The following is a 461,373-nucleotide window of genomic DNA, read 5'->3' as shown; positions in this document are numbered from 1 at the left end:
CACTTCCTGACTTCTAGGCCGTCGTAAAGCTTCGACAGCCGAATTATACGTCGAGAAAAAATCAACGACTAGCCGATTTGGCCCAGAAATTGCTACCGCGTGTCCCTGACGAGCGTAATCACCGATAAGGCCCGGCAAATCTTCCACGATCTTTTTCCACACCGAGAACGCGTTTTTCTCGGTAATAACCAGTTTGGGGGCCTCGTTGGGCGCCTTTTCTACCGGTGGAGTGGGCGCAACTGGCGGCTCGGCGACCACGGCTGGTGCCGGTGGTTCCACCGGACGGATCGGAATCGTATCGGGCGTGGGCGTCGGTTCTACGGGGTGCTCAACCGTTTTTTTTTGAGGTGCCGCCGGCCGGGCAGCTGCCGGGGCCGATTTCGCCGGGAGGCCACCTTCTTTGAGCGTGGCAATCAGCGAGCCCAGGCTTTCCAGATCTTCCAGCTGGCAAATGCGAATCACAGCCGCTTCGGCCAGAACCTGACCGTACGTGCTGCGGTGCAAACGAACCAACGTCTCGTCCAGGCACTGTACGGCGGCCAGCAGCTTGGCCAAACCGGCCTGGCTGGCCATGGCCTTCGCCTCGTCGACCGCCCCAGGCGAAATCGATTGCAGCAAATCTGGCGAGCCGCCTGAGCCGAGCACCATCAGGTCGCGGAACAACCGCAGCAGTTGCTCGAGCAGTTGCCCAGGGTCGACCCCTTCGGTGAAGACCGCGTGCGTTGTTTGCAGCGCGCCGGCTGCGTCGGACGAAAGTACCTGGGCCGCCAGGTCCACAATCTGCTGATTGTCGGCGGTGCCCAACAGGCGATGGACCGATTCGACGGAGATCTGCGAATCGCCGAACGCCAGGATCTGTTCCAGCAGCGACTGGCTATCGCGCATCGAGCCGTTCGCTCGACGGGCAATCAGCTTGAGCGCTTCTTCATCGGCAGGCACCTTCTCGGTGTCGACGATATGACGCAGCCGCCCGACGATGTCTTCAGGCAGAATGCCGCCGAAATCGAATCGCTGGCACCGCGACAGGACCGTGATCGGAATGCGTTCCGGGTCGGTCGTGCAGAAGATGAACTTGGCGTGGTCCGGCGGTTCTTCCAAGGTCTTGAGCAGCGCGTTGAACGCTTCCTTGGTGAACATGTGGACTTCGTCGATGATGTAGATCTTGAAACGAGCACGGCTCGGGCGGACGTTGATGTTGGCCCGTAGCTGGCGAATCTCTTCAATCCCGCGATTCGATGCACCGTCGATTTCCAGCACGTCGACATCTTCGCCGGCGGTGACGCTTTCGCAGATCTCGCACTCGTTGCATGGCGTGGCGGTCGGACCCTTCACGCAGTTAAGCGCCTTGGCGAAGATTCGCGCCGAGGAAGTCTTGCCGACCCCGCGAGCCCCGGTGAATAGGTAAGCGTGCCCTACCCTGTTTCGCGAAATGGCATTGCCCAGCGCGGTCGCAACACGCTGCTGGCCGACCAATTCGCCGAACGATTGAGGCCGGTAACGCCTGGCAACGACCAGGTAGTCGGGAGAACTATTTTGCTCAGCCACGATCCCTCTCAACCGGCTAAGGACTTTTCGCGAGAATGCGAGCCGAAGAATCTCGGTCTCGTCAGATAAACGGCCGCCCACATTTGGGCAACGATGCAGTTTGACGCACAACCGTTCTCAAATCAACCGTCCCAAGGGCCTGGGTTGAGTGGGCCAATGCTCTCTCGGCGTGTGCCACTGGCCTCTGGCCAGTGCGAATCAGGTACCCGGTTGCCACGCAGCTCAGGCACAAAAAGACACTGGCAGGATGCCAGTGGCACACAGAAACGAACAAAAAAAGACTGCCCTGGAGGAACCCCCGCACAAGAGTCGCAAAGTTTTGGCTGCTCCAGTTAAGGCCTGACCAGATAACCAAACTTCCCATCGCGGGGATTGCTCGAAAGCAGTCTTTTGAGTTGTTCGTTCTTTCCCCAACTATCTTGGAGTGACCCTCGCACAAGAGTCCTCCGGGTTTGGCTGCTCCAGTTAAGGCCTGACCAGGTTGCCGGATTTCCCCTTGCGAGGGTCGCTCTAAGACAGTCAGTGGAAACAGGTTATGCTACCGGCAAGGCGTACTCTTGTCAAAGGGGGTGTTGGGTGTGCCCCGAAACGGTTGCGTGCCAAATTTTTAGAGGGGACACTGTTTCGGGGGGGCGATGCGTTTAGATACTAGCGGAGGCGGCTGCGATGACCCACAGGTGCGCAAGAGCGACGCTTTCGATCCATATGATGAATCCCAGCAAAGTGAACCAGCCGAGCCTGCTAAGAAAGCCAGCCACGATGACGAGCGCGAACAACATCACAGCCGGTGCCAATAGCACTGCCGAAACCAAATACGGTTCGCCGAAGACGGCAAACCTGTCCACCATCAGCGTCGCAATGAACAAGACGACGTTAGCGGGGGCATAGATCAGCGCAGCCGAAAGCACCACGGTGGGCCAAAGATACCCAAAACGGCCGTGGGCCAGATCGACGACCATCATTGTTAATCCGGCGACCGCGAGAAGCCCGCAGCCGAGCGCGAAGATGCCCGCCCAGTCAGTCACGACATCAAGCAACTTGCCATGGTGATGCACCACTACCATAGCCATCAGCACGTACAAGGCGACACCGAGCGACAATAGCAGCATTGAACGGATGCTGAATTGAGGTCTTTCGTGTCTGTTTTCCGAAGAGAACTCGTTCACGTACATCTGCCCCGGGGAGTGAACTTCAGGTTGATTCGTGTAAGCAGCCGAATGATCAAACGGCATAACGACCAGGGTAGCCCGGTTGTTACCAGCGACGTAGATCTCAGATGCAGCCGGACCAGCGACTCCGGTGCATAGATTTGTTATCCGCCACTACCATGAGAGGAATGAGCCGTTTCTTTCGGCAGCAAAATGAACCTGCCATTGATTGACTCGTTCAGGCTGTCATCAGCATCCGGATTGCATATCGTCCAGTATTCACACGAGTAATCCGGTTTTGTTTTCCCTTCGTACGCTCCCCAATTGTTTGACCAATAGCCCATCAGCACACCAAATTCATGGCCGTTGTGGAGCATGAGTTCGTCCACTGCCTCGGCAAATCCATTGGTGTCCATCAACCCAGTGATGCCATATGCGTTTGGCTTGGTCTTGTCGCAACTTTGGTCGTAGCCGCTCATGCAGGCAAAGGTCCACTGTGACCGCGTCGGCAAACGGTAGTCATACTGAGCGTCGAACTTCGACAACGCCTGAGCGTACTGGTACCACTCACGCCATTCGGACGGATGCCCACCATTGTAATGCCAGTTGATCGTTTCGTACGTTCCATCACCGAACGCCGCTTCACGAAACGCGGAATGTTGCTCCTCCGACAATCTCGATTCCTGCAGGTAATAAGATTTTCTGGGAAACGATTGTTGGTGGTCAACACGCGAGGTGTCGATGGTGACAAGGCGGAACGTCATCCCGAACTGGTTCGTGATTTGAGGTGGAAGTGACTCGGGGTTCACACCAGTTTCCAACCGAGTCAAGTTTTGTTTAGGCCGCACCCCAGTGTTGTCTTCGGTTTTCGGCGAACGCGTGCAACCGACGGCAACGAGAACGCAAATTGCAGCGACTCGAATAGCATTCATGGGATTCAGAAGCTCTTAAAGTTTAACGGTACGGTTAAGCGGGGCCGCGCGAACGACTCACCACTTCAAAACGTCAACTCGCGGCCTCCATTGCAACCGGTTGTTACCTGCCGTTTTGAGCAGATCGGTTGCCGGCAGGGGACAATCCCCAAGCCTGCAGTGAGTCATTGTTGAAATCTACACGGTTGCCAAAATAGCAGTCAAGCAACGCATTCGTCGCGTCTTCCAGAGATTCAAACGTCTCACGAAAGTATACCGGGCCGGGACCAGGTGCGGCCGCCTCGGACATGTCTACAACCCATCGTTTGGGCCGTCGTCGTGGCGATATCGTCGCCATCGGTGCGTTCGTGATAAAGCAAGTATTAGAGATGCCGCATACCAACTCTGCATTGTCGGCGTGGTCAGGGAACTCTGTGCCAGCCACAGACCATGGGCGCGCTACGGTCAACGAATTGTCATCGTAGTTCTCGACGACAATGAGTCCTCGTAAAGCGAGTGCGTGTGTTGCGGAGAAGTTGCTGCGAGGCATTTGAAGTCAGTAGAGCGATTGGTGCGACCAATTCAGCCAGATAATGTTAAAGCTAAGTTGCCCTGCTCGAAGTGAACAAGGCTCCAATCCGATTCTACCGTGAATGAAGGGAATTAACCAAACGCGCGTCGGCCTGCAGGGTCAACTGTAGCGAATCGTTAGGCGGACCGTTCAAGCTTGCGGCTGGGTGGCACCCGCCAGCGGCAATGTCTTTGTGTGCCACTGCCGCCCTCGGCAGTGTCTTGTGTCTGTCGGAGTTGCTATTCGAAATCAGGTTGTCCGTTATCTAGTGGTTTTCTCCTGGAACGGGCGTGTCCCCAGTCGCACTGCCGAGGGCGGCAGTGGCACACGTGCGAAGCGTTTGCTTGAAGTCGCTGCTCGCGCCGGAAGAGTGCTGGGGCCTCGTGCAAAAAGGATCTGAATAGTGGCACCACGTTCTACATGTTTGTGCGGGAAGGATAACCGTCTTCGGTCTAGCGACCGTCGCCCAGCGAAACTTTTTAGGCCTATGCTGTCGAAATCTCCAAAAAGGATGTTAATGCGGCGCATTTCATTCGATTATGCGGTCGATTTAGATGACATTCCACGGATAGAACTATCATTTCCGATGGGTTGCGTAAAATGCTAGATCAACGTACGAGGCTTTGAAAAATCGAATAAGAATCGACGAATTTGGTTGGTTGTCGATTCGTTGTTTCGTACCTTGGAAGGAAACCATTGCGTTGTTTCCGTCGCAGATGCGGAAGTCACGAACGGTCCCTCTACTTCTCTTCCGTGAGATTGACGTTCACCTAGCTTGCTGATCGCTAAGACAACGCGGTAGCGAGACGTCTTTCGGATGCTGGTTCATGGTTTGAACAGGCAACCTGACAGGCGTAACACGATTCGTAGCGAGATCACGATCAAGCGCTCTTTCCGCCCAACGGATTGCCGGATGCCGCGTCAACTTGAGATACGTCCTAGTCGGGAGGACGTCCGATGTTGCAAGTCATGGGAGCGACGGCCTTACATGGCCTCGGCAATACGCTGAGGATCATCCGTGGCCGATTTTCTGCCCGACCATGCGATCGAACTCTTGTCGATCGTGATTATGTCTTACTTTGCCGGCCTCATGCTGCCGCTATTCTTGTTGAAGGAGACTAACGGAGCTCAGAGGTAATAGAAGTGTGACTAGTTGTTCATCGATAGCCCCGGCAGCCATGCGAGGTTGCCTTCGGAATTCTGAAGCGGGTTTCACCCTACCACGGAGAAAACAATCATGAGATGCAGGTTGGGTTTCCTCACGATAAGCATGCTTATCGTTGCCATCGCAGGCCACAGCGCTGTCGCACAAGATTTGGATCGGTCGCAGCTACCGATTCCTCAAGCACCTTTTAAAGGTAAGGTCGAACGCCTGGCGACCGATTCGACGCCGGACTTCCCCCAAGACATTCAGGCCCCGAAGGGCGCTCCCAACGTTCTCCTGATTCTTACGGATGACGTTGGCTTTGGCGCGAGTAGCACGTTTGGCGGCCCGGTTCAGACACCGAACTTCGACCGGCTTGCCGAACGTGGCCTGCGGTACAACATGTTTCACACCACGGCCCTTTGTTCTCCCACGCGCGCCGCATTGATCACCGGGCGGAACCACCATTCGGTTGCCAGTGGCGTGATCACGGAATTTGCCACCGGTTACCCAGGCTACAACTCGCTGGTGCCCAAGAGTGCGGCATCGGTGGGAGAAGTGCTGAAGCAAAATGGCTACAACACCTCGTGGTACGGCAAGATGCACAACGTGCCGGACTGGATGTCGAGTCAGGCAGGGCCTTTCGACCTATGGCCGGTTGGCTTGGGCTTCGAATACTTCTACGGATTCATTGGCGGCGACTCCGACCAGTGGCACCCTGCGTTGTATGAAAATACTCGACCAATCGAACCTTACCTGGGCGTTGATGATTATATCTTCGACCGCGATATGGCCGACAAGGCCATTGCCTGGATGCGAACACAAAACGCACTCGCTCCTGATAAGCCGTGGCTGTTGTACTATGCAACCGGTACCGCTCATGCGCCTCACCATGCACCGAAGGAATGGATTGAAAAGTACAAGGGAAAATTCGATCAGGGGTGGGATAAGGTTCGCGAGGAAACCCTCGCTCGGCAGAAAGAATTAGGTGTCGTACCAAACGATACGCAACTGACCAAACGTCCCGAGGAGATTGCCTCGTGGGATTCCTTGTCGGATGATCAGAAGCGACTGTTCTCGCGAATGATGGAGGTTTACGCCGGCGCGTTGAGTCATGCCGATCACCATATCGGTCGCGTGATCGATGCCATCGAGGAATCGGGCCAACTCGAAAATACTATCGTGATTTACATTCAGGGCGACAACGGAGCCAGCCCCGAAGGCACGCTGCAAGGCACCACTAACGAAGTTGCGACCGCCGGTAACGGCGTGACCGAAGACCTGCCGTTCCTGCTCTCGATGATCGATGAGTTGGGCGGCCCGCTGACCTACAACCATTACCCGGTTGGTTGGGCACATGCAATGGATTCGCCCATGCAGTGGACCAAGCAGGTTGCATCTCACTTTGGCGGCACGCGCAACGGCCTGGTGATCTCGTGGCCCGACCGAATCAAGGATCAGGGTGGAGTTCGAAACCAGTTCTGTCATGTGATCGACATTGTTCCCACGATCTATGAAGCAGCCGGCATTACTCCGCCTGAATCGGTCAATGGTGTCAAACAGAAGCCCATCGACGGGACGAGCCTTGTCTACACGTTTGACGATGCGAAGGTTCCCACCGAGCATTCCACGCAGTACTTCGAGCTGGTCGGAAACCGCGCTATCTATAAGGATGGCTGGGTCGCTTGTACGACTCCGCTTCGTCTGCCGTGGATCACTATCGGCGACGAGCCAAACCCCGATGACTATCAGTGGGAGCTTTACAACGTTGACAAGGACTTCAGCCAGTCCAATAACCTTGCTTCTCAGCACCCTGAAAAGCTGAAGGAACTTCAGGATGTCTTCGCATCGGAGGCGAAAAAGTACAACGTTTACCCACTCGATTCCAGCTTCGCTTCGCGGGCCGATCCGTCGATTCGACCCAGCCTGACAACGGGACGTTCGGAGTTTGTTTATTACCCGGGCATGATCCGTATTCCTGAAGGCTCGGCTCCTGACTTCAAGAACAAGTCGTGGAACGTCGCCGCGGAAATTACGGTTCCGCAGAAAGGTGCCAGTGGAGTTCTTGCCACGATAGGCGGGCGCTTCGGCGGCTGGGCGCTGATGTTGCAAGATGGCAAGCCAGAGTTTGTGTATGCCCTGTCGAATCAGCCGCAGCACAAGTATCGTGTCGCCTCGGATCAGGCTCTTCCACCGGGTGATCACGTCCTGCGGTTTAAGTTTGACTACCAGGGCGGAGGTATCGGCAAGGCAGCGACCGGCACCTTGTTGGTCAATGAGAAGGAAGTTGCCAAGGATGAAATCCCCAATACCATCGGCGTACGGTTCTCTCTGGATGAAACGTTCGATGTCGGTGAAGATACGGGCACGCCGGTCGTCGAAGACTATGCGGACAAGATGCCGTATGAATTCTCCGGTACTCTGAAGCGGTTTGCTGTGGTCCTCGACCCCGAGAGCCTCAGCCCCGAAGAGAAGGAGCGTCTACGTAAAGAAATGGCACGGGCTATCATGAATACGCATTAAGCCCTGAGCATGTGGCCTTGGAGTGGTTTGCCACAAGCGAACCATTTCAAGGCCTTTTTTTATTTCGAATTCGGTATGCATCGGCTGGGCAGCATTTGTTGAACCTGGGAGGCGATGATGGGAAGTGTTTGCTTGAAGTCGCTCATCACGTTTGGGTTGTTTCTGTTTGTCTCCAGCGAAGCCCACGGGCAACCACTGGTCGCCCAGGCCGAGAGTATCGAAAGTACCGTCCGGAATGCCGATCTGGTCTTTGTGGCCAAGCTCATCAAGATTGGTGACGCGAAGCAAGTCGACGGTCGAGAGGTTTACCACACGTCGATCGAAGTCGAGCAGAACTTGAAACGGGAAGTGTTTAACGACGTTCCGTACGATCGGGTTCAAGCGGACATTCCACGCGACCTGTCCGTGCTGAAGGATTGGATGGAGCGATCGTGCCGCTTGTTGGTTCTTTACGATGACAACGCCCCGTACGAGACGAAGGTGATCGAACTTGAGTCCGGCAAGCAGGAAGTCATGAAAGCAGACTTCACATTGCTTCGTGAACCGGAGGCTGTCATTGCGGCTGCCAAAGAAGCACTCGATCAGGCGTCGCCGGCGATTAAGCGGATCCACACATTCGGACTGCATGTCCCCCGCAAGCGGATCGCGGATACCCAGTGGGACAAGTATCACGGGCTCATTCTGAATGTGCCGGTCGACAAGCAGCTCGAACAGCGGGCAATCCAGTTCCTTGGTTCGGAGAACTACCAGGAGCGAGAGCAAGCCGCTCGCGCACTGCGATATTTCAAATCGGAAGAGAACATCGCCCGCGTTAAATCGCTGCTGGGTGATCCAGGATGGGCCTACTTGCGCCATCCGCTGAACAACAACGGGATCGAGGTCCGCTATTACGGCATCCGAAACGCGGCCTATCAGACGCTGAAGTCTTGGGGAGTCGAAGTGGAAAAGCCAGTGATACGAGAAGAGGTGAACGGTTCGGAAGATGAAGATCCTGGGACGTAATCTATTTGTCACTCCAGGGGAAGATCGGTATTAATAAGAGAGGCGATGTGCACGAGCCGCTTGAGGTGTTGTCCTCGCGGCTGTCTGTTGATCTAGCTAGTTTCGACGCACGAGGAACGACACGGTGCGATCTAAGCTTCTTGCCATGGTTCCCGTCATTCTCTTGATGGCGGTCGAAGTCGGTCTTGCTCAGCAGGAAGTTGCCGAACAAGTCTCAGACGCGGACATTCAAGAGTTGGTGCAGCAGCTTGATGCCGATACGTTCTCTAAGCGTGGGGTAGCGCACCACCGATTGGTTCAGATCGGCAAGCCAGCGATGGGAGCGGTTCAGGCTGCGATGTCGAGCGAATCCGCCGAAGTGCGTGCGCGAGCCAAGGCCATTTACCTGCGGATGTTTGGGCCTGGCCTAGTTGTTTATCTTCCGATGGATGCCACTCAGCTACGGCATCGGCACACGCGATTTCCGTCCAGTGTTGAGGATCGCCAGGGCCGACCCGGTCAGGCTATTCATTTTCCGGGCAAGGGATATCTCGTTCTTAAGGATCATCCAGCGCTCGATACCGATTATCAATTCACGCTGGCCGCTTGGATCTATCCGACCAAAATCCAGTACACTCCTTGGAAGGGACATGAGGGAAGAGAGGACCAACCTGTTTATCCTTGGGGAAAGCATGACGCTTCTTGGGCAGGTCACTTTATTTGCTGCAAATGGGATAGTCAGGGAAGCAATGGAGACTACATCTTCGCCATCACTCCGTCAGGATCTCTTGCCCTGGGGGTAGCCGATCGTAATCAGGTCTTCATTTCGGACAGCATTGTGGCCGAGGAGGAGATCGCCACGAATCAGTGGTCGCATGTGGCGGCGACCTTTCAGAAGGGGCGGATGAAGCTCTTTGTCAATGGAGAGCAACTCTGCGAGAAGCGGTCGCGCGTGTTGCAGAACACCAACCGAACTGAGTACGTTCGCGATGACGTGTACATCGGCGACTTTTGGAACAACGCGCCCGGAAGCGATCACATGTACAATTTTCATGGATCTATCGATGAGTTCTGCATCTTTCGCAAAGCACTCTCGGTAGAAGAGATTCGACACTTGATGGAGTTCACCGAGTAGTTTGGCATCAAGCTGTGGAGCCGCGACTGGCATTGTTGGACGCCGGGCCGTCTTCGCCGTATCACCGATCAGGAATCGGAAGAAGGCTCTTTGGTCGGATCATAGATATGATGCCGACCTGCGGATCGGTCGAGGATGTACGCCACCAGGCAGCCGATCCAGAGAAGCCCCAAGATCCCCGTAATCATCGGTAGCCAGGCACCGTCCGATTTCATGTCGTAGCCGATGGCCTGGGTGATGTTGATCATCACGGTAAAAAGGAGCACCGGCCCCATCAAGCCCAGCAGCGGGACGACGATCCAGCCTAACAGATACGTGCGGGCGATCCGCCACAGCGCATTGGACGTCGGTCCTAAGACTTCGATTTCCGAATGAAAGCCTTGGCCGAATCCGAACATCGCAGCGATTGTTTCCATCGGGGTTCCCTTGCGAATGCCAGAGCCATGAACGCGAACGTGTTCGCGCCGCAAAGGGTAGATGGGCAGGAAGAAGATGACAAACCAAACGGTCGCGTTGGCCGTGGTGTCGTCACGCCGCTGCCAATCGTATCGAACGGTGCCAATTCCGTTGTACGTCGCCATGGTTAAGCTTTACGGGGTCGATGTGAACTGCCTGTGCCTTCAGGTAAATAGCTGGCACTCCGGTTCTTTCATGCTACCGCATCGCAGGCGACGAAGTTAGTCTCGAATTCGGTGTTTCGATGCGCGGTCTTCCCCATGCAGAACGATTGCTTTCGCGATCAAGATGCCTCGGGCCCCCCAGTCGTTTTCCCAGGTTGCAGAGTGTAAGAGACGATTTCGTGTGCCGGGGTATGGACCTCCTCTGAGTCGATGGCACCCAGCAGTAGTTCCATGGCTCGGCGGCCCATCGCTTGCCAGTCGAGTTGAACGCAGGTGAGGCCAATCACGTTGCTTCCACCGCCTCCGACGATGCTCAGATCCTCTGGGACACGCAATTGGCGGTTGATGGCCTCTTCCAGGACAAAGTTAGCCAGGGCATTGTTGAAGCAGATGACGGCGGTTGGTCGGGGCGAGGTATCGAGGATCGATTGAACAACGCTTGCTGCCCCAGCTCGATTGACGGCAACCGATAGTTCCCATGCTCGGCGGCAACGGAGGCCGGCGCTGCGCATCCCTTCTCGGTAGCCGCGAACTTGCCAGGGGTTTAGGTCTTCCTGATGCCACTGGGCAACGGCAATCCGGCGATGCCCTAGCTGGGCCAGGTGCTCAACGGCCAACTGCGTTCCGCCGTACGTATCAGGCCGGACGGAACTGAACTTGGGCAGGTGGAGATCGTGATCCAGCAGAACGGCCGGAATGTTCATGCCGGTTAGTCGCTTCAAGATCTTTTGCTCGGCGATCGAAGCAAAGATGACGCCGCGCAATTGGCCGTGGGCGAGTAAGTCGAGAAGGGAATCGTTGAGATTGGCGATGCGAGCGCTCTTGGCCAGCACGTGGTAGCCGGCTTCACTTGCCCTGCCGAGCGCCCCTTCAAACATGGCGCCGCTGACGCCTTGGATGATTGCCTCCGACTCGCCTCGTTCGTTGCTGAAATCTCCTTGCAGATAGCCAATCGTCCGCGAGGCTACAGGCAGACGCTGGGGAACCTCAGGCGGATTCAGGAACGTGCCTCGGCGACGGTGCTTTACGAGCAAGCCTTCCTGCTGCAGCGATTCCAGAGCGAGCCGTACCGTCTCTCGGCTGACGCCTAGCTGTTCGGCCAGTTCCAAGCTGGTCGGCAAGCGATTGCCGGTAAAGATGCCGTCGTTGATCGCCGCACGCAGCGTTCGTTCCACTTGCGCCGTCAGCGAGAGTGGCCGATCAATACGGTCGAGGCCGTCCGGTTCGTGCTGCTGCGGATCGGCCTTGGCGTCGGAGCGACGCTTTCGTTTCGCGTTCATACTCTAAATTGCCGTTGTCGCGCAAGTCTGTGATGAATGACACAAATACAAATGTTCTGTAATAGTGTAATCCATTGCGACTATGCGGACCAACCTTGCTAGAATGCAGGACAGTAGATCGGTGCTGCCCCAAGCGTTGGTCTGCTGAGACTCCTCCCGGCCAAGCCAACCGGCTTCTCCTCTCCCAGTGCTGCGAGTACGGAGCCCCTGCCATGACGCGTTCCTGTTCCCTGGTCACCCTGGTCTTGCTCATTGCTTGTTTGACCCCAGGCATCGCATTGAGTGAAGAACGTCTGCGCGACGTCATCGACCGCCATGTGGCCAATGCCTGGAAAGCGAATGACATCACACCGGCCGAGCCTGCCAGCGATGCCGAGTTTCTCCGCCGGGTTTATCTTGATTTGCTGGGGATCATTCCCACGCACGAAGAAGCAAAGCAGTTTCTGGACGATCCGTCGTCTGACAAGCGAGCCAAGTTGATTGCCCGCCTGCTGGATCATCCGCGGTATAGCCTTCATCAGGCCGATGTGTGGGATATGGTCTATTTTGGTCGCAACCCGCCTGGGTTCGGTACCGACAAACGAGAAGGCTTCAAAGATTGGCTGGCCGAGCAGTTCGATAAAAACGTCCCGTACGACCAGTGGGTTCGGAAGATTCTGCGTGCCGAGGGGAATACCGTCGAGCAAGGCGCTCCGATGTACTACGTGCAGTACAAGAATGCTCCGGAAGATGCCACGCAGGCGATCACCCAGCAGTTTCTCGGCGTGCAGCTGCAATGTGCCCGGTGCCACGATCATCCGTTCGACGAGTGGTCACAGCTAGACTTCTACGGAACGGCCGCTTTTCTCGCCCGGCTGCAGGTCGTCGACATTGGAAAGAAGAAAGACGAAAAGGCGTATGCCATCGGTGAGAAGAACCTGGGCGACGTCATGTTCACCGGTCCAGTCCAGTCAGACGAGGTCGGCAAGAAGGGGGAACGGGTCAAGCCGAAGTTCCTCAGTGGCGACTCGCTGACTGAGCCAACCCTTCCCGAGGACTTCAAGGAAGATCGCAACTTCAAAACGGGACAGATGCCACCAAAGCCGAAGTTCTCGCGCAAGGATGCCCTGGCCGATTGGATCACTCAGCGTGATAATCCCTACTTCGCCAAAGCCGCCGCCAACCGAGTCTGGGCTCAATTCATGGGGATGGGCATTGTCCATCCGATCGACAACCTCAGTTCCAACAACCCGCCGAGTCATCCGGAACTGCTGGATGAACTCACCGAGGCATTGGTCGATCATAACTTCGACTTGAAGTGGTTCATCGGCGAGATTCTCAATAGCAAGACGTATCAGCTATCTTCCCGTGGTAGCTCCGAGGCGGCAAAACCGATGTGGTACCAGCGCGCCCGCTATCGTCCCCTGTCCGCCGAGGAGTTGCTCGAATCTTGGGTGCTTGCCAGCGGATACGACAAGGTGCTGGAAGCCAGCAAGCAGACAACGGACAAACGTCTCGACTTCCGCGGTGTTACCTGGAACTACATGATTCAGTTCTTTGGCGCCCCTGGCGATGGCGAAGGCGTATTTCAAGGCGGACTCAGCGAACACTTGTACCTGAACAACGGACAAGTCTATACATTGATTTCCGACCGCGCGGGAAGCTTGCACGAGGCAATCTCCAAGTCGGAGGCCCCCTGGGAAGAGCGGGTTGATCGGCTTTATCTGCAGATCCTGTCGCGGCGTCCGACTGCTGAAGAGACCCAGAAGTTTGTTGAATACCTTTCCGTAGACGACGACCAGAGCCGTCGCCTGACCGACGCGATTTGGACCTTGATGACCTGTAGTGAATTTCGTTTCAACCACTGAGCCTGGCGGCCAGTTGCCAGGCTCAGTCTGTGACCAGCGAGGAGACGGACAATGCCCAAACCATGTTCAAGTCACGAGCACTTGAGTCGACGTTCGCTTCTGAAAGGGTCCTTGGCCACCGTCGGTGGCGGAACGGTGATGAACTGGGGTGGTCTGTTCAACTCCGACGCGTTTGCCAGCGAAGCCAAGAAGAACAACAAGCGTTGCATCTTGATTTGGCTTAACGGGGGATGCAGCCAGTTCGAGACGTTCGATATGAAGGTCGGCCGCTCGACCGGCGGACCGTTTCGTGAGATCTCGACCAACGTGGCTGGTACCCGCGTCTGCGAACTGATGCCGCAGATCTCGCAGCGGATGGACAAGCTCACCGTCATTCGATCGATGAGGACCACTGAGATTGATCACCCGCAAGGGATCTACTCGATGCACACCGGGTGGTCAAAATCGGCCGACACACGATTTCCCGAGATCGGCGCGATCGTCGCGAAGTATTGCGGGTCGGCGGAATCGGACCTGCCGAACTTCGTCAAGATTTCTTCGCAGGGAAACGCCGGCTCCGGCATTCTGGGGCCACAGTATCAGCCCTTCAATCTCGGACGCGATGGCGATCTGCCGACCTTCTCGAAGTCTCGCCTAACCCCAGAACTGGAAAGCCGACGCCACAGCTTGCGAGACTTTGTCGAGTCGACCTACGCCGAGAATCATCTCGCGGAACCGGTGCGAATGCATCGCGAAGCGTATGATCGAGCTCGTCGCTTGAACAACGTGCTCAGCGCATTTGAGCTGGAAGAAGAGTGGGAAAAGTACCGCGATAAGTACGGCAACTCGAACATCGGACGCCGGATGATGATCGCGGCTCGCCTGGTCGAAGCTGGCGTGGCATTCGTCGAGGTGGGACAGAGCGGCTACGACACACATGCCGACAACTTCGAGGGGCACAAGTCGCTGATTCCTCCCATGGAACATGGCTGGGCGGCCATGCTCGACGACCTGGAGGATCGCGGCCTGCTCGACGATACGCTGGTTGTGTGGATGGGAGAGATCGGCCGCACGCCCAGGATCAATAATCGTAGCGGTCGAGACCATTACGTCCGTAGTTGGTCGACCGCGCTGGCTGGTGGCGGGGTCAAGGGAGGCCTGGTCTACGGCGAGTCGGATGAAGACGGCGTCGACGTCATCTCCGACAAGGTGACCGAGGCAGACTTCTTTGCCACCATCTACACCGCGCTGGGAATCGACCCCACAACCGAGAACTACTCAGGCGTTCGTCCCATTCCTTTGGCCCAGTTCGAGCATCGAGTCGTGAAGGAAATCCTGATCTGATCTCCTTTCACTCGTCCAACACATCGAACGCCGTCGGAGAATCTCATGCAAATCAACAAACCCATTCACAAGTGGCAACTGTCATTTGAAGGGGACTGGCCCACATCGGTTGCCTTTCTGGGATCGGGCCAACGTCTCGCGGCTGGCAACCGCGGCGGACAGATCTTCGTTTGGGATTTGCCAGAGACGCCGCCGGAAGCGAAACCATCCAAAGAGAAAGACAAGGAAGATAACGCGCCCGACTTCGCGCCTGCTCGTCGGCTCGACGGTCACACCAATGGGATTACCCATTTGCGGACCTCGCCTGACGGCAAAACATTGATCTCTGCCAGTTGGGATCATACGCTTCGCCTCTGGGATGTCGACTCGGCTCCCAGTGGCGAAGCCGAAGTCGTGCTCGATATGAAGACGCGCGAGAAGAACACCAAGTACAAAAAGGGGGAAGAAAAAGACGCCATTCTCAATGCCCCTGGCGTCAAGGTCGCGACCGCCGAAGCCAACCATGTGCTTGAAGGCCATACTGGTTGGGTCCTGGGGCTGGGTATTAGTGCCGATGGCAAGCGGTTGATTAGCGGTGACGATAAGTGCCTGAGCATCGTGTGGGATTTGAACGAGCGTAAGCAGATTGCCAGTTGGCACGGGTACGACCGCGTCTGGGTGCGATCGGCTGCTCTTACCGCGGATGGCAAGACCGCGTTCACCGGCGAATTCGCGGATCGTCGCAGTAACTTCGATGCACCTGCCGCCCAGGCCAGGCTCTGGAATGCGGACGACGGCTCGATAAAGCTCGACCTGCTGAAGGTATGGACCCCCAAGGTCAAAGACAAAGACCGCGTCGACTCGTACGGATACCGTCAGGCCTGGACCAAACTGGTCAAGCGCGGCCTGGTGTGCGCCGAGTTCTCGCCGGATGGCAAGCTGCTGGCGGTGGGCCAAGGGGGCGAAACCGACAATGGTCAGATCCACCTGGTCGATACGGCAACCGGCGAGATCACCCGGACTGTCTCGGGGCATCGCTACGGCACGTGCGACGTGAAGTTCTCGGCCGATGGCAAGTACGTTCTTTCCAGTGGACGCGATACGACCGTGCGGATCTGCCAGGTATCCGATGGCAAAGAAGTCGCGACGCTGGGCAAAGAACGTGGCGGCCAATTCAAGGATTGGATCCACGCGATCACGATCTCGCCGGACCAAAAGACGGTCGCTACGGCGGACATCGCCGGCATGGTCCATGTCTGGCAGCTTGAGTCGTAAGTTGCCGCTTAAGTATTGGCTTGTTCTCGTCTGATCTGCTTGCAGTTTGCGATATGCATGCATCGCGTAATACAATTGTTACGCCGTTGCCTCCACGCTATCGCCCTCTCCCACTTCTGGTCAGGATCGAAGTTCTATGTTCCGATTCGTTCTCGCGGTTGTCATCGTGTGCGGGCTCTCCGCGGTTGCCACGGCCGATAGTCCCCCGAACATCATTCTGATCCTCACCGACGATCAGGGTTGGAGCCAGCTGTCGGAGGCGATTGATCCGCGCGTGCCGGAGTCGAAGTCAGACTACCTGGAAACGCCCAACATCAATCGGATCATCCGCGAAGGGATGCGTTTTACCAGTGGTTACTCCCCTGCTCCGCTCTGCACGCCCACGCGGCGAAGCATTCTTTGCGGCACGACAACGGCTCGCAGTGGGACGGAATTCAAAAGCACCTGGGTGCCGGCCGAGCATATGACGATTCCCAAGGCCCTGAAGCTGGCCAGTGAAGACTACCGCTGTGCGCACTTCGGCAAGTGGGGCGAGCAGATGATCTCGACGCCCGAGCAGTGCGGTTACCATGCCAGCGACGGCTTGACCGGCAATGTGACCGGCGGTATGCCCAACTCGCTGGGCGTCAAAGGTGGCCACGCAGATGGGCCGCCCCACTTCATTGATAATAAGGACCCGAAGCGTACTCGTTCGGTGACCGACCGGACCATCGAGTTTATCCGCCAGCAAACGCGGGACGGAAAGCCATTCTACGTGCAGGCCAGCTATTACGCTCAGCATTTGTCGGTTGTGTGCAGTGAAGAGACGCTTGCCAAGTATCAGAAGAAAGGGACGCCGGATCGCGGTTATCCACCAGCCTGGGCGGCGATGATGCAAGAACTGGACGCCGGCATCGGGCGACTACTCGCGTCTCTCGACGACCTCGGAATCGCGGACAACACGTACGTTGTTTTCACGGCAGATAACGGCGGTCGCGGAACGGTCCCAGGCGGCGACACCAACCGCCTGGCAACCAACCATCCACTGACGGGTGCCAAGCACAGTTTGTACGAAGGAGGCATTCGCGTTCCTTTAATTGTACGTGGCCCCGGGGTGTCTGCCGGTTCGACATGTCACGTCCCGGTCGCAGGCTACGATTTTCTACCCACATTTTTCGACCTGGCCGGCGGTACGGCCTCGCTGGGCGCAGAGGTCGACGGCGTCAGCTTCCGCCCGCTGCTGAAGGAAGCGGATGCGAAGTCGCTCGATCGTCCAGAGGGTGCTCTCTTCTTCCACCGCCCCGGTCGCCGGGAGTCGGCCATCCGCGTCGGCGACTTGAAACTGTTCGTCAAATGGACCCCGCAAGGAAAGATCGCTACCCGCGAGCTTTACCAGGTCGATGCCAATCCAACGGAAGAAGGCCACAACATCGCGGAACAGCACCCCAAGAAGGTCGCTGCTTTAGAAGCACAACTGCTGGGGTACCTGGAATCGGTCGACGCCGAGAAGCCGTCGCCAAACCAACGCAAGAAGCCGAAGCGGCAGCGGAAGAATGCAGACGCGAGTTAGGAGCTTTCGTAGTTCGTTACGTGTCCCAAACACGGATCGCATAGCCAATCCTTCTCGCATTCAACGCAATAAGCTCAATGGAGCGACTGGTGCCACCGCTATTCTAGTATCTTGCCAATTACGCCTCGCGCAACTGATGAAGTTCTAAACGCCGGAGTCAGTTGCGTTTGATTCTTTGAGTGCCAAGCGTCGAGCATCTTTGAGCGACACCTCTTTTGCCTCAAATGGCACCTCTGCTTCGCTTGTTTAATGAAAAAGGGTGTGAGCCTGGAATTTCAACAGGGGCGCCGAGAAGAAGGTGACTCAGTAAAGATCAATCGCGATATGTTGAACAAGGGTTTTCATGTCGTCAACAGAAACGCATGTCTTGATTGCGTACGTGCCGAGTAATACTCGATATCTTAATTTTCAAATAATTAGCTGGAATTGTCTTTCATGTCACCTCAGACATCGGTAAGGTGTCATAGCAAATGTACAAATATAAATATGTGACATATACATATGTGAGTAATGGCATGTATGAAGATACCGTAAACCATAGTGGAAGACCAGTTTTAATGGAGAAAACAAATGCCCGGCTATTAGCGTCGGTCAGCGGAGCGGATGTTCGCGATGTCCCGCTGCCAAGTCCTGTGAAGGTGGTGCAGTACTTCGGTGGAAAACGCGGTGTCAACTTTGGTTTGGTAGAAGTAGAAAGCCCGCAGGATGATCAGGCGCTCGAACTTCTTGCAAGAGACGACCAGTCGACGGAATCTGTTCGCCCTGTGTTTAAAACGTCGAATGGACATTTGTGCGCCGAGACCGATCAGGTATTTCTCGGATTTCACTTGCCAGCGGACATCACGCGATTGCAAGGGATTGACGGGGTTCGGCAGGTATCGCGGATCACAGATCGCGAATTTCTAGTGCGTTTTGATTCACCGATGGCATCGAATTGGCTATCGCGACTGGAGGAACACGTAAGCCCAGACGAACTCGAGTTCGTCGAACGTGATCTATTGATGCTATCGACCGCGCCGCCTCCGCTCTTTAGTGACGCTTCAATCCTGAGTGACCCTCTCTTTTCGGAGCAATGGTCACTGGCGAAGATTCATGCTCCCGAAGCTTGGGCGTTAGCTGCACCGAGTTCGAAGATATCAATTGCGATTGTCGATGTTGGCGTTGACGCGGATCACCCCGACCTAGACATCGCGGATGGAATCAACACGAGTTCAGAAGGAGGAGGTTTCACTCCAGCCGCATGGGAATTTCACGGTACACTCTGTGCTGGGATCAGTGGGGCAACGCCCAACAACGAAAGAGGCATGCGGGGTGTCGCAGGTGGATGCCGACTAGTCGCGATCAAGGTCGCCGATCAAGCCGAGGACTCCCCGCAGTGGCTTTGGTCATTTGAGAGCGCGGGCAAGGCATTTGAGTGGGCATGGAAGTCGGGTGTCGATGTTATCAGTTGCTCGTGGGAAGCAAGCTGGGATGGCGATCTTCCTTCCAATGCGGTTAATCGCGAAATTGAGCGAGCGCGAGCGGAGGGACGAGGTGGAAAAGGTTGCGTGGTGGTCTTCTCCGCCGGCAACTATTCCGGAGGTGCGACGGAGTCGGATGTTACGTATCCGGCGAATCTAGCGGGCATCTTAACGGTAAGCGCCGTCAATCGCGACGATCAATTCACCACACATACCACCAGCACCGGAACCCAGTGGGGTTCCAGTTCCGGCCCGGAAGTTGATATCACGGCACCCGGCGTCGAAATCTATACGACGGATATTCATGGCGATGGGGGCGTTGTGCCCAATCTGGTGCCGGGCGATAGCGACTACTTTCGATTCAATGGAACCTCTGCCGCTGCCCCCATTGTTGCTGGCGTTGCAGCACTGGTTCTCAGCGCAAATCCCGAACTAAGCGAAGCAGAGGTTCGCGAAGTCCTTTGCCATACTGCCGACAAGGTCGACACCGGTGACCCGTATCAAGATGGCCGGAACAATCAGGTCGGTTTTGGTCGAGTGAACGCTCGTGCCGCGGTTCAAGAGGCGATCGATCGAAAGAAGACACACTGAGGGCATAGCCTCGTACTAATCACCATGTCTCTGTTCCATGTATCCTTCCGAGTGTTCGTAATGACCCCCTTGAGATCACTTCGTTAGTGTCATTACGGTCTGCCACGATCGACTCGGTGAGAGCAAAACCTAGAAAGGCATTCTATGAGCAACGCATGTACGACGGTCGGTAGCGGCGGCGTCGGGGAATCCGGTAGTTTTCAGGTGTTAAGCCATATGGTCACCGGTCAAACGTCTAAGATCATCAAGCTGGTGACCACTCAATCGAGTCTTTGCCCCAATACGGGAGCGGCTGGCCAAATCATGGTCAATGATCAGTCCGTCGCCCATGGTGACATCACCGGTGTTCAAAACTCGCTCCAGGCTGAGGTTCAACCTAACGACAGAGTCACGGCAATCATCAATTCGTATCCTCGCTTCAACGGCGTGGTTTGCTTTCGACTGGGAGAGCTATCGGCGGAATTGCAGCAGTGCGATCTGGTCGCGACGACGCATGCGGCAGGAGGAGGTCCGACGCCAACGACCAGTGCTCCGCAAACCCGCGGCTGGTATGCGTGGAACAACAAGATGCCGCCAAGGCCTGACGACTTTCATATCGAGGGTGAGGTACTTGTTGCCAATCCGGGCGTTGAAGTCGCGTTGCACCGCCGAGAGCCACAAGGCATCAATCCGCAGATTCTGCAACTTACCCTGACTTGCACACAAAGACCTGGTATTTGGCCACAAGTTATGACTTGGCAGGAAGTTCGCTACGACAAGGTCTTGGTAGACTCCTCATTCGATTCGGTTGAGCTCTTCTGGGATCAAACCAGTTTTCAAACTGTTCCTGTAGACACAGTGCACTAAAGAATTGTGACAAACATATCCCCATTTTGTGAGAAGATTGTAATGAAAAGTATTATTGGCACTTTGACGCTTCTCAGTGTCTTTGCGGTATCGCCCCTGTTGGCGGAAGACGGCGTACTGATTTATACGTCGGAATACCTTTCTGATCCTGTTGGCGACGGACATCGTGTGACGGTATTCCAAGAGAGTGAGAAACTTCAGGATGGAAGCGCAAAGCTTGTACTTGATCCAAACGGATGCGGGCTTAACCAATTCGGAGATACGACGTTCTGCACGTTGATGGCGCCTCAGGTGATCGATTGTGAATTGAAGGCAAAAAAGTTGGCCGATCCGCTGGAATTAGATCGGACCGTGTTCGAGGTGATCTCGAACGATTTCGCCCTGCCTGGTCGTATGTCATTGGTCACTGGTACTGAAAGTGGTATCCCGACGCGTCTGGTCATCGATTCGGAAACGGCCGAGAGCCGACGCCGGGTCGTTCCGTTGTTCAAAATTGATCCCGAAATTGCCTTGCTGGGTAACAATACAGTACCCATCCTTACCGCGGATCAACCGCTTGCCATGTCGACGGCCACTGAGGCTGGCAGCGATGGTGCCACGCCCAATAATGGAACTGCGATTATTTCTTCGATCCTTCGATCGCGAAACTCGATGACTAACTTCGAGCAAGTTTATACGGTCGATCAGCTTGAAGGCCGGCAGAAGGAAGGCAAGGCCGTCATTCAGGCAACCGGAACGGTGACAACCTCAGGCTGGTCGAATCCGACACTATCACCGGTCATTTACGTAGTAGAACCTAAAAACGGGATTTGGGAGTATCAATTTGTGGCCGAGTCGCCGGGTGGTTCGATTACAAACCCAGTGATTACAAAACTCACGACGCCGGAGGTTTCGATCAATCTTCACAAGAAGATGAAAGGCGTGCGTGTTACGGCTCAGCAGGGTGAGATGCTGCTGCGATTTGTGCCAACCATTCCGGAGGCACCTAAACCGATGGATCACGTCGCGGTGAACGACGTTTCGATTGACGGGAACATTGTCAAGATCAAGACACTCTATTCCGGAGGTTGCACCGAACACGACTTTCAGCTTTCCTGGGATGGAACCTATTTGGAGTCGAATCCACCGCAGGTACGCATGCGACTGATTCACAATGCCAACGACGACGCATGCGATGGTCTGATTCGAGAAACGCAGTCGTTCTTGCTGCCGCAGCTTGATCCGTGCATCATTCGCATTGATACCGGAGATGGCAATACGCACGAAGTGCCGTATGGCCTGAATTAGAATCTTGCTTTAACCTGCGACTGCTGGTGTTGACCATACGAGCCCGAACTTTTCAGCACGTCGTCTATCTTCTCCTGATAGACGACGTGCGGGAGTTCTGTCTAACGATTTCACGTGTTGGCTGAGCGGATGGACTGGGAAGGCTTATTTCCCCGGCTGGATGCCAGGGGTTTGGGGATTGGATGGGCGTAGAGTTTTGCCATTGATCGCGAGCTGGCAAATCTCTTGAAGGTGCTCTACGGCTTCGTAGAGTGAGGCTTGATCGTCGAGGGTCTGGGCGAGTTGTTCGACTTGGACAGCGGCGTCGGTAATCTCTTGAAAGCCATAGCCGCCGCCTGATCCTTTGAGCTGTTTGGCCAGCGTGGTCAGCTCATCAAATCTTGCTTCCGACATAAACTCTTCAATTTGATCGATCTTCGCTGACAAGCTATCCAGGAAAGCATCGATCATCGGGGCAAATTCATGATGGTCTGCCAGTTCGCTCCAAATGGCGTTGGTTTGAGGTTCGGGTTGCTCGACGATTTCGATCGGAGTGGGGCCCTGAGTCAATAACTGGATCGGATGCTGACCCTTTCGATCAAGCCAACGGCGACAAATCGTTAAGAAAGCAGTCTTCTCGATCGGCTTGCTCGTATACTCGCTGCAGCCTGCTTCCAAGCATTTCACGCGTGCTTCTTCCATGGCGTGTGCGGTCAAGGCAACGATCGGGACGTCGCTGCCGCGGGCACGCAACGTGCGGGCCAGCGTATAGCCATCCATTTCCGGCATTTGGATATCGGTCACGATAAGATCGAACGACTTACCTTGAGCGGATGCCCGAGCGATCGCTTCCAGGGCTAAACGCCCATTGTCGGCGATCTCGACTTCCGCGCCGGCTTTTACCAGGTAGTGGGAGATTAGTTTTTGATTGTCTTTGCCGTCCTCGGCAACCAAGATTCTTCCGCCCGTTAAATCGATTACTTCCTGCACGCGAGTGGTTGTCGTTTGAGTCTCCGACTCGATTTCGGCCGGGTCACTCAGCATTTGATCGCGGCTCCACTTGCCTGGTGGAATGCTAAAGGTGAACGTTGAACCAACATCAGGAGTACTTGTTACGGAGATGTTGCCTCCCATGAGTTCTACGAGCCGCTTCGAGATCGCCAGGCCCAGGCCAGTGCCTCCAAACGATCGTCCCACGGAAGAGTCCGCTTGCGAAAATGGTTTGAACAACCGGTCGATGTGTTCCGGCGGAATGCCGATCCCCGAGTCGAGCACATCAAAACGCAGCACATGGCCGTTGTCACTACTTTCTTCGAAGTGAAGGCGAACTTCGACCTTCCCTTCTTGGGTGAATTTGACCGCGTTACCAATCAGATTCAGCAGGACCTGTCTTAAGTGGACAGGAGATCCTTCAATGTAGCGAGGAATCTTTCCGGCGTAGGTTAGGTAGAGCCGAATTCCCTTTTGTTTGGCGCGGACTTGAAGGAGCGTAATCACTTCCGAAACGACTTTGCCCGGACAAGTGGAGACGCGTTCGATCTCAAGGTTTCCCGACTCGATCTTCGAGATGTCGAGAATGTCATTCATGATCTCCAGCAAGTGTTCGCCGTTGCGTTTAATGATCTCCACGGCTTGTGCATCGGGACCTTCGGTCAGAGTCATCGCGAGTTCATTGGCGTATCCAAGAATCGCCGTCAGTGGCGTCCGGATCTCATGGCTCATGTTTGCCAGGAAATCGCTCTTCGCTCGATTTGCCTGGTCGGCATCCACTTGGGCTTCTTTGAGTCGCTTGGCTTGCTTGGTGAGTTCTTTGGCTTGAGCCTTAACACGAAGCTCCGATTCACTTGCTTCCTCGGCGACCGTTTTCAATCGTTCTTCATAGCGTTTTCGATCGGTAATATCGCGGACGATGCCTGTGAAGTAGCGGTAGTCGCCCATCTTGACTTCACTGACAGAAAGTTCCATCGGGAAGGTCGACCCATCTTTTCGCCGGCCAACCGCTTCACGACCCAAACCGATGACGCGACGGATGCCGCTTGCTTTGTAGTTTTGCAGGTAGTTGTCATGCTCATCTCGGAAAGGAGTGGGCATGAGCATTTTCACGTTTTCCCCAATCATCTCGTGATGGGAATAGCCGAAGACCTTCAGCGCGGCTTGATTGAAGGACTTGATCAAGCCGTTCTCATCGATGGTGATGATCGCATCGACGGCGGCGTTCAGAATGGCGCGTCCCCGTGCCTCACTATCGCGAAGTGCATTTTGCGCTCGCTTGACCTTGGTAACATCGCGGACCGTGCCGACGAACAAACGGTCTTCGCCGTCAAACACTTCCGAAATCGACAATTCCATGGGGAATGTCGCCCCATCTTTTCGTTTGCCTAGCACCTCGCGGCCAATCCCGATAACGCGGCGTTCGCCGGTCTCCAGGTAACGGGCCAGATAGCCATCATGCTCTGTCTGGTACGGCTTGGGCATCAGGATCCGAACGTTAAGGCCGAGGACTTCTTCGGCAGAGAAACCAAACAACCGTTCCGCGGCAGGGTTGAATGCCTTGATCACTCCATTGGTGTTGATGATCACAATCGAGTCCACCGCCGAGGTGAGAAGCGCTTGGGTACGACCCTCGCTACGTTTCAGCGCTGCTTCGAGCTTGTGAAAAGGGGTGACATCTCGGATGGTAATCAGTCGAACGAAGGCATCATCTGACTTCGCCAACAAGCTATGCGAAAAGTCGAGGATTCGTCGTCCGACATTGGGAAGTTCGACTTCCAGTTGTGCCTGGCTGACGAAGACGAAGTTCGTATCACGGTCGCTGATCAAACGACGCAGTGGTGTCGTATCCCAGCATCCTTCGTGGATGGAAAAGAACGACTTGCCTGTCAACTCGTCGTGAGGTAATTCGACAAACTCGTCGAATAGTTCATTGGTACCGAGAATCAACCCGTTGTCATCCAAAAGCAGAGCGGGATTTGGAAGTGCATCCAAGTAGCGATGAAAGTGGGGGAGACCTTCAATTTGTGGCAGGGAGTGATGTAGCATGGGTCGATCCGCAACTGAGACCTATTAGCGCATAATGACCTCTACGATCTACAATCACGGATCCTTCCGCTCTGAACCGAGTGTGGCTATCCGCGCTTCGGGTAACCCATACCTCGATCCACACCAGGTGTAGTCACACGAACCGTGACAAAGCAAGAATAGGAAAACGCTAACTGCCATTGGCAGTTAAACCTGGAAGACTTATGCCCCATCTCAAGATCATCTTTCAGCCGAACGGATGACAACACCTGGTGCGGATCGATCATCGGTGAATCGTTTGAACTGCGGATCCTGTTAATTGTCTGATCAGGTTCAATCAAATTTTCGTCACGGCGCTTGCGTTGACTCCACGAAAACAGCGGAGGGTTAAACAGAACACGCCTGTAGATGGGGGCATAGCAAGGAGCAGTATCGTGGTTCATGCTTGCTACGAGTGGAATTGACGCAGATCAAGCCGCTCGTGGGGGGATCAGTTGCAGTGCAAGCATTTGTCGGGGCTTCCATCAGTTCCTGCAAGAGGCCAATTGCCCTGGATATACTGGCAATTGGCGCATGCGTAGCTTTCAGGATACGTGCTTGCTACGCCACGATTCCCCACACGTGAGACGTCGAGTAGTGATCCGGAACCGGCAGGCTGGATTTAGTCCAGTTTCAACTCTAAGTCGGGCAGATCTTCCTCGACCGTAATGGTGTACGGCGACGTTTCTTCGGCACCATACTTTTCCAGAACAGCCAGGTAGCCGGCATCCGTACTGGTCTGGCCGCCTTGGACTGCGGCAGGGTCTTGAACGTAGACGGTATGCTTGCCAGGTGCGACCCCAGGCGTGTTGACGACCTTCATTTCAAAACGCCCTTCGGCGTCGGTGGTAGCGTAACTTTCCGGGTTATTGCCGGTGTCTTCGGGGATGAAATAGATCATCATCTCGGGGATCGGCTGGCCATCGTGGGTGAGCCTTCCTTTCACTTCGTACAGCCCCGAACTGTTACCGCCGCAGGCCGTGAACGCAAAGGCCATGGGCACGATAACCAAGAGATATTTCAACGAGTGCGCGTAGTTCGACATGGTGGATCTTGATCCGATAGGCAGATTATGGTGAAGAGTTCGCGGACATTGCCAGGGACTGCTAACCGTTGGTAGCGTTTCGGCGGGCAAGGCCTAGACCGAAACGCTACGATTGTCTGCGGACGCGTTATGGAAGCGTCACCACTTCGTTACCATTGCGGGTATGAAGTGCTCGCCACGGATCACGGGCAATCGTTTCTGGGATGAAGTTCACGCTTCCGTCACACATGGACGCCAGAAGTCCGCCAGGGTGATCACTACGTGAAGTACGGCACGCCAGATTGTTGATGATGACATTCGGTGGAAAGCTGGTGCCGCCCTGATTTGCGATCGCCAGCCCTTCCGAGTTATGGTTCACCCAGAAGAAAGGATTCGACGCCGCATTTTGGTCCTTCAGTTCTTGGACGTCGTTGTTGTGTTTCTGTTCTAGCAGCAGGAACGTGTTGGACGTGCCGTCGGTGATATCTTTGAAACTGACATTACTATTCTTGAAGCCAATCCCGTTGAAGTTCGTGGCGCGTTCTGGGCAGCAACTGCTTCCCGAATTGCCTGCGTTCATCGCGTAGTCTTTGAACTCAAGCTCGGAACCACGTCGGGCCGCACTCGGACAGACGAACGTGGGCGGCATGTTCTGGGCAGCGTACTGATTGGCCGTATCGCCGTGCGAACCATACTGATCGAAGTAGTTGTCTCCCCGTTCGCTCGTCCAGGCCAACTTACTGGTGTCGATCCGTTCTGCCAGATTAGCCGCTTCGACAAAATCTAACATCAGCGCCGGCCAGCCATGCATCCCTCGATACCAGACGCCATTGTTTTCCGCGTTGCTCTGATGGCTCCTTAATGCCAAGGAACCACATGGAAACGATCCGAACGTGTCGTGATAGTTGTGCATGCCGATGGCGATTTGCTTCAAGTTGTTGGTGCACTGCATCCGCCGTGCTGCCTCGCGTGCTTGCTGCACTGCCGGGAGAAGGAGGGCAATCAATACCCCAATAATCGCGATGACAACTAACAATTCGACCAGCGTAAAGCCTTGTTTTCGCATGGGAAAACCTCGTGTTAGCGAAAAGAATAGAAAAGAAAAAGAAAAGGCGATTGACCCGCGAGATTGATAATACCGGGATATCGCCCAAATTGCAACAGAATATCGCGTGTTACGACACATCTTGCGCGTTTTGATAGGTCTAGAAGCTGCGTCGATAGAATTCAGACATGTGTTCTCTTGCGGCAGTTGCAGCGACGCAACTAGCCGATCAGAAACAGGATTTTGGCTCTCCTTTTGGCGAAATCCGCTTCCTCTGGATGCTTTTCATGCCGATGGAGGCTTGAGAATTTGAGGCGGACGCACGCCTCGCGAAATCACAACCAATATCCCATGCGTATTCGCAATCTGGGCAGATGCGTTGCGGCCAATTCGTAAAGATGGCTGCCAGCCGGTAGCGAGACCGGAGCGTGGACGAAGAGACTGTCAGACCTTACCGCCGATGAGCCAGTCGTGGCTGTCTTTTCCAGTAAGCGACCGAAACAGTAAGACCTTGAGAGGATTCGGATTGTGTGGTCCCCTAAGCGTTTCCTTTACCCACAATAGCGTACTTCTGTCTAATTTGGCACAATGCCGCGAATCAGGGTGGATGTTGATGGCGAGCAAAGAATCGCTCCGCCCTGCGAGAATAGGCATCACAAGTTTCCCAGGAGCAAGCCCCCGTGTTCAGTAGTCCTCTGCGACGCGCCCTTAAGCGTGGCCTCAAGCCAGGTGGTGATTTGGTCGAAGAGCTGCGCGGCCTCGATGACTATGTGATTAGTTCCCAGAAGGATGCCGAGGCCATATGCGATGCCCTGACCACGCTGCCCGGCGATCGCTCGCAAAACACGCGGCACTTTTCGACGCCGCTGCATGAACTGACCGGGCTCTTTCAAGACGTCGAAGGCCGGGAGTGCCCCGCGTTTGAGGAACTGTATGAAGAAGGCCTGCCGGAGCTGATCCGAATCTACGATGCGATGGTCGATGACGCCACCGACGAAGAGGTCGACGACCTACTGTACGTGCTGAAGATTCTGGCCATGTACGGATCCTTCGCTGGTGCTCAGAAGATTGTTGAAGCGGCGCAGATGCCGCTCAAGCCGGATGCCTACATGTGGCATGTCATCCTGTCGACCTTCTCCGAAGATCATCCGCAGCGAGAATTTGTTTTACAGGCACTCAGCGATCCCCTCCCCTCTGGCTTCTTGGCGATTGGATTACTTGATAGCGCCAACGGTGCGGCAATCAACGGTGCCTTCGATGAGCATCCGTTCGACTCGCCGGCCGGCACGAAGATGCTCCAAGAGTGGTTGGAAGACCCCGACCCCGAGAAGTTCAGCTATGCCCATAGCGCGACGGCCGCGCTGCCATTTATCAGCAATCCGCCGCGCGATGAGCTGTTGGCTCTGGCCATGGAACACCCAGACACGGGCGTGCAGATCGAAGCTGCTTGGGCTGCCGGTGAGTTGGGACGCGAGAGCGGTTTTCAGGCGCTGGCCCAGTTTTGTCTGGACGTGAACCACAGCGAGACGGCTCAGCGTTACCTGGAAGAACTCGATCGCGCCGACCTGATTCCCAGCGAGGCCCAGGATGATTCGTTTCAGGCCAAGGCGGAGTTCTCGAGTTGGTTGTCTCATCCGAACGAACTTGGCAAGGCACCCGATTCCCTTGAAATCGTCGATCACCGACAGCTGGTCTGGCCACCGGAAGGTGAAACTCGGCCGCTGTGGCTGATTCGCTATGTGCTGCGTGACGATACCGGCCTGGAAGAAGACGACACCGATTGTGGCCTGGTGGGCAGCGTGACGTGGTGTTTCTTCTCGTACAAGATGGATCAGCGTCCGCCTGAGGATGTTTACGCGATTCACTGCTACTGGGAAATGGAGCACGAGGAGCTGATCGACGAGACCGAAGTGACCGATCCCGAAGAGTACGCCGGCATGCTTACCAAGTGGACCGGAGACCCGCTTGAATCGCCCAACATCACGCAGGTAGCCGAGATCTCGCCGAAGCTCAACATCCCTGCCCGGTTTGTTGCCTTGGCGTCGGCGAAGCTCAACGGGGAAGATGGCCATGTTGTACTCGATGGTCCGCGCAGCACCTGGTATCCGAAAGCCGAGCAGCCGACCGACACGCACGAAAGCGTGATCTTGAAGATCCACGTCGGCCGGCAGTTGTTGGGCTTCGAAGATCAGCCTGATCGAACGCGTTACCTGACCGAAGAGACTCCGAGCCGAACGCCGGAGGAGTACGTCGCTGCGTATGAAAAGCTGCTCGACGAAGCGACCGATTCCAACTGCCCCAATCAAAAGAAACTGCTCGGCAACCACAGCTTGTTGGCCAGCCACTTCGATCGCTACATCGAATTGTTGGTCAAGACGAAGCAGGTCGATCGTAACGAAGCGATCATCGGTGCCTACCAGCGACTGTTGACCGCGGCACAAGAGGCCACGGAGTCGGTGCAGGAAGAAGCGTTCGATTCGTTCGGCGTCCTGGGTGGCAGCTTCGACGCCTACGTTGACGCTTTGAAAGAGAAAAGCCGCGAGTCGGAGATTGTCGCTTCGGTCGAAGCGTTCGAACCTCACTGGCGGCATAACCTCGGCTACGGACGCCTCGGCCGGGCGGCCTACCTGGCCGGCCAGTACGATGCCGCCGAGCCTTTCTTCTTGAACATTCGCGACGGCATGGAGAGCTACCACCGCAGCGAAACGATGAGCATGCTCGCCCAAATCTGGCACAAGCGAGGCGACGAACAACAGGCCCGCGAATTGCTGATGGATTGCCTGAAGCAAACCCGCAAAGACTTCCAGGAAAGCGAGTACCTCTCTGACCGCAAGATGTTCGCCGAAAGCTACCAGGGACATCGCGAAACCTATTTGCGATTATTCACTGATGGTGAGGCAGAACTTGAACAGGAAGGTCTGCCGGTCGAGCTCGGTTAGATGAACGGATCTGATCGACATCTCGCCCTTTCTGGCACACAGAGGTTTGCTCGGTTGCCGATGTCGCCCGGTCATATCATTTGCGTGAATCGCCCGTGGGTAGATTCTCAGGCGGCGTAACTTCGATACATTGAAAGCTCGTTCACCGGGCCAGCTTCTCTCTGGCTGGCCGTCCTTCTCCGCAACAAAGGCTTTCCGTCGATGGAAATTGAGTCGTCGCTCAAGTGGCTGCTGGCCGTTACGATGGTTCTTTACCTGGTGGTCATGTATGGGATCGGCGTGATTGCCCAGCGGAAGGTGCATAGCGCTGAAGACTTTCTGGTGGCCGGTCGCAAGTTGCCGTTGTCGTTTGCCTGGATGACGCTGCTGGCGACCTGGTTCGGGGCCGGCACCATGCTGACGGCTGCCGACGAAGTGCGCAGCGACGGCCTGACCCGCGCGGCGCTTGATCCCTTCGGGGCCGGCTTCTGCCTGTTGATCGCTGGGCTGTTTATCGCTGGCCCGATGTGGCGGATGCAACTGCTTACCGTGCCTGACTTCTTTCGCCGGAAGTTCGGTTCGACCGCCGAGCTGACCTCTTCCTTGATCCTGGTGCCGAGCTATTTCGGTTGGATTGCCGCGCAGTTTACGGCCTTGGCCGAAGTGCTGCAGTTGTTCTTTGGTATCCCACTGGTCTGGGGCATTCTGATCGTGGCGATCGTGGGAACCGGCTACACGTTGATGGGCGGGATGTGGTCGGTGACATTGACCGATGCGGTGCAGATCTCGCTGGTTCTGGTCGGGCTGCTCGTGCTGGGCGGCGTTGTGCTGTTCGAGTTGGGAAGCGGCAACATGCTGGTTGGCATCACTCGCGTTCGTGAAGAGACCGACCCTCAGATGTGGACGATCATTCCCACGGAAAGCTTTGCCAGCCTGGTCGGTTGGATCGGTGTGTTTGCGATCGGGGCACTCGGTAACTTGCCGGGTCAGGACTTGATGCAGCGGGTCTTCGCCGCCAATTCCGAACGAACGGCCAAGTGGGCCTGTCTGGTGGCGGGCGTGCTGTATCTTCTCTTCGGAGCGATACCTCTTCTGCTCGCGCTGGCAGGCAACATTTTGTTCCCCGAGGATATGGAGACGAAGATTCTACCGGCGTTGGCTCATGCGTTCTTACATCCGGTGGTCGCGGTGATCTTTCTCGTAGCGCTATTGTCGGCGATTCTGTCCACGATCGATAGCGCCATTCTTTCGCCGGCGAGTGTGCTGGCGCAGAACGTTTTTCCGCGCATCGGTTGGGCTGACACGCTCAAGAGTAACCGCATCGCCATCGTGCTGGTAGCCGTTTGTAGTCTGCTGCTTTCGTATGCCGGCGAAAGTGCTTACGCGCTGTTGGAAGAGGCCTACCTGTTAACGATGGTCGGACTGTTCGTTCCGCTGATCGTGGGCCTGTATACCTCGCCATGTAATAGCAAGGCCGCGGTTGTGAGCATGCTGGTCGGAACCGGCATCTGGGCCGTGCACTTCGCAATGGGTTGGGAAACGTTTCTGCCGGTGGTCGGCTTCTTGGAAACGCTGGAGTTGCCCATCTCCTTGAGCGCGACTACCTATGCCGCGATCGCTTATTTCTGTGTGCAGTGGCCATGGCGAACGCGCTGGACAAGCGCTACCGAGCAGGCGTCTCCTTGATCGAGTAGTTTTGGACGAAGTGACGGAGCTAAGTTATCATCTTGCTTGATGGTCTTCTCAACGAATCGCTTTGCGAGAAGGAAATCGTTTGCCATGGAAATGATATTAGGCCAAGGACTCGGGCGGATCTGGGAAATGTTTCTGATCGTGCTCGCAATCATCTTCACTTCCAGTCTGCTGGGAGCGATCTTGGGAGCCGTGATTGCCAGCGTTTTCAAGCGGGACAGGTTATTGTCGGATAAAACCGTCACCGTTTTTCTGTCCACGTTGCCGGCCATTCCTGTCAGCATGAATTGTACTTCGGTGATGGCGAACGCTGTCGGTCAGGGAGCCCTGGCGAATCCCGGGATCTTGATGATGACGACCCTGGCCTGTTTTCCGGTGGCCATGATCCTTAGCTTCGTGCTCTCTTTCTTCTGGAGAGCAGCGAGAACGCCTGTCGAGAGCAGTCCCTAGTCCTATGAATCGACCATCCCTTCCGAAATGCCCATTCCTCGGACTTGCCGGCCCTGACAGCGACGACATCGAATCGCTACCTGAAGATTGGACCGGCAATCCGTTCGACTACTTACCGGACGAGTACACACTTTCGGAAGAAGAGCGTGATCTGGCCGAGCGGTATCGCAGCGGAGACATCTCAGGCGGTTACCTCCGTTCGCAAATCGCTTGCTTCCGTGCCCCGCGTCCATTGGCCGAGCACGAGCATCGACGCGGAAACTTGCACGCCGTGCAAGCGCTGCTTGCCGACAGCGACTTGAAGCTGCCTGCGTCGTTTGTTCGCCTGGTTGAAACGGATCACTACGTCGATCGCATTCGCCACAACAACATCTGGCTCGATATTCACCCGAAACTGGTGAGCCTGCCGGAGTCGCCAGAGTGCAAGCTGCTGCAGATCTTTGTCGAAGGCCAAGGATGTGATCACTGGTCGCTGCTACTCCTGCCAGACGGCACGCACCTGGTTTGCTACCACGGCGAGACTTTGGATACCGAAGGCAACTACCCGAGTGGCTGGAAGCCCAAGTTCGCCGACTACGAATTCTTCGAGTGTGCGCCCTCGTTCGACCAGTGGCTGACCGTCTACTTTCTCGACTGCCAACGTGGCGATGAGCACTACGCCGAGATGCTGGCAAAGTACCCTGGGATGTAGCCTGTTGGCAGCAAAGTATCTGCGACGTTCCGGGGCACTCTTGGTCTCTTCAGAACCCATCTTTCGACCGACCGTGTCCGCGTTGTGCCTGGCCAAAAAAGCTGGCACAAGATAGCTCTGAAGGTGGACGCGTGTACACTAATGTTGTACACTAGGTCTTGCGTGAAACGAAAAGTTTTCCAAGTCCGATCGGGTGGTCGGCCGGTTTGCATCGAGACCGTGGACGATGCCTAGTTCTCTTTCAATAGGCAACGCGTGGCTTGCTTCGTAACGGTATGTTTTCGAGGTGGGGGAAAGCTGCGCGCTCGTTCACGAGAGCCGGTTTTGGCTGGCTCGGAGGACCGCGGCGGGGATGCCGCGCGGGGCACGGATGCCCACTCGTTTTGATGCAACTTGCGAAACCGCTAGTGAAGGCACTCGTAATGACAGTCGCGCAAACGTCACCAGGTCGGTGGATGGTGATTGTGGTGGAAGGAAAACCAGGTCAGGAAAATGCAAAAGTTCTTATCTCGGGAATTTCCGAGCGTGTCGCGAAAAGCTATGCCCAAGGCTATAACCAGCCCAATGCCGACGAGAAAAATCCACTCGTTCGAGCGATCATTTGCAGCTGCCAGGCCGAGACAGTCATGGCCTGAGCAGACAAAGCTCAGGGAGGGTCCCTTTCGCCATCAGGCCATCCGGTTTAACCTCTTACTTCAGGATTGGTTTTGAAAACGAAAGGGTGTAGGAAATGGCCAATTTTTCGGATCGTCTTCGCGATGGGATCGTTCGCACGGCAGCCCCAGTGGTAGTGGGCTTGGACCCTCGCTTTGAATCGTTGCCGGAAGCCCTGTTGCGGGACCATCGTGACACGCAAGATCCGAAGGTCAAAGCTGGCCTTTACCTGGTCTTTTGTCGTCAAGTAATCGACGCCGTCTGTCAGCACGTGCCAGCCGTCAAGCCGCAGTCCGCCTTCTTTGAAGAGCTGGGACCGGCCGGCATGATCGTGCTTGCCGAAGTGATCCAGTACGCCCGCCAGAAAGGCCTGCTGGTCATTCTGGATGCCAAGCGAAACGACATCGGCTCGACCGCAACCGCCTACGCCAAAGGGATGCTCGGGGCCAACAGCCCTTGGCAAGCCGACTGCCTGACGATCAGCCCTTACCTGGGTGACGATAGCCTGACGCCGTTTGTCGAAACGGCCACGGCGAACGATGCCGGCCTCTTCTGCCTGGTGAAGACCTCCAACCCCGGCGGCAAGATGCTGCAAGACCTGGTCGTTGATGGCCAGCCGATCTATCGTCACGTGGGCGCTTATGTCGAAGGCCTGGCCAAGCAAACGATCGGCGAGTGCGGCCTGGGCGCCGTGGGTGCGGTCGTTGGTGCGACGTATCCCGATCAGCTGACCGAATTGCGTGAAGCCATGCCCAGCACCTGGTTCCTGGTCCCCGGCTACGGCAGCCAAGGGGGCGGCGCAAAAGACGTCGCCGGCGGTTTCAACGAAGCGGGCCTCGGAGCGATCGTGAACAACAGCCGCGGGATCATCTTCGCCTACTCGCGTGAACCGTACGCATCGAAGTACGAGCCGACCCAATGGCAACGCGCGGTAGAAGACGCCACGCTCGAGATGATCGCCGACCTCCAGGCCGAGACGACCGCTGGCAAGCTGAAGGGGTAATTCATAGGTCGTTGGCTGAGGCTGTCTCAGCCTGCGCGTTCACGAATCGGAAGGGTCTGAATTATCCTGTACCGGCGGTGTGACGTCTTGGCGTGAAGCGGCTTGTATTCCGAAAATCACACCCAAAATTACGGCGCATACGCCGGAGCCGACCATGATTGCCAAGCCGAGTAGAATCGACATGCCACTCGACAGGAGATGTTCGACGCTTCCTGGTTGAACCCCTTTCTCCAAGCCGACATAGCCGCCAGTGACAAAAAATGGCGACAGCATAACGAGAAGTCCCACAAGTATTCCACCTAGGCTCAATAGCGGAAATACGATGCGATAGTTCATGATATTTCACCAAGCGTAGTTGGTCTTTGGCGACAAACGAGGTACTTCTTTCCTGTACATAAACGCGTCAGACGATGTAACGAGGGACATCTCGATTCTGAAATTTCATCGACACGCGGCCCAACCCACTGGGCTGAGAGCAACGCTGTCGACACCACTTCAATCGCAACTCAAGTTCACTTCAGTATGATCTCGCAGTCTGGAAGTGCTTCTTTTACCTTCTCAAGTTCTTGCTTGTCGAAACTCGCTTGTAGGCGTAACTTCTGGAGTTGCGTCATTTGCGGTAGCTGACCTCCCTCGTCACGGATGAATGTTCCTCTTACGTCGAGATACTTCAGATCCTTTAATTCCAGCAAATCGTCAATAGAGCCGATTCCAATATCGGTCCGATATAGATGCAATCCCTGGAGACGTGTTAGCGATGGTATGACGTGCATCCCGGCATCGGTAATGCGTCCTCCAGTCAGGCAAAGCCACTCAATATTGTCGAGGCCCTCTAACTCCGCTAGGCCGGCATCGGTCAGGTTGCTTTTGTTCACGCTCGAGACTTCTAGCCGAGTCAACTGTTTCAACTGGTCAACCGATTTCAGGAATTCATCGGGCTCGCGCACCTCGCTAAACGCCAAGCTGTGCAAGTTGGTCAGGCGATCGAGTTTCTCAACCGATGATTTGCTTGCTACGTTTCCCCATAAACGTACAGCGACACAATTATCCAAGGGGGCGTATTCGAGAAATGGACCGAGAGAGTCAGGCAAGGTTTCCGATTCAGAAAATGCCACGCCGTACTCGAAGCCAGGATCAGGTAACGGTTGCTGAGGGTTCGCAAGCCACCCTTGTTCGAAGACGAAAACTGGCAGGTCGTCTGCTGTCGCGTAGGAATCGGGAATGACACCTACGCTGCCCCACTCTGAAAGACTCATCCAGGCAAACTGCGTCGCCCCGGCTGACTTCCAGGCGTCGGCAACGGTTGGCGGTAGATTCCTTAGGGGGTTATCGGGCAGTGTTGCTTCGGTTTTTTCCGGGACTTGTGTCATTGCTGGACTAGCTGCCGGGGGCTGGGCTTGGGGGGGCAGCGTCTCATCAACGCAACCGACGAAGGTCAAAAGCACACACGGCGCGATCAGCCAGTGCGTAGCACAGCGGTAGAAGAAGTTCATGGGGCGCATGACGAACTCAGCAAGAAAAGGTGCCTGACAATTACCATCATGGTAAGCGGAGGACCCTATCACGGTCTAGCATTGATCCGCTACACGATTTATTGAGTCGGCCAAGAGTAGATCAAGCGAACAAAGTCCTGACGTTCGCGCCGCCATGTCCCATGGAAGAGTGCTGAGGCGTTGCCCAGCCAAAGCGGGACGGCGTGCTTGCCAGTCCCGCTGGAGAATTCCTTTAAGGATTCTTCGCAGGCAGTTGTCCTGCGAGATCCTTGATTTCCTTCAGTGAGTTACTCACGTCCTGACCGGACGCCGCCGATTTTGCCTGTTCGAGGATCTGCTTGTAGAGATCCGCGTAGGGAGATTCAGGATCGGCGACATATTCTTCGAAGGTCGGGATCTGTTCTTCCATGAAGGAAGTCGCTTCGCCGGCCGGCATTTTCTGAGCCGTGTCGACAATGCTGAGAATATTCGTTCGGGTCGTCGCTTGCCGAACCGCCGCAGTAGTTTCCTGGGCCGGCCAGGCAGACCGCTGCTGGGGCAAACGAGCCAAACGTGTCGTGGTAGTTGTGCATCGCCAAGCCGATCTGTTTCAGCTTATTGGTGCAAGTAATTCGGCGGGCCGCTTCTCGGGCCTGTTGGACGGCTGGCAGTAGCAAGGCGATGAGAACGCCAATAATGGCAATGACCACCAACAACTCAACTAGAGTGAAACCTTTATGAGACCTGTTTCGGATCGTCATGAGATATACCTCCGCGAGGACTGTAAGAAAGAAAAGGAGAAGAAAGAGAAAACGATATTACTTCGCAAGGGAATACTGTCAAGCTGAGAATCTTGTCGAAAAACTGGCGTATTGGGCTCAAAAACGTTAGTCGTATGGGGGGATTGCGCTCATTCTTACATGGATCGTCCCAACGGGTGGCGACAGATACACTTTAGGAGGTTGAATCGATTGGAATGATCGTCACTGCTACCCCGGTAAATCATATCGCCAGTGGTTTATAAGGTGCCGTTGTCGGAGCGATCGTAGAGCAATGCTCGCGGCATAACACTCGCGTGATCAGGAGAAAGTGGGCCTAATAGTTATGTGCAAAACGGGCGAGGGTCACCGATCTTTCAGCCCAAATTTCAGCCGAAAATCTGAAGAACGAACCCATGGTCGTTGGGGCGCACTGTGTTGAATCAAGACGACTCTTCCAACCAGGCCTCCGAGCTCCCGCCCGGTCAGGCGATGCTGTACCGCGATCGCGGCTACCATTCCGATCCGTTTCGCTACAACCAGCACGCCTACGGGAGCACACGCTCCGCGGAGGTCGTTTTGCCGATCCCGTTGCCGTTTGTTTACCTCCCACCAAACTGCGAAAAGTGCACAACAGAACTCACGACTGCTGATTGCTTTTCCGCAACGGGCATGGAACCGGAGGATAGGGCGCGATTTCCAAGCTGCCAATCGAACTGTGGGAGCTTCCACGAGTGTCAAACATAACTGCTAGTGCGGACGCTTCGGGACTCGGTGCCGGGTGGGTATGATGAAGAGTGAGATCGGCCAGCCCACGCGGTTGCCACTACCTTCCCGCCTCAGCAACTCCCCTACGGAAAGTCATCGATGCCTAGCCTGTCCCGCGTACAGGGCGATATCTGGATCAAGAACGCAGCACGCCATCTGCGAACGGCACTACCCCTTGTCGTAATACTGTTGGCAACATCTCTTGGTCAGGCAGACCCGCCTGAGATCTCGGCTCCAACATCACAGGCCGAAGCCAGGGCTCGGGCCATGCTCTTGCACGAGACCATTCACGGGACACTCCAAGTCGTGCATCGCGACTTCTTTCTGGAAGACGAATCGCGCGTGATTCCGTCGGCCTCGATGGAGGACGTGTTTCAGTCACTCGAAGAGAGCTACAACGTGCACTTGAAGTGGCTGGTCGTCGAAACTGACGTGGTGAATGTCGACCACAAGCCGGAGGGGGCGTTTGAGAAAGCGGCTGTTAAAGCACTGGCCGATCGGAAGCCGTACCTGGATGCGGTTGAAAAGGATACCTATCGCTTCGCTGGCCCTATTCGCCTGGCATCGCAATGTCTGAAATGCCACGTGCGGAACCGGAAAGATACCGAGGACCGCACGGCCGGCCTGATCATCTCGATGCCGATCTTGCTGGACCGTCAGTAAGCTGGGCCATTCGTGCCTTGCCGGTCGCCGCGGAAGATGCTGCGCCGGCAATTGGAGCACGTCTTACGTTCGACTAGGTCGAACTTACTCGACCAACTCGATGCTGGGCAAGCGATCTGGCTTGGTCGCTGGGTAGTCGATGATGAAGGTCCCGGAACCATTGATCTCGAAGGTACGCGTGATGAATCGTGCTTCGAGGTATTGCTCACCGCCCCCGGTCAGCGTCGTTTTCGTTGTGGGGGTGTACACAATGCCCGTCAGGCCTGCCTCGCCGTTACCACGAATGATACTGGTGGTTTCGGGGTCGGCAGTATTGCGTGATTGAAAAATGACAATGCCTTCGTAGGTGCCACTTGTGGGCGCGGTGAGGTTCCACGCACCACTACCCCCGATGTTGATGTTGTTGTCGCCGCTACCAGCGCTGAACAGGGTGACCCCTTCGCCGTAGACCGATACCTGGCCCTGGAAGCCAATGCCTTCTTCCAAATAGTACAGCCCTGGCTTCAGGAAGATGTTACGAGGACCGTCGTAGAAGAGCCGATCAGAATAGTAACCGGGCTCAAGCTCAATGGTGCTATCTCTTGGGCCTTCATTTGCCGGCGCGGTTTGGGGTATCAGCGTCGAGGGGCTTGGCTCGGGCAGGTCGCGGAGTGGATCGGGAACAGGAACTGAACCTGTAAACGGAGTGGCTGGGCCTGCGGTTGGATAGGGCGTTAGATAGTAGCCTTCGCCGGTATAACCTCCGGTGACATCAAAACCGGTGGCACCGAGAACGACCGTCGTACCGTCAGTCTGAGCGGCGGTGGCACCATCAGAATTCACGGTGACATTGCCATCTTTGACCAGTAGCTTTCCACTACCACGGCCGTAAAATGCTTTGTTGTCGTGTTCTTCTAGAACGAGGATGCCCACGCCCTGCGAGAAGTTGCGAACTCGGGCGACCGACCGTGCGGTGACAATCAAATCGTCACCACCCCAGATGCGAGAGAAATATCGGGCCTGTTGGTATTGGACTTCGACTTCGACGGTGCCTGGCGCTCCGTCGACGCGTTCGTTAGTGGAGGTGGCCGGAATGTTGACCGTCCGAACTTTGCAGTTATCGGACATCATGCCATGGTCTTCGAGACGTGCTATGGCTTCCGCCAATGCGTTGCTCGTTTGGGGTACTGGCTTCGTGTTTCCAACATGATCTGGATTATCAATGAACAGGCGAGTTGCCGCTTGCAGCGCCGCGGCATCCACAGCGGATTGGACCTCGCGCTGATCGTTCATCAAGTTCCCACCATCGACGCCAATGGCCAAAATGGGAATCAATGCCGTGGGTAGCATGACCGCTACCATGACGGCTACTTTGCCGGAATTGCGAACTGGGGAGTTTGCGGGAAACATGGGAATCCTCAAGTATAAGCTAGTAAGACATGGCTACCGTGGCGTTGCTGGATAAGCTGATCGGTCCAGCGAGATAGGCCTCGGGTAGCCAGGTGTAAGTAACGGTTACGGTGACGGTATTCTGAACGACTTTGTTGAAATCACCCGTCTTACCGGAGTCGGTATTCGATGTGTTATCGCCAGAACTCCAGTCGGCATCGACGGTAACCAGGTCCGGCACGAGGCCGGAACTTCGAGGCAGCACGCCATTAGTCCGAATATCTTCAATCCATGTCGCAGTGTCGCCTGACGGCAGTCGGTTGTCGGCGCGGTACTGGGCACCGTGGGTCGATGCATAACGAGCACCATGGCGTGCCAGGTAGGCGACTTGCTGATAGCGGTAAACTCCCAAAGTCAGGATGAGGAAACCAAACAGCAAGAGGAAGAGAGTCGGTCCAACAATCGCGAATTCGATCAGTGTAGCCCCGCTCCGATCTGATCGTCGTCGTGATCTTCCAAATCTGGCTACGCGGGTTTTGCAGGTCATCGTAGGACTAGTCCCGTGGTGGCTAAGGAATGTGTGGGGCACTTTCTCAAGCTAACTACTTGAGGGAAGTACAGGCATTCTGACGGTACGGCGTATTTCAATCGGCCCCGAAATCCCAGGCCATTGCGTCAGCGTTTCAAAGTTGTAGGTAACGGTGACGGAGACTTCCGAGTCCGAAGTGACGACGACGACATCGCCAGGATTCAGCTTAGGACTCAAGTTATCGCTATCCCGAAGTGCTTCCTCGGTACCACGATGTTGACGTTGAGCTTCAGTCAGAAAGTGTTCTTGATAAGCAATGCCACTGGCACCCAGAGCCCCGGTTCGAGCAGCGTCTTGAACCGTGTGTGCCGCGTAGTAGATACGACACCAATCCGCTCCGATAACAAAGATTAATATCAGGAACGGCAGCAGCAGAGCGAACTCGACTACTACAGAACCCCTCCGTTTTTTCTTTTTCGGGCGACGCATAATTCTTACTCGAGACAAGGGGCGGTCAGTAAAGCACCATCGAAACAGATAGGTCACTATTTCCAGGGGGTCAAACGGAAAGTCGGGGTTTGCTTCTTTTCTGCACAATAGCGGTCCTTTCAGCGAGATTCGCCCGACAAATAGGGGTGAAATCGCGTGAATCAGCCGCTCCATCGCGCTGTCTACGCAGACCAGCGATATGAATCAACTCTCGTTAATCGGTCGCTACGGCATGGCGATTGCTGTTTAGGGGTTATCCGCGGGCAAAAAGCCCTCAACCTCAAGGTAATCGCATGGAAACGGCACCAAACCAACTCGACGCAGAAGCGCGCGATCAATTGCATTCGCCGCGACAAATCGAATCAAACCCTTGGCTGAAAACGTGGGCCTTTCGTGCCGCGTGGGTCGCTGGCGTGGCCCTCTTAGTTATCGTCGGCGTTTGGCAATGTTCCGAGTGTTTCTCGCTCGAGAGCTTGGCCAGTCACGAAGGAGAACTGCGGGCCTTTCAGTCGAATCACCCTTACTTGCTGTATGGCATCGTCTTTGTGCTTTACACCATTGGGTTCGCGAGCGGTTTACCACTGGCCGCCTTGATGACGATTGTGGTGGGTTGGTTCTTCGACTTCATCCCTGCGCTAATTTTGTCCAGTGTCGGTTCCAGTCTGGGTGCCGCTTTGACCTTCATGACCAGCCGTTACTTCTTCCGCGAACGAATGGAAAACTGGCTGGGAAGCACGATGGAGAAGTTTCAGTCGGAACTGGAAGATAGCGCGGCCTTCTATCTGTTCATCTCGCGTCTGATCCCTCAAATCCCCTTCGTCCTGGTCAACCTGGTCATGGGGCTCTCACCGATCAGCCTGCGAACGTTCTTTTGGGTTAGCCAACTGAGCATGCTTCCCGTGTTGATCATTTTTGTCTGGATCGGCGGCTCGCTACCGAGTCTGCAAACGATCGCGGACAAGGGAATCTCGTCGGTCCTGTCGTGGCAGCTGATGCTGGGCATCGCGGCGATGGGCATCGTGCCACTTGTGATTCGGCTTGGATTGAACTATTACCAGTCGCGTGGTGAGAACGAAGAAGAGGCTATGGAGCCGGCGTAATGTCTCCGTGGCGTTTGCCCTGAACGCATCGACACGCCTAGGAAGAAACCTTGTGGTACTTGCGAAAATGTGTTGCTAGAATGCGGCCAATTCAAGCTAGGTCATTTTCGTGACCACCTAGCGTTTTCTTATCGGCATTCTTAGCGTTTTGGCGAAGTACTATCGGAGCCCCCCATGATTATTCAACGTCTGTTCACCCTTGTCGCGATGATTGCATGCTTAGGCCTCGCAGGCTGTGGGACTTCCGAGCCAACCGCTGGACCCGGCCGATCCAAGCTTTCTCTTGAGGATGCCATTGCTACGACGGCGGCCAAGCTGAAAGGGGAAGCCAAAACCCTCTACGAAGCCGCACGCACTGCCGAGCCGTTTCCCAAACAAGACGAACTCATCCTCGGGAAATTCCACGGCGAATTCAAAGAGGAAGGGTTTGAGTCGTACTACGAATATGAACGCCAGCCTGGGGGCGTCGTGAAACATAATGCTGTCGATATGTATTCCGAGGAAAAGGAATATCTCCAAACCGAAGAGGCCTATCATTGGAAGTCCGAAGGCCGCGTGATCTACGAGCAAGACAAAGAGAACCCCGAACTGATCTACTTCCTGCTGCTGGAAGAAGTCACCGACGAAAAGCTCAAGTACCAAATGCTTGATTCGGAATTTGGCCTGGAAGAGGCGATGGAAAGCGAAGACCTACGCGGGCCTGCTACCTTCCCTGAAGTGCCGAATGATTGGACGCTGGTCGAAGAGTAAACAGACAACTGGTTTCTCTTGGTCACGCAGGCTGATCGCAAGCCAGCCTGCGTGATGCGTTTTCCTTCTCGGCTACTCCAAGAAGTCCACCTCGAAATCTACCACCCCTGCCGCCAGCATGGCTTCGTAGCCGGCGTAGGCTCCGTTCAAGCGTTCGACATGCCCTGCCCCGCCGTCGATCGTGGCGATGATTTGCTCGACCGTGGCCAGATGCCAGGCGTCGTCGGTTCCTTTGACCACCCGAATATCGGCCAGCGTCACCTCGGGCGATGGCTGGCTGAGTTGTCGGAGAAGTCGCTGCTGATAGTCGAACAGCAAGCGTTGGTCTTCTTCTCCCAGCTTCAGGGAAAAGCCCAGGCCGGTATCGTAACCAGCAGCCATCGCAGTCGTGTAGCCTTCGAGGACCTCCTGTCGCTTTGCTTTGACCACCGCGAGATTGGTTCCCTTGGCCGCGTCATACGCAGCCAAGGCGTCCTCGGCCGCCGCCGCGTCGACGATCAGGCCATCGGTCAGCCCGTCTAAAGAAACGTTCGCGGCGATGGTTGACCAGACAACTGAAAGTTCTCCATCTCGGAATCCTACTGCTGCTTTCATCACAAACTGACCTGCCCCCACGAATGAAACCAGTCTTTAAGTTGTAGTTTTCAAGGATTCTTCCAGGGGAAGGTGCTGGAGCGTAGCGGAAGCAGCTTCCCCTGGAAGAATTGCCTCCGGTGCCGGTGGACGGTACCCCAGCGAACTGTGCGGGCGTACCGTGTTGTACTCGACGCGCCATCGTTCGATCAACACTTTTGCCTCCAGGAGCGTGTCTAAGAGCTCTCGATCGAGCAGTTCATCGCGTAACTTCCCGTTGAAGGATTCGATATAGCCATTCTCCCACGGGCTGCCTGGTTCAATGTACAAGGTGTTCACCTCGACTCGTTCCAGCCAGTCACGCACCTTTGTGGCGGTGAACTCTGAGCCGTTGTCGCTCCGGATGAAGTCCGGCACGCCTCGGCGAACAAACAGGTCACTAAGCCGCTCCAAGACGTCCTCACTGGTTAGTTGTCGGGCCACGTCGATCGCCAGGCACTCACGTGTGTATTCATCGATCAGTGTCAGCATCCGGAAGGCTCGACCATCGTGCGTTCGGTGATGCACGAAGTCATAGCTCCAGACCTCATCGCGTTGACTCGGCCGCAGGCGAACACACGAACCATCGTTCAACCACAGGCGACGTCGTTTAGGCTGCCTTTGCGGTACTTTCAGCCCTTCACGACGCCATAGTCGCTCGATGCGTTTATGGTTCACCTGCCAACCTTTCCGTCGCAACATCTCGGTAATTCGCCGATAGCCGTAGCGACCGTACTGTTCGGCCAGCTCAATCATCTCCCGGACCAGGCGAGGTTCGTCATCGGGAATCCAGCGAGCACGGCGCTGCGTGGAACGCGGCTGCCCAAGCACGCGACAAGCCCGCCGTTCCGAGACTCGCGCGCGTCCCAAGGCGTCTCGCACGTGCTCGACGATTCGCCGTCGCTTGTCCGGGCTCAGAAGTTTCCCGAAGCGGCCTCCTTAAGGATCGCCTTGTCAAGCTCGGCATCCGCCAGGAGTCTCTTCAGTCGAGCGTTCTCTTTCTCCAGATCTTTTAACCGCTTGGCTTGGTCCGTACGAATGCCACCGTACTCCTTCCGCCAACGGTAGTACGTCTGCTCCGTGACGCCGATCGCCTTGCAGGCCTGGGCAATCGTCTTGTCCTGAGAAAGAAGCACCTCTGCTTCGCGGAGATGCTGGATAATCTGCTCCGGCGTGAATCGTCTTCTAGGCATTAGAAATCTCCCTTCAAATGGGCATTCACTCAGCAAATAACTAATTTACCGAATGGACGCGGTTGAAGGGGGCAGGTCATGGGTAAGGAAAGAAGAAGACGCTGCCGAGAAGGTCCCCTGCTCTGCAGACCGGCAATTGCAAAGCAAGAAACGAAGGGCTCACCAGCAAGACAAACGCAGCCGCGTTTGAGAGAAATAGTGAGCCGCTATTCGGCCGTCAAAGATACGCCGGCGGAGAAAGCGTCCCCGCGTGAGATATAGGTATACCAGCCTGACGGTGCTTTAGGATAGTGCGCGCGCAAGATTGTTTTAGAGCCCTAAAAACCGGGGTAAAACGCACGCCAGTGGTTATTCTTCCGGCACCGGAAATGCCTGTTGTTCGGCTTCTTTGTGGAACTTCTTCAGTGACTTGAGCTGCTTCTCGGAATCGTGCTCGGCGCTCTCCACTTTGTCTTTGTCTGCTTCTTGGTCGGTGAGTACGCGGTCCAGCGTTTTCCACATGAGCACGCGGGCCTGAGTGGCCGAGATCAGGACTTCCAACTCCAAGACGCGAGCCAGATTGGTGTACTCGCTCCAGCCGTCGTTCGGTTTGAGCCGGCCGATCTTTTCGGCGACCCAAGTGAGTGCTTGCTTGGCGGTGCTGGGGCTTTCTCCTTGCGTGGCCAGCAGGGCCTGAAGCAGGTTCCGCTGCGAATCCAACTCTTGGGCGAACTTCGTGAGGTACGGACCCAGGTCGTTCTGCTGGTTCTCGCTCGCCACGCGGTTGGCGAGTTCCACTTCACCACAGAGCATCGCGTAGTGATCGTCCATGTAGATTGACAAGGCTTTGTTGCTCATGGTTGTGCTACTCCTTAGGTCGATGATGATCCAGTGCCTGTCGTGGACTTACTTCTTATGGTAGCGAAATCACCTTCGGATGAACACGTTTTCCTTTGGCATCTCGTAAGGGACCCGCGAAGGGGTCTCCGATCAGCTTCTCCCAGGCATCGCGCTGGGGCTGGGTCATCAGGTCGAGTGCTTCGTTGTTGCGGTCTTGGCGAAGCTTCATGATTTCGGGCGGATCCGTTTGTCGTTTAGGAGCGTTGAGCGAAATGCTCTTCATCGAGGCGTCGGCAAGCTCGTGCTGATACTTCATTTCAAGCATGAAGATCTTTCCCTGAACTTCCTCACTCAGGCCGAAAATAACACCGTTGGCTGGGTGCATCACCGCTACCTTGGCTGGGCCGTCGCACTGGAACTGGATCTGCTGGAGCCGAGCGAGTTGTGGTTTTTTGATGATGCTCAGGATATCGGCGGTCAGATCGTCGTAAAGCTTGGTGACCTGTTCATCGGTCGGCTTGCGGTTGGCTTTACGAAAGTTCTTGACCTTGTCCTCCCAGTGTTCGTGTAGATCGCTGAGCTTTTGGGCCTGCTTGGCAGTTAGCCCCTCAACATCGCGCTGCACGCTTTCGGCGGTGGCGAGACCGCAGGACTGGATGGTCGTTTGAATCATCCATTGATTCGTCACGTTCGGCTCGTCGGAAAACGCGGTGGTGACGGTACTCAGCAGAATCGCGGCAACCAAGAGGATGCGAGAAGCCTGGTAGATCATGAGATGACTCACAGGATTAGGGGAGTACTGGCAGCTGATGTACTTCCATAGTAACCGGAAAGGACATAGCGAAGCCAGATTCACGCAGTGAGATAGCTGACGAGCAAGCGATGTTCGTGCGAGACGCTACCGCGACATGCAGCCAATGGCACAAGCAACTACGTGTGTCAGGTTGCACTTCGCATTTCGCTGTAGCCAGCCCTGGTTAGCGAGAAGGCACCATAGAACTTTTCTCGTGTGAGAAACTTCTTGTGGACGAGACTGTCCAGCGCTGGCGTCTTGGTCACCAGGTCAGGACCATTGAAGCAGAGCATCTCGCCGGCCTCCATGTAGAACATACGGAAGGTTTTCATGACTCGTTGTTCGGCGGGTGACAGCATACTGATGGTCTCGCGATAGAGTGGATGAGCAGTAGCGCGACCTTCAGTCCATTTCCAGATGCACGCAGGCAATGTTGACTAAGTCGTGATTGTCTTAGGTGGTAGATTGATCCTTTTTGACTCGCTTCCGTTCTCGTTTCTCTTCGGCCTTACGTTTCTTTTCCATCTCTCGACGACGCTTTTCGATGGTGTTTTGATTTTTGGCCATGATCCCTCAATAGGTGTTACAAGAAAAATGGCGTCTGCGCGCGTACTCCCACACAACGCAAACGCCATCAAAATGATCGCTTGGATCTTGAAGTAGATTCAGCGGAATCGCACGGATATGCGATTAGTAGCGTCGACCGCCACCACCACCGTAACCACGGCCACCGCCGCCGCCACCACCGCGGTTTTCGCGAGGTTTGGCTTCGTTGACGGTCAAGGCACGTCCGCCCTGCATCGACTCATTCAGGCCATCAATGGCTGCTTGTGCTTCGGCGTCCGAATTCATTTCGACGAATCCGAAGCCTTTGCTGCGACCGGTGTCGCGATCGGTGATGACCTGTGCGCTTTCGACCATGCCGTATTGGCCGAACATTTGTTCCAGGTCCGAGCTGCTGACATCGTAATTAAGATTTCCGCAGTACAGTTTTTTACCCAAAGTTTGAGCTCCCAATGAGTACCAGGCAGTGGCACAAAGCCGCGTCCCGAAAGAAAAAAGAAGGTGGTCGTCAGCACGACCTACCAGGCGGGACAGGCGAAAGAGCGTCGGGGACCAACCCTTGATTAAGGGGTGAAAGCGTAATCACGATCGACAGACCAACCGCACGAAGTATACGCGTTATCCGCGAAAATAGATATAGGTCAATTCGAGAAGAGTCGTCAAAGGGAGGTTTTCGGCGCGCAGCTTGGCATGCCTAAAGCGTTCCCAGGATCCCATCGCCATGCGTACGCAAATGTGGATGTGGCAGCCATATTCTTGGCAACTTTACCTCGACAACCTTCTCGCTGTACACCATGAGGGTGATGACGCTGCGCTCTTCTTCTTTTCTTAACCGTCTGCCCGCTGCGTCTGGCCCACGATTTGCGAACTATGAAAACCGTTGATCGGATCGAAGAAGGAATCGATTGCGCTGTTCGTTTTCCGCTCAGATTGGTCGCGGTGCGTGCACGCATGGTGAAAATCAGCAAGGGCCTGATCAACTCGGATAGATATCGAGTGCTTTGAGAAGGTGCCTGCTTTGCCTAACTTATTTGATCTAATCATTCTCGGGAGTGGCCCAGCCGCCAGCCGAGTGGCGACCCGTTGTGCTCAATCAGGCTGGAAGATAGCCGTGGTCGATCCGAATCCTGTCGGTGGTACCTGTGCGCTGCATGGCTGCAATCCCAAAAAAGTCATTGTCCGAGCCGCCGAACTGGTCGATCGAGCGCATCGCATGGCCGGCAACGGAACAAGTCTTGGGGCGGCTGAAATTCACTGGCCAGACCTCGTCAACTTCAAACGAACATTCACCGAACCGGTTACGGAAAACAGGCGAAGTTCGTATACCGAGCTGGGCATCGAAATCATCCAGGCAAAGCCACGATTCACCGGCCCAACAACGATTGAGGTTGGGGATCGCACGATCCAAGCAAATCACATCGTGATTGCCACCGGCGCGGTGCCCCGCGCGCTGTCTTTCGAGGGGAGTGAATATCTCACCGATAGCGATCGTTTTCTGGACCTCGACTACCTGCCAGGTCGCATCACGCTGGTAGGCGGCGGTTACATCGGCTTCGAGTTCGCGCACGTCGCGGCGAGGGCCGGCACGAAGGTTACGATCGTCGACTATGGCGAGCCGTTGGCCAGCTTCGATCGCGACCTGGTGCGCCACCTGATCGACTGCTCGGAAAAGATTGGGATCGATGTCCAAACGCATACCGAGGTCACGAAGGTCGAGCGCGATGATGACGGCAACTTTCACGTCTCGACATTAGGAGATAACGGTATCCAAAGCCGTGAGACCGATCTGGTCGTGCACTCGGCCGGCCGCGTTGCCAACGTGAATGGCTTGAATCTCGAAGCCGCAGGCATCGAGTACAGCGACAAGGGAATCACGGTCAATGACTTCCTGCAAAGCCCAACCAATACCGCGGTGTACGCCGCCGGTGATGTGGTCGCCAGCGGCTTGCCGGCCCTGACGCCCATCGCCAACTCACAGGGTATTGCCGTGGCCAACAGCCTATTGGAAGGCAACTTGGTCAAGCACGAGACCCCACCGGTCCCCCGGGCTGTCTACACGGTTCCATCGCTCGCATCCGTGGGAATGACGCAGGCAGAGGCCAACGAATCGCAGCTCGACGTGAAGGTCAACCATGACGACTGGTCCCACTTCAGCTCGATGAAAAAGGTCGGCGAGACGCACGCGATGTATAAGGTGTTGATCGATAAGCACACCGACCAGATCGTCGGAGCCCACCTGCTGGGGCCCGAAGCGGCCGAGCTGATCAACGTCTTCGCATTCGCCATGAAGATGAAAGCGACGATCGCGGATCTCAAGGCGATGCCGTTTGTCTTTCCGACGCTGGTATCGGATATCAAGTCGATGCTTTGAGCAGGACGAAACGTTCGTAGTTCTCTTTGGTGTATCTCTTCGCGGATGTTGCGTTGGCGGCCCAGCGGCTTGAAAAGCACTACGGAGATCACGTCGTGATCATCTGGTACAATTATTGACCTGTCGTCGTGGATGAAATGGAATGTCTGGGCAACCGCAACGTGCCGATCGTATGATGCAGTTCGTATGGTTGGTTTGTCGGCCGAACGCTGCCCGTCACCCAAGGCACTTGCGGGAATCTGTATGTCCTTAACGGCCAAGCAACGCTCGAGATACGCCATTGTCAAAGAGCCTGTCCCTTTCGTCGTTCACCCGTGGAACTTAACGGTGACGGAGAAAGAAGTGATTCTGACTCCGATGGCAGTGCCATGGAGAGGCATCGGCGTGTTCTGCGGTCTGTTCATCATCTTCTGCGGCGTGATGGCCGTGCCGGTGGTACTTTGGGGCGAGCCCGACCAGCGCTGGTGGGTCGTGCTCTTTTTTAGCCTGTTTGCCATTTTTATTTGTACTTTGATCACCACGGTCATCTACTATTCGTACCGCTCCGCCCAAAGCGATGGCCCGCCGCTGTTGATCGATCGCGTCGAGCGAATAGTCCACGTTCCCAAGTTCAATCTTTCCGTGCCCTTTGACGAGGTCGATCATCTTCAGGTTCGCAACGATATGCCGGATGAAGAGGAATTCAGCCTCGAGAACAACGTCTCGGAGTTAGTTCTGGTCCTGCGCGACGAGAGCCAGCGGAATTGGTACCCACTGCTGATCTGCTACTCGTGCGACTACTACGACAAGCTGGCCAAAGAACTCGCGGCGCTGAATTTGATGCCCATCAAACGTGTCAAGGGAGTGCCTGGCAGCAAGCTGGTGTATGAGAAATGGCTGACGCCAGAACCCGACCGCGGTGCGGAAACGTCTGAAGCCCCTTCTTAAAATGCCGTCCTGATCGCGTGATCACGCAAGTAAAAGCACTTCTTTTGGCATTTCTGCTTTGCGAGTGACTTGGTGATGAACTCACGCTTATGGAAAAGACACCTGAAATGAGTAAATGTCCTCGTCCTCAAAACTGTTATCCCATTCTGGGCTGTATGCCGGGTAGGTTTGCTGCAAGTCGATATCCGTGTCGGAATATGCATCAAGGACTAATCCGCTCTCGGTGTCACCCGCCACACCGATCCATGAATGGGACACTAACGGCAACGGCTTGTCGGCTAATTCCAATTCCGGTATCGGGATATCCTCCGACAGCAAGCTAAACGAACCAGAGTACACCCAGCGAACGTTTGGATCGTTGCAAAGTAGAAAAGGTACGTCGATTTCGATGGCCTTGGGTAGCGTAATAACCCAACGACCGTTCTTCGTATGAACTTCGCCAACCAGAGACGTTAAGGAAATCTTTTGCTCCTGGTTTAGGCCCCATAGTGGTCGCTTCAACTGATCGTCAAGATTCCAGATAAATCGGCTGTGAAAATTTAAGCCTCTGAGTGCCAATCGTTGACGGTCATACGCAGGCATCGAGGTGACGTAGTAATAGAATTCTGAACAGGTATCCACGAACCATTCCCTAAATCATGAGTTCCGGCAGTCGGCTATTACCTTTAATTGTCTGGAAACGTCTGGGTTCTGCCAGATTTCTTCCACGAAAGAATGCCACGCCGCCGCCCCGCCCTACTCCACCGGTTCATGAAACCCAATCAGATGCCGCAGACGCGGCCCGTAGTGGTCGCGGATTTGGCGGATTTGATCCCAGTTGAGATTGCCACGTAATACCGGGTTGCGTATCGCCTCGTTATCGATCGCCATGTGCGTTGTCAGAATGCGGAAGGCTCGGGATATCCAATCGGAGGTGTCTTCTCCATCGGCGCTGGGTGCGTTCCTGGGAGTCAGGCCGTCCGGCCACTGATCTTTCAGGGGCATTTGCGGCCATGGATTGTCAGGCGGCTCGTTCACACGAATATGGGTGAAACGCATCGCGATATTTTTGTCGCCTTGCCGTGTATGGCTAACGATCTCTCGAGGCGCGTACGGAGGCCTGGCAGCGAAGGTCATCTTCCAGACCGACTTGCCCGTAGAAGAATCGGCTTGAACGACCCAGTTGCCTGCTCCGTTTCGCGTGAGCGATTGGCTTTCCGCCAGGGTTTTTGAAAAGGATTGTATGTTGAGGGTAGTGATCTCCTCGTGATCTACAAACTCAATGCCGTAGTTGAAGCTTACTCTGTCTCCTTCGATTCCAAACTTCACGAACGGCTGGGCGTGGGGAATCAAAGCGAGCTCTTGCTCGACAATGTCAAACAGCATGGCCGTCTCATTCGCCACAAACCAGACCGGTGCTTCGTGCTCGTCGGTGGAAAAGTAGAAGCCACCTGGCTCGCCGCGCTGCCAATAGTAGTGCCCTCGCAGGACCGTTGCTTCGTTGGCCGTGATTTCGAACGAGAACGAGAACTGCTGGATGTCTTCCACCTTTGGCGAGATGACCGGTGTGCCGGCAAACAGTTGCTCGATCGATGGCTTTTCGACCGACTCGGCAGCGTGGGCTGTTCCCGTAAGCAAGATACAGAAGCTTATCGACAGCAATATACGTCCAGTCATGGGAGCCTCCTTGCAGGCATGGGGTCAAAAGACGAGGAACTCGCTGATTATGATGCGTCAGCGGTCGCCAGGCAAACAATTCGGTTATTAGGCGACCACCTGCTTCGAAACGAAAAAAGCCATGCCTCGTTTCCGTAGGCATGGCTTTCCGCTCTTTTCATTCGTGCCGATTATCGATCGATCTTAACCGAGTGGAACGGCGGAGCCGGAGGCGTTGGTGGCGTGATCTCGTCATAGTTGACCAGCTCTCGCTCTCGGATCTCCTTCTCAAGCATCATTTCATACTTCAGATGCTCGGCACGCAGCTCGCGGATCTCGGCCTGCAGGGCCTTACGAGCGGCGACATCACGTGCCAGGGCGGCTTCCAACTCGGCGACGCGGTGATGATGGTGATCCTTATGAATCACAACGGCGGCCGGTGCGGCGGTGACGGCCACTGGGGCGTGGTATGCACCATGAATGTAAACGTCGTCGTCGTAACCGTTGTAGTAATCTTCGTACCAGTCCTGAGCGGCGGTTTGCAGATCATCCCCATCGCTCACGACTTCATGCACGATCCGCGTGCGGTCAAACGAAGTGGAAGGATATTCATGCCCCACCATGGTCTTGCTCTTCCAAGGATTGGCAAGAGCAAGACCTGGCAGAAGCGCGACGGTCAGCAAGGCTAGGCTTAGGCGAATACTCATATCGTTTACTCCTGTGTGAGTTGCATTGGAATATCGCTAAGCAAGTGCAAAGGGGATGCCAATTCGTAAAGTCCTAAAAGTAAAGAGCTTGGATCGCGCGTCCGTGATGTTAGTGCGGGTAATGTCTACCACAATCGGGTGCGAAGGGCGTCGATTTTAAGTGGGTCGCAAATCGGGCGAATGGGCATTGTGCATCTGGCGTGTTCGCGTAGAATCCAATTCCAAGTACGGGCATTCTATATTCCCGTAAACCAATAAATTTGGATTTTTACGCAAAAAGAACCGAGATATGGCGCTTCCCAATCGACGACAATTCCTTCACGCTTCCGCTGCAGCGGCGACTGTTGCGGCCACTCCCCTCTTTCTCAACGCCGATAGCAAATCGGGCTCAAAGGCGTTGCGTGTTGGTTCGGGCGAGTATGTCTACGAGTGCCAGCATGATTGGGGCGAGTTGCCGGAAAGTATCCAATGGGGCGCGACGCACGACGTGGCGATCGATGCGGATGGGCTGATCTACATCACCCATCAGAGCCCAGCCAAAGGCCCCATGGACGCGGTTGTGGTGTTCGATGCCGACGGAAAGTATGTTCGCTCGTTCGGTAAAGAGTTCCACGGCGGCGGTCACGGGCTCGACCTTCGTAACGAGAACGGCCAAGAGTTCCTCTACCTGAGCGACGTGAAGAATCGACAGATCGCCAAGCTCGACTTGGCCGGCGAAATTGTCTGGACGAAAGGTTTCCCCACCGAGTCCGGCAAGTACCCAGCCGCCAACAAGTATTGCCCTACCAACATCGCCCTGGCAGCCGATGGTGGCTTTTACGTCGGCGACGGGTATGGTTCGAGCTACGTGCATCAGTACGATGCCGATGCCAACTGGGTCCGCAGCTTTGGTGGCCGAGGTACGAAGCCTGGCGAGCTGAACTGTCCTCATGGTTTGTACGTCGATACGCGAGCAGGCCGCGAGCCTTCGCTGTGTGTGACCGACCGAGCCAACAATCGCCTGCAGTACTTCACGCTCGATGGCAAGCACTTGAGCTACGTCGACAACCTGGTCTATCCATCGTCGCTCGACGTGCGCGGCGACGTGATGCTGGTGGGCGAATTGGATTCGCGACTGACGCTACTCGACAAAGAGAACAACGTGCTGACCTACCTGGACGACGACCCCGCGTGGCGCAAAGCGGTCAACGCCAACGGTCGCAAGGTTCGCCGAAACCGTGACAAGTGGGTCGACGGCAAGTTCGTCCACCCGCACGGAGCGACCTTCGATGCCAACGGCAACATCTACCTGGCCGAGTGGGTCGTCGGTGGACGCGTCTCGCTGCTAAAGAAGGTTGGCTAAGCGTTAGCCAAGAGTGGAAGTGTAGGAGCGGCGTTACTCGAAAGGGTCACGCCGCTTTTTTGTTGACGAAGACTCTTGTTTGCCTGCCGCTTGATATCGAAACAAACAAATCGTTCGCGTGCGTCTGATGGGCTTGCTACGATGAATCTTGTTTGCTGGTCCAGTGAGCCTGGGATCGATATCTAGCGGGAGCGATGCCATGGGGCGATTCAATACGATGCCGGACAACCGGCGCGGCGTCTCCCTGATCGAGCTGGTGGTCGTGCTAGGTATCGTCGGGCTGCTGCTGGCGATTCTGCTGCCTGAGGTTCAGGCAATTCGTGAGTCAGGTCGGAAGCTCACCTGCCAGAACAACCTCCGGCAGATCGTGCTGGGGATTGCCAACCACGAGTCGGCCAAGGGATCGCTACCGTCGCTCTACAACGGGACTCCTCTGCCTCAGCCGCGAAGTGCCCTGGATGAGTTCCACTTTCATAGCTGGCGAACGGTCCTGCTGCCGCAGATCGAGCAGACCACTCTTTTCGATCAGGTTGATATCGAGCGGTTCGCCTCTGATCCGGCCAACCAGACGGCGCTTAACGTGGACGAGCCGACCTATTTGTGTCCTTCATCCCATTCGTATAACCGCGTGGTGCCTGATATCCTCTCGCCGCCGGCCGAGGATGGTACGCCGACGCTGAACATCGTGGGCACGGCCGCGCGGAGTGATTACGAAGTAATCGGGGGCGTCAGCTTCAAGCCCTCCGGAACGACCGATCTACAGAACATCAAGTTCGGCGCGTGGGGCGAGCCGAGGTCTTACTTCTCCGCCGCGAGAAAGAACCAGTACCGCCAGGCCCGGCTTCGCGACTTAAGCGATGGACAGTCGAGCACGATCCTGGTGGCCGAACGTGCCGGTCGGCCAGACTGGTACCGCAAAGGTGAGCCTGTCGACACGTACCCCTACGATGACCCAACCCGCGGCATGGATCACCACCAAGCAGCCTGGGGCATCAGCACACACTTCTGGTGGCTCGTCGTCTGGCACGAGCAAGGGATCAACGAGAGCAACTCGAACGGCATCTACAGCTTTCACAGCGGTGGAGCCAACGTCGTACTAGCCGACGGCTCGGTTCGCTTTCTGCCTGAGTCGATGGATCAAGAGACCCTCAACGCCCTGGTCACGCGAGGCGGCGGCGATGTAGCGGTGGTGGACTGAATCACTACGGCATCTATGAGTATCCCGGTTTCACTTGGCCGCGTTTTGGTTGTGGTCTTCGTATTTCTTCATCAGTTTCGATAAGGACTCCAGAATTCGGTTCCGCTCCTCCGCTGCTGACAAAGGGTAGACTTTCAGCGGCGGTGAGTCGCTTCGATGCAGGTAGATGCTGTATCGTGAGTTGAAGTACGTGGGCAGCCAGTGTTTCTGCTGCTCTCGGTTTAGCATCCCGAACTTCGTCTTCCCGTCAATCCGTGGATCGTCATCAATCCGCTTGATCGCTGCGTCACGCCGCGTCTTCAGTTCCGCGTATTGCTGGTCTGACATGCGTTCTTTGAAAACAAGAACGATATGATAGTCGGACTTCAGGCCAAACTCGCGTAAGAGGTCGTCCGTTTCCATCGCCGCCAGGCTGATGGGGTTGAGAAGGGTGACCTGTTGTTCCCTGCGAATGACGATGGAATGAGGATCGGACTTGACGGTCCAGCCTGAAGGTATGCTCGGCCGGAGGGCTGTCACGATCTCCGCAGGAAATGTGGGAGTCGACGGCTCCCCGGCATCAGCACCGGGTGCCGCTATGAGCAAGAGTAGCAAAGCGATCTTGTTTCTTCTCATCTTCATTACCACAACGGCAACATTCATTGGACCGCGGCGAACCAATTCTTAACTTCAAGCCGCCATGGTCCGCGGCTCTGTATTTAGTGCAGGGTAACATACAACGAGAGCTTACGCGCTTTCCTGTCAAAACTTATGCATCCCTTCCCCGTTGATCATGAGTCATCTCTGGTCTATCTCAGATGCTGCTTTCATTACCGCCACTGCCCTGTATCCACTTCCTGCCGTCGATCTTTCTGTATCAGCTTAACCGTCCGCTCCTCGGCCATCACTTTCCGCACGCGGCAAAGGATGCACGGCATGATGACTTTTCCGCCACAGCCTGGACAGCGCTCGTAGATGGGCTCGTCGTTTTGCAGCGGGTGAACGCCGTCGCGTATGTTTCGGGCCGTTTGCGTTCCGACGCGAAACTTTCGGATCACGGCTCGCAGGCTCATGCCGTCGGCGAAGGCATCTTCGATCGCGTGAACCTGGTCGGGAGTCTTCGTATATCCTCGCATGATGCTGTCCTTGTATCGTTGCGTTGGGAAGTGTGGTGTGTGACTAGTTGAGTTCGGGCTCACTGGCGTAGCGAAACGTCGCGACGGCTCGCCCGGTGCTTGTTTTCCAGTGGGGGTTATTGCGATACATTCCACTTCGCTGGCGACCCGTTTTTAGTAGCTGTCGGAACTCCCAACTGGGCGACCGATTGCAATGGGCGATCACCGCAGGGTGGCTTCCACTGATATGGATGCAGATGGCTCCCTCCTCGGTCAAATAGCTGGAAAGCTCGTCCAGCATTCGCCCGCCCAGGCCAATCCCTTGATAGGTTGGCAAGGTCACCAAGCGTGATATGCGGAGATGGTTCTTGCGGAAGTTATTGAGCGTGGCCGCGAAGACCGCCGGTTGGCCGTCGACTAAGCCTACGTAACAACGGGCCGCTGGATTGAGCTTTCCGTCGAGATAGTGATGCGGCGCAAACAAGGGCCATCGCTCGCGGCTGCAGCGGTGGATCGAAAGCTCGACGTTCGGTTGCCGAAGACACCTCCGCGTAAGCTTGCCGCTGGTCATATCCAGCACCCAGTCAGGCCGCAGCCACCCGATCACGTCGTGATGACATGTCACCGCTACGAACTTTTTAGTAAGCTGCCGACGATCGATCGCTCGGCGGATTGCCAGCGAACCAAAGCGAGCGGTCGTGCGGTCGACGACGCTGGTGAACTCGTCCAGGGCAATCAGTTTTCCCCGCGAGAGCATCCCGCGCGCGACATCGGCCCGAAACTGTTGGCCCGTCGAGAGCGAGTGGTATGGCTGGCACCAGGCAACCGGCGAACTCAAACCAACCGCTACCAACGCATGCGTGATGGTGCGAGTCGAGAGTGATGCTCCGAACCCGTCGATCAAGGCCTGGTCGCGCTTCCAAGCGAATCGCTGGACCAGGCGTTTTCCATAGGCGGCTCGGGCCACGGTCGATTTGCCGCTACCCGAGTCGCCCACGATCATACCGACCTGCCAATTGTCTTCTTCCGACGGCAACTCAACCTGAAAGTGACGCGTGAGTTTGTCTTCCAGCGGCACGTCGAACATGCCGGCCAGTTGCCGAACACGGAATGACTCCGGCACCGGACATTCGACTAAAGCATCAACAGTTTGCATGGTAGTCCTCTTTCCTGCATCTCTTCATAAAGTTCACGTTGTTGATCCTCGCCGTCGCATTGGATCACTACCTGAAACAGTTCCGGGCAACAGGCCCCTGTTTCGCATGTCTGTTCTGTTGGTGGAGACGTCTTCATGGCATGGCTCCTAATTGGCAGTAGTGGCAACGGAACTCATACCGACCTCTTTCGCCTGAGGATCTTGAAACGGACTTGGTCCCAGGTTCAAGAGTTGGTGAATCTCGGCCAGTGCGTCTTCCGAAACGCCGAAGAGGTCATCGATCAGGAAGGGAAGATCGTCATCGGAGTAGATGTCCAGCCGATGGGCCGGAATGCTGGATGTGAACTTCTCGCTACGATCAACATCGATGCTGTAGACATCATCTTCCAGGTCGCCACAGACCGTGGCCGGATAGACCTGGGCCGCCTCGCGATACTTCACCTGCTGTCCGGTCTTCAACGGTTGTCGGGAAGTCATGGGAATAGCTTTCAGAGATTGGGAAGTGTTGGAAATTGTGTTCAGAGCCAATGGGAAGTCGCTTCAATGGCAGCCGCGAGCCAGTTCTTCACGGAATGACTCCTCCCGCGAGAACGCAGATTTTTCGACCTCGGCGATCGCCTGATCGAGTAACTGTTCCTCGTTCAGTAGCCCTCCAAACAGGACGGCCGCAGCAATGTCTTCGCACCAGAGTTGCCGCTGGTCGCATGGCAGGTCGGCTGCCTCGGTCGCATCGTCCGCAAAGTCAAGCACGTCGATCTGCACGATGGCGGCTGACAGGATATGTCGCCCGGTCACTTCGACGTGAACCACGAGTTGGGCCCAGAAGCATCCGCGAGACGTGTCGATCTCGTCGAGTTCGAGCGAAATTTCAACGGCGTCGGTCATGACGTTCCTTTGCAAGTTGATACGGGCGCATGAAAAAAGCAGCCAGCGCGCAAGCGCGCAGAAACATCCGTTTCGGCTGCTAGGGTTGAGAGCGGTCCGTCGCTCGATGTCTTTCAATTCAGTGTTGTTAGGCTTGGTGACTAGGAATTACACAGACATCCTCCCGGTCTAAAGTCGTTGCGAGTCGCGTTCATCAATACTGTAAAAGCGTGACGCTTTGTGTGACACTTTGTCTATAATATGAAAAGCGTGACGCTTTGTCAAACACTTATGGGCTATATTTCAGAAAGAAAGCAGGTAAGATAGCGTGAAGCATTGCCGCAAGCTCTTTCCACGAAAGCAGTCACCAAAATGCCGCCAAAAAAGAAAAGCCAGGTCGAAGCCCAGCCCAATGACTCCCCGCTGCAGAAAGATAGCCGCGGTCGGGAAATCGCGAATCGATCAGAAACCTTGAAAGCCGAAGACATCGAGTCGTTGGCTCAGGAATTCTATAAAGTCTACGAAGTCCTGCACGATTGTGCGTCGTTCATGAGCTTGAAGAAGGTCGAGGAGATTCAAGCGATCGTTTCAGGGCTTCGCAAGAAGGCGAAAGAGTCACAGAAACTAGCCAACAGCCAAATCGGCCGCAAACTAGACGCCATGGCGATCGAGCTAGGGCTTGAGGATCGCCTGCGTGCCCGTACAAAGTAATCTGTCTAGTTCCCGTTGCCCAAGGAGCAATCAAAAAGCGTGACGAAAGTGGTGGCCTAATAGCGATTGAAAGCAGTGGCCAAGACCCACTGCCCCATATGGCTCAACAAGCGGGCCATTGGTAGACTGTTTCTTCGATACCCAGGCGGTAGGTAAGCGAGCTGATTGCTTTCCAAATCACCTATTTGCCGCCCAGGTGTCCTCAAACGATCAGCGCGGAGGCCAAGGCGTGCCAGTCACACCCACCCCCGCCCTGCATAGTTTTGGGCCAGTAGCTCAGTTGGTTAGAGCAGGGGACTCATAATCCCTTGGTCGCGGGTTCAAGTCCTGCCTGGCCTACTCTTTTACTTTAGATGTAGTAGGCATTTAGAGCGATTTGCAGATTAGGTTGTCTCAAGAACCAAACCTATTACCAAACTAAAATCGGCGTTGAGTTTGACTCCGTTGAAAATCCAGAGCTTAGGCGGCTGGTTCTTCAGTGTTAAACACAGGGTCAGCGAGAGTGCCTGCGGCATTCAGTCTCAGGGCCTCGGCATCGAGGTAGTACTTCTGCGTCACACTCACGCTTGAGTGTCTTGCTAACGCACACAGGACCTCTAGCGGCATTCCATTCTGAGCGTTTATCGAGCAAAACGCTTTTCTAAGGCTGTGAAAGCCAAAGAACGAGCATGATGGTGTGCAAACGTGGTCGGCATCCCGACTTGCTAGGAGGCATCGAAGATGCACCCCGGCCAAAGCTTGTAGCCGATGAAATTCTTCGTAGAGCGATTTTTCATGAAGTCCGCCCGTAGGAAAAACGTGAGTCTCGCCGAGATCAACTAGCTTTCGAAGGTAAGAAACAGTTTGCTCGCTAAGAGGCAGAGTCGTTGCTTGCCCGTTCTTCTGAAACGGAATATGCAATGTAGCTTGATCCAAGCTTACGTCTTCCCATTTCAGATTCAGTGCCTCGCTAAGTCTCAGCCCGTTGCTGCGTTGAATCCAGAGGAAGCCTTCCCACCATGCAGAGCAACTATAGGGAGCATCCAATGCCGGACGTTGCGCCGAATCAATGACGGCGAAAATCTTTCGCAGTGCTTCATCGGGAAAGAACCGAGTATCGCTCGGCCATGTCTTTACAGACTCAACATGGTTGGCAACTCGATAGCCCTTGCGGCGTGCATAGGAAAGAACGGCCTTTAAGTAGCGTATGTTCTTCGCAATCGAGCCCGGGCTCAATTTTCCATCTTTAGCCTGCTTGGCCTTTTGGGACATCAACTTTGAGCGGAAATTGGCCACTCCTTTGTCGTCGAGGTCTTCGACGCATTTAGGAGCGAGAATGCTCTCGACCCGATTCAACAGTGAGTTGTAATCGCGGACTGTTAAATCAGCTTTACGCTCGGAGCCCGTTCCCTGAAGTTTGTCCTTCTCGAATTCCGTTCGGAATGCTTTCCAGGCCGTTTTGCCTTCAGGCACAGCCTCTTGGAGCGTTGCCAACTCCGTTGTCTTCTTGTCGCGATACGTGGCGGCTTCTTTGAAACCCGCTCGATAAGGTGAGGGCATCATTTTTTCGCCCGTCTTCCCGTCAGCAGTCTTCCAAAAAACCATCACTCGGTCGCCTTCGTTGACTTCCTTCTGAAACTTGACCGCTTCAGTCTTCCAACGTGTCCGGCCGGATTTCGATTGGCCGTTTGGATATCGCCTTGCGATCCAAACAGAAAATGTCTTCGCCATACTTCCTTCCTTTCATGAGTAGAAAAAGGAGTGTTTGGTTTTCCCAGGAAATAACAGTAGTTCTTGGGAAAACATAGTTGGGTTCGCATTCTCGCGACTTCTAAGGGAAGAAGCAAGCATCTAATTGGGGTGTTTTGACCGAAACCATCAGGCGAAAAATTTTCGGCATGCACTGAAAAAACTTGAGAGAGGCTACTGGGCAGTCCTCGCCAATTTGCTTGCCATGCTTTTACTGTATCGGCAAGCACGTAAGTCATTGAAAAGAAACCAGTTGCATCAAAATAAAGTTGATTTTAGGGGTTGTCAAACTTGACGTGACGGTTCCATACTTTCTTTCACGGAATCAAAAACATGAGTTTTCGCTGGGGCAACGTAGTCGGGCCGTAGCCCAGCTATTTCACATTCAAGAATGGAGTAGTCATGGCACGGGCAGATAGTGGAGCCATTCAAGTAACGCTTGAAGATCAAGATTACGAAGTCCTCGCCGAGAGGCTTTTTCAAAAGATTCAGCCGTTACTCGATCCGGGGAACTGCTCGAATTTTCTGAGCGAAAACGACACCGCGCGTTGGCTGGGAATTAGCCCATCCACGCTAAAAAGATTGCGATTTGCCGGCTTCGTGCGACCAACGCGGGAGCATCCTCTGATCGGTTATAGCCGCGAAGACAGGATCGAAATCGTGACACTAATGTCTGATTCGAAGAAATGGGCGGATGCAATGTCTACCGCCAAAGACCAGCCAGCAACTAGCCGTGGCCAGTCTCGCAAGAGAGCGGCCGAAACCGACGCGGAGTAAGTTCTCCCCGCATTATTTTCGTTGGTATACGCGCATAAAAAATCCCACTCAGTCTGCCATCAACTGAGCGGGAATGTTTCTGCGTTTCAGCAACAGCACGCGCTGGAAACGTCTTCATGGATGATACGACGACATCTAAGAATGAGCAAGGCTCGAAGACAACAAGAGTCTTGGCACCTCGAATTATTCGCCTCTTGGCCGATGTCGAGGCTGCCAAGGATATCACCCCTACTGGTTTCGCATTGGTCTCATACCTGATCTGCCGACAAGACCAATTTGGCTATCGCAGGCCATACAAAGCCTACGCTGCCCAGCTTTGTCGCGAGCTTAACATTAGTGCCAACACTCTCACAAAAATTGCCGACATGTGCGTTGATGCAGGGTGGCTATGTCTTAAACGAAGGAACAGCCGAGATGAAGCCAAATATTGGGTTACTATTCCAGATTACATTCCTGAACACCACAAAGAGCAACTCGGCGATTATCTCAAAATTTGCGGTAATGATCATCGCAAATTTTGCGACGATGGTGACGATCAACGCAGCGATCATCGCAAATTTTGTGATCCTCCTATTCCTAGTCCTTATCCTAAAGAATCTTCTCGTCCGCGATCTCCCCTGGCCGAGATAAACGGCAAGACCCTCAAGCCTGCCAAGTTCACCCCCGAAGACATGAAGACAGCCGAATGGATTTGGCACAAGATCCATTCGGCGTTCCCAGAACACAAACCCCCGAATCTTAAAAAGTGGGCTGAAATCGTTCGCCTAATGCGAGAACGCGACAAGCGGACTCATCGCCGTATCTGTGAAGTCTTCAATTGGGCTCACGACAACGAATTTTGGCGAACCAACATTCTCTCAGTCAGCAAGTTGCGAGATCAGTTCGATGCGTTGGCCGCAAAGATGACAACGTCAAATAACCAGCAAGAGCGAGTCGAAGATGTTTACAAACCACTGGAGAAACCCAAATGACCAAAGCGACTTCTACCCAAAATCTATTCGACGAGTATGCCGAAAATGCGCTCATCACGGCAGCGATTCCCTGCCCTTGGATTTTCGACAAGGTCGGAGATTGGGTATCAGCCAGTGACTTCTTTGACCCAGACCGGGGCGAGATGTGGGAAGTTCTCAAGACTATGCACGAAGCAGGAACGGTGTTTGACCTGCCCATGATTCTCTCGACGTTGGAAAGGTCTGGAATTCCCGAAGATCTCCGAATCCCAGCAAAGTTGGCAGGGTTGCTGCGAGTCGGCTCGCCGGATCCCCAATTCATCGATCAGCATGCCGCGATCGTTAAGGACTTGTCACTCAAGCGTCAACAAGTCTCCGTGCTAACTCAGGCAATTTCCGTGGTAGAGGAATCAGGGAGAAACTCAAGCGATGTTCAAGCATGGGTCGAATCGCGAATGCAATCGCTCGGCGTCGTGGAATCGGCCGTCGTACGTCGTGTTGATGAGATCGCTCTCGAAGTGGTCAGATCACTTCGAGGGCCAAGACGACGCAATGGGCAAGTCATGACCGGTCTCCAAAGCCATGACGAAATGTGTGGTGGATTTCTCGGAAGTGAAATGATCATCCTGGCTGGCAGACCCGGAGAAGGGAAAACCGTTTTTGGTATGCAAATCAGCAAACATGCCGCAATGCGTGGAACAAAAACGCTGTTTGTTTCCCTGGAAATGAAAGATCAAGAACTAGTCTCTCGCATGCTTTGCGGAATGTCCGGCGTAAACTCGCTTCTGATTCGTAATGGCACATACACCGAAGATCACACTCTGCAGATCGAGGAAGCGTCGAGCACGATTGGCGTACTTCCGCTGTATGTCTGGGATAAGGCAGCATCAACAGTTGCCAAGATTCGTGCGGTTGCGAAACAAATGAAATCTGATGATAGCCTGGATTTTTTAGTGGTGGACTACCTCGGTAAAGTGAAACCATCCGATTATCGCGTGAGTCGCGTAGATCAGATCGGCCAAATTGCACGCGACCTGAAAGACTTGGCGAAAGAGCTTGATATTCCAGTGTTGGTTCTCTGCCAACTCAATCGCGGTGCGGACGATGAAGTGCCAAAGCTCAAGAACCTTGCTGATTCGGCTGATGTGGAACGCGAGGCCGATGTGGTTCTGTTTCTGCATCCTGACAGAAAGAGCGGCAGAACGAAGCTGATCATCGCAAAGCATCGTCACGGCGAAACGGGCCTGCTTGAAATTCAGCACGACAAACGGCGAATGTGTTTTGTCGAACCCGAGCCTGATTGGGTTCACGATCAGGAAGCACGGGCACAGCATGATTTCGAGCAATTGCAATAATCGATTGACCGGTTCTCAGGCCGAATCAAAAGGAATCTACAGCATACTCGGGATCGAATTTCCAGTCCTGAATTCAGGCGAGCCCTTTTCCCTTCGGCAAGCTTATTTTCGCGTATTCTTTGCTCAATTCTTTATCAACCGCGATGAGCCACTTAGTGAATTTGGGAATGCCGGCGAGGTATCGCTCAACTAGATGCGCCGTTTGTGAGCTTTTGTATGAAAGATTGTGGCAGTGCCGACAGCCGAAGTATTGTGAGTTTGGTGGCAAATATAGGCTTCCAACACGACGTTCACATGGCTTGCCATTTACGGTCAAGGGGCAGGTAAACCACCAGCGAAAGCCTCCGAGATGGACCGGCGTTGTTTGTAGTGGCACAGGGATCTCGATGTCAGTGCCGTTCGGAAGTCTATAAAACAGCTCGACAATGCGGGGTGCGTGTCCGTAGATTTTGAAATCCAAACGAGAATCCGCGCCATCGGCTTGGCCCCAAGTAACCGTCCCCATGGTGCCCGGAACAAGTCTTCTTTTGAACGTGGCAATAGCGAGGGTGAGTGATTGTTCGACGGTTGTCTTTTTCAATAGATGGTTCCGACGCCCACTTCCAATTCCTCCCATCAACTACCTCCGCTTTTTGCCAAAATCATTTGTGGAAGAAAGAGAAATGACCCCAAATCAGCATTGGGAGAAGAGAAAGGCCAAGCTCATACCTTAGTCTTGTCCAATTCTTCGTAGAACTCACCCTTACGAGCTAAGTATCCCTACCTTCAGCCATCCGGTTTTCAGGCCCCATTTCACCAACGATAGCAGCTTTTCTACAGGCCCCCTAAAATCGGCAAAGTTTGCCCAGCCTGCATGACGATCAAAGTTATAGCGTTGTGCTGTAAGTGTATTGTGCTAGCTGGGGAAGGCGAGTGTTTGGACGACCATCTCTCTTCATCGTTGCCATTGTGTTGGTGATGCCGTCTCTTGTGCTAGCTCAGGCTCCGTACGGTCAGTTTGATCATGGTTACCAGGAGCCAGGCATCGCCGCGAATGCTTACCAAGCACCTACTTGGCAGCAGTTGGATAGTATCAACGCTCGTCTTGAAATGCTGGAAGCGGAGAACCGTCGCTTGCAGCAGATGGTGGCTGAGTCGGCAGCACGGTCGTCGGCTGGAACTGATTCTCCCGAGCAGGTTGAACGGGTTGGCTACTTCAACGAGAACGCCTCAGTTTACGGCGCACCGACAGCCGGCGGTGCCTGTCCCGATTGTGGGAAGGAAGCTTGTGCCGGCATGCCGCACCTGTGTAGCTTCTGCCTGGAAAAAACGTCGTGGAACAAAGCTGGCGGATGGCGGATTGTGCCGTCTGGACGATTGCGTGGCGAGTTCATTTACTCGTCCGCACCCTACGTCAACGACGCGATTGTCGCGTTTCTGGGGCCTAATGTTCCTGGGGTCAGTGAAGATTCCTATTCGATCCACGCCAAGCAGTCGCAGCTTAACTTTGCCGTGACCGGACCAGCCTGGGGAGAGTGGCAGCCAGGGGGCGTCATTGCGACGAACTTTATGGGATCACAGCCACTGCGCAACTTTTCTGGTGTTAACACCGTTCTGGCCTATGGTGAGTTCAAAAGCGACCAGTGGCGTTTTGCGTTCGGCCGGATGCTTGACCTGTTTGGCCCCATCACCCCCTCGACGGTCAATGGACTCCAGCAGCGCGGGGCCGGCAATATTGGTATCTATCGCGGAGCTTTTCACGTCGATCGATATCTGACGGTTAGCGATACGATGCGGTGGACCATCTCAGGTCGACTGGCCCAGCAGGACATCAGCGATTATCAGGGGATTCCCAGCGTCCGAGGTAAAGACAACGGTTGGCCAAATATCGAAGCTCGGATCGGTGTCGAGCTTGGGGAGATGTGTAGCTTTGGACGCCCGTTTGAGATCGGAATTTCCGGCGTGATGGGGGAAGTTCAAGCAGTTCAGGATCCGTTCATAGAGTTTGACCCGGACCTTATCTACTATCCTGGTGCCGACGAGATCGAGCAAACGCGAGGCGTCTGTCTGGACCTTCAATGGCGGAGGCCTAAGTTCGGTGCGCGTGGTGAAGTGTGGTGGGGTAAAGCAGCCGGTACCTACTTCGTTGCCACGCTGCAAAGTCTTAATCCCGAAACCGCACAGGCCGTTGAATCGGTGGGCGGTTGGGGAGAGATCTATTACAAAATCACTCCATCCGTTACGACGAATGTCGGCTACGGCATCGACGACCCCAACAACTCCGATTTGGGATTCGTCAATCCGATGGATCCCAATATGGTTGGGCAGATCAGCTACAACGACGTCGCCTGGTGGAATGTCATGTGGAACGTCACGAGCTACTTCGATGTTGAGCTAGAGATTAGCCAGCGTCGCACTCGTTATCTGGTTGCCGATGCAGCTAATGATGGAACGTTATTTCACTTCGCCTCGACGCTCAAGTTCTAGAACGTGAAGACGCAGTCGAGTCCCACCGTCAGCAGGTAGGTCGAAGAGCCAGAGACTCCTCCGTTGTTGCTGTTGAATGGCTGGCCTTGTCCCTCGAACCAGTCGTAGCGAACTTCTGGACGAATGGTGACGAACTCGTTGGGGAACCAGTTGAGGCCCAACGTGGCCTCGTAGTACGACCCGGCCCCCGCACCATTGACTGCGACACGCTGACCATCGGTATCCTGGAACCAATCCAGTCGCAGGCCCGTTTCCCAGCAATCGTTAATTTCGTAGTAGAGGTAGCCGGTCAGTGAATACCAGTGGTTGTTGCCGTCGCCGATGCCTGTATTACTTCCAACCGTGTTTTCGATAACGAACGTAGTTCGCTCGGTGACATCGTATGTAAAGATGATCGCGTGTGCGTAGAGAAGCCCTTCGCTACTGGGTACGCCATCTTTGGCGGTTCCGTCCCCCAAATCACCGGCGGAAACATGGTAAGTCAACGACAGGTCGTCAGTCGGGTACCAGGAAATGCCCCCGATGAACATCGAAGCGCCAAGATAGTTCGACCACCAGCTATTCCAGCCCATCGACCAGCCGGCATCGATTGTGATCTCATCGGTCAAGGCCGAACTTACTAGTACACCCGAGTGCGTCCCAGGCACACCGTAACCGAACGCATAGTTGTGCGAGTAGAAGAAGTTGTCAATCGATTGGCCGGCCTCGAATCCTTGTAGGCCGAGGAAGTAGCCAACGGTCATCGTCCACTGATCAGTACCGACCTCCGCGTATAGCTGCGGGATGGACGAACCGTAGTCGCGCGATGTATTCCAACCGAAATCCCACCCTTGGTCACCGCTTGTTTGGAAATCGGGACCATCGGCACCAAAGACGTAGTCGAGGCGAACACCCCAGTCCAGACAACGATCCTCGGTGTTGATCGGTTTTTCAGCGTAAAGCCAAACCTGGTTGAATACAGGCGAGTCGGAGACGTTGTTAAACGGAAGCGGAGCGTTGCCGTTTCCGCTGCGATTTCCAAATCCATTGGCGGTAAAGCCGGCCGACGCCCAGCCACCGATCTCCACAGGCCCTTCATACTCCTCGAACAATATCCAGTGGGCTCGCGGATCGTGGACCTCTTGCCAGTTGATGTTCCAGTTATCACCGCTATCAAGCCGCTTCACTTCTTGCGCATATGTAGCGCGAGAGGCCAAGCAAAGGCTTAGCCCTGCTAGCAATGCGAGGCGAGCATAAATCCAAGACGTCATGGGTGATGGTAGATGGGAAGCGGCAACGACTGCGAGGAAGATCTTCCTACATTGAATGTCGGTTCTGGAGGCTAGCCTAAGCCATCTTGGGCAACCTATCCGGCAAGCCTGACCTAGGCCGTTCCATCAGACGTCCGTCTTCGGCGTTTCATAAGGCGCGTGCGCGGTGACGATTACCTCGGTTTTCACGATGCCAAACGCTTCCAGGCAGTTGGTCGCGAGCTTGTCGCGGAAGGTATCAATGTCTTCCGCACTGACCGCTGACTTCGGTTTGAGGTAGGCAATCACGAAGTAGGTACGGCCGAGCTTGGTTGTCGAGACAGCCAGAACTTCGACGGACTGTCCGTTCGCGGCTTCATCGACCAGCGAGCGGGCTTTCTCACAGACATCGTCAGGGGCGGTACCGCCGGCGATCTCATGCAGGGCATCGAGAAAGATCCGCAGCGGCTGGCCGATAATGAACGCGCACATCGCGATCACGATGATCGAATCGGAAACAGGTACCACGAAGTCGAGCGCCGTTCCTTTGAGAAGGGCCGAGCCAACCAGTCCCCCGCCTGCCCCGGCACTGATGATGCCATCGACGACCGCGGCCTTCGCTTCCGTTATCAATAGCGCGCTCTGACTGCCGGTGCGTTGCCAGTTCCAGTAATGCCAGCCGGCAAGGCCAAAGCACAAGACGACCATGGCGATCATATAGTAGATGATCGGACCAAAATTCAGCTCAGGCACTTCGCCGCCAGAAGCATACGTCACGATCTTCGAGATCGCACCGAAGACCGCAAATGAGATAATCCCGATCAACACAAGCGCGCGGTACTTCACGTAGATCGCTTCGTACGCTTCGTAACCAAAGGGATAGCATGCGTCTGGCGGAGACTGGATCGACTGGCTGATTCGCGCCGCAATGATGGCGGAAAAGAAATTCACGCCGGAATAGACGCCATCGACCAGCAGGGCATCGGAATGGGAAGCATACGCCGCCGAGATGCCTGCTACGCCCATAACCAGATTGGTCCACTTGCCAAGTTGAAGCGATTGCTGCTCGATGGCGACAGGGTCTAAATTCGACGGCATAGTCCAACGACGTCCTCAAGTGTTCGGTGGGCCACCCATTCTCTCATGCGTGGCCCACCTGGTTTTCACGGAGCTATTTACCGCTCAAATAGCGAACGATCCCATAGAAGCCTTCAAGGTTGTACCCATCAAGATAGGTGTCCTTGGAAACAGGCATCGAGCCGAGTTTGACGATGGCGATGTCATGGTTCCGGTCGATGTAGATCCACTGGCCGTGAACGCCGATTGCCATGAATGCTTCCATGCCTGGCGTGTGCTTGACCCACCACTGACCGCGATAACTCCATTCCCCCTTCTTATGAACGACGTCGTCGGAATCGGGGCCTGTGTCGAATGCCTCGATGCTGCCACCCTTGGCGATCGTGTCGACAACCGAAGCAGGGATGACTTGCTTGCCATTGAACTTGCCGCCGTTAAGCATCATCATCGCGAACCGGGTCAGGTTGTACGGTGTGGCATTCAGGCCGCCGCCGGCAACTACCGTGGCGTCGTTGTCCATCAGCACGTAAGTTTCCCCTTCGGTGCCGATCTTCGACCATACCTCGTCGTAGAGTGCCTTCTGGAAGGAAGCGTTATTCGCGCGGTTGGTGACCCAGTTTACCACGTCGGTCTTCGGCGTCTGGTAGTGGAAGATTTCGCCGTCTTTGTGGGCCTTGTCGGCCTTGAGCGTTACCAGGTAGTCGTACAGGCTGGCCGGGTATTCACGTCCTTCCTGTTTGGGCTTCCAGCCCAATACAGCGACATAGGTCATGATGCCTGAATTGGGATCGTCGTAGACTTCGGAGAAGTCCATCGAATTGGTCATGTTGAGAACCTGGCCGAAAGTGGCCTTCGCGAAAGCTCCATCTTCCACATCGAGTTCTGGCACATATTTTGTAACCAGATCGCTCTCTTTTGCGTTGCCATTGGCCACGGCGATCAGCCCAAGGAGCCCGCCGAACGACTTGGTGGCCGACATCATCTGATGGGGCGTATTGGGGGTCATGTCGTTGAGGTACTTTTCGTAGACGATCTGGTCGCCGCGGATCACGACGATGGCGTCGGTCCAAGTCTCCTTCAGGAAGTCGGCCATCTTCTTTGTCTTTCCAGTACCTGGCTCATTGATCTTAACGCCGTTTTCGATCGTCCAGTCGATGGTTTTGCCAAGCGGCACCGGCTTATCTGCGGCTGGGACATTCGCCGTTGGGTAGAACATCCGCATGTGCTGATAGGCCCAACGATTAAATGGTGGATTCTGAATCGCATTGGCCTTGGTAACGCGTTTCTCCAGTGGTGGCGGGAAGCCTTCCATCAGTCCCAGTTCCTTCGCACTGGCATACTTGTCCTGAGCTACCGCTGGCGATGCGATGAGAACAACGCCCATCATCTCGACAACGAGCAAGGTGGCAAGCAAAGACTTGGTGAGACTGCTTGCGGAAAGAGAAATATTCATCGGAGTGTTTCCTTCTTGGTTGTGGCTCGTGGTGAAACGTGTGCAAGTTATTTCACAGGCTCAAAAGCCTGCGAGACTTCACCGACAAGGTTGGGATTGCGTGGATCGATTTGCTTCACAGGTTGTCCTTCGGAGAAATCCAGATTCTCCAATTTGACCCAAACGATGTTCGGGTTTTGTGTCCAGTCGAAGTAAAACACTTTGTTCGTCAGGTCCGTCACCGAGGTATACCAGGTAGGACCGTACTCATCGGCATCAAATGGAACTTGGATGGTTCGGGCAATGCCCAGGACCTTCGCTGTGGCATCGTCAGCGCTGGCTGGCTTCTTCATACGGCTTAGGAAAGTTGCCGCACGGATAAAGCGGTCTGGCGAGTCGGTCGTTCCGGGCAGCATTTCCTGCGTGCCGCCAAAGTCCTTGTACTCCTTCAGGTTTTCGATATGGACGTGGTAGGCGGGCTCGTTGGTCATCACCGTGTACTGTTTGCCATGGTGAATGACGAGTTCTCCGTCGACGAACTCAAAGATTGCCGAGTCGCCGGTTGGGTCTTCGACGGCAAAGTGAGCCCCCAGTTCTTTATCGCCAAGCTTCACGGGCTTGACGCGAACTTTTTTCATGGCGTCGACCGCTTCCTGAACGTTTGCGCAGTTATCCAAAAAATAACGGCCCAATCGCATGTAGCTTACCGGCGGCAGATCGCTTGACTCGTCGGTTGGATAGACCGTGTCTCCCATGTACAGCCCGTGGATGGCCAATCCCTTTTCGTTGATTCCTTCGACCGCTCCATCATCCACGTAGTCAAAACCGTAGTGATCGTGGATATAGGGACCGATCGTGCAGACCAACGATCCATACTTGGAGGTCCACTTCGGGCTGTCCTCGAAACCACCGTTCATTTCCTGACCTCGTGGAATCACCATGAGGTAGTCTTCAAAGCTGTGTGCCCAATCGAGCGTTCGAGCGGTCACCATGGCGACGCCGTTGTCGTTCCAGAAAATCCGGGAACAGGCGTTGGCACAAGGAACGGCCAGCAAAGTTGCGATGCCAAAGGCGATTACGGTAAAACAAAACTTTCTCATCTTAGAACTCCTTATAGGTGTGCTTGCAACGAGGACGCGTTCGCGTCGTGGTTGTGTTGGTTAAACGAATGTTAGAAGTTGAACGTGAATCTCACTGCCGGTGGCAGTCCACTTTAGAAATCGTCGAAGCTACCGAAGTCGTCTCCTCCAAAGTCGAAGTCAAAGTCGTCGCCACCAAAGTCTCCGAAATCGTCGTCGCCAAAGTAGCCGCCGCCGAAGTCGCCGACATCCACGTCAAATGATCCGTCGTAGCCTCCGAAGTCATCGAAGTCGCCAAGGTCGTAGCTGTCATTGTCGATTTCAAAATCGCCGACGTCAAAATCTTCCGCGAAGTCGAGACCATCGATATCGAAGCTGTCATTGCCATCCAGGTCGCCCAGGTCGACGTCTTCGAAGTCAAGGTCCTCGGTGTAGTCGAGGTCACCCAGATCGACGTCGACATCATCTTGCCAGAACTCTTCGTTATCGATTTCAGCGAAGTCGCCGGTAACGTTTTCCCATTCATCCTCCGAGATCAGATCACCTAGGTCGGCCTTTGCCTGGTCCCAGTCTTTCTCATCGGCGGTCTCGATTTCCTTCCAGTCGGCGTCACTCAGTTTAGCCAGGTCATCGAAACCTTCGCGGATGTCCTTCTTGTAAAGCTCGGGAATCGGTTCATCCTTCAGCCACTTCTCCAAACGGTCCCAATCTTCATCTTCACGGGCACGAATTAGCAGTTCCCTCAGCAGGTCGCGATCGCGTTCATCGCGTACGAACTGATAGATCCGTCCGGCTCCATAGACAGCGCGTGCCAGGGGTGACCAGCGATTGCGGTCGGCGTTGATCGGCAGTCGCCTGGCAGGCCGCTGAATGATTTGTTGCCGGACAACCTTAGGGCTAGATGGTGAACTTATCGTTGGTGTTGTCGACTTCTTCAGCTCCGTCAGGCTCCAACTTCCACGTTTGAAGTTGAACGCGTACTTGCCGGCCTTGGTGATCGTTTCCTTGCGCCATCCTTCCTTGGTGTTTCCCGACCAGACTTCGATCGTGACGGGGTACGATTTGGGAGAAAGTAGCGAAGCCTTGCCAGGTTTGATCTCTCGGCGTGTTTCGCCCAGGCGGACGGTTGCCGGATATCGATCGAGATTCGCCAATACGACCTTGTTCGAGATATCCGGGGCGGCAAACAGCGTAGATGGCAACAACATTACCGTTATCAGGACGGTAACAAGAAGCTTGCGTGTCATAACAGATACTCCTCCGCGTACTTACCCACCTGGCAAGAGAAGACTTGCCAGTAAGTATTGTTCTGAGAGGCCGAATAACCTCCCTCCGAAGAGATACACGCAGTCTAGAGCTCAAAGGTGAAGCGATCACCCGGTTTTTCTTGAAGAAAGTACCGTGAAATCAACGCGGCGAAGTCTCTGAATCGATTTCAGTAGGTGCTATACTTAGAAACAGTAAGGGGTTACGTCGAGGGCGCGATGATCGCTGCCCGTGCGGGAAAAGCCAAGCCTATGTCTTCCGAAGCCACACTTATTCTCTCCGCAATGTCCGCGGGCGATCGCAGCGGAACCGATCGTCTTATCGAGTTGGTCTATGGCGATTTCCGGCAATTGGCGAACAAGTATCTTGGGCATGAAACGCGAAGCAACACGCTTCAACCAACAGCCGTGGTGCACGAGGTCTTCCTGAAGCTGGTCGACCAGGACAAAGTCGATTGGCGAGGCCGTTCCCACTTCTTTGCGGTCGGAGCGACGGCCATGCGGCATCTGCTGGTCGATCATGCTCGCCGCAAAGGTGCCCAGAAGCGGGGAGGAGAACGACAACGCATTGCACTGGACGAGGATCTCATCGTCTCGCCTGAAAGCGACGAAGACGTTCTCGCATTGGATGAAGCTTTGAAGAAGCTGGCGGCCATCGACAGCCAACGTGCCCGGATCGTCGAGCTGCGGTTCTTCGGCGGGCTGACCAATGATGAGGTCGCCGAAGTGCTTGATGTTTCCAAGAGAACCATCCAGAAGCAATGGGCAGGCACACGCGTCTGGCTGCGAAGTGAGTTGTCGGAGCCAACGGAAGAATGACTGCCGATCTTGTAAAACGTGCCCTGGAGATTGTCGATGATGCGATCCTGCTCGACATGCAACAGCGGAAAGATTTCATCGTCATCGCATGCGGCGACGACGCGGCCTTGAAGGACAAGGTGAACCATTTCCTTCAGTTTGAACAAGGCATTTCCATCGCCGCGTCCACCTCCGGAGAGATTGTTGTTGAGTTGCCAGACGACTCGCGATCTCCCTCGCGGTACGGATTAGGCGAAGAGATTGCACGTGGCGGCATGGGGGTGGTCTACTCGGCCCGAGACCGTGACCTGGAACGGGACGTTGCCGTCAAAGTTCTCCATGAAGGCCAACTGACCAATTCAGATGCGCTCCGACGATTTCTTTTTGAGGCGAGAATCGGCGCACGACTACAACACCCAGGCATTGCCCCGGTGTACGACCTTGGTTTGTTGGCACCGAACAAGCCGTTCTTTGCAATGAAGCTCGTCCGAGGCGAAACGCTCTCTGCGTTGCTTTCACAACGCACAACGCTCGACGAGGATCGTTCGCGGTTTCTGTCGATCTTCAATCAGATCTGCCAGACCGTTGCCTATGCTCATTCGGTCAACATCATTCATCGTGACCTGAAGCCTGACAACGTGATGGTGGGTCAGTTCGATGAAGTTCAGGTCATGGATTGGGGGCTGGCAAAGATACTGTCTGACGATGGCGAACCATCGGAGGACATGGGTACGAACGCTCTATCCAATGGGAACGCCAGTCACGCAAAGGACGTTTTGGTGGAGGACTTATCTTCCAGCGCACAAACAATGGCCGGCACGGTGATGGGCTCACCGTCGTATATGCCGCCTGAGCAAACGGTGGGCGAGCGTGGTAAACCATCGGACGTCTTCGCCCTGGGGGCCGTTCTCTGCGAGATATTGACCGGCACGCCCCCCTACTCAGCCGAGTCGCCGATCGAGACGCTCGCCTTGGCAACCAAAGGAGACATGGGCGAAGCACTGAAGAAGCTCAGCCAACTGGAACATGTCGAAGCGGATCGAGAACTCGCTCGCATCGCTATCAAGTGCCTCGCAATCTCCCCTGGCATGCGTTACCCCGATGCCAGCTACCTGGCCACAGACGTCGCCGGCTATTTGAGTTCGGTCCAGTCCCGCCTGCGAGAGGCAGAGGTTGCTGCCGCCAAGACCGAAACCAAGTTGGCCGAGGAACGCAAGCGACGTGGGATCGTCGTGGGGCTCAGCTCTCTGATTGGTATCGCGGTCATTGTCTCACTGGCCGGATTGAGCTGGGCTCTCTTGCTTCGAGCGAAGAATGCCGAGAGTGATGCTATCCACGCCCAGCAAATGGCTGCCAAGGCCGAAGAGATTTCCGCCCAGACACAAGCGTTAGCCCATGTTGAGGAGCAGGAAAGACTTCGCAAGAGCGAGGTGGAGTCGGAGTTCAACACGGCGATTCTTGAGGCAACCCGGCTCTTCGAGCGCGCGAAAGCCGCACCGCTCAATATGCAGGAGGTGTGGGACGATGCGCGAGCCGCGATCGCACGCGCCGAAGCGGTGGTTGAGCTAAATCCAGATGTCCCATCGCTCGTCACAGAACTAAAGGCCGTAAAGGATTCCTTTCAGTCGACCGAATCCGAGTTGAAAATCGCCTTAGCGGTGACCCAGGCCCGTAACGAGACCTTCGATGATCCCGAGTTCGTCCCGTGGGGCGATACCCGGCCCAAGCTAACGAAGCTGGATCGAGTGGTTAGCGACAACGGCTTTCATCCCGATTCGCACGCCGACGAACCGATTATCATTGAGCGTATTCGTACACTACCGTGGGCCATTCGCGAACAGTTGGTCGGAGCGATGGACGAGTGGTGTCTCACGGCAGACGAATCACATCGAGAGACTTTCACGAAGATTCTGCACGAGTCGGACGATAATGCGCTGCGAAAGCAATGGAGAGCCGCGTTCACTGAGGGAGACGATGACGCTTTGAAAGAGGTGTTTGCCAATCCGAAAGCGAGACAACTTCCGACTCGAACGATCGTAAATCTCATTCGCTCACTAGAGGAACACGTCGACGCCAACACGCGAATAGACTTCCTTCAGAGGTTTTGGTCGGTCCATCGAAACGATGCCTGGTACAACTACCTTCTGGCGGACCTCTTGCAATCGAATAACCGCACTGCGGAATCGATCCCGTATTACCACGCGTTTCTGATGGCGCGGCCCAATCATCGTGCCCGCGTCTTCCTGGCCTACGCCCAAATGCGGCAAGGAGATTTCAACGAAGCCACCGTGCATCTCAAAGCAGCACTGTTTGACCGCCCCGACAATCTGGCTTACCGCAACCTGTTCACCTATGCCCTCCTGCGAGCCGATCGACAGGAGGAAGCCGTCTCGTTCTGTGAGGTCTCATTGCGGGTTCGTCCCGACGACTGGTATGCCCGCCTCTCGCTGGCAGCCGCGATGGTAGAGCTTGGCCAATATGACCAGTCGATCGAACATCTTAAGCTGCTCGAAGGAAACGTACCGCAGGAAGCCATCTGGCAGGTCCAAGTGCTCTTGACAAAGGCCTTGCATGCCAGTGGCAACAAGGAAGAATCTTTGGCAGTCTTCGAGAAAGTCGACATGACCAACCCTATTCTGGCCGGCCGACTCGCAAAGACGATCCATGACGTTGCCTTAGACCCGAAGGTGGCTAAGGCAAATGCACCGCCTGCCGACACTCCCACGGAAAACGCCGCCAACTGGCAGCCGGTCGTCTCAACGGCCGCTCGAACCTATTCGGGGGCAAAGCTGGTTTCCGAAGAGGATGGATGGTTCCAGATCGAAGGCGACCGGCAAGCCTACGACGCTTACATGATTCCATTCGAGGCCAAAGTTGTCACAGCAATTCGGCTGGAACTCGATACTGATGAGGAAGAATATGAGCTAGGAGAAATCGCAATGGAGTTGGTAGACGGCCAATCGCCATCCCGACCAGTCCAACTCCCATTCTGCCGCTGCTACGACCAAGGGCAATCGACCGCCCTGCCGATCGAACGCTCCATCGATGGCAACCTAAAAACTGCCTGGCAAGTAAACGCAGCTCACAGGGCCGTCTTCGTCCTCGATGCCCCCATCAAACTGCAACCGGGACAACACCTGAGATTGAACCTACGACATGGTGGAAACACCGGAACACCCATTGGCCGCTTCCGCGCTGAGTACAACGATCACCCTTTTGAACTGGAGCTCAACCTACCGACTTTGGTGCTGTCGGATCATCTCTTGAGCTTTGGCCGGTAAAATTTTGACTTGTAGAGTCGTACACAACTACGGCTAGATGTCCAGGACCCGAGCCATCAGGATCGCACGCACAGAAGTTCTCGGCGCCATGAATGGCGGCCAAGTCGCGGGTATTGCTCAGATCGAGGCCGAGTCCGGTTTGCCCATGACGAAAGAATTGCTTTCAGTTCACGGCTCAACCACTCGGGAAAGCCACAGCGAGGCCGATGGCCAAGAGGTTCCCGTTGCCGGGGATTTCATCGTAGGTGGCCACTCTTGCCGCTTCCCCGGCGATTGGCGGCTACCAGCGGCCGAGAGGGTGAATTGCCAGTGTGGAGTTTTGAGTGCGTTCCTTAATCCCCAATAAATGGCGCGTTTGTCGGCATAGAGTTAAAGCCATTAGCCTCATTTGTTAGATTGGTCTTCACCTTCTTCTTGTGTCAGCTTAGCCAATTCCTCTTGGCGCCGCCGCTCTCGTTCGGCACGGTCGGATAAACCAACTACAAGCTCTTGTTGTTGATGCCAGTCGAATAATGCAACGATCAAACACATGCTCATATTTATCAAGCAAAAGTAGCCTATCACACTAAGGATAGTGCGTGTACTCCCTGAAGTGCCCTCCAGAATCGCAGCAGGAATTTGAAGTATTACGCCTGACGCGACGCCAATTCCCAGGCTTTGAAACATTCGCATTTTACGACGTTTCACTTGATCTCGCAGTTTAGAGATATCGGAAAGGCGAAGCCCCTCATTGATTGATACCTCAGCCCAGCCACGAATGACCCAAAGAGCAAGTCCCGAAAAAACGGTTAGAACGACCGACAGGCGAGTGAAAATGCTTGCTTCATTTGCACTGGTTAGGCCAAGCTCACGTCCTCCCCAAGACAACCCCCATGCGGCTGCTGTGACAAGAAGGCAGTAAATTACCCATTTTACGATTTGTACGATCCGCCAATTCATGAGGAACTAACTCGATTTTGCTCCAAGAGTTCTTTCAACCATTCATGCATCGATTCCCAAAGTTGATCTCGGTTCGGCAATTTTGAGGTAGGGTTAGTACCAATTGCAATGGACTTTGACAACTTCAAATCATTTTTGGTAATGACGCCTCCATCTTTAGTCTTGATTTTGTAATCAAGTTCGTCGTCTACATGGCGGAGCTTCTGAGCTACTTCATCAAGCAACTTCGTCGAGTCGTCGCTTCGCCGCTTCTTCCACTTCAACTCCAGGTTAACGACAAGCTCACGGTTCATGGCAATCTCATCAGGGCTAAGTCCGTCAGGAAAACCGAGGGCCTCGGGAAGGAGTGCTTTTAAGACATCCATCCCGAGTCCTTTCAGGAAGATTCGAACATCTTTTACACCGTGGTCCTCAGTTGTGACGATGTTCCCCGATTTTTCATCACCTCCAGGATGCTTTGCGACAAACTCAACAGGAGCGCTCATCTCGATTGAAGTCGCATCCGAGACGTTGCCAGTCTTGCCCATGGGCGGCTGATCTTGAAGTTCCACAAATTGTTCATCTTTCAGTTGCCCTGTCTGATGTAGCAACCAGTTGAGATACGCTTCAAACTGTGCAACTCGCAAACTCGTTGACTGGGAGATAATTACGTGATTCTCTAAGATCGCGAAATAAAAAATACTATGGATGAAGTCCGATCCCTCAGGAGGAGCCATACCTTGAAGCGGTAGGCTTTCGAGTTTCTTCTCGAATTTGGTATACGGTTGGGCGTGTCCCTTCGTGTAGTCCAATAGTTCACCTACGCGCATGCTTTTGTAGGGACCGTGGTAATTGATTAGTCGCGTTACCCCAGCGACTGCGTCTAGCGTATGGCAACGATCGAAGGCTGCGTTTTTCTTCTTAATTGCGGATTGAACGAGGCTCTGTAACGTTCTTGTGGTCTTGTCAGCGTGGAATTTAGCGACTTTGTATTTGAGCGTTTTGTTCGTGTTACTTGCCATAGCTGTTCAGAGTTGCCTTGCCAGTTCTAGGTAAAATGCGAAGGGGGTTAGTATCCCGCGCAAAGAGGTAGGCTTCAAGCTTCTGAGTATCAGCAAGTTATATATGCTCAAAAGTAGTATCAATTTCATTGATACTTTCATTAAATGCCAATTCTCAGCGATCTCGAGTACACGTTTGGTCATTGGATCACTAGGCCCTTAAGGTTTGATCGAGAAATGTGCACGACTGTATCGAGCCACCATTTGATTAGCCCTAGCTTCCAGCTACAATCTGCGAAGTGTTCCCCCTCATGCGGGGGTATTTGGAGGCTTCTTAGGCAAGGGCAAATCTAAAGATGTCCAATTTTGGTGATCGAAGTCGAAATTCTGAGCCAGATGTATGGGGTGGCTCACGAAGCTCCATGAGGAAAAACAAGGAGTTGATGGCAGAGGCCGCAAGGCAACACCTTGCTAGGCAGAAAGAAAGAGTTCAAGAGGAGAAGAAAGAGCCAGCATCAGGAGCGGTGGCACCGGTACCCGAAGCCAAGGACCGTCCCAGGACATCTAATTACCCAAATCGCGAGTCGAAAACGTCTGGAGTTTCGGACGATCAAGCCGCATTGATTGTTATTCTCGTTGGTGGCTTCGGCTCGATAGCGTTAGTCATGCTTGTCGCTCTCCTGATCTCCTATCAAGGATCGTGGCAGCAAAAACAAATCAACTACGAATATCAAAGCCAGGAAGAACGGTCGTACCAAAAGAAAAAGGCGGAAGAACGTCAAAAGGCAAAGGATTTCGTCTATGAAAAGTTGCGTGACAGCGGGGTAGAAAGCGATGAGGCAAGTAAGTCAGCCGAAATCATAATTCAGATGCATGAACGAGACATGAAACTACGGACAGAGAAGCCGTAGCTTGGCCGTCTTTGACCGCTGGTGTGGCAAGTCTTGATTACCAAACTAAAACCAAACCGTTACCAAACCAGAACCAAACTAAAAGCGGCTTTCGTCAGATTCGCGTAGACCCTTACAGGACCGGAAACCCTGGAAAAACCAGGGTCTCCAAAGTCCTAAAGGCACCTGCAAAACCCTAGGAAGGTCCTCATAATCCCTTGGTCGCGGGTTCAAGTCCTGCCTGGCCTACCTTTTAATTTTGATGCGGAAGGTGCTTGGTTTCGTCGAGTTCACTCGTTTCGTTTATGCGGCTTGAGATTGACGTAAGACTTTAAGTCTGCTGACAGTCTTGCGATGGTTTCCGCGTGGTCTGGCTTGTCGGCCAGGTTGTGGACTTCGTCGGGGTCATTGTCGTGATCGTACAGTTCTCGGCCAGCCTTGCCTTCAAGCCATTCGGTGTATCGCCATCGTTCTGTTCGTATCGAATACCCCCAGGCATTCTTGTTGTGCCAGACCTGTGTGACGGCAGGTTTGTCCCACTTTGCTTCGGCTGGGTTTGCCAGAAGAGGTCGTAGCGACAGGCCTTCCAGGTTCGATGGTGGGGTGAGTCCACAAAGGTCGGCCAGAGTTGGATAGAGATCGAGCAGCTCGACGGGCTTCTTAGTTGAGGCCTCCTGCGTCAGTCCCGGGCCGGCGATGATCATGGGCATCCGGGCAGAACGCTCAAAGGCCTTCCGTTTGTACCACAGCCCTTTTTCACCCAGAAAGTAACCATGATCCGACCAAAAGACGATCACGGTGTTGTCCATGAGATCGTGTTTCTCGAGGGCATCTAATAGTCGGCCGATCTGGGCATCGACAAACGAATTGCAGGCATAGTAGGCCTGTTTGCACTTACGGGCTTCTTCCACGGAAACGCCATTGAAATAGTACGGCCACCCCTTGAGATCACGCTGGATCGCCATTTTCGGTACGTCAGCCAGGTCCGCTTTGGCCTCCTCTAAATCGGGCATGGTAATGCCATCGAGCGGGTACAGATCGAAGTACTTCTTCGGGGCGACGTAGGGGCAATGCGGATTGAAAAAACCTGCTGCCAGGAAGAAGGGTTCATCCTTGTGCTGCTCGATTAACTCGATAATCTTCGAGGCGACCATGCCATCGGTATGCTCCTCGTCTTTGCTTTCAGGATCCCACCATGCCATGGAAATCCCTAAACCGCCCTTGCTGTAGCGGATGATCTTGTCTTCCTGCTTCGAGTCGATTCCGGCAGGGTTGTACCGCTCGACCCAGGTTGCCGGATCATCGTTGCCGTCGGTACCGATCTGCGATGGATTGCCGTAGTGGTATATCTTTCCAGCTCGAGCCGTGAAGTAACCGTTATTGCGAAAGAGCTGGCCCAGCGTTACCACATCGGGGTTCTTCTTACGAAGTTCGTGAGCAAGCGTATGCATGTCGAGCGTGTCGGGACGTAGCCCGGTCATCAGGCTCGCACGGCTGGGACCGCAAAGGGGTTGCTGACAATAAGCGTTGTCGAAGCGAACGCCCATTCTCGCGAGGCGTTCCAGGTTAGGCGTGATGACTTGCTGGTTGCCATACACACCCAGGTCGCAATTCATGTCGTCCGCGACGATGAACAGCACGTTGAGCTTGTCTTTGTCCGCCGCTTCCAGGGAGACAGGCAAAAGCATCGCGAGAGTCGTCACGAAGAACGCAAGCATCGAGAGATAGGTGGGCATGATGGTTTCACGGGAAATGAGAAAGTAGGAAGGGATTTTCACATTATCGTAGGTAATGCAGGACATGGACTACTCGTCCTCGATGGACAAGCCTATAGCTAGTCGATTCCAAATCGTGAATTGTTGGACGCACCGAATTTCAGGGTACGTTTGACGGCATCGCGGCCTGCGGCTTCGATTGTAATCGAATCATGGCCGTCTAAGCGAATATAGCTTGGTCAAATCGAATCACCAGAACCTTGATTTGCCATGGATTCAACGGTTCGGTAGCTTTTCCATTCTTTCTTTAGTGAACGCAACAACATCACCCAGGCAGACAGGACCAATCCGCTCTCCCCTTTCTTTTGGTGACACTCTATCGCGGAGAGAAGTATTCCTTGTGACAGCACCCATGTCAGCGAGATGGAATCGCGAATAGTACTTCTGAGGCGTAGTTTTGGCGATTCGAATCACTTACTGCTAAATTGGAGCAATCGGCAACGCCAACCAGATATGTGGCAATAAAATGGACATAAAGACCGTCTGGCATTTTATTCGGGGAACATCCGTCACGCGGGATGCGACTTTGACGGCGTGTGCATTTGCCTGCTACGGTCTTTTGCCGGTCTGGAAAGAAAACTCTTCGTTCCATCAAATCGCGGATCATTCTTCGGTCGTTTATGCAGGCATCGAATTCTTACTTGGGCTCTTATTAGTGCTGCGGAGCAACGCTGCCTACGAGCGTTGGTGGGAAGCAAGAACGCTGTGGGGGAAACTCGTCAATATCAGCCGTAATTTGATGATCAAAGCCAACGTCTATGCGCAACCGGAGGTGTCCGAACTAGAACAGCTGCATGGATATGTCGTTTCCTTCGCTTCCCAGTTGAAAAGTAAACTACGGGGTTCCCAGATTGCCGGTCAGGATCAGTACACGCATCTACCTAGAGACCGCTCGACCGAGATTTACTCGATGCTGGTCCGTTGGCGCGATGAGGGCAGAATCAGCGATGATGTCTTGCGGATCTTAGATAGTGAGGCACGGGAATTCATGGAGGTCTGTGGAGCGTGCGAACGCATTGCCACGACTCCATTTCCCCCAAGTTATAAAATACTCCTCACCCAAGGCGTCCTCCTGTTTATGTTGATTCTGCCGTGGAGTCTCACAACCGATTTAGGAGTGTGGCAGATTCCGGTCACATTCCTGCATAGCTATTTCTATTTTGGTCTGCTTTACTTAGCGCATACGCAGGAAAGCCCTTTCGGAGAGCACGAGGACGACTTGGACCTAGAAGGAATTTGCGACGTCATTCATACCACCTCGTATTAGCTCGCATCGCAGGTTTATTTTCCGTCAATCAGTCTTTCACGATACATTTCATCAACCGCAGTCGAGAGGATCACTCATGAGTCGCCCAGAAACCGAGTTCTGGTACCACTTTGATGCCCCGGATGTGGAGTCGCGACTGGAAACAAGTATCAACGATGGCTTGCCCCTTTTAGAGATTGGTCGTCGCCGCGAACGCTTTGGCCCCAATGCGTTGACCCAAGCCGAGGGCGAAACGAAGTTTCAGATTTTCCTCCGCCAGTTTCAACAGCCACTGGTCTATATTCTGCTCGCCGCAACCGCACTGACGATCATCCTAAGAGAATGGGCCGACGCGGCGGTCATCTTTGCCGTGGTGCTTGTCAACTCCATCATCGGCTATGTCCAGGAGGCGAAGGCACTCCAAGCGATCAACGCGTTGAGCAAGGTGCTCAGCAGCGAGGCGACGGTCATCCGCGGCGGCCAAACAATGCAGGTCGCCGCTTCCGAATTGGTGCCTGGAGACTGCGTGAAGCTTCAATCAGGCGATCGCGTGCCGGCCGATCTGCGGCTCCTTCAGCTACGCGATCTACAGATTGACGAATCAGCCCTCACAGGCGAATCAGTACCGGTCGAAAAGTCGCTCGATACGTTACCGGAAAACACGCCCCTGGCAGAACGGACCAATATCGCGTTCTCGTCGACGCTTGTCACCTATGGAACAGGCACAGGGATCGTCGTAGCAACAGGTGATCAAACGGAAATTGGCAATATCAATAAGCTCATTGCCTCGGCCGACGTTTTAGAAACGCCGCTAGTTCGCCGAATCAATGAGCTGAGCCACATTCTGTTGAAAGTCATTCTGGTTCTCGCAGCCTTGGTAGCCGTAGCCATCCTTTTGCGTGGGGAGCCACCCGTCGCGGTCTTGCTGGCAGCCGTGGCCCTGGCCGTTGGGGCGATCCCTGAAGGACTGCCGGCGGTGGTCACCGCAACATTGGCGTTGGGTGTATCACGGCTTGCCAGTCGCCGCGCCATTGTCCGCAAATTGCCTGCCGTTGAAACTCTGGGTAGTACCACCGTCATTTGCTCCGACAAGACCGGTACGCTCACGCAGAACCAGATGACGGTACGGAGTCTTTCGACAGGGTCGAAGCGGTTCCAAGTGGAAGGTTCCGGCTATGATCCAACAGGAGATATCACCAGCAGTGATGAATCCGACGTCAACGCCAAGGAAGACGAGCATCTGGGCGAGCTCTTGCGAGCTGGATTGCTTTGCAACGACACCAATCTGGTTGCCTTGGATTCCGGCGACTGGAAAGTTGAGGGAGACCCGACCGAAGCGGCTCTGTTGGTTTCCGGGGCAAAGTTGGGACTCGATCGCAAGCAAACTGAAGCGGCATATCCACGGCTCGATACGATTCCCTTCGAATCGCAGTATCAGTACATGGCGACACTTCACCAAGCGAGTGAAAGTGAGAACGTCGCCTACGTCAAAGGTTCGGTTGAGCAGCTCTTACCTCGATGCCAGGGCCAGGCCGATGGCGGATCGTTTGATACCGCTGGAATTGAATCGCAGGTCGCTGAAATGGCATCGCAGGGACTGCGAGTTCTTGCATTTGCAAAGAAAGTAGTCCCAGCGACGCAATCCAACCTGGAACATGAGGATCTTGCTTCTGGACTGACGCTATTGGGCCTTCAAGGCATGATTGACCCGCCTCGTCCTGAGGCTATCAAGGCAGTGGCAGCCTGTCAGAATGCCGGTGTCAAGGTGAAGATGATCACCGGCGACCATGTCGGGACCGCGGCTGCAATCGCGGCACAACTTGGGCTCCAGGGAAAAAGCGACGACAGCGGTGATCGCTTGCAGGGCATCACAGGCGTCCAGCTTGAAAAGATGTCGGATCGAGAGCTTTTAGGAACTGTGGAAGATATCGCCGTGTATGCGCGGGTGTCTCCATCCCAGAAGCTAAGACTTGTGGAAGCCTTGCAGTCGCGCGGAAATGTCGTGGCAATGACCGGCGATGGCGTCAACGACGCACCTGCGTTGCGTCAGGCCAACATTGGCGTTGCCATGGGAATCACCGGTACGGAGGTGACCAAGGAGGCGGCCGATATGATTCTGACGGATGACAACTTCGCATCGATCGAAGCGGCTGTGGAAGAAGGTCGTGGAATCTACGATAACCTCACAAAGTTCATTGCCTGGACGCTTCCCACGAACCTCGGTGAAGCTGGGATCATTCTGGTCGCTGCGTTTCTTGGTTTCGAGCTGCCCATTACGCCCCTGCAAATCCTTTGGATCAACATGTCGACGGCTGTCCTTTTGGGAGCAACGCTGGCCTTCGAGCCGAAAGAGCCGGGCCTGATGAATCGATCACCTCGAGACGTCGACGAACCCATTCTTTCGATGTCTCTCATGATTCGGACACTCTGGGTAGGCGCTTTGTTGGTCGTATCTACGTATGCGGTCTTTGCGTTCAAGAAGTCGTTGGGCGTCGAGCTGGAATCGGCGCGCACAGCCGCTGTCAACGTGATCGTGCTCGGGCAGGCGGCCTATTTGCTCACATGTCGCTCACTTCGCGTATCGTTTTTCAAGCTCGGACTCTTCTCGAACCCGCTTCTATGGCTTGGCGTACTGGCCATGATAGGTCTACAACTTGTGTTCACCTATGTGCCGGTAATCAATCAGATATTCGAAACCCAACCAACGACCTGGCGTCCGTGGGCGCTTGCCGTGGGAACCGGGGCCATCCTCTTCTTCCTGGCAGAGCTCGATAAGCTTCGCGCGGGTTGGGTAAAGCCTTGAGAGGGTAAACTAGTAGCGACAATCGACCTCAACGGACACAACATGATGAACGCTCTCAAGGTAACTTCCGTAATCGCTATTCCCCTTTTGGCTGTCGGGCTAGTGTATGTGACGCAGCCTGAGAAAGATCGCCCCGCGGTGACTTCCTCGCAGGCGACCGACCCGGAGGTGAATACGTTTTCGATCGTCGCCTACGATCCGAAGACTGGGGATCTGGGGATTGCCGTGGCAAGTAAAGTGCTGGGCGTCGGCTGCATTGTCCCCTGGGGTGAGGCCGGTCGAGGGGCGATCGCCACACAGTCGGCGGCGAATACGGCTTATGGACCTGAGGGATTAAAGCTGCTGAAGGATAAGACGGCCGATGAGGTCGTGCAGCAACTAACCAATGGCGATGAAGGCCGGGCCATTCGTCAGTTGGGGATCGTCGATGCGCAAGGGAGAGCTGCCAGCTTCACCGGCGAGAAGTGCAATGCCTGGGCAGGTCACCTGATGGGAGAGCACTTTACCGTGCAGGGCAACTTGTTGGCCGGTGAGAAGGTGATTCAGGATATGGCGGCCAAGTATCGTGAGGCCAGTCAAAAGGGCGAAGGAGAGCTGGCCGACTGGTTGATGGCCGCTTTGACCGCCGGTGACGATGCGGGTGGAGACCGACGCGGCAAGCAATCGGCTGCGCTGATGGTCTACCGGAAAGAGGCTGGCTATGGAGGAAACGATCGCTACATCGACCTCCGCGTCGACGACCATGCCGAACCGGTCACGGAACTTGCCCGACTGCTGGAAGTGCACAAGAACTTCTTTGCCGGTTCGCATCGTCGTGTGCCATCAACTGAGGAAGCATCGAAAGACTAAGTTGACTGTCTGAACTTGCTGGACTTAATCCATGGTTACTACCGACCGGTTGGAGCAATCCGAATCGCCTCGCCGCCGTCACGTAGAAGTGTGAGAGTCAGTTCGGTCGTGGCATCGACTGCCTCGGTATCGATGCGGATCTTTGTTTTCGTGGGCATGCTGGGGTCGTCTCGATAGCGGCAGGCCTCGTACTTGGTATCCGGAGAAAGGAACGTCAGCGGCAGGCTCAGCTCGCGTTTCTCATTCGCGTTTATCGCGCCCACAAACCATACGTCGCCGCTACGCCGGGCAATGACGGCGTACTCGCCGATCTCGCCATGGATGACCTTCGTCTCGTCCCAGACGGTGGGGACTTCTTTGAAAAACTCCAACTCGGGCGAGTCAACGATTCGGCTACGCGATGACTTGCCGTCTTGCGCTTCGGTAAGCGGCGTGTCGTACCAGTACATGAATTGCCACGGCGAATAAGTGCACACGGCTTTGGCCAGTTGCTGACCGTGCGTCCATAGTTGATCGACGCGTGGGTCGAAATAGCAGATGGTATGATCCGCGGCACCGGCCAGGTTTCGCGTGAAGAGTGTCGTGACGGCCAGGCTAGTCGATGGCTTCGCTTCATCACCCCGTACGCCTTCTTGCGTCATCAAGTTGGGATAGGTCCGTGAGTAACCGACCGGGCGGTACTCGTCATGAATGTCGACCATCAGCTTATGCTCGGCGGCTTTGCGTACCGCGTCATGCAGCCACGAAGTCCACTGCTGCGAACCCGTGTTCACGAAGCCATACTTCACGCCGGCAATCCCCCAGCTTTTGTAAAGAGGCAAGATCTCGTCCAGTTGCTTCTCCAAGGCTCGGCGATTGACGTAGACGATGATACCGATGCCGCGCTCGTCGGCATACTTGACCATCTCTTGCAGATCGAGCGGCCCGGCCGAACGCCTTGGGTCGAGAGTGACGGTCGTTGCGTCGGAAGAATCGTCGTACTCGTAGCCATACCAGCCGGCGTCGAATTCGACATATTGAAAGTTGTTGGCCACCGCAAAGTCGATCGCCGCCTTGGCTCCGTCGTTCGTCAAGCTGATCTCGCGAAGCACCTTGCCCGGTTTAATCCAGGAGGTGTCTTCGATAGCGCAAGGCTCGTTCAGGTTGAGGATCAGATCGTTGCTCTCGAGCAGCTCTCCAGGCGAGTTGCCGATCAAAATCACTCGCCAGGGAGTTTGTAGCGTTGTTTCCGAGGTTGCTGCGCTTCGCAGCTGACTCACGACCGTCGGCTTATCTGCGGAGATCGATTTCAGCCGCATCATGGGATAGTCGATCGCGGCAGCTTCTGCGACAGCCGCATAACGGTTGGGACCGAGTTGGATGGTGAGTGGCCGCTCGACGTTGTCACCCAGATCGACGAGGCGGACTTTGTCGTACGTGCCTTGGGCGGATTTCGTACGCCACGCCCAAGGATCGCCGGGAAAGCAGAACTCGGTCCGTTCCTCAAGCAGTGTTATCGGCTTGTCATTGCCGACGAGCGTACGAACGGCGACGCCATGATCGTAGCAGCGGACTTCCACGTTGAAGGTGCACTTGGTGGCCGTATCTTCGCAGTGGAAGGCTTGGGCATGGTAGTGATCGACAATCTCGGATCGCTCGCCGTAGACAGGCTTCCACTTGGTGTTATGTCTTGTCATGTCGGTGGTCTGCAGCAACTTCAGGTGGTCACCAATGACCACGCGATCGCTACGCAGAAAAGATATCGTGCTGTTATCCATAAACACTTCGTCGTCCAGCTTCACCGAGTAGTTCAACTGACTTTTCTGGTCGACTTGTTTGATAGCGACGCGGACCTCAATCCGACCATTGGGGGACGTGAGCGGTTCGGCCAGCACTGCGGAGCAGGCCGCTATTACCAAGATCGCGCAGACACCGATCAAGCGAAGGAGAGGCACGGTAGCAAGTAGAAGTCGGGACGTGCGTCGGCCAACCAGGGTCATGGGCAGGTTTCCAGGCTGAGGTGGGATCGAAAGGCGGTAGGTATCCGTCCAGCATAGTTGAAAACGGATGTCCCTGCGCTTGGGCAATCGCCCGTGCAGGCCAAACGCTGAAAAGTGAACTCCACAGCCGTGGCAAGACGGTTTCTCTAGATTGCCTTGAATGCGTAGTGGGAACTGCTTAACGCGATTGGCCAATTGTTAAGCTGCGGTGAGCGATGTCGGGTTGAATCGGATTGCGACCTGCCGGAATCTTCGTACAATCGCATCGACCAGTAAGGATTACGCAAAGTATTCAGTACCTCAGAGTTTGGACGCGATGGAGTCGACATTTCCCGTATTCGATCCGGCATCACCTCAGGCGGAATCAATACGCGATCTCTTTGTCCAGGTGCTGATCATCAGTGCCGGCATCTTCGCCATCGTCTCGGGGTTGATCTGCTTCGCCCTGTATCGCTTTCGCGTTACCGAAAAACTTCCCGCCCAGGATTTCGGCAGTCATAAGCGAGAAATCGCCTGGATGGCAGGTCCGGTGATCATTGTCATCTGGATCGCAGTGATCAGCATCAAGCTCATCCTCACGATCAACGCCCTGCCACCACAGTATGCCAAGGGGGCGACCGGCGACGACGGCATCGACATTATCGTCACCGGGCACCAGTGGTGGTGGGAAGTCGAATACACGGCGTCTGGCATCGTCTCGGCGAACGAGATTCACATTCCGACCGGAAAGAAATTGCGAGTTGCGCTGCGTTCGGAAGATGTCATTCACTGTTTCTGGGTTGCCCAGCTGACGCGCAAGATGGACGCAATCCCCGGGCACGAGAACTTCGTCTGGCTGGAAGCCGACAAGCCAGGTACGTACCAGGGGCGGTGCGCTGAGTACTGCGGCACGCAGCATGCCTGGATGAACTTCCTGGTGATCGCGCACGACCCCGACGACTTCAATGCCTGGCAGCAGCGAGAGAAGCAGACGGCCGCTGCACCCGACGAGAAGCTGGCCTCGGATGGAGCAGCCCTGTTCATGAAGCTGACCTGTTCGCAGTGTCATGCGGTCTCAGGAACCGAAGCGACGAAAGACTTCGCTCCCGACCTGACCCACTTGGCCAGCCGCGCTCGGCTGGGCGCGGGCGTGATTAAGAACACACCGGAGAATCTCCGTACCTGGCTGGCCAATCCGCAGGCTGTGAAGCCTGGCTGCAAGATGCCCAACTTTAAACTTAAAGACGAGCAACTCGATCAATTGGTCGCCTACCTGGAGACCCTCCGTTGAGCATGCCACTGGTCGAAACGAAGGAGACAGAAGTCCAGCAGCCGACGGCGCTGGGCCCGCTGTTGGCTTGGGTTAGCTCGGTCGACCACAAGCAGATCGGCATCATGTACATCTGCACGGCGACTATCTTTCTGGCGATCGGCGGGCTGGAAGCCTTGCTGATTCGGTTCCAGCTGCTGGTCCCCAAGAACGATTTCCTCTCGCCGGACTTCTTCAACCAGATGTTCACCATGCATGGGACCACGATGGTCTTTCTGGTGGGCATGCCGGTACTGGTTGGCTTCGCGAACTACTTCGTTCCGCTGATGATCGGGGCCCGCGATGTCGCCTTTCCGCGGCTCAATGCGATGAGCTTCTGGCTGCTGCCAATGGGTGGCATTCTCCTTTACTTCAGCTTCTTCACCGGTGCGGCTCCCAGCGCTGGCTGGTTTAGCTATGCGCCTCTCTCGACGCGGCCCTATAACTTGATGGTTGCGCAGGACTACTGGATCATTGGGCTGCTTTGCCTGGGCGTGGGAAGCGTCGCGGCGGCGATTAATATCGTCGTCTCCGTCCTGACCCTTCGTGCACCTGGCATGAGTTTACAGCGGGTTCCGCTATTCGTTTGGATGAGCCTGATGACGGCGATTCTGACCGTATTGGCCTTACCGGCCCTGAATGCCGCGCTGGCCATGCTGCTGATCGATCGCTTCTTGGGAGCGGCCTTCTTTCAGCCGGAACGGGGTGGTTCGGCCGTGTTGTGGCAACACTTCTTCTGGGTGTTTGGCCATCCCGAGGTCTACATTCTCATTCTGCCGGCGTTCGGGATGATCTCAGAGGTGATCCCGACGTTCTCGCGGAAGCCGATCTACGGCTACGCGTTCGTGGCTGGCTCGAGTGCTGTAATCGTACTGTTGAGCTACGGCGTATGGGCCCATCACATGTTTGCCGTGGGGCTGGGCATGGGGGCCGACATCTTCTTCGCGATCGGAACCCTCCTGATCGCCCTGCCAACCGGCGTGAAGATCTTCAACTGGACCGCCACGATGTGGGGTGGAGCCATTCATTTGACCGTCGCCATGCAGTTCGCCGTCGCTTTCCTCTTGGAGTTCGTGATTGGGGGACTGACGGGTGTGATGTTTGCCGCCGTGCCGATCGATTGGCAGTTGACCGATACTTACTTCGTAGTCGGGCACTTTCACTACGTGCTGATTGGTGGAACCGTATTTGGGCTGTTCTCGGCGACCTACTACTGGTTCCCGAAAATGACTGGGCGGATGCTCAGCGAACGCCTGGGCCGCTGGCAACTGTGGCTGTGGATATTCGGTCTCAACGCGACCTTCATGTCACAGCATTTTCTGGGCGTGATGGGCATGCCGCGGCGCGTCTACACTTACGACGACAATCCAGGCTGGATGATCCTGAACATGGTTGCCACCGCCGGAGCCGTTGCCATGGCAACCGGCACGCTCGTGCTGCTATGGAACATCGCGATCAGCCTGCGAAGTGGCCAGCCTGCCGGCAACAACCCGTGGAACGGCTTCACGCTGGAATGGGCCACTACTTCACCACCGCCGGCAGAGAACTTCGAGACGATCCCCGAGGTCAAGAGCCGTCGTCCGGTCTGGGATATGGATCAGCCGGAGCACGCCGATTGGAAGTCGGAAAAAACACCAAGCGACAACGGCCGTAGGCCCGATAAAGCGATGGTATGTGCCTGGGCGTTTATCGCGTCGGAGGCGGTCTTCTTCCTTTTGTTGTTGGTGTCGTACGTTGTTTTCAACTCGCAGGAAGTGGAAGGGCCGAATTCATCCACAGCGCTCGACGCGACCCGCACCGGAGCGTTTACCGTTTGTTTGCTGCTAAGCAGTGTGACGTTCTGGTTTGCCGAGCGCGCCTTGAAAGCAGGCAAGGCGCAGCACTTCCGCGGCTGGCTGGGTTTGACGATCGGCCTGGGCGCCGTCTTCATGTTGGGTCAGGCCTGGGAGTACACCGGACTGATTCAAAGTGGCATCACGGTCGACTTGAATCTCTTCGCGGCGACGTTCTTCACGGTGACCGGATTTCATGGTCTGCACGTGACGGCAGGCCTCGTCGCGCTGTCGATCCTGTTGGCCCTGGCCATGAATGATTCCTTCTCCAGCAAGCGGAGCAAGGTGTTTGGAGCAGTCGGTGTTTACTGGCACTTTGTCGACGTCGTTTGGATTGTCGTCTTCCTGATTGTGTACATGGGGTATCTGCAATGATGTCCTTCCTGACGAACCCATCGCTTTGGAATCTCACCTCACCGGTGTGGCTGGTCGTGGTGCCGCTGGTGATCGCGGTCATCGCGTGGCGAAAGAAGCTGGCCGGAGCCAACTGGTGGTGGCTGGCTATGGCGATGGTGGTGTTGGTACTGGCATTTATCTCCCCGGTTGGCGTGCTGGCCGGAGGCTATCTGTTCAGCGCGCACATGGTGCAGCACCTTTTGTTGCTACTGATCGTACCCCTGGGACTGATGCTGTTTCTACCGCGTGAAATGATGGAGTCGCTGCTGGCTCGTCCAGGCCTGACGAAGTTGAATTCACTGCTCTCCATACCAGTGGTCGGCTGGATTGCCGGCCTGGGGGCAATGTGGCTGTGGCATGTTCCCTCGCTATGTAGTGCGGCAACGCAAAGCGACGCACTTAGCTTCGTCCGCAGTGCCACCTTCCTGGCGGCCGGCTTGGCGTTTTGGTGGCCCATCTATTCGCCGGTAGCCCGCTTCCGCCTGGATCCGCTGTTGGCAGTCATTTATTTGTTTTCGGCCTGTGCCGGATGCACCCTGCTGGGGATCTATATCACGTTTACGCCGGTATCCGTTTGTCCCGCGTTTGCCAACCCGGTCGATCGAGTCGGCATCCTCACGTCGCTGTATCAGGCAGGCTTCACGCCGATGGTCGATCAACAACTGGGCGGGCTATTGATGTGGGTACCGCCGTGCTCGCTGTATGTCTGTGCGATCCTCAGCGTGCTAAGCCGTTGGTATGCGATGGAAGACCACGCTTCGAACGAGAACCTATCGGAGGCTTCCCTGTGAGTGAGAGTGAAGTCGCCCAGTCGCACGAGTCTCCCACGCCGCAGCCGACCTATGCCCCAGCCGCGATGGCCCTTGGCATCATGATGCTGCTGTGGGGCATCACGACGATGTGGATCATGTCGGTCGCCGGGCTGGGCGTGATGGCGTGGTCGCTATGGATGTGGATCAACGACATCCGGCTTGATTGGAAGAAGGAAAACACCGGTGAGTGATTGCGTGGAACCAAACAACCCTTCGTCCGACGAAGACCGACGTGGCTTTCTAACCAAGCTTTGCCTGGGACTGTCGGCGCTGATCGGCACGATGATCACGCTACCAGGCGTCGGATTCGTACTTGCCCCGGTCTTTGCGAGGCCAAAGCAGGTGTGGCGGAAGTTGGGTAAGCTCGACGAGTATGAAGTCGGCAAGACGGTGAGTGTCGAGTTCAAGGATTCGATTGATCAACCCTGGGCTGGCGTCACCGCGATGAGTGGTGCCTGGCTGCGGCGGGTTTCGGAGAAGGAGTTCATCGCGTTTTCGATTAACTGCCGGCATCTCGGCTGTCCAGTGAACTGGGTCGAGGATGCTTCGTTGTTCATGTGTCCGTGCCACGGTGGTGTCTATTACGAAGATGGCGAAGTCGCTGCCGGTCCGCCGCCGGAACCACTGGCCCGTTATACGGTGCGGGTAAAAGACGGTTTCGTCGAGATCGAAACGTCCTCCGTTCCCTTGACCACCAACGACCAGGTATGACAATGCTGGGCAAGATCTGGAATTGGATCGACGATCGAAGCGGCTTCTCCGATGTCGTCATGCCGATGCTCGAGCATGTCGTCCCCCGCGATGCGCGGTGGTGGTACGTATTCGGTAGTGCAACGCTATGCGCGTTCATCATTCAAGTGCTTACCGGCGTTGCGCTGGCGATGGTCTACGTACCAGGTGGCGATGCCGCCTACGAAAGCCTCGTCTACATCACCAACGACGCGACGCTCGGCTACCTGGTGCGAGGAATGCATTACTACGGCGCGACCGCCATGGTGATGCTGGCCGTCATTCATATGACGCAGGTGTTTCTGCATGCTTCGTACAAATACCCGCGTGAGATGAACTGGATGAGCGGTGTCGTGCTGCTGTTCGTGGTGCTCGGTATGGCGTTCACCGGGCAGCTACTGCGGTGGGATGCCAACGGCGTGTGGTCGGTGATGGTCGCGGCCGAGATGGCTGCCCGGGTACCGTTTATCGGCGGGTACATCTCGCAGTTTCTGATGGGGGGCGAAACCGTGGGCGGTTCGACGCTGAGCCGCTTCTTCGCCATTCATGTGTTCATCCTGCCGGGACTGATCTTCGCAGGCGTTGGTTTGCACTTATGGCTCATCCTGCGGCATGGCATTTCCGAAATGCCCAAGGCCGACCAACCGGTCAATCCCGAAACGTACAAGGAAGAATACGAAGGTCGCCTGGAAAAGACGGGCGTTCCGTTCTGGCCGATTGCCGCGTGGCGGGACGTCGTGTTTTCAACGGTCATGGTCGTGGTGATCATGGGGTGTGCGATCTTCGCCGGCCCCCCTGCCCTCGGCCCGGCCCCCGACCCGGCGAACATTCATGCCAACCCGATGCCCGACTGGTATTTCTGGTGGTACTTCGCCGTGTTGTCTATGCTGCCGCCGGAACTGGAAACATACGTGATCCTGGGGATGCCGATCCTCGGAGCGATTGGTTTGTTCATTGTCCCCATGCTTTCCAACCGCGGGCATCGAGCTCCGTCGAAGCGTCCTTGGGCGATCGGTACGGTCGTTTTCGGGGCGACCGCGTTCGTCGTGCTTACCATTTATGGTTACCGCAAACCGTGGTCGCCTGACTTCGACGTCAAACCTTTGCCGCCGGAAGTCGTGCGTACGGAAGACCCGAATATTCAGCACGGGGCTGTACTTCTGCGGCAGAAAGGTTGTCTCTACTGCCACAACGTCGACGGCTTCGGCGGCTACCGCGGTCCGGAACTCTCGGTCATCGGCGACCGGCTCGACCGAGGCGAACTGGTCATCCGCATTAATAACGGTGGCTATAACATGCCGTCGTTTGCCTCTTCGCTGACTGCCGAAGAACTGAACCAGATGGTCGACTTTCTACTGACTCGGTCCGACCATCCCGACCAGGACACCGCGGAAGATACGACCGACTAGCCAGCTTGTCACTTTCAGCGGATGACGGATCGGGATGTCAATTTGCCATTAAATTGACGGAAGTTCGGTTTTATCCTTACAATGCACGGGTCTCGTTCCTCTCTCTTCCACTTGCCCATTCACTCGCCCGATGCTTCGATTGGCCCCCCTATGAATCATTCCCTGCGCGGTCCGCAAATCCTCGCGATAGTGCTTCTTTCGTGGATTGGCGTAAGCGCCCAGGCGGAAGAGGCGCCGTCTGAATCGCAACAGCAGGCCCATCGGTTCGAAGCACAGGTTGCTCCGATCCTTTCCAAGCACTGCCTGGAATGCCACGCGGCCGGCAAGACCGAAGGAGGCCTGAATCTCTCGCGGAAGCAAACCGCTCAGGCAGGAGGCGAGTCCGGAAAGGCGATTCACGCAGGCAAGCCCGACGATAGCCTGCTGTGGACGTACATCGAATCGGACGAAATGCCTCCGAAGCGAGCGCCTCTTTCGGCCGACGAAAAGCAGATCATCAAGTCGTGGATCGAAGAGGGGGCGGTGTGGACGCGCGAGGTCATCGATCCCGGTTCTCACCTGGTTCGGCAATCGTCCGAGGTCTGGGTGCAGCGGCTGACCATGGCCGAATACATCACAACTGTTCAAGCGGTTACCGGCGTCGACATCTCTTTCGATGCAAAACGCCTGATGCCGCCGGACGTGCGGGCTGATGGCTTCTCGAACACCGCCTACAGCCAGACAGTCGACTTGAGTCACGTGCAGGCGTACGCCGAGCTGGCCCAGCGAATTGTGCAGAAGATGGAATGCGGCGAGTTTGCAGCCCGCTTTGCCGATTGTCATTCGTTCGATGATTCGTGCGTGACCCAACTGATCCAACGGATGGGCAAGCACGTACTTCGCGGTCCACTCGATCCTTGGGAAGTCGAGAGCTATCAGCAAATCGCGAAGGCCGTTCAACAGGAAAAAGGAACGTACGAAGAAGCCGTGGGCTACATCCTGGAAGGGATGCTTCAGTCGCCCCGCTTTGTTTATCGCATCGAAAAGCCAAAGGGCGACCAGCCTTCCCAGTACGAACTGGCCTCGCGTCTCAGCTACATTCTGTGGGGTGCGCCGCCAGATGAAGAGTTAATCCGTCTGGCCGATGCTGGCAAGTTAAATGGGGCTGAACTTGAAGCATCGGTCCAGCGGCTGTTGAAAGACCCTCGCGCGAAATCGCGATCGGCCCAGTTCGTGCACGAGTGGCTTGAGCTTGAGCGACTCGATTCGCTACGTCCCAATGCAAAGCTCTACCCGGCATGGAACGCTGCTCTGGGGAATGATATGCGGGACGAAACGCTGGCCTTCTTCGACGAAGTCGCTTGGCAACAACAACGACCGTTGGCCGATTTGATGAACGCCCAGGTCACGGTCGTCACGCCACGACTGGCCCGCTTCTACGGTTTGAAAGCTACGCAAGGACAACCGCTCGCCGGTTCTCGACAAACGGCCGGTAGTTCGAGCGGCGTGGTCGCTTTCTACGATTTCAGCGAAGGAAGCGGGGACATTGTGCACGATCAGAGCCGGAGTGATTCGTCTCTCCGTTTGAAGATTCAAACGCCGGATAGCGTCCGCTGGAAGTCCGATGGGCTCGTCGTTCACAAGCCAGCCCGGATTTTCACGACCGAACCGCCCCATGCCCTGATTGAGGCGCTGCAAAGGACGCACCAGATTACGATCGAGGCCTGGATCACGCCGCACGACTTGCAGCAGAACGGACCTGCCCGGATCGTGACCTTCTCGCGCGATACCAGCACTCGCAACTTTACCTTGGGGCAAGAAAAGAAGAAATACGATGCCCGGCTAAGAACCAATAAGACCGATCGCAATGGCATGCCGTCGATCAGCAGCAAGGATGGCCAGGTGACGACGCAGCGGACGCATGTGGTCTACACGAAAGACGACGACGGCGTCGCGCGGCTGTACATCGATGGCAAACTATCCGCGGAGCGTAAAGGCCTGGGGGACTTCTCGAACTGGGATGACGATATGGTCTTCGGTCTGGCGAACGAAGTCACCGGCGATCGACCATGGCTGGGCACGCTGCACTCGGTGGCGATCTACGACCGGGAACTTTCCGCGGAAGAGGTGGTCGTGCAGTACGAGCCGATCCGCCGTTACGACCTGACCAGCTATCCCGAACGGGGTGGTATTCTGACGCAAGGGAGCACGCTCACTCTGGGCGGCGATAATGCCTCGATGGTCAGCCGTGGTCTCTTTGTGCTGCATGAACTGCTTGACAGTCACGTGGGGGCCCCGCCTCCGTGCGTCGATACAAGTCCTGTGCCTACGAAGAAGGGCCTCACGCAGCGCGGTATCGCCATGGAGCGAATCAACAACGCATCGTGCGGTGGGTGTCACTCGCGGTTTGAACCGCTGGCATTTGGGCTCGAGAAGTTCGACGGCATCGGTGCGTTCTCTGACAAAGATCGATTTGGCAATCCTCTACGCGACGACGGCGAGATCCTTTTGCCAGGGACCGAACAGCCGGTCAAGTACGAGACGTCGCGACAATTGATGGAGATCCTCGCGTCGAGTGATCGCGTCCGCATGGGCATCACGCGAAAGCTGGTTCAGTTCGCCATCTCTCGCCCGTTGGCTGCCAGCGATGAACACGCAGTCGAGCAAATTCACCAGCAAGCACAAGCCGACGGCGGTACCTACCAGGCCGTCATGCAGGCGATCGTCCTGAGCGACTTGGTACAGAAGTTCCCTTCTTCGGAAACGTCACGCTAACAATCCCCTTTCCCATTTGGGTTTCACCGATGAAACGAACACATCTCAATCGTCGAACGCTTTTGCAAGGTCTGGGCACGGTTGCTATCGGACTGCCGCTGTTGGAAGAGATGACGGTCACGCCGGTGCTGGGGGCTGCCAAGGCAGACATACCGGTGCGAGCGTTCAATGTCTTCTTCGGTCTGGGGATCCCCTCGCCGCTGCAGAACGAAGGCTACGACGGCGTGCTCGAACCGCTCAAGCCTTTGCGTGACAAGTTGCTGGTCATGAAGAACGTCGACCACGTTCGCTGCGACATGCCAGGCATCAACGCGCATTTCGATGGCGCTTCGGCGGCCTTCACGGCAATGCCAGCCGAGGGAACCGCCAAGGCAGGTGGTCCTTCGATCGATCAGCTGATCCGCCAGCAATATCACCCTGATGGCCTGCCGCCGGGAATGATTTCGACGCTGATTGCCGGGACGTTCTTCCGCCGCAGCCGCGTGGTGCGTTACACGCATAGCTTCAAAGACGACGGCACCCCAGCGGCCGCCATGCAAGAGAAACCGCGTGACTTGTTCAGCCGGATCTTCGGCGAGGTGCCGACCGATTCGCTCGATCCCCGCCGTCAGCGATTGTCGCGGAGCGTGCTCGATAGCGTCGTGCAGCAGGCGAAGCACTACACCGGGCAGAACTCGCCCCTGGGTAAGGTTTCGCGATCGCGACTGCAAGATCACCTCGATCGTGTCCGCGAGTACGAACAGCGAACGATCGAGTTCGAGAAGAAAGCCGAAGAGCGACGACGCGACCTGCCGGTTCCGCCCGCTTCGCAGCTGCCGCACGGCAACGAGGCCGACCCGAGCGGTCAAGGCATCGACATCACGCTGGAAGAACTCACTACCGAGTGGCGCCTGATGGCCGACCTGTACGCGCTAGCCATTGCCATGGATCGCTGCCGCTTCGGTTCGATCACCTTCCTGGCCGCCGGCGAACGCATTCGCCTGACCGGCGATTACAAGTACAACGGCGAGAAGCGATTTGTCTTCGACGATGCGAAGCAGCTCAAGGCCAGCGGCGACAAAGGTTGCAGCCACGAGTGGTGGCACAAGTTCAACGAGAAGAAGTCGAACGAGCAACTGCGGGCTCATGCTCACATGAAGATGCGGGAGGTCGCTTACTTCCTCCAGCGGCTCGACGAGCAGGACGCGATGGAAGCCAATGGCAAGACAATTCTCGAAAACTCCCTGTTCACCATCAGTACCGAGTCCGGCGATGGCCGTCACAACGATGTGAAGCGGGAGCTGTCAGGCGTTTTCCATGCGGTGACCGGAGCCAACGGTCGCTTCAAGACGGGCGAGATCGTCGATGTCAAAGCGGAAGGGCTCGACGCCTACAATCAGCTGCTCCGCGGCATGGGCGTGCAGCGAAATCTGGGGCCGGAGAAGCGCGATACCAAGTCGGTCGATCAGATTCGAGCCTAGGCGTCCCAACGCTTATTCGCCCTATTTCACATGAATCGAGCCAGTCTGAGGGAGCCATTTCAGGTGGACACTTAGGCAGCTAAAGGTTTACGTGAAATATTTTATCGACATTCTTCGCGGGTTTTTCTTTTACTGCGCAGGTAGTGATCCCTCAATTTAGGGGGGGGCGTTCGGTCTTGCCATCCGTTCCCGCAAACGGGTGGATTCCACGCGTTGGTAGGCATCTAGGAAACGATATCGTTTCCATAATACAGGCTTTTGAGGTCCAACGACCCACCTAGCCTTCTCCGCCGCGTCGCCGCTTCATTGGCTTTCTGGCCGTTAGTCACTCTGCGGCAATTACGACCAGCTTTTTGTGGTAGGAGAATCCGCCAAGGATCCTGGACGATCGTTCTCTCGACCCTCGGATAGTGCTGCCTAGAATTGGCAAACCATCCAAAAGGACCGGGCAAAACACGATACCCAATTTTCGATTGGCTTTATGGAAATCCTTCGACGAAACCATCCCTTGTTGCTGGCCACACTCGCTTGTGGCGTTACCGCGATTGCTTTCGCGGGCTGTTCCCGTGCAACCCAAAACCCGGGCGAGCGCCCTCCTCCGACCGTGACCGTTTCTCCGCCGGTCAATAAGAGGATCGTGGAATGGGATGCCTACACTGGCCGTCTCGAGCCCATTGAATTTGTCGAAATTCGGGCCCGCGTCAGTGGTTATCTTCAGTCGATTCACTTCGACGAAGGCCAGATCGTCAATCAAGGGGACCTGCTCTTTGTGATCGATCAGCGTCCTTTCAAAGCGGCACTGAATGGGGCGAAGGCACAACTTGGTCAGGCCCAGGCACAAATGGCGCAGGCCCGGGCACAGCTGGATGAAGCGCGTGCTCAAAAGAAACAAGCCGAAGCCCAGTTAAACCTGGCCGATGCCCGCGTGAAGCGAACGCGAACGCTACGCACGTCGAACGCGGTCGCCCAGGACGAACTCGATCAGCGGGAGGCAGAGTTCACCCAAGCGGAAGCGGACGTAACGGCCACCGAGGCGGGCATCGGGCTGGCGGAAGCTGGCGTCGCAACGGCTCAGTCGGCGATTCACTCGGGTGAAGCAGCGGTCGAAACGGCCGAGCTCGACCTGAACTACACTAAGATCTACGCACCTGTTTCAGGCCGGATCAGCCGCGAGTACGTCACCGAAGGCAACCTGGTCAGTGGCGGTGCGGCGACCTCGACCCTGCTGACGACGATCACCTCGGTGAATCCCATCTACTGCATGTTCGACGTCAACGAGCAGCAGGCTCTGAAATACATTCGACTCGCCTTGGAAGGAAAGCGCGAAAGCTCGCGTTCGGCGAAGAACCCTGTGTTCCTTGGCTTGGCCGATGAAAAAGGCTTTCCGCACATGGGGCACATGGAGTTCGTCGACAATCGCTTCGACGCCAGCACGGCCAGCATTCGCGTACGTTGCATCTTCCGTAACGACAACGAAGTCCTCGTGCCGGGCATGTTCGGTAAGGTTCGCCTGCCAGGCAGTGCGGCGTACCAGGCCGTGCTGATTCCCGATTCGGCAATTGGCACCGACCAGTCTTCGCAGTACGTCTATATCGTGGTCGACGGCAAGATCCAGCGGCGTAGCGTAGAAGTTGGCCCGTTGGTCGATGGCCTGCGAGTGGTTCGATCCGGCCTTGATGGCAGCGAGTCGCTCGTGATCAAAGGGATTCTGCTGGTGCGTCCTGACATGCCGGTGAATACCGAAACCGGTGCCATTGAAGAGCGTGAAGACGGCCTGCCCAACGATTACACACCGCTGCCGCAGGACCAATGGATTTCGGCAGGGCTTAGCTCCGTTTCTATCCTGCAGAACGAGACGCAAACGGCGGTTGAGAAGACCGAGGAGGCGATGCGATGAAGTTTCCTCACTTTTTTATCGAACGTCCGATCTTCGCGTCGGTGCTGTCGTTCATCATCGTGCTGGTTGGCGGCATCACTTACTTCACGCTGCCTGTTTCGCAGTATCCTGATGTCGCCCCGCCGACGATTGTGGTGCGAGCCAGTTACCCTGGGGCCACGCCGCAGGTAATCGCCGACACGGTTGCCACGCCGATCGAACAGGAAATGAACGGCGTTGACGACATGCTGTACATGGAGTCGTCTTCCAGTGCCGACGGCACGATGCAGCTGACGGTGACCTTTAAGCTGGGCACCGACCTGGACGACGCCCAGGTGCTGGTGCAAAACCGGGTGGCCATCGCCGAACCGCGCCTGCCCGAGGCTGTTCGCCAGATTGGTGTTACCACCAGCAAGCAGATCCCGGACATGCTGATGGTGGTGCACTTGGAATCGCCGGACGGAAGCCGCGATCAGCTGTACATCAGTAACTTCGCGTTTCTCCGCATCCGCGACGCGCTGATGCGACTCGATGGCGTCGGCGACATTCGTATCGCTGGCGGTAACGAATACGCGATGCGCGTGTGGCTCGATATCGAACGTATGACCCACTTGGATTTGACGCCTGGTGACGTGATCAGTGCGATTCGTGGCCAGAATGCTCAGGTCGCGGCCGGCGTGATCGGCCAGCCACCCAACGATGGGACCGGCGCGTTTCAATTGAACGTGACCACCGAAGGGCGTCTCAAGGATACCGAAGAGTTCGGCAACATCATCATCAAACGAGGCGACGATGGTCGCGTGACGCGGTTGAGCGATGTGGCCCGCCTGGAACTGGGTGCTCAAGATTACTCGCGGCTTAGCTATCTAGACGGCAACCCAGCCGTTGCGGTCCTCATTTATCAGCGGCCAGGCACCAACGCGGTCGATACGGCTAAAGAAGTCAAAGAGACGATGGCCAATCTGGCGACCGACTTCCCTCAGGGGATTGGCTACCAGATCGCCTACAATCCGACCGATTTCGTGGAAGAGTCGATTGCGGAAGTGTTCGATACGTTGCTGATCACCACGGTGCTGGTGGTCTTCACGGTGTTCATCTTCCTGCATGGCTGGCGGCCGACGATCATCCCGGTGATCGCGATTCCCATTTCGTTGATCGGAACGTTTGCCGTGATGCAGACGATGGGCGTGACGCTGAATACGTTGTCGCTGTTTGGACTGGTATTGGCGATTGGTATCGTGGTGGACGATGCGATCGTGGTCGTTGAGAACGTCGAGCGCCTGATCGCCGAAGGTCTCTCCCCGCGTGAAGCCACCCATAAAGCGATGGACGAAGTGGGTTCGGCCTTGATCGCCACGACGCTGGTGTTGATCGCCGTGTTCGTGCCGACGATCTTCATCCCCAGCATCAGCGGGAGGTTCTATCAGCAGTTTGCCATCACGATCGCTATTTCGACGGCGTTCTCGACGTTTGTGTCACTGACGCTCAGCCCGGCCATGTGTGCCCTGTTGTTGCGGCCGAAAAATGAGAAGAAGAACTGGATGGGCAAGGTGGTCGACGTGCTGTTCGGCTGGTTCTTCCGGCTGTTCAACAAGACGTTCGACGTGACCAGTAACATCTACGCTGGCATCGTTTCGCGCATTGTGCGTGTGTCGGCCGTGGTTCTGCTGATGTATGTCGGGCTCTTGGTGGCCACTTACTATAGCTTTGGCATGGTGCCCAACGGGTTCATTCCGCAGCAGGACCAAGGTTACGCGATTGTGGCGATTCAACTTCCTGATGGTGCAGCGCTTTCCCGAACGGACGAAGTGACGAAAGAAGTTGCCCGGATCGGTGGCGAGATCGACGGCGTGGCTCACTCGGTCGGTATCGCAGGCCTGTCCGGGTCGACGTTCACCATCAGCCCGAGTGCCGCTGTGACCTTCCTGCCGCTGGAAGATGCTAAGGAGCGCAGTGCGAGGGGACGCGGGGTCGATGTGATCGTGGCCGAACTACGGCAGAAGCTGGCCGGCATTAACGAGGCCCAGATCTTCGTGATTCCTCCGCCACCAGTTCGCGGTATTGGTCGTGGTGGCGGTTACAAGATGTACGTCCAGGACCAGAGTGGCGCCGGTCTCGATGCGCTTGCCCAGGTCACCAATCAGATTGCCGCGCAGGCCAATCAGCAGCCAGGGTTGGTTCAGGTTTACTCGAACTATCGGCTCAGCGTTCCGCAGATTAAGGCGAACGTCGACCGGACGAAGGCCGAGATGCTGGACATCCCGGTGAACGATGTCTTCACCGCACTACAGGTCTATCTTGGTTCGGTCTACGTGAATGACTTCAACCTTTTGGGACGAACCTACCGAGTCACGGCTCAGGCCGAGCCCGAGTTCCGCGACGAGCCGAGCGACATTTTGCAGCTGCGAACGCGCAGCACCCGTGGTGCCAGCGTGCCGCTGGCTTCGATTGTCGATGTCGAGCGCGTGGTGGGTCCTGATCGCCTGGTGCGTTTCAACTTGTACCCGGCTGCCGACCTCAATGGTGATACGGTCCCTGGCTTCAGCTCGGGGCAGTCGCTCAATACGATGGAGCAACTGGCCAATACGAACCTTCCGCCCGGCTTCGGCTATGCGTGGACCGATATTGCGTTTCAGGAACGTCAGGCAGGCAACACGATTGTCTTCCTGTTCCCGCTGGCCGTGTTGTTCGTGTTCCTGACGCTGGCCGCTCAGTACGAAAGCTGGCTGCTGCCGCTGGCGATCATCTTGATCGTGCCGTTGTGCTTGCTGTTCGCGATTGTCGGAATCTGGTTCCGTGGGATGGACAACAACATCCTCACGCAGATCGGCTTCATTGTGTTGGTGGGCCTGGCATGTAAGAACGCGATTTTGATTGTCGAGTTCGCCAAGGCGGAAGAAGATGCTGGCAAGAACCGGTTTGAAGCCGCCATCGAGGCCTGTCGTTTGCGACTTCGCCCGATCTTGATGACGGCGTTCTCGTTCATCTTGGGCGTGATTCCGCTGTTGATCGCGACGGGTGCCGGCTTCGAGATGCGGCGTGTGCTAGGAACCGCCGTGTTCGCAGGCATGCTGGGCGTGACGATCTTCGGGTTGTTCCTCACCCCGGTGTTCTACGTGGTGCTGCGGAAGTTTGCCAAGCAAAAGCCGAGTGAAGCGTAACGCGTCGCTGGATCGATACCACACGAAAGAGTAAGGGGGATGCCGACATAGGTTGGCATCCCCCTGTTTGATTGCATGTTGTTCGAGAATCAGCAGAGCTGCTTACGGCGAAGACATATGCTTCGCGATATAAGCTGCTTCTCCCATGCGTTCGATCAGGTCGAGCTGCAATTCCAGCCAGGCCATGTGCCCTTCTTCGTCGATGACGATCTGTTCGAACAGTTGCCGGGTACCGATATCGGAATCGGCGGAAGCTTGCTGCGAGGCTTTCGTGTAAAACTCGATGGCTTCCTTCTCGTCTTCCATGTCGGTCTTGAAGAGCGACTGAAGCGATTCGGCGCGGACCGGCGTTTTGTCGAACGTCAGCTGCGGTTCCCCTTTGAGGAACAAAATGCGATTGAGGTACAAATCCGAGTGCCCCAGTTCTTCCTGCATTTCTTCCCGCATCTTCTTGGCCAACAAATCCAGGCCCCAATCGTCGAGCACGGCGGCGTGCAGCTGATATTGGTGGCTGGCCGTCAGCTCCATCGACAAAGCTTTTTGCAGATTCTCGATCGACTTCTCTCGCGACATGGTCTTCTCCCGGAGGCGCTACTGTGGTTGTTGTTGGATCAGCAAATTGTTCAAGCTTGCTGATCCTTTCATTGTACCGCCAACACGTCTTCGGGTGTGACGCGTGAGCCCATTTAAACCCACGCTGGCTCCCATCCCTGGGCATAACTTTTGGTCAGCCAGGCCTCTGCTTGCGAGAAATTAGGGATCTTCATTTCCGCGGCATTCCACTTGAGAAGTTGCCCTGGAAAACGAATTCCGACCACACCCAAGAGGACAGTTTCGGTCAGTGGTCCCGAGTAATCGAACGCCGAGGTGGCCTCCCCTTCGCCCCGCGCGGCATCAGCCCACTGGACGTAGTGATCGACACTCGGAACCTCCTCGATCGGGGCCTCTGCATCGGCGCCATTTGGGAACAGTTTTGGCATCGCCACGTGCGGAATCACGAGCGTTCCCTTGTCGCCAATCAGTACTGAACCGGCATTGGGAAGCGAGTATGACTTGGGCAAATGAGCCGTGACTTCCGCAGGCGGGCGAACGCCGGCAGCGTCGTACCAGGTCACGTTCAGCGTATCGCCGGCGGTGTACTTGGTGCCTGGGAATACGTACCGCACGGTGGCACTCTCGGTCCACGTTTCCGGCTTCAGCGGTGGTGCCTCGGCGGTCAATTGCAGTGGAGCGGTGAGTTCAAGCGACTTGAAGACCGGATCAAGGATATGGCAACCAAAGTCTCCCAACTGTCCCGTACCGTAGTCCTGCCAGCCGCGCCAGTTGAACGGATGGTAGAAGCCTGACTTGTACGGCCGACGCGGGGCGACCCCTTGCCACAGATCCCAGGCCACCGTCTGCGGAACGGTATCTTCACCGGCGGGCCGTTCGATATTGCGTGGCCAACTGGGTGTGCCAGCCTGCCACGAGTGAACTTCTTTAACCTTACCGATCTTGCCGGCGTGCACCAAAGCGACTGCCGTACGATAGGCCGTGTGCGATTGGATTTGATTGCCCATCTGCGTGACGACTTTGTTTCGCTTGGCAGCCTCTTTCATCTGACGCGATTCAAAGACCGTATGCGTCAGCGGCTTCTGGCAGAAGACATGCTTGCCAAGCTGCATGGCTGCCAAAGATACCGGGGCATGCATGAAGTCAGGCGTGGAAACAATTACGCCATCGACGCCGCCGCTGTTATCCAGCAACTTGCGCCAGTCGACGTAGGTCTTGGCACTGGGGTATTTCTCCGCGGCTCGACCCAGGTGCGGCTCGGAGCTATCGATATTGCACAGCGCCGTCACCTCGACCGCAGGACTCGCAGCGACGCCAACCAGGTCGCTCCATCCTTTGCCACCGGTACCGACACTGGCCACGCGAAGACGCTCATTTGCGCCGAGAACTCGAGAATAGCTAACCGCAGGCAGCGCCACGGCGGCACCGGCGACTGCGAGGGATTTGATGGCTTGACGACGATTGAAATGCCCAGACATAGAAGGCCTCACAAAGCGCGAAAAAGGAAGGGAAATGGTAGGCGGGAGCACCAAGTCTTACGAATTCGCGATGCGACGTCAATCTTTTTCAGGCAGAAATGGCGCGCACAGAAAGTGCGGTCCGAGACAACGCGTGAGAGTTGCCAGTCAAACAGAGGGGAGCGGTCCAGACGCTTCGAGCGGAATTAGTATTCGTCCGGGACCAAGGCCGGGTCGATCGTCAGTTGTTGGCCGTCAGGCAGATTGACCACACGATCTTCTTGCCATTGGGGAAGGTTCTCTTCCACATAGCGCATTGCCGAGACGAGGGCTTTCTCGTCTTTTTTATCAAACGAGTTGTCGACACCATTGAGGAGCGTCAAGACTTGCACGCAACCGGTGTCGGCTCCGTAGGCGCGTACCGCGCTGAGCATGACCTGTACACACAAGATGCCCTGACGATCGTAGAGATAACGAAATGCTTCTTCATTGCTTGCAAACACGATGAGTTCTCCGTCGAGATAAGTGCCTGAATGCTCTACCGCCTGGCAGGCCTAAAGCCGCACGAAAGCGGGCGACTTCAATTCAACATAAAACGTATGTCGAAAAAGGGATTTGTGCGCAACAAATGCTGTGCGGTTCATTCGATCGGCAGGCGTTGATCACGCGGCCCGATCCGATTATGCCGGTACCAACGAAGGTGCCGATTCACGGCGTATCGCTCGACCAATATTCGGCCAGACTCTGGTTTACCGCGCTAAGATGCTGCGCCGAAAAGCGCAAACTGGCCTGCTCTTCTTCGCTCAACGCGATGCTTAGCACCTGGGCGATTCCTTCTTTGCCGATCACCGCCGGCAGCGACAGACAAACGTCTTCGATACCGTAATATCCGTCGACCAGCGTCGAGACGGGCATCGTATGGTGCGAGTTGTCCTTGATTGCCTGCACCACCATGGCCGCGGCACTGGCAACGGCGAAGTTGGTGTAGCCTTTGGCGACGAACACCTCCGGAGCCACGCTCAACGTCTTCTCGAACGCACGCTTCACTTCGGGGTCCTGCCCCATGTACCAACCGCCTGCGTAGACAGCGCTAAGGACCGGGAACTGCGACTCGCCATGCTCACCCAACACGTAAGCGCGAATATCATCCGAGTGGATGTCGTAATGTGCCGAAAGGAGCGAGCGAAAGCGGGCACTATCGATCAACGTGCCGGTCCCGAGCACACGATGACGATCGAAGCCTGATAGCTTTAAGGTCGCGTAGGTCAGCACATCGACCGGGTTGGTCACGACCAGCAAGATGGCGTCCGGACTGAGCTCGGCGATCTTGGGCACTACCTGCTGAAAGAGTTTGGCGTTTGGCTTGGCCGAAGCGATGCGGTCCATCGCGTTACCACCCTGCTCTGCTGGTTGCGCCAGGGCCAGCACAACGACCTGCGAGTCCTTCGTTGCATCGAGATCACCGCTACGGACGCGCATGCGACTGGGACCGAGGGCCGCGGCATGCTGCAGGTCGAGAGCTTCTCCGCGAATCCGCTCGGCACTGCGACTCACCAGCACCAGTTCGGTGGCGAGGCCCTTGAGCACGATCGAGTACCCCAGCGTGACGCCCACCTTCCCGACACCAACAATCGAAACCTTCATGGGTGATCCTTTCGTCCCGGTAGCAAACCTTCAATCTCGCGGACCTGTCTGGCTCGCTCAAGAGGCCCTATGTCGAAAATCGCGCATGCTGGTGAGAAACTAACAGAAAGTTCCCCCAATCCATTGTCATTATTGGTAGCTTTGTGCCGACAGAAATCACCTTTTGGCCATCGATTGCCATCTCATCCTGTTTGCAAATGCATTGCAAGTACGATAAGATTAAAACGATTAGAACCCCCGCAATCAGGTCCCAACCAACCATGGCACGCAAGCGTAAATCAGGATTCTCGATGGAGGCCGCCAAGACTTTGCTCCGCGGAGCTGGCCTCCGCTGCACAGCGGCTCGGATTGCGGTCGTTCAGACGCTGGGCGATCATCAGACTCCGCTGAGTCCCAATGAAGTCGCCGATGAATTGGCGGAGTTTGGTTTCGACAAGTCGACCATCTACCGTTCGCTGACCGAACTCGACGAGTCGGGCATTGTGGCTCGACTCGATTTGGGAGACGCCGTGCGCCGGTTCGAACTGTTGCCGTCAGGCTCAGAGGGACGTTCCGAGCATCCCCACTTCATGTGTATCGGCTGCGGAAAGGTGATGTGCCTGTCAGGCTTCCACGTCGAACTAGTGCCTGATAATCCGAAGCAGAAGCCGCCTGGTCAGATGGAAGAAGTCCTGATCAAAGGGCACTGCGACGCCTGCCGCTAGGTACCCGCGCATAAAAAGGCCGCCGGGGTCGTGTTTCAACCGTCGGCAGCCATCCACGTTCGCTTGTCTCGCTTAACGCTTCAGCTCGATCGTCAGTTCGGGCTTCTCCGGAGCGATGTCGAACTGCAAACCGGATGAGTCCACGCTCGCATACCGAGGGGGAACGGGCACCGGCATCGGGCGTGCCCCGCGTGCCGGATCGGCATTGTCACCCTTTACGCGTCGCCGCTGAGGGACACTGACCGCCACGCGAAACGTGCCAGGCACGACCTGCGGGACCACAAACGACCCATCCGAGTGAATCTCTCCGTAGGATCGTTCCCCTTTCTGATCGGTGAAGATAACCGCCCCCTCGTTGAGTGGCTTCCCTTCGATCGAAATGTTACCCGTCACGTCGATAGGTGCCTGAGCCATCCCACCACAGCCAAGGGAAACGGCCGCGAGGGTTAGCAGCAGGACGAAGCCTGCTATACGACTGGTATCAGATTTGGAATTACTCAAAGCTACTGATCTCCCCTTGATCCGGAGTACACAAAGCCCACCAGGTATCTTCATCCATGGTGGCATTCAGGTGACGCGTGCTGCCATCTCCCAAAGCGACCAGGATTCCACTCGAGCGTGGACTCTGAGCCAGTTGAGGATTGCACGTCGCGCTGGCGTTGCCCGAGGACGGGTTCACTTGGAACTTCGAGGCTGGTCCTGTGATGTAGGCCGCAAACACAGGATTCCACTCGTACCAACTAGCATCACCGTATGCCCAGATGTTGTAGTAGTTTGTCGAGGTCTGGCACTTCGTGAACTTCTCGGCATAAAAGATCGTGTTCGAGGTGCCGTCGGTGATGCTGGCAAAGTCTTTCGACTTGTCTTCATTGTCATTCATGTACCCCATGGCCGTGTAGTTGGCGGCGAAGCCAGTCACGGCTGACGTTCTTTCTCGAATTCTCACTGGCAATGTCGGTGATCGGGTTGGTCGCGCTGGTAATCAGCGGATGGTACTTCATTCGTGAAGAACGCCTGGCACGTGAACGCTTGGCTGATGAGCCCGAAGCATCAGTAGAACATCTTCCTGCGACGAGCGAATCTTAAGCGAAAAACTTAGTAGGTCATTTGGCCGCAAACGGCTAGACTAAGAGCATTCGTTGCTTTTCTGATCCCATGCCAGGTTTGTTATGGACTACTACGAACACTTTCGCGTTGCCCCCGGCAGCAAGCTCGACCTTGATAAGTTTGATCCGGTCTGTAAAGACCTTCACGACGATCGCGACTTGGCGGAAACCGAGATGCTGAGGCTCCGCGATCATCTGCGCGAGTTGCAATACTCGATGTATGGCGAGCGAAAACGATCGGTGTTGATCGTTCTGCAAGGGCGTGACGCGGCCGGTAAGGACGGAACCATTCGGCACGTGTTTCGCGCGATGAATCCGCAAGGGTGCCGCGTGTTCAGTTTCAAGGTGCCAAGCAAGGAAGAAGCCGAGCACGATTTCCTCTGGCGGCATCACAGAGTGACGCCAGGGCTCGGGCACATCGCCGTGTTCAATCGATCGCACTACGAGGAAGTCCTCGTTCAGCGCGTGCACGAGATGGTGCCCAAAGATGTCTGGAAGAAACGTTACGACGAAATCAACGACTTCGAGAAGATACTGGCCAACAACGGCACTCACATTTTGAAGTTCTACCTGCATATCGATCCGGAAGAACAGCTCGAGCGTTTCAAAAAGCGGCTCGATTCGCCCCACAAGCACTGGAAGATCAGCGACGCCGACTACTCGGAACGCCCCTACTGGGACGCGTACACCGACGCCTACGAGGACGCACTCAGCAAGTGCAGCACCGACTATGCGCCCTGGTTTACGATCCCCTCGAATCGCAAGTGGTTTCGGAATTACGTGGTCCTCAAGATCCTCATCGCTGCGTTCGAGAAGTTTAATATCAAGCTGCCCGAATCGACCGTTGATCTGGAAGAGATTCGCCGGCTGTACCACGCAGAGAAGAAGAAAGAGAATGGTGACTAGCTGCCAGCGAAAGGACGGTTTGTAAGCTTCTCGTGACTTTTTCCTAGACGTTTTCTATACTTAGGACATCTGCTCACCTCCACCTACCATTCCCCCCTTGGCAGGTCCCATGCGCGCGGTGCCCTTTCCTAGCCTTGTCCGATCGATCAGTCCGTGGTTCCTCTTCCTGTTGCTCGCCCAGCCCCTGTTGGCGAACGAGCAGGAAGGCGAAGCGCTATTCGTGCGCCGTATCGCGCCCCTCCTGGCCGAGAAGTGCCTGGCATGCCACGGGCAAAACGAGGACGAGATCGAAGGGGGCTTCGATATGCGCTCCCTCGAAGGTCTCAAGCAAGGGGGCGATAGCGGCGAGTCGAGTCTCGTGGCTGGCAAGCCGGAAGAAAGCCCGCTGATGCTGGCCATTCTTCGCGATGATTTCAGCTGGTCGGCCATGCCACCCAAGGAAGCCGAGAAGCTGAACGACGAGCAAGTCGGCTGGGTCCGCCGCTGGATCGCGCTGGGTGCCCCATGGCCCGATCAAGCCAGAGCGGCCGAGATTAACGCGCAGTACGCCGACAAGTGGTCGGCCGAAGACGGCATCACCGTCGAAACGGTCGGTGCCCTTTCGGAAGACTGGGCCAACCGCAAATACAAACCGGAAGCGTTGTGGGCGTACCAGAAGGTCACCAAGCCAGACGTTCCCGACGTGGGTGCCGGGAACCCGATCGATGCGTTCGTTCTCGCCCAAATGCCGGAGGGCTTGAAGGTTGCTCCGTCGGTCGATCGGCAAACGCTCATCCGCCGGGCAACGTTCGACTTGACCGGCCTGCCCCCCAGTCCGCAGGAAATCGAAGCGTTCGTCAGTGATCCTTCGTCGGACGAGGTCGCGTTTGCCAAGGTCGTCGACCGCCTGTTGGCTTCGCCCCACTATGGCGAACGGATGGCTCAGCATTGGCTGGATGTTGCCCGCTACGCTGACACGTCTGGCTTTGCCAACGACTACGAACGCGGCAACGCCTGGCGCTATCGTGATTACGTCGTGCGAAGCTTCAACGAAGACAAGCCGTACGACGAATTCATCCGTCAGCAGATCGCCGGTGACGAGCTTGACCCCGACAACCCCGAAGCGATCGTCGCGACCGGCTTCCTGCGAATGGGACCGTGGGAATTGACTGGCATGGAAGTCGAAAAGGTCGCTCGGCAGCGGTTCCTGGACGACGTGACCAATAGCGTCGGCGAAACGTTCCTCGCCCATTCACTGCAGTGTGCACGTTGTCACGATCACAAGTTCGATCCGGTTCCCACGCACGACTACTACGCCATTCAAGCGGTCTTCGCAACCACGCAGCTGGCCGAGCGCAAAGCTCCTTTCCTCGACATCGAAAACACAGACGGCTTCGAAGAAAAGAAGTACCTGCAAGCACGTCGCGCCGAGTACTCCCAGAAGCTGCAACAGCTTGACGAAATGCAACTGAAAGCTGCCCAAGCCTGGTACGCCGAGAACAAGATTGATCCCACCAAGTGGAACGAGGCCCTGGCCAAGCAGAAAGGGAAGAAAGACTTCGGCAATGCTCGCCAGGCCCTGATGCGTCAGAAGCTGCCGGAGAGCGAGATTCCACCCAAGCACGTCGGCTTCTCGCCGGAAGATTACGGCAACGAACGCGTTGCTCGCAAAGGCCTGCAGCGGCTCAAGTGGGAAGAAGATCGTTACGAGCCGTACGCTCTGGCCGTCTACAGCGGCAAAACACCAACACTCAAGTCGGTGTACGCTCCCCTGCGTGTGCCAGCCAAGCCGATGCAAACCGGCGAGCTGGAACAAACCTGCATCCTCACCGGCGGCGATCCCTTCAGCCAAGGCACCCCGGTGAGTCCGAGCATCCTGAGCGTGCTGGACGACGTCGAGCATCCAGAAATCCCTAAGAAGATCGAAGGCCGCCGCGCCGCGTTTACCCAGTGGGTAGCCAGCCCCGACAATCCGCTCACCACGCGTACGATCGTTAACCGCATCTGGCTGTGGCACATGGGCCAGCCGATCGCTGGCAACCCGAATAACTTCGGTTCGACCGGCAAACGCCCGACGCACCCTCAGCTGCTCGACTGGCTGGCCGCCACGTTCGTCGAGTCGGGCTGGTCTTTCAAAGCGATGCACCGGCAGATCATGCTCAGCGAAGCGTATCGCCGTTCATGCGAACATCCCAGTTTCGATTCGCTCGACGAGAAAGACCCGCTCGGAACGTCGTACGCTGTGTTCACGCCGCGGCGGCTGACTGCTTCCGAAATTCGCGATGCGATGCTCTTCGCCACCGGCGAAATGAACCCGAAGCTTGGCGGCATTCCGAACCGGCCAGAGATCAACATGGAAGCCGCCATGCAGCCGCGGCAAGTGATGGGAACGTTCGCTTCTGCCTGGACTCCCAACCCCCTGCCCCAGCAGCGTCATCGGCGGTCGCTCTACAGCTTAAAGGTCCGTGGGCTGCCTGATCCATTCCGCGAAGTCTTCAACGCCCCCGGCCCCGACTTCTCGTGCGAGATGCGCAGTGAGTCGACCGTCACGCCGCAGGTCTTCGCGCTGTTCAACGGCAAAGCCACCTACGACCGCGCGTTAGCACTAGCCAATCGGGTGACAGAGGAAGGTCACACCGGCAAGGAAGCGATCGAACGCGTCTTTCAGTTGACGTATGGCCGCCTGCCCAATGAAAGCGAACTTGCCGCTTGTGAGAAGCATTGGAAGGCGATGGAAGCGATCGAAAAAGAGCGAGAGCTGGCCGAGGCGAAAGCCCCGCTGGTCGTCCGCCGTGATGCGGTCGAAGAGAACACCGGCGAGAAGTTCTCGTTCAACGAAACGCTGCACGCCTACCAAGACTTTGTGCCGGACCTTCAGCCACAAGAGGTCGACGCGAAGACCCGAGCCCTGGCCGACGTTTGTCTGGCGATCTTGAATTCCAACGAGTTTGTCTATGTCTATTAACCCACTGCCCAAGCGACGCGAATTCCTGTACGGCCTGGGTGCCAGCCTGGGGAGTGTTGCGTTCAGTTCGTTGCTCGCGGCCGAAGAAAACCAGGCCGTCGGGACCGAGCCGCGCAAAGGTCACCTGCCAGCCAAGGCCAAGAACTGCATTTTCCTGACCATGGAAGGTGGTCCGTCTCACATCGATACGTTCGATCCCAAGCCGAAGCTCGAGCAGCTGCACTTGAAGGAATTCACCCGCAGCGGCGAGCAGAAGTCGGCGATGGAAAGTGGTAAACGCTACTACGTGCAAAGCCCCTTCAAGTTCAAGAAGGTGGGCCAGTCGGGCGCCGACATGGCCGAAAACTGGTCGCACCTGGCCGGCGTGGCCGACGAAATCTGCTTCTTCCGCGGCTGTCAGGTCGACAGCGTCAATCACCCGACCGCGATGTACCAGCTCAACTGCGGCAACCGCTTCGGCGGCGACCCTGGCGTCGGGGCGTGGGTCAATTACGGCCTCGGATCGGAAAACCAGAACCTCCCCGGCTTCATCGTCCTGCCCGAAGTCAGTTATCCTCAAGGAGGCGCGGCGAACTGGAGCAACGGTTATTTGCCGGCTCAGTTCCAGGGAACCCCGCTGCGTCCGAAGGGCTCGCCGATTCTGGATTTGTTCCCGCCGGATGGCATCACCGCGGAGCATCAGCGGAAGAACCTTGACCTGATCGCGCAGCTCAATCAGCAGCATCAAAAGCGGCACGCCTACCACGACGAGCTGGGTGCCCGGATGGAAAGCTACGAGCTGGCCTTCCGCATGCAGATGCAAGTGCCAGACGTCTTGGACCTGAAGCAGGAACCGCAGGAAACGCTTGACCTATACGGCGTCGGCAAGGAGCCGACCGACTCGTTCGGCCGCAAGTGCCTGCTCGCGCGCAAGCTCGTCCAGCAAGGCGTGCGTTTCGTGCAGCTCTATCACGGTTCATGGGACAGCCACGACTACATCGAGCGGGCCCACGGCAATCTGGTAGGCGCCGTCGATCAGCCAATCGCCGCGCTGATTGCCGACTTGAAGCGAACCGGTCTACTCGACGAAACCCTGATCGTCTGGTGCGGCGAGTTCGGCCGCACACCGGATAATGGTGTCCGCGGCGGAACGGCCTACGGCCGCGATCACAATCCGCACGCGATGACCTACTGGCTGGCCGGGGGCGGAGTCAACGCAGGCCACACGATCGGCGCGACCGACGAGACCGGCATGGAGGCGGTCGAGAACGTCGCCCACATCCGCGACTTCCATGTAACCCTCTTGCGGCTGTTAGGCTTGGACGACAACAAGCTCACCTACTACCACGCCGGGCGTTTCAAGCAGCTGAGCCAGTTCGGCGGGAAGGTGATTCCGGAACTGATTGCTTAGATTTCAGTCAGCCAATTCACGCGTACGAACTGCCTGCGTGGTTGACCGCGCTGCCGCTTTCAGGTCCTCGGCGGAAACACCGCATAGGTTTGTTCTGCGGCGAAGGAGAACGCTACCATGAATCGAATTTCCACGACATTGATAGTTCTATTCACAGCAACCTGTCTGGTCGGTTGCGCGTCCCAAATCGATGAGTCGGCGAACCACTTGGGCAACGAGTCGACCAGTGGTAGTGCTGAGAAGACCATGCTGAACATCACGACAATTGACGGGGCTCCAAAGCTCACCGAAGAAGTGTTGGCAGGCTTCGAGGAAAAATACCAATGCCGTCTGCCCAACGACTACCGGCGTTTCATGCTGGAAAACAATGGTGGTTTTCCGTCCCCCGATTGCGTCACGTTCCAAGAAGCTGGGCGGACGACAGCGTCGGATGTATTTTGCTTTCACTGCATCACTGACGAACGGCCTTGGGCCAGCATGCAGTGGCACTGGGACACGTTTGCCGGTCGACTGCCGAAAGATACGCTTCCCATCGCGCACGATTCATGCGGCAACCTTTGGCTGCTGAGTGTTAGTCCCGACCATGGCAACGCGGTCATCTTCTGGGACCATGGCACGTTTGACAACTTCGACGAGACCGACTTCGATGCTTGGCCGCAGGTCGCCAACAGCTTCGATGAGTTTCTTGGTCGCCTTAGCGAATATCGGCCGCTGCCGGAAGATGAAGAACTTCTTAGCAGATATGCCCTCGTCAAAAGGGCGGTTGAGGGTATGGCCAAACAGTCCCCCGATTTCGATAAATACACGGCGGTCGACGCCGCCTGGCATTGTGACTACAGTGAAGATGGTAGAGTCCAAATGCAGTTGGTGAATTACGTACCGCACGCTGCCGTGACGCATACCGACGGGTATTCCCGCCTGCGTGCCTCGAAGGGACTCAACGAGGAAGGTCCAGCCCGCTTGCCGAAGTAGGCAAGCCAGAAGTTTGACAATGACTGCTACTCGTATGGAAATGACGGCTCATCAAATGCGATTTGGCATCAACGACGAGGATGAGCCATTTGCGTTTCTTTGGGCCTTTGACAGCAACCTCGATTTCGTGTTTTCCGTGAGTCGTCCCATCAATGATAACGACGCGGCGGAGATCGAGTTCATGGTCCTCGACCAAATCTGGGAGCCGGTCGATGATTTCGACTGTCGAATAGATGACACACTCATCTGCGCGCTTGTGCCGCCTGGGTTAAGGCGGCACACCAACGGTAGCAAGGAAATCGTTGTGAATCACAACTGTGTTGATCATGAATGGAACGATCTGATTGATGTCCTGCGTAGAATCTTCAAAGGCAAAACAGGTTTGGAAGTCCTCGTGAAGTGATCGAGTTCAGCGGCCATTGAGAAACAGATCCCCTAAACTTCCACCAGCCGCTCGGCCGAATCCCCAAACGCATCCAGCTTCACATCGAACTTATCCATCAGCGACAGGTACAAGCTGCACATCTTGCGGTTCGGTTGGTTGAGGTAGTCGAGCGTTCGCCCGGTCTCCAGCTTGCCGCCAGCTTTGCCCAGTAGGATCACCGGTAGCTTGGTCGCGTCGTGGCTGCCGGTCAGCATGCTCGAGCAGAACATGATCAGCGAGTTGTCGAGCGTGGTCCGCTCCCCTTCCTGGCTGGCATCCAGCTTCTTGGCTACGTAGGCAACCTGCTTGAGGAAGAACTGGTTGACCTTCAGCCAGTCATCTGATTCCTGGTGCGACAAGAGGTGATGAATCATGTAGTCGATGCCCAGGTTCGAGAACCGCAAGGACGAATGGTCGTTGTTCAGCTTGAGCGTGCACACGCGAGTCGCGTCCGTCTGGAAACCAAGCACCATGATGTCGCACATCAGCCGCATGTGTTCGGCGATGTCCTGCGGGATGCCATCGGCCGGGCGGGCCATGTTGGGACCAGCTAGTGGCGGCTTCCAGCCTTGCATCTCGCCTCGCTTGCCAGCCCTTTCGATCCGCTGCTCGACGTCGCGGACCGATTCGAGATACTCGTCCAGCTTGCGGCGATCGGACTCGCTGATATTTCGCCGCAGGTCTTTCGCGTCGGCCAGGATCGCATCGAGTACGCTCTTGTCTTCCCGCCGGGCACCTTCCTGAAAGAGCCGATCGAACGCCAGCGCCGGGTAAAGTTCAAGCGGGGTTGGTGTCGTCGGCGAGCTCCACGAAATGTGCGAGCTGTAGAGCATCGAGTAGTTCTTGTGCACTGACGGGTTCGACTTCTCGCACCCCAGTACCAGGCTCGGGACCTTCGTGTTATTTCCGTACTGCTGGGCGATGATCTGGTCGATGCTCGTGCCGGAGCGGATCTCGCCGCCGGAAGAGAGTGCCGCGCCCGAAAGCAGGTTGCCGGTCTGCGAGCTGTGGATGTTTCCCTTCAGGGCTTCTTCATTGTACAGCCCGCGGATGAAGATCATCTTCTCGCGCAGATCGGCCAGCGGAGCCAGCACCTGGCCGGTTTCCATTTCCTGGCCGCTCCCCTTGGCCCAGAAGTGATCTTTGTGAAACCCGTTGCCTGAGAACATGACGCCAAACCGTAGCGGCGCGTCGCCAGCGTTGGCATTGGTATCGTCTGCCCAGACCGGCACCGATTCCATCCATGGCAAGGCCATGCTCACACCCAAACCACGAAGCAGCGTACGTCGTGTGATATGTCGTTTCATGATCGATTTCCTTTCGGCCTTTTCTACTCGATGCCGACAAACGCGCCGCCGCGAATCTGTCGGAACTGAGGGCTCAACACTATTTTCTCAATGGCAACATGAACGCGGAAGTCGTTTTCCGAAAGTGCCTGATAAATCTCGTCTAACAGGGGTTCGTCCGAAAGCTGGACCGAACGCCCCAAGGCATACCCCAATAGCTTGCGGCAGAATTGACGCACGAAAGTCTCGCGCCGCACGTCTGCCAGGTAGTCGCGAATGCCAGCGAGCCCCTCGACATCGGTCCCATCCATGAGGGTCGACTTCGTATCGATCGGCAGGCCGTGGGCATCTTTACTGCGGAAGGTACCGATCGTGTCGAACTGCTCCAGGGCAAACCCATACGGATCGATCCGCTTGTGGCACTTCGCACACTCGTTGACGCTTGAGTGCATCTCGATCAACTGCCGCTCGGTCAGCCCTTCGGGGGCAACCTCCGGAAGCACCGGCACATTCAGCGGCGGCCGTGGCAGTCGTTGGCCCAGCAGCGTTTCGGAGATCCAGTTGCCACGAAGAATCGGGCTGGTGCGCGACGCTCCTGAGTTCTTCGCCAACACGGTTGCCTGACCGAGGATGCCGCCGCGTCCATACTGCCGAATGCCTTCGACCTTCCGCCACTGGTCCTCGGTCACATTGGGAATGCCGTAATGCTTGGCTAGCGACTCGTTCAAAAAGGTGTGGTCGGCCTGCAGGATGTCGAGGATCGAGCCGTTGTTTTGCAGCAAGTCCTGCATGAACAGAACCGACTCTTCGTACATGTCACCGCGAAGATCGGCAAACTGCGGATAGTGCTGCTCACTCTTCTCGTCGAACGTGTCGAAGTCGCGAATGTGCAGCCACTGGCAGGCAAACTGAATCGAGAGCCGCCGCGTGCGTTCGTCCTTTAGCATCCGCCGCGTGTGAGCTAACAACGCGTCCGGCGAGTGGAGCTCGCCGGTTGCCGCCGCTTCGCGTAGGGGTTCGTCCGGCGTCGAAGACCCCAGGAAATAGCTTAGCCGTGTGGCTAGCTGAAAGTCCGTGACCGGCACAGGCGTTTTGCCTGGGCCGGGTGTTTCGGTGCGGTATAGAAACGCAGGCGATGCCAATACGCGAGCCAGCGACAAACGAAACGCCTGGTCATGGGAAAGGTTCTGACCGCGAAGCTCCGCGTAGAGATCACGGATCGCCTGTTCGTCTTCCTTGCGAAGCGGTCGCCGATAGGCCTTGGCGGCGAAGCGAACCAACGCGTCGACATGAACCGGCTCGGTATCGACCAACTGCTGACGAAACGCGGCGGCACGGTTCTCGATCGGCTCGAGTAGTGGATTGAAGATAGTCGGATCGCCGTCCTGCGTGGCGAACTCCAGCAGCTGTTCCAAAGAGACCGTGATATCGAGGGCATCGCGGCTGACATAACGCAGCTGTTGCCAGAGTTGATCGAGCCGGACCTGCTCCTCTTCGCTGAGCATCAGCCGCGCCAGCTCTTGGTCTTCACGGTGGAAAAGAACCAGCGTCACCACTTCGTCCACCGGGACAATCTGCGGATAACAAACGATCGCCGGGAAGGTGTGACGAAAGTCATCGCAGATGCGCTTCAGTCGATCGAGGTTCCGGGCCTCGCCAATGAAGGCACCCTCAGGCAGAAGTCCCTGCGCGGGAGCGGACGTGACGGAAACCTGAACCACGGCGGCCGGCGACTTCGGTTTTGCCGTGACGACGAATTCCGCTCCCTCGAACAGCTCGCCGGGGATATCGACCTCGGGGGCACTTGGGCTCGTGAGAACTTCGATCGCACGAATCGGTTCGACAGCATCCGCAACGAGCGGTCCGTTCCAGGCAATCAGGTCGACGTACAAATAATCGGCTTCGTCGAGCGGCTCTGTGCCGGCGGCGTGCTTGATCTTCGCGTTGATTTGCTGAGCGAGCTGCTTGGCGGCCGCTTCACTTTCGGCCGCTTGCCACTGGGCCAGAAGCGAACCTTGCGGAAAAGCGTTGGTAGAAGGCTGACCATCAAGCATCCCACTGTAAAAGACCCACGTCGCGGCATTGCCGAGCTGATCGGGATGCGGATTGGCCGTGCCCAAGTCGGCGGAACAGTCAGCGGCCAGGTCCCACGTGCGAGCCTCGCCGCCTCGCTCGTGCAGCGTGAGATTGATCTCGGTCAAGTCGCAGTAGTGATTCGCGTCGCGAGGACCGATCTTCAGCGCAATGCGATCGCCACGCGAAACGGCGAACTCAGCAATCGTTTCAATCTTGGCCGTAGCGCCGGAGTCGATGTTGCCCGATTGCAGGATGGTTGTCGTCCCAGGCCGATGATGTTCGAGCCACCAGGAGGCCCCGTTGCCGCAGGCATCGTGGGCATCTCGCACGATTGCATCGATTCGGAACGTTCCATCCACTGGGGCTTGCCATGCCGCAGCAACCCAGCGCTCAGGCCGGGGATGTGCGGCGATGCCGTGCGCTTTGAGCTGACCGGGAATGAGGACCATCTCATCGCTTCCGTTGCCCACGACCGACAAGGCATCCAGACCAGGGCTGCCCCAGCCGCTGACTTTTGTCTTGCCGCTAACGTTGTTGATCGCCTGTGGAAGGAGTTCGATGCTGGGCAAGGTTTCCTTCCAAGAGACCCCCAGCAGTTGCAGCCACTGCTGGAGCACGCCAGCGTGAAGACCTTGCTCGGCGGACAGTGCTTTGATGTCGACCTTCTGGCCTGCTTGTTTGATCTGCCAGGCGGCTTGTAGGTAGCGCGGCGAGTTAGCGACGACTTCCTTCCGCGCGGCCTGCATGGCCGCAATCATGGGGGGCAAGTCGTGAAGCAAGATCGGCTGGCGTCCTTTGCGTTCAATGCGCGGTCGCTCCCACAGGACGTCTGCTTTCGCATCGCCGGTCAAGCTGACGGCATTGAGATAGCGCTTAAACGACTTGCTGCCATCGATGGGAATACGGAAGGTCTGCTCCGGCGAAAGGGGCGTGACCGCTTCTTGCGACGGGCGAATACTGCCGAAGTGACCGACCGAGTTGAACTTCCACAGCACGTCCTGCCAGGCGCGTACGTGGTTGGCCAGTGCCTGAGCCTGGGAAGCATCGGCCGAGTGAAACCGCTGGCGAAGATCGGCCACGAGCGGCGACGCCGCTTCTTCTTGGCAAAGCATCTCGGCCAGCAGTGTGAAGTACTTGGCGTTGAGGTGACTTTGCTCGGCGATGCGTGGTGCCTGGGCGAGATCGTTTTGCAGTTGGTCGCGGTGCTCGATCAGCGCGGCGAAGTAAGGAGCGAGATCGACGCGTCCTTCCTGGGCCATGATTCGTTTGGGATCGCTCACGTTCCAGCGGTCGAGCGCGTGGGCGTTGCCGACGTCGCGAATGTGCTGGAAGTATATGCCGCGAATGTCGGCCAGAATCTCATCGGTCCAGTCGCGCCGCGTGGTGCCTGGCGAGAAGCGAAAGCCATCGGGCAGCAGCACTGCGTGCTGGGCGATCTCCTTGCCGGCATCCAAATACTTCTGAACCAGCGCCGGCGACATCACCAGGGCGTTGCCAGTGTTGGTGAAGCCTTCGCCGGCGGCACCATCCACGGGGAACTCTTTGGCTGGCTCGAGAGGCACGCCGGTCAGGTCTTGAATCGTGTAGGTGTACTCGGCGTTGTTCAGCCGCCGCAGCACGACCGGGCCAGGATCGCCAGCGTTGGCCTTCGCTTCGGCCGTGAGGTAACCGTCGATCCACTGTGCAAGCTGCTTGTGCTGAGCAGGACTGAGCGGATCGCTCTCTTCCGGCGGCATCTCGCCGCTATTGATCATCTGCCGCACGCCTTGCCACTTCGCCGGATCACGTCGAACATCGGCCAGGCTGGCGAACTGTTCGAGATCGAGTTCCCCTTGCTTGTCAGCGGTCGAGTGACAATCGATGCAGTACGTCTTCAGCAGTGGATGAACGTCTTGCTGGTACTCGTCGGCCAGACGCGAGAACGGCTCAGGCGTTTGGCCGAAGGCATAACCGGCGCTGGCGGTAATGAGCACAACCGAAAAGACACGGACGATAAAGCCCAGAGTAGGAAGCGAGGAAGGCATGGAATCACTTGGCAGGACAAGGCGAAGGAAGGCTACCAAGCCGGGGCGACTTGACTTCCGTGATTCTAGTGTGTGCTGCTCCATTTGTCACAATTTCTGAGGAAAAGTATTTGATGCAATGCTCGCCAGATGGATTGCAAGCGGCCGCGGGACGTTTCATCATAAGGAGTCCCAGCCCAATTGATTTCCTTTCCCAGTCCTTCGAGAAATATCCGATGAAGTCTCATCCCCTGCTTTGCGTCCTCGTGTTCTTTCTTTGCTTGCCACTCGCTTCTGCGGGTGAGCCGGACGTGCTGCAGCAAGACAATCTTGTCGCCTGGTGCATTGTCCCATTCGATGCCGCGAAGCGAACGCCCCAGGAGCGTGCCGCGATGCTCAAGGAACTCGGCATCACGAAGTGCGCCTACGACTGGCGAGCCGAGCACGTGGCCACGTTCGAGGACGAGATCAAAGCGTATCAAAAGGAAGGGATCGAATTCTTCGCGTTTTGGCGCACGCATGACAAGGCGCTGGAACTGTTCGCCAAGTACGACCTGCATCCGCAGATCTGGGACATGATTCCACAACCGGGTGCCGACACGCAGGAAGCCAAGGTCGAAGAGGCCGCCAACCGGCTGAAAGCGGTCGCCGAACGCACTAAGCAGGCCGACCTTCCGCTGGGCCTCTACAATCACGGCGGCTGGGGAGGCGAGCCGGCAAACATGGTGGCCGTTTGCCAAAAGCTACGCGAAATGGGGTACGACCATGTGGGGATCGTCTACAACTTCCATCACGGTCACGAGCACATCGCCGACTGGCCGGAAGTGTTTGCGATGATGAAGCCGTACCTGATTTGCTTGAACTTGAACGGCATGAACGATAAAGCTCAGCCGAAGATCTTGGGCATCGGTAAAGGAAAGCACGAACGGGCCATGATCGCAGCGATTGCCGCCAGCGATTACGACGGCCCGATCGGAATTCTGGATCATCGCAACGAACTTGACGCGAAGGAATCGTTGCAGGAAAACCTGACGGGGCTGGCTACGGTTCGCAAGGAATTGGCGAACGAAGCGAAGTAACCACACTTGTCCCCACGCCACCGTCTGCGAAGGAGAGGGGACATCAAGACCTCTACTTCCCTGGCATCCAGCCGCTGAGGTCGGGGTCTTTTTTCAGGGGGAAGTCAACGCGTTGACCGGTGGCTGCGGCTTGATAAATCGCCAGGATCACTTCGACTGAACGGCGACCTTCCGGGCCGTTGATCGCTGGTTCGCGATCTTCCTTGACGGCGGCCAACAGGTCTTCAAACTGGGCTCGGTGGCCATGGTGGCCGATGGCCTTGGGGTCGGCGGCACCGCCCCCGGTTTCGGTTTTACCGGCCAGCCGCTCTTTGATCGCTTCGTCTTCTTCGGTCGGATCGGCGAAGTCCCAACTTTTGATGTCTTCTTCTTCCATCACGGCCGAGCCCTTGGTGCCGTGGATCTCGATTCGCTTGAGGTAGCCAGGGTAAACGGCCGTGCTGGCTTCGATGGTGCCCAGCGCGCCATTCTTGAACTTCAGCGAAGCGACGGCGACATCTTCGACTTCGATCCGCTCGTGCCCGATCAGGCTGCAGTTGGCCGTGATCGACGCAACGTCACCCATCAACCAGCACAAAAGGTCGACGCTGTGGATCGCCTGATTCATCAGGGCACCGCCCCCGTCCAGTTGCCATGTGCCACGCCAGGCACCACTGTCGTAGTACTCTTGGGTGCGGAACCACTTCACGTAAGCATCGCCCAGCGAAAGTGTCCCGAAGCGGCCTTCGTCGATAGCCTTCTTCATTTCGGTCGAAGGACCATGGAAGCGGCTGGGGAAAATTGTGGCGAGCTTGACGTTGTTCTCGCGGCACGCATCGATGATCGCATCGCAGCGGGCGAGGGTCACGTCGAGCGGCTTCTCGACGATGACGTGCTTGCCGGCTTTCGCGGCGGCTACGCCTGGTTCCATGTGAGCACCACTGGCCGTGCAGATCGTGACGACATGGATCTCGGGGTTGGCCAGCATTTCTTCGAGCGTGTCATAGGCGGTAATGCCCTGCTCTTCGGCGAACTTCTTGGCCTTTTCCGTGGTGCGGTTGTAGCAGCCGATCAGCTTGGCATCGGGGATGTCGGCGATTGCCTTGGCGTGAAACTCCGCGATCATCCCGGTACCAATAATGCCAAATCCAAACGCCATGCGACAAAGCTCCGCTGTGCTACTGCTGAGAGGGGTTATGAAACGAGGGAACGCCTGCAAACGTTAACAATGCCGCTGATTCCCTTTGTCAGTCCCGCATTATAAAGGGAGCCGCGGGCCAGTTAAACCGGCGGTGTCTCGAGCTCTTCGCCAAAGAAGATCTGCAGGAGCAAAAGCAGCATCGATTGCCCATTGAGCATCATATGCACAACCAGGCTCGGGACGATAGTGCGCCTCTTCTGGTAGACATATCCCAGGCCCAAGGCCAGGAAAAAGAGTGGAATCGGAGCCCCGCCTTGGTCGAAATGCAGGAGGGCGAAAATGGCGGAGCTGATGAAGATCGGGGCCAGCATGAACGCAGGACGAAAGGGATACTTCGGCTCCACTGCGCTTCCCTCAGTGTGCGGCAGAGGTTCGGCCAACACGGCGAACGTTTCCTCCTTTAAGGTGTCGCCGTCGTCTTTGCGTGGGAAGCCCACGCGGCCCATCAGGATTTGTCCGGCGGAGAAGTAGCGGCCGGCCATGACTTCTTCCAGCCACCCTTGCAGTAACAGACGAAACGCGAACTCTTCGGTCAGTGGCGCAACCAGCACGGCCGATACGAGGACCGGGATGATGATGCCTGGCGTGGGGGACTCGGTGATCATCGTGATCAGTTCGTGTTTGTATTCCACGAACTGCGCGATGCCGACCTGAATGATGATTACCGGCACACACAACGCACAGAAGGTAGCGATGCCGATCAACACGTCTTTACGGAACCCAGCGAAGCTTTCGCCGATGACCAGCGTCAGGCCACCGCGAGCGATGATCAGAATAAAGATCACCAGGCACACCAATGACTGGGCCCAGATCTGTCCCCACATTGCTCCGATGCGCTGGGCCGCCGTCAGATCGGCCATGCTTGTCTCGCCGGAAAGGTGTGGCGAGACAAATAGGTTCGCCAAGATGATGAAGCCGAGCGTGCCGCCGAAAATATCGAGCAGTCCCCAGCGAGCGACCGGGGCGGGTTGGGTTTCGAGGATCGGCTGATTTGCCGCCAGGCAGCGAGCCACACCGACCCAAACGCTGACGCTGATCGTGAGAACCAGCGCCGCATATCCGATCAGACCGAAACCGAGGATCAATTCAATCACGACAAGTAGGGCTTAGTCTGTAGAGAGGGTTCCGGATCGGATCATCTTCACGGCATCCATAATATAGATCCAACCCGATGCCAATGTCAGACCCACCGTGCCCCAGACGATCAAATTGAACACGTAGACCAACCACGTCGACAAGCCGCTGATTCCATACCACGTCGTTTGAGCGGTTCCTTCATCGGTGGCTAATACAATCATCGATAGGATGGCCAAAGCACACTGAAAGACCATCTTCCATTTACCGGGCCAGTTGGCGGAAAAGTCTCCGCCGTGCTGTTCGACGAAACTGCGGATGACGGTCACCAGCATCTCGCGCCCCATCACCACGACGGCAACCCAGGCAGCAACGCCTGAGCCGGGGATGGCGACCAGGTAGACAAACGTTCCGCAGATGATGATCTTGTCGACGAAGGGATCGAAGATCCGGCCGAACTTGGTGATTTGGTTGTATTTTCGAGCCCAGTAGCCGTCGACCCAGTCGGTTGCGACCGCCACGATGAAGATCGCCAGTGCCGGCCAGATGTAACCCAGCGGCAACAGAACAAACACCTTGATCGAAAGGACAAAGCGGATGCCTGTCAGGATGTTGGGGACATTGACGATGACGTCGGAAGGGATGGGCTTTTCTGACATAGACTATCCGCCGAGCCGCCGCATGCGTGCGACGGTTGTTAAATCGTGCTATCGGGCAGGGCCACTTGCCACGCCGACCAGATCATAGTCTTTGTACATCACAATCTCGGTCGGTACGATATCCCCTGGCTTCAGTCCCTTGCCGGTGACGTAGGTCACGCAGTCGACATCCGGGGCGTCGGCGACGGTGCGGCCAATGAACGCGGTCTTCTCGCCGGGGACCGGTTGATCGATCAGGACGTCCATCGTTGTGCCGACCTTGGCTTCGTTGTGATCGAAGACCACTTCCTGCTGGATCGCCATCAAGTGCTCGCGGCGCTGTTCCATTAGTTCGTCGGGCAGGTGATCGTCCAGGCGAACGGCCGGTGTGCCTTCTTCCTTGGAATAGGTGAACACGCCGACGCGTTCAAACCGCTGGGCCTCGATGAAGTCGGCCAGTTCCAGGAACTGCTCATCCGTCTCGCCAGGGAAGCCGGTGATGAACGTCGTGCGGATGTTCAAGTTCGGGATGATCTCACGCATCTGCCCGACCAGTTCTTCGGTCTGGCTACGGGTCACGCGGCGAGCCATGCGGCGGAGCATTGTGTCGTTGATGTGCTGCAGCGGGATGTCGACGTACGGGACGATCTTGTCGCACGCGGCAATCGTTTCCAACAGTGGACGCGTGACGTACATCGGGTAGAAGTACATCAGGCGAATCCAATCAATCCCCCGGACTTCATTTAGCTTGGAAAGCAACTCGGCCAGGCGCGATTCGCCGTACAGGTCCATGCCGTAGTAGGTCGTGTCCTGCGCGACGACGATCAGCTCACGCACGCCATCGGCGGCCAATTCTTCCGCTTCGGCGATCACTTCTTCCATTGGCTTGGTGGCGTGCTTGCCGCGCATCTTGGGGATCGCGCAGAACGTACACAGACGGTCGCACCCTTCGGAAATCTTCAGGTACGAAAAGTGCCGCGGCGTGATTCGCAGCCGGTTGCGATCGTTCAGGGCACGCACCGGGGCCGGCTTGAAGACCGTGCGTTGTTCTTCCAGCTTGCCTACCAGGCGATCGGCCACGCGGGTAATTTCTTCCCGGCCGAAGACGCCCACGATCTGGTCGATCTCGGGGCAGGTTTCCAGCAGCGTGTCTTTCTGTCGCTCGGCCAGGCAGCCGGAGACGATCACCCCTTTGATCTTGCCTTGACGCTTTAGTTCGAGCATCTCTTCGATGGCGGCGAACGATTCGTCGCGAGCCCGTTCGATGAAGCCGCAGGTATTGATCACGACGAAGTCGGAGCCTTCGGTGTCCTGCGTCAGCTGGTAGCCATCTTGATCCAAGAGGCCCAACATGCGTTCGCTATCGACCAGGTTCTTGGGGCAACCCAGACTGATAAAGGAATACTTTCCCTTGGCACCATCAGAACCACACGAGTCGGCGGCTTGGGAGGGGCTGGGAGCATTCGGATCGATAATGGGCAAACTGGTCATGAAGCTTGGATCAGGGGTTTAGGGAAAGCGGAGCCCTATAGTGTGGACTCATGCCGCTGGTCGAACTCCTCATCCTATCGGCTTTACGGCCGATTGACGAGGGGCAAAATGCCGCAATCTGACTGCGGTTTGAGCAGGGTCGCCAAGTCAGCGAGGCGGAAAGGTTGCCCTAAGATCGCCGTAACGCCGCAAGATTGAGCTTTCTGCCAGTCTTCCCATGTGGGAGCCCCCAAGCACAGGATCTTGGTTGCTGCCGGAATCGCCAGGAACCAGCGGCCAAGCTCGGCGAATTCGGCCCCATCGGTGCCGGGGACAATGCCGATCAGCACGTCCAGGTCGTTGGCCTTCGTCGACTCTTCGGTCGAAACCCACTTGGCGGAATGCCCCAGGGCATGACAGCCCGATCGCAGGTAATCGAAGTCCGCCGCCGCCCCTGCCAGGATGCCAACGGTCGCCGAGTTACCGTCTGCGGCAATCTCGGAAAGCGAGGCCAAAGCTTGTTCCTGAGGGGACGACGTCGCTGGAACCGGCGAGCGGCCTTCAATCACTTCCGGCAAGCGATAAGACCACTCGTACCAGGCCATCCGCTGGATGCCTTCAGGCACAGGGCCGGTGCGGGCCTCGCCGATGCACCAAGGGCCAAAAATCTGGATCAGCTGTGCCAAAGGATTCCGCTGGCGAAACGCTTCGACATCGGCTGCCGAAAACCGCCCGGGTCGGGCAGCACATAGCAGGATGATGTCAAAGTTGGCCACCCACGCGGTCGCTTCTTCGGCGTGCAGCTCGATGCTGGGCCATGTGCTTAGCCAGGCAGCGAGCCCCTCGAATTCCTGAGATTCGAGATCGCCGGAGACCAGGACCTGTCGCTTGGCGGCATCCACTTAGATGGCGTCCTCGCGCTCGCGGATCAATTCGAGGACCTCGTCGGCATGGTCGGCCGCCCGGATCCCTTCCAGGACTGCGCTGTCGTTGATAATGCGACTGAGCCGGGCCAGTGTTCGCAGGTGCGAGGGATCGTCGATCGAGCCGATCAGAAAGAAGACGTCGGTCAAAATCCCGCGGCTGCCACCGAAGGGAATCCCCTGGTAGGTGCGACCCATCGCCAGGAAGCCTTCGGAAATGATCGCCGGCAGCGGACGCCGAGGGTGAAGCAGCGCCACGCCGTTGTCGAGCGCCGTCGAGTGCATGTTTTCACGCTGCAGCACGGCGTCGATCATCTTTGGCTCGTCCCACAGGTACCCGGCCTGCATCGCCACATCGCAGATTTCAGTAATCACTTTGCGCGGCGAGCGGCTGGTGATCGGAATCTTGATGGTGCTTTCGTGCAGCATGTCCGAAATACAGACGGGCTCTTCGTGCTTGCCGTGCCGATCGAGCACGCCTTCGACGCGTTCCAGTTCGCTATCGTCGAACACGCCGATCCGGTGCTCGAGCCAGTGATGGATGTCCGCTTTGGCGAACTTCCACTTTCCAGCGACCTTGCGGCCGGGAATATCGTCGCGGTTGGCGAGCTTTTCCACCTGAGGCGGTGTCAGGTGAAGATAAGCGGCCAGTGCATCCAAATCAAAATCTTGCGAAGGCATGTTTGTCGGCCCTGCTAGCAGAGCTTGGTAATTGGTAAGCTTCCTCGACTAGGGGGAAGCCGGTGTAGGGTCAGTTGGAAGTTTTCAGTGTTCAGTTTTCAGGAGGAGATTGAGTCCGCCTAGGCTCTTTCCTGCTGAAAACTAAACACTTCACACGGAAAACTCGACATTGCCTGCGGGCGATGTCGGTAAAGTCGGGTTGACTCTTTAGCGGAAATGGAAAACATTAGCTGCAACGTCAAGCGACAAGCCTATTTTAGGCATGTCCCCGGTCAGGAAGAACCAGGACAGGTCGTTTGCGTACTAACTTCGGATGGATTCGAGGTTTTTCTCTTTCGGTTCGCGCCCAAAATTGGCAAGGAGGCCAACGATGTCGCAGACAATCACTTCTCGCGTTGGAGTATCGCTTCGTAGTTTGCTACCAGAAGCGAAATTCTTCGGCGGAAGCGACATCTTCGCCAAGGCCTGCTGTGCCCGACCAGAACACGTCCTGCCCGGCGAGGTCTTTATCGCGATCTGCGACGATAACGAAGACGGCCACGACCGGGTCGACGAAGCCATCGAACGCGGTGCCTCTGCGGTTGTTTCCGAAAAACCACTCCCTGTTAGCGTGCCGGTGTGTGTGGTCGGAGACAGCCGCGAGGCATACGGTCAGCTTTGCCATGCGTTGGCCGACCAGCCGACCGATCGCATCAAAGTGATCGGCGTCACCGGCACCAACGGCAAAACGACCACTTGCCTGCTGATCAAGGCCATTCTGCAAAAAGCAGGTGCCAAGGTCGGCAGCTTGACCAGTCTGGGCTTCGACAACGGCTACGACGAACAATCGTGGGGCCATCCCACGCCCAACCCGGCCATCATGGCCGATATGCTTTCCCGCATGCAGTACAACGGCTGCACCCATGCGGTGATTGAAGCTTCCAGCGAAGGCCTGGTCAAGCAGCACCTGGCTGGCGTTCAGCTCGATGTCGCCGCGTTCACCAACATTCGCCAGAATCATATCGAGCTTCACGGTTCGGCCCGCAACTACTACCGCGCCAAGAAGAAGCTGCTGAAATACCTCCGCGATACAGGCGTCGCCATCTTCAACGGGGACGACTCGAACTGCGTGCGGCTGTTGAACCAGGCCGAAGTCCCTTCGCTGTCGATCGCCATGCACGGCGTCGGGGAAATCACTGCTTCGGTCGTCGAACGTCACAAAAGCGAACAAACCTTCATGCTGACTGCCGGTAGCCAAACGATGCCGGTCTGCACCCGAATGATCGGTGACCATCACGTTTACAACTGCCTGGTCGCGGCTGCGGTGTGCCTGGTTTATGGCGTCGATCTGAAGACCGTCGTTCGCGGGCTCGAGTCGGTCGAGACCTTGCCGGGCCGGATGCAGCGGATCGAATGCGGTCAGGCCTTCGGTGTCTTCATCGATCAGGCCCATACCCACGACGGGCTGGCCGTCGCACTTAAAACCCTTCGCCGCGTCACCCATGGTCGACTGATCTGTGTGTTGGGTGCTCACGAATCGAGCGATCGGGTGAATCGTCCCCTGCTGGGCCGAGTGGCCGAACGAGGTAGCGACGTCTCGCTGATCACGATGAGCGGTACCGGCGGCACCTCGCGCAATGAAGTGGTGCACGACATCATCGATGGCTTTGCCCGACCAGCCAAAGCGCATGTGATTCCGAACCGCAAGGAAGCCATCCGTTACGCACTCAGCCAAGCCGAAATCGGCGACACGGTACTGATCACCGGGCAAACCACCGAACGCCTGGTCAGCGATCGCGTCGAACAAAGCGAACCCCGCGACTGCGACGTGACTCGCGAACTTCTGTACGAAATGGTCCAAGACGAAGAAGCGACGCCACCGGCCGAAGCCAAGGTCATCGCGTTTCCTCGGTAGGGTTCCTCTGGTAGTCGCTGGTTGCGATCAGCGCATGCCGCTTGTTAACCGCGCATGCACGATCACTGTTCAAAACGGTGCCGAACTTCTGGCGGTACATATTGGGTGAAGCTCGTTCATGAAACCCTAACCCTAGCCTTCTCACTGCGAGGGAGAGGGGACCGGATCACACCGGTGGCCCGCGTTCTTTGGCCTGTTCGAGTACCGTTTTCAGGCGAGTGCTTTCGTAGCTTTGATATCCCTGATCACGCTTTACCTGCTCGATCCAGAACTGTAAGTCGAACTCCACCACCTCGATATGTGGGCGTACCTTCGGCACGTTCTCACTTGGCAAATGCTGTTCGTACGATGGAACGTCCCTCACGCCACCCAGCTCACGTCGCAGGCAATCGATTTTGGCTTGCTTTGCGTGAATCTTTTCCTGTAGCTCCAGATCCTGCAGCTTGAGATGGTAGAAGGTCCACGCCAGGTAGCGTTTCTCTTGGTGCGTGTGCGGCTGTTCCAAGGGAAGATCGTGGCGCCGGCGACTCCTTGGGCGGCTTGTTGCTGAGTCCGTCGTGCGAGTCTGTCTCGCTCGCTTGGGGTTCGGCAATTCCGGCGGATCTTCTTCGGGGAACTCGTAGGCCGCAACCTCGGGATCGATCGGCTGCGTCAGATAGTCGGCACAAAAGCCGGGGTCGTCCGATGCGAGGAACTGAGCCAAACGCTGCTCTTGCTCTGCCTTCTGGGCTTGTTCGTAGGCCTGCCAGGCGGCCTCTTTCAGGGCGTCTTGCCGGCGCGCGATTTCGTCCCAGGGCGAAGGTCTCATCCTGGGTGGCTTGCAAGAAGGCTCTTGCGGTGGCGAAGGTTCCTCGTGGGGCTCGTCATCCGAGAGATACATCAACACTTCCCCGCAGCAGGGGCAAACAAGTCGGTTGCCATCGCGCACGGCGACCTGCGGAGCGTGCTCGGTCGAGCCTGCTCCGTGTGTTTCCGGTTTTGGTGCGTGGTGATGGGACATGACAATTCATTGAGTTGATGGTGTGGCACTGGCCTCTGGTCAGTGTGAAGCAGGAATACGATGTCCAAACCAATCCCGCTGCAAGAGCACTGGCCAGAGACCAGTGGCACACGGAGATAGGGTGCGGCACCCGGGGATCGGAATGATCCGCTGGGTGTACGTGCAATGTAGAGGACAAGCGCTTCCGTAAGATAGTGCGCCTGGAATTTTTTTGTAGGGCCCGCGTGCCGCGGGTCGCGCAATGGGTACCAGGCTTCCGACCCGCGGCATGCGGGCCCTTACAATATCCGTGACGATCTGCGTCATCCGCGGTTCGGTTTCTTCCTCGGAATTCGGTGGCTGGTACCAGGTTCGCCCCTCACCCTAGCCCTCTCCCCATAGGGGCGAAGGGACCGGAGGGTGGACATGGCCTTCGGTTTCGAGGGTTTCGTTCTACTGAACGACCAGCTGATGGGGCGCGATTTCCTTCAGGCCGTTCACATCTTCCGCCACGGCCGTCAGGTTCAGCGACTGGCCTGCGGGGGCTTCGAGGGTGATTTCCCACTGGGCGAAGTGATCGCGGCAGGAACGTGCCGGTTGACCGTTTACGGTCACGCTTTTCACGTCACTGGTATCGGACGTCGATCCTTCAATGTGCACCAGGCTACCGTGGCGGACGGCCTTGGTGATCACCGTTTGTGGCGGCAGGTCGTCGATGAAGCTCGAAACGCCGCGGAAGATACGCTTCTCGGAAGCTTCCTCTTCGCTGACCGCCGGCATTCCCATGCTCAGCGGGTTGTGAATGTCGTTGACCCGCATCTCTTTCGTTTGCAGTCCGCGATAGCCAGAGCCATCCATAATCGACCGCCAGATGGCTACGTCAGAGCGAAAGACGTTCAAGCCGTCGACAAACACGCCGGTCGTTCCCAGGTGAATCCCCCAGTTTGATTCCCAGCCCTTGAAGTTGCGGATCCAGAACGGATAGCCCGGCGTAGGAATCGCCTCGGCGGCTTCCTGGGCGAGGGAAAGGTTCTGATCGTAAATGTCGAGCCCGCCACCGTCAGGCCGACTGACGCCGCGGAGATTCAAGCAGAAGAACCGCATCGTGTGGGCTTCATTGTCTTGAAAGCGAATGAACGGCATCACGCGGGTATCTTTGCTGGTCAGCGAGCCATGCACTTCGCGGATGGTAAGATGCGGATTGAAGCCGTCGGCTTCTTTGTTCTCGAATCGATAGCCGTACTCGGCACACTCGGCGGCCACGTTGCGGGTAAAGACGTTGTGACAGTTAGCAAACCAGAAGCCTGCCCCGCGATTCTTGTCGTACGGAACGACTTGCTTGGGGAGCGGCTTACCAGGCCCGACGACGGCGCTCAGGTTGTGATCGAGAATGTTGTTGGTCTCGGTGCCGTCTTCCAGGAAAAAGCCGTGCCCAACGCTCTTGTAGCCGACGCAGTCACGCACCACGATCGAGTCGGTGCCGTGGATCGTGAGAAAGCGGTTGTGGCTATCCCAGATGGAAGCACCGATCACCGAACTGCCGCGCATCGTTTGTCCGCACAGATGAAAGTGCAGGCTATAGCGGCCCAACAGGTCCCGTTTGCCCAGATGGCGGAACTCGGCGTAGCTGATCGAACCCTTCGATTCGACGTGAATCATCGTGTGGCCACGCACGCCGTCGGGGTTGGCCGATTCGACAATCACGTTGCGCGTGAGGTTGGCGACTTCTGCTTTGAACTCGTCGTCGGCGTAGTGCGCGAACGTCAACGGCTTGTCGAGCGTGATCGTATAGCCGCCGCTGAAGTCCTTGCTGCCAACCTTCACGATGTGGCGTTCTTCAGTCTGAGCCGTATCGATGAAACCGCCGCTGGGTCCGCCGCGGCGTCGCTCGCGTTGTTCTTGGGTGCCGGTCACAATGATATGATCGCCGGGCTTCCAGTCTTCGATTGATTCGACCACTGTCACGCGCTCGTCGCCGATGTCGCTGGCTCGGTGCATTTTGACCCACGTGTTACGCATTGGCTGACCGTGGATTTCCATGTGCCCACCGCAGTTGATCAGCGCGGGGCACGACTCCTTGTCCATCCCTTCGACGTAATGCAGACGGATGGTTGCCGTGTGCTCGGCGGGAATCGGATTACCCGGTTCGCCAATCAGAAGCGTCGGAACCAACGCCGTGGTGTGCATGCCGTGATGGTGATGGTGGTCATGATGCGCGTGAGCGGATGGCTCTGGCATGTCCGTGCAGTCGAAACCTTCCTCGGTCGGTTCTTCCGACGCAAGCAGCGAAACCAGTCCCGCGTTGAGCAATGTCGAGCGATCCTGAGCGAAGCGCAGCGTTCCTGCGATCTGTACAAGGCGATACACCTTACGCGACTCGAGGTCGTAAACGACTTCGTGCCCGGCCCGGATCACAACCTGGTCGCCAGCTTCAGGTAGTTCGCCACCGTCCCAGGTTGCCTCAGCCGACCAAGGGCCAGACTGTTTCGAGAAAACAACGCTCTGCTCTGCGGCACTGACGGCCGAGATAGAAGTAACTAGCAGCAGGGCTGCGAAAGCAAGAATCGAAAAAGGTCTCACGTAAAATTCCTTGTGGAATGAAGTGTCTCAATCAGGTTCACCGCTGCCTCAGGCGGCGATGTGAGGGAGAGTTCAGCGAGAAAGATCGATTGGGGGGAGTTCGTTCTCGCCAGCTTGAATGGTCACGGTCGCGGCCGGGTGCTTCAGGCTGCGGTACTTGCCTCGCAGCATGTCGGGGCCTTCGATCGTTTCTTCCTGGGTCACGATCCGCTTGGGCCAGAACGCCGTGATGACGTACTCGCCAGGCTCAGGCACAGACCAGTTAAAGTGCCCGCTATCTTCCGTCCGCGTGCTACTGGCGACGGCCTCGGCGTTGGGATCACCGGCATCGTGAAAGACGACGTACAGCCCGCCGGCCGGTTTGCCGTCGACGGTGACGGTCCCTTCAATCAAAGGAACCTCTTCGGTCTGGCTACAGCCGAGCACGCCCAGAGAAGCCAACGTGATTGCCACGCAGGCAACGTGTTTCGTGATGGTCTGCCAAATCATGGCGAGGCCACCTCGCCGCCGTCGCGACTGGCCAGCGACATCAGAACGCGGCCTGACATCCCTTCGTTGAAGAAGCGGACGCTGCCATCTCCCATGCCGACGGTTGCTCCGCCGGGATGAAAGCCGAACAGGCCCTGCGAGTTGTTGCAGTTCACAGTGCAGCCGGTGCCTGAGGGGGTCGAACTGCCGGTCGGGTAGGTGGCCGGGGTGTAGTTTGAATAGGTTTGCAGTTGGAATGCACACCAGCCGAGCCACGTTCCCCAGGCACCCGGCTGATCCAATGTGAAGTCCGAATCACCCATCGGCATGCCAACCCCTTTTACGTAGTGCTTATCGTAGCCGGCGTGTTCCAGGATCATCGTTGTGTTCGACAAGCCATCAGTCGTGTCGCGCATCTTCGAACCAGGCTCGTAGCGATTCAAAATGGGGGAAGGCCTTGTCGCGCCCGGGAAGTAGAGTTCGTAGCTCGACGAACTGATCAAGTGGTTCACCCAGTAGTCGTTGGCCCAGCCGGTCATGATGTTCGGATCGTTGGCGCTACTGGTGGTTCCGCTGGTCGTGAGAAAGTCGCCATAGCTAGAGCCGGTGCTGCTTGACGCACGCATCTTGATCAGCCCTTCCACCGGGTTCGACGGACAGCGAATGATTTGGACGTATGTATTGGCCGCAACTTGATTGACCGGATCGGCGAAACCGGCCGGTGCCGTGCGGTCGAAAAGATCGGTCAGGTTACCTTGTTCGAGAAACGGCAGCACGAACACGGTCGATCCATACTTCGGATTGCTCGAACCGCGCGCTGGGGGGAACTCGCCGTAGGTATCGTGAAAGTTGTGATACGCCAGCCCCATCTGCTTGACGTTGTTAATGCACGAATTGCGCCGGGCGGCTTCGCGAGCCTGTTGCACGGCCGGCAAAAGCAGCGCGATGAGGATTCCAATGATCGCGATCACGACCAGTAACTCGACTAAGGTGAACCCCTGCGGGGATGGACGCTGCACAGTTTGCGTTCCTATGGGCCAGATGGAGGGAGGTTTAGCAGGCTTGCGCGCATGCGCTGGCAGATACTCGCCGGTACGCAAACAGCGTTCCGAGAACGAAGCGGCTTGCAAGTAGAACGCTGCTTATGCGTATAAATACCGCGCGCATAGCTTGTTTTCGCGTAGAAAAGAAAGTTGAAGCGAGCGACGAAGTTTTAAGATTTATGCCGACTTCCGGCTTGCCGTTCGTCGCCAAAAAATCGGATGTCATGTCGAGCGACATGGTTGTCGGTCCGAGCAACATGCTTGCGGCCTGTGCTGCGGAATTCTACGGATGCCAGCGCGCCAAGAGTTTTTTTCAAATCTGTGATACAACACGCAAGCCGACGTGTTATGCTGGTACCAGACTCCTCGATGCCCGAATTGCCAGTCGCTTTTCGCGTCCTCATACGTGGGCTTCGTTGGGGGCTAATCACCTTCCTTCCCCAATTCCCTTTTCCGTTGGTTGCCGTCAGCTCCCTTTCCTTTGCGCTGCTGGCATCCCAATCCCCAATCACAACCGAAGAAGTCAGCTCGGAGCTCTCATTATGCGTTTTCTTTCGATGCCTGTTGCCCTGATTATTACCTGCGTCACCGCCTTGTCGCTTGTTGCTGAGGAAAAGCAGCAGCCGGTGCGGATGGGCTCTGGGGCGATGACGTTCGATACGGTCCCTGGCTGGGGCTTGCGTCCCGATGGGCACTCGGCGATCGGTCCGTGCCACGGTTCGGTGGTGATCGATAAGGCCGGCAACATCTACACCAGCGCCAAAGCAGGCGTCTTCGTCTTTTCGCCGGACGGCAACGTGATTCAGACGTACCCAGGCAAGGACTACTCGAACATTCACGACATGGAGATCCGCGAAGAGGAAGGGGGCGAGTTCATCTACGGTGCCCGCAACAACGACGCCGAAGGGATCAAGTTCAATGCTCACACCGGCGAGATAGTTCTGCGGCTCAAGCTGCCTGAGGAAGCAGGCCTGGGCAAGGTCAAGTTCAACCCGACCGCGATCACCGTGGCCGCCAATGGCGATATTTACCTGTCCAACGGTTACGCGACCAATCACATCTTCAAGTACGACAAGAACGGCAAGTACGTGATGCACTTCGGTGAAAAAGGAAACGGCCTGAAGCAGTTCAACACGGCCCACGGCATGACGCTCGACACGCGTTACGAACCGAATCGTTTGTTGATCTGCGATCGCAATCATCAACCCAAAGGCCGCCTGCTGCATTACACGCTCGAAGGCGAGTTCATCGAAGAAGTGATCACCGGCCTGGGCATGCCGACCTCGGTGGCCATCCAAGGCGATTTTGTCTCGGTGCCTGACCTGCACGGTCGCTTGGTGGTGCTGGACAAGAACAACACCATCATCGCGGTGCTGGGCAACAACCCCGACCCAGCCAAGGGACGCAACTACAATGTCCCCCAAGACCAATGGGTCGAAGGCGTCTTCAGCGGTACGCACGGTTCGTACTGGGATGCCGAAGGGAACTTGTACGTACAAGACTGGAATGTCTCGGGGCGGATCATGAAGTTGGTGCGGATCGATATCACGGAGTAGCATCAGGCTGACCCGCTTGCAGCTTGAGGAGCAAGCGCTCGTCACCTGTATCAACAATTCAGTTCGCCCATTCTTGGTCAAGCATATGCGATACAAGACGTTGATCTCGTTGTCGGCTCAACTGGTCGATCACGACGGTTCCCTCGTTGCGTCAGAAGGGCTCGTGCGAAAGCTGGATGGCCTCGCCTGCCATACGGACTCGGTGTTGAACTACGCCGAGGTCGACTTTGCTGAAGAGTGTGCACTTCGTGGAGGGTACCCGCGTTTAGTCGTGGATGCCAAAGGTAAGCTCGCCATTGCGGTGGAAGTCGATAGCGAGCAAAAACTGTCTCGTAAACAGCTTAGCGCACTGCGGGCCGATGTCGAAGGACAGCTTACCGACGGGATCGGCGCGGGATGCTTTGATGCCCTGTCGGTCGCTACCGGCGTGGCTGTAGAAGTACGATTTCCTTTGAAATCGAAGTGCACTCAGACCGAAGGCTCGGCCTGGCGTGCGAAAGCAACGACCGAAAAGGGAAACCAACAGCGGATCGCCGCGGCTAAAAAAATAGTCGCCAAGATGGATACGGCTCCGCCCAAGAAAGTTGCTGCCAAGAAGGCACCGGTTAAGAAGCCAACCGTCAAAAAGCCAGCGGTCAAGAAGGCCGCTGCCGTCGCGCCGGCTGGCAAGAAGGATCGACCGAATCTGAAAAAGCTTTTTCGGCTGCTGGATAAACCCGAACGCGATCAACCGTACGATCAGATCAAAGCGGAACTGGATGCATGCGGGAACGATCTCAGCATGGTCGGCGACAAGGAATACCCTTATGGCAATTTCAACGACCCGAAGCTGTTGAGGTTGCTACTCAAAGCAGGGTTGCCGCCGGAAACAATCGATGTGAAGGGCAACTCGCTGCTGATTCAAGCGGCAGGAAATCCCAAGTGTGTGGAGCTACTGCTGAAGCAAGGAGTCGACGTCAATCGCGTCTGCGACAGCTACTACGCGTCCACCGCCTTGATTCGCGCGGCCTTCCTGGGCAAGCGTAAGTCCGTGGAAGTCCTTCTGCAACATGGAGCAGATCCCACCATCCCAGACGCGTCGGGCGACCTTGCGAAGGACATTGTCGACAAGTACTCGCGAGATCGACAGGCAATCATCGATCTGCTGAGTTGAAGCACGCTGGCTAGCTGTCACGGCTGATTGTGAATGCTTCCACGCAGTGCGACTCCTAAAACCCGAGACGAGTATGCAACTATCTCCTTCGGAATTCTGGCATTGGTTTTGCGGTTTTTCCGGGCGTCTGCCAACCGACGACATCCCCGATGCGCTGCAAAACGAGCTGCTGTCGCAACTGCATCGGTATGACAGTCGGCTGTACTTCTTGATGTCGACCAGTTCTACGCCAAAAGAATTGATCATCACCGCTGACGGTGACGTCGAGGCATTCCAAGCTGCCGATGCACTCGTTGACGAAGCGATCGACATGGAGGGCTGGAAGTTCTTCGCACTGAAACCACCCATGGGATTCGACTTTCGTTTTCAAGATGGTCCAATCGACGTCGATGTCTCCCAGTTATGGTTCATGCCCCTTAAGTCGCGTGAGAACCCGGCTGCATTGGGCGTGCAAATTGGTTTTCCGGATGCCGATTTTGTTTTAGATAATCAATCGGTTGACGCCGCTTACACCATCCTAGAGACTGCGATTGGAGAAAGATCGGTCGCAAACGACATCGCCCACGTCACGGTTGATGATCTGCCTAAGTCTCCTGAGGAGAACGGCTACCTCGAATTGCCTCGGCTGCCCGAGTTCATTGCGTTTTATAAGCGACGGCATGGTGGCGAATGAGTGGTTGGTTCGGTCGTGACCTGGTCGAAGCGCTCAGCTGTTGAAAAGATTTGCCCAAATCATTCCCCAATGCCTCAACCAACAAAACAGATGCGTCTTTCGCTGAATTACTTCATATTGCCGTTCATGGCACTCATCGGTTGTAGCACGAATGGCGATTCGCCCGGGCCTGCGGCTAAAACGGAGAATCGCGTCGTTTTCCGCGCCGCAGATGGCCGCGAGCTGACCACCGCGGACCTGGCCGACGCCACGGGAACTTTCGAGTACGAAATCTTGAGCAACAACGACATCCCTGCGAAAGCCAACCAGCTTCATCAACAAGCACGGCAGTTGGGTGCCGCTGGGCAATACGACGAGGCGATCCGCTTGCTGACCGAGGCCCAAACGCTGGCACCCGATTGGCCCTATCCGACCTACGACATGGCGTTCAGCTACTTGCTTAAGCAGGACTTCGCCAAGGCGCGCCAGTGTTATCAAAAGGTGATCGAACTGTCACCGCGCGGGTTCTTCACGGCGCTAACGGCACTTGACACGCTGGACCGAGAAGCGGCCGGTGAGCTGCCGGAAGGGACTTACGCGGCGTACTCGTCGCTGGAATGGGTCGACGATCCCCAGCAGAAAGCTCAACTGATAGGCGTGCTGGTCGAGCGGCTGCCCAGCTTCGCCCCAGCGTGGAAAGAGTATGCCCTGCAATGCCAAGAGCCGGCGGAAAAGTTGGAGGCGATCGAAAAGGGGTTGGCGGCCAATCCGGATGCCGAAACCAAGGGCATCTTGCTCATCAACAAAGCCCTCACCCTGAATCAGCAAGGGGACAAGCAGGCCGCCAAGGAAATCCTGGGCAGTCTGGCGCTCGATCCGAACGCAAGCTTCTCCAACGAACACCTGGCGAAGCAGACGTTGGCCATGATTGCCGAGTAGCTGGCAAGCCATGCGGTGACAGGTGAACGTGAACGTTCGGCACATAGCGAATTCAGATCGGAAGTGGAACAAGAATATCAACACTACTGGAACGTGGCAGCCAGCGGCGATACCAAAGCGGTTGTTCGTCATCTGGCTGCGGGTGTGCCTGTGGACATTGAGGACAGGAACCGTTACACCGCACTGACCCATGCTGCCGTCAACGGCCATGTCGAGGTCGTCACGTTGCTGTTGGATGCCGGAGCAAATATCAATCACCGCGATGTGGAGAAGTCGACGCCGCTGATCTGGACTGCCATTAACAAACACCTGGCCGCCGCGGAAACGCTGGTATCACGCGGTGCCAAACTCGGGCTCAAAGATCAAGCCGGCAACTCCGCCCTACACGAAGCGTGCTTCGGCAACATCGAAGCCGGTGCGTTGGAAATCGTGAAACTCCTGGTCGCACACGGGGCATCCGTGGATCTGCTGAACAGGGCCAAGGAAACTCCGTTACAGATGGCTTGTGCTGGCGGCCTCGCAACGATTGTGGAGTACCTTAGTACGTGCGGGGCGGATATCAACCACGTAAACAAACATGGCTTTACCCCACTGATTCATGCCATGCGCTGCAATCACCCGAATGTAGTAGATACACTCTTGCGACTTGGAGCAGACCACACCCGAAACGCAGAGCGATTCACGGCGACCGTGACGGAGATCCGCGGCTATGGCTTTTCTGGTGTTCTTGAAATCTTGGAACGCTTTGGAATTATCCCCACGACCTAAGAGCGTGAAGCACGGATGATCCGAACGGTTAGGACGTCAGGCTGACGCACCGATGTTACCCTGGCTGCCAGCGCCACCCCACCTGCTCTGGTAGAGGTTGTCAATCCACCGTTAGGTGTGGTATAGTGCATGTGATTTATCTGCAATCCCTTTTTTCTTCTATCTCGTCGTGATAAGGAAGTATTTCGTGGTTTCGATCTTAAAAACCAGGCAGCTCCGCGGTTTCACTTTGGTGGAATTGCTCGTGGTGATTGCCATTATCGGCGTGTTGATTGCCTTGCTGTTGCCGGCCGTGCAGCAAGCCCGTGAAGCAGCACGACGCATGCAATGCTCGAACAATCTCAAGCAAGTCGGCCTGGCATTTCACAACTATCACGACACGGTCAACACGCTTCCGCCGGGCTCGTTGCGGCTCACTGGGCATGGAAACTCGGCCTGGGTCCATATTCTGCCGTACCTGGAAGCAGGCAACGTGTACGACCGCATTCCCACCATGCAGTGGTTCTGGCTGGGAAGCACGACTTCCCAATCGGCGGCAACCCGCGCGGCCTTTGCCGACTTCAACCCTGTGTGGATCAATTGTCCGTCGAGTGCCTTGAACGATACGACCAATCAGCAAGGTACGGACATCGTCATCGCAGACTACATTCCGATTTCCGGTGCCGAAGGCCATTCGACGTGTGATCCTAACAATACTCAGATGGGCCTGGTGTGCGGCGGCGGGATGCTCGTTCCCAACATCGTGCATGGTTTCCGCGATGCCACCGATGGAACGTCCAACACGCTGCTGGTCGGAGAAAGCTCGGGACGTACGTTCAACAGCAGCGGTGCGATTGTCGATGCTCGCAACAGCCGCAATAGTGGTTTCCAAATGGGGAAGAACTACAACACATCTCCTAAGGGAAGCGATACCTGGTATGTCAGCCACGATCATAGTCGTCGCTGCTACAACTTCACGACGATCGTTTCGCCGATTGGTACCAACACGTACAACGGCACCACCATGGGGAACGATCGCTGCAACAACCCCATGAATTCCGAGCATCCAGGCGGCGCCCAATTTCTGTTCCTGGATGGCAGTGTGCACTTCCTGCCGGAAACGACGCAGTTAGCCGTGCTAAGAAATCTCGCCAATCGAGACGACGGCAACGTTGTGACCATTCCTTAGCACCTAACTTCACCCGCAGGTATTGTGTTATGAAGAGCAACTACTTTCAGGCCGCTGCGTGCCTGACCATGGTATTTGGATTGGCGGTGATCGTTGGCTGCCAACCGCCTGCCGATCCGGCCGGCCAGGTTTCCGGTACGGTAAGCTACAAGGGCACGCCCCTTGAAGATGGAATCATTTCTATCGTCAACTACGATACCGGCGTCAGGATCGATAGCGAGATCCAGCCTGATGGAACGTACCTGGCCACAACGCACAAAGGTGGACTGCCGCCAGGGGAATACAAGGTCGTCATCTTTCCACCGGAAATCGTCGACCCCAACCCACCGCCGAATTCGGAGCCGGGGATGGTTCTCAAAGATATGGACAACATCCCCAAGCAGTATCGTTCGCCACAGTCCACGCCGCTGACGCTAGAGATCTCCGAAGGAGACAACACGCTTGACGTCGATATGTCTCCGTAGCCAGGCCAGTGAATGCGGAAGCCTATTCCGAGGACCAAGGGCCCAGGATGACGTTTTCCGATCGTCCGTTCTCATCGAAGACGGGACGTTGGCCACTTTCGTACTTGCCGGTCCTCGTTTGTCGCATGATGCTCGGCGAATCGTAGAATGCCTTGACGGCGGCTTCGTCGGGAAGGAAGGTCGCATGACCGTCCGGGTAAATCACCGTCGCGCCCCCTCGAAAACCGGCGTACTGATCCTGGGCACCATGCAGAACTCGATCAGTATCTAAACGGCGATTGACCGAGTCCTTCAGCCGCCGCACGATCGGGCTGCTCACATCGGCGACCGTATCGCCATTGGAGGCAACCAAAGCGATGTTTCTGCCTGGCGCGCCGGGGTCGATCACGCCCATCAGGTCGTAGTCGCCAACGACTGGCTTCTTCAATTTAACGTCGATGACCTGGCCCTTTTCCAGCTTCCAAAACTTGGAGGGCAAGTCGATGACTTTTCCGTCTTGCGTTCGTGCGACCAGGTCCTTATCAACGACTGCATACCCGCGAGACCGCACAGCCTTGACGTTTTCGGCCATCACGATGCCTTGGTTCGAGGGCTTGGTGGTGGCAATGCCTTCCAGGTTCTTCGCTTTGGGCGGGCATTTGAACTTTTCGATCAGGTCCAGTGACTTCGGGTTCGTGTTGCGAACGACGACGATCACCTTCTGCTCTTTCGCGGCGGCCTTGAATGCGTTGAAGTGGGCTTTGGTGATGCCAGAATCGCGGATGTAGCCTTTGGTGGCCTTGCCATACAGTACGAAACCTTTGCGGCCGGGAACCAGTTTGGCCATTTTGCGGACGATCTTCGCGAGCTTTGGAAACTTCGCCAGGAACTTCGTCAGCCAAGCCGTAGCGCGGACCATTGCGACCTGAGGAAATCCGAACAAGGCCAGCAGCGAGTAGATGATGAACGGACCAACGATCTTGCCCAGCTCGTAGGTGAAACGCACGGTGCTGCGACCGGTAAGCTTTTTGAAGGAGGTGGCCATTTGCGTGCCGACCTGTTTACCGAGCTCGTAGGCCATCGCGCTGTCGGTCAGAATCTCCTTGAGGAACGCGTAGGCCGCATAGGCGATCTCGCGAATGTTCGTCGCCAGGTCAACGATACCGCGGACCGCATCGACCACGTCTTCCACGATCCCCGTGATCGCGCCAGCGCCAAAGACCAGCGGAAACACGATCGTCACCACCGAGCTTTCGGCGAGCTTGTTCCCGAACTTCCGAAAGTCTTCCGTGCTGAGTTGATCCTGCAAGCCTTCCTTGAGTCCCTTGATGAATGCCCTGGCAGCGCGAATGATCCTCCGCACGAAATCGCTGGCCGAGCGGATCAGATCGATGATCGCGTCGAGCCCCAGCGAGTCGGCGATGGCACCGGTGACGGGAAACGGCCCTGCCATGCCGGGCCCGTAGACTCGGGCCAGTCCCCCCATCCCCGCGCGGCGATTGAACCGAGTCAGCGCGTTGTTATTCCGATGATAAGCCGCGCGTGCCGCTTGCAGCCGGGTATCTTCGTTCTCGCAATACGTCAGCATGCCCTCAATGCCAGGGCACTTGTAACGACGCACCGCATTGCGGAACACATCGTCGGAGTACATCGAGCTGGACGGGGTATTCGAATTTCCACGACCAGCAGGCGTTCGACAGCGATCGGCACGACCCATTTGCATTCTCTCCAACGAATTCGGCGATCGACGACGATCGCACAGCGCTCTTCTCAAGTTCCGGTCCCCGCGGATGCCGCAGGATGCCTGATTATCGAAAAGTATGCGAAGGTGTTTCGCGCATTCCGCGAAAAAAAGAAATCTTGCGCGGTCGGTGCAATGAGAGTTGTGATTTGAGTTCGCTTATGGGTTGTCGCGTGGGACGCCCAGGCAAAGACCTATCCCGGTGTGCCACTGGCGTCTCGCCAGTGCGAAGTGGGGACGAGGGTTGCTCACCGGTAAGATGCTTCAAAGACACTGGCCAGTAGCACACAGAGTTAAAAGCTGGCAAGCTGCTAAGCAGCCGAAGCCAGTTTGGCCGCTTCCAGCTTCTTCTTTTCTTTCTCGCGTCGCTTCGCTGGGCGGTCATCTTTCCAGCGGTTGTGGACCCACCAGTATTGATCCGGGTCGCGGCGGACGACGCGCTGGAGCATTTCGTTGTACCACTGGGTGACTTCTTTGACCCCTTTGGGTTCGTCACACGTGGCCGGGTCGTAGATGCCTTCGACGCCGAACTCGAACTGCATCGGGCCGCCGGTGCGGCGCATGTAGAGGAACACCAGCGGAGCGCCGCTGGTCATCGAGAAGACACTGATTGCTTTGTGGTACGAGGCCGGGCGGTTCATGAACTCGACCCAGCACCCTTTCGCGCCGGCGTTCTGATCGCACAAGAGGGCCAGAGTTCCGTTTTGGTTGAGCACTTCTTCGATGTACGGGGCGCTGCCTTGCTTGGGCAGGATGATCTGGCCGGTCGCGCTGCGGAACTCTTCCAGGTACTTGTGCAGAAACGGATTATCCAGCGGCCGGGCAACCGTGTACGTGGGGAAGCCGAGCATGCCGGTGCAGTAGCCCATCACCTCGAAGTTGCCGAAGTGTCCCAGCAGCACCACCACCGGGCGGCGGCCGAGGGCCTGCTCGATCTGGATGTGGATGTCCTTCATCTTGATGTGCTTGTGCCAGTTGGTGTCGTGCAGCTTGCGCGGCGCGTGGGCGATCTCGCAGATCATCAGGCACAGGTGGTACCAACTGCGGCGGGCCAGTTTCTTCCGCTGTTCGGGCGAAAGCTCGGGGAAGGCGTGCATCAGGTTCGAGTCGACCAGTTTGCCGCGGATCTTCAGCACGTCGCTGGCCAGCCAGGCCAGGAATTTGGAGCATTGGGCGCAGACGGAAAGAGGCGTTGCCTGAAGCGTGCAGATAAACAGGCGAACGATCAGATAAACGACGTAATCAACAACAAGCTTGGGCCTCATTTCGCCTCCCTGCGATGCCTGGCCGACATGAATCTTTGGGTCGCGGGCTATTGTGAGAAAAAGCCAGCTATCAGGGAAGATCAATCCACGAAGGATGTTTGACTGCCCGGATTTAGGCGAACTGGCGATTCAGGGCTGCTTTACCCAATCGGAGACTCACCAATCGGTAAAGAATATTCGCCGGCGAGGGTCAGCTGACGGACCCCTTCGTAGGCGATCACGGCGGCCGTCGAGGCCAGATTCAAGCTGCGGACATCGGTTCGCATGGGGACCGAAATGGCGGTCTCTTCGTTCGCTTCGACCAGCTCGCGCGGCAGGCCTTTCGACTCGCAGCCGAAGACGAATGCGTCTCCTTTCTCAAAGCGAACGGTCGCGTAACTGTGCTTGGCGGTCTTGGTTAAGTACCACTTACGATTGGACTTAAGGCGATCGGCCAAGGTCTCCCAGTTGGGGACGACTTCCCAGTTCAAGTGCTGCCAGTAGTCCATGCCGGCGCGGCGGAGGGCCGTGTCGTCGACCTGAAAGCCCAGCGGTTCGACCAGCCACAGTTTGCTGCCGGTGGCCACGCACGTTCGCCCGATGTTGCCGGTGTTGGGCGGGATCTCAGGGGCGTACAGCACGATATGAAAGACAGGGTCGTACATCGAAATTTTTTGGGTTCCTTCCGGCAGTCGCTTTTCGGGCAGCAGGAGTAGGGCTAGTATGAGCCACGAGAATCGCATTATAGCCGATAACGGTCAGCGACTTTACGCCCCTATCCCGTGTCCCCGTAAGAGTTTCGCACGATCATGAGTGACCAGCGCACCGAGCAATACACGAAGGCCCTGCAGTTCGCCGAGAAACAGGTCGCCGCGACCAGCCAGCAGCACCCCGACTACTTCCCGATTTACACCGAGGGTGGTAAGTGGCGGCATGATAAAGAGTTATGGACCGACTGGTGTGCTGGCTTCTACGCCGGGATGATGTGGCAGTTTCACCTTCGCACCGGCGACCCAGCCTGGCGTGAGAAGGCCGAACACTACTCGAAGCTTTTGGAACACCGTCAACACGATCGCGACGTACACGACCTGGGCTTCATCTTCTTGAGCACCTACCTGCCGTGGTACCAGCTGACCGGCGACCAGCATTTGCACGACGTACTGGTCCAGGCCGGGCGGACCCTGGCGATGCGGTTCAAGGAAAAGGGTCAGTACCTGCGCAGCTTCGTGTCGGACGACTCGCTGTTCATCGACATCATGATGAACGTGCCGATCATCTTCTACGCGGCGAAAGAGACGGGCGACGAAGAACTGATGCGTCGCGCGGTCAACCACTGTAAGACCACCCGCGACACGATCGTCCGCGAGAACGGTTCGACGGCACACGAAGGCATGTTCGACTTGGAAACAGGCGAATTCCTGGAGCAAACCACCCATCAAGGTCTGCGTGGCGACAGCAGCTGGGCCCGCGGTTTGGCCTGGTCGCTGTATGGTTACTCGAAGTGCTACCAGCTGACCGGAGATGAACAGTATCTGGACGTTTCGATGCGGAATGCCGACTTCTGGATCGCCAACCTGCCGGAAGATAAGGTGCCGTTCTGGGACTTTGATGCCGACCTGAGCAAGCCCGCCCCATGGGGAGCCCAGAAAGAGACTTCGGCGGGAGCGATCGCCGCGTCAGGCCTGTTGGATCTGAGCCGGCAGACGAAGGACTCTGCGAAAGCGGCGCAATATAAAGAAACCGCCTTGGCAATGCTCGATGCCCTGGTCACGCCAGAATACTTGGCCGTGAACGACGAAGGCTGGGAAGGCATCCTCAAGCACGGTGTCTACCACACCGAGAAAGACCTGGGCGTGGACGAATCGGTGATGTTCGGCGAATACTTCTTCGTCGAAGCGCTGACCAAGGTGGTCCGGGATGCTTACCCGATCACTTACGACGGCCCAAAAGCTTAACCAATCGTGATGTTGCCAAAACCACTGCGGTTGTAGACAATACAGCAAAAGTCTTTCAACCGTGGGAGTTTACAACGTTGGAAATCGTTCGCAATCCGACGCGTAGTGTCGCGATCGGCAGCATCACCATCGGCTCTGGCCACCCGATCGCCGTCCAGAGCATGACGGCGACCAAGACCCAGGACATTGACGCCACCGTCGCCCAGGTTACCGACCTGGAGAAAGCCGGCGCCGATGTCATCCGGATTGCGGTCGACAATAAGAAGGACGCCGAAGCGCTTGCCGAGATTCGCAAGCAGACCTCCGGTAACCTTTCGGTCGACCTGCAAGAGAACTACCGACTGGCCGAACTGGTCGCTCCCCACGTCGATAAAATCCGTTACAACCCTGGGCACCTTTACCACCACGAGCGAGAAAAGCCGTGGCAGGAAAAGGTCGAGTACATCATTGGCATCGCCAAGGACAACGACTGTGCGGTTCGCATTGGGGTGAACTGCGGCAGCGTCGACCCGGCCAAGCTGGCCCTCTACGAAAAAGACGACTCGATTACGCCCATGCTGGAAAGTGCCTGGGAGCACTGCGACCTGGTCGACAGCCTGGACTTCCACCGCTTCTGTGTTTCGCTGAAGGATAGCGACCCGCAAAAAGTGATCGAAGTGAATCGCCGCTTCGCCGAGAAACGCCCCGACGTGCCGCTGCACTTGGGCGTGACCGAAGCCGGCATGCCGCCGGACGGCATCATCAAGACACGCATCGCGTTTGAGCAGTTGATCGGCACCGGTATCGGTGACACGATTCGCGTCTCGCTGACGGTTCCTAACTCTCGCAAGGGAGAAGAGATCGAAGCAGGCCGCAAGATCCTGGACGACATCGCCGCCGGCCGCGTTCGCACGGTGGTCGATTACGGGCTGCAGACGCTCAACATCATCAGCTGCCCGAGCTGTTCGCGAGTCGAGAACGAAGCGTTCGTCGACCTGGCTGCCAAAGTAAAAGAGCTGACCGAGTACGCGAAGGATCATAAGATCACCATCGCCGTGATGGGTTGCCGCGTGAACGGTCCTGGCGAGACCGACGACGCCGACCTGGGCCTCTGGTGCGGTCCCAACTTTGTGAATCTCAAACGCGGAGGGGAAGCTCTCGGCGCGTTTGGCTATGAAGAAGTGCTCGAGAAACTCAAGGAAGAGCTTGATCAGCTGATCGATGCTCAAACGGTCGGCTAACCTCGAACCCCGCAAGGACCACGGATGGCCCGCTTCAATCAACTTGTCGAACTTCGCCTGGCACTGCTGGTCAGTTGCTGCGTCTCGCTCGCGGTTGGTTGTACGATTTGGAACAACCAGATCCACGATGCGCCACCGACCTTCGTCGATGATGTCCCGCTGAAAATCGAAGCGGACTTCGATCTGCAAGACGATAGCCAGGTGTTGCAAGAGGTCCGCAATCTGAAGATGGAGTTGCGAGACGACCTGGGCATTCCGTTCTCGAACGACAAAATTCACGTCCGCATCTTCCGCGACGGGACGACCTTCGCCGAGTTCACGCGTCAGCACTTCCCACAGCTCAACGGACGCCGAGCTTTGTTTGTGGTCGAGCGCGGTGAGTACTACGTCTATGCGATCTGGTCGGAAAGCGTGCTTTCCGATCTACGGCATGAGCTGACGCACGCATATCTTAATTCGTCGGTCGGTACCCTGCCCTTGTGGTTGGATGAAGGCCTGGCCGAGTATTACGAAGTGGCTGGCGTGCCGGGACGACTCAATCGCGAACACCTGCCTTGGCTGGCCGATGGCATGCATACCGGCAAGTGGCAGCCGGACCTGGAACGGTTGGCGACGTTGGCCAAGCCTGAGCAGATGACCAGCACCGACTACGCCGAATCGTGGCTGTGGGTTCATTACCTGATGCAGAATCAACGCTCTGATATCATCCGCGGCTACCTGGTGGCTCGCCGCGATAAGCAAATTGTCGATCCGATTCCGCTGGCCATCCGCAACACGATTCCTCAAGCGGAACTCAAACTGGCCAGCCACGTCAGCACGACCTACCCCGCCGACAAACCACGTCTGCCATGATCATCCGCGCCGCGACCGTTCAGTTTCAGCATGCCCCTGGCGATAAAGAAGCCAACCTGGCCCAGGTTGCCAGGTTCGTCGCATCGGCAGCCGAGCAAGACGTTCGTTTGATCACCTTTCCTGAGATGTGCCTGAGCGGTTACTGGCATGTCCACAAGCTCGACCGCGACGCCATCGATGCGCTCGCCGAGGAAGTCCCTGACGGACCTTCGACCGTTGCGCTCGTGCAGCTCGCGGAAAAGTATCAGATAGTCGTTGGCGCCGGGCTAATCGAACGGGCCAGTGACGGCCAACTTTACAACACGTATGTCGTGGCCATGCCTGACGGAAACGTGCACGCGCATCGAAAGCTGCACTGCTTCATCAGTCAGCACATGAGCAGCGGAGATCGGTATACGGTCTTCGATTCGCCTCTGAGCTGCAAGCTGGGAGTGTTGATCTGCTGGGATAACAACCTGGTGGAGAATGCCAGAGCGACGGCCCTGCTGGGGGCGGATATCTTACTGGCCCCGCATCAAACGGGCGGGACCGCTTCGCGTAGTCCGCACGCGATGGGACGCATCGATCCGGAAGTATGGCATGCCCGCGATACCGATCCCGAGCGACTAGCCGCGGAGGTCAACGGGCCGAAAGGTCGCGAGTGGCTGCTGCGTTGGTTGCCGGCTCGCGCGCACGATAACGGCATGTTCATTCTGTTTAGCAACGGGATCGGTCTCGACGACGATGAAGTCCGTACCGGAAACGCAATGATCCTGGACTGCTACGGCAGGATTGCGGCGGAAGTGGACGAGCCGAAAGACAGCCTCGTCGTTGCCGACTTGGATATGAGCTTGTTAGACAAATGCACCGGCCGCCGCTGGATCCGCGGGCGACGTCCCGAACTGTATGACATTCTGACGAAGAAACAGGGCGGCGCACTCTCACCCCGCGAGGCCCGATTCTCGGAAGCTTCGACGGAAGAGACGTCTTAATCGATCGGCTTGCTCATCAGGCGAAGTTCGTCGATCACTTCGAATCCGAGCGTATCGACGACCTGGGTGAGCACCTCATTGTCGGCGGCAACCTGGGTTTCGACGACAGCCGTTCCTTCTTCGGTCATTTGCCGCAGCGTTTCGGCCAGGAAGAACTGGGCCTGAACCTGCGTGCAGGCATTCAAGCTATCCATATCGACGATGCCACTCATGCGGACACCGCGAAGGTGACTAAACGCTTCCATCTGAACGACCGTCAGATGCGCAAGCTCCTGGCTATCCTTCTTCTGGATCAGCGAGTACCGCGTGCGATGCTGATGCATGTAGATGCACGCATCGCGGTAGCTGGCAAATGGCGGATCGTCTTCACGCATCACGTTTAACGAGCGTCGGGCAGCAATCTGGTTGCGATCGACCGGTGGTCGGAAGCCTCGCAGAGCGCGACTGTAAACGCGCCAACCTTGTGCGCGATCGAAACCATGGCGAGCGGCCAATTCGATCATCCGCGTATCGGACACTAAGGCACCGCGGTTGCAACTTCCCTTGGCGAGTCCGAAATAGAATGGGCCCGGATCGGACGTTCCCCCCAGCAGGATTGACGTGGCCGAGGTTTCTCGCGCGAGGCCCTCGGCCGCATGAATCAGGGCATCTTCCACCTCAGCTGCTTCAGGGATGTTCGCCGCTAGGACAATCGGCAAGTTGGCGATGCCCGTACGAAGGTCTTCTGGCAGCAGTGGTCCGCTCAGGACCAAGTGCGCCATACCGGCCAGCTTCCCTTCGATCTCGGCGATCAAGAGATTCTTGGGTTGGAAATAGGGCTTGGCAAGAACCTGAGCTTCCAACAGCGTAACCGCCATCGGCTGGGCAAGTCCCCGACTGATGGGCTGATGGTTCCAGAGTTCCACCAGTTTGGGAGGATCGCTGTTGAGAAAGGGTCGAACGACGATCAAGAGAACAACATTTTCGGCGAAGTGGGGATGTTAGATGTCTTACTGGTAAGCGTATCCCAAATGTCCTTAAGCGGAAAGGTAGGCAGCTTTTGATCGGAGTGTGTTGCTGGTCTCTGTCGCAAAGGAAGATGCCCCGGTTGAGGGTTTCATCGCCGATGAACGACGATTACTAAACAGGAAGCTGCCGTTAGTGATTTACCCTGCGGTCCAAACGCGGGGGCTTCTCGCTGGGCTTGTTAATTCGGTTTATCGCCACCTTGGCTTGGATCTTCAAAAACACTGCGGCTGGATGCGGTTCCCCACGTACGCTCGTTGTGCTGTTGGCTTTGACCGGGGGCGATTGTGAGCCAATGCCATGGGCCCTGGTGAACCATACGTGCCACGATGGCGATCTGACCAGCGTGATAAGTGATGTGCGTGAGCGATCGCGTTAAGGCCTGAGCAATGGTGTGGCGTTCTCCGCGGATGAAAACCGGTTGATCGATGTTTGTCTCGTCGATTTGTTCGATGGCTGAAGTCAACGCCTGCCAGCCGGTATCGAATTGGGCCTGCAGCGCCGCGCGGTCTCCTTCCCAGTCTTCGAATTCGGTGTCGCGATCTCGGTCAGGCTTCTCGCCATCGGTGGTGAAGAGATCGGTCCAGCGACTGCGAAGGTTACCACCCAGGTGCCGCAGCAGGATCGCGACCGAGTTGATCCCTTCGGCCGGTCGCGTATGGAGTTCCGCATCGGAGAGTTGATCGACCGTGGCATCGATCATGCGCCGATACGAAGCCGCGGTCGCGGCCATTGCGTCGAGCCATGCCTGGCTACCGGGAGTCTCCATGCGTTTCTCCTTTGTTGCTGCTGGACCTTTGTCGCACGATAGACCGGCACCAAGCGATTAAAGTTCGCGCAGGCGGATTTCCTTGAAGTAGAAAACGCTGCCGGGGTCATGCGCTTGAATTGCGAGGGCTCCGCCGTTGGGATCGATCAGACGCTTGGCCCGACTGGCGGGACGCTCGGGGTTGTCGGGCTCGGTGTAGTCGACCATCTGCTGGTCGTTGACGTAGACTTGAATGCGTTTTCCTTGCACGCGGATGCGGATCGTAAACCACTCGGTTTCATCGACGGGCGACTGGTCAACCTGAACGACGGCATAAAGACTGCCCGTTTTGTTCTTTTCTTTCGTGGAACTATTGAGTTGAACCTCGTACCCTTTGTTCAGATACTTGCCGCCGCGAAGTTCGCGATCGGTGTGAAAGAAGAAACCTGAGTTCGAGCCCGGCTCGCTGCGGGCCACAGCGACCAGTTCAAAATCCTTGAAGGGAACATCGTGGCCGGTGTCTCCGACATAAAACAAGTGCGACATCCCATTCTTGCCGTGGGCTTTCAAGATACCCTCGGTAACGGTGAACGATTCGGGATGGGTGTTGGCCTGCCAACCGGTGAGATCTTTGCCGTTGAACAGCGACTTCCACGAGGAAGGTTCGTCGGCTACGAGATGGCTCGGCACCATGCAGCAGGAAACGATCAACAGCATAAGTAAAACGTGCGAAATGGATTTCACGTGGGATACCCTATCGGTGGAAGGAAGAATACGGAGGAGCGGTCAGGAGACTATGATAATGCAACAGCAGCCCGTTGTGATGTTTACCGCCTCAGCCGCGATCGGTTCGCGAACCGGAAAGAAGGATCGGGCATGAACAACCCTTACGAATCTCCTCTGGAAGAAGGCTCGCCGCCTGAGCGTAGGGATACGATTTCTTTGGTCGCTGCCATTTTCGAGGGCGCGGCTTGGTCGGTTGGTTCTACCGTTCCTATCGCAGCCCTGATGGTGAGCTTCTTTCGGTTTCCGATCCCCTTCGGCGGCATCGTGACGGGGCCGAAGTACCTTGTGGCGGCCATGATCGCGCTGCTGATGTACGGCGTCTTTCTGGGAGGATATCTCTTGGTGGCCATGGCTGGCGGCGTCGCGGGAGCCGTGGGCCGGGCAATTGGCTCAACACGAGCACGGCAGCGGCTGATTCTGAGCATTCTGGCCATCGGCGCGTCGTTCGTTCTCTTATTCATGCTGGCGACGCTTGATTGGGTAATCGGCCCGTGGTGACAAGTTGGCGTTTCATCACGTCAATAACTGACGATCACGGGCTACTTCAAGCAGTAGATTGTAAACATGGCGGTTGGGATCGAAGTCTTGAAAGAATAATTGATCGCTAGTGCCATCCGAGATTCTATGAAGAATAGCCGCGACGGCAGGGCTTCGTGAATAGCCTTGCTCGCAATGGACAAGGATTTGGTCAATTCCACACATTCTTGCATAGAAGTCCAAGATTCTGTGAGCGTGATTGGCATTGAAAAATCTGCTGCCCTGCTTTCCGACCAATGCATCAATTCGCTTAGTATCCTCGGGTTTCGTCACGTCAGCAAAATCTATTTGGAGCAGGGCGCGGCGGTTGATCCGTGACAATTCCGGGAATTCGTCGCTGTAGGTGGCAATGCTTATAGCTGCCCAGGGGACGTTAGCCGAAAAACTCTTTGCTCCTTCACGCGACTTGACCTCTATTTTCATGCTTTAGTCCTGATTGAATTGCTTGCTTGGATTCTAGGAAGGACGGAGAAAGCCTATTCAGGTCCAGGAAACACGCCGTTCAGGCAAAGTCGCGTAGAGATTTGCCCTAGGTCGGAGGCGTGCACGGCTAACCACTTAGCTTGCTAATCGCATTGCAGTCCTAATGGGTGGCATGGAATGCCTTGACAGGTTTTTCCTGCGAATTTCTGGGAATCTGATAGTAAGCCGGAATGGTGGCGTACGAAACATGGAGAGGGACGATTAAGTTCCCTTACGCGTTTAAATGCCAGTTCTTATCAGTTTTTTATTGCTTGGCTGGCTCCACCATTAGGCCGGACTTACCCAAATGAGTCCAATTTTTGTCCGGTCCCCGATTAGGTGCTGCGGTGCCGTCCTTATCCTTCCTTATTCCTTGTTTCTATTGGATGCCTCATGACTAAACGAACCTCTCCATTCTCTCGCCGTGGCTTCACGCTGGTCGAACTGCTGGTTGTGATTGCCATTATCGGTGTGCTGATCGCCCTGTTGTTGCCAGCGGTGCAGCAAGCCCGAGAAGCCGCTCGCCGGATGCAGTGCTCGAACAATTTGAAGCAGATCGGCCTGGCGATGCACAACTATCACGACACCTTCCAGTCGTTTCCCTCGGGCTACATCGAGTTGAGCATCTCAGACAACCAAGGCCATTGGACCTGGTCCGCGTTCATTCTTCCGTTCATGGAACTGGGCAATGTGACCGATGCGTTGCAAATTGGCACCGTGAATCCCAGCCAGGCCCTGACCAACAATCAGGCTGTCATGCAGGGAACTTACGAGCCATTCCTCTGCCCTTCCGATGCTGGCCCCGAAGTCAGTAAGCCCAGCGAATGTGCCGGGTGTGCGATCGAGAACGCTGGTGGGACGAATCTGGGACTTTCCAAGACGAACTACGTTGGAGTGAACAGCTCGGCTTACGTCCGTGGGAATCAAGCCACCAACTTTGGCGACGGAACGACCGGAGCGACGGGTATGTTCTTCAAGGACAGCGACACGCGGATGCGTGACATCACCGACGGTACGAGCAATACGCTGATGGTTGCCGAACGTGCCTACATTCTTAATCGGGAATGGTTTGGATCGAGCGAACTGTTCGCTACCCGTGATAAGAACGGTAAGGGTCCCGATCATTACCAGCACCCAGACCGAGCCAACTTCGACCAAGGCTTGTACCGCACGCTGTGCACGACGTTGTTTTCACCGAACATCGTGATCGGTTCGACGACCTCGAAGAACCAGGCTCGAAACCACGGTATCTCCAGCCTGCACCCAGGCGGTGCCATGGCCGTGTTTGCCGACGGTTCGGTCAGCTTCCTGACGGAAACCATTCATAGCAACACGACTGGAACGACCGACACGATCATGGAATACCTGGGCAACATGCAAGACGGCCAGGTGATCGGCGAATATTAATCCTACCTTTCTTACCCCGTAGCTATCTGATTGAACGCCATCGGAGAAACGATTCATGCAGTTTGTCTCTCGACTTCTAAATCCTAACGCGTCGCTGGCCACGTTGGCTGCGATTGCTTTGTGCCTGGTCATGGGCTGTTCGCAAAACGCTGGCCCTGAGCTTGGCTATGTCGAAGGTAACGTCACCTTGGACGGCAAACCACTCGATGGTGCCGAGGTTCAGTTTGAACCATCGGACGCACGTCCCTCGGTTGCCTTTACCGACGAAAACGGTCACTACGTGTTGCAGTTCACCGGTACGCGTAACGGCGCTACGGTTGGCACGCACGTTGTGCGGATTCTTTCGGCCCGCGGTTCAAGCGGCGGCGAAGGAGACGGCCCGTTTGTCAAAGCTCGCCCAGAGCTTCTGCCAGCTAAGTACCACGACAAGTCGACTCTCACGGCCGAGGTCCAAAGCGGAAACAACACGATCGATTTTGACCTTCAGTCGAAGTAGATTTCGTTCTCATTGCAGATGCTTTGTTGGAAGCCACGCTCACCTCGGTGAGTGTGGCTTTTTTTGTTGGCCAAGGCCTCAGTTCGACAGGAATAAATAGTCGGTATATACACATTGATCCGAATGCAAGCAGTCGCTATCCTCTCCCCCACTTACTTACGACGAGGCACATTGAAACGATCAAATCTCGGGGTGAACGCTAGCAATGATTGAGAGTCCAGTGATTTCTGTGGTGATACCGCTGCCGGATGACCGCGGATATGCATTCGACTGTTTGAAGGGCTTCACCCGGCAAACGCTAAATGTGGCTCACGAGGTCATCGTACCGACCGATGCCGAGTCAGCCAGCGAGATCGCCTGGCTGGTCGACGAGTTTCCGCAGGTGCAATGGATTTATCGGCCTGGGCTGAAAATGAATGCCCTTTACAACGTCGGTGCTGCGGCCGCCCAGGGCGAGTATGTCTACATCACCGAGTCACACTGCATACCGCGGAATGACTGTCTGCAGCAGGTTTACGAATTCATCCAAGAGTCTGGTCTTCCGGTTGCCTGTAGCTCGAGCGACGGCATCAATCCAAACGTTATCGCCAAGTACGAACAGCGAATCTTTGAAGAAGACTTTCATCGCTGGATGGGCGCCAAGAAGTGCAAGATCGCGATCCGCGGCACGTTGATTGAACGCCGATTGTGGGAAGAGATCGGTGGCTTTCAGGCCGAGTTTGGTCACTTCTCCGAAATGCTGATTGGTCGCCAGATGGAAGCGGTCGGGGTACAGATTGGCTTCGCCAAGAATTCGAAGGTATCGCACGGTAACCAGGTGAGTTTGGCACCGCTTTCGGAAGAGTTGATCGCATACGGCGAAGATGAGTGCCGATCGTGCCAATTGATCCCAGCAGATATGCGAATTGCCGACACCAAGGAATGGTCGGACCGAAAGCGACTGCAAGAGAACACGGCCTGGCTCCGATTTCGTCAATCGAAGGAAGCGATTCGGCAGTGGGCCCGCGCGTTCGCGATTAACTATCTGCCGCTGCCGAGTGAGTGGCGGTATCGTTTGTTTTGCCGTTACTGGCAAGGCGCGATCCGACAGGGTCGGCTGCGGTACTTGGCCTCGATGAATTCACAGCAACCGGCAATCGAAAAGGTGAGTGCTCCGCCGGTTGTCTACCAGAAAGCGGCTTAACTCGCCACGTAGCCCTTACCGGGTACGGCTTTGGGAGCTGGCGGCTGACCGACTGCGTCCCAAGGGGGAATGGGGCGCGTCGCAGGCTTCTCGGTCGACTTCGTTTTCTCTTTCGGATCGATGACGTCTGTTTCTTCCAGGGAGACACCACCGCCGCTGGCCGTTTGACGCTTGGTGGATTGGCAATTTGCGATCAAGCAACTGGTAAGCGTGATCTTGTGCTTGGCACGGTCGTCCGTCATTGCCGCCACGCTCAGGTCGTAGAAGGTGCACCGCTTCACGGTGATCGGTCCTCCGTTGCACCAGATGCCGGTGCCACCGTAGCCGAAGTAGCAGTTTTCGATGGTAGCCGTCGTCCAGATCCGCACCTGGCGACCATTGGCCAGTACGACACAGTCTTTTAGCTGCACGTCTTCGACCTTCAAGTCATAGCCAGCATCTTGATTGCGAATGGCTCGGCAGCGAACGAAAGTGGTCCCTTGGGTGTTTCCTTCGACCACGAACCCATCGCCGTTCTTGTAGCGGTTCTTCTGCAGCGGCATCATGTTGTTTTTCGCCGTACAGTCCTCGAAAACGATTTGGCTGTTAGGCCGGCCGCCGCTATTGACGTTAAAGCCGAACGGCAGAAGCTCGGTATGCTTCTCCCACTCAGTATCCCCTTCTGAGCAGTCCGCCAGGCAGTGTCGGAAAGTGACTCGATCGCATCCCTGTTCAAGGCGGAAGCCATGTTTGCTGTAGCGAACCAGGTCGCAGTCTTGGATTAGTAGATCGTCGCAGTCGTTCAGATAAAACCCATACCGGCAATGCTGCACATCGACATCGTGCAACGAAAGGTGCGTGCGGCCTTCTCCATCGCTAGTGTCGTCGGCAAAGATCCCGGTGCGATAACCGTCGAGGCGCACGTTTTGAAGCGTGATGTACGAAGCCTTGTCGCCGAACTGAATCGCCGTGGCACCCTTACCGGGATTTTCGATCGTCCAGGTATGCGTCAGCTTGGGAAGGCCACTGCCTCGATCAACTCCTTGGATCGTAATCGGTGCGTCAGCCGTTCCACGAACATTAAGCTGCAGGGTCACCCCAGCGTAATTGCCGCTGCCCAGATGAAGCGTATCGCCTGGTTTCAAGTTACCAACGACCTTGCTGAGTGCGTTCGCGTCGGTGGCAGAGTCCCAGCTCGTTCCGTCCTTCTCCCCTGCTCCATCGGGCGTTACGTAGATGTCGGCAGCAAGCGAAAGTGAACAAAAGCTGAAAATCAGGTACAGGGCAAGTAACGTTCGCGGCATCGATGGCAACCCATGGGAAAGCAGTCAGATCAGTGGCAGATGTATCTGACTATAACGCGAACGGGCAATCGGATGCATCTGCCTGACACGTTTTCTTGGGATCAATCGCGAACCAACCGAGGCTTAACGGTAGAATTCGAGCGACATGGCCAGCCCGTGCAGGCCGACATCGGTCGAGTTGCTGAAGTACTCGACGTCGACTGGGTCAATAAAGCCAAGCGAGTAGCTCCCCCAGTGATGCGCTTCGTAGCCGATGCGTGCGGCACCGGACCAGCCACGGCCCAACTGGAACTGCTTTTCGTAGCCCAGAGCCAGTTCCAGCATCAGCGTATTGATACCGCGCTGGTCGAAGAAATCGGGGAACTCGTCGTTGCGGACATTGCGATCACCGTAGATCATCGCCCCGCGACCGCGGATGTACAGGGCTCCACTAGGGATCGTGCGTTTCAGTTCAATGCCGGCTACGCCGCCCAGTCCATTGACGACAATCCGTCGAACTTCAGGCGTGCCTGAGACGTCAACCATCTGCTCGACGAAGTCGTGGTAACGTAGACCGCCACTCAGTTCGGCCGTCCAGCACTGGTTCAGGTGAAATGTCTCGAATAGTTCCAGATCGATCACCGAAGTATCGACACCCAGGCTGTTGTTGCCTGTTCCGACGTTGTTGTCGGTGAAGTTGAAATCGAAATAACGCAGGCGGATGCCAACGCAATCGGCAACTTGATAACCGACCGTTGTACGGAAGCCGGCATTGAATTCACTATCGCCGAACTCATCGTCATCGACGCCAGCCACGATTCCTTCCGAGCGCGTGTAGGAAAGAACTAACAGTTCGGCACTGGCGAAGGTCCCGTTGTGACCGCAGTTGCTGTCGGGCCAGATATTGGTTGCCGAGATGAGCTGGCACGACGTGCCAGTCGATGCAGAGTTCAGGTCGACCTGCGATCGCAGCTGGGCGATTTCTGCTTCGATGCTTTCCAGTCTCGCCGAATAGTCTTCCGCGACCACGGTGTGCGACGCCTGTTGGAACATCGTATCTTCGGCCAACAGACTCACGCGGCAAAAGGTGAGTAGAAGGATCGACAGGCCGAGGTGTTTCAAAGTGAGCGTCATAGCTTGGGGGCAACCAATGGGGGCGCGATTGGTCCGAACTCGCCATCAAAGATGGTGTGTTACTAATTAAGCAGTCGACGCATTTCATTGGAAATTCCCCTCTAATGCGTTTGCAGCGCAGAGCCAACGAATATGGCATGCCCTTGGTAGATTACCTGACTTAACACATCTGAGTAGATGGACGGAGTGGCCGAAGTCGATTGTGACGTGGGTTTTTGGGCGAATGATCGTTCGCCAAAGAATGGCTTCGGTATAACCAAAGCATATGAAAGCCCAGAATGGGCTCGAATGAAGCGGCCGGCTGCTTCTGTGCTAGCGCGCCAATCCCACTAGTATGCATCCGTGGTTCCTGACGCAAATGATTTTGTCAGGAGACCGGTGGTGAACTAGTGAGGGGCGTGAAATCGGCTTGGCGAAGCGTCCGACAATGGGACGCTTCTTCGCCGACATTTAACCTAGAGGTGAAGTCTGTGACTAAACAGGCTTCACGTTTTCGGCACGTGGACCCTTAGGGCCTTGGCCTTCGGTGTAGGAGACGCGCTGACCTTCGTGAAGTTCTTCGAAGCGTACGCCGTCCAAGTTCGAGAGGTGAAAAAACAGGTCCTTGTTCTGACCCGTGTCGATGAAACCGAAGCCTTTGTCGGTGAGACGTTTGATGATACCTTCCGGCATGATCCATTCCTTGAGAGCAAATTTAGCAGGACAGCCGGGAAACACTTTGTTTAACGGTAGTCATTGCATAAAAGAGCATTTTACGACGAATTTCCGCCGATGAATAGAACACTGGCCAACTTCCTCAACATCTTTAAATTTGGCTGCTCAAGTTGGGCTTTCACCGACTGCTAATTCCCTTCAAGCTGCTGATATAAGTCGTTTTTCAGGGCAAAAGCTTCCGATATGGGGATTTCGTTGCGGGCACTCTTTTCGATCGATCCTTCGTTGGTCCACAGAAAAGGATAAAAGAAAAAGCAGCGATCTCGGGCAAGTTGCCGGGTATCGGGCTGCCAAGATGTCCAGCGCAGGTCTGTATAAAAGTCGTCCAATCCGCCGCTCACGGCTTGATAGAACAGGTCGGTATAGCCGATTTCAAGGGGCTCCCAGTCGAGATCATCGGGAGCCCAGTAGTAGACGTTGCCCAGGTCATCCCCCAGCTTGCCTCCGTTGATGGCAAAGAACCCGCCCACGGCATCGTCCGCGATCAAGTAAAATCCATTGCTGCGGTTTTCATTCCAAGCGGGCAGCGTTCGCGTGAAGCCGGGATGGCCGGACCCTAAGAAACGCAACCAGCCGTGGTCGACGACGATTCCTCCCGTTTCATAGGCAATAGCGCCCATGGTGCTGCGGGTTGTCACCTGCACGTCCAGTAAGACCTGATCCCGCTGGGCCGACGGAGGCAGGAGTTCCACATCGACCGAGGACGCTTCGATCCACTCTCGAATTCGCTCGATTCCCGGATCGTTGTGATCGAGCAGTTCTTCCAGCGAACGCATCGGTTTGGGGGTCGCCAGGGGGCTAGGTCAGTAAGTGGTCGACCGGGCAGATCGGATCGGGCAGGTCTTCGTCTGGGCAACCGGAAAGTTGCAGGACGTTGCGCTCGATCATGGTGGTCAGCTGCAGAAGCGGCAGGTCGTTGTCGTCGGTCATGAACGGCTGTTCGATTTCGTCCCCGACAGCGTCCAGGCCCAGGAAGAAGTAAGCAACCAATGCGACAACCACCGGCGTTAGCAGGCCCACCGTATCGTGCAGTCCGCACGGCAAGGCCATGCAGTAAATGAACACCGTGCGGTGGGTCAGTACGCTGTAAGTGAACGGAATGGGCGTACTCTTGATGCGTTCGCACCCGCCCTGGATGCCCATCATTTCGGTCAAACAATTGTGCAGCAGCGAGACGTGGTAGGTATCGAGTCGTCCGCTTCGCCAAGCCGAATTGATCTGACGCGAGATTCGATCGGCGATAGCGGCCGGAACATTGTCTTGAGCAAGGTCGTGCTTAAGCTGCTGGTCGCCAGGCAACTGTTCTTCCAGGTCTGCTCGGGCGTCCGTATCCCGCAGGCGATGCCGCAGCGCGTGGATATGGCAGATGATCAGCCGTACCATGTGAAGCCGTTGCTGTTTGACTTCATCCGAGGGGTCGGTGCTTTCTTCGCCGGTCGTATCGTCGACGAGCGTGTTGATCTGCATGGTAAAGCTTCGGCAGACATTCACCATCCGCCCCCACAGCTTGCGCCCTTCCCAGTAGCGATCGTACGACGCGTTGTTACGAAAGCCAAGGAAAATGGCCAAGGCCAGGCCGACCACGGTAAAAGGCGCCATAGTCAGCGTGTAGGCATGCATGGGAAAGAGATACGCGATGGTCGTGATCAGGATTGACCAGCAAAACACGACGGCAACGCGTGGCCAAATCGATTCCATCGTCGTTCCATGAACGGCGAAGATCATTCCCAGCCAGCTGTCTTTTTCCGTAACGATCATCGAGTACTTGGCCTGATAGCGTCTAGGGTTGGGGGTGCTTGTCGAACAAGTTACCCGATGCGCCCCTGCTATGGCAACCAAGCCATGATTTCGTCAGTTCTTTGCTGGCGTACCGTTCTTATTGAGCAGAGGCGGCTTTTTGCCTGAGACAGGTTGAGCCTGTTTCTTCGTCAGGTGATCTGTCTCGACGGCCGTCTTGTGCCAGAGTTGCGATAGTTCTTTCACGCGTTTGGGATACTCATCGGCGAGATTGTTCAGCTCGGTCCCATCCTTCTCGATGTCGTAAAGCTCCCACTGCGATGCGCGGTGCGTGACCACTTTCCATTTACCTTCGCGGATGGCTCGATTGGTTGCGAAGTGAAAGTAGAGGAAGTCATGCGGCTGGCGCGTTTCGCCGGCCAGGATCGGCGTAAGCGAGATCCCTTGCAGCGGCTCAAGCTCGCGATTGGGCCAGCTGTCGGGGTAGTTGGTTTTGCCGAGATCGATGCACGTGGCCATGAAGTCGATCAGATGGGCCGGTTGCTCGGTGATCGCACCGGGCTTCGTCTTCATCCCTGCGGGCCAATGGGCGATCAATGGAGACGAGATGCCTCCTTCGTGTTGGTTTTGCTTGTGCAGGCGAAACGGTGTGTTGCCGACGTGCGACCAGCCGGTGTCGTAGCACCAATAGGAACGTGGATCCCAGGTGTCGTACTGCTTGCCGCGGGTTCGGTCGAAGGGACAAGCCCCGTTGTCGGAGCAGACCAGAATCAGCGTATTGTCGAAGACCCCCTTCTCTTTCAGATAGGAGACCAACTCGCCCGTGGTTTGATCGACGCGATCGACCATACCGGCAAACGCAGCCATGCGGCGACTTTCCCAATCCTTATCTTCTTTGGACAGCGACGACCAATCGGGAACATGATCAGGCCGTGGTGACAAGGCCCACTGCTTGGGGATCAGTCCCATCTCAAGTTGTCGTTCGTATCGGGCAGCGCGAAGCTTGTCCCAGCCGTCCGTGTATCGCTTCTCGTACTTGCGAAAGTCTTCTTCGCGAGCTTGCAGCGGATAATGCGGTGCGTTGTGAGCGACATACAGGAAGAATGGCTTGTCGGGATGCTCGGTGAGTGACTCGTCGAGGAATGTCTTCGCCCACTTTACGTTGGCATCAGTGGTATAGAAGTCGTCGTCGAAGTCGTCCCACTTCTTGCCATTGAGACGAAACGTTTCGTCCCCGGTGAAGAAGTTGGTCGCCCCGGAAAGGTGACCGAAGTACTTCTGGAATCCAAAGTCGGTCGGCTGCTTGCTGAGATGCCATTTGCCCACCATGGCCGTGGTGTAACCTGCATCGCCAAGAACCTCGGCGATGGTGACACCTCGGTTGAGGGACTCACTGCCGGCTTGATCACAGTAAAGACCGGTCAGCAGCGATACCCGCGACGAATGGCACTTGCCGGTGTTGTAGAAGTTGCGAAAGCGGAGCCCATCGGCGGCCAGGCGGTCGATGTTGGGCGTTTCGATCTCACTGCCATAGCAACCGAAATCAGAGAACCCCAGGTCGTCGACCATCATGATGATGATGTTGGGACGCTCGGCGGCTTGGACGCTACTGGCAGCGAGGCACAGGCCGATAACAATTGCTGACACAAATGACCAGTGAATATCGCGTTGGATCATGGGTTCTGTCACGAAGATGAGGTAAGTCAGGCGGGAATAACCAGTAACGATGTGAGACGCTGAGTATAGCCGCCCGGCGAACAACTGGCCAGAAAATCTGGCCGTCCGGGGCCATTCCATTTGACGTTAGAGCACTAAAAGTGGATAATAATATCCAGAATTAAACGGATGCTATATTGTTGAGATCCCCCCCTGTCATCCACGGACACCAGCTCAGATCGCCGGGCGCTTCCAGCGGATCGCCCCCCTCCGTCGTCTGGGAATTGTAAAACAGGCTTCGCTATGAGAATCTCACGAACGTTGATGGTAGCAACGATTGTGCTCGCTGTTGCACCGATCATGGCTCAAGAGCCCTACGACGAAGAGCCCATCAACTACAGCGACAAGTCGGTCGACAATCCGATTGCCCGGGTGCAGGAGCAACTGGACAAAGGAGACCTGAGTCTGGATTACGACGACGAGCATGGCTTTCTCAAGTCGGTGCTGAAAGCGCTGGAGATTTCGCCGGAATCTCAAGTGCTGGTCTACTCGAAATCGAGTTTTCAACTGCAGCAAATTTCGCCGCGCCGTCCGCGGGCCCTCTACTTCAACGACGACTCGTACGTTGGGTGGGTGCAACGCGGCGATGTGCTGGAGATCATGACAACCGATCCAATCCGCGGCGAGGTGTTCTACACGCTTGAGCAACAGCCGGAAGAGAAGCCCAAGTTCGTTCGCGATCAGGGACAATGCACCGTGTGCCATGCGTCATCACGCACCCAGCGTGTTCCCGGTGGGCTGGTGCGTTCGATGTTTGTCATGTCGAGTGGTATGCCGCACTACGGGTCCGGGACATTCAACACAGATCAAACGAGTCCCCTTTCCGAGCGTTGGGGCGGTTGGTACGTGACTGGAACGCACGGAGACATGCGGCACATGGGGAACGTTTACTCGACCGATCGCTACAAGCCAGAACAGCTCGACCGCGAAGCCGGGGCGAACGTGACCGACCTTAGCGAGTTGTTCGCGGTCGAGAAGTACGTGACGCCCCACAGTGATATCGTGGCGCTGATGGTTCTTGAACATCAGTTGCAGATGCAGAACTACTTAACGCTGGCCAGCCACGAATCACGGCGATCGGCGCATCACGACCAGGTGATGAACGAGGCCTTGGAACGCCCTGCCGACTACGTAAGTGAAACGACAGAGCGCCGCGTGCAAAGTGCCGCCGAAAAAGTCGTACGCCACATGTTGATGGTGGACGAGGCACCACTGACCGACGCCATCGCCGGAACGTCGCGTTTCACCGAAGAGTTTCAGGCGAAAGGGATCAAGGACTCCAAGGGCCGCTCGTTGCGGGACCTGGACTTGAAGACGCGATTGTTCAAGTATCCGTGCAGCTATCTGATCTATTCGAAGACCTTCGATCAGCTTCCCTTCAATATGCAGGCGACCATCGCTCAGCGGCTGCGAGAGGTTCTTGCCGGCGAAGACACCAGCGGCGACTTCGATCACCTCAGCAGCGCTGATCGTCAGGCCATCTCTGAGATAATTGCGGAAACAAAGCCGGAGCTTTGGAAGCTGGGCCAGTAGAAACCGCTCCCATGTCTTACGATCGCTTTGCGTGTTCCTGAGAACGCTCGCGATAGCGGTACTCACCTGGTGGGCATCCTTCTTCGGCAACCATCAATCGGCGGAAACGTTCCTGGCTGCTAAAGCCGGCCAGGTAGGCGACCGACTTGATCGGTAGACTCGTTTCGGTGAGCAAGCGTTTGGCACGCAGCAGTCGGCAATGGTTGATCTCGTCAAGCACCGTGTGCCCCAGGCTGGCCATCATCTTGCGTTCCAGTGTGCGGCGAGTTGTCGGGAGAGAGGCGACCAGTTGATTGACCGAGAGGGGGCGGTCGCTGCGCGTCCAGATGATATCAAGCGCTCGATTCACGATGGGGTCATCGACCGGATTGGTGCGGCCTGCGGAAGCCGACGCCGTGGGTCGTTCAGACGTCGGTAGATGCTCCAGGGCCAACGTCAGTAACTCCATCGCGTTAGCGCACACGGTGGGCGTATGACGCAATGGGTCAGCATGAATGCGATTGAGTAGTCGATCAAACGTTTCCAGAAAGGAAGACGCTTCGACAGAGTTCAACTTCGCGAAGGCACGGTTGGGTGAGAGGGTTCCCTGTTCCAAGAGGCGGTGCATGAACTCGCCATGGATCGATAGCCAACGCTCGGTCCAGCCTTTGGCACGAATTGGACGATAGCGATGCCAGACGCCTGGGAAGAGGAGAAAAAGCGTGCCTCCTTCGATCGAAACGGGGCCGGTTGGCGTCGATTCAAATTCGCCACGCCCAGTGCTGATGAACTGGATCTGAAACTCGGGCAGCTCGCGTCCGCGTTCCCAGGAAAAGTGATAGATCCCAGGGTGCTGGCCTGGCGGATAGTTCACATTGGGCGGCACAGTCCCTCGACCGCCACCGGTGACATAAAAGCCAAACTCCATGTCCTGGTCGGAAATGGGCAAGTAATGAAAGAAGCTACTCTCTTCGGGCCCCATATTACGGTCTCTCTCGTACGACCAACGTGCCAGGATTAATCATTTTAATTCCAAAGTTTGTCACGATGGCGTGTCGCAAAACGAGTAAATAAATACCAAGCAGCGCTAGAATCAAGAAGCCTGCCCTAAACGCATAGAACGCGAAAGTAACTCTATAGTAGGTGATATATGGCGTATTGTTTGCAATTCAGGCACCCGCTAGACCGAAGTGCCATTCCTTCAATTGTCGCAAAACGAGGGGTGAAAGTGCAAGGTAAATTCCCTCTAAAAGGTATAATTAGTCGTGTAGCAGCTGCCCGTGGCTACATGCTTTTTTCCTTCTATTCACACCGTATTTTCTACCGGAGAGATTTATGAACTACGACGTCATTGCCTCACGACGATCGTTTCATCCGCGACGTGCTTTTACCCTTGTTGAACTGTTGGTGGTGATTGCCATCATCGGCGTTCTGATTGCCCTTTTGTTGCCTGCCGTGCAACAAGCTCGCGAAGCCGCACGCCGCATGCAGTGCTCGAACAACCTGAAGCAAATCGGTTTGGCTCTCCATAACTTTCACGATACCTACGGCAACTTGCCACCAGGTGGTAGCCGATCGGGACATGGTGGATATACCTGGGGAACGTTTATCCTTCCCTTCATCGAACAACCGGCCGTTTGGGATGCTATTTTGGAAGAGTCAGGCAACTATCCTCCAGACCCAACGGGTAAGAAGGGCTCGATCTATTGCGGTTGCCACGAATACGGCGTGTGGACCACGCCTGGGCCGGAATCGACCGTGCTGGACGCGTTCATTTGTCCTTCCGATACGCTTGCTGAAGTTCGTCCCGGTTCCGACATGGGGCATCAATGCGGCAAGGCCAACTACGCTGGTAGTCTCGGTCACGGACATGGCTCCGACAACGGTTTCTTCAATCGGTTCATTTCCTCGGTTCGATCGCTGCGTGACGTGACCGATGGTTTGTCGAACACGATCGCCATTGGTGAAGCAGGTGGCGGACGTCTCGCTGGTGCTCCGGATGGTGAGAACCCAACGTACCCAGTTTGGGCTGGCAGCCCGAAGGGTGGATCGGGTACGTCACTGACGCACTGGGGACCACTTCGTGAAGCATGGCACGGCGTGCCAATCAACCTGTCCAACGGTGGTGGCCCAGCTGGGGATCCGAGTTCGTGGGACAAGGGTTTCGGTAGCTTGCATCCCGGTGGAGCCATGTTCCTGTTCGGTGACGGTTCGGTGCACTTCCTGGCCGAAACGATCAACCTGGATGCTTACGATAACCTTGGTCAGATGAACGATGGCGACGTCGTCGGTAACTACTAGTCGACCCAATCTGTAGTCTACAACTGCGAGCTGGATGGGCTCGCGGTTGCGGCAGAAATGCGTGGGCCGGAACAGAAAAGAGCACGCATCTGATATCGACGCGATATCCTACTGATAGGGAACTAGGTTATGAAGAATTGGACGACTGGATTATTCGGCGTGTTGGCGTTGGCCGCTTTGACAGGGTGCGGTGCCAGCGCGAGCGTCACGGGAATGGTCACCGCAGGTGGGGAAAAGGTTAATGGGGGTAGCATTGTCTTTCGCCCCATGAGCGAAGGCGTGAAGCCGGCGATCGGCAAGATCAATCCGGATGGAGCGTATTCTCTGGTAACCGCTGGCAACGGTGGCGTTGAGCCTGGTGAGTACCAGGTGATGTACATGCCGCCGGATCAAAACGAAGACGAAGCTGGCCGAGCGATCGGACCGCCAATCAAATGGCGAAAGTTTCGGGCACCGACTAGCCCTGTGAGTGTCGGATCGGGTGAAAACGACATTCCGATTACGCTCGAGAAGAGTTAGTTTGCTCAACGAGCAAAGGCCCCTGGTTGAACGATCAGGGGCCTTTTTTGTTTCTTGGCAGCACAGGCTTCTACCGCCTTACTACTTCTTAGCCAGTGCACCATGGTAGCATTGTGCATCGCCTAAGTGCTTGTTTAGACGCTGCGAATCTTCGAAGGAATAGCGGCATCGGAAGAGAGTTCCCTGTCTGAATGATGGAAAAACAAACGATGATGGATCAAGTAGCAAGCACGCCGGCACACGGTTCGGATGACGTCGACCTGAACGCCTATTTCCAGCGAATTGGATACGAGGGTTCTCGTGAACCAACGCTGGCGGTGCTCAGCGACATCGTGCATGCGCATGTCCTCACCATCCCGTTTGAGAATCTGGACGTCTTGCTGGGACGTCCGATCGCTCTGGATGCTGTTTCGCTACAGAAGAAGTTGGTGCACGATCGACGTGGCGGCTATTGTTTCGAGCAGAACGGCCTGCTGCTTCTGGTTTTGGAGGCGATGGGCTACGAGGTCTCTCCCATCAGTGCCCGGGTTAAACTCGGTTACCCACGCGGAGAGATCACTCCGCGAACTCACCTGGTGTTGCGGATCGAGATGGATGGTACTTCGTGGCTGGCCGATGTGGGCGTGGGTGGTCTCAGCCCTACCGCTGCTTTGAAGTTTGAACTCGATCAACACCAAGCGACACCTCACGAGACGCGGCGGATCGTGCGTGACGGAGACCTTTACTTCCATCAGGCCTTGCTAACCGGCGAGTGGGAGGATGTGTATCAGATGACCATGGAGGAGATGCCGCTGATCGATCGCGAGGTGGCCAATTGGTATACCTCGACCAACCCCAAGTCTCGCTTTAAGAACATCCTGATGGTCGCAAGGGCCGCGCCCAATGGCGTTCGGCTGACGATGCTCAATGATGAGTTCTCGGTCCGGGATGCCAGCGGCAAGGCGACCAAGACTCCGATTCATACCCAAGGAGAAATGCTCGAACTGTTGGCCGAGCATTTCGGAATTCACTTACATGAGAATGATCACGCCAATTTGCCGATCATCCGAGGATAGGGGCGAATCAGTTCGAGCTGAGGGCCTTTTCTAGGACCGGCTGAAAGATCTTCGCTTGTCGCATGAAGCCCAGATCGCTGGCGTGCGAAGCATCGGTGGCACCTTCGGTATCGTCGCCGTAGAGGTGGTCCCCTTCGATGTAGTACAGGTTCCTGACACCAGCGTCTGTTAGCTCTTGGTAGGCCTTCTTGAGTGCTGCGTGGTTAGCCGTGTGATGCTGATGTCGGGCCGGCAGAATCCAATCGTTGGTATTGCGACGATCTTCGACCAGAATGATCGGCGTGTCAGGCTTGGCCGAGCGAAGCTGTTTCACCAGCGGCACGCAGCGCTGGGCAACGTCCGGAGCGCTCATGTTGGGTAGGCAGTCGATCACGTAGGCAGCCGCATCAACCTGAACCAGGTAATCGCCCACTTCCTTGTGCATGCGTCCGTTGCCGGAGAAGCCCAGGTTGGCGACGGGATGATCGAACCAACGACCAAGGATTGCCGTGTGCACCATGCCGGGTCGGCTGGCACATGCCCCATGCGTGATGCTGGTCCCGTAGAACACAATTGGCTTCTCACGTGGTGCCAGGCCTTCGAACTGGGTGCCTTTCTTGACACCGATCTTCAAGGACTCAATGCCGTTATACAGCGGCAGGTAGGCGGCATACTCTCGGTGATCTGGGGCCAGCCCGCTGATCCACTTGGTCTTTACCGTTTGGGCAGTCGGCTTGGTGACAGTAACCCATTTCCACTGGCCGTCCTTATCACGAGCATACAGATCGACGCCGCTGACGCCGGTGGCTGGCATGTGCGGCATGGCGATGCCACCATCTTTCAACGTGTAATCGATCCAGAACTCGGTGGCATCAGTCTTGAAGCGGGCCATCATGCCGGCGCTGTCTCGACTAAGACCCCAGACGGCCGACGTAACCTTACCTTCGGCAGATGCCGGGAGGCGATCGAACCAGCGAGCACGTTCTTGCTCAGGCAGAATGCGGCCTTCGAGTCCCCACTCGGTAACATCGTACCACTCGATGTTTTCGTCGGTTTTGTCTTGAGCGACGAGCGTTTGAAGCGAACTGAGCGAGACGATAGCGACGACGAAAAGGAGCGTCGGAAGGGTTCTCATGGGGTGGTTCCTGCGGTGGGAAGAATGGGTAGGATTCTCCGACCGTAATTGGTTCACCAGGAACAAGCAAGTAGGTAATCGCGTCCGCGCGCATGATAAACGGGCAACAGAAACAGCCCCCGAGGCCATCCTTCGGTGAGATGGCCCGTTATTTAGAAGTGGCACTAAAGCTACTGGACGGCGTCGATCGCCTTTTGGGCTTCCTGGCCATAGTGGGTATCAGCGTAGCGACTGATGACGCGACCCATCATCCGTTTGAGCGTGACCGCTGAATTTGCTTTCTGCTTGCCCTGATCGTAAAGCTTCTTCGCGGTCAGTTCATTCTGAAAGGTTTCATCTTCTTCCAGCGTGTCGACCAGTTCTCGGCAGGCACGCCCTTGTGGCGTCGACTTGAAGTCGGTGGCCACCATTTCGGCGATCTCGTAGCCTTTGATCTGCTCAGGAATGGATCCTTCACGCGAGGTTTTGATCGTTTCAACTTGACGGTTCAAGTAGTCGCTAACGGCCGTGTTGAACTCGTCTGCCAGCGAGTCGTCCATTTTCTTACGCAGAGAGATGAGCGAACGCTCGTCCAACTTCGCACCGATTTCCGCAGGCCAGAGAACTTCCCGCAGTCGTGGGGACATATCCGATGTCAGGATCGAGAAACTGCCACCCATACCCGATTTCATGTCGCGAACAATCGAGAACTCCTTCGAGCCATCGTCCTTAGGGTAGTAGCTGCCGGCGGAACGTCGCCCCGATTGCACGCCATCTTGGAAGACAGAGTACATAAACAGTTCGCTTTGAAAGCCCATCCGTTGCACGATTGAAGGATCGTCGCCATGAAAGATGTTCGGCCCAACCAAGTTACGTTCTACGGCGTAGCTGACGCCGCGGGTGGTTTCATCCGCATTGATGGCGAAGAGCACAACCGGCTGGTCGCGAATCATTTCGTGGATTTGAGCGAAGAGTTCGGGCGACCAAACGTTGCACTTGGGACACCACGACGCATAGACCATGACGATCGGGGTCTTGTCGCCAATCGATGCCGGTGACGGAACCCTGCCCTGCCAACGCACGCCGGCTAGCGCTTCGTCGATCGAGACATTTTTGACAGGGACCATCTGCATGCCAGGAGCAGCAATCTGCCCCAAGGCCAGTCTAGGCAAAGTTAGAGAGAACAGCGCGACGATCGAAAGTAGCGAAAGACGAAGCAAAGTGAGGACTCCTCGAAAGACCATCTGGGTACTATTCGATTGAAGTCCTTGAGAACCCGTAAGTCAAGGCTATTCGGCCACCCCGCTGGGGGTGTTTGTCGGTTTTTGCGCAGATTCTGCTGGATGCCACGTTGATGGCCTAAGATCATCCGCTGCCAGGCGGCGGATGATCGGAGCGTATTCGCCGGTTCGCATGTTATGGGATGCCGTTCTGACGCTTCTTGATGTACAGATCGTCGTAGCCCTTCTTGCCGTGGTACTTGGCTCCGGCCTCGGCGATCATCGACTGACACTTCTTTTTGAATTCCTTCTTATCGCCTTCGGCAAAGTACTTGGCGGCGATATTGAAGGTTTGCATCGTGCCGCCGCTGAGGAACGAGTTCTTATAGTGCAGGAATAGGGCCTGGGCGAAGTGGGCATCGGCTTCCATCTCCTGCATGCTCATCTTCCATTTCTTCAGGTCTTGGATCATGTGGGTCGCTTCGTGGGCGATCGTGCTCCAATGTTCCGGAGTGTTAAGAGCCTTGGTCGCGGACGTCAGGTACAGGCAATTGGAATCGACGTTGTAAAACGCTTTGGCACCGGCGATGGCACCTTCGGCCACGTACACGCCTATCTTCTTGTTGGCGATCTTTTGTCCGATCTCTTCGTAGTACTTCGGCTTGTAGCCGGCCACGTTGGGCAGATGCAGTCGGGGGAAGTTGAACTTCTTCACAATCCCCCCGTGCTGTAAAAAGTACGCGATCTGGTTGATCTTTTCTTGCGGTAATGCGGTGCCTGAAGACATGGTAACCTCTTCGAAAGGGTGTTCCTGGAATGAGCCAAACTAAAGCGATTGAGGTCGCACTAGCGGCTGTCTGGTAGGTAAATGGCAGAAGTCGAGAAAACCTTTCAGGAAAATTTGCTCGAACCTTGCCGGTAGGTGGGGGGTAGAAGCAGGTAGGCGAGTCTTTGTGGGCCTTCTCCGTAATTAACGGGAAAAATGGAAATCGGTTGCCCATAAAATGTCGAAGTTCCGCGAATTACTAACGGAGGACTTTCGACCTGTGGAGATTTATGTGATATGGAAGCACGAGACCATCAAGAGTTCGATCGCAAGCAGCGGGTTATCTTGATTCACGGACTGTCAGGCAACCGGTGGGTGCTGGGGTCGCTCAATCGATTTCTAAAGCGTAACAACTACCAGACGACACGGTGGTGTTACCGCAGCGTGGGAAACAGCGTGATGAACCACGCCCAGCGACTGCGTGCGTTTTTAGAAAGTGAAGCCGATTCGCCTGAGCCGTTGCATTTCGTCACGCATAGCATGGGAGGCATTATCTTGCGGGCCGTGCTCGCGGATATGAAATGGCACCAACCAGGCAGACTCGTCATGTTGGCACCGCCCAATCATGGGTCGCGAGTCGCTTATCTGGCTGCCAAGGGGCTGCACTACCTCTGCCCTGCCCTGTCCGATCTTTCTACTTCGCCGGATAGCCTGGTGCACCGCCTGCCGATGGTGGAATCGCTCGATACCGGTGTGATTGCTGGGACGCAGGATCTGCTGGTTCACCTGGAAAGCACCTATATCGCAAACCAGGCCGATCATGTGCTGGTGCCGTGTGGGCATAATCGCATCTTGCGCCACCCGGAATCTCTGCAAGAGACGTTGTACTTCCTGAAGAATGGTCGCTTCACCGAAGGTGCCCGTCGCGTGGCTCCAACCGCTTCTCCCCGTGGAGTTGTGGTATGATGGGAACCATTGACTTCCCATCTGCCTCGAGACCACCACGATATGCAGTTCGTTTCTTGCACCTACGAAGAGCACGCCGAAGCGATCTTAGAGATCTTCAACGAAGCGATCGTCCATTCCACGGCGCTCTATGATTACCATCCGCGGCCGTTGGAAAGCATGGTGACGTGGTTTGCCAGCAAGAAGGCCGGTAACTTTCCGGTAATCGGCTTGGTGGATGAAGCCGGCCAATTGATGGGCTTTGCCAGTTACGGCACGTTTCGTCCCTGGCCTGCCTACAAGTACACCGTCGAGCACTCGGTTTACGTCCACAAGAATCATCGCGGCAAAGGTCTTGGCGAGATTCTGATGAAACGCCTGATCGAAACGGCCCAGCAGCATGATGTGCACGTGCTTGTCGGAGGCATCGATCTGAGCAATGAAGGAAGTGTTCGCCTGCACGAGAAACTGGGGTTTGAACTTTCAGGAACCATCCGTCAAGCCGCTTACAAATTCGGCCGCTGGTTAGACCTGGGGTTCTATCAATTGGTGCTGCAAACCCCGGCCAATCCGGTCGAAGGATAGTGTGAGACTCGTCAACGAGCCAAGAAGGAATATTAATGTCGAACTGGATTGATGTTGCCGCCGCCGCGGACTGCGAACTGGGCCAAACGCTGGAAGTCGTCGCCGCCAAAAGAATGGTCGCCATCTATCACACCAAAGATGGTTACTTCGCAACCGATGGCATGTGCGCCCACCAGGGAGGCCCGATCGGTCAGGGAGAACTATGCGGTAACATCGTGACCTGCCCTTGGCATGGTTGGCAGTATGATGTCACGACGGGAAAGCACCAGCTCAGCTCAATCCATTTGGATTGCTTTCCGGTGAAAGTCGAAGAAGGACGTATCTTGGTAGACGTTCCTGTTGAAGACTAATCAGAGATCGATCGCCTAGGCTCGGTCGATAAGAAGACCGAGCCGTCACGACTTGTTCGAACACTCGACAGAACGGCGGATCTAGCTTCCTTTGCCGTTCTTCTTCAGGTCGAAGTTCATGTCTTCGCTAGGACCCGAGATCTCGGCCGTTAGTGGCGTCAGGTGCTTCGCGTTGTAATTTGGGTGAGTGATCGTTTCCAGCTTCTGACGGGTACCACTATCAGGCACGCCCTTCAGAATGTATTCTTCACCGACGACCTTGGTACCCAGAACCATGACCTTCTTAGCGCCTGGTTCCACTTCGGCGGCGTAGGCTCCGTCTTTAATCGGAGAACCTGCGGCTTGTGTGGCTCCATCGGCAGAAATGAAGGTGATCAGGCCTCCTTCAACCGGTTGGCCTTCAACCGTGACCGTACCGCTAACGGGAACGGCAGTCGATGCCTGGCCGCCGCACCCGAGCAAGAGGGAGATCGAACAAAGAGCTGGCAGTACGGCCAGTCGTGGAGAGTATTTCATAACAAGCGTCGCTTTTGGCAGTTGGAAAAGAATGTGAGGGAGTCGCGGCTTCGCTAGAAACGTCAGGCATCGCGCCGGATGGGATGCGCGATGCCTTTTTCTCAGTTCAACTTGGTTATGGGAGCTGCAGCGTTTCGCCACCGCGACCCGACAACGCAGCAGTCCAAACGCTGTCATTAACGGTCTCGGAAACGAATCGGACCGAGCCATCCATCATGCTTACGTTCACGCCGCCTGGGTGATTGCTGCGGGCAGCGATCTGGTATTCCTGGTTGCTACCGACCTGGGTGCATGGCATCCGGCGGTAATCGGCGTGGGATGGATCTTCGGTAGTATCTTTACACTGACGACACTGATCCGGAACACGCGAGTTGGGCGTGTTGATCGACATGAAGCCGGGGCTTCCTTCGTCGTTGAGCATGTCGCCGCGGTTGTCATCGAGTTGGTTCGGCGAAGCGATCAAGATTTCAGAGAAGCCAGCCGTGTTCGACGTACCATCGGTCAGGTCGGCGAAGCGATACATGTGACGAACCCCGAAAGGCGACCCACTGTAAATAGCCTGGTCGGCCGCGTTCTGGTGCAAGTGGGTATTGCCCATGTTGGTGACATAGTTGCCCATCACGCGCCAGTAAGTATCGGACTGGGCTTGGGTGACGTTCACCTTGTCCGAAGGACAGTAGTAGCCAGGGACAAACACGCGGTGGGTTTCGATGTTGCCGGATACGTAGAATGGATTAGCAATGTTGTACTGATCGTACAGGGCCGACTGTTCGATGAAGGGCCACAGGGATACGGCGAACGTGATTCGTTCGTAGTGTTGTCCGTTTTCAACCGTCCCGCCGCTGTTCATCGCAGCCAGTGGCATGAACCCTTTGTTGATGTCTGCGAAGTTGTGGGAGGCCAATGCCCACTGCTTCAAGTTATTGGTGCACTGCATGCGGCGTGCTGCTTCACGGGCTTGTTGGACCGCCGGTAACAGTAGCGCGATGAGCACCCCGATAATGGCGATAACGACTAAAAGTTCGACGAGGGTGAAGCCTTGCCGTGAGGTAGTTCGCATAGTTGGCAGCTTTCGAAGAATAGTAAGGAAAAAGAATTGGTATTACGTATCGAGTCTGTGCTCAATTGGCGGAGCACGCCGTGCTACTCCAAAACACAGTAGATAGGCAGAAAAAACGACCAAATGGAAAAGATTTTGGTTGCGGTGGACTGGATTATACAACCGTTGTGGGGATTTATCTAGGCTGGAATTGAGATATATTTCCTATTCCGGATGAGTAGTGCTGTGGCAGCCCAGGACATGAAAGTGACGCAAATTGCCAATTTGTAACCCTGAAATTGCAAAAATGTAACGAATTATCACCACTAAAGAGTGGCAATGTCTAGATCGGCAGGGTGGTGATTTGGTGTATTTTGAGGACTGTTGCGATCTTAGGCGGCCTAGTCCTCCTTAGAAACCTTGCTGCTGATTCTGGAGTGCCAATTTGGCCCTGGAAGACAATCGGTGCGCCAAGCGAAAAAACTCGAAGCGATGCGGGTCATTTGGATTCGACGGGCGGCCTACTAGCCTGGGCGGTTATCGAGAGGTAACTATTCGTGGACGTTTCGCCTAAGGAGTCACTAGAATAGGTAACGACTGTTCGCTCGCCTTCCATCTGTCTCGCCAGGCCAAGGAGCCTTACGTCTTGTTGGAGAACTCGACACTCGATCGTCGCTCGCTTTGCCTTGCCGCATTCTTGATCGTCTCGATCATCTTTGGTGCCGCCGGCAATCTGCTGGCTCAGGATGAAACGGTTGGTGATTCCACCAACGAGGAATTGATCGCGCAGTTGGGAAACGAACAGTACCTGGTTCGCGAAGCAGCGGAAGATCAGATCATGAAGCGAGGAGCCGGCATGCTTCCTCTGCTTCGTGAAGCCCGAAGGTCACCCGATCCCGAAGTCCGCCTGCGGGCCGCTTCGCTTTACCAGCAACTGAGCGATCAGGTTCGAAGAGACAATTTCAATCGGTTTGCCGACATGGCCAAGGATGTCGACCTGCCGGGATGGAAGCAATTTCAAGAGCGACATGGCGATACGCGGGCAACGCGGAAGCTCTATGTGTCGATATTGAAAAATGAGTGGGACGTGATCGTGGCGCTCGAGACGCAGCCGCAGATGATCGATTACCTGTTGTTTCAGCGAGCCAACAAAATCCGCGAAGACCTGTATGGTCCGAATCATATTCAGATTTCCGAGGGGACCGCAGCCGCGATGCTGCATGCGACTTCCTTCGAGGACATTCGGATTACCGATCCGACCATGGATCAACTCAAATTCCTGCTAGCTGCTCCGCAGGTCACCACCAGCTTGCAAGATCCGGAAAGTGCCAGTCCGCTGTTGAGCGTGTTCGATCAATGGCTGGAAACTAATTTGAAGTCGGGCCGCTTTACCCAGGAGATGCGGTTTGTCGTGTTGACGACTTGCCTGCGAGAAGGGATCAAGAGCGGCAAAATCGTCGCCAAACAGATGCTCGACGAGAGGGCTAGTCCGGTCTATCAAAATGGCTTCGGCCAATTCGGTGCAATCAACGCGACCCAACAGATGATGTACGCGATGCTCGCCATCGCCAAGCTCGGCGACAAGGAAGACATCGAGTATCTCAGCAAGTACTTCGATGACGAAACCGAAGTCTCGCTGCCGACCGTTCAGGGAGATCACTTCAACACGCTACTCAAGGATGTCGCGCTCGTCGCTGTGTTGCATCTTTCCGGCGAGAATCCTAAAGATTTTGGCTATCCGCGCATCTCGACCGATCCCAACTTCTTATACAACATCCGCTCGATCGGCTTCACCACGCCAGAGCAGCGCGAGCAGGCCTTCCAGAAATGGGAAAAGGCTCAGCAGTCCAAGTCAGACGAAAAGTGATGCTAGCGTGCTGGCAATTTGGATTGACCTGATTCTCTGAACTTGGCATGATCCCGCGACGTGTTTTTGAGTAGCGCCCTGGCGTGCCATGGACGATACTTAGAAAAGCACGCTATCGCTTTAGGAGAGAAGTCATGCGCAAGGTCGCGCCAATCATTTACGTCGCTGTTCTCGTATCGGTCGCTTCGCTGGGTTGCCGTTCGCCCTACCATCAGGACCAACTGGGTGCTTTGGGGGCCGGTACCGGTGCTTTGGCTGGTGCGGCGATTGGTAGTGCATCGGGGCATACAGCAGGTGGTGCCATCATTGGCGGCCTGGTCGGAGCCACCGCCGGATCGGCCGTCGGCGCGCACATGGACGAAGTAGAAGCTCGGAATCAGGCCCTGTTTCAGCAGCGTCTCGGGCGTCGTCTGGAAGGACAAACGAGCTTTGATGATGTCATCGCGATGAGCAAGGCTGGTCTCAGTGACCAAGTGATCACCACGCATATTCGCCGGCATGGCGTCGCCCAGGTGCCATCCGCACCGGACCTGATTTACCTGAAGAACAATGGCGTAAGCGATGCCGTGATCAACACAATGCAGAATCCGCCGGTCGAAGTCGCTTCGGCTCCCGTTCGCGAACGGGTGATCGTCGAAGAACATCACTACGGACCAGCTCCTTATTACGGCCCGCATTGGCATCATCGCCGGCACTACCACCACCGACCTGGGGTACACTGGGGCATCACCGTCGGACATTAGTCGACACCCATTCCGTAAGATGGAAAACAAAACCAAGGGAAAGCTCAGGGCTTTCCCTTTTTCATTGCGCCAGGAATGAATTGTGTGTGAATTCACCAGAGGCCCTGTCGGTTCTCCAGTGGATCAAGCGTTATACTGATGCTGCGAGTCTAGGCGGAACATTTATTTCGACGAGAAGATCATGAGTAGCGAACGCTTTCAAGACAAGCCAGAAGCATCCCAGTCCACGGCCAAAGAAGCGGCTACTGGCGATCACCCGCATCTCCTTCCTCCGCGCTGGATTTGGGTGGTGGGCACGTTGTTTTTGCTCTTGGGAATTGTGGGGTTTTTCGGGCGTGTTCTCGGAAACGGACCACTGGCTGGTTTGTACGATGCCATTTGGATTTTCCGTGATCCGGCGATTTGCAATGTGATGGCGTTGATTGGCGGTTTCTTTGCCTGCTTCATCCCGCTCATCTGGTTCACTTTCGCCAGCGAGTGGCCTGTTGCCATTCGATTCACGCCAATCACCTTGATCGGTTTGGCGGTCGTATGTTTCTTCTCGATCTTCGAGATCCAAGGTGTCTCAGGCGAAATGGTTCCCCGGTTTGGCTACCGGTTTGGTAAGGCTCCCGACCAGCGTTTGGGTGAGTTTACCGCGGAAGCAAGTGACTCGGAGGACGCTCAGTCGCTTACGCTGGAAGACGATCCGAATGCCTTTCCGCAGTTCTTAGGGCCTGATCGAAACAGTCGCCTGGCTGGTCCGCAGCTTGAGACCGATTGGGCCGCCAATCCGCCGGAAGAACTCTGGCGGATGCCGATTGGTGCCGGCTGGTCCGGCTTCTCGGCCTTGGATGGTCGGATCTACACGATGGAGCAGCGTGACAACGAAGAGCTTGTGACCTGCTACGACATGAAGACTGGTAAGCCTATCTGGGGAACTGGCATCCAGGCACGTCACTACACGGTGATGGGCTACGTCGGTCCGCGCTGCACTCCCCTGCTCTTGGATGGTCGAGTTTATGCGCTCGGGGCGACGGGAGTCTTTCGATGCTTGGATCAACGCACTGGCGAAGTCGTTTGGCAGCACGATCTGTTAGAGATGTATGGCGTTTCGCCGGATGTCGAAGCCAAGAACATTGCCTGGGGTCGTGCCAACAGTCCTTTGGACTATGAGCTAGAAGGTCGCCAACTTGTGATCATTCCTGCCGGCGGTCCTGAGAAAACGAACAAGGAGGCGATGGTCTCGCTAGTGGCCTTCGATGCGGAAACGGGAGAGACTGTTTGGGAAGGCGGGCACGAACAAATCAGCTACGCTTCACCCAGCATCGCTCAGGTTGATGGCAAGGACCAGATTATCAGCATCAACGAATCGACCATCACGGGACACGATCCGGCGACCGGCAAACAGTTGTGGTCCTTTGATTGGCCGGGTAGTTCCAGTGGCAACGCGACCTGCTCGCAAGTGCATTCGCTGGGAAACAATCGCTTCTTTGTGTCGAAGGGTTATGGGCAAGGCGCGAGTACGTTCGAGGTCAAAGCCGACGGTGATGAATACACCACCGAAGTCTTATGGAGCAATGCCCGCGTCTTGAAGACCAAGTTCACCAACGTTGCGATCCTCGATGATGATGTCTTTGGACTCAATGATGGCATCCTGGAGAAGGTTCAGCTGGAAGCCAAGCGTCCCGAGTGGCGGGAACGTGGTTTTGGTCACGGCCAGGTTTTGCTCGTGGGCGACGTGCTTTTGGTCATGGGAGAAGAAGGTGATCTTGCCGCGGTTGATACCGCCTCGGAAGACTATCACGAGTTCGCACGTATCAAAGCGCTTTCGGGCGAAATCGCACCCACCTGGAACCCGCTCTGTTTATATGGCGATCTGCTGCTGGTGCGAAACGCCGAGGAAGCCGCCTGTTATAAGCTACCCACGAAAGACTAAGTCGCGCTGTCGATCAGCCAGTCTTCGAGATTCGTTTGCTTGATGGTCGGCGCTCGTAGCAAATAGGCACGCTCGCCGATCAGGGCATTCAGCCAGGGACGATAAACGAGCGTGGACAGTGCCCGCGTACTGATGCTGGCTTTCACCTGGGCTGCGACGTTTTCTGCGAGACGGCTGTAAGTCGCCGGCACGATGTTTGGCTCGGGGCCCAAATGAATCAGGGACTCGGTACCGCTACTAAGTGTATGGTAGACCGCTTGCCACAGATGCTGCGGCTTGTCGACCCACTGGCAGATGAGTTCGCGGACGTTGGAGTCGTTGTAGCTGCATTCGCCGGTCACCAGGGAAAGCACCGGTGGCTTCGGAGCCGTGAACCCACTCTTCATTTGGCTCATCAGCAATGAGGCCCGTGAGTTGATATGTTCTCGCCACACGATCGGCGTGTGCATAGGCGGCCACTTGTGAGGATTCTTCTTCACGTGAACACGATCAGCAATCATTTCCTGCAACCGCTTGTGAAGCCGCGTCGTCGTCTCGTGTTCGCCGATGACAATCAACGAGTTGGGGGAAAGAATTGCCGAGATGCCAATCAGCCCATTACCCTCGGCGTTGATCTCTTGGCAGAGGTGATGGACACGATCGGCGCTGAGCGTTGTCTTGCGACAAAAGATGACCGCCAGCGTACAAGTGGGGGCCAACTTGGCAGTATCGGTGGACAAGGAAAGCGGAATAGTGAGGGCGTCTTCTAGACTCAGGCATTTCCCCGCGACCAAAGCAGTTAACTCTCCGAGGCTGTAGCCCATTAGGTACTGTGCCTTGGACAACTGCACGTGGTATTCCTGTTCAAGAATATCGACGTGTGCCATTTCCACAGCCATAATCAGCGCGATGGCGTCGGGGTAGGTATCCAGGTCGGTTTCCTCGGCCCGACTTACGCGGCCCAGCAGATCGATCGGTCGATGCAACACGTCGGAGGCAATCTGACCGCATTGCTCCAGTCTTTTGGCGGCGTATCCACCAAACCGTGGATGATTCAATAACTCAGGCGTACGTCCCAAATTCGTGACGTTGTAGCCGCGAAACACGAACGCGGTCGTACTCAGTTGCCCAGTGATCTGATCCGCCATGATGGTTGTCGTCGCCAAGTTGCGTGTCGATGGGAAGCTCATGCGCGGGGCGTGGCATCCCGTATTGCCTATCGACAATATACAATGCAGGTAGCATCAATGTGGAAAGTAGGACAAGACGACCATGGAAACCACCCCGGAATCAGCAACAGCCGATTTCAGTTTAAAAGGAAAAGTCGCGGCCGTGACGGGTGCTGCTAGCGGAATCGGTCGAGCGATTGCTCTGCAATTGGCCCGTCAGGGGGCTTCGCTTGTCTTGCACACCCGCAGCAATGATCACGGTCTCCGCGAGACCGCCAACCTGGCTCAGTCTATCTGTCCCGAGATTGAAGTCGACCTTTTAATCGAAGACTTCCAGGACCCACTGCAGCAAGACCGCTTCTGCCAACAGGCCTGGGATTGGAGCGAAGGTATCGACATTCTGGTCAATAACGCCGGTGTTGATGTGCTGACAGGTGAGGCCGCGCAGCTAACCTTCGAGGAGAAGCTGGAACTCGTCTATCGCGTTGATGTCGTTTCCACGATTCGAATTTGCAGGACACTCGGAACCCGCATGAAGGAAATCCCAGGTAGCAGCATCGTGAACATTGGCTGGGATCAAGCTGAGCATGGGATGGAAGGTGATAGCGGCGAAATGTTTGCCGCCTCGAAAGGCGCGATCATGGCGTTCTCGAAGAGCCTGGTCAAGTCGCTGGCCCCCAACGTTCGCGTGAATTGCGTGGCCCCGGGATGGATTCAAACGGCATGGGGAGAAGACAGCTCAGAGTACTGGCAAGCGAGGGCTCAACGCGAGGCCCTCGTACAGACATGGGGCAAGCCAGAGGATATCGCGGCGGCCGTTGGCTTTCTCGTTTCACCAGCGGCACGATTTGTGAATGGGCAAGTCATTCCGGTCAACGGCGGATTCAATCATGGAGGTCAGCTTCCACGAGACGTGAAGGAGTCTTAAAGGCGCCATGCCAAAGCCTCACATTCATTTCGTTACCGGGAAGCTGGCCGAATCGTCTCTGCGAAGTGTCCTGGGCCAATTGGCGCCCAAGGCAGGTTTTGAGTACTCGGTCCAGGTTCTCAACATTACCGTAGCTGCCTTGATGACGGCCGACTGGATTGCCAATCGCATTCAGGTGCCGGCTGAGGCGACCCAGGTGATGGTCACAGGCTACTGTCGTGGCGACTTGAAGCTGATCGAAGAAGTCGCCAAGGTTCCAGTTGAACGCGGCCCTAAGGATCTGCGGCAACTGCCGGACTGGTTTGATCAGCCGTCGCTGGCCGATGACTACGGCCAGTACGATATCGAGATCATCGCCGAGATCAATCACGCGCCGAGCTTTACTCTGGAAGAGATTGTGGCCGAGGCTCGCGAGCTCCGCGCCGCTGGTGCAGATCGTATCGATGTGGGTTGCGATCCAGGCAGTATCTGGACGGGTGTTGCCGATTGCGTGAGAGCCCTCCGTGACGAAGGTCTGAACGTGTCGGTCGATAGCCTTGAGCCGCAAGAGATCGCTCCTGCCGTGAAAGCCGGGGCCGGCCTGGTATTGTCGGTGAATTCAAGCAATCGCGAGTATGCCGCCGATTGGGGTTGCGAAGTCGTCGTGATCCCGGATGATCCGAAAACTCTCAAAGGATTCGACGAGACGATCAACTACCTGGTAGGTAAGAACGTCCCCTTTCGCTTGGATCCGATTCTCGAGCCAATCTCGTTTGGCTTTACCGAGAGTATCGTCCGTTACCATGAAACGCGGCGACGTTATCCCGATGCCGAGATGATGATGGGAATCGGTAACCTGACCGAACTGACTGATGCCGATTCTGCCGGCATCAACGTGATGCTCTTAGGCGTTTGCCAGGAACTAGGCATTCGTAGCGTGCTGACCACGCAGGTCATCAATTGGGCCCGTACGAGCGTTCGCGAGTGCGACCTGGCTCGGCGGTTGATGCGATACGCACTAGAGCATCGAACCCTTCCCAAGCGGATCGAACCCAAGCTGGTTACGCTGCGTGATCCGAAACTGAGTGAGCCGACTGAAGAAGAACTAGCTCAGTTGCCACAGCAGTTAAAGGATAAAAACTACCGCCTTTTCGTTGCCCAGCAGATGCTGCACTTGATTTGCAGTGACCTCCATTTGCAGGACGAAGATCCATTCTCCCTTTTCGAGAAATTAGAAGCGACCAATCCCAGCAATTTGAACCCGTCACACGCGTTCTATCTTGGCTTCGAGTTATGCAAGGCAATGACGGCGTTTCATCTCGGGAAACAATACCGGCAGGACGAAGCACTCGACTGGGGCTACCTGACGCACGCCGAAGAGTCGCATCGTATCAACCCGCATAAAAATCGTCGCAAGTTCCAAGAGCCCGGGGAGCCCGACGATGAATCGTAGCCCGGCTTTGGGAACTCCGCTTGTCATCCCGCTGGACGATGGCATTCAGCCTGAGGACGTCTTTACGCGACTCGCAAGGTTGCCGCACGTGCTGTGGATGGACAGTGCGCGGCACGACGAGAAGCTCGCGCGCTACAGCTTTCTGATGGCGGATCCTCTCGAGGTCATCCAGGCCGGGCCGCTGCAGATGGAAGATGCCCTGGCGCGGCTGTCGGAACTGGAGAAGACATTTCGGCTGGATAGCATCGCCGATCTTCCACCATTTCAAGGCGGCGCCGCAGGCTACTTTTCGTATGACCTGAACCGGGCCTTTGAAAAGGTGCCAGAGACGAAGTTCAATGAGTTTCATCTCCCGCTGCTATCCTTTGGCGTCTACGACTGGGTGGCCGCCTGGGATCATGTACAGGGGAAAGGTTGGTTGTTCTCAACGGGCTTTCCTGAAGTCGAGCCCGAGAAGCGACAAGCTTTGGCTAAGACAAGGGCCGACGCGATTCTGGCGATGTTTGCGAGTGATGCGGTCAACTGCGAAGAGGCTACTCCTGGAAGGGTGGTTCCTGCATCGGAACTAGCCCCCTGCTTTGCTTGTGCAGAGTTTCCCGGCGTGATGAGCAACTTCCCGAAGGAAGACTACTTGGAAGCCGTGCGTCGATCGGTCGAGTACATTCACGCTGGAGACATCTTCCAAGTTAATCTGGCTCAGCGGCTCATTGTCGAAGCCAAGTCATCTTCACCACAGCTATATCTTAAGCTACGAGAAAAGAACCCTGCCCCGTTTGCCGGATACTATGACTTCGGAATGGGGCAGATCGTGTCGGCTTCGCCTGAACGATTTATTTCGGTTCGTGATCGAATGATCGAATCGAGACCCATCAAGGGAACCAGGCGTCGCAGCGGTCGCCCGGAACTCGATATGTTCTGGGGCGACGAACTGATCCGCAGCGAAAAGGACAGGGCCGAGAACGTGATGATCGTCGACCTGCTGCGGAACGACTTGTCGCGGATCTGTAAGCCTGAGAGCGTCGAGGTAACGAGTCTCTGCGGACTGGAAACTTATCAAACGGTACAGCACCTCGTTTCGATCATCGTGGGGAAGCTGGAAGAGGAAGTGGGCATCCGCGAGATTCTGGAGGCGATCTTCCCCGGCGGTTCGATCACCGGAGCCCCGAAGATTCGGGCGATGGAGATCATTTCGGAACTCGAACCCACGGCTCGAGGGCCTTATTGTGGATCGCTCGGGTATTTTGGTTTCGACGGTTCAATCGACTGGAATATCCTGATTCGGACCGTGATTTCTTCGGGTGGTTGGTGGCAGTTTCCCGTGGGCGGGGGCATCGTGGCCGACTCCCACCCCTTGCGGGAATACGAGGAAACGTGGCATAAAGCATTGGGACTTCTCCACGCGGTGCTCGACGAATGATATTGGTCATCGACAACTACGATAGCTTCGTGCACAACCTGGCGCGGTATTTTCGCCAGTTGGGGCAAGAGGTTTTCGTGCGCCGCAACGATGCCATCACGATCGAAGAGATCAAGCAGGTCCAGCCCGACGCAATCGTCCTTTCACCGGGGCCATGCACACCGACCGAATCTGGCATTTGTCTGGATGTGGTGCGGCACCTTCAAGCGGCGGTGCCTATCTTGGGAGTCTGTCTGGGACATCAAGCGATTGTCGAAGCGTTGGGTGGCCGAGTCGTTCGGTCGAACCGGCCGATGCATGGCCAGGCCTCAAACATCACGCATGATGGATTGGGTGTCTTTCGTGAACTGCCGTCGCCCATGCAAGTTGGCAGGTATCATTCGCTGATTGCGGAGCGAGACTCGCTGCCGGCATGCCTGCAAATCAACGCCCAAACCGATGACGGAACCATCATGGCGGTCTCGCATGAGTCGCTACCAGTTGTGGGGGTTCAGTTTCATCCTGAGTCTGTTCTGACTGAACACGGCTACAGGCTGCTGGCTAACTTTCTACAGATGGCGGGTCTAGCGGCACCGAACAAGGTGGACATTGCCATGCCCAAGATTGTGATCCCCGGCGGTCCAGCGCTGGCCGAGGGGGACCTTTATTGGAGTCAAGAGTTGTGAGTGATCCTCGATTGAGAATCGTCGAGGGTATGCTCACGACGCAGAACGCCGATGGCACGGTGAATGTCGCTCCGATGGGACCCCGTGTCGACGACCAGATCACGCAGTTTCTATTGCGACCGTTTCCTGGTTCACGCACGTACGAAAACTTGCTGCGAACCCGTCAGGCAACTTTTCACGTGACTGACGACGTCGAGATGATTGCTCAGGCTGCCGTCGGAGACTTGCATCAAACGCCAGAATACCTTGCGGAAAGCGACGAGGGTTATCACATCCTCGCTGGATGTTGTCGCTGGTACCAGTTGGAAGCGGCCCAGATCGATACGTCCGGTGAGCGGGCCGCATTGACTTGCCGCGTCATCCGGCAGGGCCATATCCGTGACTACTTCGGGCTGAATCGCGCAAAGCATGCGGTCTTGGAATTGGCGATTTTGGCCACGCGCGTGCATCTTCTGTCGACGGAAGAAATCGATCAGGCAATCGCCACGATGGCTTCTTGGGTCGAGAAAACCGGCGGTAACGCGGAAGTTAGGGCCTGGGAATTCCTGCAATCGACCATTCAAGAGCGGCGAATCGCGGGCAGGGAATCGTCCTGAGGCCGGAAGTTCGGTAAACTGCTGGGATGCCCCTCTTCAAGCCATCACCCCTGGTAGGATCCTCGTCTTCGCAATTGGCGAAGTTGACCGTGGGTGCGCGCCTCCATTTCGGCCTGTTGGCGTTCGATTCGGACGAAGCCTCGTTTGGCGGTGTCGGTGTGATGATCGATCGCCCAGGGCTGGAAGTTCATGCAAGTGAGGCGGAACATTTCGCCGCGACAGGACCTCTGGCGGACCGGATCGAGGCCTTCGCGAGGTTGTGGCAGCAGTCAACCGATCTGGACCTTCCCGCAGTGCGCATGGCGACTCGCGGGCAGCTACGCGATCATGTCGGGCTTGGCTGTGGTACTCAGCTGGGGCTGGCCGTAGGGACGCTGCTTTCCAAGTTGGCAGGCTTCCCTTTGCCAGACATCCCGACGTTGGCCTCTACGGTCGATCGAGCGAAGCGGTCGGCGATTGGGTGTTATGGATTTCTGCTGGGCGGTTTTCTTTTTGAGACAGGCCATCATGACAACAGCTTTCCGCAGCTGGCCTTCCGAGGGGAGGTTCCTCCGCAGTGGCAATTCGTTCTGGCGACCCAGCATGAGGTGCACGGGCGGCATGGCGAGGATGAAGAGGAAGGCTTCCGCCAGTTAGACCGCGTACCGGCTCCTACGACGGCGCGGCTTCGACAATTGGTCGAAGGAGAAATGATTCCCAGCCTGGAAGCAGCCGATATTGCTCGCTTTGGAGAGTCGGTCTACGAGTACGGCTGTCTGGCTGGCGACTGCTATGCTTCGCTTCAAGGTGGCCGCTACGCGAACCCAACGTGCACTGATCTTGTCCAGCGGATGCGTCGCTACGGGATCGCAGGCGTAGGGCAAAGTTCATGGGGCCCGACCATCTTTGGTTTATGTGAAGATGGCCGGCAAGCCGAGGCACTTTGCACTCAACTACGAGAGCGGTATTCTGAAAGCCAGTTACATCTGGAGATTTCCCAGCCGAATAATAGCGGTGTCCAACTCGAGTGGGCCTCGCATGACGGCTGATTAGCATTTGAGAGGAATCGGAGTTCATGCCTCATTTGGGCGTTAATATCGATCACGTTGCCACGATTCGCCAGGCTCGCAATACGAATGAACCTGACCCGGTTTGGGCCGCGGCTCTGTCCGAATTGGGGGGCGCTGACTGTATCACGCTTCACCTGCGAGAAGATCGTCGCCATATTCAGGATCGCGATCTGGAAGTCATGCGGCAGACGGTCAAAGTGAAACTGAACCTGGAATTGGCCGCGGAAGCCGATGTGGTTTCGATTGCCTGTCGCGTGAAACCAGATCAGGTGACCCTGGTGCCGGAACGCCGCGAAGAAGTCACCACCGAAGGTGGCCTGGATGTCGTCACCCACGAAGCAGCGATCACCCGGGCGATCGACCAGTTCCGCGAAGCCGGCATTTCGGTCAGTCTGTTTCTCGACCCGGAACCGAAGCAGATCGACATGGCGGCCAAGCTGAAAGTTGACGCGGTCGAACTACATACGGGGCAGTATGCTCTTACCAGCGGGCGTGAACAGCAAAAAGAACTAACCCGCCTCTCCATCGCCGGGGAACAGATCCACAAGGCGGGCATGCAACTGTTGGCCGGGCATGGGCTGACTTATACGAATGTTCAGCCAATTGCACAGATCCCCGAAATGGCCGAACTTAATATTGGCCACAGCATTGTTTCGCGGGCCGTTTTCGTCGGTTTTCGCGACGCGGTGGCCGAAATGAAACGGCTGATCACGCTCTAGCCGCTACTGGCCAAATTTTCATGCGTATCGTATTATAGGCCGGTCCAAGACAGGTTTTTGTTCTTAGTTAATTCGTTTTCAAACTCTTGGTGTTTCAGCATGACTCGCAAAGGTAGCGACTTCGCAGGCGTATCGGTAGCAATCACGACTCCTTTCAAGGGAGACCTGGTGGACTACGACTTGCTGAAACAACAGGTCGAATTCCAGATTGAAGCAGGCGTGAACTGCCTTTGCCCGGTCGGAACCACGGGTGAATCGCCGACCCTCTCACACGATGAGCACGAACGCGTCATCAGCGTGGTAATCGAAACGGTTGCAGGTCGTGCGAAGGTGATGCCTGGGACCGGCTCGAACAGCACCCACGAAGCTCTGAAGCTAACCCGTTGGGCTGCTGCTGAGGGCGCGGACGCCGCTTTGGTGGTCGCTCCTTACTACAACAAGCCAACCCAAGAAGGCTTCTACCAGCACTTCAAGGCCCTGGCCGAAGACTCGTCGATTCCGATCTGCGTCTACAATATTCCAGGTCGAACCGGCAAGAACATCGAACCCGAAACGATTGCCCGGCTGTCCGAGCTTTCGCAGATTCAGCTGGTCAAAGAAGCTACCGGCTCGATGGATCAGGCATCGCAGACGCTGGAATTAACCAACCTGACGCTTCTCAGTGGCGACGACAGCATGACTCTTCCGCTGATGTCGATTGGCGGCGAAGGGGTGATTTCGGTGGTCGGAAACATCGTTCCTCAGGACATGCTCCAGCTGGTTAAGGCCGCCGCTGAAGGTAACTACGCCGAAGCTCAGAAGATGCACTTCAAGCTGTTCACGCTTTGTCGCGAAATGCTTGGTCTTTCGACCAACCCGATTCCAATCAAGGGCGCGATGAAAATGCTGGGCCGCGACTCAGGCGAATTGCGTCTACCGATGACGCCGCTGTGCGAGAACGGCGAAAAGCGTCTGGCCCAGGTGCTGACCGATTACGGCTTGCTCTAATCCTCGTTCTGGATAAATCGCTGAAGCTATCATGCCGCTGGTCGTCTATCTTTGCGAATATGGGACGATCTATGGTGGCGAGAACTCCATGCTCAGCGGACTTCAGGCTATGCAGCGCCGCGGCTTTGATGTCGCCGTGGCGTGTCCTGCAAAAGGTCCGCTGGCTGGGCAGTTAGCCAAGCTCGATGTACTTGATCTGCCGTTCTTATGGACTGACGGTGAGGGAAAGCGGTTACCGCTGGAGCAACTGCGCAACGATCTCGCCGACATGACGGCGATTTGGAAGGCCGATATCGTCCATGCCAATAGCTTGTCGGTCTCACGGATCCTAGGGCCGGTACAGCGGCCTCACGGGTCCCAGTTTGTCGGCCATCTGCGTGACATCATCAAACTGAATCGTCGCGTCGTCACCGACATCTCGTCGCTGGACGAAATCTATTGTGTTTCGGATGCGACACGATTTTTTCATTTGGATCAAGGACTCGATGCGGCCAAGTCATTGGTCTTGCACAATGGCATCGACCTAAAAGAATTCGCTCCGCTCGATACCAAGGCAGATCGCTCCCCTTTGCAATTGGTCTATGTGGGACAGTTGGTCATGCGAAAGGGCATTGACGTCTTGCTGGAAGGTTTTCGCCTGGCCCTCGATGCCGGAGCAGACGTCACGCTCGATCTCTACGGCGAGTGTCATTCCACCAAAGAAGAAGCGAAGCAGTACCTGGCGGACGCAACACGCTTCGTTGAACGGTTTCAGCTAAATGATCGCGTTCGGTTTCGCGGACGAACGGATCGCGCTCGCCAGATTTTGCAACAGGCGGACATATTGGTCCATGCGGCCCGGCAGGAACCATGGGGACGTGTTTTGCTTGAAGCCGGTGCTTGCGGGCTGCCTATCATCGCGACCGATGTGGGAGGTACCCGCGAAATGTATTCAGGCAAAGAGGCGTGCTTGGTACCTGTCGATGATCCGCCTGCCATTGCCGAAGCGATTGGGAAGCTGTGCGGGTCGCGGGCACTTCGCCAATCGATGGGAACGACCGCAAGGAAACGGATCGAACAATTCGACATTAACGATTATGCGGATAAACTGGCCGAGCGTTATCGAAAAGTGCTACGGGGCACCGTGAATTGATTCAAGAGACAGAAGTGACACGTATTGTGAGCTAGGTTTATGTGACCGGAGCGAATTCGATAGGCGGATTGTGCCCGGTCAGTCATTCTCGTCTGAAGAGCCTTGTCAATTCGCAATGTAGGTCTGCCATGAGCATGTCTTGCCAGGAACTTGCCAGCCGCATCGAACGGATGCAGCCCAATGCCGAACCACGGGATGTTGCCCGGCTTTGTTTGCTGCTTTCGAACTGCGTCGAGAACATTGGAGAACTCGACGACGATAACCTGCTGACGGCTGCATGGAAAGAAATGGGCCTGCGTCTGCAAGCTGCTACTGACCAGCATGCGGCTATGACCGATGAACTGGACGAACTGGCGAACTCAGACCCGCGAAAATTCTCGCCTGAACAGATTTGGGTTTTGATCCGAGCGATCAAGGTCCAAAGCCAGATTCTTCAGATGTACGTCGGGCATCCGCTGATCGACGTCTAAATCCACTCCTACTCGAGCAGTAAGAGTGCGACCTTCAGGTAAATCACAATACCGAAGAGGTCGATCAGCCCGGCCACAAACGGGTTGCTCATCAAAGCCGGATCGAGCCCAATCTTCTTGAACAACAAGGGCAGCATCGAACCGATTAAAGTTCCGGCTATCACCACCAAAACCAGCGTCGCTGGCACCACCAGCGCAGAATAGGGTGTTGGGGATTTAAAGAGTGCCAGTAGCATCCCCATAAATGCCATGATCAATCCTAAGATCAGGCCCATCGCCAATTCGCGGCGCATGATGATCCACCAGTCACGAACGCTGGCTTCTCCCTTGTTCAGGGCCGTAATCACGAGCGTAGCCGACTGGTTGCCTGAATTCCCGCCCGTCGAGATGACCAGTGGAATGAAGATGACCAGCCACGGGATTCGTGCCAGGTCCGCTTCAAACTGTTCTAAGGCGAATGTCGTGAGGAAGGCTCCCACGAACAGCACGGCGAGCCAGACGCCCCGTTTTCGGCTGAGCGTCAGTACAGACGTTCGTAGGTAGGTCTCTTCCAGGGGCTCGACCGCCGCCGCGCGGTAGGCGTCTTCGGCGGCTTCTTCAACGACCACGTCGAGAATATCGTCATGCGTAATAATGCCGACCAGCCGAAGCTCTTCATCGACCACGGGAATCGCGAGAAGGTCATAGTCGGCCATCTTGCGGAGAACGTCTTCCTGGTCGTCCAGCACGTTGGCGTGAATGACCTCGGTCTCCATGATCTCGCTTAAATGCATTTGTGGCTTGCTTAGCGCCGACACAATATCACGCGTCGAAACGACGCCATGCAAACTCCCGAAGTCATCGACGACGTACAAGTAATAGATTGTCTCCAAGTTCTCGGCCTGGTCGGTCAGTTCCCTCAGGGCTTCGCGGGCCGTGAGGTTTTCGCTCAAGCGGGCCATCTCCGTCGTCATGATGGCACCAGCGGTTCCCTCTTCGTAATTCGAAAGACGGAGCACATCGCGGCGATCGTCGACGGAAAAACAAGCCAGGATCTGCTCGGCCGTTTCCTCTTGAACCTCACCCAGGAGGTCGACCTGGTCGTCCGCCGACATTGTGGCAACCACCGGGGCGACCGATTCAGGAGGCCGTGCCTCAAGCATTTCCGCTTGTCGGTGGTGGTCGAAGTACGAGAGGATCTCACCCTGCAAGTTCAGATCGGCATGATCGAGCACTCCCCAGGCCTCTTCTGGGGACAGACCTTCCATGAATTCGGCTGTGCGCGCCGGATGCAGGGCCGTACAGAACTCGCGGAGTCCGTCCGAGTCGTGTTCGACCAGCATCTCGCGAAGTTCCGGCAGGTACAGGGTGTTGATCATGGGTGTCCTTGGATGAATTAGTCAAATTCGCTCAGGAATCACGGGATTCAGGTACTATCTTACTAATCTGAGCGTTTCGTGGGAGGGATGCCTTGGCCGCATAAATCCATCCACTAGAAGAACTTCAGGGCGATTTCCATTAAGGATGTGCAAAGGGGTAGTGGTAAGTGATTGACTTTCCTGCCCCCTGAAAGTAGTCTCTACGTATCAAATATTACCAATAGTTGGGTATTTCCTTCGTTTTGCTGGTAGGGTTTTGGCCACTCCAACGAAACGAAGAAAATATCGAACGTTACAAAATGGATCCGTTCGATATGCTACGAGGTCAAGACTCGCCGGCAACCGGTGAAGATCAACTCTCCCAGTGCGAACTGAAGCTCGGGTACACGTTCAAGAATCGTGAACTTCTGCAGTCTGCCCTGACACACGCGTCAGGAGCCAACCATCGGCTGGGTAGTAACGAGCGACTCGAATTTCTCGGCGACGCCATTCTCGGCAAGTTCGTCTGCGAAACCCTTTTTCGGATGTTTCCGAACTACCTGGAAGGGGATCTTACTCGAATCAAGTCGATTGTTGTCAGCCGTAGCACGTGTGCTCGTTTGAGCGATCAAATGGGGCTCGAGCCGTTTTTGATTTTGGGCAAAGGGATGGCCTCGACGCAGTCTCTCCCCAAGTCGCTACTAGCCGACGTGTTCGAGGCAATCATCGCAGCGATCTACCTGGATGGCGGCGATGAAGCGGTAAACGGCTTTCTGGCGAATGTCCTCGAAGACGAAATCGACCAGGCTTCTGCCGGCGAAGTGGGCAGCAACTATAAGTCGATGCTCCAACAATTCGCCCAACGCGAGTACGGCACGACGCCCACATACGAGCTAGTGGCCGAAAAGGGTCCCGATCACAGCAAGTTCTTCAATGTGGCGGTTGTTCTCCAAGGCAGCCGATACACATCGGCGTGGGGTGCCAACAAGAAGGAAGCCGAACAGCGGGCGGCCAAGAATGCACTTCACGAGATACAAGGGGAAAGTCCTCCCTACACGGAAGACATGGAGCCCAGCTAACTCTGCTTGAGTTCGCTGAGCCCTAACATCTTTCCCGATTGGAAAATCTTTCCGCCATCGCTTAGCGAATGGTGATCGCCTGTTTGAGTGGTTCCAGGATGTTACCAATCACATACTGTTCCAGCAGGCCGACTGCTTGATCGTGCAGACGCTCGAACGCGGTGACGTACGTTTCGCTCTCGTCCAAGCTGCCGAAACGACGAACGGTCAGGTAAACGCTTAGCTGTTCCTCAGGGAACTCGCCGGTGCGGACGTGATAAGCGGAGGTTCGTGTCTCGATGCTGAGTCGGAATTGGGTTCGACATTCGTCGTCGAGACTGCACTGAATTGCTGGCTCGAAACCGATGATTCGGTTATCACTCCCCTGCACCATTCTTTCCAGCGCTGGCGGAAGCCCAAGGGCGTCGGCGACCAGCTGGTTGTGGTTGCCGCTGTAGGTGAAGTCGAAGCCATACATCGCGTTGAGCGACTCGCAGTCCAGCGGACTAATCGAGAGCGCGTATGGGATCTGGTCGAGAACAAACCGGTGCTGCTCGACTGCGTCGTCAAACGAGCTTGGATTGACGTAGCCTGATAGGATTCGTTTGGGTTCAACGGACGTCCAGCGGTAGCTGCCGCCATCTTTATCTTCTTCGAGAACGAACTCGTTGCGATCGCGCGAGTAGAAATTCCGCATCTTGGGATAACGTTTGCGGACCTGCTCGAAAAAGTGAAGAACCGTGTCTCGCCCGCTAGGTAAATCCATCTCCGTATTGAGATTCATGTTGATGTAAAAATCGTCAGTCAGCGAGCGGATATCGACCATCCAATCCTCCTTATGATGTTTGTGCGCGGCGAACCACGGGGCTGGCAGGAGTGGCACAACCCACTTGCAAGTATAGAATGACCGTCACAAAAGTGTCAAAGGTGCCACGCTAGGTGAAGGACACCGCCCGTGACGATTCAATATGCCGTAACTTCTAAAGAAGACAGTCTTTCCCTGAGAACGGTTCAGCTGGAAACGTCTCTGGGCCCCGCGGAAATCAGCTGGATTGGCGAAAAACTGAGCCGATTCGCCTGGGTTGCCAAACGCGATAAGCGAAAGCGATCTCGGCTTCCGGATGATCTGACAGAAGCCCAGCGGGACTTGATCCAAGACGTCGTCGACTATGCTGCTGGCATCCGTATCGATTTTGCGGATGTTCCCACAGACCTGTCGCATGGTACCCCTTTTCAGCAGCGGATTTGGGAGGCCTGCCAGCGTATTCCCTATGGCGAAGTCGTAACCTACGGGGAACTTGCCACGCTTGCTGGTCGCTCTGGCGCAGCCCGAGCAGTTGGAACCGCTATGTCGCAGAATCGCATCCCCGTGATCATCCCCTGTCACCGCGTCATTTCAGCCGGCAACAAGATCGGCGGGTTCACCAGCCCGCAGGGAATCAGCCTGAAAAAGCGACTGCTAGACCTGGAAGCTGGCGGACCCACCGATTTTAAGATGCCGCAGAAAAGTAATTTCCGGAAAATGCCGAAGTAATAAGACCGCAACGACTTAGAAGTCGTGGGAGTTTAGGGCCTGAACAGACATTTTTTCACGATCCTGAACCTAAGTTCCCTGGTGGCGTCTTTACGGGAACCAATCACGTCCCTATAATCCAGGGTCTTGCGTGAGAGAGAATAGCCGATAAGGTAATTCACTTAAACCAATTACTTGTGGGTGTAGCTCAATTGGATAGAGCATCGGTCTACGAAACCGAAGGTTGAAGGTTCGAGCCCTTCCACCCACGCTGAGCGAAAACGCCGCGAATCAGTTTGATTCGCGGCGTTTTTTATGCGCTATCTGTTACGCGAAGTCGTCTCACCAGATCCTCTGTTCTGGGCTGTTTCGGCGCTCGTTTGTGAACAGTATGAACGCAAGTTTTCAGGACGAGATTCGTAGACTGCCGAATTGCGTCGGACTTGATCAAAGTGCCGGCGAGACTAAACCGGATCAAGATGAGGCGTACTTCCCAGGCGTTTGAGAAGGGCTTGAATTGTTGAGAGCTTTTCGCGAGTAGCTTGTTCGCCGATCGATGCAAGTTCCGACGCACTGGTAAACTCAGACATGCTGAATCCACTCGTATCAGGTTCGATTCGCACATCAGCTGGGAGCGAGCCTACCGAATTCATGTTGTAACTCTGTACTGCATAAGCACGCAGTAAAGTCTGTACTGAATTCGGCGGCTTACCCTGGCTCACCGGTGTATCTGGTCGGAGGCCAGCGAATTCCTTGTCGATTTTTGCAAGAACATCAACGGCAATGACGAGGTTACACCCCTGAGACACCAACACATCCGCAGGAACATTGTTCACGCAGCCTCCATCAATCAGTGCCTGACCGTCTCGAAGGATCGGCTTGGACAACAGGGGCAGATTGATGCTATCCAGTATGCCGTGTACAGCGTCGCCGACATTGCGGACAATTACATCGCCACTGACCAGGTCAACAGTCACTGCAGAGGCTGGAACCGGCAGCTGCTCGATGCACAAATCATTTAAGTATTTGCGCAGCATTGGATCAAACTTCCCACGTCGATACTTGTAAGTCAGATACCAGTAACCGCCCCTTGGCAGCATTCGAAATAACCAACCTGGTTGCAAGTCTTCGGTAAATCGATCGACAAGGTAGTCTGGACTATGACCTGCCGCACAAAGCAGTCCGACCATTGCTCCGGCACTCGTGCCTGCAATTCGATCGACGACGACACCTGCCTGTTCAAGTGCACGCAAAACTCCTAGATGGGCCATGCCCAAAGCCGCACCACCGCCGAGCGCCAACCCAACACTGATCCCGCGAAGATGGTGAATTACCCCCTCGACTCCCGGATCAAGCGTGTTTGTCGCGGAGCTAGAGTCGTCCGCTGGGGTCTTTATATCTCTTTGGGCAACAGACGCAATCTCCGGTGCAAATGGAGCCGTAGGGCCGCTACGTAGATTCCAAATGAAGGCAACTTTGTCGCGTACAGCCGGTGAATCGGCCTCGAGTTCCCTCAAACGCTGTATCGCTTCTTGCCAATTACTCTCATCAGCCACCCACAAGATGTGCTGGCTGAGGCCAATAAGACGGGATGCAACGTCGTCGTCAATGGTAGCCTTCAAATCGACGATGATTCGAGCTGGATTTCCCCAACCTCCAATCTGCTCGTGGATTTCTCCTTCGGATATCAAACGCTCATTGTTGTATAGACTGCGTACCTTCGTGCAATCGTCGTAGTTGTGGACCTCGTTGTCACTAAATATGCCAAGCGTCTCACCTGCCTTCGATAGCCTGTTGATGAGCCGCTTGGTTAACGGGCGAGTCTGTTCCGATTGATGGAAAACAACGACGATTGACGTGTCTGAAATCTTTGAATCACCGATCAAGTGTGATCGGATTGAGCCAGCTAATTTTTGATTCCAGTGCGAACGTAGTTCGGGAGATTGTGCTGTTAACTCCAAGGCTTTTTCATAGTCCAGCATGAGAACGGTCGAAGGCTCGACTGCCACGGCCGACATCGGTAAGGGTTCCGACATCGCTGCCCAGATCAGGCCGATAGACTCGCCTCGTTCTGCAAAACGAAACAATCGCTCCACGCCGCCCTAATCGTTGATCACACCTTTGAGCCGACCTCCGACGATGAATCCGACTTCTGCAATTCTTTGATTTGCACGATAGATTATATCCCCTGTCGCGAATCGCTTGACAGAAATACACCCAGAGATTCTCTCAAGGAGTTCATCACTTAGACCATGAAAGTACGAGTGCGACCTCATGTATTTCAAAGTATCGTCGCCATTGGATGTGGGCTTGTCGTTCATTATTTACTCATCCAATAACAAGGAATCTGCAGCATCTTTGTGCGAGGTGGTTGTTGACGGCAATGTCGATACCTGAAATAGCCCACGGAGTTGCTCGCTACGTTGCAATAGGTCCGAATCCACGAGTGTGTCGTAGTCCGAATAACCCTCTTCAGTCACAACGAAATCACTTTTGCGCCAGATTAGCAGTTCTACACGCTGAGCAAGCTGTTCAGGCAATTCGCTTCGTATCTTGGCGACTGCGGATGGTGACAATCCCTCACCGCCAAATACCTCGACCAAAGCTCTCCAGTGATCACCTGTCCAATTGAAGTGCATGCGAATGGGCTCGTTGTTTGTCTCATGCTTGACTGCGATGCGAATCGCCTCTCTGATGCCGGGTAGTTCCCCCGCCCTCTCGGGCGCCGCTGATTGAACATTGCTCCATTCGACTAGCTGAGGGCCATCTCGACCCTGCAGGCTCGCCACATTCATGCTTACAAACAAGTGCAGAGCCGGGTCATTAAATCTCTCTTGCAGAACAGACTCCAAGGCACCGAACTCTTGTTTGGATAGACGACGAATGGAATTGGCGTAGGCAACGATCACGCCTTCATGGTTATTGGAGATTCCGTACTCAATTCGGGTTAGTTCAAACCCTGGTTCATCCTCAAAGAACTCGCGCACGACCTGAGAGGCTAGTGATTCACGGGCTTCAAAGTCGTCAGACATCTCAACCAGGAAATCTCCATCAAGGTTAGGGTGGACCACCTGAAGCGACGCACCGAGGGCGCATACATCGCGAGATCGAATTGTCCGAACGACTAAGTCAACTGGTTCGCCAAGCGCAGACTCAAGACGGTCTTCGATCGCTGTAACCCATCTAGGAGAGATCGTGCTGTGCGACCGTACTGTCGCCAATACTTGTACACCTTTCGACGTACGGCAATGCATGAGTTCCTCTAGGTCTGTTCCATGCTTTAGCGCTAATTCTTCTTCGAGGGTCTTATGAATCCCGCTCTCAAGAGCTCTGTCCTTTGTGATTCGCAGCAAAGAGTTCGTCAAAATCACAACAACGACTACAAACGCAGTCGTCGTCAATCCAATATGGCCGAACACTCGTCTCCGGGAGTACATGCCTTTGCGGGCCAATCCGCCAGCCCAAAACACTGCCAATGCCACTAAAAGAATCGACACGAAATTCGCGAGAAAGAGAAGCATCGCTCCACCGGCGCCTGACCATGCCCCTAACGACAGGCAAAGTCCGCAAGTCGCAAGTGGCGGAACGATCGCAGTCGCAATAGCGACACCAGGAAGCGCCGGGCTCACACGCTCGTCGAGCATCGCATAGGCACCGGCGAAGCCAGCAAACACAGCGACAAGCAGGTCAAGCAGGTTTGGTTGGGTGCGTGCGAGCATTTCCGGTGTGGCATCACCGAAGGAAAGCTGTGGAATCCCGACCAGATATGCGGCCCCCACTGCCAGAGTGATTCCGATTGCTTCACTCCAGAGCGACCAGCCCAACAAGCGTGGATTGCCCCGTAAGATTCCCAATGCTGCCCCGAAAATAGGTGTCATCAGTGGTGACACCAGCATCGCACCAATAATGACAGCTGTACTGTTGGCAATCAACCCAAACGATGCAATCATCGATGCGGTGATTAGCAATACAAAGAATCGTCCACGAGCCTTTGAGCCGTGGGAAACCTCGCGGACAATTTCACGAGTTCGTTCTGCACTGACTTTTGGAAAACGAAACATCGAACACACCCAAGACAGAGAAAAGCAAGATTCCGTCCGAGGCAGCGAGTTTCATCCCTAACCCAATAATACATCACTCCCCTGAGTACTCCTAAAGTTTTTGTCCAGTAAGTACCCAGTGAATGACGGTGCGTCAAAGTGAAATGTCTAGCACCCAGTCCATTGGCGGCACCCATTTAGAAAATCAGGTCGTGCCCGGTAAGTGCGGACTTGAGGGGAGAATGTCGAACTATTCCGCTTTGGCCTCTGCGACGTATCGGATCAAATCGGCCAGTGCTTGCGGGTCCATTACCTTCTCGAATCCTTCCGGCATGAGCGATCGGCTGGTACTGCGTAGTTGTTCAATTTCCTCGCGCAATACCGTCTCCTCTTTGCCGCCTTGGCCGCGTAACGTGACGCTCGTACCACTTTCTGATGCAAGCATTCCTATGAAAGTACGACCATCGTCCGTCATGGCCGCGTACTCGAGAAACTTGTCTTCCACAGCACGATTCGGATCAAGGATCGCTACCCCCAGCGCTTCGGGAGATTTGTTCGTCAGGCCAGCCAGATCAGGCCCCACGAGAAAGCCGTTTCCTTCCAGGCGATGACAGACGCTGCAATGTTTTGCAAATAGCTCGCGTCCCTTGTGGACGTCACCTTTGTTCTTTAGCCACGCGGATTGATAACGCTGCACAACCTCGTTTCGGGATGCCGTCGAACCGTGTGCGAGATGGGTATTGGCAAGCGCGGCGATGTCCTTATTGGGATGCTCCGTCAAGCGTTTTCGTGCGGTCGAGCCAAGATCGGAGGCATGAATTCTTCCCTTCTCTATTTCCGCGAGTAGCATTCTGCACCAAGAGGTGCGGGCCAATACGGCCTCTAACAATTCAGCTCGAACCGCTGGTGTATAACCTGACCAGCCTGCAATCAATTCTTGAGCAACAAGTTCCGAATTGACCTTTGCTAACTCCTGGATTGCTGCAATCTGTAGGCTTGATCGATTCCGCGGTTCAAGCAGCGATGTGACCAACAGGATCTCGTCTTTGGAATTCCCTGCTGCCTGCAGGACCAGGTTGATATCGCTTCTAAGATCTTCGTCGTTCGATTCCAAGCCCTTCAGTCGATCGTGCGCTGCATCCAAGAGAGCCGACACCTTGGCGAGAGTATCGGCACTGAGCGAGTCTTCCCAGGCGACTCCGTTCTTTCGCAAAGCCCCGAGCAACTGTGCGAGTGCTGTTCTTTTCCACACAGGCACCGCCGAAGCGTCCTCCTGCATCAGAGATGCTGCCATCGTTTCCACGATTTCCGGCCGCTTGAATGCCGCGCCGACGCGTAACACTTCGACCAGTGTTTCCGGCGACAGCTCAGTGGACTCGCTGGAAGAAAGAATTATGGAGTAGGCGGAGAGGAAGTTATCCGAGTTCATCGAAGTTAGCGCGGCCGAGACGATCTGCGGCTCATTGTGATATGCTATCGTCAATTGGCCCAGCAACTGTCCTGAAGCTGAACTGTGCCATTGGCCAAGTGAATAGGCGAGTTGAAGAGCTACCAACGGGTCTGGGTCGTCGAGTAGCGCCGCCAACGGCTCATAGAGTGAGGCATCGGTGTCAAGCTTCGATTCAGCCAGTCGAATTGCATGACGTCGTACGCCTGCATGAGGATCGGCAAGTACCGAGGCGACAACATCGCTTGAGAGCGCGTTCAAACCATCCAACGTGCACAGGGCATGCAGGCGTCCGAATGGACTCTCGGACGTTTGTGCCAAATTGGCCAGTGCCGGAATGACATCTCTGGCGTTGCGTTCAATCAATAGGTGCTGCGCCATGTCACGACGCCATCCATTGGGGCTTGCCAACTGCTCGGTCAATTCCATATTGGACAACTTATCGAAGCGAGGAAGTGCTGACGCTGACTCCGTGATTGGCAAGATGCGATAGATGCGACCCTTGTCATGGCCTGCTCGCAAATCGAGTCGCTTTTCTTCCTCATCATCGATCCACTTGGGATGTTCCAGGACCAAACGATACATATCTGCAAACCAGATTGCGCCATTGGGACCTGTGCGAATTGCCGCCGGACGAAACCACGAGTCCGAAGAGGCGACGAATTCGCTGCGCTCCTCGCCCGGTGCACGGCGACCGGCGAAGGTGACTCCCTGCGGAATCAGTTGATGTCGGTGAATCAGGTTATGAACCGGTTCGCTAACCAGCGCGGTGGCGTCGAAGCTTGGGCCAAACCGTTCGTCACGATAGATGCAGATTCCATTGGCGGAGGTAAAGCGACTTGGCTCTCCGGGAGCGGGCGGAAGATATCCAGACCAATGACTCAGAACGCGGCTTCGGGGATAGATCGGCGTATTGTCGACCGAGGCGATACGCTGAATCGGTCTCAGTACGGCAACGCTTGGATTCCGCAGATAGTAATGGTCATCGGTGACAAAGTGGTAGACTGCGTGTGAGTTGTTGCACCCAAACCAGTTTCCCCAATCGTCCCGTGCGCGGCCATATTGGCTTTGCCCGGTCACCGCCTCCATCTCCCCGGTATCGGGGCGAATCCGAAGATCGCGGCCGCTGATGTTGAGTGTCTTTCCCGTTTTCACTGCACGGACGGTTCCCCCGCTATCGCCATTGGCGACGTAGATCCAGTTATCGAGGCCACGCCAAAAGCCGTTGACGCGGTGCTGTTGATTGCCTTCATGAAAGCCGACATACAGCGTCTCGCGTTTGTCCGCGGTGCCATCTCCGTCTGTATCTTCCGCATAGAAGATTTCAGGCGCCGCCGACACGATAATGCCCTTGCCCCAAGCAATCACACCGGTCGGGAAATTCAAACCTTCCAAAAATAGTACCGACTCGTCATAGGTTCCGTCGCCATTAGTGTCTTGCAGGTATCGGACGCGACCTCCCGGCTTACCATCAATGCCCAGAGGGTAGTCGGCCATTTCCACAACCCAGAACTTTCCGTCCGGTCCCCAATCGAACGAAACCGGATCCATTACCAGCGGTTCGGTGGCGACCTGGTCAATCCGAAATCCAGGCTGCACGCGAATTGTGTTGTGCGAAGCAGTGGGTGACTTCGGCTGGGTCTCGATAGGGCGAAGCATGTCCACGAACGACATCCGTTCGACTCCGTCAGGTAGACGCGAAGTGTCCTCGTTCTGAACCCAAATGGAATTGTCGGCAAACCAGGCTCCGTTGTTCTTCCCCAGACGCGAGATCATGGGGATCGCCCCAGCATCATTGCGCAAGCCCGATGAGACCTGGCGTGACCATCCCTTTTCCATGGACTGGAACAGACTCAGCGAATAACGAATCTCGTCAGAGAAGACGACATCGTCGAAGCCATCTTCATCCACATCCACGAATCGCAGCCCGGCGTCTAGTCCGGCGCTAAAAGTAATCTCCGTATCCTCAGGCAACACGAACGGAAGATGCTTCCAGACTCGCTCTTGACGATTCCACTGGAAAATTGCCTGCTTATTGGCCGCTCCGACGATCAATTCGCAGTTCCCGTCATTGTTGAGATCGCGAAGTCGTACGCCTTGATCAATTCCCCCCGCGGCAATTTGTACTGGCTTTCCATCAAGCTCCAAGCCATGCAACAATTCCGGATCTTCTGTCCAGGCATTTTTGCGGAAACGCCAGGCCGAACGAATTGACTCATCGGACGCTAAGGCGATGACCTCGCCGTTCTGAATACCAAACCGGACCCGTTCCTTTCGTGGCGAGCCATCTTCAGCGGTCGTTACCAGCTTTGCGGGAAACTCAACTTCCAACCAACTTCGTTCGACTGGCCGCCAAATTCGAGTCATTTGCAACTGGTCATTGCCAATCACGACGTCCATGTAGCCATCGTCATTCAAATCGAGCAGTCGAACGCCGTTGTCTTCTCCCTTTGCATCTCGCAATGGCTGCCCAGCCAATAGGTGCTCATTCACTCGATCCAGGCACTGCGAGAACTGCAGGAATGCGACCCGATCACCATGCCGGTCAACGGCATGGTTTACGATTTCCACCATTTGCTCCGCACGAATCCAGCCATGCGGATGAAAGACGAACGAAGCCGTTCCTTGCTTTAAGACGGCGGCGTCCATCGATGCTTTCCAATCTTCCACGGTCTTGGGATTGCCAGGTTGCTGCAGATGGAACCCTTGCCAATCGTCAGGAATGGTGCACGGAAATTCCCAAATCTTGCGGCCGATCACGTAGGGATAGGGGTAGTTTTCAACCTTGTTTACAAACGAGGGAAAGGGAATGTACTTGGTAAAACGTCCCTGGCCGTCGGCATCGGTAACTAGGTCTCGTGGAAGCTCCGGATCATCCGCTGTATGTGCGATCACGACCGACGAGTCGATCTGGAGAAAGTTGCCGTCGGCGGTGACGTTGGCCAGAACTTCGGCGATCATCCGTGGACTAGGGGTGTTCTTTGAGTCCATGCAGGGAAAACGAAACGCGACCGGTCGATTATTCGGAATGGAAAACAGCATGTCGACGCAATCTTCGTAGGAGCTCTTTCCTGCTTCAAAGTCCCCTTTCTGAAGACATGGGCAAGGGTGTGTCGCCGTATGAGCATCGAGCGCTACGCCTTCGGCCAACCACTTTTGCAACAGCGGATCGTCCACATCGACCGAGTTCGTCATGATGCTGACACTGGCGGTGCCCTCGATCTCCTTCAGACGTTCGAAGATCGGTCGCAGATACGCTTCATACTTCGCCGTGTCGCGCAAATCGTCGATCGCCAGGACGACCACCCCTTCTACGCCCTCTTCCCCGATCCATTGCGGGGTCGTCAACTTGGGAAAGTCGCGGCCGACATAGTAGGGATCGCAGAATTCGTCGAGGTAGGTTAGGCGATTCGCGTCACCGGCAATGGACTGGCCACAAGCCAAGAATAGAAAGAACGCAGCGAATAAATGAAATCGCAACATGGCGGAAGGTCTTTTGAGTGGAGTCATTTGGCGGGAAGCGCCGTCTAGACATATGACGACATATGAAAGTCGCTTCAGCCTGACCACGCTTGGAGTGGGGAGGCGAACTTTCGCGTACAGCGATGGTCCATTCGTCGTTCCCAGTTTCAATTAAAAGGAGACGCCGTTGGCTTGTCCATCGGAAAATTCTGGGAAGGTCGGATTCAACGCCTCCCCCCTCATATGCCTAGAATCGACAATTGACCTTATGGGGAAATACGCGAAGGGAATGACGCGGAATTCTTTAAAATGCTTCCATGTTGCGCCACAATTGCTAATAGATAATCTTGCCTGCCAACTCTCCTCCTCCCTGCAGAAACGCTCATGAACCGCCCAATTGACCGTCGCTCGTTTCTCGGCGCTACGCTCGGCAGTAGCGTTGCTTGGGGAATTGCTGCAAGTACTGCTCCGTTGTTCGCTTCATCTACTTCGCCGGAATTCAAGGCTGGACAAGGTATCGTCGATACTACCGTTCCTAATGGCGTTGAATTGGGAGGCTTCCATCGACCGCCGGATAACCCACGTGTTGCAACAGGCGTTCGTCAGTCGACCGCGTCTCGGGCGATCGCATTGCGCTGTGGCGAGGTCGAAGTCGCTCTCGTTTCGCTCGACGCTCTGGCCGTCTCCTCGGATTTCACCCGAAAGGTACAAGCTCGCGTACAGCGCCAACTCGGCATACCTGCGAATAATGTCCACATCACGGCGACGCACACGCACTCGACTCCGTCATTCATTCATCTGCGGCAGTGGGGTAAGATCCCAGAAGCTTACATGGCCAAGACGATCGATGCGGTCGTACGTTCGATTGAATTAGCCCACGCCGATCTCGCTCCGGCGGAGCTGTATCTAGGAAAGGCTCAAGCTAAAGGGGCGAACTTCAATCGAACCACACCAAATTATCGGACCGATCTTGAGTTCGATCAGAATGCAACGGACGACGAGCGTTGGGTCGACACGCTCTTGCAAACTCTACGTTTTCAGCGGACAGGCGGAAAGCCAGATATCGTCTGGTACCACTTTTCTTCGCATCCAGTCTGCTACACCGACACCCTTTCCGGGCCAGACTGGGTAGGCATGGTCGTGAACATGGTGAAGGATTCCGAAGGAGTTGAGCCGGGCTTCTGGCAAGGGCATGCTGGTGACGTGAACCCTGGCGATGGCAAACGATGGATTGGTGCCCCCGATCAGTCGGCGAACGCCGTTTATGCTGCCTTCAAAGACTCGCTCAGCTCGGCGGTCTCTGTCCCTGTCCGAGAAATTCGGCCGGTCAGCGGCGAGGTCCTCCTACCGTATGATCACCAGCGAGTCGCTCAAGATGTCGAGGCATACCGCACCAAACCGGATGCTTGCAGCAGTGGAATTTGGGTTGATCCAACGTTCGCCGCTGATTGGTACCACGCCGCAAAAGATTGGAGCACCGAACCCAAGGGGCTCGCCGCACCGATGTCCGCTATTTCCCTTGGCCCAATCGGCATGCTATTTCAGCCGACCGAACTTTATAGCTATTACGGGATCGAAATTCGCAAGACATCGCCGTTTGAGCATACGTTTGTCGTAGGCTACTCGGACGATGAAGTCGGCTACGTGACCGATCCTAACGCGTACAAACAGCATGACTACGCAGCGATCGTGGGTCCCAAGATCCTTGATCGCCCCTACTTTCTGCCCACCACGGGTCGCCAATTGACGAAAGCGGCAAAAACGATGCTGGCCAGCCTGACGTAGTCAACGGCGCGAAAGACACTAGCCAGCCGTTGCCGTGATCTAGGCGACTTCCCGGGCAACCTACTTGGTCGACTGGGAGATCATCTTTGCTTTTGTGGCCGACCAGTCGCTCTTGGGCTTCGCTTCCCAGAGGCTCAAATTCTTGAAGGACGCGGACTGGCCGCCAACCGTCAGGCCGAAGTTGGTTTTGTCGACGTCGATCGCTTCGTGGGAACCATAGGCAACCTGTTTCCCATCCAGACGAGCCAGGAACTCAGGCCCGTTGGACTCGACGACCAAGGTGTGCCATTGGCCGGGCGTAATCTTCGTTTTGACGGTCTGAAGTAGTTTGGCTTTGTCTGGTCCGGCGTGGTCGTGATCGTCCTTGCGAGCAGAAAAACCTCTTTCATTGATAATGACTCGCGAGTTGTGCCCCTTGGCGTCGTTGATGCTCAATGTCGTTCCCTTGGTGCCATCCAGTTTGAAGGAATACTGAATCACGCAATTGCGAACGGGTCGATTCACGCGAATGACCGCACCATGATTGTCTTCCTTAAGCTCCGCTCCCTGCGTCGCGCCGTCGACGCTTTCCCATTTTCCCTTGGCGATTCGCCAAGCCTTGCTGGGCCCAGTTTCAAAGGAGTCGCTCAGCAGAAGCTTGCCACGCTCGCACATGAGAGTATCGAGCGGACTGGCTGAAGAATCCGCGTCCTCTGCCATTGCTGTAAACGCCAGCAAAACGGTACTCAACCCAATAGAAAACGCGATCGATCGAAACATGATGGCCATCCAGAATCAAATTGGGGACATGAAATGGGCAAAACTTCTTTCGATCAACGTACTCCGTCCCGAGGTCCGGCTCAATAGTTCCGGTTCCATTTCCGCAGATGGTCGGGTTAACAAATGACGACGAGAGTAAGAGCCCCGTGTTTGTGCTTTTCTAACAAAGCTCGGGGTAATCTCAGATGTAAGATCGCGTCTCCTCTGTTATCTTCATAGTTGATCGATTCCCCAGCCGCCTGAATGAGTAAGTCTATGTAACATGTGGGGATACCTAATTGGAGACCATTCGCCATGAGCAGGCCTCCACGCTCTTCTGACAAATCACACGCTGACGAATTGCCGCCGGATTGGGATAGTAGTCTGCGCGACCTCCGTAAGCGAATGAAGTGGCGGATGAAGCAGGCGGAAAAGCTCATGTTTGTCTTTGGCGGCGGAATGTTCCTGTTTGGCTTCGGGCTGCTTTTCTTGCCGGTGTTGCTGAACGCGGTCGTCGGTGACGCGCTTCCCTGGTTCGGACTCTGTTTCGCGATGACGTTCGTGTCTGGGTTGGGTATGGGCATCAACCTCGTTCGTTTTAAGCAACTGGAACAGCAGGTAGACGAAGGCTTTGTCTTTGGTGGGCGGTCGCTGGGAAGCGGCCGCAATCGTGTACTGCTTCAGTCCAATCCTGGCTTTCTGCATGTCCGACTTAGTGGTGTTTTCAGTAGCTTTCTTCTGCTGGCTGTATTAGCTGGTATCGGTTTCATGGTGGTGGCGATTGCCGCTTTGTTTGATGCCACCTACATGATACGCAACCGACATGGAAGTGAGGTTGCACCGGCCTGGACCATGGGGGTCGTGTTCGCCATTGGTGGCATCGCATTCGGTTCGGTGGGGCTGCTCCCGCTGCTGTCTGCATGGCGTTTCGACTTTGATCGTCGGAAGAGTAGTGTTCGCATTTGGAATTGGTTTCGGAAGTACGAATTGCCATTGTCGATGTTCGAGCGGGTGGAATCAGAGCATCGCGAAGATCATGTTGAAATCAAAGATAGTAAGGGCCGAGGGACAGGACGCTATCGAACCGTCAGATATCGGTCGATCAATCTTTGCATTCGGGACAAGGCCAAGTCTCGCCTCCACGTAATGTGCGACAACTCGAATGGCAACGCTGCAGTGACGTTGCGAGAGTTCGTCTTTCCGGGGAAGGATCAGAAAAGGGGCGATGCACCGAAACGGTCTGAAGATAGGTCGAACGAACGCAGGAAACCTGCGATATTGCGACCCACATCTTCGATGCTGCCGAATCTGCGGCGCCGAAATATAGCAATCGTCACCATTGTGTTGATAGTCGGAGTGGCCGGTAGCTTGGGAGGGTATTCGATCTTTCGGCGAGTTGTCCCACCTCCAATTGATCGAGGTGAACTCGAGCGTATGGTCGGTCGTTGGCATGGTGAAATCATTGGGATAGACGAGTCGCGTCGTGTTGTGAAACGCGATGCCGAGATGGTCACCGATGGACACTTTCTGCGAGTTATCGAAACCCAGAGTTCTCCGGCGATGGAGGATTCGCTCGTTGTCAAGGCAGTTATGTACTGGACGTACGATGCGACACTTGATCGCTATCGTATGTGGCGGTTTTCCAGTCGTGGAGCGGCAATGAGGTTTGAAGGGTCATGGGACGACGGCAAACAGCAGTTCGATCTCTATTCAGACGTTTCGGATCAGAAGCAGCGAGTCGTTGTAAAATGCGGTACCGGCGGTCACATCGAATCGGAGTTGGAGATTCTCGGGGGCGAACGGAAGATTACTTTCCACATGAAGCTCGATCGCAAGAACGATATTGATGTTCAATCCCAATGGGGAGCGAATGACGAGCCACAACGACTGACCAACGGTATGAAATTTCTGGTGAAACATGCAGGTCATTGGAAACGCCGGGAATTCGTTCAGTCAGAGGCAAAGTGGTACGACTACGATGAATCCTCCACATGGGTGCTAGGGGGCAAGTTCTTAGAGACAGAGCGGATGTCCTCGGAGTCGGCACAACGCCAGTACTCTATTGCGATGCATGACGAGTCGTCTGAGAAACTTCGTTACTGGAATTTCGGCCGCAACGGTCATGTCAGCGAGCTTGATGGTGAATACAAGCACTTGGCCTATGTGCCGTGGACCCCAGCGAATGCCGAGACCACCGCTACGGCTCAGTGGAACTTCGGCACGGATACGACTTGTATGGAAACGTGGCGGTGGCGGGGCGAGCGAGGGAAGTGGAACGTCGTCACCGCAAACTTGAGACGACAAGAAACGTCGCCGGTTACGGAATTCCCTTTATACCTGAAGTCACGAGTACCGGTGGTACGCAGGCGAGAAACGAGTCGCACCTTTCCGGCGCTTTATCCACCTAAAGGTCCGAACTTGCTATTGAACGCGAGTTCTGAATCAACCGAGGGTGGTGGCAACCCCGATGCTGCGTTGGACGGTGATGATACGACATCATGGACAGCGGGTCGAAAGCTCAACGCAGAGCTTGAGGGCGAAGTAACAATTCGTCGCATAGTTATTCGACATCCCAAGGACCGACTTTACGGATTCCGCATTACAACGGGAGATACTAGCGAGAAGGCAACTTACGTCCATGCTCGATTGTATCGCAACCTGGGGCAACTGAATCAGGGAGGTGAGACAACCGCCTTTCGCAGCGTAGCCGGCATGGTATATGTCAATGGTCAGCCTTTGGAAGTGTATACGTCAAATCGCGACGTAGGTGTAGAAGCTCTTTCCATGATCGAGTACCAGTTTCTGCTGCCGGAACCTGTAACAACTTCCCAAGTCGGATTGATCATTGATGAAGCATGCGCATCGCCGGTACTGATCGCGGAGTTCGAGGCCTATGCGGACTAAAGATAAGCTTCCATAGGGCGACCCTTGCGTGATTGTAGCGATGTAAACTAGGAGCCGAAGCTGGAAGACCTCATCCGATGCGTAGACGCAAGTTGAAATGATCGACAAACCAGAGATCTTCGCCGTTTGCACGGAGACAAGTTGGTGATGGCAAATTATCGTGCTATGCGATTGCGGCTACTGAAGATGCCGGATTCGGACAGTTGTGGCCTCACTGCATTCGGTTGCCTCTGGACGGCAATGTGCGCGGTTATCTTTCCAGTTGCGTTCTCCAATGGCGACCCTCCAACCGTGTTGTACGTGTTTGTTGTGATCTTTCCCGCCATCGGCGTTCTTATGCTTGCACCCGGCTGCGTTGCGTTTCTGAGTCGACCGAGATACGAAGTATCGGTACCGGAAGTGCGAGTGAGCGGCAGTGATTCCCAAGAAGGCAATCGCTTGCTTGTGGAGATTCAACAGAAAAGCCGATCTCGCGAGTCTTTGCGGAACGTGACGATCTTCATTGAATTGTGTCAGCGACGGCGAGAAGGTCCGCATAGTTCCCGTTCAGGTAACGCACCTTTGACGGTCTATTTTGGAGAATTGTTTTCCAGTGACTGGGAACGCGGTTGGGCCGATTGTCACACAGAACGGATCGGGTTTGTCGCAGCCCGCGAGCACATGAACGTCAAACACGACTTTACAATTCCCGAACATCTTCGTGGTAAACAGAACCAACAGGTATGGTGGGGAATTGACGTCGTTACCGCAGCGGATGGTAGGGAACTGTTCGCCGGGACATTCTGGTTAGAACAGCCGGTTTAAGCATATAGGTTGCGGGCTTCCCTCGCATCCAGAAATAGAGGACATAGCCCGAGCAAAAAACAGCAATCGTTCGTGTAATTCCAACGGACGTGGATTACGAGCGCCGTTTCGGCCACGAGGGATCTGGGTGATGTTAGACAGTCCTCTTGAATACCGACCAGACATCTGCGATGCCATCCTCGAATCGCCTAGGCAGATGTTTTGCGTGTTGTGATATTCCAAGTAGCGAAGTGCATGATCAGAGGCGTCGTTGCTTTCGAAACTCGGTTGGGGTCATGCCAAGTTCACGTTTGAAAAGGTCGTACATTCGCATGGCTGATCCGAAACCGGCATCACGTGCAATATTCTTCAACGATCGATTGCTTTGAACCAATTCTCGCTTGGCACGCTCTAATCGGACTCGGCGAATGGTTCCCGCGATGGATTGGTCCAAGACCTTTCGAAAGCGATTCTGTAACGTTCGCGTCTCTACGCTCAGCGCTCGGGAAACGTCATCTTGTCCAATTCGACGATGACTATTGGTCGCGATGAATGATAAAGCCGCGGCAATCAACTCATCTTCTGTGATTAGGAAGTCGGTCGATTCGCGGACAACTAATCCTTGTGGCGGAATGTATACGGTGTTCTCAATCAGCTGCTCCCCGTCCATCAAGCGATGCAAGAGCTTGGCTGCTTCATATCCGACGCGTTCGTAACCCATCTCCATACTCGTGATGGAAGGACGAGGGCTTTCGCAAAGCGTCTCCTCGTTTCGTCCGGCAATCATCACTACGTCTTCAGGAACGCGCCAGCCTCGTTCTTTACACTTCTGCACGACGATTCGGCCAACGCTATCTGCGCCGACAAACGTGCCGATGGGCAACTCCCACTTATCCATCCACGTTGTGATTGTTTGGTTGAAACTCCGCCACTGGTCCAGCGTGTCTGAGAACAATCGCGACATCCAAGCGACTTCGCACGCGTAGCCCTTGCTGCGGATGGTTTCGACGAAAGCCTGCAACTCGAGGTAGTCGGCAGAGTCTCGACGGGAGCCAAGAACCGCAAAGTTGCGGAGCCCACGGGCAAGCAAGTGCTCGGCTCGTAATCTCCCTGAGGCCTGGTAGTCGGGGTATACGCTGGGAAGCTCGTCGCGCAAGGGCGAACTGCTCCACACGTTCACCAAAGGAACTTTCAGTTGAGAGCATCGCTCGGCTAACGATTTAGACGCCCGCGCGATGACGCCATCGTAGGGGATCGTCTTTCCGCGACGCGTCGGTAGCGAATCGAGTGCGTATTCGTCGATGACCGATTCCCAGCCTTGTTCATCGAAGTACCGCTGCGTCCCTGCGTAGACGCTGGCGTGTCGTTTGTAGGCCCAGTCGAGCTCCAGAACCAGAGCAACGCGACGTGTCTTGCCGTCCATAAGCATTCCTGAAAACGATGATCTTTTTCCTGAAAGCGATGTTCCTAATAATTAATATTAGTCCATGAACGTATTTTTGGCTTGCAAAATCTTTCATGCATCCACAAACGCCCCCGAAAAACTCATGCGCCTTGTTCTTAATCTTGCGTCTTTCCCACTAGGTCAACTGGCGTTGGAGGATTCAATGAAGAATCGGTTGAATGGATTTACTTGCAGCAATTTTCATCCCGGTGGCGCTCATTTCGCTTTTGTAGATAGTTCGGTTCACTTCATCGCCAAAAGCAACAACTGTCGCACCAGTAGCCTGGGCACCTATCAAAAGTTAGGTGATCGGTCAGACGGCCAAACGGTGGGAGAATTCTGAGTCGAGTAGAGTAATCCTTGCTCGGAAATACCGTTTGAAATTGGCCGCAAGATTGGCGGGGACGGGGCAGGCCTCGCCAATCTTCTTATGTGCGTTTCATCAATGGTGAACATGGCCAAGCGGAATGCCTGATCCATATTTGAACTCAGTAATACACGAGAAGTGAAATGGTTTATAAGTTGATTGAATTCCAACGAATTCTCCCCTTGGTCGCTGTCGCACTGCTGGTGGGTTGTTCCGAAAGTCCGGAGATCCCAACGGGGGAAGTTTACGGCACCATCACTTTGAATGGGCAGCCAGCCGAAGGCGTATCACTGACTTTTGTTCCCGACGCACCTGTCCGTCCGTCGCTTGCCATTACGGATAGCAATGGCAGGTATGCGGCGCGATTTGTATCCAATCAGTCAGGCGTGGCGCTCGGTCCCTGCGTCGTAGAACTTGGGATTTACCGCGGCGACTCTCCGCGGAACTACTTGCCGAAGCAGTTCAACAGCCAAGCCGCGAATAACCCCGACTTTCAATTGGATATAACTGAGGACGGTTTGGAATTCAATTACGACATTGTCTATGACGGTCAAATTCCCCCTCCATGACCCACGTGTTTGCCAGGTATTCGACGTCAAATGACGTCGATGCTTTGGTTATTTTATTTTCCCTTCCCGAATACTTCCGCAACGCTCTGTCGATCGACAGAGACCCTGCCCGTACAACATCTCACCGATAGACTGCCCTGATGAACAATCAAATCCGCCAATGGATCGTCCTCAGCATCATGGGGATCATGATGATCTCCGCTCCACAACTGCTCGCACAGAAGATGCCTCGCGAGGACGTCATTGATGTTCCAGCGATCGGAGATGGGCTATGTGTGAGCAATCTGTTCCAGACCAACATGGTTCTCCAACGGGATAAGCCGCTTCATATCTGGGGATGGGCGGAACCAGGCGAGGAGGTCACGGTTAGCTTTGCCGGCGAGGAGGCGACGACTACTGCTGACAAGGATCGCTCCTGGAAGGTTGAGCTTTCGGCAATGCCTGCCAACAGTACTCCGCAGAAGATGACCGTTAGCGGAAAAAACGAGACGCTTGTGCTCAACAACCTTCTCATTGGTGACGTCTGGGTGCTTGGCGGTCAAAGCAACATGGAGTTTGAGTTGTCCAAGGTCGAGAACGGAGCGTTGGAGATGGTCTCGGCCAATTTTCCATTGATCCGTATCTTGTCCATACCTCATGATCAGGGCCCTGAGGAAAAACAAAGCTTTGCCCGACTTCATCAATGGAGCGACTGGTCGAGTCGCCATTTTCGCAAAGGTGACTGGGACGTTTGCACGCCGGAGATCGCCCGAGAGCTATCGGCGATTGGCTATGTCTTCGCCCGTCGAATTCACATGGCCAGCAACGTACCCATCGGGGTGATCGATGCCAGCCGTGGGGGAACGACCGTCGAGACGTGGACTCCAATCAACTTGCTGCGGTCGCTCGACAGCAACGCGACTAAAACCAAGCTGGCACAGTTTGATACCAAGGTTGCTGAATGGAATGCCCAGGAGGACCTGGAAAAGCGTATCGAACAACATCAGAAGTGGCTGGAAAAGCAGCGGGAAGAAGGGAAGCAAATCCCGGCAGATCGATTGGAAGCTCCGAGCGACCTGCGCCCGGGTCCTATTGCGGACGCGAACTATCCCGGCAACTGCTATGCAGGCATGATTGCACCGTTGGCTGGGCTCTCGGTGAAGGGAGCCATCTTTCACCAAGGTTTCAACAACGCGTTTGATGGTTCCAGGGGTGCAGAAATGTACCGCGACGTTTTCCCTGAGATGATCAACGCATGGCGTAGCGCTTTTAACGAACCTGACATGCCCTTTGGTATTCTGTCACTTTGTACCGCAGGCGATCCTCAGACGCGTGACAACTATTGCGAAATGATGTTCGACGCTGGGGTCTATATTCGCGCCGCACAATACGAAACGTTCCTGGATCTCTTCCGTGCCGACGACAAGCACATTGGCTTTGTCAGCACGTACGATCTCCGCCGTCGATGGTACCATCCGCAGCTAAAACTACCTGCCGGCGAACGTATTGCCCGCTGGGCACTGGCAACCCAATATGGCTTTGAGCGGCAACTTCAGTGGAAGCCACCCTTGCTGGAGGGCACGGAGGCCTCTGGCAATGAAGTTCGGCTAACCTTTGATACCCAAGTAGGCGACCCGGAAGAAGGTGAGATTCACGGCTTCGCGATCGCTGGAAAAGACCGCAAGTTTCATCCCGCCAAAGCGATGTATGCGGTGAAAGGCCAAGATGACCGTGGCCGTACCCAGTACGACAAACGTCAGCTCATCTTAACCAGCCCGATGGTGCCGGAACCTACTGAATTTCGGTATGCATGGGGCCGCAATCCGCTGGCCAATCTCCAAGCGATCGGCAACTTAGACCTGCCATTTGCCACGCAGCGGAGTGACGACTGGCCGCTTGAGTCTGTTCCCAGCAGCGTCCTCAGCGACGATACGGAACTGCCAATTTCGCGAGGAGATCGAGGCAAGATCATTCAAGCGCTTCGCGAGCAAGATAAGCTGCGGCGGATTGAAGAAGCGAAAACCATCCTTCAGTCAGCCCAAGAGTGATCGATCCTTCCCGACTCAAGAAATCATGTTGGGGTTCGGAACAACCTCAACTAGGCGTTACCGAACAGACGATTAGGCTATCCATGAAAACCTTGTATCTCTCAGCGCTTCTTGTGTTGTTGACTGGGACGTATGCCCTTTGCGGTGAACCAACCTCGTCGGTATCGGTGCCGAAAGACGTGCAGGCTACATTGAAAAGCTACTGCAACGATTGTCATGGGGCCGACACGGCGGAAGGTGGCGTCCGATTTGATAACCTCGAAGAGCTTGATCTCGAGGGTCAGATCAACTTGCTGAACCGGGCTCAAGACCAACTATTCTTCGGTCTGATGCCACCGGAAGAAGCGGAGCAGCCTGCGGGTCGTGAACAGACTCAGTTGACCGATTGGCTGAGGCGTGAACTGCGCCGTCACAATGCATCTCAGTTGGATGCGCGTCTCCCGTACCTTGGGAACGGAAACCTCGTTGACCATGAGCAGCTCTTCTCCGGCGAGATCACCGAGATGCCCTACACGCCGGCACGCCGTTGGCGGGTAAGTCCTCAAATTTTCCATGAACGCGTAATTGACCTGTTTCAGTTAACGGGGCGTGAACGCGACTTCTACTCGAAGCATGGAAGATCGTTCTATGGCGTGACGAATCCCTTTGTCTTGCCAGAGCGTTCTGGTGTCCGCGACTTCGATCTGTCGACACTGGACGGTGGTCATCTTCTGGTCATGCTCGACAATGCGAAGTGGATCGCAGAAAAGCAGATTCACCGGGCACGCGTGCTGAACAAGGAACTGGAGGTCAACGAGTTTCCCAATGCGAAAGATCGATGGTTGCCTCCCTCTACGCCGGAAGAGTTCGAGATCATTATTCTCAACGACTCACTTCCAAGCGACGAAGAGATCGTTGATGCCATCCGGAAGCAATTCGAGCTTGTCCTGCAGCGACCGGCTACCGAGAGCGAGGTGGACAAGTATCTGGAGCTGACCGGGGAAGCGATTCAGTTGGGTGGGAACACCGCGGGGCTCCAGGAGATGCTGGCAGCCGTACTGCTCGAATCGGAGTTTTTGTACCGGTTGGAATTTGGGGAAGGACCACTCGACGAATATGGTCGAATGAAGCTTTCGCCGCGTGAGGCCAGTTTGGCTATCGCGTACGCCTTGGGTGATCGAAGCCCAGATACTCAATTGGTCGAGGCCGCCCAACAGGGACGCTTAACAACCCGAGAGGACTATCGTCGCGAAGTAACACGGCTTCTTAATGACGAGGAGTACTTTCGCGGGCAAATCGATTCTTCGCTGAATGGCAAGCACTACAAGTCCAATGAAACTTCTCATCCTCGGATAGTCCGTTTCTTTCGGGACTTCTTCGGCTATCCAGCTGCATTGAAGGTGTTCAAGGACGGAGGGCGTAGCGAAGGGAAATACATGAATCCAGATCGTGGCAGCCAGGGAACGCCAGGTTGGCTCATTCTGGAAGCCGATCGTATCGTCACCCGTCATATCGAACAGGATGAGAACGTCTTCGAGAACCTTCTGACCTTTGACGAATTCTTTGTTTATCACGACAAAGATGACGAGACTGGCCGGAAGATTATTGAAGAGTGGCGTGATGTCTACGAAACCCTCAAGGAGACCGATTGGAAGAACGATCCCCAGCGCGTTCTCGATGACAATCTAGAATTTCTCAAGGCGCATCAGTCGATGCGGATCAAAGACAATTCCAAGCCTGGGGAACTCGTCAACTTCATGCACTATTTTGAAGAGTCTTTTGGACAGGGACGCAATCCATTTACGACGGTCCCTTGGGCGCACGGATACTACTTTCACCACGCACCGTTCTACAACCTTCCCCCTACCCCGGTCATAGGCCGCTACGGAAGTTGGAAGTCTTCCAAGTATGTCGGTGATTTGGAGCCCAAGGAGTTCTGGGATTACCCTCCGGAGCAGCCGTTCAAGATCGAAAATCGCAAAGGAATACTCACTCACCCTGCCTGGCTTATTGCGCATTCATCCAACTTCCATACCGACCCAATCAAACGCGGTCGCTGGGTTCGTGAGAATTTGCTGGCAGGCTGCGTTCCCGATGTGCCGATTACGGTTGATGCTCAGGTCCCAGAAGATCCTCACAAGACGTTTCGCCAGCGTGTCGAGATGGTAACGCAGGAAAGCGAATGTTGGAAGTGTCACAAACAGATGAATCCTCTAGGTCTTGCGTTCGAGGCCTTCGACGATTTTGGCCGTTTTCGCACAGAGGAAGCTCTCGAAGATCCCGAGAACCTGATTCAGTCAGGCAACGGAAAGTCGTCCTTCGACGTTTACAAGACTGCCCCGGTTGTATCGAACGGTAAACTGGTCGGCACGGGAGATCCGGAACTGGATGGCGATGTGGACGATGCATTTGACTTGATTGAACGGCTTGCCAAGTCAGAAAGGGTTCGACAGTCGATCATTCGTCACGCGTTCCGGTTTTACTTGGGGCGTAACGAAATGCTGTCCGACTCGCAAACGCTGATCGATGCCGATCGAGCCTATGTCGAGAGTGGCGGAAGCTTCAAGGCAGTGATCATTTCCTTGCTAACTTCCGATTCGTTCATGTACCGAAAATCTTCCTAGATAAACAGAGAACCCATCGGCAAACGCCGACTTAATAATCTCAGGAGCAGAGTATGACTTCACGACGCGATTTCCTCCAAACCAGTCTATTCAGCCTGGGTGCCATGGCGATGATGAATCCGTCGCAGCTCCTTGCCTCAGGGACTAAGTCGCCTATGCGGTTTATCTTCATGCATCGCGGAAATGGCCTCTTTCCCAAAGTGATGGTTCCACCATCATTCGATGCGAAGCTGATGGAGAAAGAGTCGCGAAAAGAGGCATTCGAAGTCGATCTGGATGGGCATGAGCTGCCGCAGTGGATGAGTCCGCTTGTCGATCATGTGGACAACCTGACCATATTGCAGGGGCTTTCCGGGAAGATGTGCACGACTGGCCATCATTCCTGGTGTTCGTCGCTTGGTGTTTATAAAGCCAATGAACGGATCAGTTCGATCAAGTGGGCTACAGTCGACTTCGAGTTGGCCAAGCTGTTCCCATCGCCTGTGGAACATATTGAACTAGCCTGCTTTCCGCTCGGCGGAGGTAACGCTCGAGGATCGCTTGATGGAATCGCTCAAGGATTCTCGGCCCGGGGTCCGCAGCAGCCAAACTATGCCTATGGTTCGCCGAAAATCGCCTTGGCAGAGTTGTTCAAGTCGGTCGCAAAGGATCAGTCGGCGCAGAGTCAGTATCAACTGGATCGAATGCTGCTGAAATTTGTCGCCGGAAACGAGAATGCCCAGGCTCGCGGTCTGGATGGCTACGAGAAGGCAAAAATCACGAATTACTCGGGAGCGATCGAAGAAATCCGCAGGAGGAATGAAAAGATCGATGCGATGGCAGATGTTATCCGTCAACACGTTCCAGAGTTAGATCCGAAATACCTGGATACCGACGTAAGCACTTTTGACCGACAAGTCGGCCACGCGGAAGTCCTGCTGGGAGCGTTAATCTCGGGACTCACCAACGTGGCTGCGTTTACGGTCGATGAATTGGGCCATTCGTACACGGGCATTCCGGGGCTCGAAGGCGAGAAAGTGAACATGCACGATATCGGTCACGGCAAATCTGTCCGAGGAGTGGAAGCCGAGGAGATTCGTTCTCGGTGTCGACAGCACCACATGACGCTTGTCGAGCGTATCGTCACGCGCCTGAAAAGCATTCCGGAAGCAGGTGGAACGATGTTCGACAACACGATGTTGTTCTACTTCCCCGACTCGGGCGAGACGCATCACTCGCATGGGACGGAGTTTCCATTCGTCGTCATGGCGGGGGATAATTGTCGGCTCGACCTCGGCCGTCGTTACATTCGTCTTCCGAAATACGGCCAAGAAGGACACAAGACGCTGGGGAACTGGTACACAACGCTACTCAATGCGTATGGAAATGGAATCGAACACTTCGGATCACTCGACGTAGGTCTGCAGCATCTGGATCAAAAGGGTCCCATCCGGCAATTCTTGGTTTAGAATCAATGAGAGTCGAAATGACGGCTAGGTAATTAAAGTTCCGATCCACCCGTCGCATCGGAGCGAATGCTTGAGCTGCTATGGCCTATTTTCAATTCTGAGAACAAGCGCCAAAGATATCGGAGGCCTACGTGTTTCGAGCTATTCCAAGGTTCTTTCTGCTGGCTATTGTGCTGGGCGCAGCAAATCTCTCCCAAGCAGCTGATAGCCCACTTCCCGGTAATCACCCATTGAACGAACGTCAGGTGGGTGACTTGCTAGTTTCGGAACTGCGGTGCGCGGCCTGTCATGCTGGAATACAGCAGGACTCGGTCATTGAAAAACTTGCCCCTGATCTATCGCAAGTCGGATCGCGTCTATCGCACGACTATATTCGCCGGTTTATCGAAGCCCCCAGTACCGCGCACCAGGGGACAACGATGCCGGATATGCTTACGTCAAAATCGGATGAAGAGAAGAAAGTGATCGCCGAAGCACTCACTCACTTCTTGGTCGCTCAATCTGAAACGGCTATCCAGCCGGACATCGAACGAAGCAGCTCTCTTGAAAAGGGGAAAACGCTTTTTCACACGGTTGGCTGTGTCGCCTGTCACGGTCCACGGGAGAAGCCTAAACAAGAGGTGTCCCAAGGCGAACGGTACGAGGACGAGGATCTTGTCGAGAAACCGACGTTCGATCCGCAGGCGATCTCGCTGGACCATATTGCTGGCAAGTATCACGCTGATTCGCTTAGTCAATTCTTGTTTCAGCCTTTAAACGTCAGGCCTACCGGACGCATGCCTGACATGAAGCTGACCCGTGAAGAGGCCGATTCGATTGCCCTCTACCTGGCTGAGCAGAACTCACAGCCGAAGTCTAAGCTTGCCCCTCAGCCCACGCTGGTGGCCAAAGGGAGGGAGTATTTCACCCAACTAAACTGTGCCGCTTGCCATACGGTGAGTGGAATCTCCCCTGCTCCGAAAGTTGTGTCGCTACAGGAAGCGGATTGGAAACGTGGATGCCTGTCGGATACGCCGGGCCCCAATCCGCGTTATGAACTTGACGAATCCAAAGCGGAGGCGATTGCCGTTTCGTTTCGTGAACCGGCGGAGCCTGAGACGGACGAAGGGCTATTGGCCAAGACACTCACGGCGTTCAACTGTATTGCTTGCCATCGTCGAGATGAATACGGAGGAATTCACCCGGACTATAATCCGTTCTTCGAGACGACGGAAAAGAACCTGGGAGACGATGGCCGTATTCCGCCTCCGCTTACTGGTGTCGAGGAGAAGCTACAATCCTTGGCCTTGAAGAAGGTCCTTTTTGATGGCGAAAGCGTGCGTCCCTACATGATGACGCGAATGCCGCAGTATGGACGGGACAATCTTCATCACGTGCCTGATCTGCTTCAGCGACTGCATGCCGAGAAGCACCCCGAGCTTGTTCTTTCATCACCAGGCGAAGAACCCAAGATAAGTCGTGAAGAGCAGAAGGAAATTCGGGCAGCGGCCCGGGAGCTACTTGGTGATAAAGGTTTGAACTGTGTTGCCTGTCACAATTTCAATGGCTTGCCGGCACCGGTGAACAAAGGCATTGATTTGCTCACAATGCCGCAGCGTTTGAACAAGCAGTGGTTTCATCAATTCCTAAGAAACCCAGGTGCCTACCGGCCCCGAACGGTTATGCCAACTGCCTGGCCTAATGGGGTCGCCGCCTATAAGAACATTTTGGATGGGGACACAGACAAGCAGATCAATGCGATCTGGGATTACCTTTCCCTAGGGACATCGGCTCCAATTCCTCCAGGTATCCAGCAGGTGAATACCAACCTGGTTGTTGGAGATCAAGCAAGAGTGTATCGGGGCCGCAGCCGCGTTGCTGGCTTTCGTGGAATCGCGGTAGGCTTTCCAGAAGGGTTGAACTATTCATTCAATGCTGAAACGGGAACCCTTTCGGCAATTTGGCCTGGCGAGTTTGTCCGAGTCAATTGGAGCGGACAGGGAGCTGGCGATTTCAATCCGGCTGAGAGGGCAATCACTTTGGCCCAGGACGTATCATTTATCCACCCCGGAGAAGAAGGTGAGCCCTGGCCACTACTGCCGGTCATGACGAAGGAAGCTCCGGTCAATCCTGACCCGCTTTATCCGAAGAATCTCGGCTACCAGTTCCAGGGCTATTTCCTCGATGACAATTCCATCCCAACGTTTCTGTATCGATTGGGCGACATTGAGATCAAGGATTACTCCGTGGCGACTAGGGAGAAGGACACCAAGCGGCTGAAACGCCGGTTGACGTTCGATTCACCCAAGCCCGAAACTATTCTATTCCGAGCATTGACTGGCGAGGTTGCACGAGAAACGGAAGCAATTTATCGAAGTGGCAAGCTGCGATTGACCTTTCCGAAAACAGATGCGACTCTGCGACCGCAGACAGGCGATCCGGAGCATTCGGAACTGCTACTGCGTTTGTCGTTGCCCCAAGGTAAGTCGGTGATCGAGTTGGACTATGAGTTGGCAAATGAATAAATACTGGCAACATCTAGCGTTCGCACTACTGGCTGTCTCTCTGAATTTTGGGACGGTTTGCGCCGAAGATGTTGGTGATCGATGGGGCACACAACAGCGCGAGCGTGAGTATTATCCGATCGTCAACATTCCCATGCCGAAAGACTCGGTTATCGAAGCCGGTGCATTTACCATGTTGCCCAACGGCAAGATGGCCGTCGGCACGCGGCGCGGTGATATTTACATCATAAGTGGGATCGACGCCGAGAAGCCCAATCCATCGTATGAACTATTTGCATCCGGCCTAGATGAAATCTTCGGTCTCATCTGGGACGGGAACGGGTTTCGCGTGACGCAAAGTTGCGAGTTAACGCGTGTCAGTGATACCAACAATGATGGAAAGGCTGATCGATTCGAGACCCTTTCCGACGGTTGGGGATACGCGAACTACCACGAATATGCGTTTGGATCAGAACTTGACCCGAACGGAAATCAGTTCATCGCCCTTGGGCTGTCTGCCTCTTATTATTCCCGTGCATTGCACCGCGGAATGATCATGAAGGTTTCGCCCGATGGAAAGACAACTGCGTACGCCAGTGGCCTGAGAAGTCCCGGCGGTATCGGGTTTGATGAACATGGTGCCCTGTTCTACATCGAAAGCCAAGGCCCCTGGAATTGCTCCTGTAGTCTCAAGGCCGTGTCGCCACAAAGCTTTCATGGTCACCCGGCTAGTTTTGAGTGGTACAAGTATGCACCAGAGTTAGGGCCGGTGCCCAAGCAACCGAATTCAGGCACGCGAATCGCGTCGGAGAGCAAGCGGGTCGAGCAATTGGTTCCTTATGCCGTTGTCTTTCCTTACATCCGCATGGGACGTTCGATTACCGACTTTGCCGTAAATAATACCCAGGGAAAATTTGGACCATTTGAGGGGCAAATGTTCATGGGCGACTACACCCTCTCTGTCGTGATGAGGGCAACCACGGAAGAGGTAAATGGTGTCTGGCAAGGAGCGTGTTATCCGTTTCGGGAAGGACTTTCGACCGGAATTCTGGATGTCGCATTTACGCCAGAGGGAAATCTCTTGTGTGGCGGAACGAATCGAGGATGGCCAGTCCGCGGAATTAAACCATTTGCATTGGAGCGAATCGAATGGAGTGGAGAGATGCCATTCGAGATCAATCGCATCACCATCGAGCCGAATGGATTTAAGTTGACATTTACGAAGGCCGTTGACCAGCTCAGTGGTCAGAAAGCAGAGAACTACGCGCTCTCAGCATTTACGCATCCCTATCATGCCGGTTATGGCGGGCCAGAAATCGAACAGCAAGGCTGTCCTGTCGAATCGGTAACGCTAGCTGAGGATGGCTTTTCCGCGATTATTCAGACTGGGGAGCTGAAAAAAGGATTCGTTTACGAGTTCGATTTGGCTGGGCTACGTTCTCGCGACAAGGAAGAACTCCTTCACAAGGATGCGTATTACACGGTGAATGAAATTCCAAGCCGTTAGTGATTAAATCCAAACACGTCTTGTCCTGAGGTACAATACTCCAAGCGGCATCATCTTCTCGCTGCTTTAGACTGGCGAAGATAAGACTCTTCTCGAATATCTGTCTGACGGACAACAAAGCATGTTTAGAAAGACAAGCATCACACTTGCCTGCCTTTGTATAGTTATTGCAGCGCACGTTAATTCAACGGCAACTGCTGCCGAGAAACCAAATATTCTCTTCATCTTTGCCGACGATTGGGGCTGGGGAGATCTGAGTTGTCACGGTCACCCATACGTGAAGACCCCGAATATAGACCGCTTGGCCAAAGAAGGCACAGACTTCCATCGTTTTACGGTCGCAAGCGGCGTGTGCTCGCCGAGTCGGACTGCCGTCATGACGGGGCACTTCCCTGCTCGTTACAATATCGACGCTCACTTTGCCTGGGTACCGCAGAATCAGAAACGCAATATGCCTGACTGGCTGAGTCCACAGGCTCCTCTGTTGCCTCGTTTTCTTCAGCAAGCCGGATACGCGACGGCCCATTTTGGCAAGTGGCATCTGGCGAACGATATGATCCCGGATTCGCCTCTGCCGAGTGCCTACGGGTACGACGAGTACGGCGCTTTCAACTGTGCCGGTGAGCAAATGCCGGTTCATGAGGATGCCGATAATGCGATTGCGTTCATCGAGAAGAGTCATAGAGCGAACAAACCGTTTTTCATCAATCTGTGGATTCACGAACCTCACACTCCATTCCATACCGTTCCAAAGTACGAGTGGCGATTCCGCGAGATGGAAAGCCGCCCCGATGCGATCTACGCGTCGGTGCTGTCGCACGCAGATGACCGAATTGGCCAAGTGTTGAATACGTTAGACCGCTTGAATTTGACTGATAACACGCTTGTTATCTTCAGCTCGGACAACGGCCCTGCAAGAGCAGCTGGTCCTACGGAGTTGAGCCTGCAGTACGACACGGCAACGGGAGCCGGCTGGGGGATTGGTGCCGCGAAGGGAATCACCGGTGGCCGCAAAGGTTATAAGTCGGCGCTTTTTGAAGGGGGCATCGGGGTCCCGTTCATTGCTCGCTGGCCAGGTAAGATCGCGGCCGACAAGGTCGACAAGACATCGTTGATCTCGGCAGTCGATCTTCTGCCGACATTTTGCGAGTTGGCCGGCGCTTCGTTGCCAATGGATTACAAGCCGGACGGCATCAGCCAAGTAGCGACACTGCTTGGACAGCCGACGACAACACGCGACAGTCCGCTGTTTTGGAAGATGCAGTCTGCATGGCCAATTAGAAAGGCACAGCCGTACCACTGGGTTTCCTGGGCCATCGTTCATGACGACTGGAAACTACTTGCCAATCGCGATTCGACACACATCGAGCTCTATGACATCACCACGGATCCCTACGAGAAAACCGACGTTAGCAAAGAGAATCCAGAGGTTGTCAAGCTGCTTCTTCAGGAGATTGATGACTGGAAAGAGACCCTCCCCAAGTCGCCGTCAGGCCATGTGTTTTCCAAGCTGAGGTCACGGTCTCCCTCCGAATGAAGCCGCCATTACCTGCCCATCTTTGCTTTTCTGCCGATCAACCTAGGACCCCAAACATGGTAAGCGAATTCACCGCGCGCATAAGCAGCCTTGTTTTATGCATTGGCCTGACGGGTCTATTTCAGTCCGCATTGGCCGAGGACACCTTTCCCCCGTACCAAGCCAGTGACGTCCCACAAACCGTGGCGGACCTGTGGAAGGACTATGACGCGCGACATGAACCGCTCGATGTGAAGGTCATCAAGGAGTGGAAGTTCGACGGGGTCGTCACGCGGTACGTGACGTTCAAGGTCGGTACATTCAAAGGGGTAGATGCGCGGATCGCGGCTTACTACTCATTTCCGGACAATGGGAAAAAGAACGCGGCATTTGTCTGGAGCCACGGCGGAGGCCAGCGAGCCGAAAGGAGCCGAGGGATCTACTTCGCTAAACAGGGCTTTGCGACCGTCGATATCAATTGGCTCGGTCGACCTATGGATGCGGAGATCAATGAGAATACGGATTGGGGCAAAGTCGATCCGACACAAGGACCGCAGTTCTATTCCAAAGCGCTCAGAAACGGTTGGAAACAGAATCTTTTGCCCGATGAATTCTCACTGGATCCGGTTCCCAGCCCGCGTAATTCTAACTGGTTTCTTCTGGCGGTCGCCGCTCGGCGAGCGATAACATTTCTCGAGGAACAACCGGAAGTTAACGCACAACGAATCGGTTTGGCTGGTTATTCGATGGGTGGCATGATCACATCGCTGACGGCGATCGATTCTCGTGTCAAAGCCGTTGTTCCCTTTGTTGGTGGCACGGGATTCAAATACATAGACTTTCCAGGTGGGATCGAAGGAAGTAGCATCCGGCAGCATTTTCAGCATCTGGAACTTTACAAGAATACCATTGATGCGAGTGCCTATTGGCCGCTGGTGAAGTGTCCAGTCATGTTCATTAGTTCCTCAAACGACTTTCACGCTGCATTCGAGCGAATCTATCGGTCGATGGCCCTTCTGCCGCATAGCGACTGGCGCGTCAGTACGAATATTCACCAGAACCATGGGCCGGGACCCGAGCAGTGGGTGCTTTTGAATTTGTGGTTCAATCAATATCTGAAGGGAATCGAGCAGAAGATTCCGAAGACCCCTGTTTCGACATTCAAAATAGACGGCAGTCAGGCAACATTCACTGTGACTCCGGCCGATCAGGATCGACTTGGAAGTACAGATATCTATTTTAGCTATGACCCAAATGCGCGGACGCGATTCTGGAACAAGGCCGAAGCAAAACGTTCTGGCGAGAGTTGGTCGGTCAAGCTGCCTGTGCATGACAAGTTGCCGCTGTATGTCTTCGCGATGTGCCACTACGAGTTACCTCAGACGGTACTTCTTGAGCGAGGTGAGACGTCAACGTTTGTGTTGAACTCAATCGAACAGGCGGTTGTTCCGAATACCGTCGATTTAAAGTCGCTGGCCAAGCTGCCAAAGACGCGCAATGTATTGGAAGACTTTAGTCACGGTAGCCAGGACTGGTCTTCGAGGGATCAGCGGAGTATCAGCACGTATAAATTTCAAAGCCCTGACCTCGACCGGTCGCATGGCAAGAAGCTTTCATTGACTATCGATCCGCATGGCAAACGCTTGGCGCTGCGACTGAGCGTTGGAAGCCGCTTCTTGAGCCGGCCAGAAAATCTTGGCAGCTTTACCTGCGTGAAGACGATTGACGGTAAGGGGCCACAGCAAGTGATTATTCGGCGAGAAGATTTTACAAGTGAGGACAGTAAAGAGCTGGAATGGTCGAAGATAACGACGTTCGAAATTACGCTTGTCGATCTCGAAAGCAGATCAAAGCTTGACTTGACATCGAAAGAAGGCCATGCCGTGCTGCGAGAAATTAGGTTGGTCGACTGAAATGTCAGCGCCTGGTTACGAAAAGGGGGACTACCGAGAGAGATAGTAGAATCCACGTCCGGAAGTTGATAATCTGGATCAGCCGTATCTGGCCAAATATCGACCCATCCCCCCCTGAGCCTCAATATGAACGTCCTATCACTGCGAACTTGCCTGTTCGTGCTTTGTGCCTTGCTGGTTTTTGTACCTTCCGTATTCGCACAGAAGACATCCGGTGACTCGATTGCAGCGGCAGTGCAGCCGTACGTCGATCGCCATGAACTGGCTGGGGCGGTGATGCTTGTTGCCGACAAGCACAAGGTACGGTACGAAGGAGCGGTCGGATCTGCCGATATCGACGCTGGGAAGGCGATGCAAACCGATTCCATGTTCTGGATCGCTTCGCAGTCAAAGCCGATCACCGCTGCCGCGCTAATGATGCTGGTTGACGAAGGGAAGGTCAACGTTGACGATCCGGTCGAGAAGTATTTGCCGGAATTCAAAGGGCAAATGGTGATCGCTGAGAGAAGCGATGATCACATTTTGCTGAAGAAACCGCAGCATCCGATTACTGTGGCGAATGTCTTGTCACACACCAGCGGGTTGCCATTCGCTTCGCGCATCGAGACGCCGACGCTCGACCGGCTTCCACTGGCCGATCGAGTCCGCAGCTATGCGATGACGCCGCTTGAATTCGAACCGGACACCAAGTACCAGTACAGCAACTCTGGCATCAACACGGCCGGACGGATTATTGAAGTTGTATCCGGTCAGACGTTTGAGACGTTTCTACAAGAGCGGCTGTTCACACCGCTAGGTATGAACGACGCGACGTTCTGGCCGACCGAGGACCAAGCGGCCCGGATCGCCAAATCGTACAAGCCTGGTTCAGGTGGTAGCGGACTGGAAGAGACGACGATCGGCCAATTGCAATACCCGCTGACCGATCGAAAGGATCGTTATCCGATGCCAGCCGGAGGGCTGTTTGCCACGGCCATGGACCTGTCGCGATTCTACCGGATGCTGGCCAATGGAGGAGAGCTTGACGGGCGTCGTTACCTGTCGGAGGAAGCAGTGGCGACGATGACCAGCAAGCAGACTGGCGACTTACAAAACCAGTACGGCTTTGGCTTCTCGACGGGCGATCGCGTTGGCCATGGCGGCGCCTATTCAACTAACTCCTACCTCGATAAGAAGCAAGGCCTGATTCTGATCTGGCTGGTGCAGCACGCTGGTTTTCCCGGCGAAGGCGGCAAGTCGCAGGAAGCATTCCGCCGCGCGGCAATCGAGCGACTCGGACCGAACTAGGTCGCTTTTATCTCGGAAAGTATTCTCAACCCACTTTCGCGCAGTAGTTGTCCATTTATGTACGCAACCAATGGGGGCTCGCCATCGGCTATGGCGATCTGGCTTCTTCGTGGTTTTGCGTTCGGTGTTAATTAAGTCCTAAATGTTGGTCACTCTGGCCCTTTTTTGTTGACCAACTGCGACTCCCCGTTCAAGGTGAAGGACACTTGCCTTTCCGATTGCTGTGTCTTCTATCGGCAATCGATACCGCGAGAATGGCGAGACAGGATAAATACAAAGAGACGAGTTATGAGTTGGCACCAGTTGATTCTCTTGAAGTTTGTCGTGCTGTTACTCTGTGGAGTAACCCTGGCATCACCCGCCCACGGCAGTGAAGTCATCACCGGGCAAGTCGAGGGTAGTCTGAGCCCGATTGCCGGCTCCGTCGTATCGCTTTGGCAAACGGCAGACAACGCGCCGATCAAGCTCGCGGAAGTGACGACTGATAAGGAAGGGCACTTCAAGCTCACTTTCGATGCCCAAGATAAGCGAGATGGAGTGCTCTATGTTTTGGCGAAGGGACCTCATCCGGCTATCGTGCTCATGGCCACTTTGGGAAAGACGCCACCAGAACGCGTGACGGTCAATGAACTGACCACCGTTGGTTCAGTCTGGACTGCGGCACAGTTTCTCGATGGCGATCAGATGAAAGGGCACGCGTTGGGTTTGCAAATTGCTGCCGATAACGTGCCAAATCTGGTTGATGTAGAAACAGGCAAGCTGGGAACAGTCATTCAGGATGGGCTCAATAGTTCACAGACCACGACTCTGGCAAAGTTTAACACGCTGAGTAATCTCTTGTCGGCCTGCATTCGTCGTCCTGAATTAATCGAACAATTGCTTGCGCTAGCGACACCGCCAGGCGACGAGGCTCCAGCTGATACGCTTGCGGCGATGCAAAACATCGCACGGAATCCAGCGCACAACGCCAAAGAGATATTTGAGCTGTTCGAAAAGCTCTATCCGGTTGCCGAAGGTGAGGCCTGGCGGGAAGTGCCTGTGATTCCCTATCTCAGTTATCCACCTCGTGCATGGACTCTTTCGCTGGTTTATGCCGGCGGGGGTCTGAACTCGCTAGGTGGGATTGCGATCGATGGCGAAGGAAATTTCTGGGCAGGCGACAACTTTCTGGTCGGAGCCCAGTCAACGATCTTCTCTTCTTTCGGAGGTGGAATCTCCAAACTGTCTTCCAATGGCCGACCACTCTCGCCGATGACTGTTGGTTTTCGAGGTGGTGGCGTCGACGGCCCCGGGTTCGGATTGGCGATCGGAGTGGATGATAAGGTTTGGACCACGAGTCTCGCCGGTAAGAACATTTCAGTATTTGATCGAATCACGGGCAAGCCACTTTCTCCTGCAACCGGCTATAACTTCGGTGGAAAGCTTGGCCAGATGCAAGGCATTATCGTGACTCCAAATGGAGACGTTTGGGCTCTCGACAATCAAAACGACCAGGTTGTGCACCTACCCGGGGGCGACGCCTCGAAGGGACGAATCCTGGGGCATACCGAGGATGGGAAACCAACGGATGGAACGCTAAAAGTCAAAGCTCCGTTCCATCTGGCGATTGACGCTAAGGATCAAATTTGGGTAACCAACAGCGGTTCAAACACGGTCGTACGCTTCCCTGCCAGCGATCCTGGCAACGCAGCGGAGTTTGAGGTGGGCTTCGCCCCCCGAGCAGTTGCCATTGATCGCCTGGGAAATGCCTGGGTCTGTAACACGGTCGGCCATCCCGTGCTGCGAGAGAAGCTCGAGCTCGTGAAGACAGCGCTGAAAGCAAAGGTTGAGCAGCGTTTCGGAAATTCGTCGAAGGATCAACAAGCGGCCGAGGAATGGATCAGCCTGTTTGAGATCTTGCAGAAGTTCCCTGGCGGTGACGTATCGATGATTCGTGCGGATGGCACCGTGTTGGGACCATTCAACGCGGGAAAGACGATGAATGGACCGTGGGGTGTTGCTATCGATGGAGACGACCACGTCTGGGTTGCGAACTCCACGGGGCAGGCAATTATGCAGCTGTGCGGGGCAAGAACAGAGACTATCCCCAAAGGGCTTAAGACGGGGGACGCGATCTCTCCACCTGGTGGCTATGTGGGAGGCCTTCAAATTATCACGGATGTTGCCGTTGATTCTGCTGGCAATGTATGGGCAGCCAACAATTGGCAGCTACCCGAGAAGGCAGGCTTTCAGAAGGTCCCGCCCGAGGCCATTTCAACCCGCTTCGGAGGGCACGGAGCCGTAGTGTTTTTCGGAATTGCCAAGCCCGTGCTTCCACCGCTTATCGGGCCGGTCCGAGTTCCGTAAAACGAGAGAGGCGAGACCCGATGCGGAATGCGACAAAAGCTCATCTTTTGAAGAAACTTTCTGTTCGGCAAGGGACGTATGGAATGCACGTACCCATCGTAAGTAGTCTTGCGTGCGGCCGTCAGGATCTGTCATGATCGTTTGCTTCGCTACTACCGTCCTCCCTACAAATGATCGTGGCAACGTCGACTTCTGAGGCCGCGTATTGTTATCACGAAGCCTCCCTATGCAATTGCGTCTGTATGTCTTGATCGTGCTTGTCATCGTCATCCCGGTGGCCGCCATGGTCTTTGGTCCTCGCTTGAGAGGCCGGTTATCTCCCGATGAACTTTACTCCGGTGGAACGAGCTACCCCGCCTCGGAGTTGTTGTTCCAGTACCAGCCAACGCAGAGCGATTTCAAGGGGTTGCCGCAGATCACGAACGTTCAGATCACAGACTTTGATCAAGATGGTAAGAACGACCTGTTGGTTTGCGATTCCCTCGGAAGTCAGGTCCTGCTTCTCAAGCGAAGTGCGGATGGAAACTGGGATGAGTCGACGCTTATTGCCGACGTCGCCGCACCTGCGCATGCCACCGTCGTCGATATCGACGAGGATGGAGACAATGATCTAATCGTTTCCGTACTGGGAAACATCATGCCAGATGACGGTGTGATTGGTCGGGTTGAATTGTTCGAAAACCAGGAAGGGGCCTTCCAGCGGCATGTAATTCTTGATGAGGTTCGACGTATCGCCGATGTACAGTGTGGTGACTTTGACGGAGACGAGGACCTCGATCTAGCGGTCGCAGTATTCGGGTACTCGCGCGGCAATGTTTTGTGGCTGGAAAACGTGGGAGGTTTCCAGTTTCGCGATCATGAGCTTCTTAGTGGCCCGGGTACGATCCACGTTCCGGTAGGCGACTACGATCAGGATGGAGACCTCGACATTGCTGCGATTGTTACTCAAGACGAAGAAGAACTCTGGGGGCTGGAAAACTTAGGAGACGGAAAGTTTCGGCGGAGACGCCTTTGGATGACGATCAACCCTGACCTGGGAGGTGCCGGGCTGGTTCGTAATGACTTGGACCAGGATGGCGATCTTGATCTCATTCTTCCGGCCGGAGACAACCTGGAAGACTTCGATGCCTATCCCCAGCCATACCACGGTTGTTACTGGTTTGAAAACCAAGGCAATTGGGAGTTTGAGCCGCACCGCATTGCGGATTTGGGAGGAACCTACGCCGCCGCGGTTGATGATATGAATGGTGATGGAAACTTAGATGTCGTTTTGGTCAGCCTGACGAATAACTGGCTGGAACCGAATAACGCGAGCATTGTGTGGTTGGAAAACGATGGGCAAGAGAACTTCACAACCTGGCAGATTGATGATGCACCGTTGCACCTGGTAACCGTCGATACAGGGGATCTGGATGAAGATGGATTCCCCGATATCGCGGCCGGAAGCCTGAATGTTCGCCGACCACATCGGCACTTAGGAAGAATCAGCACGTGGTTGAACCAAGGTGAGGCGAATCGATGAAATTTGCCACAACTTTATTGATTGCCATCGTCTTGATCGAACTGGTTGTTGCGGGGCTTTACTTTCGACATCAAACACAAACAACCGTCCCGCTTTTGCCCCACGAAAGGTTGGCTGACCCTTCGATCATGCCGCAACTGGAAGAGCTGGCGAATGCCGCGCAAGATGGCAGCGCAGACGATTGGAGCCGACTCGGTGAAGGATTGCTCGGGAAAGGATTTTACGCGCACGCCGAGTTAGCGTTTCGCGAGGCGCTCCGCCAAGATCCGGAGCGATTTGATGCACTGTTTGGGGTCGCGTTTTGCCTCGATCGAACCGGGCGGATCCAGGAAAGTAGCGTTGCTTATGGTCGGGTTGTACAAGGGGCAGCGGAAGCGCCTGAGCAACAGGCGATGCAGGTTTATGCATTGTACGCTATGGGGCGTAATGCCCTTCGACTGGAAGATGGACAGCAGGCTAATCGTCTTTTCAAGCAAAATGCCGATTATCCTGCGGCCGAGTATCAGCAAGCCAAGTTGTTGCTTCGCTCTGGAGACGCGGAAAAAGCTCTGCCCTTGATTCGGAAAAATCTGGCGAAGATACCCTACTCGCTCGGTTTTCACTTTCTTGATCATCGCGCACAGCAGGAGCTAGGAAATGAGCGTGCTGCATTTATGGCACAGTCAATGGTCGAACGTTCTGCCTATCTTGTTTCGCTCAATTTCAGCACCAACTATGTCGCTCCACTAAACGATCAGACAGGTATTGATACCCAAGTTGCCAATCTGGCAGAGGCCTTGGAAGAAAAGGATTGGGCCAAGGCAGAAGCCATTTGCCGTGAAGTGAACGCTACGATCGATGATGCTCCTGTGTTCGTTGCAAAACCGGTTTGGGATGCCATGCTGCAGATCGGTCTCCATGATCAACGACCTCAAGATGTACTCACGTTGGTCGAAGAGTTGGAGTCGGAAGGAAGAGTCGATGCAATCACGCTGGAAGCCGCCGGCGATGCGCACCTTCTCTTGAAGAACCTAGAGCCGGCGATCGAGCGCTGGCAACGTGCTCTTAAATTGAGACCAAGTGTTTCACTTCATCAGAAATTAGCCGATCATCTTCCGGATCAAGAGAATTTTCATCACAGCAAGATTGCTTTCCTGCGAGGTTTAGAGCACTACCGCAGAAACCGCCTACGTTCGGCGATTCCGGAGTTTGAAAGGGCGATCGAACTGGATTCGAATTCTACGATGGCTTGGTACTATCTCGGCGAAATGTACTTTCATCTGGATCAGTCGGAAAAGGCCGCCGAAGCCTATGAGCAATGCCTTCGGGTGGCGCCGGAATTTCAGAGAGCGGCGGACAAACTCGCTTATCTAAACGGTGAATAGGTGACCAATTGGGCCCTGCTATACGATGCAATCTCTGCTATGTGTAGTGTTGCGCAACTATTATTTTGGGATTTCCTTGCTCTTTACACATAACCCCTAGCAGGCTACTATGAGATTCCTCTCAAGCTAGGCATCATCCCTCCCCTCTCATTCCTCACCCCACGAGATCCTCCCCATGCAGAAGCCAGCAATTGCTTTGCTGTTGGTACTATTGGCTCTTTCGGTCAACGAAGGCTGTTCCAGCAGAGACCCCAATCTTCCAAACCTGGGAGAGGTTAGCGGAACGGTTACGCTCGATGAAAAGCCGCTTCCAAACGTTTCCGTAGCATTTGAATCGCAAAGTGGGCAAGTCTCCTTCGCCAAAACGGACGATGAAGGCCACTACGAGTTGATATTCCGCGATGGAGTCATTGGAGCGGAAGTGGGTCGCAATACGGTTCGTATCGAGACCGTCCAAGATGCTCCTCCTGGACCTGGGTATCGCGATCCGATTCCAGCTAAGTACAACCGCGATACCAAGTTAGTGGTCGAGGTAGCCGAAGGAGAAAACACGCACGACTTCGTGCTTTCCTCGAAATAAGAATTGGGCCACGCAAGATTCGACGCTTTGTCCTTTGGTTAAGTCAGGTCGAGCCGTATTGCGTGGTTGGCTGATTCATGAAGCTTTCCTGTTTTCATAACGCCTGATCTTTTTCCGATCAGTATTATCATCTTCCTTTTCTACTGAGACTTTTCATGAGTATACGTAAGCATCGATCTCCGCTTTCAAAGTGTGGCTTTACGTTGGTTGAGCTCCTGGTGGTTATTGCAATCATCGGCGTATTGATCGCGTTGCTGCTACCTGCCGTTCAGCAGGCACGTGAAGCAGCTCGTCGCATGAGTTGCTCGAACAACATGAAGCAAATCGGTTTAGCGCTGCACAACTATCACGATACGTTCAACATCTTGCCTCCGGCGTTTGTTGACACGAATCCGGACATGAACAGCCCAATTGATTCGGCCGACAACAAAAATGCGCTCGCATGGAGCGTGTTAATTCTGCCGTTCATCGAGCAGAGTGCGTTGCATGATCAGATCGGTAACGAAACCGGTGGCTTTGCTTACAACTGGTACGACAAGAATCACGACGACACGCTGAGCGACCCGATCGATTCTGCTAAGGTCGGGCTCGAAGCGTATAGCTGTCCTTCCGATACGATGCCCCTGCTCAATAGCTTCCGTGGCGGATTCGGTAAGACGAATTACAAAACGAATTCCGGCAACAATGCTGCTCGTGACAAGAAGGGCATCATGTGGGCCAATTCGGATCTAGGTTTTCGTGATATTACCGACGGCACCACGAATACGATGATGGTTGGCGAAGCGTGCGCTACCGAAGAAGCTGGCGTCTCCAATTGTGGTGGTACACCTTGTAGGTTTTCCGGCGGTCTTTGGATCGGCCCTCGTAAAGCTCCGTCGGCAGCCACATGGCACACCGGTGTGTACTCGATGGATGTGGTGAGCTTCGGTGGTTCCGGGGCAAACATGCTGATCAACCGTTCCGCAGCCACTTGGGGCGATGACTGGATCAGTTCGAGCACGCATCCAGGAGGCATCATGTCCGTTCAGTGCGACGGGTCCGTTCGCTTCATCCAAGAGAATATCGAGTTGGCTACCTATCGCCGGCTGCGTGACCGAAGCGACGGTGAGGTCCTGGGCGAGTACTAAGACGACGTCTCAGTCGCCTGAAATCAGATGGCTTTCGGTTACGTAAGCCAAGTTTACCTATGGTACAGGAAGAAAACTGACTTCCTGTACCATTTGACGTTCTTGCTGCTGTCATTTCCGATCATTCTCTTTCGGCTCCATGATCGGTACTACGAGATTCACTTGAATCAATGCAGATAGTGTGGCTTGGCGTTTCCGAAATTGTAGAAGTCGCAACATTTCGTTGGCAAATCGGCTCGGGGAATCGTATTCTCAGTCCCCTCACGAGGTGAATCGCGATTTCTTGTAGGAATCGCCCGAATCGTTGGTAAGTTCTCGCGTGTCTAAGGCATTAAGCAGTAACGCCCATGAATGAAATCAACCAACACACCCTGCAAGTCCAACAGCTATTTGTGCAATATCAGCCGGAACTACGGGCTTTTGCCTTGGTACTAAGTGCTGATTTTGTCCAGGCCGATGATGCGTTGCAGGAGACATTCCTGACCGTCACCGCCAAGGCCTCGGAATTTGACTTGGAAAGTAATTTCCTGGCGTGGAGTCGGGCTATTTTGCGATTCAAAATTCTGGAAGCCCGCAAGAGAAATAAATTGCCGACAGTTGATTGCCTTGATTCGCTGATTGCATCATGTCCCGAGAATTGGGGTAGCACAGAGCGGATGCAAATGCTGACGGAATGCGTCGAGGCTCTCGCGCCGAAGTCACGAGAGATTATCGCCATGCGTTATCAGCGAGAGCATTCACCAACGCAGATTGCTGAGTTGCTCGATCGGTCGGTGAATTCGGTCAATGTTGCGTTAAGCAAGGCGCGTCAGGCATTACGGGAATGCATGGATCGTCAACTTAGTCTAGGAAATTCGTAATGAAGGATCCTCATCTCGATCAGCTGATTTACGCGTTTCTAGATGAAACGCTTTCGGATCAGGAACGTTCTGAATTCCAATCGCTCATGGTGCGTTCTGAATCGGCGCGAAAACGTTTTTGGGATCTTGCAGAAGTACATGGCTTGGCTTCCCAGGCACTGGCCAACGTAAGTATCGAGGATTACGTCGACTCCAAAGTCGAAAAGCGAGACACCACCTCTACTGCCAATGATACAAATCAGTGGAGCGAAGCCTCTTCTCTGTACCGCCACCGTAAGTCTGGTGTGGCGCTGATCGGTGGTATTGTGCTTGGCGTTCTGTTTTCTGTTTTTACCTTGCCTGTACGCGGCATGCCTCAGCAACCAAAGTTAACTCCGTTGATAACCGAGAGCTTCGAATCCGAGGTTACCCCAGAAGGGCTGGGAATCCCCACGTCCGTCGGCAACTGGAGTGGAGATTATTGTGAAGTTGTCTCTGCTCAGAATGGCTTGGTCCCTGCCGATGGTGACAGGATGCTGCAGGTCTTACGAGCTGACTACGAAGGGAAACCAGAGCCGGAGGGAAGCTACTGCGGCGACATGTACCGGCTATTCGATGTGCGCTCGCTTCGAGAGCAACTTGAACGCGGGGATACGGTCGTTCGTGCTTCCGCGATGTTCAACATGTTGGCTCAGCCTGCGGACGAAAACTATCGCTACAACGTTACAATTCTGGCAGTTACCTCGGAGTTGGTGGCCAACCAGCGACTTTTTGATGCGGCAACAATCGAGAGTTATTCGCTGGCAACGGCAAGTCGACAAAACTTGCGACTTGATAATGATCCACAAACCTGGGAGTTGGGCGCCTGCGAATTACAATTACCTTCTGATACCGAGTACGTGATGATTTACCTGGCGATTTCCTACGGTCACTCAGCCGATGATGTTCGCCGCATCACGTTTCCCGGCCATTTTATTGATGATATTGAGGTTGCTTTAGCCGATTACTCCCACTGATTATCCTGCCATCCTCCTTCGATTGCTCCTGCCTCCAAAACTTATGAACGTTTCAGCGTATCTCAAACTCCTCGGCACATGTCTTTCCGTCTGTTGGATCAGCACGGTCTCGGCTGGTGATTTGCCCGTGGTCTCGATCCAGAAGGAGAGCATGCTGCTTCTGGAGAAGCACTGCGCCGATTGCCATGCCGGCGAACTGGCCGAAGCTGGATTTCGCGTCGATACTCTTCCGCTGTCGATCCACGACAACGCCACCGCTGCGCGTTGGCAGAAGGTACTTAATGCGTTGAACTCAGGGGAAATGCCTCCGTCTGAGCAGGCACCTATCGACAAGGCGGAGAAGGCCGATTTTCTAGAGCACCTGGCGAACAAAATGGTCGACGCACGTCGGGTGCTTGCCGATCAAGGTGGCACGGTCACGATGAGGCGATTGAATCGGCGTGAATACGGAAACACGCTTCGCGAGCTGCTTGGCGTTGAGATCAACGTAAACGACCTCCCTTCGGACACCGGGACAGGTTCGTTCGATACCGTCGGTTCAAGCTTGTACATGTCGAGTACTCAGTTCGAGCAATTTCTGTTTCTTGGCCGGGAAGCACTGGACGAAGCATTTGAATGGGAAGTCGCGGCTGGCGTCGAGAAGAAGCTTCGATTTGAAACAGAAGAAATTACCGCCAAAGTCGCCGCGTATATCGAACATCAAGTCGATGCGGAGAAGCGTGGTAAGGCCTGGATGAAGAAAGTCGATGAAGCCACGGCTGATCCAAAAAATGCGGCGATAATCGAAGAGATTCGTGCTGGTCCGCTAGGTAGTCATCGAGACATTCTTTACCGCAATTGGAAGAAGCTGGATGGGGCTCTTGCTCCTGAATCGTTCGGGTTTCAAACCAAGGAGGACAACGCCGACAAGGCTTTGACGGCTTCACGGCCGTTCCATCTTCCCTACCATCGTTACTACATGGAGCAGCCTGCGATTGACTCGGGGGCTTACCTGGCCGCCCCGAGCGTTCATCCTTCGTTACTAGATAACGCCACCATAAATTTGCTGGTTCCCTTCAGTTGGCCTGTTGGAAACTACATCGTGAGATTCCAGGTCGCCACAACGGAACATGCCACAAAGGATCGCAGGTTCATTGAGATCGGGATTAACCCACGAACACAGCAAGCGATCAGCGTTCATGAAGTCACTGGCACGATGGATAATCCGCAGGTCATCGAAGTTCCGCTGACCATGACGCGATCGAACAAGGAGCGCGCTAATCGGTCCTTGTTTCTGCGAGAAAAGGGAACCCGAGATAACTGGGATCAGGCCACACGCATTGCACGTGAGGGACGAGAAGAAAACGACGGCATTGGTCGAACCTTTGCTCTGTGGGTCGACTGGATGGAAATCGAGCGAATTCCCCGTGATCCAGAAGAGAAGGCACCTGGGCTGGCCGCTTTGAGTCAAATCCCCTTGGATGACAAATCTGAGGCCCCCAAGCCTGCAGTGCTTCGCGCTGCACTGGAGCAGTTTGCTGTGGAAGCGTTTCGGGGGGACCAACCATCGCCACAATATATTGATCAACTGGTTGATATCTACCAGGCGTACCGTGAGCTTGGGGAGAAGCACAGCGATGCCCTGAAGGATACATTGGCCGTCATCCTCGCATCACCCATGTTTCTCTATCACTCGGAGCCTGGTGATGAAAGTCAGGCAAGACCCCTTAATGATCGAGAACTTGCGAATCGCCTGGCCTATTTTCTCTGGGGCGCTCCACCTGATCGCGAACTCATCGAGTTGGCAGACGAGGGAAAGCTGAAAAATGAAGAAACCTTGGCCAAACAGGCCACGCGTCTTTTGGAAGATCCGCGTGCTCGGGATTCGATCGATGCACTGGCTTATCAATGGCTCGGACTAGAGCGTCTCGATTTCTTTCAGGTGAATATGGATCGTCACCCCCGCTTCGATAACAGCACGCGTATGGAAGCTTGCCGCGAGATCTATGAGATGGTCGCGTATCTTGCAGCAACCGATGGCAAGCTTACCGATCTATTGCAATGTGATTACGCCGTCATCAATGGTGTATTAGCCAATTACTACGGAATCGATGGTGTTCATGGCGATGACTTTCGCCCCGTACCCCTGCCCAAGGACTCGCCACGCGGTGGGCTGCTGGGAATGGCTGCCGTTCATTTAATGGGAAGTAATGGCGATACCACCAGTCCAGTCGAACGTGGAGCATGGGTGCTGCGGAAACTACTTCACGATCCACCACCGCCAGCTCCTGCCAATGTTCCGCAGCTCGCACGACTGGCCGGAAAGCCATTGACGACTCAGCAGAGATTGACGGCCCACCAGGAGGAACCGCAGTGTGCCAGTTGTCATCGCAAGATTGATCCGATTGGTTTTGGGCTTGAAAACTTTGACGCTGTCGGTGCCTGGCGAGTCGAAGACAGCTTTCAGGCTCGGGATGATAACGGGAAACCGGTACCCGATGGAAAGATTGCGTGGAGAATCGACCCGGCCGGGAAACTTCACAGAGGTCCGTCGTTTGCGAACTTCATCGAATTGCGACAGGTGATTGCCGGTCGTGAAGAGGAATTCAGCCGAGGATTCACTGAAGCGCTCATCCAGTATGCATTGGGTCGTCCAGTAGGTTTCTCGGACGAACAACTGATTGAAGACATCTTGCAGCAGGCACGAAGCGAAGGCTATGCGATTCGCTCCTTTGTGCACGCTTTGGTCAACAGCAAAGAATTTCAAACGAAATAAGAGGCAAACCATGTTTTCAGCCAATCCAACGCGAAGACAAGTGCTTCGATCGGCAACAGCGGCAGTCGCTCTTCCTTTCTTGGAGTCGCTTGGTTTTCGACGTTTTGCCAGCGCGGCGACGCCTGTCGAAGTGCCAAAACGTATTGTATTTCTCGGCTTTGGCTGGGGTGTCACTGAAGAGTCTTGGTATCCCGATAAGAATGTTCCTGGGGCAGACTACGAGTTGCCTGATGGGCTGAGGCCCCTCGCACGTCACAAGTCGGACTTCTCGATCGTCCAAGGGCTGCGGAACAAGTTCTCGGTCGAAGGGCATGCTGGCAGTACCTGGTGGTTAACGGGCGCGAATCCGTATGCTCAGCCTGGGCAAAGCTATTGCAATACGATCTCGGCGGATCAAGTTGCGGCAAATGAGTTTGGCCGCTTCACTCGATTCGCGTCGTTGCAACTGAACCACAGTGAAGGGAACGATAGCTCCGGTCATGGTCCGGGGCTCTCGTTGGCGTGGGATGCCAGCGGAAAGCCTATTGGAGGCGAGAATGGCCCCCTGGCCACTTATCATCGCTTGTTCTCAAAGGACTCGATGCCGATCGAACATCGACGCAAGTTGATCGCTCAGAAGCGAAGCGTGTTAGATACGGTGCTCGAGAATGCTCGCAGTGTAAAGCGTGGACTAGGAGAAGATGATGTCCAGAAACTGGACGAATACTTCGATGGAATCCGCAATATCGAAACGCGGCTGAGCAAGGATGAAAAGTGGATGGACAAGCCTCGGCCTGAGGCCCCATTCGGCGAGCCGAACTCGTCACTCTCGGGGCGTGATGAAATTAAGATGATGTATGAGCTGATGGTCGCTGCCTTCCGAACCGACAGTACCCGGGTCATCACATATCGTCAGCCGGTGTCCTCGCTGTTGACAAGCATTGGAAACAAAGTGGCGCCGCACGATATGAGCCATTATCACTCCACACGCGGCGAGAAGCTGGTTTGCTCGCAGGTGAGAGATAGTACGCAGAGTGCGCTTTTGGCGGGACTCATCGATCAACTGAAAGAAACCCGTGAGGCCGACGGGAGTCGACTGTTCGACAATATGGTGCTTGCCTACGGAAGCAATATCAGCACTGGGCATAACCTGACGAACTGTCCGACCCTCATCACCGGCGGTGGCGCTGGAATCAACCTCGGCAAGAACATCGTCGTCGAAAAGGACACTCCCTTGTGCAATGCCTGGCTAACTCTTTTGCAAGGCATCGGCGTCCCTGCCCAGCGTCATGGCGACAGCACCGGCGTGGTGCCGGCAATGCTGAGTTGATCTTCGCGTGTCCAAGGCAATTCGTCTTAGGAAAGCGGCTTCGGCCATGCTCTAGGACTTTCTTGTGAAAGAATCTTCGAAGGGGACTGCGGAAAAAGGTGGTCCAACTTTTGGGGACAGCGTAAGTGTTCTCGTCCGCAAAAAGATTCCAGAAATACCTCTTGGCAAAAACAGACAGGTCTGTATGATATGGGCATGGGTAAAACAAATGCCAAATCGAGTGCACGGCAGCGGTTGTTAGACACGGCCGAGCAGCTTTTTTATGCCGAAGGGGTACGAGCTGTAGGAATTGACCGCATCATTGCCGAAGCAGATGTGGCCAAGACGACGCTCTACAGCCACTTTCCTTCCAAGGATGACTTGATTCTAGCTGTGCTCGAGAAGCGCGAGGCTGATGTCGACAACATGTTTGACAAGTCGATTCAGAAGAGCGTAAAGAATGGAGGAACCAGGCTCGAGGGCTTTTTCCTGGCCTTGAAGAAGTGGTTCCAGGAGTCAAAGTTCCGTGGTTGTTCGTTTATCAATGCTGCCGTGGAATTAGCGGACCCGCAGCACCCAGCGTCCCAGTTTTCGTCGGCGCATAAACAGCGATTTCATGCCAGGATCGAGGAAATCATTGCCGAAGACTATAGCCCGTCGCTGGCCAAGGTGGTAGCACCGGCAATTTCGCTGCTGGTAGAAGGAGCAATCGTAACCGCCCAGCTCGAAGGTTCGCCCATAACAGCTGATACTGCTAGGGTCGCCACGTATCAGATGATTGAAACCGTAAAATCTGAGCAGTCATGAGAATGACCTAAACTGCTCACATTTTTTTTGCGAAGAACAAGACAGACCTGTCTGTAGTGTCAGGCCATTTGATTGATAACCTCTGTTTTTGAAAGTAGGAGAATGTCCATGCAACGTTTGAATTCAGTACAGCCCGAAAACGCCGAAGCCCGCGCGAAAGAACTGCTGGATACCGTCCAGCAGGCATTTGGCACCGTCCCGAATGCGGCCAAGGTAATGGCAAACTCGCCAGCGGTGCTCCAGAGCTTCTTGGGGTTTAGCACGGCTATGGGAGAAGCTCGGATTGGTGAGAAGCTGCATAACCAAATCAAGTTGAACACCAGTGAGAACAACGAGTGCGAGTACTGCACTTCGATTCTCAGTGCCGTAGCACCGACAGCCGGACTGTCGGCCGAGGAAGTCTTGGTCGGTCGAACAGGGCTGGCAGAAGATACCCGCATCAAGGCCGCTTTGACGTTCGCAAACGACGTCTTGGAAACGCGGGGCAAGGTCACCGATGACCAACTGGCATCGGTCAAGTCTGCAGGATTTGATGATGGGCAAATCGTGGAAGTCGTTGCCAGCGTTGTGTTGGGATGCTTTACGAATTTCCTGAACAACGTGGCTGACACTCAACTGGACGTTCCCCCGGCTGAAGCGATCGAGCCGTCGGCCGCCTGCAGCAGTGGTGCCTGTTCAGTTCACTAAGTCTCGACTATGGGTACCAGGCCGCGTGCAGCCTAAGCATGCGGACCTGGTTCCTTCGACTCAAATCATCCCAGTTTAAGAGTGAGTAAACTATGTCTGCCATACGACCTCCGTTCAATCAAGAAACAGCGACCGCGAAGGTCCGTGCTGCCGAAGATGCCTGGAATAGTCGTGACCCAGTGCGAGTCTCCCTGGCATATACCGAAGATTCTCAGTGGCGAAATCGAAGTCAATTTGTCCACGGACGTGAAGCGATCCAAGCATTTCTGTCCGACAAATGGGACCGCGAACTCGAATATCGCTTGACCAAGTCGCTTTGGTCGTTCAGCGAAGACCGAATCGCAGTGCGCTTTCAGTACGAGTATCACAACGCCGATGGCAAGTGGTTTCGGGCATACGGCAACGAGTTGTGGGAGTTCGACGAACAAGGACTCATGCGTCGCCGGGAGGCAAGTATCAATGACGTCGCCATTGATGAAAGCCAACGCAAGTTTCATTGGCCAGCCCCTGGACCACGGCCGGAAGCCGACAGCGGGATTGCGAGTATTCGATAAACGATAGATGGACTAACGTGTGAGGTGGAACTGATGACCCGCTATTCAAGCGATATTGCCTTCACGCCAGTGGTGAAGGCAATTCAGTCGAGCAAAGGTTCGCGTCAATCGTATGCGAAGATGGAAGCGCGTGGTAGCTGGCAAACCGCAGTGACGCCTGACCTGGAAGTATTCCTTGCAGAACTCGATATGTTCTACCTGGGTACAGCCAATGCACAGGGCCAGCCTTACATTCAATATCGTGGGGGAAGTCCTGGCTTTCTTAAGGTGATCGACAAACGAACATTAGGGTTCGCCGATTTTCGTGGCAATCGACAATACATTACCCTGGGAAATCTATCCGAAAACCCAAAGGCGTTCATCTTTCTTATCGACTACATCAATCGTCGTCGCGTGAAGCTCTGGGGCAGTGCGGAAGTGGTAGAAGGAAATATGGAACTGCAGCGGCGGTTGCAAGATCCCGAATACCCGGGCCAGGTTGAGAGGGTTGTGCTATTTCATATCGAAGCGTGGGATATCAACTGTCCGCAGCACATTCATAAGCGTTTTCCGCAAACGATGGTGACAGGCGTCATCGAAGATCTTCAGAAGAGAATCCATGAGCTTGAGGACCAGGTTCGCAGCTTACAACGCGACGACCGAAGATAGAAGTCGAGAGCGGCACATGTCGAACGCTTCGAGCATTACACTGATGTGAACGGGGGGATGTCAATTCTCTTCACGAACAACGCGGAAGCCAATATAGCTGAAAGTATCATGGGCTTCTGCGAACGCTCGAACCGACGAGCGGCATTGGAGCGGCGCGACATACCAGGAACCACCGCGTAGCGACCTCCAATCACCATGCTCGTGCTTGGGAGTATTCTCAGGCCCTTGTGGATCGACGATTGGCTCGGGCTTGGTTCGTGAGCCTTTTTCGCGAGCTTCAGCGAGCATGTCATCATAGTAGCGGTCGGAGTACTTATCGTAGCACCATTCCCACACGTTGCCGTGCGTATCGTAGATACCCCAGGCATTGGGCCGAAATGACTTCGCTGGAGCGGTGAAGGCAAAACCGTCTCCGTCGTCTGTTTCGAGGCGCACAGTACGCTGGCGAAGAACATCTTCCGGATGCAGGGCGTAAAAACTGGCGTCGGCTACATTGCCTACCGCGTACACGCTATCGGGCTCTTCGCCACTGAAGTAAGAACTGCGCGTGCCAGCGCGGCAAGCATATTCCCACTCGGCCTCTGTCGGCAGGCGGTAAATGGCTCCTTCCTTTTTGCTGAGCCATCGACAGAATTCCTGGGCGTCGTGCCAGCTGATGCAGGTGACCGGATGCTTGTCCGATTGCTCGAAACCCGGATTCTTCCAGTTGGCACCTTGGACTAATGAGAATCGATCGAGGGGAGCTTCCGCATCGGGCTTAAATACCCAAGCCTTGCCGGCTTTCTCGGCATCGGTTTGATAGCCTGTGGCATCGACGAAGGCGCGGAACTGCGAAACGGTTACCTCGGTTTCACCGATCGAAAAGCCATGAGACAGCCGAACCGGGAAAGAAGGCCTTTCGACGTAGTCGTGGATTTCGCGCTGGTAAGCGCTTGCTTTGTGTTCGAGCTTTAAGCGATGCTCGTCGAGCATGCCCATTTCGAACTCACCTTGCGAGAGACGAACCATCGTCATACCGAGTGAGTTACGCTCTGCCTCATTATCCTCACCATGTAGGCGAGCGTTCCAACAGACAGCTTGCAGGAGTATCAAACTAAGGAGGAGTGTCCAACGTGCCATCTAACTTACCAACGCTTCAACAAGGCCTGAACTGTCTTGGAACTCGTTACCTACGTCGACTCCGACTCGGTCCAGCATCGTATGCCAGACAGACGCCAGCGGAATCTCGGATTGCAGCTTCAAGTGGCCGCAATGCTTGACCCCGAGCGCCGAACCACCACTAACGATCGTAGGCAGATTATTCTTACTGTGCTCGAAACCCATGCCACTTGAGAGCCCCAGAACGGTTCGATCCAGTAGGGTTCCATCGGCTTCTCGGATCGACTGCAAGCGATCCAAAAAGTAGGCCCAATGGTTCATGTATATTGCGTCAACGCGTGCAAGTTCCTCGAGACTTTGTGGATCGTTGCCATGATGCGACAACGCGTGGTAACCCTTGGATACGTTGAACTCAGGATACACGCCCCCTGCCAGTTCCTTACGTACGACATACGAGATGACTCGCGTCGAGTCGGTTTGGAATGCCAAGGCGATCAGGTCGTACATCAACTTGGCATAGTCGTCGTAAAGATAGTCGCCGCTTCCTTCGGGGCCGGCCATTTTCTTCTCGTAGGTGCCGTGCAGGTCGTCGGTTTCTACCGGAGGCTTCGGCGTATCGGCCCACTCAACGCGACGAGCGAGTGACTTTTCGAGTTCTCGGACCGATGTGTAGTATTGATCCAATTGATCGCGATCGCTCTCACCGAGTTTGCTTGCTAACTGCTTGGCATCATCACGGACGAGATCGAGAATGGATTTGCGCCGACGAAACTCGTTCTTCTCTTCTGCTTTTTGTTCTTTAGTGTCGGGCCGGAAGAGGCGGTCGAAGAGCACTTTGGGATCGTTCTCAGCTGCCAGCGGTACGCCTTGCTCGTTCCACGATATCGTAGCGAGCGCCTGGCTGCCGTAGTTCGTTCCACGGTCAACAGAAAGTTGAAGCGAGGAAAATCGCGTATCGGAGCCGATCGCCTGGGCTGCGATCTGGTCAGGGCTTTGCCGTTGTCGTTCACCTTTGGCAATCGAAGTACTAAACGGATAGGCACCGTCGTGGCCACCCCCTTCTTTCAAAAAGGTACCGTTGAGGGCCGTGAACTTTCCCCGGTGCTTGTCGAGCGGCTTCAAGATGCGCGAAGCCTGATAGTCGAGGCCTTCCTGATCTGGCCAGAACTGCCGCATGTTCATACCGGTTCCCAGGTAGAACATTCCCATACGGGCCGGTGCTTCCGGCGTGGGGGCCGCTAACACGCTCGAAGGCATCATCGCTTCGAGGTAAGGAAGTGCCATCGCAACTCCGGTTCCTCGCAGGAACGTACGCCGCGAAATCCAAGGCTTCTTGGAGCAAGGCATGAGGAATCCATCCTATGAAAAATGCGTGAGTTACTTGGTGTGAAACGCCTGGCTGGCGACAACGCCGTGAATCAGGGATGTAAGGGTATAGTTGTCGGCCTGCATTTGCTCGGCAAGTCGATCGATCAATGGCCGATCGGTTGGTTCGATGGGACGACCCAGGGCGTAGGTCAGCATTTTTTCCGACAGGCCATGAGCAAAGCGATCCTTTTGATCGAGCAAAAGTGCTTTGAAGTCCTCAAAGCCATCAAATGAGTTTCCATTGGGGAGTGTACCAGAGGCATCAATTGGTGGAGTATTGCGACCACGAAAGTCTTCTCCGTCCTGATTGGTACGCCAAGCTCCAATAGCGTTGAAGTTTTCCAACGCCATTCCATAGCAATCGATCGTCCGGTGACAGGCCGCACACGAGGCAATCTGCTGGTGTTGGATCAAACGCTCCCGAACGGTGAGCTTCTCACCTTTAATATTGGGTTCCACCTCACCCGCATTGGGTGGTGGCGGATTCGGCGGGTCATTGAATAGCACTTCGCGAACGTACACTCCGCGGTTCACCGGTTTGGTTCGGTTGCCGTCGGAGCCTCGCATAGCTACGCCAGCCATCGCCAGGAGACCACCACGCGGGGAGTCGTCAGGCAGTTTCACTCGACGGAACTCATCCCCTTCGACACCGGATACTCCATAGAAATCGGCAAGTCGCTCATTGAGCATGGTCCAGTCGGCGTCGAAAAATGACAAGGCCGACTCGTCCTTCCGGAGGACCTCGTCGAAAAATGCAATCACTTCGCCGACCATCGCCTCGCCAAGTTCATCGTCGTATTCCTTGTACAAGTTGGCGTCTGGCATGAAATTGCGGAACTCGTCAGTCTTTAGCCATTGGGCTCCAAAGCCATGTACAAAGCCTTGGCTCTTTTCGTCGGCGAGCATTCGGTCGACCTGGGACGAAAGAACATCCGGCTGGCGAAGCTGCCCGCTCTCAGCCAGTTTAAACAGTTCTTCGTCAGGCATGCTCGACCAAAGGAAGTAACTCAGCCGCGAAGCAAGCTCCCAGTCAGTGAGGGCCCGCTGCTGATTGGACGAGGATGGTTCCACAATGTAAAGAAACTTCGGAGAACACAGGATCGAAATCAGTCCCGTCCGAACGGCATCGTGATACGACTCGCCAGCATCGAGTTCGGACTGACAGAGCGTGACGACCTTATCGATTTCACCCTGGGTGACTGGACGCCGAAACGCTTGTGGCAGGAACTGAGTGAAGATTTCTCGGAGGTAAGCTTCATCCTCGCCGGCATCTTGTCCTCGAAAGAAGAGCGTTTCGTGACTCTTGGGTGGCCACTGATCGTATAAAGGGCCTTCACACTCAAGCCAGTCAACGACTAGTTTCCGTAGCTTAGTCGTATCCGCAGCATCGGGATTCGGCCTCCCCCAAGTCAAGTTCTCTAGCTGTTGGCGCGATTGAAGCCGCATCACCCTTTCGTAATCTTTGGCTTTGCCGGCCTGTTCCTGTTGTCTTCGAATTTCGCTGCCGACGCGGCTGGTTGTCTGAAAGCCTGTCTGATTGACGATCAAAACGTTGTATTCACCACACTTCGGGTCGCGGGGGACGATGATCTCGTAGATCTTGGGTTCATCCGTTACTTCTGTTTCGAGTAGAAGCTGCTGGTCGGCGCTTGGGTGCCCTTGTCGCAAACGCATGATGACGGGCTCGCCGTCGGCACCACGCTGCCCCCAGGCTCGAACGCGAATACGATACATCCCGTTAACGGGGATTTCGTTGCGGGTTCCGGGATACTTCATCACGCCAAACGATCGAGTCGAGCCTTGCATCAAAACGATCGCCTTTTCCTGGCACTCGATGCCGGGTGTTGCGCATAGGTAATCGATTGCCCGATTCTGAGCGATATCCTCCATCTCCAGCCGCATTGTCTCGGTGGCGAATGGTGGTGGGCCATCCACGATCGCCTTGTCGGCAATCCGCTGGGCGACCTCGAAGTACTTATCTAACAACGATGGATCGAGCATGAGTGCGACGGATACTTTGTCGAACCCTTCAGCCGTACCGTCGGGCGGCAGAACACTCTCGGGACTTTCGCCTGGTAGAAACTTGAGATGCAAAAGGTCGCGCACTGTGTTGGTATATTCGGCACGATTCATCCGACGGAGGATGACCCTTCCCTCGTTGCCCAGACTATGGCGTTCGGCTTGACGTAACTCGGCCGCGATCCAGTGGGTAACGGCGGCAAGCTCAGGTGTCGTAGGCGAAGGTGAATCTTCCGGGGGCATCTCTCCCAGGTTCATCTTGTCCATGACCTCGATCCAAATGCTGGCCGAGGTCGATTTGGTAAAGTCCGTTTCGAGCGTGTCGATCCTCAGGTCAGCCTCTTGAGTTTCAGCACCGTGGCAGTCGTAACAGTACGCCTTAAGCAACGGCCGGATTTTCTGGACGAAGTGTTGGTCCTGGACCGATGATTGCGGCGACTGGGCACAAAGCTCATCGACGAGAGCAACTGCCATCAGCAGTGGGATAATGATCGACAGGAAGTACGCCGATCGGGTATAGCAATTGCGGGGTGGAATCATTCCGAAGACCTACGTGGAATGGCTTGGCTAGGAAGCGGTTCCGATGATGGGACGGGGGAAGGAGAAGGAGATGCCTAGGCGGTATAAGCCTATGATCTAAACTAACAAATGGTTACAGTTTCTCGAATTCGATTTCATTGCCATCTATTACCAGGAAGTGGCGGAAGATCGCACGTCGAGGGACGTTCACTCACCGGTTCGGATCAAGAAGATTGTCCTTAGTTATTCTGCTACAAGAAGATACGGACGAAGCATGAAATCCTGACATAAGAATTCATGAATTAGCTGGTTCCTGCAAATAAATCGGGGCAAAGGTCTCAACCGTCTCAAGAGTGGTTGCAAACCTAGCGGATAATGTTAAAAATCGCGCAAAAAGATGACGAGCCAGCCACGGTTTCGGACTATCTTAGATGAGGAAATCCAGCCTGTTCGGCTAATGTTTCCGATGCAAACCGCCCGCATATATCTCGCTTGAGTCATCCTTGATGAAACGCTCCTTCCCGCTTGCCATCCTTCTACTGGCCTTCCTTTCCCTTTCCGCTACCGCTCAGACCTTCCCACCGACATCGCGTCACGAAGAAGGGTTGCATCGCCATCCTCTGCGTGTCTTTGCACTCACAGGCGGGAAAGTGATCCGTTCAGCCGGCAAAGAGCCAGAGTCGGGTACCATTCTGATCCGCGATGCCAAGATTGTAGCGATCGGCAATAAGGTGAGTATTCCCGCCGAAGCGAAGGTCATCGATCTGGATGGCAAGTTTGTCTATCCCGGCTTTATCGACAGCTACGCCGAAGTATCGTTCGAGGAGGCCAACAGTCGACCGCCAACCAGCTACTGGAATTCAAATATCCGGTCTGAGTTCGACGTACGAGGAGCTTTGACAAAGGGCGACTTGGCTGCCGGCGAACTTCGGAAGCAAGGGTTTGTAGCCCGCCTGATCGCCCCACAAGATGGAATTATCAAAGGTCGATCAGCCATCTATGCGTTGGGCGACGACGAACTATCACGGTTGGTGCTTCGGGATCAATTTTCCCTCGTCGGTGAATTAACGCTTGGTCGCAGGCGTGGACGCGGTAACTACCCGAACTCACCCATGGGCGCCGTTGCCCTTTCTCGCCAAGCCTTCTATGACGCCCAGTGGTATCGCGATGCTCACAAGGCCGTGCTCGCAGATGCCGATCTTCCGCTTCCTGAGCAGAACGTGACACTGGCTGCTATGCAGCCGTATGTCGATGGCAAACTACCCGTCATGATCGAGACGAGCAACGACCAATTCCTGCTGCGTGCCGATGAGTTTGCCCGGGAATTCGGTCTCGACTTGATCGCCATTGGAAGCGGTCGAGAATATCGCCAACTTGACGCGATTGCGAAAACGAAACGAACGCTTGTTGTGCCTATCGATTTCGCCAAGGCACCCAATGTGGCGACGCCCCAGGCAGCGGACAATGCGACCCTGCAAGCCCTCATGCACTGGGATCATGCTCCAGAAAACTTGGCACGGCTGGTCGATCGTAAGGTCGAGGTTCTGCTGACAACGCATCGACTGGAGTCCCCTTCCCTGTTTCTGAAGAATTTGCGAATCGCCGTACAGCGGGGGTTGGATGAAGCAGATGCCTTGGCGGCAATGACGACTGTGCCTGCCAAACGCTTGGGAATTGACAAGCAACTGGGCACCATCGAAGAGGGCAAGCTGGCTAGCCTGGTCGTGACCTCGAAGCCTTGGTTTGAAGAAAAAGCAGAAGTTGTCGAGACGTGGGTCAATGGTCACCGCTATGAACATCAGGAAGAGAAGCCTGAGGGGCTGGCGAGTGATTGGAAGATTTCGATCCAAGAGGCACCCGAAAAGACCGACAAGGTACTGTTGCTCAATCTGGTTGGCGACAAGAACCTGAAAGGTACCATTCGTCCAGCGGAAACGACGCCGAAGTTCAAGGACAAGGTCGAACTCAAGTCGATTAAGTTCGAGGACGGACAGTTCACCGCACAGTTCATCGCCGATAGCTTCGGCATTCGAGGCGTCGCGACGCTTTCCATCGTGTACCAGGATGACGTCGAGACGCGGCACGGCACCCTTCGCTGGCCCGACGGGTCCGTTTCGCCAGTCACGATGATCCCGTCAGGAATGCATTCCGAAACGCTCGAAGAAAAGAAGGATACTAAAGAGAAAGAATCGGACGATAAGTCGAACGACGCGGAACATCTGAAGGAAGACGAAGACAAAAGCAAGCGTGTCCGTATGGCCAGTTTCCCCGTGCAATATCCATTGGGTGCCTACGGACGAGAAGAAGCCGTCAAGCGAGAGGCGATTGTCGCGTTCACCGACGCGACGATCTGGACGAGTGGCCCTCAGGGAAAAATCGAAAAGGGAACTGTCCTGATCAAAAATGGAAAGATCGAAAAGGTCGGTAAGAAAGTCGCTGTTCCCAGCAATGCACTAGTCGTAGACGCGACTGGGAAGCATATCACGGCCGGCCTGATCGATTGCCATTCGCATATCGCGACTGACGGCGGTATCAATGAAAGTGGTCAGGCGATCACGGCAGAAGTGCGAATCGCTGACTTCGTCGATGCAGACGATATAACCATTTATTGGCAACTTGCTGGCGGCTTGACGACCGCTAACGTCCTGCACGGTTCGGCTAATCCGATCGGCGGTCAGAATCAGGTTATCAAGATGCGGTGGGGATCGAGTTTTGATGATCTCAAATTCCGAGAAGCCCCAGCCGGTATTAAGTTCGCCTTGGGCGAAAACGTAAAGCAGAGCAACTGGGGTGATGACTTCAATACCCGCTACCCGCAAACGCGGATGGGTGTCGAGCAGGTGTTTCGCGACGAATTCCGCGTGGCCGAGCAGTATCAACAGGCACACAAGGACTATGCGAAGAATAAACGTGGTCTTCCGCCAAGACGTGATCTCGAACTTGATGCGATCGTTGAGATCTTGAACGGAAAACGCTGGGTTCACTGCCATAGCTATCGTCAGGACGAAATCTTGGCCCTGATCCGTGTGCTGGACGAATACGACATTACGATCGGTTCGCTCCAACATATTCTCGAAGGCTACAAGGTTGCCGATGCCATGAAGCAGCATGGAGCGACTGGATCGACGTTCTCGGACTGGTGGGCTTACAAGGTCGAAGTGAGGGACGCGATTCCTTACAACGGGGCGCTCATGCACGACCAAGGTGTGGTCGTCTCCTTCAACTCCGACGACTGGGAGCTCGGCCGACGTATGAATCAAGAGGCCGCCAAGGCGGTCAAGTACGGAAACCTCTCGCCGGAAGAAGCACTCAAGTTCATCACGATTAATCCTGCTATTCAGCTGCGGATTGAAAAGTTTGTAGGTTCAATCGAGCCTGGAAAGCATGCCGACCTTGCGATCTGGTCGGGCCCGCCTCTTTCCAATTTCAGCGTCTGCGAACAAACCTGGATCGACGGAAGCAAGTATTTCGATCGACAGGAAGAACAGAATCGACAAAAGAAAGTCGCCGAGATGAAGAATACCCTGGTTCAGAAGATTCTGGATACGAGGGCGCCCATGATGGAAGAAGGAGAATCGCTGGAGGATGGTTCTCAACTCTGGCCACGGCACGATGAGTTTTGTCATAGCCACGACGAGCACGAGCACGGCCACGAGCATTAATTCATGGCTATGACGCTCTGATCCATTTTCCTTCACTGACTTCCAAAGAACGAAACGATGCATATTTCTATCCGACTGCGAACGATCCTCATCCTGGCCTGCCTTGTAGGCGTGTCCTCGGCTTCTGATCAAATCCCTGGAGCAATGCCGAAGGGACCAGTCGCGATCGTTGGAGCGACGATTCATCCCGTATCAGGCCCAGCGATCAAGCAAGGAGTTTTGGTCTTCGAGAAAGGAAGGATTACGGCAGTTGGCGACAAAGTTCCCGTTCCCAAGGGTGCGCAAGTCATTAAGGCGAATGGTAAGCATGTTTATCCGGGCATGTTTGAACCGTATTCGCGAATTGGCCTGACAGAGATTTCGTCGGTCAGAGCAAGTAACGATTATCGCGAGTCAGGCAGTCTAAATCCGAATGTGAAGGCACACGTCAGCGTTGATCCAGATGGCGAGATCATCCCAGTGACTCGGTCCAATGGTGTTCTCTTAACGATGACGGCACCAGCAGGCGGGTTAATTTCCGGGCAAAGCGCCGTGCTTCAACTCGACGGCTGGACCTACGAAGACATGACGGTATTGCCTCGCGCCGGCATGATTATCTCGATGGATAGCCAAGAAGAGAAAGAACGTCTGGCCGAATTCTTTGACGAGGCACGGCGATACAACCAGGGGCAAGAGGCAAAGTCGAAGATCCTGCATGATGCCCGCCTCGAATCGATGGACAAAGTACTTAGTGGCGAGCAGCCCATCATCATTCATGCCGATCGGGCAAACGACATTACCAGGGCAATCACCTTTGCCACCGAGCAGGAGGTGAAACTGGTCATCTTTGGCGGCTATGACGCACCCCAATGCCGAGAGTTGATGAAGAAGTATGACATTCCGGTTATTGTCTCGGCCATCCACCGTAACCCACGTCGTCGAGACGACCCATACGATGCCGCTTACACGCTGGCTAAGCGACTTCAGGATGCTGGAATTCGATTCTGCATCTCAGGCTACGAACGATCCAATGCGTGGAATGTCCGAAACCTTCCCTACCATGCGGCTACGGCGGTCGCGTTTGGTTTGAGCAAAGAGGAAGCCATGCGGGCCATTACGCTTTCCCCAGCGGAAATTCTGGGTGTTGCCGACAAGGTCGGAAGTCTGGAAAAGGGAAAGGACGCGACTTTGATTCTGTGCGACGGCGACCCCCTGGAAGCTGCTACCCAGATTCAATCGGCATGGATCGCTGGTAAGCCAGTCGACCTAAGCAACAAGCAGACGATGCTTTACGAGAAGTATCAGCAAAAGTACCAGCAATCGAAAAAATAGCCGATTGCGTCTCACAGTCGCCAACGCTGTTTAATTTCCATCAACGTTCTGGCATTCTTTTCCGCAAATCCTCATGATAGAGCCATTCCCGACGAACTAATGGTCCTGGCAAATGTCTTTCTAAGACAACAGGGCGAAGGAACACGTTGGCACAGGATGTGGAATGGACTACTGTCAGTTTTTGGAAACACTGCTCGGAGAGGGCCGCGCTTCGGTTCCCGATTTGGGGCCTATCCCGCCCCAGCAGAAATCCGCCGCGGCAGAGGTTCTTGCGCGGTATGAACGGTTGTGGCGTCTCGAGTGCCCCAGCCCTGTTCCTAAGTACAATCCGGAAGCGGCAAGTTGGGCGGCCGAGCAGTTTTGTTTGGCTTGTCAGTTCGCGATCTTTCGCGCCGTGGACGAGCAGGCGATGCATGCGGCGCTCGCTCCATCGGTCGACGGTAGAGCTGGTCCCGAGGTGCATTACTCGGTCGACCTTGTATTTCGCTTTCTGCCAGATCTCGTCAAGTTTGTGCACTCTGCCTCGAGTGACGATCCCCTGGAAAAGATCTTGAGGGGTTGGGCTCACAACTGGCCACTGTCCTCGGTGGGCATGGCAGGCATCGAAGATACCGACCTCCAAGCAATGTACCAAAGCCCAGGACTTATGACGCTATACGTCGATCGGGTCATCTCGCAATCAGATCAGTCTCGACTCGCTGACGACCTGGTCCGCGAGCATGTGCTGGCTGCCGTGGGGATGTACCCCGAGTTGGCCGCAAACCTAGCATTAATCGATTACGCAACTGAGAATGGAGAGACGGCGTGAGTGTTGTGCGTTCACCGGAAGAAACGGCCCAGATTCTAGAGCTAGGTGAAAAGCTACGCGAAAGCGTGTTGGATCCCATGAAGCGGGCTTTCGTGGGCAAGGACGAGATCATCGATCTGTTGGGGATATGCCTCGTTGCTCGAGAGAATCTCTTCATTTTGGGACCACCTGGGACGGCCAAGAGCGCTTTGGTGCAGCAATTAGCCCGGCGGATGGAGGGTAAAGTCTTTGACTATCTGCTAACGAGATTTTCCGAACCGAATGAAATCTTCGGTCCATTCGATATTCGTAAACTTCGCGATGGCGAATTAATCACCAATACCGAGGGAATGTTGCCGGAGGCAACGTTTGTTTTCCTTGACGAGTTGCTGAATGCGAATAGCGCAATTCTGAATAGCCTGTTGTTGGTTCTCAACGAACGAATCTTTCGCCGCGGTCGCGAAACTCGCCACCTGCCGACGCTAATGGTGGTGGGAGCAAGTAACTGTTTGCCCCAAGATGAAGCGCTGGCGGCTTTGTTTGATCGTTTTCTGTTGCGCGTCCGCAGCGACAACGTACATCAGGAGCAGCTTGCCAGTGTCCTTTCCGCTGGTTGGAAGTTAGATACGAGCCAAAGCGACCTGGTCGCCGAGGTTACGGTGGAAGATATCCAGCGGCTCAACTCCCTACTGAGTCAGGTCGACCTCTCCGGCGTGCAACCGGTCTATGTGGACTTGGTGCATCGGCTGCGGCATGTAGGCGTTGCCGTCTCAGATCGTCGCGCGGTCAAGCTGCAAAGAATACTGGCTGCAAGCGCCCTGCTCTGCGGCCGGCTGGTGGTGAATCGCACCGACATGTGGGTGCTACGTCACATTTGGGATCGTGAAGAACAGCAAGACGTCCTTTCTGCCATTATCGATGACGTCCTTCGTGAGGCGACTGAGGAGGAAGTCGCAACAAGTCATCCTAGAAGTCAAGATAACGATACGCCCGACGCTGAACGGTTGGCTGCTGAGTTGGACCGCATTTCAGAGCGTATCGAGACTGGCGAGCTTCCTAAGACGGACCGAGCTTACGTCCGAGATCAACTCGGGCTCCTTGCTGCGCGGTGCCAATGGGTTCGTGATTCTCAGCAGCGGACCCACCTTGAAACAACTGTCAATCAGCTTTTAGAGCGTCTGGGAGCCGACTCGTGACAACCTTCGTATGGAAGATGCATCGCGACGCGAGCGAGCTACTAGGTGCCGTGCGTACGCAGCCGAGCCTGGAGGTATGTCCGGAAGGTGATACCGTGTGGATTCGGTGTGAGGATGCCAACGATGAGATTCAGCAAGCGTTCTTGCAACTCCCAGTGGTTCATAGCATCGCGACCGACGACGGTCAGCTCATCAAGCGGGGGACACGTGTTCCGCACGGGTACGTTGCCGAAGGGCCTTGGATACCCATCGCCCAGTGGATAGAGGTGAAGCTGCCTATTGCTGGCCTAAGCGGTATCGCACCAAGTCCGATTCCAGTTGAGTTGGTTCGTAGCGAAACGTTCGAGACACCACAGCTTCTCAAGACGAATATCCAAGTGTGGACCCAGTACGCCGTCGCCGCGCCCCGGATAAGACTCGATCGACTTGCGTTCGCTGCGAGGGCAGATGGTACGGTTTTCGTGTGGGGAGAACCGCTCCCACCGATCTTCGGAAAAAGGTTCGTCGTGCACGGGCGTGTCGCTGTGGAGGCCGGTTGGACATGGCAACCGGCGGTGGACGTCGGGGTGCTTGAAGCAGTATTGGCCATCGATCCAGGGTACCTGGCCGTAATGGAGGAAGGAGGGCACTGGCTGTCCTTAGCGGACGAGGGTTTTGTACAGGCGACCCGCTCGGCTGTTCGAACCACTTCGGAGGAATTGGGCTATGTCTGCTGAGATGACCAAAGCGCAGAAATACCTGTTGCCGCCGACCAGGTCCTTCTGGAAATGGTCGGACGATGGTGAAGTAATCTGCTGGCACGATAACCGTACGATCATCTTCAAGGCTGAACTAATCCAGATCTTGGAGCGACTGGCACCACAAGGGTTACCGACGCTGTCGAGCGTGGTCGTGACGATGGCCTCGATGCGCGAAGGTTGGGAACAGTCTGTTTCCGAGGTCAGAGGTAGCGTTGAAGTTTACCAGCCATCGGTCGAATCAAGTCAGCTAGTCGAGAGCGTTCTGGTGGGTGACGGAGGTCTCAAGAGACTTACGATGTTACCTATGAGCTTAAGGAGTTCAACCGAAGCACGAGTGACCGTCTGTCAGATGGTGTTCGAGAACGTGCGACCGTTTTTCACGGCTGAAGAAGCGTCGGGGGTCATCCAGTACTTGACCCACGGGATGGACGAAATTCTCGCAACGTATAACTCGCCAGGCTTTCAGGTAGTGCCGTTTCGAGCACTTTCGTTGGCGGACCTCATCCAGCTCAATCGAGGTTTGGAAGGAGTCGACGAGCAATCCATTCAGCTACGACAGCGGACTTCACTTGATGCATTGCCGCAGCGGGCTGAGATGGAACTTCCCCAGTCGCAGCAGATGCGTTGCTTGCTGGACCAGTTGCAACAGGATGACAGTCTTCAAGGCGTGGCCAAACTTGCCAAACAGTTGATGGGTGCCGTATCGCTGCCTCGAAAGGTCTCGGACCCCGATGAAGTACCTACCGGTGGGATTTCAGACATCTCGAATCGCGGGTCACTCGATCGTTTGATGCTGACCGAACTGGCACACGATGACCTGACGCTTGCCGTTCGTATCAGTTCCAACGAAGCTCTTTACCTTCGCCGGGAATCTCCACCCCAGGCAACATGGCGTGAGTTCTCCCTTTTTCTAGATTGTGGGATTCGCATGTGGGGAGTCCCTCGCTTCTACGCCACGGCAGTCGCATTGGCCTTAGTTGCGAATGCTGATGAGTACACGGTCGTCAAAGCATTCCGTGCCGAAGGTGCTCATGTCAAAGAAGTTGATCTTCTCACGCGTGAAGGCATTGTCGAGCATTTGGAATGTCTACAGGCAGAGTTGCACCCCGGGCCAGTACTGAAAGCATTGGCGGCCAGGTTAGACCCAGACGAGGAAAGCAACCCAGTACTCATCACGACCGACGATGTAGCGAACGACAAAACGTTTCAGGAAGCGCTTGTCGCTCAGGCGTTTCCCATGTTGTACCTCGCGTCCGTGAATCGTGACGGATCGATGCGCATGGAGCAGCGGGGTGCTCAAGGAAAGAAGGTGCTGAATGAACTTATACTGAACCTGGATGACCTCTATGGCAGTAAGCCGAAGAAGCTTTCTGCTCTCGTCGAGAAGGATTGGGCAAACGACCTACCGGCCATCTTTTCAGCGAAGCCATTTCCACTTCTGCTATCTGTGAACGTTTCGAGTGACCAGCAGATGCATCTAGCCGATCATGGCGTCCTCGGGATCACGAAAGATCGGCGACTGGTGCACTGGCACTCCCAGGTCTATGTCGGAGCCCGTCAATTGGCTGACGACTTACCGGCGGGACGCCTTCAGTGGTACCACTTTGATGAACCTGACGACGTGGTCTATGCCGTCATCGTGGAAACAAATTCTCGCCAACAGTATTTGTTGAAGGCGAGCCTGAGCGAACAAGCGACCTCTTTAAGCGAAATCCAGACCGCCAGCGAAATTGTCCCGTTGGCATTGAAAGCGGGGGTGCTTCTTGGGCAGAAAGGGGCGACGGCTCTTTGTGCGATTGATCCGAACTCTGGTGAAGAAGTGCAAAGCAATGCCATGCCTAGCTCATGGAAGCGATGCTCAGGCCGTTTCTTCCGGAATCCTCGGAATGACGAATGGTGTGCGGTGTCGTTCGATGGACAGGCGATCCGAATGGAGAAGGTCTTCTCTTCGCCTCCCGACGAAACACCTTGGCTGATGGAGATGTTTGAGTGCGACGAAATCGAGGGTCCAATCGGTATTACCCACAAAGGAGACATATGCTTCACGGCGACCGGTGAGATTTGGGAGACTCAAATCCCGAAGCAACAATCCAGCCAAGTACGTTTGGCGGGGCAGCATGCCAATCGGTTGTGCCTCACTTCTTCAGGTCTGGGAAACTACCTAATCGACGTCGCGAAACGGTCAGTCGCCTCGGTAAAGGGAAAGAGTACGGCGAGCCTCCTTCACGGCAACTCTCTGGCATTCATTACTCCTAGCAACACGCGGCATCGCTTTACCGATATTCAAGTATGCGAAAGTGAGCTGGGCCAGAAACGACTTGGACTAATCACGCGGCGCGGTCAAAGGATGGTATTGGACATTACTTATGGAGCCGTTCATCTGCGGTTTCCACGCGAGTCGATGACGACAGAAACACATCTGAAGCGTCCATTCACACCGCTTGAGATTCGTGAAATTGGTTTTCAGCTTAGTTGGGCCGCCTGGGACGATGGAAGCGAAGCATTCCTGGATAGCCGAGGTTTGTTGCATTTGCGGTCGGCCGATCGATCGGTCCCCGAAGTGACGATCGCGTTGACCGACGGAGCTATTGCAGGCTGGGTGTCGGATGGGCGGCTGTGGGGGGCCCATTACTTTACGCAGAAGCGTGCCAATCAGAAGGCAGATGAGGTGATATTCGAGAAGGTAATACTCGGATTCCTGGAGCAGTTGATCTAATGCATGCCGTACTACGTCTGGAATTCTCCGCACACGTCGAGCGTCCGACCACTTGTTGGTACGTGGCTAGCCATGATGTGCGCGATTGGATCAACGCCGTGTTGGAAGGTTTCATTCCGGGAACTCAGCTAGCGATTCGCATTTTGCCGGTCCCACATTCCACGCAGCGACGTGAACCAATCGGAGCCGTCCTCGTGGGCCCCCGCGTCGTGCATAACACTTGGCCTAAAAGGTGTCTGCGATATACCCATCTTACGGACCGATTGATGGTCCCAGCTCAGTCACGTCTAAGCTCCGAGGCTACGACGATCGAACTCGATGAACTATTGTCCGCTTCTCGGCAGTATGTCTGGCATCCGCAGGCCGGGCTTATCGCCTTTGAGCCAGACGAAGTGCTGACCTTGGCTGACTTGATCAAATATCGACCAGTGGAGTCGACCGAATTCCTAAGTGGACGGCCAGGCTTACACTTGCCCACACGCCTGACATCGATCTATCCGTCGACGCCCCCAACCATGGAGATGGTTCTCGAACAGGGCCAAGATGGGATTGGAACCAAGGGACAGAGCAGCGATAAGATTCCACCCCAAGAGGGCGAACCGAAACCGGGCGTCGGTAACTCGCTTGGCCGCGTTGGACTTTCGATCTTTGGTGCTGGCTTGAATATGGCATCGGCAGCAGGTGAGTTCGTCGGACGCCATTTAGGATTGGGTAGTGGCGTTGCCGGTGGCGGGACCGGCGGCATAGGTGGTAGCGGCGCGACAGGCGGAACTGGCGAAAGCTGGCTAGACCAACTCAAAGAGTGGACTCGGCAGCGGCTCGAACATCTAAACGAGGCTGTCCTCTCGGAACGGGAAAAAGAGATTAATCGCCTGATGAACCTCTTGGAGATGAATCCTGACGAGGGGCTCAAGTGGGCATTGCCAATTGGTGGGGAGGCTCATCGTGGTATGGCAACACCTTCGAGTCACCTGCGCCAGCGCAATCCGAGTTTCAGCTTCGGGGGCCTGGGAGGTGGAGGACCGGCCGACCACTGGGATTTGTCCTATCAGCGACAACAGGAATTGATCCAAAAATACCGCGAACTAGCCAATCGCGAGATCGGCCTGGGCCGCTATCGCCGGGCTGCGTACATTTTCGCGGAACTACTTGCCGACTTCGGTGCGGCCGCCGACGTACTCAAACAAGGAAAGCATTGGCGTGAAGCGGCGCTGCTCTACAAAGATAAGCTCAACAACCCACGTCAGGCAGCAGAGTGCCTGGAACACGGAGGCTTTTGGACCGAGGCGATCGAACTGCATCTGGAACTGAAGCAGTTTGAGAAAGCAGGCGACTTGTTTCGTCAGCTGGAACAAGAGAAGGAAGCGTCCGAGTGTTATGAGAACGCAGTGATTGAATGTCGTGATCGACGCGACTTCCTGGGAGCCGCGGATCTGCTTGAGAACAAAATTAGCGACATTCCTCGAGCCATTGCATCCCTGGAGGAAGCCTGGCCTCATAGCAATCAAGCTAACAGTAGTCTCCGGCAGTTGTTTGCCCTCTATCAGCGACATGGATTTCACGAGGAAGCCAAGGAAACGATTAACGCTCTACAAAGGGGCTTTCCGCCACCACAGACTCAAGTAGCGTTGGTCGAGACGCTGTCGGATAACGCGACCAACTATCCTAATCGAAGCGTGAAGCAACTGGCCTCCGATGGTACGCGCGTGGTAGCTTCGAAACTACTAACTCAGTCAGGAATCATCGACCGGAGTCGAATCCTCCAGGCCGTAAGACGGCTAGAACCAGACGATCGCCTGCATGCCCGAGACTGCTTGCGATTCAGCCAGCAAAAGAAGAAAAAAGCTCCGAAATCGACACCAAGATTACAGAATATGGTTCGTGTCTGCTTCGAACGGATGATTGAACTCCAGCGGACTACGCCGGAATGCGAGTCAGTTGCATCCGCTGTTTCGGCCAACGTGATTTTTCAGGCTGTTCAGAACCAAGCGAGTGGGCATCTGCGGATCTTTCGTATGGCATGGGAGGATGGTTCTCAAACGTTGAAAGAATGGAAGAACCTTCCCGTCCGCCCCGAAAGCTTCTATGCGTTCGCTGCGGACCCGAATCGACCCAATCGCGTGTTCTTTAACACGCTGCTTGGCAATCACCTCGTGCCGCCTACGGTGACGTTTCCACAGGAAGACCGAATTCCCTTCGATACGAAACTCGCGAGTATGGGTATCGATACGCTGGGAGCGAGTCTCACGTCTCATGGAATACGATGGTCGGCCCAAAGATCTCAGGATGGGTTTGCGCTCACGGCTACCGATCAGAACGAAAAGCTTGTTAGCACGGTTTCGCTTAATGAGTACATCCAGCAGTTGATGATGTTCATCGAGGCACCAACAAGGGCCTGTCCGATGCATGCCACGTCGAAACACGTTTTCCTTGGTCTGGGTAGCGAACTGGTGTTTCATGATCACCACACGACCCGTTCGGTGACTTTGGATCAACCGATTCATCGCATTGTCGGCTCGTATCCCAACACACGTCCGCGTCTGCTTGTTTCATTGGAACAAGGCGCGCGGATCTATTGGGATGACTACTTCGATGGACGTGAGTTCGATTTTGCGACCGAGCTTAGCAGCCCTTACCTGGCATTTACACGCGGGGGCAACGTAATCGCCGCTTCGGATCAGGCCTGTCAGATTTATTCGACGCGAAATAGCAAAATGGAATTGGTCGGAGAGCTTCAGTTAGGAAAACCCGTGCGTCAGGTAATCACTGGTAATGCACCGGAACAGTTCGGAATCGTGCAAAAGGAAGGTCGAATCGCGATCTATTCGTGGTCTATGCAGGGGCACTAGCCCAAATTCGCAGGACGACGCAAAGGGATACGCCGCATGGACTTGGTAAACGATCTGGCCTAAATCCAATCCGTGAGATACGATTAAGAGTCCTGCCTCTTGTTTTCCCCGCCCTTAGGCTCCTGCCGATGCAACGACTCTTACAGCGCGTTAGCGATTCGCGATACGTTCTTTGCACGATAATGCTGCTCAGTACGTTCGTCGTGTGGGAGTGCCCAGCCTGTCTGGCGGATGAGCTTTCGCCCGAAATGTCGAAGTGGGGGCAGCTTTATGCAAAGGATATCCTGCCGATAATTCAATCGCGATGTATCGACTGCCACAGCGGAAAAGACGCGGATGGGGAATTCGACCTGAGTCGTTTCACCAGCGGTGATGTTGCGGCGAAAGCCGGCGACGTTTGGGAACGCGTTGCCAGAAGAATCCGGCAAAACGAAATGCCACCGGAGGGTAGTCCCGGACTGACCGACCCGCAGAAAGGGGCTTTTTACGGATGGCTTGACTCGCGACCAGATCAAGATCTTTGTAATCAGCTTGCATCCGACGAAACCCAAGCCTGGTATCGCGGCCACGTGATGAGTCGTCGCTTGACGCGGACCGAATATCGTAACGCAATTAGGGACCTCGTCGGCTTGGAGTTGAAGCCAGACGAGCTTCCTCCATCCGACGGCGCTGGTGGCGAAGGCTTTGATACCGTCGGCGATTCATTGTTCACATCCCCGATTCATTTGGAGGCTTACCTGGTCGCAGCTGATCGAATCATCGAAACCGCGCTTCCCGACAAACAAGAGAGTGCGTCGACGGAAGTGGTCAACGCGAGAGCATTGATACTCTCGGGGATGGACGAAAAGAATGATCCCAAGTCCGATGTTGAACTTCGTGAAGCTGCGAAGCACTGTATCGAGCGGTTTGCCCGGCGAGCATGGCGCCGGCCGGTCGCGGAGGAAGAATTGGAACGGCTGCTCACCATTTATGATGCTGCGTTCACCCGGGGGCATGCATTTGTGTCAGCACTGCGGGAACCGCTCAAAGCAGTTTTGATCTCGCCTCATTTTCTGTTTGTTGTCGAATCGGAACCAGCCGGTGGCGGCGTTCAGCGAATCACGGCCCATCAACTGGCAACACGCCTGGCCCTTTTGATTTGGTCATCGATTCCTGACCAGCATCTATTGGAACTGGCGGACGAAGAAAAGCTATTTGACGAGATTGTACTTCGCCAAGAAGTACGCCGAATGTTGGTGGACCCCAAAGCAGTTGCACTAGGCGAGAACTTCGGGCTGCAGTGGCTGGGGCTACGAGAGTTCGGCAATGGGCCGCGCCCCGATGAAGAGGTTTTTCCTCAGTTTGGCGACGCATTGGCTGCCGACATGCTTGAAGAGGCCATCCTCACCGTTGCGAATGTCTTTCGGGAAGATGAGCCTTTGACCAGGTTGGTCGATGCCCAGTACATCTACGCCAATGCGCGTCTGGCTGAATACTACGGACTGTCGATCTCCGACGGAGCCGGTTGGCAGCGTGTTGAATTGCCCAACCGACAACGCGGGGGCGTGATGACGATGGCCAGTGTACTGACTTCAGCCTCATACCCTCGTCGTACTAGCCCGGTGCTGCGAGGAAGGTGGATTCTCGAAGAGGTCTTAGGATCACGTGTTCCACCTCCGCCCCCGAATGTTCCGGCGTTGGAAGAGTCGCATGAAGAAGGCAAAAACCTGACGCTGCGCGAGCGTCTGGAGGTACATCGCCAGAAAGCCGAATGTGCCAGCTGTCATAACCGGATGGACCCTCTGGGATTTGGTTTGGAGAATTTCGATGGAATCGGACGCTGGCGAGAAAGCGACAATGGACAACCCATTGACGCTGCCGGAAAGCTTCCTTCTGGAGACCAGTTCAGCGGACCGGAAGAATTGAAAACAGTAATACTGAAGCGGAGTGGCGAATTCCAGAAGCATTTCGTCCGTAAGCTGATCGGATTTGCTTATGGTCGGAAGCTGAACAAGTTTGACAACTGTGTTGTTGATCACTGTTTGAAGACGCTGAAAGAAAACGATTTGAAGGCCGCGGTCCTGATCGAAGAGATCGCCTTGTCCTTTCCTTTTCAGCATCGCTACTTCAAATCAGACAAGTAAGAGCAGAGATTTTCACTGACCGGAACGGTTGCCATGAGAAAACATATTCAATCCGCCAAGACTCTTTCGCGTCGTCGTTTCCTGCAAGGATGCGGTGTTGCGCTAAGTTTGCCGTGGATGCCGTCGCTTGCCCCAAGAGTTGCCAGGGCGGCCGAAGCCAGCGGTCCACCGGTGCGTTCTGCGTTTCTGTACTTTCCTAATGGGGTCTGGGAGAAAGATTGGATCCCGAAAGAGTCGGGCGACAATTACGAGCTCACCCCATCGCTGAAGCCACTGGCAGACGTGCGTAAGGATGTACTTGTATTGACGGGGCTCGATAAGAAGCACAGTCACGGTGGAGATGGTCACTACGCGAAGACGGCAAACTTCCTGACTGGTATGCCGGTTACCAAGACAACCGGCAAGGATATCAGTAGCGGGGGAATCTCGGTCGACCAGTTGATGGCCCAGCATACCGGCCAGTTCACTCCCCTGCCCTCGCTGGAGCTCGGGACCGAACCGGTGATTAGCGGAATTGATAGCAACGTCGGTTATACGAGACTGTATGGTTCGCACATCTCGTGGCAATCTCCGACTCGACCAGTGGCCAAGGAGATCAATCCACGTCTCGTCTACGAACGCTTGTTCGGGAAGACGCTAACTCCCGATTCCGCCAAGGCAGAGTCTTATCGTAACTTACTAGACTATGTGTTGGAGGATGCGCGGCGTCTCCGCCCCAAGCTTGGTCGTGACGACCAATTTAAGATGGACGAATACCTCGATTCGGTCCGGGCAGTGGAAAAGCGAATCGAGTTCGCGACCAAGGGGGAAAATGGTGACTGGCAACCAGACGTGGATGATCATGTTCTAGCCGCGTCTCGTCCTGGCGTGCCTGGTGACTTTCGCGAACATATTTCCATCATGCTGGATCTGATCGTTCTAGCGTTTCAGACGGATTCCACACGTGTTGCGTCGCTGATGTTTGCCAACGACGTATCTGGCAGAAACTTTTCTTTCCTTGACGGCGTTCGTGGTGGGCATCACGAGCTGTCGCACCATGAAAATAAGAAGGAAAAGATCGAACAGTATCAACGCATCAATCGTTGGCACGTCGAACAGTTTGCCCAAATGTTAACTAAGCTGCGAAGCATCAAGGAAGGTGACGGGACCCTGCTGGACAATTGCATGATCCTGTTCGGTTCCAGTATGTCGGACGGAAACCGCCACGATCCGGATAACCTCCCGATTCTCTTGGGAGGTCGTGGTGGACAAAGCTTGAACTCAGGACGTCACCTGCCAGCCGAAGGTCAGGTGCCGCTATGCAATCTTTACCATGCGATGCTCGATCGCATGGGAGTCGAAGTGGAAGCATTCGGAGATAGCACGGGGCCGTTGAAGGACTTGGCCTAACTATTTCTCGGAATGGTCTTGCAGCAGCTTGGTGATAGCGCCCATCAAGACCTGTTCCGATCGGCCAGATACGCGCGAGGCGGTGCGGCTCGTTTCGTAGCCACCTTCTCCGTAAGAGACCTCGGTGCCAATGTAGCCTGGGGCGTAGTCGCCATACGCGGCCATGGCGACAAACAGATCAGGCCGAAGCTTTTGAGCCGCCAGCTGATATTCGACGAATAACTCGCCTGGCATGTGTAGGATTCTTGCATCACCGATGGCCAGGCACTGAATCGCGATGGCGTCGCCTGCTTCGTGACGGCGCAGCCACGCCAATTCGCGAGCGGCACGGAAGTGGGTCAAACGATCGAGCTCCTTATTCTCTAGCTCGCGAATTGCCTCTTCTTTCTGAATGAAAGGAGATAGCGGAAGAAGCACATCGACAGATTCCATGGTCACATCTTCCGCGTGGATTGGTTGCTTCTCGGTGGCTTCCCAGGCATGCTGCATCCCGTCTTCGACTCGCTTGGCCAATACCGCGCGATTCGCTCTTGCGCCATCGTTCCATTTGCCCGCCCCAATATTGCCACCGGCGCCATTGAAGTGAATATGGAACGTGTCGGTCTTCTCTTCGCGGGCATTACGGGCCATGCCAGGGAAATCTGGATTGGCGAGACCCGTTCGGTAGTAGCTTTGCGGGTGGGTCGCGTAGTAGGTCATCACCGCCAAAGGGCGGTCGTCATTCCAAAAGCTGATTGCCTTGCACAATGGATCGATTGTCCCAATCGGCTGTGCGCGAACGACTGGGTCTTTGGTCGCCGTATATCGGACATACTTCACCTTACCGTCCGGTCCAAGGATTCGACGGTTAGAGGCAACCTTTTCAATCTCTGCCTGCCCGGTCCCGATGTGCGTTACCGTTTCCAAGGTTGTGAGCGACTGCTTCGCCGCAGTTGCCGCTTTGGTTTGGATCTCTTCGATGAACTTCAGATCGAACATGTCGTAGTCTAAGTCGAACTCATCAAAGACGGCCTGAGTGGTTGCGTCACAGCGGGGAGCATCGTGCTGGTGAATTGCATGAATCACGACATACTTTGGTTCGGTGTCGACCGCTTCGGCAATAGCTTGTTTAAAACCCTTTTGCGAATCGCTTGATACGCCAAGCCAGTCGACCGAGCAAAGGACGTACGTATCTCGTCCTTGCAGAATGATGCCCCGGAAAGAGAGTGGCATTTGGATCCCCTTGGCTGGATCGTACGCGAGAGGGCTTCCAACTGGCGGGGATGCGTCGACTTTGAATGTCGCAACCTTTAAGGCCTCGGCGTGTAGGCCGGTCAGCGGAATTGCGGCAAACGCAAGGGTCAGTAGAAGGATCATCAAAACGGAAGGAGTTCTGGCGAGTGTCATGGAAAAGATCCTTGAAACCAGGTCAGCAAAAGTGTGCTTGTTATCTGTAGGAATGTTCAAAGGTCATTTGGAATCAGTAATGTAGTTCAGGAGGTCAGACATGGCCTGCGGATCGATCACCTTTTCGAGGCCTTCTGGCATCAACGAGACGCCCGTGCTTCTGAGTTGGTCGATATCGATCCGAAGAATGGTTTCTGACTTATTATCTGCTTGAACAAGCGTAATGCTCGTGGCTGTCTCGTTCGTGATGACCCCGGAAATGGTTCGTCCGTCGCTCGTCAGGCAGAGGTAGTTCATGTATTGTGGATTGACTTCCGCGTTGGGATTCAAGACGTTTACCAGAATTGCCTCGGCTCCTCGGTTCTTCATAGCGGCTAGGTTCGGACCGATGGGATGCCCTTCGCCATTGAGCTGATGGCAGGCCGTACAGTGCTTGTTGAACACGTTTCTGCCCCGGTCTTTATCTCCCGCCATCGTGAGTGACGAGCGATACGCTTGGACAATATCGGCTCTATCGGAATTGGTTTGGCGATTCATGAGCGAGTCAATCTGCTTACGACGTTCTTCCGAAAGGAGCGGTTTTAGTTTTGCCAATTGCGGTAAGTCGATGTCAGCCGCTGGAATCGAGTTGTCGTGGATCGCATCCAGAAGAATGCCAACCCAACTTGTTCTCGTACTGAGAAGCTGTGCGGCCTTTGTCCGCATTCCAGGTGCCATGCTTGGCCAGTGAGTAACGATCAATGTTGCTACTTGAGGGTCATCGAATCGCCGCATTGCTCTCAAGGATGCGTCCTGAATTGCCAGCGGCTGAGAAGGTTCTAACAACCCACCAAAGATCGTCGAATCCAACTTGCCAAAGGGAAGGACATCGATGGCACGGAGGCGTTCTTCTAACGGGGAATCACGCTTCTTTAAGGTGGCCTGGGCTTGATCGATCATCTTCTGGATAACGGCTTCTGACTCACCACGGGTGGCTTTGGCCAACTGTTGGGCTAAAGAACTGCCAGAAGCTGCGTCGAGATGGGTAATCACTAGCTGAAAGACCTCAGGTTGGTCACGACTCAGCTCCGAGAGTAGCTTCGCCACGACCGCAATGTCTTCTGGTCGCTGCTGCTTGCCAATCTGGCGAGCGAGGGATGAAAGCAATTGCTTCGGGCCAGCACGCTGCCCAGCAAGCTCGGCTAGTAATGGCCCAGCGCTTGTTGATAGGGAACTTTGAATAGCGGTGAGGAAATCGTGGTCAGCTCCATCTAAAATGGCAAGTCGCTTAAGCACGTTGACCTTGTCATCATCTGGAAGGTAGCCGGCCGCAAGAGCCAATTGAAACCGGACATGCACATCGGAATCATCGACAAGACTAGTAACCTGTTTTTGCAGTTCCGGAGAGTTCTTCAGTAGCGGTTCGGCAAATCGAACGGCTTGCTGGCGAACACGTGGGTGCTCATCCTTGAGAGCGGCGAGCAATATGTCGGCCGACAGCGTCTTCAAGCCAGCCAGCGCTGTGAGTGAGACGACTCGACCTTCAGGGAGTGATGCACTGGTAACGCTCGTTTCAAGTAGTGGTACCACCGTGAAATCCTGGCGTTCGTAAATGAGCCTGGCGGCCGTTTCGCGGTGCCACGAATTCGGATGATTGAGCAGAGAAATCAATTCAGCGGTCGGCATTTGGGTCATACGAGGCGTTGGTCGCCGCTGGGCGTCGCTGGCGATTACGCGATAGATTCGACCACTATCTCGGCCACTGGTAAGGTCAAGATGCTTCTTGATCATCGGAGGAAGTGACTTGGGGTGTTCGATTACCTCTCGATACATGTCCGCGACATAGAGCGATCCATCCGGAGCGTTGGCATATTGAACGGGGCGAAACCAGATATCGCTGGAGGAAATGAACTCTTCACCTTCATCAATTCGCTGGCCTTGGTAGGCGACTCCGTGTTCGATGAGCTTCTTGCGGTGAATCAGGTTGCTACCGACATCGCCGATAATTGCCATGCCCAGAAATTGCTTCGGCCACGCATCTCCACGGAAGATGGTGGCACCGGTCGCTCCGGTGAAGTAGCCTGCCGGACGCCCTCCCCCTTCGACAATGCCAGGGACAATTTTGTCCGCACGAAGTTTCGTTCGGATAACACGCCACGCTTCAACTGGGCTCGTTCGATAGACTTCGGCCTGCGGGCCATCTTGCGCGATACTCCGCCGAACGGAGGATGCGCTTAGATAAGGATTACGTGCCAGATATCGGTCCTCGAAGACAATCTGCTGCAAATGATCGCTATTGCTGCACGTAAACTTTTCTCCCCAGCTGTTCATACTCATCCCATGCTGACCGCCGCCACTGATCGCGATCATGTCCATGGTGAGCGGATCGATCGAGAAGTCACGTCCCCGCAACGGAATTGGTTCGCCAGTTGGTTTCCCGTCAACGACCTTCTGTACGTTTCCTCCACTTGAACTTGTGACGCCGTGAATACGGTTATCAAGTCCCCACTTGAACGTATTAAGAAGTCCTTGCACGTTTGACTTATTGAAACCAGTAAAGACAACTTGTCGCTCGTCTGCCTTGCCATCCCCATCGGTATCTTTCAGCCAAAGAATATCCGGAGCGGCGCCCACGAGAATGCCTCCGCGTGTACAGCATATAGCGGTCGGCCACGAGAATCCTTCCGCGAAAACGGTACTTTTCTCGTATGTGCCGTCGTCGTTTTCGTCTTCGAGCATTCGTACACGGCCGAGGATTTCGCCGTCGTCTTCGGAATAGCCACGCATCTCGATGACAAACAGACGACCATCGGCATCAAACGCCATGGCGACAGGATCAACCACATTAGGCTCGGCCGCGGCCAACTCGATACGAAAACCATCGGCTAGCTGAAAGCTCTCAATCGCCTCGGTTGGCTGCTTCGGGGGAACGGGCAGCAATTGGTCCTTGTAGTCAGGCTCACCCGCAAAACATGCCAGAGGAAGCAGCAACAGCAGGCCACTAACGACCAAGGTTGGCAACTTGTAGAAGATATAACGTGGTATCATCATGGCGAAGCAGTGGTACGGTAAGGAGACAGTTGAGAAAGTTCGCAGATTGCGAAAGGAAGGAAATGGGGCGAATTGGAAGCAAGCATCGTTGCCGTACCTCGAGTTTAGGAGTTCTCCCTGGAAATGTGAATCACATTTCTCATGTTTTTCGTTGAAACCGCCTTCTTGGTACCTAATCGGGAAATGCGTGGCACCTCGGAATCTTAATGCGTAAAGCATTTAGCTTCACAACCGGATTTGTCCGATGGTGTATGATGGAGCCGCGCTGTTGAGTGCCTGGGATTCACGACCATCGATGTTTAACGAGGAGATAGAGACGATGTCGCTTCACGCCAAGAGGGCCGTTCGTGAAATGCTGGACGATGACATCTATGCATCGAACGATCTTTCGGTTCAGATTCCCAAGTACAAGTTTCCATCGGACGAGAGTGATCCACGGCATGTTTACTCGATCGTTCACGATGAACTGATGCTCGATGGCAATTCGCGGCAAAACCTGGCAACGTTCTGTCAGACATGGGTCGAGCCTGAGGTTCATAAGCTGATGGACGAGTGCATCGACAAGAACATGGTTGATAAGGACGAATATCCTCAAACGGCTGAGATCGAAGCTCGCTGTGTTCACATGCTGGCCGACCTCTGGAACTCTCCGCATGGTGCCGACACGGTTGGGTGTTCGACCACAGGCTCAAGTGAAGCAGCCATGTTGGGTGGTATGGCGATGAAACGTCGCTGGGAGGCCAAGCGCAAGAAGGCAGGCAAATCGATTGATAAGCCCAACCTGATAACCGGACCAGTTCAGATCTGCTGGCACAAGTTTGCTCGATACTGGGATATTGAGCTGCGAGAGATCCCTTTGGAGGGAGATCGCTTCATTATGACGCCGGAAGAAGTCATGAAGCGTTGTGACGAGAATACCATTGGCGTCGTACCGACTCTCGGCGTGACGTTCACGTGTCAATTCGAGCCTGTCCAGGCAGTTTCCGAGGCACTCGATAAATACGAGAAAGAGACCGGGATTGATATTCCGATTCATGTCGATGGGGCGAGCGGTGGATTCCTGGCTCCGTTCTGTGCTCCCGACCTGGTTTGGGACTTTCGTCTGCCACGCGTGAAGTCGATCAACAGTTCGGGACACAAGTTCGGTCTTGCACCACTGGGTGCTGGCTGGATCATCTGGCGTGAGGAAACGGACTTGCCGGAGGATCTCGTATTTTGGGTCAACTACCTCGGGGGTAACATGCGCGACATCGCGCTCAACTTCTCGCGGCCTGGGGGACAGATCGTTTGCCAATACTACAACTTTCTGCGACTCGGCAAGGAAGGTTATCGTCGTATTCACACGGCATGTTACGAGACCGCCCAGTATCTGGCGGCCGAGATTGCCAAGCTGGGACCGTTTGAAATCATCTATGGAGGCGGGATGGATTCTGGTATTCCAGCGCTTTGTTGGCGAATTCGTGAAGGCGTGTCTCCCGGCTTCACGCTGTATGATCTAGCAGACCGACTCCGGGCTCGCGGTTGGCAGGTGCCTGCGTATTCACTTCCAGCCAATCGCCAGGATCTGGCAATTCAACGTATCTTGGTTCGTCATGGTGTGAGTCGCGACTTGGCGGCTCTCTTGCTACAAGACATGAAGCGGGCACTGGAATACTTTGAGCAGCACCCTATTCAAACGCCACTTACCGCGGAAGAAGCGTCTGGATTCCATCACTGATCGATGAGTATGGATCAAGTTGATGATTCACGGGGGATGCCCGAATGCATCGAAGCGAGCGGGCCGTTTCCCTTTAAGACGCATCGCGTGTTCCGACATCCTGGAGGGCTGCTCCAGGATTGGCATTCGCGTCACCACCGTAAGAAGCTACTCCGCCCCGGACCGCTAGGGTTGAAGCTCCTTTCGCGTTTGATCTCGCATGGAGCATGGCTTCCCCAGGAATTGAACTGGTGGATTGGAGTGTTGTTTGCGATCGGTGCGGTGTTTTTCTGCAGCGCGAGCATTCTTTGTTTGCTCGATGTGGGTACATCTGCGGCGAATGTAATTTACTTTCTCGGCTCCGTTCCGTTCACTCTCGCGGCGTACCTGCAGCTGTACCAAGCTGCCAATACAGACCCACTACCTTCAGAGGCGAAGGCCGTAAACAACCAGCCAGCCTTCTTCGGCTGGCGTCCCCACGACATCGGTTGGTTAAGTTGCGCGTCGCAGTTTGCCGGCACCGTATTGTTTAACTTCAATACGTTTGATGCGATGATCCCTTCCCTCTCTTGGTTCGGGCAAGACCTGCTGGTTTGGATTCCCAATTTCATCGGGTCCATTCTCTTTCTGTTTTCAGGCTACCTCGCATTGATCGAAGTATGTCATGCCTATTGGGCTTGGAAACCGAGAGACCTGTCCTGGTGTATTACTTTCACAAACCTGCTGGGGTGCGTTGGTTTCATGATCTCGGCAGTTCTGGCGATTGGGCTGCCCGGCCAGCCCAATCCACTGCGTATGACCTTATCGGTGGCATTTACGCTACAAGGTGCCGTTTGCTTCTTGATAGGGGCATTGTCGATGCTGCCTGAGGCATCTCATGATGTCGATTGATCTGGGACGATCGCTTCGTAGATAGCTAGCGAAAGGAAGTGGGCAGAACAAAAATGAGATTTCTGTAGGCCATTGATCGCCTGATCTGCTAATATGGTTGTGATATGCTTAAGTGCTTGAATACCAAGTGTGCTGAGCGTGTCCTTTCATTTGTCCTACCTCAAAGTGCCCGATTCAGTTATGCGGCATCGCCTCTTATATAGTTTGCCACTGGTGGCGCTCCTATGCGCGACAGCGACGGCTGAAGATCGAATTGATTTCAATCGACAAATCCGCCCGATTCTTTCGGATCGCTGTTTTCAATGTCATGGTCCGGACGAAGAGGAACGCTACGGCGGATTCCGACTCGACGTACGCGAAGGTGCTATTGCGGAAGCCGATTCTGGGAGCATCCCGATCGTTCCCGGAAAACCTGACGAGAGCGAACTTCTCTTACGCGTTGTGACCAATGACGAGTCGCTCCAGATGCCTCCGCCAGATGCCAAAAAACCGCATCTGACAAAGCGAGAGGCAGACCTCATCAAAACATGGATTGAACAAGGTGCTCCCTGGTCGCCACATTGGGCGTTTGTCGCGCCGAAACGACCGGAACTTCCACGTGTTGAGAAGTCGCAGTGGGTTCGCAATCCGATCGATCAGTTCATACTGGCTCGCCTGGAACAAGTAGGGCTGAGACCTTCGCCAGAGGCCGACAAGCGAACACTCATCCGTCGCGTAACGCTCGATCTTATTGGTTTGCCGCCCACGCCTGAGGAAGTTGAGGCATTTGTCAACGACGACTCACCGGATGCGTACGAAACGTTGGTTGATCGACTCTTAGCGTCGCCGCACTACGGCGAACGAATGGCATGGCCGTGGCTTGATGCGGCTCGCTATGCAGATACCAATGGTTACCAGGGCGACCCGGAACGCACGATGTGGCCATGGAGAGATTGGGTGGTGAAGGCCATGAACGACAACATGCCTTTCGACCAGTTCACAATCGATCAACTGGCCGGAGACCAAAGACCCAATGCCACGCATGCTCAGATAATCGCTTCCGGCTTTAATCGGAATCATATGCACAATGGCGAAGGAGGAAGAATTGCGGAGGAGACCCGCGTTGAGAACGTCTTCGATCGAACGGAAACGACAGCCACCGTATGGCTTGGCCTGACCTACACATGTTGTCGCTGCCACACGCATAAATTCGACCCGATTACTCATACCGAGTATTTCGCGTTGTACGATTTCTTTAATCAGACTTCGGAAGGAGGCGGAATTCGCGGAGGCGCTGTCCCGCCTGCGATCGCCCATATCAGTGAAGAGAATCGCGCGAAGTTGAGCGAATACGATCAGCAGATCGCCAGTCTCGACCAGGGGCTGTTACATGATGACACCGCCGCGGACTCGGCCCAGGCTATCTGGGAAGAAGAGCAACGTGCGATTCAGCCATGGACCATTCCGACGTTGATTGATTTCAAGACGAGTGGTCAATCGAAGCTCGTCAAACTGGAAGATGGTTCGCTGCGGGCCGAAGGTGCTCGCCCTAATCAAGATGTCTACACGATCGTAGTCCAAACGGATCGGCAAAACCTGAAGGCAATACGTTTGGAAGCAATTCGGGATGATGTTGCCTCGCCGGCCGGCAGTACCGGCCGAGCCGACAATGGCAACGCCGTGCTCAGCGAGTTCGAAGTGTTTGTACGGCCTTTGAACGCACCAGATGAGAACGAAGTTCCTTTGAAGATCGTGAGTGGCAAGGCGGATCATTCCCAAGTAAGCCATCCAATCGAAGCCGCTTTCGACGGAGAAACAACCGGCGGGGGTGGCTGGGCGACCGAGGGGTTCCGCCGCAAGGAAAGCAATACGGCTATCTTCAATACCAAGGAACCATTCGGGTTTGAAGGTGGTACGGAAATCCGCTTCGTGTTGCGGTGCGAGTCGAAGCACATTGCTCATACGCTTGCCCGCGTCCGGCTCTCAGTCGGCGATGGCGACGGCAAGGAGTCGCCAGCGCCAGAGATCTTGCAGGTACTTAGAAAACCTGCCGAGACGCGTTCGGCAAAAGAAACGAACGAGCTGCGTCGACTATTTCGTAGCAAATATTACCCAGGCAACGGCGCTAACGGGCAGACGTATCAAGAAGTTGCTCGACAGATTCAAAAAGCGGAAACAGATCGTAAGAAGCTACGCGAGTCGCTTGATAAGACCAAAGTGATGGTCATGGATACGCTCGGTAAAGGTCGTGAAACTCGGATTCTCGAGAAGGGACTATACAACAAGCCGATCGGAGACGTGGTGACCGCGGGTGTGCCCGAGGTGCTCCCGGCATTACCAGGCGATGCCCAACGCAATCGTCTGACGCTGGCCAATTGGTTGGTAGACTCGAATAACCCGCTGACCTCGCGTGTGATTGTGAATCGCTATTGGCAATTATTTTTCGGGAAAGGTCTGGTCACGACACCTGAGGATTTCGGTACGCAAGGAAAGCTCCCTTCGCATCCCGATCTGCTTGATTGGCTCGCGGTTGAATTTCAATCGAGCGGATGGGACGTCAAGGCCATGCATCGCCTGATCGTTACCAGCGCGACCTACCGTCAAAGCGCTGACCAAACGCAGGAATTGCGAGAGCATGACCCGCAGAATGTCTTTTTGACTCGGCAGAATCGCTTCCGGCTTCCATCGTGGATGATTCGAGATCAGGCGATGAGCGTCAGTGGATTGGCTTCGCTTGAGATGGGCGGTCCTTCTGTCAAACCGTATCAGCCGGAAGGGATCTGGGCCGAGGCGACGTTTGGTAAGAAGTCGTATAAGCAGGACCATGGAGACGCACTCTATCGTCGTAGTCTCTACGTGTACTGGCGCCGCATTGTAGGGCCAACCATGTTCTTTGATGTGGCAAATCGACAGACGTGCTCCGTCAAGACAGCGATCACGAACACGCCACTCCACGCGCTGACAACACTTAATGATATTGCCTACGTCGAAGCCGCACGGGGTCTGGCAACTCGGGTCATCCAGGACGTCGAACAGCCAGACGATCGAATCGAAGCAATTTACGCGTATCTTTTGTCTCGGCCACCAAGTGAAGAAGAACTGGGCATCGTTCGGCGCCGGCTTGAACTGCTCGAAGCGGAATTCAATGGTGATCCAGAGAAGGCCCAACAGCTTCTGAAGATCGGTGAATCAAAACCGGATGAGTCGATACCAGCGGTTCAGTTGGCCGCCTACACCGCGCTTTGTAATGCTCTTATGAATTTAGACGAGGTCCTCAATCGACCATGAGTACCCACGACATAGCTAGTCCTCAGAAAGACCATGCGATCGTGATGACGCGGCGCCAACTTTTGGGCCGCGCCGGAATCGGCCTGGGTAGTGTTGCGCTGGGGTCGCTATTAGGTGGCGACTCACTGGCCGACACCGGCGGTCAATCATTCTCCTTGCCGCACTTCCCTGCGAAAGTAAAACGGATTATCTATCTGTTTCAAAACGGGGCGCCATCGCACGTCGACTTGTTTGACTACAAGCCGAAGTTGCAGGAGATGCATGGGACGCAGATCCCCGACGAAGTCGTGGGAGGCAAGCGATTCAGCACGATGACTGGAGGCCAGACGGCTCGTCCTTGTCTCGCTCCGATCACCAAGTTCGCCCAGCGTGGCCAAAGTGGGACGTGGATCGCGGAAGACTTCTTGCCGCGTACGGCAGAGATTGTCGACCAGTTATGCTTTGTCAAATCGATGCATACGACCCAGGTCAATCATGCACCGGCGATTACGTTCTTTCTCACAGGGGCCGAGATGGCCGGGCGTCCAAGTATGGGGGCTTGGCTGACCTATGGTCTTGGCTCCGAGACTCAGGAATTACCGGCGTTCGTGGTAATGACCAGCCGCGACAAGGAAGCGTCGTGTGGGCAGATTTTCTACGACTTTTACTGGGGAAGCGGATTTCTTCCCAGTAAATATCAAGGCGTCAAATTCCGTGGTTCCGGCGACCCGGTACTGTACCTCTCGAATCCAACAGGCATCAGCCGGGAAATGCGCCGTGGCTTGTTAGATGATTTGGCTCAATTGAACGGGCTTGCCGCGGAGAAAACTGGCGATCCTGAGATTGCCACGCGCGTCGCGCAGTACGAAATGGCCTACAAGATGCAGGCATCGGTTCCCGAACTGACCGATTTCTCGAAAGAGCCGCAACATATCCTCGATATGTATGGCCCTGATGTGGAGCGGAAAGGATCGTATGCGTACAACTGCCTGATGGCGCGAAGACTCGCCGAGCGTGGTGTCCGCTTCATTCAGTTAATGCACGCAGGCTGGGATCAACACCGAAATCTCAACACGCAATTGAAAATTCAGTCTACCGATACCGATGCCCCCAGCGCGGCGCTCGTCAAAGACCTCCAACAACGCGGGTTGCTAGACGATACGCTGATCATCTGGGGCGGTGAATTTGGCCGGACCCCATTCCTGCAAGGCGCGATATCCGAAACGAAAACTTGGGGTCGTGACCATCATCCGTATGCGTTCTCGTTGTGGATGGCTGGTGGGGGCATTAAGCCAGGGTTTTCTCACGGCGAGTCCGATGAGTTTGGACACAATGCCGTCGTTGATCCTGTGCATGTCCATGATTTGCAGGCGACCATCCTACATCTGCTAGGCATTGATCACGAACGGTTCACCTATCGGTTCCAAGGACGTGATTTCCGACTGACCGATGTTCATGGACACTTGATCAAACCCATCCTGGCGTAGTAACGAACGGATGCCGGGCGGACGCAGGCTACTGCGTGATGGGTTCAACTATCAGCCAATTGATGCACGTATTGCTCCCGCCTTTAGGCGTTCCCAACGTCAGGGTTAATCGCCCGTCTTCAATCGTGACATCGGTGACAAGCTCAGCAAAACTTCCGGATTGCGTGTCTAGATGCTCGGCGATCACTTTTCCCTCGACCTGAAGGTTCTGGCCAACCTGTTCATGCCCCGCGTCTCCGAGGCAGACCGTAACGCGGTACTGGCCTGCTGGCAAAGTGTATTCCCACACATCTTCCCTCCGTGTAAAGACAAATGCGCTGGCCAGCGGTTTGTCATGGGCTCCGCGATCACGGATGTTTTTTGATAGATCTTGCGCCCATCCGTAACCAGTCTTAGTTTGAAACGGCTTGCCCACATCTTTCTGAAAACCAGGGACATCAGGACTGCTACCCGCGGTAAAGTTGATCGCGATCGCGCCGGCACCGAATGGTGCTGCACGATCCGGAATGCCATCGCGAGTCGGGTCTGGCTTCCAGGACTTGCTGCCTGGCGTGTATGGCAGAGGGTCTTTCTCGTCTGGCAATCCGTCCGCATCGGCATCGGTGGGATCGAGTCGCTTCCAATTGGGTGTCGTTTGCTTTGCCAGAACCGTCCAGATTTGTTGGGCCGCCTCGCGACGAGTTGGTGGAATCGACATGTCGTTCAAAGCCGCGACGTCGTAACCTTGCCGGGTGGCATTGGACAAGATCTGTGCGTACCAGCTATCCGTGGTGGGCTTGTTAGCTTCGAATGAAGTGTCCGAGGCTCCCAGCTCTAGGACTCGTCGTAGGGCCAGTTGTTGAATCGCCGCAAACCCAGGCTCAAACGGGTCGACATCGGCAAAAGGCCAGATGGCTAGTGGGGCTCCGTCTTCGGCGTCGAGCAAACCATCCCAGATCTCGGCGAGATGCTTTCGTTGTTTATGAAGCTGGGAAGGACTAATGTCATTCCGAATGGAAACCGCGGCGACTGCTCCACTGGCCTGACCAGCATGAATCGATTGATCGTGCAAGCGACAGGAAGAACTGACAATGCTGGTGTAGCCCAGATTCTTTTGAGCCCCCAGCAAGCCATCCATGCCTGTAGGAACTAAAGCTCGCAAGGGAAAGACTGCCCGGCCGGTACCTTCACGGCCAAAGCGACGATTGCCACGAAAGCTTGCCTCCCAAGGCCCCTTATCGAGCTGATCGGTACGCCACGATCGCTTGGTCGGATGAAAGTCGAGCTCGAACTGCCACGAAAAGACTGCATCAGGAAACATGGTCGTGGCATAGTTCGACCGTGCTTCGAAGCCCAGGACTTCTTGTTCCGTGATGACATGCTCGGCCCTAAGTCGGATACTCTCGCGGATGTACGGTTTCGGCGGCAAATGATTCGCCGTGCCGAATTCAGGGCTGAGCCCCATCTTCCGAAACTTGGGAAACTTTTGCTGCAGGTAGTAGAGGAACTTGAGCGAGTGATTCTGAGCATCCGCGAAAACGATCGACCGCTGAGCTGGCGTCATGGCTGCCAATGGTTTTTGAGATGCTCCCTGTTCCGTTTGTTCCAAAGCCTTGGCGACATCCGCAGTAAAGACATCCAACGGGTAATCAATCGGGGGTGTGTTGAGGAGCAAGACATCCGGGTGATCGATTTGGTCATAGCCATGACCATCGACAAGCCTGCGCGTGGTGTAGGCAAACTTCTCGTCGATCCATCCCCATTGGCCCGTAAAGTAGCGTTCGTCGTAGCCTTCAGGTTGGGGGATTAAGCTGTCCTCTTCATTCTCTTCGACGATCAGGCACCACGTGATTGGATTAACGTCTGTCTTGGGTTCTCCCGATTCGGGAGCGCTGGGTTCGTTGTATTCGCGGCGGGCGTCGATACCAACATCCCACCCTGCCCCAGACTTCTGAATGACATCTCCCCAGTCACTGGCGTCGATTGTCATTTTGGCATTTACAGTCAGATTGGGTTTTCCATCGGTTGATCGGAAGACAACGCCATGCACACGAGCATTGTCCGTCAGTACCGATTCAACCGCGTAATTGGAGTAGCGTTGAATCTGGCCGGCAGCTTCATAGGGAGCTAGCAGCTCTCGGAAGACTTGCTCGGAAACGACGGGACGACTGGTCGTAATAACTCGCGTGTTGCCTGGTCGTCGAACGCCGCCGTACAGTTCGGCGTTCTTTGTTTCTATGGCATCAATGACGTCTCGAAAAATTCCGCTACGAGGAATGGGAACTTTGCCGTTGTATCCGTGTCCACGGTTCTCATCGATCGCTCCCAGTGCCTCGGCGCTAAATTGCCCACCGAGCCATTCAATATCATTGACGAGTACGATTCGCTTGACACCCATGCGAGCCGCTTGAACGGCCGCCGCGCATCCTGATTCGGTTCCACCAACCACCAACAGGTCGGCTTCAACTTCTTCCTGAGCGTGCAAAGTTGGGATCAGGACAACGAGAGAGAGAACGAGAAAACAAGATCGCAGAAGGGAGTGCGTCATGGATGGGTGCTCCGTAGGGATGTACGAAAGCAACCGGCTCTAGCGGATTCGCGAGGCGGGTTGGGATGGGTTGCATGAAGACCTTTATCATAAGAGTCGTCACGCCCGCCCACAAATAAACTTTATGAGAAGTGCTTGGTCATCAAGTCTCGATACGCCAACTGATCATCATGGAGCCGCTGAAACACGGCGTACTTTGATTGATGATATTGTGTCGTTGGCCCTTTTGCCGGCTCGAGAACCGTTTCCGCGGCACTCATGGTGGCCATAGCATCAAGCAAATCGCTCTTTTCGCCAGAGGCCACGGCTCCTAACATCGCACTTCCCAGCAGGACAGACTCGGGCTCCTTGGGTAAAACGACACGGCAACCGGTGATATCGGCGTGCTCGCGAAGAAATACCGGGTTCTTCGTACCGCCGCCACAAGCAAAAATCGTGTCGATGCGATAGCCGGCGCCGTTCATGACTTCGATGATATGTCGAGTTCCGTAGGCGACTGCCTGAATCGTGGCGAGGTAAAGTATGGTCAGATCGTCCAAAGATGCGGAAAGTGAGTGTCCGGTCACCATGCCACGCAGCGTTGGGTCCGCCCATGGAGATCGGTTGCCGTGAAAGTAAGGGCACACATGGAGTTCACGGGTGAGTGAGGCGGGGACTTTGCGATCTTTCGATAGGACTTCCAGTCGTTCGTTCAGCACCTCGTAAATGCTTTTGTTGGCAGCATCGGCAAGTTGATCTAATTCAGGCTTAGCTTGATGACTGTCGATCACAAAGTCGATCAGGGCTCCAGTTGCTGACTGGCCTCCTTCAGTGAGCCACATGCCTGGGATCATGGCCGAAAAGTAAGGTCCCCAGATCCCTTGAATGAATCGTGCGTCCTGCGAAGCCGCCATGTGACAACTTGAGGTACCACCGATCAGTGCGAGGCGACGACCCAATTCCTCGGCATCCGGCGAGCAGCCTTCGAGCGTGGCTCCAATCATCCCAATACCGCCCGCATGGGCATCGATGATAGAAACGCCAACTGCCGTGCCTTCACTCAGGCCTAGTTCCACGGCAGCTTCATGCAAGAGTCCACTCCCCACCGCTTCCCCCATCGGACGAACCTTCGTTCCAATGCGGGCGAAGTTCTCCTCAGCCAAGTCACCCAGACCAATAGATTCAAAGTACTTGGCATCCCAGCGGCCGGTTTCCTCGCCTGAATTCTCGTGCCCCAGGTACGTCCACTTGCAAACGGTGCTACAAAGCGAACGCGTTTCGTCTCCGGTGGCACGATAGGTCAGGTAATCTGGGAGATCGAAGAACTTCGTCGCCCGCTGCCACGTTTGCGGAAGATTCTCTTTGAGCCAAAGAAGCTTCGGGGTTTCCATCTCAGGCGAGATAACGTTGCCGACATACTTTAAAACGTCGTATTCCCCTTCATTGATTCGTGCGGCCTGAGCGGTGGCGCGGTGGTCCATCCAGACGATCACGTTCTGATCGTCGTTGCCATCGGGGCTTACGGTGACCGGTTGACCCTTGTCGTCAGTGGCAACGAGTGAACACGTTGCATCGAAACCAATGCCACGGACCGTAGCGGCATCGATCTCTGCTGTAGCGATGGCTTCACGAACACACTTGCAGACGGCCTGCCAGATGTTCGTGGAAGACTGTTCCACGAAGTGGGCCTTCGGGCGGAACGTCTCGATGGGATGCACGGCCGAAGCAAGCATCACGCCGTGGCCATCGAAAACACCAACTCGAGCGCTGCCGGTACCGACGTCTACCCCAATGAAATGGCTGTCGTTCATGTGGTTATCCCTTTTGATCCCAGCGAGAGCCATCCTTCTTCGTACCGCAAAGGTTGACCTGGATACCCAAAGCCATGGCCATGGCGGCGCGAGTCCAGAATGCTTCGTCCGCTGCCGCGGCATCGTGGGCATAGGCTACCTGGACGTGGTTGGCCTTGTGCTTGGCCATCATTTGGTCGCGGGAAACGCCATACGTGACGCCGTGCATAATCGGCCAAACAGAGGTTGTGGCCTCCAGGCGTCGTTTCGTTTCTGCGGGAGGAAGGGTGATCGACTCGCCACGACCGAGATCCATGTGAAGAGCATTGTTGGCAACGTAAATACGCGACCAGACGATTTCACCGGGACGAGAAACGCCAGACAGCGTTGATCCGCCTTTGGGGAAATACATCGCAGGCTGGCGGTAGCCGTGGCACTGTTCCCATCCGCCAAGGTGTTCGGCAGGCGCAGACCCCGAGATTTCAAAGACCCAGACGTATTCGTTCGTGGTCCCAGACTCATCGAGGCATCCCCAGCGAAGATCATGGAGCGTTGTCTCTACCGGTTGATTCAGAGCCCGATGAATGCGATTGATCATGACTGCATCAAGGCCGGCACATTCGTCGACTTCATTAAAGTGAGGAATCGCCTGCCCGGCGAATAGTTCCTTCGATCCCTCGCGGTCAAACACCGGAGGGCGGCTCGTGCTGTTGAGGGTTCCTTCGACCAAGTCACTGGCAGGCGTCAGATCCTTGAGACCTTGTTGATACTGAATGCCGATCGTTTCACAGCCAAAATGATCGGCCAGTCGAACAGCCGCAACGTACATTCGGCATTGTTCAAGTACTTGGTTGGGCGTTAGTTCTTCGGCGTCGTCCTCTCCGAAATGAAACTGCATCCCTTCTTCTTGGAACCAATGAAATGCCTTCTCGGCGTCCGCGTGGCTTACCTCTTGCATTTCGGCAAAAAGTGCAGACTGGCTCAAACGTTCCTTAAAGACACCCAGTGGGTGCAGAAGATGGTCTGGGATGATTGCGTTAAACATCCCCATGCAACCTTCGTCGAAGACTCCCATGATGGCCTTCTGTTGCCGCAACTCGTCGGCTAGTCGCTTTCCCGTTTCGTTAGCCGATTGGGGAATCCATTCAGGCGCGAGCGTGGCGACATGTTCCGTCGTATGGTGAACCTGACCGGTTTCCAGCCATGTTTTCAGATGGCCGAGGAAGAAGTCGTCGGTGAAAGCTTCACTCCAGAGCGTGGAGTATTCGGCTCCGGCCTTCGTCAATGAACCGTTGAGGTTCAGCATTCCTACCAGACCTGGCCACTGTCCAGACCAGTTGGCGAGGGTCAGGATCGGACCACGATGGCTGAGAAGTCCCGCCAACACATGATGAGAATACTGCCAGACAGCTTCCGCGACGATTAGTGGCGCGTCGGGATCAATGGTACGAAACACTTCCATACCGCGTTTCTGGCTATCGATGAAGCCATGTCCCTCTTCCGTCACCTGGTGAGCACGCTGGAGACGGTAGCCAAGTTTCTCGATCGCGGCTTGCAGCGCTTCTTCGAGAGCTTTTTGAGCAGGCCAACACTTCTGATTTGCGGATAGACGAGAGTCGCCACTGGCGACCAATTGCACGGGGGGCTGCTGGGTAGGCATGAGCTTAGCTTTGGGTGACAGGGATATCGAGCTGATTCAAGATCTCAGCAACTTGTAAACGCTGGGGCGTGCGAAAACTATGAAAAGGTTCGGCCATGAAGTCGTTGCAAATTCCCATCAACGAAAGGCAACACTTGGTCGCCTTGATGTATTTTGAGGCGTATTTGCCGATTTCGTAAATGCGCTGAAAATCGTTAATGCGATCGTGTAATTCTGCCAGTTTGACGTCGTCATTGGCAAGCTTTGCTTCGTAACATTCGACGAACAGCCGGGGCAGGACATTGGCTCCGCCTGCGACCCCGCCATCGCCTCCCAGGGCCATGGCTTCTGGCAGCTTTGCTTCCGGACCGATCATGACCGACCAGTCGGGACGGATGGCTTTAAGCTTCGCGGCGTCTTCGAAGTACGCCATGTCACCGCTGCTATCTTTGAGCCCCACAATTCCGTCCAGGTCAGCAAGTTGCTTGAGTGTTTCGATCTCGAACCACACCTTGGTGAGCTGCGGCATGTTGTAAAGCATCAGCGGCAAGGGAAGCTCAGGCGTGATGTTGCGAACGTAGCTGATCAGTTCGGTTTGCCCCGCTGGGAAGTAATAAGGAGTCGTCAGGACAACCGCAGCTGCCCCTGCCTCGGCAGCATGTTGCGCCAGCGCAACAGACTCCACGAATGCCGTATCGGTGATGCCGACCAGCACAGGAACGCGGCCGTCGACGTGCTGACACGCGGCATCGATTAGTTCTCGGCGTAACCGGTAACTTAGACTCGGGGCTTCACCAGTACTACCGAGAATGAATAGCCCATGTACGCCGCCATCGATCGTATGCTCGATCACGCGTGCCAAGCCATCATGATCCAGTTCATCTCGCCCCATTAATGGTGTTACGAGTGGTGGAATGATTCCGTGAAACGGTTCGTTGGGCGAATTCACTAGGTCGTTACCTTGAGGAATAGAGTTCTCGGTCGCAAGCGTGGGGCTCGTGTTCAGGTTTGTTCATCGGAAGCCGTATCGGTATCGCCAGTCGCATCTTTGGCTACGGCACGTGCAAAGACGTGTGCCAATAACCAGCCGACTAACAGTATCGTAAGCGTTCCGAAGACAATGACTAAGTAGTTGTTGAAGGGACTTGCGATGGTGACCCAGCCATCGGGCCATATTTCGGTACGGGAAAGGGTCATCCATAAAATGACGGCCACACCGAGTATTACCCCCACGACAGCGGCCGCGTTCCCAGCTTTTCGCGAGAGCATTCCCAGCAGGAATAAACCAAGCATGCCTCCACTGAAGATTCCCGCCAGTTGCCACCACGCATCGAGAATGCTTTGAACCTCGATCATGGCAATTGCAGTCGTCGTGCCGATCACGCCCCATGCCATTGTACTAACGTAGAGGACTACCATCGATTCACGCTCGCTGGCATGCGGGCGAATGAAGCGGCGATAGTAGTCTGTCAGCGTCAACGTTGCCGCCCCATTCAGGCTTGTTGAAAGCGTGCTCATGGCCGCAGCAAAGATGGCGGCGACGAGAAGCCCTGAGACACCGGTGGGAAGTCCATCAACAATGAAATAGGGAAAGACACCGTCTCCCTTGCCTTCGGCGATTTCTGCTTGAAGGGATTCAGGCAGAAGGTCTGGTTGAACGTAGTAGTAGGAGAACAGCGCCGTTCCGATCCATAAGAAGATGATCGAGATAGGAACGTATACGAGTGCCCCGATCCAGACCGACTTTCGTGCATCCGCGTCCGATTTTGCGGCGATGTAACGCTGAACGTAACTTTGATCGATGCCAAAGTTCTGCAGATTAATAAACATCCCGTAGATCAACACGACCCAGAAGGTCGGCTGAGAAAGACTGAAGCCCATGGAGCCGAGGCTGAACTTGTCGTGGTTCGTTGCGATCTCGAGCATCTGCGACGCTCCGTCCGGCATCGTCATGGGAAGGATAATGGCACATGCCACTGCGCCAGTTGCCAACACGATGCTTTGCAAGGCATCAGTCCAGATGACCCCTTCGATTCCACCAAGGAGCGTGTAGAGCGTCGTAAGACCGCCTGTTACCAGGATCAGTGCTGGTACATTCCAGCCCAAAAGTTGATGAAGCGGAAGCGCCAAGAGGTACATCACCGAGCCCATCCGTGCGACTTGGGTCAGGAGATAGCAAGTTGCCGCATAGGTTCGAGCCCAAACGCCGAAGCGTTGTTCCAGGTGTTGGTAGGCAGAAACCGCATCTCCTTCGCGATAATAGGGGACGAACCAGATGGTGGCGACCCATGCCGCCAGCGGCAGGGAAAAGCTAAATGCGAGCGCATTCCAGTCGCTGGAAAACGCCTTGCCTGGTAGTGCTAGAAAGCTGATGCTACTAACGTACGTACCGAATATTGAAAGTCCGACGACCCAGCCTGGCATCGAACGGCTGGCGGCCATGTAGCCTTCGGGATTGCGGCTTTTGCGGAAGAACCAGACGCCGAGCCCTACTACCCCGAGAAGGTAAGTCACGAGCACAACGATATCGGCGACGGCAAATTGGTGCACAGGAAGAGCCTCGTTCAAATGCAGAGAGGTTTACGAGCAGCATGGGCCAGAATCTACTGGAATACCACTGGTATCCCAGAGTATGAACGTCCTGAGACTGTGATGCAAGTCCTTTCGTGCTGCGAGCGCGTCGGCGGCATTAGTCAAATCCCCTTCGTTTCTTCAGCAAGGCACTGATTGCCTGCATTTTCAGGCAGTTTATTGATCGAATGTGACTCGATTGTCCGAAGTCGCCCGAAAAGTGCGTGTCATGCGGATGAGTCCGTGTTTTGTTAGAATGTGTTTTGGATAACCAATTTAGCTGGTTTTCCAGGTGCATGTATTCTAAGCGGTTACTGGGTCCTTTTCTCACTTGGAACTTATGGAAAAGATTCCGCGACGCAAGCAAGCGTACCAATATATCCAGCAGCGAATCTTGTCCGGCGACTTACCGGCCGGAACGCAAATTTCCGAACTTGCGCTGGCGAAAGAAATCGGCATGAGTCGAATGCCGATTCGCGAGGCGATTCGGCAGTTGGAAGTCGAGGGGCTCGTGCGACAGGTCCCCCGGTTCGGGACGATTGTTCATTCCTTGGATCGTTCGGAAATGGCTGAGCTCTACGAAGTTCGCGAGGCCTTGGAAAGTCATGCCGCGGAGTTGATTGCCGGGCATCTGAGTAGTGAAGACACCCAGATTCTGTCGTTATTGTGCAATAAGATCTTGCTCGTTGGTCGAGAACTGCGGGACACCAAAGAGAAGATGCTCAGTCCGGAGCTTATGCAAAAGTTCCTGGCGGCGGACATGGGTTTTCACATGGTGATCTTGCGCGCCAGTGGCAACCGCCGGATGATGAAGATTGTTTCCGACCTGCGGGTACTGTCGAGGATCTTCACAGCGCAGCGCGAAACGCACGACCTGAAGATTGTGACAAGCGTCTATCGCTACCATCGTCGCATACTACGAGCGCTTAAGCGTGCGAATGGGGATTTAGCTCGTTCTTGGATGCGGGAACATATTCGCGAAAGCCGCCGCCTTGCGCTTGAATCGTTCGATCGTCGCCAGGCAATGGGAGACGCTCGAAATGCTCTGCCGCTTGCCCTTCCGCAGGACTTGCTCGAAGAAATCAATCAAATTGAAGCGGGCGAGACTTAACGCGGAGTTGCCATTCGAGCATGGTGCTCTTGCAGATATTGATGCAACGCCTTGGTCAACTCGGCTGCCTTCGCCGGTGCGACTTCGCTAAGGTCGATTTGTTCCGACAGATCACGCGAAAGATCGTACAATTCAGCATGATTGTCTTCGGCAAACCAAATTAGCTTGTAGTTGCCTCGACGAATTGCTGACTGCGGTTTCGTTTTGCTGACGGCGAAATCATCAACGCCGATCGTCGTTTTCGCCTTACCATAGCCGCTTTCGGGATGGTAATAAGGAAAGTGCCAAATGAGGTCTCGCTGATCAGCTGGATCGGAATCGGCACTTAACGTGATTGCCTGCCCGTCGACGTCTTCGATATCGCCATCCGCTGCCTGGACGAATGTCGATAGTAGATCATATCCGGCGGTCGGAGAGTCATTTTCTGAACCAGGCTCTGCATGACCGGGCCAACGCACGATCATCGGCACACGGATCCCTCCTTCGTACAGGTTCCACTTCGATCCACGCAAAGGCGCATTGGCTGTGTACTCTGGATGGCCACCGTTGTCGGAGAAGAAAACGACAAGCGTCTCGTCGGATTGGCCACTTGCCTCTATGGATTGCAGGATCTGGCCTACATGGTGATCGAGGGTTTCTAAGAATGCCGCGTACTTGACGCGGTTGGCTCGGTTCTTGGCGTCTGCAGGAATCGTCTTCTCGTAGTGATCGGTCAACCATTTCAGTGGTGTTCTGACAGGCGTATGCACGTAGAATGAGGAAGCCATGACGAAGTAGGGACGATCGTGTGGTTGGCGAATGTATCGGCATACTCGATCCACCATCGAGTCGTCGACAAAGTCACCCTCTTTAACCACATCGGCAGGCGGCTTGCGGCCCCACGAGTAAGGGTGCGCACCAAAGTCCTCTTCGGCGACTTGAAAGCCTTGCTGCTTAGGGCCATGCGTAGGGCTCCATCCCAGGTACCGCCCGTGGTGTTGGTTTAGATGCCACTTTCCAAAGAAGGCCGTTTCGTATCCTAGATCTGACAGCCGCTCGGCGATGGTGCGTTCGGAAAGCGGAAGATTAAGTGTCAGAGGCGGGGCAATAAGCACCGTCGGTGCGTCAACGTTTTGCCTGCCAGGTGCCCCTTTGGTCACGAATTCGAAACCGAGACTCGCGGTTGTCTTACCAGTTAGAAGGCTCGCTCGCGATGCCGAACAAATGGGCGCCGAAGCGTAGGCGCTGGTGAAGCGTGTTCCTCCTTGGGCTAATTGATCGATGTTCGGCGTTCGATGCCAAGAATGGCCATAACAACCGAGATCAGACCATGCCAAGTCATCAGCGAGGATGAAGACAAAGTTCGGTCGAGTTTCCTCTGCGATGGCAAAGTTGGTCCAACAAATGGGCGCCAGGAAGGCAATCAAGAGTGTCTGAAATTGAAGGTACTTCATGGGGCCTACCTGGCGTGGCTATGGTTTTTAAGCCGCTGGGGAAAAATCGAACGTATTGCATCTCAACCATTTCCTTCGACGAAACCCCTAATTTGTCGAGCGTTCTGGTCAGCGCCAAATAAATACTTGATTTCTTTTCAAGTATGCAATAGCCTGGGATCCCAGCGGGATGCTATTATCGCCTCAGATTACAGCTGGGGTCAAATGGTGTTCTTATTGCCTTGTTACTCCCGACGGTTCTGGCGGATCGATTAGACACGTATGATGAAAGGCCTAATCCATAGGGGGTGCCCATCTTTACGCCCTACTCGGGTCGAAACGTCGTTGGTGGTCCGCACCGTGTCGAACTTCGTGCCTTCGACGGGGTTTCCTACCAAGGCCGTGAAATGGAAGTGGAAGAAGGTCGCCCACTTTTCGGTTCGCTGATGACAGAAGTTGACTTGCCTGAAGATTCCGCCATGTTGGAAGCAGTGGTCGAGACTCAAGGAGATAAGCCACAGTTTCTTCTCACGGTTTCGCGGTAACATCATCAAGATTGAATTTCAATTTCCCTCCCCAAGAATGCCTTTCCATGCTTAAAGAATCCCTTTCGTTACTAAGACGAATAATCGTTTGTGCAGCACTGCTGCTTGCTGTGTGCGGTGGTAAATCACATGTATTTGCGGACGACGACCTGGCGGTCGTGAAATACCGAAACCCTGGTTTGAAGGTCGACTTGGGGGTGGGACTGTGGGCTTGGCCTATGCCGATGGATTGGGATGGAGATGGAGATACCGATCTTGTGGTCTCATGTCCCGATGTTCCTTTTAACGGGATGTATCTTTTCGAGAATCCCGGCGATGATGCCAGGTTCCCAACTTTTAAACCGCCAGTGAAAGTTGGTCCAGGCATGCACTCGGTGCACGTCTCGTTCGTCGACGGCAAGCCTCGCGTTCTTTCTCCCGGCACCGAATGGGTGAACTTTTTAGGGGGTGAATTCCAGGAGAATAAGTCGATCTATCCGACCAAGAACGTCCACCCGAATCGTGTGCGAGCTAACCAGTGGCGCTATGTCGACTACGACAACGATGGCGCGACGGACTTGCTGATCGGCGTAGGTGACTGGAAGGAGTACGGCTGGGACGACGCGTTCGACGCTGAAGGAAACTGGACTCGTGGACCGTTGCATGGATATGTTTATCTCCTTCGCAATACAGGGACGACGGAGAAGCCGACCTATGCCGAACCAACCAAGCTGGAAGCTGGTGGTCAACTGGTCGACGTCTTTGGCATGCCTTCTCCGAACTTGGCAGATTTCGACGGCGATGGCGATTTAGACTTGCTCTGCGGAGAATTCCTGGATGGCTTCACCTACTTCCAAAATGTAGGCAGTCGAGAGCGCCCGAAGTTTGCGTCTGGTAAGCGGCTTTCCTACGAGGGGCAACCGCTGGCGATGGACCTGCAGATGATCACGCCGACCGCATTCGATTGGGATCGGGATGGTGACTGGGATCTTGTCGTGGGTGACGAAGATGGTCGCGTCGCGCTGGTAGAGAATACCGGAAAAGTTGTCGATGGCCTGCCGCAATTTCTCCCTCCGAAATACTTTCAGCAAGAGGCTGACTCGCTCAAGTTCGGTGCGCTGGCAACGCCAGTCGGTGTCGACTGGGACGGTGACGGCGACGAAGACATCATCACAGGGAACTCGGCCGGGAACATCGCCTTCTTCGAAAACCTCGATGGTGGCAATCCTCCCAAGTGGGCAGACGCAAAACTGCTGAAGGCGAATGGCAAACCAATTCGTCCCCAGGCAGGACCAAATGGATCGATTCAGGGACCGGCCGAAGCAAAGTGGGGATATACAACTCTCAGCGTGGCCGACTGGGATCATGACGGGAAGGATGACCTGATCGTCAATTCGATTTGGGGCAAGGTCGAGTGGTATCGCAACCTTGGAAAAATTGATGAACTAGCGGAAGCCCAACCAGTGGAAGTCCAATGGGAAGGAGCTCCTCCCCATCCGGCGTGGAACTGGTGGAAGCCGGAGGGTAAGGAGTTAGCCACCCAGTGGCGTACGACACCGGTTGTGATCGACCTGGACGAAGATGGACTGAACGACTTGGTCTGTCTGGATCACGAAGGGTATCTAGCTTGGTTCCAACGAGAGAAGGTCGGCGACCAATTGATCCTGCGGCCCGGCAAGCGAATCTTTACCAATCGAAGGGGCGAACCGCTTCAGCTCAATGCGAAGATGGCCGGAGGAAGTGGGCGACGCAAGATCTGTATCGCTGACTGGGATGGCGATGGCAAATTAGACCTGCTGCTCAACAGTCGTAGCGTCGACCTGATGCGAAACGTTTCGACGAAAGATAAGCCGTGGGCTTTTGATGCACCCGTTCAAGTCCATCCTCATCGCCTGGCCGGGCACACGACGAGCCCTACGGTTGTTGACTGGAATAAAGACGATCGCCCCGACCTATTCATCGGAGCGGAAGATGGTCACTTCTACCACCTTGAGAACAACTGGAAGCCGTACGATACGAAACAGGTTGGTCCCTTAACGATCGAACGTCGTGTGATTGCTGTGCATCCATTTGAAGATGGGGCAAAAGCATACGGAAACCGGCCCTATGTCTGGGACTCCGTGCCTGAGCGTTTCAAGGGTTGGCAGTTTCTACGCGGCAATGGTGGGGAAGCTGAGCCTGCATTTGTCACCACTTCCAAAGACGAAACCGTTTACTTGGCGATTTCCGCATCGGTAAAACCGGCCGAGCTGCCGGAATGGCAACCGGTCGAAGGTGTCACGTTTCACTACACCGATGGTGGCCGCACCAAGATGCGGGTCTACAAGTGTGACTTGTCTGCTGGGGATCGGATCGCGATTCCTCAACTAACCTGGACTGGTGGAATACTCTTGCTGCCACCAACACCAGCTGTGGATCCAAAGCAAAAGACGAGTTTGGCGCCTGACGCGCCGAATGTGTTGTTCATCGCCGTGGATGACCTTCGCGTGCAGTTAGGATGTTATGATGACCCGATCGCTCAGACCCCCAACATCGACGCTCTAGCCAGCCGTGGTTTGTTGTTCCAGCGTGCTTATTGCCAACAGGCCTTGTGCAATCCTTCTCGTGCTTCGCTCATGACAGGCATGTATCCAGATTCACTCGGAATCTGGAACCTCGTAGCACATTTTCGGGAAAAGCGATCGGACGTCGTAACACTTCCCGAGCGTTTCAAAAAGGAAGGATACTTCACGCAGAATCTTGGCAAGGTCTATCACAACTATCGTCAGAACATTCAGAACGACGCACAGTCGTGGAGCGTTCCGGCAAAATACGATTGGGGTGCTCACTCGAACGATTGGTACGTCGAGGGAGAGCCATTTGAAATGCACCAGGTTCCAAAAGGACCAGCCACTCAAATGGTCGACGTACCCGACGAGGCATACCTCGACGGCCGTATCGCGAAGGCCGCGGTCGAGGCAATTCAGCAGCGAGCTAAGGAAGGACGGCCGTTCTTTCTGGCCGTCGGGTTCTGGAAGCCCCACCTCCCATTCAATGCCCCGCAGAAGTATTGGGACCAGTACGACGTGGACGAGATCGCACAGCATATCAAGGATCTGCCCGGATCGAATGCCCCGGAAATCGCGCTCCATGATAGCCGAGAAGTTCGCGGTTATGCGGACATGCCAAGGACTGGTGAAATTACCGCCGAGCAGAACCTGCGATTGAATCACGGCTACTACGCCGCGATTTCCTTTCTCGACACGCAAATTGGAAAGGTACTCGATGAATTGAAAAAGCAGGGACTCGCTGAGAACACGATCGTCGTGCTTTGGTCGGACCACGGATTTCACCTTGGCGAGCATGACCTGTGGTGTAAGACAAGCAATTTTGAACTCGATGCGCGTGTACCGCTTATCATCTCTCAGCCTGGAATGACGACCTCCGGCAAACAAAGTCGTTCGCTTGTCGAACTCGTCGACCTCTATCCCACGCTTTTGCAGCTAAGTGGAATAACGCCGCAGTCGCCCCTCGATGGCAAGAGTCTAAGGCCCGTTCTCGAGAACCCGGATGCCGTCGTCCGCAGCGGAGCTTTGACGCAACACCCGCGTCCTGCCTATTACAAGGGAAAGCCAGAGGTGATGGGCTACTCGCTACGTACCAATGATTTCCGCTATACCGAATGGCGTGACTTTAAGACCGGACAGGTAGACGCAGTTGAACTGTACGACCATAAGAAGGATCCGGAAGAATCCAACAATGTTGCAGATGAGTCGAACTACCGATCGATTCGGCAGACGTTGAGCGCCCAGTTAGCCAGTCGTCTGACTGACAACGAGTGAGTTGAGATCCAGATCCTTTCCACTACTTTGCAAACAGATCGGTCGAGAAATATCGTTCCATACGATCTGGAAAGACAGTCAAACAGACCGGATCGCCACCGTGTTCTCGGTATGCATGGACGGCTGCGAGATAGTTCAATCCAGAACTTGGACCTACCGGGAAGCCGGCGCGAATCAACTGCCGTGTGGTGTGGATGGCTTCTTCGTCCGAGATCTCAAACTGTTTCAATGCTGGCAAGTTGGCTTCGCGAAAGATCGTGGAAAGCCCATCAACGACGCCAGGGATTCTTGTACTGAAGCTGCAGCATTCAACGTCGGCAATGAGTCGATTGCTGACGGGACGAGCCAATACCGGCGTGAGCCTACAGCCTGCGGAGGTGAGTCCCTGGGTCACGCCGACAAGAGTCCCTCCTGTTCCGACGCCACTGACAAAGACGTCGACCTTGCCGCTAGGAATCTGGCAAAGCACCTCGGCTGCGGTTTCATCGCAGTGGGCTTTCGCATTGTCAGGGTTTGAGAATTGACGCGGCCAGAACGCATTGTGTTGCTCGGAGATTTGCTGAGCCAAGCGAATCGAAGCATCAATTCCGTCCTTGGCTTGGGTAAGCTCGACGTGTGCACCGTAAGCTCGAATTATCTTGACACGTTCGGGGCTGACGTTCTCTGGCATTACGGCCGTGAACTGAAGTCCCAACTGAGCCGACACCAAGGCAAACGCAATACTCGTAGAACCACTAGAAGCCTCGACGACTTGGTCGCCTGGTTGAATTAGCTGACTGCGCATCGCTTTTGAGAGGATGTAGCGGGCAATGCGATCCTTGGTCGAGCCACTTGGATTCAGATACTCCAGCTTGCACCACACAGGCACTCCGTGTTCGGGCAGCTCAATGGGAACCAACGGAGTGGTCACGCGACTGTTTGCAAGGATGGCTAAGGGATCGATCATTGTGGTTTCGGAAGCAAGAGCGATAAAACAACGTGTGATAAAACGCAAGCGAAGTCCGGAAGTATAAATCGCGGCAGCATTTGGTTAAAGTAAGGACTTGCGCTCCTGCAATTGATTCTTTCCCTTCCGACGACAAAACCTGAGAACCTGATCAAAAGATGCTCATCATGCGACAAAAACTCCTTCTGATTGCTCTTGTCTGTCTACTAGTCACGTCATCGCTTGTGGCGACTGGAAGAAGTGAAGAAGCAGATGTTCCTGCCAAGGACAAGTTTCACTTGTTTCTCTTGGTGGGTCAGTCCAATATGGCTGGACGTGGTAAGGTCACCCCTGACGACCAAGTGAAGAACCCCAAAGTGCTCATGTTCAACAAGCAGGGTAAATGGGTACCGGCCGTCGACCCGATGCACTTTGATAAGCCAGGCATCGTGGGTGTGGGCCTGGGGCGTACATTCGGGCTGGAGGTTTCCAAAGACAACCCGGACATCACTATTGGCTTGATTCCTTGTGCTGTGGGTGGTTCACCAATCAAATCGTGGGTGCCCGGTGCCTGGGATGCCCCGACCAAGTCGTATCCGTACGACGACGCAATGAAGCGAGCCAGCGTAGCGCTTCAATCAGGCCAGTTAAAGGGAATTCTTTGGCATCAGGGCGAATCTGACTCGCGACCAGAAAGAGCCGAGATTTATGAGCAAAAACTGCGTGAGCTGATCGCTCGGTTTCGCAAGGAACTCGACGCGGAGGATGTGCCATTTATCATCGGCCAGTTAGGCCAGTTTGAAGAGAATCCTTGGAACGAAGCCAAGTCGCAGGTTGATAAGGCACACCAGGATATCGCGAAGGCAGACGACAAGGTCCTCTTCATCAAATCAGATGGACTAACGCACAAAGGTGACAAGGTCCACTTCAATGCTGATTCGTATCGTGAGTTCGGAAAACGCTATGCAAAAGCATTTCTGGAGTTCAACGCGAAAGCGACCCAAGAGTAGTTTTCTACTCTCCAACGCTCATGGCTGCGGCGGTAGAACCTGAGGAGCCTCGGACGGCGAGGATCCTTCGTCTGGCTGGCTTTCCGTCGGGTTTAGCCGCTGGGCAACGGATTCGGGGTTGTCGACCGCTTCTTGGTCTGGTTTGACCAGAAGCGACCAACCGTGCAAAACGCCAGACCTCTCGCTACGACTGGCCCGAATCATCAACTGCCAGGTCCCTTTGAGGTTTTTGCCTTTGAAGTGGTTCAGCCCTGGCTGCCGCTTCTCTAACGCTTCCGGTCGAAACGTTCCGCGGAATGGTGCGCGAGAACGCGTGATACGCTCGCCGTTGTCGTCGTCGAAGATTGTCTTGTCGAAGTGGTCGTCGCTACCTCCGACACCAGTAAAGAGTTCGATGCGTTGGCCATCGGGGCCGATCAGGTAGCCATCAAGTTGTTCGGTATAGGTGTGAGTAATAGAAAGCTGCACGTTCAAATCTCCGATCAGATAATCGTCCGATACTTCGATTTCGGAGACGACCATCGATCTGGGAAGCAGCAATTGAGCCTGAGAACTGGAGAACTTTCCGCCCGCAACCGTTTGAGAGGTTAGCACTTCATTAATCGTGATCATGCCATCGCGATTATGATCGTACGATGCGAATTCTTCGAGCTTCGCTTCGTCCCACTCTTCGGTGAACTCAGACATTAAGACTTGCTTGTCGCCATCTCCATCCCGCTCGAAAAACCAGGTCGGGATCGCTTCTTGACTAGCGTTGGCTTCCCGTTCCAGTTCTTCGTTCAAGTATCGGGCAAACTCGTTCTCGTCGACTGCCCCGTTTCGGTCGTAGTCGACTCTGGCAATCGAAATTCCAACGCTGGCCATCTCTTGCGGATCAAGTTGGTCGTTGCGGTTGAAGTCATATCGCTCAAGGATGCTATCGGCCAGCGAAGCACTGCCGCGGTCACCACCCCGAGAACTGCCGGCCCGCATTCGATTGCGGCGATCGCTGTCATCTCGATTGTCTTCTTGTGATTGGGGTGCCTCGTTCAAAGAACCGACCGACATGATCGTGCGCTGCGACTCGCTACGGCGTCGAGCATATCTCTGAGAGAGTTCCAGCTTCGTGAGGCTTCCATCCTTATCGAAGTCGCTATCGAGTGGGTCATGTCCTGACCATTTGGCCCGCTCAATTTCTCGAGGATCTAACTTGCTGTCGTCATTACGATCCCAGCGACGAAGCATGGAGTCGGCTTCGTCGAGATCCGCTTGCGTGTAGGGGTATTTCACTTCACGAAGACCAAAACCGGGAATTAGCGGCTTCTCGGGATCAACGCCGAATCCCTTCATGCCTTCCGGTTCTCTCGCGGGCGGCAAAGTGGCGTCTTTGTCGCGATCACGGCGAGCGGCGTGAAGCCGGGCTGCTTGTTCCAGTTTCTTGACGGAGTTTGGGCGAGAGAGACTCAGGCCGTAAGGAATTGCGAATTCTTCGAGATAGCGTCGACCTCGCTCGGAAATCTCATCCGGTTCGATGTAACCATTGTTGTCGTCGTCGATACGATGGATCCATTCGCCTTGCCCAAAGCTGACGCCGGACATAATCGCGACCATGATTGCCGTCAAAAAAAAGCGATAGTCACACAGTTGGGGAATCATTTAACGCCCCTTCGTTCGGCTGGTGCTTGACGATGAGGACGAACGCGAGGGAGTGCTCGTTCGGGACGAATCGCCGGCCTGTTCAGCCAGAACTTGCTCGATCATTTCCAGGTTGATTCCGTTGGTCGCCGTGATAACTCGTACGGCTCGTTCGCTACGTTTGTCCACCGAAGCGACCAGTTGTTCCACTTCCGCAAAGAGTGCATCCGGAGCGGTAATTACGAGCGAGTTACTCGCTTCGTGAACGGCGACAGCCATGGTCGGTTTGCTTCCGCGGGTAGGCTTCTCTTGAAAGCCTCGCTGATTGTCATCGCCGCGTTGGTCTTTATTGTTCCCCTTGTTGTTATTCTGAGCGGCGTTTGCCTGAAGAGCCTGGGCATTTCGCTGGGCCGACATGTCGACACGATCAGGAAATGCCTCGCGGATCATCTCGGCCACTTCCGTTGCGCGGGCATGCTTCAATTCAATGATCCGCGAACGCCCTGAAGTCTCAACATCAGTGATACTGGAGTCCTTGTCGATGATTTTCATATAACTTTCGATTGTCGCGATATCTTCTCGAGTGCCTTGAACGATCAAGCGGTTGAGCCGGGCGTCAGACACAATCGTTGCCGTGCCGGCGGTAACCGTCGTTACGCCGTCTCGCTCGAAGAGTAGGCTGCCATAAAAGCTGCCGAGATTCCCCACCGAACCGCGTACGAGCGTATCGGTCGGTGTATCATTCAAGGCATTCCCACCATCTAGCAGGTCGGCCAGCATTTTGACCGCTTCTTCTGCGGATACATACTTCAGGTAGTAGATCACCGTGGGCGAAATCGCGTTCTTGTCTTGCGCCGAGAGCAAGCGGAGATGCTCTTCGAATCGATCCAACGCTTCGATATCGTCCGATTGAAGAAGAATACCGTTGGGGACTACTTGGCTACGAATCGGAGCGTTGGCGTTTTTCACCGTCGCTGAGGTGTTGATCGTGTCGCCTCCTTCTGGCAGGGAGACAAAGCTGTTATCACTCTCGTCGTCTGGATGCTCTGGCGAGCTCTTCAGACGAGGAGCGTCATCCTGAGATGAGTTCGTGGGAACAACTTCTTGCGTGTCCTTGTCGCTTTTCTCGTCTTCGGAGTGAAGCGAACGTTCAATGAATTGTTGCTGGGTGGCTCTTTCGGCAGGCAAGATCTGCAGGCAGTTATCGCCTCCCCACGACTTCTTGGCCGTTTGCAATAGGTTCTGACGTTTGGGACCGGTCAGAGGAACGAACCGTAAATCGGTCCCGCTGCTTTTGCGGGATTCCAAACGTTCAACCAACTGTTCAATTTGTTGAATTTGCTCCGCGGTACCGCGAACAAACAGGCGTCGATTGCCTGGGTCGGCATCTACCTTCGGCGGTGGCACACGAGCTTCGTCGTCACTATCCTCGTCTTCGTCTGTGACGCCGAACATTTCTGCCACGAGCGAGACGGCAAAGTAAGGATCAACGGAATTCAGTTCGACAACAGAAAACTCAACAGAAGGAGCCTGTAGTTCTTGAATTGTGTCGCGGATAAGCTGGTGAGTATCAGCATCGGCCAGGGCGACGATCGAGTTACTATTTTCCTGCATCGACAGACGAAGAGACTTATCAGCCAGGATCGTTTGAAGCACGTCATAAACGGCTTGCAAGTTGTCTCCGCTAACCGAATGGGACACGAGCGTCTTTTCGATCGGCGATTCTTCCGATTCCTCAGGCACGTCAACGACTTTTATCAGCGATTCAAGTCGATTGAGCTTCTCCTCCGAACCCACCGCGTAAAGGCGTCTTCCTGACGTATCCGTGGTAATCGTGATGTCGATCCCACTCATTTCGTTCTCAGGAATTCCCAAATGAGTTCCAGCTACCAGCAGCACGGTGGCCGCATCGGCATGCTTCAGATCGAAACGACGGATGGCCGCTTCGTCCCTTTGAGGTTCTTGCATCGATGCGAGAACTTGCAGCGCACTGCGAAGGTTCTTCGCCGTATCGGTGATGATGAGCTGATTTGACTTAGGAAGAACAACCGGGGTGGTCATCAGCGAAAGAGGTTCCATCTCGCTGATGGCTTCCGTGGCGACAACATTCCCTAGTTTGATGAAGCATTTAACCACTTCATGATCGTTCAGCTGGTCGAGTTCATCGGTAGAAACGACCCGGGCCATCGCGTTCAACTGTTGAAGCCCGCGAGGATCGCCGAGATTGATAACCGATAACAATTGCCCCTTGCGGACCAACGCATAACCACGAGGCAACAGGAAAAGATTCAGGCGGGTGACAGCATCGTCGACCGTGAAGTACTGGCTGTCCGAATACGTAAAACTGCCAGTGGGCACATCGTCGACGTAGAGCGAAAGGTCTCCGGCTTCCGCGATCCAGTCGAGCACCTCACGCCATGAAGCACCACTGAACGAGAACCGCAGCTTTCCCTCCATATCGGGCGACGCCACTTCGGTTCCGGTCTCGTCGCTGATCACCATTTCAACTGGTGGGACTGGTAGCTCGACAGAAGCGTCTTTTGCTTGCCCGAATGCATTGGTTTGACCCAACAGCGCCAAGGCAAAGGCGCCGTAAAAAGAAGCAGATAACGAATAGGAAACGCGATACATGGTTTGCTTCACCGGGTAAGGCTCCCGGCTCCCGTGGTTGTTTCAGCGGGCACGCCAGTGGTAAGCGATGTATTGCTGTACCTGTTCGCATGGGGCCAAGTTATCAATGGCAGATAAGGCAGGACTGCTTGCTTGGCATTGCGGCGGAAGCTGTCTCAAACGAACTCGAGACAGGGAAATCCAGGTGGGTACAACGAAATCGTTGGTAGGCAATCGGCAGGACAACAAATCTTTACTAAGTAACGTTTTAGATCGTCTTCCCGATTACGTCAATGTTTTCTATTTCCATGCAATTTAGCCTCTTTTCGCCTCAGCCAGCTCTGTGACCAATGACGTAACACCCGACAACGTCCAGACCGGCGTTTCAGACTTGGGGTAACAAACGCTTTCCGCCTCATTATTTGCCAGCAATTGAGGAAAAGAGTTAGCTAGCGAGTCGTCGTCGGCGCTAATCGAATCTAAGCATGTCTAGGCGTTTTTGGTTTTGTGGTGCGCAAAACAAAGAAAGTTTAGTCATTTATCGTAGAGAATTTGCGAGATAGTCCTTGCTAGAATTCTCCGTGTCAGTGGGTCTTATTCATTTTTTCGATCGACCTGAGGCTTCCTGGAGGCATTCGGGCGTCGATTTTCTACTTTTCCTAAAAGGACTGGTTATGAAACGCTCGCATCGGGCCCAGGGCTTCACGCTTGTCGAATTGCTCGTCGTGATTGCCATTATTGGTGTTTTGATCGCACTTCTACTGCCTGCGGTGCAGCAAGCCCGGGAGGCCGCTCGCCGGATGCAGTGCAGCAACAACCTCAAGCAGATCGGCTTAGCACTTCACAACTATGAAAGCACGCATCGGGTTTTTCCACCTGGGCAATGCCGTGATACGAGCGGTACCCCGGATGCTTCCACGCACGCTTTTATCTTGCCCTTTTTAGAACAAGGCAACAGCTACAAGTTGTTCGACTTTTCGTACTCTATTAACGGAAGCACGGTCAATTCGGAAGCTACCAACCAGTTGATCACGCCTTATCAATGTCCTTCCGATATTCAACCGGCCGGAAATTCGATCGCAGGCAGCGGTACGGTGTACGGTGGAGCGAGCTACATGCAGAATCTGGGGGCAACGGCCACGGTGATCCCAAGCGAAATTGCCTCGCAACTTGGAGGGCCTTTTTTCCGCAACTCGGCTACCCGGTTTGCGGACATGACTGATGGCACAACGAATACGGCACTGTTTTCTGAGATTAAGAAGGGGCCGAGTGGTTCTTCAACAAAGACGGTCGTCGCAGCCGGTGATCCAAATGACTTTCGTGTCGCGACGTCAGTCACTGCGGGCTTCTGGAATGCCGATGCCGAAACGCCTCCGTCCGTTTGTGAAACCCGTAGCACTTCGGCGTGGAACTATCGCGGACTGCAATACTATCGCGGCCTGGTCGTGACAACGTTCTACACTCACACGCTGACGCCGAATGCCCGACTTCGGGACTGTGTCGACGGTTCGCACGGATCGCGCGGCCACCTGGCTGCACGAAGCTATCACCCCGGTGGCGTACAAACGGCGTTTGCCGATGGTTCTGTCGCGTTTATACCGGACACAATCGACGACGCAACCTGGCGAGCGATGGGTAGCATGGCTGGCGGCGAAGTCATTTCTCGCAATTAACGAGGGCAATCCTACGAACCTGCTAAGAGGTTGAATACGATTGAAAATGAGGTTTCCTGTGATTACCGAACGTTGGCCAGGCGTTTCACTAAGACTTGTTTACGTAGGGGCACTGATCCTCGGTGCGTTCGCGTTGGGCTGCAACAATGTTCCAACGGGCGATATTGTTCCAACCTCACCGGCCTCTGGTGTGGCTAAGTACCAGGGCAAACCGCTCGAGTACTACCAGATTCAGTTCATTCCGGAAGAAGGCAGACCTGCCGCCGGGATCACGGACGAGGACGGTAACTTCACGCTGGGGACGAATGATGTCGGTGACGGAGCCCCGAGCGGTTCGCACCGCGTGGCAGTTACCTACGTTGGTCCCCCTCCTCCGCCTGATTACGGGGTGACCAATTTCGATCCGATTCCCCCACCGAAGTTCAAGATTCCGACAAAGTTTAATGATCCCAAGAAGTCTGGGATCGTGGTTGAAGTTCCAGAGGACGGAAAGACCGATTTTCTGATCGAACTAAAATAGGCCCACTGTTGCAGGGCGAGAGGGAAGCCATGGGGCTTCCCTTTTTTATGGGTAGATCAGGAAGGGGGCGCGACGCTCGGCGAACTTTTCGAGGTCGTCCTCGTAAGCCTGAGAAATCTCTTGCGGAGACTTTGACTGAAGAATGTTCTGCTTGACGCGTCCGTTACCTAATAGGACAGACAAACGATCGGTCTTCCAGGCATCGGGGTAAAGCTCGCGAAGGCTGGAAGCTGTCGCCCAGCCGAGGTCAAGGGGCCGAAAAGTGTCCCAGTCTGTGATGATGAAATTGACGCCACCGCATGGCTTGCCTTCGTACTTGCTGGAATGAGGAGTGAACTCGACACCGATGACTTGGACTCCAGGCAAGTTGTACGCGTTGATCCGAGAAGCGAGCTCCGGACCATCGATCCACGGAGCCCCTAGCACTTCAAATGGCGTATCCGTACCGCGGCCAACAGATACATTGGTCGTCTCCAGTAGCCCTACCCCAGGATAGATCATCGCTTGGGTTAAGTTCCGCATGTTGGGAGACGTGTTTCGCCATGGGAGCCCGGTATCGAAAAGAAGTTGGTCCCTCTTCCAGTCTGAAAGAGGAACGATCGTTAGATCGGTCTTCCAACCACGTTCCTCGTTCATCATCTTCGCCAACTCACCGATTGTCATTCCGTGCCGAACAGGGACGGAGTGGAACGCAACGAAAGACTCTTCTTCGCGATCAAGCAGAGGGCCTTCAATCACAACGCCGCCTAGCGGGTTCGGACGGTCGAGCACCACAAAGGGGATGCCCTGCTCTGCTGCGGCTTCCATAGCCAACCCCATCGTGGAAATGTACGTATAGAAGCGGCAGCCGATGTCCTGAATGTCGAAAACCAGGATATCGATCCCTTCTAATTGCTCAGGCGTAGGCTTGCGAGATTCGCCATAAAGACTCTTCACCGTGATGCCAGTTGCCGGATCGACAGCATCGCCAATATGAGACTGATCGAGACGGCCAGCGAAACCATGTTCTGGGCTGAATAAGGCCACCAAGTTCACTTCCGGCGACTCGGCAAGGAGCAAATGAGTCGGCTTGCCGGCTTTGTTTCGGCTAGTGTGATTGGCAATCAGGCCAACCTTTTTCCCCCGGAGCAGTTCGAACCGGCTATCGGCGAGTACATCGACGCCCAGTTTGGTGCCCGTGCTGGCTGAATTCATGTCAGCCTTTCGACAAGCGTCTGCGGCGATCGTTCCAATCTGACCGGCAAGAGCGTTGACAGAGCCCTTCTCATTCGGGTGAACGCGATTCGAGAGAAAAAGCACCACCAGTTCCAACTTGGGATCAATCCATAGTGCGGTTCCCGTGAATCCACCGTGGCCGTACGCGGACGAACTCATCGACTTGCCGCGATTGCTCGAGTAGCCACTTTGCTTGTCCCAGCCCAGCCCACGAAGATTGCCTGCGGCATCGTATGAGTTGGTCATTGCTGCCAACGTTGTTGCCCCGAGCCGTTGTTTGGACTCTGGATTGCGGGCGTCGAGCATTGCCTGGGCATAAAGCATCAGATCATTTGCCGTACTGAACAGGCCTGCGTGGCCGGCAACGCCATCGCAATAGCGTGCGCGCGGATCATGCACCGTTCCCCGCAACCACGTTCCGCCAACTTTGGTAGTGGTAACGGCACGTTTGGCTAACGTTTCGCTTGGGTTGTAACCCGACTCGTTCATGCCCAGTGGTTTGAAGATATGTTCGGTGGCGTACTGGTCCAGTGGCATCTTCGCAACGCGGGCAACTACTTCACCAAGCAGAATGAAACCGACATCGGAATAGCGAAAACGCTCTCCAGGTTCTGACAGCAGCTTGAGATTGCAGATCTTCTCGTAAGCCCCTGGCCAGCCACTTTCATAATCGGATAAGGCATTGTCCGGGGTAAGGCCACTTGTATGGATCAGAAGCTGCTTGATGGTGATCTCTTCTTTGCCATGCCCGCGAAACTCTGGCAAGTAGGTGACAACTGGTGCATCTAACTCCACCTTGCCAGCTTCGACCAGTTGCATCACGCTGGTGGCCGTGACGATGGGCTTGGTAAGCGACGCCATATCGAACACCGTATCGGTCGTCATCGGTTCGACCGAGGGTTCAATTCGACGGTTACCGTGTGCCTTCTTGTAGACGACTTGTCCGTCACGAGCGACAACGACCACGCAGCCGGGCATCCGCTTCTCGCCGAGTGCGGCTTCAATTGCCTGATCCATATCCGCAGTAATAGCCTCTGCCAGGCCTTGGGACTGGGGCGGTGTAGCAGACAAATATGTCCCCGGAAGAAGCCAGGCCAGAGCGAGTAGGAAAGCAGCCAAACAACGCCGACTCATTAATCTTCCTCCAAGGAAGCAATTTGGGAAGTTTCGCCCCGCCAGGAGACCACATATCCGAGAAATACGGTGACCCCGAAGGAAGTACCACAACAAATCAACGAATACCAGTAACCACTGATGCTCGTCTGAAAAGCGACCAGCGTAATCACAGCGGCACCTGTAAGCAGACCGATGTTCGCCAATATGCTTGAGACGCGGCCAACGACCAGAGCAACAAAGAATAGCCCCAGTAATAGTCCTGCCGAAAAACCAGCGATGGCCAAGGCCTGATTGACGACGGTATCGGCGAAGTCGCCACGGAAAGCAATAACTGCAACGGCTGCCTGCGAGAGGGTGAAAAGGACAGTAAAAGCACGGGCAAGTCGAAGCCGCCGTTCCTCGGGCAAGTCACTCCATGCCTGGCGTCCGAAGTCTTGCAGTAGCGAACTGGAAGACGAATTGACGGAACTGGAAAGGGTTGACATAGCGGCGGCAAAAACGGCTGCCAGGATGATTCCCCGGATGCCCAGAGGAAGTTCACCCACGATAAACGTTGCCAATGCCTGGTCGCCAGCAATGTTGACCTTCGTGGGATCAAACTCTGTGAAATAACAGGCCAGAGCGACGCCAATTGCTAGAAACAAAGCAAACTGCGCGAAAACGATGGGCCCGCTCCACAGAAGTGCCCAGCCGGCGGAACGTTGATCCTTCGCGCAGAGATATCTTTGGACAATCAGCTGGTCGGCACCATGCGTCGCCAGGCTGAGCATTCCCCCGCCCAGCAGTCCTGCCCATAGCGTTAAGTGACCTTCTGTCGGAAACAATTCGAGATCGAAGAGTCTCAAGCGGCCTGTTTCCGAAGCAAACTGAAAGTATTGCTCGGTGCCACCAGGAAGACGCATCAGGATCACGGACAATGCAATCATGGCGCCAGCCATGTAAACGCCAAACTGGAGACAGTCATTCCATACCACCGAGCGAACTCCGCCGAACAAAGCATAGATAGCAGTGGCAACGGCGAGGATGGCAACACTAATCTCAAACGGTAGTTGCATTACTTGTTGCAGGGCGAGCGCTGTGAGAAAAAGCCGCAGACCATCGCCAAGGGTGCGAGCAATCAGAAAAAAGAGGGACGCCAGTCGCCGGGTCGAGCTGCCGAAGTTTCGTTGAAAGACTTCGTACGCGGTCGAGTTTTCGTTTTGGAAATAGAGAGGAAGCAGAAACACCAGTACTAGAACGCGTCCGACGATGTAGCCGAGTGCCAACTGGAGGAAGCCGAAGTTGCCCCCTTCCTTAAACGCCAGACCAGGGACGCTCAAAAATGTGACGGTGCTCGTTTCCGTGGCAACGATCGAAAGCAGCAGAGCCCAGGTCGGCAGGTTCTTCGATCCGAGAAAGAAGTCGTTTGTTGAATTGCCCCCCTTCCCCAACCAAATTCCCAGCAGGGTCGTCCCCACGATGTAAATAGCGATTATCGCTACATCGATCGGATGAATCGCCAAAATCGCCAGGATTATCATGCAGGCGAGCCGGTCCTTGGGTTGGGGATAAATGGGGGAAACGAAGCCGCGACGGACCATTTTTAGTCTAGCTTGAGTAGCTATTTTCGCTAGATGATCAAGCGCACAATTATCTCGCTTTTGCGCAGAGAAGCTATGCCGCTAAGCAATCCGCGTCTAAACTGGGCTGAATGTTACGCACCCCACTTTCCCGCTGGTCCCTATTCATTGTGCGATCATGCTCGATCATTTGACGACCGAAGCCAGTAATCCAGCGTCTGAAGACCTCGATGAAATGTCGACTTTGGATCTGGTGAATCTGATCAACGGCCAGGACGCAGGCGTGGCTTTGGCTGTTGGACAGCAAGCGCTACAAATTGCCGCGGCGATCGATGCCATATCAACACGACTGCTGCGGTCGGGTCGCTTGATTTACTTCGGTGCGGGAACATCCGGACGACTGGGCGTTCTCGACGCAGCTGAATGTCCTCCAACGTTCAGCTCTGATCCCAAGCAGGTGATCGGTTTAATTGCTGGTGGCCCAACTGCCATGACAACAGCGGTGGAAGGAGCAGAAGATAATCCGGAGCTCGGGGCCAAAGACCTGCAAGCCATTGGACTATCGTCCCAAGATGTCGTTGTCGGGATTGCTACCAGCGGGCGTACGCCCTACGTTATTGGTGGACTTGACTATGCTCGGGAATCGGGAGCCTATGCGATTGGTTTGACGTGCAACGATAACTCCGAGTTGCACTCTCATTGCGATTTGGTGATCGCCCCGGTTGTTGGTCCCGAGATCATCAGTGGGTCGACACGCATGAAGGCCGGAACGGCAACCAAAATGGTGCTCAACATGCTAAGTACGGGCGCGATGGTTCGGCAAGGAAAAACCTTCGGAAACCTGATGGTCGACCTGCGGGCGACCAACTCCAAGCTCAATGCACGAGCCAAGCGAATCGTCAAAGCGGCTACGAAGCTCTCCGAAGATGAGGCTTCTCGCCTTTTAGAGCAATGCAATGGCGAGGTGAAGACGGCGATCGTGGTTCATCACACGGGCGAGTCTGCTGAGCAAGCACGTATCTTGCTCAGCGAGGCCAATGGTCACCTTCGTCAGGCTATCAGGGGAATAACCCGGGAACGTAGCTGCTAATGCTGACTCACCTGAATATAACAAGCAGCATGTCCCACCGAGATCGATCGTCCGGCGAACTTGTGTTAGCGGTCGATAGCGGTGGAACGAAAACATCTTGTGTCCTGGCTCGTATTGGGGCTGATAAGCAATACACAATTTTGGGAACTGGCCGTGCAGCGGCTGGTAACCCGCGAGTAGTCGGACTGGACGCAGCGGCCAGGGCAATTGCCGAGTCGGTGAAGTTGGCCAAAGCAGAGGCGGGGATCGATGGTTTTCCTTGCCATCGCGCGCTCTTTGCAGTCGCGGGTACGCTCCACGAGCGAATACGAGACGGTCTTTGCCAACGTCTTGGGGAAATGGAACTGGCCGAAGAATGCTATGTCGTTCCTGATCTTATTCCCCTGGTAGCCGGTTGCGGCTCTGCTGTGTCGATCGGATTGATCGCGGGAACCGGTTCGGTAGCTATCGGCCGGGATGCGCTGGGAAGGTATGCCGTTGCTGGTGGCTGGGGGCCCTTGCTGGGGGACGATGGAAGCGGCTTCGCGATCGGACGGTCAGCGCTTCGCGCGACTTTAAGCCAGCTCGAATCTGGAGAGTCGACAAGCGGGTTGGCCAAGCAAGTGTGCGAAACACTTGGAGCAAGCACATCCCTTGGAATGAAAGCTGCGCTCGCGGACACGGCTGATCTGCGTGAGTTGGTTGCGTCGTTCGCGCCGATCGTCTTGTCGGAGGCAAACGGTGCTGATCCGCTTTGTGTCGCGATCATTGCCAAGGCAGCGACCGATTTAGCTGAGATAATCCAGTCACTTCAAACGCGATTGGAAATCCCGCCTGCGGGGATGAACATCGCGCTCTCAGGCGGAATCTTGCAAGCAAAATCTCCGCTGATCGACCAGCTTTCTGAGCAGCTGAACGCTCGCGGGTTTCAAGCCACACTTCAGCGGATTGATGATCCCGTCTTGCCGATTCTGAATATGCTTGCCCAGCCTGAATTGCCGAGACAGTCCGAGATCCTTCCGTAGCAATTACGGCGTCACAAATCCGCCGGTGGTCGGTTGCGAGCAACCGGTTGTTTCCGGAATGGTTAGTGGTAGATTTCGCAAGCTACGTACGGCCAACCAGGCGAAACATTCTGCTTCGAGAGTCACCGGACTCAGATTGCGCTGATCGATGGTTCTTACCATCGGGTATCTCTCACGAAGACTCTTCATAATCACCGGATGATGCGCTCCACCTCCGGTTACCCAGAGGATCCCCAGAGGCCCTGGCATCGTAGCGATTGCGGCTTCCACAGCCCCTACGGTTACGGCACAAAGCGTGGCAGCACCATCTTCGACGCTCAAACCGGAAACATCGATATGGTCGAATTCGAAGCGATCTGCTGACTTTGGAAGTGGTCGCTGAAAATAGGGTGCAGAAAGAAAGTCATCAACAAGCACCTGTTGAACGGTACCACGGCTAGCAAGCTTGCCATCGATATCGTGGCTAAGTCCCGCCATTTCCTGGGTCCACTCATCCAAGAGACCACACCCGGGGCCGGTATCTGCGGCGACGATCGACCCGTCCGCGCCAAGCCAGGTCAGATTGGCAATACCTCCCAGGTTAAGTACCCCAACGGGAAACTTCTCGTCGTGGAATAAGGCCTGGTGAAAGAAGGAAGCCAGCGGCGCACCCCGCCCGCCGCGAGCCATGTCGCGGCGTCGGAAATCTGAGACAACTTGCAGCCCGGTGTTCTCGGCCAGAAGCCAAGGATTGCCCAACTGCATGGTCACTCCATCATTGGGAAGGTGACGTACCGTATGGCCGTGAAAACCAATCAGCTTGGCTGAATTCGCGATGGTTCCCAGCTGTTGTTTGAGAACGTCGACGGCCTCGGCGTGATGCAGGGTAATCTCACGTTCCAGCAACAACAGCTCGTTCAAGCGAATGTTGTGCTGCGAGGCTTCCAGAATCCGCGATCGTAGCTCTTCGTCGTAAGGATGCCGTAATCCTCCGTGAAACTTTACGAAATCTTCGCCGTCAGTCGAGATGAGCGCTGTATCAACTCCTTTGGCGGAACTGCCGCTCATGAGTCCAATAACAGTGCGACGATGGTGCTGACTCTCGCTCATGGGTACCTTAGCGCACTCGTTTTCCACCCTGATGCGGGGAAGGTGTCGGCAATGGATTGGCAACGTTCGATTCAGCTTACTCCTCTGCTGAGTTGAAGATAGCCCCCAGCAAAACGACATGAGCAATTTGATAAATAATTCTCGCTTCTGCGCAATAGCCATGGCTAAGAAAAGCTAGAATGCAAGGAAGCTCTTTATAGCCCGAAGATCACTAAATCGATGTCCGATGATGACGAACACAGCAAAACCATCTGACGAAAAACTCCTGGTCCAGGTCGTCGCCGTGATGGTCGAAACTGAGACGAGCTGGGGGCGTCGAATAATTCGAGGTATTGCTCAATACGCAGAGAAGAACGCCCTTTGGCATTTACTAATTGACCCTCGTGACCATGAACAGCGTTCGTCTTTGCCGGACGGATGGCGAGGTCACGGTGTGATTGCCAGATTGTCATCGCGACAGCAAATCGATCAGATCCAGCAACATAAAATCCCCGCCGTAGACGTCGACGACGTGGGACCATCGGTGCCTGGGATTGGACGAGTTGTCACGGACGAGGCTGCCCGGGCAGAGCTTGCGGTGGAACACCTGTTGGCAAGAGGGTTCAAGCAGTTTGCTTACTTTGCCCCGCCGAGCCATCGCTATTCGAACAATCGGGGCGAAGCCTTTCAGCAGGCGGTAGCCATCCGTGGACACGAGTGCCATACCTATCGCCCCGGATACCGTGCAGGGCGAAAGATGTCTTGGGGAGAGCAGCAGCGCCGCGTCAATCGCTGGCTGCATTCGCTTCCACGCCCCATTGCCATCCTGGCGGTCGATGCCCATCATGCTCGCCAGTTGGCCGAAGTCTGCCACTTCTCGTCGATTCGCGTACCGGACGACTTTGCGATCTTGGCAGGTGACTCGGATGACCTTCTGTGCGAGGTTTCGACGCCTCCCCTCTCGGCTGTCTCGCTTGCTTGCGAACGAATTGGTTATGAGGCGGCGGCGATGCTTCATCAGATGATGGAAGGTAAGAGTGCCCCGAGTGAGCCCGTACTGATTCCGCCGCAGGGCGTTGCCAGCCGTCAATCGACCGATTTTTTAGCGATCGATGACCCCATGATCGTACGTGCCTTGCGATTCATCCAAAACCATACGCACCAAGGGATTGGAGTGGATGATATCTTGAGGGAAGTCCCTCTTTCACGTCGCAGCCTAGAGATTCAGTTCAAATCCTACTTGGGGCGAACACCGGCAGAGGAAATCCGCCGGGTGCAGCTAGAGCGTGCCAAGGAATTGCTTTTAAATCGCGACCTATCCATAACCGAGGTCGCACTGAGTTCCGGCTTCAGCAATGCCACGCGATTTGGTATAGCCTTTCGCAAGAAGTTCGGAACCACGCCGCGCAGTTTTCGGAAAACGCTTCTTAGCGAATAGATACAAGTTCTCTGTCGATTCGTCAGGTAACCCGTCCGTCTTATTCCACCGAAGATGAACTTCTAAATTCTTCGACCCGTTTGCCTGGTCGTTTCGCGATGTTATTAGCGACGGATTTTCTTCAGATCCGAAGATGTTTGCGCCTATAACTCGGGAAACTGCATATGTCACCGTCCGATCGTCGGCAAGATCTTCGTCAGGCAATCCAGTTTGCCATGCAAAATCTAAAATATTGGAAGCTGGACGCCAGCGTTCAAGAGTTCTACGAAGCATGGCTGCAACGACTAGATGCCACAGACGAGCCGTGTGAATACCTAAGGCCTCCCGAAGAAGACGAGGCCCCAAGAGGCCCGCGGCAACAGCTGCGCTACCGTGCTTTTCTCAGCCATGAGCTAGACCAACACGTACGCGAAGGGCGTCTTCCCGAACATTTGGTGGCGAACCTGAAACGAGAGAATCAGCGCATTGAGGGAGAGCTAGAAACGGAGATCAATCAGACGGTCGAGCGGCACGGGGAGAACCATGAGAAAGAGGCGGCACCTGAACCAGATGTTGATCTATCCACCGACGATGGTTCCGCTGTCGAGAACGACCATAAGGTGTCGTACTCGATCGCTGGTCGACTTCTCGAGGCCGTCTTAGATCCGCGGAGCCTCCAATACTTGATGATGCTCGGTTCGGCCCTTTTAGTTTTGGGGCTGGTTATTTGGCTTGCGACTCAAGGTTTCTTTGACGACCCGAAGGTGATTGCGGCGTGCGCAGCGGTCGCAAACCTCGCGGTACTTGGAAGCGGTGCCTACTTGCTGCGATTCACGCGATACGAAACGGCCGGCCGTGGGCTTACGTTGTTGGCTTGTTTGGTCATGCCCCTGCATCTTTGGTACTATGATGCTCAGGGTTTGATTGTTTTAGATGAGGGAGGGCACCTGTGGATTCCTGCCCTGGTCATCGCCGTCCTCTATGCTTCTTGTGCGTACTTAGTTCGTGATTCCCTATTCGCCTATGCAATGGTCGGGGGCATCACGCTTACCGGGCTGATGATCTTGGGCGACCAAAGTGTCGCCAGATTCTGGGAAGGCGCCGCGGTTTCCTCGCTGTTGATTGCTATTGGTGCCGTCGCAATCCATGCCGAGAGAGCGTTCGTCCCCGGTGATGGGCCGTTCAACCGCGAAGACTTTGGCAGGGCTTTCTATCGTGCCGGACATTGTGTCCTCTTGGGTGGACTTTTCGTGCTCGTGAGTTGGACGGTCAGTTCCTGGACCTACGGCGGGGTATTGTCCGACTTGTGGAGTCTCTGGTGGAATGGCCCATTGCCCTTCGATGAGCCATCACTGGTGACAAGCACCAAATTGAAGTTGCTGGCCGTCGGTCTTTGCCTCGGTGCGACATATCTTTATGGCTATTCCTACTTGTTCGTGACACGACAGGCGGTTTGGGTCTGCGGAGGGATCGCCACTTTTCTCTGGGCCGAGGTGATGTTCGTCGACGCGCTGCCAGTCCCGGTAACGGCAGAACTCATTATGCTGGTCGTGGCGGTGACGGCAATTGTCTTCCAGGCATTTGCCTGGGCCACCGGCAGCCTGAGGAAGGCAGAGCAAGAGGGAAATCGATCGATCACATTGTCTACCACGATGCAGACGATGGCGTGCGTGTTTCTACTGGTTCCCTTGTCGATGGCAATTGCTGGATATCTTCGAACGAACTTCCAATTCTTCCTAGCTCAAGAGATAACGCTGTTGTTTGCTGCCGCCATAGGGACAACCGCAGTGGCGTGCTGGCTGGGCCTATGGATGGCGCGAGACCGGCAAGTGTATCTAGGCATGACGTACGCGATATGCTCATGCATCGCCGTGCTATTGACCGTGTTTAGTGGATTGGCCTTGTTGAACTGGGAAGCTTGGGATCTGGCTGGCCCGTTGCTGATGATCGTTCCGCTAGGGTATTGTCTCGTGGCGAGACGATTCGGCAATCAAATCGGCGCGAACGTGCTGGTAGCGGCTTTGTGCGGAACGGGACTGCTCACGCTCGCTGTGATCGCTTCCGCCTACGTGCTACCGATTCGGAGAACGGAGCCACTTACAGGGCAAGCGAGCGAACTGATGCTCGCACTCTATCTTCTCGAAGTGAGCCTGTTTTTCGTGATTTACTCAACCATATCCAATCGGTCAGCTGGGAACATCCTGGCACTTTTAGCCGGCAGCGCTGCCGTGGTGCAGCTAGAGCACTATTGGGGTACTTCGTATGAAGTGGGGCTGTTTACGTTTGGATTAATCGGGCTGGTCGTCATACTCGTGGACCGCATATTGGATCTAGGACGTGCTGACTCGGGGGCTGGACGTCGTTCACTTGGAGTCAGCGGACAAGTTCTTTTGAGCCTGGCTGGGACTGGTAGTGTGCTGCTGGGACTGAATCGTCTGCTGATGGTGGGTTTTCATGGCGGAACGTTGATTCTCTTGCTGGGAATGATTGTCACTTCGCTATTCGCGTCGATACTTGTTGTTCCCCGAGTGGCCAGTCGATGGTACGTGGCCCTGGCCATACTTCAGGGGTGCTCTGCGTTGTTACTGATTGCATTTGGTCTGACGCTTGAGCCTTGGCAGAAACTAGAGATCTTATTGGCAGCTTTGGGATTCGTGATGCTGATCGCTTCTCACATTGGGTGGGCCCAGGAAGGCGAGCGTCAGGACGATTGGGTCACACTAGGACTGGTTGTTGGCAGCCTGCTCATGGCCGCTCCGATGGTGACCGGCCTGCTAGGCCAACGTTTTGAGTTTTACAGTGAAACGACGTATTGGCGACTGGTCCACGAAATAGGAGCGATCGCCGTCGGACTGAGTCTGCTTGGGACTGGAATCTTGTTCCGAATACGTTCCACCACCATCTTCGGTGCTATTGCCATGTTGCTGTACGTTGGCACGCTTGTGGTTTACATCCGCCTGCCTGAGCAGCTCCAAGGCGTGGCGGTCTACATGATGATCGGCGGCGGAATATTTTTTGTTGTGTCGATGCTCCTGAGCATCTTTCGCGACTATCTTCTGGCCATGCCGGAAAGATTTCGCAGTCGCAAAGGTCTATTTCGCGTGCTCACCTGGCGATAGATTGTCAGCCAGAGCACATTGTAAGAACTAAACGCGTTCCGCAATCGCAGATGATGTCGCTGGCTGCCGGCCATGGTTGACGAAGTAAAACGAAGCGACAAATAACGCCAAGAGGGACGCGCCCGTGGCGATCCAACATACCGAAGTGAAAAAGTCGAGGAAGTTCTCGCGGCCGATAAACAAGTTACGCGAGAACATGATCACCACGTACCCCAAATAACCAAACGCATCTGCGAGATACATGAGAAAACCAAGGTTTCCTCGTTCGCGGGTCATCGCCAGAAGGCGTTCGAAGACGGTGGTGTGGATCGCGACATAGGGTAGATATAGGCCAAAGCCAATGAGCACCATGAACTGAAACGCCCCAATGGATTGCGTTTGTTGTCCAAGCAAAGCGACTGCGACGATGACAAAGCCAAGGGCACATATTCCCAAGGATAGATAGAAGGCCAGGCGATTGTTGCGAACGTAAATCGAAAGACCATTCACAAACATGACTCCCAACGCAACCCACATCTCCGAGCGAGTGAAAAGCAATGGAACTGCTTCTTGTCCTAGATCTCCCCATAATTCCGCGGCGAAGTCAGCCCGGATGCTGCGGATGATGGTGATCAAAAGGTAGATGGCAACCAGAATGGATAGCCCCAGGGCATAACGGCTAAAGAGCGACCAGCGATCTTGCGGTGTCATCGTATCGCGGGGCGACCTGGCTTCCACATCTTGTTCGTTGGGTGCGGGAACCTTGGTTAGCATCGCGACGCATATGCAAAGGGGGAGCAAGAAGATCAGTCCGGCCGTGAACGGCATCCAGTCTTCACGCACTCCGTTGGCCAATAGCCACGCTCCGACCGACTTGGTGACCCCGTCGGCGAGAATAAAGCTGGTGCAAAGACCGGCCACCAGTGCTTCGGTAAGACGTCGCCCCTCCAGGAAACCGAGTACCAGGCCAAAGACCATCCCCAGACACAATCCATTGAGAAACAGCCCAACCGCATTCCATGGACGAGGCATGATGCCAAATAGAGCCAGTGCGGCCTCGGCGGCTAGAATCAGTCCGAGCAGGGCAATCGCACGACGTTTCGGCGGCATCTCGGAAATGATCTTGATGCCAAGGAACTTGGACAACATATAGCCCAGGACTTGGGTCGAGACGACGATCGTCTTGAAGTCGATTCCACCGACCATGGTTCCGTCATATTCGGCGACTGTGAACGGCTTGCGAAAACCGTACATGCAGAAGTACGTACCGAATGCGGCGAAGACGGCCCAAAATGCCCAGAAAGACTCTGATCGCTTCGAGGATTGATCCGGTAGGCTGGCGGAACTCATGGGTCAGAAGTTTCTGGGGGAACGGATTGGGTAAACGGATTGAAACAGATCGCTTAGGGACGTTCTCCAGCAGCAAGCCGCTGATTGATGTGACGTAGGACTCGCGGGAGATCTTCGATTGAGGCAATCGTAAAATGACTGCCGGCGTTCTGGAATACGGCAGACGTTGTTTCAAGTCGCTTGGTTTTTTCATCCGTATCCAACTGACAATATTCTTCGCAACTCAGGCCCATGATGCTGCTACTGTCACAGATTCCGACGGTCCAACACCCGGCATTTCGCCCAGCTTCAATGTCCGCGACGGTATCACCGATCTTGACGACGGTTTGCGGAGGGTACACGTTGAGCGTCTGCATGAGTTGGTAGATCATCCACGGGGCCGGCCGGCCCTTGGGGACATCGTCGGCACAGACGTTGGCGTCGGGTACAAAGCCCTGCTCCTCTGCTGCCTGGGACACCAAATCAGCCGCAGCGCGGAAGTAGCCTGTGGTACTACCGATTTTGATTTCGTCCGCCCGTAAATTGCGGACCACCTCGAGTAGCTGCGGCACCAATTGACTGCTTTGTTGGATCGCTTCGAGTTGATACGGAACGAATTGATCGTACATCTGCGAGACATCGGCATCTGTCCAGGAGGTCCCTTTGGAATCGAGCCAGCGTTTTGCGATCTCGTAGTTGCTGAGCATCGCGACGAGATGTTCCCGCTTATTCAACCCCATCGGACGACGTGCTTCTTCGTCAGATACCTGAACACCGTGAGCAGCAAAGACTTTGGCGAAAGCGGTTGCCGGAGCACACGAACCGAAATCGATGGTTGTGCCGGCCCAGTCAAAAACGACAAGCTGAATACTGCTATTGGATGGGGTCATGGGATCTTAAGTGTAAGGACTGCGATGAATATTGGGTTAACCGGCCGTGGCTTTTGGCGGAATCGTTTTGCGTCGGCTTCCGTTGAGGATCGTCGCTCTACCTTGAAGAAGTGAAAATAGTTCTTCCTGATTGGCCATGCGGGGATTGTTAGAAAGCCGAGCAGCGTTTACCCGACTAGCCAGACCGCGCAGGCTTTCGTCCGTACGGATACCAGCGGCAGCGAGGGTTGGCTTACAGCCAAGTGAGCTGACGAATGCTTCAATCTGCCGGCAGGCTTCTTCTACGGATGCCGCCTTCAAAATATCGAGAATCAGCGATAGCCGCTTCCGAACATGATCAGTGCCTCGCTGGTCGGCACAATCTGAGTTTGAGATACCGAAGTTATAGGCCAGAACGCTGCTCAGGGTTGTCGCGACAGCCGCCCCGTGAGGAATACCATAGTCGGCGGTTATCGCATAGGAAATCGCGTGAGGAAGCGTCGTCTTGCTAATGTTGATTGCTTTGCCGGCGAGATGCGAAGCGAGGCTCATCGCACGCCGAGCTTCAGGGGTCGGAGCATTGGTAGCCGTTGGCAAGTGCTCGAAAGCGAGCGTCGCGGCGGAGGTCGCATACGCGACCGATTCGTCAGTGGCGCCGACCGCCCAGATCGATTCGATGGCCTGGCAAAAGGCATCCAATCCGGTTGCGGCAGTCATTCTTGTGGGAACACTATAGGTCAGCTTGGGATCAACCACGGCAACGGCTGGTAGCAAGCATGGATCGGCAACCGAATACTTCTGACCATCAACGTAAACGACGGCAAAATGAGTTGCTTCGCTTCCTGTGCCAGCTGTGGTTGGAACGGCGACCAAAGGTAACGTACCTTGTTGCAGTGATAGACCTCCAACTGCGATGTCGCGAGGACTTTCCCTATGACGCGTCATCGAAGCGATCATCTTGGCGAGGTCGATTGCCGTACCTCCTCCCAAGGCAATCACCAGGTCAGGATTCGCGGCACGACATTTGGCAACCCCGCGCTCCACATCTTCTATCTTGGGGTTCGGCTCGAAGCCACTAAAAAGGGTGATCGCATCGGGCGGAAGGAACTGACGCAGCTGTGCCGCCGCTCCTGACAGCTTGTACGCAACTTCGTCAACAACCAGGAACGTGTGCGTTGCACCGTACTGCTGACAAATCCTTGGGAGCTCTGCGAGGGAGCCCTCGGATAGATAAACTGTTTGCGTATTTCCAGGGTGCGGCAAAACTCTTGGCCCTTAAAAGTTCGAAGTCCGTTTTAACGAAGCGACAACTGCTCGTCCGTGAGAGTTACATCCCACATTGGACGTCCTTTCATTTGCACCCACTCGGCATGAAGGCGAGCCGGCGACTGGGTACTGTCGACCTCGAGTCGGAGCCAAACGTGAGGAATCGCTTCACCCCGAATCAGATTGGGATGCGGCACGTTGAGTTTCGGAATCACGCTATCGTGAATCGGCGAAACGATGAATTGATGAATCGGATAACCGACCGTCTTCTCGGTTTCGTATTTGAGGTGTCGCGAGCAATGGATGTCGCCACCGATTAATACGACTCCTGAAATCTTATTTTCGCCTATGAACTCGAATAAGGCGTCTCGCTCGTGCGTATACGATCCCCAGTCGTCCGATTCTGTATTCTCCTTGTCGTCCCAAATCATGCCGCACGCAATCAGTTTGAAAGGAGCGGTGGAAGCCAACAGGGCCTCTTTCAGCCATTGCCACTGCTGTTTTCCTAAGAGTGTGGGCTGACTAGGATCGACGGGCGACTTTTCTGTCCGAGCAAACCATCGTGTATCGAGCAGAAAAACCTCGACCGGTCCATATCGGAACTTCGTGTAGATACCCGATTGGTCATGACCGAAATCTTGGTTGGCACGGTATTCAACAAACGCTTGGCGTGTGTTCTCTTTGCCCTTAAGTCTTCCATCGGAATCGTTGCGTCCAAAATCGTGATCGTCCCAAGTACCCCAGGTAGGCGTATGGCCAATGAGTGAGGCTAATTGAGGAACCTGAAGAAAGGTCCGATGACGGTCCCGGGCAACCGACAGGTCCGTTGAGTCGATATAGGGCGTATCGCCTAAAAGGACTAAGCCTTGGGCCCCCCGCTGCTCCATTTGCGTCCACAACTCTAATGGCTTGTTCGGAGCACATGACCCAAATGCCAAACAAACGCGAGTGGCCTTTGTGGGATCGGGGGCCGTATCGAAATAGTACTCTTTCCCTGAAACCAGCGGTCTGTTGGGCCCCGAGACCTTGTACTGGTACTTGGTACCTGGCTGCAGTCCGGCTACGTGCCAAGTCAAACAATTGTCGTTTTCAAGCTTAGCTTCCGCGTGGATGATACGTTCTTCGGTTCCCTCTTCTTGCAAGACTTGTAGTGAGTACTTGCCTGGCGTAGTGGGGCGAAACCAGATATTGGCGTCCACATGGGAAACGTGACCGACCATTGGGCCGGTAACACTTGGGAGGTCGCCGTCATTGGCTTCCGCAGAAGTGGCCAACAGAGAGGCGGCTGAGACGGCAAGCATCGACCGCCGATCCAGGTTGTAGGCCATTGTTTGCTTCGCTCCCATCGATATGCGTTCCCGAAGGTTAGTTGTCGGAGAAAGGTGACCACGAGTCAATATTCGTGTTCGACGTGAGCTATTCTTACCGAAAGTTGCCTGAGAGTCAACAAACGTGTTGTGAAGGCCCCGTTAAGATTGACGCGTCCCAGAGCGGAAAGAGGGATTGGGCGACGGGTGAAATCAGCAATGCCCATACAGCAACGGTACGGATCGCTTCAGAATTCAAGATCGCAGGCAAAGAACTAGGCTTGCGGTGATTGGAAGATACAAAGCACGACGGCTTGCTTCTTGTACGAGTTTACCAAGCGATGGGGAACGCTGGCGTCGAAATAGAGACTGTCTCCAGATTGGAGCTTGAAGACATCGCCATCGTACTCAAAGTCGACATTCCCAGACTGGACTAGCAGAAACTCCTCGCCCAGGTGGGGCAAGGCCTCTTCACGGGCAACCCCTGGGGGAATCGTGATCATGAACGGATCCATCGAGCGAGATTTGCGGCGATGGGCCAGCGACTCATAGATTGAGGTATTTGCCTCCGACTGGTCTCTTTCGATGACCTTTCGCTCGTTCTTGCGAACCATGGTTAGCGAGGGCTTCTCATCCAGCCCTTCTACCAATTTGGAAGTCGGAACTCCCAATGCCTTGGCAATCTCGGCTAAGGCCGGCAGAGAGGGCGTGACGCGAAAGTTTTCAACCTTCGATAGCCAACTGCGTGTTAGCCCGGTGCGTGACGCTACCTCTTCCAACGTTAAGCGTTGGTCGATGCGGAGAGAGCGGATTCGTTCAGCAAGTTCTACGAGGTTCATCGCGGTATTATATTCAACATGCCGATCGCTACAACATGCCTGATACCAGGAGTTTCCAGCTTTTGGACGGTCCCAGGCAGTGCTTAGAAAAGGGGCTCCGCCATCTCTTGATTAAGGGTCTCCCATTTCCTTAATAGGCCCTTCATCATTTTGTGATGATCCTGACTCGTTGAGAGATCATTCTGTTCCGATGGGTCATCCTGCAAATCGAATAATTGCCACTTGTCCTCCGAGTTGTGTCCGTTGGGAGCGACGATTTTCCAACGGCCTTGTCGCAGTGCGGCACGCTTTCCTTGTCGCCAATAAAGCGTTCGATCGCTTGCCAATTCGGGATTGCGGATGACACTCGCGATGTTGATGCCGTCTAATTCGACCTGTGACTTGTTGCCGATCATGCCAGTAATCGCAGGAAAGAGATCAAGCGTACTGATAATCGAATCGGATACCGATCCCCCTTCGACCTGACCCGGCCAGCGAATCAGAAACGGAACGCGAATCCCTCCTTCGTACATGCTGCCTTTGCCATCACGCAGCGGAAGATTGCTGGCGGTCGTTTCTTTGGTCGGTCCGCCGTTGTCGCTGAAGAAAACGACCAACGTGTTTTCACTTTGACCTGTCTTCTCAAGCGTCTGCAGAATCTGTCCGACACTTCGGTCCAGGTCATAAAGCATGGCCAGGAAGATGCGGCGATGGATATCGTCTTCATCCTTGAAGAGGGCCAACGTGTCGTTTTTGGCTTGCAGCGGACTGTGCACCGCATTGTAGGCAACATAAAGAAACCAAGGGCTCGTTTGGTATCGCTCGATGAAGGAGGTCGCCTCGCGGGTGATCGCGTCGGTAAAGTAAGCTTCCTCGACAACCGGTTGTCCTTCGCGAAGTACAGGGTTATTCGCATCGTAGTCCGGTTCGTCATGCCCCATATGCGATGAGTAGATCAGTTGTGGAGAAACTTCGTACCGACCTTGTTTCCCCTGCGGAAGCCCTTTGCGACGGATCCAAGTGGTCGTCTCGTTCCACGGACTAGGGACAAAATAGTGACCCTCATGCAGAAAGCCGAAGAACTCGTCGAAGCCATGCCGCTGCGGATGAAAGTCGGCTGCTCCACCGAGATGCCACTTGCCAACCAGACCAGTTGTGTACCCGGCATCGTGCAGGTATTCCGCTATGGTTTGTTGCTTGTTGGGCAGCCCTGTTTGCGGGTCTTCGTTGCGGGCACCGATAGGATTGAACTCATAGCCAAATCGCAGCGGAATTCGACCGGTTAGAAACCCAGCCCGCGACGGGCTGCAATTGGGAGCCGTCACGTAGGCTTGCGTACATCGCACAGCCTCCCGACTAAAAGCGTCAATTTGTGGCGTTTTTACGACGGCATTTCCTTGGCAGCCAAGCTCGGCATATCCAAGGTCATCGGCGACCAAGAGCAACACGTTGGGCGGTTTTGGCAGATCTGGCGCATTGGCCAATGCTGGCCTCACCAGAATACCCAATAGTAGGCAGGCAATGCCGGTCAGAGTGCATTTGCAATTGAGGGAATATCGCATGTTGTCGTTTGGATCTTGGAGAGCGATCAAGGGAGATTGAAGGACGATTTGCCGGGTTTTTGCGATGGGATGAGACGTTCTAGCTTAGCCAAGAAACCTTGACGAAAGCAAAAATTCTATGGATATTTAAGGTTCCTTCCTATCGCTTCCGTTCGAAGTCTTGTTCCCTCCTTATAGATTGTTGATTCGCCAAACGCCATGTCCGCTTGCGTTCTGGCCCTTCTCAATAGGTAATGCTGATGAGATTGCTTCGCTGCCATCTACTCGTCCTAACTTTCATGATGGTTTGCATTTGCGCAACTGTTCACGCATCTGAGCCCGTCGTGATGTGGGACTTCGGTGCGGAAGAAGAAACACCGCTCATCGCTCACGGGGGTGTCCACCGTGACGTCCCTGGACCACGTCCGCCTTCGTATCCCGATTTTGATGCAGACAATACGGCGGTGAAGTTTGATGGTCGGGGTGCCTACTTCTCGTACGACGACCCGGGCCATCTCAGTCCGTTTGACTTTACCAACGGCGATTCCATCACGATCGAAGCCTGGGTGAATGCACGCGATCTAAAAGACGGTGAGAACCTATACATCATGGGTAAAGGCCGTACCGGCAACCCGGAGTTCGCCCCTGACAACCAAAACTGGGCTCTGCGACTTCGAGGAGAGAAAGGAACGGCCTGTGCCAGTTTTTTGTTTGCGACCCCAGGCAAGGGCTTAAAGTCACACTGGCATCGCTGGACAACTCATGACGGTTTTATCCCTCGCACAGGTTGGCATCATGTTGCTGTCATCTACGAGTTTGGCAAACCCGAGAGCGTCCAAGGTTGGATCGACGGCAAGCAACTGCCTGGTGCCTGGGACATGGGTGGACCAACAACCGTGCCCCCTTTCGTCGATGATGACAGCGTTTGGATCGGATCTGCATTGAACGGTAGTGCCTCGAATTCGTTTCGCGGATATCTGGATGCCGTCGCACTTCATCGCGTGGCACTTGATGGGGAAACGCTCAAGAAGCGATTCCATCGTGTTGGTGAAGCTCCGAAGCCGGAACCGGTACCTGAGTCGATGCCGAAACTTGGCGAACTTCCCGCGGATCGCGTCACGGTCACGTTCCACGAAGGGATGCCGTCTCATACCCGGTGGCTTGATTTCGATGAAGACTATCCGGCCGAAGCCGACCGCTGGGAAACCACCGAGTTCCTCACACCACGGCTTCCGTTACGTTATGACAACTGGGGAATTCGTGATAGTTGGAACGCACCGGTATTGGTACGCATGGCGGCAGATGTTGCTTTGCCGGAAGGCGAGCAAACGTTTCTTCTGCGTGCACGAGGACTCAGCCGACTGTGGGTCGACGGAAAGCTTGTCGCCAAGACGGGTGCTCTGCAAGGCTCACCAAGCGGAGAGGAGCCCATCACCCCCGTCGCCGATCCTCCCCTGCCCGGTCATCGGATCAAGCAGCATCGTCTACACGAAGAGAAGGGAACTTTTCAGACCTCCAACAAGGGTACGCACCGCGTTGTCGTTGAGACGATGGCCGGTGGCAAGAAATTCCGAGCTGAGCCAGGAGAGTTTACCGTTGCGATTCTTTCCCAGGACGGTAAGCAGTATCACGTGCTTGGCCCTGTGGGAAGCCCCGATGCCCCGCTTCCATTGACGGATGAGGCGTTCGAAGGTGCGCTGGAGCGCATCGAGAGCTCGCTGGCATCGCACGATGACCATAACCGACGCAAGGCCACCAAGTCGCGGGATACCTTTTGGGAAAAACGGCATCGATTGGCCAAGCAGTGGGCCGAAGGCAACCCAGGCCCAGCGATTCCAAGCAGCGCGTCAGCCACCAATCCGATCGATGCATTCATTGCCAGTCGAATTGAACAGGCCAAGGCCGCTGTCAAAGGAACATCACCGGACGAAGCGAAACAGTTTCATTCCGAGGTTCTGCCGATCTTGCGAAGCGAGTGCTTCCGTTGCCACAGCGAAAAGGATTCAGGCGGGCTGCAGTTGAACTCACGCGAGATGGCGGTTGGCGGTGGTTATTCTGGGCCTGCGATTGTGCCTGGAGATGCCTCTGCCAGTGAGATGATGATCCGCATTCGCCACGAAGATGCCGATATGCGGATGCCACCAACTGGCAAGCCACTTTCCTCCGAGCAGATGAAGACCCTGGAAACATGGATTAACGAGGGTGCGAAATGGCCGGAGCTCCCCCTATCGGCGGAAGAAACGGAGCTTTCGCCGGTTGTTGGCGATGCCAAGTTTATCCGCAGGGCCTATCTCGATACGGTGGGTGTGATTCCTACGGAGGAAGAAGTACGGGCCTTTCTTAGCGACAACTCGTCGGACAAGCGTGCCAAACTGATTGATCGCCTATTGGAAGATCCACGTTGGGCCGACCATTGGGTCAGTTACTGGCAAGACGTGTTGGCCGAGAACCCAACATTGATCAACGCGACGCTGAATGCTAGCGGCCCATTTCGTTGGTTCCTACACGATGCGTTGCGTGACGATAAATCACTCGATCGGATGGTTACTGAGTTGATGATGATGCGAGGTAGTCCGGAAGATGGTGGTAGCGCCGGTTTCGCGAAAGCCGCACAGAACGATTCTCCCTTTGCCGCAAAGGGGCATGTCGTCGCCAATGCGTTCCTGGGGATAGAACTGCAATGTGCTCGCTGCCACGACTCCCCTTATCACAGCACAACGCAAGAGGATCTCTACTCCATCGCGGCAATGTTCGCCAGGAAGCCTCTTTCCGTTCCCAAATCGAGTTCGGTTCCGGTCGCGTTCTTTGAGAGCCAGGATCGTGAACCACTGATTGAAGTGACGCTTAAACCTGGTCAGGCGGTCCAGCCCCAGTGGCCCTTCTCGGATGAGACTGGCATCGAGGATGGCGAATCCTTGGCGGCCTATCTTGAGGACGAAAAGGATAGCCGCGAGCGATTGACGGCGCTGGTAACTGCCCCTGAGAACGAGCGTTTTGCCGAAGTATCGGTCAACCGCATCTGGCGGCGACTAATCGGTGCTGGAATCGTTGAACCGCCACACGACTGGGAAGGAGCAAAGCCAAGTCATCCGAAACTGTTGAAGTGGTTAGCCCGCGACTTTGTTGCTAGTGGATACAGCGTTAAACATACCACGCGTCTGATCATGAACTCGAGTCTCTACCAACGTGAGGCGACAGGTAACCAGCAGGATGCCGATCCCACTCGGCGTTTGTTCAACGCTCCGCAGCGTCGCCGGATGACTGCCGAACAGATCGTCGACTCGTTTTACGAAGGGGCTGGTAAAGAGATCAACGTCGAGATGCTAACACTTGATCCGGATGGTCGTCGTCCGGCCAGCAATCGAAACAATCTGGGCTGTGTCGAACGTGCCTGGATGCTGGCAAGTATCTCGAATGAACGCGACCGGCCTAGTTTGACGCTTCCTCGAGTTTCAGTCATCGACGACGTGATGGTTGCCTTCGGCTGGTCAGCCGAACGGCAGATTCCTCGCACCGATCGCGAGACCGATCCGAACGTGCTTCAGCCAGCGGTGATCGCCAACGGCACGATGACCGTTTGGCTGACTAGGGCATCCCACGAAAGCCCTCTGGCAGATTTGGCCGTTGAAGCCAAGTCGCCTGAGCAATTGGTCGATTCGGTCTTCCTGCGGTTCCTAAGTCGAATGCCAAGTGAACAGGAACGGGCACTGTTTGCCGATGTACTTCGCGATGGCTTCGATAAGCGACTGGTTCCCAAAGATCAGATTAAAGAGCCGGTACCGCTTGAGCGTCTTCCGCAAGTGACGTGGTCGAACCATTTGCGTTCAGACGCCAATACGATTCAACAGGAACATGCTCGCCGAGCACGAGTTGGACCGCCTGCCGACCCACGGCTTCAGCCTCAGTGGCGAGAGGTCTACGAAGATATGGTGTGGAGTGTGGTAAACCTGCGAGAATTCGTCTGGATGCCATAACGGACGACGGCGTTCGCGAACCGATCAAAATCACTCATTTTGAAGCAAATCCGATGAGCAACAGTAACCAAAATTCCGGCGTCAATCGGCGACAATTCCTGGCTGCTTCGGCAGCGACGGCCATGGCAACGTCCGTGGCCGGCGCGATGCCGGCGGGAAATCGTATCAGCGGACAGGCCGAACATGTCATCTCCATCTGGCTGGGTGGCGGCATGGGACAGGTCGATACGTTCGACCCCAAGACCAAAGGGGATCCGAAGTCCAAAAAACCTGGATCCTATTACGAATCCATCCCGACTTGTTTCAACGATGTCCAGCTGTGCGAGCACCTTCCGAAGCTGGCTCCGATTATGGATCGTGTTACGGCAGTCCGTACGGTCAATCACGCTGTGATCGACGAGCACGCCGCGGCGACCAACTGGATGCACGTGGGGCGGCCTGTCAGTGGAACGGTCGTCTATCCATCGTTAGGATCGATTGTCGCGCACGAGCGCGGAGCGGCTTCTGATGATGTGCCAGCGTACGTTCTGATTGGTTACCCGAATGCGACTCGCGGGCCAGGCTTCCTTGGAGCGCAGCACAGCTATCTCTATCTGACCGAAACGGGCCGCGGACCGGCTGGTCTTTCGCCTCCGCTAGGTGTGGATCGCGCGAGACAGCAGCGGCGTGAGAGCTTTCTGACCAAGCTTCGCAGCCTGCAACCGGAAACGCGCGAGGCTGCGTTGAAGGATTACGAGGCGACCATCGACCTCAGCTTGAAGCTGAGTGGCCCTGAATTCATGAGCAGCTTTGACCTCGACCGAGAAGCGACTGATCTGCGTGAGGGGTACGGTGGAGAGTTTGGTCAACGATGTCTACTCGCCCGACGGCTGGTTGAACGAGGCGTTCGCTTTATCGAAGTCTCGCACAACCTCAACTTCCTGAATGGCGCTGGCTGGGACGTCCACAACGGGGGAATTCTGGAACAACACAAGCTGATCCAGGAACTCGATACGGCCATGGCAGCCCTGATCCTCGATCTTGAGCAAAGGAAGATGCTCGATAAGACGTTGATCGTGGTCACCACTGAGTTCGGACGACCGCCTGAGTTTGACAGTGGCGGCGGACGTGGTCACCAAGGGTCGGCATTCACGTGCGTGCTTGCTGGTGGCGGGCTGAAGCACTCAGGTGCCTATGGTCAGACGGACGAGCTAGGAAAGAAGATTGTCAGCAACCCAGTCTCTGTCCCTGACTTCTTCGCAACCATTCACGCATCGATGGGCATTGATTATGCCAAATCGCTATACGATGGCGATCGTCCCGTTCCAATCACTGACGGTGGTCAGCCCATCAAGGCCCTGTTCGCTTAGTGAGTGAAGCTTAGGCGGTCCGCTGGACGGTCGTTCCGTTGGTGCGTACGATTAGCCGCTTCATTTCTAAGATGCTGAGCGTTGATAGAACGCGGTGCACGGGCAACTTGGAACGCGCGACCAGTGCGTCTAACGACATCGGTGTCAGATCGATGTGCTGAAGGACCTGTTGTTCCTGTTCGTTGAGCTTGAGCTCGGCTGGCTGAAGAACCGTTTGCCCGTCGGAGACTTGCAGTGGTTCGCGAAGCGGCCCGAGTTGCTCGATCACGTCGTCGACCGACTGAACAAGCGTGGCGCCATCGCGGATGAGGCTGTTTACTCCGCGAGCAACTGGGTTATCGATTTGACCTGGCACGGCGAAGACCTCACGGTTCTGTTCCATCGCCATGCGAGCGGAAATCAACGCCCCACTGCGGGCAGCGGCTTCAATGATCACAACGCCGAGACTCATCCCAGTAATCAAACGATTCCGCTGTGGAAATGCTCCGGCGATTGGGCTGACCAATGGTGCCGCTTCGCTAACGACGGCGCCGTTTGCGGCCACTTCTGCAGCAAGTTCTTCGTGCTCCGGCGGATAGATCTTCGAGACGCCACCCCCAAGGAAGGCAATTGTGCGACCCTTGGCCTTGAGTGCCCCGCGATGCGCCGCGGCATCAATCCCACGGGCGAGGCCGCTGGCGATGGTGAAACCAGCTTTGGCGAGTTCATACCCGAATCGCTCGGCCTGCTTCTTGCCGTAGTGCGTGGCATGTCGCGTACCGACGACTGCCACAGCGAGTTCGTCACAAGGGAGGAGCTCTCCTTTGACAAACAGCAAGGTAGGCGGATCGGCGATCTCACGAAGAAGCTCCGGAAAGGCTTCACAGGAACGCGTCAAAATCTGGATACCGAAGTCCTGACAATGATCCAGCTCGCGCTGCACATCGAGCTGACTGGCAGAAGCGATCGTCTTGGCGACTTTCGGCCCGATACCAGAAACCGCTTGAAGTTGGCTTGTCGTTGCTGCGAGGGCTGCGGAAAGCGATCCGAAATAGTTCTGCAGCGCCTGAACTTTCGCAGGGCCGATCCCCGAACTGAGTGCCAGGCGTAAGGCAGCAATAAATTCAGGATCTTGCAGCGTGTTGTCGTCGACGGAACTCATGCAGGCCTCACCGTAAGGGCGGTATGGTAGTCCGCCATTATAGGGGCCGCTGCTCTGGAGTCGAGCAAATAGTCCGCTGACTAGCTGGAGTATCCGTCGGTCCAGGCCTGCATGGCGACATCTGATGGAACGTCCGGTGTCAGAACCACTTTGCCAATGCTGTGCGGGACGATGAAACGCAGCTTGCCATGCTCGACCTTCTTGTCGCGCTGCATGGCCGAAAGAATGGCATCTTCATCCACCTTCGGGACTTCCACCGGCAACCCGAGTGCCGTGAGGAGATGGTCTTGCCGTTGGGTTGCCTCCGAATCGAAGACCCCCAGTTTTTCTCCCAGGCGAGAAGCACAGAGCATCCCGACGGAGACCGCCTCGCCATGAAGGTACTCGCCATAGCCGGAAACCGTTTCCAGGGCGTGGCAGTACGTATGGCCGTAGTTGAGGATCGCACGCAGACCGGTCGTTTCGCGTTCGTCTTCGGCGACGACCTGAGCCTTTAGTTCACAGCTCCGCGCAACAATCTTCTGAAGCACGGTCGGATCACGGTCAAGGATTGGCTGAACGTTCGCTTCCAGATAATCAAAGAATTCCGGATCGAGGATCACGCCATACTTCACCACTTCCGCCAAACCGGATAGGTACTCGCGACGCGGAAGGGTTTCCAGGACCGCCGTATCAATCAGCACGCCTTTCGGTTGCCAAAAGCATCCCACGATGTTCTTGGCCGCGGGCAAGTTGATACCGACTTTGCCCCCGACGCTGCTATCGACCTGAGCGAGAAGCGTGGTCGGAATCTGAAAGAAATCAAGACCACGGGTCATCGTTGCCGCAATGAAACCAGCCAGATCACCGATCACACCGCCCCCCAGGGCCACGACAATCGACTTACGATCTACTCGATCTGCCAGCGCCTTTTCCCACAGCTCTTGGGAGGTTGCTACCGACTTGCTTGGTTCGCCTGCCGGCACGACCAGTTTGGTAACGCGAATGCCTTCCGCTTCCAGGCTTTCGTTGACAGGATCCAGGTAATGCTTGGCGACATTGGCATCACTAATCAGCACGGCGTGAGTCACGCTTCTTAATGACGTGATCCACCGACCGACCTCCGCCAGGTTGCCTGTCCCGATGGAAATATCGTAAGAACGCTCAGACAGCGGGACGTGAACGGTCTGTGATGCAAAGGCGGTAGGATCTGAGGCGGTCATTGGAATCTTTGGAACTATTCGGGGCTTGTTTAGGTTTTCGCTTCCAGGCGAGCCACGTCTTCTTGCGTTACGGTTATCTGTCGACAGAAGCCCGTATGTAGGCGAACGTACTCCAGGTGGCCGCACGATGCGGCATCCGCATGAAGCTGCCGAGCGATTGGCCCGCGCCTTTCCGCAGGGACATCGGCGAGCTCATCTGGCCAGATGGTCTTTTCCTCGACAATCAACGATTCGCGGTAGGGGTCGAATTTGTCTGGCAACCGACTATCCTTTGAGAGTCTTGGCACGCACCTTAGGTTCGCCGTCACGACGATCCGTGATTTATTGAGTATAAATCAGGTGAGCTTCGCCGAACATTCCCGATAGGAGTTCTCGTTGTCAACTTCCCGTAAGAGTTCGATTTCCAGGCCCGGCGTCAGCTCGGGTAAATTGGTCGTCGCTGCCATGATTCTGATAGCCGCGGTTTTGGCTGGCATTACGGTCTGGCATCATTGGTCGAAGGGGTACGCTTCGATCGCTTACTGGGGAGCAGCCAACGGCGAAAACATTCGTTATGCACCGATTGTGAAGCTGAAGACAGCCGGGAAGTCGTTCGATATTTCCAAGGCGCGTGGGCTGGTCCATTTTCGCCAGGCGTTGATCGAAGACGCCAGTTTTACGGGAACCACTGCCCAGGAGGCGTCGGAGCCGGCTTGGACGCACGAAGTCGTCTTTTCATGGCCGGAAAAGAGTGACGTCACTGTCGTTCAATTCGATCTCGAAAGAGGGTTACTGGCACTACCAGAGCACCCCAATGCCTTGATTGCTAAGCCAGACCCAACTCTCAGCGGCCTTTCTACATTCTTCGCCGATGTGACCTCAGACGCATCTCAGTAAAGCCCGCGAACTTTTACCGTCGCGAGGACATTGCTTGGATGTAGCCCGTGAGCATACCGGCTACCAGGCCGCCCGTATGGGCAAGGTTGGCGACGCCACCCATTAGTCCAAACCAACAAAGGAAAAACCACAGCATCAAGATGATGATTGACGACTGGTTAATCATGATGCCAAAGGTCGGATCGTGGTTCGAGCGAATCCAGAGATAACCAAACAGCCCGTAGACAACGCCGGAATAGCCGAGGAAGTTCACCCCGCCGTAGTAACGTTCGTATTGAGCGAGGTCGCCGCCGTATAGTTCGATATACATTGGGATTACCCCCTGGGCCAGATTACCGGCGAGCGCCAAACCAACGTTCAGCAGCAGGAACTGGAAACTGCCCATTCGGCGTTCCAAGATGGGGCCGAGCATGAAGAGCATGTACATGTTGAAACCAACATGCAAGATCGCCATGCTTCCGCTGCGGGCATGCAAAAAGGCCGGCGTAATCAGTCGCCAGACTTGGCCCCGCTCAATAGTGCGTAGCGAGTTCGGCTCTGGCGAGATTCCGTAGGCTTGCAAATCTTGCGGAGAAAGAAAGCTGAGTGCTCCGTAGATCTGATCGCCCAGACCTGGGTTCTTCATGGAATAGTTCGACGCGAACATCCCAATGGCGGCGATCACGACACAGATGATCAGAATGCCCTTGGTGACCGGCGCCCCAGATAGTCCTGCGCCCGCACCAACCGAGCGATGCTTCACCTCGTGGACGTTCTTGCGACGCTCTTTCTCGCGAAGCTGCTCCATCTTGCGGATGCCAGCGGCTTCATCACCGGCGGTGCGATAGCGACTGTCATCCGGGTTCGAGCGGAATGCTTCGAGTTCGGTTCGTGCCTGATCGACTTGGTTTTCTTCGTGGATCCAGACAGACCACTCACCCTGCGAATTCGCATCGGCTTTGGAGTGGATGCCTTGCGTCAACAAATAGTCGACGAAGCGGGCAGCATGGGTTTCGGAAGAGAGCTTACCGATTTGGCGCATGACAATCTGTGGTTATTTGACTTCTCCGGATTGAAGCCGCCGATGCGCCTCCTCTACTTCATCGTAGTAGGAACGCCGTTGCAATTGCGAGGCCGATTCTTCGTCGAGAATCACGACCACATCCTGATGGAACTGCAATGCACTACCGGTGACTTGTGCCGTAACTGGTCCTTCGACCGTCGCGGCAATTGCTTCGGCCTTATCCTTGCCGAAAGCGAGAAGTATACACTTCTTCGATTCGAGGATGGTACCCACCCCCATCGTGATGGCCAACCGAGGCACGTCTTCTTCGGTGCCGAAGAAGCGAGCGTTGTCACGAATGGTTTCCGGAGCGAGCGTCTTCAACCGAGTACGGCTTCCCAACGATGAACCTGGTTCGTTGAACGCGATATGTCCGTCGCGGCCAATTCCCAGAATCTGCAGATCGATGCCGCCAGCCTCGGCGATCATGGCCTCGTATTGAGGTCCATAAGTCTCGTAATCGAGAGCCCGACCGTCGGGAACGTGGGTATTGCGGATGTCGATATTGATGTGACGGAATAGGTTTTCCGTCATGAAATGGCGATAGCTTTGGGGATGAGTCGGTGGAAGACCGACGTATTCGTCCAGGTTAAACGAGGTAACCCGGGAAAAATCAAGCCCTTCGCTCTGGTGCATGCGAATCAGTTCTTGATAGAGCTTCAGCGGGGTTCCGCCGGTCGCTAAACCCAGGATAGCACGGGGTTTCTTGCGAACCAGTTGAGCGACAATCGCGGCGGCACGCTGACTTCCGTGTTCGGCCGAAGATTCGATAATGACACGCACGGGGCGTTTCCTCTAGCTTCTTGAAGGGGCTTGGCAGAATGATGCTATCAAGCTTTCGATCATAGACCACAGTTACCTAACCGAAAAGGCAACGACCATATAAACTTGCGCGGGAATTCAGGGAAAACCGGTCTAGAAATCATTTGGCGGTCCTGATTACAATCCCCCACGATGCTGGCACCGCTGCACGCGCCAGAATTGCCGGAAAGTTTCGCTTTACAACAAGGAGGTTGTCATGCGGTCGATTGCTATTTTGAATCAAAAAGGGGGCGTTGGAAAAACGACCACCGCAGTCAACCTCGCTTCGGCCATCGCTCGTATGGGGCACAAGGTCTGTGTCCTGGATCTCGATCCCCAGGCACATGCCTCGCTACATCTCGGGATTGGGGTCGCTTCGGGAAGCGAATCGATCTACCAGGTGCTCATGGGCGAAGCTTCCCTGGAAGACGTCCGTCACGAAGCTGGCGAAAACCTATGGTGCATCCCCGCTCACCTCGATTTGGCCGCCGCCGAAATGGAACTGGCTGGCGAAGTTGGTCGCGAGATGATTCTTCGTGACGCGATGGAAGTCCATGGCGAGCAATACGATTACTTGATCATTGACTGTCCGCCGAGCCTGGGCGTACTTACTCTCAATGCGTTGGCTTGCGTCGATGAAGTCTTTCTACCGCTACAGCCTCACTTCCTTGCCTTGCATGGTCTGAGCAAACTGCTTCGTACGGTGGATATCGTCTCCAAACGAATCAATCCCGGCTTGAAGCTTTCCGGCGTGGTGCTTTGCCTGTTTGAGTCGGGAACGCGACTGGCCGGAGAAGTGGCCGGCGACGTTCACGAGTTCTTCGGTCAGGGTACGTCAGAAGGACGGACATGGTCCAGTGCCGAAGTGTTTCAAACGCGTATCCGTCGCAACATTCGCCTGGCAGAAGCACCTAGTTTCGGGCAATCGATTTTCGATTATGATCCGAATTCCAACGGTGCCGAAGACTATACAAACCTGGCTCGGGAAGTCTTGGGCCTCGGTTTGGCCAGCAAGTCACCCGAAGAAACCATGGCCGAATCAGCAGCGGCTTAGGACCACAATTCGGCCTTAGACGTTGATTCTTTTCCCCGGCGACGGTATTGATTAAATGGACGGCACGTGTCGTCCATTTTCGCTATCCATTGGGGATTTTGAGCGAATGTTTGGGTTTCGCTTCAGTCTGAAGAGCCTTTTAGGGCTGTTTGTCGTGGTTTCGATTGCGATCGTTGTCACAACGCAGTGGCGCTATCGTGGCCGTCTGACGACTTATTTCCTGGATCCGACGTCTGCCGAGGCCAAGGCTCTTCTCTCGTCTCCAGTACTGGCCGATGACGAAGTCTTACCGACCGCCGAGTACCGGGCCAATTATCGTGATGTCCGGTGGTTGTTCTCCAAAGCGGAAGACGCGGTGGCGCTTTCCGGGGGGCTACAGGCCGATTTTGACAATGACCGTGTCGTGATCCGAACTTCGGAACCGGGAGATTTAAAGCAACTGATCAGGAAGATGGCCGAGGCCGACCACCTGGAAGAAGATCATGGCGTGATTCGCGGCATTGCTGTGGACGAGAATGACCGGCCGGTAGCCAACCTGCCGGTTGACCTCTTGGGCCCCTCACAGTGTCTGAATGCCTATTTGACGCGTCCGGACGGTAGTTTCAGTGTCCCTATCGAATTTACGCCCAGCGACGACTACACGCTTCGTTTTCGTCGATCTTATGCCGAGACCTATCAGACGATGCCCTTTTCTCTCAGAAAATCAAAACGCGAAGTGGTTGTTCGGGTTGTGATTCCGCAAAAAGGTTAATTGACCGGAACAGATCGCCAGTTGCGAGGTTGAATTTTACAGCCCCCCCAGTGAGAATGAGGGGGAATCAACCTGCTTGATTGACCAATGTCTCTATCGCCATTTGTTGCAATTCTGGGCTCAGGATGACCTCGTACGCACAGTGCACGCATTGCCAAACCCGATTTAAAGCCAAAGCCGAGCTTCATGGCAAATCAGTGCGTTGCCCTAAGTGCAAGAAGGTGTTTGACGTAAAGCTGACGGATACGGCCCCTTCCACGGAAGAGAAGGCAAAGCACGGATCTGCGGCGAATCTGTCGAAGTCTAAGGTTATTCCCAAGAGTCAATCAGGATCGAAGGTTTTAGGCGAGAAGAGTGCCGCCGGGAAGAAGTCTCAGAAGACAAAATCGGCAGACCGACCCAAGTGGGCGGGGGCACCAGAATCCGAGAGTGCTTCCGGCTCGGAATCAGCTGCCAAGAAGCAGCTTCACCAGATTCCTGCGGGAAAAGAGAGCCCAATCCTTCGCAGTCGCCGTACGCTTTCGGCGGTGATCTTGCCTGGTGACCGCCATATTCCCGCGTTAGAGGTTCCGTGGGGAGCACCATGCAATCCCCCCAAGGACTTCTTGAAAGAACAAGCCGGCGGAAGTGTGCAAATGCAGGCTCCGGTCGTTGCTCCTTCTGAATACGCACCGCTGATATCTCCGGAAGAAAAAGAGATTCGCATCGAAGCTGCCAAGCCGGGCGAGAACGCTCCGATTGTTGATTCGGACGAAGCGGAGTTGGGGCTTCAAGAAGATGCGCCGACCAAGCCCGTCTCGTCTCCTTCCAGCAGTATGGACATCAGCGAGGACGAGCTGATCGCGGGTGTTTCGGAAGAATCCTCCAAGCCCGCGAAGTCAACACAGGAGCAAGCAGGCTTCCACCGTTCGGCAAAGGAAAAGGTCATCGAAGGGACCTTTACCGATGAAGTGGTGACCGCAGACAACGAAGGTGGTTTCTACCGCCCTGCCCTGCCCGGTCAGCATGACGATATCTACACGCAGGATCCGGCTGTTCTCGAAAGAGCCATGACTGCCGCCAAGCAGCTTATCGGTCGCAGCGCGTCCATCGATGATCTAGAAGCTGTGGAGGGCTCGAAATATGTCGAGCAGGTCGCGGCGGTGTTGGCCGATCAACAGGGGTTCGGCGAGAGCAAAGCGTCCGGCGGAAAGTCACTGCCAGTCAGTTCGACACTGGTGGTGAGCGCCGTTGGTATCGTCTGTGGCGTCGGACTACTGGTTTTGGTGATTTATGCCCTCAGCACGATCAGCAATACCTTAGGTTCCGGGGGCGGTGGGCCGAGCAAGTTTAATTACGTCACCCAGCAAACCAGTCAGTTTCCTGACGAGGCTCGTGGTCCAGCGGGGCTGGTGACTGTTAAGTTTCCATCAAACTTCGATCCAATTCCAAGTATCGAAAGACCGTGGCTAGGCACAAAAGTTGACGGGTATCGCATCATTCGCAACGACGAGTCGTTCGTCATGATGTACAGCTCTTCTATCCCGGGAAACCCGCCTAAATCGAATCAAATGCCATCCAAAGAACAACTGGAAGTTTTTGGATTGCAGAACCTGATGGGTGCGAGCAAGTACCTCACCAAGACCGAGCAGATGACGCTCGACAACTACCCCCTGATTGAGTATCACTTTTCAGCGGATATCTTGCGGAGCCAGCCTGGCAAAAGTCGGGTGGTACTCCTTTTTACGCAGCAACGGATGTTCATGTTCCTCTGGTCAGGCAATCACACCTCTTCAGAAGTGAGCAAGTTCTTTCAGTCGATCAGTGTAAAAGGAAATCCGTACCCCGGTTCCGGTTAGTCCGCTCGAGTCCACTTCAGTAGTCTGTCTCCGTTTTAACAACAACCTCACCGAAGATCGGCAGGTTTGGTGTGACGACGATTGCTAAGTGCACGAACTGTGATTCGGCCTTCAAAGTTAAAGATCATCTGGTCGGCAAAGCTGTCCGCTGCCCTCGCTGTGGAGAGGCATTTCGCGTTGAAACAAGTGGACGTGCCACGAAGTCTACTGCCAAGACAACTTCTGTTGCCGAAAAGAATCTAGCTGAACGCAAGAAACAGGAACCGAGCGTAGACCCACTGTTGGTCGAACCGTCAACAGAGCTCGCTTCATCGGAAGGCTTCTTCGACACACACGAAGATGTCGACGCCATCTATGCGGCCACCGTCGTCTCAGCCAAGCAAAAGAAGCGGCAGCGACAATTAATATTCATGATCGCCAGCAGCAGTGTGGCCGCGATATTGCTTATTGTGGGAACGGTCGTCGCATTTCAATATGTCTACGACAATGCAGACATCCCATTAGAGTTGAACATTCCCGTAAATATTGACGTCTCGAAGCTGGAGGGGAACTGGAGGCCATCAAGCGATCCCCAGTGGGGCTATACGGTCCGAATGCCAGGCGAACCAGAGATATCTACAGATGATGATAAGGTAAGAACTCTGAAACTCCGTGACCCGCAGTTTGGGACCATGACACTCGAACTGCGTAAAGAGGCTCATCCAGAATGGAACGAGTTTTTGGCTAAGGTGGATCGTGACGAAGTCTTCCAGGGTGTACCGGCAGCCAATGTCATGAAGATCAGCTCTGAGGTCACTTATCACACCGATTCGGTAGCCGTGCACCGCTACATCTTGGTGAGCAAGGACAGCCGGTTGACCAAAAATGTCGCGGTTGTCCATAAGTTTTCGGTCGAGGGCACGACAATCACCGCCATGTGGTCGGGGAAACGCGATCGAATTCGTTCGCCCGAGGTTCTCTACTTCTTTTCATCCCTCGAAATACTAGGCGATAAATACATCACGCACTAAAACGCGGGTAGCGTGTCTTTCCTCGCCGGTCGTCATGTTACAATTGGAAAACCGTTAACCCTTAGCTGTCCATTGTGATTTTGAGGATGGAAAGTATGGATTGGTTTCTTTCCGATCTTCACATGTTTTCTCGTCGTTCGATCTACCACGAACATGAGGACGAGATTCTATCACGCGCCGCGGAAGCACGCGTTTTCGTGCTTGGCGGCGATATCGTCGACTTCTCCTGGACCACACTGCCTTCGGTCGAGGCGACGATTGATGCTTCGATGCAATGGCTTACCGATCTGGTCGAGTCGAATCGTGGTTGTCAGTTCCACTACTTGTTAGGGAATCATGACTGCCACGCCGATTTTGTGAAAAGACTCGGAGACGTCGCCGAATCGCACGAAAACTTTCACTGGGAACCTTACTTCCTGCGCATTGGCTCGGCCGTGATGTTGCACGGTGATGCGGTTCATTTGAAGAACCGAACCAATCTGGCTCTCGCTACGCAACGAAACCGGAAGCATCAATTCAAGCAGCCTGAATATCGTCACCAAATCTATGAAATGGCGATCCGTTCGCGCTTGCACGCCGTTGTCGGCAAGTTGGCCAATCCTCGTCGCGTCGTCGCGGGGCGGATTTGGGATTATTTGACGAACGAGAAAGTAGACATGGGCAATTCGGTGCGTAATGTCTATTTCGGACACACTCACGTTCCCATGAGTGATTATGCCTTTCGCGGGATTCAGTTCCACAACGGTGGGGCGTCGATTTCCGGTTTGAAGTTCAATATGCTGCCGATGCAACTCGACGGGCATTGCCATCCCGTGGCAGACAATTCTCGTCTCGCATGAAATGACGTATGCCGAAAGAACCAGACCCCGTAGAGATTGTCGAGTTCCTGAAGTCGCATGGCGTCCACATTCGGATGCGTAAGAGCGGTCAGGTACACACCTTGGACTTCTCGGCATGCGATTGGAAGCCTTCCGATCAGTCAATTCGCCGATTCGAAGTGCTCCAGAACCTCGAAGTCTTGAACTGTGAGAAGTCACCTCTGACAGACGCTTCGGTGGAGTCCATTCTGCAGCACCCAGGGCTGAAGCTCATGACGCTGACAGACACAGGACTATCTCCCGAGGCCATTAAACGCCTACGACAGAATCTGATTGGGTGCCGCATCATCGCATGAAATAAGGCCCTTCATGATCAGATCATGAAGGGCCTTTTGCATCATAGCTTGTGAGACATTCGGTTAGAAAGTCCACTCGACGCCGCTATAGATGGCGGCATCAGAAGTCGCGTAACCGGTGACCTCTTCGTACTGTTCGTTGAAGAGGTTGTCGATCTTGTAGAACCAACGCATGTTGGGACGAATCCAGTAGTCGCCGTACACGTCAATGACGTTGTAGTTCGCTAAAACCACGGAGCCGTCGCGAGCATCGAGACGGCTTCCGACCATCCGGGCAGCCAACGTGATCGAACCACAATCGCATCCGAAGTAACGTGTGATGCCGAAGGTACCCTTGTCCCTTGGACGACGCACCAAAGGAAGGCCGGTGTCGGCATCCCACGTGTCGGTGTGGGTATAAGATCCCCAAACGGTCCACGCTGGATTGATATACCAGTCAGCGGTCAGTTCTACGCCATGCGAGCGAGCCTGACCAATATTAAGCAACGTGAAGGTCATTGGATCGAAGAGAATCAGGTCTCGATAGTCGTTGCGAAAATAGGTTGCCCCCAAGACCACGTCGTCATCGAGCAGCGATTGATCGATCCCATACTCCCAGCCACGGCTTCGCTCGGGACGCAAGTTGGCGGTGCCGAATGGAAACAGGTTTTCCGACAACGCTGGTGCCCGATAGCCTGTTCCGAGACTTGCTCGAAGTCGGGTATTCGTTTCATGAACTTCATAGGCTGCCGTTGTCCGGTACGTTTGGTGGGCGCCGGCCGCACTATGATCATCCCAACGAACGCCGGCAGTCAGGTGCAAACGATCCCAAAAGGAGATCTGATCCTGGAAGAAGATACCTGACTGATACTGACTCGCCGAAGCAGGAGGTGACGGAATGAACTCGGTTGTCGCCGATTCGTCCCAGTGCTGAACACCGACTGAAAACTCATGATCGGGCCACAACAGTGCCGTTCCCAGGTACGTAAACTGACGGGTTGCTCCCTCTGCGTTAGCAGGGAAGATATCATCCCGATCGTTACGCTGGTACTCGATGTAGTCATAGGCAAACTGCTGTTGGATGTTTCCATCGAGCAGAGTGTTGTTGATCTCGAAGCGTTGAACGAAGTTCGTCGTCAGATTGAGACGTAGCGGGTCATCGGTAGGCGGAACGCCAATGGAAAACGACGCGTCATCAATCCGTGCTCGAGCGTCCGTGTATCGCAGGCGATAAACGAACTCTGTATCGTCGGTCAGCTGAACGCCAAACGCACCGGAAAGTGCACCTACCTCGAACGGATCGTTTTCGACTCCACTGGATGCCGCCGAAAATGATTGGGTATCCAGCCATGAACCAGAGAAGGAGTAGTCGAAGGCGCCGTGACTACCTTGCACGTAGCCCCCTTCGCGATGCGTGCCATAAGCACCGCCTTGAGCGGATAACGCACCCGACAAAGGGCCTTGCCCGCGACGCGTGATGATGTTCACGACACCTCCAATGGCTTCTGACCCGTAGAGCAAGCTTTGCGGACCCTGCAGGATTTCGATTCGCTCAACATTGTCAAGCGTCAGATTCGCGGCATCGAATCCACGGCTCGGACTGCTTGGATCATTTACCGGAGATCCGTCAATCATCACCTTGGTGTGCTGCGAGTTGGCGCCCCGCAGGAAAATGGATCGAACGCCGCCCGGTCCGCCTGAGTTCACGACATCGACTCCTGGCTGTCGAGCCAGAATCTCGCCCACGGTAAATGCATCCGACTGTTCAATCTGTTCGCGAGCAATCACCTGAACGGTACCACCAAACTTTCGTTCCTCGGTACCGGTAGCCGTTGGTGTAACGACGGTCGCATTAGAAAACGTTGCGTCGTAATCGCGTTGGGAATCGCCGCTGTTGGGTTCGCTCTGTACGACAACGGGAGGCAACAGTGGGACGTCGGAATCGGGAACCGGCGGAACGTCAGGCACATCGTCCGAAGCGTCCGCCGTATCGACTTCTTCCTGCAAGGATGCCTGTTGTACCGAGGTTACTTCGGTCGGTACCAACTCTTGAGCAGCCGCCGGTGCTGCCCAGCAAGTCGCGGCAAGTAAACAAAGTGAGCCCAAACTTGGCGGGCCCCAGCCAATAATCCATTTCACGTGTTGACCTTTCCATCCCTCGTGGAAATGTTTGAAAACAACAACGTCTAATGGGGCGAATATCCTGACTTCGATTCAACCTCACGCCACCCTTCCCAAAACAGCCTATGGTTGCTTCAGTGGTTTGTGACGCTCGTCCTCGTTACAGTCGCGGGGCGGTGGGAGACTTGCACTCCACTTCCTCGGTTCCCATAGACACGATGGCGACGCACGCAATGCTAGCGAGTGGTTGGTGCATGCGTCGTATTGATTACATCGACCTTGCGGGGCACATGCTCCTTCAAATCCGATCTGACTGCCATGGCTTGCCGAGCCGGAAAAGTTACGCGCGTCAGGGTTTACCGGCATGGTTGGAATAGTCTCAGTGGCGGAGATATACTCAGGGTACAGCTCATTTTTGCTCACCTTATGCTCCCCCTCCTATTCTATGAAAACCAACCTCTTGCCGTTGCTTGCATTGCTCGTTCTTGTGTCAGAAGCTTGTTTGCTAGCGGCTGATCCGCCGAATACGCCCGAGCAGCAGCAAAAGCTCTTTCATCTACCCCCTGGTTTCGAGATTCAGCTAGTCGTGAGTGAGCCGGAGATCGGGCAACCCATGAATTTGAATTTCGATGCCCGTGGGCGGCTATGGATTACCAGCAGCGTCGAGTACCCCTATCCGGCGAAAGGCCCTGGCGTACAGCCGAGGCCAGATCGATTCGCTGGCATCGGCGAGCATGCTCCGCGTGATTGGGTGACCGTTGTCAAAGGTTTTGCAGCAGACGGCCGCGGCAAGAAGGTCACCAAGTTTGCTACCGGGCTTAACATTCCCATTGGGGAAACGCCCCTTGGCGATGGTGACGAGGCGATCGTTTACAGCATTCCCAATATCGACAAGCTGATAGATTCTGACGGAGATGGCGTCGCCGACGAAAGAACCAAGCTGTATGGTTCGGTAGGAAACGTCGACACGCACGGCATGGTCAATTCGTTCACGCCTTGGATCGACGGTTGGATCTACGGCTGCCATGGGTTCTCGAACACGTCGGAGATTACCGACGGCGAAGGTAACGTAACCCGATTGCAGTCGGGCAATACCTATCGTTTTCAGGCCGATGGCAGCCGGTTTGAACAGTTCACCTTCGGCCAGGTCAATCCATTCGGCATGACGTTTGATCCGCTAGGCAACCTGTACGATGCCGACTGTCATTCGATGCCGGTCTACCAGTTGCTACGCGGTGCCAGATATCCTCATTTCGGTGCCAAGCCCGATGCCTTAGGATTCGGACCAACCATGATCAATCATAATCATGGTTCAACAGGCATCTGCGGTCCGGCTTACTATGCGGCCGAGCAATTCCCGCAGGCGTTTCGCGACCATCTTTTTATCTGCAATCCAGTGTCGCAGGTCATCCATCGTGACAGGCTCAAGCAGTTTGGTTCTACCTATCAGGTTGATACCCAGCCAGACATGGTGACGTGCGACGATACCTGGTTCCGGCCGGTCGACGTCATGATGGGACCAGATGGTGCACTGTACATTGCCGACTTCTACAATCCGATCATCGGGCATTACGAGTCGCCGTTAGACCACCCAGATCGCGATCGAACTCATGGACGCGTTTGGCGAATCGTCTACACGGGGGAAGACAACTCTTCGGTGCCAGTTGCCTCCCCTGCCGACTTGTCGAAGCTTTCCACCGAAGAACTGTTAATTCAGCTAGACAGTGCGAACTTATTCGTTCGCACCATGGCTACAAACCTGTTGGTCGAGAGTCATGCCGAGACGGCCGTTCAAGCGATTCATTCGCTTCGAGATCAGGCGAGTCCGCGGCAATTGGCCCATGCCCTATGGGTTGTGGAGCGAATCGTAGGATTGAACGACGACGAAATACAACAATTAGCAGGCCATTTGGATCGACTCGTTCGCGTTCACTTGATCAAGGCCCTGGCCGAACGCGAAACCTGGTCGGCGGTTGAACGAGACATCGTCCAGCATGCTTTGCAAGATCAAGATGCATTTGTTGTCCGTGCCGCAGTCGATGCCCTGGGACGTCACCCAGATGCCACCAACGTGCAACCGATGCTGGTTGCCTGGCAGCAGACCCTGCCTGAAGATAGCCACCTCGTGCATACGATTCGCTTGGCACTCCGTGAGCATTTTCGTTCGGCCGAAGTCGTTGCTCAGTTCGATTCGCAGAAGTGGAACGATGAGGAGGTCAAACAACTTGCCGCCATCGCGAAGATCTCGGAGAGCGAACCAGCAGCCCAATGGCTGATTATGCGAACCGATAGCAATTCCATCGATTGGGAAGTTGTCCGGCGAGTAGCCAGACAAGCGGCAAGTCAGAACGACTCGAAGATGCTTGAGCGAATCATTGAACTGACCAAGCCGTCACCGGCGTGGAAACAGCTTTCTGTTTTGAGCCAGTTTAGCCGTGCCGAACAAGAGGCTGGTCGGCGTCCTGCTGATAATCCGCTGGCACACCAGTGGGCAGAACGTCTCTGGAAGGATCTGTCTCCGGAGCTGGCAAGTCCCGAGTCCTGGACAGTCCATTCTCTGTCCGATGATCGTCCTTCGGCGATCAACCCCTGGGGACCACGTGATCGCACGACATCTTCCGGCGATACGCAGAAGTTCTTGGATAGCATTGTCCACGGAGAGCAGCAAACGGGCATCCTGCGGAGTCGCAGCTTTGCCTTGCCCAGCGAGATTCGCTTTTGGATGTGTGGGCAGGACGGCCTGCCGGGAACAAAGAGCCCCGAGGCAAACCTTGTTCGCGTTTTGTTGGCCGATGGGGACGAGGTAATCGCGCAGCAAACGGTTCCTCGCAATGATGTCGCCAACCAGTACACCCTTTCACTTGGAGAGCATGCCGGTAAGCCAGGCTACGTAGAAGTGATCGATGGAAATGCGGCCGCTTCTTACGCGTGGATCGCCGTATGTGACTTTTCGCCAGAGGTGCCGCCCTTGACGTTCGAAGGCGAATCGCCTTCGAAGATCGAGCTGCTGCAAACCGTACAAGGGTTCAAGCTGACATCGGCTGTGCCCCACCTGACGAAGCTTCTGTCCGATCAAAAACTAGATTGGAAGACAAGGCTCTCCATCGCCGAAACCTTGCATCAACTGGGAAGTGGTGAGTTAGTCTCCGACAATCTGGTTGCTTGGCTCACGGAGTCCCGTCTTACACCATCTGTGCAGCAGCGAACTATTCGGCTACTCGGATTCCAGGCGAATAGTACTGCGCATCAGGCGCTCGTCGAACAATTGAAGAACTCCGCAGCCCAGCAGCAAGCTGAAATTGCGCTTGCGCTTGGGCAAAACCAGGAAGGAGTGGAAGCTCTACTCAATGCCGTTGATCAAGGGAAGGCATCACCACGCGTGCTGCAAGATCCGAAGTGGCAGCAACAAACGGAAGCAATCGTCCAATCGGGCGACCTTCGGGATCGGATTGCCAAACTAACTTCGAACCTTCCACCGGCTTCCGCTCAAGAACAAGCGAATATTCAGAAGTTCCTAGAACTCCACGTGTCGAGCCGAGCATCGCTTGAAGCGGGTGCGAAGTCGTTTGAGAAGCGATGCGCCGCATGTCATAAGATTGGCGATCAAGGCAATCTCATCGGGCCACAGCTAGACGGAATCGGCAATCGCCCCGTGGTGCGGATTGTTGAGGATGTCTTGGCACCCAGCCGCAACGTCGATGCTGCCTTCAAGACGGTACTCATTCAAACCATTGATGGCCAAGTGATTTCCGGACTTCCGAGGCGGGAAGAAGGAGAGGTCCTCGTATTGGCAAATGCGGAAGGAAAAGAAGTTCGTATTCCTAAGGACGATATCGAACTTCGTAAGGACTCTCCACTATCGTTGATGCCAAACAACTTTGGCGAGCAGATTCCCCAAGCCGAATTGCACGGACTCATTCGCTTCTTGGAATCTCAGAAAGCGAACAAATCGGAGTAGTGACTACTCGTAGGGGCTACGGTTCCAGGTCACCGGCGGAAAAGGACGGTGATAGTCACCTTCGTAGTAGTATGCAAAGGGACGCCCCTTCTCTGTTGATATTAACGTAATGACCGCAGCTGGCGCCGTCGAATCCCAGTCTTGAACCACTGGAATACGGAGAACAAAGCAGTCCTGATCATAGATCTTGGCTGTGATGGGCGGTAACGGATCTTCAAATAACAGGTCGTAATGGAGCTGATCTAACAAGCGAGCACCAACTCCTGCATCCAGTTTCAAATTGTGACCTTCGATTGCCAGGAACCCGTCGCGCAGTTCGTCTTCCGAAATCTCCGTTCCATTCTGAATCGCCAGTTTGGCTTCCTTTTCTGTTGGGTACGTTCCACGATACGAACCTGGCATCGGTCCCAGCGTAGCGCACAAAGCCTTTACGGTCATGTTGTTCGGCACTATGAATATCCACTCATTTCCTGAGACACAACATCCACCGTTGGTCCGTAGGCAGCGGCTTGTGGGATCAACGTTAAAGTACCCATTACCTGGATAGCCCATGCCTAGAAGTGTCGCGCTTCCATTGGCGTAACTGAACGTTGCCATGACCACAGCCAGCATGAACGGGGAGAATGCAACGATTGAGAAGGCAGCCAGCAGCTGTCTTTTACCAAGAAGGCGGGCCATAACTATGATGGCTAGAAGCGGGAAGAGAAAGCTAAAAGGCCCAAACATCGCCAGCACCCAGCAACCGAAAATCGTCCCTACCACAAGCGGCATGTTGACGCGTTCTCGTTCCGGGTAACTCCAATTCGATCCTCGATCTTCCGCAGGCTCAAGCACCGTTTGTCCGAATGGCTCCATGGCGACACCCTCCATCGTGTGGTTGAGTAGTGCTTCCTGTACTTTAGCGTTGCTAGCCGGAGCGAGGCAAACAATTGGCGCACAAAAAAGCGTTCCAGTCGAAGACAACTGGAACGCTTTCGTATTTCGGAAAAGAACCAAGTAATTAGACCACGTATTCCACGTCGCGGTTTTGACCGGGCATTGGAACCGGATACTTGCCTTCTTCATTCGGCGTCACCGGGGCTGGCCCATCGGCGGTCAGCTTGTCGACGTTCGGTGCGAACTCCTGCTCGCAGTGGAGCATTTGTTCGTAGGTGATCTCTTGGCCTGTGTGAGCTGCCATACGGCCCATGCTCGTCACCAAGCTTGCTTGAACACCGCGATGAACTTCGTTGTACGGCTGATCGTTGACGATCGCGTCGACAAAGTCATTCCATTCTAGTTGGTACGGGTTCTGTTCTGGCTGCGGGTAAGCCCAAACGACTTCGCGGCGATTCTGGTTCTGGCCCTTGAAGGTACGAACCTTACCAGGCGTATGCCCCGAGGTGCTCACGATTGCCGAACCCTTGCTACCGTGGACAACGCTCGACATGTCGTTGCGGCAGCCAAGCATCGTGCGGCCATTGAAGAACAGTTTCGAGCCGTCCGGGTAGGTGTACTCGACGGCGTACGTATCGAAGTTTTGATCGATGAAGTCGCCGCGGTAGTGACGTCCACCGAGTGCCTGAGCTTTGACAGGCCACGCATTCTTCATCCATGAAGTTTCGTCGATCTGGTGGATGTAGAAGTCACTGAAGCAACCACCGCTGGCCCACAGAAAGCTGTGGAAGCGTTCGATCTGATACATGACTTCCGGTTTGTCTTCTGGCTTCGGAGTGCTGAACGCCGAGGCAACCGGGCCGTGCATACGGTAAGCACGCATGCAGACGATATCACCGATTTCGCCGTTCTGAATTCGCTCGTGTAGTTCCTGACGACCACGGCAGTGACGCACCATCAGCCCCACAGCCGACTTGATGTTCTTCTTGTCAGCAAGTTCTGCCAAGGCGATCATCTTCTTGGCACTAGGACCATCGGCGATGACCGGCTTTTCCATGAAGACGTTCAGGCCCTTGTCGATGGCGTATTGATAGTGGACCCAACGGAAAGCCAGCGGCGTGGCGAGGATTACGATGTCGCCTGGGTTCAGAGCATCCATTGCTTGCTTGTAGGCTTCGAAGCCCACGAACTGGCGATCTTTCGGAACATCGACTTTGTCTTTGTTTTCCTGGAACGTACGGTTCAGTGCGTTGTAACTGCCATCCAGGCGATGCTGGAAAACATCGGCCATGGCGACCAACTTCGTGCAGCCAGCAGGCACGTTCAGCGAGTCGGCCGCCGCACCGGTTCCACGACCACCACAGCCGACCAGGGCGACTTGGATCTTGCCAATCTCTTTCTCTTCGGCGTGAACGTTTGGTACGGCGAAAGCACCCAGGGCGGAAGCCGCACCGGCAATCTTGATGAAGTCGCGGCGATTGTTCTTGGTTTGCAGTCGTTCGCTCATAATAAGTCCTGTGACCAATGGAATAGGGAGTTGGGGATGATGAATAGGAGTGGGGTTTAGTAGACGTCTTTGGCACTGTTCCAATAGAAGTACATTTCCTCGGGCGAGGGTACCTTCACGGGGCGAACAATACGAAAGCCTAGTTGCTGAGCATCGGTGTGATACCAGATGCTCTTGGGAAGCTGAGGATCTTGCTGCTTCCAGACCGCTTCACTTCCGCGCCGCGCTGCGCTGCGAAGGCGATCCGGATCATCATCCCATCCGCCACCGCGAACACTTCGCGGATAGAGGCTTACGGGTTTGATGTACGGGTTCTTGGTCGTTTTCTGAATCTTCTCGAAGTAGTCGGGCACGTACTGGTCGGCACACCATTCCATGACATTGCCATGCATATCGTGCAGGCCCCATGGATTAGGCTTCTTCAAACCGACCTTCTGATACTTTTCGTTCGCATTATCATAGAACCAAGCATAATCGAAAAGCTTTTCCGGGTCGTCGCCGAATGAGTAAGCCGTGGTTGTACCGGCACGACAAGCGTGTTCCCATTCAGCCTCGGTTGGCAGACGATAGAAATGTCCGGTCTGAGCACTGAGCCACTGACAATACTTGTTAGCTGCGTGCTGTGTCATGCTGATGGCTGGATAGCCATGCTGCCCCATCCCGAAGCTCATCTCTGTATAGGGTGGCGTCGGCTGACTGACAGCATCGACGATCGTGTGCGATTTGGTGTCGTAGTCGATACGCGAACCATCTTTCCGGCGATCAACCTGGGTGATCATGAACGGCTCGTATTCATCCCAGGTCACTTCGCACTTGCCCATCCAGAAAGGATCAACAGAAACCTTGGCTTGGGGGCCTTCCTCAGGGCGTCGAAATTCTTCGGTTTCTGGACTTCCCATAACAAACTCGCCACCAGGAATGGCGATCATTTCGTACTCGACCTCGGTAACGGGAATGGTGTTTTTATAGTTTGCCGGGTCTTCCTGCTCTTTCTTGGCCTGGGTAACAATCTTGGCGTGAATCTGCTTCACCAATTCAAAGTCGTCCGGCGTAGTAAATCGTGGCCCTTCCTTGGCACGGGCCTTGAGCTTCATATCGTCGGGCCACTTGGCTCCTTGAGCGATCCAGTTCTTCAGCGTCTCGGTTTCGCCCTTCGAGAGAGGACCACCTGAACGAAGCGGTGGCATCAACTGTTCGTCGGTACGTGGCAGCACGGTCATGGTGTAGAACATGCTGTCTTCTGGGGATTCCGGAAGGATCGCACCACCACTGCCGGATTCAAACGCATCCTCTTTTGTCGTCAGTAGGTAATCGCCAGCAGGCTCGTCGCCGGAGTGACAGGAAACGCAATTCGTCTCCAAGATAGGAGCCACGTCTTTGGCGAAATCAACGTCAGCAGCCGACAAATAGCCAGCAGCAATACCAAGGGAACATACCGATAGAAGAAGCGACAGTTTCATGCGAAGTGCTTTGAGACCCGTTACGGAAACGACGGTGGCAAATGGAAGTTAGCGGGAGGGAGAAACATGAGAGGTGGTGACTGGGAATGTCACGAGGCGTGCGATAATTCTAGGCGAACGTCATTTCGTTGCAAGAGTTTGCGATTCAGCGTGGTATAGCCGCTTTATTAAAGGATCGTCGGAGATAACGCGGGATATTTCTCGTGCATGGGTGTCGATTGCAACAAAATGGCAAAAGGCCGATGACAAAATTCGAATAGAAACTTTCAGAATTGAGCCTGGTTACGGTTAAATCAGGGCGATTTTCGCAGAGAATCCCATAATATTTCGGCCGGGTGTAGCGCCTTTCGCTGCGTCCCGTCGTGGATTTGATGACGGCATGAGGTGCCTGGGGCGGCCACGACGACCTCGGATGGTAACTCCCGTACGCGAGGGAACAGGACCAACTCACCAATCTTCATTGATACATCGTAGTGTTCCACTTCGTAACCGAAAGAACCTGCCATGCCGCAGCATCCACTGGGGATCGTTTTGACGGTGTAGTTCTGAGGTAGACTGAGAGCTGCGATGCTCGCTGACTGCCCCGCGAGCGCCTTTTGAAAGCAATGTCCGTGAAGGTGGATGGATTTGGGCTCGTCGGTAAATGAATCGGCGGAGATGTTTCCGGCTTGCATCTCTTGTTGAAAGAACTCTTCGAACATCAGGCACCGAGGAGCGATATCCTGGGCGATAAATCTTAGTTCTGGCTCAGCTAACTCTAACGTTTCATCACGAAACGTCAGAATCGCTGAAGGCTCGACGCCAATCATGCGTACGCCTTCGTGCATCGCTTCTTTTAAAGCCTGTAAGTTTTCTTCGATTCGCTGCTTGGCCTCTCGGAGCAACCCTTTCGATAGCCAAGTCCGTCCGCTCTCTGTGATGGGAGCAAGCGATACTTCATACCCTAAGTGCTCCAGCAAATTGATCGCCGCAATACCGACGTGCGGATCATGAAAGTTGGTGAACTCGTCATTAAAGAAGAGCACCTTACCTTCGCTTCCAGCTTTGGCATGAGGTTTATGTCGGGCATGCCATGCGGACAGCGTCTGCTTAGGCAAGAGCGGAATCGTGCGATCAGGATGAAAACCAGTCAGGTAATTAAGTTGTTTCCTAATCGCTGGCGTACCAAACATAAGATTCCAGAGCCAAGGAAGTCTGGCAGCCACTTTCTGCTTGTTGAAGAAGTCGGCAATCAACTTCGATCGCCGAGGTACGCCGTGCACGTCATGGTAGTGCTGCTGAAATTCGGCTTTCAACTTGGCCATATCAACCGTCGAAGGACATTCCTTCTTGCATCCTTTGCAGGAAAGACAAAGGTCCATCACATCCTTGAGGTCTTCGCTGTCCAACGGGTTGGCTGAATCCGACTCGGTGATGATTTGACGAAGGGTGTTCGCCCGAGCTCGCGTCGTGTGCTTCTCGTCGCGCGTGGCCATGTAGCTCGGGCACATCGTTCCACCAGCCAGCTCTGTTTTGCGACAATCGCCTGAACCGTTGCACATTTCCGCCGCGCCGAGGATGCCGAAGTTTGCTGAGAAATCAAACAAGGTCTCCGGTTGGCGTGGCTTCTGCCCTGGTGCATAGCGCAATGAAGAATTCATCGGAGGCGTATCGACGATCTTGTTCGGGTTGAAGACTCCTTTCGGGTCCCAGGTATGCTTGACTTGCTTGACCAACTCGTAGTTGCGCTCGCCGATCATCTGCCGTAGAAACTCCCCGCGAAGTCGTCCGTCTCCATGTTCGCCGCTGAGCGAGCCTCGATAGTGTTTGACCAACTCGGCAATCGTTTCGGCGACTTGGCGAAACTGCTGATTCCCTTCAGGCGTCTTCAAGTTAATGACGGGGCGAAGATGGATCTCTCCACTGCCTGCGTGTGCATAGTGAACACATTCCAGTCCGAACCGTTCTTTCAGCCGCCGGTTAAACTCGGCGATGTACTCTGGCAGGTCGTCGACATCGACGCATGTGTCTTCCACCACCGGAGCAGGCTTGGCATCGCCTGGCATGTTGCCGAGCAGCCCCAGCCCCGCTTTGCGCAAGTCCCAGATCCGCTCGGTATCGTCGCCAAAGAGTACCGGGTAGGCATAGCCGAGCCCTGCTGCTTGCATCTCGGCGATGATCCGATCACACACCGCTTGGACTTCTTCCTGGGTCTTGCCGCGGATATCGACCACAATGATCGCTCCAGGCTTGCCTTGCACGAAGAATCGGTTGGCGCGATGCTCAATGCTCCGTTCGGTGCACTCCAGGATGAAATGATCGATTAGCTCACAGGCATAGCAGTCGTGCTGTACGGCGATCTGCGTCGCTCGTAGCGATTGATCGACGGTCTCGAAATGAGCACACAGTAACCCACTGACCGGCGGAGGCAGTGGCAAGCAGTTCAACTTGATCTTAGTAGCGAAAAAGAGCGTACCTTCGCTTCCGGCAATTAACTTGCAGAAGTTGAATCGCTTCGTACTGGACGGATCGAACACCTCGGCGTCCATCAATAGGTCAATCGCGTAGCCGGTGTTTCTTCGAGGGATCGAAGGCTTGGGAAATTCCCGTTCGATTTCCTCGCGGTTCGCGGAATCCGAAAGCATCTCTCGGATTTGCTGATAGATGGATTTTTCTAACGAATCAGGAGCGTTGCACTTGGTTTCGAACTCGTCGGCCGTCAGTGGCCCAAACGTGACGAAGGTCCCATCCGCGAGAAAACCCTCGATTTCTAACAAGTGATCACGCGTGCTGCCGTACTTAATCGAGTTCGATCCACAAGAATTGTTCCCAACCATGCCGCCGATCATCGCTCGGTTCTGAGTTGATGTTTCCGGGCCGAACAACATTCCGTGAGGCTTGAGAGCGAGATTCAGCTCATTGCGAATCACGCCCGGCTCGACCCACACGGTTCTCGCGCTGGGATCGATCTCGAGAATCTGCGTGAATTGTCGAGAGACATCGACCACAATGCCGCTGCCGACGACTTGCCCTGCCAGGGAAGTTCCTGCCGTTCGAGGAATAAGGCCGACTGCATGTCGATCGGCAAACAAGATGAGCTGGCGGATATCTTCCTTGGTTACGGGAATTGCGACAGCGAGTGGCATTTGCTGATAAGCGGAAGCATCGGTCGCATAAAGACGTCGCATCAATGATCCCGTGTGCAGCTCTCCCTGCAGATGGGATCGCAACTCATTGAATGCATCGGCGAGATCGGGGGTGACCGTTTGGGACGAAGGGGGCGTCGACTGCATAGGGTGACAATTCAGGGATGTGAGGTGGGATCATCAGGTGTTGATATCCCATCTTAAAGTACCGGCGGCGAATTCCCATCCTGGATCGACTTCATTGTTGATTTTGTTGGTTGGGAAGAATTTGCCATTGGCGGCAGCTGGCATCTGCAAGAATGCGAAGGTCCAAGAAACCAAGATAAAATGTCGTTGACAAACCAGGCATAGTGTCGATAATACACTTAGAAAGTGAGAAGACCATGCTCAAGCAACTTTATCAGCCACCGTTGGCGCTTCTGACTGACCTTTACCAGCTGACGATGGCCTACGGCTATTGGAAGTTAGGTCGTGCGGATCAGGAGGCCGTGTTTCATCTCTTCTTTCGCAAGCCACCTTTTAAGGGTGGTTATGCGATTACGGCGGGACTGCAACAAGCGGTCGACTATCTCGAGGCATATCGCTTTGATGACTCGGACGTTACCTATCTTGCCGAGTTAACAGGGAATGATGGCCAGCCGCTCTTCGAACAGGCATTCCTGGATGAACTGCGTGATTTGAAACTCACCGTTGATGTCGATGCGATGCCTGAAGGAACGGTGACGTTCGGCCAAGAACCAATGCTCCGTGTGAAGGGGCCGATTCTTCAGTGCCAACTGCTGGAAACGCCCTTGTTGAACATGATCAACTTTCAGACGCTGATCGCGACGAAGGCATCGAGGATCCGGGCTGCAGCGGGTGAAGATCCGGTACTGGAATTTGGCCTGCGGAGGGCGCAGGGAATCGATGGTGCCCTTTCGGCAAGCCGTGCCGCGTACATAGGTGGGTGTGCGGCGACGTCGAATGTCTTGGCAGGCAAGCTGTATGGTATCCCCGTCAAGGGAACGCACGCCCATAGCTGGGTGATGTCGTTTGATAGCGAACTTGAATCGTTTGAGCGATACGCAGAGGTCATGCCTAACAACTGTGTCTTTTTGGTGGATACGTATGATACGCTCGAAGGCGTCCGTCAGGCGTGCCAGGTAGGAAAGAAGCTCCGCGAGCGTGGCCATGAGATGGTAGGGATTCGGCTCGACTCAGGTGACTTGGCATACCTCAGCATCGAGGCCCGAAAGATTCTTGATGATGCAGGTTTTCCGAAGGCCACAATCGTCGCGTCGAATGACCTCGACGAACACATCATGGAAAACTTGAAGAACCAAGGTGCTCAAATTGCCGTGTGGGGCGTGGGAACCAAGCTGGCGACCGCGTTCGATCAACCAGCACTTGGTGGTGTTTATAAGCTGGCCGCTATGCAGCTCGAAGATGGCAGCTGGGAGCCGAAGGTGAAGCTTTCGGAACAAGCGATCAAAACCTCGATTCCCGGCATGCTGCAGGTCCGCCGATATCAAAGCGAACAAGGGCTGATCGGCGATATGATTTACGACGAAATACGCGGCATCGATCCGCGAGAGATCATCGTCGACAGCAAAGACACTACGCGAAGAAAACGGCTCAGCAAGCATGCTGAGTCGAACGACCTACTGGTCCCGACGATGCGTAACGGCGTACGCGTGGGCGAAATGGAGCCACTCGAAGACATTCGTGCCCGAGCTCTCGAACAGTTGCAATTGGTTCATCCGACGATCCGTCGGTTCATGAACCCACACGAGTATCCTGTGGGACTCGACATTGGACTGCACGACGTGCGAGATCGCATGATCCACGAAAAGCGTGGGCCACAGTTGGGTGATTAAGAAGGACAACCATGCGAAACAAATTGTCAAAGAAGTTCCAATACGAATACCCGCGGGCCGCATTAACGGTAGATATCGTCGTGTTTGCACTCGACGAAGAAGACCTGAAGGTCATGCTCATTCAACGTGATTTGAAACCGTTTCAAGGGCAATGGGCGTTGCCAGGCGGATTCGTTCATGTGGACGAAACCCTGGATGCTGCCGCAAGGCGTGAGCTTCAAGAAGAAACAGGGCTGAAGGATATCTTCCTCGAGCAGCTATTTACCTTTGGAGACCTGGATCGCGACCCACGCGAGCGCGTCGTGACGGTCGCGTATTACGCCTTGGTCAATTTAGAAGGTCACAACGTCCAGGCCAGTACCGATGCGAGAAACGCTGCTTGGTTTTCGCTGAGTGAACTTCCCGAACTCGCGTTTGATCACGCGGAGATTCTGAAAGCCGCTCACGAACGATTGCGGGGCAAGGTGCGGTATCAGCCAATCGGATTTGAATTATTGCCAGAGAAGTTCACCCTGCGTCAACTTCAGCATATGTACGAGGTCATCCTGGATCGAGAGTTGGATAAGCGCAACTTTCGTAAGAAGGTGCTCGGGATGGAGATTGTCCAAGAAACCGATGAAATCGAAAAAGATGTCGCGCACCGCGCTGCTCGACTCTATCGATTCGACCAAAAGGCATACGAACGATTGACCAAGCAAGGATTTCACTTCGAGATTTGAAAGGCAGACATGAAAGCCTTACTGCTGATCGACATACAAAACGACTTTCTCCCAGGAGGAGCGTTGGCGGTTAACGAGGGGGATCTGGTTGTGCCCGTTGCGAATCGACTGATGGGTCAATTTCCGTTGACAGTCGCAACTCAGGACTGGCATCCGGTTAATCACCGCTCTTTTGCCAGCCAACACCCGCAACGGAATATCGGCGAGGTCATCGACTTGGATGGACTACAGCAAGTGCTATGGCCTGACCACTGCGTACAAGGAAGCCACGGAGCAAAACTAGCGCCAGGTCTGAACCTGCAAGGGATCGATCACGTCATTCAAAAAGGGACCGACGTTGAAATCGATAGCTATAGCGGCTTCTTCGATAACGATCATCGTAAGTCAACAGGACTTGGAACACTGCTTCGCGATCAGGGAGTACAGGAGGTCCACTTGGTAGGCCTGGCAACAGACTATTGCGTGAAGTTTACGGCGCTTGATGCCGTATCACTAGGTTTCGAGACTTCCGTCATCCTAGAGGGTATTCGTGGCGTTGAATTAACGTCGGGTGATTGTGCGAGAGCGGTCGACGAGATGCTTTCGGCAGGGGTTGAGGTTATCTAATCGGGAGAGCAATGATGGCGATCGAATTTTATTCCACGAAAAGCAAGTACGGCGAGTTCTCTAACTTTGCGGCCTTTGGATTTCGTATCGACGGACATTGGTACCGCACCAGCGAGCATTACTTCCAGGCGATGAAATTCGAGGACGAAGATTACCAAGAGAAGATTCGCGAGACGAAGAGTCCGATGATTGCAGCGAGGCTCGGACGTAGCCGAAAAGTCAAGATTCGAGACGACTGGGAAGAGGTCAAGGTCGATGTTATGCGGACGGCTGTCCGTGCCAAGATTCATGAACACGACGAGTTGCAAGAGCTTCTGCTGGGAACAGGCGAAGAGCCATTGATTGAAGCTGCAGCGCGAGATTACTTCTGGGGCGTTGGCAAAGATGGCACCGGTCAGAACTGGTTGGGGAAGATATTGATGGAAGTTCGCAGTGAACTCCGAGAAAAGATTGAAACGTGAAGGAATACGGCAAGATGAGCCGAACGAAACGTGCCAGCATCGCTCAGGAGACAGTTAGCATCGTCGCTAACGGCAGCTATGAGTTGGCAGATAGTCGCACGGTCGACGTAACAGAAGAAATTCGCCATTCGATATCGAAAACCAAACTGATTCGTCCGGATGAGTTCGACTCCTTGGTGGTACCCGATTCAAACGATCTGGTTACCCAGTTTGAAGTTCGCAACGAAACGACCCTATACGCTGCCGAGCGACACGTAGTGGAGAGACAGCACGACAATGTTCTGTGTCTCAACTTTGCTTCGGCCAAGAATCCTGGTGGCGGATACCTGGGTGGCAGTCAGGCACAAGAGGAAAGTCTGGCGCGAAGCTCCGCACTTGCGAAAACACTTGAATCGAAGTGGGAATACTACGAAGTCCATCGCTCGTGCGGTACATCGATTTACACGGATCATATGATCCTTAGTCCGGACGTGCCGGTGTTTCGGGACGATGGTGGATCGCTGTTAGATGATCCTTACCTGCTGAGCATTGTGACATCGCCCGCGGTGAACGCAGGTGCCGTGATGAAGAACGAACCACATCGGGCCGCGGAAATCGAAACAGCTATGACTACGAGAATCGACAAGGTCTTAAAGCTGGCAGCTGCCAAGAGCTACCAGCACCTGATACTCGGTGCCTGGGGATGCGGCGTGTTTCGCAATGAGCCAGCAATGATTGCTCGATTGTTTGCAGAAGCCCTGACAAGTGGTGGAAGGTACGAAAATCGATTTGCATCGGTTACGTTTGCCGTTCTCGATCGTGCGGAAGAAGAAAAGATAGTCGGGCCATTTCGAGCCCGCTTTCCATAAGGAAACCAATCCGTGAATGCGGAAAAGCTAAAAAGAATCAGTAAGAAAATGAGTTATATCCTGCGGCATCAGCCAGACTCAGTAGGGCTGACGCTGGCACCAGGGGGCTGGGTCGCCATCGATGACCTACTCGGCGCTTTGAAGATCTCAAAAGAAGTGTTGGATGAAGTTGTCTTCACCAACGACAAGCAGCGATTCGAGTATTCAGAAGATGCGATGCAGATTCGGGCGAGACAAGGTCATTCGACACAGGTAGACCTGCAATACGAAGCCGCAACGCCCCCAGACTTGTTGTTTCATGGGACGGCGACACGGTTTCTCGAGTCGATCTTTGAGAAAGGTTTGATCAAAGGCCAGCGGCATCACGTCCACCTCTCGATCAATCGTGAGACGATGATCGCGGTGGGACGTCGTCATGGAAAGCCTGTCGTACTGGAAGTGAACGCGCAGCAAATGGTGGCTGATGGCTATCAGTTCTTTGTGACCGGAAACCATGTCTGGCTGACCGATCACGTTCCGCCGCAGTATCTGCGGGAGCTGACTTAGGCTATAAGTCTTGCTTGGCCAGCCATGGAATCATCCGTTCAAATGCTTCTTCTATCTTCTCGATCGACGTCGAGTAACTAATTCGAAGTGAATTGGTACAACTCTCGCCGAACGCTTCACCCGGCACGACGCAGACACCGATCTCTTCTAACATTCGTAGAGCGACGTTGCTGGCATTGGTGTGTGGCGGTAGCGAAGGGAAGATAAAGAAACCACCTTGCGGCCAATAGCCTGTCATATGGGGCGCTTCGCTGACGAGTTGCACGATACGATCGCGACGACGGCGGTATTCTTTCACCATCTCGTCAATACACGCATTTCCACCCCGCAGAGCAGCTATGCCTGCCCATTGTGATGGTGTGTTGGCAACGGTCGTCGTGAACATGTGATACCGCCGCAGCATCTTGATGGTTCCCTGGCTGGAGATTACCCAGCCGATTCGGAGTCCGGCCATCGAGAACGTTTTGGAAAAACTACTGGCGATCATCACGTGGTCCAGGTCAGACGCATGCCCTAGCACACTGGCGTATTCGAGGTCGTCTAGTAGCAGGTGATCGTAGACCTCGTCGCTGATGACTTTGACACCCTGATACGCTGCTTCCTGGACGATTGCTTCGATCGTTTCCGGCGGGTAAACGGTGCCGGTGGGATTGCTGGGCGAGTTCAAGATGATTGCGAACGTGCGAGGACCAATCGCATCGATCACTTCTTGGGGGTCAAGTTGATGTCCATGTTCCGCGCGTGTCGGAATCGATTTAACTTCCCCTCCATGCATGCGAACCAATGGAGCGTACAGCGGAAAACAAGGGTCAGGAATCAGAAACTGCCGACCAGGTGCTGCCGTCACGCTAATCGATAGATACATCGCTTCCGTTGCCCCAGTCGTAACCAGGATGTTGTCTTCGGTGATCTCGCGTCCAGTACGCGCACTGTAGTAGCTGGCCAACTCTTTCAACAGTTCTGGCAAACCAGCATCCATCGTATAGCCGGTCTTGCCCTCCTGCAGGGCGTGAATGTAAGCGTCGACGATATGCTTGGGACAGGGAAAGTCAGGCTGACCAATCGAAAGATGGATAACGTTTTCCATCGTCGCGGCGAGATTCACCATACGGCGAATTCCAGGCACAGGCAGCGCTCGAAGGGGGGGGCTCCATTCGAACGCATCATCTGCGGTGGGAATCTTTAAACCAGAAATTAGCTTCTCCGACATTTCGCTCGACATGGAACCAAATCCTCTTCGCAGGTTTGAACGACTGACTTCGCTGGGAGTGGTTTGGGGTGCGACCAACGCATCTTGATCGATTTGCGCTTGTCATTTCAAGATTAATTAGGAACTCGCAAATAAAAAGTTGCTCGCGGTTGGACTATCACGCAAGAACCGATAGGATGCGTGCAAACATTTCTACAACATCAAACTTGATCGTAGCGAGAACGCCGGCGGCATGGTTGCTTTGCAGACTGTGCGCACAACTACGTTTTCTTAGGCCACAGGAGCACACAATTGACGGGAATCGATAACGCGAAACTGGAAGCGGCTCTTGAGGAACAGGGATTAACAACGCGAGACAATTACTCGCTTCCCACATCCGCACTTTCTTTCCCTGATGGCGGACACTTTCGTATCGAGATTGCTGGTGTCGAGCGTCTCTCGGCCTTAGAAACGATGCTTGCCGAGGCAGAAAAACTCAACGTCCCGGTTCATCGCATCATTGCGACCGTCGGTGGGGCGACTTATCTCACGCAAAGCGAATTGAATGAATTTGCGGCTCTGGCCAAGTACAAAAAGATCGAAGTGATCATGACCCTAGGCCCTCGGCGGGGTTGGGATACCGGCCGACAGATTTCGACCCGCGAGGGCATCGTTTCTGGTATGCGGCTGCGTGGCGTCGATAGTATTCGTCATTGGCTCAAGGACTGCGATCGCTGTTTAGAAGCCGGTTTTCGCGGCTTTTTGGTCCCGGATGAAGGATTGTTATCACTCGTCGGCGTTCTCCGTGAAAAAGGTGTGATTCCTGCGGAAACGATCTTCAAGTTGTCGGTCTTCGCTGGACATGCCAACCCGGCGGGTGCTCAATTGGCAGAAAAACTCGGAGCAAACAGCTTCAATCCGCTGGCGGACCTGACACTGCCGATGCTTTCGAGCATCCGTAATTCGATCAGTATTCCAATGGATATCTACTTGTGCCTTGTCAACGCGATGGGCGGATTCAATCGGTTCTATGAAGCCGCGGAGATCGCCCGATTATGTTCGCCTTGTTACTTCAAGATTGAACCGGGGCCATCTGAGGAAGAGATCTACGCGCCCTGGAATTCCCCGGAGTATCACGACACGCAGATTCGTGAACGCGTACGCAATGCGGCGGTCGTGATGGAGCTCATCGAGCGCGAAGGAGCCCCGGTGAAAGCTTCGCCAGCCGGAGGGGAAGACTTGGTCATTCCCCGCTAGTGCGCTGTGCCCGACTTGAATAACACGAAGTTTGAAGCTGGAAGGAACGGAACATGTCTCACCAGGCGACCCATATCGCGGATATGACTGCAGGAGAAATGACCGCTGGTTTCGCGACCGGCGAATTCACGCCAATAGAAGCGACGAAGGCGTGCCTAGACCGAATCCACAAGTACAACGACAAGGTGAACGCCTACAACATTCTCAATGAAGAACTCACGATGGAAGCGGCCCAGCGTTCCACCGAGCGTTGGCGAGTAGGGACGCCTCTGGGGCCTATCGATGGCGTACCGGTCGCGGTGAAAGATATTTTCATGACCAAGGGTTGGCCTAATCGAAAAGGATCAACTCTTACATCGGAAGAACCACTGCAGGTCGATGCTCCAGCGATTGCAGCGCTGCGGCGTAATGGTTTTGTTCCGCTGGGAAGAACGACAACGCCGGAATTTGGTTGGAAAGGGGTCACCGACAATCCGCTGGATGGCGTTACGTCCAATCCGTGGGACCCCACCAAGGTTTCCGGCGGGTCGAGCGGCGGTAGCGGTGCTGCGGTTCCACTAGGCATGGGACCACTAGCGCTGGGAACCGATGCAGGTGGTTCGATACGCATTCCAGCAGGTTTCTGCGGAGTTGTAGGGCACAAGCCAACCCACGGATTATGCCCGATGTGGCCTCCGAGCGCGTTCTACCCACTCGCTCATGTTGGTCCCATGACATGGACGGTGGCGGATACGGCGCTCTTGCTGGATGTCTTGGCAGAACCTGATCCTCGGGACGTGACTTTGCCCAACTGTCCAATATCCTTCCGTGATGTTTTAGAACATGTTGACCTGAGTGGGGTCCGCATCGCGCTGAGCCCGGCGCTCGGTTACGTCGACGTCGAACCAGAGGTACATGCGGCAGTCGTGGCGACCGCAGATGCGTTTGAAGAAGGGGGCGCAGTTATCGAAACGTGTGATCCAGGCTTCTCAGATCCACTCGAGTCGTTCAATCGTCTCTTTTATGGTGGTGCCGCGAACGCGCTTCGGGATATCGGCCCGGACGATCGGGCCAAGATGGATCCCAATCTGATCAAAGTTGCTGAGTGGGCCAGCAAGTTGTCATTGTTGGAGTTTATGGAAGCTTCGAACGAGCGAGCCGATATTACCGAGAAGATGAGTCTCTTTCATCAGAAGTACGACTTGCTTCTCACGCCTACGCTGCCGATACCGGCTTTTGATGCTGGGCTGGAGGTTCCGAAGGATTGGCCGCACGATCGATGGCCAACATGGACCCCGTTCACGTATCCGTTCAATATGACGGGGCAACCCGCCATTTCGGTACCTTGTGGCTTTACCTCAAGCGGTCTACCGATTGGCTTGCAGATTGTCGGCCCCAGACATGCGGACGCGTTGGTGCTTCAGGCTGCTCACTACTATCAGCAGGCTCGTCCCCTTACGTCCATTCGGCCAGAAATGCTTGGTTAGAAGCCAAGCATCTCGTCGAGTTCCTGCATGGCGATGGCGACTTCGTCGATCAAGCGTGGATCGGCAAGGTCGTCCACGGTAAGCTGTGAGCGATAGTGCCGCTTCACCCAATCACATAGCTGGCGGTATTGCCTCTGGGTAATGAACACCGAAGGGGGCAATACCGCCCGCTCTTCTTCGGTGAGAACGACCCGCAGACGCAAGCAGGCGGGGCCTCCACCATTCTGCATACTTTCGCGAAGATCGACGAATTGGCAATCGTAGATTGGGTTGTCAGCTTTCAGCAGGCTGGCGACTAATCGATTCGCGGCTGCGTTCTCCGAACATTCAATGGGGCAGAGCAACAGCATCTGATTGGAACCAGTGGTGATGAGTTGACTGTTGAAGAAATAGCTTTGAACAGCATCGGGCAAAGATAGTTCCTGATCGGTCACCACAATTTGCTGTAGCCCAGGTCCAAAAGTGTCCGAAATCTCAGCTAAAACGCGATCTTGATCGGCAAACGCGAACTCATGAACGAGATGAAACGATTGATTTCCGACGGAGATCACGTCGTTATGAAACACGCCAGCGTCGATCGCGTCTGGATGTTGCCGCGCGAAGACGCAACGTTGGGGATTGAGCATGTGCGAAGTGGCGATCGCTTCTGATGCCGCTCGCGTTTGACGGACCGGAAATCGCTGGGTTTGGTGGTGATCGTCTTGCTCGCGACCATAAACAAATATCTCGACCCCGGGACCGCCGTAGCTGCGGCAAAGCCTGGTATGATTGGCGGCCCCTTCGTCGCTTGTTTCGACCCCCGCAGTCACCGGTTCGTGAACGACAAAATGATTTTTGTCGTGAAAGATCGTTCTAAGTGTCTTGGTTGTCTGCCGTGCTTCCAACGCTCGATGCGGCATCGTCTGCAAGTTGGCTGGCGTGAAGTGAACCCGGCCATCTTCACAATCGCTGCTGGGAGAAACGGTTGCTGCATTGGCCGTCCACATGGCTGAAGCACTGTAAGCAATGCTGAGCAGGTCCGGTCGCTGCTGCCCAGTTGCAGAAATCCGCTCGGCCGGCGAACCCGAGAATCCTTGTACTTCCAGAAACGCGAGATCGGGGCGACGTTGTGGGGGAAGAAATGCTTGTGGGATCCCCAAGTCGGCCACACGCATCATTTTCGCTAGCCCCTGAAGTGCTGCACTACGTGGTGAGGAAATAGCATGTCGATGCCCGACCGATGCCAGATTTCCGTGGGAAAGCCCACCGTAGTGATGCGTCGGCCCAATGAGCCCATCAAAATTCACTTCGTAGGTGGTCACTTTGTCTCGGCTCCTTCCTGGACAGCCTCGACCTCAGCAATCGGAGTATGGCAAAAGTTAATTGCGTGATAGCCAGCCGGGCGATAGTTGCCACTCTGCCCGATTCCCCCAAAGGGGAGTCGTCCGCTTGCGCCGGTTGTGGGTAAATTCCAGTTAATTAATCCGGCGGTTACCTGATTGCGGAATCGATCGAAGTCCGCCCGCTCACCGCACAAGATCCCGGCAGCGAGCCCATACTGGGTATCGTTCGCCTCACGAATCGCCGCATCCAGGTCAGGGACCCGTATGACTTGTAAAAGTGGTCCAAACACTTCTTCATCCCGTCGCGCTGCACAGGCCGTGACGTCCACGATCCCCGGGCTGACGAAAGCGGGTCCGAGTGACATCCGCTCCGCTGGAATAAGTGGAACCGCTCCATGATTTGTCAACTCGGCTTGAAACTTGATGACATCCTCAACAGCATTCGCATGGATCAAGGATCCCATGAATGGTTCGGGTTGATCACTCGGAGGTCCGACGGTCACCTCACGCGTCTTTTCAGCGAGTCGGTCTAACAACGGCCGTGCGTCACCAGTAACGATGAGCCTTCGCGCACAGGTGCAGCGCTGCCCTGAGGTAAGAAACGCGGACTTGACTACTTTGTCCACGGCGTCGTCAATGTTCTCCACTTGGTGGACGACGAGGGGATTGTTGCCTCCTAGTTCCAAGGCCAACAGAACCTCAAGACGCGTGGTTAGGGCTTCCCGTAGTTTGATGCCCGTGGCGCGACTACCGGTGAAGAACAGTCCTCGGAGATGCGGCTCGGCTAAGATAGCCTGACTGGTGGGGATGCCCCCTTGCACAAGATTCAAAACACCTGATGGTAAGCCAGCCTTTTCCCATAGCTCGACCATCACCTGCGCGACGTGTGGGGTTAGCTCGCTCGGTTTGAAAACCACACTATTGCCAGCCAACAGTGCAGGTACGATCTGACCGTTGGCGATATGAGCAGGAAAATTAAAGGGACCGATCACTCCCACGACACCAAGCGGTCGGTAAATGACGCGCCCCTTGAGAGTGTTCGTACTCACTTGAGTGTCATCACGAAGGTGCTGATACGCTTCAATCGTAATCGCGCATTTGGCAGCAACTGCTTTCGCTTCGGTCGTGGCATCCCAGAACGCCTTGCCAACTTCGTTCGAGATCGCCTTCGCGAGCGAATTGGAATGCTTATCGGCAAGTTCAGCAAAACGACGAAGCACTTCGGCACGTTCTTCCCAGGATCGATTGCGCCAGCTTACTTGCGATTCTGCCGCCGCATTGAAAGCGCGACGTACTTCATCGAGCGTGGCCGCATTTCCCTGCCAGAGTTGTTCGCCGGTGACGGGGTTCTCGCTGACAAAGGGATCACCGGAGCCTTGTTGCCAGTTTCCATCGATGTAATTCATGATGAGAGGTCTCCTGGGGCCGGTTCAACAAGATGCTTTCAGGGGAGCGAAGCGAACCGTCTGACCAACGCTGACTTGCAAATCTTCTGCCAATTGCGACTCGAGTACGAGTCCGTCAGGCGTCTGGGCGACCTTGCCACCACTGGCCCGGAAGAAGCTGTCCTTCGCCGAGACAATGGCCGGTAGCGCGCCTTCTCCTAACGTGGATTCAACGGACACAACTGGCAGTTCGCGACTCTCCTTCACGGTGCGGATATTCGCTTGTGAGCATTGAAGTACCGGGCCCGCTTCGAAGATGTCGACCATGTCATGGTATGCGAAACCTTCACCCTCTAAGAGTCGCCGAGCCGGGACGGTATTGGGGTGCACCTCGGCCACCGAAGCCTGGGCCTCAGGGGAAAGCAAGTCGAGGTAAACAGGATGGCGAGGGATTAGTTCTTCAATAAAGTCTTTATTGATGAGGCTCAGCATATCGGCATTGGGAAAGTCGATGCCGAAGAAATGGACGCCCAACGCCTCCCAGAACGGGCTGTGCCCCGCTTCATCGACAACGCCACGCATTTCGGCAATAACTTCCTGCTCGAATAGCTTCGGGTACTCGGCAAGGAACAGAAAGCGTGATAGCGATAACACGCGGCCATTTCCTCCGCCGCGATACTCGGGATGCAGAAAAAGACTGCCGATCTCCGTCGGCCCGTCATGGTTCTTGAACAGGTGCAAAACGCGGTGTTCGTGCTTGCTGCCGAGAGTCTTCGACTGCTGGATCTCGGTCTCGAGGCGAAACGCGTAGAAAGGCTTGAAGCCACCAACCTTCGATACAATGCCACACGTACCGACCACTTTTTGCGAAGCAGTGTCTTCCATAACGAACAAATAGAGCTGTCCTTGCGGATCGGCGTCGTTCAAGTCTTCGAATGCTCGCAGACTTTGCCGCACCCGTTTCTCGAAGGTCGCTCGATCTTTCGGAAGGGTCGTGAGCCCGTACTTGGTCAGCTGAGCCAAGTCATGCAGTTGATCGAGATCGCGTTGTTCTACAGGCCGAATGAGCATAGCGACTCCTTCGAGGACGTAGGTGGTTGCTAGGAATTCAATTCCGGAGACAGCAGGACACTTTCCAGGATGTCACAGACGTTCTCAATTTCGTCATCAGTCAACGAAAGAAATGGAGGCAGGAACCGTACGCGTGCTGGTCCCGCTCCGGCGACAAACGCGATCACGCCTGCTTCGTACAAGGCATGCAGTACTTTCTTCGCAGCGTCGGCAGAGCCATCCAGCGGCGTAAAAGCAATCATGCCGCCAATGCCCCACGGGCCTTGTATGCGGTCTGGGGCTTTCGCATGAATTGCCTCGAACCGTCTCACAAACCTACTGTGTATATCGGCAATGCGACCCTGAGGACCATAGAAATTGCCTTCAACCAGTTTCCGCAAGATCCAGCGCGCAGTAACGATCGCAGTCGTGGAGGAGGTGAAGGTCTGACTCAATAGTCCTGGCTTCGGATTGAGCTCTTGGCGAAAGAACGTCGCACATATCTGAGACATTTTGCCCACCGTGACGACGTCGGCGAATTCATCGAGTTCGAGCATCTGAAACGCGAACGGGGCGTATGTTCGGCCGAACGTTTGAATCTCGTCGAAGAAGACGGGAACCTTGTGTCTCTTGAGCAGTTCGCAGAGCGAAACAAAGTACTCGCGTGGCGCGCTATAGTAGCCCCCTTCTCCTTGCACGAGTTCCATGATGAAGCCGCAGTGCGCATCCGGATAACGTTGGAGATACCTTTCAACGATTTGCAGTGTCTCCTGGGTGCTCTCCTCGGGACGACTGGCATCAAAAAAGGGAACGTAGTCGACCGGTACCGTCAGAGGCTGACCGACCCGGTTCTTAGGGCGATCGGTAACTTGGCCAGTCAGGTGCGTCCGACCAGCAAACGCGTTTTGGAATGCCAAAATGCGGCTTGATCCGACTTTGTGTTGGAACAGAACTTTGATTGCGTTTTCATTGGCCATGGCTCCACTGCTGGATAAGAAGCAATGATTTAGCGAAGCCCCGTGTTGATTGGCGAGAGTGACCAGTTGTTTGCTCAGCAGTAGTGATTCGGTGTTCTGTTGGAGATTTCCCTGCATGACCGTATCCGAGAGCACCGCAGGAATGAGTTCTGGCAGAAGATCCGTGTTGGCATGTCCCATCGCGTGGACGCCAATACCGGTAATCATGTCGTATTTGACGCTTCCATCCGCTAGTTCGACAAGCGCCCCCTGCCCTGCTCCACTTCCGAGGTATGGAAAGAACAGCGCGTTGCCGCGCAGCTGAGCGAATACGTCTAGCCACTTCTGGTAAGGCTCGGTGAGTTCCGGGATGGGACCGCGGGCAGACAGCTTGGCAGAATGTTCTGCCAACGCGGCGGTAAGAAGTTCCGTTGCCTGGGCGACACGGGGATCAGACAAAAGCTGTTGGGCAATCAGGGATTTGGATTCCATGGGGCCTCCTTAGCAGATGGGTGCTGTACTTCATTTTACGCCTTGGTTGAAGTCCCGGCCTGTCGAAATCTTTCGGCAAGGGTTACCAAAGTGAGGAAGGTGAGCTGCGTTCGCTGGACCAAACTGTCGCAGTGCATGTATTCCTGAGGGGAATGGATATTGCCCCCGCGGACGCCCATCGTATCGATATTGGGCACACCGAGTGCTGCCAGGCGGTTGCCATCGCAGACGCCGCCGGTCGACTCCCAGGAGAAATCAATCCCAAGTGTCTTGCCACTGGCCTGAACAGTCTTGAGCAATGATTCATATTCTTCGGTCAGCGGTTTGGGTGGGGCGAAGAATCCACCATGTCGTATCAAGGTAATCCCGTCTCCCGTTTCCTCGACAATTCGATCGAGCGCCGCATTGAACGGAGCCTCGATGTCCGCGGATGGATAACGGATGTTGAAACGGACGACGGCCGTGTCTGGTACGACGTTGGTGGGACCTCCGCCGTCAATTTTGGCGACATTGATTGTGGTGTCTTTCCAGCGCCCATTCAGGGCATGCAGCTTCTGGGTGACATGGGCCGCAGCAACTATTGCGTTACGCCCCTTATGAAACTCACGTCCTGCGTGCGCCGCTTGCCCTCGGACGACAATCTCAAAGTTGCCCGATCCCTTCCGCTGCCCCACAAGACTACCGTTGGGCAGACAAGGTTCGAACAGCAAACCAAAATCGACTCCTTCACTATGAGTACTGAAGACCTCGCGAGAAGCAGGCGATCCGATTTCTTCGTCGCTATTGAGAATGACCTTCCATCCCAGGTTGAGGTGACCGGTTGTTTCGACGTATTCCTCAAATGCTTTGAGTGCCCATAAAAGGACAACGAGGCCCCCTTTGGCATCGGCCACGCCGGGGCCGTGAAGTAGTTCACCCTCTTGCTTTACATTCTGAAAAGGAGATTCGTTGGGATAGACGGTATCCAAATGAATCGACAAGATCGCCTGCTGGGGAGCACCCGTGCGGCAAACTCCTAATAGGACGTCGCCAATAGGGCGTTCTTTCAAGTCGCCATGTTGGTTAACAAAAAGCTGCGGCTCGACAGAAATTGCATGGGCATCGTCAGAAAAGGTCCGAAGATCGTCGAGTACGAGATCGCCTAGCTGGCGAAGGCCTGCCAGGTTGCTAGTGCCAGAATTGATAGCTGCCCATCGCACCAGTTGGTGAAGCATTTCATCCCGCTGTGTTTGAATGCGGGATAAGATGGTTTGAACTTCCGATTCCAGTGCCATGGCCATCCTGCCGAAAAGAGTTAATAGAGATTTTACGCGCCATTGGGTATTTTACGCCATAGAATGTTAGCGGACGCGTGTCGATTTTTACCCTGTCGCCACCCCAGCCGACTTTGACAGGAGCCAGCGATGTCGGAAATTCTTGTTCTTGTCGTTGAAGATAACCCGCTTCAAGCCAAACTGATCGAGGAACTTCTTTCCGAAACGGGCGATACCAAGTTCACGATTTTCAGCGTCGAACGCTTGGAGTCAGGCCTCAATTACCTGTCGCAGAATCGCCCCGATGCCATTTTGCTCGATCTCACGCTGCCTGATAGCGAAGGGCTTCCGACGTTTCTGCGGATGCACGAGGCGGCCGGCAACATTCCAGTCGTCGTGCTGACAGGCAATGACGATATTTCTCTGGCTGCCAAGGCCGTAGAAGCAGGTGCCCAAGACTACTTGATTAAGGGAAAGATCGATGGACACCGCCTCGCCCGTTCATTGAAACTGGCCGTTAAGCGAACGCATGCTGAGCAGCAAGAGTGGAATTCTCCCATGCTGCACCTGTCTCAACAGCAGTTTCTTAAAGCGGCTCAGATTATGAGCCTCGACGAGAACTTGCGAGAGCGTCTCTTATTCCCTCAACGGACACTTGTGGTAACGTTGCCGTTTCGAAGAGATCGCTACACCCATGTCGAGACGGTATTCGGCTATCGAGTTCAGCATCTCTTGACAATGGGGCCAACCAAAGGGGGTATTCGCTATCATGAAGATGTCGGTCTCGGCGAAGTGTCTGCCTTGGCGATGTGGATGACTTGGAAGTGTGCGCTGATGCGTCTTCCGTTTGGCGGGGCCAAAGGTGGTGTCCGCATCGACCCCACCGTGTTGACCAGCCACGAGATGCAGCGTTTAACGCGGCGTTACACGATGGAAATCATCGAAATGATCGGACCCGAGAAGGACATTCCCGCACCGGACATGGGTACCAACGAACAGGTGATGGCTTGGCTGATGGACACATACAGCCAGCAGCTTGGCTATTCGGTTCCGACCATTGTCACCGGTAAGCCAGTGGCCTTAGGCGGATCGTTAGGCCGCCGCGAAGCCACCGGCCGAGGTCTTGTGTATGTCATCGAAGAAGCCGCCAAGGTAATGGGGCTGTCGATGCCAGGAGCGACGGCGGTCGTTCAGGGCTTCGGTAATGTCGGTAGCAATACAGCGCGACTTCTGGAAGAACTGGGTACCAAGGTCGTCGGCGTTAGCGATGTGTCGACTGGCCTCTATAACCCGAAAGGACTTTCGGTGACCGATTTGCTGCAATATGTGGCGGATAATCGCGTGCTGAAAGGGTACCCGCACGCCGACGAGGTCTCCAATCAGGAGTTGCTTGAGCTTAAGTGCGATATCCTGGCACCTTGTGCTTTGCAGAATCAGATCACGGCCAGCAATGTCGAGAAACTACAGTGCAAGATGGTCGCGGAAGGTGCCAACGGTCCTACAACCCTCGAAGCCGACGAGATCCTGAAAGAACGAGGAGTCTTCGTGGTTCCGGACGTTCTCGGTAATGCCGGTGGTGTCACCGTCTCTTACTTCGAGTGGGTTCAGGGAACTCAGAACTACATGTGGACGCTGGATGAGATCAACTCGCGACTCAAGAAGATCTTGGTCGATGCCTTCCAGCGGACGCTTGGTCGGAGTGAGAAGCAGAACCTCGACTTCCGTACTGCCGCATTGATCGAAGGTATCGAACGAGTCGCCGAAGCCAAGCTACGACGTGGCCTGTTCCCGTAGTATTGGCTGCTAGTTTTGTAGCTTCTTGTCAGTGCTCTCGAATATCTTGTCGGCACTTTTGGCAACGAAGCCTTCAAAGAGAGAGCCATCAGGGAGAGGATACCGCCGGGCAAATTCGTAGTAACAGCCCGGCACGGCATGCACTCCGTCCTGGAAGGGAATCTCCACGACCGAAGCGACTGTCGAAGATTGTTCCAGGTAGACCTCAGGCGAGCCCTTGATGGCTCCGCCTTCTTGATTCAAGGCAAACCCTTCTTGAATTAGCAGTGCGTTGAGATCCTGCAGCGAATCGATGGTTGTCAGGGCATTCACGAAGACAGTGAAATGGTTTGCGCAGAACCCATGGGCGGCCATCCAGGCGGCATATTCACTTTGCTCACTCAACTTCTCATAGTCAGCAAACGGCACGTTCCAAAGTTGTCCGGAAGTGCACAGCGGCTCCGAGAGTGTATTCACGTCCGGCAGTTGCTCAAGCATTTGCGTTATGATGTCGCGAAATTCGCCGGAGAACTCGTCTAATAGCAATTCGCTGATAAAGACTTTCGGGAACGCCTGGTCACTGTGTTGATAGTGCCTGGCGAAAAGCTTCTTTGCTTCGAAATGGTACTCTTCCCCAGCCTCGTAGCCTCCTTCGAGAAAAGGAACCGCCAGTTGGTCGATACCTATTCGAGGATCCTGAAACGTCCTGAACGCGATGTGATCATTCACGATCGTCTCGCCGCGGTCCGAGAGCAACTTGTGGATGAGGTCGGCCTGGGGATTGATCATCCGATACGAATCCCAGAGTCGGTCAATAAGCTTCTCAATTTGATGACTCATAGCGATCTCCTTGGCGTGATGTACCACTCTCAAGAATTCTAGCCTGATCGCCGTTCCGAGCAACTCATCATTCTGGAGTTTACCCTGTGACCGGTTCGGCCGGTGGCCTAAAGCGGTGTCCTTGCACAGGACCGCCGTGTCAAACTGTTATCAATCTATGGGCCAAATGGGCGCGAGGGCGAACTCGTCGTCATCATCGCTCTCGACGGCACGCGAGGAGAAGTCAAAGACATCGTCGTCCTGAACCGCGACATCCACAAGTCGCGGTTCCCACGAAACGTTGGAGAAGAGCCGTGCGTGAGGTAGATGATCAACCCGGATAGTACGTTGGACTGTAGATTCAGAATTCTCTTCGATAAAGGACTTTTCAGTATCGTGCCGGGACTCAGGGACAAGTGTCGAATTGGTTACCTGAGGTGAGCTAACGCTTAGCTGCGCAGGAAATTCAGAGCCTTGATCGATCAATGTGATTTCGTTGGGCTCTGATTCGAGTTGGGCGGCAGCGAACACGCCGATCAATTCTTCTGCGGGCTGCGACGTTGCTGCCTGAGTCACAAGTTCGCTCGTTAGGCCAGGCATCTCAATATCAGACTGGGATACTTTCGTGAATCCGTAATACCGGATGAACAAAGCAAAGTCCTGCAGTGATACCTTGCCATTGCGGTCGAAATCATATCGATATGCCTCTGGCTTGCTCTGGTCAGCCGTATGTCCATAGAGACTGATGAACTCAGCGAAATCAGACAGCCCGATTCGACCGTCGTCGTTTGTATCGTAGATGACCGGGGCTATAGAACCGGGAACCTCAGACGCGAATAGAAGTGGAACGCCGCCGACGGTCTCAGCGGCATTAACGGAAAACCCGAGATTATCTTCACCTTGGGAATATTCTCCGTCTGTACCGGACGTCAGGCCTGCCAGATTGGAAGTATTGGGTGAAAACGAGAGCGTCCCCAGGTAGACATGATCACCGATTTGAACGCCAGAGAGATCAATGCCTGTGAGCGTAATTCGCGTTGCCCGGTCAGTGTTGACGACATCGCTTTCAATTTGGGCCGCTTGGCCTACATGTTCGATGATGACTGGGGCCTCAACCAGTTCCGTTGAAGAAACGATATCGATGACCAGGTCGACCGATATCTCATCGAATGCTTCGGCAACGGTTAGCCAAAGTTGTCCGCCAACGCTCTGCCACTCGTGTAATACGGGAGGCTCTTCGCCAAATGTTGGTGGCGAGGCGTTGCTGACCCCGCCGTCAAGCGCAGCCAACGACAGGGATACGACGCTATCATTTTGCGTGGCAGAGACAGTGACTGAAACGGTCCCGGTTGCGCTACCGCCATTGCCATCTGCGATGTTGTAGGTAAATGAATCGCTTCCGTGAAAGTCAACATCGGGCGTGTAGGTAATCGTCCCGTCCGGGTTTATCTGGGTCGTACCAGAGGCGGGGTCACTTGCCGAAGTAACGCTTGGTTGATCACCGTCAACGTCGCTGTCGTTCCCAAGGACAGTGATGACAACTGGCACGCCTTCGTCGGTCTGCGCTGAGTCATCCAGAGCGACTGGAGGATCATTGAGCGGATTGACCGTGACATTGACCGTCGCCGTGCTCGGTTGCCCGCTGGTGTCCTGGATTGTGTAGGTAAACGAATCGCTGCCATGGAAGTTGGTGTCTGGGGTGTAGGTGATTGTCCCATTCGCGTTCACAACAACCGATCCGTTGGTCGGATCACTCGCCGAAATAACGGTGAGTATGTCCCCGTCGATATCGGTGTCGTTGTCTAATACGGCGATGTCAACAGCCGTATCTTCATCGGTGGTGGGCGAATCGTCACTGGCCTCAGGGTCATCATTGATTGGATTGACGGTGATGGTCACAGTTGCCGGATCCGAGTCGGCAATTCCATCGTTGGCCAGATAGGTGAAGGTGTCACTGCCGTTGAAGTGGGTGTCCGGCGTATAGGTAAATGAACCATCGCTATTGAGCGTCAGGTCACCATTGTCAGGGCCGTCGACCAGAACCGCAGTAAAGCCGTCGCCATCAATGTCGGAATCATTGCCTAGCACGCCTGCCGCAGGAACAGTCAGTGAATTATCTTCATCGACCGAGTAGCTATCGTCGTCCGCAGCTTCCGGCCGATCGTTCACCGCGTTTACGACAATCGTAACGGTTGCTGTATTTGAGTTGGCAGTACCGTCATTTGCTTGGTACGTAAAACTGTCGCTGCCGTTGAAGTTCGTGTTTGGGGTATAGCTAAACGAACCATCGCTATTGAGCGTCAACGATCCGTGGGACGGGCCAGCCACGACCGCCGCGGTGAGCGAATCACCATCGACGTCCGAGTCGTTTCCTAAGACCCCGGCCGCAGAAATGGTCAGCGTCGTATCCTCATCAACGTTGTAATCGTCATCCGTGGCCTCGGGTGCGTCAGCTGTTGGATTGACCGTCACCGTCACCGTAGCCGTATCCGATCCACTATTGCCATCATCAATTTTATAGGTGAACGTATCGGTCCCGTGGAAGTCGGGATCGGGCGTGTAGGTGATCGTGCCGTTGGCATTCACCACGGTCGTCCCGTTGGCCGGCTCACTGGCCGAGACCACGCTAAGCACATCGCCGTCAATATCACTGTCGTTATCCAACACGGTGATATCGACGGATGTGTCTTCATCGGTTGATGCCGAGTCGTCACTGGCCACCGGAGGATCGTTTACAGCGCCGATGGTGACGGTAACCGTTGCGGTGTCCATTTCGCCATGGCCATCATCGATGGTGTAGGTGAAGGTGTCACTGCCTTCGAAGTTGGTATCAGGCGTATAGGTAACCGTCCCGTCTTGGTTGATCACGACCGATCCATTCGCGGGATCGCTCACGGAAGCAACTGTGGGTGAATCGCCGTCGACATCCGTGTCGTTGTCCAAGACCGAGATGGCGACGGAGACGTCCTCCGTCGTTGTCGCGGAATCGTCGACAGCGATCGGGGCATCGTTGATCGGCAGCACGGTGACCGTTACTGTGGCCGTGTCCGATTTGTCGCCATCGGTAACCAGGTAGGTAAACGTATCGGTGCCGTGGAAATCGGGATCTGGCGTGTAGGTCACCGTCTTGTCAGGGTTCTGCTCGACGCTTCCGTTGGTTGGCCCCGTTTCGATTTCGATACTCAGCGAGTCCGATTCGGTGTCTGTATCATTCGCCAAGAGATTGATCGTGACGGGCGTATCTTCATTCGTCGAAGCGGAGTCATCGGTGGCAACGGGCGCGTCATTAATCGGATTCACGGTAATGGTTACCGTTGCCGGATCCGAGTCTGCGGAACCGTCGTTGGCCTTGTAGGTAAAAGTGTCGGTTCCGTAAAAGTCAGCATCGGGGGTATAGGTAAACGAGCCGTCTGTGTTGAGTGTTAACGTTCCATTAGCAGTGTCTGACACGAGTATGCTGTTAAGCGAGTCATCTTCGACATCGGTATCGTTACCCAGCACGCCAGCGGCGGGAACGGTCAGCGTACCATCTTCATCCACCGAGTAGCCATCGTCGGTCGCAACGGGAGCATCGTTAAGGGCAAGGACCGTAACCGTCACCGTGGCCGAATACGAACCACCGTTGCCATCGCTTATCGTATAGGTGAATTCATCCGTGCCGTTGAAGTTGGCGTTGGGGGTGTAGGTAATGGTCCCGTTAGCATTGACCACAGTCGTGCCATTGGTTGGAGTGCTGGCCGACTGGACGGTCAACTTGTCGCCATCGATGTCGCTGTCATTGGTTAAGACAGAAATGTCAACGGCCGTGTCCTCGTCGGTGGATGCCGAATCGTCCGCGGCAACCGGCTCATCATTAATGGGATCGACCGTGACCGTTACCGTCGCCGTATGCGTTTCGTTGTTCGTGTCGGTGATGGTGTAGGTGAAAGTGTCTTCACCATGAAAGTCCTGATTCGGCGTGTAGGTGACCGTACCATCCACGTTCAGGACCGCAGTGCCATTGGCGGAATCGGAGACGGATAACACGCTGATTGTGTCGCCATCGACATCACTATCGTTATCGAGAACTGACACAGTGATCGGTGTGTCTTCATCGGTAGTCACCGGATCGTCCTGGGCAACGGGTTCATCGTTGGTCGCGTTAACCGTGATGGTCACCGTCGCCGTATTCGAGTCGTAACTGCCGTCATTCGCCAGGTACGTAAAGGTATCGGTGCCGTTGAAGTTCTCGTTGGGTGTGTAGGTAAAGGACCCATCCGGATTGAGCGTCAGCGACCCATTGGTCGGCCCGGTCAATAGTGAGGCCGTCAACGGGTCCAGTTCGGTATCGGTGTCATTGCTGAGAACGCCCGCTGCCGAAACATTGAGTGTTGTGTCTTCGTCAATCGAGTATGAATCGTTAACTGCCTGAGGCGGAGTACCTACTGGGGCGACTGCCTGGATAGCCGCCCCGGAAAGAAAGACATAGTCGCCGCCTGTGTTAGAGATGGTGATGACGATTTCACCACTACTGTCGGCGGTCGCACGAACGGCGTCGTCTTCTAAGGGCCTGCTGGGACTGGCAACGGCACTGTTGACGAGCAGGTCAGAGCCAGTCTGTGAGGTATCCATGATGAAGGGGAACGGATTGTTTCCTCCACCAGAAATCGTGACGGTCTGGATCGCAATGTTGGAATAGGGTTCTGACAAAAACAGATACAGGTCGTAATCAGCCAGTGGAACGAGATCTGACCAGGTGAGTACGATGGAATTCGCGGCAAAACGAATACCGTCCAGGCCTGACAAAGTCGGTGAGTGATCGGGCAAATTGGGCGGTGGACTAGTCGTATCTGTATTGGCGCCACCACTGGTATTGATAGTGAGGTCAACCGATGAAGTCGCACCGTCTTCGCGAATCAAGTTGGAGTTAGAGCTGGAGAAGATACTTGTGATGGTTGTCCAGTTGGTGGGTGAGGAACCGGTGTCGTCGAAGTCAACGCCAATCAGCGGCTGCAACTCGTCGTCGGCAATGGTGACACTGATCGAATTGATATCCATGTCCAGGGGATAGTTGGAATCACTGCTCGACGAGACGCTGTGCGTAATCGATCCGTTGTGAATGCCTTCTTCAACTCCGTCGTCAAAGCCGCGGACATGGATGGTCTGGGGCGTTGTGTCTGAACGAGTCACGACAACGCTTGAGGCGAAGTTCACGCCATCGAGACTAACCTCTGTCTGGGAATCCGCATTGACCGTGATATCGACGGGACCGCTGGGAGTCGTATTCAGGGCAAGGGTATACGTGTCGACCGTCTGACCGCCCACAACTCCTGCTTCGCCGATCAGCGTCGTGCCGCCGGATTCGGTCACTGTTACGCCGGGAAGACTCGCATTGCTTGTGATACTGAAATCGGCATCAGAGATATCGAAAAACACGTTGCCGATGGCACGAACACGGACTCGAGCCTGGGCGATGTCAATGTTGGGGACATCGATCGTGAAAGAACCATCGTTTGACGTCGAAGCCGCCAGCGTAATGCCATACGTGTAGCCGCCGTCGTCGGAGAGTTCGATCGCCACATTGGCAGCATTGATTCCATTGGCCGTCGTTCCGGCGACATCCCAGGTGATCGTCTGCGACTGCCCGCCGATCCAAGTTGATCCGCTGTTCGTGTTGGTCAGCTGGAAAGGCGATCCCGTAGCGACGACAGTTATCAGCGTATCGTCCGAGTTCACCCCGCCGTTGCCATCACGCACCGTGGCACGGAAGTTAATATCGCGATCGGTCGTCGGAAGCGCCTCGCCGATTGCTGCCGTATTGACGTTGTTGATGATGTCGTCAAGCAAAGGAAAGGTTCGTGACGGGTCGGTTGTCGGTACGAAAGAGCGAAACAAGGGACTACTGCCATTATCGAACAGCGGCAGACTCATCGCTGGACCGAGGTCCAATTGTTCCCACGTATAGGTAAGTGTGTCCGACGAATCGGCATCCGATCCGGAAGCAATCAGTTGAAAAGTCGTTCCAGCAGGGATGGTGTAGTCCGAACCTGCAGAAATTGTGGGTATGCTGTTTCCAGTTGGAGTCGTGGAACTCGGAGCACCGCTACCGGCCAAGAAGGTCTGGATCTCTTCAAAGCTTGCCGAGTGGAAGTAATCGTCTTCCTGATCCTGGAGATTGTCGTTACCGCTGCCGTCGGCAGCGATACCCGCGTAACTCATCAAGGTAGAACCGCTTGCTGGCTCGTAGGCGCTACTGGCACTTCGATTCCCGGCTGTTGAACCGTAAGTATTCCCATTGAACGTGTGCTCTGCATTGAATTGGTGCCCGATCTCGTGCGCGACCAGGTTCACAAAGTTGGTTCCAACAGGTGCAGCGAATAACGAAACGCCACGTCCTTTCCAATTCGAATTGTTGACGACCCCGAGCCCGGCTAGGCCACTTCCGCCGCTGGATACGGTTCCGAAGACATGCCCGATGTCGTAGTTCCCCACACCAATGATGGAGTTGAGAATCGGCGTGTTCTGGCCGATCATCGTGCTGGCGTTACCGTTGGTGTAACCATCGGTAGACGAGTTAGTAAAGATGGTGTTGGTGCCGCTCACCAGATCGAAGTGAATAGCTAGTTCGCGCTCGAAGATCTCGTTGAGTTCTGCGACCGTATCTTGGATAGCAGCCAGGGCGGCATTCTGGTCACCAAAATAGGCGGTGAATTCGGCAGTCGCGGCGATCGCAATCCGATAATTCTGGAATTCGTCACCGACCGCGATGTTGTTGCCAACCGTTGCCGAAAGTACCAATCGTTCTTCAAGTGCTTCACCAGAAACAATGCAAGTCACGCACGGGTGAGTGTGCTTGGACAAGCCAAGTCGCTGCCTGCGTCTGCTTTTACGCTTAGGCGAGGATAGGAACAGGCTTGGCAACCAAGGGGCGTTGAACATCAAAGGAGACCGGGGGATTAGCGCGGGTGTTGAGATGTTAAGAAGAAAAGGAGGACCATTAAGAGTGCCCTGGCCAGGCATCAATGGCCGATTGGCAAAGCGTTAGTGGTACCTGTTTTGTACCACAAACGTCTGAAGAGGGCATTTGGCGGTTCTAGTTGTCCTATCCGGCAAGGTCCGCCGTAATGGGTACCGTCGATTAACCATGATCCGTCACCTCAGCCAATTTCCTAAGAAGGAACCGTTGCTTCGCCATGACCGGGGTTATTGTCATGCACAATTGAGATCGGAAATATTATCGCGGATTTACGCGAAAGAAGACATTGAGATTTGTTGCTGGCGGGGGATGGTACTTTTCGCATTTCTGAGCGATCTAGTCGCGCTGGACGTTGGCTGTTCGTTGAAACAGTGCGTGTGCGTGGTTGGCTGCCGCCCGGGAGTACTGGTAGGAACTTGTCGAAGGCGAGTCGTACCTTTCCATTCGCAAACTAATCTTTACGAACGTGAAAGTAAGACTGCCTCAGCAACAGGAGGCAAGCGAGAGCAATTGCCAAGAATCGACCTTGGGAGATTGGCATTCTTCTTGTGGCCATAGTACCTTGGCATCATGTCAGATGTTACGCAGATTCTATCCCAGATCGAAGATGGCGATGCCTCGGCAGCGGATCGCTTGCTACCCTTGGTCTACGACGAGCTTCGTAAGCTCGCCAGCGCTAAGATGTCACAGGAAAGGCCCGGCCAGACGCTTCAGGCCACAGCGTTGGTGCACGACGCGTTTATCCGCCTGGTGGACCAAAAGCAGCCGCAAAAATGGGACAATGCTCGTCACTTTTTCTCCGCGGCGGCTGAGGCTATGCGGCGAATTCTCATCGAGCGTGCTCGCCAGCGAGCAACGGTGAAGCACGGTGGTGAACTAAAACGTCTCGAGCTCGCCGCGATAGATCCGGCAGTTCTGCCAATCGCATGCGATGACATCCTCGGATTGGACGAAGCCCTGGAGCGGCTGAATCAACAACACCCTCGCAAAGCGGAGATCGTCCGATTGCGATTCTTTGCCGGTCTGACAACCGCGCAAGCAGCGCAAACGCTCGGTATCTCCCTCTCGACCGCCGAAAACGACTGGGCTTACGCTCGATCCTGGTTACGTGTTGCCATGTCGGAAGCGAGTGAATGATGTACTTAGAGAAAATTTCCAAAAATCGGTTCGGGGCTCTGACTGTGAATCTCGCATAGTTATTTACAGGTCCAGAATACTACTCACGACGAACTGGAATCGAAGCATGAATGACCGCCAATTGGACGAAGAGAAGATCTTTCACATTGCTCGAGGGATTACGTCTGGGGAACTACGTGAAGATTATCTCGTCCAGATCTGTGCAGGCGACGCAGCGCTCCGGGAACGAGTGGATGCCCTGCTGGATGCTTTTGAAAAGGAGCAATCCCTGCTGAAGTCCAACGTGGCGGTTGAGGCGACGGCCAGTTTCAGTGGCAATGGCGAGGCTGTGGGCGAGCACATCGGACGCTACAAGCTGCTGCAGATGATTGGCGAAGGAGGCTTCGGCGTCGTCTATCTCGCCGAGCAAAGCCGTCCGGTTCGTCGCAAGGTCGCCGTCAAGATTATCAAGCCGGGCATGGACACGCGGGCCGTCGTGGCTCGCTTTGAAGCGGAGCGGCAAGCACTGGCCCTGATGGACCACCCCAACATCGCCAAGGTGTTTGACGGAGGATCTACGGATGCGGGACGTCCCTATTTCGTGATGGAACTCGTCAAGGGAGTACCGATCACCGACTTCTGCGATGAAAACAAATTCACGCTAAAGCAACGGTTGGAATTGTTTGCGACCGTCTGCCAGGCGATTCAGCACGCGCACCAAAAGGGGATTATTCATCGCGACATCAAGCCATCGAACGTACTGGTCACCCTGCACGACGGCGTGCCCGTGCCTAAGGTAATCGATTTTGGTATCTCCAAGGCGATCTCTCAGCAACTCACCGAGAAGACCCTGTTCACGGCCCATGGTCAGATGATTGGTACTCCGCAGTATATGAGTCCGGAACAGGCCGAGATGAGCGGCTTGGATATTGATACCCGCAGCGATATCTACTCATTGGGAATATTGTTGTACGAACTGTTGACTGGATGCACGCCGCTGGACCCGGTAAAGATCCGCCAAACGGCTTACGCCGACCTGCAACGAATGATACGTGAGGATGAACCATTACAGCCTTCGCGGCGGTATAGCACTATGGGCAAGCAGTCGGCAGCGATTGCGACCAAGCGGCAAACCGATCCACGAAAGCTTGGCGGCCTGCTGCGTGGCGAACTCGATCTCATCGTGATGAAGTCTTTGGAAAAGGATCGTAATCGTCGCTACGACTCCGCGACCGAGTTTGCCGATGACGTCCAGCGATTCCTCAAGGGTGATTCGGTTCAAGCCTGTCCACCATCGGCATCGTATCGGTTTCGGAAGTTTGCCCGCAAGAATCGCTCCCTGCTTATTACGGGAAGTGTGATCACGACGATTCTGTTGGTGTCAACAATTTCCAGTTCGATCATTGCTATTCAGTTGCATAACGCGCTGAATGAACTTAAAGAAGCCCGCTCCTACAAACAACAAGTGGGCATTGATCGAGCGGTCGTTTCGGCAGCCATCGGCAACTTTGATCAAGCACGTGAGGCAATCGCCGGTGCGGAACTCGACAAACCACGCGCCTACGAATTGATGGTCGATGGAGTAAAGGCCCGTTATGATGGTGATGTAAAAGCGGCTATCCAATACTTGGAGGAAGCGAATCAACTTGAGTCCGATGACGTAATTATTCAATCCATGCTGGCGATGGCGTACCTGATCCACGGTGATTGGGAGTCCTACGCCCATGCAACCGTTCGACAGGATGCCAAGACATTGAATTCCGATTACGAACGCATGTTCGTCGGTAATTCGTTAATTTGGTCCGATCCCGACACCGGCTTGGAATTGCTAACCGAGGCCGCGGAAAACCTGCAGCACCCTCTCGCGTACGTGTATCGTGCTCTTACGCTTGCCTCCCTGGCAAATGGTTCACGCGACCTTGAGGCCATGGAAATTGCGATTCAAGACGCCGACCGCAGTATGTCTTATCTGCCGGTGAACGAGTTTTCCTTGACGTACCAGCTGTACATACGCATGCTCGCTCAGGACCTCTTTGTAAAACTAGCCAATGAGGCAGAGGATCAGGGGGATTCGGTGGAAGCGGAAAAATTCAACATGCGAGCGGATGAATTATTACAAGATCTGGACGAGATTTTTGCTCAGTTTGGTAAGGAGGGATCGTATGCCTCGCAAAACGTCAAAGGAAGGTATTATCGCCTTCATGGCGATACCGAACAGGCGCGAGAGTATTATCGGACAACCAATCAAGGCCAAGCCACTCTTCTCGGCTACGCTCTTGATAACCCTTCGGAAATTGATAGTGAGATTGAGCGTCTTAAACAAAAAGAGTTTGCCATTGGTCGTGGCAACCTCTGCCGTATAATCCTGCAGCTCGAGACGGAGAAAATAGATATTGATGACCCGGTTATAGAAGAGTACCTGGGCACGGCTACGGAAGAGGGTGCCGGATGGGTGATCGATCTAGCCTTGATCACTGGCCGCTATGAAGAAGCGCAAGCGTTGGCCGTCAAACTGTATAAAAACTTCCCTGAGGACGGCAATCGTGTCCGCAGAAATTTTCTGCGGTACAATGCCGGCGATTCCTCGATCAGTGAGTACTTAAGGGATACTCCCAAGCTCGCGCATGGTGGTGCCAATTACCAAATTGGGCTGCATTATCTCAGTCGTGGAAAACGTACGGAGGCCGCAAAATACTTCCAAGACTCCATCGATTACGGCATCCCGGACGACCGTGCTAGGGAATTCGCGATCGTCTTTCTGAAGCAATTTGACAAAGATCCGAGCTGGCCGAGATGGATTCCTGTTAACGAGTAGTTTTCAGGAAGAATTCTAAAACTCGCAACGCTCGGCTGAATATTATGAGTCACTTCCGAAAGCGGTTGCGGAGCGAGTCAATCAGAACCGCAACCACAATCACGCTTCCCGTGATGATCTGTTTGTTAGCATCGGAGACACCGATCTGGGCAAGGCCTGTTTGCAGGACCGAGATGATCAACACGCCAATAAACGAGCTGATGACGCTGCCTCGGCCACCCATCAAGCTCGTGCCGCCAATTACGCAGGCGGCGATCGCCAGCAATTCCAGGCCAATCGCTGCATTGGGATCGGCACTGGAGAGCCGGGAAGTCTGAGCGAGGCCAGCGAGTCCGCACAGCAGTCCACTCAGGGTAAACACGGCGATGGAGTACGGGGCCGTCCGAATGCCTGACATCCGCACGGCTTCTTCGTTGGTCCCAATTGCGATGCAGTAGCGACCGAAAACGGTTCTGGAAAGCAGGAATTGACCTGCCAGGACAGCCGCAAGCGCAAGGAGAAATGCCGTCGAGAGATGGAGATAGGGAAGCGGTTCGCCAATCACTTCAACCTTCGATCCGATGTACTTGGTCTGAGAATCGGTAACGACCTTCGTCGCTCCGCGGGCGATCTCGAGCATGCCCAAGGTCACGATAAACGAGGGAATGCGAAACCCGACCGAAACGCACCCATTAAACAATCCGCACAACGCACCGGTTAATAGGCAAACGGGAATGGCAGCCCACAGCGGCCAGCCGGCGTCCACCATGAGTGCACCTAGGACGGCCGACGACAATGCCAGGATTGAACCTACCGAAAGATCTATTCCCCCGACCACTAGAATGAAGGTCATTCCGACCGCCACGAGCGTCAGGTCGGGTATCTGATTGGCGATGGTCGTGAAGGTCGACCGCTGCAGGAAGTTTTCGCTCAGGCCGCTGAATACGCCCACCATGATGGCCAGTACGACACACAAGCCCCCATACTGAACGAGCATCTCCTTGAGTGCTTTTGGGTTCATTCCTCAACACTCCGTTCTCGATAACCGGAAAAGGCGGCTTGCATAATCAACTCGTGAGACATGTCGGCACGTTCAAATGTTTTCACCATCTTTCCATTAGACATCACGGCGATGCGATCGCAGGTCTCGAAGAGTTCTTCCAGGTCACTGCTCACAATGACAATCCCTTTTCCTTCGGCAGCCAAGGAATCGATGAGCCGATAAATCCGTTTGCGTGCCGGGACATCGATTCCCCGCGTTGGCTCATCGAATAGGAACACACTTGCGTCGGTGCCAAGCCAACGGGCAATCACGACCTTCTGCTGATTCCCTCCGCTGAGCGTGCCTGTCTGCTGCTGGCCGTCGGTGCAGCGGATTTCCAATGATTGACAGTACTGATCGGTTGCTTCCTGCTCGGCCGGAAATCGGATCATTCCTGCTCGACTGAACCGCTTGGTCATAGCGGCCAGCGTTGTGTTGACCCGTATCGATTGAGAAAGGAGCAATCCATTTTGTTTGCGGTCCTCGGTGACCATCGCAATGCCCGCGGAGACTGCCTCGTGGGGATGGCGAAAGCGTCGTGGGGTCGCGTCGTCCGAAAGATAGACGCCTCCGGACGATGCGATATCAGCGCCGAATATCAAACGCAGCAGTTCCGTCCGTCCAGATCCAATCAAACCTGCGATACCTAAACATTCGCCTTGGCGTACCTGAAAGCTGACGTCGTCGACCATGCCTCCTGAGAGCCTTTCAACGCGTAGGGCAACGTTGGCGGCTGAACTGGTTTCGCTTTCAGGTCTTGGCTCGCTTATCGCGTGGGAGTGGGGTGTGTGGGGATGATCGCCGGTCATCAGTTCCACCATCTCGTCAGCGGTCAGGTCAGAAGTCGGATAGGTTCCAATCATCGCTCCATCACGCAGGAATGAGATCCGATCGGAGATTCGCGAGACTTCATCGAGACGATGGCTGATATAGATGATGCCGACTCCCTCATCGCGGAGTTTGTCGAGCCATGTGAATAGGGACTCAGCTTCGGCGGCACTTAAGGCGGCGGTCGGCTCATCGAGGATCAATAGACGGCACTTCCGATACAATGCTGCCGCGATTTCAATCATCTGTTGCTGGCCAACCCCCAGGGTCTCGACGATGGCATCGGTGGCGATATCGCTTAGATCAAATCGGTCGAGCGCCTCGCGTGCCTGGCGATGGAGGTCTCGTTGTCGAATTACACCGCCCATCGCAGGCAACCGGGTCAGCAGTAAGTTCTCCGCAACGCTCAAAGTGGAAATGAGATTGAATTCCTGTTGAACGATTTCAATCCCGGCAGCTTCAGCCTCACGCTTCGATTTGGGCGAATAGGGCTGTCCCTGAACGAACATCTGGCCAGACGTGGGATGAACGAGTCCCGAGATGATGCGCACCAGGGTGCTCTTCCCTGCCCCGTTGCCTCCCAATAGCGCGAGTATCTCTCCTTCGCGCACGTTCAACGAGCCGTCGCGCAAGACCAACGCTTCCCCGTATTGCTTGGTGATGCCGGTTGTGTTCAGCAGGAGCGACGTCGAATCGTTCACTTAGATAGCGACTCCTGCGTGATTAAATCGACCGGCGTTTCGACATCTTCGATCGCCGCATTGGGGTCTTCAATCAGTTTAAGAGCGTTCTGAATACCATAGACGGCCAGTTGATCCCCATGCTGGTCGGCGGTGGCCAGAATCTTGCCCTCCCGGATGGCTTGCTGAACTGCCGAGATGTTATCGAATCCGATTACCATGACATCATCGGTGCGGCCAGAACCCTTGACTGCGGCAACAGCCCCCAGGGCCATGCTGTCGTTTGCGGCCAGAATCGCTTTGATCTCGGGATGTTCGCTGAGCATGGAGGAGGCAATGGTGTTTGCCTTGCTCATCTCCCATTCGCCTGACTGGTGATCGGCGACCTTGATGTTGGCTTCGGTCATCGCTTCCTGAAAACCGGCAAACCGTTGCTGACCATTGAAGGATGTGCGAACACCTTCCAAGATACACACCGAATCACCCGCGGCCAGTTTGCTGGCCAGGTAGGTGCCGACCTGCTTGGCACCCGCTTTGTTGTCGGGACCGACGAAAGGAATCTCCGCTCCTTCGGCAGCAAGCACCTCGGCATCGAGCCGATTGTCGATATTGATCACGATTACGCCTGCTTTTTTCGCGCGGCGGAGAACGGGCACCAGGGCTTTCGAGTCGGCCGGGGCAATCACGATCGCATCGACGTTGGCGGCGATCATCTCTTCCACGAGCGACACTTGGCGGCTGATGTCACGTTCGTCCTTGATGCCATTCACCACAAGCTCAAACTGATCAGGATGTTCTGCCTGGTAGCTCTTGGCACCGTCTGCCATGGTCGAGAAGAACTCGTTGGCCAACGACTTCATGATCAGCGCGATGCGTGGCTTCTTGACCTCACTCGACGAATCTGCTCCATCTGTCGTGGTTGAATCTTCCGACTTGCAGCCGATCAGAAAAAGGACGAGTAGTAGTCCTGGAACTAGCTTTTTCATTTCAAGGATCCCCAAAGACTTTCGATTTCAGATCGCGTGCCCATGCTGGGCTGCGCTCCCATGCGGGAAGCTGCGATCGCTCCTGCTGCATTGCCAAAACGTACTGCTTCATCGAGATCGCCATGTTGAGCCCAGTAAACCGCAAGTGCTCCAGCAAACGCATCTCCGGCGGCCGTCGTATCAACGACGTTGGTTTCGAATGCGGAAATCATCCGCCCGCCATTTTCATCAAACAGAAAAGAGCCGCGGCCACCCAGCGTGATGACAACATGCCGTGCGCCCTTGGCGTGCAAGGCCTGTGCGGCAGCCAAGGCTTGCTCTGGGGAATCGACGGCGATTCCGGTCAACTGTTCAGCCTCGTGTTCGTTGGGGCAGATCAAATCGACTTGGAGGAGAGCGGAAGGCAAAGTGTCAGGGACAGGAGCTGGATCAAGGATGACGCGAACATTCGCCGCACGCGCGATCTCAACGACTTCCTGAACGGTTTCCAGGGGGATCTCAAGCTGCAAAAGCATGACGTCAATCGACTGAATCACGTCTTCTAGGTGCTTGATATCTTGCGGCGTGAAACGCCCGTTGGAACCTTCGACAACGACAATCGAGTTTTGGCCGGTCTGATCCAACATGATCATCGCCAAGCCGCTCTCGCAATCAGGCGTCGTAAGCACATGAGTGCAATCAACCCCGTGCCCTTTCAGGCTACCTAGCAGACGCTGGGCGAACGCATCGTCGCCAACACGACCCAGCATCGATACGTGCGCACCGGCCTTCGCGGCGGAAACTGCTTGGTTCGCGCCTTTGCCGCCAGAGATCTCATCGTAGGACCGCGCGACGGTCGTTGTTCCCGGTGTCGGGAACTGAGCACATCGCAGCACAAGATCCATATTGATAGATCCCGCCACGGCAATCCGCGGCGGGATGTTCGAATCTTGCACTGGACTACCTTTCACCCGGAGATGAGGCGACCTGCACGTGCGGCGGTTCGCTGGAAAGTAGGGTCAACGCCTCGGTGGCACGAGCTTTCTGATCATCTCGCAGAATCAGGTATCGATCGCGACCGCCTTCCTTCGCTTCAAACGTGGTGTAACCATCTTCGAGCACGGTTACCTGCCCTGCCGGTGAAATGTCGAAGTAGTTGTGATCGGGACGCACGGCAACGAGAACCGATGTCAAATCCCAGGTCGGACGATCATGCGGCGGGGGAATGTATCGGACATAAGCCTCAGCCACGGGATGGTGGGCGACATAGCCGTAGTCGCGCTCGATACTTTCGTGGGGATAGGTCAGATTCAGGCCAATCTCGAATCCGCTCCAGATAATCGGAGTGGGCCACTTCGAGAAGAGACGCCGGGCAGCTGGAATATCTTTGAAGACGTTATACTCGCGATACAGCTTTGGCTCTCCCGTCTTACGGTCAGGAATCTTCGCAAACGCCGCGGCCATCACGGAAAACAAACGTACCTTCTGTTTGACCAATTCCATACCGGTGAGTGGGCTGATGTCGTCAGCCGGAGACTCGATGAGGTCGGCCAGGTTCGTGGAGAAGCCGACCTGACAAATGACAACCGAAGCATCTTCGGCATCCACTAGAGCCTTCCGCAAGACATCCACCGCGCTGGGAGCTTGCTTGCCCGACTTCAGGTCGTGGGGATAACGCAGTTGGCCGCCATCCGCCTCAGAAGCCAGTCCATTGAACTTGCCTTCCTCAGGCGTAACGCCACTTCGGCACACGCCAATCGGAATATCGCCGCGGCCATAAAACGTATTCACGCTATCGGCAAACGGAGCGGCTAATTCGTGATCCTTGGTAATGGTAACCGCCAGCAGCTCGCATTCTCCACGCGACTGTAAGGCATGAATCATCGCTAGCGCCAGGACATCATCGCAGTCGTTACCGATATCGGTATCGAAGATCAATGGAATTGGCTTACTAGGTTCGGCGGCGAACGAGGCATGGGGTAAGATCAGGCTAACGCTTGAAAGCAGTAGCAAGAGCAGTAGTTCGCGTTTCATGATGGGGACGTCTTTCCAACGGATGCTCGAGTGAGGAGGGTAACCGGTATTGTGTGCGTTTTCTGTGCGGGCACTTTGCCATGGACAAGCTGCTGGGTGACGAGCGAAGCCGCGAGCCGCCCGAGTTCAGGCACGTCTTGCGAAACCGTCGTTAGCGGGACCTGCATGAAGTCGGCAAACGCGACATCATCGAAACAGATCAAAGACAGGTCGTCCGGCACGCGCAGTCCCAGTTCAATGGCAGCCTGATAGGCACCAAATGCATTAGGAGTACTCATGGCAAACAGTGCTGTGATTTGAGGATTGGTTGTCAGCAACTTGCGGGCAGACGTGTATCCCGATTCGTAGGTGAACTGGTCGCCGGCGATCATCGCCGAATCCAACCTGGCGCCGACTTCTGTCAGAGCTTCTTGCACTCCTTGAAGACGCTGATCGCATGGAAGCGTCCCGGCGATCCCCTGCAGCACACCAATGTGTCGATGGCCGTTGCCGAGTAGCAGCTTCATCGCTTGACGCGTGCCGGCGATGTGATCGGAAGTGACCTGAACCATTGACGAATTCGCCTTGCAACGATCCACAACAACCAGCGGCATCCCTTGTTGATGAACCGTCTCAAGGTGCTCGAAGTTGAGCCCGACGGGACAGACGATCAGTCCTTCCACGCTACGAGTGGTCAATTGATCGATCAGTGTCTTCTCTTTTCCGACGGCACCGCCACTGTCGGCCAGGATCGCCGAAAAGCCTTCCGCTTCGGCCGACACGGTCACCGCACGGGCAATCGAGGAGAAGAATGGATTGGAAAGATCGGGAACAACAATCCCTAACAGGCCTGTCCGCTTTAGCCGAAGCGACCTTGCGACTTGGCTGGGACGAAACCCAAGCTTATCTGCCGATTCGCGAACCAACTGGGCCGTCGAGCGACTAATTCGATACTTCTCGGCCAAGCCATTGAGCACACGAGAAGCGGTTGAGACGCTCACGTTGGCCTCACGAGCGACATCGCTCAAAGTCGAATTGGAATAGGCTTTAGGCACGAAACGAACAGACTGTAAATTACGGAAAAGTGGTGAAAACCACAGTGCTCAATCGATTGTGCTACATATTATCGAATTAATTTGCGTTTTCAAGTAGCGCGTGGTTCGCTGCGAATAGAACCGTATCGCACACCTTGCCGATGAAGATTGGAAAGTGCCTCGTCGCCGCGAGATGGTCGCTGGTTGAAGGGGGCAGGTCAAGAAATGGTTCAGCGAAAGATGGAGAGTCAGCTTCAGCCTCAAAGCAGCCGCTTCGTGTATACAAGGCGGGGTGGATAGGGCCAAAAAGGATGCTTCCGACGTTAATCAAAGACTGTACACAGCAACTGTCGCTACGATAAATCGATGACCCAAGCATTTGGCACGCGTGATTCGATGGCGATCCGGGCAAGATTGAACCACCGTTCTGCGCTGTCGAGGATTTGACTGTCGGCGGAAGCGACGATTCGGTCGGTGGCTGCAAGCAACGGATCGGGATCGGCGACCAGGTCGATCTCCCAATTCCAGTCGCGTTCCTCGGCCAGTTTTCCAAGCAGTGTCTTCAATCGCCCGCTGTTGGAGACTGGTTGGTCAAACAGCCAGCGGCAATTCGCAACGCCAAAACTGGCTGCCAACTCGCCGATGATCTCGATTGCTGCTACCGTCTCTTCTACCCGGCGGTAACTTCCGTGCATACTCGCCATGTCACGAAAGCACCCGTCATGCGAATGTAGAATCACTCCGTGGGATAATGCGGCCTCGACCGAAGTGAGCACATTGTAGCCGTCGATCCAGAGCTCATTTCCAGAAAGCTCGGACGCGGATACTTCATGTTGTCCCCTTTGGACAACCGCACTGTCGCTACAGGCACAGCGGGCAACGGCGATACGTTGTCGAGCGTTGAGGGCATATCGGTCGCCAACCAGTTTGAGTGATGAATCAATGGCGTAATCGCGCGTCCACAGCCACGACAAGTCCGCGACGGCTTCACGCAGGCCAGGTATCGCTTCGTCGTCGAAGAGTTGCCGGTCCAGCGGATGCGGGCCTCGGTGTTTTCGTTGGTCAGGCATGACGTAGAACTCCTTTTGTCATTGTGCCCGATTCTCGGCATCCATTCATCCAGCCTACACAGCATCTCCAATTTTATAGACTGCCGACTTGTTGAAGTTTAATATGACCCTCTTGCGGTATTGTCCCCCCCTTCAATTCATTGAATTAGCTCCGCTTTGTGAGGAAGTCTGCTTCCAATGAGATTCATGCTCGCCGACGAAACGACGATCCCTCCGACGCCGTCCAGCTACTGGGTCGTACCGTCGCGACTGCTTGCTGGCGCCTATCCTGGGCACCTCGACCCGGCCGAACATGAAACGAGAATCCACACGCTCGTTGACGCCGGCATCCTAACGTTCGTGAATCTGATGGAGGCGGATGAAGCGAACTCCAATGGACAGCAGTTCGTCCCCTACGAGGATACCGCAGCACAACGTTCGCCAGAGGCTGCGATGCGGCGACATGCGATCCGCGACCTGTCGATTCCCACGCATGCCACGATGAATGAGATTCTCGATGCGATCGACGGATCGTTGGCCAGCGATAGCCCTGTGTACGTCCACTGCTGGGGTGGTATCGGCCGCACCGGTACCGTCATCGGATGTTGGCTACTGCGGCATGGCCTGGCAAATCCTGACGACGTGTTGGACGTGCTTCAAGACTTGAGACAACGGGACCAAGAGCGGCACGACCGCGAGTCGCCCGAGACCGGCCAGCAAAGGAAGTTCGTCCGGCAGTGGCTCACCCATAGGCCTGGGGCATAAGGGTCACCGCCAGGGTAGAAGGCTTCAAGAACGGCCCATTTTCAAGAACATCTCAGAATCTTCTGGCTGACAACAAAAAAGCCGTAAACCCATATGAGTTCACGGCTTAACAAAAGTATCCCCGGCGGGGTTCGAACCTGCAACCTTCGGCTTCGGAGGCCGACACTCTATCCAGTTGAGCTACGGGGACAAGCGGCTTGGCTTTCCTGTCATAATAGAAGCTTGATTCTTTCGTTGTCAACGTTCTGGACGGCCGGAAGTTAAAAACTGGCAACGAGTACGGTCAAAGGCCGAAGTTAGTTCTTTCGTGCTAGGATTGCTTGTCCTTTCCCTCGAAAAGCGAAACAATCGTCCGTATTGAATATTCAGGTCGCTGGTGGAGTTCGCGATGATCATCCGCAAGGAATACAAGTTTTACGCCGCGCATCGAAATGAAGAACTGCAGGATAAGTGTCGGAATCTGCACGGGCACCGGTACGGGATCGTTTGTCACTTCGAGGTGCAGCGGACCGGGTCGTATTCGACGTTGTTCTCTGATTTCGATGACAAGATCGGGCCTTTCCTGAAGGAAAAGTACGATCACGGCATGCTGATCAATGTGAACGACCCTCTCTATGCGACGCTCAAGAGTCACATGGCGACCCATGGCGAGGACTTCAAGCTCTGCGAATTCCAGGGCCCGACTTCGGTCGAGAATCTAGCCTATAAGCTGTTCACCGAAATCACCCGGATGGGGTTCGATCTGAACCTGCTGGAAGTCCAAGAGACCGATACTTCGGTGATCAGCTATGATCGCGAAGATTGGGCCCGGGATAACGAGGCCCAGGTCTTTTCGGCGAACCAAACGATCGATACCGCCCAATAATCCATTTTCCGGAAACGTTCGTCGCTTTTTTGGGCGTAAAGGGATACGATAGTTAGTGTTAATAACCATGCTCACGCGTGCACAATCGTGGAAAGAGAGCCGGTGACGCTAACTTATTTCAAACGATTCCGGATGGAGATCTCGCTAGCAGATCTGCCCGATGAGCCACCCCTTCCGCCTGGGTTCCGCTTTCAGCCTTGGACGGCAGAAATTCTTAAGCGGCACGCCGAGGTTAAATTCCAAAGCTTTCGGTTCGAGGTCGATGCGAATGTCTTCCCTTGTCTGGGGGACTCGGAAGGCTGTTTCCGCCTGATGCGCGAGATCTCGATGCGGGATGGTTTCCTGCCGGCCGCTACCTGGCTGATCGAATACGAAGATCCCGAATCACGCGACTGGCGACCGGTTGCCACCGTGCAAGGTGTCCGCGACCGCGAAGGAAAAGGATCGATTCAGAATCTGGGCGTTGTGCCCGGATTTCGTGGACAGGGTATCGGAGCCATTCTGCTGCTGAGAGCCTTGAATGGATTTCGCGAGCACGACCTGACGCAGGCTTCGCTGGAAGTCACTTCGCAGAACATCGGGGCCATTCGCCTGTACGAGCGGCTCGGTTTCCGAATCGCTTCGACGGTCTATAAAGCGGTTGAAATGGGAACCGTTCAGACCAGCACGCATGCTTAGTCCGCAGTGACTGGGCCTTGTCGGGGCATCTTCTGGCCGTTTAAATCAGGGATTAGCCCATCTCATTTATCTTCGGACTTATTTGCAACAGCGGGAAGCGACGGCAAACACGTGCGTTCCACTTATTACTCCGAGAGTTTCGACAACGGACTGACCCTCCTCGCCGAGTCTATGCCCTGGCTGCAATCGGCAGCCTTTTCGATCGTTATCCCAGCCGGTGTGCAGCGTGAGGTCGAAGCCAATCGCGGCGTCGCCAACTTACTGTGCGATTGGGTCCAACGTGGGTGTGGTGATCTCGATAGCCGAGAGTATGTCGAGGCGCTGGATAACTTGGGGGTTGCCCGCGGCGGTGGCGTATCGTCCAGCCATCTGTCCTTTGGCGGGGCCCTGTTGGCTGAGAACCTGGAAGCAACGCTTAGCATTTATGCCGACCTGGTTCAGCGGCCCCATTTTCTGCCGGATGAGTTCGAAGATGCCAAGCAGGTGTGCTTTCAGGAGCTGCGTGCCCTGGAGGACGATCTGCATCAGCAAGCCATGCTTAGCCTGCGGCGGCAGATGTACCCCGATCCCTGGGGTTGGCATCCGACCGGGACGCTGGCCAGTCTGGAAGCGCTCACGCAGGAAGTTGCGAAAGAATATTTCGATACCTGGGTTCGTCCCGACGAAGCGATCATCTCAGTCGCCGGCAACTTCGATTGGGACCGATTGAAGGAAACGATTCAGAAACTGTTTGGCGGTTGGGAGTCGCGCCCGGGGCAAAAGAGTTACCTGGGTTCGTCCTTGCCAAAGTACGTTCACGTTCCATTTGAATCGAGCCAGACACACGTGGGGCTCGGGTTCGCCGGTGTGCCGGTCTCCGATCCTGACTTCTACCAGGCTCGTGCCGCGATCGGCATCATGAGCGACGGGATGAGCTCGCGACTGTTCAGCGAAGTGCGTGAGAAGCGCGGGCTTTGCTATACCGTGTATGCCTCGTGCAACTCGCTCAAAACGCAAGGTGCCGTCCTGGCGTATGCCGGGACAAGTACCGAACGGGCTCAAGAGACCCTCGACGTGATGATCGAGCAGTTCAATGAACTACCCAAAGGCGTTCACCAGGATGAGCTAACGCGACTGAAGGCCCGCTTCAAGAGTGGCATTATTATGCAGCAGGAATCGAGTTCGTCTCGGGCGTCCTCGCTGGCAGCAGACTGGTATCATCTCGGCCGGATTCGGACGATGGAAGAACTGGAGACGATACTGGATGGAATCAGTGTCGAGACCATCAACGCCTACCTGAAAAAGAATCCGCCCAAAGACTATCGGGTTACAACCATCGGTGCAAAGAGATTGGAGGTTCCGAGTGAAATTTCGTCAGGCGACGCTTGATAACGGCTTGGATATCGTTGCCGAAGTAAACCCGAATGCTTATTCGCTTGCCACGGCATTTTTCGTAAAGACGGGCTCTCGTGACGAGACGGCGGAAGTCGCCGGCGTGAGTCACTTCCTGGAACACATGGTGTTCAAGGGGACCTCGCGCCGCACGGCCGAAGACGTGAACCGTGAACTCGACGAACTCGGTGCGCAGTCGAACGCGTTTACCAGTGAGGAACAAACGGTCTACTACGCCGTCGTCCTTCCGGAACTGCAAACGCAGATCGTCGATCTTCTGGCCGACATCATGCGGCCAACATTGCGGCAAGAGGATTTCGATACCGAGAAGAAGGTGATCCTCGAAGAGATCATGAAGTACGACGACCAGCCACCCTACGGCGGTCACGAAAAGAGCATGGCGGCCTGGTTCGGCGAACATCCGCTGGGCAACAGCGTGCTCGGTACGCAGCAGTCGGTCGGCGACCTGACGCAGCAGCAGATGATGTCGTACTTCGAAGAGCGTTACAGCCCGACGAACATGACGCTGGTCGCTACCGGGAATGTCGACTTCGACAAGCTCGTCGATCAAGCGAACAAGTTGTGCGGTAGCTGGAAAAAGTACGATGTGACGCGCAATACGGCTCGGCCGATCGGTCATTCGAATTTTCAGCTCCTCACCAAAGAGACCTCGATTCAGCAGTACGTCATCCAACTGGCCGAGTCGCCCGGCTCGGAGGATGAAGCCCGGTACGCGGCGCGACTTCTGGCGACGATCATGGGAGACGATGTCGGTAGCCGTTTCTTCTGGGAACTGGTCGACCCAGGTCTCGCGGAATTCGCAGCGATGGAGTCGTATGAATTCCAAGGCTGCGGCGTGATGATGAACTACGTCTGTTGTGCCCCGCAAGATGCCCAACGCGTGCTGGAAGTCGTCACCTACGAAGTCGAGAAGCTGATGACAGATGGGGTCACGCAGCGAGAACTGGATTTAGCAAAGAACAAAGTCTGTTCGCATGTCGTGCTACGCAGCGAGCGCCCCTCGAGCCGCCTTTTCTCGGTGGGCTCAAGCTGGACGCAGCGGAAGAAGCTTCGCACGGTGAAAGAAACGGTCGAGGCCTATCAAAAGGTAAACCTTGACGATATTGGACGACTTTTAGCGACGTACGATCTGCGCAAAACGTCGACGACCGCCGTTGGCCCGCTGACGACGTTACATCTTCCGTAGCTCGATCAGCCGTCATCAATGGAACCGACTTTCAGCCAGATGCCCCCAAAAGCACTGCTTGCACTGCCAGCAGTGCGTCGATAAGTGATGCTGGAACCACTTTTGAGAAGGTGCCAGTTATTGCATGGGAGCGGATGACGTGACAAAGAAAATCTACCTAACGGCAGCGCTATTGCTACTTGGATTCGTCGCCGCTCCGATGCCGGCCGAAGCGGGCTGGAACGCATTGATGCGGTACTGCGGCGAGTTTTGGAGTGACGGATATCACTCGAAGGGGGATCCCTGGAACCGTCCGACCAAGCATGCCATGCAGTTGTCCTCGTACCAGCCCTATTATCCGGCTTACGAGGCCCCCATGCCGGCGATGGAAGAACAAGTGCCGACGCCTGCCAAGCAGAACGTCACGGCCGTCAGCAGTAGTGCGCCGGTTATTATCCTCCCAAAATCGAATTAAGTTCGCGCGTGCGGCGACGTCTCCTGGTTGAGCAGAGTCTGCGAATTCGCTAGAATCCGCCTTCTCACATATGATCCCGGAGTTTAACGCAATGCAACGTACGCTCGTTCTTCTGAAGCCTGACTGTGTCGAACGCCGCCTGATTGGCCGCGTCATTAACCGATTCGAAGACAAAGGGCTGAACATCATTGCGATGAAGTTGATCCGGATCACCCCTGATCTGGCAAAGCAGCACTACGCAGAGCATGTCAGCAAGCCGTTTTACCCTGGCTTGGAATCGTTCATCACCGCCGCCCCTGTCGTGGCGATGGTTCTGGAAGGCCTGGAAGCGATTCAAGTCGTTCGCGACATGCTGGGTGCCACCAGCGGTTTGAAGGCTGCCCCGGGAACCATTCGCGGCGACTTCAGCAGCAGCCGCCAGATGAACCTGGTCCACGCATCGGACGGCGAAGAAGCCTCGAAGCGTGAAATCGATCTCTACTTCAACGCCGAAGAGATCCTCGAGCACGCACCCGTCCTGACCCCGTGGATGCGGGCCGACGACGAGTAGTCGTTTGCCACAGAGCACACAGAGTTCACCGAGAAGTGGACTCTGTGTCATGGCACGCTAAGAAGGGCTGAGAACACCAGGCTCTGCGAATCTGCGTTCATCCGCGTAATCCGAGGTTGCTCTTTCTTTCCTCTGTGGCTAGTTTCTCCCGACACGCCATCTAGGCCAGGATCGGCTTCACCACGTGCCCATGAACATCGGTCAGGCGAAATGCTCGACCTTGATGGCGGAACGTGAGCCGCTCGTGATCGATCCCCATCACATGCAGGATCGTCGCTTGCAGGTCATGAATGTGAATCGGCTGATCGACGATGTTGAAGCCGTACTCATCGGTCTCACCCACGGTGACGCCGCCCTTGATGCCACCACCGGCCATCCAGACGCTGAAGCATCGACCGTGGTGATCGCGGCCGAAGTTGCTCCCTCCGAGCTTACCTTGGCAGTAGTTGGTGCGGCCAAATTCACCACCCCATATGACAAGCGTGTCATCGAGCATGCCCCGCTGCTTTAAGTCTTGCAGCAGTGCGGCCGTCGGTTGATCGGTCTCTTTGCACTGCCGCTTGATGGCACCAGGCAGACCGCCGTGGTGGTCCCAGCCTTGGTGATAAAGCTGAATGAAACGGACGTTCTTCTCGGCCAGTCGACGGGCCAATAGGCAGTTCGCGGCGAAGGTGCCCGGGTTACGGGCATCGGGACCGTACATATCGAGAATGTGATCCGGTTCGGAAGCAATGTTGGTCACATCAGGAATCGACGACTGCATGCGAAACGCCAGTTCGTATTGGCGAATGCGCGTATCGATTAACGCGTCGGAAGACTGAAGCTTATGCAGCTGATCCAGGCTCGCCAGGGCATTCTCACGACTCGAGCGATCGATTCCCTCGGGGCTGTTCAAGTAGAGAACCGGATCGCTCCCACTGCGGAACTGGACGCCTTGATGATGAGATGGCAGGAACCCATTGCCCCACAGTCGAGCGGCCAGTGGCTGGCCCCCCTTGTCTTTCGTCACCAGGACAACGAACCCCGGCAGGTTCTCGTTCTCGCTACCGAGCCCGTAGCTCATCCACGACCCGATACAGGGACGCCCAGGGATCTGCGAACCAGTTTGAAAATAGGTCACGCCAGGCCCGTGATTGATCGCTTCGGTATGGGCCGAACGGATGACGCTGATGTCGTCGACCATCTTTGCGGTGTGCGGCAGCAATTCGCTCATCCACGTGCCGCTTTGCCCGTGTTGCTCGAACTTGAATGGCGACCCAACCAGCGGGATGCTCGACTGGTTGCCGCTCATTCCGGTCAGCCGTTGTTCGCCACGCACTGACGCCGGCAGCTGCTCGCCGTGCTTTTCTACCAGTAGTGGCTTGTTATCGAAAAGGTCGAGCTGAGACGGACCACCGGCCTGAAACAGGAAAATGACCCGCTTCGCTTTGGGCGTGTGATGCAGCTTGGTGAGCACGCCATCAGCGGCCGACGACTGGGAAGCCATCAGCTGGCCCAGCGCCAAACCACCAAAACCCCAAGCGGATGACTGTAGGACTTGTCGTCGTGTGATCATGGGTTCTCTAGCTCCGTGTTACCGACGCGTGACGCTGCCGTCGAAATTCATTACCGTATTGGCCACGATCGTAAGGGCTGCGACTTCCGCAGCGTCGAGATCAGCGGGAACTTTTGCCTCGCCGGCGGCTAACAGTTTCTTAGCGGCCTCAGGCTGTTCTTGGAAATGCGTCTTTTGCTGAGCGAACAAGTTGGACAGCAGTTCCAGTTCCTGATCGTTCGCCTCGCGGCTGGTCAGCAAGCGAAAGACGGTTTGAACTTTGTCGTTGTCGGACGTCGCATGCTTCTCATCTTTCAGCACGCGGACGGCCAACATCTTGGCCGCTTCGACATACTGAGGACCGTTGAGCAGTACCAGCGCCTGAAGCGGTGATGACGTGCGTTCTCGCTTCAATTGGCATACGTCTCGTTTTGAGGCGTCAAAGGTCATCATTGCCGGCGCGGGACTGGTCCGCTGCCAGAACGTGTAGAGCGAACGGCGATAGAGTCCCTTGCCGCTGTCGTGCTTGACTGGCTTGAAGGAACTGGAGACTTCGTACGGCTTCGCTGGAGGGCCACCGACTTGATCGACCAGCAGTCCGCTGGTGAACAGCGCGTTGTCACGAACCATTTCGGCCGACAGACGGAACTTGCCGCTCCGCGCCAGCAGCTTGTTTTCGGGATCACGTTGAATCATTTCTGCCGAGGCCTCGGACGATTGGCGGTAGGTGGACGACGTCACGATTTGCTTAAGTAATCGTTTGACGTCCCAGCCGTGCTCCATGAAGTCGGCGGCAAGCCAGTCCAACAGTTCAGGATGCGTGGGTGGGCTGGCCTGGTTACCGAAGTCTTCCGGCGTGCGTACCAGGCCTTCTCCCATCAGCAGCTGCCAATACCGATTCACTGCCACGCGAGCCGTCAGCGGGTTGTCGCGATCGACGATCCACTTGGCCAGGCCCAGGCGGTCTTGCGACCAACCTTCTTCAAACGCCGGCAGCACCTCAGGCGTCTTGGGCTCGACGGGATCGGTCGGAGCGTCATAGTTGCCACGTGCCAATAGATAGGTCGGCCGGGGCGATTCCAGCTCACGCATGACCATGATTTCGCTGGTTCGATCGTACGCTTGATTCCGCTCCTTGCGTGCTTCGGAAAGCTTCGTGTTAGCCTCCGACCACGAATCGTAGCGGCGCTGCAGTCGGTACTGGGCCACTTGCTCAGGCGTAGGCGTCGCGCCACTGGCAACCGCGACTTCGGCCGAAGTCAGTTCCAGATCGTAAACGGCGAATTGGTCGACCATGCCCTGGGTGAAACCACGATCACGGAAACGTTCGCCAATCGTGATATGATCGTTACCACCGCCGGTGATCTGCTTGGTCAGCTTGTCACGAACAACTTCAGTTTCGATCAAGTTGCCATCGACATAAATCTTCAGCCCATCGGCACGGCTTGAGCCGTCGTAAGTGACAACGACTTGCTTCCAGGTATCGACCGGGAATTCTTCTTTGGCCTTGATGCTGATCGCGTTGCCTGGCCAGAAGTGGATGAGCGACCACTTCAATTTGCCATCTTCCAGCAGAAGTTCGTAGCCGCGGCTGGCCGCGTCGGTCCAGGCTCGCGAGCGATGGAAGATCACGGCTCGGTCTTTCACATCCGGCGTGTTCATCCACAGCGAGACCGAAAACGGTTGGTGACGTTGGAAGTTGCCCTGTTTCAGATTGATCGCATCATCGCCGGTCAATTGAACCGCTTTGCCTTGCGGGCCTTCGACCGACTTGTTGCCACCCACTTTCGCGTCCTCGAAGTCGACCTTCTCGATCGGCTCGTTGACGGTAACGCTCAGTTCTTCGTCACCCACCTTGGGCATTTCGAGCTTGGAGAGTGCCGCTTCCAGGTCGCTTACCTTTTGGTCGAGATCTTTCAGCTTGGCGGCCTGGGCCTCGTCGGTCAGTAGGAGCGTCGGTGTGGGAACCGATGGCGTAAAGAAGGAATACAGGCCTGCTTCATCAATGCTGTTGAAGAACGCGAACATCTGGTAATACTCGCGTTGGCTGAGCGGATCGTATTTGTGGTCGTGACAACGGCAGCACTCCATGGTCAGGCCCAGAAACGCCGTTGCCACGGTCTGCGAACGGTCGGCCACATACTCGACGCGGAACTCTTCGGGGATGCTTCCCCCTTCGACCTTCTGGGGATGTAGCCGACAAAAGGTGGTCGCGAGGATTGTGTCTTGAGTCGCCTCCGGCAGCAGGTCGCCCGCAATTTGCTGGGTGACGAACTCGTCGTACGGCATGTTGGCATTCAACGACCGAATGACCCAATCACGCCATGGCCACACGTAACGATCGCGATCGACCTGGTACCCGTAGGTATCGCTGTACCTCGCGGCGTCCAGCCACTCGGCCGCCAGACGCTCGCCGTAGTGATGCGAGGCGAGCAGCCGGTCGACGTGTGCCTGGTAGTTTTCTTCGCTGGGGTCGGCCTGATAGGCGTCGAGTTCTTCGAGCGACGGCGGCAGGCCATTCAGATCAAACGATACCCGGCGGAGGATTCGCCACGGCTGGGCATCCGAGTTGGGCTGAACACCTTCCTCGCGCAACTTGGCCAGGACGAACTTGTCGATCTCGTTCCGCGACCAGTCATCGTCGGCCAACTCGGGTACGCTCGGCTTTTCAATTCGCTGGAAGGCCCAGTGCTGGTCGTATTCGGCTCCTTGTTCGATCCAGCGACGAATCAGCTCGATCTCTGCCTTCGAGACTGTTCGATTCGATTCCGGCGGCGGCATGCGAACTTCGGGATCGTGATCGGTCAGGCGCAGGAAGACTTCACTGCTTTCCGGATCGCCAGGCACGATGGCGTAGTCGTGCGCTGCATCCTGTTCGTCCAGACGCAAGTCAGCTGCCCGGCTGGTTGGATCGGGGCCATGACAATGGAAACAGCGATCCGACAAGATCGGGCGAATCTGGGTTGCGAAATCGACTGCCTCGTCAGCCGCAACGCCAATCGACGCGCTCACGCTGAGAAAAAGGAGGGCAAAAAGCAACCGCGTTGGCGAAAATACGCAGGACATAACCGATGCTGCTGGGAAGAGGGACAAATGCCAATGCCAAATTGGCAATTCGGGCAGGAAATAGGATCCTACCACTTGCAGCAGGTTAATTCAAGCTGTTTGGGATGTCAGATCGGGCGAAGAAATGCCCCAGAGACTCTATTGAAACTGCTTGGCAGCCAGAATCACGACGCCAAATAGACCAGCTCCCCCGACGATCAGCATGCCGAGGGTACCAAAGAAGATCCCGATGGCGTTATCAGGACGCTGTTTGTCAGCGACCCACCAAGCCCCTGGAAATCCGCCTGCAAAGGCGACCATCGAAAGTAGAAGTAGGAGCAAATCTTGCATAATGAGGGTTTCCTGAAGTCCCGATTAAGGAGTTTAGGATAATTGGGAAGCTATAGGGTTTCAATTCCTCGCCGCCAAACTGGCCGCAAGAAAACATTTGCGATTAGTGCAAATTGGGCGTAGAACAGGCAATATCGTCACTTCCTGCCCTATCTGGGCCGCGTTCAGGCTTACCCAGCCGACGGTTCTCCGCCCCATCTTTTCAAGTCTACCCCATGCCTACACGTCGCGAAGCTATTTTGGCCGGATCGGCCCTAACTCTTGCTGCTACTGGTCTATTCCCCTCTCCTGCGGTCCATGCGAGCGACAAATCAGGCTCGCGAATGGTCATCGGGCCTGAGGGGTACCAGTTTGAGATTACCCACGGTTGGCCGTCCCTGCCGGATAAGTACCACTGGCAGACCACCCATAATGTGGCCGTCGACAGTGAAGAAAACCTCTACGTGATCCATGAAGGGAATCCTGACCTGAAGGACCACCCTTCCATCTTTGTGTTTGATAAGGAGGGCAAGTTCATTCGGGCCTTTGGCGAGCAGTTCCAGGGCGGCGGCCACGGGATTGAAGTTCGCAAAGAAGGTGGCGAAGAATTCCTCTACGTCTGCGCCTATCAGCAAGTGAAGTCGTTCGCCAAGCTCACCAAGCAAGGCGAGACCGTCTGGCAGAAGTATGCCCCGATGGAAGCTGGGGTCTACGCCGAGGGGGAAGCGACCAATCCGCAAAAGGTTTGGGGCCGCGATCGCTTCATGCCGACCAATTTCGCCTTCCTGGATGATGGCGGCTTTTACCTGGCCGACGGATATGGTTCCTTCTACGTCCATCAGTACGACCACGATGGCAACTGGCAAGGAAAGTTTGGCGGTCCCGGAAAGGGGGAAGGAACCTTTGCCACGCCGCATGGTATCTGGATCGATCGTCGCGACGCAGCCAATCCGAAGACGGTCGTGTGTGACCGAGCCCATCACACGCTGCAGGTATTCGACAAAGACCAGAAGTATCTCAGCACGGTGAGTGGCTTCGGGCTGCCTGCCAATCTCGATACGTGGAACGATTGGATGATCGTGCCGGAACTTCACGCACGACTTTCGATCGTCGACAAGGACTACAACGTCCTGGCCCAACTAGGTGATGACGTCAAGCGAGTCACGTCCAACAAGGCACTGCGAACGCAGCCGGACAACTGGACCGAAGGTAAGTTCGTGCATCCGCACGACGCGTGCTTCGGACCCAATGGCGATATCTTTGTTGCCGAGTGGGTCTCGACCGGGCGCGTGTCGAAGCTTAAGCGTTTGACTTAACGCTTCGTGTCGTCGCCACCCAGCAAGACTTTTTGCTTTTGCTGAAAGCGTGTCATCATCGCGTCGAGGTCCTTCCGGACCTCGGCGTCGGATATCTGCTTACTGAGTGAGGTAAGCAGAGCGATTGCCTGGTCCGTCTGTCCCCCGTTGCCCAGTGCCATCGCTTTAATCTGCTGAATTTCGAGCGCGTGCTGAGGGTGGGCCTGCAGGAGTTGATCGCATCGTTTGATGGCCGAATCTGGATCGCGAACTTTGTCACTCGGAGCCGCCGCCTCAAGTCTGGCTAGCTGAAATTGCGTAAGCAGGTCATCCGGCTGCGTCTTGGTGATTTGCTGAAGTCGCTTCGCCGCTTCGTCGTAACGGCCTAGCTGGATAAGTAGCATCGCGTAGTCACGCGCAACCGAGACACGTTTAGGATCACGTCGAACGGCCTCTTTCCAGCGGACAAGCGCCGTTTCAAAATCGCCGGACTTCCGATAGGCATCGCCGGCCATGACGTACGACTGCGTCACATCGGGACGGAGCTCAATCGCCTGATCGAACTGCTTGGCAGCCTCGGCGGGTCGCTGCAGCAGGTCTAACAGCGCTCCGAAACTGGTACGTGTTTCGGCCAGTTTTCGATTGCGAAGCAGCGTGTGATACTCGCTGATCTTCGTAGGTGGCGACTGAGCGGCTTCCAACGCTCGTTGGAAACGCTCGTACGCCTGGTCGAATTGACCGGCGTAGACGTAAGTCTCAGCCAGGTCGCCGTGCAGCGGGAAGGATTCGTAGCCATGCTGCTCACAGTAGGCAATCGATCGCAACAGAATCTGTTCAAGTTCCGGTAGCCGATCGGCCTGTCGCAAGTACTGAGAAAGGTTGTGATTGGCCCGCAGGTTCATCGGACGGGCCTGAACGGTCGTGGTCCATAAGGCAAGCTGCGAGTGATAGTCGAGATTCCGATAGACGGTTCGTATGCCTAGCAAAATCGCGAGTGTCAATCCGATCAAGAGAAGTGTTTGGTACTTGGATTCTTCACCATGCCGTGAGCGCCATTTCTCAATGGCGATGCTCAGCACCATCGCAGCCAGGACACACAGACAGGCCAGCGGCAAGTACATGCGATGTTCAAACGCAACGTCGATGATGGGCACGATACTGGACGTGGGGGCCAGAATGAAAAAGAAGGTCAGCGCCACAAAGCCAATCGCTGGTCGCTTAAACAGCAGCCAGAACGAAAGGACTAATAAACCGCACACAAAGATTGCTGGCAGTAAGTACTCTCCTTCCGTATTCGCGACCGGCCAGTCGTAGTCGAAGGTTAAGTAATCAGGCCAGATCGACAGACGAAGGTAGTGCACGATCACGCCTGCCTGGGTCCACAGATAGAGCCAGGACGAAGCCGTTTCGTGGGCACCCAGAGCCGCATCGTGGGCCTCGGTGTGCGTACTTCCGAATACCGACAGGTGCTTGCCGAAAAGAATCAACGCAGGTACCAGGAGCAACACGAACACCCAGCCTCGTTTGGTGACCAATTCTCGCCACGAACTGGACAAAATACACCGATCGTACAGCACGGCCACGAGCGGAAGTGTCACCATGACTTCCTTCGCTCCCATGCCCAGGCAGCAGCAAACAATACTGCCGATGTACCAGGGCCACGCCGTCTTGGCGAGGTGGCCCCGCAGCAAACAGTAGAGGGTCAATAAGTAGAACATGGCCATCAACGACTCGTGACGCTGCACGATATAGGTGACCGCCATCGTCCCCAGCGGATGGACGCCCCAGAGTAGTGCCGCCAGAAAGCCCGTCAGGTTGGCGTTGAGTACCGGGGTATGTCTTTCGTTCCACCAGGTGATCGATCCGCGGACCAACTCGAAGAGGGCTAACACCGAGATCACATGGATCAGTAAGTTCACCAGGTGAAAAGTGAACGGCGTTTTACCGAGCAATGCGGCATTCAGTGCGAACGACATTTGCGTCGTCGACCTGGTTTGCAGCTGAGCCATCGACCAGGCGGCGCGGGAAACGTTCGCGAGGTTCTCGTTCTCAGCAATGTGAGGAAGGTCATCGAAGACAAACGCGCCATTCAGAGAAGTCAGATAGGCCGCTACGACTGCGACAAGAAGAATGGCTCGTAGCCAATTCGGCTGATGCACGAGTTGACTTGCCCAACTCTCTGACGCTTCAGGAGCACCGGCTTTCTGGTGGGTTGCGCTGGACCGTTGGGGCACTTCAACTCTCAGTGATCACATCGGCCGACGATGTCTCGGGGTGCTTTGCTTCATGAATGGCCAGGTACCGTGTCAGGTCGGTGATCTGACGCTGAAGTCGGAGGTAGCGCGAATAGAAGTAAAAGGTGGTGGCAATGAAGGTCAACGTCACCACGTAAATGAGAACATCCGCTCCACGACCGATGCCGATCGAGTGAGCCATACGCGTGACAAGGCCTGGGTTCAACACACTGATCGCGGCGGCTAACCAAATGGAAATGCGGAACGACTTCGCCCAGCTCGTTCGTTTCTGACGAATGGCTCGAACGACTTCCACCAGAAGCGAACAGCCAATGAAGGTTAAAGCAACCCATTGAAACAGGTTCATCGCACCATCCTTCCCAGCAGGAATTGAGCCGCTACTTTGACGGCAGCTGAATTCTGCTGGCCTTTTTCTAAGACCGCATCGCTATAGTGCACCGTGACGGGGACCTCTTCATACTTCAGACCAAGATACTGGATCTGATCCAAAATCTCCGAAGCGTGCGCCATGCGGTTCTGGCGAATACGGATCTTTGTTGCGGCCGCGCGAGAGAGTGCCCGCAGGCCATTGTGGGTGTCGGTCACGTTGATGCGCGAGCAAACACGCGTGAAGAGAACGCCCAGCTTGAGGATCACCCAGCGACTGGTCGGCATGTTGACCGCATCGTTACCCAGGAAGCGGGAACCGAGGGCAACTTCGGCACGCTGGGACACAACGGGTTCGACGAGCCGCTGAATGTCATGGACGTCGTGCTGACCATCGGCGTCGAAGGTCACGACAACATCCGCGCCGTGACCAACCGCAAAGTCGATGCCCGTTTGCAATGCTGCTCCCTGCCCCAGGTTGATGGGATGACGCAGCGCCCAAACCGGAAGGTGTTTCAGGCTGTCGAACGTGGCGTCTCGAGATCCGTCGTCGACGACGACCACATTGCGAAAGTGGTGGATCAACCCTTGAACCGTACGTCCAATCCGTGCTGCCTCGTTATAGGCAGGCACGACAATCCAAATGTTGGGACCTGAGTTTGCCTCTTGCGGCATGTCAGCAAGTCTTTCGAAGCGTGAAAAATGCTCAGCTTGCCAGCGTCAGGCTTACCCCTTAGATAAGCCTGGACGCCAGAAACAATTCAGCACATTTTCACTCAACGAAGTCGCTGAGCGATGAAGGCAATATGAAGACTTCGTGAATACGCTCTTCGCGTTGGTAAGGAAATGCCGCGATTTCCCCCCTCTTATTTGCCGTCCGCTTGCTGGATGCAGTAGAGGTGCCCTTCGCTGCGGAGGAACAGTTGATTCCCACTCAAAGCGATGGATGCATCGATCCCTTCTGCTAACTGATTGACTGCCAGGACTTTAAATTCCGGGCCATCTTCCAGTACGACCGTGGTCCCATCTCGGTCCGAAACATAGACCTTGCCATCGGCTGCGACTAGCGAGGAATACAGCGTCGAGGCTTCCGGCAGGCGTTCTGGGCCGAAAATGGTTTCGCCAGTGCTGGCATCGAGACAGTAGAGCACGCCATCACGCGACTTGGTCACGTAAAGACGATCGTTCAGGAGCGTCGCGGAGGCGATATACGGTCCAACGTCCGACCGGCTCCAGGCAATGTAGTCTTCGTTGTCCGTCACGTCCCCTTTCGCATTCAGGTCGATCGCGTAGACCGCGTAACCTCGATAGCCGGTCATGCAGATCGCTTTGCCGTCGTAGATGATCGGGGTCGCGATTGGGTTGGTGGCCTGCCCACCGCATTCCCAGATCAGTTTGCCCGAGGTGACGTCGTAGCTCCGGACGCGGGTAGAACCATTGAGAATCACCTGCGCCGTGCCGTTGTGCTCGGTCACCACAGGCGTGGCCCAACTAGTGGCTTCGTCTCGGTCGACTTTCCAAAGGTCTTCGCCGGTGGTTGCATTCAGGGCTAATACGAAAGAGTCCCCTTCATGGTCCCAGGGAATGATGATCGTGTTCTTATACAGGGCCGGCGTGCTTCCTTCGCCGAAAGCGTTACGCGTCTGCTGTTGGCCAAGATCGCGTTTCCAGAGTAGTTTTCCGTCCATCGAAAGGCAGTAAATACCGCGCGAACCGAAAAAGGCGACCAGGATCTCGCCATTGGTCACGGCGGAAGAAGAAGCGAACGTGTTCGTATTGTGACCCGATTCGTGGGGAACCGCTTGGATGGCGACCGTCGACCAGATCTTCTCGCCGGTCGACTTATCAAGGCAGACGACGGTGAAGTCCATCGGCGTGGTCGGGGCCGCACCGCGACCGAATCCGCCACGCCCTCGCGGGCCACCAGGGCCACGACCGCCGGGACCACGAGGCCCTCCCGGGAAGTTGCCAGGACCACGGCGAGGACGATCGGCCGACTCTTCACGTGGCTGCGGGGCTTCCGGCTCGGCTGCTTCTCCCTCGTCGCTCTCCGTCTCGGCTTCCTCTGTTTCCACCGGCACCGCCGTCAGCACGAAGAGTTTGTCTCCCCAGATAATTGGCGAGGAACTCCCCTTCCCCGAGATCGGAACCTTCCAGCGGATGTTCTCTTCCTCGCTCCATTTCACCGGAGGCTTGGCACTGGGTGAGGTGCCGTTGTAGTCAGGGCCTCGCCAGTTGGCCCAATCTTCAGGCGACGCTTCGGTGGCCGCGGCCGTACTTGCGAAGACACCGGTGAGAAGAAAGGCGAGCAAGAATAGCGCGAAGAACGAAGATTTCATAACAGATCTCTTCCTGGGAGAAGGTTAGCAATTGCAATAGCTTGGTAATCAATGAAACCGATCGGACCGCGCGAAGTTTCGAGGGTTATCTACCAAAAGTCAAGTTTCTGACCAGTTACGGCGAACTGAACAGCCCTTGTTTTTCGTCTGGACCCCAATTATGATATTTTGAGTACTCAAAACTGCTGCTTTGGTTATACAAATGACGCACGCCTGTCGACTGGCTTCGGCCCTGATTGTGACGCTACTGCTTCCACTAACGCTTTCCGCAGAGGAAACGCGGCCGGTGATCGTCTGCTCGACGACCCAAGTGGCCGACTTTGCTCGGCAGGTGGTCGGCGATCGGATGGAAGTCAAAAGCGTGTTGGCAGCCGGCCAGGATCCTCACCTGTATGAGAAAAAGCCTGGCGATGCCCAACTGGTGTCGGGCGCCGATTTATGCCTGGAAAACGGCTGGCATCTCGAAGGCAACGACTGGATGCGGAAGCTTGCCACCCAGACAGGCCGCCCGATTGTGACGTGCGTGGAGGGTTGTCAGCCGCTGCAAGTCCCAGGTGTCGACGAGGGAATGCACGATCCTCACGCATGGTTCTCGTGCACCAACGCGGCCATTTACGTTCGCAACATTCGCGATGCAGTGGTCAAACTTGACCCAGACCACGCCGACGAATATCGCAGTCGCGCGGCCCTTTACCTGGATCAACTTAGAACGCTGCACAGCTGGATCGTGCGCGAAGTTAACAACATTCCGGTCGAGCAGCGTGTTCTGGTGACCAGCCACGACGCGTTCAATTACTTCTGCCATGCCTATGGAATGAAGTCCGCTACGCCGGTCGGTTGGTCGACGGGAAAGGAAATCGGTGCCGGGATCAGTCCCCAACGGCGTCAGGAAACGATCGACTCGATTCGCGAGCATCACGTGAAAGCCATTTTTGTCGAAACGTCGGTTAACCCTACAATGGTTCGAGAGATTGCCCGCGAGGCGGGCGTGAAAATCGGCGGCGAACTTTATTCCGACTCGATGGGAGCCCCGGACACCGCCGGAGAAACATACATCGGCATGATGCGAGAGAATGTCCTCACGATCGTTCAGTCGTTGAAATAGTTCAGCAAACTTCCTACCTATGCGCATCGTTGTTGCCATCCTGAGTGCCTCGATTGTCCTGGGTCTGACCTGGCTCTATCAGCAGACCCTCGCTGAGAATCAGCTGCCTTCGATCCCCACGGAGACGAGCGAGGTCCTCAGCAGTTATCGCCTGCGTATCGTGGCCACATTTGCCGCCGGAATCGATCCGTTCGCTGAAGATGTCTCGAAGGCCTCTTCGCTGAAAGTGTCTCTGCTGGGTGAAAATGTAATTTCGATCGACGAGCCCATTCCTGCAGGTCAGCCGGTCGATAAGACCTTGGAGCTTGAGCTTCGTGAAGGCGAAAGCGAGTTCCTCGTTGAAATGACGCCAGCGAATTCGTCCGATATCACTCCCAAGGCTATTCACGTCGAGTTGTACGAGGGTAACGGTCGGCAGCCGATCCACTCGCAAACCATCTGGGCGGAAGGGACCGAAACGAAGTTAGTCGGCCGCGTTCCGTTTCAAGTGAAAGGCGATCCTTCCTCGCCTCAGGAGGAAGAATGATCACGGCAGAACCTTCCCCGGAATCGAACGATCCCAGCGTACCGGCGATCGAAGTCGAACATTTAACGGTCAGCTACGGCGCCGTTCCGGCACTGCTGGACGTCTCGTTCGCGATTCCTCAAGGCCAACTGGTCGGCATCATCGGTCCGAACGGCTCAGGCAAGTCGACCTTGATCAAAGCGATCCTCGGTTTCTTACGTCCCGATGTGGGTGATGTACGCATCTTCGGTACGCCGGTCGAACGTACCCGCAAACTGGTCGCCTACGTGCCCCAGCGTGGCAGCGTCGACTGGGACTTCCCCGTGACGGTGGAGGAAGTCGCTATGATGGGCCGCTACGGTAATATCCCCTGGTGGCAATGGGGACCCTCGAAGGCCGACTGGGAGATCGTTGAGGAAGCCCTGTCGATCGTTCGCATGGCCGACCTCCGCAAACGCCAGATCGGAGCGCTTTCCGGCGGACAACAGCAACGCGTCTTCATGGCCCGTGCACTTGCGCAAGGAGCCCAGGTCGTGCTGCTGGACGAGCCCTTCGCAGGCGTCGATGCAGCAACGGAACGTGCAATCTTGAGTGTGCTGGAGAACGCCAAGAAGTCAGGTCGAACACTGGTCGTCGTGCATCACGACCTGGCCACTGCGGCGGAGTTCTTCGACGCTTTGATCCTGTTGAAACAACGCCTGTTTGCCTTCGGTACGCCGCTACAAATCTTGCAGCCGGAACTGTTGAGCGAGGTGTACGACGGCAACGTGCGAGCGTTTGAGCACCTGCGGCGGGTGATCGAGGAGAAAGCGAAGTAATGGACGCTTTCTATACCCTGTTCGTCGAACCGTTCCAAGGCAACAGCTACCTGCTGCGAGCCGTGGTTGCGGGCTGCCTGGTGGCCATCTCCGCTGGCGTGGTGGGTTGCTTGATCATCTTGCGGCGCATGGCCTTTCTGGGCGATGCCATTTCGCACTCGATGCTGGCTGGTGTGACCGGTGGTTACCTTTTGATGAAAGTCGTCTATGGTCACGAGGCCCACTTCGCCGGGATGATTCTGGGCGCGCTGATCGCAGGCTTCACGACCGTCCTGTTGGTGAGCTTTGTCTCGCGCGTGTCGCGAATCAAAGAAGATACGGCGATCGGAATCATGTACACCGGCATCTTCGCGTTGGGTGGTGCGCTGGCGAGCATGTTTTCGCATTACATTCATTTGGACCTCTTTCATTTCGTGATGGGAGACGTCCTGGCAGTCGATGCCGAACGTTTGTGGATGATGGCCGGTGTTACGGCTGTTGTGTTGTTCGTAACCATCCTTTGGTATCGCCAGTTACTGCTCACTTCGTTCGACCCGATCATGGCCGCTTCGATCGGCCTGCCGGTGCTGTTGATCCACATGCTGATGACTACGTGTACGTCGCTGGTGGTGGTCAGTGCGGTGCAGATTGTGGGCGTGATTCTCGTGGTAGGTCTTTTGATTACCCCGGCCGCGACCGCCTATCTGCTGACCAATCGATTGAGCCATATGATGGCCCTCTCGGCCCTGTTTGGTATTTCGAGCGTCGTGTGTGGCGTTTACCTTTCGGTATGGTTGAATGTCGCGACGAGTCCACCGATCGTGCTGTTCAGTACATTTCAGTTCATGGTGGTCTTGGTGTTCTCGCCGCGCTTCGGGCTGCTTTCTACTTGGATACGCAAGCGGGCCGCGATCCCTCATACATTGGCGGAAGACATCCTCGGTTGTATGCGTCGTAACGAAGGCTTGGAGACATCGCTTGCGACGATCATCGCGAACGTGCCGACCGATGGCCAGCGTCTGCGTCGAACACTCGATGGCATGGTGACCCGCGGGCTCATTCAGCCCATGGAAAACGATGCGTATCAGCTCACCGAGGCAGGCGAGTTGGAAGCCCGACGCTTGATGCGTGCCCACCGGATCTGGGAAGCCTATCTGGCACGCCTGGGCATGCCGGAGGAAGAAATCCACGACCGTGCTCATCTGCTGGAGCACGTCAACGACGAAGCTGCCGTCGACTACCTGGACGATCGACTCGGCCACCCGATCACCGACCCGCACGGTCAGGAGATCCCGGAAGACTTTCTGCACCTTGTGCCCGGACACGAAGTGCCTGCGAGTCTCCTGCGCGAAGGGCATGTGGCGGAGGTTATGCATGTGGAGCCGGAAGGTAGTTTCGACCTGACGGCGGGCGATCGATTGATCACTGGTCCACGAACCGACAACGAGCAGACGTGGACGTTCCAAGTAAACGATGGCCAACGGCAACTGGATCTCGATCACCACCAGGCCGACTCCATCACCGTCCGGCTGTTAGATACGTCGCAAGCTCAGAACTAATCCGTTCGACGAGTTAATCGCCGAATCCAAACAAGAACTTATTAAGCGTGCCGGTCTTGGAGTTGGTCTTACTTCGCTGATTTTGCATGAACTTCGATGCGCGTTCGACCGAGACCAGAAAGTCCCGCAGCTCTGGCTGGTGATACGATACGGCGAATTGAAGCGGCCTGAGTCCATTATGGGTTTCGGCGCGATGGTTGGCCCCGCCTGCGACGAGAGCCTTTGCCACTTCCAGGTAGCCTTTGCGGGCCGCCCAGTGCAGCGGTGTCGTGCCGTCGGGATCTTGGCAGTTGGGCTCGGCACCTTTCTCAAGTAGCCAGCGAACGATCTTGGGGTTGTTCTCTCGAGCGGCATAGAAGAGCGGTGTTTGAACGGTTTTCGAGGCGCGGATCTCGAGCGACGCACCATGCTGAATCAGTTCGCGGCCTGCGTACAGCTTGCCGTAGTACGAGGCGATATGAAGCGGTGTGTGCCCGGTTTCCTCTTCCTGGATATCGAGGTCGGCCCCACTCTCCGCAAACGCGATGACTACTTCACCGTCATTCTTTCGAGCGGCAGTGAAGAGGCCCAGCTTGATGCGATCTTCCAACGATTGGTCAGGGATGAAGAAGTGCTCGCGACACTTCAGGCATAAAACTTCATGCCCGCGAGCTTTATCAGGAACGACTCCATTGGTCTGACACAGAGGGCAGCGATATTGCATGGTATCTCGATCCGCGCGGATCTAGAAAATGTGCGCAAAAAGATTCCGTTGTAACTGCCCGTTCCGATACCGCCTTCCTGCTGCTTGCCCGCACTAATCATTGCCAATCGAGTGCCGAAATGCATCGCGCGTTTCAGCCTATCGCCCAATTTCGTCCAGAACTTTACCCAGGCTTCATGCTTGGTTGGACGAGAGAGAGAATGCGCAAGATGCAGCGGTTGGAAACTGCATCTTGGCGCATCCAAGTGGGCTTATGGTTTCAGCGTTGGGTTCCACCAGGCATCGAGCTTCTTACGGAGCTTAGCCGCGATCTCGGGATGATCGGCGATCAAGTTTTGCTCCTCTTCCGGATCCTTGGTGACATTGAACAATGCCACTTCCTCGGGTCCGTATTCCCCCTCTTCCATGCCGCTGGGGACGATCAGCTTGTAGTCGCCATCGATAATCCAGCGGTAATGTAACCCCAGCTCCGGCTTGCGGTAGTCGGGAATGTCGTGGGCGAAGATCTCGCCGTAGATCGCTTTTCGCTCAGCGGCCTTGGCGTGATCCAAGAGGCTGATGCCCGGGAAGTTGAAATCGGTTTCGACACCGACGGCATCCAGAATGGTCGGCACAACGTCGATGCTGCTGGCCAGATCGGTCTTGTTACGAGCAGGTTTCACATGGCCTGGATATCGGATCATAATCGGAGTTCGCGTGCCGCCGTCATAGACGGAACGCTTGCCGCGTGGACCACCAACGGCACCGCCACCCTTCTCGGCCTCTTGAATCCAACCGTTGTCGCACAAGTAGATCACCACCGTGTTATCAGCAATGTTCTTCTTGTCGAGGTGGTCAAGCACCTGGCCGCAAGTTTCGTCCCACCAATCGCACATGGCGAAGTACTTGGCGATCTCAAGCGGGCGACCTTCCTGCGTGTACTTGTCGAGGATCCGCTTCGGTGGATCGTGCGGCAGGTGAGGCATCATCGGGGCGTACCACAGGAAGAACGGCTTATCTTCGGCGACAGCCTTATCGATGAAATCGGTGACCGGCTTCATCGTCTTACGACCAATCTGAAGTCCAACGTCGCCGTGGCGTCCCCCCTTGGTAACGTCTCCGTGAGACATCCCTTCGGTGAAACCGCCGCTGGAGAAGTTACCTTCCCACCACTTGCCGGACTGGAAACTGATGTACCCGTGCTGACCGAGAATAGCGGCCAGGCGAGGATTCTTTTGGAAGCGATCGACCAAAACGGCCCGCCCTGCCGGAGTCCGCTTGTTCTCTGCCGGATCGTTACCCGTGATGCCGTTCTGATGAGGGTAAAGCCCCGTGATCAGACTGGCCAACGAGGGACGACACAGCGAGGCCGGCACGTAACCACGTTCGTAGACGAGCGACTGGCTCGCCAACTTGTCGATATTCGGAGTCTTGATCGCATCGTGCCCCAGGAACGAATAGTCGTCCCAGCGCTGGTCATCGGAAAGCAAAATGACCACATTCGGTTGGTCGGCGGCGCTCGCCACGCGAGCGCAAAGCCCGGCGACCATCGTCAAGGCAAATAGAGCGGTAATCACTAAACGCATGAGGAGTGTCCCAAAGGAGAAATTAGGATAATCAAACGGGAGCGAGACTTACTGTTTGCTGTCCTTCTCACGCAGAACGGTACCGGGAAACTCGGCAGCTCCCGAACCAGACTCACGTCGAAGATTCGCCCCCGGGCCTCGCTTTGCTCCAAAGGGAACTTGCATCGCGCCGCGCTCTTTGAGTTCTTGATTCAACGCGTTTCGCATGTTGCGAACCGTACTTTGCAGCCCTGGCTCGTTGATCAAGTTGTGCATCTCGTGAGGATCATTTTCCAGGTCGTACAGTTCATCGGTGTCCCAGATGCCGTGGTACTGGATGAACTTGTAGCGTTCGCCACGCAGCGCGAACATGGTTGGCGTATGAGGGAAATTCCATTCCCAGTTGTATTCGTACAACAAGTGCTTTCGCCAATCCTTCGCGTCCATCTTGCCGGAAGCGATGCGGATGAAGCTCATGCCGTCCATATGATCCGGCGTTTCAATGCCAGCCAGTTCGAGAACGGTTGGGCCGATGTCGATGTTTGCGACCACCGCGTCGACCGTCGTGCTAGGGGCCAAAATGCCTGGGGCTTCGACCACCAACGGAACACGCATCGATTCTTCGTAGGCGTTTCGCTTGTCGATCAAGCCATGTTCGCCAAACAGAAAGCCATTGTCGCCCATCAGCATGACGACCGTGTTGTCATCCAGCTTGTTGTCTTTCAAATACTTGCGAACGCGACCGACGCTGTCGTCCACGGCGTTCATGCAGCGGCAATAGTCGCGGTAGTATTCCTTGATATTCAGCGACGAGTGATACGGGAAGTCGACGCCGTGCCAGCTGTTGCGTTGGTTCTTCACCCACATTGGCTTGCCAGCGTAGTTCTCTTCGGTGTTGGCCTGCGAGCCAGGGGCTTCGATCTCGACGTCGGAGTAAAGATCTTTGTGACGCTCAGCTGGTTCAAAGCGAGCATGGACGGCTTTGTGCGACAGGTACAAGAAGAATGGCTTGTCGCGATCGAGCGTGTCGAGCCAATCGATGGCGTAATCAGTCAGTTCATCGGTGATGTAGCCCTTCTGCGGAACCGACTTGCCGTTGACGTTCAGAGTCCACTTCGGTCCAGGCGGATTGTAATGTCCTTGCCCACGGAAGCTGACCCATTGATCGAAACCGGGACGCGGCGCGTCGGTTCCACCACCCATGTGCCACTTGCCGAAGAAGCCGGTCTGGTATCCGGCCTTCTGCAGATACTGCGGGAAGAAGATCGTTTCGGACAGATCGGTGTCGTTGTTATCGACCACGCCGTGATTGTGCATGTACTGCCCAGTCAGGATCGAGGCCCGGCTCGGCGAGCAAAGCGAGGTCGTCACGAACGCCTGGGTGAAGTTCGCCCCATTGGCGGCCATGGCGTCGATCTGAGGTGTCTTCAGGAAAGGATGCCCCATGAAGCCCATCGCGTCGAAACGCATGTCGTCGATGAGAATGAAGACGACATTCGGCTTGCTGCCAGGCTCGGCCGACATGGCCTTATTTTCAAAGGACAGCAGTAGGACAGCCGCGAAAAGCGTCAGTAACAAGGATGCTAGTTTGCGATGTTGACTCGACGAGGGCATGATCTTGGGGCGCTCCATGGAAATCTAGTTAGGGAGGGATAAAGAGAGGGCTGCTCTAGTATCGTACGCCCGGCAGCACAGGTCAACTTTTGCCGGTTTTCCCTATGCGCAGCATCGAACACACCCAAGCAGGCTCGGTAACGGGTACCCAGCACCGCTTGCGTGCTCTTTCTATGAGGGAGAAAGCAACGTATTTAGGGAGGCTCGCGCCCTTTGGGTTGGGTGCATGGCGAGGCCACGTTCAAGTCAGCGCGCGCAGGCCCGTGATCGGTACGATCTGGCGGGCCGATCGAATCGCGGGCCGGAGGATCATGCGCACTGCTGTGAGGACTATTCGGTGCCACCCGGTCTGCCGAGCAGCGATTCTTGAGCAGCTTCTGCAGACGCTTGATTTCGCTCCCTTGGCGGTCGAGCACTTTGAGATGGAACGAGACCCACGCCAGCGCACGGTCCAGTTGGTGGGAAGACGGCACGCGAAGCCCGTCGATGATCTCGCCGGTGAATGCGTTGCGCTTTGGCCTTCGAGGAAGTCGTGGGCGCGGTGGCCGAGAGCTTGGTGGTACGAACTTTGATGGGCGTTCTTCAGTGAGAGCTTGATTTGGGTCGGCCTTTTGTTTCGGCTCGGTGGGAGGGGAAGCCTCTGAGGAAGCCGCTGTCGCTGTTGGCTCATCCTGAGTTGAAGGAGCGACCGGGATGACGAGTTGGCCCACAACATCGGCTGGGATCTCGACCAATGTCCCGCAGGCCGAGCAGACATACACCTTGTCAGCGCGCACCACGACCTGGGGAGCGTTCTCTGGCGAGAGCGATCCACGATGATCGGGTTGTGGGTCGGCGGATGACATGGTGATGCTCATTGACTTGAGAAAGAAAATGGTTTCGCCCCGAAGCGGGAGAGATGCGAGGCCGATACAAGCAATTTAGAGGCGCAGCGCCTCAGTAGGATAGTGCGCCTGGAAATTATTTTCAGACAGCCCAAACGTGCTTCAGTTGGCCTGAGAAAGACGCCGCGCAATTTGATGCCATACGAGACCCACGACGAGAATACCGATGCCCACGAACCACACCTGGCGATCGACCCAGAATGAGAGGGTCAGGCACGAGAGCAAACCCAAGATGGGGATGATCCGCGGGTAGAGGCGCTCTTCCGCTTTCAATCGCAATGCACACGCATTGGTGATGGCGTAGTAGATCAACACGGTAAACGCACTGAACGACCAGGCCAGCTTCACACTCCCCACACAGACGATCGCCCCGATCAAAACGGCGATGGCGATCGTTGCTGTCCAGGGAACTCCGCTCGACTGGGCTACCAGCGATAGACCGCGCGGCATGTCTCCGCGGCGTCCCATCGCCAGCAGAACGCGTGAGAGACCTAAGAGCAAGTTCAACAGCACACCCAGCATGGCGGTCACCGCCCCGACGGTCATCAGGGCCATCGAGCCTGGAACGTCAAACTGCCGGGCAACCATTTCCAGCGGCGCTGCGTCTTGACTGGCGTACTTTGATAACGAATCGGCATCGACGTTGCGTAGGGAGGTAATCGCCACCAAGAAGTAAAGAAGCATCGAAATCGCCAGCGTTACGATCACCGCGATGGGAATCGTGCGGCGGGGAGATTTGACTTCTTCGCCTAGCGTGGCGATCCGTCCGTACCCGGTGTAGGCGACAAACATCAAGCCGATTGCCTGGGCAAACGCCCCGTACGAGTCGCTGGCGGGCCAAAGGTCGGTCAGAGTAAGTGCTCGTGGCGCAGTGGTGGCGTTTCCCAGGAGGATGAACGCGATCAGAACCAGCACGGTCGTTCCCACGATCAGCGCATTGACCTGCGATGTCCGGCGGATTCCCCACAGCACAATCACCGTCAGGGCGACTAGCCCCAGCAAGGCGAGCGGCACGAGAAAAGAGGTTTTGTCGTTACCTAAGAGCGGAAGCAGATAGCCTGCGAAGCCGAGCGCCGCAGTCGCGGCGGATGCGGACTTGGCCCACAGGAACATCCAGCCTGCGAGAAACCCAAGGCTGGGGCTTAACCAGCGGTAGCCATATTCGTACGTGCCACCACTGACGGGATGATTCGCGGCGAGCTGTGCACTACTCAGTCCATTGCAAATCGCGACGAAGGCGGCCGCAACGATCGCCAACGCCACCGAATCCCCTACTACGCCGGCCGCGATGCCGATGCTTACGAAAACTCCGGTCCCCAGAATGGAGCCGAGACCGGTGATTACGGCACCGGGAATGCCCAATTCGCGGCGAAGCTGGCCCTGAGGCTGGTTCATCGTGTCGGTAGTCTATTTCAGGAGGGAAGCAGCGGTGCCAGCCCCAGTGAGTCGGATAGTTGCCCCAGCGAATCCTGATACCTTACCCGATAGTCGGTCGGCGACATCCCCAGGTGCTTGCGAAATTGCTTGGTAAAGTAGCTTTGATCATAAAACCCGCACGCGTTCGCAATTTGGGCGAATGTCCCTTGCGACGCTAATATTTCGTGACATGCTGCGTGAAGTCGTACGCGCAAAATGTACTGCTGAGGCGTCATGTGATATAGGGCTTTGAAGCGGCGATCAAACTGGCTGACCGATAGATGCACCATGGCGGCCAGTTCATTGACGCGGAGGGGCTGTTCGTAGTTTCGCAGCACGTAGTTGACGACCTTCTCGAACGCATCAAACGAGTTGGCAACCGACTTGGCCTTCTCAAGATCACGCATCACGCCCGCGATTCCGATGATCTCACCGGTGCTTGATTTCAGGGGCGTCTTGCTCGAAATAAACCATTTCAGCTCCCCTGGTTTGCTGGGGACAAGCCAGATTTGATTGGGAAGTGGTTCGCCAGACTCCATCACCTGCCGGTCTTCGGCCATGTAACGCTCGGCCAGATAGCGAGGGTGCACATCGAGATCGGTCTTTCCGAGCAGATCCGCCTCGGACTCCCATCCCCGCAGTTTCCAGAGCGCATCGTTGACGGCGACGAACCGACCCTCGCGGTCCTTAACGTAAAGATAGACGTCAGGAAGATAGTCAAATAGCCCAGCAAGGGCGAGTTCGGCACCGATACTGGCGTTCATTTAGTTCACTCCGATATTTAGGGCGATGCGCAGATAATACCACACATTGCGGAAAAATCCCTAGTATTTCACGCATCGGGCGAGATAGATTAAGAACATCTGGTTCGTATCGGGCGGAAAACGGTACGGACTTCCTTCCTTAGCGACCTACACCCAAGCCAATACTTTTCCTCCTGGCTGAACGAAAACAAGAGAACGCGATGTTCACTTTTCAAGGGCGTGGCAAATCGGTCACCTGCAATGGACAAACACGCCGTGACTTCCTGCAAGTGGGAACGCTCGGAGCTTTAGGGCTGAGCCTTCCTCATCTGTTTGCGGCTAAATCCCAAGGGGCCGTCAAGCCGGATCACGACGACCGCAACTGCATCATGATCTTCAACCTGGGCGCTCCCAGTCAGCTCGACCTGTGGGACATGAAGCCAGATGCTCCGTCGGAGGTACGCGGGCCGTTCAAGCCGATCGCCACCAATAACCCCGACCTGCAGATCTCGGAGATTCTTCCCAACCACGCGAAGATCGCCGATAAGTTCTCGTTGGTCCGCTCGGTTCACCACACCGGTGCCGCCGTGCATGATGCGGGCTGGCAGATGATGCAGACCGGGCGGCTGTTCTCTGGCGGGGTGAACACACCGCATATCGGTTCGGTGGTCAGCTTCGAGCGCGGCCGCAAGACCGACTTGCCTGCGTTCGCCGTGCTGCCGCAATTGATGGGACGTGGCGGTGGCAACATGCCCAACGGTCAAGCAGGCGGATTTCTGGGCAAGGCTCACGATCCGTTCGCACTCAATGCCGATCCTTCCAAAGAGAACTTCAAGGTCCCCGACCTGCTTCCTCCGGTCGAGATCGATTCGACTCGGTTGGAACGACGGCGGCGAATTCGCGACCTGGTCGATCAAGCCGCAGCCAACTTCGAGGCCAGCGAGAGCGCCGACCTTCTGGGAAGTAACTTCGAGTCCGCTTTTCGTTTGATGACCAGCCCCAAGGCGCGAGAAGCATTCGATCTGACCAAAGAACCGCAGAAGGTTCGTGAGCGTTACGGTATGAATCGCTTCGGTCAATGCTGCTTGCTTTCGCGGCGACTGATCGAAAACGGTGTCCGTTTCGTGACGATCAATACGTTCCTGACCGTGTTTAACGAAATTACCTGGGATATTCACGGGTCGAAGCCGTTCACTTCGATCGACGGGATGAAGAACACGGTCGCTCCGCTCTACGACCAAGGTTATTCGGCGTTGATCGAAGACCTGGATCAACGCGGCCTGCTCGATTCGACACTGGTCTGCAATCTGGCCGAATTCGGTCGGACGCCGCGGGTGAACCCAGCCGGCGGACGTGATCACTGGCCGCAATGTTTTACCTGCGGCTTTGCCGGGGGTGGCGTCCAAGGAGGACGCATTGTTGGTGCCAGCGACCCGATTGGTGCCGTGCCTGCCGATCGACCCGTGCAGCCTGCGGATGTAGCGGCGACCATTTTCCATAGTCTCGGCTTCGATGTTCACAAGGCGCTGCCGGGACCCGGCGGCCGTCCCTTCCCCATCGTCGATTCGGGCCACAATCCGATTCACGAACTGTTCTAGAGCACTCTCCTTCCTGGACATTCCATGAATATGCGGCTTTCTATATCCCAAGCGGCGGTGGTTCTTGCTGCCTTGCTGGCCTTGATGAGTTCGCCAGCGTTGGCTGAAGATGCCTCGCTCGTCATCCTGCCTCAACAGATCGAACTGCGATCGCCCCAAAATCGGCAGTTGGTGATCGTTCAGCAGCAGATGGGCGATCAACTTATGGGCCAGGTAACCGATGCGCTGGAGTGGAATTCGGAAGACCCTTCCGTTGCCACCATCGAAGATGGTGTCGTTCAACCGGTTGGTAACGGAAAGACAACCATCACGGTGAAAGCCGGAGAACAGACGGCATCGGTTCCTGTCGTTGTGTCAGGCCAAGACCAAGCGACGCAGTACAGCTTACGCGGTGACGTGCTGCCTATTTTGTCGAAGCGAGATTGCAACGCAGGCGGATGCCATGGAGCCCTGGCCGGTAAAGGTGGGTTTCGCCTGTCGCTCAATGGTTACGATCCCGAGTCCGACTATTTCAATATCGTGAAGCAAGACAAGGGACGCCGAATCGAGTTCGCCGCCCCGGAGTACAGTTTGCTGCTGAACAAACCTGCAACGGCCGTTCCGCACAAAGGTGGCTTGAAGCTTCCTCGCGACAGCGAAGACTTCGAGGTTCTGGCCCAATGGATCGCGCATGGAGCAGCTCCTCCTGAGTCGAGCGACGCTGTGACCGAGCGGCTGGAAGTCTTTCCCGAAGCATCCCTACAGACGATTGGAGCCACGCAGCAGTTCTCGGTGCGTGCCCATTACAGCGACGGAACCTCGCGCGATGTGACGCGTTGGGTTCGTTGGTCGAGCACCAACGATACGGTCTCGCAGGTCAATGACGAAGGTCTTGCCACGATCATGGGACCTGGCGAAGGGGCTATTGTGGCGTGGTACGACAGTAAGCTGGCCATTGCTCGCACAACCGTTCCCTACGCGATGGAGGCCGACAAGTCAGAGATTGTCGGCGCGGATGATCGAAAACCACGCAACTTTATCGACGAACACATCAATGCCCAACTCGAGCGGCTCAACCTGGTAGCTTCGCCCAACTGTACCGACGCCGAATTCCTGCGGCGCGCTTATCTCGATACGATCGGTCGCATTCCGACGCTCGAAGAAACACGCACTTACCTGGCGGATACGAGCGAAGATAAACGCGACAAGCTGATCGAGAAGCTGCTGGAAAGCCCTGAGTTCGTCGATTATTGGTCCTACAAGTGGTCCGATATCTTGATGCTCAACGGCACGCTGCTTCGCCCGACGGCGCTCAAGACGTATTACCAATGGATTCACGGGCACGTCGAGAAGAACACGCCGTGGGATCAAATGGTTCGCGAGATTGTCACCTCAACCGGCGAGAGCACCGAGAATGGTGCGACGAACTTTTTCGCGTTGAATCAAACGCCGGAAGAGATGACCGAAAACGCCTCGCAGGCCTTCATGAGCCTGTCGATCGGCTGTGCCAAGTGCCATAACCACCCGCTCGAGAAGTGGACGAACGACCAATACTACGCGATGGCCAATATCTTCTCGCGTGTGAAGGCCAAAGGCTGGGGTGGCGAAGGTCGCAACGGGGATGGTGCCCGGACGTTGTACGTGGCCACCTCCGGCGAACTGGTTCAACCGCGAACGGGCAAGCCGCAGCCACCGACGCCACTGGATGGCGAGCCGATGGCCTTCGATAGCCCAGAAGACCGCCGGGTTAAGTTTGCCCAGTGGTTAACTTCGCCCGACAATCCTTACTTCGCCAAGGCGATCACCAACCGGGTGTGGGCAAACTTCTTTGGAGTTGGCCTGGTCGAAGAAGTCGATGATCTGCGGATCTCGAATCCTCCGAGTAACGGCGAGTTGTTTGACGCTGCGACCAAGCATGTCGTCGACAGCAAGTTCGACCTGAAATCACTCATGCGAGCGATTCTGCAGTCCAACGCCTATCAGCGTTCGAGTAAGCCCATCGCTGGCAATGAAGCAGAAACCCGGTTCTATAGTCGCTATTATCCCCGACGCATCATGGCGGAAGTCCTACACGATGCCGTGGTTCACGTGACGGGCGTACCGAGCAAGTTCGATACGATTGCCTTCCCCGGTAACGACAAGCAGAAGACCGACTTCTATCCCGAGGGCACCAAGGCGATTCAACTATATGACTCGGCCGTGGAGAACTACTTCCTCAGTACGTTCGGCCGAAACCCTCGGAACATAGTCTGTGAGTGTGAACGCTCATCCGAACCCACCATGGTTCAGGTGATGCACATTTCCAACGGCAATACGATCAATCAGAAGCTGCAGTCCAAGGACAGCCGCGTAGAGAAGCTGCTTCAGCTTCGCCGTAGTGGCCTCTCGGATGAAGCGATTGTCGACGAGATCTATATGACCTGTTTCTCGCGTTACCCCACGCCGGAAAAACGTCGCCAACTGGTGCAGTTCCTTCCGCCTGTAAATTCGGCCGAAGAACGGGCCACGATCGAAGACCTGTTCTGGGGCCTGATGAGCACCCGCGAGTTCCTCTTCAACCATTAATTCGCCATGAAATACGCAAGCCTACTTTTTCCTGCTTTGGCCATCGTTTGCTGCCTTGGGCAGTTGGCCGCAGCCGAAGCGCCGAGCTACCAGAACGATGTCGAGCCAATCCTCCGCAAGTATTGCGTGGGCTGCCACAACGACACCGAGCCGGAAGCGGACATTTCCCTTCAATCTCTGAAGTCGCTTCAGGGAGCGACGTCGGAAGGCCCCCTGCTGAAGCCTGGCGACGTGAAGGCCAGCCAACTGGTAGCGGTGATGCTCGACTCGGCCGACCCAAAGATGCCTCCGGAAGACGAACCGCAACCCTCGAAGGACGAAATCAACAAAATCGTCGAGTGGATCAAGGCAGGTGCCCCGCATGGCGATTCACCACAAAGCGGTTCGTGGAAACTGCCCGTCGATCCCATTCCATCGAGCGTTAGCGTTCGACCGGTTTCCGCGCTAGCCGTTTCGCCGGATGGCCAGCGGATCGCGATTGGCCGCTACGGCCAGGTACAACTGTTTGAACTCGACAAGGAGGGTTCCTATGACCAGGGCAAGCCGGTCTTGGAAATCGCCGGACTGCCTGGGAAGGTAACGTCGCTGCAATTCAATCGCGAAGCCAGCCGAATTGCCGTTGCGTCAGGCGTCACCGGACTTGCTGGCTACGCGGCAATCTTCACGACAGACAAAGGGGAAGAAGTTCAGGCGTTTGAGGGGCACTCCGACATCCTCTTCGACGCCGAGATTTCGCCGGACGGAAAAACGCTGGCGACGTGCGGCTACGATCGGAAGATTGTCATTTGGGATATCGAAAGCGGCAAGCAGCTACGCGAAATGACCGGGCACAACGGTGCGGTCTACGATGTTGGCTTCAGCCCCGACAGTAAGTTCCTCGTATCTGGCAGCGCGGACGATACCTGTAAAGTGTGGCGCGTCAGCGATGCGATGCGACTGGATACCTTGCCGCAACCGCTCAAGGAAGTTTACTGCTGTGCGTTCTCGCCGGACGGGAAGACCATCGTCGCTGGCGGTGCAGACAATAACCTGCGGGTCTGGAAGTTCGTTTCCAAGAATGGTCCCAAAATCAATCCAATGATTCAGGCCCGCTTTGCGCACGAAGGCCCTGTCCAGCGGCTGGCGTTTGCAGACGATGGCAAGAAGCTATTCACTATCGGCAATGATCTTGCCGTGAAGCTGTGGGACACGTCGAATTACTCGGAGCTAAAGCTCTGGAGTGATCGCCCCGAGGTGGCCATGGCCGTCGCATACGCAGGTCCGTCGAAGTCACTCTTCCTGGGGCAAATGAATGGCGAGGTGCAGCGGATTACCTGGACTGCGGAGGAGCTGAACGCGAAACCGGCGCAGCAGGTCGCATCGATCGAGCCCATGCCGATCACCGCGACCGACATGAACGCGACTGAAGAGAAAGAAGGAAACGATACGCCGGAGTCGGCCCAGAAGGTTGTTTTTCCGGCCAAGATTAAGGGAACGATCCACAACGAGGCCGAGGGCCCGGACGTCGACTATTATCGGTTCTCGGCATTAGCAGGCCAGACGTGGGTGTTGGAAACGAACGCGGCGCGCTCGAAGAGCCCGCTCGACTCGCACATCTCCGTCTTCCATGCCGATGGAACGCCCGTCGAGCGTCTCAAGCTTCAGGCAATTCGCGATTCCTACTTCACGTTCCGCGGTAAGAATGATTCGATCTCGGACGACTTCCGAATCTTCAACTGGGAAGAGATGAAGCTGAATCAGTATCTCTATTCCAGCGGCGAGGTCGCTCGACTTTGGCTTCACCCTCGTGGCCCTGATAGCGGTTTTAAAGTCTACCCCGGCGAAGGAAGCCGCTGGGGTTACTTTGATACGACCCCGCTCGCCCACGCCCTGGGCGAACCGTGCTACGTGGTCGAACCAGTCCCCACCGGGCAAGAGATCGTTCCTAACGGGCTCCCTGTCTTTACCCTTTACTACGAGAACGACGACGAATCGCGCCGTACGATGGGAGACGACTCGCGGCTCTTCTTCACTGTCCCGGCCGATGGCGACTACCTGGTGAAGGTGCGTGACGTGCGCGGTTTTGAAGGCGAGAAGTTCTCGTACGAACTTTCCGCTCGTCCTCGCCAGGAAGATTTTCGTGTGGACAATGCTTTCCGCGACGTCAAGATTGGCGCGAAGAGCTACCGCGAAGTCCGCTTTCGCTGTGCCCGGATGGACAACTTCGACGGACCGATCGACGTCCGAGTGGAAGGCTTGCCTGATGGCTTTACCGTGACCTCGCCGATCACGATCGAAGAAGGTCAGATTGAAGCGATGGGCGTCTTGTACGCAGATGAGACGGCGAAGACGCTTAACGAAGAGCAGTTGAAGCAGATCAAAGTCACGGCTTCGGCGAAGATCGGCGACAAGGAAGTGACGCACGATGTGGCTGGCTTCAAGTCGATTGAAGTCCGCGATAAGACGAAGCTGGGCGTGCGTATCGAGGCCGCCGAAAGTGGTGCCAAGCCGATCCGGCAGAGTGAAGACGGTTTGCTGGAATTCGAGGTGCACGCTGGCGAAACGATCATGCTGAAAGTGGTCGCCAAGCGAGACGGCGAGAAAGGCAACATCAGCTTTGGCAAGGAAGGGTCAGGCCGGAACCTTCCCTTCGCGGTCAACGTGGCCAACCTGGGACTGAACGGCCTGATGATCATGTCGGGGCACGACGAGCGAGAGTTCTTCATCACGGCCGATGAAGTCGCGCAGCCTACTTCGCGCCTGTTTCACCTGCAAACCGGCACCGATGGAGGTCACGCGACGCAGCCAGTCTTGTTGCACGTGCGACCGAATTAGCCCGGCACCTTTTAGATCGGTACTCTATCTGCCTAAAATGTTCGGATTCCTTTAACAAGAGTCCGAACATGATCAAGCTTCAGTCTACGCACGCTTTGCGCTGGGGGATTTGGGTCTGTGCCCTGTCCGCAGTGGTGTTAGGCTGTTCGAATCCACAACCATCGGATGTACCCACGGTAGTGATTCTCGGCGCGGCCAGCACGAAGGACTTGCTGGAGGAAATCTCTGCGGCGGCCGAAGATTCACTGGATGGTGCCGTCAAGATCGAGATCAGCACCGGCCCTTCGCATGCCCTGGCTCAGCAAATCCTTTCGGGGGCTCCGGCAGATCTTTACGTATCGGCCAATCGCAAGTGGGCGGAAGCGATCGAAGCGGCTGACATGGCAAGCGAGTCGGTCGATTGGCTGGCCAATCGGATTGTCGTGATCGTTCCCGCGAAATCGGAGCTGAAAATCAACAGCCTCGAAGACCTCACATCCGACCAGGTCAAACGCGTGGCGATCGCCGGCGAAAACGTACCTGCAGGTATCTATGCCAAGCAGGCATTGTCGTACTACGAACTTTGGGAGCCACTCAACGCATCGGGCAAGATTATTCGGGGGCACGACGTCCGCAGTACGCTCGCCTATGCCGAACGAGGTGAAGTCGATGCCGCGATTGTCTACGCCACCGATGCTCGTCTGACAGATCAAGTCCGCGTGATCGCTGAGCTAGAGCCCGATTCCCATTCGCCCGTTGTTTACCCCTTGGTAAAACTGCGTTCGGCTGCCTATGCTCCGAAGCAGGTGTATCAGTTTTATCTGAGCGACGCAGCACGGAAGATTGCCGAAAGTTACGGCTTTCAAGCGTTGTCGACCGCCAAGGGAAAGGAGTAACGGTGGACTCCGACCAAATCGCTGCCGTGCTACTAAGCCTCCGGGTGTCGCTCATTGGAGTGCTGCTGGGATTGCCGCCTGGTTTGGCCTGCGGCTGGCTACTGGCCCGTAAGTCGTTCTGGGGTAAGACGGTCCTCGAGACGGTTATTAATCTGCCGCTTGTCCTTCCGCCAGTGGTCACGGGGTATCTATTGCTGGTCGCATTCGGACGCAATGGCGTGCTGGGTGCGCCGCTGGAAAGCTGGTTCGGAATCTCGATTGTCTTCGACTGGAAGGGAGCCGCCGTGGCCGCGGCGGTGGTCGCGTTTCCTTTGATGGTCCGCTCAATCCGCCTGGGGATCTCGTCGGTCGATCCAACCTTGGAGATGGCTGCCGAAACGCTTGGTGCGACGCGTTGGGATGCTTTCTGGACGGTGACCGTTCCGCTGGCGCGCTCAGGCATCATTGCCGGGTGTATCTTGGCGTTTGCACGCGGTTTTGGAGAGTTTGGGGCTACGATCATGATCTCAGGCAACATACCAGGCAAGACGCAGACCATGCCACTTTATGTCTACGATCAGATGGAAACGCCTGGCGGTGTACATAATGCAACGGGAGTGATCGTCGTGTCGATCCTCATCGCGGCAGCGGCCCTGTGGGTTAGCGAACGACTCGAACGGAAGTCGCGAACCGTGCCGAAGCAAGAGTCGGACGGATAAGAAAAAGCTCCGGTATCGCCAGACGCGACACCGGAGCTATTGATGGAACGCTTACTTGATTCACGCTACTTGGTGAGCGGAGCGTGAATTGGCTTGAGGTCCGCGGCTGGAATCTTGATGACTTTTCGGTCGTAGGTCATCAGTCCGTTGATTTCGCTTTCGACATCGGTCGTTTGGGTATAAACCGCACCGGCGATACCCTGGGACTTCAACTGAAGAAGCTTGTCGATCGATTCCTGATAGCGGGCCTGGTACTCTTTGACCGATCGCGGCAGACCGCCATATCCCCAGTTGGCCTGGGTCTTCTTCCACAGGTGACCCTCGACCGGCCAGCCGTGACCGCCGAATTCGCCCACGACCTTGACCATCTTGTTCAGACGCTCTTGCTGCAGGGGGAACGAAGGATGGGGGTAGCTGTGCTGGTCGGCAATGTGACCAACGGGCCAGTAGTTGCCACCGCTGGCAATGTTGATCAGACGTGTCGGATCACGCTTCATGATCCACTCGCCGGTCGAAACGGTTCGGTGTTGCCCCCAGGCCTCGTTGTAAGGTACCCAGACGACGATGCTTGGATGGTTTTCCAGGGTGTCGACCATCTCGTCGAACTCTTGCAGGTACTGGGCATGATCCTCATCGGTCCATTGGGCGTCGACCGGATCGGGACGCATCCGCGTCCATGGAGGGCTCTTACCGCCGCTGACCTGGTCTTGCCAGACCATCATCCCGAGTCGATCGCAGTGATAATAGTAACGACGCGGTTCGACCTTGATGTGCTTGCGGATCATGTTGAATCCGGCAGCCTGTAGGTATTCGATGTCGAACAGCATCGCCTCGTCGGATGGAGGAGTCAGCAGCCCGTCCGGCCACCAACCTTGATCAAGCGGACCCCAGTGAAAGATAGGCTCTCCGTTCAATGTAAAACGCAAGTTGCCAGCGTCGTCGCGAACCGTTCCAACCGAACGAATTCCCGCGTAGGTATCGACCGTATCGATGACCGCGCCGTTTTCATCCAGCACGGCCACGCTGATGTCATAGAGGTGAGGACGACTCGGCGACCACAACTTGGCGTTAGGAATCTCAGCAACGAGATCGTTCTTGGCGGAAGTGACATCCGCGACTGCTTCACCGTTGTCGTAGATGGTGGCCTTCAGGGTTACCTTCGCGTCGCCGCTGCCGGTGAGAGTTGGAGCGATTTGAATCTTGCCGGTTTGGGGATCGGTGAGGATCTTCACGTCCGCGATGTAAGTGCTGGGAACCTGTTCGATCCACACCGTTTGCCAGATGCCGGATACCTGGGTGTACCAGATCCCTTCCGGGTGAAGCGTTTGCTTGCCGCGCAACTGGGCGCCGCCGGTCTTGTCTTCGACGCGGACAACGAGATCGTTCTGTCCTGATTTCGCTGCCTTGGTAACGTCGATACTAAATGGCGTGCTGCCACCCACATGGCTGCCGACTTCCACGCCGTTGACATAAACGCGGCAGGCATAATCGACCGCCTCGAAGTTCAAGAGCGTCCGTTCGTCTTCCTTGGGGGCCAGTTCGACGCTGCGGTGGTACCAGAGTGCCTCCGTTGGGCGAAGGTTGCGTTGAACGCCGGAAAGCTTCGATTCGATGGCGTAGGGAACTAGAATCTGACCTGCCCATGCTTCGGGAATGTTGGCTTCATTTTCAGAGGTGATCGCGAAGTTCCAGTGACCATTCAGGTTCTTCCACTGGTTGCGCGTCATTTGTGGACGGGGATACTCTTGCCAGGCATTCTCAGGCGTCACTTCGGACCCCCACGTGGTAATCAAATCAGATTGATACGGAGTTTCGGGAAGTCGCGCCGGAGGAAGCTTGGGGACGTTGTCTTCGTCGATCAGGTGAATATCGATGTATTGCCCGCCGGTATCTTGTCGCGTGTGCGCTGCCAGAATGTTGTGACCCACCTTCAAGGCCCGCCGTCCTTCGTCGGTTAACGGATAAACGCTGTACTCGGTGGACCATCTGGCGAAACTGCCGACCTGGACGCCGTTGATAAAGACCTCGGTATCTTCGTCATGATGAATCAAGAGAGCTGGCTTCTTGGGGACCGTCTCCAGGTCGTAGGTGCGTCGCAACCAGATGTGTTCGGTATCCCAGACAGTCCCAACGCGTGCGCTGGGTGTTCCGCGAGTTCCGAACCCACCGTACCCTTCCTTCCACTTGCCATCGTCGTAGTTTGCTTGCTTCCATCCGTCGACCGGCGGAATGAGCGTGTACTTCCAGGGACCATCAATGCTATGGGGATCATCCTCCGCGGCGTTCGCGGAAAGTGGTAACAACATGACTACCAATGTGAACAGCCAACTCAGTCTTCTGGGATGAAACACATCGCGAAGATTCATGATTCATGACTCCGTTATCTAGATTGGGGCGGAAGAGCGTGATGTGGCAGGTAGTTCTATTTTGCCATACGGATGCCCCAAAACTAATGAGTTGTTACGTTTAGGTTTTGAGGATCTTTGCGGAGAGCAATTCGCAAGTCATCGTGCCACCGTTGTCGGCGTGCTTAACCTGCCGGTGGAAATTCCTTAATGGCGAATGGAGTCGCATGAGATGGTATTCTCCACAAATAACGTGCATTATCGTGAATCATTAAGCGGATTGATTTACAGAAAAAGATGCTCAATCAGCGAACCTAATCGCGTTGCCTTCGTCTAAACCTTTGAACATACGATTCACCTGTTGGAAGTGCCTTGTAGGCTTTAGAAGGAATTGATTCCCATGTCGCGCCGCAATTTTAGTCTGTTTTTAGGTTCACTGGGCGAACCTCTGCGCCGCGAATCGCGATTTCTATCCCTATCGCGAGAACACAGTTCGTGTTGATTTCGAGCTTGAAGATCGAAAAGACCTTCAGCCCGGAGTCAACGCGACTTCGGGCTTTTTTCGTGACGTAATCAACCAATCTGGACTGGTAGCTGAGACGGCATAGCGGCGGTTTGAAGAACCGTTTAAGAATACAAAAACCCCTTGTTTTGTAGTGCCAAATGGATGTAATTGGATACACAATTGAGTGTGTTCCAACATTTTGGTGTATCCACAAGGGGTTTCTCATGGGAAAGCATCTTCCCAAGCTGACGTGGCAACCGGACAAGAACCGCAAGGCTGGTGGACGCTGGTATCTGATCCACAACCGCAAGCACAAGTTCTTCAACGGTGGTGGTGGCAAGACTGATCGAGAGAACTACCGCAAGCAGCAAGAGGTTGCTGCTGAGTGGTTGGCCAATCAAGGAGTGAACCGAGAACACGCCAGATATGACTTGGCCATCCTGAAGCGTGAACAGTTGATTGAGTTCATGGAACTCTCAGGCCAAGTGGACGAGCCGTTGAAGAAGCGGGTGTCTAAGGAACTTCAGCAGCTACGCAAGCAGGCCAAGTTGAAGACTCCACCACCACTGATGGTGAACCTCTTGAAGTCTTCCCCTTCTGAAATCCAGCTTGATCCACTTACTGATGTGGATGACGCTTCCCACTGGCAAAGGGGAATTGCCAAGGTGAAGGCACACCAGCAGTGGAGCAACACCGCAACCAAGGAGAAGGACACCATTGAGAAGCACGGACGAGACTTTATAGCCACCAAGAGACGTGCCACCAAGATCGGTGAAATCGAGCCAAGCACCTTTAAGACGATCTATGAGCGTCTTGAGCACTTTCTGAAGTGGGCTGGCTCAAAGCCCGTCCAAGAGCTTGAGAAGACGCTTCTGACTCGTTGGAAGGGTGAGCTTGAAGATCGAGTCATTGGAGAATCCAAGCACGTAGAAGAGCCGATCAGCACACGTTACGCTGCCAACCTCTTGAACGTCGCCAAGACATTCACCAATCAACTCTATGAAGATGAAGTCATAGACAAACTGCCACGAGCTTGGAAGAGTCTCAGCATTGCCGTCACACAACCAGAAGTGGTTGTCTTCACCAAGCCAGAAGTCAAGCGACTGCTGGACAACGCCACCGAGAGAACCAAGTTCTTCATTTTGCTCATGCTCAACTGTGGGTACTATCCAGCAGATATTGCAGACGTGAAGAGCAGTGAGATTGATTGGAAGCAAGGACGCATCAAACGCAAACGGAAGAAGACAAAGAAACGTGGATCAGTGCCGGTGGTGGATCACTTGTTGTGGGACGAGACTTTTGAACTTCTCAAGAAGTACGGTTCACCCAATTCAACTTTTGCAATCCTCAACGCTGAAGGGAATCCACTCGTCAAGCGTGAGTTCAACGGCAAAGGTTCCAACGTAGGCTACACCAACAACATTGCTCTTGCTTGGGATTATCTTCAACGGGTGAAGCTTGAACTTCCCAAGGCACAACGAAAGCAGATGATGAGTTTACGGAAGACATCTTCTGACTTGATGGCAAAGTCCAAGGAACATGGTTCGATGGCTCAGCACTTTCTTGGCCAAGCACCACGAGTTCTGATCGATCAAAGGTACAAGGTGAACCCTGATCGTGATGACTTTGATCAAGCTGTCATCTGGCTTGGTGAACAATTCAACCAGAAGACGGAACGTTGAACGACATATTGACGGCATCACAAATTCTGTTTACAGAACACAATATTACGGGAGAATCGACGAATACACCCTAAACGGCAACATCGTAAAAGGACTTCGAGATGATACCAAACTTGCCAACCGACAATCTCTATAAGTTCATGGCTCTAAGTGGACTTGTCGGAATTGGGTTTTGTATTTGGTCGCACTGGACGATGACAGCAAACTTGCTCAACGACGAGGGTGAGGCTCGGAGTCAGTTCATCGTAATCCATGATGACTTTGGTGAAATTACGGACGCCACATGTCTACCTCCCGAAAAGGGTTCTAAGGAATGCGTAATGATTTACTATTTCGCCAAAGATTTACCCGGTGCTCGTGGGGTGGCTCCTCCTGCCCCTCTTGCTGAAGAAGAGGATGGAAACAAAAAGTCTAAGGCTGAGCCATCTGATCCGATTGACAGGTTTACATCTCATCTATCTGGCCCTTCTGTCACAATTCGAGACTTCCGCCCCGGTTCAGAGTTCTCCCTCTTTTACGAGGAAGAGAATCGGCGTAAGCACAGAGAGACGTTAAGGAAGATGGATTTCATGGCTGAAGCAGCCAGTTCTCAATACGACGATTTTGGAGATCGTGACAATGTTGTCATTGAACTACGGAAACGCCTCTTGGAGCATTCGTCTACAGTTGAACAATTGTGGCTGAAACACGACAGATTGAAGACGACAGGGGATTATGCAGAGAATGGCATAATCGCTGGGATTGTCCTTACGTTCTTAGGGTTCGTGTCGTGGTTCTTCCGTGTGCAAATGAGGCAAGACGAGTTGCTGAGTCTTCAGCTTGAGAAAGCCAAAAAGGAAGTTTCAAAAGCTGAATAGGCCAAAAAACGCCTCGTTGAGCCTAAACCCCTCAATTCGATTGAATTAGAGGGGTTTTTCATTGTGGAATGAGCCAGTAAGTGGCGGTGAGAGTTGGGACGTTCAAGCGAACGATAATCGCATTGCCGATATTCTTAACTGCGAGTTGAGAAAACCTATTGGCCACCCAATTTTCCATCTCCTCAGGCGACATGCCGTCAGGTACGGGACATGAACCGCTGGCTTCATCATCGGGCGGAACATTTAATTGACATTTCTCGTCCGTGCCCTGATATGCTGAGATTACGTCTTGTGCGGTTGCCGCAAATACTTTGAAAAAGTGATTCATCGGTAAATCCTTTTGGCGTTCAATAACCTTCAAACGGCGAGATTCTAGCATTACACTTCTTTAGTCGGCAAGCCTGCTAGAAGGCAGCGTGATTGTCTTCCCATCGTCTGTAATGATTTTGAGCATCAGGATACCATTTTCCTTGTATCCTTCCTTGACGGTTCCTCTATTAAGTGTCCTGCCAACAAACCACTTCACTCTATAGTTGCTGAGGATTGGGTAGGTTGTCTTCTGTTGTCTGGTGGTTTCCATACTGCCACGCCCTATATCTAAAACTTTCTATAAGTACGTACCACCCTCGTCTGAGATCGCTCGCTGCCACGGAAGAAGGTAAGGGAGTGTTTCGATTGTTCGCTCTGGTTGCTTCGCTTTTGCTATGCACAGTGCCACAACTACTGGACTCTGGTATTCCCTGCCCAACCAAAAGGTGGTTGATCCTGCTGGGGTTTCCCTGCCTTATCTCCAAAGAAGACAAGACAACCTCAAAGCTCAAGAGCTTTGTTCCTTAGTATAGCGTTGCTTACACCTGACTCAGTTGTACAAGACAACTAAGATACTCCGGTGTACTCAGGGCAACTCCACGTCCTCTTTCCCTTAACTGCCCGTAGACAGACAACCTTGTCACCAAAGTTGTAACGATAGACTCAACTCAAGTATGTTCTCGGCTATCGTTCGCCCATACCTACCGGAACTTCCCCGGTGAGGCGGAACAAGAAGTTCACACTTTGCCAAAGGTTTCAGCAGTGCCAAATTGGGGCTTTTGTTGCCAGCACAAGAACTGAAGCGTGATACAGTTCCAGAAACCCGCCAAGCCGTTCAACACTTGACTTCCTTCTCAGATGTCTCCAAGAGGCACGAGTATATTAGCATCTCGACTTCAATTTTACAAAGATATTTAAGAACGACTCATCACTGTTACAACTCTTAGTCAAGTTGTAATACTCTGTTGACTTTAGAACCAAAAGATTCCTCCTCATGAATACATACCTTCATGGGACGTGGAGAAATAAAGCACCTTGATGCTTACATCAAGGCCAAGCTGTTGGATCACAGTGGTTGGACAGAACATCTTCCAAGGAAGATCACGCCAAGTGATGGAGACATGATCTTAGACAACGCAGGACGCTTGCTTCTGGTTGAACTATCCAGCAAGACAGACAACCTCAACGAGTTGACTAACGGCCAACGTATCTTAGGTGAGAACTTCACCCGCAATGGCAAAGGCAAGCAAGCCTACGCTCTTGCAAAGATTGTAGTATCAGAAGATCGAGCAATTGACACCACCAAAGACATCATCAGCTTCAGTTTCCTCATCTATGACAAGGGACAACTCAAGAGGCTTGGCCCATACGATGGACGCCATTGGACAAAGGCAGTTCTTAGTTGGCTTCAGGTGAAGGAATGATGAATCTTGTGGGAAGCTCCTTCTAGGGTGGATTTTGGACCGGTATTGTGGAGCGTCAATTTCATCAACCCTCAAGAGGAGACGCAATGTCAGAGATCACCAAGATTGAAGCACTCACTGAAGCTTGCTTGGCCACCCTTGGCAAAACAGCAGTCACGATTGATCCCAAGAGCTTCTTGACGGACAAAAAGCAACGGTTCGTGATGAACGCACTGAAAGCCAAGAGTGATGTGCCAGTCAGATTGAATCAGTTTGTCCATGATTGCAAGGTTCCCTATATCGCCTTCATCAAGCTCACTCAGCTTGGCCTACTCATTGGTGATGAATATCACGTCATCGTTCCGCACGGTGATTTCCTCATCCCAGCCGGGAAGAATGGTTTTAAGGCTACCCCCTTGGCTATCGTCTGCTTCAAGTTGTCGGAAGCCAAAGTAAAGAAGCTGGCTTCCGAAATCGGCCAGTTCGTACTTGTTCTCAAACCTATTCAGTTCATGCGAAAATCCAAGTCCACCTAAAGAAGTTTGGGATATTCAACGAACATCACTCTGATATGTTCGTGGAATGATTTACTTCCCCGCCAATGTCAGAAGTTGCTCCATCGTCCCAGCGAAAATACAACTCTTGGAATTGGCGGGGATTTTTGTTTTCAGGCGACTATATAAGGATGTCTATTCCTCGTAGACAATCTTTGTTACCCACAAGCCCAAGCCGGAAGAAGAAAGCCCCTTCTCTGCTTGGGCTTGTCGCTTGTAGGGACAACACCATGAATGAAATCATTGAACACTACATTGAAGATCCACTCATCCAAGCAGTAAGGATGGACATTGAGTTCTGGCAACAATGGATGGATCAACAAGAACCACAAGACAATGAAGCTGAAGATGTGGACTGGCAGCAGGAAGGCTTTTGACTGATGAGCAATACACGCATCCTTAAAAAACCATACGGCAAACCAGTGCTTGCCGAACGTAAGGTTGACATCCGGTTTCGGTTTGATCCGCAATATGTTGCTCTTCTCAATCGGATTCAGCAGCAGATGCAGATGCAGCAAATGCAGCAGGAACTATTTGATGAAGCCGATGATGTGGACTGGCAGAGAGAAGGCTTCTGAATGCCTTCCAAATCAAAGAGGGTATGCCCCCACTGCCACCAAGTACACGATGGAACGACGTGTGAGCAGAAGCCCAAGTACCAACGTCATCCAGTAGCCAAACAACTCTACTCTTCTCGTCGATGGCAGAATCTACGCAACGCACACATTGCAGATGAGCCAATCTGCTTGGACTGCATGGAGCAGCACCAGAGGATCACAGAAGCCACTGAGGTTCACCACATGGATGAGTGGTGGATAAATGGATCACCGGTTCCTCATCTCTTCTACTCAAGCAAGCTGAGAAGCCTTTGCACAAGTTGTCACCGTCAGAGGCACAACCAAGGCTGACTCAGGCCAAGCTCTAGCCAAAGAACCCACCCCGGTGGGCCATTTTTCTAGGGTGTCGCTTTCACCAGATCGCCGCAGGGCTGTGTACATTTTTCCGGTTATTAACGGGTAATTCGCTAAGTGATGGTAAATCTTGGAGGCAAGGCACCTATATAGGTGCATGAACAAACCCAACGAAAATTACAAGCGTGTTGTTCTCATGGTTCCAGAGGACTTACACGAAGAGATCAGGATTGACGCAATTCGCCAGCACAAGACGCTGAGTCAATTCTTCTTGGCAATCTATGCCATCTGGCGACAGGCCAAGACGGAACATGAGGGGGCCAACAATGGCTAAACGCCCCCAACCACCAAAACATCTGGACAAGATCGGCCAACAGTATTGGCGAGAACTCGCCAAGCAATTGGCTGTCACGGAACGCAACGAGAAACGTCTTGAGGTTGCCGCTGAAGCTTACTCGACATACCGCCAAGCTTCCGTGGCCATCCAGCAAGATGGACTCACTGTCTTCAGTGCATCCGGTACGGTGAAGCCTCATCCTTGTATTGCAATCAAGGAACGAGCCGTGAACACGCTCACCAAGATTCTGAAGGACTTGTACAAAGAGAATCCTGAAGTTGAAGGTGATCCACTGGACGAGTTTCTAGGGGGCTAAGTGATCAACATTCAAAGACAGTTCTGTCCAATCGATAAGACTTGCTGGCAGTGGTTCGCACTGAATGAAGGCAAGGTGGTTGGGTACGTTCACGCCAAGCGTGATGAGTCTGGTTTGTTTGTCAGCAATCTTTTTGTTGAGGAAGCTCACCGCAGACAAGGCATAGGCAAACAGTTGATGGAGTCAGTTGAAGAGCTTGCTCGTGAAGAAGGCTTCTTCGGTGTAAGGCTTCAGGTTGATCCAGCAATCACAGACTTGGACTTCTATCACTCACAAGGCTATTGGTGCCTTGGAACGATTCACACGTATGGAAAGAAGCTAGGAGGATAAATGAATCTATTCAGTTGGTTTAAGAAGAAGCCAGAACTAAAAGAAGAATCACTTGGAAAAGTATTGGTTGAAGCTCTTGGGCTGAAGAACTGTTCAAAGTTCACCCTGACTTGTGCCGTGGACAAGGTGCCAACCGTGCAAGCCACTCTGTTGGTGGACATAAACGATAAGCAGATTGGAACAGTGGTGAAGAACTACGAGCTTGTTCCCAAGAAGGAAGGTGAGATTGTCCCCAAGGAGGCAGATGAGGGAAGTTCCCCAGCATCTCATCAAGACGCCAAGTGATGAAGCCGCAGTCCAACAAGGTTGCTGGTTCGATCAATCCAAGGCTGATCGTGTCAAAGACTTTCTGAACCAGTTCTGCCGGTTGTCAGTGCCCCCTTGGAACGGGAAACCAATACAACTTTTGGATTGGCAACACGAGTTCATTGATACGGTGTACGGTTGGCAAGGTGACTTCGATGGAAGGCTTGAACGTCGCTTCAATCGGGTGAGGTTTAGCTGTGGTAAGAAGCAAGGCAAGAGCACACTGCTCAGTTCCCTTCTTCTCTACCATCTCTTTGAGCAAGAACGTGCTGACTGTCTGATAGTTGCGGGAACCAAGGAGCAAGCCAAGATCATCTATGACGAGACATACCGGATGATTGAAGCTCACCCGGTATTGTCCAAGCGTCTGTGGCTTAGGCGATCAGCCTTGGCCATTGAAGACAAGAAGCGTGATGCTCGTGCGAGGATCATCAGTTCTGAACCACGCAACGCAGCAGGCCACAACCCAAGCTTCCTAGTTGCAGACGAGATTGCTTCTTGGGGTGCCTATGCTCGTGAGACTTGGAGTCATCTTGAGCCAGCCGGTATTGCTCGTCAGAACTTTCTTCAGATTGTGATTGGCCACGCTGGCTTTGAAGTGGAAACAGTGGGACACGAACTGTTCCGCTATGCCAAAGAGCTTCAGGAAGGAACCATCATTGATCCTCGTACTTGGGGCAAGGTGTTCACAGTCCCAACTGATCCACCGGACGCTTGGAAGAAGGAAGAATACTGGCACCACGCTCTTCCTAGTCTTGGCAAGACTGTCACGATGGCAAACGTCAGACAGCAGTTCCATCAGTGTGAGAACAATCCGGCCAAGGAAGCAGAGTTCAGAACACTAATGTGTAACCAGTTTGTTGGTAGTGCTGAAGCTTGGTTGTCACAGATCAGTTGGGACAACTTAGGTGACAAGGGATTGTCTGAAGATGACTTCCAAGGTGAAGCTTGTGTTGTCGGTATCGACGCTTCCAAGACAACAGACTTGACTTGTTATGTGAAGTGTTTTGCAAGAGACGGGAAGTTCTACGTCTTCCCCAAGTTCTTCATGCCGGAAGAGCAAGCCCAGCGTAGAACCAAGGAAGATAAGGTGCCCTATCGATCTTGGCCGAACTTGGTACTGACTCCGGGTGACGTGATCGATCCTGAATGTTTAATCAGCCATCTCGTGGAAGACTCATTCAGGTTCCAGTTCATGGAAGTGGCCTATGACAGCTACGGTTTTGAACTCATTCGGCAACGTCTTGAATATGACTATGGAATGCCAATGGTGGAGATTCCTCAAACATCATCGGTGATGCCGGAATTGATTGAACAGACACACCGACAGATTGAGGACAAGAAGCTAGTTCATCCCAACTGTAGCTGTCTCAACTGGTGCATCTCGAACACCAAGCCACGCATTGTGAGAGATGACAAGGTGATGCTTGAGAAGTGCTCAGATAGATCACGCATTGACGGAACCATAGCAATGGTGATGGCTGTTGGAAGAAGTGTTCTTCTTGGGCAAACAGGCTTGGTGAGTTTGGACTGGTAGGAGCATAGATAAGACATGCTGCACGTAACACAAGAAATCGAATCACGCTCACTGTCTGTTGGAGATGGCATTGAGTTCATGGGCTTCAACCTTGAAGACATCCTCAAGGGAACAGCCAACGCCGCTGGTGTCCGAGTCACCGCTGAAAGCATCCTTGGTAATCCAGCCGTGAAAAAGGGGCTGGACACCATCTGTGGTTCCATCGGCCAAGTCCCCTTCAAGGTGTACAAGGCTGACGGCAACAACAGCACTGTTGCACGGAACCATCCGGCACACTGGCTTCTGACTCAACAACCAGCCGAGAACCTTACGCCTATAGTGTGGAAGCAATCTCTTCTTCACGATGCAATCATTTATGGCAACGGCTATTCCATGATTATGAGGGACGCACTTGGCAACCCAACAGAACTGTTGTGGCTTGATCCTGATGCAACCTATCCAGACAAGAGCAATGGCCCACTTGCCTACGTTACAACTTTGGGAAACCGCCAATTCAGAATCAGTCCCAATGATGTAATTCACATCAGAAGCTTGAGCCGTAACGGTGGTGTATCAGGTGAACCGCTCTTCCAACTTCTACGCACGAGTTTAGGACTTGGACTTGCCACCATCGAATATGGAGCAAGGTACTTCAAGAACAACGGGAAACCATCGGTGGTGATCGAGTTGTCAGATCACGTTGCCAACAATGCTGAGAAGTTCAAGGACTTCAAGGAGAAGTGGAAGGAAGCACACGAGGGAGTTGAAAACAGCCAACGCCCTGCCCTGATCTATCCCGGCATGAAGGTTACACCGATCACGGTAGCCAACAATGAAGGACAGTGGATTGAGAGTAGAGAAGCAGACTTGGTTGCTGTGGCCAATGCTCTAAATCTACCGGCATCTTGGGTGAACTCTCAAACCAATACCAGCTACAAATCACTTGAGATGGATCAACAGAACCTTGTAAGCCAGACGCTTGGCCCTTGGTTTACTCAGTTGGATCAAGAACTAACTCTCAAGCTGTGCTCCAATCGCCAGCTTCTCCGTGGAACACACTGGATTGAGGCAGAGCGAAAAGCACTGATCCAGACGGACGCACAGAAGGAAATTGACTTGATTGTCCAACAGGTGAGCAATGGCTTGCTGAGTTGGGAAGAAGCTCGTGAACTCTTGAACCGTCCAACTGAGAAAAGCCAAGAGTTCTTCATGGTTACAAATGTTGCAAAGATGTTTGAGCCAGAACCAGAAGTGGAAGCACCGATGGACGAGGTACAAGCACCAGGCGAAGACGTAGAAGAACCGGACAACAGGTTGTCCAAGCTCACTGATACGGTGGTGAGGAAGCTCGTGAAGCGTGTTGCGAAATCAGTAGAAGCTCACGCCAAGAAGGATGATTGGCAAGAGTACCTAGAGCGATTGAGGGAAGAACACTCTGACATTGCCACGAGTCAGCTAGAGCCAGCTTTTGGAACCAGAGCTAACACCTTTGTTGATGAGTGGCTGTCAGAGTTGAAGGAAGAGCTACAGGCCACGAGCCGTGCTGACTTGGAAAAAGTGTTCCAACGCCAGTATGAAAACATTCCTACATACATTCAGGCATTGGGGGCATGATGGAAACCAGAAACAACAACATTGAATTGAGATACAGGGGTGATGAAGGCTTCACCGGCTATGCTTCCGTCTTCTACGATGGCACACCCGGCACCGAGTACGAACTTTGGCAAGGTACGTTTGAGCGTATTGATCCAACCGCTTTTGATGATGCAATCAAAAACGAAAAAGATGTCATGGCATTCTACGAGCACAATCCAGACATTCTTCTTGGACGCACATCAGCCAACACGCTTCACCTACGCAAAGACGCCAAGGGGCTGAAGTACAGTATTCCCTTCGATGCCAATGATGAAGATCACCGTAGGATCAAGGCCAAGGTAGATCGTGGTGACTTACGAGGAAGCTCGTTTGGCTTTGTGCCACGTGAAGACAAGTGGCACCGAGAAGGAAGCAAGGACGTGAGGACGATCACGAAGTTGGACTTGGTGGAAATCAGTATCGTTGCCAACCCTGCATACAAAGGGACTGAGAAGCGTAGTGCTGAAACCAGCTACAAAAATTGGAAGCAACTTGAAGGGACTCAGAAGAGAATCCAAAAGTTGAAGCGTACATAAGACACTGTTTTACGTCGCTGTTGCAGTAAGTTCTTTCGAGCCGGTGAATTGTTTTCACCGGCTTTTTTTGTTGGCAGCAAACTATATAAGTGTGGAAGTCTGTTAGCCATGACAGATATTCTCCTTTACTTGGCCCAGCAAGAGTAACGCAATTCCGCTCTTGCTGGGTTTCTTTTTAGCCCTTCTGAAAAAAATCAACGCCAGCTTCATAGCTACCCATGATGTGGCCCGCAAAGCCGGAAGCCCAAGTGCTTCAGCCGCAGCCAATGACGCACATCTACAAAGGGTAGAGCAAATGGAAAACGCACAATTGATTCGTGAGGAAGCTGCTGAACTCGAAGCACAACAGCAGGCAATGGTTGCAGAGTTGGAAACTCGCAACGAGAAGGCATTCTCTGATGAAGAGATGGAAGCCTTCGATGATCTTGAAGCACGTAAGGAAGAACTGTTCCGTCAAGCTGACAGCTTGGAACGTGTTCAGAAACTCTCCAAGCGTGAAGACATCTTCAAGGCAGTAAAGAGCAAGCACATCACCCGCAAGGCTGGACCATCCAAGAAGGATGCTGACTTGGCCCTTCGTTCTGTATTGGCCAACGGTGTTGAGTCTCGCTTCGCTAACTTGGAAGAGTGGCGTGAAGCTGGTGACAAGCTAAACCTACGCAATGGCTCGTCTGAGTTCACTATCCGTATGTTGAGTGAATCGGACTTGATCGAGAAGCGACAGCAGAGCACCACCGATGCTGAAGGTGGATACTCAATCTCTGATGGTATCGTCATCGGTTTTGAGAAGGCTCTTGCCAATTACTGGAATTGGGGTGACATCGTAACGACTCACCGCACTGCAAATCATTCACCGCTCACCATCGTCACCAACAACGATACGAGCAACGAGGGTGCATATCTTGATGAGCTTACCGCAGTAAGCAACACCAGCATGACGTTTGCACGTACCGTGCTGAATGCCTACAAGATTGCTTCCGGTGTGTTCCCGGTATCCAACGAGCTTCTTGAAGACAATGAAATCAATATCAGCAGCATTGTTGCAGACGGATTGGCCGAACGCCTTGGACGTAAGTTGAGCCGTGAAATCACCAATGGTGATGGTGCATCTAACCATCTCCGTGGCTTCACCAACGATACCGTTACTGGTGTAACCGCTGACTATACTGATGGTTTCGCTTGGGATGATCTTATTGACTTGTTCTTCAGTGTCGATGAGGCATACCGCAGCAATGCACGCTGGATGATGAGCAGCCAGACGCTTGCCTTCATCTGCAAGTTGGTAGACAGCTATGGACGCCCGATGTACATGCCGTTCAATGATCCTCTTGTAGGTGCTCCTCGTCTCACTTTGATGGGCAAGGAAGTCATCATCAATGATTGGTTGGATTCGGCAATTCCGGGTACACCGGGACTTGGTGATCAGGTTGTCTACTTCGGTGACTTCTCTAAGATTCATGTCCGTATGGTTCGAGACATCACCACTCGTGTGAGCAACGAGAAGTATTTCTTGGAAGACGCTGTGGCTATGATCAGCACGCTTCGTGCTGACGCTAAGTTGCTCAACGCTGGCACCAATCCAGTGAAGCATCTTCGCTTGAACACTTCTTCTGGTGCTCCAAGTGTGAACGACTAATGAAACACGAAACGCAGACTGTCATCTGTCTGGAAAGCCAGCACTCGTTGTGCTGGCTTTTTTTGTTTCGGTGCTTATATAAGGCATGAGCTTAATCACCGTTACAAAATCAGACACACTTCCTATCACGTTGGCTGACGTGAAATCTCATCTCCTCGTTGAACATGACTTGGATGATGACTTGATCACTTCCTACATCTGGACTGCCATCAGCTACGCAGAGGATTACACAGGCCGAGACTTCACAGCAACCACGTATGATTGGGTGCTGTCTTGTTGGCACGAGAAGTTTGAACTTCCTCGTGTACCAGTTACGGCCATTACTTCTCTGAAGTATTACGATTCGGACAACTCCCAACAGACGTGGAGTTCATCAAATTACTACACGATCATTCCAACCAACATGCCAGCCATCTTGGTTCCAGATGCCAACATCACGAAGCCTTCCCTCAAGGCTCGTCCTGATGCTATCACGATCAGATTCAGTGCTGGCTACACTGCCCTTCCTTGGCAAGTAGACGCAGCAATCAAGCTGATTGTTGGGCACTTGTACGAGAACCGACAGGCAGAAATCACCGGCACCATCACCACTGAATTGAAGCTTGGTGTGGATCGTCTCTTGTCCCAACATCGTAGTGTCTGGGGGTGCTAATGCAGTTTGGCAAGATGAGGCATTCCGTAAAAATCCAGAGATTCACAGAAGAACAGCAAAGCTCAGGACAGTACGTCAAAGTCTGGGAAACGCTTGCCAGCCGTAGAGTTTTTGTTGAACCGGTAGCAACACGCACCGACAAAGACGCTGTGCAAGTCACACCGGAAGTCACACATCAAGTCATGATGAGGTTCTACAACCTCAAGCCTGATGACAGGCTGATCTTCAACACGAGGATTCTGAACATCGTTGGTGTACGCAACATCGACGAGAAGAACCATGAAGTGATGGTGGACTGTGTTGAGTCTGGCGTGATCAACAGCACGTACACCGTGGAAGCTGATGGTGGTATTGAGATGGGGGGCACCAGTGCCGTCACTCAATAAACTCAATGAAGGCTTTGTCATTCTCGGTGCAGAGGAAATCAGTGAAAGCCTCAAGAAGGTGGAAGTGAAAACTCAGAAGAAGATTCTGAGGAAGTCCATGAGGAAGGCACTCAAGCCAGTTCAAGACGCTGCCAAGACTAATGCACCATCCAGAACCGGTGAACTGAAGAAGTCCATCAAGATCAGATCATTGCCCCGATCACGTGTGAGGTTCGGTGTTCAAGTGATCGCTAAAGAACCGGGCTTTGAGAATTGGTACGCCAAGTGGCAAGAGTACGGAACCAAGACGGGCATCAAGCCCAAGAGTTACTTCACCAAGGCTTATGCCAACAAAGGTGAAGTAGCCAGCAAAACCGCACAACAAGAAATCCTCAAAGGCATCATGGATGCTGTGGACGAGGAAGGCAGGAAGAATGGCTAGTAGCTTTGAGAATGCAATCGTTGAAACCATCCTTGATGATGAACCGATCACTGCAATTATTGGAACACGAGTCTTCCCTCTTGTTCTTCCTGAAGTGAGGCAAGGTGTCCAACGTGTTCCCGCTGTCGTGTACGAACTTGGCGATATTGAGCATGAGTATTGCTTGAATGGCCCACTTGGACTGGCAACCGCCACCATCTCTTTTGGTTGCTTCTCAGTTATAGAACAAGGAGCAAGTGAGTTGGCCAAAGTCCTCAAGGACTTGTTCAGTGGATACCGTGGACATCTCGATGTTGATCAGAACTACGTGGTTTCCAATTCAACGATTCAGGGTGAGACAATCTACCAACGTGATCCTGATGAAGGTTCTGACGATTGGCAGTACGTCTACGAAGTGCAATTCCAAATCCTTTACAAGTATTGATCATGCCCTATTGCCTCAAGAGAAAACGAGTCAGACGCCAGCACGTTCACGTCCAAGACGAGACGCAACCAGAGAAGATTGCCGCCAACTACTTGGATACTCTTCTGAGTTGTATCAATGGCTTGCATCCAATGGGCTGGTTGTATCGTGAACGTGATGAAGCTCTTGTCCGTGAGATGATGGACTTTGCAATCAACACACTGGAAACAACCATCAGGCTCAGAAGGGGTGAAATCCAATGATCGTCCAAGGTGGAGTACGTCTGAGGAAGCGTGTCTTGAGTGGCCAAAACTCCTTCAATCAGGGTGATCCATTGCCAGAGTCAGTACCCCAGACAACCACGCTGGATGAAGAAGCTTGTGCTCTATACAAGCAGTTGAAGGACATCATCGATGAGATGGGCAATGCTGATCTTGGAAGGATGAATGAACCGGAACTCAACGAGATTACCAAGCAGACGGAAGACAAGCTATTGGAAGTGATCAGCCAATACAAAAATTGAAAAGCCAGAAGCATAGATACCCCTAAATCGATTTTAGGAGGCATCTATGGCCACATATCTTGGAGGGGACGCAACCCTCGAAATCTCTACCAACTCAGGCTCAACGTACATCAGCCTTGGTTGTATTCAGTCCATTGGGGACATCACGATCAGCACCACCGAAGTGGAAACCACTTGCTTGGGTGCCGCTGCCAAGACTTACCGAGTGAGCACCACTCAGGAGTTCCAGCCGTTTGACGTGGTTCTCATCTTCGATCCGGGCAACTCAGTCCATGAAGACTTGGAATCTGTGGATGACACTGAGTTCACCTTCCGTATCACGATGGATGACGGCACCGGTGCTGGCTACTACTACGTCTTCACCGGCAAGGTGAATCAGTTTGTGTACGGTGGCTTCACCAATGATGGTGTGATCACTGGCACAGCAACCATCCGTCCAACTTCCGACTTCACCAAGACGAGCTACTAAGGAAGGCGGACTGATGAGTATTCGTGATCAATTCGCCAGCCTGAAGCCAGAGCTTCAAGTCATTCCAGTAGAAGTGGAAGGTTGGCCCAAGATGTACGCACGAGAACTGAGCATGGCTGACATCTCAGAGTTCTCGAAGTACGAGCAAAAGTCAAAGGACATGCACGAGCTTACCGCTGCTTTCCTTTGTTTCTGTCTGTGTGAGGAAGACGGAACACCGGCTTTCCAGTTTCCAGCAGACGTGAAGATGTTCATGGCACATCCAACCAAGAAGCTGAAAGCCCTTGGTGAGGAAGTCCGCAAGCTGAACAGTCTCACTCTGAGTGAAGTTGAGGAAGCGGAAAAAAACTAAGTGATCAGCCAATCCTTCAATTTGAGATGGACTTGGCTGAACACTTCAGAATGCCGCTGTGGGAGTTGAGGCAGAAGATGCCGGTGAGTGAGTTCAAGTTGTGGCTGGCCAGAAGCAAACGGAAACCACTTCCAGACACTTGGCTTCAATCGGGAATGATCGCTGCCATGTCACTCAATGCCCAAGGGGGGAAGAAGGGAACAGCCTTCACCCCTGAAGAAATCTGGCCACACATGGCAACCAAGGAAGGTGGCAAGCTGAAGCTCATGGATCAATTGGACAAAGCCAACGCCAAGAGCAAGACAAGAGGCAAGACGATAAGTCACTAGGAGCAGAATGCCGGGAAACAATTCGAGAGTTGGAACCATCAGTATCGGGATGACAGTGAGCACCAGAAAGCTCACTCAAGGATTCCGTGAAGCTCGTGTCGAAATCACTGGTTTCAGTAATGGCATCAAGCAAGCCAGCACCAACATCGTCACAGCCTTTTCAAAAATTGCACTGGCCATTGGTGCTGTTGTGGTTGCTGCCAAGTCTCTCCAAGCTTCTGTAATTGGGCCAATCACACTTGCTGCTGAAGCTGAGCAAACTGCTGTTGCCTTTGAAGTTCTCGTAGGTTCTGCCAAGGAAGCTCAGCAAGTCATCTCTGCCTTGAACAAGTTCTCTGATGTCACACCCTTTGAACCGGAACCAGTGAAGCAAGCCGGACGCCAGCTTCTTGCTTTCGGTGTGGAAGCCAAGAACCTTCTGCCAACTCTGAACGCACTTGGCAACATTGCCGCTGGTATCGGTGCCCCACTGGACGAACTTGCTGAAATCTACGGGAAGATCAGGGTACAAGGAAGAGTCTTTGCAGAAGACATTAACCAACTTCAGGGACGTGGTATCAACGTCACCAAGGAATTGGCCAAGCAACTTGGTGTCACCAACGAGGAAGTGAGAGAACTTGTCAGTGAGGGGACTATTGGCTTTGTCGAGATCAGCAAAGCTCTTGAAGCTCTTGCCGCTGGTGACTTTGCAGACTTGATGAAGAAGCAGAGTGGCACTGTGCTTGGTTTGTGGAGCACCTTAATTGGAAGAATCAAACAAGTTGGCAAGGACTTTGGTGCTGAACTGATCGACACATTGGGCATCAAGGACATCCTAAAGAATGCTATTGCTACTTTGTCCAACGTGGATTCTTTGAAGCAATTCCTTCAGCCACTACGAGAGTTTACCGCTCAGGTGAAGTTGTCGATTGGGTATGTACAGCACTGGTACAAGGTGCTGAACCAAGATGGTGCTCTGACTAATTGGATTCCGTCACTCAAGGACATCACCAGTGGAATGAAAGAATGGTTTGGAATCCTAAGACAAGCCGTCAATACACAGCTTTCCATGAACAAGGTGTTGATGCAGCTTGCTTCATTCATCGATCCAATTCAGCAGGTGTCCAAATACTTGAAGATGTTGGGTGTGGACATCACCTTCACCTTTGAGAACGCCAAGCAAATCCTTGTGGACTTCCTAATCAGCACGGAGTTCGCCCTGAACAATCTGGAAAGAATCTGGAATGTTGCATGGCTTGGAATGAAGGTTGGCGTGTATGGCTTCATGGATGACATGACGCTCAAGTTCAGACAGTTCTTTGCAACGATTGATCTTTATGTACAAGGCTTCAGGGACACCATTGCCAACATCCCTACGATTCTTGAGAACATCCAAGGTTCAAGCATCTTCCCTTGGGCTGACAATCGACAGTTCAATCCAGAAGATCCCCTTGGCGAAATCTTCAAGGGTACGAAGTGGGACAATTTCACTGAAGCTGAGAAGAACTACCCTTACTTCCAAGAGTTCAGCCAAGCCACCAAGGAAGCCAACGCACAACTTGAAGCATTGCTCAATGGACGCCAAGGATTGTTCAAAGACTATGAACGCTTCATGAATCAACGTAGAGATGAAATCTATGGGATGTTCTCGAATGGTTCTCAAGACTCGGCTAACGAAGTAGAAGACACGTTTGCCGATACCATTGGGAAGATCACGTACAGCATCACCAACCAGATTCCACAAGCTTGGCGTGAAGCTGCTGAGAAGATCAAGGAAGGACTGAAGACGCCCCTTCAATCGTTTGAAGAAGAGTTCAAGAAGCTCTTTGAGCTACGGGATGCCGGTTTAATCTCGGACGAGGAACTAGGCTTGCAAAGCCTCAAGATTCTCCCTGATACGGTGAAGGATGCCATCGAAGGTGCCAAGACTCCAATCGAGCGATTCAAGGAGCAAGGGAACATCCTCAAAGAATACTTTGACTCAGGCTTGCTCAGTGCTGAGCAGTACAAGATTGCATTGTCCAAGATTCAAGAAGATACGTTTGGGCAACAGCAGTTTGCCGAGCTTGCCGAGTTTGGTTCTGATGCTGCATACAAGGCCATACTCAGGAACAAATCTCGGACATCTAAGCAAGATCCAGTGAGACAACTCACGGAGATCAACAAGCAGCAGTTGAACACGTTGAATCAGTTGCCGCCAATTCTCCGGTTGCTGACAGCACCACCAACGGTGGTGACTTTCTAAAAAACAGAAAGCCAAGTCTATATAAGGCATGGCTTCAGTATGCGAAATTCAGCCCGGTGCTTTTACAGTTAGCAAAGACTACCAGCGTAGTCTCACAAGGAATTGGCGTGTCATCATGGATGCTGCCACTTCCAGTCACATTGCCGTTACTCTTTATTTCCAAGCACAGACGAGCATTGTTTTTGGAACCGCTCATCCAGTGGATTCCACGCTGTTTGCTTTGGACTGGAACATCCAACCGGAAGCTGAGGACTCAGCTTCTTGGATTGTGAGCATTAGCTACAGCACACCAGAGAGATCCAACCCTGATCCACTGTTACAAGACTTGGAATACAACGGTGAGTTCTCGAATGAAGAAGAACTCATGGAAGAGGACGCACAAGGCACACCTTGTTTGAACTCTGCTGGTGATCCCTTCAGCGAACCACTGACAAGAGACGATCCAAGGCCAACCTTCACGATCAGCCGGAACGAGGCAAGTCCACCAGAGGCACTTCAAGCGAACTACTCACGAGTCACCAACAGTGACACCTATCGTGGATTGCCACCGGGTACAGTTCGAGTTGCCATCTCGTGGCAATCACAACGGCATGAATTCTACGGAGTTTACTACCGAGTCAACTACTCCTTCACTGTGAACCCACAAGGTTGGGACGCTCGTGTCTTAGATCAAGGCTTCAACTACATCGATGACAACGACGAGAAGCAACAGATACTCATCAACAATGCACCAGCATCAGAACCAGTGCTCTTGGATGGTGCTGGTGGAATCTTGGCTGATGATGCTGAACCGGAATATCTGGACTTTAGACGATACCCAAGGCTTCCATTCAGCAGTGTCTTCAACTTCTAAGGGGGCACCATGCCAGTCAATTTTGAAGAGAGTGGAGCAAGAAGAATCGTTGGTGCTACCAAGTGGGTAGAGAGGCATAAGAAGAATCCAGTCAGAAAACGTGGCGGCAATGCTCATCGTGGTGATGGTGGATGGTGGGCAAAGATCACCGGACAAGACGCCACCGACAAATTCAAGTACACGTGGAAGTTCCTCGAACCTCAAGACGTGGATGAGTCTTCTGATGCCCTTGCTGAGAACAATGCTTTTCTTCAAGGTGTAACTGATGAAGAGCCGTACAACTATGCCGTGGAAATCTACCGATCCATCTACGTCGTAAAGAACGATATTGTCTGGATCACTCCAAGCAGAAATCAGGAATACTATTTGTTTGAATATGTTCCCGGTTCCAAGCTGGCTCGTCTTCCTGCCGCTAATTCCATCACAGCACGATCAGCCGATACACCGGGACAAGGAACCGTAACCATTGAATCTGCTGAATGGACTGGATCGAGCTTCACGATTGGAGACACGGAAGAAGAACTCACTGTCTTCAACAACTTTGCAACAGCAATCACTACTGATTCAGTCAACTTCAGATACGTGGACATCACTTACTTCCAAAGTGATCGAGCTTGGTTCGTGACTGGTGCGGGGTGCTCCTAATGGGTGTTGGACTATTCAACAAGTGTAATCCTTGCTGTGCAAGAATTGGATACGAACGTCTTGGCGGGAACTTCCTTGAAACTGGCTACGGTGGAACGGTTTGGAATGAATGCCAAACGTACAAAGCTACATCACCAGTTAGAGACAACATCTCTAGTCTTCAAGGTTTGGAAATCCTTTTCACTTTGTTTGCCACTGGTAGATCAGATCAGACATTTCCGGGTGATGAAGCTGATCTAATTACTTGTGTCGATTGGGAAGCTCAGCTTTTTGATCCTGATACACAATGGCCCATCATCAAAGATTGGGTTGAGGAGGGTGGCAAGCTTTGCATCATGGGGGAATACTGGCTTGGTGGAACGTACCAACGTGGTGTTGATCTCAGAACCTACCAACATGATTTCCTAGATTATCTTGGAGTAGATATTGAATTTGATCCAGACAGTCACTTCTTCCTTGCTGAAGGTTGTCAACAGCTTCAGCCTTTCATCGACGATTGGGGCAACTTTGATCCAACAGTTACGCAACAGACTGTATACAACTTTGGCTTCACTTACTGGTACGGACACACGCTGAACACTTCAGCACCAATTATGCAAGACGTGGACTTCCTGATGCCAGCCTTGCTTCAACCACTGATTGTTGGCAGTGGAGCAACAACACTCGCCACTTACAATCACAGTGAAGTTTACAGTGTGCCCTATGTAGCTGCTCAAGCTGTTGGTGATGGATATGTGATCGTCAGTGGAGACAGCAACATTGCTTCCGGTTGTTTTGGCTATTGGAGCTATGCAAACGGAAACTGCCAATTCTTCACTAATATGTTTGAGAAGGACGTGCTGTTGTGATCGTGAAGCTATGCCAGATTGAAGAAGACGGAACCGGTGGACTGTGGTGTCCTATCTGCCACCGCAAAGCACCAGCCGTGATCAGACGTGTGTGCCGTAAGCCACACATCAGGAAGCCTTGTAATTGCGGGAAGAGACGCCAACGGATTAAGGAACCACGTTCGTGATCGTGATGGTATCAATACCGATTCTCCATTGGGAACTGTCTTGGTATCCACAATTGAAGTTCAAGTTGTGTGTACCAGCAGACAACGCAAATGGTCCCGCCAGAGTCCAAGAGTTTGGATTGCCAGTGGTTCCCCAAATGGTTCCATCGATGTTGCTGGATAGTCTTGGGTAGTAAGCAAAGCCGGGAATGAACTCACCTTGTCTCTGGAAGTAGAAGCTGATCGTGCCACCACCGGAAGCAATCTCAACAGTTCTGGTGAGTGTCTTGGTGCTGTTGTTGTCCGCATCGAAGCTTCTCACGTAACCGCCAGACTGCCCGCCAGTAGACAACCAATTCCATCGGAAAGCATTCCAACCATCGAAGTCAGAAGTGAAGTTGCTCGTAAGAGTGATTGTGCTTGGTGCTTCCACATACTCTTCAACCGCCACACCAGCCACAACCACACCACCAGCAGCAAGCTCGTTGTAAGTGCTGAACGGTGAGATCGTCTCCGTTGGTGACACCAAGTACCAACCTGAAGCACAGAAGTTCTCGTACTCTGCAAGGAACCACGCTGCTGGCTTGGCATCTGGAACCATACGAAGCTCTTGAAGATTTCCATCGTTCAAGCCAATCCCATTATTGTATCGGGCAATGTACGAAGTGTTCCCAAGTGCCACCAAGGAACCAGTGACAGCAGTTGTTCCGCCAAGTACACCGTTGATGTACACCTTCAACGAGGAACCGTCAAAAGAGCACGCCACGTGATACCAACGCTCACGTTGCATTGTGCCAGAACTGAAGCAGTGGAACTCACCATCAGCCGTTTGGACTGAAGCCCAAACGTTATTGATGACACTGTGTCCAAATCGAATGCTCCACTGATCACCACCGACGGTGTTGAAGCCTCGTGAGTACCACACACGCTCACGGTAGTATCCATTGATTTTCACCCAAGCTGACACACTGAAGGAGTTGCCGCTGAGATTGTCTGCCGGAAGTGAAATGTACTCGTTGTCTGCAAAGTTGTTGGAACCAAGACAGTAGACACCATCATCAAGAGTTGGATACTCAAGTCCACCAGCCGTACCGTCTAAGCCGGAAGCAACATCATCAACTTCACCGCTGGTGCCATCGTACTGAGCATCAAGAGGGTACACGAAGATGTAGCCATCACCGTCCTGAGAAGGTACAGCAACCAGAGCAGAACCACCAAGGACAACACCACCACGCACAACGGTATCTGACACTGATGCTGATCCACCAGCTTTGACACCACCGGAAGTGGTTTCCGTGAATTGATTGCAAGAGCAATTTACTGGATCAAGAAAGCTCATGTACTTAGTCCCGTTTTAATGTAGAAGATGTTGTCCGCTGTGCTGCTGAGATCAGCTTGAAGCTGAACATGAAGAACACCACCAGTGTATTGGCGAACCAATGAAGCAATCTCATCTCCACCTTCGTTGGTTGCTTTGAGGTTGTCAGTGGTGCCAGAGAATGCAAAGGCAACAATGAACATGAAGTTGTTCAAGTCCTCGTCAATCACGCTTGCTGGAATAGTGATCATGGTTCTTTGGTAAAAGTCAGCCACCGTGATCGTGGCAGTACCAGAACACAGGACGCCACCACCAACGGCAATGGTTTGATTGGAAGTAACGGTAGCGATACCGCCGCCGACAACACCACCAGAAGCAAAGACAGATTGGCTTCCGTCCACCAAGGCAGAGCCACCAATGACAACACCGTCTTCCCCGGTTACGTTTACAACTTTTGTACTGAGTGAAGTTCCCCCAGCGACAACGCCACCGGAAGCAATTTCACCGACGCTGCCACCAATCAAAGCTTCACCGGCAGCAACAACGCCACCGGCACCAACCGAGTAGGCAACGAAGCTCGTGGTGGATGTTCCACCAGCGTCAGCACCACCTGAAGCAGTTTCATCAAAGACATCTGGTGGTTCTGGTGGAGCCAGTGCCAATGCAAACACCATGCCTGATTCACTACCGCCACCATTCCAACGAAGCTTGGACTCAACAGAACTTCCAGCACTGGCTTGAGTGTTATAGCCAGCACCGATCTTGTTGCCGCTGCTGATGGCAGTCAGTGCCGGTGTTGTGATCGTGGAAGCCAGCAGCAAGCCAAAACCACCGTACACGTTCAAGCAGTTGTCCACCGTTGTGGTGAGAGTTCCAGCACTGAAGACATAATCATCTGAACCATCGGCACCGGCAATGGTTGTGATGCCGTAAGAATCATTGATGGACGCAACGCCAGAGAACCGCATGAGCAACAACCAACGGTTGCTGGCAGACACACTACCGCTGAACGTGTAAGAAGCTGGTTCACTTCCACCGGCAAACTTGTAATAGACATGCCCTTTTTCAAAGCCAGCAGTATTGCTTGAGTGTTCCGTCCAACCAGATGGAGTTGATTGAACGTCATTGTTTCGTGAGTAGTGGACAGCTATGAGGAAGTCACCTTCAACAGTCCCACTTGGCTTGGTGCCGGTGATGCTGGTGGTACTTGCTGCTGTTGTGTGTGTGAATGACTCGTAAGCTACTGCCATGATGCCTCAGAAGAAAAAGCTCTTTGAGGTATGTAGGGAAATTGAAGCCAATCTCACTACATAAGGGAAAAGCTTTTTTAAGAGAGGTATTCCCTATGGCCCTAGTTACCAGCAACCTTGGTGAGCTTGAACTTCTGGACAAGATGCTCAAGGACGCTCTGTCTTCCGATGAAGACTACATCCTCAAGCTGTACTCGAATGACTACACCCCAGATCAAGCAGCAGTGAACGCATCATTCACAGAAGCCAACTTCACCAACTACGCAGCAGCCACGCTCACACGTGCTGGTTGGAGTTCAGCAGCTACCGTATCCAACAAGGCAGAGAGCAGCTACGCCACTCAGTCTTGGACGTGTGGTGCCACCGGCAACACGCTTTACGGCTACTACGTGGAAAATCCAAGTGGAACCGTTCTGTGGGCTGAGAAGTTCGCCGTGAGCCGAACCTTGGCAGATGGTGACATCCTCAACTTGACGCCTAAGTTCAGCCTCAACAGCGAGAACTAAGTCATCAGTTCAGTTGGTTGGCAACAAAGTCACGGACACCGGCAATCATGAGTTTCACGTCCGTCTCGGTGAACTCTTCAGGGTGTCCGTGTGCTGCACTATTGCGAATCTTCGCCCAAGCTCGAACCTGATCCGCTTTGGCTTTGTTGTACTCGCCTACCTTGGCAAGCTCACTATTCATCGTGTCTAGCTTTGTCTTCCTATCGTTCTGTATCCCATGCTTGTCACACAATGAACGAATGGTTGTTTCCAGAACTGTACCAGCGACAACCGCCGCAGGGGTTTTGTAATTAGCGGCTAGAAGTTCTTCAGCTTGCTCTAGTTCGTCCGAAAAGACATCAGCACTGATCAAAGCCCTCAAGTCAGTTAGCCCACAATCGTAGTCTTCCTTTGCTGCTTGGAAGATGGCTAGACGAGATCGAAAGACAGAATCATCCTTGGAGTAACCTGAAGGAATCTCAGCAAACTTTTCCCGATGGGGAGATTGCTCGCCAAAAACCTTTGCAATCAAGGAATCAACTGAAGCGAACCACTTCTCCTCACCTAACCGCCAGTCTGACTCTTCGATGTGCGAATTAGGCGATTCGCTACGTTGATACCGATCATAAATGCGATTCGCTTCATTCAATAGTTCTTGAAACCGCTTCTTTAGTCGATCATTCATATTCGCTGTGAACCTATGACAATTGGTTGGCAACAAAGTCACGGACACCTTCTATCATGAGTTTCACGTCCGTCTCAGTGAACTCATCTGCATGTCCATGTGCGGCACTGTTGCGAATCTTCGCCCAAGCTCGAACCTGATCCGCTTTGGTTTTGTTGTACTCACCTGCCTTAGCAAGCTCACTGTTCATCGTATCGAGCTTGGTACGCCTATCATTCTGAATGCCGTGCTTGCCGCACAGAGAACGAATGGTTGTTTCAAGAACCGTACCAGCGACAACCGCCGCAGGAGTCTTGTAACTTGCCGCAAGAAGTTCTTCAGCTTGCTCTAGTTCGTCTGAGAAGACATCAGCACTGATCAATTCTCGAAGGTTTGCAAAGCCGTTTTCGTAGTCATCTTTGGCAGCGAAAAATACCGCTTTCCGATAGTCGAATACTTCGTGCCTAGTACCATCATGCTTCCTTTCAAAGTCGGTATAGAGAGGGGAAGTGTCGCCAAACACTTGAACCAAGAGCGTTCGCACGGATGAATACCACTGAAGTACTTTGGGCAAGTCAATTAGATATGTCCGAACGGTTGTCATCCTCGTAGGGCCAGTAAGTGACTGTACGTTGCTGGGCACACTATCGCTCCCAAAGTCCTTTGAATCCTCTATCTCTTCTGCTGTGGCCGCTAGTTGCTCGAACCGTCGTTTAACTCGATCAATCATTGACTACTCCACCTTCTGGAATGATACGCTTGAAGAGTGGCCTTAATGATAACAGGGTTGTTTTGCTGTAGAACTACATACCAAGCATGAATACCCTAATGAACACTCGAACATGTAAGTCAGGTGAGAAAATGAGTGCGATTGATGACATCAACTCTGGAAAACGCTGGTTACTTCATCATGAGGACGAACAAGAGCCAGACGGGTATCGTCTGTATGTCCTCGTGGAGGGACGAAAAGAAAAAGTGCCTCTAGGAGAAATCTCTAACATGCCGGGATCAAAGCCCCCCTTGTTTCAACCAACTAAACTTGAAGCAGCGTCCTTCTGTGCTGCTTTCAACTCCAAGCGGGGAATCAACCCAGAAGAAGCCATTAAAATCTTGGCTACTACCATGTAGAAAAAAGGAAGAGCCACGTCCTCAAAGACGTGGCTTTTTTCGTGAACCTCGTCCGTCTAAATGGCTCCTTAATTACACTTTTGTGTGCCAAATGTGTTCCAAAATGGAACACGCATTGTGTGCCAAATTGGGCATGTTCTAAACTAAGGCACAGAAAGAACTTAAATCACTTGGACTGGTAGCTGAGACGGTGTAGCGGCGGTTTGAAGAACCGCAGACGAGGATTCGAGCGCCTCCCAGTCCGCTTCTGCGCGGTGGCTGAACGTCATTGCGCTGCCAATGTTATTGGCCCGTTCGACTTCGGGTGAGGTCACCGGTCTTTCAAGCCGGGCAGGTAGGGTTCGACTCCCACACGGGTCACTATTTTGGAAGTCATCCGGCTGGATGAGGACACTGTTTTGAAAACAGCTGACGACTGCGTCGTTTGTGGGTTCGAGTCCCACGGCTTCCGCCTTAAACGAATAGCTCGGTAGGCAACTGGCAGACCACCTTCGTTCAGACCGAGGGATGCTGTGGGTTCGAATCCCACTCGAGCTACTCAAGACTGGCTCAGTGGCTATTGGTTGACCGCTCGGACTTAAAAACCGGGGACGTTGTGGGTTCGAATCCCGCCTGAGCCACTCATTAGTAGCACATATCCAGGATCAGGTACGCAAACAGGAAAAGCGGCCACGGTGAGAACGTGGTGACTTTGTGGGTTCGACTCCCACTCTGATCACTTTTAATTGGGAAGGTAGCCGAATACGGTTCGTCGGGCCGGTTTGCTAAACCGTGCGGTCATCATGGCCATGTGGGTTCAAATCCCATGCCTTCCGCTTTACTCTTGCTCATTGGCGATCGCATTGAGGTTCCGCTCGATGTAGTTGACCGGGACGGCTCCGAAGTCCTCTTGATACTGTGGATCCCAGAGCACCTCGTAGTGACGATCCCCTTCTTGCCAGGTGGCTCGCTGGCCTTTCTGCTCGGTGGCCGCGCTGCCCCAGGTCAGAAATGAATTGGGATATTTGTACTTGATCGGTTCCACGATGTCTTGCTGCTGGAAATTGGTCACGCCGGGTCGTTTAGCTTGTTCAGCCAGCCAACCTTCAAGACGGTTTTGAGCGTCGGTCCATTCGGCCAGAATCGTTTCGTCAGGCAGCCCCTGTACGATCAGGTAGGTGGCTGTCTTAGGAGCATCAAAACGCGCCCGAGACGGGTTCACATTCTTCATGTAGAACACGGGATTGGCCGGGACGGTTTGGGCAAAGAGCAGAAACGAAACCAGCATGACGCTGACCGCCCCAATCACGCTCGAGATTTCGGTGCTCGTGAAGGATGAAGTCTGGCCAGGAAGGTTGGCGTCTTCCGATTTCTTGGCCTGCTCGATGGCGTTGGACCAGTTCAGATTTGATCGCGCTGACAGGATGATAAATCCGAGCAATACCAAGCCGGTGACAACCATCCCGGCGATAACCGGAGTGGTCAAGTGATTCGGCGAGAGAAGATGGCCGGCGAAAGCGATTGCTCCATAGAGGACCATAATCGGCAACAGAACCAGCGACGTTAACGCGCCCCGGCTCGATGCGCGAAAGGTTGCCCGATATTGGGCGATGACCAGCCAGATACCCAGCAAGATCACGGTGGCAGTCAAAGCGGCGGAGACTTCGCCGCCGTAGGTTCCGGCTGCCTGGCCCACGCATATCGCCGCCAAGGCCATGCTGACCATAGCAAAAAAGTAGTGAGACTTGGGCGGAGAAATCGTTGCCAACTGTTCAGTGGAATCCATAGTCCAACCGTATCCGACTTTGCCCCTAGACGCCACGGGTGCCACATCCAAGGAATCAGCGTGGTGAACGCTCAAGTCCAAGTAGTGAAACGCGTGACGGGATTCTGTTGGGTGCCTGGGAAGTTCACGTACGGGGGCAAACTCGTCCGTTCGGATCCCAACCGTTCGCTTCTTTTGTGTTTTTTGTCTTGGATTCTTATTGATTTCGTGGTGATTCGCCCTCCCCGACTGGAAAGTTGGCCTTTATTGACGCAAATTAGGGAGTGAACCTCTGGCCTTTACTCAATGGCTACCCCCTGCTTTGCCCCAGTTTACGAGGACTCTTCATGATGAACTTCGTGCGTTTCATTCTTCTTCTCGCCTGTCTGCTAATGACCCCGCTTTCGCTTGCCAAAGCTGCGGATGAGGTAAAGAAGCCGAATATCTTATTCGTATTGTGCGATGACCTTCGTCCCGACGCCGTCGGATGCTTAGGCAGCGAGCACGTGAAGACCCCCCGGATCGATCAGATCGCCAAAGAAGGGATCCTCTTCAACAATTCGTTCTGCACGACCTCGCTTTGCTCGCCTAGCCGAGCTTCGATTTTGACGGGCCTTTACGCCCATGCCCATGGCGTGACGAATAACTTCACGGAATTCCCGACCGAGATGGCGACGTTCCCCAAGCGTCTGCAAGACGCCGGGTACGAAACGGCGTACATCGGCAAGTATCACATGGGCGAGGATAACGACGAACCTCGACCTGGCTTTGACTGGTTCGTGACCCATAAGGGGCAAGGCAAGTACTTCGATACGGCATTCAACATTAACGGCCAAGGTGCCAAAGTAGTCGAAGGCTACTACACGCACGTCGTCACCGACATGGCGATTGACTGGCTCGAGAAGGATCATGGTGATAAGCCTTGGTGCCTGATGATCGGCCAGAAAGCTCCGCATAGCTTCTACTTTCCAGAGCCAAAGTATGAGCACGTCTTCGACGATGTCGAAGTGAAGTATCCCGCCACAGCTTTCGACCTGGACGACAATCCGAAATGGATGAAGAAGCGTCTCTATACCTGGCACGGCATTTATGGTCCCCTCTTCGATTGGCGTAAGGACTTCCCGGATGACAGCCCTGAAGGGGTTAAGGCGTTCGAGAACATGGTGCACGCCTACTGGGGAACCGTGCTCAGCATCGACGATAGTATGGGACGCCTGTATGACTGGCTCGATAAGTCGGGCCAGCTGGATAATACCGTTGTCGTATTCATGGGCGACAATGGGCTGCTCGAAGGGGAGCATGGCATGGTCGACAAGCGTACGGCCCACGAAATGAGCATTCGCGTGCCGCTGATCGTGCGGTATCCCAAGCTTGGGCAAGGTAAGGCCCTCGATCAGCAGGTGCTGACGGTCGATATGGCTCCGACCCTCATCGAACTGGCGGGCGCCAAGCAAATTGATGACATTCACGGCCAATCGTGGGCAAAGCTGGCCTCCGCCGGTGACGACGATTGGCGGAAGTCGTGGTTATACTACTACAATTACGAAAAGCAGTTTCCGTACACTCCCAATGTCCGGGCACTGCGAACCGACCGCTACAAGTTCATTCGCTACCCTCATGGCGACGGCTCGCCCGATCGTCACATGGCAGAACTGTATGACCTGAAAGCGGACCCAGGCGAAGGGACCAACCTGGCAGAAAAGCCGGAACATGCTCAGCTGGTCAAACAGCTACGCCAGGAACTGTCCCAGCAGATGGAATCGGTGGGACTGACTGCCGCCACCGATAAGATGCCCATCGACCAGGGGATCGGCTCGGAACTGCCCGATGAAAAGATTCGTTAAGTCGAAGCTTGGGTCAATTTGATAAACACGACGGACGCGAGACAATGGAGTTTCGCGTCTGTTTTTGAACATCCACCGCGCGTGGCATGACGGTTAAACGAACACGGAAGGTAACCCACTTTGGTTGAGCCAAACCCTATTCTTCAGCCGACGACCTCGGCAATGCTGAAGCGGACCAAGGTCGCTGCGACCATTGGCCCTAGCGCATCGCGACCGGGCGAGCTCATGCAGCTTGTCCGAGCCGGAGCCGATGCGTTCCGGCTGGACATGTCACAAGACAACGAAGCTATTTGGCATGAGCGGCACGAGGCAGTTCGGGAAGTTGAAGGAATGGCCCAGCAGCCGATCACGCTATTGGTCGACGTCCCGGGCGAGGAGGCTTCCAACGGTGGTGAGACGCATCTTGCCCCGAATCTCGTAAGTTGGATTGCCAATCACGAGGTGGACTACGTTTTGATCTCGGTCCCCCGTGGTTCTCATGACATATCGGAGGCCCGCAAGGTCCTTTCTGAAGCTGGCAGCGAAGCCGCGGTGATGGCCCGACTCGATCATGCTGCCAATTATCGAGACATCGACAGCATTATTCAGGCGGCTGACGGGGTCGTCGTAACGGGAACGGGGCTTTCGGAACTGGAAACGTGGTCGATCCCCGTGATGCAAAAGATGGTTGCCCGGCAATGTCAAATTGGGGCCAAACCATGCCTTGTGGGTCGCGGCATCCTGAACAACATGTTGCAGTCAAAGGAGCCTACCAATGGCGAAGTCTTCGATATAGCGAATGTCGTCTTCGACCATGCCGATGCCATTCTTCTGAAGGATGAAACGGCAACGGGCAGCTACCCCACTCAGGCGGTCGAGGTTGTCTCGAAGACGGTCATCGCGACCGAGAGCCTGATGGAGATTACGGATCGGCCCATTAAGGTCGGATTTGGCCAGCCGCCGAATACGGCTGCGTTGGCGTACTCGATTCGTCACATTCTCAAGATGCAGGAAATCGCGGCTGTCGGCGTGTACTCGCACTCAAGCATGACGGCTCGGCTGATTGCCAAGAACTGGATCGATTGTCCGGTGCTGGGGCTTTCTGACTCCGCGACGACCGTCCGTCAGATGGGCTTGTACCACGGCGTGGTCTCTCGGCAAATGAAAACGCCGGATAGCACGGCCGAGATGCTGGCGACGACGACTTCAATCGCCAAACAGCTGGGACTGGTTGTGCCGGGTGACAGAATGATTGTGGCGTCAGAACTGCCGATCCGTTCGACCGACAATGCGAACGCGTTTGTGATCGAAACGATCAAATAGATCGCCTCGGCGGCGGAGTCTCAGCGCGATACGCCACCAGATCTATATGCCTGCGTTAGCTGAATTCACCGCGAATGTACTGTCGCGTGTATTCTTCCTGGGGGTCTTCGAAGAGACGCTTCGTTTCTTCACGCTCGACTAGGTAACCAGTACGTCCGCCCTCGGACGTATCGACATAGAGAAACGCGGTTTGATCGGCAACACGCTGTGCCTGTTGCATGTTGTGGGTCACGATGGCGATCGTGTACTTTTTCTTGAGCTCTTTCATGAGCTCTTCGATCTTGCGCGTCGCGATTGGATCGAGGGCTGAACAAGGTTCGTCCATCAGCAAGACTTCCGGTTCGACCGCAATCGCTCGAGCGATGCATAGACGCTGCTGCTGACCGCCAGAGAGCGACAAACCGCTTTGCTTGAGCTTGTCCTTCACTTCGTCCCACAGGGCCGCACCACGCAAGGCACGTTCGACAACTTCGTCGTAGTTGCCGCGATAGCCATTGATACGGAGTCCGTACGTGATGTTCTTGTAGATGCTCATCGCGAACGGATTCGGCTGCTGAAACACCATTCCGATGTGACGTCGCACGGCGACCGGGTCGATGGTCGGGCCGTAGATGTCCTGACCGCGGAAATGAACATGACCCTCGAATCGAAAACCACGGATCAGGTCGTTCATGCGGTTTAAGCAACGCAGGACGGTACTTTTTCCACAGCCCGAAGGACCAATGAACGCGGTGATTTGACCTTGTTTGATCGGGATATGCGTGTCGCGAACCGCTTTGAAGTTACCGTAGTATAGTTCCTTCACGTCGCATTCGATGACCGTGTCTTTGGGAGCTTGGTTGTCGATCATTTGTCTTACCGATCCTATTTCGACCGATTATCGCTTCGGTCCGCTTGATGATAGGCTTTTCCCTATCAGGTTCGTCACCAGTACCACTAGTACTAAAACTAATGATGCTGACCAGGCCATTTCTCTTTGGTTGTCTACGAACGAAGAGGAAAAATTGTAAATGAGGACCGCCATCGAAGCGGTTGGCTCATTCAGTTCTAGCGAGGTGGGTGACCAGCTGGGCATCGACCAAAAGTTGCTAAACAGTGCGGTAAACAGTAGAGGTGCAGTCTCGCCCGCCGCACGAGCAACCGCCAGCATAACCCCCGTTATGATGCCAGGCAATGCAGTTGGCAATGTGACATACCACATTGTCTGCGTTTGTGTTGCTCCCATCCCGAAAGAAGCTTCTTTCATCCGAGACGGTACCATCCGAATTGCCTCCTCCGCGGTAAGCATTACCACGGGAAGCATCAAAATGGACAACGCTACCCCCCCTGCATAGGCAGAGAATCCCCCGGTAACCAAAACCACGGCACCGTAGGCGAAAACACCCGCCAGAATGGAGGGGAAGCCACTGAGCACCTTGGCACAAAACCGGACAACACTGGCCGTTTTGCTGTCGGACCCGAGCTCTGCCAGGAATATGGATGCCATGATGCCAAATGGGACGCTGATCAGCGCCGCGATGGCGACCATAATGACCGTTCCGAGCAAAGCATTGCCGAATCCCCCCCCTTCATCAAATGCCGCCGGTGGCAATTCATAGAAGTTGGACAGAGTTAGCTTCGAGGCTCCTCGATAGAAGAGCATGAAGATAACGGAAAACAGGGGTACCAATGCGGTGAAGGTGAGAATGGTAGTTACCAAGCTGAGAAACCCGCTTAGCAAAGTCCGTGGCTTTCGTAACGAGCGTTCCAATCGGCTAAGGTCGATATCGTTGCCGGACAAAGGCTCTCTTTCAGGAGATGCCATTAGCGCATTCCTTTCAGGCCTTTGGTCGCCCGTTGCAGGATCAGGGATCCGATCATATTAACGACCAGGGTGATGGCCATCAGAACCACCCCTGCATACATCAGGACGCCCACCTTCATTTCGTCGCTGCCGGCCTCGGAAAAATTATTGGCAAGCAGGGCAGCCAACGTATTGGCGGGAGAAAAGATGGAGACGTCAATGGAATTCACATTCCCCACCAGCATGGCTAAAGCCATTGTTTCTCCGAGTGCCCGTCCGAACGCGAGGACGATGCCACCAAAGATGCCGCCAGACGCCGTGGGTAGGACCACGGACAAAATGGTTTCCCAGCGTGTCGCACCTAGGCCGTATGAGGCCTCGCGCAGCTTTGGGGGGACGGCAACCAATGCATCGCGGCTAATTGCCGAAATGGTCGGGAGAATCATAATCGCCAACACGAATGAGGCAGTCAGCATGCCGGGGCCTTGGTATCGCGTGCTGAAAAGTGGAAACCACCCCATGTTGTCGTAAAGCCATTTACAGGGCTCTCGCAACAGCGGCATCACCACGAAGATCCCCCACAAACCGTAGACAACACTCGGGATCGCAGCGAGAAGTTCCACGAGATTCTTTAACATGCTCTCCGACCAGCTAGGGAGCTTGCCCCAGAAGCGGTGAAACTGGAGGCCGAAAAGCTTCAAAATGCTAAAGACGAAATTGCCAAGGTAACCTTCGCTGAGAAACACAGCGACGGCGATTCCGAAAAAAGACCCAATGAGCAGGGCTAGAAGCGAGCTATACAGGGTTCCCCAGATTTCAGGGAGGATTCCATATTCGGCCGTGTTTGGGTCCCATGTTCGACCGGAAAGAAATCCAGCCCCATACTGCTGAATCGCTGGACTCGCCTTCCAAGTGATCTGCAAGACGATATAGGCCATAACGATGATCGTTAGCCAAGCAAACGCCGAACAGGCAAATCGAAATACTCGATCTGTAGCCCGCTCAACAGCCGTCGGAGGCCGAGATATCGGCGACCTTGTTGGGTGATCCATAGATGCCGCAACATGTTGTTGGTAAAAAGCCTTGGCTTGGTGAGTTGCTCACCAAGCCAAGGTGGCAAGTGTCTTACTTGGCCGAAATGTTATCCAACGCTGCTTTAACCTTGCTGGTAACAGCTTCCGGCAGAGGAATATATCCGAGTTCCTCACTCGATTCTTGGCCTGTCGTCAGACAGTAGTTGATCAGGTCCTTGAAGGCGTCCAACTTCTTAGAGTCATCGTACGACTTGTAGGCAATGATCCAAGTGTACGTGACGATTGGCCAGGAGTCTTCCCCCTCTGGATCAGGCAAAAACGCAATCAGAGAAGGTGGGAATTCGACGGCAGCCAAAGCGGCCTGAGCCGAACCAATCGAAGGCTTAATGTACTTGCCAGCTTTGTTTTCCAGCGAAGCCATCGACAGGCCAGCCTTGTCGGCGAAACCGTACTCGACGTAGCCAATCGAACCTGGGGTCTGCTTCAGCGAGGTGGTAACACCTTCGTTACCCTTGCTCTTGGTACCCACGGGCCAGTTAGGAGCCTTGTTGACACCAACTTCGCTGTTGAACTTTTCGCTGATGGCAGCCAAGTGCTTGGTGAAGTTGTAGGTGGTACCGCTGGAATCGGAACGAACGATGACATTGATTTCTTCATCAGGAAGTTCAACCCCATCGTTGGTAGCAGCGATCTTAGGATCGTTCCACTTGGTGATTTCTTTGAGGAAGATACCTGCGTAAGCTTCGCGGGAAAGCTTCAGGTCTTCCACCCCTTCGAGGTTGTAAGCAATGACGATCGCACCAGCGGTCATAGGCAGCAACTGAACGCCGCGTTCGACCTTGGCCATTTCTTCTTCGGTCATCGCAGCATCGCTGGCACCGAAATCGACCGTGCCGTCGATCACAGCGCTCACACCGGAACCACTACCCACCGATTGATAGTCGACCTGAACAGCGCCTTTGTGTTCGTTGGAGTAGGTCTTGAACCATGCTCCGTACAACAGAGCGGGGAAGCTGGCCCCGGCACCCTGCAACTTAACGAGTTCACCAGAACCCTGACCGCCGCCTTCTCCGTTGGCAGCTGGCTTGTTTCCACCGGTGCAGCCGACCGTGGCGACCATCATGGCAGCCAGAGCGACATACGAGCCCAAGTTAGATGGAGTGATTTGCATGCTTGGTTGATTCCCTAATTAAGGATTCCCAGGATGTTATTCGAGATCGTGATAGGAGCTTGGTTGATTCCTTGCACGACACACCCAGAGGTGGGGGCGCCGGTCAACTCAAAATCATCTGTGGCGAGCACGCTCTCAGGCCTCTCAAGTCATCTCGAGAGATACTCAATCGAGCCGCAAAATCGCCGTTCAGACACAAAATCTAAGGGGTGCAATCGAGCATCACAACCCGCTGTAAGACATGCACGCAGAATCTTAACATTCGCCTTAACATTTCCCTCTATTTTGCGATAAGCACTATCGGATTCTTTCAACACAGGGGCCCGTTCTGGGCATGAAAAGGGCCGATTAGGGGGTATGGTGAAAGCGGTTTTTAATCGCCATGGGAAGGTGGTTGGTCGCCCAGCGGTCGCTGAAGGATCGAAGCATAGCCACGTTGACCAGATAGAGACACAAAAAAAGCCACCCAAGTTGGGTGGCTAATCATGCGAAGCGATGCTTTTCTAACTTGCTGCGACCGCTTGAATAAACGTGGTCATGTCGATCGTGTTCAGCAGCAGACCAATTTGCTTCATCTCGGCTACTTGCTTACGACGTGCCCTCTCTTCAGTGCTCCACGATTGTCGCACCTGGCGACAGGCCTGGGCGAGCGAACGTTTGGTCAAGCGTTGTTCGTTGGTCGACGGCGATTCGAGGCAAACTAGCGAGCTCATATGTCTAAACTCCGTTTTGAGGAATGCGTTGTTGTCGAACCGGTTAACCGCAACTGGCGTACCAAGCGGCCACTGATCTCGCTTGAATTTGCAGGAAATCCCTCGTCGGGCATGAACTTTGCGGTGGTACTTACTCAGAAAAATAGGTGCCTAGCCGGTGTTACACGGCTAAAATTCAGTAGGAGGGTTAATCATGTCCAGACACTGTACCGTCGCGGTTTTCGACGACTTTTCCGCAGCTCAAGAAGCCGTCCACAAGCTTGATGAAAGCACATTCCCTTCCGATCAAGTCTCCTTGGTGGCAAACAGCGTCCACCAAGATCTTCAGTCGACCAACATCCTTCAATATGGGGATGAGTCGCAAAAGGATGCCGCCTTCGGTGCTGGCGTTGGCGGGCTGCTAGGTTTCTTCATGGCCGCTCCGCTATTGACCATTCCCGGATTTGGACTGATGTTAATTGCTGGTCCGATTACCGCAGGATTCACCGGAGCGATTGTCGGCGGGCTTCTCGGATCGATGCTTGGCTGGGGCGTGCATGAGGACCATGTCGCGGAATATGAGGATGAAGTCCGTCAAGGTGCGTTCCTCGTTGTCGCCAATGGCGATCCATTCGATGTCGACTTCGCCAAGCAGGTACTTGATCAGACCAATGCACGTTCGGTCGCGATGCATGTTCGAGAGAGTGCCGACAGCGTCGAGCCGTAGAGGCTTCTGCGCAAAAAAAAGAGCCGGCGAAATTTGCCGGCTCCTTTTGTTTCTTGTGATCGCGTGCTTATGCTTCGATCAGCATCCGCGATGGTTCTTCGATCGCTTCCTTGATGCGTTTCAGGAAGGTGACCGCCTCGCGACCGTCGACGATCCGGTGATCGTAGGTCAACGCGAGGTACATCATCGGGCGAATCACGACCTGACCGTTCACAGCCACAGGGCGTTCTTCGATCGCGTGCATACCAAGCACACCGCTTTGCGGCGGATTAACGATCGGCGTCGATAGCATCGAGCCGTACACACCGCCATTGCTGATGGTGAACGTACCGCCAGAAAGTTCTTCTGGCTTCAGCTGATTGCTCTTGGCACGGCCGGCGAACTCTTGGATCGACTGTTCGATCTCAGCAAAGCTCATCCGTTCGGCAAACTTGAGGACAGGAACCACCAGGCCCTTACCCGAGCCAACGGCGATACCGATGTGGAAGTAGTTGCGATAGACGATGTTGGTTTCGTCGCGAATCTCGGCATTCAGCTCGGGGTGAGCCTTTAACGCGTCGATCAGGGCCTTGGTGAAGAAGGACATAAAGCCCAGCTTGACGCCGTAGCGTTTCTGGAACGACTCGCCATGACGCTTTCGCAGGTCCATCACGTACGACATGTCAACCTGGTTGAATGTCGTCAGCAAGGCGGCCTTCTGTTGTGCTTCGACCAGCTTCGAGGCAATGCGGCGACGAATGAGGCTCATCGGAATGACCTCTTCCATCTCCTTTTCATTGCGATTGCCAGAGTCCGAGCTCGGACGGCTGGAGATCGACTGAACGTACTTCTCGACGTCTTCGCGGCGAACCGTTTTGCCCGCTGGCGCGACGTCCGAGGCCGAGAGACCGTGCTTTAGCAGTTCTCGACGGCCCGAAGGGGTTGCCTGGGTGTCTTCCGTGCTCGAAGCTGACTTTGCGTTTCCGTCCTTCTTGGCGGCCGCTGGCTCAGCCTTGGGCGTTTCCGCCTTCTTCGCTTTCTTATCCGACTTAGCCGCTGGCTTGCCGGCACCTTCTTCAAAGAGCGCGATCACTTCACCGACCGAAACGATCTCGCCTTCTTGCTTTAGAATCTTCTGGAGGGTGCAATTGGCCGGGGCAGCCAGGTCCATGGAAGCCTTGTCGGTTTCTAACTCGACAACGTCTTCGTCTTCCTGAACGCTTTCCCCTTCGCTTTTCAGCCACTTGAGGATCTGCACTTCCTGAATCGACTCGCCCGATTCAGGCACTTTCAATTCGATGGTCATCTTCCGCAGCTGTCCTTTCTAGGTCTCGTTGAAGGCTCGTTCGAGTAGTTGTTGCTGCTCGAATTCATGAGCCGCTTTGGATCCGGTTGCCGGGCTGGAAGATGTCTCCCGGGCGATTACAGAGAGTGGGAATCGCTCGAACATACGATGCCCGTATCGTAATTTCCAGTAAGGCCACACGCCCATATTGTCGGGTTCTTCCTGGACCCAATACAAGGGGACGCCGTCATCATATTGGTCGAGGACAGCCTGAACGGTGTGATTCTTGAGCGGGTAAGGTTGCTCAACGCGAATAATCGCTACATCGTGACGCTGATGCTCTTCACGATAGTGAGCCAGGTCGTAGTAAACCTTGCCGCTGCACATGATTACCCGAGAGGTCTTTTCGGGGTTGTCGCGGGTATCTTTGATGATCCGCTCAAACTTATTGCTCGCCAGTTCCTCTAGCGAAGAAACCGCCGAAGGGTGACGCAAAAGACTCTTAGGGGTAAACAAAATTAACGGTTTCTTCCACGATCGCTTCATTTGACGGCGAAGGACGTGGAAATATTGAGCTGGCGTCGTTGGAATGGCAACTTGAATGTTGTCTTCGGCAGCCAACCATAGGAAACGTTCGAGGCGGGCACTGGAGTGCTCGGGCCCCTGCCCTTCATAGCCATGCGGCAGCAGCAGTACGAGACCGCTCAAGCGTCGCCACTTGTCTTCGGCACTGGCCATGAACTGGTCGATGATCACCTGAGCTGCATTGCTGAAGTCACCGAACTGAGCTTCCCAGGCCACCAGGGCGTTGGGATAGTCGAGACTATAGCCGTAGTCGAAGCCCAACACGCCAGCTTCACTGAGCGGGCTATTGACGATCTCGACCGGTGCCTGCTTGGGCGAAAGGTTCGAGAAAATGCTGTGCTCGTGGCCGTCGATGATGTCATGCAGGACGGAATGCCGTTGGTTGAACGTACCACGCTGACAGTCTTGGCCAGAAAGTCGAATGCGGTGCCCTTCCATCGAAAGGGTAGCAAATGCCAATGCTTCGGCTGACGACCAGTCCAGCATTCGTTCGCCGTTGGCCATTTCCTTACGTTGGTCGGCAATTCGGCTCAGTTTACGATTGCGATGGAAGTCTTCCGGAACGGTAGCCAACATCCGCAGAATCTCAGCCGAGCGATCGACGGGAATTCGCGTTTCTGGGCATTCGTCCGCCGGGTCGTGTTCGGCGTCTTCGGCCGTTGGCTCGAGGCCACCGTCGAATTCTTCCCAGACACCCTCAGGACGACGCAGGGAACGTTCCTTCATTTCTTGGGCGATATCATATTCACCCTTGAGGAACTCCTGATATTCGTCCGACATCTGATTGGCTTCTTCGGTCGAAATCCGGTTCTGCTCAATCAGTCTATCCAGATAGCTGTCGCGAATTGGCGTCTGCTTGTCGATTGCCTTGTACATCATCGGCTGGGTGAAGCTCGGTTCGTCGGCTTCGTTATGGCCTAGTCGACGGTAGCAAACCAGGTCGATAATCACGTCGCGCTGGAACTTCTCGCGGAAATCCATCGCCATCGAGACGACGTCCGCCACCGCTTCTGGGTCGTCGCCGTTGACGTGGAAAATCGGAATCTGCAGCATGCGAGCGATATCGGTGCAGTACCGCGTGCTGCGCGACTGATCAACCGAAGTCGTGAAGCCAATCTGATTGTTGACGATCAGATGAACCGTTCCGCCAACCTTGTAGCCGTCCAACTGGCTCAGGTTGAGCGTTTCCTGAACGATCCCTTCGCCAATAAAGGCCGCGTCACCGTGGATCAGAACGGCCATGCCCTTGCGGCGGTTGATGTCGCCGGTTCGGTCCTGCTTGGCTCGTAACCGACCCAATACCACCGTGTTGATGAACTCGAGGTGGCTCGGATTGAACGAAAGTGACAGGTGGACCTCGTTACCGGAAGTCGTCACCTTGTCGACGCTATTACCCAAGTGATATTTCACGTCACCACCACCAATGAACTGGTGGAAGTCGACATCATTGAACTGGGCGAACAGTTCCCGAGGGGCCTGTCCGATGATGTTCGTGAGGACGTTCAGGCGACCGCGGTGAGGCATCCCGAGGACGACTTCGCGAACATTGTTGGATGCCGCTCGGTCGACCAGCAGATCGAGCAGCGGGATCAACATTTCGGAGCCGAACAACGAAAACGTCTTGGCACCGACGTACTTTTTACGCACGAACTCTTCAAAAACAGTTGCTTCGGTCAGGCGTTGCAGGATCTGCTTTTGGACAGCGTTGGGCAGCTCTTTGATATGCGATTGACGCTCGATGCGGTCAACCAGCCACTGCTGCACGTCC

At 54.8% G+C, this 461,373-nt stretch carries 367 protein-coding genes, 9 tRNA genes, 1 other RNA gene, 3 pseudogenes and 1 riboswitch (2 of these 381 only partly in view); of the genes and pseudogenes, 218 read left to right on the top strand and 162 right to left on the bottom strand.

Features of this window, described 5'->3' with window-relative positions; all coding sequences use genetic code 11:
- The 4 genes from dnaX to PSR63_RS27280 all read right to left on the bottom strand — a co-directional run.
- Window positions 1–1,545, bottom strand: the 5' portion of a protein-coding gene (gene dnaX, locus PSR63_RS27295) for a DNA polymerase III subunit gamma/tau (RefSeq protein WP_274329350.1). Its footprint begins 228 nt before the window's first position; only the first 1,545 of its 1,773 coding nucleotides appear in the window; the start codon lies at window positions 1,543–1,545; the stop codon falls past the left edge of the window.
- Window positions 1,546–1,962: 417 nt separating this feature from the next.
- An RNA gene (ffs, locus tag PSR63_RS27290) (signal recognition particle sRNA small type) lies at window positions 1,963–2,058 on the bottom strand.
- 128 nt (window positions 2,059–2,186) lie between these two features.
- Window positions 2,187–2,654 (bottom strand): hypothetical protein, encoded by a 468-nt coding sequence (locus PSR63_RS27285; RefSeq protein ID WP_274329348.1) that lies wholly within the window; start codon window positions 2,652–2,654, stop codon window positions 2,187–2,189.
- Window positions 2,655–2,857: 203 nt separating this feature from the next.
- The gene (locus PSR63_RS27280) at window positions 2,858–3,625 is read right to left on the bottom strand and encodes a hypothetical protein (protein WP_274329346.1); all 768 of its coding nucleotides are present in this window, start codon (window positions 3,623–3,625) and stop codon (window positions 2,858–2,860) included.
- A 1,820-nt stretch (window positions 3,626–5,445) separates the two neighbouring features.
- On the opposite strand from PSR63_RS27280, the gene PSR63_RS27275 reads away from it, so the two are divergent.
- From PSR63_RS27275 to PSR63_RS27265, 3 genes are all read left to right on the top strand, one after another.
- Entirely contained in the window at window positions 5,446–7,842 is a 2,397-nt protein-coding gene (locus PSR63_RS27275; RefSeq protein ID WP_274329344.1) for an arylsulfatase, read from the top strand.
- A gap of 132 nt (window positions 7,843–7,974) precedes the next feature.
- Window positions 7,975–8,844 carry a hypothetical protein gene (locus tag PSR63_RS27270; RefSeq protein WP_274329343.1) on the top strand — a complete coding sequence of 290 codons (870 nt, stop codon included), beginning with the start codon at window positions 7,975–7,977 and terminating at the stop codon, window positions 8,842–8,844.
- A 124-nt stretch (window positions 8,845–8,968) separates the two neighbouring features.
- A complete protein-coding gene (locus PSR63_RS27265) occupies window positions 8,969–9,958 on the top strand; it encodes a LamG domain-containing protein (protein WP_274329341.1) in 990 nt (329 codons plus the stop codon).
- Between the two features lie 68 nt (window positions 9,959–10,026).
- Here PSR63_RS27265 and PSR63_RS27260 read toward each other — a convergent pair whose 3' ends face one another.
- Entirely contained in the window at window positions 10,027–10,539 is a 513-nt protein-coding gene (locus PSR63_RS27260; protein WP_274329340.1) for a hypothetical protein, read from the bottom strand.
- A gap of 158 nt (window positions 10,540–10,697) precedes the next feature.
- On the bottom strand, window positions 10,698–11,858 hold the full coding sequence (locus PSR63_RS27255; RefSeq protein ID WP_274329338.1) for a GntR family transcriptional regulator: 1,161 nt from the start codon (window positions 11,856–11,858) through the stop codon (window positions 10,698–10,700).
- A gap of 212 nt (window positions 11,859–12,070) precedes the next feature.
- Between PSR63_RS27255 and PSR63_RS27250 the strand changes: the two genes are divergently transcribed.
- The 7 genes from PSR63_RS27250 to PSR63_RS27220 all read left to right on the top strand — a co-directional run bounded on the left by PSR63_RS27250 (window position 12,071) and on the right by PSR63_RS27220 (window position 22,015).
- Complete coding sequence (locus PSR63_RS27250) at window positions 12,071–13,705, top strand: DUF1549 and DUF1553 domain-containing protein (protein WP_274329336.1); 1,635 nt, start codon at window positions 12,071–12,073, stop codon at window positions 13,703–13,705.
- 51 nt (window positions 13,706–13,756) lie between these two features.
- The gene (locus PSR63_RS27245; protein ID WP_274329334.1) at window positions 13,757–15,028 is read left to right on the top strand and encodes a DUF1501 domain-containing protein; all 1,272 of its coding nucleotides are present in this window, start codon (window positions 13,757–13,759) and stop codon (window positions 15,026–15,028) included.
- A 45-nt stretch (window positions 15,029–15,073) separates the two neighbouring features.
- The gene (locus PSR63_RS27240; RefSeq protein WP_274329332.1) at window positions 15,074–16,282 is read left to right on the top strand and encodes a WD40 repeat domain-containing protein; all 1,209 of its coding nucleotides are present in this window, start codon (window positions 15,074–15,076) and stop codon (window positions 16,280–16,282) included.
- Window positions 16,283–16,418: 136 nt separating this feature from the next.
- Complete coding sequence (locus PSR63_RS27235; protein ID WP_274329330.1) at window positions 16,419–17,831, top strand: sulfatase; 1,413 nt, start codon at window positions 16,419–16,421, stop codon at window positions 17,829–17,831.
- A gap of 557 nt (window positions 17,832–18,388) precedes the next feature.
- Window positions 18,389–19,882: a S8 family peptidase gene (locus PSR63_RS27230; RefSeq protein WP_274329328.1), complete on the top strand. Its 1,494-nt coding sequence runs from the start codon at window positions 18,389–18,391 to the stop codon at window positions 19,880–19,882.
- 144 nt (window positions 19,883–20,026) lie between these two features.
- Entirely contained in the window at window positions 20,027–20,728 is a 702-nt protein-coding gene (locus tag PSR63_RS27225) for a hypothetical protein (protein WP_274329326.1), read from the top strand.
- A 42-nt stretch (window positions 20,729–20,770) separates the two neighbouring features.
- On the top strand, window positions 20,771–22,015 hold the full coding sequence (locus PSR63_RS27220; protein ID WP_274329325.1) for a hypothetical protein: 1,245 nt from the start codon (window positions 20,771–20,773) through the stop codon (window positions 22,013–22,015).
- Window positions 22,016–22,159: 144 nt separating this feature from the next.
- Here the strand turns inward: PSR63_RS27220 and PSR63_RS27215 are convergent, their stop codons facing one another.
- The 3 genes from PSR63_RS27215 to PSR63_RS27205 all read right to left on the bottom strand — a co-directional run bounded on the left by PSR63_RS27215 (window position 22,160) and on the right by PSR63_RS27205 (window position 27,141).
- A complete protein-coding gene (locus PSR63_RS27215) occupies window positions 22,160–25,033 on the bottom strand; it encodes a PAS domain S-box protein (protein ID WP_274329324.1) in 2,874 nt (957 codons plus the stop codon).
- 640 nt (window positions 25,034–25,673) lie between these two features.
- On the bottom strand, window positions 25,674–26,096 hold the full coding sequence (locus PSR63_RS27210) for a carboxypeptidase-like regulatory domain-containing protein (protein WP_274329322.1): 423 nt from the start codon (window positions 26,094–26,096) through the stop codon (window positions 25,674–25,676).
- 127 nt (window positions 26,097–26,223) lie between these two features.
- On the bottom strand, window positions 26,224–27,141 hold the full coding sequence (locus PSR63_RS27205) for a DUF1559 domain-containing protein (RefSeq protein ID WP_274329321.1): 918 nt from the start codon (window positions 27,139–27,141) through the stop codon (window positions 26,224–26,226).
- 659 nt (window positions 27,142–27,800) lie between these two features.
- Here PSR63_RS27205 and PSR63_RS27200 point away from each other — a divergent pair.
- The 6 genes from PSR63_RS27200 (at window position 27,801) to pyrF (ending at window position 34,528) form a co-directional block, all read left to right on the top strand.
- On the top strand, window positions 27,801–30,059 hold the full coding sequence (locus tag PSR63_RS27200) for a tetratricopeptide repeat protein (RefSeq protein ID WP_274329320.1): 2,259 nt from the start codon (window positions 27,801–27,803) through the stop codon (window positions 30,057–30,059).
- A 201-nt stretch (window positions 30,060–30,260) separates the two neighbouring features.
- Window positions 30,261–31,724 carry a sodium:solute symporter family protein gene (locus tag PSR63_RS27195; protein ID WP_274329319.1) on the top strand — a complete coding sequence of 488 codons (1,464 nt, stop codon included), beginning with the start codon at window positions 30,261–30,263 and terminating at the stop codon, window positions 31,722–31,724.
- A 93-nt stretch (window positions 31,725–31,817) separates the two neighbouring features.
- The gene (locus PSR63_RS27190) at window positions 31,818–32,180 is read left to right on the top strand and encodes a hypothetical protein (protein ID WP_274329317.1); all 363 of its coding nucleotides are present in this window, start codon (window positions 31,818–31,820) and stop codon (window positions 32,178–32,180) included.
- Window positions 32,181–32,184: 4 nt separating this feature from the next.
- On the top strand, window positions 32,185–32,871 hold the full coding sequence (locus tag PSR63_RS27185) for a hypothetical protein (protein ID WP_274329315.1): 687 nt from the start codon (window positions 32,185–32,187) through the stop codon (window positions 32,869–32,871).
- Between the two features lie 422 nt (window positions 32,872–33,293).
- The gene (locus PSR63_RS27180; protein ID WP_274329314.1) at window positions 33,294–33,506 is read left to right on the top strand and encodes a hypothetical protein; all 213 of its coding nucleotides are present in this window, start codon (window positions 33,294–33,296) and stop codon (window positions 33,504–33,506) included.
- A 95-nt stretch (window positions 33,507–33,601) separates the two neighbouring features.
- Window positions 33,602–34,528: an orotidine-5'-phosphate decarboxylase gene (gene pyrF, locus PSR63_RS27175; RefSeq protein WP_274329313.1), complete on the top strand. Its 927-nt coding sequence runs from the start codon at window positions 33,602–33,604 to the stop codon at window positions 34,526–34,528.
- 39 nt (window positions 34,529–34,567) lie between these two features.
- On the opposite strand, the gene PSR63_RS27170 is transcribed toward pyrF, so the two are convergent.
- From PSR63_RS27170 to PSR63_RS27155, 4 genes and pseudogenes are all read right to left on the bottom strand, one after another.
- The gene (locus PSR63_RS27170) at window positions 34,568–34,864 is read right to left on the bottom strand and encodes a hypothetical protein (RefSeq protein WP_274329311.1); all 297 of its coding nucleotides are present in this window, start codon (window positions 34,862–34,864) and stop codon (window positions 34,568–34,570) included.
- A 176-nt stretch (window positions 34,865–35,040) separates the two neighbouring features.
- Window positions 35,041–36,030 (bottom strand): leucine-rich repeat domain-containing protein, encoded by a 990-nt coding sequence (locus tag PSR63_RS27165; protein ID WP_274329310.1) that lies wholly within the window; start codon window positions 36,028–36,030, stop codon window positions 35,041–35,043.
- Between the two features lie 223 nt (window positions 36,031–36,253).
- Window positions 36,254–36,571, bottom strand: a complete 318-nt coding sequence (locus PSR63_RS27160; RefSeq protein WP_274334327.1) for a hypothetical protein — start codon at window positions 36,569–36,571, stop codon at window positions 36,254–36,256.
- Window positions 36,540–36,761: pseudogene (locus tag PSR63_RS27155) on the bottom strand (type II secretion system protein); the annotation flags it as partial. The pseudogene PSR63_RS27155 and the gene PSR63_RS27160, both read right to left, overlap by 32 nt.
- 864 nt (window positions 36,762–37,625) lie before the next feature.
- On the opposite strand from PSR63_RS27155, the gene PSR63_RS27150 reads away from it, so the two are divergent.
- Window positions 37,626–38,189: a c-type heme family protein gene (locus PSR63_RS27150; protein ID WP_274329309.1), complete on the top strand. Its 564-nt coding sequence runs from the start codon at window positions 37,626–37,628 to the stop codon at window positions 38,187–38,189.
- Between the two features lie 84 nt (window positions 38,190–38,273).
- Here PSR63_RS27150 and PSR63_RS27145 read toward each other — a convergent pair whose 3' ends face one another.
- From PSR63_RS27145 to PSR63_RS27135, 3 genes are read right to left on the bottom strand one after another with little or no spacing between them, the layout of a single operon-like run.
- Window positions 38,274–39,578 (bottom strand): pilus assembly protein TadG-related protein, encoded by a 1,305-nt coding sequence (locus PSR63_RS27145; RefSeq protein ID WP_274329307.1) that lies wholly within the window; start codon window positions 39,576–39,578, stop codon window positions 38,274–38,276.
- 19 nt (window positions 39,579–39,597) lie between these two features.
- On the bottom strand, window positions 39,598–40,104 hold the full coding sequence (locus PSR63_RS27140) for a TadE/TadG family type IV pilus assembly protein (RefSeq protein WP_274329306.1): 507 nt from the start codon (window positions 40,102–40,104) through the stop codon (window positions 39,598–39,600).
- A 51-nt stretch (window positions 40,105–40,155) separates the two neighbouring features.
- Window positions 40,156–40,575 (bottom strand): TadE/TadG family type IV pilus assembly protein, encoded by a 420-nt coding sequence (locus PSR63_RS27135; RefSeq protein ID WP_274329305.1) that lies wholly within the window; start codon window positions 40,573–40,575, stop codon window positions 40,156–40,158.
- A 293-nt stretch (window positions 40,576–40,868) separates the two neighbouring features.
- On the opposite strand from PSR63_RS27135, the gene PSR63_RS27130 reads away from it, so the two are divergent.
- On the top strand, window positions 40,869–41,675 hold the full coding sequence (locus PSR63_RS27130; RefSeq protein WP_274329304.1) for a TVP38/TMEM64 family protein: 807 nt from the start codon (window positions 40,869–40,871) through the stop codon (window positions 41,673–41,675).
- Between the two features lie 174 nt (window positions 41,676–41,849).
- On the top strand, window positions 41,850–42,425 hold the full coding sequence (locus PSR63_RS27125) for a hypothetical protein (protein ID WP_274329303.1): 576 nt from the start codon (window positions 41,850–41,852) through the stop codon (window positions 42,423–42,425).
- Between the two features lie 72 nt (window positions 42,426–42,497).
- On the opposite strand, the gene PSR63_RS27120 is transcribed toward PSR63_RS27125, so the two are convergent.
- The 6 genes from PSR63_RS27120 to PSR63_RS27095 form a co-directional block, all read right to left on the bottom strand.
- Window positions 42,498–43,019, bottom strand: coding sequence for a hypothetical protein (locus tag PSR63_RS27120; RefSeq protein WP_274329301.1), 522 nt, complete (start codon window positions 43,017–43,019; stop codon window positions 42,498–42,500).
- Between the two features lie 36 nt (window positions 43,020–43,055).
- A protein-coding gene (locus tag PSR63_RS27115) for an IS3 family transposase (protein WP_274329300.1) occupies window positions 43,056–44,230 on the bottom strand; the annotation gives its coding sequence in 2 pieces (ribosomal slippage) (window positions 43,056–43,966 and window positions 43,966–44,230; 1,176 coding nt in all).
- A gap of 348 nt (window positions 44,231–44,578) precedes the next feature.
- Window positions 44,579–45,067, bottom strand: coding sequence for a hypothetical protein (locus PSR63_RS27110; RefSeq protein ID WP_274329299.1), 489 nt, complete (start codon window positions 45,065–45,067; stop codon window positions 44,579–44,581).
- A gap of 55 nt (window positions 45,068–45,122) precedes the next feature.
- Window positions 45,123–45,821, bottom strand: a complete 699-nt coding sequence (locus PSR63_RS27105; RefSeq protein ID WP_274329298.1) for a hypothetical protein — start codon at window positions 45,819–45,821, stop codon at window positions 45,123–45,125.
- A 167-nt stretch (window positions 45,822–45,988) separates the two neighbouring features.
- Window positions 45,989–46,201: a hypothetical protein gene (locus PSR63_RS27100; RefSeq protein WP_274329296.1), complete on the bottom strand. Its 213-nt coding sequence runs from the start codon at window positions 46,199–46,201 to the stop codon at window positions 45,989–45,991.
- 331 nt (window positions 46,202–46,532) lie between these two features.
- Entirely contained in the window at window positions 46,533–46,844 is a 312-nt protein-coding gene (locus tag PSR63_RS27095) for an RNA recognition motif domain-containing protein (protein WP_274329295.1), read from the bottom strand.
- A gap of 580 nt (window positions 46,845–47,424) precedes the next feature.
- On the opposite strand from PSR63_RS27095, the gene PSR63_RS27090 reads away from it, so the two are divergent.
- Complete coding sequence (locus PSR63_RS27090; protein ID WP_274329293.1) at window positions 47,425–48,777, top strand: dihydrolipoyl dehydrogenase family protein; 1,353 nt, start codon at window positions 47,425–47,427, stop codon at window positions 48,775–48,777.
- 243 nt (window positions 48,778–49,020) lie between these two features.
- Window positions 49,021–49,704 carry a hypothetical protein gene (locus tag PSR63_RS27085; RefSeq protein WP_274329291.1) on the top strand — a complete coding sequence of 228 codons (684 nt, stop codon included), beginning with the start codon at window positions 49,021–49,023 and terminating at the stop codon, window positions 49,702–49,704.
- An 87-nt stretch (window positions 49,705–49,791) separates the two neighbouring features.
- Here the strand turns inward: PSR63_RS27085 and PSR63_RS27080 are convergent, their stop codons facing one another.
- From PSR63_RS27080 to PSR63_RS27070, 3 genes are all read right to left on the bottom strand, one after another.
- The gene (locus PSR63_RS27080; RefSeq protein ID WP_274329289.1) at window positions 49,792–50,325 is read right to left on the bottom strand and encodes a hypothetical protein; all 534 of its coding nucleotides are present in this window, start codon (window positions 50,323–50,325) and stop codon (window positions 49,792–49,794) included.
- Window positions 50,326–50,439: 114 nt separating this feature from the next.
- Window positions 50,440–51,360, bottom strand: coding sequence for a hypothetical protein (locus PSR63_RS27075; RefSeq protein WP_274329288.1), 921 nt, complete (start codon window positions 51,358–51,360; stop codon window positions 50,440–50,442).
- A gap of 170 nt (window positions 51,361–51,530) precedes the next feature.
- Window positions 51,531–52,046 carry a hypothetical protein gene (locus PSR63_RS27070; protein WP_274329287.1) on the bottom strand — a complete coding sequence of 172 codons (516 nt, stop codon included), beginning with the start codon at window positions 52,044–52,046 and terminating at the stop codon, window positions 51,531–51,533.
- A gap of 289 nt (window positions 52,047–52,335) precedes the next feature.
- Here PSR63_RS27070 and PSR63_RS27065 point away from each other — a divergent pair, with 289 nt between their 5' ends.
- The gene (locus tag PSR63_RS27065; RefSeq protein ID WP_274329285.1) at window positions 52,336–53,388 is read left to right on the top strand and encodes a peptidase; all 1,053 of its coding nucleotides are present in this window, start codon (window positions 52,336–52,338) and stop codon (window positions 53,386–53,388) included.
- Window positions 53,389–53,587: 199 nt separating this feature from the next.
- The gene (locus PSR63_RS27060; RefSeq protein ID WP_274329283.1) at window positions 53,588–54,586 is read left to right on the top strand and encodes a DUF1559 domain-containing protein; all 999 of its coding nucleotides are present in this window, start codon (window positions 53,588–53,590) and stop codon (window positions 54,584–54,586) included.
- Between the two features lie 30 nt (window positions 54,587–54,616).
- Here PSR63_RS27060 and PSR63_RS27055 read toward each other — a convergent pair whose 3' ends face one another.
- From PSR63_RS27055 to PSR63_RS27035, 5 genes are all read right to left on the bottom strand, one after another.
- Window positions 54,617–55,201: a hypothetical protein gene (locus tag PSR63_RS27055; RefSeq protein ID WP_274329281.1), complete on the bottom strand. Its 585-nt coding sequence runs from the start codon at window positions 55,199–55,201 to the stop codon at window positions 54,617–54,619.
- Between the two features lie 194 nt (window positions 55,202–55,395).
- A complete protein-coding gene (locus PSR63_RS27050) occupies window positions 55,396–55,701 on the bottom strand; it encodes a hypothetical protein (protein WP_274329279.1) in 306 nt (101 codons plus the stop codon).
- A gap of 43 nt (window positions 55,702–55,744) precedes the next feature.
- Window positions 55,745–56,836 (bottom strand): GNAT family N-acetyltransferase, encoded by a 1,092-nt coding sequence (locus tag PSR63_RS27045; protein WP_274329277.1) that lies wholly within the window; start codon window positions 56,834–56,836, stop codon window positions 55,745–55,747.
- A gap of 147 nt (window positions 56,837–56,983) precedes the next feature.
- Window positions 56,984–57,313: a hypothetical protein gene (locus PSR63_RS27040; protein WP_274329275.1), complete on the bottom strand. Its 330-nt coding sequence runs from the start codon at window positions 57,311–57,313 to the stop codon at window positions 56,984–56,986.
- Window positions 57,314–57,376: 63 nt separating this feature from the next.
- Entirely contained in the window at window positions 57,377–57,721 is a 345-nt protein-coding gene (locus PSR63_RS27035) for a hypothetical protein (protein WP_274329274.1), read from the bottom strand.
- Between the two features lie 351 nt (window positions 57,722–58,072).
- Between PSR63_RS27035 and PSR63_RS27030 the strand changes: the two genes are divergently transcribed.
- Both PSR63_RS27030 and PSR63_RS27025 read left to right on the top strand, forming a co-directional pair.
- Window positions 58,073–58,411, top strand: a complete 339-nt coding sequence (locus tag PSR63_RS27030; protein WP_274329272.1) for a hypothetical protein — start codon at window positions 58,073–58,075, stop codon at window positions 58,409–58,411.
- A 265-nt stretch (window positions 58,412–58,676) separates the two neighbouring features.
- A tRNA-Ile gene (locus tag PSR63_RS27025) sits at window positions 58,677–58,750 on the top strand.
- A gap of 120 nt (window positions 58,751–58,870) precedes the next feature.
- Here the strand turns inward: PSR63_RS27025 and PSR63_RS27020 are convergent.
- Window positions 58,871–60,121, bottom strand: a complete 1,251-nt coding sequence (locus PSR63_RS27020) for a tyrosine-type recombinase/integrase (RefSeq protein WP_274329271.1) — start codon at window positions 60,119–60,121, stop codon at window positions 58,871–58,873.
- 420 nt (window positions 60,122–60,541) lie between these two features.
- On the opposite strand from PSR63_RS27020, the gene PSR63_RS27015 reads away from it, so the two are divergent.
- The 4 genes and pseudogenes from PSR63_RS27015 (at window position 60,542) to PSR63_RS27005 (ending at window position 63,221) form a co-directional block, all read left to right on the top strand.
- Window positions 60,542–60,916, top strand: a complete 375-nt coding sequence (locus PSR63_RS27015; protein WP_274329270.1) for a hypothetical protein — start codon at window positions 60,542–60,544, stop codon at window positions 60,914–60,916.
- 116 nt (window positions 60,917–61,032) lie between these two features.
- The gene (locus PSR63_RS27010; RefSeq protein WP_274329268.1) at window positions 61,033–61,887 is read left to right on the top strand and encodes a hypothetical protein; all 855 of its coding nucleotides are present in this window, start codon (window positions 61,033–61,035) and stop codon (window positions 61,885–61,887) included.
- Window positions 61,884–62,204 (top strand): annotated as a pseudogene (locus PSR63_RS28330) (DnaB-like helicase N-terminal domain-containing protein); the annotation flags it as partial. The gene PSR63_RS27010 and the pseudogene PSR63_RS28330, both read left to right, overlap by 4 nt.
- Window positions 62,205–62,429: 225 nt before the next feature.
- The gene (locus tag PSR63_RS27005) at window positions 62,430–63,221 is read left to right on the top strand and encodes a DnaB-like helicase C-terminal domain-containing protein (protein WP_274329267.1); all 792 of its coding nucleotides are present in this window, start codon (window positions 62,430–62,432) and stop codon (window positions 63,219–63,221) included.
- 73 nt (window positions 63,222–63,294) lie between these two features.
- Here PSR63_RS27005 and PSR63_RS27000 read toward each other — a convergent pair whose 3' ends face one another.
- Entirely contained in the window at window positions 63,295–63,801 is a 507-nt protein-coding gene (locus PSR63_RS27000) for a hypothetical protein (RefSeq protein ID WP_274329265.1), read from the bottom strand.
- Between the two features lie 332 nt (window positions 63,802–64,133).
- Between PSR63_RS27000 and PSR63_RS26995 the strand changes: the two genes are divergently transcribed.
- The gene (locus tag PSR63_RS26995) at window positions 64,134–65,687 is read left to right on the top strand and encodes a hypothetical protein (RefSeq protein ID WP_274329263.1); all 1,554 of its coding nucleotides are present in this window, start codon (window positions 64,134–64,136) and stop codon (window positions 65,685–65,687) included.
- Here the strand turns inward: PSR63_RS26995 and PSR63_RS26990 are convergent.
- From PSR63_RS26990 to PSR63_RS26970, 5 genes are all read right to left on the bottom strand, one after another.
- Entirely contained in the window at window positions 65,684–66,937 is a 1,254-nt protein-coding gene (locus PSR63_RS26990) for an outer membrane beta-barrel protein (RefSeq protein ID WP_274329261.1), read from the bottom strand. The two genes, PSR63_RS26995 and PSR63_RS26990, sit on opposite strands and share 4 nt — an antisense overlap.
- Window positions 66,938–67,063: 126 nt before the next feature.
- Window positions 67,064–68,014 (bottom strand): cation transporter, encoded by a 951-nt coding sequence (locus tag PSR63_RS26985; protein WP_274329259.1) that lies wholly within the window; start codon window positions 68,012–68,014, stop codon window positions 67,064–67,066.
- A gap of 73 nt (window positions 68,015–68,087) precedes the next feature.
- Window positions 68,088–69,446 (bottom strand): serine hydrolase domain-containing protein, encoded by a 1,359-nt coding sequence (locus PSR63_RS26980; protein ID WP_274329257.1) that lies wholly within the window; start codon window positions 69,444–69,446, stop codon window positions 68,088–68,090.
- A gap of 47 nt (window positions 69,447–69,493) precedes the next feature.
- Window positions 69,494–70,525: a linear amide C-N hydrolase gene (locus PSR63_RS26975; RefSeq protein WP_274329255.1), complete on the bottom strand. Its 1,032-nt coding sequence runs from the start codon at window positions 70,523–70,525 to the stop codon at window positions 69,494–69,496.
- Between the two features lie 113 nt (window positions 70,526–70,638).
- The gene (locus PSR63_RS26970) at window positions 70,639–71,751 is read right to left on the bottom strand and encodes a hypothetical protein (protein WP_274329254.1); all 1,113 of its coding nucleotides are present in this window, start codon (window positions 71,749–71,751) and stop codon (window positions 70,639–70,641) included.
- A gap of 237 nt (window positions 71,752–71,988) precedes the next feature.
- On the opposite strand from PSR63_RS26970, the gene PSR63_RS26965 reads away from it, so the two are divergent.
- From PSR63_RS26965 to PSR63_RS28325, 3 genes are read left to right on the top strand one after another with little or no spacing between them, the layout of a single operon-like run.
- A complete protein-coding gene (locus PSR63_RS26965) occupies window positions 71,989–72,588 on the top strand; it encodes a sigma-70 family RNA polymerase sigma factor (RefSeq protein WP_274329252.1) in 600 nt (199 codons plus the stop codon).
- The gene (locus PSR63_RS26960; RefSeq protein ID WP_274329251.1) at window positions 72,585–75,848 is read left to right on the top strand and encodes a protein kinase domain-containing protein; all 3,264 of its coding nucleotides are present in this window, start codon (window positions 72,585–72,587) and stop codon (window positions 75,846–75,848) included. The genes PSR63_RS26965 and PSR63_RS26960 overlap by 4 nt, the downstream gene beginning before the upstream one ends.
- Before the next feature lie 37 nt (window positions 75,849–75,885).
- Window positions 75,886–76,194, top strand: coding sequence for a phage minor head protein (locus PSR63_RS28325; protein ID WP_443111072.1), 309 nt, complete (start codon window positions 75,886–75,888; stop codon window positions 76,192–76,194).
- Between the two features lie 38 nt (window positions 76,195–76,232).
- On the opposite strand, the gene PSR63_RS26955 is transcribed toward PSR63_RS28325, so the two are convergent.
- On the bottom strand, window positions 76,233–76,787 hold the full coding sequence (locus PSR63_RS26955) for a hypothetical protein (RefSeq protein ID WP_274329250.1): 555 nt from the start codon (window positions 76,785–76,787) through the stop codon (window positions 76,233–76,235).
- Window positions 76,784–77,788 (bottom strand): hypothetical protein, encoded by a 1,005-nt coding sequence (locus tag PSR63_RS26950; RefSeq protein WP_274329248.1) that lies wholly within the window; start codon window positions 77,786–77,788, stop codon window positions 76,784–76,786. Before PSR63_RS26950 ends, PSR63_RS26955 begins: the two co-directional genes overlap by 4 nt.
- 401 nt (window positions 77,789–78,189) lie before the next feature.
- Between PSR63_RS26950 and PSR63_RS26945 the strand changes: the two genes are divergently transcribed.
- Window positions 78,190–78,678, top strand: coding sequence for a hypothetical protein (locus PSR63_RS26945; protein ID WP_274329246.1), 489 nt, complete (start codon window positions 78,190–78,192; stop codon window positions 78,676–78,678).
- A 269-nt stretch (window positions 78,679–78,947) separates the two neighbouring features.
- Here the strand turns inward: PSR63_RS26945 and PSR63_RS26940 are convergent, their stop codons facing one another.
- Complete coding sequence (locus tag PSR63_RS26940; RefSeq protein ID WP_274329245.1) at window positions 78,948–80,459, bottom strand: sulfatase; 1,512 nt, start codon at window positions 80,457–80,459, stop codon at window positions 78,948–78,950.
- Window positions 80,460–80,898: 439 nt separating this feature from the next.
- On the opposite strand from PSR63_RS26940, the gene PSR63_RS26935 reads away from it, so the two are divergent.
- From PSR63_RS26935 to PSR63_RS26925, 3 genes are all read left to right on the top strand, one after another.
- Entirely contained in the window at window positions 80,899–81,699 is an 801-nt protein-coding gene (locus PSR63_RS26935; protein WP_274329244.1) for a bestrophin family ion channel, read from the top strand.
- A 76-nt stretch (window positions 81,700–81,775) separates the two neighbouring features.
- Entirely contained in the window at window positions 81,776–84,481 is a 2,706-nt protein-coding gene (locus tag PSR63_RS26930; RefSeq protein ID WP_274329243.1) for an HAD-IC family P-type ATPase, read from the top strand.
- A 42-nt stretch (window positions 84,482–84,523) separates the two neighbouring features.
- Window positions 84,524–85,330, top strand: coding sequence for a DUF1028 domain-containing protein (locus PSR63_RS26925; RefSeq protein ID WP_274329241.1), 807 nt, complete (start codon window positions 84,524–84,526; stop codon window positions 85,328–85,330).
- Window positions 85,331–85,368: 38 nt separating this feature from the next.
- Here PSR63_RS26925 and PSR63_RS26920 read toward each other — a convergent pair whose 3' ends face one another.
- On the bottom strand, window positions 85,369–87,309 hold the full coding sequence (locus PSR63_RS26920; protein ID WP_274329239.1) for a glycoside hydrolase family 97 protein: 1,941 nt from the start codon (window positions 87,307–87,309) through the stop codon (window positions 85,369–85,371).
- Window positions 87,310–87,625: 316 nt separating this feature from the next.
- On the opposite strand from PSR63_RS26920, the gene coxB reads away from it, so the two are divergent.
- From coxB to PSR63_RS26870, 10 genes are all read left to right on the top strand, one after another.
- Entirely contained in the window at window positions 87,626–88,579 is a 954-nt protein-coding gene (gene coxB / locus PSR63_RS26915) for a cytochrome c oxidase subunit II (protein WP_274329238.1), read from the top strand.
- Between the two features lie 2 nt (window positions 88,580–88,581).
- Window positions 88,582–90,804: a cytochrome c oxidase subunit I gene (ctaD, locus tag PSR63_RS26910; protein ID WP_274334266.1), complete on the top strand. Its 2,223-nt coding sequence runs from the start codon at window positions 88,582–88,584 to the stop codon at window positions 90,802–90,804.
- A complete protein-coding gene (locus tag PSR63_RS26905) occupies window positions 90,801–91,616 on the top strand; it encodes a cytochrome c oxidase assembly protein (RefSeq protein WP_274329237.1) in 816 nt (271 codons plus the stop codon). Before ctaD ends, PSR63_RS26905 begins: the two co-directional genes overlap by 4 nt.
- Entirely contained in the window at window positions 91,613–91,828 is a 216-nt protein-coding gene (locus PSR63_RS26900; protein ID WP_274329235.1) for a hypothetical protein, read from the top strand. The genes PSR63_RS26905 and PSR63_RS26900 overlap by 4 nt, the downstream gene beginning before the upstream one ends.
- Window positions 91,821–92,348 carry a QcrA and Rieske domain-containing protein gene (locus tag PSR63_RS26895; protein WP_274329233.1) on the top strand — a complete coding sequence of 176 codons (528 nt, stop codon included), beginning with the start codon at window positions 91,821–91,823 and terminating at the stop codon, window positions 92,346–92,348. Before PSR63_RS26900 ends, PSR63_RS26895 begins: the two co-directional genes overlap by 8 nt.
- Complete coding sequence (locus PSR63_RS26890) at window positions 92,345–93,775, top strand: cytochrome b N-terminal domain-containing protein (protein WP_274329232.1); 1,431 nt, start codon at window positions 92,345–92,347, stop codon at window positions 93,773–93,775. Before PSR63_RS26895 ends, PSR63_RS26890 begins: the two co-directional genes overlap by 4 nt.
- Window positions 93,776–93,925: 150 nt before the next feature.
- Window positions 93,926–96,529: a DUF1592 domain-containing protein gene (locus tag PSR63_RS26885; RefSeq protein ID WP_274329231.1), complete on the top strand. Its 2,604-nt coding sequence runs from the start codon at window positions 93,926–93,928 to the stop codon at window positions 96,527–96,529.
- A 29-nt stretch (window positions 96,530–96,558) separates the two neighbouring features.
- Window positions 96,559–97,989 carry a DUF1552 domain-containing protein gene (locus tag PSR63_RS26880; RefSeq protein ID WP_274329230.1) on the top strand — a complete coding sequence of 477 codons (1,431 nt, stop codon included), beginning with the start codon at window positions 96,559–96,561 and terminating at the stop codon, window positions 97,987–97,989.
- A 481-nt stretch (window positions 97,990–98,470) separates the two neighbouring features.
- Window positions 98,471–99,886 carry an efflux RND transporter periplasmic adaptor subunit gene (locus tag PSR63_RS26875; RefSeq protein WP_274329229.1) on the top strand — a complete coding sequence of 472 codons (1,416 nt, stop codon included), beginning with the start codon at window positions 98,471–98,473 and terminating at the stop codon, window positions 99,884–99,886.
- Window positions 99,883–103,026 carry an efflux RND transporter permease subunit gene (locus PSR63_RS26870; RefSeq protein WP_274329228.1) on the top strand — a complete coding sequence of 1,048 codons (3,144 nt, stop codon included), beginning with the start codon at window positions 99,883–99,885 and terminating at the stop codon, window positions 103,024–103,026. The genes PSR63_RS26875 and PSR63_RS26870 overlap by 4 nt, the downstream gene beginning before the upstream one ends.
- Before the next feature lie 102 nt (window positions 103,027–103,128).
- On the opposite strand, the gene PSR63_RS26865 is transcribed toward PSR63_RS26870, so the two are convergent.
- The 4 genes from PSR63_RS26865 to PSR63_RS26850 all read right to left on the bottom strand — a co-directional run bounded on the left by PSR63_RS26865 (window position 103,129) and on the right by PSR63_RS26850 (window position 106,679).
- Window positions 103,129–103,599, bottom strand: a complete 471-nt coding sequence (locus PSR63_RS26865; protein WP_274329226.1) for a bacterioferritin — start codon at window positions 103,597–103,599, stop codon at window positions 103,129–103,131.
- A 113-nt stretch (window positions 103,600–103,712) separates the two neighbouring features.
- Window positions 103,713–105,056 carry a Gfo/Idh/MocA family protein gene (locus PSR63_RS26860; RefSeq protein WP_274329224.1) on the bottom strand — a complete coding sequence of 448 codons (1,344 nt, stop codon included), beginning with the start codon at window positions 105,054–105,056 and terminating at the stop codon, window positions 103,713–103,715.
- A 185-nt stretch (window positions 105,057–105,241) separates the two neighbouring features.
- A complete protein-coding gene (locus PSR63_RS26855) occupies window positions 105,242–105,538 on the bottom strand; it encodes a hypothetical protein (RefSeq protein WP_274329222.1) in 297 nt (98 codons plus the stop codon).
- Between the two features lie 205 nt (window positions 105,539–105,743).
- Window positions 105,744–106,679, bottom strand: a complete 936-nt coding sequence (locus PSR63_RS26850) for a malate dehydrogenase (protein ID WP_274329220.1) — start codon at window positions 106,677–106,679, stop codon at window positions 105,744–105,746.
- A gap of 260 nt (window positions 106,680–106,939) precedes the next feature.
- Here PSR63_RS26850 and PSR63_RS26845 point away from each other — a divergent pair, with 260 nt between their 5' ends.
- The gene (locus tag PSR63_RS26845) at window positions 106,940–107,383 is read left to right on the top strand and encodes a Fur family transcriptional regulator (RefSeq protein ID WP_274329219.1); all 444 of its coding nucleotides are present in this window, start codon (window positions 106,940–106,942) and stop codon (window positions 107,381–107,383) included.
- 72 nt (window positions 107,384–107,455) lie between these two features.
- Here PSR63_RS26845 and PSR63_RS26840 read toward each other — a convergent pair whose 3' ends face one another.
- Together PSR63_RS26840 and PSR63_RS26835 are read right to left on the bottom strand one after the other, a co-directional pair.
- Window positions 107,456–107,884 (bottom strand): hypothetical protein, encoded by a 429-nt coding sequence (locus PSR63_RS26840; RefSeq protein ID WP_274329217.1) that lies wholly within the window; start codon window positions 107,882–107,884, stop codon window positions 107,456–107,458.
- Complete coding sequence (locus PSR63_RS26835) at window positions 107,877–108,329, bottom strand: DUF1559 family PulG-like putative transporter (protein WP_274329215.1); 453 nt, start codon at window positions 108,327–108,329, stop codon at window positions 107,877–107,879. Before PSR63_RS26835 ends, PSR63_RS26840 begins: the two co-directional genes overlap by 8 nt.
- Before the next feature lie 223 nt (window positions 108,330–108,552).
- Between PSR63_RS26835 and PSR63_RS26830 the strand changes: the two genes are divergently transcribed.
- From PSR63_RS26830 to PSR63_RS26810, 5 genes are all read left to right on the top strand, one after another.
- On the top strand, window positions 108,553–109,395 hold the full coding sequence (locus PSR63_RS26830) for a polyphosphate kinase 2 family protein (protein ID WP_274329213.1): 843 nt from the start codon (window positions 108,553–108,555) through the stop codon (window positions 109,393–109,395).
- 109 nt (window positions 109,396–109,504) lie between these two features.
- Entirely contained in the window at window positions 109,505–112,339 is a 2,835-nt protein-coding gene (locus tag PSR63_RS26825; RefSeq protein WP_274329211.1) for a PSD1 and planctomycete cytochrome C domain-containing protein, read from the top strand.
- The gene (locus tag PSR63_RS26820; RefSeq protein WP_274329209.1) at window positions 112,329–113,729 is read left to right on the top strand and encodes a DUF1501 domain-containing protein; all 1,401 of its coding nucleotides are present in this window, start codon (window positions 112,329–112,331) and stop codon (window positions 113,727–113,729) included. Before PSR63_RS26825 ends, PSR63_RS26820 begins: the two co-directional genes overlap by 11 nt.
- 117 nt (window positions 113,730–113,846) lie before the next feature.
- On the top strand, window positions 113,847–114,701 hold the full coding sequence (locus tag PSR63_RS26815) for an SMI1/KNR4 family protein (protein WP_274329207.1): 855 nt from the start codon (window positions 113,847–113,849) through the stop codon (window positions 114,699–114,701).
- 19 nt (window positions 114,702–114,720) lie between these two features.
- On the top strand, window positions 114,721–115,104 hold the full coding sequence (locus tag PSR63_RS26810; protein ID WP_274329206.1) for a hypothetical protein: 384 nt from the start codon (window positions 114,721–114,723) through the stop codon (window positions 115,102–115,104).
- A 32-nt stretch (window positions 115,105–115,136) separates the two neighbouring features.
- Here the strand turns inward: PSR63_RS26810 and PSR63_RS26805 are convergent, their stop codons facing one another.
- Together PSR63_RS26805 and PSR63_RS26800 are read right to left on the bottom strand one after the other, a co-directional pair.
- Window positions 115,137–116,432: a DUF1552 domain-containing protein gene (locus PSR63_RS26805; protein WP_274329205.1), complete on the bottom strand. Its 1,296-nt coding sequence runs from the start codon at window positions 116,430–116,432 to the stop codon at window positions 115,137–115,139.
- 23 nt (window positions 116,433–116,455) lie between these two features.
- Window positions 116,456–120,511: a DUF1592 domain-containing protein gene (locus PSR63_RS26800; RefSeq protein ID WP_274329204.1), complete on the bottom strand. Its 4,056-nt coding sequence runs from the start codon at window positions 120,509–120,511 to the stop codon at window positions 116,456–116,458.
- A 215-nt stretch (window positions 120,512–120,726) separates the two neighbouring features.
- Between PSR63_RS26800 and PSR63_RS26795 the strand changes: the two genes are divergently transcribed.
- Window positions 120,727–121,569: a TIM barrel protein gene (locus PSR63_RS26795; protein WP_274329202.1), complete on the top strand. Its 843-nt coding sequence runs from the start codon at window positions 120,727–120,729 to the stop codon at window positions 121,567–121,569.
- A 52-nt stretch (window positions 121,570–121,621) separates the two neighbouring features.
- Here the strand turns inward: PSR63_RS26795 and PSR63_RS26790 are convergent, their stop codons facing one another.
- The 6 genes from PSR63_RS26790 to PSR63_RS26765 all read right to left on the bottom strand — a co-directional run bounded on the left by PSR63_RS26790 (window position 121,622) and on the right by PSR63_RS26765 (window position 127,535).
- A complete protein-coding gene (locus PSR63_RS26790) occupies window positions 121,622–122,707 on the bottom strand; it encodes a Gfo/Idh/MocA family protein (protein ID WP_274329200.1) in 1,086 nt (361 codons plus the stop codon).
- A 122-nt stretch (window positions 122,708–122,829) separates the two neighbouring features.
- Window positions 122,830–123,843, bottom strand: a complete 1,014-nt coding sequence (locus PSR63_RS26785; protein WP_274329198.1) for a CPBP family intramembrane glutamic endopeptidase — start codon at window positions 123,841–123,843, stop codon at window positions 122,830–122,832.
- 12 nt (window positions 123,844–123,855) lie between these two features.
- The gene (gene pgsA / locus PSR63_RS26780; RefSeq protein ID WP_274329196.1) at window positions 123,856–124,482 is read right to left on the bottom strand and encodes a CDP-diacylglycerol--glycerol-3-phosphate 3-phosphatidyltransferase; all 627 of its coding nucleotides are present in this window, start codon (window positions 124,480–124,482) and stop codon (window positions 123,856–123,858) included.
- Window positions 124,483–124,530: 48 nt separating this feature from the next.
- Window positions 124,531–125,952, bottom strand: a complete 1,422-nt coding sequence (gene rimO, locus PSR63_RS26775) for a 30S ribosomal protein S12 methylthiotransferase RimO (protein ID WP_274329194.1) — start codon at window positions 125,950–125,952, stop codon at window positions 124,531–124,533.
- 83 nt (window positions 125,953–126,035) lie between these two features.
- Entirely contained in the window at window positions 126,036–126,833 is a 798-nt protein-coding gene (locus PSR63_RS26770) for a hypothetical protein (protein ID WP_274329192.1), read from the bottom strand.
- Entirely contained in the window at window positions 126,834–127,535 is a 702-nt protein-coding gene (locus PSR63_RS26765) for a PTS sugar transporter subunit IIA (RefSeq protein WP_274329190.1), read from the bottom strand.
- Between the two features lie 370 nt (window positions 127,536–127,905).
- Between PSR63_RS26765 and PSR63_RS26760 the strand changes: the two genes are divergently transcribed.
- The gene (locus tag PSR63_RS26760) at window positions 127,906–129,429 is read left to right on the top strand and encodes a Mur ligase family protein (protein WP_274329189.1); all 1,524 of its coding nucleotides are present in this window, start codon (window positions 127,906–127,908) and stop codon (window positions 129,427–129,429) included.
- Between the two features lie 166 nt (window positions 129,430–129,595).
- On the opposite strand, the gene PSR63_RS26755 is transcribed toward PSR63_RS26760, so the two are convergent.
- From PSR63_RS26755 to PSR63_RS26740, 4 genes are all read right to left on the bottom strand, one after another.
- Window positions 129,596–130,429 (bottom strand): hypothetical protein, encoded by an 834-nt coding sequence (locus PSR63_RS26755; protein ID WP_274329188.1) that lies wholly within the window; start codon window positions 130,427–130,429, stop codon window positions 129,596–129,598.
- Between the two features lie 432 nt (window positions 130,430–130,861).
- Window positions 130,862–132,988 carry a G8 domain-containing protein gene (locus PSR63_RS26750; protein ID WP_274329187.1) on the bottom strand — a complete coding sequence of 709 codons (2,127 nt, stop codon included), beginning with the start codon at window positions 132,986–132,988 and terminating at the stop codon, window positions 130,862–130,864.
- 72 nt (window positions 132,989–133,060) lie between these two features.
- Entirely contained in the window at window positions 133,061–133,477 is a 417-nt protein-coding gene (locus PSR63_RS26745; RefSeq protein WP_274329185.1) for a hypothetical protein, read from the bottom strand.
- Window positions 133,474–134,475: a DUF1559 domain-containing protein gene (locus tag PSR63_RS26740; protein ID WP_274329183.1), complete on the bottom strand. Its 1,002-nt coding sequence runs from the start codon at window positions 134,473–134,475 to the stop codon at window positions 133,474–133,476. Before PSR63_RS26740 ends, PSR63_RS26745 begins: the two co-directional genes overlap by 4 nt.
- Window positions 134,476–135,041: 566 nt before the next feature.
- Here PSR63_RS26740 and PSR63_RS26735 point away from each other — a divergent pair.
- The 7 genes from PSR63_RS26735 (at window position 135,042) to PSR63_RS26705 (ending at window position 141,199) form a co-directional block, all read left to right on the top strand.
- Complete coding sequence (locus PSR63_RS26735; RefSeq protein ID WP_274329181.1) at window positions 135,042–136,055, top strand: hypothetical protein; 1,014 nt, start codon at window positions 135,042–135,044, stop codon at window positions 136,053–136,055.
- Between the two features lie 85 nt (window positions 136,056–136,140).
- Window positions 136,141–137,208, top strand: a complete 1,068-nt coding sequence (locus PSR63_RS26730) for an ankyrin repeat domain-containing protein (RefSeq protein ID WP_274329179.1) — start codon at window positions 136,141–136,143, stop codon at window positions 137,206–137,208.
- A gap of 73 nt (window positions 137,209–137,281) precedes the next feature.
- Complete coding sequence (locus tag PSR63_RS26725; RefSeq protein ID WP_274329177.1) at window positions 137,282–137,881, top strand: hypothetical protein; 600 nt, start codon at window positions 137,282–137,284, stop codon at window positions 137,879–137,881.
- Window positions 137,882–137,950: 69 nt separating this feature from the next.
- Window positions 137,951–138,799 (top strand): tetratricopeptide repeat protein, encoded by an 849-nt coding sequence (locus PSR63_RS26720; protein WP_274329175.1) that lies wholly within the window; start codon window positions 137,951–137,953, stop codon window positions 138,797–138,799.
- A gap of 63 nt (window positions 138,800–138,862) precedes the next feature.
- Window positions 138,863–139,567, top strand: a complete 705-nt coding sequence (locus PSR63_RS26715) for an ankyrin repeat domain-containing protein (protein ID WP_274329174.1) — start codon at window positions 138,863–138,865, stop codon at window positions 139,565–139,567.
- A gap of 187 nt (window positions 139,568–139,754) precedes the next feature.
- Window positions 139,755–140,735 carry a DUF1559 domain-containing protein gene (locus tag PSR63_RS26710; protein WP_274329173.1) on the top strand — a complete coding sequence of 327 codons (981 nt, stop codon included), beginning with the start codon at window positions 139,755–139,757 and terminating at the stop codon, window positions 140,733–140,735.
- A gap of 29 nt (window positions 140,736–140,764) precedes the next feature.
- Complete coding sequence (locus tag PSR63_RS26705) at window positions 140,765–141,199, top strand: carboxypeptidase-like regulatory domain-containing protein (RefSeq protein WP_274329172.1); 435 nt, start codon at window positions 140,765–140,767, stop codon at window positions 141,197–141,199.
- Window positions 141,200–141,221: 22 nt separating this feature from the next.
- Here PSR63_RS26705 and PSR63_RS26700 read toward each other — a convergent pair whose 3' ends face one another.
- The 3 genes from PSR63_RS26700 to PSR63_RS26690 form a co-directional block, all read right to left on the bottom strand.
- Window positions 141,222–142,895: a hypothetical protein gene (locus tag PSR63_RS26700; RefSeq protein ID WP_274329171.1), complete on the bottom strand. Its 1,674-nt coding sequence runs from the start codon at window positions 142,893–142,895 to the stop codon at window positions 141,222–141,224.
- A 335-nt stretch (window positions 142,896–143,230) separates the two neighbouring features.
- Window positions 143,231–144,184, bottom strand: coding sequence for a lysophospholipid acyltransferase family protein (locus tag PSR63_RS26695; protein ID WP_274329170.1), 954 nt, complete (start codon window positions 144,182–144,184; stop codon window positions 143,231–143,233).
- Between the two features lie 140 nt (window positions 144,185–144,324).
- Window positions 144,325–144,828 carry a tRNA (cytidine(34)-2'-O)-methyltransferase gene (locus PSR63_RS26690; RefSeq protein ID WP_274329169.1) on the bottom strand — a complete coding sequence of 168 codons (504 nt, stop codon included), beginning with the start codon at window positions 144,826–144,828 and terminating at the stop codon, window positions 144,325–144,327.
- A 144-nt stretch (window positions 144,829–144,972) separates the two neighbouring features.
- On the opposite strand from PSR63_RS26690, the gene PSR63_RS26685 reads away from it, so the two are divergent.
- The 4 genes from PSR63_RS26685 to PSR63_RS26670 all read left to right on the top strand — a co-directional run bounded on the left by PSR63_RS26685 (window position 144,973) and on the right by PSR63_RS26670 (window position 149,161).
- Window positions 144,973–146,118: a glycoside hydrolase family 88 protein gene (locus tag PSR63_RS26685; RefSeq protein WP_274329168.1), complete on the top strand. Its 1,146-nt coding sequence runs from the start codon at window positions 144,973–144,975 to the stop codon at window positions 146,116–146,118.
- 77 nt (window positions 146,119–146,195) lie between these two features.
- Window positions 146,196–147,338, top strand: coding sequence for a (E)-4-hydroxy-3-methylbut-2-enyl-diphosphate synthase (gene ispG / locus PSR63_RS26680; protein ID WP_274329167.1), 1,143 nt, complete (start codon window positions 146,196–146,198; stop codon window positions 147,336–147,338).
- A 24-nt stretch (window positions 147,339–147,362) separates the two neighbouring features.
- Window positions 147,363–148,190: a DUF1570 domain-containing protein gene (locus PSR63_RS26675; protein WP_274329166.1), complete on the top strand. Its 828-nt coding sequence runs from the start codon at window positions 147,363–147,365 to the stop codon at window positions 148,188–148,190.
- A complete protein-coding gene (locus PSR63_RS26670; protein ID WP_274329165.1) occupies window positions 148,187–149,161 on the top strand; it encodes a nitrilase family protein in 975 nt (324 codons plus the stop codon). The genes PSR63_RS26675 and PSR63_RS26670 overlap by 4 nt, the downstream gene beginning before the upstream one ends.
- Here PSR63_RS26670 and PSR63_RS26665 read toward each other — a convergent pair.
- From PSR63_RS26665 to PSR63_RS26655, 3 genes are all read right to left on the bottom strand, one after another.
- Window positions 149,158–150,111, bottom strand: coding sequence for a hypothetical protein (locus PSR63_RS26665; protein ID WP_274329164.1), 954 nt, complete (start codon window positions 150,109–150,111; stop codon window positions 149,158–149,160). The genes PSR63_RS26670 and PSR63_RS26665 overlap by 4 nt on opposite strands.
- Before the next feature lie 236 nt (window positions 150,112–150,347).
- Window positions 150,348–150,935: a DinB family protein gene (locus PSR63_RS26660; RefSeq protein ID WP_274329163.1), complete on the bottom strand. Its 588-nt coding sequence runs from the start codon at window positions 150,933–150,935 to the stop codon at window positions 150,348–150,350.
- 57 nt (window positions 150,936–150,992) lie between these two features.
- Complete coding sequence (locus tag PSR63_RS26655) at window positions 150,993–151,658, bottom strand: 3-keto-disaccharide hydrolase (RefSeq protein WP_274329162.1); 666 nt, start codon at window positions 151,656–151,658, stop codon at window positions 150,993–150,995.
- 132 nt (window positions 151,659–151,790) lie between these two features.
- Here PSR63_RS26655 and PSR63_RS26650 point away from each other — a divergent pair, with 132 nt between their 5' ends.
- Window positions 151,791–152,198 (top strand): hypothetical protein, encoded by a 408-nt coding sequence (locus PSR63_RS26650; protein WP_274329161.1) that lies wholly within the window; start codon window positions 151,791–151,793, stop codon window positions 152,196–152,198.
- 15 nt (window positions 152,199–152,213) lie between these two features.
- Here the strand turns inward: PSR63_RS26650 and PSR63_RS26645 are convergent, their stop codons facing one another.
- Window positions 152,214–152,660 carry a hypothetical protein gene (locus tag PSR63_RS26645; protein WP_274329160.1) on the bottom strand — a complete coding sequence of 149 codons (447 nt, stop codon included), beginning with the start codon at window positions 152,658–152,660 and terminating at the stop codon, window positions 152,214–152,216.
- Between the two features lie 432 nt (window positions 152,661–153,092).
- Between PSR63_RS26645 and PSR63_RS26640 the strand changes: the two genes are divergently transcribed.
- The 3 genes from PSR63_RS26640 (at window position 153,093) to PSR63_RS26630 (ending at window position 155,785) form a co-directional block, all read left to right on the top strand.
- Window positions 153,093–154,106: a DUF1559 domain-containing protein gene (locus PSR63_RS26640; protein ID WP_274329159.1), complete on the top strand. Its 1,014-nt coding sequence runs from the start codon at window positions 153,093–153,095 to the stop codon at window positions 154,104–154,106.
- 55 nt (window positions 154,107–154,161) lie between these two features.
- The gene (locus PSR63_RS26635; protein WP_274329158.1) at window positions 154,162–154,602 is read left to right on the top strand and encodes a carboxypeptidase regulatory-like domain-containing protein; all 441 of its coding nucleotides are present in this window, start codon (window positions 154,162–154,164) and stop codon (window positions 154,600–154,602) included.
- Between the two features lie 205 nt (window positions 154,603–154,807).
- Window positions 154,808–155,785: a glycosyltransferase family 2 protein gene (locus tag PSR63_RS26630; RefSeq protein WP_274329157.1), complete on the top strand. Its 978-nt coding sequence runs from the start codon at window positions 154,808–154,810 to the stop codon at window positions 155,783–155,785.
- Here the strand turns inward: PSR63_RS26630 and PSR63_RS26625 are convergent.
- From PSR63_RS26625 to PSR63_RS26600, 6 genes are all read right to left on the bottom strand, one after another.
- Window positions 155,782–157,068: a right-handed parallel beta-helix repeat-containing protein gene (locus PSR63_RS26625; protein WP_274329156.1), complete on the bottom strand. Its 1,287-nt coding sequence runs from the start codon at window positions 157,066–157,068 to the stop codon at window positions 155,782–155,784. The two genes, PSR63_RS26630 and PSR63_RS26625, sit on opposite strands and share 4 nt — an antisense overlap.
- 123 nt (window positions 157,069–157,191) lie before the next feature.
- The gene (locus PSR63_RS26620) at window positions 157,192–158,181 is read right to left on the bottom strand and encodes a hypothetical protein (protein WP_274329155.1); all 990 of its coding nucleotides are present in this window, start codon (window positions 158,179–158,181) and stop codon (window positions 157,192–157,194) included.
- Window positions 158,182–158,655: 474 nt separating this feature from the next.
- On the bottom strand, window positions 158,656–158,853 hold the full coding sequence (locus PSR63_RS26615; protein ID WP_105352531.1) for a cold-shock protein: 198 nt from the start codon (window positions 158,851–158,853) through the stop codon (window positions 158,656–158,658).
- A 170-nt stretch (window positions 158,854–159,023) separates the two neighbouring features.
- Window positions 159,024–159,671 (bottom strand): DUF2625 family protein, encoded by a 648-nt coding sequence (locus PSR63_RS26610; RefSeq protein WP_274329154.1) that lies wholly within the window; start codon window positions 159,669–159,671, stop codon window positions 159,024–159,026.
- Between the two features lie 22 nt (window positions 159,672–159,693).
- A complete protein-coding gene (locus PSR63_RS26605) occupies window positions 159,694–160,653 on the bottom strand; it encodes a bestrophin family protein (protein WP_274329153.1) in 960 nt (319 codons plus the stop codon).
- Window positions 160,654–160,746: 93 nt separating this feature from the next.
- Window positions 160,747–162,309, bottom strand: a complete 1,563-nt coding sequence (locus PSR63_RS26600; protein ID WP_274329152.1) for an arylsulfatase — start codon at window positions 162,307–162,309, stop codon at window positions 160,747–160,749.
- Window positions 162,310–162,591: 282 nt separating this feature from the next.
- Between PSR63_RS26600 and PSR63_RS26595 the strand changes: the two genes are divergently transcribed.
- Window positions 162,592–163,881: a hypothetical protein gene (locus PSR63_RS26595; protein WP_274329151.1), complete on the top strand. Its 1,290-nt coding sequence runs from the start codon at window positions 162,592–162,594 to the stop codon at window positions 163,879–163,881.
- Between the two features lie 16 nt (window positions 163,882–163,897).
- Here the strand turns inward: PSR63_RS26595 and PSR63_RS26590 are convergent, their stop codons facing one another.
- Complete coding sequence (locus PSR63_RS26590) at window positions 163,898–164,842, bottom strand: AraC family transcriptional regulator (protein WP_274329149.1); 945 nt, start codon at window positions 164,840–164,842, stop codon at window positions 163,898–163,900.
- A gap of 353 nt (window positions 164,843–165,195) precedes the next feature.
- Between PSR63_RS26590 and PSR63_RS26585 the strand changes: the two genes are divergently transcribed.
- From PSR63_RS26585 to PSR63_RS26575, 3 genes are all read left to right on the top strand, one after another.
- Entirely contained in the window at window positions 165,196–166,161 is a 966-nt protein-coding gene (locus PSR63_RS26585) for a DUF1559 domain-containing protein (protein WP_274329147.1), read from the top strand.
- A 129-nt stretch (window positions 166,162–166,290) separates the two neighbouring features.
- Window positions 166,291–166,680, top strand: a complete 390-nt coding sequence (locus tag PSR63_RS26580) for a hypothetical protein (protein ID WP_274329145.1) — start codon at window positions 166,291–166,293, stop codon at window positions 166,678–166,680.
- Window positions 166,681–166,889: 209 nt separating this feature from the next.
- Window positions 166,890–167,735 (top strand): arylamine N-acetyltransferase family protein, encoded by an 846-nt coding sequence (locus PSR63_RS26575; protein WP_274329143.1) that lies wholly within the window; start codon window positions 166,890–166,892, stop codon window positions 167,733–167,735.
- A gap of 7 nt (window positions 167,736–167,742) precedes the next feature.
- On the opposite strand, the gene PSR63_RS26570 is transcribed toward PSR63_RS26575, so the two are convergent.
- From PSR63_RS26570 to PSR63_RS26560, 3 genes are all read right to left on the bottom strand, one after another.
- Window positions 167,743–168,849 (bottom strand): SGNH/GDSL hydrolase family protein, encoded by a 1,107-nt coding sequence (locus PSR63_RS26570; RefSeq protein WP_274329141.1) that lies wholly within the window; start codon window positions 168,847–168,849, stop codon window positions 167,743–167,745.
- A 170-nt stretch (window positions 168,850–169,019) separates the two neighbouring features.
- A complete protein-coding gene (locus PSR63_RS26565) occupies window positions 169,020–170,048 on the bottom strand; it encodes a TlpA family protein disulfide reductase (protein ID WP_274329139.1) in 1,029 nt (342 codons plus the stop codon).
- Between the two features lie 196 nt (window positions 170,049–170,244).
- Window positions 170,245–170,835, bottom strand: a complete 591-nt coding sequence (locus PSR63_RS26560; protein WP_274329137.1) for a hypothetical protein — start codon at window positions 170,833–170,835, stop codon at window positions 170,245–170,247.
- A gap of 276 nt (window positions 170,836–171,111) precedes the next feature.
- Between PSR63_RS26560 and PSR63_RS26555 the strand changes: the two genes are divergently transcribed.
- Genes PSR63_RS26555 through PSR63_RS26545 form a run of 3 tightly spaced genes read left to right on the top strand, consistent with a single transcriptional unit; the run spans window position 171,112 to window position 172,694 of the window.
- Window positions 171,112–171,780, top strand: a complete 669-nt coding sequence (locus tag PSR63_RS26555) for an esterase/lipase family protein (protein WP_274329135.1) — start codon at window positions 171,112–171,114, stop codon at window positions 171,778–171,780.
- A 42-nt stretch (window positions 171,781–171,822) separates the two neighbouring features.
- Window positions 171,823–172,344 carry a GNAT family N-acetyltransferase gene (locus tag PSR63_RS26550; protein WP_274329133.1) on the top strand — a complete coding sequence of 174 codons (522 nt, stop codon included), beginning with the start codon at window positions 171,823–171,825 and terminating at the stop codon, window positions 172,342–172,344.
- A 35-nt stretch (window positions 172,345–172,379) separates the two neighbouring features.
- Window positions 172,380–172,694 (top strand): Rieske (2Fe-2S) protein, encoded by a 315-nt coding sequence (locus tag PSR63_RS26545; protein ID WP_274329132.1) that lies wholly within the window; start codon window positions 172,380–172,382, stop codon window positions 172,692–172,694.
- 81 nt (window positions 172,695–172,775) lie between these two features.
- Here the strand turns inward: PSR63_RS26545 and PSR63_RS26540 are convergent, their stop codons facing one another.
- Both PSR63_RS26540 and PSR63_RS26535 read right to left on the bottom strand, forming a co-directional pair.
- A complete protein-coding gene (locus tag PSR63_RS26540) occupies window positions 172,776–173,210 on the bottom strand; it encodes a hypothetical protein (protein ID WP_274329130.1) in 435 nt (144 codons plus the stop codon).
- Between the two features lie 115 nt (window positions 173,211–173,325).
- The gene (locus PSR63_RS26535; protein ID WP_274329128.1) at window positions 173,326–174,270 is read right to left on the bottom strand and encodes a DUF1559 domain-containing protein; all 945 of its coding nucleotides are present in this window, start codon (window positions 174,268–174,270) and stop codon (window positions 173,326–173,328) included.
- Window positions 174,271–174,895: 625 nt separating this feature from the next.
- Here PSR63_RS26535 and PSR63_RS26530 point away from each other — a divergent pair.
- From PSR63_RS26530 to PSR63_RS26520, 3 genes are all read left to right on the top strand, one after another.
- A complete protein-coding gene (locus PSR63_RS26530) occupies window positions 174,896–176,116 on the top strand; it encodes a hypothetical protein (RefSeq protein WP_274329126.1) in 1,221 nt (406 codons plus the stop codon).
- A 134-nt stretch (window positions 176,117–176,250) separates the two neighbouring features.
- On the top strand, window positions 176,251–176,859 hold the full coding sequence (locus PSR63_RS26525; RefSeq protein ID WP_274329125.1) for a glycine zipper domain-containing protein: 609 nt from the start codon (window positions 176,251–176,253) through the stop codon (window positions 176,857–176,859).
- Between the two features lie 181 nt (window positions 176,860–177,040).
- Window positions 177,041–178,777 (top strand): PQQ-binding-like beta-propeller repeat protein, encoded by a 1,737-nt coding sequence (locus PSR63_RS26520; RefSeq protein WP_274329123.1) that lies wholly within the window; start codon window positions 177,041–177,043, stop codon window positions 178,775–178,777.
- On the opposite strand, the gene PSR63_RS26515 is transcribed toward PSR63_RS26520, so the two are convergent.
- A complete protein-coding gene (locus PSR63_RS26515; RefSeq protein WP_274329121.1) occupies window positions 178,774–179,946 on the bottom strand; it encodes a hypothetical protein in 1,173 nt (390 codons plus the stop codon). The two genes, PSR63_RS26520 and PSR63_RS26515, sit on opposite strands and share 4 nt — an antisense overlap.
- A gap of 82 nt (window positions 179,947–180,028) precedes the next feature.
- Here PSR63_RS26515 and PSR63_RS26510 point away from each other — a divergent pair, with 82 nt between their 5' ends.
- From PSR63_RS26510 to PSR63_RS26465, 10 genes are all read left to right on the top strand, one after another.
- A complete protein-coding gene (locus PSR63_RS26510) occupies window positions 180,029–180,853 on the top strand; it encodes an SDR family NAD(P)-dependent oxidoreductase (RefSeq protein WP_274329119.1) in 825 nt (274 codons plus the stop codon).
- A 7-nt stretch (window positions 180,854–180,860) separates the two neighbouring features.
- Window positions 180,861–182,285: a DUF6513 domain-containing protein gene (locus tag PSR63_RS26505; RefSeq protein ID WP_274329117.1), complete on the top strand. Its 1,425-nt coding sequence runs from the start codon at window positions 180,861–180,863 to the stop codon at window positions 182,283–182,285.
- Window positions 182,275–183,702, top strand: coding sequence for an anthranilate synthase component I family protein (locus PSR63_RS26500; RefSeq protein WP_274329115.1), 1,428 nt, complete (start codon window positions 182,275–182,277; stop codon window positions 183,700–183,702). Before PSR63_RS26505 ends, PSR63_RS26500 begins: the two co-directional genes overlap by 11 nt.
- Complete coding sequence (locus tag PSR63_RS26495; protein ID WP_274329113.1) at window positions 183,699–184,367, top strand: anthranilate synthase component II; 669 nt, start codon at window positions 183,699–183,701, stop codon at window positions 184,365–184,367. The genes PSR63_RS26500 and PSR63_RS26495 overlap by 4 nt, the downstream gene beginning before the upstream one ends.
- Entirely contained in the window at window positions 184,364–184,963 is a 600-nt protein-coding gene (locus PSR63_RS26490) for a DUF447 domain-containing protein (RefSeq protein ID WP_274329112.1), read from the top strand. The genes PSR63_RS26495 and PSR63_RS26490 overlap by 4 nt, the downstream gene beginning before the upstream one ends.
- Window positions 184,964–185,052: 89 nt before the next feature.
- Entirely contained in the window at window positions 185,053–185,991 is a 939-nt protein-coding gene (locus PSR63_RS26485) for a hypothetical protein (RefSeq protein ID WP_274329110.1), read from the top strand.
- 26 nt (window positions 185,992–186,017) lie between these two features.
- A complete protein-coding gene (locus PSR63_RS26480; protein ID WP_274329108.1) occupies window positions 186,018–186,731 on the top strand; it encodes a pyridoxine 5'-phosphate synthase in 714 nt (237 codons plus the stop codon).
- 99 nt (window positions 186,732–186,830) lie between these two features.
- On the top strand, window positions 186,831–187,718 hold the full coding sequence (dapA, locus tag PSR63_RS26475; protein ID WP_274329106.1) for a 4-hydroxy-tetrahydrodipicolinate synthase: 888 nt from the start codon (window positions 186,831–186,833) through the stop codon (window positions 187,716–187,718).
- A 31-nt stretch (window positions 187,719–187,749) separates the two neighbouring features.
- Complete coding sequence (locus tag PSR63_RS26470; protein WP_274329104.1) at window positions 187,750–188,850, top strand: glycosyltransferase family 4 protein; 1,101 nt, start codon at window positions 187,750–187,752, stop codon at window positions 188,848–188,850.
- Between the two features lie 128 nt (window positions 188,851–188,978).
- Window positions 188,979–189,320 carry a hypothetical protein gene (locus tag PSR63_RS26465; protein WP_274329102.1) on the top strand — a complete coding sequence of 114 codons (342 nt, stop codon included), beginning with the start codon at window positions 188,979–188,981 and terminating at the stop codon, window positions 189,318–189,320.
- An 8-nt stretch (window positions 189,321–189,328) separates the two neighbouring features.
- Here PSR63_RS26465 and mgtE read toward each other — a convergent pair whose 3' ends face one another.
- Window positions 189,329–190,678, bottom strand: a complete 1,350-nt coding sequence (mgtE, locus tag PSR63_RS26460; RefSeq protein WP_274329100.1) for a magnesium transporter — start codon at window positions 190,676–190,678, stop codon at window positions 189,329–189,331.
- A 314-nt stretch (window positions 190,679–190,992) separates the two neighbouring features.
- Between mgtE and rnc the strand changes: the two genes are divergently transcribed.
- Window positions 190,993–191,736 (top strand): ribonuclease III, encoded by a 744-nt coding sequence (gene rnc / locus PSR63_RS26455; RefSeq protein ID WP_274329098.1) that lies wholly within the window; start codon window positions 190,993–190,995, stop codon window positions 191,734–191,736.
- Window positions 191,737–191,797: 61 nt separating this feature from the next.
- Here the strand turns inward: rnc and PSR63_RS26450 are convergent, their stop codons facing one another.
- Window positions 191,798–192,541, bottom strand: coding sequence for a hypothetical protein (locus PSR63_RS26450; protein ID WP_274329096.1), 744 nt, complete (start codon window positions 192,539–192,541; stop codon window positions 191,798–191,800).
- 129 nt (window positions 192,542–192,670) lie between these two features.
- Here PSR63_RS26450 and PSR63_RS26445 point away from each other — a divergent pair, with 129 nt between their 5' ends.
- Window positions 192,671–193,249, top strand: coding sequence for a methylated-DNA--[protein]-cysteine S-methyltransferase (locus PSR63_RS26445; protein WP_274329094.1), 579 nt, complete (start codon window positions 192,671–192,673; stop codon window positions 193,247–193,249).
- 176 nt (window positions 193,250–193,425) lie between these two features.
- Window positions 193,426–193,499, top strand: a tRNA-Arg gene (locus PSR63_RS26440).
- Between the two features lie 193 nt (window positions 193,500–193,692).
- Here the strand turns inward: PSR63_RS26440 and PSR63_RS26435 are convergent.
- The 3 genes from PSR63_RS26435 to PSR63_RS26425 form a co-directional block, all read right to left on the bottom strand.
- Window positions 193,693–195,324, bottom strand: coding sequence for a patatin-like phospholipase family protein (locus tag PSR63_RS26435; protein ID WP_274329092.1), 1,632 nt, complete (start codon window positions 195,322–195,324; stop codon window positions 193,693–193,695).
- Window positions 195,325–195,552: 228 nt separating this feature from the next.
- Window positions 195,553–197,289, bottom strand: coding sequence for a DUF389 domain-containing protein (locus PSR63_RS26430; protein ID WP_274329090.1), 1,737 nt, complete (start codon window positions 197,287–197,289; stop codon window positions 195,553–195,555).
- A 229-nt stretch (window positions 197,290–197,518) separates the two neighbouring features.
- Entirely contained in the window at window positions 197,519–202,198 is a 4,680-nt protein-coding gene (locus tag PSR63_RS26425; protein WP_274329088.1) for a PVC-type heme-binding CxxCH protein, read from the bottom strand.
- Window positions 202,199–202,561: 363 nt separating this feature from the next.
- Here PSR63_RS26425 and PSR63_RS26420 point away from each other — a divergent pair, with 363 nt between their 5' ends.
- Window positions 202,562–203,962, top strand: coding sequence for a neutral/alkaline non-lysosomal ceramidase N-terminal domain-containing protein (locus PSR63_RS26420; protein WP_274329087.1), 1,401 nt, complete (start codon window positions 202,562–202,564; stop codon window positions 203,960–203,962).
- Window positions 203,963–204,022: 60 nt separating this feature from the next.
- On the opposite strand, the gene PSR63_RS26415 is transcribed toward PSR63_RS26420, so the two are convergent.
- Window positions 204,023–204,721 carry a family 16 glycoside hydrolase gene (locus PSR63_RS26415; RefSeq protein WP_274329086.1) on the bottom strand — a complete coding sequence of 233 codons (699 nt, stop codon included), beginning with the start codon at window positions 204,719–204,721 and terminating at the stop codon, window positions 204,023–204,025.
- Window positions 204,722–205,015: 294 nt separating this feature from the next.
- Here PSR63_RS26415 and PSR63_RS26410 point away from each other — a divergent pair, with 294 nt between their 5' ends.
- Window positions 205,016–207,604, top strand: a complete 2,589-nt coding sequence (locus tag PSR63_RS26410) for a discoidin domain-containing protein (RefSeq protein WP_274329084.1) — start codon at window positions 205,016–205,018, stop codon at window positions 207,602–207,604.
- A 147-nt stretch (window positions 207,605–207,751) separates the two neighbouring features.
- The gene (locus PSR63_RS26405) at window positions 207,752–208,408 is read left to right on the top strand and encodes a hypothetical protein (RefSeq protein WP_274329083.1); all 657 of its coding nucleotides are present in this window, start codon (window positions 207,752–207,754) and stop codon (window positions 208,406–208,408) included.
- A 238-nt stretch (window positions 208,409–208,646) separates the two neighbouring features.
- Here the strand turns inward: PSR63_RS26405 and PSR63_RS26400 are convergent, their stop codons facing one another.
- Window positions 208,647–209,810 (bottom strand): substrate-binding domain-containing protein, encoded by a 1,164-nt coding sequence (locus tag PSR63_RS26400; protein WP_274329082.1) that lies wholly within the window; start codon window positions 209,808–209,810, stop codon window positions 208,647–208,649.
- Between the two features lie 64 nt (window positions 209,811–209,874).
- Here PSR63_RS26400 and PSR63_RS28320 point away from each other — a divergent pair, with 64 nt between their 5' ends.
- The 23 genes from PSR63_RS28320 (at window position 209,875) to PSR63_RS26290 (ending at window position 241,084) form a co-directional block, all read left to right on the top strand.
- The gene (locus PSR63_RS28320; RefSeq protein WP_443111071.1) at window positions 209,875–210,174 is read left to right on the top strand and encodes an H-X9-DG-CTERM domain-containing protein; all 300 of its coding nucleotides are present in this window, start codon (window positions 209,875–209,877) and stop codon (window positions 210,172–210,174) included.
- Window positions 210,175–210,341: 167 nt separating this feature from the next.
- Entirely contained in the window at window positions 210,342–210,767 is a 426-nt protein-coding gene (locus PSR63_RS26395; protein ID WP_274329081.1) for an Ig-like domain-containing protein, read from the top strand.
- Between the two features lie 140 nt (window positions 210,768–210,907).
- On the top strand, window positions 210,908–212,794 hold the full coding sequence (locus tag PSR63_RS26390) for a hypothetical protein (RefSeq protein ID WP_274329080.1): 1,887 nt from the start codon (window positions 210,908–210,910) through the stop codon (window positions 212,792–212,794).
- Between the two features lie 83 nt (window positions 212,795–212,877).
- Window positions 212,878–215,397, top strand: a complete 2,520-nt coding sequence (locus tag PSR63_RS26385) for a DUF1588 domain-containing protein (RefSeq protein ID WP_274329078.1) — start codon at window positions 212,878–212,880, stop codon at window positions 215,395–215,397.
- Window positions 215,398–215,450: 53 nt separating this feature from the next.
- Complete coding sequence (locus tag PSR63_RS26380) at window positions 215,451–216,845, top strand: DUF1552 domain-containing protein (protein WP_274329077.1); 1,395 nt, start codon at window positions 215,451–215,453, stop codon at window positions 216,843–216,845.
- Between the two features lie 131 nt (window positions 216,846–216,976).
- On the top strand, window positions 216,977–219,349 hold the full coding sequence (locus PSR63_RS26375) for a c-type cytochrome (RefSeq protein ID WP_274329076.1): 2,373 nt from the start codon (window positions 216,977–216,979) through the stop codon (window positions 219,347–219,349).
- Window positions 219,342–220,835 (top strand): DUF7133 domain-containing protein, encoded by a 1,494-nt coding sequence (locus tag PSR63_RS26370; protein WP_274329074.1) that lies wholly within the window; start codon window positions 219,342–219,344, stop codon window positions 220,833–220,835. Before PSR63_RS26375 ends, PSR63_RS26370 begins: the two co-directional genes overlap by 8 nt.
- Window positions 220,836–220,956: 121 nt before the next feature.
- Window positions 220,957–222,372 (top strand): sulfatase family protein, encoded by a 1,416-nt coding sequence (locus PSR63_RS26365; protein WP_274329073.1) that lies wholly within the window; start codon window positions 220,957–220,959, stop codon window positions 222,370–222,372.
- Window positions 222,373–222,428: 56 nt separating this feature from the next.
- Window positions 222,429–224,264: an alpha/beta hydrolase family protein gene (locus PSR63_RS26360; protein ID WP_274329072.1), complete on the top strand. Its 1,836-nt coding sequence runs from the start codon at window positions 222,429–222,431 to the stop codon at window positions 224,262–224,264.
- Window positions 224,265–224,390: 126 nt separating this feature from the next.
- The gene (locus PSR63_RS26355) at window positions 224,391–225,551 is read left to right on the top strand and encodes a serine hydrolase domain-containing protein (RefSeq protein WP_274329071.1); all 1,161 of its coding nucleotides are present in this window, start codon (window positions 224,391–224,393) and stop codon (window positions 225,549–225,551) included.
- Between the two features lie 288 nt (window positions 225,552–225,839).
- Window positions 225,840–227,897, top strand: a complete 2,058-nt coding sequence (locus tag PSR63_RS26350; protein ID WP_274329070.1) for a hypothetical protein — start codon at window positions 225,840–225,842, stop codon at window positions 227,895–227,897.
- A gap of 226 nt (window positions 227,898–228,123) precedes the next feature.
- Window positions 228,124–229,419 (top strand): FG-GAP repeat domain-containing protein, encoded by a 1,296-nt coding sequence (locus tag PSR63_RS26345; protein ID WP_274329068.1) that lies wholly within the window; start codon window positions 228,124–228,126, stop codon window positions 229,417–229,419.
- The gene (locus PSR63_RS26340; protein ID WP_274329067.1) at window positions 229,416–230,783 is read left to right on the top strand and encodes a tetratricopeptide repeat protein; all 1,368 of its coding nucleotides are present in this window, start codon (window positions 229,416–229,418) and stop codon (window positions 230,781–230,783) included. The genes PSR63_RS26345 and PSR63_RS26340 overlap by 4 nt, the downstream gene beginning before the upstream one ends.
- A gap of 175 nt (window positions 230,784–230,958) precedes the next feature.
- Entirely contained in the window at window positions 230,959–231,363 is a 405-nt protein-coding gene (locus PSR63_RS26335) for a carboxypeptidase-like regulatory domain-containing protein (protein ID WP_274329066.1), read from the top strand.
- A gap of 155 nt (window positions 231,364–231,518) precedes the next feature.
- Window positions 231,519–232,490, top strand: a complete 972-nt coding sequence (locus PSR63_RS26330; protein WP_274329065.1) for a DUF1559 domain-containing protein — start codon at window positions 231,519–231,521, stop codon at window positions 232,488–232,490.
- Window positions 232,491–232,837: 347 nt separating this feature from the next.
- Window positions 232,838–233,350, top strand: coding sequence for a sigma-70 family RNA polymerase sigma factor (locus PSR63_RS26325; protein WP_274329063.1), 513 nt, complete (start codon window positions 232,838–232,840; stop codon window positions 233,348–233,350).
- A complete protein-coding gene (locus PSR63_RS26320; protein ID WP_274329061.1) occupies window positions 233,350–234,345 on the top strand; it encodes a hypothetical protein in 996 nt (331 codons plus the stop codon). The genes PSR63_RS26325 and PSR63_RS26320 overlap by 1 nt, the downstream gene beginning before the upstream one ends.
- A 43-nt stretch (window positions 234,346–234,388) precedes the next feature.
- Window positions 234,389–237,100: a DUF1592 domain-containing protein gene (locus tag PSR63_RS26315; RefSeq protein WP_274329060.1), complete on the top strand. Its 2,712-nt coding sequence runs from the start codon at window positions 234,389–234,391 to the stop codon at window positions 237,098–237,100.
- A 10-nt stretch (window positions 237,101–237,110) separates the two neighbouring features.
- On the top strand, window positions 237,111–238,409 hold the full coding sequence (locus PSR63_RS26310; protein ID WP_274329059.1) for a DUF1552 domain-containing protein: 1,299 nt from the start codon (window positions 237,111–237,113) through the stop codon (window positions 238,407–238,409).
- A 189-nt stretch (window positions 238,410–238,598) separates the two neighbouring features.
- Entirely contained in the window at window positions 238,599–239,195 is a 597-nt protein-coding gene (locus tag PSR63_RS26305) for a TetR/AcrR family transcriptional regulator (RefSeq protein ID WP_274329058.1), read from the top strand.
- Window positions 239,196–239,303: 108 nt separating this feature from the next.
- The gene (locus tag PSR63_RS26300) at window positions 239,304–239,882 is read left to right on the top strand and encodes a carboxymuconolactone decarboxylase family protein (protein ID WP_274329056.1); all 579 of its coding nucleotides are present in this window, start codon (window positions 239,304–239,306) and stop codon (window positions 239,880–239,882) included.
- 92 nt (window positions 239,883–239,974) lie between these two features.
- Window positions 239,975–240,436, top strand: a complete 462-nt coding sequence (locus tag PSR63_RS26295; protein ID WP_274329054.1) for a nuclear transport factor 2 family protein — start codon at window positions 239,975–239,977, stop codon at window positions 240,434–240,436.
- A 33-nt stretch (window positions 240,437–240,469) separates the two neighbouring features.
- Entirely contained in the window at window positions 240,470–241,084 is a 615-nt protein-coding gene (locus tag PSR63_RS26290; protein ID WP_274329052.1) for a pyridoxamine 5'-phosphate oxidase family protein, read from the top strand.
- A gap of 60 nt (window positions 241,085–241,144) precedes the next feature.
- Here PSR63_RS26290 and PSR63_RS26285 read toward each other — a convergent pair whose 3' ends face one another.
- Genes PSR63_RS26285 through PSR63_RS26275 form a run of 3 tightly spaced genes read right to left on the bottom strand, consistent with a single transcriptional unit; the run spans window position 241,145 to window position 246,109 of the window.
- Entirely contained in the window at window positions 241,145–242,203 is a 1,059-nt protein-coding gene (locus tag PSR63_RS26285; RefSeq protein WP_274329050.1) for a formylglycine-generating enzyme family protein, read from the bottom strand.
- Complete coding sequence (locus PSR63_RS26280) at window positions 242,204–243,529, bottom strand: DUF1552 domain-containing protein (protein ID WP_274329048.1); 1,326 nt, start codon at window positions 243,527–243,529, stop codon at window positions 242,204–242,206.
- 30 nt (window positions 243,530–243,559) lie between these two features.
- A complete protein-coding gene (locus PSR63_RS26275) occupies window positions 243,560–246,109 on the bottom strand; it encodes a DUF1592 domain-containing protein (protein WP_274329046.1) in 2,550 nt (849 codons plus the stop codon).
- Window positions 246,110–246,594: 485 nt separating this feature from the next.
- Between PSR63_RS26275 and PSR63_RS26270 the strand changes: the two genes are divergently transcribed.
- From PSR63_RS26270 to PSR63_RS26230, 9 genes are all read left to right on the top strand, one after another.
- Complete coding sequence (locus PSR63_RS26270) at window positions 246,595–249,750, top strand: amidohydrolase family protein (RefSeq protein WP_274329045.1); 3,156 nt, start codon at window positions 246,595–246,597, stop codon at window positions 249,748–249,750.
- A 57-nt stretch (window positions 249,751–249,807) separates the two neighbouring features.
- Window positions 249,808–251,061, top strand: a complete 1,254-nt coding sequence (locus PSR63_RS26265; RefSeq protein ID WP_274329042.1) for an amidohydrolase family protein — start codon at window positions 249,808–249,810, stop codon at window positions 251,059–251,061.
- A 163-nt stretch (window positions 251,062–251,224) separates the two neighbouring features.
- The gene (locus PSR63_RS26260) at window positions 251,225–251,869 is read left to right on the top strand and encodes a hypothetical protein (protein ID WP_274329040.1); all 645 of its coding nucleotides are present in this window, start codon (window positions 251,225–251,227) and stop codon (window positions 251,867–251,869) included.
- Window positions 251,866–253,044 carry an AAA family ATPase gene (locus PSR63_RS26255; protein ID WP_274329038.1) on the top strand — a complete coding sequence of 393 codons (1,179 nt, stop codon included), beginning with the start codon at window positions 251,866–251,868 and terminating at the stop codon, window positions 253,042–253,044. The genes PSR63_RS26260 and PSR63_RS26255 overlap by 4 nt, the downstream gene beginning before the upstream one ends.
- Window positions 253,041–253,760 (top strand): hypothetical protein, encoded by a 720-nt coding sequence (locus PSR63_RS26250; RefSeq protein WP_274329037.1) that lies wholly within the window; start codon window positions 253,041–253,043, stop codon window positions 253,758–253,760. The genes PSR63_RS26255 and PSR63_RS26250 overlap by 4 nt, the downstream gene beginning before the upstream one ends.
- Window positions 253,750–256,500 (top strand): hypothetical protein, encoded by a 2,751-nt coding sequence (locus PSR63_RS26245; RefSeq protein ID WP_274329035.1) that lies wholly within the window; start codon window positions 253,750–253,752, stop codon window positions 256,498–256,500. The genes PSR63_RS26250 and PSR63_RS26245 overlap by 11 nt, the downstream gene beginning before the upstream one ends.
- Window positions 256,500–259,349 (top strand): hypothetical protein, encoded by a 2,850-nt coding sequence (locus PSR63_RS26240; RefSeq protein ID WP_274329033.1) that lies wholly within the window; start codon window positions 256,500–256,502, stop codon window positions 259,347–259,349. The genes PSR63_RS26245 and PSR63_RS26240 overlap by 1 nt, the downstream gene beginning before the upstream one ends.
- A 128-nt stretch (window positions 259,350–259,477) precedes the next feature.
- Window positions 259,478–261,472: a DUF1588 domain-containing protein gene (locus tag PSR63_RS26235; protein WP_274329031.1), complete on the top strand. Its 1,995-nt coding sequence runs from the start codon at window positions 259,478–259,480 to the stop codon at window positions 261,470–261,472.
- A 33-nt stretch (window positions 261,473–261,505) separates the two neighbouring features.
- On the top strand, window positions 261,506–262,861 hold the full coding sequence (locus PSR63_RS26230; protein WP_274329029.1) for a DUF1552 domain-containing protein: 1,356 nt from the start codon (window positions 261,506–261,508) through the stop codon (window positions 262,859–262,861).
- On the opposite strand, the gene PSR63_RS26225 is transcribed toward PSR63_RS26230, so the two are convergent.
- A complete protein-coding gene (locus PSR63_RS26225; RefSeq protein ID WP_274329027.1) occupies window positions 262,862–264,247 on the bottom strand; it encodes a hypothetical protein in 1,386 nt (461 codons plus the stop codon).
- A gap of 63 nt (window positions 264,248–264,310) precedes the next feature.
- The gene (locus tag PSR63_RS26220) at window positions 264,311–267,277 is read right to left on the bottom strand and encodes a PVC-type heme-binding CxxCH protein (protein WP_274329025.1); all 2,967 of its coding nucleotides are present in this window, start codon (window positions 267,275–267,277) and stop codon (window positions 264,311–264,313) included.
- 319 nt (window positions 267,278–267,596) lie between these two features.
- Here PSR63_RS26220 and PSR63_RS26215 point away from each other — a divergent pair, with 319 nt between their 5' ends.
- From PSR63_RS26215 to PSR63_RS26200, 4 genes are all read left to right on the top strand, one after another.
- Window positions 267,597–268,994 carry a glutamate decarboxylase gene (locus PSR63_RS26215; protein WP_274329023.1) on the top strand — a complete coding sequence of 466 codons (1,398 nt, stop codon included), beginning with the start codon at window positions 267,597–267,599 and terminating at the stop codon, window positions 268,992–268,994.
- A 240-nt stretch (window positions 268,995–269,234) separates the two neighbouring features.
- The gene (locus tag PSR63_RS26210; protein WP_274329021.1) at window positions 269,235–269,864 is read left to right on the top strand and encodes a hypothetical protein; all 630 of its coding nucleotides are present in this window, start codon (window positions 269,235–269,237) and stop codon (window positions 269,862–269,864) included.
- Between the two features lie 213 nt (window positions 269,865–270,077).
- Window positions 270,078–273,131: a PSD1 and planctomycete cytochrome C domain-containing protein gene (locus tag PSR63_RS26205; protein WP_274329019.1), complete on the top strand. Its 3,054-nt coding sequence runs from the start codon at window positions 270,078–270,080 to the stop codon at window positions 273,129–273,131.
- Window positions 273,128–274,597: a DUF1501 domain-containing protein gene (locus PSR63_RS26200; protein WP_274329017.1), complete on the top strand. Its 1,470-nt coding sequence runs from the start codon at window positions 273,128–273,130 to the stop codon at window positions 274,595–274,597. The genes PSR63_RS26205 and PSR63_RS26200 overlap by 4 nt, the downstream gene beginning before the upstream one ends.
- 28 nt (window positions 274,598–274,625) lie before the next feature.
- On the opposite strand, the gene PSR63_RS26195 is transcribed toward PSR63_RS26200, so the two are convergent.
- The 5 genes from PSR63_RS26195 to PSR63_RS26175 all read right to left on the bottom strand — a co-directional run bounded on the left by PSR63_RS26195 (window position 274,626) and on the right by PSR63_RS26175 (window position 283,082).
- Entirely contained in the window at window positions 274,626–277,124 is a 2,499-nt protein-coding gene (locus PSR63_RS26195) for an FAD-dependent oxidoreductase (protein ID WP_274329015.1), read from the bottom strand.
- A gap of 122 nt (window positions 277,125–277,246) precedes the next feature.
- Window positions 277,247–278,914 carry an FGGY-family carbohydrate kinase gene (locus tag PSR63_RS26190; protein ID WP_274329013.1) on the bottom strand — a complete coding sequence of 556 codons (1,668 nt, stop codon included), beginning with the start codon at window positions 278,912–278,914 and terminating at the stop codon, window positions 277,247–277,249.
- A gap of 4 nt (window positions 278,915–278,918) precedes the next feature.
- Complete coding sequence (locus PSR63_RS26185; protein WP_274329011.1) at window positions 278,919–280,553, bottom strand: fucose isomerase; 1,635 nt, start codon at window positions 280,551–280,553, stop codon at window positions 278,919–278,921.
- A 4-nt stretch (window positions 280,554–280,557) separates the two neighbouring features.
- Complete coding sequence (locus PSR63_RS26180) at window positions 280,558–281,481, bottom strand: dihydrodipicolinate synthase family protein (protein WP_274329009.1); 924 nt, start codon at window positions 281,479–281,481, stop codon at window positions 280,558–280,560.
- A gap of 53 nt (window positions 281,482–281,534) precedes the next feature.
- Window positions 281,535–283,082: a sodium:solute symporter gene (locus PSR63_RS26175; RefSeq protein ID WP_274329007.1), complete on the bottom strand. Its 1,548-nt coding sequence runs from the start codon at window positions 283,080–283,082 to the stop codon at window positions 281,535–281,537.
- A 361-nt stretch (window positions 283,083–283,443) separates the two neighbouring features.
- Here PSR63_RS26175 and PSR63_RS26170 point away from each other — a divergent pair, with 361 nt between their 5' ends.
- Window positions 283,444–284,214, top strand: coding sequence for a GntR family transcriptional regulator (locus PSR63_RS26170; RefSeq protein ID WP_274329005.1), 771 nt, complete (start codon window positions 283,444–283,446; stop codon window positions 284,212–284,214).
- Here the strand turns inward: PSR63_RS26170 and PSR63_RS26165 are convergent.
- Window positions 284,211–285,647 (bottom strand): sulfatase, encoded by a 1,437-nt coding sequence (locus PSR63_RS26165; RefSeq protein ID WP_274329003.1) that lies wholly within the window; start codon window positions 285,645–285,647, stop codon window positions 284,211–284,213. The genes PSR63_RS26170 and PSR63_RS26165 overlap by 4 nt on opposite strands.
- Before the next feature lie 287 nt (window positions 285,648–285,934).
- Between PSR63_RS26165 and PSR63_RS26160 the strand changes: the two genes are divergently transcribed.
- Both PSR63_RS26160 and PSR63_RS26155 read left to right on the top strand, forming a co-directional pair.
- A complete protein-coding gene (locus PSR63_RS26160) occupies window positions 285,935–286,171 on the top strand; it encodes a hypothetical protein (protein WP_274329001.1) in 237 nt (78 codons plus the stop codon).
- Window positions 286,172–286,218: 47 nt separating this feature from the next.
- A complete protein-coding gene (locus PSR63_RS26155) occupies window positions 286,219–289,971 on the top strand; it encodes a sulfatase-like hydrolase/transferase (RefSeq protein ID WP_274328999.1) in 3,753 nt (1,250 codons plus the stop codon).
- Window positions 289,972–289,993: 22 nt separating this feature from the next.
- Here PSR63_RS26155 and PSR63_RS26150 read toward each other — a convergent pair whose 3' ends face one another.
- The gene (locus tag PSR63_RS26150; protein ID WP_274328997.1) at window positions 289,994–290,917 is read right to left on the bottom strand and encodes a PLP-dependent cysteine synthase family protein; all 924 of its coding nucleotides are present in this window, start codon (window positions 290,915–290,917) and stop codon (window positions 289,994–289,996) included.
- Between the two features lie 167 nt (window positions 290,918–291,084).
- On the opposite strand from PSR63_RS26150, the gene PSR63_RS26145 reads away from it, so the two are divergent.
- Entirely contained in the window at window positions 291,085–291,906 is an 822-nt protein-coding gene (locus PSR63_RS26145) for a sialate O-acetylesterase (protein ID WP_274328995.1), read from the top strand.
- 18 nt (window positions 291,907–291,924) lie between these two features.
- Here the strand turns inward: PSR63_RS26145 and PSR63_RS26140 are convergent, their stop codons facing one another.
- Both PSR63_RS26140 and PSR63_RS26135 read right to left on the bottom strand, forming a co-directional pair.
- Entirely contained in the window at window positions 291,925–293,541 is a 1,617-nt protein-coding gene (locus tag PSR63_RS26140; protein ID WP_274328993.1) for a proprotein convertase P-domain-containing protein, read from the bottom strand.
- Window positions 293,542–296,163, bottom strand: a complete 2,622-nt coding sequence (locus tag PSR63_RS26135; RefSeq protein WP_274328991.1) for a secretin N-terminal domain-containing protein — start codon at window positions 296,161–296,163, stop codon at window positions 293,542–293,544. It lies immediately after the preceding gene.
- Window positions 296,164–296,804: 641 nt separating this feature from the next.
- Between PSR63_RS26135 and PSR63_RS26130 the strand changes: the two genes are divergently transcribed.
- Both PSR63_RS26130 and PSR63_RS26125 read left to right on the top strand, forming a co-directional pair.
- Window positions 296,805–297,803 carry a DUF1559 domain-containing protein gene (locus tag PSR63_RS26130; protein ID WP_274328989.1) on the top strand — a complete coding sequence of 333 codons (999 nt, stop codon included), beginning with the start codon at window positions 296,805–296,807 and terminating at the stop codon, window positions 297,801–297,803.
- A gap of 58 nt (window positions 297,804–297,861) precedes the next feature.
- The gene (locus PSR63_RS26125) at window positions 297,862–298,323 is read left to right on the top strand and encodes a hypothetical protein (protein WP_274328988.1); all 462 of its coding nucleotides are present in this window, start codon (window positions 297,862–297,864) and stop codon (window positions 298,321–298,323) included.
- A 45-nt stretch (window positions 298,324–298,368) separates the two neighbouring features.
- Here PSR63_RS26125 and PSR63_RS26120 read toward each other — a convergent pair whose 3' ends face one another.
- Both PSR63_RS26120 and PSR63_RS26115 read right to left on the bottom strand, forming a co-directional pair.
- Window positions 298,369–300,672 (bottom strand): exo-beta-N-acetylmuramidase NamZ domain-containing protein, encoded by a 2,304-nt coding sequence (locus PSR63_RS26120; protein WP_274328986.1) that lies wholly within the window; start codon window positions 300,670–300,672, stop codon window positions 298,369–298,371.
- On the bottom strand, window positions 300,672–302,174 hold the full coding sequence (locus PSR63_RS26115; RefSeq protein WP_274328984.1) for a sodium:solute symporter family transporter: 1,503 nt from the start codon (window positions 302,172–302,174) through the stop codon (window positions 300,672–300,674). Before PSR63_RS26115 ends, PSR63_RS26120 begins: the two co-directional genes overlap by 1 nt.
- 217 nt (window positions 302,175–302,391) lie before the next feature.
- On the opposite strand from PSR63_RS26115, the gene murQ reads away from it, so the two are divergent.
- Together murQ and PSR63_RS26105 are read left to right on the top strand one after the other, a co-directional pair.
- Window positions 302,392–303,303 carry an N-acetylmuramic acid 6-phosphate etherase gene (murQ, locus tag PSR63_RS26110; protein WP_274328982.1) on the top strand — a complete coding sequence of 304 codons (912 nt, stop codon included), beginning with the start codon at window positions 302,392–302,394 and terminating at the stop codon, window positions 303,301–303,303.
- A 29-nt stretch (window positions 303,304–303,332) separates the two neighbouring features.
- Window positions 303,333–304,307 (top strand): N-acetylglucosamine kinase, encoded by a 975-nt coding sequence (locus PSR63_RS26105; protein ID WP_274328980.1) that lies wholly within the window; start codon window positions 303,333–303,335, stop codon window positions 304,305–304,307.
- 3 nt (window positions 304,308–304,310) lie between these two features.
- Here PSR63_RS26105 and PSR63_RS26100 read toward each other — a convergent pair whose 3' ends face one another.
- On the bottom strand, window positions 304,311–305,396 hold the full coding sequence (locus PSR63_RS26100) for an anhydro-N-acetylmuramic acid kinase (RefSeq protein WP_274328978.1): 1,086 nt from the start codon (window positions 305,394–305,396) through the stop codon (window positions 304,311–304,313).
- A 226-nt stretch (window positions 305,397–305,622) separates the two neighbouring features.
- Here PSR63_RS26100 and PSR63_RS26095 point away from each other — a divergent pair, with 226 nt between their 5' ends.
- Together PSR63_RS26095 and PSR63_RS26090 are read left to right on the top strand one after the other, a co-directional pair.
- Window positions 305,623–306,813 carry an AraC family transcriptional regulator gene (locus PSR63_RS26095; protein WP_274328976.1) on the top strand — a complete coding sequence of 397 codons (1,191 nt, stop codon included), beginning with the start codon at window positions 305,623–305,625 and terminating at the stop codon, window positions 306,811–306,813.
- A 164-nt stretch (window positions 306,814–306,977) separates the two neighbouring features.
- The gene (locus PSR63_RS26090; protein ID WP_274328974.1) at window positions 306,978–309,911 is read left to right on the top strand and encodes a hypothetical protein; all 2,934 of its coding nucleotides are present in this window, start codon (window positions 306,978–306,980) and stop codon (window positions 309,909–309,911) included.
- A gap of 27 nt (window positions 309,912–309,938) precedes the next feature.
- Here PSR63_RS26090 and PSR63_RS26085 read toward each other — a convergent pair whose 3' ends face one another.
- From PSR63_RS26085 to PSR63_RS26060, 6 genes are all read right to left on the bottom strand, one after another.
- Entirely contained in the window at window positions 309,939–311,240 is a 1,302-nt protein-coding gene (locus PSR63_RS26085; RefSeq protein ID WP_274328972.1) for a DUF5690 family protein, read from the bottom strand.
- Window positions 311,241–311,293: 53 nt separating this feature from the next.
- Complete coding sequence (gene phnX, locus PSR63_RS26080; protein WP_274328970.1) at window positions 311,294–312,109, bottom strand: phosphonoacetaldehyde hydrolase; 816 nt, start codon at window positions 312,107–312,109, stop codon at window positions 311,294–311,296.
- A gap of 36 nt (window positions 312,110–312,145) precedes the next feature.
- Window positions 312,146–313,351 carry a phosphonoacetaldehyde reductase gene (locus PSR63_RS26075; RefSeq protein WP_274328968.1) on the bottom strand — a complete coding sequence of 402 codons (1,206 nt, stop codon included), beginning with the start codon at window positions 313,349–313,351 and terminating at the stop codon, window positions 312,146–312,148.
- Between the two features lie 32 nt (window positions 313,352–313,383).
- A complete protein-coding gene (locus PSR63_RS26070) occupies window positions 313,384–314,700 on the bottom strand; it encodes an alkaline phosphatase D family protein (RefSeq protein WP_274328966.1) in 1,317 nt (438 codons plus the stop codon).
- 236 nt (window positions 314,701–314,936) lie between these two features.
- Window positions 314,937–315,500 carry a helix-turn-helix domain-containing protein gene (locus PSR63_RS26065; protein WP_274328964.1) on the bottom strand — a complete coding sequence of 188 codons (564 nt, stop codon included), beginning with the start codon at window positions 315,498–315,500 and terminating at the stop codon, window positions 314,937–314,939.
- 83 nt (window positions 315,501–315,583) lie between these two features.
- A complete protein-coding gene (locus PSR63_RS26060) occupies window positions 315,584–317,041 on the bottom strand; it encodes a sulfatase-like hydrolase/transferase (protein ID WP_274328962.1) in 1,458 nt (485 codons plus the stop codon).
- Between the two features lie 326 nt (window positions 317,042–317,367).
- On the opposite strand from PSR63_RS26060, the gene PSR63_RS26055 reads away from it, so the two are divergent.
- On the top strand, window positions 317,368–320,994 hold the full coding sequence (locus PSR63_RS26055) for a DUF1553 domain-containing protein (protein WP_274334264.1): 3,627 nt from the start codon (window positions 317,368–317,370) through the stop codon (window positions 320,992–320,994).
- 53 nt (window positions 320,995–321,047) lie between these two features.
- On the top strand, window positions 321,048–322,343 hold the full coding sequence (locus tag PSR63_RS26050; RefSeq protein WP_338000658.1) for a DUF1501 domain-containing protein: 1,296 nt from the start codon (window positions 321,048–321,050) through the stop codon (window positions 322,341–322,343).
- Between the two features lie 10 nt (window positions 322,344–322,353).
- Here PSR63_RS26050 and dprA read toward each other — a convergent pair whose 3' ends face one another.
- The 3 genes from dprA to PSR63_RS26035 form a co-directional block, all read right to left on the bottom strand.
- Complete coding sequence (gene dprA / locus PSR63_RS26045; RefSeq protein ID WP_274328960.1) at window positions 322,354–323,484, bottom strand: DNA-processing protein DprA; 1,131 nt, start codon at window positions 323,482–323,484, stop codon at window positions 322,354–322,356.
- 80 nt (window positions 323,485–323,564) lie between these two features.
- On the bottom strand, window positions 323,565–324,686 hold the full coding sequence (gene aroB / locus PSR63_RS26040) for a 3-dehydroquinate synthase (RefSeq protein WP_274328958.1): 1,122 nt from the start codon (window positions 324,684–324,686) through the stop codon (window positions 323,565–323,567).
- 29 nt (window positions 324,687–324,715) lie between these two features.
- Window positions 324,716–324,946, bottom strand: a complete 231-nt coding sequence (locus PSR63_RS26035) for a hypothetical protein (protein WP_274328956.1) — start codon at window positions 324,944–324,946, stop codon at window positions 324,716–324,718.
- A gap of 115 nt (window positions 324,947–325,061) precedes the next feature.
- Between PSR63_RS26035 and PSR63_RS26030 the strand changes: the two genes are divergently transcribed.
- Window positions 325,062–325,562 carry a hypothetical protein gene (locus tag PSR63_RS26030; protein WP_274328954.1) on the top strand — a complete coding sequence of 167 codons (501 nt, stop codon included), beginning with the start codon at window positions 325,062–325,064 and terminating at the stop codon, window positions 325,560–325,562.
- Window positions 325,563–325,575: 13 nt separating this feature from the next.
- On the opposite strand, the gene PSR63_RS26025 is transcribed toward PSR63_RS26030, so the two are convergent.
- Both PSR63_RS26025 and nagB read right to left on the bottom strand, forming a co-directional pair.
- Entirely contained in the window at window positions 325,576–326,583 is a 1,008-nt protein-coding gene (locus tag PSR63_RS26025; RefSeq protein WP_274328952.1) for a rhomboid family intramembrane serine protease, read from the bottom strand.
- Window positions 326,584–326,595: 12 nt separating this feature from the next.
- On the bottom strand, window positions 326,596–327,387 hold the full coding sequence (gene nagB / locus PSR63_RS26020) for a glucosamine-6-phosphate deaminase (protein ID WP_274328950.1): 792 nt from the start codon (window positions 327,385–327,387) through the stop codon (window positions 326,596–326,598).
- Window positions 327,388–327,622: 235 nt separating this feature from the next.
- Between nagB and PSR63_RS26015 the strand changes: the two genes are divergently transcribed.
- The 7 genes and pseudogenes from PSR63_RS26015 to PSR63_RS25990 all read left to right on the top strand — a co-directional run bounded on the left by PSR63_RS26015 (window position 327,623) and on the right by PSR63_RS25990 (window position 333,232).
- The gene (locus PSR63_RS26015; RefSeq protein WP_274328948.1) at window positions 327,623–328,459 is read left to right on the top strand and encodes a ParA family protein; all 837 of its coding nucleotides are present in this window, start codon (window positions 327,623–327,625) and stop codon (window positions 328,457–328,459) included.
- A 106-nt stretch (window positions 328,460–328,565) separates the two neighbouring features.
- Window positions 328,566–329,210 carry a hypothetical protein gene (locus PSR63_RS26010; RefSeq protein ID WP_274328946.1) on the top strand — a complete coding sequence of 215 codons (645 nt, stop codon included), beginning with the start codon at window positions 328,566–328,568 and terminating at the stop codon, window positions 329,208–329,210.
- A gap of 125 nt (window positions 329,211–329,335) precedes the next feature.
- Window positions 329,336–329,431 (top strand): annotated as a pseudogene (locus tag PSR63_RS28315) (MJ0042-type zinc finger domain-containing protein); the annotation flags it as partial.
- Window positions 329,432–331,048 (top strand): hypothetical protein, encoded by a 1,617-nt coding sequence (locus tag PSR63_RS26005; protein ID WP_274328944.1) that lies wholly within the window; start codon window positions 329,432–329,434, stop codon window positions 331,046–331,048.
- 71 nt (window positions 331,049–331,119) lie between these two features.
- Entirely contained in the window at window positions 331,120–332,058 is a 939-nt protein-coding gene (locus PSR63_RS26000; protein ID WP_274328942.1) for an MJ0042-type zinc finger domain-containing protein, read from the top strand.
- 95 nt (window positions 332,059–332,153) lie between these two features.
- Complete coding sequence (locus tag PSR63_RS25995) at window positions 332,154–332,897, top strand: metallophosphoesterase (protein ID WP_274328940.1); 744 nt, start codon at window positions 332,154–332,156, stop codon at window positions 332,895–332,897.
- 8 nt (window positions 332,898–332,905) lie between these two features.
- The gene (locus PSR63_RS25990) at window positions 332,906–333,232 is read left to right on the top strand and encodes a hypothetical protein (protein ID WP_274328938.1); all 327 of its coding nucleotides are present in this window, start codon (window positions 332,906–332,908) and stop codon (window positions 333,230–333,232) included.
- A gap of 63 nt (window positions 333,233–333,295) precedes the next feature.
- Here PSR63_RS25990 and PSR63_RS25985 read toward each other — a convergent pair whose 3' ends face one another.
- On the bottom strand, window positions 333,296–335,350 hold the full coding sequence (locus PSR63_RS25985; protein WP_274328937.1) for a TonB-dependent receptor plug domain-containing protein: 2,055 nt from the start codon (window positions 335,348–335,350) through the stop codon (window positions 333,296–333,298).
- A 37-nt stretch (window positions 335,351–335,387) separates the two neighbouring features.
- Window positions 335,388–335,571, bottom strand: a riboswitch (cobalamin riboswitch).
- 263 nt (window positions 335,572–335,834) lie between these two features.
- Here PSR63_RS25985 and PSR63_RS25980 point away from each other — a divergent pair.
- Window positions 335,835–339,290 (top strand): DUF7133 domain-containing protein, encoded by a 3,456-nt coding sequence (locus PSR63_RS25980; RefSeq protein WP_274328936.1) that lies wholly within the window; start codon window positions 335,835–335,837, stop codon window positions 339,288–339,290.
- A 3-nt stretch (window positions 339,291–339,293) separates the two neighbouring features.
- Here the strand turns inward: PSR63_RS25980 and PSR63_RS25975 are convergent, their stop codons facing one another.
- The 4 genes from PSR63_RS25975 to PSR63_RS25960 all read right to left on the bottom strand — a co-directional run bounded on the left by PSR63_RS25975 (window position 339,294) and on the right by PSR63_RS25960 (window position 346,300).
- Window positions 339,294–340,145, bottom strand: a complete 852-nt coding sequence (locus tag PSR63_RS25975; protein WP_274328935.1) for a hypothetical protein — start codon at window positions 340,143–340,145, stop codon at window positions 339,294–339,296.
- A gap of 145 nt (window positions 340,146–340,290) precedes the next feature.
- Complete coding sequence (locus PSR63_RS25970) at window positions 340,291–341,673, bottom strand: Gfo/Idh/MocA family oxidoreductase (RefSeq protein ID WP_274328934.1); 1,383 nt, start codon at window positions 341,671–341,673, stop codon at window positions 340,291–340,293.
- 56 nt (window positions 341,674–341,729) lie between these two features.
- A complete protein-coding gene (locus PSR63_RS25965) occupies window positions 341,730–343,133 on the bottom strand; it encodes an SUMF1/EgtB/PvdO family nonheme iron enzyme (protein WP_274328932.1) in 1,404 nt (467 codons plus the stop codon).
- A gap of 293 nt (window positions 343,134–343,426) precedes the next feature.
- Window positions 343,427–346,300, bottom strand: a complete 2,874-nt coding sequence (locus tag PSR63_RS25960; protein ID WP_274328930.1) for an FAD-binding and (Fe-S)-binding domain-containing protein — start codon at window positions 346,298–346,300, stop codon at window positions 343,427–343,429.
- Window positions 346,301–346,641: 341 nt separating this feature from the next.
- On the opposite strand from PSR63_RS25960, the gene PSR63_RS25955 reads away from it, so the two are divergent.
- Genes PSR63_RS25955 through PSR63_RS25930 form a run of 6 tightly spaced genes read left to right on the top strand, consistent with a single transcriptional unit; the run spans window position 346,642 to window position 351,294 of the window.
- A complete protein-coding gene (locus PSR63_RS25955) occupies window positions 346,642–348,114 on the top strand; it encodes a nicotinate phosphoribosyltransferase (RefSeq protein WP_274328928.1) in 1,473 nt (490 codons plus the stop codon).
- Window positions 348,115–348,125: 11 nt separating this feature from the next.
- Window positions 348,126–348,833 (top strand): NUDIX hydrolase, encoded by a 708-nt coding sequence (locus tag PSR63_RS25950; protein ID WP_274328926.1) that lies wholly within the window; start codon window positions 348,126–348,128, stop codon window positions 348,831–348,833.
- Window positions 348,834–348,842: 9 nt separating this feature from the next.
- Window positions 348,843–349,439 carry a bifunctional nicotinamidase/pyrazinamidase gene (gene pncA, locus PSR63_RS25945; RefSeq protein ID WP_274328924.1) on the top strand — a complete coding sequence of 199 codons (597 nt, stop codon included), beginning with the start codon at window positions 348,843–348,845 and terminating at the stop codon, window positions 349,437–349,439.
- Window positions 349,440–349,450: 11 nt separating this feature from the next.
- On the top strand, window positions 349,451–349,900 hold the full coding sequence (locus tag PSR63_RS25940; RefSeq protein ID WP_274328922.1) for an NADAR family protein: 450 nt from the start codon (window positions 349,451–349,453) through the stop codon (window positions 349,898–349,900).
- Window positions 349,901–349,914: 14 nt separating this feature from the next.
- Complete coding sequence (locus tag PSR63_RS25935; protein WP_274328920.1) at window positions 349,915–350,748, top strand: TIGR02452 family protein; 834 nt, start codon at window positions 349,915–349,917, stop codon at window positions 350,746–350,748.
- Window positions 350,749–350,760: 12 nt separating this feature from the next.
- Complete coding sequence (locus tag PSR63_RS25930) at window positions 350,761–351,294, top strand: RNA 2'-phosphotransferase (RefSeq protein WP_274328918.1); 534 nt, start codon at window positions 350,761–350,763, stop codon at window positions 351,292–351,294.
- A gap of 1 nt (window position 351,295) precedes the next feature.
- Here the strand turns inward: PSR63_RS25930 and PSR63_RS25925 are convergent, their stop codons facing one another.
- Complete coding sequence (locus PSR63_RS25925; protein ID WP_274328917.1) at window positions 351,296–352,402, bottom strand: pyridoxal phosphate-dependent aminotransferase; 1,107 nt, start codon at window positions 352,400–352,402, stop codon at window positions 351,296–351,298.
- Window positions 352,403–352,795: 393 nt separating this feature from the next.
- Between PSR63_RS25925 and PSR63_RS25920 the strand changes: the two genes are divergently transcribed.
- The gene (locus tag PSR63_RS25920; RefSeq protein WP_274328915.1) at window positions 352,796–353,740 is read left to right on the top strand and encodes a hypothetical protein; all 945 of its coding nucleotides are present in this window, start codon (window positions 352,796–352,798) and stop codon (window positions 353,738–353,740) included.
- A gap of 53 nt (window positions 353,741–353,793) precedes the next feature.
- A complete protein-coding gene (locus tag PSR63_RS25915) occupies window positions 353,794–355,206 on the top strand; it encodes an amidase (protein WP_274328913.1) in 1,413 nt (470 codons plus the stop codon).
- Here the strand turns inward: PSR63_RS25915 and astB are convergent.
- From astB to PSR63_RS25890, 5 genes are read right to left on the bottom strand one after another with little or no spacing between them, the layout of a single operon-like run.
- Complete coding sequence (gene astB / locus PSR63_RS25910) at window positions 355,203–356,507, bottom strand: N-succinylarginine dihydrolase (RefSeq protein WP_274328911.1); 1,305 nt, start codon at window positions 356,505–356,507, stop codon at window positions 355,203–355,205. The two genes, PSR63_RS25915 and astB, sit on opposite strands and share 4 nt — an antisense overlap.
- Window positions 356,504–357,934, bottom strand: coding sequence for a succinylglutamate-semialdehyde dehydrogenase (gene astD / locus PSR63_RS25905; RefSeq protein ID WP_274328909.1), 1,431 nt, complete (start codon window positions 357,932–357,934; stop codon window positions 356,504–356,506). Before astD ends, astB begins: the two co-directional genes overlap by 4 nt.
- A gap of 24 nt (window positions 357,935–357,958) precedes the next feature.
- Window positions 357,959–358,984 carry an arginine N-succinyltransferase gene (locus PSR63_RS25900; protein ID WP_274328908.1) on the bottom strand — a complete coding sequence of 342 codons (1,026 nt, stop codon included), beginning with the start codon at window positions 358,982–358,984 and terminating at the stop codon, window positions 357,959–357,961.
- A 29-nt stretch (window positions 358,985–359,013) separates the two neighbouring features.
- Window positions 359,014–360,411: an aminotransferase class III-fold pyridoxal phosphate-dependent enzyme gene (locus tag PSR63_RS25895; RefSeq protein WP_274328907.1), complete on the bottom strand. Its 1,398-nt coding sequence runs from the start codon at window positions 360,409–360,411 to the stop codon at window positions 359,014–359,016.
- 35 nt (window positions 360,412–360,446) lie between these two features.
- Complete coding sequence (locus PSR63_RS25890; protein WP_274328905.1) at window positions 360,447–361,685, bottom strand: hydrolase; 1,239 nt, start codon at window positions 361,683–361,685, stop codon at window positions 360,447–360,449.
- A gap of 129 nt (window positions 361,686–361,814) precedes the next feature.
- On the opposite strand from PSR63_RS25890, the gene PSR63_RS25885 reads away from it, so the two are divergent.
- Entirely contained in the window at window positions 361,815–363,458 is a 1,644-nt protein-coding gene (locus PSR63_RS25885) for a Glu/Leu/Phe/Val dehydrogenase dimerization domain-containing protein (protein WP_274328903.1), read from the top strand.
- A gap of 9 nt (window positions 363,459–363,467) precedes the next feature.
- Here PSR63_RS25885 and PSR63_RS25880 read toward each other — a convergent pair whose 3' ends face one another.
- Window positions 363,468–364,277, bottom strand: coding sequence for a DUF1338 domain-containing protein (locus PSR63_RS25880; protein WP_274328901.1), 810 nt, complete (start codon window positions 364,275–364,277; stop codon window positions 363,468–363,470).
- 150 nt (window positions 364,278–364,427) lie between these two features.
- Window positions 364,428–371,096 carry a tandem-95 repeat protein gene (locus PSR63_RS25875; protein WP_274328900.1) on the bottom strand — a complete coding sequence of 2,223 codons (6,669 nt, stop codon included), beginning with the start codon at window positions 371,094–371,096 and terminating at the stop codon, window positions 364,428–364,430.
- Between the two features lie 685 nt (window positions 371,097–371,781).
- On the opposite strand from PSR63_RS25875, the gene PSR63_RS25870 reads away from it, so the two are divergent.
- Complete coding sequence (locus tag PSR63_RS25870) at window positions 371,782–372,348, top strand: sigma-70 family RNA polymerase sigma factor (RefSeq protein WP_274328899.1); 567 nt, start codon at window positions 371,782–371,784, stop codon at window positions 372,346–372,348.
- Window positions 372,341–375,142, top strand: a complete 2,802-nt coding sequence (locus tag PSR63_RS25865; RefSeq protein WP_274328897.1) for a serine/threonine protein kinase — start codon at window positions 372,341–372,343, stop codon at window positions 375,140–375,142. The genes PSR63_RS25870 and PSR63_RS25865 overlap by 8 nt, the downstream gene beginning before the upstream one ends.
- A gap of 49 nt (window positions 375,143–375,191) precedes the next feature.
- On the opposite strand, the gene PSR63_RS25860 is transcribed toward PSR63_RS25865, so the two are convergent.
- From PSR63_RS25860 to PSR63_RS25830, 7 genes are all read right to left on the bottom strand, one after another.
- Window positions 375,192–376,142 (bottom strand): ABC transporter permease, encoded by a 951-nt coding sequence (locus PSR63_RS25860; protein ID WP_274328896.1) that lies wholly within the window; start codon window positions 376,140–376,142, stop codon window positions 375,192–375,194.
- Window positions 376,139–377,692, bottom strand: a complete 1,554-nt coding sequence (locus PSR63_RS25855) for a sugar ABC transporter ATP-binding protein (protein ID WP_274328894.1) — start codon at window positions 377,690–377,692, stop codon at window positions 376,139–376,141. Before PSR63_RS25855 ends, PSR63_RS25860 begins: the two co-directional genes overlap by 4 nt.
- Window positions 377,689–378,657, bottom strand: coding sequence for a sugar ABC transporter substrate-binding protein (locus PSR63_RS25850; protein ID WP_274328892.1), 969 nt, complete (start codon window positions 378,655–378,657; stop codon window positions 377,689–377,691). The genes PSR63_RS25855 and PSR63_RS25850 overlap by 4 nt, the downstream gene beginning before the upstream one ends.
- On the bottom strand, window positions 378,654–379,592 hold the full coding sequence (rbsK, locus tag PSR63_RS25845; protein WP_274328891.1) for a ribokinase: 939 nt from the start codon (window positions 379,590–379,592) through the stop codon (window positions 378,654–378,656). The genes PSR63_RS25850 and rbsK overlap by 4 nt, the downstream gene beginning before the upstream one ends.
- Window positions 379,593–379,596: 4 nt before the next feature.
- Window positions 379,597–380,670 carry a nucleoside hydrolase gene (locus PSR63_RS25840; RefSeq protein WP_274328890.1) on the bottom strand — a complete coding sequence of 358 codons (1,074 nt, stop codon included), beginning with the start codon at window positions 380,668–380,670 and terminating at the stop codon, window positions 379,597–379,599.
- Window positions 380,667–381,704, bottom strand: coding sequence for a LacI family DNA-binding transcriptional regulator (locus tag PSR63_RS25835; RefSeq protein ID WP_274328888.1), 1,038 nt, complete (start codon window positions 381,702–381,704; stop codon window positions 380,667–380,669). Before PSR63_RS25835 ends, PSR63_RS25840 begins: the two co-directional genes overlap by 4 nt.
- Before the next feature lie 332 nt (window positions 381,705–382,036).
- Window positions 382,037–382,753 carry a DUF434 domain-containing protein gene (locus PSR63_RS25830; protein ID WP_274328887.1) on the bottom strand — a complete coding sequence of 239 codons (717 nt, stop codon included), beginning with the start codon at window positions 382,751–382,753 and terminating at the stop codon, window positions 382,037–382,039.
- A gap of 177 nt (window positions 382,754–382,930) precedes the next feature.
- Between PSR63_RS25830 and PSR63_RS25825 the strand changes: the two genes are divergently transcribed.
- Complete coding sequence (locus PSR63_RS25825) at window positions 382,931–383,497, top strand: protein-tyrosine phosphatase family protein (protein WP_274328885.1); 567 nt, start codon at window positions 382,931–382,933, stop codon at window positions 383,495–383,497.
- Window positions 383,498–383,613: 116 nt separating this feature from the next.
- On the opposite strand, the gene PSR63_RS25820 is transcribed toward PSR63_RS25825, so the two are convergent.
- Window positions 383,614–383,687: transfer RNA gene (locus PSR63_RS25820), tRNA-Arg, on the bottom strand.
- Between the two features lie 198 nt (window positions 383,688–383,885).
- On the opposite strand from PSR63_RS25820, the gene PSR63_RS25815 reads away from it, so the two are divergent.
- The 6 genes from PSR63_RS25815 to ndk all read left to right on the top strand — a co-directional run bounded on the left by PSR63_RS25815 (window position 383,886) and on the right by ndk (window position 388,622).
- Window positions 383,886–384,362, top strand: a complete 477-nt coding sequence (locus tag PSR63_RS25815) for a 6-pyruvoyl trahydropterin synthase family protein (protein WP_274328883.1) — start codon at window positions 383,886–383,888, stop codon at window positions 384,360–384,362.
- A 132-nt stretch (window positions 384,363–384,494) separates the two neighbouring features.
- Window positions 384,495–385,040 carry a GNAT family N-acetyltransferase gene (locus PSR63_RS25810; protein WP_274328881.1) on the top strand — a complete coding sequence of 182 codons (546 nt, stop codon included), beginning with the start codon at window positions 384,495–384,497 and terminating at the stop codon, window positions 385,038–385,040.
- 111 nt (window positions 385,041–385,151) lie between these two features.
- Window positions 385,152–386,408, top strand: coding sequence for a M16 family metallopeptidase (locus PSR63_RS25805; protein ID WP_274328879.1), 1,257 nt, complete (start codon window positions 385,152–385,154; stop codon window positions 386,406–386,408).
- Window positions 386,383–387,618: a M16 family metallopeptidase gene (locus PSR63_RS25800; RefSeq protein WP_274328878.1), complete on the top strand. Its 1,236-nt coding sequence runs from the start codon at window positions 386,383–386,385 to the stop codon at window positions 387,616–387,618. Before PSR63_RS25805 ends, PSR63_RS25800 begins: the two co-directional genes overlap by 26 nt.
- Before the next feature lie 139 nt (window positions 387,619–387,757).
- A complete protein-coding gene (locus tag PSR63_RS25795) occupies window positions 387,758–388,072 on the top strand; it encodes a hypothetical protein (RefSeq protein WP_274328877.1) in 315 nt (104 codons plus the stop codon).
- Window positions 388,073–388,163: 91 nt separating this feature from the next.
- Window positions 388,164–388,622 (top strand): nucleoside-diphosphate kinase, encoded by a 459-nt coding sequence (gene ndk / locus PSR63_RS25790; RefSeq protein ID WP_274328875.1) that lies wholly within the window; start codon window positions 388,164–388,166, stop codon window positions 388,620–388,622.
- Between the two features lie 160 nt (window positions 388,623–388,782).
- Here ndk and PSR63_RS25785 read toward each other — a convergent pair whose 3' ends face one another.
- From PSR63_RS25785 to PSR63_RS25775, 3 genes are all read right to left on the bottom strand, one after another.
- Window positions 388,783–390,177, bottom strand: a complete 1,395-nt coding sequence (locus PSR63_RS25785) for a DUF1501 domain-containing protein (RefSeq protein WP_274328873.1) — start codon at window positions 390,175–390,177, stop codon at window positions 388,783–388,785.
- A gap of 18 nt (window positions 390,178–390,195) precedes the next feature.
- Window positions 390,196–393,222, bottom strand: coding sequence for a DUF1553 domain-containing protein (locus tag PSR63_RS25780; protein ID WP_274328871.1), 3,027 nt, complete (start codon window positions 393,220–393,222; stop codon window positions 390,196–390,198).
- A gap of 138 nt (window positions 393,223–393,360) precedes the next feature.
- A complete protein-coding gene (locus tag PSR63_RS25775) occupies window positions 393,361–393,552 on the bottom strand; it encodes a hypothetical protein (RefSeq protein ID WP_105358412.1) in 192 nt (63 codons plus the stop codon).
- Window positions 393,553–393,767: 215 nt separating this feature from the next.
- On the opposite strand from PSR63_RS25775, the gene PSR63_RS25770 reads away from it, so the two are divergent.
- Window positions 393,768–394,847, top strand: coding sequence for a peptidase (locus PSR63_RS25770; protein ID WP_274328866.1), 1,080 nt, complete (start codon window positions 393,768–393,770; stop codon window positions 394,845–394,847).
- On the opposite strand, the gene PSR63_RS25765 is transcribed toward PSR63_RS25770, so the two are convergent.
- The 4 genes from PSR63_RS25765 to PSR63_RS25750 form a co-directional block, all read right to left on the bottom strand.
- On the bottom strand, window positions 394,844–396,985 hold the full coding sequence (locus PSR63_RS25765; RefSeq protein ID WP_274328865.1) for a tetratricopeptide repeat protein: 2,142 nt from the start codon (window positions 396,983–396,985) through the stop codon (window positions 394,844–394,846). The two genes, PSR63_RS25770 and PSR63_RS25765, sit on opposite strands and share 4 nt — an antisense overlap.
- 76 nt (window positions 396,986–397,061) lie before the next feature.
- Window positions 397,062–397,427 (bottom strand): DUF2304 domain-containing protein, encoded by a 366-nt coding sequence (locus tag PSR63_RS25760; protein ID WP_274328863.1) that lies wholly within the window; start codon window positions 397,425–397,427, stop codon window positions 397,062–397,064.
- A complete protein-coding gene (locus PSR63_RS25755; RefSeq protein WP_274328862.1) occupies window positions 397,424–398,122 on the bottom strand; it encodes a glycosyltransferase family 2 protein in 699 nt (232 codons plus the stop codon). Before PSR63_RS25755 ends, PSR63_RS25760 begins: the two co-directional genes overlap by 4 nt.
- 191 nt (window positions 398,123–398,313) lie before the next feature.
- Window positions 398,314–399,786: an outer membrane protein assembly factor BamB family protein gene (locus tag PSR63_RS25750; protein ID WP_274328861.1), complete on the bottom strand. Its 1,473-nt coding sequence runs from the start codon at window positions 399,784–399,786 to the stop codon at window positions 398,314–398,316.
- Window positions 399,787–399,988: 202 nt separating this feature from the next.
- Here PSR63_RS25750 and PSR63_RS25745 point away from each other — a divergent pair, with 202 nt between their 5' ends.
- The 4 genes from PSR63_RS25745 to PSR63_RS25730 are packed head-to-tail and all read left to right on the top strand — an operon-like array spanning window position 399,989 to window position 403,752.
- Complete coding sequence (locus PSR63_RS25745) at window positions 399,989–400,891, top strand: metal ABC transporter solute-binding protein, Zn/Mn family (RefSeq protein ID WP_274328859.1); 903 nt, start codon at window positions 399,989–399,991, stop codon at window positions 400,889–400,891.
- A 19-nt stretch (window positions 400,892–400,910) separates the two neighbouring features.
- On the top strand, window positions 400,911–401,417 hold the full coding sequence (locus PSR63_RS25740) for a hypothetical protein (protein ID WP_274328857.1): 507 nt from the start codon (window positions 400,911–400,913) through the stop codon (window positions 401,415–401,417).
- Window positions 401,414–402,214, top strand: coding sequence for a metal ABC transporter ATP-binding protein (locus PSR63_RS25735; RefSeq protein WP_274328855.1), 801 nt, complete (start codon window positions 401,414–401,416; stop codon window positions 402,212–402,214). The genes PSR63_RS25740 and PSR63_RS25735 overlap by 4 nt, the downstream gene beginning before the upstream one ends.
- Complete coding sequence (locus PSR63_RS25730; protein WP_274328853.1) at window positions 402,214–403,752, top strand: metal ABC transporter permease; 1,539 nt, start codon at window positions 402,214–402,216, stop codon at window positions 403,750–403,752. Before PSR63_RS25735 ends, PSR63_RS25730 begins: the two co-directional genes overlap by 1 nt.
- Before the next feature lie 13 nt (window positions 403,753–403,765).
- Here the strand turns inward: PSR63_RS25730 and PSR63_RS25725 are convergent, their stop codons facing one another.
- The 6 genes from PSR63_RS25725 to PSR63_RS25700 all read right to left on the bottom strand — a co-directional run bounded on the left by PSR63_RS25725 (window position 403,766) and on the right by PSR63_RS25700 (window position 410,677).
- Window positions 403,766–404,455: an ankyrin repeat domain-containing protein gene (locus PSR63_RS25725; protein ID WP_274328851.1), complete on the bottom strand. Its 690-nt coding sequence runs from the start codon at window positions 404,453–404,455 to the stop codon at window positions 403,766–403,768.
- 251 nt (window positions 404,456–404,706) lie between these two features.
- Window positions 404,707–406,020 (bottom strand): sulfatase family protein, encoded by a 1,314-nt coding sequence (locus tag PSR63_RS25720; RefSeq protein ID WP_274328849.1) that lies wholly within the window; start codon window positions 406,018–406,020, stop codon window positions 404,707–404,709.
- 48 nt (window positions 406,021–406,068) lie between these two features.
- Window positions 406,069–407,613: a sulfatase family protein gene (locus PSR63_RS25715; protein WP_274328847.1), complete on the bottom strand. Its 1,545-nt coding sequence runs from the start codon at window positions 407,611–407,613 to the stop codon at window positions 406,069–406,071.
- A gap of 194 nt (window positions 407,614–407,807) precedes the next feature.
- A complete protein-coding gene (locus PSR63_RS25710; RefSeq protein ID WP_274328845.1) occupies window positions 407,808–408,458 on the bottom strand; it encodes a hypothetical protein in 651 nt (216 codons plus the stop codon).
- Window positions 408,459–408,599: 141 nt separating this feature from the next.
- Entirely contained in the window at window positions 408,600–409,892 is a 1,293-nt protein-coding gene (locus tag PSR63_RS25705) for an APC family permease (protein WP_274328843.1), read from the bottom strand.
- 17 nt (window positions 409,893–409,909) lie between these two features.
- Window positions 409,910–410,677: an AraC family transcriptional regulator gene (locus PSR63_RS25700; RefSeq protein WP_274328841.1), complete on the bottom strand. Its 768-nt coding sequence runs from the start codon at window positions 410,675–410,677 to the stop codon at window positions 409,910–409,912.
- 200 nt (window positions 410,678–410,877) lie between these two features.
- Between PSR63_RS25700 and PSR63_RS25695 the strand changes: the two genes are divergently transcribed.
- From PSR63_RS25695 to modB, 5 genes are all read left to right on the top strand, one after another.
- Entirely contained in the window at window positions 410,878–412,254 is a 1,377-nt protein-coding gene (locus tag PSR63_RS25695) for a DUF1501 domain-containing protein (protein WP_274328839.1), read from the top strand.
- A gap of 24 nt (window positions 412,255–412,278) precedes the next feature.
- Window positions 412,279–414,798, top strand: coding sequence for a DUF1549 domain-containing protein (locus PSR63_RS25690; RefSeq protein WP_274328837.1), 2,520 nt, complete (start codon window positions 412,279–412,281; stop codon window positions 414,796–414,798).
- A 6-nt stretch (window positions 414,799–414,804) separates the two neighbouring features.
- Window positions 414,805–417,612 (top strand): c-type cytochrome domain-containing protein, encoded by a 2,808-nt coding sequence (locus PSR63_RS25685; protein ID WP_274328835.1) that lies wholly within the window; start codon window positions 414,805–414,807, stop codon window positions 417,610–417,612.
- A 68-nt stretch (window positions 417,613–417,680) separates the two neighbouring features.
- Window positions 417,681–418,487, top strand: a complete 807-nt coding sequence (gene modA / locus PSR63_RS25680; protein ID WP_274328834.1) for a molybdate ABC transporter substrate-binding protein — start codon at window positions 417,681–417,683, stop codon at window positions 418,485–418,487.
- Between the two features lie 2 nt (window positions 418,488–418,489).
- A complete protein-coding gene (gene modB, locus PSR63_RS25675; protein WP_274328833.1) occupies window positions 418,490–419,185 on the top strand; it encodes a molybdate ABC transporter permease subunit in 696 nt (231 codons plus the stop codon).
- A gap of 65 nt (window positions 419,186–419,250) precedes the next feature.
- Here the strand turns inward: modB and PSR63_RS25670 are convergent, their stop codons facing one another.
- Window positions 419,251–421,551 carry a glycoside hydrolase family 2 protein gene (locus PSR63_RS25670; RefSeq protein WP_274328832.1) on the bottom strand — a complete coding sequence of 767 codons (2,301 nt, stop codon included), beginning with the start codon at window positions 421,549–421,551 and terminating at the stop codon, window positions 419,251–419,253.
- A 708-nt stretch (window positions 421,552–422,259) separates the two neighbouring features.
- Here PSR63_RS25670 and PSR63_RS25665 point away from each other — a divergent pair.
- Together PSR63_RS25665 and PSR63_RS25660 are read left to right on the top strand one after the other, a co-directional pair.
- A complete protein-coding gene (locus tag PSR63_RS25665) occupies window positions 422,260–423,717 on the top strand; it encodes a tyrosine-type recombinase/integrase (RefSeq protein ID WP_274328831.1) in 1,458 nt (485 codons plus the stop codon).
- 101 nt (window positions 423,718–423,818) lie between these two features.
- On the top strand, window positions 423,819–424,574 hold the full coding sequence (locus PSR63_RS25660; protein WP_274328829.1) for a hypothetical protein: 756 nt from the start codon (window positions 423,819–423,821) through the stop codon (window positions 424,572–424,574).
- Between the two features lie 58 nt (window positions 424,575–424,632).
- On the opposite strand, the gene PSR63_RS25655 is transcribed toward PSR63_RS25660, so the two are convergent.
- Entirely contained in the window at window positions 424,633–424,953 is a 321-nt protein-coding gene (locus PSR63_RS25655) for a hypothetical protein (protein ID WP_274328828.1), read from the bottom strand.
- A 940-nt stretch (window positions 424,954–425,893) separates the two neighbouring features.
- On the opposite strand from PSR63_RS25655, the gene PSR63_RS25650 reads away from it, so the two are divergent.
- The 24 genes from PSR63_RS25650 to PSR63_RS25535 all read left to right on the top strand — a co-directional run bounded on the left by PSR63_RS25650 (window position 425,894) and on the right by PSR63_RS25535 (window position 442,468).
- Window positions 425,894–426,307 (top strand): hypothetical protein, encoded by a 414-nt coding sequence (locus PSR63_RS25650; protein ID WP_274328827.1) that lies wholly within the window; start codon window positions 425,894–425,896, stop codon window positions 426,305–426,307.
- A 47-nt stretch (window positions 426,308–426,354) separates the two neighbouring features.
- Entirely contained in the window at window positions 426,355–426,822 is a 468-nt protein-coding gene (locus PSR63_RS25645) for a hypothetical protein (RefSeq protein ID WP_274328826.1), read from the top strand.
- Between the two features lie 248 nt (window positions 426,823–427,070).
- Window positions 427,071–427,217 carry a hypothetical protein gene (locus PSR63_RS25640; RefSeq protein WP_274328824.1) on the top strand — a complete coding sequence of 49 codons (147 nt, stop codon included), beginning with the start codon at window positions 427,071–427,073 and terminating at the stop codon, window positions 427,215–427,217.
- Window positions 427,218–427,220: 3 nt separating this feature from the next.
- Window positions 427,221–427,418: a hypothetical protein gene (locus tag PSR63_RS25635; RefSeq protein ID WP_274328822.1), complete on the top strand. Its 198-nt coding sequence runs from the start codon at window positions 427,221–427,223 to the stop codon at window positions 427,416–427,418.
- A gap of 490 nt (window positions 427,419–427,908) precedes the next feature.
- On the top strand, window positions 427,909–428,085 hold the full coding sequence (locus tag PSR63_RS25630; protein WP_274328820.1) for a hypothetical protein: 177 nt from the start codon (window positions 427,909–427,911) through the stop codon (window positions 428,083–428,085).
- Window positions 428,078–428,404 carry a P27 family phage terminase small subunit gene (locus PSR63_RS25625; RefSeq protein WP_274328818.1) on the top strand — a complete coding sequence of 109 codons (327 nt, stop codon included), beginning with the start codon at window positions 428,078–428,080 and terminating at the stop codon, window positions 428,402–428,404. The genes PSR63_RS25630 and PSR63_RS25625 overlap by 8 nt, the downstream gene beginning before the upstream one ends.
- Entirely contained in the window at window positions 428,405–428,734 is a 330-nt protein-coding gene (locus tag PSR63_RS25620; RefSeq protein ID WP_274328817.1) for a GNAT family N-acetyltransferase, read from the top strand.
- A complete protein-coding gene (locus PSR63_RS25615) occupies window positions 428,735–429,019 on the top strand; it encodes a hypothetical protein (RefSeq protein WP_274328816.1) in 285 nt (94 codons plus the stop codon). It begins immediately after the preceding gene.
- The gene (locus PSR63_RS25610; protein ID WP_274328815.1) at window positions 428,979–430,577 is read left to right on the top strand and encodes a terminase large subunit; all 1,599 of its coding nucleotides are present in this window, start codon (window positions 428,979–428,981) and stop codon (window positions 430,575–430,577) included. The genes PSR63_RS25615 and PSR63_RS25610 overlap by 41 nt, the downstream gene beginning before the upstream one ends.
- 15 nt (window positions 430,578–430,592) lie before the next feature.
- Complete coding sequence (locus tag PSR63_RS25605; RefSeq protein ID WP_274328814.1) at window positions 430,593–432,170, top strand: phage portal protein; 1,578 nt, start codon at window positions 430,593–430,595, stop codon at window positions 432,168–432,170.
- A complete protein-coding gene (locus PSR63_RS25600; RefSeq protein ID WP_274328813.1) occupies window positions 432,167–432,727 on the top strand; it encodes an HK97 family phage prohead protease in 561 nt (186 codons plus the stop codon). Before PSR63_RS25605 ends, PSR63_RS25600 begins: the two co-directional genes overlap by 4 nt.
- 160 nt (window positions 432,728–432,887) lie before the next feature.
- Window positions 432,888–434,363, top strand: coding sequence for a phage major capsid protein (locus PSR63_RS25595; RefSeq protein WP_274328812.1), 1,476 nt, complete (start codon window positions 432,888–432,890; stop codon window positions 434,361–434,363).
- Between the two features lie 85 nt (window positions 434,364–434,448).
- Window positions 434,449–435,015: a head-tail connector protein gene (locus tag PSR63_RS25590; RefSeq protein ID WP_274328811.1), complete on the top strand. Its 567-nt coding sequence runs from the start codon at window positions 434,449–434,451 to the stop codon at window positions 435,013–435,015.
- Window positions 435,015–435,401: a phage head closure protein gene (locus PSR63_RS25585; protein WP_443111070.1), complete on the top strand. Its 387-nt coding sequence runs from the start codon at window positions 435,015–435,017 to the stop codon at window positions 435,399–435,401. Before PSR63_RS25590 ends, PSR63_RS25585 begins: the two co-directional genes overlap by 1 nt.
- Complete coding sequence (locus PSR63_RS25580) at window positions 435,385–435,822, top strand: HK97-gp10 family putative phage morphogenesis protein (RefSeq protein WP_274328807.1); 438 nt, start codon at window positions 435,385–435,387, stop codon at window positions 435,820–435,822. The genes PSR63_RS25585 and PSR63_RS25580 overlap by 17 nt, the downstream gene beginning before the upstream one ends.
- A complete protein-coding gene (locus PSR63_RS25575; RefSeq protein WP_274328805.1) occupies window positions 435,815–436,246 on the top strand; it encodes a hypothetical protein in 432 nt (143 codons plus the stop codon). The genes PSR63_RS25580 and PSR63_RS25575 overlap by 8 nt, the downstream gene beginning before the upstream one ends.
- Window positions 436,247–436,523: 277 nt before the next feature.
- Complete coding sequence (locus PSR63_RS25570; protein ID WP_274328804.1) at window positions 436,524–436,748, top strand: hypothetical protein; 225 nt, start codon at window positions 436,524–436,526, stop codon at window positions 436,746–436,748.
- 46 nt (window positions 436,749–436,794) lie between these two features.
- Window positions 436,795–437,217: a hypothetical protein gene (locus PSR63_RS25565; RefSeq protein WP_274328802.1), complete on the top strand. Its 423-nt coding sequence runs from the start codon at window positions 436,795–436,797 to the stop codon at window positions 437,215–437,217.
- Between the two features lie 13 nt (window positions 437,218–437,230).
- The gene (locus PSR63_RS25560) at window positions 437,231–437,569 is read left to right on the top strand and encodes a hypothetical protein (RefSeq protein ID WP_274328800.1); all 339 of its coding nucleotides are present in this window, start codon (window positions 437,231–437,233) and stop codon (window positions 437,567–437,569) included.
- An 83-nt stretch (window positions 437,570–437,652) separates the two neighbouring features.
- Window positions 437,653–437,898: a hypothetical protein gene (locus PSR63_RS25555; protein ID WP_274328799.1), complete on the top strand. Its 246-nt coding sequence runs from the start codon at window positions 437,653–437,655 to the stop codon at window positions 437,896–437,898.
- Between the two features lie 7 nt (window positions 437,899–437,905).
- Window positions 437,906–440,122 (top strand): tape measure protein, encoded by a 2,217-nt coding sequence (locus PSR63_RS25550; protein ID WP_274328797.1) that lies wholly within the window; start codon window positions 437,906–437,908, stop codon window positions 440,120–440,122.
- Window positions 440,123–440,237: 115 nt separating this feature from the next.
- Complete coding sequence (locus PSR63_RS25545) at window positions 440,238–440,975, top strand: hypothetical protein (protein ID WP_274328795.1); 738 nt, start codon at window positions 440,238–440,240, stop codon at window positions 440,973–440,975.
- Between the two features lie 9 nt (window positions 440,976–440,984).
- The gene (locus PSR63_RS25540) at window positions 440,985–441,620 is read left to right on the top strand and encodes a hypothetical protein (protein WP_274328793.1); all 636 of its coding nucleotides are present in this window, start codon (window positions 440,985–440,987) and stop codon (window positions 441,618–441,620) included.
- Entirely contained in the window at window positions 441,620–442,468 is an 849-nt protein-coding gene (locus tag PSR63_RS25535) for a hypothetical protein (RefSeq protein WP_274328791.1), read from the top strand. Before PSR63_RS25540 ends, PSR63_RS25535 begins: the two co-directional genes overlap by 1 nt.
- Window positions 442,469–442,615: 147 nt before the next feature.
- On the opposite strand, the gene PSR63_RS25530 is transcribed toward PSR63_RS25535, so the two are convergent.
- On the bottom strand, window positions 442,616–443,953 hold the full coding sequence (locus tag PSR63_RS25530) for a LamG domain-containing protein (RefSeq protein ID WP_274328789.1): 1,338 nt from the start codon (window positions 443,951–443,953) through the stop codon (window positions 442,616–442,618).
- Window positions 443,950–445,182, bottom strand: coding sequence for a hypothetical protein (locus PSR63_RS25525; RefSeq protein ID WP_274328788.1), 1,233 nt, complete (start codon window positions 445,180–445,182; stop codon window positions 443,950–443,952). The genes PSR63_RS25530 and PSR63_RS25525 overlap by 4 nt, the downstream gene beginning before the upstream one ends.
- A gap of 95 nt (window positions 445,183–445,277) precedes the next feature.
- Here PSR63_RS25525 and PSR63_RS25520 point away from each other — a divergent pair, with 95 nt between their 5' ends.
- Window positions 445,278–445,688: a hypothetical protein gene (locus PSR63_RS25520; protein WP_274328786.1), complete on the top strand. Its 411-nt coding sequence runs from the start codon at window positions 445,278–445,280 to the stop codon at window positions 445,686–445,688.
- A gap of 4 nt (window positions 445,689–445,692) precedes the next feature.
- On the opposite strand, the gene PSR63_RS25515 is transcribed toward PSR63_RS25520, so the two are convergent.
- Window positions 445,693–446,352, bottom strand: coding sequence for a hypothetical protein (locus PSR63_RS25515; RefSeq protein WP_274328784.1), 660 nt, complete (start codon window positions 446,350–446,352; stop codon window positions 445,693–445,695).
- A gap of 13 nt (window positions 446,353–446,365) precedes the next feature.
- Window positions 446,366–447,061, bottom strand: coding sequence for a DUF4145 domain-containing protein (locus tag PSR63_RS25510; RefSeq protein ID WP_274328782.1), 696 nt, complete (start codon window positions 447,059–447,061; stop codon window positions 446,366–446,368).
- Window positions 447,062–447,192: 131 nt separating this feature from the next.
- Between PSR63_RS25510 and PSR63_RS25505 the strand changes: the two genes are divergently transcribed.
- From PSR63_RS25505 to PSR63_RS25475, 7 genes are all read left to right on the top strand, one after another.
- Entirely contained in the window at window positions 447,193–447,459 is a 267-nt protein-coding gene (locus tag PSR63_RS25505; RefSeq protein WP_274328780.1) for a hypothetical protein, read from the top strand.
- Between the two features lie 172 nt (window positions 447,460–447,631).
- Window positions 447,632–447,703: transfer RNA gene (locus PSR63_RS25500), tRNA-Phe, on the top strand.
- 43 nt (window positions 447,704–447,746) lie between these two features.
- A tRNA-Glu gene (locus PSR63_RS25495) sits at window positions 447,747–447,819 on the top strand.
- Between the two features lie 7 nt (window positions 447,820–447,826).
- Window positions 447,827–447,910 (top strand) — tRNA-Ser (locus PSR63_RS25490).
- Between the two features lie 12 nt (window positions 447,911–447,922).
- A tRNA-Leu gene (locus tag PSR63_RS25485) sits at window positions 447,923–447,996 on the top strand.
- 105 nt (window positions 447,997–448,101) lie between these two features.
- Window positions 448,102–448,177 (top strand) — tRNA-Leu (locus PSR63_RS25480).
- Between the two features lie 10 nt (window positions 448,178–448,187).
- A tRNA-Ser gene (locus tag PSR63_RS25475) sits at window positions 448,188–448,274 on the top strand.
- Window positions 448,275–448,276: 2 nt separating this feature from the next.
- On the opposite strand, the gene PSR63_RS25470 is transcribed toward PSR63_RS25475, so the two are convergent.
- A complete protein-coding gene (locus PSR63_RS25470; RefSeq protein ID WP_274328778.1) occupies window positions 448,277–449,224 on the bottom strand; it encodes a hypothetical protein in 948 nt (315 codons plus the stop codon).
- Between the two features lie 326 nt (window positions 449,225–449,550).
- Here PSR63_RS25470 and PSR63_RS25465 point away from each other — a divergent pair, with 326 nt between their 5' ends.
- Together PSR63_RS25465 and PSR63_RS25460 are read left to right on the top strand one after the other, a co-directional pair.
- Window positions 449,551–451,047 carry a sulfatase family protein gene (locus tag PSR63_RS25465; protein ID WP_274328777.1) on the top strand — a complete coding sequence of 499 codons (1,497 nt, stop codon included), beginning with the start codon at window positions 449,551–449,553 and terminating at the stop codon, window positions 451,045–451,047.
- A gap of 120 nt (window positions 451,048–451,167) precedes the next feature.
- Window positions 451,168–452,349 (top strand): pyruvate kinase, encoded by a 1,182-nt coding sequence (locus PSR63_RS25460; RefSeq protein WP_274328776.1) that lies wholly within the window; start codon window positions 451,168–451,170, stop codon window positions 452,347–452,349.
- Between the two features lie 55 nt (window positions 452,350–452,404).
- Here PSR63_RS25460 and pstB read toward each other — a convergent pair whose 3' ends face one another.
- The 5 genes from pstB to PSR63_RS25435 form a co-directional block, all read right to left on the bottom strand.
- Complete coding sequence (gene pstB, locus PSR63_RS25455; RefSeq protein ID WP_274328774.1) at window positions 452,405–453,199, bottom strand: phosphate ABC transporter ATP-binding protein PstB; 795 nt, start codon at window positions 453,197–453,199, stop codon at window positions 452,405–452,407.
- Between the two features lie 27 nt (window positions 453,200–453,226).
- A complete protein-coding gene (gene pstA, locus PSR63_RS25450) occupies window positions 453,227–454,153 on the bottom strand; it encodes a phosphate ABC transporter permease PstA (RefSeq protein WP_274328772.1) in 927 nt (308 codons plus the stop codon).
- Window positions 454,153–454,878, bottom strand: a complete 726-nt coding sequence (pstC, locus tag PSR63_RS25445) for a phosphate ABC transporter permease subunit PstC (protein ID WP_274328770.1) — start codon at window positions 454,876–454,878, stop codon at window positions 454,153–454,155. The genes pstA and pstC overlap by 1 nt, the downstream gene beginning before the upstream one ends.
- 379 nt (window positions 454,879–455,257) lie before the next feature.
- Window positions 455,258–456,337 carry a phosphate ABC transporter substrate-binding protein PstS gene (gene pstS, locus PSR63_RS25440; RefSeq protein WP_274328769.1) on the bottom strand — a complete coding sequence of 360 codons (1,080 nt, stop codon included), beginning with the start codon at window positions 456,335–456,337 and terminating at the stop codon, window positions 455,258–455,260.
- 503 nt (window positions 456,338–456,840) lie between these two features.
- The gene (locus PSR63_RS25435; RefSeq protein ID WP_274328767.1) at window positions 456,841–457,050 is read right to left on the bottom strand and encodes a hypothetical protein; all 210 of its coding nucleotides are present in this window, start codon (window positions 457,048–457,050) and stop codon (window positions 456,841–456,843) included.
- A 193-nt stretch (window positions 457,051–457,243) separates the two neighbouring features.
- Between PSR63_RS25435 and PSR63_RS25430 the strand changes: the two genes are divergently transcribed.
- A complete protein-coding gene (locus PSR63_RS25430; RefSeq protein ID WP_274328765.1) occupies window positions 457,244–457,756 on the top strand; it encodes a hypothetical protein in 513 nt (170 codons plus the stop codon).
- Between the two features lie 67 nt (window positions 457,757–457,823).
- On the opposite strand, the gene odhB is transcribed toward PSR63_RS25430, so the two are convergent.
- Window positions 457,824–459,041 carry a 2-oxoglutarate dehydrogenase complex dihydrolipoyllysine-residue succinyltransferase gene (gene odhB, locus PSR63_RS25425; RefSeq protein ID WP_274328763.1) on the bottom strand — a complete coding sequence of 406 codons (1,218 nt, stop codon included), beginning with the start codon at window positions 459,039–459,041 and terminating at the stop codon, window positions 457,824–457,826.
- A gap of 18 nt (window positions 459,042–459,059) precedes the next feature.
- A protein-coding gene (locus PSR63_RS25420) for a 2-oxoglutarate dehydrogenase E1 component (protein ID WP_274328761.1) crosses the window boundary here: on the bottom strand, window positions 459,060–461,373 show its 3' portion. Its footprint extends 563 nt past the window's final position; only the last 2,314 of its 2,877 coding nucleotides appear in the window; its start codon lies beyond the right edge, outside the window; its stop codon occupies window positions 459,060–459,062.

Source organism: Bremerella sp. P1, assembly GCF_028748185.1.
Lineage (GTDB): Bacteria > Planctomycetota > Planctomycetia > Pirellulales > Pirellulaceae > Bremerella.
Note: the sequence above shows the minus strand (reverse complement) of the source record. Positions and strands in the feature narration are given on the sequence as shown.

Excerpts from the sequence above, each read along its gene's own strand:
- PSR63_RS27285 (WP_274329348.1), bottom strand. The coding sequence starts at position 2,654 with ATGCTGCTATTGTCGCTCGGTGTCGCCTTGTACGTGCTGATGGCTATG.
- PSR63_RS27280 (WP_274329346.1), bottom strand. The coding sequence starts at position 3,625 with ATGAATGCTATTCGAGTCGCTGCAATTTGCGTTCTCGTTGCCGTCGGT.
- PSR63_RS27275 (WP_274329344.1), top strand. The coding sequence starts at position 5,446 with ATGCTTATCGTTGCCATCGCAGGCCACAGCGCTGTCGCACAAGATTTG.
- PSR63_RS27260 (WP_274329340.1), bottom strand. The coding sequence starts at position 10,539 with ATGGCGACGTACAACGGAATTGGCACCGTTCGATACGATTGGCAGCGG.
- PSR63_RS27255 (WP_274329338.1), bottom strand. The coding sequence starts at position 11,858 with ATGAACGCGAAACGAAAGCGTCGCTCCGACGCCAAGGCCGATCCGCAG.
- PSR63_RS27250 (WP_274329336.1), top strand. The coding sequence starts at position 12,071 with ATGACGCGTTCCTGTTCCCTGGTCACCCTGGTCTTGCTCATTGCTTGT.
- PSR63_RS27245 (WP_274329334.1), top strand. The coding sequence starts at position 13,757 with ATGCCCAAACCATGTTCAAGTCACGAGCACTTGAGTCGACGTTCGCTT.
- PSR63_RS27240 (WP_274329332.1), top strand. The coding sequence starts at position 15,074 with ATGCAAATCAACAAACCCATTCACAAGTGGCAACTGTCATTTGAAGGG.
- PSR63_RS27235 (WP_274329330.1), top strand. The coding sequence starts at position 16,419 with ATGTTCCGATTCGTTCTCGCGGTTGTCATCGTGTGCGGGCTCTCCGCG.
- PSR63_RS27230 (WP_274329328.1), top strand. The coding sequence starts at position 18,389 with ATGGAGAAAACAAATGCCCGGCTATTAGCGTCGGTCAGCGGAGCGGAT.
- PSR63_RS27225 (WP_274329326.1), top strand. The coding sequence starts at position 20,027 with ATGAGCAACGCATGTACGACGGTCGGTAGCGGCGGCGTCGGGGAATCC.
- PSR63_RS27220 (WP_274329325.1), top strand. The coding sequence starts at position 20,771 with ATGAAAAGTATTATTGGCACTTTGACGCTTCTCAGTGTCTTTGCGGTA.
- PSR63_RS27215 (WP_274329324.1), bottom strand. The coding sequence starts at position 25,033 with ATGCTACATCACTCCCTGCCACAAATTGAAGGTCTCCCCCACTTTCAT.
- PSR63_RS27210 (WP_274329322.1), bottom strand. The coding sequence starts at position 26,096 with ATGTCGAACTACGCGCACTCGTTGAAATATCTCTTGGTTATCGTGCCC.
- PSR63_RS27205 (WP_274329321.1), bottom strand. The coding sequence starts at position 27,141 with ATGCGAAAACAAGGCTTTACGCTGGTCGAATTGTTAGTTGTCATCGCG.
- PSR63_RS27195 (WP_274329319.1), top strand. The coding sequence starts at position 30,261 with ATGGAAATTGAGTCGTCGCTCAAGTGGCTGCTGGCCGTTACGATGGTT.
- PSR63_RS27190 (WP_274329317.1), top strand. The coding sequence starts at position 31,818 with ATGGAAATGATATTAGGCCAAGGACTCGGGCGGATCTGGGAAATGTTT.
- PSR63_RS27185 (WP_274329315.1), top strand. The coding sequence starts at position 32,185 with ATGAATCGACCATCCCTTCCGAAATGCCCATTCCTCGGACTTGCCGGC.
- PSR63_RS27180 (WP_274329314.1), top strand. The coding sequence starts at position 33,294 with ATGACAGTCGCGCAAACGTCACCAGGTCGGTGGATGGTGATTGTGGTG.
- pyrF (WP_274329313.1), top strand. The coding sequence starts at position 33,602 with ATGGCCAATTTTTCGGATCGTCTTCGCGATGGGATCGTTCGCACGGCA.
- PSR63_RS27170 (WP_274329311.1), bottom strand. The coding sequence starts at position 34,864 with ATGAACTATCGCATCGTATTTCCGCTATTGAGCCTAGGTGGAATACTT.
- PSR63_RS27165 (WP_274329310.1), bottom strand. The coding sequence starts at position 36,030 with ATGCGCCCCATGAACTTCTTCTACCGCTGTGCTACGCACTGGCTGATC.
- PSR63_RS27150 (WP_274329309.1), top strand. The coding sequence starts at position 37,626 with ATGCCTAGCCTGTCCCGCGTACAGGGCGATATCTGGATCAAGAACGCA.
- PSR63_RS27145 (WP_274329307.1), bottom strand. The coding sequence starts at position 39,578 with ATGTTTCCCGCAAACTCCCCAGTTCGCAATTCCGGCAAAGTAGCCGTC.
- PSR63_RS27140 (WP_274329306.1), bottom strand. The coding sequence starts at position 40,104 with ATGACCTGCAAAACCCGCGTAGCCAGATTTGGAAGATCACGACGACGA.
- PSR63_RS27135 (WP_274329305.1), bottom strand. The coding sequence starts at position 40,575 with ATGCGTCGCCCGAAAAAGAAAAAACGGAGGGGTTCTGTAGTAGTCGAG.
- PSR63_RS27130 (WP_274329304.1), top strand. The coding sequence starts at position 40,869 with ATGGAAACGGCACCAAACCAACTCGACGCAGAAGCGCGCGATCAATTG.
- PSR63_RS27125 (WP_274329303.1), top strand. The coding sequence starts at position 41,850 with ATGATTATTCAACGTCTGTTCACCCTTGTCGCGATGATTGCATGCTTA.
- PSR63_RS27120 (WP_274329301.1), bottom strand. The coding sequence starts at position 43,019 with ATGAAAGCAGCAGTAGGATTCCGAGATGGAGAACTTTCAGTTGTCTGG.
- PSR63_RS27110 (WP_274329299.1), bottom strand. The coding sequence starts at position 45,067 with ATGAGCAACAAAGCCTTGTCAATCTACATGGACGATCACTACGCGATG.
- PSR63_RS27105 (WP_274329298.1), bottom strand. The coding sequence starts at position 45,821 with ATGATCTACCAGGCTTCTCGCATCCTCTTGGTTGCCGCGATTCTGCTG.
- PSR63_RS27100 (WP_274329296.1), bottom strand. The coding sequence starts at position 46,201 with ATGCTGTCACCCGCCGAACAACGAGTCATGAAAACCTTCCGTATGTTC.
- PSR63_RS27085 (WP_274329291.1), top strand. The coding sequence starts at position 49,021 with ATGTCCTTAACGGCCAAGCAACGCTCGAGATACGCCATTGTCAAAGAG.
- PSR63_RS27075 (WP_274329288.1), bottom strand. The coding sequence starts at position 51,360 with ATGACTGGACGTATATTGCTGTCGATAAGCTTCTGTATCTTGCTTACG.
- PSR63_RS27070 (WP_274329287.1), bottom strand. The coding sequence starts at position 52,046 with ATGAGTATTCGCCTAAGCCTAGCCTTGCTGACCGTCGCGCTTCTGCCA.
- PSR63_RS27065 (WP_274329285.1), top strand. The coding sequence starts at position 52,336 with ATGGCGCTTCCCAATCGACGACAATTCCTTCACGCTTCCGCTGCAGCG.
- PSR63_RS27060 (WP_274329283.1), top strand. The coding sequence starts at position 53,588 with ATGGGGCGATTCAATACGATGCCGGACAACCGGCGCGGCGTCTCCCTG.
- PSR63_RS27055 (WP_274329281.1), bottom strand. The coding sequence starts at position 55,201 with ATGAGAAGAAACAAGATCGCTTTGCTACTCTTGCTCATAGCGGCACCC.
- PSR63_RS27050 (WP_274329279.1), bottom strand. The coding sequence starts at position 55,701 with ATGCGAGGATATACGAAGACTCCCGACCAGGTTCACGCGATCGAAGAT.
- PSR63_RS27045 (WP_274329277.1), bottom strand. The coding sequence starts at position 56,836 with ATGCAAACTGTTGATGCTTTAGTCGAATGTCCGGTGCCGGAGTCATTC.
- PSR63_RS27040 (WP_274329275.1), bottom strand. The coding sequence starts at position 57,313 with ATGACTTCCCGACAACCGTTGAAGACCGGACAGCAGGTGAAGTATCGC.
- PSR63_RS27035 (WP_274329274.1), bottom strand. The coding sequence starts at position 57,721 with ATGACCGACGCCGTTGAAATTTCGCTCGAACTCGACGAGATCGACACG.
- PSR63_RS27030 (WP_274329272.1), top strand. The coding sequence starts at position 58,073 with ATGCCGCCAAAAAAGAAAAGCCAGGTCGAAGCCCAGCCCAATGACTCC.
- PSR63_RS27020 (WP_274329271.1), bottom strand. The coding sequence starts at position 60,121 with ATGGCGAAGACATTTTCTGTTTGGATCGCAAGGCGATATCCAAACGGC.
- PSR63_RS27015 (WP_274329270.1), top strand. The coding sequence starts at position 60,542 with ATGGCACGGGCAGATAGTGGAGCCATTCAAGTAACGCTTGAAGATCAA.
- PSR63_RS27010 (WP_274329268.1), top strand. The coding sequence starts at position 61,033 with ATGGATGATACGACGACATCTAAGAATGAGCAAGGCTCGAAGACAACA.
- PSR63_RS27005 (WP_274329267.1), top strand. The coding sequence starts at position 62,430 with ATGACCGGTCTCCAAAGCCATGACGAAATGTGTGGTGGATTTCTCGGA.
- PSR63_RS26990 (WP_274329261.1), bottom strand. The coding sequence starts at position 66,937 with ATGACGTCTTGGATTTATGCTCGCCTCGCATTGCTAGCAGGGCTAAGC.
- PSR63_RS26985 (WP_274329259.1), bottom strand. The coding sequence starts at position 68,014 with ATGCCGTCGAATTTAGACCCTGTCGCCATCGAGCAGCAATCGCTTCAA.
- PSR63_RS26980 (WP_274329257.1), bottom strand. The coding sequence starts at position 69,446 with ATGAATATTTCTCTTTCCGCAAGCAGTCTCACCAAGTCTTTGCTTGCC.
- PSR63_RS26975 (WP_274329255.1), bottom strand. The coding sequence starts at position 70,525 with ATGAGAAAGTTTTGTTTTACCGTAATCGCCTTTGGCATCGCAACTTTG.
- PSR63_RS26970 (WP_274329254.1), bottom strand. The coding sequence starts at position 71,751 with ATGACACGCAAGCTTCTTGTTACCGTCCTGATAACGGTAATGTTGTTG.
- PSR63_RS26965 (WP_274329252.1), top strand. The coding sequence starts at position 71,989 with ATGATCGCTGCCCGTGCGGGAAAAGCCAAGCCTATGTCTTCCGAAGCC.
- PSR63_RS26960 (WP_274329251.1), top strand. The coding sequence starts at position 72,585 with ATGACTGCCGATCTTGTAAAACGTGCCCTGGAGATTGTCGATGATGCG.
- PSR63_RS28325 (WP_443111072.1), top strand. The coding sequence starts at position 75,886 with ATGTCCAGGACCCGAGCCATCAGGATCGCACGCACAGAAGTTCTCGGC.
- PSR63_RS26955 (WP_274329250.1), bottom strand. The coding sequence starts at position 76,787 with ATGAATTGGCGGATCGTACAAATCGTAAAATGGGTAATTTACTGCCTT.
- PSR63_RS26950 (WP_274329248.1), bottom strand. The coding sequence starts at position 77,788 with ATGGCAAGTAACACGAACAAAACGCTCAAATACAAAGTCGCTAAATTC.
- PSR63_RS26945 (WP_274329246.1), top strand. The coding sequence starts at position 78,190 with ATGAGGAAAAACAAGGAGTTGATGGCAGAGGCCGCAAGGCAACACCTT.
- PSR63_RS26940 (WP_274329245.1), bottom strand. The coding sequence starts at position 80,459 with ATGTCCTGCATTACCTACGATAATGTGAAAATCCCTTCCTACTTTCTC.
- PSR63_RS26935 (WP_274329244.1), top strand. The coding sequence starts at position 80,899 with ATGGACATAAAGACCGTCTGGCATTTTATTCGGGGAACATCCGTCACG.
- PSR63_RS26930 (WP_274329243.1), top strand. The coding sequence starts at position 81,776 with ATGAGTCGCCCAGAAACCGAGTTCTGGTACCACTTTGATGCCCCGGAT.
- PSR63_RS26925 (WP_274329241.1), top strand. The coding sequence starts at position 84,524 with ATGATGAACGCTCTCAAGGTAACTTCCGTAATCGCTATTCCCCTTTTG.
- PSR63_RS26920 (WP_274329239.1), bottom strand. The coding sequence starts at position 87,309 with ATGACCCTGGTTGGCCGACGCACGTCCCGACTTCTACTTGCTACCGTG.
- coxB (WP_274329238.1), top strand. The coding sequence starts at position 87,626 with ATGGAGTCGACATTTCCCGTATTCGATCCGGCATCACCTCAGGCGGAA.
- ctaD (WP_274334266.1), top strand. The coding sequence starts at position 88,582 with ATGCCACTGGTCGAAACGAAGGAGACAGAAGTCCAGCAGCCGACGGCG.
- PSR63_RS26905 (WP_274329237.1), top strand. The coding sequence starts at position 90,801 with ATGATGTCCTTCCTGACGAACCCATCGCTTTGGAATCTCACCTCACCG.
- PSR63_RS26890 (WP_274329232.1), top strand. The coding sequence starts at position 92,345 with ATGACAATGCTGGGCAAGATCTGGAATTGGATCGACGATCGAAGCGGC.
- PSR63_RS26885 (WP_274329231.1), top strand. The coding sequence starts at position 93,926 with ATGAATCATTCCCTGCGCGGTCCGCAAATCCTCGCGATAGTGCTTCTT.
- PSR63_RS26880 (WP_274329230.1), top strand. The coding sequence starts at position 96,559 with ATGAAACGAACACATCTCAATCGTCGAACGCTTTTGCAAGGTCTGGGC.
- PSR63_RS26875 (WP_274329229.1), top strand. The coding sequence starts at position 98,471 with ATGGAAATCCTTCGACGAAACCATCCCTTGTTGCTGGCCACACTCGCT.
- PSR63_RS26870 (WP_274329228.1), top strand. The coding sequence starts at position 99,883 with ATGAAGTTTCCTCACTTTTTTATCGAACGTCCGATCTTCGCGTCGGTG.
- PSR63_RS26865 (WP_274329226.1), bottom strand. The coding sequence starts at position 103,599 with ATGTCGCGAGAGAAGTCGATCGAGAATCTGCAAAAAGCTTTGTCGATG.
- PSR63_RS26860 (WP_274329224.1), bottom strand. The coding sequence starts at position 105,056 with ATGTCTGGGCATTTCAATCGTCGTCAAGCCATCAAATCCCTCGCAGTC.
- PSR63_RS26850 (WP_274329220.1), bottom strand. The coding sequence starts at position 106,679 with ATGAAGGTTTCGATTGTTGGTGTCGGGAAGGTGGGCGTCACGCTGGGG.
- PSR63_RS26845 (WP_274329219.1), top strand. The coding sequence starts at position 106,940 with ATGGCACGCAAGCGTAAATCAGGATTCTCGATGGAGGCCGCCAAGACT.
- PSR63_RS26830 (WP_274329213.1), top strand. The coding sequence starts at position 108,553 with ATGGACTACTACGAACACTTTCGCGTTGCCCCCGGCAGCAAGCTCGAC.
- PSR63_RS26825 (WP_274329211.1), top strand. The coding sequence starts at position 109,505 with ATGCGCGCGGTGCCCTTTCCTAGCCTTGTCCGATCGATCAGTCCGTGG.
- PSR63_RS26820 (WP_274329209.1), top strand. The coding sequence starts at position 112,329 with ATGTCTATTAACCCACTGCCCAAGCGACGCGAATTCCTGTACGGCCTG.
- PSR63_RS26815 (WP_274329207.1), top strand. The coding sequence starts at position 113,847 with ATGAATCGAATTTCCACGACATTGATAGTTCTATTCACAGCAACCTGT.
- PSR63_RS26810 (WP_274329206.1), top strand. The coding sequence starts at position 114,721 with ATGACTGCTACTCGTATGGAAATGACGGCTCATCAAATGCGATTTGGC.
- PSR63_RS26805 (WP_274329205.1), bottom strand. The coding sequence starts at position 116,432 with ATGAAACGACATATCACACGACGTACGCTGCTTCGTGGTTTGGGTGTG.
- PSR63_RS26800 (WP_274329204.1), bottom strand. The coding sequence starts at position 120,511 with ATGCCTTCCTCGCTTCCTACTCTGGGCTTTATCGTCCGTGTCTTTTCG.
- PSR63_RS26795 (WP_274329202.1), top strand. The coding sequence starts at position 120,727 with ATGAAGTCTCATCCCCTGCTTTGCGTCCTCGTGTTCTTTCTTTGCTTG.
- PSR63_RS26790 (WP_274329200.1), bottom strand. The coding sequence starts at position 122,707 with ATGGCGTTTGGATTTGGCATTATTGGTACCGGGATGATCGCGGAGTTT.
- pgsA (WP_274329196.1), bottom strand. The coding sequence starts at position 124,482 with ATGTCAGAAAAGCCCATCCCTTCCGACGTCATCGTCAATGTCCCCAAC.
- rimO (WP_274329194.1), bottom strand. The coding sequence starts at position 125,952 with ATGACCAGTTTGCCCATTATCGATCCGAATGCTCCCAGCCCCTCCCAA.
- PSR63_RS26765 (WP_274329190.1), bottom strand. The coding sequence starts at position 127,535 with ATGCCTTCGCAAGATTTTGATTTGGATGCACTGGCCGCTTATCTTCAC.
- PSR63_RS26760 (WP_274329189.1), top strand. The coding sequence starts at position 127,906 with ATGTCGCAGACAATCACTTCTCGCGTTGGAGTATCGCTTCGTAGTTTG.
- PSR63_RS26755 (WP_274329188.1), bottom strand. The coding sequence starts at position 130,429 with ATGTCCCATCACCACGCACCAAAACCGGAAACACACGGAGCAGGCTCG.
- PSR63_RS26745 (WP_274329185.1), bottom strand. The coding sequence starts at position 133,477 with ATGATTTGGCAGACCATCACGAAACACGTTGCCTGCGTGGCAATCACG.
- PSR63_RS26735 (WP_274329181.1), top strand. The coding sequence starts at position 135,042 with ATGCGTTTTCTTTCGATGCCTGTTGCCCTGATTATTACCTGCGTCACC.
- PSR63_RS26730 (WP_274329179.1), top strand. The coding sequence starts at position 136,141 with ATGCGATACAAGACGTTGATCTCGTTGTCGGCTCAACTGGTCGATCAC.
- PSR63_RS26725 (WP_274329177.1), top strand. The coding sequence starts at position 137,282 with ATGCAACTATCTCCTTCGGAATTCTGGCATTGGTTTTGCGGTTTTTCC.
- PSR63_RS26720 (WP_274329175.1), top strand. The coding sequence starts at position 137,951 with ATGCCTCAACCAACAAAACAGATGCGTCTTTCGCTGAATTACTTCATA.
- PSR63_RS26705 (WP_274329172.1), top strand. The coding sequence starts at position 140,765 with ATGAAGAGCAACTACTTTCAGGCCGCTGCGTGCCTGACCATGGTATTT.
- PSR63_RS26700 (WP_274329171.1), bottom strand. The coding sequence starts at position 142,895 with ATGGGTCGTGCCGATCGCTGTCGAACGCCTGCTGGTCGTGGAAATTCG.
- PSR63_RS26695 (WP_274329170.1), bottom strand. The coding sequence starts at position 144,184 with ATGAGGCCCAAGCTTGTTGTTGATTACGTCGTTTATCTGATCGTTCGC.
- PSR63_RS26690 (WP_274329169.1), bottom strand. The coding sequence starts at position 144,828 with ATGTACGACCCTGTCTTTCATATCGTGCTGTACGCCCCTGAGATCCCG.
- PSR63_RS26685 (WP_274329168.1), top strand. The coding sequence starts at position 144,973 with ATGAGTGACCAGCGCACCGAGCAATACACGAAGGCCCTGCAGTTCGCC.
- PSR63_RS26675 (WP_274329166.1), top strand. The coding sequence starts at position 147,363 with ATGGCCCGCTTCAATCAACTTGTCGAACTTCGCCTGGCACTGCTGGTC.
- PSR63_RS26670 (WP_274329165.1), top strand. The coding sequence starts at position 148,187 with ATGATCATCCGCGCCGCGACCGTTCAGTTTCAGCATGCCCCTGGCGAT.
- PSR63_RS26660 (WP_274329163.1), bottom strand. The coding sequence starts at position 150,935 with ATGGAGACTCCCGGTAGCCAGGCATGGCTCGACGCAATGGCCGCGACC.
- PSR63_RS26650 (WP_274329161.1), top strand. The coding sequence starts at position 151,791 with ATGAACAACCCTTACGAATCTCCTCTGGAAGAAGGCTCGCCGCCTGAG.
- PSR63_RS26645 (WP_274329160.1), bottom strand. The coding sequence starts at position 152,660 with ATGAAAATAGAGGTCAAGTCGCGTGAAGGAGCAAAGAGTTTTTCGGCT.
- PSR63_RS26640 (WP_274329159.1), top strand. The coding sequence starts at position 153,093 with ATGACTAAACGAACCTCTCCATTCTCTCGCCGTGGCTTCACGCTGGTC.
- PSR63_RS26635 (WP_274329158.1), top strand. The coding sequence starts at position 154,162 with ATGCAGTTTGTCTCTCGACTTCTAAATCCTAACGCGTCGCTGGCCACG.
- PSR63_RS26630 (WP_274329157.1), top strand. The coding sequence starts at position 154,808 with ATGATTGAGAGTCCAGTGATTTCTGTGGTGATACCGCTGCCGGATGAC.
- PSR63_RS26625 (WP_274329156.1), bottom strand. The coding sequence starts at position 157,068 with ATGCCGCGAACGTTACTTGCCCTGTACCTGATTTTCAGCTTTTGTTCA.
- PSR63_RS26620 (WP_274329155.1), bottom strand. The coding sequence starts at position 158,181 with ATGACGCTCACTTTGAAACACCTCGGCCTGTCGATCCTTCTACTCACC.
- PSR63_RS26615 (WP_105352531.1), bottom strand. The coding sequence starts at position 158,853 with ATGCCGGAAGGTATCATCAAACGTCTCACCGACAAAGGCTTCGGTTTC.
- PSR63_RS26610 (WP_274329154.1), bottom strand. The coding sequence starts at position 159,671 with ATGCGTTCGCTGGAAGAACTGCTCGATCACAACGATCCGGGAATCGAG.
- PSR63_RS26605 (WP_274329153.1), bottom strand. The coding sequence starts at position 160,653 with ATGATCGTTACGGAAAAAGACAGCTGGCTGGGAATGATCTTCGCCGTT.
- PSR63_RS26600 (WP_274329152.1), bottom strand. The coding sequence starts at position 162,309 with ATGATCCAACGCGATATTCACTGGTCATTTGTGTCAGCAATTGTTATC.
- PSR63_RS26595 (WP_274329151.1), top strand. The coding sequence starts at position 162,592 with ATGAGAATCTCACGAACGTTGATGGTAGCAACGATTGTGCTCGCTGTT.
- PSR63_RS26590 (WP_274329149.1), bottom strand. The coding sequence starts at position 164,842 with ATGGGGCCCGAAGAGAGTAGCTTCTTTCATTACTTGCCCATTTCCGAC.
- PSR63_RS26585 (WP_274329147.1), top strand. The coding sequence starts at position 165,196 with ATGAACTACGACGTCATTGCCTCACGACGATCGTTTCATCCGCGACGT.
- PSR63_RS26580 (WP_274329145.1), top strand. The coding sequence starts at position 166,291 with ATGAAGAATTGGACGACTGGATTATTCGGCGTGTTGGCGTTGGCCGCT.
- PSR63_RS26575 (WP_274329143.1), top strand. The coding sequence starts at position 166,890 with ATGATGGATCAAGTAGCAAGCACGCCGGCACACGGTTCGGATGACGTC.
- PSR63_RS26570 (WP_274329141.1), bottom strand. The coding sequence starts at position 168,849 with ATGAGAACCCTTCCGACGCTCCTTTTCGTCGTCGCTATCGTCTCGCTC.
- PSR63_RS26560 (WP_274329137.1), bottom strand. The coding sequence starts at position 170,835 with ATGTCTTCAGGCACCGCATTACCGCAAGAAAAGATCAACCAGATCGCG.
- PSR63_RS26555 (WP_274329135.1), top strand. The coding sequence starts at position 171,112 with ATGGAAGCACGAGACCATCAAGAGTTCGATCGCAAGCAGCGGGTTATC.
- PSR63_RS26550 (WP_274329133.1), top strand. The coding sequence starts at position 171,823 with ATGCAGTTCGTTTCTTGCACCTACGAAGAGCACGCCGAAGCGATCTTA.
- PSR63_RS26545 (WP_274329132.1), top strand. The coding sequence starts at position 172,380 with ATGTCGAACTGGATTGATGTTGCCGCCGCCGCGGACTGCGAACTGGGC.
- PSR63_RS26540 (WP_274329130.1), bottom strand. The coding sequence starts at position 173,210 with ATGAAATACTCTCCACGACTGGCCGTACTGCCAGCTCTTTGTTCGATC.
- PSR63_RS26535 (WP_274329128.1), bottom strand. The coding sequence starts at position 174,270 with ATGCGAACTACCTCACGGCAAGGCTTCACCCTCGTCGAACTTTTAGTC.
- PSR63_RS26525 (WP_274329125.1), top strand. The coding sequence starts at position 176,251 with ATGCGCAAGGTCGCGCCAATCATTTACGTCGCTGTTCTCGTATCGGTC.
- PSR63_RS26520 (WP_274329123.1), top strand. The coding sequence starts at position 177,041 with ATGAGTAGCGAACGCTTTCAAGACAAGCCAGAAGCATCCCAGTCCACG.
- PSR63_RS26515 (WP_274329121.1), bottom strand. The coding sequence starts at position 179,946 with ATGAGCTTCCCATCGACACGCAACTTGGCGACGACAACCATCATGGCG.
- PSR63_RS26510 (WP_274329119.1), top strand. The coding sequence starts at position 180,029 with ATGGAAACCACCCCGGAATCAGCAACAGCCGATTTCAGTTTAAAAGGA.
- PSR63_RS26505 (WP_274329117.1), top strand. The coding sequence starts at position 180,861 with ATGCCAAAGCCTCACATTCATTTCGTTACCGGGAAGCTGGCCGAATCG.
- PSR63_RS26500 (WP_274329115.1), top strand. The coding sequence starts at position 182,275 with ATGAATCGTAGCCCGGCTTTGGGAACTCCGCTTGTCATCCCGCTGGAC.
- PSR63_RS26495 (WP_274329113.1), top strand. The coding sequence starts at position 183,699 with ATGATATTGGTCATCGACAACTACGATAGCTTCGTGCACAACCTGGCG.
- PSR63_RS26480 (WP_274329108.1), top strand. The coding sequence starts at position 186,018 with ATGCCTCATTTGGGCGTTAATATCGATCACGTTGCCACGATTCGCCAG.
- dapA (WP_274329106.1), top strand. The coding sequence starts at position 186,831 with ATGACTCGCAAAGGTAGCGACTTCGCAGGCGTATCGGTAGCAATCACG.
- PSR63_RS26470 (WP_274329104.1), top strand. The coding sequence starts at position 187,750 with ATGCCGCTGGTCGTCTATCTTTGCGAATATGGGACGATCTATGGTGGC.
- PSR63_RS26465 (WP_274329102.1), top strand. The coding sequence starts at position 188,979 with ATGAGCATGTCTTGCCAGGAACTTGCCAGCCGCATCGAACGGATGCAG.
- mgtE (WP_274329100.1), bottom strand. The coding sequence starts at position 190,678 with ATGATCAACACCCTGTACCTGCCGGAACTTCGCGAGATGCTGGTCGAA.
- rnc (WP_274329098.1), top strand. The coding sequence starts at position 190,993 with ATGCTACGAGGTCAAGACTCGCCGGCAACCGGTGAAGATCAACTCTCC.
- PSR63_RS26450 (WP_274329096.1), bottom strand. The coding sequence starts at position 192,541 with ATGGTCGATATCCGCTCGCTGACTGACGATTTTTACATCAACATGAAT.
- PSR63_RS26430 (WP_274329090.1), bottom strand. The coding sequence starts at position 197,289 with ATGTTTCGTTTTCCAAAAGTCAGTGCAGAACGAACTCGTGAAATTGTC.
- PSR63_RS26425 (WP_274329088.1), bottom strand. The coding sequence starts at position 202,198 with ATGTTGCGATTTCATTTATTCGCTGCGTTCTTTCTATTCTTGGCTTGT.
- PSR63_RS26420 (WP_274329087.1), top strand. The coding sequence starts at position 202,562 with ATGAACCGCCCAATTGACCGTCGCTCGTTTCTCGGCGCTACGCTCGGC.
- PSR63_RS26415 (WP_274329086.1), bottom strand. The coding sequence starts at position 204,721 with ATGTTTCGATCGATCGCGTTTTCTATTGGGTTGAGTACCGTTTTGCTG.
- PSR63_RS26410 (WP_274329084.1), top strand. The coding sequence starts at position 205,016 with ATGAGCAGGCCTCCACGCTCTTCTGACAAATCACACGCTGACGAATTG.
- PSR63_RS26405 (WP_274329083.1), top strand. The coding sequence starts at position 207,752 with ATGGCAAATTATCGTGCTATGCGATTGCGGCTACTGAAGATGCCGGAT.
- PSR63_RS26400 (WP_274329082.1), bottom strand. The coding sequence starts at position 209,810 with ATGGACGGCAAGACACGTCGCGTTGCTCTGGTTCTGGAGCTCGACTGG.
- PSR63_RS28320 (WP_443111071.1), top strand. The coding sequence starts at position 209,875 with ATGAACGTATTTTTGGCTTGCAAAATCTTTCATGCATCCACAAACGCC.
- PSR63_RS26395 (WP_274329081.1), top strand. The coding sequence starts at position 210,342 with ATGGTTTATAAGTTGATTGAATTCCAACGAATTCTCCCCTTGGTCGCT.
- PSR63_RS26390 (WP_274329080.1), top strand. The coding sequence starts at position 210,908 with ATGAACAATCAAATCCGCCAATGGATCGTCCTCAGCATCATGGGGATC.
- PSR63_RS26385 (WP_274329078.1), top strand. The coding sequence starts at position 212,878 with ATGAAAACCTTGTATCTCTCAGCGCTTCTTGTGTTGTTGACTGGGACG.
- PSR63_RS26380 (WP_274329077.1), top strand. The coding sequence starts at position 215,451 with ATGACTTCACGACGCGATTTCCTCCAAACCAGTCTATTCAGCCTGGGT.
- PSR63_RS26370 (WP_274329074.1), top strand. The coding sequence starts at position 219,342 with ATGAATAAATACTGGCAACATCTAGCGTTCGCACTACTGGCTGTCTCT.
- PSR63_RS26365 (WP_274329073.1), top strand. The coding sequence starts at position 220,957 with ATGTTTAGAAAGACAAGCATCACACTTGCCTGCCTTTGTATAGTTATT.
- PSR63_RS26360 (WP_274329072.1), top strand. The coding sequence starts at position 222,429 with ATGGTAAGCGAATTCACCGCGCGCATAAGCAGCCTTGTTTTATGCATT.
- PSR63_RS26355 (WP_274329071.1), top strand. The coding sequence starts at position 224,391 with ATGAACGTCCTATCACTGCGAACTTGCCTGTTCGTGCTTTGTGCCTTG.
- PSR63_RS26350 (WP_274329070.1), top strand. The coding sequence starts at position 225,840 with ATGAGTTGGCACCAGTTGATTCTCTTGAAGTTTGTCGTGCTGTTACTC.
- PSR63_RS26345 (WP_274329068.1), top strand. The coding sequence starts at position 228,124 with ATGCAATTGCGTCTGTATGTCTTGATCGTGCTTGTCATCGTCATCCCG.
- PSR63_RS26340 (WP_274329067.1), top strand. The coding sequence starts at position 229,416 with ATGAAATTTGCCACAACTTTATTGATTGCCATCGTCTTGATCGAACTG.
- PSR63_RS26335 (WP_274329066.1), top strand. The coding sequence starts at position 230,959 with ATGCAGAAGCCAGCAATTGCTTTGCTGTTGGTACTATTGGCTCTTTCG.
- PSR63_RS26330 (WP_274329065.1), top strand. The coding sequence starts at position 231,519 with ATGAGTATACGTAAGCATCGATCTCCGCTTTCAAAGTGTGGCTTTACG.
- PSR63_RS26325 (WP_274329063.1), top strand. The coding sequence starts at position 232,838 with ATGAATGAAATCAACCAACACACCCTGCAAGTCCAACAGCTATTTGTG.
- PSR63_RS26320 (WP_274329061.1), top strand. The coding sequence starts at position 233,350 with ATGAAGGATCCTCATCTCGATCAGCTGATTTACGCGTTTCTAGATGAA.
- PSR63_RS26315 (WP_274329060.1), top strand. The coding sequence starts at position 234,389 with ATGAACGTTTCAGCGTATCTCAAACTCCTCGGCACATGTCTTTCCGTC.
- PSR63_RS26310 (WP_274329059.1), top strand. The coding sequence starts at position 237,111 with ATGTTTTCAGCCAATCCAACGCGAAGACAAGTGCTTCGATCGGCAACA.
- PSR63_RS26305 (WP_274329058.1), top strand. The coding sequence starts at position 238,599 with ATGGGCATGGGTAAAACAAATGCCAAATCGAGTGCACGGCAGCGGTTG.
- PSR63_RS26300 (WP_274329056.1), top strand. The coding sequence starts at position 239,304 with ATGCAACGTTTGAATTCAGTACAGCCCGAAAACGCCGAAGCCCGCGCG.
- PSR63_RS26295 (WP_274329054.1), top strand. The coding sequence starts at position 239,975 with ATGTCTGCCATACGACCTCCGTTCAATCAAGAAACAGCGACCGCGAAG.
- PSR63_RS26290 (WP_274329052.1), top strand. The coding sequence starts at position 240,470 with ATGACCCGCTATTCAAGCGATATTGCCTTCACGCCAGTGGTGAAGGCA.
- PSR63_RS26285 (WP_274329050.1), bottom strand. The coding sequence starts at position 242,203 with ATGGCACGTTGGACACTCCTCCTTAGTTTGATACTCCTGCAAGCTGTC.
- PSR63_RS26280 (WP_274329048.1), bottom strand. The coding sequence starts at position 243,529 with ATGCCTTGCTCCAAGAAGCCTTGGATTTCGCGGCGTACGTTCCTGCGA.
- PSR63_RS26275 (WP_274329046.1), bottom strand. The coding sequence starts at position 246,109 with ATGATTCCACCCCGCAATTGCTATACCCGATCGGCGTACTTCCTGTCG.
- PSR63_RS26270 (WP_274329045.1), top strand. The coding sequence starts at position 246,595 with ATGAAACGCTCCTTCCCGCTTGCCATCCTTCTACTGGCCTTCCTTTCC.
- PSR63_RS26265 (WP_274329042.1), top strand. The coding sequence starts at position 249,808 with ATGCATATTTCTATCCGACTGCGAACGATCCTCATCCTGGCCTGCCTT.
- PSR63_RS26260 (WP_274329040.1), top strand. The coding sequence starts at position 251,225 with ATGGACTACTGTCAGTTTTTGGAAACACTGCTCGGAGAGGGCCGCGCT.
- PSR63_RS26245 (WP_274329035.1), top strand. The coding sequence starts at position 253,750 with ATGTCTGCTGAGATGACCAAAGCGCAGAAATACCTGTTGCCGCCGACC.
- PSR63_RS26240 (WP_274329033.1), top strand. The coding sequence starts at position 256,500 with ATGCATGCCGTACTACGTCTGGAATTCTCCGCACACGTCGAGCGTCCG.
- PSR63_RS26235 (WP_274329031.1), top strand. The coding sequence starts at position 259,478 with ATGCAACGACTCTTACAGCGCGTTAGCGATTCGCGATACGTTCTTTGC.
- PSR63_RS26230 (WP_274329029.1), top strand. The coding sequence starts at position 261,506 with ATGAGAAAACATATTCAATCCGCCAAGACTCTTTCGCGTCGTCGTTTC.
- PSR63_RS26225 (WP_274329027.1), bottom strand. The coding sequence starts at position 264,247 with ATGACACTCGCCAGAACTCCTTCCGTTTTGATGATCCTTCTACTGACC.
- PSR63_RS26220 (WP_274329025.1), bottom strand. The coding sequence starts at position 267,277 with ATGATGATACCACGTTATATCTTCTACAAGTTGCCAACCTTGGTCGTT.
- PSR63_RS26215 (WP_274329023.1), top strand. The coding sequence starts at position 267,597 with ATGTCGCTTCACGCCAAGAGGGCCGTTCGTGAAATGCTGGACGATGAC.
- PSR63_RS26200 (WP_274329017.1), top strand. The coding sequence starts at position 273,128 with ATGAGTACCCACGACATAGCTAGTCCTCAGAAAGACCATGCGATCGTG.
- PSR63_RS26195 (WP_274329015.1), bottom strand. The coding sequence starts at position 277,124 with ATGACGCACTCCCTTCTGCGATCTTGTTTTCTCGTTCTCTCTCTCGTT.
- PSR63_RS26190 (WP_274329013.1), bottom strand. The coding sequence starts at position 278,914 with ATGAACGACAGCCATTTCATTGGGGTAGACGTCGGTACCGGCAGCGCT.
- PSR63_RS26185 (WP_274329011.1), bottom strand. The coding sequence starts at position 280,553 with ATGCCTACCCAGCAGCCCCCCGTGCAATTGGTCGCCAGTGGCGACTCT.
- PSR63_RS26170 (WP_274329005.1), top strand. The coding sequence starts at position 283,444 with ATGGAAAAGATTCCGCGACGCAAGCAAGCGTACCAATATATCCAGCAG.
- PSR63_RS26165 (WP_274329003.1), bottom strand. The coding sequence starts at position 285,647 with ATGAAGTACCTTCAATTTCAGACACTCTTGATTGCCTTCCTGGCGCCC.
- PSR63_RS26155 (WP_274328999.1), top strand. The coding sequence starts at position 286,219 with ATGCTTAAAGAATCCCTTTCGTTACTAAGACGAATAATCGTTTGTGCA.
- PSR63_RS26150 (WP_274328997.1), bottom strand. The coding sequence starts at position 290,917 with ATGATCGATCCCTTAGCCATCCTTGCAAACAGTCGCGTGACCACTCCG.
- PSR63_RS26145 (WP_274328995.1), top strand. The coding sequence starts at position 291,085 with ATGCGACAAAAACTCCTTCTGATTGCTCTTGTCTGTCTACTAGTCACG.
- PSR63_RS26140 (WP_274328993.1), bottom strand. The coding sequence starts at position 293,541 with ATGATTCCCCAACTGTGTGACTATCGCTTTTTTTTGACGGCAATCATG.
- PSR63_RS26130 (WP_274328989.1), top strand. The coding sequence starts at position 296,805 with ATGAAACGCTCGCATCGGGCCCAGGGCTTCACGCTTGTCGAATTGCTC.
- PSR63_RS26120 (WP_274328986.1), bottom strand. The coding sequence starts at position 300,672 with ATGAGTCGGCGTTGTTTGGCTGCTTTCCTACTCGCTCTGGCCTGGCTT.
- PSR63_RS26115 (WP_274328984.1), bottom strand. The coding sequence starts at position 302,174 with ATGATAATCCTGGCGATTTTGGCGATTCATCCGATCGATGTAGCGATA.
- murQ (WP_274328982.1), top strand. The coding sequence starts at position 302,392 with ATGCTCGATCATTTGACGACCGAAGCCAGTAATCCAGCGTCTGAAGAC.
- PSR63_RS26105 (WP_274328980.1), top strand. The coding sequence starts at position 303,333 with ATGTCCCACCGAGATCGATCGTCCGGCGAACTTGTGTTAGCGGTCGAT.
- PSR63_RS26100 (WP_274328978.1), bottom strand. The coding sequence starts at position 305,396 with ATGAGCGAGAGTCAGCACCATCGTCGCACTGTTATTGGACTCATGAGC.
- PSR63_RS26095 (WP_274328976.1), top strand. The coding sequence starts at position 305,623 with ATGATGACGAACACAGCAAAACCATCTGACGAAAAACTCCTGGTCCAG.
- PSR63_RS26090 (WP_274328974.1), top strand. The coding sequence starts at position 306,978 with ATGTCACCGTCCGATCGTCGGCAAGATCTTCGTCAGGCAATCCAGTTT.
- PSR63_RS26085 (WP_274328972.1), bottom strand. The coding sequence starts at position 311,240 with ATGAGTTCCGCCAGCCTACCGGATCAATCCTCGAAGCGATCAGAGTCT.
- phnX (WP_274328970.1), bottom strand. The coding sequence starts at position 312,109 with ATGACCCCATCCAATAGCAGTATTCAGCTTGTCGTTTTTGACTGGGCC.
- PSR63_RS26070 (WP_274328966.1), bottom strand. The coding sequence starts at position 314,700 with ATGGGAGCGAAGCAAACAATGGCCTACAACCTGGATCGGCGGTCGATG.
- PSR63_RS26065 (WP_274328964.1), bottom strand. The coding sequence starts at position 315,500 with ATGAACCTCGTAGAACTTGCTGAACGAATCCGCTCTCTCCGCATCGAC.
- PSR63_RS26060 (WP_274328962.1), bottom strand. The coding sequence starts at position 317,041 with ATGCGATATTCCCTCAATTGCAAATGCACTCTGACCGGCATTGCCTGC.
- PSR63_RS26055 (WP_274334264.1), top strand. The coding sequence starts at position 317,368 with ATGTGGGACTTCGGTGCGGAAGAAGAAACACCGCTCATCGCTCACGGG.
- PSR63_RS26050 (WP_338000658.1), top strand. The coding sequence starts at position 321,048 with ATGAGCAACAGTAACCAAAATTCCGGCGTCAATCGGCGACAATTCCTG.
- dprA (WP_274328960.1), bottom strand. The coding sequence starts at position 323,484 with ATGAGTTCCGTCGACGACAACACGCTGCAAGATCCTGAATTTATTGCT.
- aroB (WP_274328958.1), bottom strand. The coding sequence starts at position 324,686 with ATGACCGCCTCAGATCCTACCGCCTTTGCATCACAGACCGTTCACGTC.
- PSR63_RS26025 (WP_274328952.1), bottom strand. The coding sequence starts at position 326,583 with ATGCGCCAAATCGGTAAGCTCTCTTCCGAAACCCATGCTGCCCGCTTC.
- PSR63_RS26015 (WP_274328948.1), top strand. The coding sequence starts at position 327,623 with ATGCGGTCGATTGCTATTTTGAATCAAAAAGGGGGCGTTGGAAAAACG.
- PSR63_RS26010 (WP_274328946.1), top strand. The coding sequence starts at position 328,566 with ATGTTTGGGTTTCGCTTCAGTCTGAAGAGCCTTTTAGGGCTGTTTGTC.
- PSR63_RS25995 (WP_274328940.1), top strand. The coding sequence starts at position 332,154 with ATGGATTGGTTTCTTTCCGATCTTCACATGTTTTCTCGTCGTTCGATC.
- PSR63_RS25990 (WP_274328938.1), top strand. The coding sequence starts at position 332,906 with ATGCCGAAAGAACCAGACCCCGTAGAGATTGTCGAGTTCCTGAAGTCG.
- PSR63_RS25975 (WP_274328935.1), bottom strand. The coding sequence starts at position 340,145 with ATGGAGCCATTCGGACAAACGGTGCTTGAGCCTGCGGAAGATCGAGGA.
- PSR63_RS25970 (WP_274328934.1), bottom strand. The coding sequence starts at position 341,673 with ATGAGCGAACGACTGCAAACCAAGAACAATCGCCGCGACTTCATCAAG.
- PSR63_RS25965 (WP_274328932.1), bottom strand. The coding sequence starts at position 343,133 with ATGAAACTGTCGCTTCTTCTATCGGTATGTTCCCTTGGTATTGCTGCT.
- PSR63_RS25960 (WP_274328930.1), bottom strand. The coding sequence starts at position 346,300 with ATGCGACGTCTTTATGCGACCGATGCTTCCGCTTATCAGCAAATGCCA.
- PSR63_RS25955 (WP_274328928.1), top strand. The coding sequence starts at position 346,642 with ATGCTCAAGCAACTTTATCAGCCACCGTTGGCGCTTCTGACTGACCTT.
- PSR63_RS25950 (WP_274328926.1), top strand. The coding sequence starts at position 348,126 with ATGCGAAACAAATTGTCAAAGAAGTTCCAATACGAATACCCGCGGGCC.
- pncA (WP_274328924.1), top strand. The coding sequence starts at position 348,843 with ATGAAAGCCTTACTGCTGATCGACATACAAAACGACTTTCTCCCAGGA.
- PSR63_RS25940 (WP_274328922.1), top strand. The coding sequence starts at position 349,451 with ATGATGGCGATCGAATTTTATTCCACGAAAAGCAAGTACGGCGAGTTC.
- PSR63_RS25935 (WP_274328920.1), top strand. The coding sequence starts at position 349,915 with ATGAGCCGAACGAAACGTGCCAGCATCGCTCAGGAGACAGTTAGCATC.
- PSR63_RS25925 (WP_274328917.1), bottom strand. The coding sequence starts at position 352,402 with ATGGTGAATCTCGCCGCGACGATGGAAAACGTTATCCATCTTTCGATT.
- PSR63_RS25915 (WP_274328913.1), top strand. The coding sequence starts at position 353,794 with ATGTCTCACCAGGCGACCCATATCGCGGATATGACTGCAGGAGAAATG.
- astD (WP_274328909.1), bottom strand. The coding sequence starts at position 357,934 with ATGAATTACATCGATGGAAACTGGCAACAAGGCTCCGGTGATCCCTTT.
- PSR63_RS25900 (WP_274328908.1), bottom strand. The coding sequence starts at position 358,984 with ATGCTCATTCGGCCTGTAGAACAACGCGATCTCGATCAACTGCATGAC.
- PSR63_RS25895 (WP_274328907.1), bottom strand. The coding sequence starts at position 360,411 with ATGGAATCCAAATCCCTGATTGCCCAACAGCTTTTGTCTGATCCCCGT.
- PSR63_RS25890 (WP_274328905.1), bottom strand. The coding sequence starts at position 361,685 with ATGGCACTGGAATCGGAAGTTCAAACCATCTTATCCCGCATTCAAACA.
- PSR63_RS25885 (WP_274328903.1), top strand. The coding sequence starts at position 361,815 with ATGTCGGAAATTCTTGTTCTTGTCGTTGAAGATAACCCGCTTCAAGCC.
- PSR63_RS25880 (WP_274328901.1), bottom strand. The coding sequence starts at position 364,277 with ATGAGTCATCAAATTGAGAAGCTTATTGACCGACTCTGGGATTCGTAT.
- PSR63_RS25870 (WP_274328899.1), top strand. The coding sequence starts at position 371,782 with ATGTCAGATGTTACGCAGATTCTATCCCAGATCGAAGATGGCGATGCC.
- PSR63_RS25860 (WP_274328896.1), bottom strand. The coding sequence starts at position 376,142 with ATGAACCCAAAAGCACTCAAGGAGATGCTCGTTCAGTATGGGGGCTTG.
- PSR63_RS25850 (WP_274328892.1), bottom strand. The coding sequence starts at position 378,657 with ATGAAAAAGCTAGTTCCAGGACTACTACTCGTCCTTTTTCTGATCGGC.
- PSR63_RS25840 (WP_274328890.1), bottom strand. The coding sequence starts at position 380,670 with ATGAAACGCGAACTACTGCTCTTGCTACTGCTTTCAAGCGTTAGCCTG.
- PSR63_RS25830 (WP_274328887.1), bottom strand. The coding sequence starts at position 382,753 with ATGCCTGACCAACGAAAACACCGAGGCCCGCATCCGCTGGACCGGCAA.
- PSR63_RS25825 (WP_274328885.1), top strand. The coding sequence starts at position 382,931 with ATGAGATTCATGCTCGCCGACGAAACGACGATCCCTCCGACGCCGTCC.
- PSR63_RS25815 (WP_274328883.1), top strand. The coding sequence starts at position 383,886 with ATGATCATCCGCAAGGAATACAAGTTTTACGCCGCGCATCGAAATGAA.
- PSR63_RS25810 (WP_274328881.1), top strand. The coding sequence starts at position 384,495 with ATGGAGATCTCGCTAGCAGATCTGCCCGATGAGCCACCCCTTCCGCCT.
- ndk (WP_274328875.1), top strand. The coding sequence starts at position 388,164 with ATGCAACGTACGCTCGTTCTTCTGAAGCCTGACTGTGTCGAACGCCGC.
- PSR63_RS25785 (WP_274328873.1), bottom strand. The coding sequence starts at position 390,177 with ATGATCACACGACGACAAGTCCTACAGTCATCCGCTTGGGGTTTTGGT.
- PSR63_RS25780 (WP_274328871.1), bottom strand. The coding sequence starts at position 393,222 with ATGTCCTGCGTATTTTCGCCAACGCGGTTGCTTTTTGCCCTCCTTTTT.
- PSR63_RS25775 (WP_105358412.1), bottom strand. The coding sequence starts at position 393,552 with ATGCAAGATTTGCTCCTACTTCTACTTTCGATGGTCGCCTTTGCAGGC.
- PSR63_RS25770 (WP_274328866.1), top strand. The coding sequence starts at position 393,768 with ATGCCTACACGTCGCGAAGCTATTTTGGCCGGATCGGCCCTAACTCTT.
- PSR63_RS25760 (WP_274328863.1), bottom strand. The coding sequence starts at position 397,427 with ATGAACCTGTTTCAATGGGTTGCTTTAACCTTCATTGGCTGTTCGCTT.
- PSR63_RS25755 (WP_274328862.1), bottom strand. The coding sequence starts at position 398,122 with ATGCCGCAAGAGGCAAACTCAGGTCCCAACATTTGGATTGTCGTGCCT.
- PSR63_RS25750 (WP_274328861.1), bottom strand. The coding sequence starts at position 399,786 with ATGAAATCTTCGTTCTTCGCGCTATTCTTGCTCGCCTTTCTTCTCACC.
- PSR63_RS25745 (WP_274328859.1), top strand. The coding sequence starts at position 399,989 with ATGACGCACGCCTGTCGACTGGCTTCGGCCCTGATTGTGACGCTACTG.
- PSR63_RS25740 (WP_274328857.1), top strand. The coding sequence starts at position 400,911 with ATGCGCATCGTTGTTGCCATCCTGAGTGCCTCGATTGTCCTGGGTCTG.
- PSR63_RS25735 (WP_274328855.1), top strand. The coding sequence starts at position 401,414 with ATGATCACGGCAGAACCTTCCCCGGAATCGAACGATCCCAGCGTACCG.
- PSR63_RS25730 (WP_274328853.1), top strand. The coding sequence starts at position 402,214 with ATGGACGCTTTCTATACCCTGTTCGTCGAACCGTTCCAAGGCAACAGC.
- PSR63_RS25725 (WP_274328851.1), bottom strand. The coding sequence starts at position 404,455 with ATGCAATATCGCTGCCCTCTGTGTCAGACCAATGGAGTCGTTCCTGAT.
- PSR63_RS25720 (WP_274328849.1), bottom strand. The coding sequence starts at position 406,020 with ATGCGTTTAGTGATTACCGCTCTATTTGCCTTGACGATGGTCGCCGGG.
- PSR63_RS25715 (WP_274328847.1), bottom strand. The coding sequence starts at position 407,613 with ATGCCCTCGTCGAGTCAACATCGCAAACTAGCATCCTTGTTACTGACG.
- PSR63_RS25710 (WP_274328845.1), bottom strand. The coding sequence starts at position 408,458 with ATGTCATCCGCCGACCCACAACCCGATCATCGTGGATCGCTCTCGCCA.
- PSR63_RS25705 (WP_274328843.1), bottom strand. The coding sequence starts at position 409,892 with ATGAACCAGCCTCAGGGCCAGCTTCGCCGCGAATTGGGCATTCCCGGT.
- PSR63_RS25700 (WP_274328841.1), bottom strand. The coding sequence starts at position 410,677 with ATGAACGCCAGTATCGGTGCCGAACTCGCCCTTGCTGGGCTATTTGAC.
- PSR63_RS25695 (WP_274328839.1), top strand. The coding sequence starts at position 410,878 with ATGTTCACTTTTCAAGGGCGTGGCAAATCGGTCACCTGCAATGGACAA.
- PSR63_RS25690 (WP_274328837.1), top strand. The coding sequence starts at position 412,279 with ATGAATATGCGGCTTTCTATATCCCAAGCGGCGGTGGTTCTTGCTGCC.
- PSR63_RS25685 (WP_274328835.1), top strand. The coding sequence starts at position 414,805 with ATGAAATACGCAAGCCTACTTTTTCCTGCTTTGGCCATCGTTTGCTGC.
- modA (WP_274328834.1), top strand. The coding sequence starts at position 417,681 with ATGATCAAGCTTCAGTCTACGCACGCTTTGCGCTGGGGGATTTGGGTC.
- PSR63_RS25670 (WP_274328832.1), bottom strand. The coding sequence starts at position 421,551 with ATGAATCTTCGCGATGTGTTTCATCCCAGAAGACTGAGTTGGCTGTTC.
- PSR63_RS25665 (WP_274328831.1), top strand. The coding sequence starts at position 422,260 with ATGGGAAAGCATCTTCCCAAGCTGACGTGGCAACCGGACAAGAACCGC.
- PSR63_RS25660 (WP_274328829.1), top strand. The coding sequence starts at position 423,819 with ATGATACCAAACTTGCCAACCGACAATCTCTATAAGTTCATGGCTCTA.
- PSR63_RS25655 (WP_274328828.1), bottom strand. The coding sequence starts at position 424,953 with ATGCTAGAATCTCGCCGTTTGAAGGTTATTGAACGCCAAAAGGATTTA.
- PSR63_RS25650 (WP_274328827.1), top strand. The coding sequence starts at position 425,894 with ATGGGACGTGGAGAAATAAAGCACCTTGATGCTTACATCAAGGCCAAG.
- PSR63_RS25640 (WP_274328824.1), top strand. The coding sequence starts at position 427,071 with ATGAATGAAATCATTGAACACTACATTGAAGATCCACTCATCCAAGCA.
- PSR63_RS25635 (WP_274328822.1), top strand. The coding sequence starts at position 427,221 with ATGAGCAATACACGCATCCTTAAAAAACCATACGGCAAACCAGTGCTT.
- PSR63_RS25630 (WP_274328820.1), top strand. The coding sequence starts at position 427,909 with ATGAACAAACCCAACGAAAATTACAAGCGTGTTGTTCTCATGGTTCCA.
- PSR63_RS25625 (WP_274328818.1), top strand. The coding sequence starts at position 428,078 with ATGGCTAAACGCCCCCAACCACCAAAACATCTGGACAAGATCGGCCAA.
- PSR63_RS25615 (WP_274328816.1), top strand. The coding sequence starts at position 428,735 with ATGAATCTATTCAGTTGGTTTAAGAAGAAGCCAGAACTAAAAGAAGAA.
- PSR63_RS25610 (WP_274328815.1), top strand. The coding sequence starts at position 428,979 with ATGAGGGAAGTTCCCCAGCATCTCATCAAGACGCCAAGTGATGAAGCC.
- PSR63_RS25605 (WP_274328814.1), top strand. The coding sequence starts at position 430,593 with ATGCTGCACGTAACACAAGAAATCGAATCACGCTCACTGTCTGTTGGA.
- PSR63_RS25600 (WP_274328813.1), top strand. The coding sequence starts at position 432,167 with ATGATGGAAACCAGAAACAACAACATTGAATTGAGATACAGGGGTGAT.
- PSR63_RS25590 (WP_274328811.1), top strand. The coding sequence starts at position 434,449 with ATGAGCTTAATCACCGTTACAAAATCAGACACACTTCCTATCACGTTG.
- PSR63_RS25585 (WP_443111070.1), top strand. The coding sequence starts at position 435,015 with ATGCAGTTTGGCAAGATGAGGCATTCCGTAAAAATCCAGAGATTCACA.
- PSR63_RS25575 (WP_274328805.1), top strand. The coding sequence starts at position 435,815 with ATGGCTAGTAGCTTTGAGAATGCAATCGTTGAAACCATCCTTGATGAT.
- PSR63_RS25565 (WP_274328802.1), top strand. The coding sequence starts at position 436,795 with ATGGCCACATATCTTGGAGGGGACGCAACCCTCGAAATCTCTACCAAC.
- PSR63_RS25560 (WP_274328800.1), top strand. The coding sequence starts at position 437,231 with ATGAGTATTCGTGATCAATTCGCCAGCCTGAAGCCAGAGCTTCAAGTC.
- PSR63_RS25550 (WP_274328797.1), top strand. The coding sequence starts at position 437,906 with ATGCCGGGAAACAATTCGAGAGTTGGAACCATCAGTATCGGGATGACA.
- PSR63_RS25545 (WP_274328795.1), top strand. The coding sequence starts at position 440,238 with ATGGATGCTGCCACTTCCAGTCACATTGCCGTTACTCTTTATTTCCAA.
- PSR63_RS25540 (WP_274328793.1), top strand. The coding sequence starts at position 440,985 with ATGCCAGTCAATTTTGAAGAGAGTGGAGCAAGAAGAATCGTTGGTGCT.
- PSR63_RS25535 (WP_274328791.1), top strand. The coding sequence starts at position 441,620 with ATGGGTGTTGGACTATTCAACAAGTGTAATCCTTGCTGTGCAAGAATT.
- PSR63_RS25530 (WP_274328789.1), bottom strand. The coding sequence starts at position 443,953 with ATGAGCTTTCTTGATCCAGTAAATTGCTCTTGCAATCAATTCACGGAA.
- PSR63_RS25525 (WP_274328788.1), bottom strand. The coding sequence starts at position 445,182 with ATGGCAGTAGCTTACGAGTCATTCACACACACAACAGCAGCAAGTACC.
- PSR63_RS25520 (WP_274328786.1), top strand. The coding sequence starts at position 445,278 with ATGGCCCTAGTTACCAGCAACCTTGGTGAGCTTGAACTTCTGGACAAG.
- PSR63_RS25515 (WP_274328784.1), bottom strand. The coding sequence starts at position 446,352 with ATGAATGATCGACTAAAGAAGCGGTTTCAAGAACTATTGAATGAAGCG.
- PSR63_RS25510 (WP_274328782.1), bottom strand. The coding sequence starts at position 447,061 with ATGATTGATCGAGTTAAACGACGGTTCGAGCAACTAGCGGCCACAGCA.
- PSR63_RS25505 (WP_274328780.1), top strand. The coding sequence starts at position 447,193 with ATGAGTGCGATTGATGACATCAACTCTGGAAAACGCTGGTTACTTCAT.
- PSR63_RS25470 (WP_274328778.1), bottom strand. The coding sequence starts at position 449,224 with ATGGATTCCACTGAACAGTTGGCAACGATTTCTCCGCCCAAGTCTCAC.
- PSR63_RS25465 (WP_274328777.1), top strand. The coding sequence starts at position 449,551 with ATGATGAACTTCGTGCGTTTCATTCTTCTTCTCGCCTGTCTGCTAATG.
- pstB (WP_274328774.1), bottom strand. The coding sequence starts at position 453,199 with ATGATCGACAACCAAGCTCCCAAAGACACGGTCATCGAATGCGACGTG.
- pstA (WP_274328772.1), bottom strand. The coding sequence starts at position 454,153 with ATGGCATCTCCTGAAAGAGAGCCTTTGTCCGGCAACGATATCGACCTT.
- pstS (WP_274328769.1), bottom strand. The coding sequence starts at position 456,337 with ATGCAAATCACTCCATCTAACTTGGGCTCGTATGTCGCTCTGGCTGCC.
- PSR63_RS25435 (WP_274328767.1), bottom strand. The coding sequence starts at position 457,050 with ATGAGCTCGCTAGTTTGCCTCGAATCGCCGTCGACCAACGAACAACGC.
- PSR63_RS25430 (WP_274328765.1), top strand. The coding sequence starts at position 457,244 with ATGTCCAGACACTGTACCGTCGCGGTTTTCGACGACTTTTCCGCAGCT.
- odhB (WP_274328763.1), bottom strand. The coding sequence starts at position 459,041 with ATGACCATCGAATTGAAAGTGCCTGAATCGGGCGAGTCGATTCAGGAA.